The organism is Paenibacillus nitricinens (assembly GCF_052056485.1).
GTDB classification, from domain to species: Bacteria; Bacillota; Bacilli; order Paenibacillales; family Paenibacillaceae; genus Paenibacillus_AQ; species Paenibacillus_AQ nitricinens.
Genome location: NZ_CP183948.1, coordinates 1,672,474 through 2,133,846 on the forward strand (window position 1 = coordinate 1,672,474; position 461,373 = coordinate 2,133,846).

Below are 461,373 nucleotides of genomic sequence, written 5' to 3' on the forward strand. Positions count from 1 at the left end.
TTGGCATTTGCTACGCGGAATGTTCGAGCGCTGCGAGAAGTGGGCTTCCTACGTTCAGCCAGGCCATTGGCCGGATTGTGATATGCTGCCGCTAGGTCATCTTGGAATTCGTTCTGTTGATGGCGGGGGAGACAGATTTACAAGGTTTACTCCTGACGAACAGGTTACCATGATGACACTCTGGGCTATTTTCCGTTCGCCTTTAATGTTCGGAGGGGAGCTTAGAGACAATGATGAGTGGACTTTATCTTTGTTAACCAATAAGGAAGTGCTTCATCTGCATCATTTTGGTAAGGGTGGTAGACAGGTAGAGCGGAATGAAGAGTATGCGATCTGGACTTCTGAGGATGAGCAAGGTAACCATTATGTAGCGTTGTTCAATCTCAGTGATGAAGAGTCGACGCTTCAAATATCGTTTCAGCAGCTTCATGTTTCCATTCCAAGCACGATCCGTGATCTATGGCTAGGCCGTGACCTGGAGGTTGTTAATGAAGGGGTTAAGCAGCTTCTTCCACCGCATGGTTCTGCATTGTTAAAGCTTTTATAGAGGAGAGAGATTATGGATACGAGTAGAGCGTACAACAACCCATTGGTGGAGCAATGTGCTGATCCATGGGTATATAAACATACGGATGGATATTACTATTTCACAGCTTCTGTTCCAGAATACGACCGGATCGAAGTAAGAAGATCGACAACCATCGAAGGATTAACTACTGCAGAACCAGTTGTAGCTTGGCGCAAGTATGAGACGGGGCCACTTAGTGCTAACATTTGGGCGCCGGAAATTCATTACATAGACGGGAAATGGTACATTTACTTTGCCGCAGCACGGACTACGGAGACGACGGATGGTTTGTTCGATCACCGGATGTTTGCGCTCGAGAATGCATCTGCTAATCCCTTAGAAGGAACATGGGTAGAAAAAGGTCAAGTGAAGACCGCTTGGGAATCGTTCGCTTTGGATGCGACCACGTTTCAGCATAAAGGAAAACTGTACTATGTATGGGCTCAGAAGGATCTGAATATTGAGGGGAATTCTAATCTGTATATCTCTGAAATGAGCAATCCGTGGACACTCACAGGTCCTCAGACTATGATTGCTACGCCTGAACATGACTGGGAAGTTATTGGGTACAAAGTCAATGAAGGTGCAGCAGTATTGAAACGTAATGGTCGTATCTTTATCAGCTACTCGGCTAGTGCTACAGACTACAATTATTGTATGGGACTATTAGTTGCGGATGAAGACAGTGAACTTCTGGAGGCCGCTTCATGGACTAAACTACCCAATCCTGTATTTCAAACGAATGAAGAAAATGGACAATTCGGTCCTGGCCACAATAGCTTTACGGTCAATGAAAATGGGGAAGATGTGCTCATCTACCACTGCCGCAATTATAAAGAAATTACTGGCGATCCTCTTTATGATCCAAACCGTCATACTCGTGCTCAGGTCTTCCATTGGAATGAAGATGGCACACCGAATTTTGGAGTTCCTGTTAAGGATGCACACTAAAAATACTCCGTTTTGCAAAAAAAAGAGAGTTACCATAAGCCACGTTAATGGCCGCTGGGTAACCCTCTTTTTCATTTGTTACATGTTGCTGCTTAAGGTATATATTGTTGCACGATGGAAGTGATTACGCCGTCCTGAATCGTAAGGTGATAAGGGAATTGGCTTAGATCGAAAATATCCGTCTTATTAAATTGATCGATAAATTGCTGTAAGGTAATGGCTTCGTTCCACTGAATGTCTAAGTCCTCAATGTTACCAGTGTGATCAAAGATCTGCATGGTGACTGTTGCGTTATCAGCGATCGGATAGGTTGTCAGTGTATCAACATCATTAACAACATAATATCCGTCTGGAGCTCCGCCAATTTCTGCTGCACCTTCCGGGTCTCTTTCAGCAAAGACTCGGTCAGCATCAGCACCCTGATACCAGTTTATTTCATCGGCTGTAATGGAAAGCTTGCCATTCTCGGATTGAATAGTATGAATATATACCGTCTGTTGCTGAGTCTTGCCACTATCTTGCGCATCTACTCGTGTTCCAACGGTACTAGCAGTAGTAATTAGGGAAAGAAACAATAGAACAACAACCGGTAACACATACGCTGACTTTTTCTTAAACATTAGAAATCTCCCCCTTGAGATATGTAAAAAGGTTGTATATAGCTTATTACCCGCTATGTTTTTTCCTAAACGGGCTATATACTTCTATTACGTTAAACGGGCGGGTTTTGTTGCAATTTTTTTAAAAAATTTCTGAAAAAAGATGCCAGTCGTGAATCCACTGAAAATGATAGTAAAAGTTTGTCTCCTCGGGCATATTAAAATGTCAAAACATACAGATTAGGGGGAGCAACGAATGGGTGGAATACTACGGATTTATAGGAACGACTGGCGCAACGTATTTAAGGTTCCTGTGGCCGTGTTCCTGATCGCTGCCTTGGTAGTATTACCTTCTGTATATGATTGGTTTAATGTTGCAGCAGTATGGGATCCCTACAGTAACACCTCTGGCATTAAGATTGCTGTAACCAGTCTGGATGAAGGAACCGCTGTGAAGGATAAGAGCTTCAATATCGGCAATGATGTCATGGAAAGTCTTCGGAATAATAAAAGCTTAGGCTGGACCTTCGTAGATGCAGAAGCTGCGCACAATGGTGTGAAGCGTGGAGATTATTATGCGAGTATTGTTATCCCTGCTGATTTCTCCAAAAGAATGACAGGAATCCTCGAAGGCAGGATCGTGAAACCAGAGATTGAATATACCGTCAATGAGAAGATAAATGCGATTGCCCCTAAAATCACAGATAAAGGTGCCTCTTCAATTACAACACAGATCAGTGAGAATTTTACGGAAACCATTAGCGAAACCGTATTTACGGCTTTAAAGCAAATTGATTCAAAATTCCAATCTGAATTGCCTATTATACGCAAGGTTGAAAAAGGGTTGTTTAAGTTAGAGGCAAGTCTCCCCGAGATTGAAACGGCAGGCCAACATGTATTGAAAATTGAGGAGCAATGGCCGCAAATTCATGCATCGGCAACGCGCATCTCTAAGCTGGAGAATAAGCTGCCAGAGGTTGAAAAGGCGGGATTGGCTTTAGAAAAAATAGCTGAACATTGGCCTCAAATTGCCAATATTGCAGATCATTTAGGGGAGCTGCAGGATAAGCTGCCCAAAATTGAACAAGCAGCACAGCTAATCGTTCAACTTGATCATCATTTTGGTGAAGTTGAACAAATTATGGACAAGGCGTCGGAAGGTCTTACGGAAGCAAATAAAGTTGTTAGCACTGCCCTAACTGCGCTACCTAAGGCGGACAAGATTGCAACTGCTGGAAATGATTTTGTTCTAGAGCTTCAACAGTTCTTAGAGAAGAGTAATGCTGCATTTGAAGCGGTACCTGCCGCCCTCAAACAAAATATATACCTGCTGCAAAAAACGGAGAATGCAGTAGTTCAGCTTGCTGAACTGCTGCAGGGAGAAGATATTGACCCGCAAGCGGTCCGCGAACAACTTGAGTCTGTTTCCGCTCAGCTGGGGTCGGGAAGTAACGTGATGGATCATACGCTTTCTTTGTTATCGGCACTGAATACATTCTCACCAGGAACAGTGCCTAATGCTGAGATTGGCGCCTTGAAGGCTGTAAACAATGCCTTGAGCAGACAGACTTCTTTGGTAAACACACTGGCGACGGATCTACAAAATGAGGGTCAGCCTGATCCGAGTAATGTTAAGCAATTGGGTCTTAAATCTGGCGAAGGGAACGTAGCCATAGCGAAGCTTATTTCCGAATATGAAGCGGCAACTATCCCTGCTATAAAAAATACGTTAGAGCAAATATCCACTGCTGCAGAGACTACAGCCACTGCCCTGGAACAAGTTCCGGATCGTCTATCGGCGCTGGGTACCCTTCTTGAGGAGACTATGGCAGCAATTGAGTTCGGACAATCAAGTTTGGCTAGTCTACAGCAGGACTTACCAGCTATTCGTGAAGCGGTACATACAGCAGCTAGCGGTGTCGCAGATAAGACACAGAGCTTTGGTGCTTTTGTTCGCGATACACTTCCACTAATTCAGAGCAGCTTACCTGTTGCAGGAGAAAAAATACAACAAGCTGCAAATTTCGTCCGTCAGGATCTGCCGGCTGTAGAGGAACGGGTGCATCAGATTTCTGATCTGATACGTACAGGTCTCCCCCGTGCGGATAAGGGAGTGGCGGTCGCAGCGGATATGGTGCGAAATGATCTTCCGATCCTGGAAGATTCGATTCGTAAAGCGGCAGCTACCATCCGTCAGATCAAAGATGAGGTGGATCTGGGAGAGATTGCAGAGCTGCTCGGAGGGGATATTAAGAGCAAAAGTGATTTTTTGGCCAACCCGGTAGTATTAAAAGAGAATAAGTTATATCCTATTCCGAATTATGGTTCGGCTATGACTCCTTTTTATGTTGTACTTTCCTTATGGGTAGGTGGCACACTCCTAATCTCACTTCTTCGTACGGGAGTGGATACGGAGGGAATTGTGTACAAGCGGTATCAATTGTATTTTGGACGTTTGCTGACGTTTCTTACGGTTGGAATTCTTCAAGCGCTGGTGGCTGTACTCGGTAATCTCTTTATTCTGAAATGTTATGTGGTGGACAAGGTGTGGTTTGTCCTTTTTGCAGTATTAATTAGTATCGTATTCGTGACGATTGTTTTTACGCTTGTCTCCGTATTCGGCAACGTTGGGAAGGGGATAGCGATCGTATTCATGGTGCTTCAATTCTCAAGCTCTGGCGGTACGTTTCCAATCAGTACAACAGGCCATTTTTTTCAAATGTTGAATCCGTTTATGCCATTTACTTATGCGATTAGTTTGATGCGGGAGGCGGTAGGGGGGATTCTGCCGGAAGTGGCGATTCGCGATTGTCTTTATTTGATCCTATTCGGTGTAATAGCACTCTTACTGGCGCTAACGCTCAAGAAGCCGCTGGAGCGTTATATCGAAAAGGCGGCTGAACAAGCCGAAGAATCCAAATTGATTTCTTAAGAAAAAAGAGGTTGTACCTAAGCCAATTGCTGTGGCTTTTGGTACAACCTCTTTCAGATTATCTCGCGGGAGCGAAATCGGCTACTGGCTTTAGAAGCTCTTCAATTCTCTCCAAAGTTTCAGGAGACAATACGGCATCAACAGCTTGGGCATTCTCTTCCACCTGCGCTGGCTTACTGGCTCCGATAATAGCAGAACTTACGCCGGGTTGACGTAGGGTCCAAGCTAACGCTAGTTGCGACAGCTTCAAATCAAGACGGTTAGCTAGTTCATCGAGCTGTCCGACAACAGTCAATACATCATCGCGGAAGTAGCTGCGAATGACGCCATTTACCGAATCATCAGCTGCGCGGGTTCCTGCCGGAGGCTGTTGTCCAGGTTTGTATTTACCTGTCAGAATACCTTGGGCGAGTGGAGAAAAGACCACTTGTCCGAGGCCCTCACGCTGACATACCTCAAGTACCTCATCTTCAATGTACCGCTCGAACATGTTATAGATAGGCTGATTGGAAATAAGCGGACGCAGATTTAGTCTGCGTGAAATGCGGGTGGCGTCAGAAATTTGAGCTGCGCTCCATTCGCTCACTGCCGAATATAGAATTTTACCTTGTGCAGTTAGGTCGTCCAGCGCGCGCAAAGTTTCCTCCACAGGCGTCTCTCTGTCAAATCGATGACAAAAATAAACATCAATATAATCGGTTCCTAAACGCCGTAGGCTAGCTTCGCATTGCTCCATGATGTGCTTACGTGATAAACCACGATTATTCACATCATCGCCCATCGGAAAGAATACCTTTGTACTCAGCACATAAGACGATCTTTCATAGGCGCGAAGAGCAGCACCCATTGCTTTTTCGCCTTCACCACGGTTATAAGCATTAGCTGTATCAAAGAAATTGATACCGCATTCAAAAGCTTTGCTGATGCAGGCGTCTGCTACCTTTTGCTCTGCTGCTGTTCCATATGTAAGCCAGCTGCCTAAGCCGATTTCACTGATTTTTAGACCTGAATTGCCTAGCCTTCTGTATTTCATTATTTTCTTCCCTCCTTGAGTTGTATATGTTAACTTTACTTGTATCTTATGGAATATTCAACTTGAGTGTTTCATGTGAAAGAAGAGATCAAGGAGATGAATCATAGGAATGACTATTCCAACTTCTAAAGCTAAAAAAGTGATTTTATTTCAGGGCGACTCTATTACGGATGGGAACCGTGGTCGTGATGAAGACCCCAATCATATTCTGGGACATAGCTATGCGTATATTATTGGAGGCAAGCTAGGCAATGAACGGGCTGAGCAGAATCTAGTGTTCTTTAACCGTGGGATCAGTGGGGATCGAATTTCCGATCTGTATGCACGCTGGAATGAGGATGCGATTTACCTTCAGCCAGATGTCATCAGTATTTTGATTGGTGTTAATGATCTTTGGAGAACAATGAAAGGGGAACCAAGTGGAGTAACGGATCGTTTTGAACGTGCGTACCGTCATGTGCTTGAGGAAACCGGGGAAGTACTTCCGCAAACGAAGCTGGTCTTGTGTGAGCCCTTTATTCTAAATACCGGAGCTCCGTCAGAACAATGGGACGAATGGAAAGAGCGGATTACTCATTATCAGGGGGTTGTTAAGCAGCTTGCAGAGGAATTTAATGCTGTGTTTGTTCCTTTACAGGAAGCATTTGATGCAGCTATTCGTAGAACAGATGCAGCCTACTGGCTGTGGGACGGCGTTCACCCGACAGCAGCCGGGCATAATCTGATTGCCGGGGAGTGGCTGAAGATCGTAGAGAAAAGCGGTATTTTAAAAGACTAGTGAAATAAAGGATTCTCCCAATCTTTATCTATGCACCTACTGATTACTCAGCGGGTGCATAGATAAGAGATATATGATAGTGATTCAGAAACTCGATCCATTCCTCAGAAGGCTTCTCGTCTGTAACGATATAATCCACTCTATCGAAACTGAATAATTTGATGAACGCAGTCCTGTCGAACTTAGAGTGATCTGCGAGCAGAACGACTTTATTCGCCTGTTGTTGCATAAGAATCTTCAGTTCACTTTCTTCTTCATTCGAATCGCTGAGTCCGCCAGTCATGGATAACGCTTTACAGCTGAATATAGCTACATCCACATTATATTTTTGAATGGTCTGTGAGGCGGTATGCCCAACGAAGGAGCTTGTCTCAGGCCCTAGTATCCCACCAGTGGAAATAAGCTTTTGCCCAGAATGTTGAAATTCGGATAATACAACCAAAGAATTCGTAATAATCGTCAGATTGTTTTTCTCCTCTATAATTCTCCGTAAAGCCTCAAAAACGGTTGAGCTCGTATCCGTCACCAAGCTATCCCCATCATTAATTAATTGGAGAACATGATCAGCTATCGTACGTTTGGCCTCTATATTTACCTGATGCCTACTCACATAGGGAGGGTCCTCATTCGTGTGGGCATTAAGAATTGCACCGCCATAATTTTTCTTGGCAAGGCCTTCCTTGTCCAGTTTATCCAGATCCCGCCGAATGGTCTCTTCCGAGACATTGAATTTTTGCGCCAGCTGAGCGACATGGACTTTCTTTTGTCTATACAGCTCATTAATGATTAGATCCCGCCGTTCAAATGCTTTCATCCGTTCACTCACCTCTATCATCATCTACTTCCTAGTTTACTACATTGTCATAAAAATCAAAATCAAAAAATAACCTCATACTCACATAATACCACAGTGTTATGTTATAAATACCACATAAAACCACATTATTTATCTATAAATATGTTGATTTGTGTTGACTAAAGCGTTTCCATATTTTAAGATGGAGGAGAAATCATTCCATTATCGATGAGATTAAAGATGATCTTGAGGAGGAACAGCAGTGATAGAAAACTATCCGAAAATTGGTATCCGTCCGACCATTGATGGCAGAAGAAGAGGTGTTCGCGAATCGCTAGAAGCTCAAACCATGGGTATGGCACAGCGGGTAGCTAAGTTTATTGAAGAGAACTTATTTTATCCAGATGGCCGCCCCGTGGAGTGTATCATTGCCGATACTACGATTGGTGGTGTTAAAGAAGCTGCGGCTGCGGCTCAGAAATTTGCTGGGGCTAATGTTGGCGTATCGATTACTGTGACCCCTTGCTGGTGTTATGGTTCTGAGACGATGGATATGGACGCCTCGATCCCGCATGCGGTTTGGGGATTTAACGGAACGGAACGCCCAGGCGCCGTCTATCTAGCTGCTGTTCTCTCTGCTTATGCACAAAAAGGAATTCCGGCGTTTGGTATCTATGGTGAGGATGTTCAGGAGTCTAGCAGTGAGGAGATTCCAGCGGATGTGCAGACGAAATTGCTACAGTTCGCTAAAGCAGGGATGGCAGTTGCTCAAATGAGAGGGAAGTCCTATTTATCTATGGGTTCTGTTTCGATGGGGATTGCTGGATCGATTGTGAATGAACAGTTCTTCCAAGAGTATCTGGGGATGCGCAATGAATATATAGATATGTCAGAATATGTACGCCGCTTTGAAGAGGAGATTTATGATAAAGAGGAATATAAACGAGCCCTCGCGTGGACTAAAGAAAACTGCCAAGTTGGTGCCGATAATAATCCGAAGCATCTGCAAATAAGTGATGATGAGAAAGAGAAGCAGTGGGAGACTTGTGTGAAAATGACATTGATCGCCCGGGATCTGATGATCGGTAATCCTGTTCTCGCTAAGCTGGGTTTTGAAGAAGAGGCCAATGGTCATCATGCGATTGTTGGTGGCTTCCAAGGGCAACGCCAATGGACCGATCATTTTCCTAACGGAGATTTTATGGAGACAATTCTGAACTCCTCTTTTGACTGGAACGGTAAACGTAACCCTTATATCGTAGCAACAGAGAATGATAGCCTGAACGGAGTAACGATGCTGTTCAATTATCTGCTGACGAATACTGCACAAATCTTTGCGGATGTCCGCACCTTTTGGAGTCCAGATGCAGTTAAGCGAGTAACGGGTCATCAATTGCAAGGTGAGGCAGCACACGGAATACTACACTTGATCAACTCGGGTTCGGCTGCTCTTGATGGTACGGGTGAACAGACGATAGACGGCAAACCTGCGATTAAACCTTTTTGGGAAATTACAGAGGATGAGGTAGAAGCTTGTTTAAGCCATACACAATTCCGCCCAGCTTCTCAAGAATATTTCCGTGGGGGTGGCTTTTCTACGAATTATTTAACCAAAGGCGGGATGCCAGTTACCATGGCACGTTTGAACTTGGTAAAAGGACTTGGGCCTGTTCTTCAGCTTGTAGAAGGTTATACCGTAGAGCTGCCTGAGGATGTTCACCATACACTGGATCAAAGAACAGACCCAACTTGGCCAACGACCTGGTTTGCACCTAAGCTAACTAATAGTGGTTCATTCCAATCGGTTTATGATGTCATGGATAATTGGGGCGCAAATCATGGGGCGATTAGTTATGGGCATATTGGAGCGGATTTGATTACACTGGCGTCCATTTTACGCATTCCAGTCAGCATGCATAACGTTGAGGAATCACGTATTTTTAGACCACGGGTATGGTCATTATTTGGCACTGAAGATCTAGAGGGAGCCGATTACAGAGCCTGTCAGAACTTTGGACCTCTCTATTAAAATCTTCCTGTGAAGCAGGTGTGGTGAACAATGGGTGATACGATTAAGCTTCTAGCCATAGATCTCGGCGCCAGCTCCGGAAGAGTGATGCTGGGGATATATGATGGCGATAGGCTACAAATGGAAGAAATTCATCGGTTTGATAATACGCCGGTACAGATCAACGGGCACTTATATTGGGATGTTCTTAGACTGTTCCATGAAATGAAGCAAGGGGTTCAAAAAGCCTTTAGGCAACATGGAGAATTGACGTCTTTAAGTGTGGATACCTGGGGCGTCGACTACGGTTTTATCGATAAAAATGGAATGCTGCTCTATTCCCCACATCATTATAGGGATCGGAGGATGGAGGTTCACCGTCTCAAATTGGAAGCGTTACTGTCACCGGCAGAGCAGTTCCGTATGACCGGTATTCAACCAAGTGTGATTAATACAGTCTATCAGTTGTTCTCTGACTTTCAGGATAATGATTCTGTTAGGGAGACTGCGGACACTATTTTAATGATGCCAGATCTATTTCATTATCTATTTTCTGGTATAAAAGCAGCAGAACGCACGATCTGGAGTACAAGCGGCTTAATGGATGCTGTTACGGGAGAACTCTCCTCTGAATTATTTAGCAGGCTGGGGATTCCGAGTCATCTAGTTCCACATAAGGTTCATGCGGGGACAGTTATTGGATCAATCCTTCCGGTTATTCAAGAGGAGCTTAGTATCGGACCGATGAAAGTGATTGCCGGCGCTTCACATGATACGGCTTCAGCAGTGGCTTCGATTCCGTATACTCGTAAGGATGAAGCTGCATTTTTAAGCTGTGGTACGTGGTCGTTGGTGGGGATGGAGACGCCTGAGCCGGTCATTTCAGAGAAAAGCTATGAATATGGTTTCACAAATGAACGTTGCTACGGTAATTCTAATCGTTTGCTAAAAAACACAACGGGACTATGGATTCTACAGGAGCTCCAGAGGAATTGGGCGAAAGCAGGAGAGAATTTTAGTCAAAGTGAAATGGTTGAATTAGCCCAAACGATTAATGGGTCGCCAGCGATCATTGACCCGAATGACCAGCTTTTCAGCACACCTGGTGTGATGATGCAGCGGATTCAGGAATATTGTGAGCGAACGGGGCAACAGTCGCCTAATACGAAAGCTGAATTTATACGCGTTATCCTTGAGAGCCTTGCGCAATCATACTGTAGAACGATTGAAGAAATGGAAGAGATCACCGGCAAGACAATCACTATCATTCATATGGTTGGCGGTGGGATTCAAAATGAGCTATTATGCCAGCTCACCGCTGATGCTACGGGTAGAGAAGTCGTTGCAGGGCCTGTGGAGGCCAGTGGAATAGGCAATATTATTGTCCAGCTGGCTGCCCTGGGGAAATTGGAGGTTTCTAAGGCGAAAGAGTTCGTGGCACGATCTTTTACCTTTAAGACATACCAGCCTTCTTTGGTGAAGAACTCTAAAAAATAGGATATGAGGAGAGAACTTATGGATAACTTGGAACAAAAACTACGTTCGCAGATTTGTGATATTGGCAGAAATTTGTTTACTAAAGATTTCATTGCCGCCAATGATGGGAATATTTCAGCACGGTTATCAGAGAATGAAATTCTCACTACCCCCAGAGCCGTAAGCAAGGGATATTTAGAGCCACATATGATTGTAAAAGTAAACCTGCAAGGTGAAGTTCTTGAAGCGGCGGAAGGATACAGACCTTCAACGGAAACCAAAATGCATTTGAGAATTTATAATGAGCTACCTGAGATGAATGGTGTGGTTCATGCACATCCCCCGTATGCTACCGCTTTTGCCATTAAAGGTGAGGCGCTCGATAAAATGATGATGCCAGAGTCGGTTATCATGATCGGGGATATTCCTTTGGCGGAATACGGAACACCTTCAACAGAAGAAATCCCGGACTCACTGATGCCTTTCCTTGGCAAAAAAACAGCAGTCCTGCTCGAAAATCACGGAGCACTTACTTGGGGAACGGATGTTATGGAGGCTTATCTGAATATGGAGAGACTCGAATATACAGCCAAGATTACCTTTATTACACGTATGATTGACGGGGAGAGAGAACTGCCACAGCATCGGATTGATGAGCTGGTTGCTTTGAGATCTTTTTATGGGAAGTAATGAGGTGCTTGGATGTTGAAAAAAATTCCTAAGCTACTCTCTCCGGAACTGGTACGAGTGATGATGGAGATGGGTCATGGTGATGAGCTTGTACTGGCAGATGCTAATTATCCAGGACACTCCTTAAACTCAAAAGTACTAAGATATGATGGCATTGGAATACCTGATCTTTTGGATGCAATATTGGAACTGCTGCCACTTGATCATTATGTGGAGCATCAGGTGGCGTTTATGGCTGTGGTTGAGGGAGATCCTACGGTGCCGGTGATCTGGTCCACGTACGAGTCGATAATCGCCAAACATGACGCTGAAGCGACGATTAAATATGAGAAGCGGTTTGATTTCTACAATCGTTCCAAGCAAAGCTACGCTATTGTAGTAACGGGTGAAGAAGCACTCTATGGAAATATTATTATCAAAAAAGGTGTAATCAAGGCCTGATGGTCAGCGATTCTGCTTACGGTATTGCAGAGGTGAGCATTTTGCGATTTGCTTAAACACCCGCCCAAAGTGAGCAATGCTGTCAAAGCCTGTATTTTCGGCAATGGTCATGACTTTAGCGTTGGTACTCTGCAAGAGTCGCTGAGCTTCCTTGATTCGAATGTAGTTTAGATATTCAACAATGGTGAAGCCAGTGGTCTGTTTGAATAAACGGCAAAGATAGGTACTGCTGATGAAAAAAGTGTCGGATAGCTGCTCTAATGTAAGCTTTTCAACATAATGTGCCTGTAAATAATCGATAATTTCGTAGACTTTAAGCTGCTTCTCACTGCTCTCAGGAGCGATGGGCTCGCGGCTTATTTCTTGTACTCTGTTCATTTCAATAAATAACTGGATGAGCAGTGTCTGAAGATAGGGGACTTGCTGTGATCGATGTTCTTCTTGTTCTTTAAGCATGGAGAAGAGGATAGATTCGATGGCTCCTTGTTCATGTACTCCGGGACGCAGAAGTAAGCTTTGTGTAGTTAAAAAAGGAATACTTAGGTCGTAGTTCGCCAACGTTTTTTGCAGAAAGACCTCCTCAAAGTTAATCAATATTCGTTCATGGCGCGCTGAGCCCTTAGAAGTGGTGCGATGGAGTTCATTTTTGTTAATAAATATTAAATCACCTTTGCGTAAGGTATAAATCAGATTATTGATATAATAGCTGCGCTCACCTGCGAGTAAATAATAAATCTCATATGTTTCGTGATAATGGTCGGAATCCATGCTGAATGGACCGGCTCTTTTGATTTGCTCAATGAAAAATGGAGGTTCAAGCACCTGTTCCATTCTATATCCCCCCCTTTCAGATAATGAAGCTAATATATGCAAAGTTTTCGTTATTTCTACTAATAATCGCTTAGATTTGGATGTATTTTATACTATAAACTATAAGAAGAAACGGCATCTAAATCAATAGCGATGGAGTGATCCTTGTGTCGAAGAAGAAATATGTATTCGTAGGTACTGGTGGCCGAGCGGAGTTCTTCTATGGTGAGATAACTACGAATTATCGTGAAACTTCAGAAATTGTAGGCTTTTGCGATGTGAATGGGACAAGAATGGATTATGCGAATCGATTACTGAAAGGGAAATATCATTATCATGCGGTTCCTACTTATAAAGCTCATGAGTTTGATCGTATGGTTGAAGAGACCAAGCCGGATGTGGTTATCGTTACGAGTATTGACCGCACACATCACCATTATATTATCCGGGCGATGGAGCTTGGCTGTGATGTGATTTCGGAGAAACCAATGACGGTGGATGAAGAGAAATGTCAGGAAATTCTTGAAGCGGTTGAGCGGACGGGGAAAAAACTGCGTGTTACGTTCAATTACCGCTACGCCCCGCATAATACCAAAATCCGTGAATTGATCATGGATGGGGAGATTGGAGAAGTGTTATCCGTCAATTTTGAGTGGCTGCTAAATACGCAGCATGGGGCGGATTACTTCCGCAGATGGCATCGGGATAAACGGAACAGCGGAGGGTTGTTAGTTCATAAATCAACACATCATTTCGATTTGATGAATTTCTGGTTGGGCTCTCGTCCGGATACGATCTATGCCATGGGAGATTTAAGGTTCTATGGCAGAGAGAACGCGGAGAAGCGCGGGGTGACGGAGTTTTATCAGCGTGCCCATGGGAGTAGTGCAGCGGAAAATGATCCCTTTGCGCTTCATCTAAAAGACAACGAGCAGCTTAAGCAGATGTATCTGGATGCCGAGCATGAAGATGGGTACCTGCGAGATCAAAGTGTATTCGGTGATAATATCAGCATTGAGGATACGATGGCAGTCATGGTCAAATACAAAAACAAGACGATTATGAACTATTCACTTAATGCTTATTTGCCTTGGGAGGGCTTCATTGTAGTATTTAACGGGACGAAGGGGCGGATGGAAGTTAAGGTTGTTGAACAGTCCTATGTAAACGCCGGGGGGAAGAAAGAAGATGAAGGGGCACTAAAGGACAAGCAGATCACTGTATTCCCTCATTTTGCGCCGCCTTATGAAGTGGAAATTGAAGAAGGCGTTGGGGGACATGGGGGTGGAGATCCGGTCATGCTTCGTGATATTTTTGAACGACCTGTGGAGGATCGGTTTAATCGTGCAGCTTCCCATGTGGATGGGGCGTTGTCTATTATGACCGGGATTGCGGCTAATCGTTCGATCGCTACTGGACTGCCGGTGAAGGTGGATCAGTTAATCAAATGGTAGAAGGAAAAAGCTCAAAACCAAAATTAGTAGTAGCCTGTTTGTGAACAAACCGCTGTGGAGTGGAGGGTTCTTACGATCGCTGTTAAAGCCCAATTTCTGGATAGTAGAAAGATTAGTAGTTGAAATTGGTCTTTAAAGGCGAACACTGGCGTTTCTCCAGAATCCCTCCACCCCTCCGCTCTGTCTTCACGTCAATTTACTACTATTTTTAGATTGAGCTAAAAAAGTAAAAATAAAAGGCTGCCTCTAAAGTCATCGTAGATGACTAAGAGACAGCCTTATTTATTTTAGCTATAGAAATTATTGTTTGACGACGTTGAAGCCGTCTTTTTGCAATTGAGTCACAATGCCATCATCACCCAGCATGTGTAGTGCACCAACAATGACAAGATAAGTCGCTTTTTTATCACTATTCAAATATTCTTTTACATGCTTCACCATGTTGGCATTCCGATCCGAAACGAGACCTTTATAGTATTCTGGCTCCTTAGCGACCGCTTGTGTCATAGCTACGAGTGATTGTTCATCCCCCTGCATCCACATTTGGGATAATGCATCCAACGAAGCCGATGCTGCAGCATTGTCCGTTTGCTTGAGGCTATCGAGTGTATCGAGGAGAAGCTTTTCTTGCAATCCATCTGAGAATTGATTAAACATATTCAGCTGCAATTGCATATTTTCCAATTCAATGATAGGTTTATTCAGTTTGCCTGCCTTCTGTGTGAAATATAGGTCGATCCCCGTATCCGGTGTATAATCTGTTGTTTGCATTTGTAGGCTTGAGATACCTTGAGTAACGACCCATGGCTTATAGGAATCGAATGCATTTCCTGCAAGACCATTCGCTTTCAGAACCGCAACAACTTTGTTATAGGTATCAGCAGATACGTGATCCTTGAGTTTGGTCCCATCTGTATAAGAACCTTTCTCCGCAAGGAACTTTTGCATCTCCGTTTGATCAACCTTTGTTAAGTCAACTTCAACCCCGAGATATTGAGATGCTTCAAAAGCAGCTTCAATTTCCGGGCGTAGCGGGTACATTTTGTCGTTAGCTACATGGATAGAGCCAAGTAGATAGACGGTATTACCGTTGTTCTCCACTTTCCATAAGAATCCGTTGCTACCAGCAGCCTCGTTATTAGCTACAAAGGTGATGGTGCGCTGCGCCGCACTCCATTCTACCTTATAGCCGATCGTTTCACCGATAAAGCGGACAGGAACATAGGTGACATTGTTGATGGTTTTAGGAGCCACCTCTAGTTTTTTCTTCTCCCCGTTTACCGTTGCTGTGGTGCTGCCGATAGTCAGTGAAAGGGCCAGTCCATTTTTGGTCCCCGTTACGGTTTGGGTCTTTTTATTCCAATTCATATTTACATTTAGCTTCTCTAGGAGTGGACGCATAGGAACCAAGGTCGTTCCTTTTTCAACAATTGGGTTAGAATTGCCTAACTTTACTTCTGTTCCATCAATCCACACACCGACAGGCTTTTCAGCCGCATGGGCAGTGGTAAAGACAGACATAACCATGAAAATGGATAAAAATAATGCACCTAGCTTTTTCATTAATAGGACACTCCGTTTCTAAAAAGAATGAAAGTTGTAAGTCACTTTTTGATTTTAACGTATTTTTCCATAAATAGTTATACGTTTTGTTACTATATTGATTTGATGCCTAGGATTGGAAAGCGAACCTGTATCACTTTACTTCGTACAAAAGTCAAAATAATGCACATCAAAGCAAAAATCGCCCCTATTAGATCCTGTTCACTCTCCTTATCATGAAACATAAGAAACGAAGAGCCCGAAGGGAGCAAGGAGCTTATGTGGAGCAGTGCGATTGAAGATGCAATAGAGAAGGTACGTAAGAACATTGACCGATTTGGGGGCAGATTCCCTCATGTCAGCATCAATGGAACTTACCAGCTTAATAACAACGATGATTGGACCAATGGATTCTGGAGCGGCATGTTGTGGTTGTGCTATGAATATACGCAGGATGACAGCTTTCGTATTGCGGCATCTCATACCGTAGAGGATTTCCGGCGCCGTTTCTCGGAAAAGACGGTGCTTGATCATCACGACATCGGTTTTTTGTATTCATTATCCTCCAAGGCCCAGTGGATGATTGATAAAGACGAATCCGCACGTCAGTTGACACTGCAAGCGGCAGATTTACTACTGAAGCGCTGGCGGACAGGCGGCGGTTATATTCAGGCTTGGGGACCTGTGGGAGATGCCAAGGAAGGTGGACGCATCATTATTGATTGTCTGTTGAATCTACCTCTTTTGTACTGGGCGGAACAACAAACTGGTGATTCACTATACCGTCAGGTGGCGGTCATGCAGGCGGATAAAACGAAACGTTATCTGGTGCGGGGAGATGACAGCTCCTACCATACGTTTTTCTTCGACCAGAAGACTGGAGAGCCGATTGGCGGCGCTACACACCAGGGTTATACTAACGGATCAACTTGGACGCGAGGGCAGGCCTGGGGCGTCTACGGTTTTGCATTATCTTATCGCTATACTAAGGATCCGTTGTATTTGGAAACGTCCAAGCGGATGGCCCGTTATTTTTTAGAACATTTACCAGAGGATCATGTCGCTTACTGGGACTTTAATGCTCCAGTGTCTGCGGATACGTACCGGGATAGCTCGGCCTCTGCAATTGTTGCGGCTGGACTGCAGGAACTGCTGGAGCTAATGGAGGAGGAAGATCCCGAACGGGCTTATTTTCATCAAGGATTAATACAGTCGATGACTTCACTTGTGCAGAACTATTCCACGATCGGTGAAGACGCGGAGGGGCTGCTGAAGCACGGCTCTTACCATGTGCGCGGCGGTCTGTCTCCGGATGATTTCATGATCTGGGGAGATTATTTCTACCTCGAAGCGTTGCTGCGGCTGCAAAAAGGCACCAGGGGGTACTGGTATGAACGCTGATGGCCGATCAACCTATCCCTATGCTGTCTTTACGCTACTCGACCTTGAGTTACCTGCTTTAGCGCCCGTGAAGGATGCGCTCAGCCAAGCACGGCAGGAAGATGCGCTAACTGAATTGCATCGTTATTTGACTAGTCGGAGCATGCCGGGCTGGCGGGCAGAGGACAGTCGGAAACAGCAGCATATCGATTATATACAGCGATATTGCGCAGAAGAGCTGGAAGTCGTAATGAAGACGGCGGATGAAGTTATGGAGCAGACGTTTCTTTTTCGGTTTCCCTGGGATATGGAACGCAGCCGCATTCCGGTCACTTTTGAGGAAGAAATTGACTGGCGTTATATTCCCGATAAGGATGTAGAATGGGCTTATATGCTGAATCGCCACCGCTACTGGGTGGCATTAGGACAAGCCTATACGATAACAGGTAATGAGGAGTATGCGAGAACATTTTGTTGTCAGCTTGAAGATTGGATGGACCGTAATCCTGTTCCAGACATGCCTACGAATGATACGTTGACTTGGCGCACCATTGAAGCGGGTCTTCGATGTGCGAACTGGATCAAAGCGCTGTCCTGTATACAGGATAGCCCGCTGCTTACACCGACGCTTCTGGCGAAAGTGATGATATCCCTTCATGAACACAGCGAATATTTGTCTTTATCGTTTACGGGCTGGAAGAATATCAGCAATTGGGGAGTTCTGGAGACTTGTGGCTTATTCCAAACCGCGCTCTACTTCCCTGAGTTCACAAGGGCTAAGATTTGGCGACGGCTCGGTGAGGAGAGATTGGGGGAAACGGCTAGAATCCAGGTCATGGCAGACGGTATCCATTGGGAGCAATCGCCCACCTATCATCATGAGGTTCTGGTATGTTTTCTCGACTGCATCCGCTTGGCTCGCATGAATGGACTGGAGCTACAGGCTGAACTTCAGCAAAAAGTTCAAAAAATGGCCGCCGCTTCCTTGTATTGGGCCAAACCGAATCATCGGCAGCCGATGCTCGGGGATAGCGATGATAGCGATGTCCGTTCGATATTGACTTATGCAGGTTGGTTGTTTCAAGATTCTGTGCTCCGCTTTGGCGGATACGATCATATGGATTATGACAATGCCTGGTTGTTCGGAACGAGTGGAGTTGAAGGCTACGAGCAGCTGATTGCGGAGGAACCGCCTTACTTGTCGCGCTCTTTCGCACATTCCGGTCATTATGTGATGCGAACGGGTTGGGACGAGCAGGACTTGTATCTATATTTCCACTGCGGGCCGCTTGGGGGTGGACATGGTCACGCGGATTTGCTACATTTCGATCTGCATGCCTTTGGGCGGGATATGCTTACCGATCTGGGCAGATACAACTATAGTGATCACACACCACTCAGAAAAGCGTTAAAAGAAAGCGCTGCCCATAATACGACTACTGTTGACGGAATTGGATTCACTGAAATCACGGATACATGGTCCTTCTCCCAAATTGCGAAGCCGACAGGCAGCAAATGGATCAGCAATCCGGATTTTGATTATGTTGAAGGCAGCCATGATGGCTACCTTCATTTGGATGATCCGGTACACCTGCTAAGGAGGATCATATTCATCAAGCCTTATTACTGGCTTCTGGTCGACAGCTTTAGCTGCCGTCAGGAGCATACGTTTTCCCAGCATTTTCATTTTGCACCCGGAGCGGTTCAGATGGAAGACGAGACATTCATTTGCCGTACAACAAAAGATAGGGAAGCCAATCTTAGCATCATTCCCGTTAATGTTAAAGGACTTCAGGGCAAGATTGATGACGGGGTAATCTCCCGCGAATACAATCTGCTGGAACCCAATCAGCATGCCGTTTATTCCCGAACGGGAAAAGGAACGGTATCGATGATGCAGATGCTGTACCCGCAGCCTTCCGGTGAGCCATTCTGTCCACAGGTTGAACAGGTGCCGATTTACCGCCATACGGGTGAACCTGTGGATGCTGTACAGGCGGAGGCATGCCGCATCAGCTTCCCTGAAAGGAATGAGGAGCATATTATCGTGATCAGCCATAAGCTTCCATCCAGTCACTTGGATTCCTATGTAGTAGAAGATATACAAATATTTGGTGAAGTAGTGCTTATTGTTTTCGCAAACGGTCGAAAGAAAGTCACGGTAATCAGATAATGCATGTATACTGGATAACGGGCTGATAGAATAAAAGAAAAGAGCATGAGAGAGGCGCGGAGAAAACATGTTCAAATTCACTTACTATAGACGTATCCAGGCATCATTTCTTTTGCTGATTTTTATCCCGCTGATTGCAGTATCGATCATCTCCTTTGTGCTTATTCGGGATACGATGGTAGAAAAGCTACAGCTCAGCAACGATAACTTCCTGAACGTTATGATTGACGAACTAAACAAGACCATTGATGATGTGACATTTGCATCGCATTTTATTGTAAACGATACCAATTTTCGCGCCAATCTGAAGGTCTTTGCAGATACCGGGCGACTGAACACCTATCAGGATTACGTACATTTTACGCAAATTCAGGATGTGTTTTCGCTCATCAACTCTAAGCCGCTAAATAATAACATTCGTATGTATTTGGTTAACCGGAAACACTTTGTGATCTCCTCTGGGACTGAGAATTTATCCGTGATTAATGCCAACATGGACAAGCTGATGGGACGTGTCAATATTCACGAACCGGAGACCTTGCAGTGGCTTGGGATGGCCGACAGCGGTTCCGGTAAAAGCAGCAGCTACTATATTGCCAGAGTAATCTATGATAGCCGGGAGAAACAGCAGGTGTCCGTGCTTCTCATCTCGATTCCTGATGCCTATTTCAATAAATTGCTCGGACCGGTTGAGTTTGGCAAGCTGGCGTTGTTTGATTCCAGAGGAGGTCTGATCGCCGGGAACTCTGAGCTAGCCCCAGAAGGCAAGGCAGATAGAGGGAGCGTGCGTACGGCCAGAGCCATCGACAAATCCAATTGGGAGCTGGTCTATGAAGCTTCAGAGAAAGAATGGTCGGGCCAGATTTCGCGAACTTTTTATAGTGGTATTGGTTTAGTGCTTCTCTTGTTTATTGTTTTTTCCGCCACTTCCATGCTGATTGCCAAAAGATTGCATAGTCCGATCATGAAGCTGCAGCGCGTTGTGCGCCAGTTCGGAATGGGGAATCTTGATGTCAGGCTGGAGGTCAAGGGCAAGGATGAAATCGCTGAGCTGGGGCAGACATTGAATACTATGCTGGATCAACTGCAAGGATTGATTCACGACATCGAGCTGGAGCAAGAACAGAAGCGAGTGATGGAACTTGAGGCCCTGTTTATGCAGATTCGTCCCCACTTTTTGATCAACACGTTGAATTCGATCAAATGTAGTCTTATTTTGGCTAAAGATAAGCTGCACAGCGGGATCATTGATTCGCTAATGAGTCTTCTCCGTGCCTATTTGAAGGTCAATGAACCGGCTACCTTACGGGAAGAATGCAGACTGCTTGGCCATTATATCGACATCATGAAGATCCGCAACGAAATCCCTCTTGAACTGGAGGTCGATCTGGAAGCGGATACAGAGAAGCTCATCGTTCCTAAACTTATTCTGCAGCCTCTCGTAGAGAATGCGATCGTTCACGGTCTAGTTGACCACCCGGCACCGCGTATTGTCGTACGTGCCCGAACGATTACTGATGGGATTATGATTGAAGTCGAAGACAATGGCTGCGGAGCAGGGGCAGAAATTCTGGCAGGACTGAACCGCAGATTGCTCTACAAGGACGATGAACAGGATGGAGCTTATCAAAGGGTCGGTTTAATTAACGTGGTCCAAAGACTGAGGCTGACCTATGGTCAGGATACCCGCTTGTCGCTTCATAATTTGCCGCAAGGTGGGGTGTCCGTTTCTCTGTATTTGCCGCAAGGCAATCATCAGGTTAATCTGCCCGAGAGAGAGGGATATTGATGTATAAAGTGATGCTCATAGATGATGATGTTCCTATGCTCAAAGTGCTTCAGCAGATGATTGACTGGGAAGCACATAGCTTGCAGATTGTCGGCAGCACCTATTCCAGTGCCAAGGCGTTATTAATGTTTGAGGAAGTGCAGCCCGACATCGTGATCACGGATATAGGCTTGCCGCAAAAGAACGGGATTGAACTGGCCGATTACTTTACCCGGATGAAGCCGGAGGTCAGAATTATTTTCCTGACCTGTCATGAGGATTTCCATTATGCTCAGCAAGCGGTAAAGCTGAAGGTGGATGACTATTTAATCAAGGACCAGCTTACAGACGAGCAACTGGAGAAAAGCCTTGCCAAGTCTGTACGCTTGCTTAAATCGAAGATCGGGTTAATCAAGCATGGGGAGACGGGTTACAACAGCCAGCTATTCCGGCAGAATCTGCTGCAAAGGGTGATTGGCGGCGCTCCGCCCGAAACCACGTTAGCCTATGCGACGCAAATCGGCATATCCTGGACGTACCCGTGGTTCATGCTGGGCACGGTCAGTATTCACTTTTCCAGTTTCGAGAAGAGGTACAAGCAGAGCGAGTATCCACTTATTTTATATGCCATTTACAATATAGCCTTAGAGCTGTCCGAAGCGTGTGAGGGGATTACGCCTTTTTTGGAGCAGAAGAATATTGTGATTCTGTATAATTACCGTGTGAATCTGGCGCAGAATGCCAGTCTTTATTTTCATGATTATTTACAGCGATTGTGTTCTGAGTGCTCCCATCTCCTTAAGATTCAACCGGGCATCATTGCAGTCACTGAGAAAATAGAGCTACAGGCGATCGGACAGATTCATCGGCAAATTGTCCAGGACAAGTGCGAGTTTTATGCGAGTGCGGATTACACAGTTCTGGATACTCTGCAAATCGCTACTCCTCGCTTCCAGCCTGCTCCTCAAGGATTTCTGGATAGTTATATCCCGCAGATGGAACGGGCCGTGATTAAAAATGATCTTGAAGCCATCCGTGGCACTCTTCAGGAAATCGCTAGGACTGCAAAAGTTATGGCTATCCATCCGGGAGATTTCGTCCGGGATTTATCCTTTATGCTCCGCGGGATCGAGCTGATGTTCACTAGCCTAACATTCGATGAGGATCTGTTCGTCTATCTCGCGCAAACCCGCACACTGGAGGATACGATGGAACTGGTGGAAAGAAAGCTTGTGCAGATTACAGGCAACAAACAGCAGGTGGCGGGAACTCCCCCGCAGGAGCCCAAGCTGCAGCTTATCCAGCAATTTATCGATCAGCATCTTGGCGATAACATCACTTCAATCGATATGGCACGTTATCTCTTTCTGGACCCGAGCTATTTCTCGCGTTATTTCAAACGCATGACAGGTCTGACCTTTACGGACTATGTACATCAGCACAAGATGAAGGTTGCGACCAAAATGCTGAAAATCTCCAGCCAGAACCTGGAATCGCTAGCCGTTGGTCTGGGATATTCGGACAGAACCTATTTTTCAAAAGTGTTTAAAAAATATGTGGGAACAACACCGAGCGAATATAAATCCAAACACTCGGTACGCTGAGAAGATTAATGCCTATCGTTCTGAACAGAGCCGCCGCCCCTCCCGGGCGGTCTTTTTATTGTCGGCGGACAAAGGTCAAAATCTTGCACATCTCGGGTCATAATCACTCCTTCATGCGGAAGGCAGATATATTACTATAATGACAAATCAAATTGTCGAGGTGATACAACGTGGAGGCTGCAAAACAACCTGTGCCAAAAATTCTGCAGGAGAAGCGGAAGTTCTGGACTCCGCAGCGGAAAGAGGCTTTGACCGGGTGGCTGTTTCTAGCTCCGGAAATTGTCGGAATGCTTTTTCTTAATGTATTTGCACTTGGATTCTCACTTTATTTAAGCTTCTCGAAATGGGATCTATTGTCGGGGGTTCAAGGGATCGAGTTTATCGGATTGGATAACTATATCAAAATGTTCCATGATCCGAGCATCATTCAAGCTTTGAAGAACAATGCTATTTATATGATTATGACCGTGCCGATACCGATTGCGATTGCTTTGGTGCTGGCGGCATTGATTCAAAATAGTGTATTTCTTAAAAATTATTTCAAAGTTGCCTTCTTTATCCCTTATATTTCTTCGATTATTGCAATTGCCGCTGTATGGAGCGCATTGTTCCATCCATCCCTTGGACCGATTAATCAGTTCTTGATGGAGCTTGGAATTTCCAGCCCTCCAAAATGGCTGGTGGATCCAAAGACCTCGCTGTTATCGATTGCCATTATCAGTTCTTGGGCGAGTCTGGGTTACACCATTATTATCTATATGGCCGGCTTGACGAATATTTCCGATGAAATCTACGAGGCTGCAGAAATAGACGGAGCCAGCGCACTGAAAAAATTCTTTGCTATCACGGTTCCGATGCTGCGTCCAACCACGTTCTTCTTACTTATAACCATGCTGATCGGCTCGTTTAAGGTGTTCGACATCATCGCCTTTTTGACCGAAGGCGGCCCGAACAATTCTTCTACCGTGCTTGTGTTCAGGATCTATGAGGAAGGGTTCAAATACTACAACATGGGCTATGCTTCTGCAATTTCCTGGCTGCTATTCGCCGTCATAGGCTTGATCACTGCAGCTACTTGGAAAATGAGAAATGAAGAATAAAGGGGGGGAGATTAACATGCAACTGATTAGAAAAAATATGTCCAGAGTGATCACTACCTGCATCATGGGGGCTTTGTCCATTGTATTTCTTATTCCTCTGATCTGGATGATTTCCGCAGCCTTTAAATATGAGAAAGATGTTATGCGCTTCCCGATCCAATGGATTCCCGAGAAGATCAATGTAGCGTATAATTTCAAGATGGTTTGGATGGGACGAGTACCTTTTTCTCATTTCTATTTAAATTCCTTTAAAGTTGCGATTATTACAACCTTAATTACACTTATCATTTCATCTATGTCGGCGTACGCCTTGACCAAAATCAAGTTCAAAGGACGAAATATGGTGTTTCTGGCGCTGCTGTCGTTCATGATTATACCTGACCAGGCCACACTGATTCCGCGCTTTCTGCTGATTCGCTGGTTCGGTCTTTATGATACTCATGCTGCAATCATATTAATGAGTATGTTCTCCATCTACTTCACGTTCCTGCTGCGGCAATTTATGATTGGTGTCAGCGACGAATATATTGAAGCGGCGCGAATTGACGGTGCAGGCCATTTACGGATATTCTGGTCTATCATTATTCCGCTCTGCAAGCCGGTGCTCGCTACGGTGGCGATCATCAAATTTATCTGGACCTGGAATGATTACCAGAATCCGCTGATCTTCTTACTAAATAAGAATTTGTACACTATCCCACTCGGTATGACACTGTTCCGGGACGATTATTCGAACAACTATGCGATTATGATGACGGCAGCGGTGTCTGCGATCATCCCTCTGGTCATTGTGTTCATTGCCTTACAGAAGCAAGTCATTAACGGGATTTCCTTAGGTGGTGTAAAGGGCTGATCAAGCAGCTGCACCAAAAGATGGGGAAAAGTCAAAAATGTAATCCTACAACAGCAAAATTGTGCACTTGGCCTGTATAGCAGGTGCCTATAATAAGAAATGAACAAGGCACTATACTTAAAATTCAGTGCGGGGGGAAATAAAATGAAAACAAAGAGCAAAAAAGGATTATCCGTTGTATTAGGCTCCATGCTAGCAGTTTCCTTAACGCTAAGCGCTTGTGGTAATTCCGGCAATACAGCCGAGAATGGCAGTGCTGACGCAAGTGCAAATGCAGGGAATGCTAAGGCGGGCAAGCAGGTCGCCATCAAGTATTACAACTGGGACAATGAAGCGCAGTCGGCAGGAACCGATGCTATGCTGAAGGAATTTATGGATCAGAACCCGGACATCAAGGTAGAGCATGTGACACTCGTTCCTGGGGATTCCGTAGAAATGCTGAAGAAACTTGACTTCCTGATTTCTTCCGGCGAAGCGATTGACGTTGTGCAGGTACCAAGTCTTGGCGGTGTGCTTGAACGGGCGACTCGGGGAGCGCTTGCCCCGCTGAATGAATTCTATGAGAAGGATAACCTCGTTCCTGAGGATGAATATTATGTAAACGCTAAGGTCGATAGCAAATATTATGGGATGCAATACACTAAGAGCAGCAACTATGTGATGCTGAACAAGGACGCGCTGGATGAAGCGGGGTTGCCTGTCCCTACTTTTGGCTGGACATGGGATGACTACCGCGACTATGCTAAAAAATTGACTAAAGGCGAAGGTGTGGACAAACGTTACGGCACATACTTTCACACTTGGGAGCTATACATGAATGCTCCAGCCCAAACGATGATGAAAGATCCGTTCGTATATGATGATGGAACAACCATTTTCGCGGATCCAACCTATAAATATTTCTTCCAGCTACGTAAAGACATGGAGTCGGTTGATAAGTCTGCAAAATCTTATGCGGATGCTCTTGCTGCAAAGCTCAACTACCGGACTGAATTCTTCAATGAAGAAGCTGCTATGATTCTGGCAGGGAACTGGACGATTGCTGACCCAGGTAATACAGAGCAGTACCCACATGGATTTAAGACAGCCTTTGCTCCGGTTCCGGTACCTCCGGCAGGATCGGAACCGAAAGAATATGAAGGCAAATACTTCACCAGCGGCAACATGCTGGCGATGGGTGCAACTTCGAAGAACAAAGAAGCTTCCTTTAAACTGATGAGATTCATGTCAACGGCTGTTAGTGATAACAGACTGGAATTCTCCGGCTATAAAAAAGCTGACAATGAGGCTCTACTGACTAAATTAGTTGCTGGAAAAGAAGATATGTATGATATGGATTCACTCAAATATACACTCTTCGATAGCGGAATTCAGTTCCTCGACGGTGCGCAGGTGATGACGACGGCGACTTCCGAGTTGACCAAAGTTATCGATGACGGGTTCAGCAGATTTATGCTCGGCAATGAATCAGTGGATAAAGTGCAGCAATGGATGGTTGATGAAGCAACGAAAATCATCAATGAAAAAGGTGTCATCAAATAAATAGGCAATAAGCGAGGTATCCCAAGTTTGGGACGGGGCTTTGGAAGGTCATCAACCGGCTTTCCAAAGCCTTATTTATACATTGGGCTTACACAAATATATGGGAGAGTATAAAAATGATGGAAAGTATTTCTTCAAAGAACAAGTCCGAAGAGCAAGCAGCGTTGCCTTCCAGAGAGCAGATGGCTTGGCAAGACCTGGAGCTGGGGATGTTCTGCCATTTTGGTATCAATACATTTTGCGATCAGGAGTGGGGAGAAGGCGGCGATTCACCTGCCGTTTTTAATCCGCTTGAGCTGGATGCCCGCCAATGGGTTAGTACAGCCAAAGAAGCTGGATTCCGTTATTTTATACTGACGGCTAAGCATCATGACGGCTTCTGCCTGTGGCCGACTGCGACAAGCACCTATTCTGTGGCTTCCAGTCCATGGAAAAAAGGACGCGGCGATATCGTTAAGGAGTGCGCAGAAGCTTGCCGGGAACTTGGGGTCGGCTTTGGCATTTATTTGTCTCCATGGGACAGACATGAGCCATGTTATGCGGATCCGCAAGCGTACGATGATTTCTATGCCCTGCAATTGCAGGAATTACTTACGGGATATGGTCCGCTTACGGAGATTTGGTTCGACGGTGCAGGATCTGAGGGACGCAATTATGATTGGCGGCGGATTATGGAGCTGATTAAGCTCCATCAGCCAAGCGCTATGGTGTTTAATATGGGAGCACCAACGATTCGCTGGGTTGGCAATGAGGAGGGGGTTGCTCCTTATCCATGCTGGAACACTGCGAATACCGCAAGGGGGAGCATGTTCAGTGAAGCTTCGCTAAACTGGCTGCCCGGAACACCGAAGTGGGTGCCTGCGGAATGCGATGTGCCTATCCGTAAAGACCGTTGGTTCTGGCATCCTGAGGAAGAGCATTTGCTGCTGTCCCTAGAACAGCTAATGGACATTTATTATCGTTCGGTTGGGCATGGGGCGACTTTGCTGCTCAATGTGGCGCCTGACAACCGCGGGCTGTTTCCGGAGGCCGATGTGCAGCGTCTGCTGGAATTCGGTAAGGAGATTAAGCATAGATTCGGCGAGGCTCTGGCGGTAACGACAGGCACTGGAGAGCTTATTGAGCTGGAACTGCCTGCGGCTGCTGTGATTGACCATGCCGAGATGATGGAGGACATTGCTTACGGAGAGCGGGTGGAAAGCTATGTACTGGAAGCGTACAGCAATGGGGAGTGGCTGGAGTTAAAGCGCGGTAGCGCGATTGGCCATAAGAAAATTGACGCTTTCCTTCCAGTATATGCAGAAAAAATACGGCTGCGGGTGATGGAAGCTTCCGCAAGTGCCGAGATCAGACGGCTTGCCGTTTATCACTGTGGAGAAACGATAGAATAGATGTTGAAAAAGGAGGTTGTAGAGTATGAGCCTACTCATTTGGAACGATGGACACTATTTGCTGGACGGACAGCCTTACCGGATCGTATCGGGAGCCATTCATTATTTTCGGGTTGTGCCTGAATACTGGAAAGACCGGCTGCTGAAATTGAAAGCCTGCGGATTCAATACCGTGGAGACCTACATCGCCTGGAATATGCATGAACCTAAAGAAGGGGAGTTCGTATTTGATGGCATGGCCGATGTGGTCTCTTTTATTGAACTGGCCGGAGAGCTTGGGCTCCATGTAATTGTCAGACCAAGTCCATTCATCTGTGCGGAATGGGAGTTCGGAGGTCTGCCGGCCTGGCTGCTGGCTTACAGTGAACTTCAGCTTCGCTGTTGTGATCCTCTTTATTTAAGCAAAGTGGACAGGTATTACGATGAGCTGATTCCTCGGCTGGTTCCTCTGCTCTCCACACATGGCGGGCCGATTCTGGCCGTCCAGGTAGAGAATGAATATGGCAGCTATGGCAATGACAGTAGTTACCTGAGATATATGCGTAATGGACTCCTCAGCAGAGGGGTCGATGTGTTGCTCTTTACCTCCGACGGACCAACCGATGAAATGTTGCTCGGCGGAACACTGGAAGATGTGCATGCTACAGTCAATTTTGGCTCCTGTGCAGAGGAATCCTTCCGCAAATACCGGGAATACCGATCTGAAGAGCCGCTGATGGTGATGGAATATTGGAATGGCTGGTTCGATCATTGGATGGAGGATCATCATGTGCGCGATGCTGAAGATGTAGCTGGCGTTCTGGATGATATCCTGACGCACGGCTCCTCACTCAATATGTACATGTTCCACGGAGGGACCAATTTTGGCTTCTTTAATGGGGCGAATCATATCGTCGCCTACGAGCCGACGACTACAAGCTATGATTATGATGCCCCGCTCACGGAATGGGGAGATATGACAGCGAAATTTGAAGCTGTTCGGTCGGTACTGGGCAAACATGGATTTGCACCGACTTGTCCGCTCCCTGAGCCGATTCCGAAGATTTCCTACGGGAAAGTTGCCTTGATGGAAAGAGCGGAACTGACTTCCAATTTGGCAAAGTTATCCGAGCCGGTGAATAGTGTGTGTGTGCAGCCGATGGAAAAGCTAGGACAATCTTATGGTTTTATATTGTACAGCACTTATGTGCAGGGACCACGGTCCAGGCAGAAGCTTTACATCGAGGGCGTGCGTGATCGGGCGCAGGTCTTCCTGGATGGACAGGTACTTGGGGTAATTGAACGCTGGAATCCGCAGCCACTTGAACTTTCCATTCCTGCCGGGGGAGCGCAGCTGGATATTCTCGTCGAGAATATGGGGCGGATCAATTATGGGCCGCTCATTCGTGATCCTAAAGGGATCTTAGATGGGGTTAGAATCGATAACCAGCTTCAATATAACTGGACGATCCGTACACTGCCACTGGAATCTGGATCGCTAGATTTACTTGTGTATAAGGAACATCCGGTGGAGCAGCAGGAAGCTATGACACCTTCGGATCTACCTGGATTTTACCGGGGCAGCTTCGAGGCGGAGGAAATAGGGGATACCTTTCTAAGATTCGATGGATGGAACAAAGGGGTTGCCTGGATTAACGGGTTTAATCTGGGCCGCTACTGGAACGCAGGACCGCAAAGGGCGCTATATATCCCCGGTCCATTGCTGCGCAAAGGTCGTAATGAACTGGTTCTTTTTGAACTGCACGGCTGTGCGGAGACATGCGAAGTTGAGCTTGTGAATTGCCCTGATCTGGGAAAAACTTCGGCCGTCGACGATGCCGTGCTGAATTTTGTACAGGAAGATAATGTGTAGATATTTTTAGCTTTAAACAATTCAAAGATTGGGGTGAACAAATGCGGAAATCAAGTCTGGTTTTAGTGTTAGTTCTCATGGTTGATCTTTTTTCTTCATGCGTAGGAATTCATTACAACGCTGATGGTAAAGCCTCAGCGGCTGCATCAAATCTCATGCTTAACGGAAGCTTTGAGAATACAACGACAACCCTGGATTCAACCTGGACAGGGGTTACAGACGCTGCTCCGGTGGGCTGGAGCTTATGGGTCCCTACAGGTAGCGGGAAAGGCACGAATAAAACAGCGAATATCAAGATAGACGCTGGCACTGCGCATGAAGGAACCCGGTCCATGCTGTTTGATGCCTTTGCCACAAGCAGGATTTCCATCAATCAGGGGGTAACTTCGGTTATCCCCGGTAAATCCTACAGACTTAAAGTCTGGCTAAAGACGGACAACGTCACTGGGCAGGGAGCCTACTTTAGAACACAGTATTACAATACTGCCAAAGTGGGAGATGGACCTTCTTCTCCCAAAATAACAGGCACACAGGACTGGAGTATGCAGCAAGTACTTTTAACTATGCCGGCTAATGCGACGAAGCTTGTCATCGAGCCTTTTTTGGAGACTGGAAAAGGAAAGCTTTGGATAGATGATATCCTATTGGAGGAATATGCGGGTCTTACGGGTATTGCGCTGGACCGGACGGCCTTCTCTATGGTCAAAGGGGACACCGTTGCACTTCTGCCGACATTATCTCCATTAACGGCGGTGGATAAAACGGTAGTGTGGACTTCAAGCAATCCAGAAGCTGCGACTGTGGATGCATTTGGTAATGTAACGGGTACGGGGATCGGATCTTCGACCATCAAGATTGCCACGCCGGATGGTAGCCTCGCAGCCGAATGTCTGGTTACTGTTGAAGCTCCTGACACGATACAGGCCTATAAAAAACTGAGGCTGAAATGGTATGACCGATTAAGTGGTGGCCAATACGATGGGAATGATCCTGATATCGCTGCCAGTATAAATGCTCAGGCTGTGACGGCTGCTGCATTTTGGGAGAGTATGAACAAATCCTCCGGCCGCACCTCCTTGTGGAGTGATACCGCGAGCACTACAGATTCACAGTTTATTACAAGCGCTTACAATCGCTTGAAGACTATGGCATTGGCCTATTCTGTGGAGGGCTCGGAGCTTTATGGCAGCAGCGTTTTGGCCAATGATATTGTAAGCGCAATCAATTGGATGTACACCAACCGTTATAATCCGGGAAAAAGTGCTTATGGGAACTGGTGGGACTGGGAGATCGGCACGCCGCAGGTTGTAAATGATCTTATGGTGCTCATGTATGACCATCTGACGCCGCAGCAAATCAATCAGTATCTTGCGGCTATTGATGCCTTCTGCCCGGATCCCAGAGTAGGGTCGGTGCTTGGCGTCAAAGGCACAAAGATGACGGGAGCAAACCTGCTGGATAAAGCGCTTGTGGTCACGGTAAGAGGCGTGATTGGCAACAACAGCGCGAAGATCATTCAGGGCCGTGATTCCATTGGCTCCGAGTATGTGTACACAACCCATGGAGATGGTGTATATAAGGATGGTTCGCTCGTTCAGCATAATAATATTGCCTATACGGGAGGTTATGGTTCGGTCTGGCTCAAAGGGACGGCTGATATGTCTTATCTGCTGACCGATTCTCCATGGCCAATAACGGACCCGAATGTTCTGAACATTTACGAATGGGTGGCTCAGACTTACGAGCCGGTGATCTACAACGGTCAATTTATGGATTCGGTAAATGGTAGAGGTATTTCTAGAAAAGGGAGCGGCAGCGCAAGGGGGTTAATTGTCACCCTGCTGCGGATGGCTGAAACTGCTCCGGACAATATTGCAGTATCCATTAAGCAAGCCTCAAAAGAATGGATCTCAGCGAATATGGCATCCGGCAATTATTATGAAGGGTTGTCGCTTGCCGATATAACGATTGTAAAAAAGCTGATGAATGACGGGAAGATCCATCCAAGAGGAGCTCTTATTAAGAATCAGGTATTCGCCGGCATGGATCGGGTAGTTCATCTGCGAGAAGGTTACGGCTTCGGCTTGAGTCTGTTCTCGAATCGCATCTCGGCGTTTGAGAAAGGGAACAACGAGAACCTGAAAGGTTGGTATACGGGGATTGGGATGACCTATTTATATGATCAGGATCTGGCTCAATACCGCAATGACTTCTGGCCTACCGTCAATTCCTACCGCTTGCCTGGCACGACAACGGATGGATCTGGGCAAGGGATGGTACCTGTGGAATGGAAAAGCTACATGAATCCCAAAACCTGGGTGGGTGGATCGTCGCTGGAAGGCCTTTACGGTGCAGCCGGTATGGATTTCTCACTCTCGCAAGTGACCGGCAGCGATTTGCAGGGCAAGAAATCCTGGTTCATGTTCGATGACGAGATTGTGGCGCTTGGTTCGGGAATTTCCAAAACAACTGCCGGCCCGCAGTCTGTTGAGACGATTATCGATAACCGGATGCTGAACGAAGTGGGAAACAACAAACTTGTAATCAACGGAGCTGTAGAACCGTCACAGACGGGATGGTCAGAGACATTGAAGAATGTTCAATGGGCCCATCTGAAGGGGAATGTGCCAGGTTCCGACATTGGCTACTATTTCCCTGAAGCTCCAAGTATTCGGGCGCAACGCGAGTCTAGAACTGGCAGTTGGAAAGAGATTAATGCTTCTCAATCCGATGCTCCCATTACGCGCAACTATTTAAGCCTGGCAGTTGAGCATGGGGATACGCCTACGAATGACTCATACAGTTATGTTCTGTTGCCTAATCGTGACATTTCAGGTACTGAGGGTTACAGTGGAAACCCGGATATCGAAGTGCTGCGCAATACAGAGGATGCGCATGCGGTCAGAGAGAAGAAGCTGGGCATAACCGCCGCTAATTTCTGGAATCCAGGAACGGTAGATTTCATCAAGGCGCGCAATCCGGCTTCCGTGATGATTCGGCAGATCGATCAGGAGCTTGTAGTTTCGGTGTCTGATCCTACACAGTCACAAAATCAATTGTCCCTGGAACTGGATATACCGGGATTGACACTGCTCAGCAAAGACAGCAAGACAGATGTGATGCAGGCTTCGGGAAATACTGTTATTACGGTGGATGTGAAGGATTCTATAGGGGCTACACATGCATTGAAATTTAAGATTACTGAAGGAGAGGCTCCAAAAGACGAATATGATGAGCTTCGTGGAAGATGGGTGGAGTATTTGACCGGAGGGCAATCCTTCAACCCGAATCATCCGGACATTGCCAAGTCCATAAAGATTTTATCAGATAAGATTAGCAATCAGGAGCAAACTGGATTCTGGGATACGATGAACAAGCAAATGAACCGTACTTATTTATGGAGTGATAAGCCGGGCAGCACAGCGGATGCTTTTGATACGGCCGCCTCTTATAATCGGTTGAAGGATATGGCTATTGCCTTTTCGACAACTGGCTCACCATTATACGAGAACAAGCAGCTGAAATCAGATATTCTGGACGGTTTAGATTTCCTATATGTGAATTGGTATAACGAAACCAAACTGGAGAAAGGCAATTGGTTCGAATGGGAGATCGGTATTCCGCTTGCAATGGGAGATACAATGGCCTTGATGTTCGAGTATTTGTCAGCCGATCAGATTAATAAATATACCAAAGCCATTGATAAGTTCTGTCCGGACCCAACCAAACGGACCAATCAGCCCTCGTTGATGGAAACCGGTGCGAATCGGCTGGATAAAGCACTGGCGGTGGTCCTGAGGGGCATTCATAATCGTGACAGCGCAAAGATCAAACAAGGACGGAATGCGGTTAGCCAGGTATTGCCCTATGTGACCCGCGGAGACGGCTTTTATGAGGACGGCTCCTTTATCCAGCATAATAATATTGCTTATACCGGCAGTTATGGGGCTGTATTGCTTGGCGATATGATGAAAATGATGACTCTGCTGACAGGGTCCTCCTGGCCGCTGACGGATGCCAATATGAAGAATGTATACAACTGGGTAACGGATTCTTATGAACCTCTTGTCTACAGAAAATTAATGATGGATATGGTGTTCGGCAGATCGATAGCTCGGGGCAACAGGCAGCTCGTGCCTTGGTCACATATTCTGCGGCTGGCCTCTTCCGCGCCACCGGAGCAAGCGGCCCGATTTAAATCGATGGTAAAGTATTGGTTTGAAGCCGATACGGTAGTAGAAAGTTATTACGAGGGTCTACGAGTAGCTGATGTTGTTCTGCTTCAGAGTCTTATGAATGATCCTGAGGTGCAGCCATCAGGAGACCTTACCGTGCATAAGCATTTCGCGGCTATGGACCGGATTGTCCACCATCGGCCTGGATATGCCTTTGGGATCAGCATGTCATCCGCCCGAATCGCCAACTATGAAGCTGGCACAGAGAACCTGAAGGGCTGGTATACAGGTGAAGGCATGACCTATCTGTATAACCAGGATCTGGATCAATATGCAGATGCATTCTGGCCAACCGTGAACGCTTACCGTCTGCCTGGGGTTACATCGGATGGGGCAACGCGCGGTGCAGGCAAGACCACATCTAAAACATGGGTGGGAGGATCATCCATAGACGGTCTTTACGGAGCGGCCGGCATGGATCTGGATCCGGATAACAGCACATTGTCCGGTAAAAAGTCCTGGTTCATGTTCGATGATGAAATCGTAGCGCTTGGTGCAGGCATTACAAGCACGGATAACCGCAAGGTGGAGACCATCGTAGATAACCGTAAGCTCAAGGCGAGCGGAGATAATGTACTTACGGTCAACGGAGAGGTTAAACCATCCGCGCTGGGCTGGTCTGAGTCAATGAATCAGGTGCATTGGGCACATCTTGAAGGCAATGTTCCTGGTTCAGGGATCGGTTATTATTTCCCTGATGCCCCAATGATAGACGGTCTGCGAGAGTCTCGGACTGGCGCATGGAAGGATATTAATCAAGGGGGATCCACGGAGCCGATTACGAGAAATTATGCCAGCCTGTCGATTGCTCAGGGAACGAATCCGGTGAATCAATCGTATTCGTATGTGCTGCTGCCGAATCAGGATGAAACGGCGACAGCGCGCTACAGCAGTAGTCCTGACATCGAAATTATAGCCAACACGGATAGTGTTCAAGCCGTCAAGGAACAGAAGCTGGGACTTACGGCTATGAACTTCTGGGTTCCGGGAATGATCGAATCCGTGCGTGCCAATCAGCCAGCTTCCATTATCGTCAAGGAGTCTGGAGATGAACTGACGATAGCCATTTCGGACCCGACACAGTCTCAAACCGTGGTGAATGTGGATGTCGGCAGAACCGCGCTGGAAGAGCTGATGAAAGATCCAACCGTGACGGTACTGCAGAGCTCGCCGAGGATCGAACTCGCTATCCATACGAGCGGATCTAAAGGGAAAAGCCATGTAGTCAAGTTCAGAATTGATCCGAATGCCGAGCCTTCCGAGCCCTCTGCTTCGGAACCAGATGAAGCGGCAATAACGAAGCTGTATGTTTCTGAAGATGCGTATGTCAATGGAGGATCGAAAGCTGCAGTCAATTATGGTTCGGTCAATTACTTGCAAATCAGAAATGGCAGCGGGGACACAGACAGAAGGGCTTATCTGAAATTCGATCTGAGTACATTTGTCGGCGAAGTTGGTTCTGTGAAGCTGAATGTGTTCGGAAAGACAAATGACGGGGCAGGCACTTTGTCCGATATTGGTATATTTGGAGTCCAAGATGATTCTTGGACAGAGGCAACGATAAATTACAATAATGCTCCAACAATCGGTACTCAAGCCGCGCTGCAGACTTTTTCCGGACCGGAGCAGTGGCGGCAGTTCGATATCACCTCATGGGTTGGTAAAGAGTTCCCTTCCGATCCGGTGATAAGCTTGGCGTTCAGGCAGGTAGGCTATAATCTCGCCACAGATATAAGAAGCCGCAAGAACGAGAATGGCAAATATGCTGCGAATCTGGAGATTCTGCCGAAAGATACAACACCTCCAGTCACGAAGGCGACTGTACTTGGAGAAGCAGGAGAAGGGGGCGCATTTAAGGGCAAAGTCAATATCACTTTTGATGTTACCGACCAATCCAATGGGGGGGCTGTTGGCTGGGGAGTCAAGCGGACGGAATACCGGCTCAACGGAGGTGCATGGAATGCGGTTACTCAGAGCGTATATATTGAGAACCCCGGAACCTTCAGCATTGATTATCGTTCGGTGGATAAGGCTGGCAATGTAGAGCCGTTCCGGCAGCTTCAGGTGACGGTCATGGAGCCTACAGAAAGAGTCTCAACGGCAATCAGCGGTCCGGCAATCCTGACTGTCGGGGAGACCGGAACGGCGGTTACTTCGGTTGTATACAGCGATGGCAGCCGTTATATAGTAACCGAAGGCATAATCTATGAGAGCAGCGATACTAACGTCGCAAGTATAGGCAAAGATGGCCATATTGAAGCAAAAGGCCCGGGTGTTTCGGTTATTTCATCCGTTTATGACAGCATGACCGCTTCCTATTCATTAAAGGTGTATGAACAGCCGCCGGAGCTTCTCTCCATTTCGTTAAGCGGTCCGACATCCTTGGAAACAGGGCAGAGTGGTACGGTGGTCACAACAGCAGTATATAGTGATGATAGCCGCCATACGGTAACCGAGGGTGTGATCTACGAGAGCAGTAACAGGAAGGTAGCCACAGTAACGGCAACAGGGCAGCTGCAAGCACTCGATCCGGGCATGACTGTGATTACTGCAAGTTACGGAGGACAGCAGAGCAGTCTGACGCTTCAGATTCTACAAACGGAAGACAATACTTCAACTGTTTCGAGTCCGCAACCACAAGTACCTTCCGTACCGGAGGAAACGGCGGGACGACTGCAACTAAATGCAGCCTCGTTGAACGATCTTTCGGCAGCAATTGTCTACAAGGGTAAATTGAGAATGCTAGTATTGCCGGGGATGGCAGCAGACATGCTGAACCAGAAGCCGCTTCGGGTAGAGGCTTCTAACTTCAATGTGACCCTTCCGGCAGTGGTGCTTCAACAATTGCAGGCTTTGGTTCCTGCGGAGCAATTGGCCGATAGCCAAATCCTTCTGGAGGCTTCCGAGGTAAATGGGGGAGCGAAGCAGAGAATACTAGCTAACGCGGAGCGGCAATCTGGTGCAGCATTGAACCAGGCAGGGGAGTTCCTTCTCTTTAACCTGTATATTGTCGCTGGTGACGGTACACGAAGCATACTTCACCCATTTGTTGAGCCCGTTACATTGGAGCTTAACATTTACCCTGAGGCAAAAAGGAATTTGCTCGGCGGCTATTATTTTCCGGAGTCCGGAAATATGGAGTATGCGGGTGGTTCCTGGCTGAAGGGCAAGGTGGCTCTGCACACCGAACACTTAGGCACATATGCCGTGCTGGAATATAACAAATCGTATGACGATATTCCTTCTGGACATTGGGTGGCGGCGGTTGTGAAAGAGCTGTCGGCCAAACATCTGATTCAAGGCGTCGGACCTCGGAATTTCGAGCCGAACCGATCAGTGACCCGTGCCGAATTTACAGCTATGCTGGTCCGCTTGCTAGGACTTGAAGCGAAAGGATCTACAGCATTTGCGGATGTATCTGCGGATCAGTGGTATGCGGGGGAAGTGGCGCGGGCTGTAGAGGCGGGGATAGTCCATGGGGTGAGTGAGACTCGCTTCGCCCCAGAAGCTCTTATTTCCCGCCAAGAAATGGCGGTCATGGTGATGCGAGCGTACGAATATGTCAGCGGGAGAAAGGTGGAGCCGAAGCCTGTAATCCAATTCGGTGACTTGCGTGCGGCTGCCTCATGGGCCCGTGAATCGATCAGCGCTGCCCAAGCCCTTGGACTTATCCAGGGACGAAGTGACCAGCAATTTGCTCCGGGAGGCTCAGCAACTCGAGCTGAGAGTGCAATGGTTCTACACAATCTTTTAGCAATTAAGACTGAAAATTAAGAATTGAAGCCAAGGCTTTGGGAAGGTTCAGTAGAACCATTCCAAAGCCCTTTTGGCGTTTAGAGAAATCTGCCGGTTTGGATGGACAAAGCTTTCGTTGAGGTTTCATTTCTACTCGGTTTGTGAATAATGGAGGATTGAATAGGAAGGGAGCATTAGAGATGCAAGAATATATGGATATAGTGCTGCGGGCTGTTGTTGCTATGATCATGCTCTTATTGACCGCTAAAATATTGGGCAAACAGACTATTTCTAATCTGACGTTCCACGATTTCGTGACAGGAATTATTTTAGGATCGATTGCATCGAATTTAGCATTTAATAAAGATCTGAAATCTTCGTATATGATCGTGGCCCTTCTAGTCGTTGTAGCCGTGTCTTTTTTATTTTCTGTTCTCGCTTTAAAGAATCGTAGAATGAGAAGCTGGATCTCAGGATCACCTACGGTACTTATCGAAAACGGGAAAATTCTTGAAGGGAATATGAAAAAAGTAAGGTATTCTTTAGACTCCTTGGATCAGGCGCTGAGGGAAAAAGAAATTTTTAATCTAGAGGTAGTAGAGTATGCCGTATTAGAAGATAACGGAATGGTATCCGTCTTAAAGAAACAAGAGTATCAATATGTTACTCGAAAAGATTTGAAGCTTCTTTCGGTTCCTCAGAGCTTTCCCGTTGAGTTAATTATGGATGGCGTTCTTATGGAAGAGAATCTTGAGAATAATGGACTGACCAAAGAATGGCTGGAGAACGAATTAAGACGGAAGGGGAAAAGGATCTCCGACGTATTTTACGGGGTAAGAGGAACGCAGCAGCAGCTTGTTTTTGACTACTATGAAGACGGGATAAAAGAACCTATTGATAAAGAATAATGTTTATTCAAATTGGAGATTGACGGATCGCTGAGGACCGCTCTATAATGTTTGTATAATTATTAATTAGTTAATAAAAATATAAATGTTGAAGGGCGGAGTTTATTTATGGCAGATCGCGCAATCCTTAACACAGACATTCGCAAAGGTACGATAAACAAAAATATTTATGGACACTTCTCTGAGCATCTAGGACGTTGTATTTATGAAGGCATTTGGGTCGGAGAAGATTCACCGATTCCTAACACTAAAGGTATACGTAATGATGTTGTGAAAGCGCTTAAAGAAATTCAGATTCCAGTGCTTCGCTGGCCGGGTGGATGTTTTGCAGATGAATATCATTGGAAAGATGGTATTGGCGATCGTGAAGTTCGTAAACGTATGATCAATACGCATTGGGGCGGCACGGTTGAGAACAACCATTTTGGTACACATGAATTTATGGAATTATGTGAGATGCTGGAATGTGAACCTTATATCAATGGTAATGTGGGCAGTGGTACGGTTCAAGAGATGTCCGAATGGGTAGAGTATTTAACCTTTGGCGGTGTCTCCCCGATGTCTGAGCTTCGCCAGCAGAACGGCCATCAAGAGCCTTGGGCCGTGACTTATTTTGGCGTCGGTAATGAGAACTGGGGCTGTGGCGGGAATATGCGTCCGGAATATTATGCAGATCTTTATCGCCAATATCAGACGTATGTACGTAATTATGGGGACAATCGTATTCACCGGATCGCTTGTGGTCCTAACGTGGATGATTATCACTGGATGGAAGTTCTGATGCGTGAAGCTACGCGCTTTATGGACTCGATTACTCTTCATTATTATACGATTCCTGGTCCAGCTTGGGAGGATAAAGGGGCAGCAACAGGCTTTGAAACTAGTGAGTGGTTTAGCACTTTAGAGAAGGCCCTTCGTATGGATGAGCTGATTACTAAACATGGCGTTATTATGGATAAATATGACCCAGATAAAAGAGTAGGCCTTATCGTTGACGAGTGGGGAACTTGGTACGATGTTGAGCCAGGCACGAACCCGGGATTCCTATATCAACAAAATTCGATTCGGGATGCCCTTGTAGCTGGCGTGACCCTGAATATTTTCCATAAACACAGTGACCGGGTACGGATGGCAAATATTGCGCAGACCATTAATGTGCTTCAAGCGGTGATTTTAACCGAAGGCGAAAAAATGCTGCTAACGCCTACCTATCATGTATTTAATATGTTCAAAGTCCATCAGGATGCTGAGTTGTTGGATTTAACAATCGATAGTGGGACTTACAGCTTTGAGGGCCGCGAGATTCCTGAAGTATCTGCTTCAGCTTCCGTCACTGACGCTGGGATCATTCATGTCAGTCTTTGCAACTTGAATCACGCTGCTTCAGCTGCGGTACCCCTTGAGCTACGTGGCCTTTCCGGGCAGAAGGTTGAAGTGACAGGCACTACGCTCACAGGTAACAAGATAGATGCTCATAATACATTTAACCAGCCGGATGCTGTTGTACCGCAAGCTTTTACAGCCTTTACACTTGAAGGTGATCTTCTTAATGTAGAGCTGGCTCCAATGTCAGTAACAGTGCTGGAGATTACGCCGAAGGCATAAGGTGGTGTTATCATGTCAACAACATCTGCATGCAAGGGGTGTCGCGACGATTATAAGGTTACCGAAGCACAGATAGAGCGTATCCTGTCATCATCCATGTTTAAGACAGAGCTTTGTGTTCCAGATAAGGTTTATGCTGAACGGATTTCTCTTTGCGGGACTTGTCCTAAGCTGCATGAGAATGTGACTTGCGTCGCTTGTGGTTGCATTATTCCCGTTGTAGCTAAGCTTAAGGAACGTAGCTGTCCGCTGCCTGGTGGCGGATTATGGGGACCCTTCATTGAACATGAAATAAGGTAAAATAAGAGCCGCATTCGACTCTCCAACGGGAGATGAATGCGGCTTTATTCATGAAATATAAGAAAGTATAAGTTTCACGCTATAGTTTAGATCTTATATTTTTCAAGAAACGGGTATCGTCTTTAAAAGACGACAACGTCGTTTCTTCTTAAGTATCTGTGTAGAACAGCTCAACGATTAGATCATCATTATAGTTGCCGAAGCCTTTGCCAAAAAGAGTAATGCCGCCAATATGCTCGGCCTCTTCATCGACGGAAAGCTTGAAAGTCCATTGCTTGTTGCGGATGTTCACTTGATCCAGCGTAACGTCGGACAATTTCAAGCCGTCCATAAACGTGCCTTTAGATGTAATGCGCAACTGCTTAAGAAGGCCGTATTGATTCGTGAGTGCTGGCCACCAAGCTGGCGTGTATTTACCGCGTCGATCTCCGTAGTCACCCGGACTTGTCCAGAATCCAAGCTGCACTCCGTTTAGTGTGAAGGTGATGTCGGAGGGCCAATTATTATTAATGGAAGGTGCTTCGGAGGCAATCTCCATCGTAATGATTAGCTCCTCGGGCTGTTGACTGAAGAGAAGGAAGTTAGGAATTTTATATTCGATATATCCTTTGCCGAACCAGAGAATACCAGCATTCATACGCTCGAGATCCCAGAAATAACGGGGATCATCAAAGCTGCCAATCACTTGCTCTGTAGTGGCGAGACCGCAGGTAGGCTCGATCATGAAGTCGGAATAATGTCCAACAGGAATCTCCTTGCGGTAGCTTTTGCGCTCATTAATTTGTCTGCCTGGAAAGGTAATCTCGGCACTTTCAGCAGCCAGCGTACAGATCTTTTGCAGACCACTTCGTCCAGGTGCCATATGTGTCTGGATAAGTCCTGCAGCTTCCAGCTTACGCACATGCATTGTCATAATGGCGCTGCTCAAATTTACTGCTGCGGCCAATTCCTTGACATTCATTGGGTTCTCGGCAAGCAAGCGCAGCAGGTGCAGACGAACTGAACTGGCTAAAGCTTCGTAGACGGGAAGGGATTCTTCCGACAGGTCAAGTTTCATAGATGGCCTCCAATTTAGTTCAAGACGTATAGTTAATGATTATATTATTTAAATGCTTGTTTTACAATACGAAGGTGAGAAACTTTCTGGATGCTCATTCACTTTAATCGCGTGATTTAAGATAAAAAGAACGGAGCCTGAGGCTCCGCTCTCTTTCCAAATGATGATTCTCTTAATTTACATTTGAGTTATATTCGGTCAGTATTTCGTCTGATTTGAGTGCTCTGCTGTAAATCTTCAGTTCATCAATCATTCCCTTATAAGGTACGTCCCAATAGTTTACGCCAAGTGCGAATACACCATTCTTGTTCTTAAACACATTCGGGAAGCCCTCACCGGAGAATTGCTCAACTCCGTCGAGGTATACCTTCACGGTACCGTTGTTGACCGTAAATGCTACATGCGTCCATTTATTCTCTGGAATCTTCATAGCGGAAACAGCATCATACCAGGCCTCGCCAGACCATAGGAGTGTTTTACCTCCGCCGTTCTGAGGAACGAAGCTAATCCAGCTGTTTATCGAAGCAGCACCGAAGAAGGTTGTTGTTGCATCAGTAAGCTGCTCAGGGTTTAACCACATAGATACGGTATAGGTATTGCTGTCAATTAATCCATCAGGTAACCGGATTCCGGAAACACCGTCAAATACTGCTGCTTGATTAATGATACCGCTACCGTAAGTAATGTTACCTACAGTTGGAGCTTCGATTTTTATTCCCGTAACCTGGCCAGTACCGACCAATTGGAGGGAGTCATCAAGGTTTCCGTCAAAAGCATAATAGGCTACTTTTCCATCCGTAACGTTTACCTTATAGTCTGCTGAGACACCACTACCATCAGCCGCAGTAGCAGTAATTACTGCTTCACCACCGACCGTTAGTGCTGTTATGGTTCCGGTTATACCATCTATTGAAACGGCGCTAGGATCACTAGAACTCCAAGTGAGTTTCTTATTTCCGGCATTGGCAGGCAGTACTTGTACTTGCGGCGTAAAGTTATTTCCTAATTCCAATGCTATTTCAGGCTCTGTGATGGTTATCGTACTTACTTTAACATTGCTGTCAGGCTGACCGTTTACCAGCAAGTCAACCGCTTCTGCGGAGAGTGCACTTTCATAGATTCGCAGGTCATCTATCAATCCTTTGTAGGGGATATCCCAATAGTTTACGCCCAAGGAGAATACTGCATCTGCGCTGTCAAATACATCCGTAAATCCTTTTCCAGTGTACTTCAATACTCCGTTTACATAGAGCTTCACAGTCCCAGCATCGTAAGTGAAAGCTATATGTGACCATCGGTTAACTGGAATCTGCATGCCTGCTTCTGCATCATGGAAGGTTTGACTGCCAAACCACATCCGGGTTGTAGCTCCGCCGTTTCCATAAGGCAAGAGACTAATCCAATTCGTATCAGTTGTAGCACCAAAGAAGGCTGTAGTGAATTGAGTCAATTCTTTTGGGTTAAGCCACATGCCTACTGTGTAGGTGTTGCCTTTAATCAAACCATTTGGTAGGCGAATACCGGAGCTACCGTCGAATTTAGCTGCAAGACCAACTTCACCAGTCTCATAGGTAATGTTCCCACCAGTATTGTTAATCCGATTGCCGGTAATTGTACCCTTATCAGTACGATCTCCGTTCTCTGAAAGATCTCCTTCAAAATCATACGCTGCCACCAAACCGTCTTCCAGTATATTTCCAGTCAGTTCCATTACAACGATAGTAAAGGTCTTAGTTGCAGTAGACTCACCCAGCACAATCGTAGCAGTAAGTTCAATCGTTGCGTTGCCGAGTCCTTTTTCAGGACGAACAACTGAACCATCGTTTCCTACTACGGCTTCATTGGAAGATGACCACGTAATGACTGTTCCGCTTACGGCCTCAGTTGGGAGCGTAAGATCTTTGTACACTTTACTTGTGTTGCCTAGGCTTAAACTATCTTTAACATTGGATACAATTTGATCTGTGCTCAGCAGTTCAATTTGGCTGCCCCAGACGGTAACACCCTTATTGGACATGGCTGTGAAAGTCATAACATTGCTCTGACGAGTGGAATCCCATTGTTTTACGAATACACCTTTGTAGAGATTTTGTACAGTAGCTCCGTTTTCTGTTTCATTGATGAGCAGGTCGGCGTAATACTCTCCTTTTAGCGCCCAAGAACCGGTTACGGACCCTGTAATAGTTCCATCACCTCGCAGTTCGATAGCTGTTGTGGATTTAATTTTAGCAGAAGTATCTTTCCCGTGATTCACGAACTGATAAGCTCCAATAACATCATCCTGCATAACAGCAGCGATAGTTTCACCAGTGTAACGATGAGGAGAAGTGAGCGGCCATCCATCCTCGTTGGTGAACATTTGATGCACACGAAGCTCATGTGTTTCACCACGCTGCGGGAAACGAGTGTGGAAGAAGTTGAATATTTTACCTGTCTCTTCATCATAATTCACTGAATTATGGCCTGAAGCAACATAGCCGTAGGTTTGAAAGTCTGGGTCACTATTCACGTTCGTGAACAAGAAGTTACCAAGAACTTTGTTGCCAACGCCCGAATGGTCATTGCTTGTTGCCAGCACTGCACTTTGTCCGGCAGCATCCACATAAGGACCATCCGGATTCGTTGAACGGAACTGACGCATATTGTAACCACCGTCGGACGCAAGTCCTCCATAAGTTACATATAAGAAGTAGTAACCAGTATTCTTGTCGTAAACGATATACGGACCTTCGCCCGATTTGGTCATACCGCCAGAAATATGGGTACCGAAATACCGGTCGATTAGACGTCCATCAGCGGTCGTTCCATCTTTACCCGGATATTTAGGCTCGCCGGAAGCTGGATCGATTTCTAGAATAAATATGCCGCCTGACCATGATCCATAAGTCATCCACAGCTTGCCGTCTTTATCGTAGAATAACGTCGGGTCAATTGCGTTTGTATACGTTTTGTTCTTATAAGAACCGCCTGCGTCAAACCAATCTGGGTTGGCATCTTCTAATGTTCCGTTATTAATAAGCTTTTGAATATTTGTGTTTGTCCATTTTTTATTAATTTTGCTGTTAGTATCGTAATCTTCTTCCTTGGTGAAGCCGGAATAAATTACGGTATTTCCATAGGTATAAGGACCTTCAATATTTTGCGAAGTGGCAAAGCCGATCGCTGAGCGGATGTAAGTGGAAGAAGCGCTATAATACATCATATAAGCACCAGTGGTCCCGTCCGCATTCTTATAATCCTCATTCCAGAAAACGTCTGGAGCCCATATGGAGAATCCGCCTTTACTGTCAGAATCGTTCTCTCCAGCCCATTTAAAGGATTCTGCCAGATTCGCGGAAAGATCACCAAAGAGTACGTTGCCCGGTGTTGTATAACCATTTGTGAAACGAGTCCAGTTCAGCAGATCATCGCTTTTGGCAGCATCGATATGAGACCCGAATACATAATACGTTCCTTTGTCTACAGCCACTGACGGATCATGTACAGAAACATTGGAGAGTGCTGGTGCCGTTGCTGACGGACCCGGTGTAGCAGTAGGAGTCACTGTAGGTGTAGGAACCGGAGAAGGTGTAGCCACAGCGCCGCCGTCCGATCCACCAGAACCTGAGCCACCAGAACCAGACGTTGCCGTAGCTGTCGGAGTAGGTATTTCAAATTTGATTAGATTACTGTATTTACTGTCAAAGCTAATCTTACCGGTGCCTTGGATAGTAATCATCTCGTTTATGCCAAGGATAAGATTCTTGATTGCTGCACCAGCATCTACACGCAGCTTGGCTAATTGGTTCAATGTAACTTCAGTAATACTGCCTGCAGCTAGATGTAGTGTAGGCACTCCTAACGCCCGTACCTCAGCAGAATCAAAGTTTCCTCTCAGCCTGATGATTGAATCGTTCGGGAGCGTATTCTCTATAACGACCCGACCGAAGCCTGCTCCCGTCAAAGTAGTATCTTCCTCAAGCGCTACACCGGAATGTACACGTACGCTTGGTACGGCACTCGTTCCTTTAGTAACGACGCGAAGTCTCCCATTACGCTTATCTACAACCATGTCACCTGCATTAGAGTTACTAAGCACGATACTATTTTCGCCGCCGCCGGATACGAATATTGTTCCTTTAACAGTGACGTTATTCAGCGTGATATCGCCTTCTGCAATCCCTTCGGTAAGGTACAGGTTTCCGGAGATGGTGGAGTTGTTCAACTCAACACCCGGGCTATTAATTACCATATTCTGAGTGGTAATCCCCGTATAACTCCCGCTCTTAGAAGTGATTTGCCCGGCCAACTTCTCAATCATGCGCAGTGCTTCCGCTCTTGTTACGGCTTTTGCGCCTTTAAAGCTGCCGTCACTATAACCATTCAAATAACCTTCACCAAATAAAGATATTACAGCTTCTTGGCTCCATGAGGGTAAATCTTCAACATCTTTTGGTGCAGCAGTATTTGCAGAAGAATTGAGCTGGAATAGTCTGTGCAGCATAACCGCGGCTTCTTGACGGCTTACTACCTGTGTTGGACGGAAGGTGCCATCGCTATATCCTGATACATATCCTGCAGCCGAAGCTTTCTGGATATCGCTGTAATAAGCGCCTGACTCCAGTACATCCGTGAAGGCAATTTCTGATTTTTCCTGCAAATTAAAGGCCCGATTGATCAATGTGACCCATTCCGCGCGGGTGATCTCTTGATTCGGTTTGTAAATTCCATTTCCATAGCCTGAAATCAAGCCCTTATCCACCCAGGATTGAAAATCTTTCTGTGCCCAGTGGCCTGAATAATCGACAGCCTGTTGATGCGTGGATAGTGCGATTGTTTTGGAATCGCTTGCAGAAGCTGCTGAAATGAATGGTGCAGGTACTAGCAGCGTGAGTGCAAGAAGTGAAGCGGTTAGCTTACGAGTTGTTTTCCTCAAATTCATGATCCTCCGATTCTATTGATTAGAGATTGCGGCGGTACGAAAAATGTAAAACGCTTACAATAAAACTACTAAAAAAACGTTTTTCACAAATCAAAATGGATTTGTTTTATGTTCATACAAACCATATCGTGGAAAACGTTGTATATTGATCTCATTTTAAGCATGATATTAGCATATAGTCAAATAGAAATTTATGAAATAATGAATCTATTTATATTTTTATTAATAAAAGGGAGTTGGGTTTGGATAGCGTATGAAAAGTACTGTAGATTACTACTGAAGTTGTGGAAAGTAAAAGAAGGTGGGAGATGTGGGCGATAAAGAGCTGGATAGGGGAAAGTGATAACTGGTTCATATCACAGTACAGATAGGGGGGCTAAGGAAGAATAAATACTAATTAGTTGTTCGCCCCCATGAAAGAACCAGCCTTGATTCTTAAGTGTACTAGAAGATTTTAAAGGTAATACATTTTGAACATAATATCTTGATCATGATTTCCGAATTTTTTTCCGAAAATTGTCGCGCCTCCGACGTGTTTTGCATCTTCCTTCACTTCGATCCGGAAAGTCCATCGGTCACAGGTCGTATCTAAATCCTCTATCGAAACGGAAGACATGGGGTCACCGTCAATGTATGTTCCATTGTGATTAGTGATTCTAATCGTTTTTAGTAATCCATACTGGTTAATATTGTGCGGCCACCACTCAGGTGTGAATTTACCTCTTGCATCAGCAAAATCGCCAGGGCTTGTCCAAGTACCTAGTTCCAAGCCGTTCAATGAAAAGGTAATGTCTGAAGGCCATACGTCATTGGCAAATGGGAATTCAGAAGAAAGCTCTAAGCTAATCTCAAATTGCTGTAAGGTTTCATCTTTTTTTAGGAAATTGGCAATGTTGTATTGAACATAACCTTGGGTAAACCATAGAATCTCTGCATCGACTCTTTTAGAGTCCATGAAATACTTGGGTTCGTCTACTCTGCCGATAAACTCTTTCTCTGTGGCAAGTCCGCATGTAGGCTTCAGATCATAGTCCGTATAATGACCAATCGGCACGGATGTCTCATAGGAGGCAAAGGAATGAAAGATTTTCTTAGGGAAGTTAATCTCAATATGATCGACTCTAAGAATTGAAATTTTTTGCATTCCGGATTTACCAGGAACCTTTTCTGTTTTTATGATGCCTGCATCTTCTAACTTTTTAATATGTTTTGTTACGATGGGACTGCTTATTTTAAGTTCTTCTGCCAAATCTTTGATGTTCATCTTATTTTTGGAGAGTAACTGAATGATTTTTATTCGTACTTCACTTGCCAAGGCTTCATAAACAACGAGAGAGGACTTGTCTATTTCCAATTGCATTTTATCCACTTCTTTCAAAGTAATTTCATATACTGTAAAGTTTATTAATCTCTATATAAAGTAACACGAAAGGTAACTGAAGTAAATAATATATCGCTTTCATCTCGTCTTAATGAACTAAAAGGTTAACTAAGATTTAAAAAAATCAATTAAGTTTATTTAAAAGTTATTGACTACGCTTTCAAATCGACTGTATACTAAGTTTAAGTTAATCGTTTCCAACAAAGTTAATGTGAATGATTATCTTAACATTACAGCTGCAGGGGGAGAGAGTAATGAAAAAGAAATTTGGAGTAGTATTAGCAACGGTTCTAATGTTAACGACAGTGTTAGCAGGATGTGGTGGTAAAGATGATAGTAAGACGATTACGTTCTGGACACCGCTGACCGGTGATGATGGTGCTTATATGGATCAAATCGTTAAAGAATACAATGCAACGAATCCAGAGATTAAAGTGAAGCACGTTATTACAGCTGATATGTACACGAAAATTTCTACCGTTTTGGCTTCCAGCAAAGGTGTTCCTGATTTAGCAATTATCCACGCTGACCGTGTTCCTGGGTTTGTTAAGCAAGGTGTCTTAGAACCCATGCAAGATACTGTATTGCCGGCACAACCTGAACTAAAAGCTGAAAATTACTTACCACAAGCTTGGAACACTGGTAACATCGACGGAACGCAATACACAGTACCTCTTGATATCCACAGTAACGTAATGTATTACAATAAAGATTTGCTCAAGAAATATAATGCTGAATCTTTCTTGGATGATAACGTTGTTACGATTGATGAAATGCTTTCCTTGGAAGGTAAATTGGATGAAGGCGACTATGTAGTGAATGATGCCTTGCTCGGATGGGTTATCCTGGCTCAAATTCAAAACTTGGGCGGAGATATTCAGGTGGATGGCAAACCGGCTGTTAACTCCCCAGTATTTAAACAAGCTTTTGAAGATGTTAAGAAAATTGCCGATGCGGGTTTGATGACTCCATTTGGTGAAGACGGTTACTTGATGTTCCAATCCCAAAATGTACTCTTCTCCACAGATGGAACTTGGAGTTCTACCGCACATGCCGGAGTTGAAGGCTTGAACTTTGGTGTGACTAACATTTATTCTCCAACCGCTGATAAATTCACGAACAGATCTTCTTCTCACTTGTTCGCTATGCTTAAGAACGACAAGAGAACAGATGAAAAAGAAGTAGGGATTGCTAACTTCTTAGAATATGTGCGTACAAACTCAATGGAATGGGCAAAAGCTGGTCAAAACGTAGCCAGTAACGTAGTTAACCAAAGTCCGGAATACCAAAACTACATGCAATCCTTCTTTACTTCTAATGAAAAAGAAATTGAATCCCTTTACATTTACACATATGAGTACTACCCATACATTGCAGAAGCAGTAGATACTTATTGCGCAGATATCGTTCGCGGTAACGTTGATCTAGATGAGACCTTGGCAACCATGCAGAAGTTTGTAGAAGATAAGATCGCAGAAAGCAGCAGTGCAGCGAAATAAAGCGAAATAGAATAGATTGTACGAAGTAATGTGCCGTACTGTGGTGCATTACTTTGTGCAAAAGGAGAAATGAAATCCTATGAAAAAGAAAATAAACTGGGCACCTGCCTTCTTTGTAGGTCCGCACGTCATTTTGTTTGCTATCTTCATTTTATTGCCAACGATTTATGGGATTTATGCTTCATTTACAAAGTGGAATTTAATGAGTGACCCGGTATGGGTAGGCTTTGATAACTATAAGGCCATTCTTTTTGATGGCAAATCAACGTTTCATACTCAATTTTTCAGAGGTCTGAAAAATACGCTGGTCTTTGTGGTTCTCTCTGTTCCATTATTAATAGTTATCCCATTAATGGTTGCTGTTGCACTTGAACATAAAAAAGTTAAAATGAAGAGCTTAATTCAATCTATTCTCTATATTCCAGGCTTAATTTCAATTTCTGCGGCAGCACTAATCTGGCTTTTGATCTTTAATAAGCAATTAGGGATTACTGGTAATCTATTCGGATCACAAATTGCTTGGCCAGCAAATCAGCCGTATGCGTGGATTATCATCATTGTAATTACACTATGGGGTGGTATTGGGGGCAACATGATTATTTATCGTGCTTCCTTAAGTGGTGTTGCGCAGGAATTATATGAATCGGCAGAGCTCGATGGTGCGGGTTCAATTAAAAGATTCACAAGTATCACCTTGCCGTCTATTCGTTTTCCATTAATCTATACCTTTGTTATGACAACTGCTGGAGCCTTCAATGTATTCGGCCAACCGTTAATGATGACCGATGGCGGGCCTCGACAAAGTACACATGTACTCATGATGTATATTCGTCAATTAGCTTTCGGTAATGGTGAATCCATTGCAGGGATGGCATCGGCGATGGCAGTGTTATTGGGATTAGTAATCTTGGTGATCTCCGCACTGCAATATTATGTAATGAACCGAAATGCTACATAAGGTTCTCGGGAACTAATGGATTAACAAGGAAATGGAAAAGGTAGGTGTACTAAAATGTCAAATCAGGCGTTAAATGGCCTAGATAATCGTCCAGTTGTAAATAGAACAGGCAAAGTAAAAGGCTCATCCAATATTAGCATTTCAAAATATGTATCATATGCTTTTTTGCTTATCCTTTGTGTGATTTGGATTATTCCGGTTATATTCGGGATTTCCACATCTTTTAGATCACAAACGGAAGTGGTTTCCACCGGCTTTAGACTATTTCCTGAAACATGGGTTTTTGAGAACTATGTAACGATTCTGAACAATACTTCAACAGCCCCGATTCTACGTTGGTTAGGCAATTCATTATTTATCGCGACATCCCACACCATCCTGGTGGTTATTGTGATTTCGATTACTGGCTTTGGTTATACCCGGATTAACTTTAAAGGAAGAGACACGTTGTTCTTCACTTTGCTAGGCATCTCTTTCTTCCCCGGTGTGGTTAACTTGATTCCTTCTTACAAAATTATCGATTCCTTGGGTTGGGTGAATACTTCCTGGGCAATGATTATTCCGGGTCTTGCGGGTATGGGGAACATCTTCTTGGTCAGACAGTTTATGAACGGTATCCCCAAAGAATTAGATGAGTCTGCAAAAGTTGACGGTGCTAGTGATTTTAGAATTTTCGCACAAATTATATTGCCGCTAGTTAAGCCAATTTTGATTGTTTGCGGATTGTTCTCCTTTACGGGATCTTGGAATGACTTCCTCTGGCCGGTTATCGTGTACACAGATGTAGACAAAATGCCGGTTACAGCGGGTTTGCTCTTGCTTCAAGATATCTATGGAAACTATCGTATGATCGGGCAATTAATGGGGTCGGCGATTTTGGCGATCATTCCAACCTTGCTGCTATTTATATTTGCTCAAAAATACTTCGTTCAATCTATTAACTTGAATTCAGGTATTAAAGGGTAGATCCAATGAACATAAACTTAAATACACCTTACCTTCTTTATAAGGAAGGGTGTGTTTTGGTGACCCATAAAATTAAAAATAAAGAGAGATATAGGAGTTGTCATCATGAGAGAATTCAATGCGAAAAATCCGCTTATTGAGCAAAGGGCAGATCCATGGATCTATAAACATACTGATGGTTATTATTATTTCATAGCTTCGGTTCCGGAGTTTGATAGAATCGAGCTTCGTCGTTCTGAATCCATTCAGGGATTAGCTGAGGCTGAGGGTAAGACCATTTGGGTGAAGCATGAAACTGGCTTAATGAGTGCCAACATTTGGGCGCCTGAGATTCACTATATTGATGGAAAATGGTATGTGTATTTTGCAGCAGCACATACTTCCGATACGAAAGATGGCTTATTTGATCATCGCATGTTTGCCATAGAAAATTCATCCGCAAATCCTTTGGAAGGGGAATGGGTGGAGAAGGGTCAAATCAAAACGAAATGGGAATCCTTTGCCCTGGATGCAACCACTTTTGAACACAGAGGGGTTAGATACTACGTTTGGGCACAAAAGGATCCTGATGTTCCTGGTAATTCTAATATGTATATCTCCGAAATGGAGAATCCTTGGACATTAAAAGGAGAGCAGGTGTGCATCACCACGCCTGAATATGAATGGGAAAAAATCGGCTTCCTGGTGAATGAGGGTGCGGCAGTCCTTAAGCGTAATGGACGTATTTTCATGACTTTCTCGGCAAGTGCGACAGATCATAACTACTGTATGGGGTTGTTAACCGCTGATGAGAATAGTGAATTAATGGATCCGAAATCATGGGTCAAAACACCAGAACCTGTGTTTACGACTTCTGAAGAAAACGGTCAGTATGGTCCGGGGCATAATAGCTTTACAGTTTCTGAAGATGGCACACAGGATATCCTGGTGTTCCATGCTAGAAGCTATAAGGAGATTGTAGGAGACCCGTTATATGATCCTAATCGGCATGCGCGTGTGCAAGTGATCGAGTGGAATGAAGATGGAACGCCAAACTTTGGTGCCCCTAGACCGGATACGAAATCTTAAAATAATGCTTCTCTAGTGTGAAGAAGCTTTTATATTCTTCTATTAATAAAGGGGGACGCTTCGTTAGCAATATGCTATCGGAGTGTCCCCCTTTTCTTATAATGAAAGATCCCGTCGTTTAAATAGCTCGATCCCTAAGGCGAAAGCGAGAACACCGATCAACAGTAACCAACTAGAAATCTGAATAATCTCCACGTTACCTTGAACGATTTTACCCGGCTGATAGAAGGAGAATAGGGTCAGGTAACGTAACCCCTCCATTTTATCACTTATTTTAGCAAGCAAGTCCAAAGTGAAGAATCCGAAGGTGATGGCACCGGAAATCCCAAGCGCTTTTTTCTCATCATTACATATCGAGGAAATCAGAAAAGTCAGTCCCGCAACGGCAAAAAACAATAAAAAGGCAACGGTATTCAACTGTACAAAACGTCCGCTGTTAAATTCGTATTCGCTGCCGAGGAACCATGCTTTACCTAATAGTCCGGCGAGTGTAGTCACACCCATAATCAGGAGCAAAGCTGTCGTGAGTACAAGCGCCTGCGTGGTAGCTACTTTTCTCCGCGTAGTTGGTGTTATAAGCAGATAAGCCATAGAGCCGCGATCCACGAGCCGAGCCATGAGCTGTGTTGACATTTGTACACAGACAATGGATAGAATCAGCACCAGAATAAGTCCGTAATATTCTCCTGAGATAAACGCCTCAGCACTGGTGAATCCGCTATTTAATCCAAAAGCTTTTCCCACACCTTCTGGCATAGCTTTAATGAGATCATCGATAGCTTGTGTGCTTCCAGCGATCCCTGGATAGAGCCAGATCATAAACAGAATATAGAAGGCAGAACCGAAGGCGTAATTCATAATTCCTTTCAGGTTCACTCTCATCATTTCTTTATAGAGTGGAAGATTCATTGCACGGCCCCCTCACGGTCATAATAGTCCATGAAGATATCCTCTAAATTCTGCGTGAACACATCCATACTGCGGATATTGTATTTACCAGTTTCCTGAATGAATCGATCGTAATTGCCCTGCACAGCAATGCGGACCATATTCCCTTCACGAGCTTCCACTTGAAGACCGGAGGCGGCAAATTGTTCTGCATCTTCACGATTTGTGAAAACAACCTCAAACAGCTTCCGCTGCATCGATTGTAGTTCGTGAATATCTTTTACAGTGATGATACGTCCGTCTTTAATGATTGCAGCGCGGTCACAGGTTCGCTCAATTTCTTGAAAGCTGTGAGAGGACATTAGAAAAGTGGTTCCGGCTGCTTTTTCCTCCAATACGAGATCAATAAACACCTTTTGCATAAGCGGGTCGAGACCCGAGGTAGGTTCATCCAGAATGATAACTTCAGGATTGTGCATGAAAGCTGCGACAATACCGACTTTTTGCTTCATTCCCTTTGACATTTTGCGGATCGGAGTTGCGGCATCAAATTGCAGTCGTTCAATCAGGCGGTCACGTTTAGTAGTATTCTTCATCCCTTGCATGCCAGACATGAATTTAAGAAAGGAAATGCCCGTCATCCCGTCAAAAAAATTGATCTCACCAGGGAGATAGCCGATATGCTTCTGGACCGTACCCTGTGCTTTCCATACATCAAGTCCATGGATGCTCGCGTAACCTCGATCCGGCACCATAAATCCCATGATATGTCTTATAGTCGTTGATTTACCTGCGCCGTTAGGCCCCAGAAATCCAAACACCTCGCCTTTATTTACGGTAAACGTAACATCTTCGATGCCCTTGCCATTCGAAAATCGTTTGGTTAAGCCTTCAACTACAAGCATGCCGCCACCCCCACTGCAAAATAATGAACTATTATTAATTGGATATTTCATATGTTATATTATTCCTAGTGAACAACGAAGTCAATGAAATTATGAAATAATTGATTATGAATATTTCATTAAATAAGGGTGGATAGCATGAATGGATTTGAGAAAAGAGCGGCACAGATAAAGCTCAAAATTATGAAAACTACAATGGATATGCTCAAGCTTTGGGAGCCCAAACGTCTTCGAATCGCAGACATTGCCAAAGAAGCAGGGGTCTCACAGGTGACGATTTATAATTATTTTGGCAGTAAGGAAGCTCTGCTTAGTGAGTCCTTTAAGGATTTTATAGAGAAGGCCATTCGTGACTTTGAAGATTACATTCATGGGGCGCATTCTCTGAAAGAGATTATTCAATATATTATGACGATGGAAAGAGAAACCTACAGTTCATTGCCTCCCGCGACGGTAAAGGAGCTTATGGTTGAAGACCAGGAAATGTTTCATTATATTGAGGAACGGTACACGAATGACGTTTTACCATTGATGGTCAAGATGGTGGAGGATGGAAAAGCACGAGGAGAAATCTCAAGTAAAGTGTCGACGAAAGGGATTCTTTCATTTATGGGAATGTACATGCGAAGTTCGGGGGAAATGCTAGATGAAGCCAGCAAACAAGAAGACATAGATGCCTTCCTGGAGGAAGCCATCCATCTCTTCTTTTATGGGATTTGCGGGCGGGAGCAGGAGTAGCGGGAGTAGCAGGAGCTTTGGTACATTTGGAATATTAACTCCACCATTAGATGCGTAAAATAGATGCGTAAAACTTTTTTTGCTCCTCAGGCATTCTTTCTATCAAATTATTGCTATAATTCATTGCTCTTAGAACACTATTGAGCTGATTATCATCTAAATCATCTGCATTCACGATAGGTACAACACGACCATCACTTCTTTTTTCAATAGTTAGCTCGGAATCAATTACAGTTCTTTGAGTAATTGAATCATCTTTAGTGATGATGTCATCTTGTGCGTTAGCTATCGGTGTAATTAGAAGAAATAGCGCCAGCACTACTTAGCTTATAGAGTCTGTTCATTTAAGGAATAAAATAATCACTAGAAGACTGCTAACCTGTTAATAGTAGAAATTAAAAATAACAGAAAATAATTCCGGTAAAAACTTTTATCGCGAGAGTTATGTTCTACAGAAATCATCCTCGGATAGTATATCGCATCTTGTCGTCTTATCAAATACAAAGGAGACCCTTGTATTCGAAGAGGTCTCCTTGGGTCAAAAAAATGTCGTGGTTCACCATTTAAAGAAGAATTAAAATCGTTGTATTATTTTTTGAGGAAATTCTTAACTCCATCATAAATTACAAGCAATCCAATAATTAAGGCTAATGATCTGATAGTAAATTCAAAATATAAAAGGGGACCCAAAATACTGTCAGTCGAATAGGTATACCCTGTAAGGATTATTGGTGAGAACATAATCAATAATCCGATGACGATACTTGATAAGAGCAATTTATTGTTGTTTTTATCCATCCAATTCTACACCACCTAATTAATGGGTATTTCTTATGAAGATAATACCATTTTTTTATAAAAGGGAATAATAACAAATCGCACTCAGCTTTTCTTTTTAATATATGTACTCTAATAAAAAACCATGAAGGATCGCTTAAGTCTGATCCTTCATGGTTTTGATTTTTTTATTTAGTACCAAGTAAAAGGATCGGACTGGAAAACGATCATATACAAATTACTATTACCCGTAGCAGAAATTCCAAGAGTTGTTGCACCACCGATTCCAATCTGTATATCACCAGTAATTGATTAAATAATGCCGTTATTATAAAACTTCCCATCTACAAGGTAGTAAATAGTAAATAGTATTTGCATCTTGAAGCAGAAAGAAGCCCGCACTAATAAAGAGTACGGGCTTCTTTCTAGCAATTTTACCCCTATTCATATAATAATATAAGCATTCATCTATACTAGGATCCTCAATTGACTTAGCCACCACTTCATGAATTTCATTCTGGGAACAGCGGATTCCCTGTCATCCCTATCCACAGTTCGGATTGTTCAAGCTGGGCTGCAAGCTGAAGCAGTATATCTTCCCGGCCTTTCGCAGCCATTACCTGTACCCCCAACGGCAGACCCTCTCGCGACATATGGACAGGAACACTCATAGCCGGTTGACCCGTCAAATTGGCGAGTTGGGTGAACGGTGTATAAGTTAAGCTTGGTTCAAACATCGCGTAAATCATGCGCTGCTGCTCTTCTTTCGGCAATTCATGTACATGCAGCAGCTTTTCGATCTCAGCAGCGCTATGCGTCAGCTCGCCAATCTTAGGTGCTGAATCCGCATTTGTTGGTGTGATATACAGATCGTAGCGATTAAGCAGACCTGCCATTTGAGCGGCTGCAATATCCCATTCATCCAGACTATGCACAAATTCAGCTGCAGAGACTTTTCTCCCAGCTTCTCCGAGGACCCAAGTGACGATATCTACTTCACTGGGAGTAATGGAACGTCCCTTCATCTTCTCCAGCGATACGAACATCGCTGCCACTTCCCCGGTATTCATCGTATAGTAATTCTCCATTAGCCTTACACCATTTACTGGACTCAGCTTTTCTTCCACTTCATACCCTTCAGCTTCGAGCCATTTTACAGTTTTGAGCACAGCAATTACGGCTTCATTCGTTACTGGTGTGCCTACTGGGGAAGCGGTTGTGAACGCTATGCGTAGTTTTCGCTGTGTTGGCTTGAATAGATCATCCAGATAGACACCAGGATATAACGGTGTTTGAAAAGCAGCCTCTGGCTGCACAACCTGCAGTAAATCCAGCATAGCAGCGGTATCGCGAACTGACCTTGTCAATGCAAAATCGATAGAAGCACCTTGCCATTGACGGCCTACACCTGGTCCTACTGGAGTGCGTCCACGGGTTGGCTTTAGCCCGAACAAGCCGGTGAACGAGGCGGGGATACGGATCGATCCACCACCATCACTAGCTCCCGCTGCCGGAACAATACCAGAAGCTACCGCAGCAGCAGCGCCGCCACTCGAACCACCGGGGGAATATTCGGGATTCCATGGATTACGTGCCGGGCCATGAAGGATGTTCTCGGTAATATTTTTGAGGCCGAATTCTGGTGTATTCGTATGTCCAAGCGGAATAAATCCGCCGTTTCTGATTCGTGCTACGTAGTTCGAGTCACGTCTAGCAATATTGTCTTTCATAAGCAAGGCACCCGAAGTAAGAGGTTCTCCAGCAATAGCTTGGGAGATATCCTTCAGCAGGAAAGGAACGCCAGCAAAAGGGCGAGCACTATCATGGACAGGCATATCGTCAGCTTCCTTAAGAGCAGCTTCTCTACGAGTGCGTACGACCGCATTAAGGACTGGATTGACTTCATCGAGCCGGGCGAAGGCGGCTTCGACCAACTCGCGAGGGGAGACTTCACGTGCTTTGACAAGCGCAGCAAGCCCTAGAGCGTCATGTGTAGAATAAGAAAAGGACATGATAGATAACCTCTTTCGAATAGGCGTGAATGGCCTGTATTTTATATATAACAATGTATCATTTATCGTCAGTAAAGGACGACCAAGCCCTTTCATCTGATCTTATTATACATCGCGCTAGTAATGATTTGAAAATGGATCCCTGACATCTATCAATTCTTTTTTATGTCCGATTAGGCTATACTTAGTGTTAAATGGATCTTATGGGGTGTACTGATGAACGAAGATAAATATCAGAATGTTGATGGACTAATGGAAGCTTTCCAGCAATTTGCCAGGATGAATTGGCGTAAAACTACAGTCTGGGGATTGAAGCCAAGTGAGGTTCGGATGTTGGTTTCTTTAAAGCTCGGCAAGGAACGGGAAGGGAAGAAGGGGCAGACGGTTTCAGATATCAGCAAGTTTCTTAAAGTCACTTCTCCTACGGTTACACAGATGGTCAATAGTCTGATTGCACAGGGATATGTAGTGCGTTCTGCCGATGCCCAGGATCGCCGAATCAGTGAAATCACGCTTACGGAAAAAGGAGAGCATTTGGCCGAAATGGCCGTAACGAAATCCCGAAATACCTTTAAAGGCATGATTGATTATATGGGCAGAGAAAAGACAGATTCGTTAATGGAGCTGTTAAACGAAGTCTACGATTATTTCGAAGAATTGAACGATCAACCAACCGAATCCTAATCTCCTTCACATAAAAAAGAGATGCCGCACAGCCTAAGCTGTTTACGGACATCTCTAATGTATATTTATTTGTGATTAGTGTGCAGCAGGTACTGACTTTTCAAGGTTTTTGCCTTCGCTTTTTCCCTCTGCAGTGACCTCTGTTTTTTTCTCACCACTTCGTAACGGAATTTCTTTAAGGAACAAGACAAGCAATGCTGCAATGACTAACAGTGCGGTGCCGCTTAAGAATACAACCGTCAGGGAATCGCTTAGTGCATTTCGCAGCATCTCAATCAATTGATTGAAGAGCGGTTGGATTTGCTCTGGCAGCGTTGCGTGCAGTTCCTTCAGCTTAGGCTGATCCAGCAGCATTTGCGGATTCATAAATGCGGAAAGCTGTTTAGCGGATTCAGGGTCAAGTTTGGTTAAATCTGGACCCTTGCCAGAGGACACCGCTGCTTCTAGTTTATTCGTTAATGTAGTATTCATGATGGTACCCATAATAGCAATACCAATGGTTCCGCCTAAATTACGGAACAAAGTATTTGTAGCAGTAGCAACCCCTAGCATGGAAGGCGCTACGGCATTTTGTACGGTTAAGGTAAATACAGGCATCGATAGTCCTAAGCCAATACCGAAGACAATCATGCTGACTACGGCCATCGCAATGTTGCTCATAAAGGCCATTAAGATCATGGCTGCAACCATAAATGGCATACCAATCAGGGCATAACGCTTGTATTTACCTGATTTGGAGATCCATCTGCCCACGAGCGTACTAAGTACAATCATTGCCAGTGACATCGGCATATTAATGAATCCCGAGTTGGTTGGGGAGACGCCTTCTACACCTTGGACAAAAAATGGCAGATAGATCATTGCGCCCATCATACCGGCATTCATCAGGAAGCCGACAACCATGGAGATGGTTACGATGGAATTCTTAAATAAGGATAATGGCAATACTGGACTTTTAGCTTTTCGTTCAATCAGAATTAAAATAATAACTCCGAGAATAGATGCCCCGAACAAGCTGAGTATCTCTGGGGAACCCCATTCATATTTTGTACCCGCCCATGAAAAGCCAAGCAAGAGTGCAACAATGGTAAGGGAAAGGAAAATGGAGCCTAAGTAGTCAATGGATTCTGAAGTGGAGCGTGTAGTTTTAGGAAACATTTTCCAAATCATAAAGAAAGCCACGATACCGAAAGGCAAGAAGATCCAGAAGATCCATTTCCAAGCCATGTGATCCACCATGAAGCCGCCAAGGGTAGGACCAATTACACTAGAGAATCCAAATATGGCCATCATAATTCCAGTCCATTTGGCTCTCTCTCTTGGAGCGAACAAATCACCTACAGCGGTTACGGTAGCGGACATTAGAATCCCGCCGCCAAGACCTTGAATCCCGCGATAAGTGATCATTTGAAAAATATTGGTCGACAATCCGGACAGGAAAGCGCCTATAATAAAAATAACGATCCCTGCTAGCAGGAATGGCTTTCTCCCGTAAATATCAGATAGTTTTCCGACAAGTACGGTAGCGATTGTGGAGGTGAGCATATAGATGGTAATTACCCAAGTATAATGTTCAATGCCTCCTAACATCGCAATAATTCGGGGCATTGCAGTACCTACAATGGTCTGGTTGATTGCTGCGAAAAACATAGCCGCCATTAAAGCAATCATAATTGTAACTTTTTTCTTTTGCGTAAGATGCTCCAGAGCTGTTCCTCTCCTTTAACTTCTATATATTGTAGTTTGGGAATTCATGTCTTATTAATTAGGTAGCCAAACTATCATTTATGTATAATACACAAATTCATCATTTAGCACAACTGTTTAATTATTTAATTTTTATGGAAACAGAATGTGAATTGGACTTGATTTTTTGGAAATAGGTAAGTAATCTAATTAGATTGAGTTAAATTGGAGGTGCCCTATGGATACTCAAAATAGTCAAGAGCAAAAGCTAATTATAGCCTTTGAAAATATTAAGCGTTTGACCTCTCGTCCGTCCTCGAAGGAAGCGATTTCGTATAGAGAATTTATGATGATGTATGTCATAAACAATTTAATGAAGCGAAAGAAGCTTTCAGACGAAGTCGAAGAGCAGCAGGGAGTCATGATTTCTAGATTAAGCGACTTGCTCCAAATTAGCAGACCTACTGCGACACAAATGGTTAACAGTTTGGAGGAGAAGGGTTATGTGGTGCGAACAACGTCCGATACCGATCGGCGGGTTGTATATATTGGTCTGACGAATGAAGGGGAGCAGATTTATGATTCCCAGATGGCTACTTTTTCAGGTATTTTAAGTGAAGTTACGGAAAAGGTGGGTAAGAAAGAGATCGACCAGTTGATTTTTCTGTGCGATCGTTTTCAAGAAGCAGTGCATGAAGTCAGAAGCCGCCAGTTTTTTAATCCATCCGATGAAGATCCACTCGTTTTGGATTCCGTATAGCGACCATTTCAAAAAAAGATATTTCGGTGCCTTTGCCCGGAACGTCTTTTTTTAATTATAAGAAAGTATAAGTTTCACGATATATTTTATCCTTATAATTCTCGCATAAACGCTCACCGTCCTTTAAAGGACGCCGAAGGCGTTTTAGCTTGCAGCATCCAGAGCCAGGAGGAATTACTATCAGAATATTAGCGATTAGCGACATTCACGGAAGCTATTCCGAATTCAACGCATTATTAAAAAAAATAAACTATCGGCCATCCGAGGACAAGCTCATCCTGATGGGGGATTATGTGGACAGAGGTCTCAATAGTAAAGGAATTGTGGATCAAGTTATGGCCCTAAAGCGGGAATGGGGCGTCACAGTTCTAAAAGGTAATCATGATAAAATGGCCTATGACGCGCTCACCAGCGAGGATGATAAACTGGATACACATTGGCTTAACAACGGCGGTTTGTATACATTGATGAGCTATTGTGAGGCGGATTCTGACTTTTTTAAAGCAGATTTTGGCTGGCGTGATTATATGTTGCTGAAAGAAGAAATTAGACAGAAATACAAACATCATTTGGACTTTCTAAGTTCATTACCCCTCTATTATGAGACAGACGAGCATATCTTTGTTCATGCAGGCATTAATCCATTACTTGAGGATTGGAAGCAGCAGGAGCCGTATGATTTTATTTGGATCAGAGAACCATTTTATACGAAACCTGTAGTTAACACTAACAAAACGGTAGTTTTTGGACATACGTCAACGACGGAACTGCATGATTCGGAAGACATCTGGTTTAGTCCGCTGGGCGATAAGATTGGTGTGGATGGTGGATGTGCCTATGGCCAACGTCTGAACTGCTTGGAGATTTCTGGAGGGGAATACATTACACATTTTGTTCAAAATGGGGAGAAGCCTTGAGCGGTCTCTCTTTTTTAATGGATTTCTTGTTATATAAGTCATGAAAAGAACTTAAGAAATTGTAGAATAGCACTGTATTAAACGCCGACTATGTATAAAATAAAGAGAATAGGGGGTGTAATAGATGAATGCAAACAACAAATATCATATCCTCATGCAAGGGACTATCAGCAACAATGTGAGCGAAACGTGTAAGGAGTTTGGTATATCCCGGACGATCTATTATCAGTGGTGTAAAGCTTACCAAGAGCAGGGGATGGATGGACTGGCAGAGAAGGAACGAAGGCCGGTAATGCCTAATAAAGTGGATAAGCGAACGGAAAGATTGATCTTACAATACGTTGCCAAATTTCCTGAAGATGGACCCAAGCGAATCTTTTACGAACTGCAGGATGAGGGTGTGAACATAGGGGAGTCAGGTATTTATAATGTGCTGCGTCGAAATAGGCTTAGTAAGAGAATAGAACGTGAGGCTTACGCCAAAGAAATCAAAGCAAAGAAGAGGGACGGCGCGCAAGCGGCTAACAGCAGAGGATGTAAAGAGAAACCAAAACCTCTGGACTATAAGATGAAAAATCGGGAAAATGCTCATCCCGGGTATATGTGCCAACAGAGCATTAGCTATATGGGAGTGTTCCCAAGGGTAGGAAAGGTGTATCAATACGTGGTCTACGATGCCTATTCCAGATTAGGCTTAGTTAAGCTTTATAATCGGAAGTCTTCCATTCAATTTATCGATTTTATGCATCTGAAGGTCATCCCATTAATGAAGACATTAGAATTCCAAATCGACAATTTGGTTACGAACAAAAGTCGTGAGTTTACTACAAACTGGGATAGAGGCAAACATAAATACAGCGATTTTTTACATAAGAACAACATAAATCAAGTAGCCATAACTGCAGATCAGACCGAAGTATTTCAGCCATTACAGCATTTTGTAGCGGTGTTGTCGAAAGAATTTTACCAGCAGGCTTGGTTGGATGTTTCGATAGGTTCCTTTGAGACTTTGGAAAAGCGCTTACACGAATACTTGAGAATCTATAATTTTAGCAGGGTAATCACAGACGGACCTAATCGGGGGAAAATACCATCAGATGTCGCACTTGAGTATTCGGGTCAGCGTGAGACCTTGCCATTATGGTTATTTACAAGGAGATAACGGATGATGACTAATGTGAAGTATGAAGACAGAATAGGGATCATCGGTGCAGGGATTTCTGGGGTTACAGCTGCCTACCAGCTAGCGAAAAAAGGATATACCCATATTACTCTCCTTGAGAAGTCAGACCGGGTAGGTGGCAAGTGTCATTCGATTGAATACAAGGGGAAAACCTATGAAATGGGAACCCTAATCGGCTTGCCAACTTATAAACATACGATAGAACTTATGAGAGAGTTCGACCTTATGGATAAGGGGCCACTTTTGGAACGGGGATTTTTTGATACAAACGGGCGCAAGACTTCACAGATTCCCATGGATCAGATTCAGGTGTTTACACAAGAATTTAAACGGTTGCCTGATATTTTGAAGCGTTATGAGTCCCTGCTAGAACCGGGGTTTCTCCACTTACCAGCAGATTTATGCCAGCCTTTTTCAGAATGGTGTACGGAGAATGATCTTTCTGTTATTGGGCAGGTGTATATGCATTACTTCAATACTTTTGGTTTTGGGAGTATTCAGGATGTGCCGGCCGCTTATGTATTGAAATTTCTTACTTATGATAATTTATTATCCTTTATTGAGATTACTCACATGATAACCTGGCCTAAGGGAGTCACAGAACTCATTAGAAGAATGGCTGACCAAGTAGAGGATCTGCGTCTGACTTGTGAAGTGCTACAGATGGAGCAAGAGGCAAACGGCCAAGTTCGGGTGGAAACAAATCAGGACATCTTTTATTTTGACAAGGTTATTTATACAGCTTCTTTAGAGCATCTAGGCGATATGGTGCACTTGTCTTCTGAAGATAGAACATTATTAGAGAGCATCACCTATGAACAGTTTAGAGTATACGCCTACAGAGTAAAGGGGTTACCGGAGCTTTCTGGATATATCCCTTGTAATATGAATCCTGAACGCAAGGGACATATGATGGCATGGTATTACAGGTGGGCAGATATGGGCACAACGGATTTAGTTACGGTTTACGTAGCGGAGAATGATGAAATGACAGATCTGGAGATGCGGGAAAAGGTAGAAAATAAACTTCACGAGCTGGGCGGCGAGAACATCCGTCTGTATATGATGAAGCGCTGGAGGCAATTCCCCCATGTAGATTCTAATGCGATCCGTGACGGCTTTTATGAACGGCTTGATCAGATGCAGGGCAGAGATGAAATCTATTATGCTGGAGAAATTATGAATTTTCCTACACTGGAGAACTGTATCGTATATTCGAAATATTTGGTTGACAGATTTTTTTGAAATATAGCGTTAACAGTAGCCTTGTCCACAAAGAAATTTGTCGGCAAGGTTTTTTATTGCAGAAAGTATATATTTTGGGCCTCTCACAAAGTACCTGAGTAAGCATTAAAGCAAAACTCCACTTTGTGGGGGATATTTTACGTTCAAGTTAGGTTTACAGTCTGTAGTTCTGTAGACATAGTTTCTAATAGATTCCCTTACTTGGGGTAGGTCCTTGGATGAATTCCAGTCCTATTGATGTGTAAACTCAACTTGAAATGAGACTATGAAAACCTTGATAAATCAACGTTTTGAGCGGTTTGATCGTTCGAAGGAGGATGGGATATATTGGTCTCAAGACATCACTTACATACAAAAAACACGAATGCTTACGAAGCTAGTTTTGCACGAAGACAATCAGTGATGCTTATGCTCATAAAACTTTTAGGAGGAATACATTATGTTTTTATTCGAATCGATTCCCTGGTACTCTGCTCTAATGTGGTTGGTAGTACTTGCAGGATTAATGTTTTTCAACGAAATAGCTCGAAGAAGCAAGTGGTTCTCAATCATTTTGTTTGTCGTTGTCCCTATTGTGCTTACCATAGCGGTCTGGCCAAATACGGCAGGCGAAGGCTCCAGTACTGGAACATGGTTTCACTGGGTAAAAGTATATTCTGCCTTGGCAGGATGTATAGGGTTTATGGCTATCCGTTATGTTAAAGGATGGGACAAAAATAAATATATATTAATGTTCCCGGCGATTATCCTTGCAGTTAACATTCTTGAAGCCGTTATCCGTGATTTCCAAGTGTACAGCTTGCAAGGTATGGTGGATGGCGTAATGATGGTAGGCGGTCCTTGGAACATTATGAACGGGATCGCAGGTATTCTGAACATTATTACGATTTCTGGTTGGATGGGTATTGTTATTAGTAAAGATAAGAGTAAGGATATGTTGTGGCCGGACCAGCTGTGGTTCTGGATCATTGCTTATGATATTTGGAACTTTGCCTATGTATATAACGCAGTTTCTGATCATTCCTTCTATGCAGGTGCAGCGCTTCTGATCTCTTGTACCATTCCAGCATTCTTCTTCAAAAAGGGAGCATGGCTACAGCACCGTGCACAGACTTTGGCGATTTGGATGATGTTTACAATGTCGTTCCCGGCGTTTGTTGGCGATTCAAAGTTCTCCGTACAATCTTCTCACAGCGAAACGGCGCTTTGGGTTGTGAGTGCATTGTCTTTAGCTGCTAATATTGCAGTGTTTGGCTATCACTTCTATAAGATTATCAAACATAAACGCAATCCGCTTAAAGTGGAAGTGTATACAGATTTAGCGGCTTATAAGACGATTGCGGAGAGTGCGAAATAATAGAAGAATTAATAGCTTCTTTAAGAATCCGCGCCTAGCGCGGGTTTTTTTATGGAATAGAATTTATAAAATTTCGAGATTTCGGAGAAATGTGAAACGAATTTATGGGATGGGCCTATATTCAACTGGTGGCGATGGGGAGCCCTGTTTTTAATTAAGCACACGCCTCTTTGGGATGTATAACGGGCCGAGCGCACCTTATATCCTTCGAAATGCATGTTTTAGTCGAGCTTACGGACAAATGTATGCGAAAAACCAAATACAATGTGCCGACGGTAACGTAAGCGAGCTAAATGTATGCGAAAAACTAAATACAATGTGCCGACGGTAACGTAAACGAGGGAAATGTATGCGGAAAACCGAATACAATGTGCCGACGGTAACGTAAACGAGGGAAATGTATGCGGAAAACCGAATACAATGTGCCGACGGTAAAGTAAACGAGCCGAATGTATGCGAAAAACCGAATACAATGTGCCGACGGTAACGAAACGAGCCGAATGTATGCGAAAAACCAAATACAATGTGCCGACGGTAACGTAACGAGCCAAATGTATGCGAAAAACCGAATACAATGTGCCGACGGTAACGAAACGAGCCGAATGTATGCGAAAAACCAAATACAATGTGCCGACGGTAACGTAACGAGCCAAATGTATGCGAAAAACCGAATACAATGTGCCGCAAGTAACGTAAACGAGCCGAATGTATGTGAAAAACTAAATACCAAATACAATGTGCCGCTAGTAACGTAAGCGAGCCAAATGTATGCGGAAAACCGAATACAATGTGCCGCAAGTAACGTAAACGAGCCGAATGTATGTGAAAAACCGAATACAATGTGCCGACAGTAACGTAAACGAGCCAAATGTATGCGAAAAACCAAATACAATGTGCCGACGGTAACGTAAACGAGCCGAATGTATGTGAAAAACCGAATACAATGTGCCGACGGTAACGTAACGAGCCAAATGTATGCGAAAAACCAAATACAATGTGCCGACGGTAACGTAAACGAGCCAATTGTATGCGAAAAACCGAATCAATGTGCCGCAAGTAACGTAAACGAGCCGAATGTATGCGAAAAACTAAATACCAAATACAATGTGCCGACGGTAACGTAAGCGAGCCAAATGTATGCGAAAAACCGAATACAATGTGCCGACGGTAACGTAAGCGAGCCAGCGCCGTTATTCGCCCCAAGTCACCCGGGAATGGGCTTGTTATTAGGGAATAAGTGCAATACGGTCCGTCTCTCCGAGTCTTACTACGAAGTTCTTGCTTATAAGAAGCTTTCGAGTCACAAGTAAGAATATTCCTACACATTCGCATTTGCAGTTTTTAGATGTAGTGAAGAGGATATCTGAACAAAATGCTGTATTATTGCAGCGGCTTTAAGTGATATTAAGATATAATTTAGATGAAATATCAGACAATAGGTGCGACATCGTTCGAAGCCTTTTCAATCGAAGTTCCAACCTTGAAGGAGAGAGTCTGAACGAATGATTCTATGGTCTGAAGCTACATAATTATGATGAAGTTTATGTTCTCCAAATATGTGAAGGACAGTTGCTGTTTTTTGACTCCTGATTAAAGACTTAAAAGTGTATCTATAGTAAACTGAATGTAAAGTGCCCACGGTATAATGGGTATAATTTGTTAAAAAGCTCTTCGGATGAAGAGTTTTTTCCATTTTACAGAAAAGAATGTGATATGTTATGCAGCTTCGCGCGAGTCTTCAGAAGAAAAGATTGCTGGAGAAATATCTTTCTGGGGAGGGGATGGATTATCGGCAAATTATAGCTTTATTTATTCCAATTCTGATTGACCAGGCCTTCATTATTGGACTTAATCTGGTAAATACCGCAATGATCAGCTCGTCCGGGATGGCGGCGGTCAGTGCAGTGAATATGGTGGATTCGCTGAATATTTTTCTGATCAATGTGTTCGTGGCGGTTGCAACCGGGGGGACAGTGGTAGTCGCGCAGTATAAAGGGAGCGGAAATGACCGGATGGTGTCCCAGGCTACGGCGGCTTCGGTCGCCTCGGTGTCGCTGATCGCTTTGGGAATTGGTCTGCTGCTGATGGGCTTACATACTCCTATATTGAACCTTTTATTCGGAACCGCCTCACCCGAAGTGCTGGACAATGCCCGCATCTACCTGATCGGCAGCAGCATCTCATATCTGGGCATCGCGGTGGTTCAGGCGGTATGCGGGGCTCTGCGAGGAGTGGGCAAGACTCGGGCTTCTTTGATGCTGTCGCTCATCATGAACCTGCTGTATGTTATCCTGAACGTGGTCTTCATTAACCTGTTGCACATGGGTGTGCTGGGGATGACGCTTGCGATTAATATCGCGCGGTATGCAGGTATGGTTTGTGCCCTGGTGTATCTGTTCAAGGTGGATACGGCCCTGCGGGTGCGTTTTCGTGACCTATTCCGAATCCCTCTGACCATGCTGCGGAGAATCATGTTTATCGGCGTGCCGTTCGCGGCGGAGCAGATGTTCTTCAACGGGGGTAAACTGCTCACCCAGGTGTTTATTGTCAGCCTAGGCACTTATGCCATTGCGACCAATGCGATTGCCGGCTCGCTGGCTCTGGTGTTTCAAATTCCAGCCAGCGCGCTGTCTCTAACTATTGTAACGGTGGTCGGCCAATGTATCGGGCGAGGGAATGTCTCAGAAGCCAGAAAGTTCATCAAGTCCTTTCTCTGGATCGGGTCCGGCTCTTTGGCGTTGATCGCCTTGATTCTGATGCCGCTATTCCACCCGCTGGTATCGATCTTTTCCCCACCTTCCGAGATCATTGATGATCTGTTTGTGGTGCTGCTGGTGAATTCCATTGCCCAAGTTCCGCTGTGGGCCGTCAGCTTTATTTTGCCGTCCGCACTGCGGGCAGCTGGAGATTCCCGCTTCACCTCAATTACCTCGATGCTGACAATGTGGCTGTTTCGGGTGATTTTTGGATACATCCTTGGGATCCAGCTGGGCTACGGCGTCATGGGTGTCTGGCTGGCAATGAACTGCGAGTGGGCCGTTCGGGGGGGCATTTTTCTGTGGCGCTTCAAGGGCGAAAAGTGGTTTGCGCATAAGCTGATTTAGAATTGTTGATAAGGATACGTACTGCCAACGCCTGTTGCCGGAAACGTAGCTATTAAAAACGTAAAAATAGAGCACAGGGCAGCGATTCTCATATTTACTTGAGAATCGCTGCCCTACGTTTTGGTTATCGACTGCTTGCATTAGCTGATTATGATTAGGACTGGGTCAGTCACCACTCTAGAAAATTCTCCGACTCCATCTATTCAGCTTGGCACTGCCCCCTCTGATTTCTGCGCTCGGAATTCCTTCCTTTTGAAACAAATTAAAAGACAAGTCAGTAACAACACACAGATTAACGTTGCTGTATGAGTCCAAAACATAATCTGAACATTCATTAAGGCATGGACGCCTATCACGAAAAATAGATTCTTGGTTAGGACATAGAGTAATGAGAATATGACCCCTAGAATTAATAGTGCGATAAAATCATAAACAAAATCCTTTCTGACTAATCCTGAATAGATCCGATTTGGGATATGTATAGCGACATAGATAGATTGTGAGATAAGCATTGCTTATCCAATTCGTGAAGTATTGTTATCGCCTTTTTTTAATAAGAGATAGCATTTCCGAAAATCTGACCCAGGAATTCACCAAAGACGACGTTCGAATTCGTAAAGATATCATTATTGAATGTTAAACTTGAGTGAGTCAGTAATGTCATACCTAAATCAACAATGTTTATAGCGAGCCAAAATAATAAACTACCGAAAAGTGCTGCTAATAAAAATGAGACTGACCATAAAGCGTATTGATGTAGGCTTAACTTTATCCATCGATAGGTCCTCAGTTACTTTATTGCGCAGCATGATTTGTAATCCTCCTTAGGTTTTACCCGAGAATTGAGTATTATAGAGCACTATTTATAATACATAATTTCCCAAGTAATATCTGAGATTTACTATGTTCTTTAAGTGCTTGAGTTCACCATTACAAAAATCATATATTCTCACGTATCCTTAACTCCTCCCCAGATTGACAGATGAAGGGGCACTGGCTATACTTGAAATGTTAAAATGCAAATCGGATAAAACGTTGATGAAAATGAAGTACACCGGAGGATGGCTTGATCAGAGAACAGGTTCCTTTACGAAAGCGTTTCGTAATGGCTGGGAGAACCTTGAAGACAGGCCGGTGGAAAGCTAATTTCGGAGTGTGAGATCACAAGCTCACCGGGGGCACCCGTTATCAGCCGCGACAAGGCGATCGCCCTTTAACTTTCCCGTAAATTGGGTCAAGGCGATAACCAGGGTGGTACCGCGATATTAATCGTCCCTGAATTATTCAGGGGCGTTTTTTTGTTTTTATTTTTTTAGGAAATTTGTATAATCTGGCGCATGCGCCGAATTAAAAAGATGAGACGGGAGCTGTAAACAATGAAAGCAAGTGAAATTCGTTCCAAATGGCTTAAGTTTTTTGAAAGTAAAGGTCACAAAATTGAACCTAGTGCATCTCTCGTACCGCATAACGATCCTTCGCTGTTGTGGATCAACGCAGGTATGGCGCCGCTGAAAGCATACTTCGATGGCCGTGAGATTCCTGAGAATCCGCGCCTGACGAACTCGCAGAAATGTATTCGTACCAATGATATCGAGAATGTAGGGAAGACACGCCGTCACCATACGTTCTTCGAAATGTTAGGTAACTTCTCTATCGGCGATTATTTTAAAGAAGAGGCGATCACATGGGCTTGGGAATTCTTGACCGGCAAGGAGTGGATCGGCTTCGATCCAGAACGTATCTCCGTAACTGTGTATGCTGAGGATGAGGAAGCTTTCAAGCTGTGGAATGAAAAAGTAGGCTTGCCAGCAGAACGCATCATTAAGCTGGGAGATGAGAACTTCTGGGATATCGGCGAAGGTCCTTGTGGTCCTTGCTCGGAAATCTTTTATGACCGCGGCGAAGCTTACGGCAGCGACATGAGTGATCCAGAAATGTATCCAGGTGGAGAAAACGAACGTTGGCTCGAAGTATGGAACCTTGTGTTCTCACAATTCAACCATAATAAGGATGGCAGCTATACGCCGCTTCCGAACAAGAACATTGATACCGGTGCTGGACTGGAGCGTTTTGCATCAATTCTTCAAGATGTAGATTCCAACTTCGATACCGATTTGTTCCAACCGATTATTCAAAAAACAGCTGAGCTTGCTGGTGTAACTTACAAGGATAATGTTGAACAGGATATCGCGCTTAAAGTTATCGCAGATCATGTGCGTACCGTTACTTTTGCCGTAGGGGATGGAGTACTTCCTTCTAATGAAGGTCGTGGTTATATTATCCGCCGTTTGCTGCGCCGTGCTGTTCGCTACGGAAAGACCCTGGGCCTGGATCGTCCGTTCCTGCATGAACTGACAGAAACAGTTGGTGAGATTATGGGTGTGTATTATCCATCCGTTGTCGAGAATCGGGAATATATCGCCAAGATTATCCGTACAGAAGAAGAACGTTTCCATGAGACATTATCTGATGGATTGGCTATCTTGGGTGAGATCAGTGCTAAAGCAAAAGCAGATGGACTCAGCACGATTCCTGGATCCGATGCATTTAAGCTATATGACACTTACGGATTCCCATTTGACCTGACGGAAGATTTCGCAGCAGAGCAAGGATTAACTGTAGACCGTGAAGGCTTCGATATCGCTATGCAAGAACAGCGTGATCGTGCAAGAGCTGCACGTCATGACGGTGGCAGCATGAAGATCCAAGGTGGCGCATTAGCGGACCTGACGGTTAAAAGTGAATTTGTTGGATATAATGACTCGGTAACAGAGTCGAAAATCATGGCTATTGTTGTGGGTGATGAATTGGTCGATACCGCTGGTGAAGGCGTAGAGTGCCAAGTAATTCTTGAGGCAACACCGTTCTATGCTGAAAGTGGTGGACAAGTGAGTGACACAGGACTGCTTACTGGCGGTTCAGTTACAGCTAAGGTAAAAGGATTGTTCAAGGCTCCACATGGTCAACATGTACATTTGGTAACTGTGGAAGCTGGAGAATTGAAAGTAGGCGAATCGGTTCGCGCTGAAGTGGATCGTGCACAGCGTGAAGATATCGTGAAGAACCATACAGCTACTCACCTACTGCATAAAGCGCTCAAAGAGGTTCTGGGCGGTCATGTCAACCAAGCAGGATCTTTAGTGGAAGGTGCACGTTTACGGTTTGACTTCTCCCATTTCGGAGCGATTACACCGGAGGAACTAAGCGACATCGAGCATCGCGTGAATGCACAAATCTGGCGTGGTCTTGATGTAGTCATTGAGAACAAGCCAATTGATGAAGCTAAGGCTATGGGAGCCATGGCACTATTTGGTGAAAAATATGGCAATATCGTCCGTGTCGTTCAAGTCGGCGATTACAGCCTTGAGCTTTGTGGTGGATGCCATGTATCCAACACATCTCAAATTGGAATTTTCAAGCTGCTTAGCGAAAGCGGCATTGGTTCCGGAGTGCGCCGTATCGAGGCAGTAACTGGACGTTTCGCTTACCAGTTTACTGAGAGCCAACTGGATCTGCTCAAGCAATCTGCGGGTCTGCTGAAGTCTTCTCTGAACGACGTTCCAAAACGGATTGAAGCATTGCATAACCAAGTGCGTGAGCTTTCGCGTGAGAATGAATCCTTGCAATCTAAGCTTAGCGCAACCTTTGCCGCTGAACTAACAAGCAGTGTGAAGACGGTTGGTGCAGGTACACAGCTTCTTGCTGTTGCTGTTCAAGCAGGAAATATGGACGCTCTGCGTTCTACTGCAGATGAATTGAAATCCAAGCTCCCGGATGCTGTGCTTGTTCTGGGTGCAGCCATGGACGACAAGGTGAACTTTGTTGTTGCTGTACCACAGGATCTGGTGAAGAAGGGCTTCCACGCTGGTAAGATTGTTAAAGAAGTCGCAGCAGTATGCGGTGGCGGCGGTGGAGGACGTCCAGATATGGCACAAGCTGGTGGTAAAGATGCCTCCAAGCTTGGCGAGGCACTGGCTAAAGCAGAAGAATTAGTGGCTTCCCTAGCATAAATAAAAATTACGAAACTATTTCTTAATTTAAACGTATTACGAAAAAACATAGCGGTACTGAGAGTTTGACATCAGTACCGCTACTCTTTATTAACAGGTGGTTAGATTTTCATGAATAGTTGTGCTTGACAATAGCTTAAAAGCCAAAAATATCATTATTTTTGTAGAGGAAATGCCAAAAAAAGCGTGATTCCACGCGCAGGATTTCCTCGTTGGGCTATGAATATGTTATGATAAAGGAAGCAAGTGAGCTGCACAGTAGCAACTTTGCGAAGCCGCCCTTTTAGGGTGATTTTGCAGAAGGAAGGTGTCACAAATGGACTCCATGGACAAAACGGTCAAATTCAATGTGAAGGGCGACGAAAAGGAAGCTTCTCCCCAGGAAATATTGCTCGCTGTATACGATGCACTGGTGGAGAAAGAGTATCATCCGATCAATCAGATCGTAGGGTATCTACTTTCCGGAGACCCAGCTTACATTCCGCGTCATAACAATGCGAGAAGTTTGGTCCGGAGAAAAGAACGTGATGAGCTGATTGAAGAGCTGGTTAGATTCTACCTCGTCAATCACAAGGTGGATAATCCCAGATGATGAAGAAGTTAGGATTGGATTACGGCGACCGTAGAATCGGTGTAGCCACAAGCGATGTTTTTGGATGGACGGCACAAGCTCTTGAAACGATTGAGCGCCGCGGTACTGGTAATGAGTTCGAACGTATTCGTGAACTTATTACGGAGCACGAAATTGGAGAGATTGTCGTTGGTCTACCGAAGAATATGAACGGCTCAGTAGGACCCCGGGGCGAAATCTGCATAGAGTTCGCTGACAAGCTACGGGAGCAATTTGCAATGCCCGTACACCTTTGGGATGAGCGTCTGACGACGGTATCCGCAGAGCGGGTGCTGATTGAAGGGGACGTCAGCCGGAAGAAACGCAAAGGGATTGTGGACAAAATGGCTGCAGCCCTGATTTTGCAAAATTTTTTGGATGCTAACAGTAAAAGGTGAGGGGTGCGAGGATATGACAAACGAACAGATTGGCCAAGAGGAAGAACCGGAAATTATCTATATTCCTGATGAGGAAGGTAATGAAGAGGAATTCGAGGTCATTATGAAGTTTGAGGTTGATGGCTCGGACGCTAAGTACATGATGGTGGTTCCGCTTGATTCCGAGGACGAGGAAACCGATGAGGTTTATGCGTTCCGTTATGTGGAAGAAGGCGATGATCTTCAATTGTTCATGATCGATAATGACGAGGAGTGGGCGATTGTCGAAGAGACTTTCAACACACTGGTTGACGAGTTGGACGGAGGATCAGAGAATGACTGATGTATCCGCTGATCAAGCGGTATGGTCCTCGCGGCTTAAGGAAGCCTATGGAGAAACAGTAGAACTGGAAGATGAGCAGGGCAAGTCTTCCATTTACGATATTATCGCCGAATTTGAAGTCGGTGGTATTGGCTATGCGGTGCTGAAAGGCGCTGGTAAAGACGTGGAATATGAAATTCTGCGTATCGTTGTCTCTCCTAACGGACTTCCGGAACTAGAGAACATCGTGGACGATGAAGAGTGGGAAGACATCTCTGAGCTATATGATGAGATGACGTTTCCAGTGGACGATGCAGAATAAACTTTAAACATGTACGTTACATTTATGATGAGTACGGAAGAGGGCGGAGAATTCCGCGCTCTTTTTGCTTGGAATACGATCAATATAATTAAAACAACAATCATGATCATGAAATATGTATTGAATTTTAAGTAGTACACTTTTATACTTTATAGTCGGAAAGTGAGGAACCTGACTTGAAATCCGCAATCCGTACGGTGCTTATCGTTATTCTTTTGCTGGTAGCAGCAGGAGGCGGAGGCGCTTGGTACATTTGGAACGGGATGCAGCCGGTAGAACCTGCAGGTCCTGCCGTAACATTTACGATAGAAAAGGGCATGGGCAGCGCGGAAATTGCTGATCTGCTCGAACAAAATGGCATTATTCGGAACAGTCTTTTTTTTAAGGGATATTTGAAATGGACTAAAGAAGGCTCCAGCTTTAAAGCTGGTACTTATGTTGCTAGTCCAGGAGACACCTATGACGAGCTCATCGAGAGGTTAAATGCTGGTGATGTTGTTAAAGAAGAGACCGTGACTTTCACGATTCCGGAAGGATATACTGCTGAGCAGATTGCCAAGAAGCTTGCTGAGGCTTGGAATCAGGATGCTGCTATTTTTCTTGAAATCATGAATACCGGTGCAGGCTTGAAGGGAATTGATGCTCTAGGTATCCCACAGGATAAGAACCTTCGTCATCGTCTTGAAGGATATTTGTTCCCTGAAACATATGAACTGGCCAAGGATAGTACGCCGCAGGAAGTTGTAGAAGCATTATTGGATCAGTTCCAGCAGAAACTGGATACGATCCCGAACTGGAAGCAAAAGCTTGAAGCACGTGGAATGACACTTCATGGGCTGTTGACAGTGGCCTCGTTAGTCGAACGTGAGGTTGTTGTAGATAGTGAACGACCACTAGTTGCTGGCGTGATTTATAACCGCTTAAAGAAAGAGCAGAAGCTTGAGATCGATGCTACGGTTCAATATTTGCTCGACAAACAGAAGGAAAGACTGTTATATAAAGATTTGGAAGTTGACAGTCCTTATAATACGTATAGAAATATTGGGCTTCCTCCGGGACCTATTAGTAATCCGGGGCTGGCCTCCATTCAGGCAGCACTTGAACCTCAGGCATCTGAATATTACTTCTATGTGACTAAGAAAGATGGTACACAGGGCCATTTGTTTGCTAAGACCTACAAGGAACATTTAGCCAATATCGAAAAAAGTAAGCAAGAATCGAAATAAAATATTAAAATGAAGAGTGGTGCGGTTGAAATAACTGTACAAGTAGGAGGTACAACATGATTAACAAACCGGAATTGCTGGCGACAGCAGCATCTTTAGAGGAAGCTGCTGCTTTGCTGGATGCCGGAGCAGATGCATTGCTCATCGGGGATGACCGTTTCGGCATGCGTCTTGCCGGACATTTTTCTTTGGAGGATACAGCTGCTGTTGTAGAAATGACACATGCGCGTGGCTGCAAAGTATATGCTGGACTAGGTGGACTCATGTCCAACCTTCTTCTGGAAGAGCTCCCTGCCTATGTGAAAGCTATAGGTGAACTTGGTGTTGACGGTGTTGAGTTCGGTGATCCTGCGGTATTAACCACAGTGAAGAAGGAAGCACCGGGTATCAATCTGCATTGGAATGCGGAAATGACCTCTACCAATTACGCAACCGCGAATTATTGGGGGCGTAAAGGTGCTACTCGCGTAGTTCTTGCGCGTGAGCTGAATATGGATGAAATGACGGAAATGGTTCCGCTTTTAGAGGTAGAGGCACAGGTTCAGGTTCACGGCATGACCAATATATACCATTCCAAGCGTAAGCTTGTAGAAAGCTATATGTCACATCAAGGACGTCCAAGCGAGGGCGGCAGTCTTGGTAAGGAACGTGGTCTATTTTTGATCGAGGCAGAACGAGATGACCAAAAGTTCCCGATCTATGAAGACGAGAACGGTACACATATTATGAGTTCGGAAGATATTTGTATTTTGGAGGATCTTCATATTCTTATGGCTGCAGGCGTGCAGAGTTTTAAGATTGAAGGATTGTTGAAATCAACAGCGTATAATGTGGCGGTTGTTAAGACTTATCGCAAAGCTATTGATCTTTATGCAGCTGATCCAGAAGCTTATTCTTTCCAAGAGGATTGGATGGAAGCTATCAGAACGCTGCAGGATCCAGAACGGGAGCTAAGCTTCGGATTTTTCTATAAAGAGCAAGTATATTAAGTTTAATTTAATGAGAGTTTTTTAGATCCCCGCAAAGACTAGGTGCAGTAATCATGCATAGACATCACTTTGTGGGGCGATGGAGGGGAGAACAGGAATGGGAACCATGACAAAGCCGCAATACAAGGGCAAACGATACCGTCTGGATAAACCGGAGCTCCTAGCTCCGGCCGGTAATTTGGAAAAATTAAAATTCGCAGTACACTATGGTGCGGATGCTGTTTATATCGGAGGGCAGAAATACGGCTTGCGTTCAGGAGCAGACAATTTCAGCTTTGAGGAAATGCGTGAAGGTGTTGAATTCGCCAAGAAATACGGCGCTAAGGTATTTGTTGCAACGAACATCTATGCTCACAATGAAGATGTCGCAGGGATTGAAGAATATCTGCGTAACTTATATGAAGTTGGTATTGCTGCTATTATCGTTGCTGATCCGGTCATTGTAGATACAGCACGCCGTTTAGTACCTGGATTAGAGGTACATTTGAGTACTCAGCAGTCTACACTAAACTGGCAAGCGGTATCCTTCTGGAAAGAAGAGGGTCTGCCACGTGTCGTACTCGGACGTGAGACAAGCCTGGAAGAAATCGCTGAGATTAAGAAGCATGTTGATATTGAAATCGAAAGCTTCATCCATGGAGCGATGTGCTCTTCATACTCAGGAAGATGCGTATTATCCAATCACTTTACAGACCGTGACTCCAATCGGGGAGGCTGCTGCCAGTCTTGCCGCTGGAAATATGATCTGTTCGAGGATGCGCGGCCTGAGGACACTTGGGTGTCTGAAGAAGATCAAGCTGAAGCACAATCTCCGGCACCTATGCTTCCAGGTGTAACTCAGATTCCACTGCATCAGCAAGGAGATAATCCTTTCTCTATGGGATCTAAGGATTTGTGCATGCTGGAAAGTATCCCTGAACTTATTGAAGTAGGTATCGATAGCTTCAAGATCGAGGGACGGATGAAATCGATTCACTATGTAGCCACTGTCGTTAACGCTTATCGTAAAGCTATTGATGCCTACATGGCTGATCCTGAAGGATACGAGTTGAAGCAAGAGTGGTTGGATGAGCTGAACAAAGCGGCGAACCGTCCGCTTAACACAGGATTCTTCTACGATACTCCGGATCATGAAGATCATATCTATGAGCCTGAAGAAAAAGCGGCTCCTTATGATTTTGCCGGACTTGTACTGGAATACGATGCTGAGAGTGGAATGGCGCTAATTCAACAACGTAATCACTTCAAGCCTGGTCAGGAAGTTGAATTCTTCGGACCCAATGATACATTCTTTAAGCAGACTGTAGCGGAATTGTGGGATGAAGCAGGCAACCCGCTTGACGCAGCCCGTCATCCTCTGCAGCGTGTTCGCATGAAGGTAGATCAGCCCGTAGCATACTTTGATATGATGCGTAAGAAAAAATCTTGATAAGATAAAGGGATGTTCTTTGCAAAAAGGGCATCCCTGTTTTTCTTTTGACAAAGCTAACAATAAGTTATATATATTAGTAACTAACAAATAAATCCAAGCAGGAGGGTAGAACGAAGGGAGTTTTTTTGTCGAAACATACATAGGTTAAAAGTTATAAAAAAAGTATAGTAAAGCTAAGAAAAAAGGCCTAATAAACCGATATATAATATAGTTAGCGCTTTCATATGTCCTCTAATATTAGCGGGTAGATGATCATGATGGGGATCCTGATCAAGATAGTATTAGTGAATAGCATAAAGAGAGAAGGTTAGAGAGATGAAGAAGAACAATAAAAAATCTGTAAATGCACAGGGCAATGAAGTAGGGACAGGAAAGACATCAAAGTTAGAGGCTAAGAAAATGATGTTGGGTTGGGGAAGCCAAATCAAGAGAGTTAATCCTATCCAATCCGTAGGAGTGAAGTTATTTCTAATATTCCTATGTTCCACTGTAATTGTAGTTATGTCACTTGGACTTATATCTTATTCGAAGGCGAAAACAACGATAAAGAATAATGTATCCGAAGCCTATCGTCAGACTATTATCCAGACTGCTGAGAAGCTGGATATTACCTTGAAACAGTATGAGAACTTGGCATTACAGCTTTATTTTGATGCGCAAATGCAAACAGATCTGAAGGCTTTGTCTACTGCACAAACAGCTTACGAGAAATTTGAAGCAACAAGTGCAATAAGTAAGAAATTGTCCAGTCAGACGACAACTGATTCTAATATTATCAGTGTCTCTTTGATTCCAGAGACACCTGAGCAGGATATCGTTACTAGTGGTAGTGCTGGCATTAGTCTTGACGGATTACGTGAACAAGAATGGTACAAGAAGATTGTAGCCGACACCAAAGAGTATAATTCATATTATTCGGACGGTGACAAAGGCGGTGCGAAGAACATTTGGTTCTCCACTTCTATTCAAGGAAATGAAGATAAGGAGATCGCTATGGTAAGATCCCTTAAAAATTTGGGATCAGAAAAAGGATACATAATCATGCTTGTGTTGAAAAACACACTGCTGGAGGAATCTTTTGCAAGTGTGAAGCTGGGAGATGGCTCCCGTATTCAACTAGTATCTCCTGAAGGTACAGTTGTAGCTTCTTCTAATTCGGTAGATGATGGTAAACCATCGGAGTTTTCTTTTATTAAAGAGAGTAAGAAAAATAACAGTAGCCTAGAAGCTAAAGATCCAAATGGAAAAGAAATTCTGGCAGTCTTTAATCCGATGATACGGGCGGATTGGAAGCTATCAGGCGTAGTGCCTACAGACGAGTTAGTGAAGGAAGCCCGTCCGATTCTGTTGACGACGTTCATTACGGCTGCTGGTGCGGCACTGCTTGCAATATTGATCGGGATTTGGATGGTTCGTATGATCGCTCAGCCTCTGGCACGATTGAAGAATCTTATGGTTCAAGGTGCAAGCGGGGATTTGAGTGTACGTACAGAATATGTGTCTAAGGATGAGATTGGACAACTTTCAGCCTCCTTTAACTTGATGATGGAGCGTATTACTGAGCTTGTATCGCAAACTAGAGAAACTGCTCGAGATGTGCTAGAGACCGCTGGCGAGCTTGGAGAAGCTTCGCGTAAGACGGCTATATCCGCGAAGGAGATAGCAGCCGCTACGGAAGAAATCGCTGGAGGAGCAGGCAGTCTGGCACTTGAAGCTGAACGTGGTAATGAGCTTACAGACGTGATAGCTACGCAAATGCAGACCGTGATTAATGCCAACAGTGAGATGGATGAGGCCGCACGCGGGGTTGGAGAAGCCAGCGCTCAAGGTGCCAAGCAATTAACGGATTTACTGGAACAGACTAGCCGTACTGGGGAAAAGACAGGTGCGCTTGTAGAACGAGTTAACAATTTGAAAGAAACAGTATTCTCTGTGATTAAGGTGCTGGATGTGATGAAGAGTATCACACAGCAGACGAATATTTTGTCATTAAATGCGACGATAGAAGCTGCACGTGCAGGCGAAGCTGGCAAGGGCTTTATGGTGGTAGCCGGTGAGGTAAGACAGCTTGCCGACCAATCGAAGCAGTCTATTGCTCTAGTAGCCGGAATCACCGACAAGATCATAACGGAAATGAACGAAACGGAAGCTGTATTATCTGAAGTGGCTCCTCTCTTTAAAGAGCAAATAAGCTCAGTGAAGAACACGAGCGATATCTTTGTATCGGTAAAAGGACAGATGGATGAGTTCATTACTAGTCTGGAATCGGTGACAACAGCGATCAGTAGCTTGAATCATTCACAGGTTGTATTGTCGGAAGCAATGGGTAACGTAAGTGCTGTAGCTGAGCAATCATCAGCGACTTCCGAAGAAGTGGCTTCACTCAGTAATGAACAGCAAAGTGTAAGTGATCAACTTGTTTCATTGTCAGGTAAGCTGGAAAGTGCTTCAGGACAGTTAAAGGATAAATTGTCATTATTCACGATAAAATAACTGGATCTAACTAATTTTTTTATGATTTACATAACAAAACCGCTTCTTCGTTATGAGGAAGCGGTTTTGTTATTGTGTAAAGAAGGACTTCCCCGTATAATAATTTTGTTAGGTAAATAATAATAACAAGTTAGGTAAAAAAGGGTTAAGGAGAAGGACCGTATGAAAGGTAAACGCATCTTTGGCTGGTGGTCCGTTATCGGGGACATGAGTATGGAACGCAAGCTGCTCCTCGTCTTTTTAATAATTATTACCCTTCCGCTTACCTTCATTAGTGTGTTTACTTATAAGAGTTATTCAGAATCTATACAGGGCAACACCATTGCTTATTCTGAGAAGTTAATCGATCAAATGATGGATGGAGTAGATGATTATATCGAAGATATGAAGCGTATTTCATCTATGCCAGCCTATGTGAACGATATTAAACAAAATTTAATTCGTTCAAACCAATACCATGAGCAGAAAGAGATCATGGGTGGCGAATCAGGCAGTGCTACATTGTTACCCGGAGATTTTGATTTACTGTTGTCCATTCAACGGGGCATAGAAGGCAACATTTCATTTATTAACAATATTAAACGAGGCGCGAACACGGTTTATATTTTTGACGCGTATGGAAATGGGTATTATTCTGCCAAAGATGGTGGAGTACGGCTCGACCTCGATCAAAGCTATAAGTATTGGAGTCAGCAGACGAAGGATTCCAGCGGAGAGGCACTTTTGTTTGGTACCCAATCATTTACGAGTAATTTGCAGAGCACTCGATATGCTTTTACCGTTGTTCGCAAAATCGTGGATGGTTTGTTAAATCCGATTGGGCTTATCGCGGTTGAAGCGAATATTAGCAATTTGGAGAATCGGGTTACGGAGCTGGATAAAGTAACGCATGGCAAATCTCTGATTGTTGATGAGATGGGGATGGTCGTGTACAACAGTGACAAAAAGCTTCTTGCCACGGATGTATCTGATTCAGAGCTATTCAAAAGGGCCGATGGGAAATCCGGAAGTTTCTATGATACAGTCAACGGAAAAGAATTTCTGAATATTTACTCAAGCTCTAGCAAGACCAATTGGAAGGCCATTATCTCTATTCCTGTGGATGTTCTGATGCGGGATGTGAAGGTAACCCGTAATGCAACGCTCGTTGCTACACTAAGTATCATTGTACTGGCGTTAATTATCTCCATTATCCTTTCCTTTGCACTCACTAAATCACTATCGCAGATGATTCAACTGATGAAAAAGGTTCAGGGCGGCGATCTAGAGGTGATGTTTAGGGTTAGACGGCGTGACGAGATTGGTCTGCTCGGGCATCAGTTTAATCGAATGCTGGCTCGGATCAGGCAGTTAATTCAGGATATCTACCGAATTGAAGAGCAGAAGAAGGAAGCGGAGCTTCATGCTCTGCAGAGTCAGATTAATCCTCATTTTATCTATAATACACTGGAGTCGATCCGAATGACCGCTGAGCTCAATGATGATATTGAAGCTGCGGATATGATCTCAATTTTAGGTAAACTGCTACGGTATAGTACAAGTGATTTGAGCGGCAAAACGACAATGAAGCAAGAGCTTGGATATGTACGGAATTATGTTGAGCTGCTGAACTGTCGTTACCCTAATCGTTTCGTACTCGAAATCGACGTGCCGAAGGAGCTAGATAATTACTCTATTATCAAGCTGGTCTTCCAGCCGATCATAGAGAATGCTGCTTATCATGGCTTGGATGATAATAAACCACAAATGCATTTAAGTATCCGTTGTGAGATGACTGAGCAAATGCTGTTCTTTCATATTAAAGACGATGGCTGTGGAATGGATAAGATCACTTTGGAGAGATTGAACGATGGGCTGCAGAAAGAAAGTCCTCCTAAGAAAAGTATCAATGGGGGGATTGGTATGAAAAATATACAGCAGCGAGTGCGTCTTCATTATGGAGCGGCTTTTGGAATTGAGGTATTTAGTGAGCTTGGACAAGGGACGGATGTTATTTTGTCGCTGCCGTTGCTGGAACCGGAAATGATTAGATTATCTGACTGAAATAAGAGGAGGCTGTCCGTTGATGGGGATGAGATTACACTGGACTACGCGTACCATACTGCTGCTTCTCTTTTTGTTATCGATAAGTGGCTGTGAGAACAACACCAAGCAGACGGAATCAACAGTGCCTCCAGTTGGAGATGAGGGGAAGTCTGACTTATCCGGCACCATAGTCATGATGACCAATCGAATAGATCTGATTGAGAACGGAACCTTTCAAGGGTACGCGGATCAATTCAAGCAAAAGTACCCCGAAGCGAATGTTGAATTTGAAGGTTTATCCAATTACGCAACGGACATTCTGGTAAGACTATCCACCAAGGACGCCGGAGATGTACTTTTGCTTCCTGTGAATCTTCCATCAAAGGAACTGGATTATTTTTTTGAACCGTTGGATGAAGAAACTTCGGCTAGTGAGCGCTTCACTTCTTATGCTACTTATGATGGTAAGCGATATGGGCTATCTACGGGAACTACCACGGTAGGGATTGTCTATAATAAAAGATCCTTCGAAAAAGCAGGAATTACCGCGGTTCCACAGACACTGGATCAATTCTACGAAGCTTGCGCTAAATTAAAAGAGGCTGGAATTATCCCGCTGTATATGAATTATGGAGCCGTCTGGCCACTACGTGAATGGGGAAATAGTCTGGTCAATTATATGACAGGCAACCCTGAGTATCTAAATAATATGGTAAATGAGGATAGTCCATGGCAGCTTGATAATGAGTGGGGGAAATCCATTTCCATTGCTCGAACCTTAATTGCTAAAGGTTATGTAGAGCATGAACTTTTCTCGAACAATTGGGAGATCTCTAAGACTAGACTCGCTAAAGGTCAAGCTGGCATGTATTTACTTGGAAATTGGGCGGTTGGTCAAGTGCTTGATATGGGGGCTTCACCAGATGATATCGGATTCTTCCCTTTTCCTTATGATAATAGTAGTACTCACTATGCGCCGATCAATCCAGACTGGTTCGTGGGTGTTAGCAAATACAGTAAGAATAAAGAGCTTGCTATGGCTTGGTTGAATTTTTTTGTAAAAGAGACTTCATATTCAGATGATTGGGGATTCCTTCCTGCTGATGGTAGTCTGAACCCTTTTATGCCGCAGTACCGTGAATTTTTATCTTATGAACCAAAGCTGGTTTATGGCACAGTACAAAGTGATGCGTTCATCGATCTGGCGAATGGAGCTAAGTTATCTTTTTGGTCCGGGGATTATATTCAGGAGTTACTTGCTGCGCCTGATTTACAAAAGTCTTTTGACGAATTAAATGCAAAATGGACGGAAGCGCGGGCAGGTACACAGGTAACTTCTCAGCCTTAACTTTAGTTCAACATTAATTTTAATACAATCTCTGGAGGGTTTAATATGGCTAAAAAAGTCACCATGCAAAAAATAGCTGATCATCTCGGTGTATCCAAATTTGTTGTCTCTAAGTCACTTTCTGGTAAAGCTGGCGTTAATGAGATGACCAGAGAACGAGTGATTCAAGCGGCTTCGCAGTTAGGCTATTTTACGCAAAAGAATGCTTTTGTCCAAGGTGTCAAGCGTACTCCTCCGGTAGGGGCCAGTGATCGGAATAAGCAATCTGTGCTTGTATTAATGCCGAATATCCGCTCGCAAACTCAGGATTCCTTGTATTGGGGGAAAATTGTGGACGGTATTGCCCTTGCGCTGGATCAAGAAGGACTTGGAATGGTGATCATCTCTGAGAATCGTGCGGATAATTTCGTGAATATCTTGAACCCAAGCGGGATTCTTGGTTTGGTAGGTGTGGGCGAAATCTCCACTTCTTTACTACTTGAGGTGCATCGCATCGGTCTGCCGATGGTGTTGATTGACCATGAAGATCCATTAATTCCAAGTGATACTGTATTCGCGAACAATGTGGATTCCATGGCTCGACTTACTAATCATTTGATGGGGACAGGCCATACACAAATGCATTTTATCGGGAATATTGGATTTTCACGCAGTTTCCGGGATCGGTGGATCGGCTTTCGGAGTGCCCTGGAGGAGAGTGGGATAAGACTGCCTTTGGAAGATGATGCGAATCTCTTTTTGGAAGGGGTGGAGGAAGAGGTATTCCAAGAGGATTTTAAAAATTGGGTGATGAAACGGAAAAAAGCTAATACACTCCCCACCGCCTTGGTCTGCGCCAATGACAAAACAGCACTTACGGTCAGTGATATCCTGAAGGCAGATGGTATTAATATTCCTGGGGATATCTCGGTTACGGGCTTTGATAATATTGAGGATGCCTCAAGAGGCGTTCCGCCGCTTACTACTGTGCATGTCCCTAAAGAAGCGATGGGCCGGGCGGCAGTGGAGAAACTGCTAAGTCGGATTGGGCACCCCTCTGCACCGCTGGAGAAAATCCTGATCGCAGCAGACATAGTGCATCGTGATTCTGTGGATATACCACGAGATTAGAAATTAGCCGATTAAAAATAATTGAACGCCATGAAATTATGGTTATGGTTAGGGGGAATTCAGTTATGTCAGAAGCAGTTGCAATACCAAAGATTGAGGGCGAGAATATTCATCTGCGTGGTGTAGAAGAGTCCGATCTGGAGGCCTATTACAAATTTTTACTTGATGAAGAGATGGGATGTCTAACAGGCTCGCAAGGAGAAATCTCACGCGAGCAAACTGCAGCCTGGATTCGTAAGATTAGTGTTCCAGCTGAAGATCGTGTGGATCTTATGATTATCGTCAAGGAAACGGATGAGCTTATTGGAGAAGTGGTGCTGAACGAAATGGATCCAGACAACCGTAGCGCAAACATTCGAATTGGGATTCGTAGTCATAAACATAGAGGGAAGGGGTACGGTACTGAAGCTATGACTCTAATGCTGCGATATGGCTTTGAAACTTTGAAGCTGCATCGTATTCATCTTGGGGTATATCCTTTTAATCCAAGAGCTGTTCATGTCTATGAGAAGCTAGGTTTCAAGCGCGATGGTGTGGAGCGGGATGCTCTTTATGTAGACGGAGAATTTCATAACATGATTCTGATGTCTATACTGGAAGATGAATATCGGGCTTTGTACAATTAAAAATTTGCTCGTCGACATTTCTCCGAACTTTCCGCCTAGCAGTTCTTGTACAGCGGCAGCAGCATTGGGATCTGGCTTCTTTACTTCAGGAATTTCGATCATGATCTCATCCATACGTTTGAACATTTATATCTCAGCCTCCTTCGAGTTAGGGGATTACTGAGCAATTTTGAGCTTCTTACCAAGCAATAGCGTCATCTGAGTCCGTAAGCTCCGGGGATGATGGATATACGATATAAGCAAGCCGCCAATGATCCCAAAAAACAGAACAGCGATCCTCCGATAACAGGAGAATCGTTGCTCTGTTGATTTTTATGGACTCTGAACTCTTACTTACAGCGCTAAATTACGATCAATGAGGGCGATGCGTTGCTGTACACAAGCATAAGAGCGAAGCGGGTCTTCTGGTGTGTTCAGTACATAATCTAACATTTGGTCAACGGTAGTTGTCGCTACATGGATGCGAGTGTCGGAGGAAGCGTAGTAGATATAAATCTCACCGTTATCGCGTGCAATCACACCATTACAGAATACGACGTTGGATACATCACCGACACGTTCCTCACCGTCTGGTGCGATGAAATGACCGCCTGGGGAATGGGTAACTTTGTTTGGCTCCTCCAAATCAGTTAAAAAGGCATAAAGCACGTATCTAAGCCCAGCAGCAGTGTTTCGCACACCATGAGCAATATGCAACCAGCCTTTTTCAGTTTTGATTGGAGCTGGACCTTGACCATTCTTAACTTCCTTGATGGTATGGTAATGGCGCTCATCCATGATGGTTTCACTCGTAATCACGGCAGCCTCAATCGAATCCGAGAGCCCCCAGCCAATTCCGCCACCGGAACCTGCATCAATAAAGCCATCCTGTGGGCGAGTGTAGAAGGCGTATTTTCCATCAACATATTCAGGATGGAGCACAACATTACGCTGCTGAGCTGACCCTGTTTGGAGATCGGCCAGACGTTCCCAGGTCTTCAGATCTTTTGTGCGAACAATACCACATTGGGCTACTGCGCTAGAAAGGTCACCGTGTGGGGCATCTGGATCTTTACGTTCTGTACAAAAAAGGCCATAAATCCAGCCATCTTCATGGCTTACAAGGCGCATGTCGTAAACGTTAATATCCGGAACATCTGTCTCGGGCAGCACGACTGGACGATCCCAGAAGCGGAAGCCATCCACACCATTATCACTTTCAGCTACAGCAAAAAAAGATTTACGGTCATTACCTTCCACGCGGGCAACAAGATAAAACTTACCGTTAAGTTCTATGGCACCAGGGTTGAAAACGCCGTTGACACCGATTCTTTCAGCGCAGTATGGATTGGTGTCAGGGTTGAAGTCGTAACGCCAGATTAGAGGAGCGTGCTCAGCGGTAAGCAGTGGATGAGTATAACGGTCATAAATACCGTTTCCATAAGGGAGCTTTTCATTGTTACGGGTGATCAGTGCCTCATAACGTTCTGTAAGTTGTTGTTTGCGTTCTTGAAATAATGATGACATTATACAGTCTCCTTTATAGTTGGTTTGATTCGTCCGATCATTTCAAAGCAGGCTCTGCTGTTATGATAAGGGCATTTCCAGGCACTAACCTTGGTTGCGTGAGGGAGAGGCAGATGCTTCTCGTCCACACCCCAGTACCATTCGCCTAATTTGTGATCCACCATATATTTATCAATAAAAGTCCAGGAGGCTTGGGCAGCCTCGTTAAATTTGCTGTTACCGGTCAGCTGATAAGCATTATAGAATCCGACAACCGCCTCCGCTTGCGGCCACCAATCTTTATCTTTGCTTAGCAATCCGCTCGGATCAGCTTCATTCCATATCCCGCCATCGGTATCTATACCTTCTGCAAGAACAGCTTCTGCCATGGAGATAGCGACAATTCGAACACGCTGTAGCAGCTTTTCTTCTCCAAGTATTTCTGCGGCTTCCACAAGCAGCCAGCTGCCTTCGATATCATGTCCATAGGAGATAATATCTGACTTAACATTCCAGGCCTCATCAAAGAAAAGATGAAAATGCTTGCCTTCGTTATCAATGATATGGTCCAGCATCGTTTCAATTAGCTCAGCCAGCGTGTTTTCCAGCTCCTCTGACTTCCATACTCGATAAAGTCCGGTATACGCTTCTAACACGTGTAGATGTGTGTTCATTGATTTTTTCTCATTCAAGTCCTTGCTGCTAAGGCTGAGGTTATCCGTGATTTGCCATTCCCGTGATAAAGCTTCAACATAACCTTTATAAATAGAATCATAGCCGTATTTCTCAACGAGCTGGAATATTTGAATGGCCTCATCTAATACCTCAGGCCGCCCAGTCGCGCGGTAGAATTCAGCCAATGCGTAGATAGCAAAAGCTTGGCCATAGATCTGTTTTTTCTCCTGTGAAGGTCTGCCCTCAGCATCCACCATCCAGTATAAACCGCCATATTCTTTATCGATGAAATGATCCATTAGATAGATATAAGCACGTTCTGCCATAACCAGATATTCTGTCTTGCCGTAGATTCGGTAAGCGCTCGCAAAGGACCAAAGAATACGTGCATTAAGCACAAGACTTTTCTCCGCGTCAGGTGTTATGTTTAGCTGATTGTCGATTTCACCAACAAAACCGCCATTGATTTCGTCCTTCGTCTGTTTCATCCAAAAACTAAGAATATTACCCTGTAGCTCATCCTCAAGCTGGGTCAACCATAATTCTGGTGAATTAATCATTGGTAAGTAGTCACTCCTCACATTACTTATTGATTTTCGAGGTGAAGTATTCTTTAATGATCCCAGCGGCTTGTTTGCCATACATACAATAATCATCATTCTGTTCTGCTTCATGAATTGGATAAAGATGAGTAGGCCAATCCCAAAGCATAAAGCCCTGAACCCAATCTCTGCGCTCACAGCCTTGAAACATTGCCTGATAGAATTTGCTTTGTTCTGCTTGACTTGGTTCACCCTTTAAGGTCCAATCATTAGGAATTGCCGCGCTCCCACTTCGGCTTGGGCAACCCGCCTCCATAAAAAAGAATGGCTTATTCTGCGATCTAACCACACTTTCGATCCGGTCGAGCTGAGCTTCCCAATCATTAGCTGGATAATATCCACTTGAAGAAATCACATCGAGCGCATCCCACCAGGTCACGTTATCCTCCTGATATTTATCGCAATTATAAGTGAGAATTCCTGAGTAAACCTTCCGAACCTCGGCAATAAGCGTGCGCCATTCGGCATCGCGTCTATCCGCTTGGACAAGCTCGCAGCCGATACAGAACATCTCACAACCCGATTCTTCAGCGATAGCAGCATAATGCAGAATAAATTTAGTATAAGAGCGGAACCATTCCGACCATTTAGGCTCACAAGGGACATCCTTATCGAAAAAGTTAATGTGAGCACGCCAAGTTCCGTCCGCACAATTAACAATCGGCTTAAGGCATACCTTAAGCTGCAGTGACTTTGCTTTACTGATGGCCTGTTTCACTTCTTCGTCAGTAACGGTTGGAGCCTCCCAATAGGGGATTTCCGTAGAATGAGCGGTTGATTGAAGTGCACTAAGTGCAATGGCTGTCCAGTTCGCCCCGGTGACTGAAGACATGAGTTCCATCGAACGTTCCGCTTCTTCTGTTGTCCAAGAACCACTTGTACCCGAGAAGCCCCAGGTTATGCCTGCAATGTATTCGTTGTTAAATACCATCGAGAATCCCACCTTACATGAAAATAGAAAAGATAATTATTATGTTAATTTGTTATATAGTTATTATTAATTTGTTAGTTTATAATAACAACTTAATTCAGTTATATACTTTTTCGGAGATGATTTCAAGGACAATTTATAGTGGCGGCTGGGAAATTAGAATAACTTTCGTTATAGTAAATGCAAGACTATAAAAGAGCGAAATCGTACATTGACTTAAGACATAGGAAGAATTCTATTCGTGATGATGGTGCAATCATAATAACTGGCAGATACAGCTGGAGGGAAGTGCTCAAATGATAAATGTTATGATTGCGGACGACGAGGAGGTCATTCGCAGGGGGCTCGAAAAAATCACATCCAGGATGGAGCTGAACGTACATGTAATTGGATCCTACGGTAACGGGTTGGAGGCCTGGGAGCATATTGAAAAGTTATCCCGAGCGGAAATAGATCTGCTTATTACAGATATAAAAATGCCTAGAATGGACGGCTTTATGCTTATTGAACAGGTTAGAGGTTATATGGAGGATTTACCTATTGCCGTTCTTAGCGGTTTTAGTGAATTTGAATATGCCCGCCGAGCCATCCGTCATGGGGTGATAGATTATTTACTAAAACCTATTGATAAGACTCAGCTATATGAATTGCTCAAAAGAGTAGAGGATACAAAGAAAAAGAGCGTTAAAGACCAGGAGGAGATCATCTCCCAAGCGGCGGATGGTGGAGAGCATTACGTAGTTGAACAGACTAAAAGCATACTGGAGAGGGAGTATGATCAGAACTTCGAACTTGAGCGTTTGGCGGAGACCGTCGGTATGAATGCGAGCTACCTTAGCCGGTTATTCAAAATAAAGACGGGGCAAACCATCACCGAATATCTAATTCAAATTCGAATTACTAAGGCGAAAGAATTGCTGATCGAGCATCCCGACCTAAAAAATTATGAAATTGCCGATAAGGTTGGCTATAGTGATCCGGTTTATTTTAATAAATTGTTCAAGAAAATGTGTGGGATGACACCTAAGGATTACAAAAGTGGCTGTAAATTACCGAAAATGGAACGTGAGGTTTAGTCCTATATAGGAAGCTATTATTTAGGAGAGCGATAAGCTCTCTTTTTTTGTGGTTATTTTCAATAAATTAGATAATAAAAACATCATAACAAAAACAAAAATAACAAATACAAGACCAGAAAAAGCAATTCAAACCATCGTTTTGCGTGAAAAATAGATCTATAATGGGTTTGTAAGCGATATCATCACTTTTTTTCAAGAGTATTTCTGTTAGTTTGATAATGGTAATTACTCTGTTAAATTAATGGTGATGATATAAGTTATTATTTTTGTTATTAAACCAAATTAGAGTTGAATGGAAGAGAGGGGTCGTAAAAGCATGAAAAAAGGAAAAACAATGATGGGCTTGATGGCACTGACACTTATGGCAGGATTGTTTAGCGGTTGTTCCTCAAACAACAACACCAACAATGAAGGCACTAAAAACACAGGAAGCAATGGATCCTCAACAGAGGCGACGGCAGCTCCGGCTGATGATGCAGCAGCCAAGGATATTAAAGGGGATATCACGGTTATTACGCAAAGAACGGATATTGTTGATACCGTATTCAAAGAGTATGCGGCTAAGTTCAATGAGAAATATCCTGATGTAAAGGTGAATTTTGAAGCGCTTGCTACTTATGAAGATCAAATTAAAATTCGCATGAGCACTAGTGACTATGGCGACGTTCTTTTGTTACCTACAAGCATAGCTATTAAAGATATTCCCGATTTCTTCGAACCACTGGGTACACTCGAAGATATGCAAAAGCAATATACAGGGGTAGAAGAACGAGCAGTAGACGGAGTGGCTTACGGAATTCCAATGACCATCAACTTTAACGGTATTATTTACAACAAACAAGTCTTCAAAGATGCAGGGATTACAGAGGTTCCAAGAACGCCTGAACAATTCTTAACTGCTCTGCAATCTGTTAAAGACAAAACGAAAGCTGTGCCTCTGTATACAAACTACGCAGCTGGCTGGACATTGACCCAATGGGAAGCGGATCTGGCTACAGTAGCTGGTAACCGTGATTATGTGAACATTGGTCAAGTGGCTAGCGACGACAACTATGTTCCAGGTCAACCTCACTATGAGCTGTACAAAATCCTGTACGATGCAGCACAAAAAGGTTTGATTGAAGAAGATCCAACGACTACAGATTGGGAATCTTCTAAAGCGGATCTGGCTAACGGAAAAATCGGCACGATGGTTCTTGGATCTTGGGCAATCGGTCAAATCAAAGGTTTAGCAACGAATCCAGATGATGTTGGCTTCATGCCATTCCCTACGAATGCAGAAAAAATCCTTGTACCGCTTGCTGGTGACTACAATCTGGGTGTCAGCGTTCATAGTAAAAACAAAGAAGCTGCTAGAGCTTGGGTGAATTGGTTCATTAACGAATCTGGCTACCCAACGACAGAAGGTGGCGGTATGAGCCCGGCTATCGGTGCTGAGCTTCCAGAAATTCTGAAACAATATGAAGGCACTGAAGTAACCTTTGATACACTTGCAGCTGCTAAAGCCGGTGAAGAAGGCTGGTCTGATGAAATCGACAAACAAGCCGAAATCGGTGCTTGGCAACCAGACTTCAAGAAACGTATTATTGAAGCCGCAATTGGCAACAGAAAAGAATCCTATGATGACATCATGAAGGACCTCAACGACAAGTGGAAAGCCGCTCGCACGAAAGTCACAGCACAGTAACAACTATAAGCTTTCTTAAATGCTTTAGGCGGTAGTGGAAGTGGAAGGGGATATGCGATCGGGCATTTCCCCCTTCACATTTAAACGAGTCATAAATAAATGAGGATGCTTTTCTGGAGGTGTATCGGGTGTTCAAGTTTTCGAATTTGAGTTACAAAAATCAACGTATTGGCATCATATGCTTGTTCTCATTAGTACCGATCGTATTGCTACTCACGTTTGCTTATTATCCAGTCATCAGTATGTTTCGGTACAGCTTCACCAGCTGGAATGGCCTAAGTAAAAATATGGAGTACGTTGGGTTAGAGAACTACAAAACCATTTTTACGAAACCGGAGTATTTTTCCGTATTTAAGGTCAGCTTGTATTATTTCTTTACCACCTTTATTCAGATGGCGCTTGCTTTGTATTTTGCAACCATTCTGAGCTTTAGTGTTCGCATGAAAAATTTATTCAAAGGGATCTTGTTCTTCCCAACCTTGCTAAACGGTGTAGCGATCGGCTTTATCTTTTTGTTCTTTTTCAAACCAGATGGAACGCTAGATACGATTCTTAACCTGCTCGGACTCAGCGGTTTACAGCAGAAGTGGCTGCTCAATCCGAATTTGATTAACTTCTCACTTGCAGGTGCGTCACTGTGGAGATACATGGGGATGAATTTCCTGATCTTCCTTGGGGCTATTTCCTCGATCGGTTCGGACATTTATGAAGCTGCTGAGATTGATGGTGCAAACCGATGGCATCAGTTTATGCATATTATTTTGCCAAGTATTAAGCGAATTCTGCAGTTGAACTTGATCTTAGCGGTTAGTGGCGCCATTGGAGTATTTGAAATTCCATACGTCATGACAGGCGGATCTAACGGAAGTAGTACATTTGTTATTCAGACGGTCGATGTAGCTTTCAAATATAGCAAAGTTGGATTAGCGTCAGCGATGGCCGTAGTTTTGCTGGGTATCGTTATAGTAGTTACTATTTTGCAGCGCGTTCTGATCAAGGAGGAGAAATAAACTATGCATTCTGTAAAATATTCCACTGCTAGTATATTCAAATATCTCACCTTGATTTTGGGAGCACTTGCAGCGTTGGTACCTATAGTAGTTGTATTTTTTGCTTCATTAAAAACAGGGCCAGAATACGCTTCAACCGGACCGTTAACGCTGCCAGAGAATTGGCTGAATTTCTCCAACTACACTAAGGCTTTTGTTGATGGGAAAATGCTTCTGGGATTTAAAAACACGGTCATTATCGTTGTGATCTCTATCCTGGGTGCAACGCTGACGGGTTCAATGATGGCTTATATTTTATCCCGCTTCAAATTTAAAGGCAGTAAAGTTCTCATCAGTATGTTTCTGATTGCTACTCTGATTCCGGGTGTTACTACGCAAGTAGCAACTTTCCAAATCATCAATCACTTGGGCTTGTTTAATACCAGATGGGCACCCATCGTGATGTACCTCGGTACGGATATTATCGCTGTATATATTTTCATGCAGTTCTTGGATTCGATTTCCGAGTCACTGGATGAATCCGCGATGCTGGACGGGGCTTCGTATTGGACGATTTATTGGAGAATTATTTTGCCGCTGCTGAAACCGGCGATTGTAACAGTAATTATTGTGAAGGGCGTAAATATTTATAACGATTTTTACACTCCTTTCCTTTATATGCCGAAAACAGATCTCCAAACGATCTCCACAGCGCTCTTTAAGTTTAAAGGTCCGTACGGATCACAGTGGGAAGTTATATGTGCGGCGATTATGATCGCAATTATCCCGACCTTGGTTGTGTTTACCGCGTTGCAAAAGTATATCTACAATGGATTTTCGCAAGGTTCCGTGAAGTAAGCTTAGTAGTAGATTTCATAACAGTACTAGATAAAATAGCAATCTAAAAAGTTGCATACATTTGGAGGGAATACTAATGAGTGAAGTGAAATTGGTAGGAGCAAGTGCAGTGAACATCCCGAACATGCCTTGGCAGGATAAGCCTGCTGGCTACGAGAACCCGATTTGGAGACATAATGATAACCCGGTTATCAAAAGAAATCCCGCAAAAGGTGTAGCCCGTATTTTTAATAGTGCGGTTGCTGCGTATGAAGGGAGTTTTATTGGAGTATTTCGTGTAGAAGATAACACGACTCGTCCGCATTTGCGTATGGGACATAGTGTTGATGGTCTAGATTGGAAAATCGATGATGAGCCGATCCGATTTATAGATGAAGAAGGTAACCCTTATCAGCCGCGGTATGCTTACGATCCACGTCTGGTTAAGGTCGAAGATACATTTTATATTATCTGGTGTACAGATTTTTACGGCGCAGCCATTGGTGTTGCCAAAACACAAGATTTCAAAACATTTATCAGCTTGGAAAATCCATTCCTGCCCTTCAACCGGAACGGCGTATTGTTCCCTAGAAAAATCAACAATAACTTCGTGATGTTGTCCCGTCCAAGTGACAGCGGACATACACCATTCGGCGATGTATTCCTTAGCGAAAGCCCTGACTTTGTATATTGGGGTAAACACCGTCACGTGATGAGCAAAGGGGGGCAGGGCTGGTGGCAAAGTGTGAAGATTGGCGGCGGACCTGCACCGATTGAAACCTCTGAAGGCTGGTTGATGTTCTACCATGGCGTTACTGGAACTTGTAACGGACTTGTATATAGTATGGGTGCAGTTATTTTGGATATTAACGAGCCCTCGAAAGTAAAATATCGCTCGAAAAATTTTGTGCTAACTCCTGAAGAATGGTACGAGGAAAGAGGTTTTGTAAATAACGTTCTTTTCCCATGTGCTACTTTGCATGATGCAGAAACTGGACGTATCGCCATCTATTATGGCGCTGCTGATACTTATGTAGGCGTTGCATATACAACCGTTGATGAAATCGTCAACTATGTCATCGATACCCATGAAGAGGTTGGCGATGATGCGGGTTTAGGCAAAATTTAATAGGGTGAACAAGCTTTGGGGAACAACCTTAGATAGAGTGAAGTGGAGTAGATGCTTGGTGGTCGTGTAGCGTTCGAAAGAACTTTACAGCGTGCAGTGTAATGTGTTTTGTGTGCTGGGTTCTGCACGTTGCGCGCTTTGTGTTATGTGTTATGTAGCTTCGGCTTTTCATTGCATTCTCTGCAATAGAAACTCTCGATTTCGTCTGAAAAAAAGAATCTATTGCACTCTCTGCAATGGATTTCCGCAAAAATCAATTTTATGCTCATTTTCGTTCGAACTGATTGCGCAAAGTGCAATAGAACAAAGACGGACACTCATATGGAGAGATTCTATTGCACAAAGTGCAGCGCAAGAGCCACGAGTGAGTACTATGAGCTCATTCATGAGACGCCAGTATGTCTAGGCTAAAGCCGCAGTTGCACAAAGTGCACTTAAACTAACCTGTTTGGTGGTGTTTAGTGTAAATAGTTGCACATTGTACACTTATTTCAGGCGATTTTGCCCCGGAAACCCCGCTGTGAGCAATTTTAGTTGTATAGAGTGCAATTAAATGAACAACACAACTTACTTAGCTGTAATAGTTGCACAAAGTGCAGCTAGCGAGCTCTTGTTATTAGTAGAAGCTAACGGAAAATCCACATATGCGGGTTTTCCGTTTCCATTGTTTTTAAGTGAAAAAACCTTAAGGAGGACCTTAATATGGGAAACGACATGACATTGTCACAATTAAAAGAATATAACGGAAGCAGCCCAAAGCCGATAGACTTTGACGCGTTTTGGGAGCGGGCTTTGCGTGATCTGGACGCCCAGTCACTAGATTATGAACTAGAGCCTGCGGAGTTCGTCAGTGAGCTGGCGGAATGTTTTCATCTTTATTTTACCGGCGTTGGCGGAGCAAGAATTCATTGTAAATATGTAAGACCGAAGAAAAGGAGTTCAGAAAAAAGTTCTGGTGTCGTGATGTTTCATGGATATTCCTGTGACAGCGGGGATTGGATGGAGAAGGTGACTTATGCGGCCCATGGGATTAGTGTCCTTGCGATGGATTGCCGGGGACAAGGCGGACTTTCCGAGGATAATCTTACAGTAAAAGGCACAACCATTCGTGGACATATTATTCGCGGCATTGACGATCCTAATCCGCACAACCTTTACTATCGTAATGTGTTTCTGGATACAGCACAGACTGCTCGAATATTGATGTCTATGGAGGAAGTTGATCCTGCACGAGTAGGTGCTTTTGGTTTATCTCAAGGCGGAGCGCTTACTGTAGCTTGTGCAGCATTAGAGCCGCGTGTGAGCATGGCCGTTCCTGTGTATCCGTTTCTTTCAGATTATAGACGGGCTTGGGAGCTTGATATCACTACGTCAGCTTATGAGGAAATCAACTATTATTTCCGCTTTTTTGATCCCCATCATTTACGTGAGGACGAGATTTTTAATAGACTGGGTTACATCGATATTCAGAATCTCGCGGAGCGAATTCAAGCTAAAATGTTGTGGGTTACAGGGTTATCCGATGTGATTTGTCCACCTTCAACGCAGTTTGCCGCATACAACAAAGTACTAGCGCCCAAAGAGCTTATGGTTTATTATGAGTACGGTCATGAGTATTTGCCATATCTTTCCGATCGGGTGTTACAAATGTTCATGACCTTGTAAACGATAAGCCAGTAGGCATAACAGACGACAACGGTGGTGAATGATTAGATGAAAGTACAAGTGAAAAAAGAAAAAAGACGATTCCAGCTGCATCCATCCAAATCCATTGGGGTGCGGCTTTTTCTCATCTTCTTTGTTTCGACGATGGTGCTCGTGCTCTCTCTCGGCTACACTTCCTATTCCGTAGCTGAGCATACGATCGAGACGAATGCGCTGTCAGCCAATCAACAGACAGTCGTTCAAACCGCTGAGAAGTTTGATGTGGAATTGTTACGTTATGAGGATGGTCTAGGAAGAATCTTGTATGACAATGAAATTCAAAATGCACTCAATCAAGGGAATAATCCCACTACAAGTAATGAGGAACGTAAGGTACTATCTAACCAGATTAGTGCGCAGCTAAATGATTGGCTCACGGCATCAAACGGTGTGGAGGCCGTATACCTTATTCCGATGAATGAAGGTTTTCCAATTTCTTCGGCAGGGACAAAAGATAGCGCTTTTATTGAGAGTTTCAGAGAATCCTCATGGTTTAAGCAGCTACAGGAGAAGCCACAGAGTGTATGGATTCCACGTGAATTACAGGGCCAGGAGGGAAATACGTCAGGTGTTTTCCATTTGGCCAAATCGATTGCCGGTGATTCTAAAAGCAAGGGATACATAGTTATTAACGATATTAGAATTAGCGAATTAGAAAATCAGCTTCGTAAAGTGGATCTTGGAACAAGCTCCTACATGCAATTGCTGACGAATAAGGATGAATTGATTGCCTCCTCCCAGCAAGTGGGGACAGATACATATCTGAATTTGGGAGGGACGCTTCTGGGTGGTCTGCAGAATACAGCAGGCTCATTGCCAACAAAGGATGAAAAGGGAAAATCTATATTAGCTGTATACGGAACACTAGAAACCTCGGGATGGAGATTACTTGGTGTTGTACCGGCTGAGAACTTGACGAAAGACGCGCTGCGTATTCTCAAGACTACTTATATTATTGTTGCTGTAGCTGCTGTTATCGCCATTCTGATTGGATATTGGATGTTCAGAATGGTATCTCGGCCCCTGACCAGACTTAAGAATTTGATGTCAGAGGGAGCCGAAGGGAATCTAGGGGTGCGTACGAATATCACCTCACGTGATGAGATCGGTCAGTTATCCAGCTCTTTTAACATGATGATGGAACGGATAACAGAGCTGGTTATTCATACGAATGAAACCGCCCGGAAGGTACTGGAAACCGCCGATGAGCTTAGCGGTGTTTCGCGTAAGACTGCTGATGCAGCTATGGATATTGCTGCGGCCACGGAAGAAATTGCGGGTGGTGCAGGTAGTCTGGCCTTGGAAGCTGATCGTGGCAATGAGTTGACAGGACAAATTTCGGTACAGATGGATTTAGTTAATTCAGCTACTCACGAGATGGATCACACCGCACACAGCATCGGCGAACTCAGTGAGGAAGGCTTCAATAGATTAAAAGAACTGCTTAATGAGACAAATAGGACGGGCCTGAAGACGAATCAGCTTGTGATGAAGGTTAACGAGCTGACAGAAACGGCATCTTCTGTTATGAAGGTTCTCAATGTGATGCAAAATATTACTCAGCAGACGAATATCCTGTCACTGAATGCCACCATTGAAGCAGCAAGAGCAGGCGAGGCTGGACGCGGATTCATGGTGGTAGCCGATGAAATACGCCAGCTTGCAGATCAATCGAAAGAGTCTATTGCTGTTGTGGCTGAAATAACAGATACCGTTATGAGAGATATGAACGAGACGGTTGTGGTCCTTTCAGAAGTTGCACCGCTCTTTAATCAGCAAATGACTTCCGTGCAGAGCACTAGCGATATTTTCGTATCTGTGCAGGATCAAATGCAGCATTTTATCGCTCGTCTGAATGCTGTAACAGTGTCGATGGACAGCCTGAGTCAATCGCAAAAGGTTCTATCCGATTCGATGAGTAACGTAAGCTCTATAGCTGAGGAATCATCAGCTGCCTCTCAAGAAGTTGCCTCGCTTAGTGGAGAGCAACAAAGTGTAAGTGATCATTTGGTAGAGCTTTCTTTGAAGCTGGAGGATGCATCTTTACAGTTAAAGGAGAAGTTATCGAAATTCAGCGTGTAGGATAGCCGTAACAGAATACTAAATTAAAGAACCGCTTATTCCTTTAGGAGAAGCGGTTCTTTGATTTTTACTTTTAATTTAAATATTTTTTTGATTGTGATGTTGTAATGAACATTTTATGGCGATTCTAATGGATGTAGATAGGACATAATAGGTGTGGATTCTGCTCAGGAGGGAAGACATTGCGTAATAATAAACATCGGCGTGTATTCAGCGGTCTTCTTATTTTATCTGCGGCTGTAGCCGTGTTGATCCTTAGGCTGGCGTGGGTTCAACTAATTATGAAGGAACAGAAGGTTCCAGGAACAAAATATACCCTTGCGAAGATGGCGGAAATTCAAAGTGAACGGGAAACTGTACTGGACAGCGGTCGGGGACGTCTGTATGACCGCAAGAATGAGCCTCTTGCGGGGGAAACCATTTGGACGGCGGCTTTTTTTCCACAAGAGGAGAGGGCTAAGAAATCAGTGACGAAGGTTGTTTACGAAGAAGCTAAACCCATGCACCGACTGGCGGAGATTCTGGGTGTCAGCTATGAACAACTGTTGAATAAGCGGTCGTCACTTAAAGAACCTTTGCTATGGCCATCTTCAGTGGGAAAAGGGCCACTCGCGTTGTCTCAGGCACAGGCAGAAGAAGTGAGTGCACTGGGGATCGACGGAGTAGGCGTGCTCCCTTTCGCACGCAGATATGATGGAATTTCTTCAGGTCGGCAATGGCTAGGCTATTTATCGGAAGCCATCATGCATAAAGCTTCTCCTACGGGTCTTAGAGTTCCTATGACGGGAACGGACGGTTTAGAAAAGACATTAGAGCCTTTGCTTCAAGGGGTAGGTCACACGGAAGCATATGTTCAAGTGGATGCGCGTGGGAATCGCCTTCCAGGCAGTCCCATTCAAGTTAAAGCTCCGGGCAATCCATATTTCCCTCTTTCTTTATATACAACGGTTGATAAGAAGCTTCAGGAGGGAATTGAGGAGCTTGCGCTCAAATCCGGAATGAAGGAAGGAGCTATAGTGGTGTTAGATACCGGGACGGGCGATATTGAAGCCATGGTATCTTTACCCTTCTATAATCCAGAGAAGGTATCTCCGCAAGGAGGGGAGTGGAACAATCGGGCACTCCAGGCTGCCGTTCCTGGATCGATCTTCAAAATCATTACAGCCGCCGCGGCGTTAGAAGCGGGTATAACCTCCGCTGATGAGCTTTTTTATTGTTCAGGGCAATACGAGAAATATGGTTTGTCTTGTATGACAGGAAAAGGACACGGACCCCTTACGCTGGCGCAAGGATTCGCCGTGTCCTGTAATACTGTATTTGCTGCTCTGGCAGAGCGCTTAAGCGGTATCCAGCTTCAATCGACTGCACTGGCGCTAGGACTCGGTAGAGATATCAGCTGGCAAGCCGAGAAGACGCTTGGGTTTCCAATTCTAAAACCACTATCCGGAGAGCAAAAGGGAACCATCTTTACTACCTTACTGCCGGATGACAAGGGAGCCAGGGTGCAGACTGCAATTGGACAGCGAGATGTACAAGTAACCCCTCTACAAGCAGCTAATCTTATTGTAACGCTACTGCATGGAGGTGAAGTAAGGGCGCCAAGGATTCTGCAGCGAGTCACATTTGCCAACGGGCAGAAGCTGGAGGATCTGCCGGGACATCTGTCCCCTTCTTCTGCAGGGAGGATTTCTGAGTCTACAGCCCGCCAGTTACTGTCTATGATGCGCAAAGTTGTGACTGATGGAACGGGAGCCCGTCTACAAAGCACACACTGGCCTCTTGCAGGTAAATCAGGGACAGCACAGACGCTGGTTAAGGGCGTAGCACGCAATAATCAATGGTTTATCGGCTACGGTCCGGTGGATCACCCAAGATATGCTGTATCAGTTGCTGTAGAGAATGTCGCTCCCGATAGTCCGCATCTTGCCATTAAGCTGTTCGGTCAGATATTTGATTTATTATCATCTTCTACAGAAGCTTGAGGCTCCGGAGGAGTAGCAGTGGCCTTGCCCTTAGATGAAGGGCCATTTGCAGCAAAGGGCGAAACGATAAACTCCTCTTGAGGCAAATAGATCCAGCTCTGAAGATATCCTTGTTGAATTAGTTCTTTGATCAGAATAAGCAGAATCGGCGACAGGATCAGACCGGCCATACCGAAAGCGGATGTGGACAGAATGACAAAGGACAGCATCAGAAAAGCAGATGATACGCCGATCGAATTCCCGGTAATCTTCGGTTCAAGCAGTTGTCTTACAATCAATACAATCGCCAGGAGTACGATTAAACCGATGGCTAAAGAGGTATTACCAACAATAAACAGGTAGATGATCCAAGGGACTAAAATCGTCGTTACACCAAGGAGCGGTAAGACATCAAATACAGCACAGATAAGCGCCATAGTGATTTCGTTACCGGTCCTTAGTATGAATAAGCCAACCAGTACGATAACAAAGGTAATGCTAATCAGAATAAGCTGGGCTTTTAAATAAGAGCCGATGGCTTTGAAGACGTTGCCCTGCAAAAAGGCATAAGCGGTTTTAAATGTTTTTGGCATTTTGTCATGGGCAACCTTGCGCCAATCTTTAATCTCCATACTAAGGAAAAATGCTAAAATAATGGCGATCCCAAAATTAGCCATGAAGGAGGAGAAGGATCCGAGCACACCGACCATATACTTTAGAAAAGTAACAAGCCAATGTGTAAGGACATTCGTGGCATCTTTAAAGTATCCATTTACTTTGTCGGTAATATCCGGCGGCAAATTATTGATTTTTTGCTGAAGATAGGTTGTGGATTCTACGAAATGTTGTTGTACCACATATGTATATTTAGGAAGGTTTTCTTGAAAGTGAAGAGCTTGGATGGTGACCAATAGTCCAGCGCCAAATAACGTACCTAGAAGAATGATTAGGAATAGCAGCACTGAGATCGCCGAAGCGAAGGGTTTGGCAAGTCCGCGCCGGTTCAAGAAACGGGCAAGTGGTTCAATAAGCAAAAATACAAAAAAAGATAGGAATACAGGTGCAGCTAACTGATACAATTTACTGAAGGCGAACATAACCAGATAGACCGTGAGGACAATTAATCCAATGTCGAAGAACGTGCGCCAATATTTTTTGTACAACGGCAGCATAGATATAAACAACTCCCTTTTTAATTAAGTTGATAGGTCAGCTTGAATACATTGTACATGATTTTACGTAAAAACCGTCTATTTCTTTGATACATGTGTTAAAATAGGGGGTAACGTATTTTTTAACTAACTTCACTTGGCCGTATCACAGGTTCTGCTTGCAGACGTAAGGCGAGCCAAAGTCAACTCTGGAAAAGCGAGGAATTCATATGCAGACTTTGCTGCTCTGGTTATTTTATATCTCCACTTTTTATGCTTTTATCCCTGGTATGATTAGTCGCATTTTTGGTTTTCGTGTCTTTCGTAAAGGAACTGGGCAAAATGAGTTTGCGTTGACCTTTGATGATGGGCCTGACCCTCGGTTTACGCCGTTACTTCTGGATTTATTGAAGAAGTACGATGCAAAAGCTACCTTTTTTGTAGTAGGATCTAACGCTGAACGTTATCCGGATCTTATTAGGCGGATACATGGAGAGGGACATCTTATTGGAATTCATAATTATGTTCACAAGACGAACTGGCTCATGCGGCCCGCAACCGTTCGTCGGCAGATTCAGCGCACGAATGATATTATCTACAACATAATAGGCGAGCGTAGTACTTATTACCGTCCACCTTGGGGGATTGTTAATTTATTCGATATTTCCAAACGTCGCCAAGTTGAAATTGTTCTATGGTCGGTAATGTTTGGAGATTGGCGTGAGAAGCTTGGTTCGCAGCGTCTCACTGAGAAGATGCTGGCGCGATTGAACCCCGGTGAAGTGATGCTGCTGCATGATAGTGGCACAACATTAGGTGCCGATCCGGGCGCACCCGAGAATATGCTTATAGCCCTTGAACTGACGCTGCAGGAGGCCCAAAAAAGAGGATTGCGCAGTATTCGAGTGGACGACATGATCAAAATGGCGGAGAAATCACCGATTCGGCGGTTATCCTTTAGTAAACGAGTACTGGTCGGACTCTGGTTGGCTTGGGAGCAGGTATTTCAAGTATTGTTCCAGCTCAAGACGATTAACCCAGCCGATCCGTTCATGCATTATCGAATGCGTAAATATCAGGGAGAGCCTGTTGAACTTGGTGATGGAACCTTGCTGAGTAAAGGTGATAAAGTCATTGAGCTGCATATTGATAACAGGCAATTATTCGAGTTAGGTATTCATTCTCGTTCTTCTGCTCAACTTGCGATTCGAATGATCCGCAGAATGGAGAAAGGGTTGCCAATGCTAGCAGAAGTTATTGCCGATGATGTAAACCTCGCGCAAGCCAAAGCACTTTATGGGGTTAGTATGATTAACCGTGGGCCAGAGAAATTCGGTTTTAGTGTACATGATTTGCCCGATGGCATATTCGCACGCTCCACCAAGTTTTACTTAAAGATCCTGTTAAGTGTAATTCATCCAGATGGTGGTGCTAGGCTCAAGGAGCGTAGTGAGGTACTTGTACCGAAGCTAATCCTGATGCCTGTCTCAGAATTATTCAAGAAGATGAATAAGCAACTGCCTTATGATGATAGTTCGGTAAGGAAACGTAAACCACAGCAAGAGGAAGCATTGTCGCTTAACGATTCACTCACAGAAGTGGAATTGCCAGGAGCAACAGTAACGAATTGATTCATGATATTATTTAGAATTATAATGAACCGTAATATAGATGCCTCACAAACCAGAAATGGATTGTGGGGCATTTTTTCTTGTGTCCAATAAAAAAGAGCAGTCCGACCATAGATTATCTAAGGTAGACTGCTCTTGTATGCAAGGAACAACTAGAATTCGGGTTTGCTAATTAAATCTTCAGGACTGCACCGTTACTTGCATTGGTAACCATTTTGGAATAGCGAGCCAGGTAACCAGTCTTAACTTTAGGCTCAAACTCTTTCCAGCCGGTACGGCGAACCGCCAAAACTTCTTCTTCAACCAGCAGTTCAATCTTACGGTTGTTCAGATCCAGTTCAATGATGTCTCCATCCTCAACAAAAGCGATTGGACCGCCTTCTGCAGCTTCTGGAGAGATATGACCGATGCTAATTCCGCGGGAAGCCCCCGAGAAACGTCCGTCTGTAATCAGACCGACCTTAGCACCAAGACCCATCCCCACGATTTGCGAAGTTGGAGCTAGCATTTCCGGCATTCCCGGTCCACCCTTTGGACCCTCATAACGGATAACGACTACATGGCCTTCTTTAACCTTACCGTTAGCGATACCTTCAAGTGCGGATTCTTGGGAGTCAAAGCAGATCGCAGGGCCTTTGTGATATCCACCAACAGAAGCATCTACTGCACCTACTTTAATGATGGAACCTTCAGGAGCCAGGTTGCCGTATAGGACGGCGAGACCGCCTCTTTCGGAGTAAGGATTATCGATCTTATGAATAACGGAAGTATCTTGGATTTCATGTCCGATTACGTTCTCGGCTAATGTTTTGCCAGTAACCGTCATGCAGTCTCCGTACAGAGCACCTGGTTTCTTCAGCAATTCATTCAAGACGGCACTAACGCCGCCTGCGCGGTCCACATCTTCGATAAAAATATCGGATGCTGGAGCCAGCTTCGCCAAATAAGGAACACGGTTAGCCACTTCGTTAATGCGTTCAAGCGGATAATCGATACCAGCTTCTTGAGCCAGGGCAAGGGTGTGCAGTACTGTGTTAGTAGAACCGCCCATTGCCATATCCAGTGCAAACGCGTTATCGAGTGATTCTTTAGTTACGATATCTCTTGGTTTAAGGTCTAACTTAATCAATTCCATCAGTTGAGTAGCGGATTTGCGAACAAAATCTCTGCGCTCATCAGCTACAGCTAGGATGGTACCATTACCTGGCAATGCTATTCCAAGTGCCTCTGCCAAACAGTTCATGGAGTTGGCAGTGAACATTCCTGAACAAGATCCGCAGGTAGGACAACCGAATTGTTCTAATTCAAGCAACTCAGCATCATTGATTTTTCCGACTTGGTGAGCACCTACGCCCTCGAAAACGGAGGTAAGGGAGAGCTTATTTCCTTTACTGTCTACGCCGGCTTTCATTGGACCACCACTTACGAACATAGTTGGGATGTTGACACGCAATGCGCCCATCATCATTCCCGGTGTAATTTTATCGCAGTTAGGGATGCAGACCATGCCATCGAACCAATGCGCGGAAACGACAGTTTCTAAGGAGTCAGCGATGATCTCGCGGCTTGGCAGGGAATAACGCATACCGATATGTCCCATTGCGATACCGTCATCAACACCGATCGTATTGAATTCGAAAGGAACGCCGCCAGCTTCACGAATCGCTTCCTTAACAATCTTACCGAACTCTTGAAGATGCACATGACCTGGAACAATATCAATATAGGAATTGCAGACCGCAATAAACGGCTTTCCGAAATCTTCTTCTTTTACTCCGGCTGCACGCAGGAGACTACGGTGTGGAGCACGGTCAAAGCCTTTTTTAATCATGTCTGAACGCATTTTCTTAGCTGCCATATTGACATTTCCCCCCTAAATAAATTGCAATGAAATATAGTGTCGCATTAACGCAATGAACTCCAAAGACCTGCGTATATACGGTTTATAGAATGAACGGGGACGAGCTTCCTAGAGAAGAAGGGCGAAGCCGATTCTATAAAAAATGCCGCTGTTTTGGTATAAACGGTTCCCGCCTATAATGAACGGAGAAGTCATTGTTATTAGTGAGTCTATCACAAAGAGCACGTTTTTTCTACCGGACAATGTGAAGTTTCTCATGTGGAGACCGACTTTAAATAGTATAAAAAAACCTATCCACTAGGGGATAGGCCACTTATAATGAGCGCCTTAAGGCAACACGATGCAGGGTGATCATCCATCCGACGGGGGGTTCAACAATAGGATGCATCAGCCGTTTTACACTTGGTTGGGCTAAGAGAATGGTCAGTAAGATTGCAGAAAGCACCAATAACATGGCACCTATAGAATGGTTGATATAAGAGTATACGCCAGAAACAGCGGCAAAACGAACGATAAATCCGTGAAGTAGAAAAACATATAACGTACGGGAGCCCCAGTCAGTCAGCCGGCTAAGCGAGTAAGGAATCCACCCCATAAACGCTAGTGCAGCAGTGATTTGTAGCCCGTAAACGCCCAGACGATAAATTCCTGCGTACCATTCTTGAAGACCAAGCTGCATGTAGGTCATACTTCCGTAAAGCCAGCCTATCGGCAAGTCTGATCCCCAAGATGCAAACAGAAGGAATAGAAGGATGGAGACTGCGGCAGCGGTAATTTTAATCCACTTTTGAAAAAAGCGAGAAAAGGACTGGAACGAAAAATGATAACCTAATACGAAGAATGGCAGGTAAACAAAAGTACGGCTAATGCTGAACCATACGCCATCAAGCTGTAGGTATCCAACGGCAATTCCAGCGGCGACAGCAACAATGAATTGAGTGGCAGGCGCCCATTTACGCATCCCGATCATCAGTATACGCCAGAAGGCATGACTTGCCAGGAACCATAAGAGCAAATAGGGGGCGAAAAAGGAATGATGGATACCCTGCACCTGATATATGGTGGCGTCCAGCACAGAGTAGAGGCTTTGAAAAATAATGTACTGCAATCCGATTTGCATGATAATGCGACGGCCTTGTGTACCTTTAAGGGGTTTATTGGCAAAAAAACCTGTAACGAGCACGAAGAGCGGCATGTGAAAGCTGAAAATCCACATATATAAGTTATGCAAGCTGCTCATTGAGCCTATCAATGGTTCTATGGCGTTTCCAACGATTACAGTAACAATGAGAACAAAACGTAAATTTAGAAAAAAAGTCTTTCCAGGCGTGTCTAGCGAGTTTCCCCCTACCATGACTTCCCCCCAAAGATGCTTGATGCTTTAATTTTAAAATACAAGATTTTCTTCAATTGAATTGTGAATTAACTCACTATTGAAAGCGTTGTCATAAGTATCAAATGTGGCGATGTGTTGAAGGTTGTTAGAATAGTGGGTTTCTACTATAATTTTCTTATATGCAGTAACATCCGGGAGTGGAGCATGTTGAAGAAAAGAATAACTAAGCGTCGTATTGGTTTAATTGTAATAATCATTCTTGTTGTAGCCGGATTGCTGTTGTGGAGATATTTAACGCCGTATGCACCGGCTCAAGAAGCCGAAACTGCACTGATTTCAAGTGGTGGAGTTACCGTCGAACAGAATGATAATTGGATCTCGTTCGAACCTTCCATCACTAAAGGCGCCTCGATTATATTTTATCCTGGGGCTTTGGTTAAACCGGAAGCTTATTCCCCTCTTGCGAAGAGCGTCGCTGCTGAAGGGCATCCCTTCTACATCGCCAAAATGCCGTTTAATTTAGCCGTAACCAAGGGTGATGCCGCAGAAGAGATCATTCGTGTGCATCCGAAGCAGTCATTTGTGCTGGGTGGACATTCACTTGGGGGTGTTATGGCCTCACGTTACGCAATTCAGCATGCGGACCAGCTGGAAGGTGTGTTTTTCTTAGCCTCTTATCCAGATGACAAAGGAAGTCTGCGAGAGACTACTTTGTCAGTGTTGTCGGTTGTGGGTACTGAGGATCAAGTGATTGACAGAGACAGTTACAACAAAGGCCGTTCCTATCTGCCAGATAACACAGTTTATAGTTCAATTATAGGTGGGAATCACGCTCAATTTGGCAGCTACGGGCCTCAGAAGGGGGACGGTGAAGCCACAATATCTGAGGAAGAGCAGCAGAGTCGCACAGTAAGTGCCCTGTTGGATTGGCTGGGAAATCTGAGGTAGCTATGGCTCATTCAACAGAGGGAGGAAACAATTCATGCCAGTATTACACATTAAAGATGAATGCGTTCCCTGCACCGGAATATTGTTCGATAAAGACGGGACGTTATTGGATCTATTAGCCACTTGGGGGAATTGGGCCGAGCTTGTACTGTGTGGAATGGAAAATCAGCTTGCGATTATGGAAACCGATTTTATCGTGGATCGGAGTAAAGTGCTGGGTACCCAGCATGATGCTGCAGGAAAGCTGATTGGTTATGATCCGGCAGGGCCGCTCACCATGGCTACAGAAGAAGAAAGTTATGGTGTGCTTGCATGGCAGCTGTATGCTGCGGGTGTTCCTTGGAATGAAGCGTTGACCCGTGTAAAGAGTATAGCTAAGGACGCTATGTATGAATTACGCAAACGCCGCACGGCACAACCCCTGGAAGGGCTTCTTCCTTTTCTGGAACAGTGCGCGGCTGCATCACTCAAGCTAGGGGTGGTTACCTCAGATGGCGCAAAGACCACTCAGGAGCATCTGGATTGGCTTGGTATTGCTCATTACTTCCATTCGGTAGTTACAAGAGACAGAGTATTAAACGGAAAACCCGCACCTGAAATGGCTGAATTAGCCTGCCGGGAGCTTGGGCTGTCTCCTGAAGTGACGATTATAATTGGTGACAGTAATGCAGATATGCAATTGGGTAAAGGTGCAGGCTTACGCCTCGCCGTTGGAATCTCCAACATGGGTGATGGGAATCACTTGATTGACGCAGATGTGATTATTTCTAGCTTTAATGAGCTAAGGATCACCTACTGATCAGCATACTAATGGAAAGGATGTGCTACAACAAATGGATCAATTGCAGACACTTGCTTCTTGGATTAAAGACAGTGACAACATCGTTTTTTTCGGAGGGGCAGGTACATCAACCGAGAGTGGGATTCCGGATTTCCGCTCGGCAGCAGGATTATACCAGACTCAGCACAATTCACCTTATTCGCCTGAAGTGATGCTGAGCCGTACTTTTTTTATGTCCTCACCGGACATTTTTTTTGATTTTTACCGTAGTAAAATGCTTCATCCTGATGCTCGTCCAAATGGCGCGCATCAGCTGCTTGCAGAATTGGAACGGCAGGGCAAGCTTAAGGCAGTGATTACGCAAAATATTGATGGCTTACACCAGCTGGCGGGTAGCCAAAAGGTACTTGAGCTGCATGGTTCCATTCATCGTAACTATTGCATGGACTGCTCACGTTATTACGGGCTGGATCAGCTTCTGGGTACCACTGAGATCGTCCCTCACTGCCCCGACTGTGGTGGCATTATCAAACCAGATGTTGTGCTTTATGAAGAAGAACTGGACCACTCGTTGCTGATTAGTTCTGTCGAAGCGATAGCCGCTGCAGATATGCTAATTATTGGTGGAACTTCTCTTACAGTTCAGCCTGCGGCTAGTCTGGTCACTTATTTTCGGGGCAAACGCACGGTGCTGCTGAATGGGGACCCCACCCCTTTTGATGATCAAGCTGATCTTTTGATTACAGACCGGATTGGGAAAGTACTTGGCAGTGTAAAGGATATGCTTGGCTAGAGGTTCTCATGGCTTGTCTTTTGTCAGATTATTATTGCGCTCAGAAGTTTAAAGATAAGGAAGAACGAAGTAGCGCGCAATGAGAGGCAGGGATAAGCAATGGTATATGTAGCAAGTGATGAACGGTATGTTGAGATGTGTTATAACCGTTGCGGGAACTCAGGTCTTAAGCTTCCGGCAATCTCATTAGGACTATGGCAGAATTTTGGTGGAATTGATCCTTACGAGAATGGCCGAGAAATGATCACCCGTGCCTTTGATCTTGGAATTACTCATTTTGATCTGGCCAACAACTATGGACCACCAGCAGGTTCAGCAGAAGATCTGTTTGGAAAAGTGCTTGCTAGTGATATGGCTCCATATCGAGATGAAATGGTAATTTCAACGAAAGCAGGGTATAACATGTGGCCCGGCCCTTATGGAGAATGGGGTTCGCGTAAATATATGCTGGCCAGTCTGGATCAGAGTCTGAAGCGGCTGGGCCTAGATTATGTTGATATCTATTATTCGCACCGGCCGGACCCGGAAACACCTCTTGAAGAAACCATGCAGGCGCTTGACCATGCTGTCCGTTCCGGCAAAGCTCTGTATATAGGATTATCTAACTATACCGCGGAGCAGACGCTCGAATCGATTAGAATTCTGAATAGTTTAGGAACACCGCTCTTAATTCATCAGCCTAGTTATTCTATGCTCGATCGCTGGATTGAGGGTAGTTTACAGGATGTGCTGGAACAGAGCGGAGTTGGCAGTATCGCTTTTACACCTTTGGCTCAAGGATTGTTAACCAATAAGTATTTAAATGGAATCCCAGAAGGATCAAGAGCGGCCAAACCCTCTGCTGCGTTAAATGAAAGCCGGATAACACCGGATGTGAAGCGCAAGATCCACGCGTTAAATCAGCTTGCTGTTTCAAGAGGCCAGAGTTTAGCGCAGCTTGCACTAGCTTGGACACTACGTGATGGGAGGATTACTTCTGCATTGATAGGGGCTAGCAGAATTAGTCAGATTGAAGAGAATATAGCTGCACTTCAGCATTTGGAGTTCTCGCAGGCAGAATTGGATCGCATTGAGACTATTCTTCAAACGGAGAATGGAACTTGATGAAGACGCGGGTGAAGGGATGAGCGACATCAATGGAGTTGCTTCAAGATGAGAACAAGGTGAAAGAGTGGGCCGAAGCCAACTCGGGATCTATAGGCTTAAACAGGTCGAAGATTGAGGCTAAGTATATTTGGAATCCTGGAGGGTTTGTAAACCAATCTTATCGCATAACGGATGGTCAATCCTCTCGTCATTTAAAACTCTCGCAAGTACAAAAAGCAGCAGGACTTAAACAGTGGGTTAAGATCAGTGAACATTTGACTTATAATTACAATTCACCACGGTTGATTAGGGAGATTACACAAGAAATAACCTCTGGTTATTCTTATGGTTTAGTGTTTGATTTTATCGAAGGTAAACCATTAAGCTCCATTTCCGATCCACTGCCAGTGATTGAAAAGGTTCTGAGGTCACTTCATCAATTACATGGGGATAAAGAGATTAGGCTGGCAGTTGCAAGTGAAGATAAGAACTACAACTATGCCGCCGCATTTACTGACGAATACATCAATCGATTTGAAGAAGATCTGCAAATTATTAGAGCGGAGAAGCATTTGCTAGACTTCGTAACGGCGGACACTTTAGAATGGTTCGATACAGAAGTGGAAGCTTTGAGAATAATGGTTAGTCAGCACCCTTCTTTTCAGAGAAAGGCGTCCGACATCGTACACAATGATGTGAATTGGCAGAATATCTTAGTCAATGATCCTAATGAATTTTGGATCATTGATTGGGATGACCTAACGGTATTTGGAGACGCTGCCATGGATTATTCCGTACTACTTTGGCCGCTCTATAAATCAAAAGATTGGACTTACTGTAGAGATCTGGTTATTGATTTAGCAGGCATTGCAATAATGGAACGGATTGAGTTTTATTTTAGAGCGAAGCTTCTTGATGATGTGATTGATGTTCTCGCTGACTATGTGGATGCGGAGCATGTGCCAGAACTGAAAGAAATGGCTCAGAAAAGGGCGAAAGAGATACATCTACGAGCTTACCCTGAATATCTGAATCAATATGCAAAATAACCGCAGCAAACTGAAAGATCAGCTTAAAAAAAGGGATTCACATATTGGACTTGCCTAATATGTGAATCCCTTTTTTAAGGCTATCCCTTACTCATTTGTCTTTTTTACATGTCTAGTCGTTGTGAGACGGTAAGCGGTGGGTGACTGAGCACAAAACCGTTTGAATTGGCGTGAGAAGTATAAAGCATCGGTGAGCCCTACGGATGCTGCTACCTGTTCCACGGACAGCTCGGGCCGTTCACGCAGCAGCTGTCTGGATTTTTCAATGCGCAGCTTCAGCAGGTAGGTCACCGGAGATAATCCGGTCTCTTGCTTAAATACACGGGATAGATAAGCCCGGTTATAGCCAAGAGTATCACACATTTGTTCAATGGATACTGGATGAGCATATTGGGAGGCCATGTAGTGGATCATTTGCTTCACAGTACGCTTAACCTGTGATTCAGCTCCAGGAAGACGGGAGAAGGAAGAGAGTAAATCTGCAGCTTCACCTACAATGAGATAAAGATACCCTAGAGAAGTCAGGTGGGCACTTTCTTTGTTTGCTTTGAAGGCTTGCATGATACTGGAAAGGGCACCTGGGATGACGCTATCACCTGTTGTAGTCACCACAGGTTTTTGAGGTGTAAAGCCTGTCTGCAGCACAAGGCTATCAGCCTCACTCCCTGTAAAAGCTGCCCAGCGATAGCACCAGGGCTGATCTTTATCCGAAATATAACTGACCAGCTGTCCTGGATGAATAAGGAAGAAGTCACCTTTTTCCAGTGCATATTGATGATGTTCAGTACGGAAAACCCCTGAGCCAGACTCAATAAAGTGAAGTAAATAATAATCGTAAATCTTAGGGCCAGCTTGATGCATAGGAATCGTCTGACTCTGACCAGCAAACAGTACATGGAGATTTTGTTTATCGTAATACACGGGATTAGATCCTACGGAATAAGTATGCTCCATTTGAGACAGCCTTTCTTGTGTTGTTGTAATTTTATGGCTTATAGTTTAAGGTGTGTTAATTATTTGTGTAATTATTATATTATGGGAAGTCACATTTATCCATACATTACACACATGATTGCATTATCAGAGGATGACTGATTCTATTATAATGAATACATAAAGAACGCTTTACTAATTCCCACTGGCTGAAGCAGCGAAAGGATGGAGTGGCATTAATGAGCACGCAGGAACTTAACAAGAAATTCATCGAAAAGTACGGGGTAAGCGAGCAAGAAGCTCAAGTATTTTATGCACCAGGCCGTGTTAATCTCATTGGAGAGCACTTGGATTATAACGGTGGATACGTGCTGCCGGCAGCTTTGGAATTCGGAACAACGTTGATTGTGCGTCCACGCAGTGACAGCAAAGTGAATTTTGCATCTACTAATTTTCCTTATGAAGCATCTATTGATTATAGTGAAATTGGCAAGGCCAAAACAGGAGAATGGATCGACTATCCGGTTGGCGTAATGGTTGAATTGGAAAAGAAAAACACGCCAGTAAGCAAAGGTTACGATCTACTGTTCCATGGTGATATTCCGAATGGCGCAGGCTTGTCCTCATCGGCTTCTCTTGAAGTTGTAACTGCCTATGCTTTCCTAACTCTTGAAGGCGGCGACACAGACACCGTTGAGATTGCTCTCTTGTCTCAGCGTGCTGAGAATCAGTATGTAGGTGTAAACTCCGGAATTATGGATCAGTTCGCAGTTGCCAATGGCAAACGGGATCATGCAATCCTGCTAATGTGCGACACACTTGAGTACAATTTGGTACCTTTCATTACAGGTGCTTACAAATTGGTTATCGGCAACACGAACAAACGCAGAGGACTTGTGGATTCTAAATACAATGAGCGTCGTCAACAGTGTGATGAGGCCTTGTCTATTTTGCAAAAAGAAGTTCCTTCACTAGCTTATCTGGCACAGCTCAATCGTGAACAGTTCGAAGCACATCAAGATAAAATCACAGATGAAATCGTTAGACGCCGCGCTCGCCATGTAGTGGAAGAGAATCAACGCGTACTAGAATCCGTTGAGGTATTAAAGAACAATGATCTGAAGCAGTTTGGACAGTTCATGAATGACTCGCATACTTCCTTGCGTGATTTGTATGAAGTTAGCTGTGAAGAGCTTGATATTATGGTTGAAGAAGCACAGCGTATTCCGGGTACACTTGGTTCTCGTATGACTGGCGCAGGTTTCGGTGGCTGTACTGTGTCCTTGGTACATGAAGATGATATAGAACGTTTTATTCGTGAAGTAGGCGAGGCATATACGACAAGATCTGGTTTGGTTGGTGAGTTCTACGTTTGCGGCATCGGTAATGGTGTCCAAGAATTGAAGGGAGTGTAATCAGATGGCAATTTTAGTAACAGGTGGAGCAGGGTATATTGGTTCTCATACGGTAGCAGAACTGCTGGATCGCGGCGAAGAAGTGGTGGTCATCGACAACCTGCTAACAGGGCATCGTGAGGCGTTACTGGGTGGCAAGCTGTACGAAGGAGATCTGCGTGATAAGGAGCTGCTTGGCAAGCTGTTCGCCGAGAATGAGATTGATGCGGTTATACATTTTGCGGCAAGCTCTTTGGTTGGTGAAAGCATGAAGGACCCTGTGAAATATTATGACAACAACGTATACGGCACACAATGCCTTTTGGAAGCTATGCAAAAAGCTGGCGTGAACAAAATCGTGTTCTCTTCCACAGCTGCAACCTACGGTGAACCGGAAAAGGTGCCAATTGAAGAAACAGACCGTACCGAGCCAGCAAACGTATACGGCGAAACTAAGCTGACCATGGAACGCATGATGGCTTGGTTTGATAAAGTACTAGGAATCAAGTATGTAGCGCTTCGTTACTTTAATGCTGCAGGTGCACATGCTAGTGGCAAAATCGGTGAAGACCATCGTCCGGAAAGTCATTTGGTTCCGCTGGTATTGCAAACCGCTTTGAAGCAACGAGAGAGCATCGCCGTGTTCGGAGACGACTATCCTACAGAAGACGGTACTTGTGTGCGCGACTACATTCATGTTAGCGATCTGGCTGACGCCCATGTTCGTGCAGTAACTTATCTGCGTAGCGGAAGCAGCAGTAATATTTTTAACTTGGGAAATGGACTTGGTTTCTCGGTGAAACAGGTTATTGAAACTGCAAAGAAAGTCACGGGACTAGAAATCCCTGTAGTTATTCAAGAACGCCGTGCTGGAGATCCTGCTGTACTGGTAGCTTCCTCCGACAAAGCGCGTTCTATCCTTGGATGGAACCCGCAGCATGCGGACTTAGAGAATATCATTCAAAGCGCCTGGAACTGGCATTCTGCCAATCCGCAGGGGTACGGAGAATAAGGGGCTTTAGCATAGCTTAACTTAACTAGAGCATGAGACCCTACTTAAGGAGAATTGAAAATGCACAACGAGAATAAGGTTGCGTCTACTGACCAGAAAGCCTTACATGCGATTGAGCAGCTAGTTCTGTTCGCACAACGTGAGCAGCTCATTGCTCCAACTGATGAAGACTATAGCCGTAATGTGCTGCTAGATCAGTTCGGATTTAGTGAGCCGTTCGTTGGCGAGGTCGATCAAAGTCCACTTACAGGTCCGCAGGTTCCACTGGATACACTGATTGATTATGGTTTTGAAATCGGATTGATTCCAGAGAATAGCGACACTTACCGTGACTTACTGGATGCTAAGATTATGGGACTCTTAATGGCCCGTCCATCAGACGTAAATGCGGAGTTCAACCGTTTAGCTGCTGAAAAAGGTATCTCCGCGGCTACAGATCGCTTTTATAAATTAAGCATAGATTCCAACTATATCCGGATGGACCGGATTTCCAAAAATGTCTACTGGCTGCAGGATTCGCCTTACGGTGATATCGAGATGACAATTAATTTGTCCAAGCCTGAGAAGAGCCCGAAGGAAATTGCTATGGCCCGTTTGCTCCCGCCGCCGGTCTATCCAAAATGTCTGCTGTGCCGCGAGAATGTGGGGTATGCTGGTCGGGTTAATCATCCGCCGCGTCAGAACCTGCGTGTCATTCCACTTCAGCTGAATAATGAGAAATGGCTCTTTCAGTATTCGCCATATGTTTACTACAACGAGCACTGTATTGTATTCCATCATGATCATGTGCCAATGAAGCTTACCAAGGATACCTTGAAGCGGCTGCTTAGCTTCGTGGAATCTTTTCCGCACTATTTTATTGGCTCGAATGCAGATTTGCCGATTGTGGGCGGATCGATTCTAACGCATGACCATTTTCAAGGTGGACGTCATACCTTCCCTATTCAGAAAGCGCCTAAGGAAGATACGTTCACGCATGCATCTTATCCGGGTGTCAGCATTAATATCGTAAAATGGCCTATGTCCGTATTACGTTTGAATGGTGTAAATCCGGCGGTATTGCTGGAGTGTGGTAATGCACTTTATGAAGCTTGGAAAGCGTATAGTGATCCTGAAGCAGAAGTATTGGCGTTCAGCGAAGCTGATGGTGAAGTGCAGCCTCATAATACCGTTACTCCGATCGTTCGTCGGGCAGAAGATGGCAGCTTCGAGATGGATCTTGTGCTGCGTAATAATCGAACTAACGAGCAATATCCGGAAGGGATTTTCCATCCCCATCGGGAGATGCACCATATCAAGAAAGAAAATATCGGCTTGATTGAGGTCATGGGACTCGCAATTCTGCCAGGCCGTCTGAAGGAAGAGCTTGATTCTATTGCGAGCATCCTTGCAGGAGATCAAGCGCTATTAGAATCGGTAAAGAATGATCCTAGTCATCCACTTGCGCAGCATGCTGCTTGGGTTCAGGAGCTTGTAGAGCGTTTCGGAACGGCGTTGCAGCATGATGAAGCCGTCAAGATTGTGCAGAACGAAGTCGGCATCAAGTTTACTCATATTCTTGAACACGCGGGCGTCTATAAACGGACTCCGGAAGGGCAAGCTGCTTTCCGTCGTTTCGTGAAGAGCTTCGGCGCGTTGTAAGTTTGGATAGGGGATGTTCTTAAGGCCTTAGGTCTTAAGGATATCCCCCTTTTTTATGACGCTTGAAGCTACTCCATTTGAATGCAGCTATTCAGAGGTTTATAATACGAGTGGGCACAACATTCTGAAATAACTAATGGAGGTTTACACATATGCGTAATTTTGATTTTTATAATCCTACCAAGTTGATCTTTGGACAGGGTACGCTGGAAGCGTTGAAGACTGAGGTTCCTAAGTACGGTAAGAATGTATTGTTGATGTACGGTGGCGGTAGTATCAAGCGTAGCGGACTGTACGATAAAGTAATGGCTGAGTTGAGCGCAATAGATGCTGTGGTCACTGAAATCTCGGGCGTAGAGCCTAATCCACGCCTTTCCACCGTACATAAAGGTGTAGAGCTGTGTCACGAGCATAATATCGACCTCATCCTCGCAGTAGGCGGCGGTAGCGTATTGGACTGCGCTAAAGCAGTTGCTGTTGGGGCGAAATATGAAGGTGACATGTGGGACTTTGTTGAACGTAAGGCAGCTGCTCAAGATGCTCTCCCACTCGGTACAGTGCTGACGATGGCAGCTACAGGATCAGAAATGAACAGCGGCTCTGTAATCACTAACGAGGTGACCAAGGAAAAAATGGGCTGGGGCAGTATTCATGCATTCCCGGCATTTTCGATTCTTGACCCAGAGAATACCTTCACTCTGCCGCGTGATCAGACGGTCTACGGCATGGTGGATATCATGTCTCATGTTCTGGAACACTATTTCCATAACGACACCAACACACCGGTACAAGACGGTTTCTGTGAGACTTTGCTACGTACGGTGATCGAAACCGCACCGAAGCTTATTGAAGATTTGAATAATTACGAACTGCGTGAGACGATCATGTACTGCGGAACAATGGCGCTTAACGGTATGGTTAGCATGGGTTTTGCAGGAGATTGGGCGACTCACAATATCGAGCACGCAGTATCAGCAGTATACGACATTCCACACGGTGGAGGACTGGCCATTCTGTTCCCGCAATGGATGAAATATAATATCGATACGGATCCTGCCCGTTTCCGCAAGCTTGCTGTAAACGTGTTTGGAATTGATCCTACTGGCAAGAACGATAAGGAAATAGGGCTGGAAGGAATTGCAGCGCTACGTAGCTTCTGGGATTCCATTGGTGCACCGAAGACACTCGCTGATTATGATATTGATGACAGCGAGATCGGCAGTATGGCTGATAAGGCTGTTCGTTTCGGACCGTTTGGTAATTTCCGCAAGCTTGACCGTGAGGATGTAGTAGAAATTTATAAAATGGCTCTGTAAGTAGATTCATCTACGAAAAAGACTATCAGTCTTTATTCTAGAAGACGTACTTGAAAGTCAAGGAAGCGATTCTCCTGTTATGGATGAATCGCTTCTTTTCGTTTATGCTCTACTGTGGATTTCTCCTCGACATCGTCCCCGATCTCCGCTGCTGCTGACCGCATTTTTCGTACGTTTATCCTCAGAATGGAACTTTTATGGGTGAATATCCAAAGTTTGTGAAACCAATGACCTACTTTATTCGTTTAAACTAATATGACAGTCCTGAATGAAGACAGGAGGAAGTAAATATGCAAACGCTGTATTTAGGCTGCTTGGCGCTAGGCGTCATATTTGCCATAGTCAGCGTCCTGGTGGGTGATGTGATCGGAGATGCTTTGCATGGAGTCTTTGATTTCGTATCCGTAGATTTTCTGAATCCCACCGTACTGGCAGGAGGAATAACCGTGTTCGGCGGAGCGGGCATTCTTCTAACCCGGTACAGCGCTCTGGAAGCTGGGGCGATCATTGCTTTGTCTTTGTTAGCCGCCGCTTTTTTGGGAGTACTTATGTATCTAGGGGTGGTTAAGCCCATGGAAAAAAGCGAAATGTCCAATGGTTTCTCAATGAGTGATCTGCCTGGCAAGATCGGGGAAATCACAATTCCTGTTCCCGCCACGGGTTATGGTGAGATTATGGTAAAGTTTGGCGCCGGCAATAGCCTGCATACGGCAGCAAGCTTTGATCATGAGCTGCTTCCGGCAGGGATCAAAGTTGTTGTAGTGGAGGTTAGAGATGGTGTTGCATTGGTGTCAGAATTCGAAAAGAGAAGAGGAGTGGATCTTTAATGTTCGGTATTCCTGAGTATTTGTTAGTCCCTGCTGTTGTCGTTGCTGTTTTGTTTGTGCTAGGTATCGCATTCTGGGCACGTTACAAAACTGTTGGACCAGATGAAGGGATGATCGTAACAGGTTCGTTTTTAGGTAAAAATCATATTTCTGACGATGGATCTGGACGTAAGATTAAAATTGTTCGTGGGGGCGGGGCCTTTATCCTCCCTATCTTTCAGAAGGCTGAATTTATGTCGCTTCTTTCTCATAAACTCGATGTGATGACCCCGGAAGTATATACCGAACAAGGGGTTCCGGTTATTGCTGACGGTGTAGCGATTATTAAAGTGGGCAGCTCGACTGAAGATGTGGCGACAGCTGCTGAGCAATTTATGGGCAAACCGATTGAAGCGCTGAAGAGCGAAGCACAAGAAGTTCTTGAGGGTCATCTGCGGGCCATTCTCGGTTCGATGACCGTTGAGGAAGTATATCGTAACCGTGACCGTTTTGCGCAAGAGGTTCAAGGCGTGGCGGCACGTGATCTTAAGAAAATGGGTCTGCAAATTGTTTCCTTTACTATCAAGGATGTGCGAGATAAACATGGATATCTTGATGCATTGGGTAAACCGCGAATCGCTGCGGTGAAGCGTGATGCAGAGATCGCTGAAGCAGAAGCAGTGCGGGATGCGAGAATTCAAAAGGCAAACGCTGAAGAGCAAGGGCAAAAAGCAGAACTGCTGCGGGATACGAATATCGCCGAAGCCTCTAAGGAAAACCAGCTTAAGGTGGCTGCGTTTAAACGGGATCAGGACACGGCGAAAGCGGAAGCCGATCAGGCTTACCATATTCAAGAGGCACGTGCGAAGCAGACCGTTGTTGAAGAGCAAATGAAGGTTGAGCTGGTACGTAAGGAACGTGAAATCGATCTACAGGCTAAAGAAATTCAAGTTCGTGAGAAGCAGTACGATGCAGAAGTGAAGAAAAAAGCGGAAGCGGATCGTTACGCAGTAGAGCAAGCAGCGGAAGCCGATAAGGCGAAGAGAATGCGCGAAGCGGATGCCTTGCAATACAGTATCGAGACGCAAGCTAAGGCTACAGCGGAGCAGAAGCGCCTTGAAGGTCAAGCGATGGCGGATGCAGAGCTGGCTAAAGGTACCGCGGATGCCGAAGTTATCCGGTTGCGTGGTCTAGCGGAAGCAGAAGCGAAAGAGAAGCTGGCGGAAGCCTTCCAGAAATTCGGCGAAGCCGCGGTGCTCGATATCATTGTTAAAATGCTGCCTGATTTGGCTGGCCAAATCGCGAAGCCGCTGGCATCTATTGATAAGCTTACTGTTGTAGATACCGGTAATGGTGAAGGTGCAGCACGTGTCAGCAATTATGTAACACAGTTGATGTCTACGGCTCCTGAGATGCTGAAGAGTGTCTCTGGAATTGACGTAGAGGCCATGATCAAAGGGCTGACGACTAGATCCTCAGGGTCAACTGGAAGCAAGGCTGTTCCAGTCGCAACGGCAGCTTCCCTGCCAACTCCAGCAGCATCTGTTGTATCGAGCAAAGCTTCAACTTCTGTGGCTGAGCAACCTGAAGAATAGTTAAAGCAATAACTACTAGAATGATTTAACTTAAGGTAAGCTCGGTGATTGCTACCGGGCTTACTCTAGGTTTCTAGGTCTTAGCTATAGAATGGGAGAGGTGCGCGAGCGTGCAACTAATTTTAGACCATATCCATAAAAGCTTCGATGGTAAACAGGTGATTAAAGATGCAGATTTCACCTTTGAAAGAGGGAAGATCTATGGGCTACTCGGACGGAATGGAGCAGGTAAAACCACACTTTTCAATTGCCTAAGTGGTGAGATTCCAATGGATAGCGGAGCTGCCTTTATTGGTGAGAAGGATAGTACCCGTCCGCTTCGTGACGAGGACATCGGATATGTATTTTCCCTACCCATTTTGCCTGAGTTTCTGACAGGTTATGAGTTCGTTAAGTTTTATATGGACATTAACCGTGAGAAGATCGATCCGGATAAAAGCATTGAAGATTATTTTTCCATTATTAAGTTTGAGGAAGAAGATCGACACCGGCTGATTAAGGGTTATTCCCACGGGATGAAGAATAAAATCCAAATGCTCTGCTTTATCATTACTCGCCCGCCTTTGATTTTGCTAGATGAGCCCTTAACTTCTTTTGATGTGGTTGTGGCTCTTGAGATCAAGAAATTGCTGCGTGAGATGAAGCAGGATCACATCATTATTTTTTCTACGCATATTTTACAATTAGCCGCCGATTTATGTGACGAGTTGGTTATTCTAAATCATGGAACCCTTCAAGAAATTCCGCGTGAGACTCTGCAAAGTCCAGAATTTGAGGAGCAAATTATAGCTTTACTTCAGGATGGCAACAATGATTAGTACACTTCGCAGCATTCAGAGGATTAGAGGTTCGTCCGGAGCCAATCGGCTGATTTACTATTTCAAGATGCTACCTGTTCTTGGCAAACTTTTAAATGGGGATATTTATTCTAACATTGCACTAAAACAACTCTTCGCTGGGATAGTACTTGCATTGAAGGTGGTGTGGGGGTTTTTAGGCAAGTTTGCCTATTTGGGAATTGTGATCTATTTGCCAATTGTCCTCACACACAAAGAATTGCCGCTCGCCGAACAGTATGCTTTGTTCTTACATATTTTTATAATTCTTAGCTTTATTGTGGCTGCGGTTTCGAATGTGTTTATATTAGAGCCCAAACGGGATAAATATATATGTGTGAAGCTGATGAGAATTCAGGCTAAACAGTATATGCATGCTACACTTTTGCTTAAAGGGCTAACGTTCTTTTTATATTTTATTCCGGCATTAACCGTGTTTGCGGGCTTTTTTGGGGCCCCGTTGTGGCATGGCGTATGGCTTGCACTACTGTTAACGGCTTGGAGAATAGTCACCGAGGCGCTGAATCTTTGGTTTTTTGACAAAAAAGGAATTGTGTTAGTTAAAAAGATGAGCTGGGTATGGTCGGTGATTGGACTAGGTGCTCTATTTGCCTATATGCCCCTTTATCTAGGATATGCTTTCGTAAATGATGCGACAGGATTTAGTATCCCAGTGAGTCTTGTGATCGTTGTACTTGGAGGAATTGCAGCTGTGTATATTGGAAAATATCCTAACTACCGCAGCGCTGTAGACGTCGTTACCAAGATAGATGATCCACTGCTGGATATGAACCGGATGATGAAAGAAGCAAGGGTAGCAGATGTTCAGACCAAGGAGAAGGACTTTTCGTTGGAAGAACTTAAGGGGAAAGCTTTTCAAGGAAAAAAAGGTTACGCCTACCTGAATGCTATTTTTTTCTCCAGACATAAACGCTTGTTAATTCAACCCATCCAGAGACGCTTAATTATCATTGGTGTGCTCTTTATAGCGGCTGTTCTAATCATACTCATTTCGCCGGAGACTTCGTCTAAGTATACGACTTATCTGCTTGATGGACTTCCCTTTTTTGTATTTATTATGAACTATACCTCTATAGGTGAGCGCGTATGCAAAGCGATGTTTTACAATTGTGATTTAAGCTTGTTGCGCTATGGATTCTATCGTGAGCAAGCTGCGATTCTGGACAATTTTAAGATTCGTCTTATTAAATTGAGTGGCCTTAATCTTCTTCCTGCTGTCGCCATATGTTTAGCATGTACTCTACTGTTTCTATTCTCGGGTGAGGATTGGGGGTTGAGGGATGCGTTGATTTTTTGGGTGACGATTCTGTGTCTTTCCTTGTTCTTCTCCGTGCATCACTTGTTCATGTATTATATTTTTCAACCATACAGCACGGAGCTCAATATGAAGAATCCATTCTTTTTTATCGTCAATAGCGTTGTATTAGGACTAAGCGTGGCTTCTATCGGATTCCCAAAAGGATCGTCAATTTTTACACTAGTTGTTCTTGTGGGAACGATTGCTTATATGGTTATTGCCCTCACATTGGTATATAAGTTCTCCAGCAGAACTTTCCGGGTAAAATAGAACGCGGGTATCCTTCTAATATCGGAATGTTGATGATATGATGGTAACGAGAGTTTTTTAATCGTACCGTTTCATGTTGCGTTTGCTGCTTGGAAGTCAGGTGTTTAGAGATAAAAGAGGTGGCAATAATGAGTAGCATAACTGTAGCAAAGGTGTTAAATAACAACGTTATCATTGCGGACCATCCCCAATATTCCGAGGTTGTAGTGATTGGCAAAGGGATAGGGTTTAATCGAAAATTGCATGATCGGATTAACCTATCCGCTGTGGAGAAGATGTTTATTCTGCGCAGCCAGGAAGAACAGGAACAATATAAACAGCTTCTTCCCCAAGTGGATGAGAAGTTGATTGAGATTGTACATGAAATTTTGTTATATATTATGCAAAGCAGTAGTCAACCACTTAATGAGCATGTTCATATTGCACTCACTGATCATATCTCATTTGCTATTCGGCGTTATGAACAACATATCCCAATTCACAATCCATTTCTGTATGAGACTAAAGAGATTTATCCTGAAGAGTACAAGATGGCAGAGTATGCGATTGAGCGGATTAATGAAGGTATGGATGTGGAATTGCCTGTAGATGAGGTAGGCTTTGTGGCACTTCATATCGTTAGTGCGTTGAGCAACAGACAAATTTCTGAGGTTAGACAACATTCTCTTTTAATTGGGGATTTGATCGGAATCGTAGAGAATAACCTTGAATATCGAATTCCACGTGATTCACTTGATTATTCACGATTGGTGACTCATTTACGTTTTGTTCTAGAAAGACTGCGCCGTGGAGAATCGGTAAGGGAGACTTCAACGCTGGATAGTCTTATGAAACGAGAATATCCTGAAATGTATTCCTTGGCTTGGCAATTAACTAAGATTATCGAGAATCGAGTGCATATTCCTGTGTATCCAGCTGAGGTCAGCTATTTGACCGTTCACCTGCAACGTCTTGCCCAGAAGAAAGAAGACGAATTGGGTATGGAGACGAATGGTAAGCCGTAAAAAAAGCTTGTCACTTCAAAAAAACGGTGCTACAATATCGGTGTCCTAATTAAAACAGAATACCAAGCGTGTAACTGATTCGATCAGGCATGAGTGATTTACAGTATTTTGGTTGCTAGTCCCCATCTTGGGGTAATCTAACCGTAGCGTTAGATAACAACCTTTATACTGTGTTGCTCATGCCTTTTTTGGCATCTGTTTTACTGAAAAGTGAATAATGAAAGGAAGTGACTTGATGTTTAAAAAGATGTTTGGCGTTTTACAAAGAGTTGGTAAAGCGCTAATGCTTCCAGTTGCCATACTGCCAGCAGCTGGTTTGCTGCTTGGAATAGGAAACATGCTGGTAAACCCCGATTTTCTACAGTACGTTCCGGCACTGGAGAATGATGTCGTTCAGGCGATAGCTAACGTATTGATGAACTCAGGGCAAATTGTATTTGATAATCTATCCTTACTATTTGCCGTGGGTGTTGCGATTGGTTTAGCCGGAGGTGAAGGTGTTGCTGGTCTAGCCGCAATTATCGGTTTCCTCGTAATGAATGTTACGATGGGTACTGTAATTGGCGTCAATGATTATGTCCTGAGCCAAGGCGATTTTTCTTATGCTAGCGTCTTAGGTATTCCAACACTGCAGACAGGGGTGTTTGGTGGTATACTCGTCGGTATATTGGCATCGTCCATGTACAAACGATTCTTCAAAATTGAGCTTCCATCCTATTTGGGCTTCTTCGCAGGTAAACGTTTCGTTCCAATCATGACTGCGGTTACGTCTTTGCTTCTCGGTCTGGCATTGACCTTAGTTTGGCCGCCAATTCAGCACGGTCTGAACTTTGTATCACAAAGTATGATTGATACGAATAAAACGCTCGCAGCGTTTATCTTCGGAACCATCGAACGCTCGCTGATTCCTTTTGGTCTGCATCACATCTTCTATTCTCCATTCTGGTATGAATTTGGTACCTACGTAGATAAAGCTGGAGAATTGGTACGTGGTGACCAACGGATCTTCATGCAGCAGCTTCGTGATGGCGTTGAATTCACAGCAGGAACATTTACAACAGGTAAGTATCCTTTCATGATGTTCGGTCTTCCAGCAGCTGCTTTGGCCATCTATCATGAAGCTAAACCTCATAATAAAAAAATCGTCGGAAGTTTGATGATTTCCGCAGCATTGACTTCGTTCTTGACAGGGATTACTGAACCACTCGAATTCTCATTCCTGTTCGTAGCTCCATTGCTGTTCGCAGTACATGCTGTGTTTGCAGGTCTGTCCTTTATGACCATGCATATCCTTAATGTTAAGATTGGTATGACCTTCTCTGGAGGTTTTATCGATTACGTACTCTTTGGTATCATTCCGAACCGTACGGCTTGGTGGCTCGTAATTCCAGTAGGTCTTGCTCTTGCATTGATTTACTATTTCGGGTTCCGCTTTGTTATTCGCAAGTTCAATCTGATGACACCGGGGCGTGAAGAAGATACGGATGAAGCTGATGATACAGATGCAGAATCAGTTTCTAAAACTGGTGATGATCTGCCTCGAAACATTTTATCTGCGTTGGGTGGTAAAGAGAACATCGCTCATCTGGATGCTTGTATTACCCGCCTTCGTGTGGAAGTTAAAGATAAATCAGGTGTGGATAAGAATCGTCTGAAGAAGCTTGGTGCATCAGGTGTGCTTGAGGTGGGTAATAATGTCCAAGCGATCTTCGGTACACGTTCCGATACAATAAAATCGCAGATTCAAGATGTAATTAATGGGAAGACACCTGCAGCAACGCCGGTAACGGCTGCACCTAAGCCTGAAGAAGAACAGCAGGCGGGTGAAACTGGTGAAGCGATTATCAAAGAAGATATCGTCTCTCCGGTAAATGGTGAATTAGTGGATATCACTGAGGTTCCAGACGCAGTGTTCTCCCAAAAAATGACGGGTGACGGTTTTGCTTTCCTATCTGATGATGGAAAGATTGCTTCACCGGTTTACGGTAAAGTGTTTAATGTGTTCCCGAGCAAGCATGCGATCGGCATTATGTCCGATGGGGGTAAGGAAGTGCTCGTTCATATAGGGGTTAATACAGTTAAGCTTAAAGGTCAAGGCTTTACTGTTCTAGTTGAAGAGGGCGACCTTGTAGCTGCTGGACAGCAGATCATGGAAGTGGATTTAGAATATGTAAAAGCACATGCACCTTCAGTAATGTCTCCTGTTATTTTCTCCAATTTGCCAGAAGGCTCTTCCGTAACCTTGAAGAAGCCAGGTAAGGTATCTATTGGCGATAAGGATATTATTACCATTCAGTAAAAGTGCAAGGGTGGAAGCTTCCTTTAAACATTAAAGGGAGCGAAGCCTTCACTATAAATTAAAAAATACTCTATTAAAAGAAAGCGAGTTGGATAATATTATGCAAACAACATTCAGAATTATCGATGAAGATGGAATTCACGCACGTCCGGCAACTGCCTTGGTAAATACAGCTACGAAATTCAAAGGTACAGAAGCTTATGCAGAAGCAAAAGGCAAAAAAGTTACATTGAAATCTATCCTTGGCGTATTGTCATTGGGTCTGGAAGCTGGAGACACGTTGTCTCTGATTACTGAAGGCAGCGAAGAAGCTGAAGCTCTGAGCGCACTTTCTGATGTAATGATTAAAGAAGGGCTAGGGGAAATCCATGAATAAAATTTCAGGAATCGCGGCTTCAGCAGGGATTGCAGTAGCCCGTGCTTTTATCCTGAAACATCCGGATTATACAATTACAAAGACTAGTATCAGTGATCCTGAAGCAGAAGTCGCCAAGTTGAATGACGCACTTGCTAAATCAAGTGCTGAACTGCAAACCATTAAAGAGCGTACTTTAGCAGAACTAGGAGAGAAGAAAGCAGAGATTTTTGCATCCCATCTGCTGATTCTTGAGGACCCTGAGCTGATTAATCCCGTAATTGATAAAATTCGTCAGGAATCGGTTAACGCGGACTATGCACTAAACGAAGTAGCTACACAATTCATTGAAATGTTCGAAAACATGAAGAGTGCTTACTTACAAGAACGTGCAGCTGACATGCGTGATGTGACCAAACGCCTGCTGAACCACTTGCTGGGTATTCATTATGTTAGTCCTGCAGAAATCAATGAAGAGGTTATTGTTATCGCTGAGGATTTAACACCTTCTGACACAGCACAGCTAAATCGCAAGTATGTTAAAGGCTTCACAACAAACATTGGTGGACGTACGTCCCACTCAGCGATTATGGCACGCTCCTTGGAAATTCCAGCAGTTGTTGGAACTAAGAATGTCATGACAGAAGTGAATTCTGGGGATCTAGTGATTGTCGATGGTCTGAACGGAGACGTTCTTATTAATCCTAGTGAAGCAGAAGTGGCAGCGTACGTTCGCAAGCAGGAAGCTTACGACTTGCAAATTGCAGAGTGGAAGAAACTTCGTGATAAACCAACGATTTCTGCAGACGGTAAGCACGTGGAGTTGGCAGCTAATATCGGTACACCAAACGATGTCAATGGTGTAATTGAGAATGGTGGCGAAGGTGTAGGCTTGTATCGTACTGAGTTTCTATACATGGGCCGCGATAAGTTGCCTTCTGAGGAAATTCAATATAACGCCTATCGTACTGTGCTTGAGAATATGAAAGGCAAACCGGTAGTTGTACGTACACTTGATATCGGTGGCGACAAAGAACTTCCGTATCTGGATCTACCAAAGGAAATGAATCCTTTCTTAGGATTCCGCGCAATTCGTCTTTGTCTGGATCGTCAGGATATTTTCCGTACGCAACTGCGTGCTTTACTGAGAGCAAGTGTTCATGGGGATCTTCGCATTATGTTCCCTATGATCGCAACACTTGGTGAATTCCGTGCAGCCCGTGATCTTCTGCTTGAAGAGAAAGCGAAGCTTCGTGAAGAAGGCAAGGAAGTGTCTGACAACATTCAGCTCGGCATTATGGTTGAGATTCCTTCCACTGCTGTATTGGCTGACCAGTTTGCAAAGGAAGTTGATTTCTTCAGTATTGGTACGAATGACCTTATTCAATATACAATGGCTGCTGACCGTATGAATGAACGGGTGTCTTACCTGTATCAGCCATACAATCCGGCCATCCTGCGTCTGGTCAAAAATGTAATTGATGCAGCGCATGCAGAAGGTAAATGGACTGGAATGTGCGGTGAGATGGCTGGGGACGCAACAGCGATTCCACTCTTACTAGGTCTTGGCCTTGATGAATTCAGTATGAGTGCAACGTCAATTCTGCCAGCACGTAGTCAAATTTCTAAATTGTCGGCTGCCGACATGAAGGAACTGGCTGCAAAAGCACTGCAACTTGGCACTGCTGAAGAAGTAGCTGCACTTGTTCAAAGCATCACTAACTAACTATTTCCATATGCATTACTCCGTTAAACGTTTTATAACGTTCCAACTACTATTACCGACTTCCGATGTTTGGAAGTCGGTTTTTTTGTGTTTAAATCAATAATTTTATTTCTTGTGTTGGCTTATGTTCATGGGAGAGCGTTATACTCAATTTAGAATAACTAAATTCACTTTTTATTTGCTTTATTGTACAGATGTCTATGCCGATAGTAATAGTGATGAGTATAAAGTCGGTAAGGAACCCAAACCTGTAAATATGTCTTACATATAATAGTATGAATCCATAGAAAGTTTATACTCCTTTATCGACTTGCAGAGCTGTGCAAGTATTAATATGATCTAAATTGGAAATATTTGGACTTATAAGCATCCCTATAAGTTAGGCAGGGAGCCATAGGATGGTGTTAACTCATGAGTAAAAATGTTATAAATACAGAATTAATGTTTGAGGTCTATGAAGGTAAAGACCTGGGCTTAACGTACTCGATGGAGTACAGTGTATTTAAAGTCTGGGCACCTACTGCTTTTGCTGTATCTCTAGTTTTGTACGAAACAGATGGAAATCAACGTAACATTGGATTTGATCTGAGCTCTGCAGATAGTGGGCGTATTATATATATGCAGCGTCAGAACGGCGGAGTCTGGCAGACTAAGTTATCAGGTGATTTAAAAGGGAAATATTATATGTACCGTGCTGTATTTGCTGATGGAAGTGTGACGGAAGCAGTAGATCCCTATGCAACAGCCGTATCGGCAAATGGTTTAAGAACAGCAATCGTTGATTTACGTAGGACCCATCCTGAGCATTGGGAGAAGGATGTTGCTCCTCCATTGCAGCATCCTGCAGACGCGGTTATTTATGAGCTGCATGTGCGTGACTTCTCCTCACATGAGAGCTCTGGCATGTACAATAAGGGTAAATTTAAAGCATTTACAGAATTTGGATTAAAAGATTCGGAAGGAAATGCAATAGGTATGGATCATCTGGTCGAATTGGGTATCACCCATGTACATCTGATGCCTGTGTTTGATTTTCAGACTGTAGATGAGCTGAGTGTAATGAAGCGTGGTTCATCCATTGAACATAACGACTACAATTGGGGCTATGATCCTCAGCATTATAACGTACCGGAAGGATCGTATAGCACTGATCCTACCAATCCAGGGCTACGAATTCGGGAATTTAAAGAAATGGTTCAGGCACTGCATAGTCGTGGGATTTCAGTGATTATGGATGTGGTTTACAACCATACGTACGCTGTGGAGAAGGGCCCCTTTGAGCCGCTTGTACCAGATTACTTCTATCGCCGTGACTACTTGGGACGTTTATCTAATGGCTCGGGCGTGGGTAATGAGCTGGCTACAGAGCGTCCGATGGTACGCAAATATATTAAGGATTCTTTGTCCTACTGGGCTACGGAGTATCATATTGATGGCTTCAGATTTGATCTTATGGGTCTGATGGATAGTGTGACCATGCGTGAAATAACGGAAGAGCTTAGACTTGAGGTAAATCCTAATCTGCTGTTATATGGCGAACCTTGGACAGGAGGAGATTCTCCACTGGCAACAAAGACGCTAAAAGGTGTGCAGCGGGGAAAAGGATATGCTGTCTTCAACGATAACTTCCGTTCGGCGATCAAAGGTGATAGTGATGGATGGGGACGGGGCTTCATTACAGGGGAATACGGCAAAGAAGGGGCTGTTGCAGCCGGAATCAAAGGAGCCATCCACGAATTTACAGACTCTCCTGTGGAATCGGTGAACTATGTAACGGCCCATGATAATTTGAATTTATGGGATAAGGTGCTTACCGTACAAGGGGGATTTCAGGATGCTGCTTCACGGGCTAATCCTTACTTAAATGTAGATCTGGAGAATATTCTCAGCAATGAGACCGTGCGCCGATCCCTGCTTGCAAATGGAATCATCCTGACCTCGCAAGGGATTCCATTCCTGCATGCCGGTGATGAACTCCTGCGCAGTAAATTTGGAGATCATAATAGCTATCGTAGCGGTGATACGATTAACGCGATCCGCTGGAATATGAAGAGTGTGTTTAAGCCTGTATTTCAATATTATAAAGGCTTGATCGAACTGCGGCGTACACATCCGGCATTTCGTCTGCATGGTAGGCAGGAAATTGAGCGTTCGCTGGAATTTATGCGCTGTGATGGGGGGATCGTGTCGTACCTGCTTAGAAATCATGCAGGAGGCGATCTCTGGAACAATATAACAGTCATTTTTAATGCCAATAATGATCGAGTAAAGCTATCTCTTCCTGAAGCTAATAGGGGTTGGAATGTGGTAGTGGATCATACCCGAGCAGGGACAGAAGCATTCCGAAGGGTTACAGGTAGCGAGGTGGAAATTGAAGGCTTGTCGATGATGGTGCTCTATGATGAATGTGGTGAGCCAGCCCCGAGATCTAAAATTATCGAAGTACACTATGAACGGCCAGATGGGAAATATCAAGGCTGGAATCTTTGGGTTTGGGATACAGGAATTCAGGATGGACAATGCGACTTTCGGTATATGGAGGATGGGCGTGCAGTTGCACGCATTGAGGTGTTGCCAGATACCAATTCTATCGGGTATATATTACGTCTTAATGACTGGGAAGAGAAAGATGGCGATGGCGATCGCTTTATTGATTGTTCCACGGATGACGAGCTGATCAAGGTGATGGTTATAGATCGTGATCAGGAGAATGATGGGATCTCAGATGATCATCTGCAGTTAACCAGTTAAAAGAATAAAAAAGAGCTGCTTCAGGGTTTTGTGAAGTGCTCCCTGTCAAGTGGACAGTGTAAAAAACAAAAATAGTTAGTTTAGATACCTCAGCTCGTATTACTAGAGCTGAGGTATTTTCGTTATGCAGCTCGTCGGTATTCGTTAGGTGACAAGCCATCCAAACATTCTGTATAGCGGTAATTATTGTAGTAGTGAATATATTTGCTAACCTCCGTGAGGACTTCTTCATAGGTATCAAATTTTGTAAGATAATAGCTTTCTGCCTTGTAAGTACCCCAAAAACGCTCAATAGGTTGGTTATCCAAACATCGGCTCACACGAGACATGCTTTTCTTAAATCCGTATTTCACATGAAGTCGGTTATACTCATGTGACGTGTACTGGAAACCTCTGTCGCTTTGTAGAAGAGGAGATACGCCAGGATTCTTCGCGTAAGCCCTTTTCAACGTATCCATCACGAGTTTATTGTTGTTGGAATGGCTTAATACCCATGAAACAATGGAATTATCATATACATCAATAATGGCACTCAAATAGGCTTTGCGCCCATTCCCGTACTTCAGTTCTGTCACATCTGTACACCATTTTGAATTAGGGGAATTGGCATCAAAGTTACGGTTCATTACATTTTCAGCTACATGGATCTCCGTAGCTTTCACATAACTTGCTCGTTTTCTGCGAATGACTGCTTTAAGCCCAAGAGCACACATAATTCGGTAATAACGCTTTTTGTTGTACTGCTTTTTGAGCTTTCGGTTTAATTGCGTGCGCATTTGACGGTAGCCAAGAATCCCTTTTCGCTTGTCATATCGTAGCTTTACTTCTTTCGCTAACGCACGAGTTTCAAGTTCTATGCAAGAGGGTTTCCATTTTAACCACTTGTAATAGGCAGATCGAGCAACCCCAGCTAACGCACACAACTTCGTAATTGCGTGACCTTTTTCTTTGTTCAGTTCTTGAATCGCTTGATACAAGTTTACTTGTCGAACGAGGGTTAGCGTGTATTTCGTCGCTTGATCTCTGCCAACTTTTTTGCGAAGTCATTCTCCATCTCTAGGTATTCATTTCGCGCTTCTAGCTCTTTAATCCGTAGCTTAAGACGTTCATGCTCCTCTAGTTCTTCTACAGGCTTTTTACGACCTCGATTGTCCTGAAGAGCTTCCTCACGGCCAGCTTGATATTTCCGAACCCATGCGTAAACTTGCTGATAAGATACACCGTATTTTTCAATCGCTTTCTGATAATCCAATTCATTAGCGATGGTATATTGTGCAATTTCAATACGTTCTTCGAAAGTTGTTTTACGTCCTTTGTTCATATGAGATAGTCCTTTTCCTTTATGTGTAGGTTTTAATTCTATCTCATTAGTATACTTGGTAATCCATTTGATCAAAACACTTCTACTTGAAATATGATGCTTGTTTGTCGCCTCTTCAACGGAGAAACGACCAGACAACACTTCGTTAACAGCAGCCAGTTTGAATTCCTTAGAGTATGTTTTCCATGTTCTCGATTCCTTTAACCCGTCCAAACCATCTGCTTTATATTTCCTAATCCATTCTCTAACCGTGTGCGAACTAAGACCTCGCTGTTTTGCCTCATAGTTTGGATTCGACTTGTGCTCAAGGCACAGCCGTACGACATGTAATTTTACTTCTAAAGATGCTGGACTTCTTTTAGACATTAGAAAAACTCCCGTCATTGTAGCAGTAGAAGTTTTTGTTTTTTCTACTGTCTACTATGACGGGAGCATATCATTGACCCCCGGAACAGCTCTTTTTGTTGTTCTTATGGTTTTCCGATGGTTTGGTTGGCTAAACCTACATCCAATAGATCGTAGTAGAGATTAGCTTCATTCCCACCATGGTCTTTAGAAAGGTACATCGCTAGATCTGCGGCACGCAGAAGTTCATTAATGCTGCTTCCATTTTCAGGAAATAGGGCTACGCCAATACTTGCGGAGGTGTGGAAGCTAGATCCATTGTCAATAGACCAAGATTTGTTGAATAACTTAAGCAACCGCTGAAGCATTTCATCTAACATTTCTGGAGAGGTAAATCGGTGCAGTACCACCGCGAATTCATCACCACCAATCCGGAACGCCTGGCCTACACCTTTAACCGTTTGCAAAAGCTCTCGAGAGAGCAGTTGGAGAAATTCGTCACCTGCCAGATGTCCTAAGGTATCGTTTAACTGCTTGAATCTGTCGCAATCCAGCAATGCGAGTGCAATATTCTTTCTCCGTTCCTCGGGTTGGTTGATGAGATTCTCCATGTACATTTTGAAATGAGCACGGTTGGGAATTGCGGTTAAATGATCATAGAAGGCTAGCTTATGTAATCGTTCTTCGTATTGCTTCCGTTGTGTAATTTCACGGGACACTAACATAAATTGTGCTGGGAAATTATTGCTTCCCCGAACAGGCGACACCTTCGTTTCCAGCCATACCCATTGCCCTTCAGCTCCACGCATTCGTAGCTCTGAGATACGAGGGGTTCCTTGAACGATACTCTTTAGTTTGGCCCAAGCGATTTCCGGTTCACGAATATAGTTGGATAGTGGGTCACCCTTTTTAGGAACATAGCCGAGAATACTTGAATGTGAAGGGGAGCTATACAATATCAACCCGTTAGGATCAGTCAATATAATAAAGTCAGACATGGTTTCACCGATTAGCTGATAGAGTGTTTGTTCCTCCAGCATTTCATTTTTGAGCCAAATGATTTTGCGACCCAGATAAATAATAACTAGAAGCAGAATAAAGAAGACCAATGAGTACAGCGCAAAAAGTGCACTCTTTTTATCTTGGAACCCATCTGTTACTTGTAAGGCGTAGGTGTCTACCAGGTCTTCTGATTGATCAAGATGAGTTCTAACTTCATTTAACTGCATGTTCAGATTTACAGCATGATATGAAGCAGGGTCCCATCCGATTTGCATCCGTTCAGCTATCAATTTACTCCCTGTATTCTTCCATAGGACTAGGGATGTTTCAAAGGCATGGAGCTCATTCTCTAATTCAGTAAGTATATTGGCCTGCTTCAAATCACTGTAGGGTTTGTTGATGGATCTGATGTCTGAACTTGCTAGGCCTACCCGTTCTTGTGCTTGTTGATTATTGTCCTTAAATTCCTGAATGAACTGATCACGTTCAGCGTCAGTGAGGTTCGAGCTCATGGAGGAGTGGAGAGCGATTGCGGCTTGATACAGATCACGATCAGCGCTCAGTATGAGCTCAGAGTTCTCAAATACATCTTCATATAAAGAATCTGACATTCTGTTAATGGTGTGATTTAGATAGAGTAAAGAAGCTACACTAATCCCAACCAGTAGAATGGAGATCGCAGCGAAAATAAAGATTAGTTTGCGTGTTACTTTGATATCGAAAAATCCAGCCACGGTCATTCTCTCCCCGCATAAGATGTTTAACAAATCTTATTGCTGCTAACTATAACCTGCGGAACATCCATTTGTGGCAGGTGTATTTTATTTTCAGGCAAAGATGTTGAGAGTGACTATGTGAAAAAGAGGTGTTGTAACATAGTGGGAAATGAGGCATGGGAAAGATAAATTGTGTGTGGACCGCAGTTTGTAGTACAACAAGTATATAGGACGTCCTACTTATAGAGCAATCGCTTCCTCAAATAAATATCGATAATAAAAAAAATAATGATTACGGTATGAGCCTATTGCCTTATCTATATTCAAATCCATAAATCCTATTACCCACCGTCTTCGTAAATGATACCTAGCTCAGCCTCAAAAATATGCGTTCTGTTATGCTAAAAAACTGCCCAGTCATATTAATGACTGGGCAGCTGACTTGAAGTAACTATTCGTTACGTAGTGCATGAATGGGGCGAAGCCGTGCGGCTTTGTTCGCAGGCATCATTCCGAAAATTACGCCGATAAGCAAGGAGAAAACAAAAGAGATCAGTACCATATCCCAGGCAATGGATACGGTAAGTGAAGTATACTTTCCTAGGAGCCAACTACCTGCGACTCCAATACCAACACCGATCACCCCACCCAATCCGCTAAGCACAATGGATTCGATCATGAATTGAGCGAGAATATCGAACTTTTTGGCGCCGATTGCTTTGCGGATACCAATTTCTCTTGTTCTTTCATTGACGGATACGATCATAATATTCATGATGCCGATCCCCCCAACAAATAGTGAAATGCCGGCAATTCCCGCAAGTGCCATTGAAAGCGTAGCTGTCGTAGAATTTACAGTATCCAGCATCTCTTGAGAGTCAAATACACTAAAAGCATTATCCGCATAATTAAATTTAGCATCCAGTGTACTCTCTAGTTTATCTTTTACCGTGGCTACAGTGTCTGCTGAAGTCGTCGCAATTGTGATAGAACGTACGCCTTTGCTTTTTAACTGACGTTCTGCAGTAGCTATAGGGATTAATAAGATATCATCGTTGGAACCACTTAGACTAGAGCCTTTGGCTTCCAACAGGCCGACGATTTTATAGCTGATCCCGTTTAGCTGTACCTTTTGGCCTACAGGATCATCTGTGCCGAATAAATCCTCAGCCGTACCTGTGCCTATCAGCGCAACCTTCTGCCGGTACTCTGTATCTATATCAAGCAGGAAACGTCCTGACTGTACATGGAAATCCTTAACGTCCTCATAAGAAGGTGTAATGCCTTCAACAGTAACGCTAACATTCTCAGTATTATGCTTGGCTGTAACGTTGCCACTGATTACAGGAGCTACATTTTCTATCCCCTCTATATCTCCTAGTGCTAAGGCTTCTTCATAGGTGAGGGAGGTGGTAGCCCCACGGCCAGTGATGTTTACCGTCAGCTGATTTGTTCCGAGTCCATTAAGCTGCTCCGTAATCTGAGAAGTAGTTCCCTGCCCCACAGAAACGAGAATGATAACGGATGATACACCAATAATAATACCCAGCATCGTTAAAAAAGCTCTTACTTTACTGCTGTAAATACTTTTTAGAGCCATCCGCATACTTTGAAATAATTTCACCTCGCATTCCTCCGATCTTCTACGAGGTTGCCATCCTGAATACGAATGATCCGCTTCGCTTGCTTTGCAATTTCGAGGTCATGTGTGATTAGGATGATTGTATGACCTTGCTCATTTAATTCTCGAATCATCTGCATGACCTCTTGTCCAGTTCGCGTATCAAGCGCCCCGGTAGGTTCATCTGCAAGTAGAATCGGGGGAGATCCAGCCATGGCTCGCGCAATCGCAACACGCTGTTGCTGTCCTCCAGAAAGCTCAGAAGGTCGGTGATGCATTCTTTCCTCCAAGCCTACTTTAAGGAGTGCCTGTTGCGCCGTTTCTCTACGTTCTCGATGTGAGAGGCCGCGGTATATTAGAGGAAGCTCTACATTCTCGACAGCAGACAATTTGGGGAGAAGATTGAAATTTTGAAAGATAAAGCCGATCTTCTCATTTCGGATAATAGCCAGCTTGTTGTCGGATAATTTGCGAACCTCTTGCCCGTCCAGAAGGTAACTTCCCTCATCTGATATATCGAGGCATCCAAGCATGTTCATGAGTGTTGATTTACCAGAACCGGAAGGACCTATAATCGCTACGAACTCTCCGAAGTCGATTGTAAAAGAAAGATTTTTTAGGACTGTCATAGTTTCTCCGGCCATATTATAGCCATGGGTCATGTTCTGGACTTGGATCAGTGGTGCTGAAGCACTCATCTGCTGCCACCTCCACCACCACCAGCTGGTGCTCCGCCCATGCCACCAGCACCACCTCCACTGAAGCCGCCACCACCGCTAAAGCCTCCGCCGCCGAAACCGGCGCCACCCATACCGCCTTGCATTTGCATCTCAGTACTAGTTGTACCCGTTTTGGTAGAGATTACTGTAGGAATGATCACTTTGTCTCCTTCATTAAGTCCGCTGACAATTTCAATGCTGCTCTCATCATGAATGCCCACTTCGACGGAAACCATTCGCTGATTACTATTTCCGCGGTTTCTTGTGCCAGCTGCTCCACTAGCCATAGTACCGCTGCCGCGAGCATCAGGCGCTCCGCTAGGCATTGCGCCACCGCGAGCATCAGGCGCTCCGCTAGGCATAACTCCACCGCCAGCTTCAGGTGCTCCGCTGGGCATTACTCCGCCGCGGGCAGCATCAGGAGCCCCACTAGGCATTGGTGTCTGGCCCTCGGTAGATGAGTTTTCGGTTGAACCCGCTGTTAAGGGGAGAGCTACTGTGTACTTGCCATTTCTTTCTTGAACAGCTTCAACCGGTACGGTTAACACATCTTTTTTCTCAGCCGTTGTAACTGAAACTTCTGCCGACATCCCGACAAGGGCACCTTCGGAGCTAGTTAAGCCAACGGTAACATCGAAGAGGGATACTCCGTTTGAGACTGTACCTTCCTTGGCAATCTTTGTGACACTCCCCTTGAATTCAGTGTCGGGAAGGGCATCCAATGAAATGGTGGCAGGCATCCCCAACTTCACTGTAGGAATATCAAGCTCATCCACCTGCACTATAACGCTTAAATTAGCATAATTGGTGATATCGATGAGTTCAGAGCCATCCATCGCTTTTTCACCGTTGGCTATATTAACAGCTGTAACAGTTCCGTCAATAGGGGCGGTTAGGGGATCTGGAGGGATCATATCTTCTTGTACAGATGCTATTTTTTCGATTTGAGAAGTGATATCTGTTTTCGCTTTTTCAATCGAACGTTTGGCACTGGCCAATTCATCCTCGGAGGCACCTGCCACGGCAAGCTTCTTATACTGCTCCTGCTTGTCCTGAAGATCCACTTCAAGTGAGGTAAGAGAGGTTTGTTCCTGTTTGAGATTGTCACTCAGGTCATCGCCTTCGAAGGTAATTAATGTCTGGCCTTTTTTCACAAGGTCTCCTTCTTGGACAAGCACTTCAGCTGCGGTTCCAGCGTCCTTCGTTTTCACTTTTCCTGTTTCGGTGGCCGTGACGGAGCCTGCTCCAGATACATTTACTATGATATCGCCCTTCGTAACCGTGGCTGTATTTACGGGCACTTCAGCAGCCTGACTGCTCTTATCAGGTAAAAATGTATACACCAACAATCCGGCTGTTGCTACAGCTACTACTCCGATGGTCCAGAGCAACACTTTTTTCTTCTTCATTTCTATCCTCCATAGATCATCAAATTTCTTTTGAATTCAGCCACCCTTGCGCTTTTACTAAATGTCGGATGGATTGTTAGCATTAGAATCGGTGTTTGAAGCGGAATTGCTGTTTGAAGTCGTTGACGCTGCCTGATAAGTGACAACATAGGTCCCAGTTCCCAGCAAATTTCGATGACCTTGGAATTCGTCGTATATATTCAATCGGATCGCGCCGCCACTTAGAGTTTTGTAAAGATTGCTTGTGAATGTTGTGGTGTACGACTTGAAGCTACCTAATGGCAGATCTGTGCCAAGTGTTAATGTCTTTTCCATCGTTTGTCCGAAGGGGTCGATCAGCTCTAGTACAAGCTTGTGCTCATACGTACCCGATTCGTAAAGCGTGCTGCTCGACAGGTTGTAGGTTAGGACAGTGCTTAGCGTATCTTTTCCACCAGTGACGGTGGTGACTGCATTTGTCACGGATAGGGTATAAGGGAACAATTCTACATCCAAAAGATTGCTCTTTGCCTCCACCGCAACATTATTTAGTCCCAGTGACACCGTATTGATATATCCCGTTGATTTCCCGCCAGGAGCCGTAAGTTTTCCTTCGGATACCCCTTCACCGATATAAAGAACAAGCTGAGAAGGATCTACTCCAAGTGGAAGCTTAGTCCAGACGGTAATCAGATTTTTTCCGTTAGGGCTCGTGGAAGTTGTAGACTGGTTGACCTCGCCTTCGAAATATTGATTGTCTGGTGTTTTGTAATAAGCTACGAGTTGAGCCTGCTCTGATTTACGTGTTTCCTCACTGTTCATTTCCAGTTCTGTGTACATGATATTGGAGCTCGTACCCTGATAAACCGTTGTCCGGCGCTCTAATACTTCTGCTTTTTTGCTTTCAAGGTCAATTTGGAAGGAACTTAGTGCTGCAACTTCCTGAACACGGCTATCCAACTGATTTGTACTTAACGAAAGAAAATTAATTTTGCTTTCGCCGGAGGTTTCTTGCAGCGTTATTTTTAATGGATTGAACTGGTAGGTGTAAGGAACATTGGCCACGACATAAACGTCTGCGGATTCATTTGGCCCGAGTAGGGTTTGTGTGCTTTCTGTGACGACTTGGGAAGTGCTGCTAATATCACTCTCACCAGCTTTAATGACACTTGTAAACGCTGGAAGCTGTACAGAGGTCGATTTCGTGTTGCGAATATTGATTTTAGCTACAAGCTGATCTTTGTCTGCCCAAGGTAGCCGCTGTATGTTCGTAAGCTTGACAGCAAATGTACCGTGGCTGTTCTCCACTGCGTATTCTGTGTCCTGCCAATTATTAGTTTGCAGAATGTAAGGGATCTGATAATAGGCTGTAGGAAAAATGATCTTACCCTCGACAGCGGGTTCATTCATTTGCAGCTGTAGCGTTCCTTGAGCTATCGTTAGCGGAACTTCTGCACTGAGCTCGATTATTTTTTCTTCAAGGGGTTTGAGTGTAAGGTTGGCGAAAGCCTTCGTGTCCACCGGAAAGCTATATCCTTCAGCGGCTTTAACGGTAAACTCATAAGCAGGCAAAGTAATCGCTTTGTTGCCGCTATTTTTTACTCGAAATTGCAGCGTCCAATTCGCGGTGCCGTTGTCGGCATAGACATTGGCGCTTTTTAACTGCGTCTCGACAGTATTATTGTTGATCGTAAGCTTCTTGATGACATTGCTGGCTACGACAAGATCCGGTGTGGTAGCAGCGGGAAGGTTATAGGTGACGATGGGCAAAGCTATTTTTAATGAAGTATCTTCTCCAGCAAACTGCAGAGTCATATTGTCTGTCTTCATATAAGAGGGGATTTCCGTCATGTAGTAGATCGTCTTTTTTTCTTGTGGCTGTACTTTGTAGTTGCTGCTCGCGTCATCAAGCGTTAATTCAAATACAGATCCGCCTGCGGATGCGAGGTATCCCTTAAGTCCAGAATCACTTAGCACTTTGGTTCCTTGATTGGTTAAGCTCACACCTACTTTGGCGTATACCTTACCGTTATATTTGTAAATTTGCAGACTTTCAGTTTGGGTTGTTACGGGTTGATTATTCAAGGTTATTTTTTTGCTTTGGCCTCTAGCGACCGCTTGTGAAAAAGTTGCAGGTAGGGTGAAAGTACCCAGCTTCTTTTGATAATCGGTACTGCTGAAATCCCAACCAAAGACTGAAATCTTAACGCCTTTTAAAGAGGTGGATTTACCGATGTTTACATAATAGGTTACGGATTGACTGCTTTTGGAGGCTATGGACTTGATAGTTGCACTGCTGGTTACTGGGCTCCCTTGGATAACCGTTCCTCCGGCAGTAGTTACCTTAGAGAAATAGTCCACCAGATTGATGCTGCTTCCGCTCCCATTGTAATAGCTGAGGGTGTATGTAAGAATATTGCCGCCATCCTGAGTTAAAAAGCCTACATCGCTCAGCTTCACGCTTACGTTACTCTTTAAAGCTATCGAGCCGAGTTTATCCAGAGTGGATACGGTGGTGGTGGTTGCCGTTTTGGTGGATGTACTAGTCGTTGATGCAGCGTATGCTCCATACGCTGAAGCTTGACTCAGAACGGCTGCGCTAAGTATGATCCCAGCGACTTTTGTTCTTCGTGCATGCATGTAATTCCCTCCCGGTATGAAAGTCCTTGTACTATGAAGGTGGTTTATGATGGAGTACAACCATGCCTTCTTAATAATGGAAATTATCAAGCTCCGCTGAACGTTAGCTGAAAAAAAGTCCCCGGAACGGCTCTGAACCTTAAAGCCAGCTTAAAGCCAGATAAAAATTGCCCTAATTATGCTTGAACTTGTCAAAACGACAGATTTTGCATATAATAAACAGACATATCTCTTGCATAAAAGAGATACCTGACAATTAGATTGAATTGTAAAATGCAGTGATGGAGAAGAGTACACAGTGCCTGACTTACAGGGAGGAGACGCCGGTGATTGAGAGCGTTTCTAGGAAACAGAGCTGTCGAAGTTCACTCCGGAGCAGTTCCTTGAATTCCTTAAGATTGCCTTGTAAGGAAGCGTAGGGGAAACCGGTCACAGACCGTTATTTCTGTATAAAGTGAGATAGGTATCTGTCCAGCCAAAAGAGGGAATGAAGCTCTTATGGGGAACAGATCAGCTTGTCTAACAAGGGTGGTACCACGGTCTTTTCGTCCCTTACCGGGAGGAAAGGCCTTTTTTTGTTGAACTAGACAATGATTGAAGGGGGCTGTACACGGCCATGAAAGAGAAGTTGGAAGCATTGAAGGTTGAGGCGCTGGCTAAGTTGCAGGAGGTTATGGATCCACAGGTTTTGAATGACCTAAGAGTGAAATACCTCGGTAAAAAAGGCGAGCTTACAGAAGTTCTGCGTGGTATGGGAGGACTTAGTGCTGAGGAGCGTCCGGTTATCGGGCAAGTAGCGAATCAGGTGCGTAGTGCGATTGAGGAGATTATTGGAGCGAAGCAAGAAGCTTTTCAACAGCAAGAGACTCAGCAACGTCTGCAGGCTGAAAAAGTAGACGTAACATTGCCGGGTCGCCGCATGCAGCAAGGGGGCATTCACCCGCTTAGCAGAGTGGTTCAGGAAATTGAGGATATTTTCATTGGTATGGGCTACCGTGTGGCTGAAGGTCCGGAAGTGGAGACCGATTATTATAACTTTGAAGCCCTAAATCTGCCTAAAAATCACCCGGCACGCGATATGCAGGACTCCTTTTATTTAACGGATGACCTGCTTATGCGTACTCAAACGTCTCCGGTACAGATTCGTACTATGCAGGCTATGAACGGTGAAGTTCCAGTTAAAATCATTTGCCCGGGTAAAGTATTCCGCCGCGATGATGACGATGCAACGCATTCCTTCCAGTTCCATCAAATTGAAGGTTTGGTTATCGGAAGTAACATTCGGATGAGTGATCTGAAAGGCACCTTGCAGCAATTCGTACAAGAGATGTTCGGCCCGAATACAGACATTCGTCTTCGTCCGAGCTTCTTCCCATTCACCGAGCCAAGCGTTGAAGTGGACGTAAGCTGCTTCAAATGTGGCGGCGATGGCTGCAGACTGTGCAAGCAAAGCGGATGGTTAGAAATCCTTGGTGCCGGCATGGTGCATCCAAACGTTCTGAAAATGGGTGGCTATGATCCTGCTAAGTATAGCGGCTTCGCATTTGGTATGGGTGTTGAGCGGATTGCTATGCTTAAATACGGCATCGATGACATCCGTCATTTCTATAACAACGATATGAGTTTTGTAAAGCAATTCAAGAGCGTTTAGATTTTTGGTGGGCGAGCTGGCTTGCGGGTTAGGAGGATGGATTTTGGAGCATTTGATTTCATGTTGTAAAAACCCTATTAAGCTAGGATCGGAAAGGAATTTTGGAACTGTAGGAGCGATAGCGACCGCCTTTGTCCCCGGATTTCCACCGCGAAGAGCGGTTTAGATCAAGAAATCTGGGGACAACAGCGGCCGGAAGTCCAAAGATTCCTTGCAGGGACCGCTCTTAATAGTGTTTTGTAGTTGAAATTGAGAGCTCTTAATCCAGCATCCCACAGGAAGCAGATCGAACGGCAAGTAGATAAATACATCTGAAACATAAAGGAAGTGAGCGGACATGAAAGTATCAACCGGATGGTTGGCTGATTATACATCGATTGAAGGAGTAACCGCCGAAAAGCTAGCGGAGAAGATTACCGCTGCCGGTATTGAAATTGACGGAGTAGAGCGCCGCAATAAAGGGATTTCCGGTATCGTAACCGGCTATGTGAAATCGAAAGAAAAACATCCTGATGCGGATAAACTGAACGTATGTATCGTGGATGCAGGTCAAGGTGAAGATCTGCAAATCGTCTGTGGCGCAAAAAATGTGGCTGCGGGACAAACCGTTCCTGTAGCTCTTGTTGGCGCTAAGCTGCCAGGTCTGGATATCAAAAAAGCGAAGCTGCGCGGGGTATTATCACAAGGGATGATCTGCTCGGCTAAAGAATTGGGACTCAATGATAAATTGCTTCCTAAAGAGCAACAAGAAGGAATTCTTGTACTTCCTGAAGGTACAGAGATCGGTCAAGATATTTCAAAGTTGCTGGGTCTAGATGATGAAATTCTGGAATTCGATCTGACTCCGAACCGTTCAGACTGCCTAAGCATGATTGGTGCTGCTTATGAAGTGAGCGCGATTCTTGGACGCGACATTAAATTGCCTGATCCTGCGAGTGAAATGATTGAGGTCAGCGGAGCAGCCGCGCAATCTATTTCCGTTAAGATTGAGAATGAAGAACAGTGCAGTCATTACGGAGTTCGTTATATCTCAGGCGTTAAACCTGCAGCATCACCGCTGTGGATTCAGAATCGTCTGATGGCGGCAGGAATTCGTCCAATTAACAACATCGTAGACATCACTAACTATGTGATGCTCGAATACGGACAGCCGCTTCATGCTTTTGATGCAGATAAAATAGAAGGCGGAGAACTCGGCGTTCGTCTTGCTCATGAGGGTGAAGTCCTGACTACACTTGATGGCCAAGAACGGAAGCTTGAGCCACATATGCTCGTTATCGCTGATGGAGCTAAAGCAGTAGCTCTGGCTGGAGTAATGGGAGGTCAGGATACGGAAGTTACTGCTGAGACGGTAAATCTCGTTCTGGAATCCGCTAAGTTTGATGGAGGAACCGTTCGTAAAACCTCGCGTCAACTGGGACTTCGCTCGGAAGCATCGCTTCGATTCGAGAAAGAAGTGGATCCAAATGCAGTGATCCCTGCATTGAATCGCGCTGCAGTACTTATTGCACGTTATGCTGGCGGATCTGTGCATGAAGGTATTGTGCAAGCAGGAACAGTCGCTGGAGAAGAGAAGGTACTTACTTTGTCCTTGGAGAAGCTGAACTGTTATCTGGGAACAGATCTTTCCTTGCTAGAAGTGAAGACATTGTTTGGCCGTCTTCATTTCAAGTGCGGGGATACCGCACAAGGGCTGATCGAAGTTCAAGTGCCAACTAGACGCGGCGATATCAGCTATGATGTTGACCTTATCGAAGAAATTGCCCGTCTGTACGGGTATGATAACATTCCAACGACTTTGATTGAAGGAGTTACAACGCCAGGCGCATTGACGCATAAGCAATCACTCCGCCGTGAACTGCGCCGCCTGTTGTCGCATGGCGGTTATCAGGAAGTGATGGGCTACTCTTTCATCCAGCCGGAACAAAGCAAAATGTTCCCTGAGTTATCGGAAGGCTCACAAGCGGTCAAATTGGCTATGCCAATGAGTGAAGAACGCAGTGTACTGCGTACCAGCCTTCTGCCACAACTATTGGATATTGCTAGCTACAATACCAACCGTCGTCAAAGCGATCTAGCGTTGTTTGAAATCGGCAATGTTTTCTTCACAGATGAAGAACAGTTGACTCGTCAGCCGCGTGAACTGCCGGTGCTTGGGTTGTTGCTTAGCGGTAGCCTAACCGTGAAGCAATGGAACGTTTCTGCACAGCCTGTAGATTTCTTTGATTTGAAGGGTGCGCTGGAATCAGTATTTGCTTATTTGGGTCTTACAGACAGAATTATCTACGAGGGAGATAGTCCAGAAGGGTATCATCCTGGGCGTTCAGCGTCGGTATATTTAGTCGGAGACGAGGGTCGTGTGAAGATTGGAACTATGGGCCAGCTTCATCCGGAACTGCAAAGAGAGCTTGATCTAGTGGATACTTACGTAGCTGAGATTCTACTGCAGCCGCTGTATGATAACACGCAAAGCCGTATGCAATATAATGAGCTTCCACGTTTCCCAGGTATGGAACGGGATATTGCTGTGGTTGTAGATTCAACTGTACCAGCGGGCGATCTGCTAGCTTCCATCCGTGCAAACGGAGGAACTTTGCTGCAATCCGTACAGGTATTCGACGTGTACACTGGTGGCAAGTTAGAGAGTGGAAAGAAGAGTATTGCGATCTCACTGCTGTATCGTCACGGTGAACATACATTGACAGATGAAGAGGTTGGAGAAGTGCATGATAAGCTATTATCAGTCCTTCAACAAACTTTTGGCGCAGAATTAAGAAAATAGCAGGAATTGTGTAAAGCCGCAGCGAATCCATTTAGAAACTGAGATTCGCTGCGGCTTTTTCTGGGTAGAGTGAAATGCGGAGGATATCAGCGAGAATCTATTGATTACAAGGGATTTTGCCAAATGCTTAAGAAAAAAGCTACAATAGAAACAGTAAGACTAGCTTAGAATCCGCACACATACAAAGGAGGGCACAACTGTGGCTATGGACCGGACACGTGTCGCCGTGGAGATATACGGAACTTCCTATAAACTCGTCGGAAGCAGCACTGAATATATGAAACAAGTGGCCCGTTATGTTGACGAACATATGCGCACGATTTCTAAATCACACAACAGACTGGATACGCCGCGTATAGCGGTGCTTGCAGCAGTACATATGGCGGAGCAGGCTATTCAGGTTCAGGATTTTAAAAATGAACTCAACATGATGACAGGTGAACGCAGTGAACTGCGATTGGAAGTATCTCGCCTGCTGGAGGTTCAGCGGGAGCGACAAGAAGAATATGAACGCCTTGAAGCGGCGGCTAAGGAAGAAGCAGCACGACTGATTGCTGCGGTTGAAGAAGAGCGCAAGCGTCATCTGGAGATCCAGGAGAACGAGCGCAAGGTACATGCGGATCAGCTTCAGGAAGCAACCCATGCGGCTGACGCCGCGCGAGAGAAGCTGGAAGAGGAGCTGCTTGCGCGTGAGCTGGAGCTGCAAGAACTGCGGGCAAGCTATGAGGCTGAACAGGCAATGATTCGTGAGAATCATCGAGAGGCGCTGGCCAATGCAGAAGCCATCCGTCTACAGCAGCTGGAAGAGCAGAAGGCAGCGCATTTGCAAGAGCTGGAGAATACTCGTGAGACGCTGACTAAGGAGAAGACAGATACAATGTCTGCTCTGGAACTTGAGCTAACCCAAACTAGATCAACCTTAGAGAAACAGCTTGAGGAAACTAAATCAACATTAGGGAAGGAACTCGAGGAGACGAAGTTGACACTAGGTAAGGAGCTTGAGAACACGACAACGAAGTTAGGCAAGGAACTGGCTGAAGAGCGGGAAGCTCTACAACGGGAGCTTGCTAAGAATAAGGAACTTCGACAGTCGCAAGGTACTCAGGAACATAGACATAAGCAAAGCATTCAAGAGCTCGAGAAACAGCTGGCTGAGCTTCGTGGTGGAACAGGACAACTTCAGTCTAGACTCCGTGCGGCAGAGGCGAGCCTTAAGAGTGAACGAGATGCTCGTCAGACGCTGCTCGGACAATATGAAGCGGTTGTTAAACGCGAAGAACAGCTCAGTGAGGAGCTGCGTACGGCCACTGAGCTAGGCACGCTGTTGAATGATGAGCTGGAAGAATTGCGCCAGCGTTACCAGCAGTCCCAGAATGAAACATCAGAGCTGCGGAAGTCACTACAGGAAACGAGTGAGAATCTGCACCGTGTTCAGGAAGAACTGGCTGGATCTGTGGCGGAGGCAGCAAATTGGCAGGAGCTCTCGGATAAACGGATGGAAGACATTAGTGAGCTTGAAATGAACCTAATGGAGACCGAAGAGAAATCATTGGCGCTTCAAAAGGAGATTGAGACCCTTCGTGGTCAAGCGGATGGATTAGTACAACAGTTAGACCGGGAAGTTCAGCTTCGTACGGATGCAGAACAGGAAACTGCAGCACTCCGTGAACAAGGTGGACAGGTTCAGAAGGAACTGTCAGCACTTCGTGAACGTTATGAGGAACTGATCTCTCAATATGATGAAGTGCTGCAAGATGGGGAACGTCTGCAGGAAAGATATCAACTGCTGCAGGAAGAAGGCGAAGAGACAGCTCGACGCTTAGAAGAATTGTCTGAAGCTAGCCTTGAGGCCGCTGCTACTGTTGCAGAGCAGCAGGATGTTCTGAGGGAAGCAGAGGCGTACGGCGCTTCATGGAAGCAAAAGTACGAGGAATTATTCGAGCGACAGCAGCAGTGGAGTGATTTGGAGGCGAAGCTGCGTGAAGAGATAGATATTTGGCAGCAGGAGGCCGGTGAGGCTGAGGCTAAGCAGAAATCTATTGAACGTGAACGCAGTGAGGTGCTTCAGCAGCTTGGTGAAGTCGGCGAGAACTATGAGTTGGCCCAAGGACAACTTCGTCTGCTACAGGTCCAGTTTGAGATGCATCAGAATGAACTACAGAAGATGACGGATGAGCATCGTAATCTTCAAGAGGAATATGCCAAGCTTCAAAATGAATATAATGAATGGATTCAACTGATCGAACAGGATAGTTGAATGTCGGATGCAAGAAAGAGGGCTGTACCTGATGTGTAGAGAAATCTATTTCAGGTCAGCCCTGTTTGTCAATGATTTAGGGTAAATAAATAGCCGATCGTCAGGGCAATTCCCTAACGATCGGCTATTTAATGATTTATCTAGTCCACAATGATTTTTGCGTTCATGCCGCTATGTCCGGAACCGCACATAATCGAACAGGTCATTTCGAATGTGCCGGCTTCCTCTGGAACAATTACTTTCGAGGACTTTTTGCTATTAAGCTGGAGTTCGAATTCAGGGATAAGGATGCCGTGATTGCCGCTATCGTTTTTAAAAATAATTTTGACGGGCACACCTTTTTTTAGATGGTATTCTTCCTGATCAAAGCTGTAATTTGTAGCTGTAATTATAAGTTCTGTTTCTGCCTCGATCTCTGGCTCCGATGTGTTAGCTTTGCCAGCAGCACTATCATTGTTGTTTCCACAGGCTGTAAGTGCTATAACAAACACAATTGAAAGTAGAATTGCAAATTTTTTAATGATCCAAACCTCCTCCCAAGAAGTCCAAGCATAGTGAAAATGTGACAATTATGTAGACATCATAACTTAAAATTTAAGTAAGCGCTTTGATTAAATGTGAAAAATCCGTGAACAAGGGAGACTGTTCAAACTTTGTCGTAAATTGCAAATAAATGATGAAAATATAACTAAAATTTATTATAATGAAAGCTATTACATTAACGTACAAAAGTAGGGGATACATATTTCAAGTACTAACGATGCGCTAAATACGGAGGTTTGGCACCGTAGAATTTTAAAAGGTTATTGGATGGTAGTTATTCTTTTATTAATCTCACAGTTGCTGTTTTTGTCGAATATTAACCGGCTTCAAATAAAAACAACCATGGACACGAATCTATGGCACTTATTTATAGCCTGTAATTTACTAATTGTAGCCCTTATGATTACTGCGGAGCTGTGGCTTCGTTATAATAAACAATCCCCTAAATATGGGGTGGTTAGTTGTGGTTTTTTAGTGTCCTACCTTATGTATTTTGTATTAGAGCCTTTTATCGATGGTGCTCAGATGACGCTCATGATGCCGATTATGGTCGCTCTTATTTATTTTGATCGTAAGCTCCTGTATCTAATGGGACTATTTAGTATTGTGTTTTATGCGGGGGTATATTTCGGGTTGGAACGGCCATTCCTACATAAACCACTGCTTGAATTCTTAATGGTAGAGTGTGTATTTATAATATTTGTAGGGATGGCTCTGGCTGTAATTATTCGTGCGCGGGAAGCGCGTGTAAATCTGGAGAGATTAACGAAGGAAGGCCAAGATCTAATGGTGGAGAGGGCGATTTCGGATAAGCTGCTGAAGATAGATGCACTCACTGGACTATATAATCATAAAACCTTTCATGAATATTTGGATTCATTATTGGAGCAATGTGAAAGCAACAACCTTCAACTGCAGCTGGCTCTTTTCGATATAGATAACTTCAAGCAAGTTAATGATACCTACGGACACAGGGTTGGGGATCTTGTTCTTAAGGTAATTGCGGACAAGGTTGGCGGTATGATTGAGTTAAATGATTTTGCGGCCAGATATGGCGGTGAAGAGTTTGCAGTAATTTTTACAGACAAAAGTTTTTCAGAGTCTTACGAGGCGGTAGAGAAATTACGGATCAATATTGCTCAAATCGAGCATTTGCAGGCTGGGAATAAGCCGATTACCGTCAGCATTGGAATTTGTAATTATCAGCTTGGGGATGGGAAAGAGCTTCTTTTTCGTAAAACGGATAAAGCGCTCTATACCGCTAAAAAGAAAGGCAAGAACAGAGTGGTCAATTGTGCTGAGCGTCATGAAGCGGAGATTGTGTCATATGGATAAAAACAACACAGAACCCTTATTACCGGAAAAGAACCGGAAATAGGGGTTCTGTGTTGTGAATAGCTTTGGTTACTTTGCTGCCTCAAACGGCGTGGATACCGGCAAAAACAAATCGACAATACCGATGACCAATGCCGCAAGGATAGCTCCTAGAATGGAAACGCTGACTCCACTCACTACGAATTGAGCGACCCAGATAACTAATGCACTAACGATGAAACCGACGATACCGCGCCCGAAGGGTGTTGCTTTTTTGCCGAAGATTCCTTCGACAACCCAGCCGAGTAACGCAATCACCAGTGCAAGGATTAGAGCGCTCCAGAAGCCACCAATCGTGAACTGTGGAACAATCCAACCAACAACCATCAGAACAAGCGCTGCTACAATAAAACGACCCACATGACTCAAGAAATTCACTGTACTAACCTCCTTTGGCCCAAGCTAAGGATATGTGCAGTTCTTATTGTGACCTTAATGCTTGTTTTTATGCTTTAACCGATACCAAATAGCGAAATTGGCTTGAATTCTGTATAATGGAAACATCTATGAAGGGAGCTGTGACTGTAATTGGACGACAAAATTTTGCATACGCTTGAATATCGCAAGATTTTAAATAAATTAATGCAATATACGCAAACCTCAATGGGACGATTGACTGCGGAGCAACTAAGACCATCCGGTGATTTTGAAGGTGTGAAGAAGCTGCTTCAAGCCACGGATGAAGCGGCTAATGTAGATCGTCTGAAGGGTATTCCTTCATTCGGCGGGATAAGCGATATTCGAGCAGCACTAAAACGTGCCTCTATAGGTGGAATGTTGGGAACAACTGAACTGCTGGCAGTGGGAACTACCATTGGCGGCGCAAGAAGAGTCAAACGATTCCTGGCAGCTATGCATGAGGAGGAAAAGATAGAATTCCTATTTTCACTCAGCGATGTTTTATCGGAGCAAAAACATGTAGAAGATGCCATCCGTTTATGTATAGACGAGAACGCAGATGTGCTTGACACAGCTAGTTCTGAACTGGCTACGATTCGCCGTGAATTACGCGGAGGAGAGACCCGGATTCGCGAGAAGCTGGATTCTATGATTCGTTCTTCTTCCGTTGCTAAGATGCTGCAGGATCAGCTGGTAACCATTCGTGGAGATCGGTTTGTTATTCCAGTAAAAGCGGAGTATCGTGCGCATTTCGGTGGTATAGTACATGATCAGTCCGGATCAGGGGCTACTTTATTTATCGAGCCTGAGTCTATTGTCGCGATGAATAATAAGCTGCGTGAAACACGGCTGCGTGAAGAACGGGAGATCGAGATCATATTGCATAGGTTGACAGCACTTGTAGCTGATATAGCCGAAGAAATGACCTATGATATCGATATTCTTGGCGAGCTTGACTTTACCTTCTCCAAGGCGCGTCTTGCCCGAGATATGAAGGCTACGCAGCCTCGTATGAACGATCGCGGGTATTTGAAGCTGCGCAAAGGACGCCATCCGCTTATTCCTGCGGAGCATGTGGTTCCACTGGATGTGGAGCTGGGCAACCAATACAGCTCGATTATTGTAACCGGACCGAATACGGGTGGTAAAACCGTTACACTCAAGACGATTGGATTGTTGAGTCTCATGTCGATGTCTGGTTTGTTCATCCCTGCAGAAGAAGGCAGTCAAATGTGTGTGTTTGATGCCATTTATGCAGATATTGGGGATGAACAGAGTATTGAGCAGAGTCTGAGTACATTCTCCAGCCATATGACGAATATCATTTCCATTCTGCGGAGAATGACTCCTAAGAGTCTAATTCTGCTTGATGAAGTGGGCGCAGGTACGGATCCGGCAGAAGGTTCCGCGCTGGCAATTGCCATTCTGGAGCATATTCACCGGATAGAATGCCGTATGGTCGCTACCACGCATTATAGCGAACTGAAAGCTTATGCTTATGAGCGTAAAGGGGTCATCAATGCCAGCATGGAGTTCGATGTTCAAAGTCTCAGCCCTACCTACCGCCTGCTGATTGGTGTTCCTGGACGAAGCAACGCCTTTGCAATTGCAGAGCGATTAGGTCTGCCAGGTGCGATTCTGGAGCATGCGCGTGGCGAAGTGAAGGAAGAGGATCTGCGTGTAGAGCATATGATTGCCTCTCTCGAAGAGAATCGACTTGGAGCGGAACAAGAACATGAACGGGCAGAGAGCATCCGCCGTGAAGTAGAAGAACTACGCAGCAGACAACAACAAGAGCTGGAGAAGCTGGAAAGCCAGCGGGACAAACGGCTGGAGAAAGCGGAGAAAGATGCCAGTGCAATCTTGGAGAAAGCGCGTAAAGAAGCGGAAGAAATCATCAGTGATTTACGCCGCTTAGCTATGGAAGAAGGCGCTTCAGTCAAAGAGCATAAGCTGATTGAAGCACGGAGACGTCTAGACGAAGCAGAACCTTCACCGCGTAAGAAGACCGCTAATCGTAAACCAGCTAAGGCTCCGCGGACGATTGGTCCTGGTGATGAAGTGAAGGTAGATAGCTTAAACCAAAAAGGTTTTGTAGTGGAATTAAGCGGCTCTAAAGAGGCTGTAGTGCAGTTTGGGATCATGAAGATGAAGGTAAGCCTGGATGATTTGGAACTGCTCTCTTCGAAAGCAGCCTCTGTACCAACGCCTCTTCGGCAGGCGACAACCGTTAAACGCTCCCGGGATGAGAACATTCGCAGAGAACTGGATTTGCGAGGTACGAATTTGGAAGAAGCGATTATGGAGACGGATCGTTTTATTGATGAAGCCTTCTTAGGAAATCTGGGCCAAATTTCTATTATTCATGGTAAAGGGACAGGTGTGCTCCGCACAGGAATTCAAGAATATTTGCGTAAACACAGACATGTTAAGAGCTATAGGCTTGGAAATTATAATGAAGGCGGCGCAGGCGTAACCGTGGCTGAGCTGCAATAGCGGGATTGCCCGGCAGAAAGAAGGGGAAAGTGTGCAAGGAGATATTGATCTTTTGCTGGGTCATCCGCTAGGTGCCTTGCTTGGCTACTTTGCAGTAGCAATTCTTGGGCTTGTTGTATTTCTGTCTATTTTTGAAATGGTAACGAAATATAATTGCTGGGAAGAAATTCGCAAGGGGAACTTGGCAGTAGCCATGGCTACTGGTGGCAAAATCTTCGGAATTTGCAACGTACTGCGTTTCAGCATTGAATCAGGTGTTTCGATTTATGAGACGATGAAGTGGTCGGTCGTCGGTTTTTTGCTGCTGCTGCTTGCCTATTTTTTATTTGAATTCCTGACTCCAGTGTTCTCTATTGATGAGGAGATCGCTGCAGATAACCGTGCTGTTGGGCTAATAGCGATGCTGATCTCGGTTTCGTTGTCTTATGTGATTGGTGCAGCTATATTTTAAGAAAATAGAAAGTTTTGCACCTCCCTACAAAGGATTCCAGATGAAGCTGGAAAAGCTTTGAAATGAGCAGCTCCACTTTGTGGGGTATTAGGAGGATTTCATGAAGATTCTTACCCGAGTTTTGTTTGTGTCAGCTATTGCTTTTATAGCAGCCGGTATTATTTATTTAATGATGAACTAAATTTAAACGTGAAGTATGAAGGAGATTATTAAGATGGAAACAACTGTGTGCCCTTGGTGTCATACTGAAATCGTATGGGACGAGGAATTCGGACCCGAGGAAAATTGTCCTCACTGCAACAATGAACTTAGTGGATACCGTACGGTTAATGTAGGGATAGACGGTATCGAAGAAGAGGAAGAAGAAGTCGTAGAACAACCTAAACAAGAGGTCATTAATGATGATGATCTCTGGGGAGACGTCGACAAAGACAGTGTAGTTCCAATCTACAACACGCTCAACCAATTCGGTGACGATTATGATTTGAATAAGTATGAAGAACGTGTATCGGCTATCCTAGCGATTCAGGAAGAAGCTCCGGAATGTACACAATGCCATGAGTTAACTATCCTTGCGGGTAAGCAGCTTGTTGGCAGCTTCGAGCCTTCTTCACCGGCTACATTGGGTGGCTCTGTATTAACAGCTCCATTCTCCCTTAATGTTTATGTGTGCCCTTCGTGCTTCCATGTACAGCACAGCCTAGCGCAAGAAGATCGTATTCAGCTCGTACGTAATCTGAGTACCGATAAAGCATAAGCATCCTCATAAAAAGCTTAGTCCTCTTATTGTCAATAAGAGGACTAAGCTTTTTTTAAAACCTCAATACTGCTTATTCACGTCCGTTTTTTAAGAAGGAGAAGGTTTGGCAGTTCGTGTCAATGAGAATAGATCAAGCTCCGGCCGATGTTTACCCGCAATCGTATCTGTTAATAACTCCGCAGCAATCATGCTGTACACCGTCCCATTGCCCCCATAACCCTCGATGAAGTAGCAATGAGGGAACTTGGGATGAGGGCCGATATAAGGAAGCCCATCACGCGTAGAGCCGAATACAGCACCCCAGGAGTATTCTATCTCAATGCCTTTGATTTCAGGAAACAAAGCTTCCAGCTCTTCCAATAACCTTTGACTTTGTGAAATCACTCTGACATCACGGCGCTCTGGATCCGTCAACGGTTCATCTTTACCTCCTGCAATAATACGTCCCTCCGGCGTTGTCCGAAAATACAAATACGGTCGGGCGGTTTCCCAGAGAAGGCTCCGCTCATGCCACTTGGGGAATTCCTTCAAAGGTTTGGTCATCACTGCATACGTATTGATCAGCTCAGCGCCTCGGTCTTTTTTAAACTCCTGCGTTTCATAACCCATTGCAAAAATAACCTTCTTCGCAATAATACGTCCGTTCTCTGTGTGGCAAATCACTCCATTTTTAGTAAACTCATAATGTTTAGCCTCGGTCTGCTCATAAACGTGTACACCATTGATTGCTGCCTTAGCGATCAGGCTGTGAACTGTCCGGAAAGGGTTCGCTTCTGCATCACTGCGTGAATAAAGTGCAGCAGGTTTAGAAAAAGAATACAGCGAAGCAATTTTATCCTCCTCCCAGAAATCAGAATCGAATCCGTGAGCAACGAGATTCTCATATTCTTCTCGCAGAGCAGGTACATCCTCTGGTGTACTGGCATATAAAAGGCTGCTGCGAGGAATAATCTGGGGATCGATATCGAGCTGGGCCGGCAGATCCAGAATATTTCTTACCCCTGCTTGGCATAGCTGATAAAAGAGCAAGCCGCTCTTTTCTCCAAACGTGTTCATGCATGAGGTTAACGATTTGTCGTTAGATATCTGCAGTAAACCAGTATTGGCATGTGAGCTTCCGCTTCCGACTCGTCTTTTTTCGATCAGAACAGTCTCAGCTCCGCTTAACGACAGGCGATAAGAAGCCATTGCTCCACCCATTCCAGCGCCTACAATTAGGCAATCACAGTGAACGATATCCTCTAGCACAGGATAAGTTGGAGGGTCTTGTAAAGTGTTTCTCCATGGGGAGGTGCCGCTGTTTAGTCTCATGAAATTGATCGCTCCTTCATTCGTTCCATAATTAAGTATGGGCGGCATTTTACCGTCTCATTCGCAGGATGTTCTTATTTTTGTCATATCTCTCTTATGCTGTTGGGCAAATAAATGATGTGCTTTGGCGGTATACTAAAGCCTGTTTGAATCAACTACAAGGAGGGACTACAACTCATGCAATCAATGCAAATGCAGGCACTAAGTGGAAAAGAATTGGAATATATCGCAGACTCCATCTCTAATGAGGACTTGCTTCTTAAGCAATGTGCGGCTACCGCCGCGACAACGCAGAACGAGCAGGTCCGACAAGTTTGTTTGCAGCATATCCAAAATCACACGCAGCACATGGATACACTCACTCAGCTAATCCAGCAGCATCAACAGTACGCCCCAACAAGCCCACAATAATTGCATTATTAATCTTAAGGAGGTTATAAAATGAATGCACAGAATCCAGCAGCATTTATGCCAGATGAGGACTTAATGAACACCATTTTGTGTGATTTGAAGCGGACGGTTCGTGAGTATGCGACAGCTGCTACGGAATCGGCATGTCCAGCGGTTCGCCGGGTCTTTAATGAGATGACCATGAACACGCTCCGACTTCAGGGCGATCTGTACACGCATATGTCCCAAATGAATATGTATCCTGCACCTGCAAAAGCATTACGCCAAGATGTGGACAAGCAGCTCCAAACTGCACAGCAATTGCAACAAAAATCAGGTCAGTTCGTTCAGCAAAAAACAGGACAATCTGGATCTATTGCTCACAATGCGAACAGCTACCAATCGAATGGACAACATCAACCGTCTCATTTAATGTAACCAAGATGGTTAGCAGATGAAGCATCCTGTCCCATAACCTTAAGGCAGACGCCCGTTTATACCGAGAGCTCCGGTATAAACGGGCGTTTTTTGTATAAAAATCCATTTAGCTGAGTAAACCTAGTCTTCTATGCGGATATCATATGGGGTTATTTTGTTTGCAGAGATGCTCAATTCATGTCATATTAGTATTAAACTCTTTTCGCGGGACGACGCATGAATAGCGCAACGTCATTTGCGAACTATCCGGAGGGGAAGGCATGAAGGAAATGAACGAACTAAAGAGGAAAGTGCTGGAACTGCTTAAAGAGGACGCGAGAAGATCTACTTCACTCTTAGCTACGCTACTTGGTGCGGAAGAAGAAGACGTAAAGACGGCGATTGGGCAATTAGAGAAAGATCATGTAATTGTTAAGTATGCTGCCGTTGTAAACTGGGATAAAGTGGATGATGAAAAAGTGACCGCACTGATTGAGGTGCAGATTACACCTGAACGGGGTCGCGGCTTTGAAGGCATTGCGGAAAGAATTTACCTGTATCCACAAGTGAAATCCGTGTACCTGATGTCAGGTGCCTACGATCTCCTGGTAGAAGTGGAAGGCCGGAATTTACGTGAGGTGGCCAATTTTGTTTCCGAGAAACTGTCTCCAATTGATTCAGTACTCTCAACTAAAACGAACTTTACCCTTAAAAAATACAAACAGGATGGGATCATCTTCGAGGAGCATGAGGAAGACAACCGTCTGATGATCTCTCCATAAAGGAAGTAATCATATGATCACGAATAAAACGCAGCTAACTGGAGAAGACAGCAAATCTATGAATTCTTATTTGGCCCCGCTAGTACAGCAAATTCAGCCTTCGGGTATTCGTAAGTTTTTTGATCTGGCTGCAGGCAGCAAGGATATCATATCACTTGGAGTCGGGGAGCCTGATTTTAAGACCCCGTGGCATGTCAGAGAAGCTTGTGTCTATTCGCTGGAAAGAGGGTTTACAGGATATACATCCAATGCAGGTATGCCCGAGCTACGGGAGGGAATTGCGAATTATTTGCATACCCGTTTTGCAGTGGATTATGATCCTGCTAATCAGATTATAGCAACGGTCGGCGGAAGCGAGGCTATTGATCTGGCCTTGCGTGCATTGATTACACCGGGCGATGAGATTCTCATACCCGAACCTTGCTATATTTCCTATTCACCGATAACGGCTATTGGCGGGGGAATTCCGGTAGGTATTGAAACGACTGGAGAGAATAACTTTAAGCTAACGGCAGAGAGTTTGGAAGCCAAGATTACTCCGCGCTCCAAAGTTTTGATTTTGTGCTACCCGAGTAACCCAACCGGAAGTGTGATGACCCGAGAGGATTGGGAGCCGATCGCCAAGGTTGTAGAGAAGCATGATCTTATTGTAATTTCTGATGAGATTTATGCGGAATTGACTTATGGAATTAATCATGTAAGCTTTGCCGCACTGCCAGGTATGATGGATCGTACGATTCTGGTCAGCGGCTTCTCCAAGGCTTTTGCTATGACCGGATGGAGAATGGGTTATGCTTGTGGTCACCCTGACTTAATCTCCGCTATGCTTAAGATTCACCAGTACACTGTGATGTGTGCTCCCTCTATGGGCCAGGTGGCTGCACTTGAGGCACTGACCAATGGGATGGAAGAGAAGGATCGAATGGTCGATTCTTATAACCAGCGGCGGAGGCTGATTGTTAAAGGTTTGCGTGATGCCGGACTGGAGTGCCATGAACCACAAGGTGCATTTTATGCTTTTCCTAGCGTGCGCAAAACGGGACTGACTTCTGATCAGTTTGCACAACGATTATTGCTTGAATATAAGGTGGCGGCTGTACCTGGAAGTGTCTTCGGTTTAGGTGGTGAAGGTTACTTACGCTGCTCCTATGCTACATCAGTAGCTCAACTGAATGAAGCTATAGAACGCATTGGTTCTTTTGTCACACAACTGGAACGAGAGAGAATGGAATAGAGAAAATTGGACTATAGCCTATCCTATAATCCTATGGTATTATTTTACTTTGAGAGTAATTAACCCCTATATTAGAAACTAACAAGGATGCATTTTACTCTGGAATTAAGCGTTGCTTTGAAGTTGCTTTTATTACTTTAATGACATTTTGTGGCACGCGCTCAATAATACTTTTAGGAGGGATGATTGTGCTTAGTGCCGATTATTACTTACCTTCCTATGGAGGGCAGTGTTTTTCTGGAAGTGGGAAACTGTCCCCCAAGGGTGATGCTTCTGCTCGCATACTCTCTCTGGAAGATGAAATTAGAATACTCCGTAGCAAAATGGAGCAGCTTTTTTTGCAGGAAAAATCATTCACTTCAGATAATGTGATTGAAATTAGCAGTTTACTGGATCTCAAGATAAATGAATACATGAAGGGGCGTCCAGTTGGGAAATAACGTCGCTACATGCTGTTAAAGAGGACCCTAGGGTCCTCTTTTTGTTGTTCCTTTTTAAGCTCATACCTCGCAATATTGCAGTCACTATTGGAGAGGATATGTTATACTCTTCATTTGCCATTTTTATATAAGAAAGCTTAAACTAGCATTATGTGATTTGAAGAATGGATAGGAGGAGTAAGCCATGGTGATCTATACACGCACGGGTGATGCGGGTCAAACTTCAGTAATTGGCGGCCGGGTTGGCAAGGACGATGTCCGAGTTGAAGCTTACGGAACCATTGATGAACTAAATTGCTTTGTAGGGCAGGCACGGAGCCTGATGGAGGACGATAAGTTTGATGATGTACGCGAGCAGCTGCTGGAAATTCAGCATGAGCTATTCGATTGCGGCACCGATCTGGCTTTTATTAAGCTAGGTGATGGTGGTCAATATATGGTAACAAGTGAGATGGCTAAACGGCTGGAGGGCTGGATTGATGATCTTCAAGCAGAGAATCCGCCACTAGAAAAATTCATCCTCCCCGGGGGCAGTCCGTTAGCTTCGGTTCTACATGTGTGCCGTACGGTTTGCCGCCGGGCGGAACGTCGGGCAGTTACACTTGGACGAAATGCAGACATTAACCCGGAAGCAGTTATTTATTTGAACCGGTTATCCGATTATTTCTTTGCACTGGCTAGGACGGCTAATACACGGGCAGGGATTACTGATGTAGAATATATTCGCAGTAAAAAGGTGTTCCGGGACTAATATGACTAGCTATTACTCACCTATTACTTACATTATACCGCCTGAAGAGGATGACTGGCTCTTGAAGACGATCCTGCATAAACGGATGGATGTCTCACGTAAATTGTTGTCACGGCTTAAGCAAACAGAACAAGGCATTACCTTAAATGGTGAACGTGTCTATATCAGCGTACATGTTAAGGCAGGCGATATTGTACAGATTCGCATGGAAACAGAGACTTCAGATGATATTTTACCGCAACCGATTCCCTTTGAAATTCTATTTGAAGATGAGCATCTGCTCGTAGTAAACAAGGCAGCAGGGATCATCGTGCATCCCACACATGGACATTACACGGATACACTGGCTAACGGAGTAGTTCATTATTGGGCCCAAAAAAATGAACGCTTCCGCTTTCGACCCGTCCATCGTCTGGACCAGGAAACCTCAGGTGTGTTAGTCATCGCCAAGAATCCATATAGTCATCAACATATTTCTGAGCAGATGATTGCGGGTACAGTGGACAAACGTTATGCTGCATTTATTCATGGGGCTCCTTTGGAGCCTTTCGGCGATATTGACGGACCTATTGACCGTGATCCTGAGGAGCCGCATCGGCGTATCGTGACACCGGATGGTTATCCTTCTCTGACTCGATATGAGGTTAAAACCGTATATGCACAAGGTTCAAAAGTTGAACTGAAGCTGGAGAGTGGTCGTACTCATCAGATTCGGGTCCATATGACCTCTATCGGCTGTCCTTTGATTGGTGACAGCATGTATCGTCATGAACTGTATAATTTACAGGAATTGAGTTCAACTCAAAGTGAACAGTTGGATTCCGTTGCAGCACTAGATGCTTCCATCCCACGTCAAGCTCTGCATGCGGTACGTCTGACGTTCAAACACCCAGTGCTTCTGCAGGAAATGATCTTTGAAGCACCTTTGCCGCCTGATATGGCGGCTTTGGAGGAGATACTGGAGCAAGGCCCGAAAGCGAATTTGAGGTAAAAATAATATTCAGGCTATGAAGTAATGAAGGGGAACACTTCGTAAGCATAGACTTCTCCGGATTTCAACCGTGATTAGCGGTATAATGGAGAAATTCTTGCGACAACAGCGGCCGGAAGTCCAAACATTCCCCGAAATTACGAATTATTAGCCGACCATTAAAGGAGCACAACATGAGCAAACTAAAAGTATATCAATATCCAAAATGCAGCACCTGCCGCAGCGCAGTAAAATGGCTACAAGCTCAAGGTCATGAGCTAGAGCTTCAAAACATCGCAGAACAGCCGCCTACCGTTGAGGAGCTGCGTGAATTGCTGGCCAATAGCGGACTTGAACTGAAAAAGTTTTTTAATACAAGTGGTGAAGTCTATAAAGCATTGGGTCTTAAGGACAAAATGGCACAGCTTAGTGAGCAGGAGAAGCTTGAGCTGCTCGCGAGCCATGGTATGCTAAATAAACGTCCGATTGTCACTGATGGCGTTAAAGTTACGGTAGGCTTTAAAGAAGATCAATATGCTGAAGCTTGGACCAATACTTCCAAGGCATAAATCCTAAAGGGGATGTCCCAACAGTCATATCATGGCTGTTGAGGCATCCCTTTGCTGATAGGTTTATGCTTATTATTTTCAAAGGATAAGAATAAGCTCCCATATGTGTAACTTTATGATCCCTTATCAGATTAAGTATTTTCTGATAGAATACTCTTTGTGCAATAGTATGGACAAGTGCTTAATAACAATACAATGAACGATTAAGGGAGAGGTTTATACATGAGAGCAGAAACAACGGGCCGTGTAATGCTTGTAGATGGAATGGCTCTGCTGTTCCGGGCCTTTTATGCGACCTCTTATGGAGGATATATCCGCAAGACAAAAGCTGGATTGCCTACGAATGCAGTGTATGGTTTTTTACAGTATTTTTTCGATGCAGTAAGTACATTTGAGCCTTCTCACGTCGTATGCTGCTGGGATATGGGCAAAGGAACGTTCCGCACCGAGAAATACGATGGTTACAAATCGAATCGGATTGAAGCGCCGTTAGAGCTGATTCCACAGTTTGATCTAGTAAAAGATGTAGTAGCTGAGCTTGGGGTGCCGAATATTGGACTTGCTGGCTACGAAGCGGATGATTGCATTGGTACGCTGGCTTCTTGTTACAGTGAAAACTCTGAGGTATATATTTTGACGGGTGACCATGATATGCTTCAGCTCATTGATGAGAACGTTAAGGTCGTCATTATGAAAAAGGGACGCTCTAACTATAAAGTGTATGACCTTGCTGAATTGCTGGAGGAAAAGGGTCTAACCCCTAGACAGGTGATTGACCTGAAAGGCTTTATGGGCGATACCAGTGATAATTATCCCGGCGTAAAAGGGATTGGTGAGAAGACTGCGCTGAAGCTGCTGACCGAATACGGTACAGTTGAAGGTGTTATTGAGAATCTGCATCTACTTCCAAAAGGTGTGCGTACCAAAATCGAAGCAGATCTGGATATGCTGCATTTATCGCGAGAGCTAGCGGAAATTCGTTGCGACGTACCTGTGGTCTGCGGGCTGACGGAAGCCTTGTGGCAACTACAGCGGGAAACAGCTGCGCGCAAATTTCAAGAGCTGGAGTTCGGCAGCTTGATGCATTTGATCGCTGAGGTGCAGGACGAACGGGGAATTGTGCAGATTGAGTTAGGCGATTTAGGTTAAGGAGAGAGTTCTCTTCTTATAAGAAGACGAATAAACATAAAGGCAGGTCGAGGATATTTTCCTTGGCCTGCCTTTTTTATTGTCGAATCTCTGTATTATTTTATCTTTTAATGTCTTATTTTGACTAAATTTCAATTTAAGGTTTCTAATCCTAAAATTCTGTTTATTTAAAATCGGAAGGAAATATTTAGGTGATTATTTTCCGTAGTAGGTGATGAGATGGAGATACTCTTGGTTACGCACAAGCTGCAGAAAATAGTAGAAAAGTATTGCACGCGGGCCATAGACGTAGTAAATGATTCAGAATTAGTACTAAGCAGTACCTTAGAGTTTTTACAGAACATTAAACCATCTGTAGATAGCATATTCATAACTGATGATGCATTATCTACGAGTATGGAACAGAACAGGAGTGATTTAAATAATCTTATCCGTGGGCTCATAGCTAACCAACAGTCAAATGTAAAGATTTTAATCCTCACCAGGGACATAAGGAAAGACATAGAAATGGAGAATCTCATCTCTAGATATCCGAATCTCCAAATAAAGACTTTCGAATACATACGTATTACACCAGGACTATTTCGTGAAGCTTTAGAGCAATTATCTGATACCAAACAGAAATTCAAACATGAGACAAAGCCTCACGAAAATAAGAATCATTCAAAGAATATCGACAAGAAAGGGTCATTTCTAGATCGTTTTAAACCAAAACCCAAAGCTCCACCTGTATTACAGGCCACGGATAGCCTTACTAGGGAACTTGATAAGGTTAGTCGCGGAATTAGTCGCATTGTGGCGATAACCGGTCATAGCGGGTGTGGAATCACTAGTACAACTATCAATGTGGCGAGTGAAGCAAGTAAACGAGGTCTGAGTGTATTGATCGTGGACCTGGATATCGAATATCGAAGTACAAATATGTATTTCAGCAGCTTTCATGAGCGTACCAAGCGGGATGAGGATATTAATGCTTCTCTCATTCGGACGCTAGCCAGACCTCAGGACTATTTGACCACGGCGTATCATTTAAAAGAAAATATGTGGCTGACGGGGCTTGGCTACAGTTTTTCCGATCGGAAATTAATGGAGCAATTTTATACCAGCTCTAAACTTGTCGGTCTGTTGTCCCTACTCCGGAACAAATTTAATTTAATCTTATTGGATCTGCCTATGAACTCCTTAGATCAATTTCGCGAAGCGTTAATTCATATTGACAGCTTTGGTTTGTGTATTCCTAATAATCTTTACGCTGTATTAAGCACTTTGAAGAATGTAGAAGAGTCGCTGGATAAGGAGAATGCAGCCTATTTGAATGCTAAATCTAAAGTCATTGTCACTAAATATAATGATCGTTCCAGATTTCAAGGCGATATTTTCACACCAGATAGGGTTAGTACAGTTACGGCATCTGGCTTATTAGAAGGCTTTACATACGAAATGAAAGTAGCTGGACATGTCTCTTATGACACAGACTTCGATTCTCAGATCGAAACCGATGTGCCGCTTGTACATTCAAACAAAGACCATGAGCGGGCTTACGGAAATATACTTCTTAGATTACTGGAGGGGAGCAGTTAATGGATTTAAGCGGGCTTAAGAATGCGACACCCAATAAGCAAATGTTCAAACGGGTTGCAGCCTTGCTCTTTAGTATATTGATCATTGTGGTTTCTTACATGTTCATTACGAAAGCCAGCAAAGATGCCAGCGACGTGGTAGAAGTGCTACGAGTGAAGTCGAATGAGGGGATTCCGGCATTTGTAGTCATAACGGATTCTATGATTGAGAACTACAATATTATCAAAAAAGAATACACAGAGGATATGCTTTTGTCCGAGGATTTAGATTCAGTAAATGGCAAGCTTTCCGCCTATTATCTTCGAGGGAACAGCGTGCTTTACAAAGATCAGTTGCTGGATGAAAAACCGCAAAAGAATGAATGGCTCTATCAAGTGAATGAAAAGAACGAGGTGTTGACGCTTCCTTATAATTTTCTTGAGGTAGGTGGAGATATCTTGATGCCAGGAGACCGTGTTCGTATCCGTGTGTCTTATGAGGTTGAGGCGAAGGATGCCGCGGGTGGCAATCCCAACGCGATTTATTCGGAGTCAACGAATACGATCAAAAAAACAGAAGTGTTGTTTGAAAGCATTGTGGTGAAGGATATGCTCAACGCAAGCAGTCACTCCATCTACGAAGTCTATAAAGAAGTTCAGAAGCTAAACGAGGATAAAAAACAGAATGTCATGAAGAGCAAAGATTTCTTGAAGAACATTCAACCTAAAGCACTGCTTCTGGAGGGCACGAGTGCACAAATTAATAATTATGCCAAATACAAAGGTCTAAATGGAAATTCATTTCTGATCACCATACTTAGCAGAAAGAGTAGTGATGTCATCATTGACCAACTGCCTACTTTGGAGAAAGAGGTGGAATCGTGGATCGGAAACGAGGACTAGGAATCGACAGTATTTTTCAGAAAATATCCTCGAAGGATCTCGTCGGTGCTGAACTTCAGGAGAATAACCTGATTTACAGTGTGGTAGGCTTCATCCCTGCTTGTGATGGTGTAGATAATGCCATGCTAATAAGTAACTTAAGCTATCTGTTATCTCAAAAGGGCCTGAATACTTGTGTAGTTGACCTTAAAGTATTTTATCCAAACTTATATCAATTTCTAGATGTCCCTACTCAGAAGAAGGGTCAAGGATTAATTAAAGTGTTAAAAAGCGACAAGGTAGATTTCAGAGATGAATTACAACAGACCAAATATGAGAAGCTGTTCCTGTTATCACCTAGTCCACAGGATTTAATGGAGGAGTATTTTGACTTCGAGTTTGAGAATTTGGAGCGTGTTATTACTACACTTAAGCAAATGTTTGATATTGTGCTGATCGACATTCCCAACAACCCTCCATTGGAATTTTGTCTAGGTGCCATGAAATATTGTCACATCGGATTCTTTACGGCAACAGAGAGGATGGAAGCTACGATAAATATGGTGAAGCTGCTGGACTATGCCAAATCGGTTGGGATAAGTACGGCTAAGTTCACCAGCGTAGTGATGATGAATATCCAGCATATTGAATTCGACTATAAGGTTATGAAGGACATGGGTTTTAACATAGTCTCTGTCCTGCCACTTGTAAAGGATGCCGTAGTTCGTGCACATGAAGGCAGGCTATACATAAAAGATAACCCCCTAATCAATAAATATTTCAAAAAAGAGATCCAAAAACTAGCAGATCGGTTAGCGGATCAATAAAGGGGAGAGCGCACTTGCTGACACGTGGGAAAATTAGCGATATGCAGCAAAAGGTACTGCATCAGGTAGGTCCGAAGGAGAACATGGAGGATCTGACCACTAAATATACGACTATAAGCTTTGATGAGGCTTTGGAGTTATGTCAAAAGTATATTACTAAAGTAACAACACACGCTTATAGGCGGGAGAATGACCCAGCTCGAAAACGGGAAATGACGAAGGCATACATAAACGAATTTGTCGACGCACAGAAACCTTCGGTCGAGGGATATTATGATCTAGCAGAATTAAAAAATGCCCTAACGAATGAAATTACGCATTATGGACCTATCACCAAAGCCATGGAGGATCCCAGCATTGATGAAATTAGAGCCAATGGCCCTGATCAAATCTTTGTGGAGAGCGGCGGAAGAAGTCTGCAGTGGGATCAACAGTTCACAGACCGTGATCATATGGAACGAATTATATCTAAGCTCATAGGTGTCTCCAAGGTACGATTGATTCCTAAGATCCCAATGGTAAATGCCAGAACAATTGAAGGGTATCGAGTGAATGCCACGCATGCGGAGATTTCACCGTATGATCAACCGGCTTTTGTAATTCGGAAGTTTAGTAAGAAAAGTATTGTTCCAAAAATGCTGATCGAGAATAAATCCTTCTCATCCAATATGTATAAGCTGTTGTCGTTGATTCCGAAATCAGATTTGTCTTGGATTACTGTGGGACCGACAGGAAGCGGAAAGACTACGTTAAATGAAATTCTTGTGAAGGAGATCAATCCTTTATCTAGGATAATTACCATCGAGAATCCTTCGGAGATGAGATTGGTCCAAAGAGAAGATAATAGCGAACACGGCAGAGTGATGAATGATGTTCTGCAATATGAATCGGTCCCTGATGATGATGACTCCAGCCCAGCAACGATGGAAAATTTGCTGATTAATGCAATGAGACAGTCGCCTCACTGGATTGGACCAGGGGAGCTTCGAACACCCGGTGAATTTGCCACAGCGCTCCGAGCCGCACAGACGGGACATTATTTCTTTTCCACACTTCATGCGGAGGGAGATAAGGAAGCAATCTTCAGATTTCTTACGGCTTATCTAATGGCCTCTAATGAGCCAGCGGAGCTTGCACTTCGGAATATTTGCAGTGCTGTGAAGTTCGTGATTTTTCAAGAGAAACTGGCAGATGGCACTCGTAAAGTGACTTCTATTTCAGAAATTTTGGGCTCGGATGGCTTGAATCCACTGATTAATCAAATTTACCGATTTGATTGTGATGACGTTATTGAAGAGATGATCGACGGTAAGAAGACGCTTCGAATTGTCGGCAGACATTTACGTGTAGGTAAGATCTCTGAGAAGGTACAGCAGCTTATGCTCAAGGCTGGAATTAAGAGGAGCAGATTTGAGTTCTTTACCAAGGATCCTTTGGAGAGCGAAACAGAGGTGTACGAATTCGATGAATACAACTTTAATCATTAGTCTACTTCTAGGTACGGCTGCATTTGTACTATTTAACGCCATTTTTGAGGTCAAGTATTTTCAAGGGTCTATAAGATATGTTCTCGACGTTATGGATACCCTCGCAGAGTACCTAGGCAAGTATAATACGAAGCGTTATGTCGACCGTATCAAGAAGGAACGAATCGTCAGGCAGAAGGAAAATATTTATGCGAAATACAATCGAATGGTAGAGGGCCTGATTTTGGATTTTAATATGCCATTTACCCTAGAGAGCTTTACCTCGATGTTGTGCATTTGTTTCGCAATTATAGCTTTGTTAGTAGTGCTGCTCATGAATAGTGTTACGCTTTCTGTTGTAATCACCATTTCAATCTTTGTATGCTTGTTCACCTTTTTTGTAATGCAGTCTAGAGCCATTCAGACGGAACGGCTGGAGAACATTATGGATGCCGAAGATGTAATTTGCCCACTGGCCCGTGAAGGTGTACTTGTTGCGATTAAAAAAGTGATGGAGAGCGAGGAATATATCAGTCCTAACCTTAGGCCATATTTCCAGCAGTTTATAGATAATTGCGATAATAACGGCTATTCCTTTAAGCAAGCCATTACGCTATTAAATAGACAGCTTGGCCCTAAATTCGATAATTTCACGAAAAAAGCGGTTGTCTTCGAATATAACGAGAGAAAAGGAATGGCAGACATTTTTCTCGATATTGTAGATGAAAATGCCGTGCTGCGCGAGATTAACTCCAAGAAGGAACGGATTTTCAGAAAGATGAATCGTGATTTTATGTTTAAGACAGGAATCATTGTGCTATTTTTCTTATTTGCATTGACAGTAAAGGATTTCAGACAATTTATGTTAGTAAGTAATGTGGGGAAATTGATTAACACTGTTTTGATTAGTGTCATTTGTTTAAGCTTTGCACGGAGCCAGGTGCTCCAAGGAAACGTCGGTACGGGTGGTGAGCGCAGATGATATTCCTGGTAAAGCTTATTGCTATGCTCTCTATCCTGTATTTGATCAAGATCATGTTGTATCCCTTTTTCAAACCGGTGAGCCGAAAACAGAAAAAGCGTGCACGTCATTATATGAAGCAGCGTAAAAATGCGGCGTTCCAAGAGAGGTTCAGCCAATATAAACGTAGGATTGCCAAGAAATATATTAAAGGGCTTTTAGGCAGTGCGGAAAGACTCAGATTCAAGAAAATCATTGATCGACTGGATCTTCAGAAGACCCCGGAGGAAATACGCACTGAACAATTGATGTACACGTTAGTTGCTATTGTGATCATGCTGCTGTTATGGAAGGTCAACATCCTGCTTGGCTGTGTCTCCGCCATTTTCATCATGCTGGGCTGGCTCTACCCTGTAGTGGAGCTGGAGAAGATTATTGATAAGAAGAACAAAAATATATCACTGGATTTCCCAGCCTTTTATAGTATGGTCTACTACCAATATACAAAGTCGGTCAATATTCATTTCTCGGATGTCCTAAAGGATTACATTCCAAGTGCCAATCCGGATATTGCGGAGGAGCTTGGTGTGATGCTCGACAATATTGATTACGGAGAGGAATTTGCTTTTAAGCAGCTGAAGAAACGAATTCCAATGCATTATGTGATCAAGTTCTGCGACATTATGGAGACTAGGCTTAAAGGGTACGATAATGTGTCTCAGATGGCGTATCTCAAGAATGAACTGGATGGCTTCAGAATCAGGGCATTGGAAGAAGAGCTGGAGACTAGGCAGCGAAGCAGTGCAAGAATCCAATTTCTACTTATTATAGTATTAGCTATTTATATCGTTATGTACTATCTATTTACCATTCTGAGTTCAATGAAGATGTTTCAATAAGTCAAATTTATTTATAGGGGGATACACGAATGAAAACAGATCTAAAGGGATTGCTAGTGGAGGAAAAAGGAGAAGTAGGCATCAAGCAAATCGCGATTACGGTCGGCGTTATCATTGTAATTGGCGTGGTAGTTACTTATTTGAAAGACGGCGCGCTAGTCGGATGGATAGATGATATCTGGACATTTTTATTTGAAGATTTGATTAAAAAGATGGTTAGCTAATTTGGGGTGAAAGCATAATGCAAGGGATAGCAAAGGCAGTACTACTTACCATCCTGACATCGGTTACGATTTTGCTGTTTGTGAATTTGGCTTTCTTTTTTCCATGGTATTTAACGCTAGTGACGGAGACCTATAGTGTCTCACAGATTGTAGCAGGAGATAACTACCTGAAGGAATCGTATTATGAGGATGCTATGGAGAGATTACAGGAGCGCCCTATTTACCGGGATAAGGCTGATGATATTTCCATTACAGTCACTAATGTGGATCAAGATGATGCAATTGGAAATGATGATGAAACCTCCTATTACGAATGGAATGAAATGAACAAACCGTATCGGCAAAGAGGTGAACCGCTTACAGTCGAGATTAAGGCTGTTTATCCCTTTTCTATTACTTTATGGGGAAAGAAGCTCGAGCGTGAAATCCCGGTCCAATTCTCTATGTCAACAACGGGGCTGAAGCACTATAAGGATCTGGACTACTATATGGATTGATAGGAATGACTTTGAATGAGAAATCTTGCAATAGGGATATTAGCGATCATTCTGGTTTCGATTGCTGTAGAGCCTTTGGTAGAGATGGGGATTGTATTTCGAGAAAAGGTAGTGCTGAGCACTGCGATCTCTAATGCTTGCCGTGCAGCCAAGGATCGGAGCTTGGAGTATGAACTGCTTCGTGGACTAGATGCAAAAATTAACGAGGAGAGGTTCAAGGAATACTTCTCTGATGCTTTCGAGAGTGCGCTCAATGTATCGGAGCAAAGCCGTGATGATAATACACTCACATTTACATCTAATGATGGAAGATACAATGATTTTACCGTAAGTTTAGATTTTTCTGATGAAGAAAATATGGAGACCGGACAACAGGTATCCGAAGTAGATGTAAAGGCGCAAGCGACCTATAAGTTTAAGACTAGATACTTAAAGCTCGCTGAAGAAGCAGAAAGAGATGTGGGTTATCAATTAATTAGTGAAAGAAATTATATTCTCTCCGTTAAGAATTGATGAAAGGAACTATCGGCATGGACTATATCATGGTGACTCTTCAAACGGATACTGCTCAACGAATTGATCTGAAAGTTCCAGGGTTTGTAGTGATAGAAGATTTGCTAGATATGCTAACAGATTCCCTGAATTTAAAGAAGAGCAATGACCTCAAGCTTCAAGCTGAGCCGCTAGGCAGAATATTAAATAATAATAAAACCTTGGATCAAGAAGGTGTAGCCCATGGCGCACTCCTCACACTTATCTGAGAAGGGGTGATGAAATGAATGGTAACCTGCAAAATGGCGGATTAATTGTGAAAGCTGGAGAAGCGATCTTTATTACGGATATTAAGAATTATTCAGGAACTTATTCCTTGGACAGAGAGAATGCTCAAGCGGAGCCGATTCATTACGAGGGTTTGTTCTGGTTCATGAATGAGGCTGGCCACTCTCTATATTACAGTGATCAGTTAAAGGGTGATGTGCTCTGCAAGCTAGATATTGTAAAGCAGCAGGTAGAGGTCTTGTTAGATAAGCCCTGTTATCAGCTTCGGCGATGTGAAGATTGGATCTACTATATTCACGAAGAGGACCATCGATTGTATCGCTGTGCTACTAATGGGAAACACGATATGAAGTTGATCGATGAGTATGTAGAGAGCTTTCTCTTGTATGAAGGGCAAATCTACTATGCTACGTCAAGTGGGATTAAGCGGAGCACAAAATCCGGTGAGGATAGAGAAAGGATTAGTGAATTGACTACAAGTTCACTGGTCCGAATAGGAAATAAGCTATGTTTTCCAGATCCTAAGAATAGACATTGCTTGACGCTGCTTGATGTGGAGAGTCAAAAGGTAACTATTGTAGACAACATGGATGTCCTTAGTATGAGCACGGATGGCAGATATCTTTATTGTGCTAATCGGTTAAACGGTAACAGTATTTATCGAGTAGACCCAGTGCATGGGGGCAGTATTCGGATATGTGGAGAGAACGCTGATTTCTTGCATGTTCTGGACAATGACCTTTATTTTTGCAGTGGTCGTGAATGGCATCGAATCTCGCTATTTGGTGGAGAGGCGGAGACAATAACCTTTACAGGAAGGTAGATCTAATGAGCTATGAATTCAGTCGTCAGCCCCGTTTCCTACCAGATATGCCCCGGGGAGAAATGGATGTTCCTAATCCACCCATGATCAATGAGAAACCAGAAATCTCTTGGTTCGGAATATTACTTCCACCAATCGTGATGTTGATTATTACCGTATTAATTGCGATGACTTCACAGTCCATTTACTTATTGATCTCGGTTGCAACTACAGTGATGACCTTAATCGGTTCTCTTACAGGAGCGACAACGCAGATTAGAAAATATAAACGGAAAAAGAAGGAGCGAGAAGAGAAGTATCTCCAATTTATAACCGATGTGCGCAGTGAATTATCCATTGCTCGCGAACAACAGATTAAGGCTATGAATGAAATGAGTCCGGAGCCAGCGGAATGTGTGCAGAGGATTATGCGGAGAGATAACAAGCTATGGGAAAAAACGCCTTCCCATAATGATTTTTTGGCTCTGCGGATCGGAGTGGGTAGTGCACCGCTGGAACTGCATATCAATTACACTAAGCAGGCTATCATCCTTGAAACGGACCCGCTTTTGATGGAGCCGCAGAGATTGGCTATGGAATTCGAAAAGGTCTCGAATGTTCCCATAACGGTTAATCTGGTAACCTCCGAAATATGCGGAATTGCCGGTGAAAGCGATAAGACAGCCGAACTTATAAAGCTGATGCTGCTTCAGCTTGTGACTCATCATGGTTATGACGATGTTAGAGTTATTGTTCTTGCCGCGGAGGATGAGCTGGAGAAATGGGATTGGCTTAAATTTGTACCCCATCTATGGGATGACGGCTTCAATATCAGATTTCTCTTATGTGGTAAGGCCATTGCCCATCAGACCTTGTCCGAGATTTATGGCGCTTTGAAGGAGAGAGAGATGAAGTCTTTGGTTGGCGGGGTATTGCCGCATTATCTCTTTATTGTAGAAGATACTTCTTTGCTTGAGAATGAGCTGATCAGTAAATATTTGTACAACGGCAGTGCACAAATTGGGGTATCTACCCTTTTTATCGCCAAGAATTCTGCCTATTTGCCCATGAACTGTAAAACGGTTATTCATTTGAACGGAAAAAGCGGTGAAATGGCCAATCGATTAACCGGAGAGAAGATCGTGTTTACTCCGGACCAGACAGAAATAAAGGACTTGGACCTGGTGGCGAGAAAGCTTGCGCCGCTTCGTATCAAAAATTCAAGTGCTAATTTCTCGCTTCCATCCTCCATCACGCTGATGGAAATGCTGCAGAACGAAAAGGTGTCTGAAGTAAATGTAATGCTGAACTGGACCCGTAACAAAACCTATATGGGTATGAGCGTTCCTATAGGGGTGAGGGCTGGTGGAGAAGCTTTACATCTGGATATGCATGAGACGGGGTTTGGACCCCATGGTCTTGTAGCCGGGACGACGGGTTCCGGGAAAAGTGAACTGCTGCAGAGCATTATCGTCTCTCAAGCCATTCATTATCACCCCCATGATATTGCCTTTGTGCTCATCGATTATAAAGGGGGAGGCATGGCAGATGTATTCAAGGGAATGCCTCATCTGGTCGGTACCATTACGAACTTGGATGGGAATCAAACGACGAGAGCCCTCCTATCTATTAAAAGTGAGCTCATGCGGCGTCAACGTGTTTTCTCAGAATATGGCGTGAATAATATTGATAAATACCAGAAATTATTTTATAGCAACAATATCAAAGGTGATATGCCGGCGATTCCCCATCTGATTATGATTGCGGATGAGTTCGCGGAGCTGAAGCAGGATCAACCTGATTTCATGAAAGAGTTGGTCAGCACAGCGCGTGTTGGCCGAAGTCTTGGTGTTCATTTAATTCTTGCCACCCAGAAGCCTGCTGGTGTAGTGGATGACCAGATATGGAGCAACTCGAAATTCAAAATATGTCTGAAGGTACAGGATGAAGCGGATAGTAAGGATGTTATTAAACGTCCAGATGCCGCCATGATTAAGGAGCCGGGACGAGCGTATATACAGGTCGGAAATGATGAGATCTTTGAGTTATTCCAGTCTGCTTATTCCGGTGCTGATTATGATCCCAAGGGTGAACTGCAGAGACAGGAGAACAAGCCCAAACGAATCTACAAAGTGGCCCTGAATGGTAGAAGCGAGCAGATCTTTCCGCTGGAGGAAGAGAAAATCGCCAAAAACGATTCTACTTCCCAACTGCATGCCATGGTTGAATACATTACGGAGACCGCCAAGCAATATGGGATTTCTCCAATAAAAGGACCTTGGTTGCCGCCGTTGCCTGAACTAGTCTACCTGAATTCATTACTGACGAATAGCTTTGCAAATAATAGCTGGCCTCAGCAGCAGAAGCTGCTCAGTGTGCCGGTAGGAATTATGGATGATCCAAGAAAACAGAAACAGGAAACGGTGGAGATTGATTTTGCATCTGAAGGGAATCTGTTTGTCTATGGAACGCCGGGTACAGGTAAAACCGTGTTCCTCAAAACATTATGTATATCGCTGGCTCTGATGTATCCACCGGATGACGTCAACATCTACATTATGGATTTTGGCGGTAGCTCTCTCAAAGCTATGGAGAAGCTTCCTCATATCGGTGGGGTTATGACACTGGAGCAAGAAGAAAAGATTGACCAGTTTATGCGTTTTGTGTTCAGGGTCATGGAGGAACGAAGAACGTTATTTGAAGCTACCGGTAGTGAGGGATTCAGTGATTATCGTAAAAGTGGACGAAAACTGCCAGCATTGGTAATTATGGTCGACAACTACTTCGCATTATCAGAGACTTACGAAGACTTTGACGCACAAATGGTGCTGCTGGCTCGTGAAGGCTTTAAGTACGGTATCTATATGGTAGCTACAGCTACCAATAGTGCTCTGGTCAGATATAAATTTTCGGTCAACTTTAAGATGGCGGTTAGCTTCCAAATGACGGAGAAAAGTGAATATGAAGGAATTGTAGGAAGAACAGAAGGCTTGGAACCGGTAAAGGTTGCAGGCAGAGGATTAGTACGGGGCAAGCCGCCTTTAGAATTCCAGACTTCGCTTCCTGAATATGAACATACCGCCACGGAGCTCTTATTGGAGAGAATGGAAGCTTTGAATCTTAGCGGAGCAGCTCCAATTCCGATGATGCCTTCTACCATTGACCTGAGAGCACTCAATAAGGATACAGAGATACTAGCAATAGGCTTGGCCAACAATGATTTACAGCCCGTGTTTGTAGACCTTCTCGCAACACCAGTGCTGATGGTAGCGGGAGAGGCTATGTCAGGCAAGAGCACTTTACTTGTATCGTGGATGAAGCTGCTGAGTGATAAACAGGATCTTGAGGTATATGCGCTGGATTCATCCGCTATGGGCATTTATGAACTGATGAAGCAGCCTTTCGTAACGGATATAGCGAACGTGGATGATCTGGATGATTTCATTGATGGGATCAAGGATAAATTGGAATCTAGACGCAACGAGCTTTTCTCTTGCAGGATGTCCGGCGGTGATGTTGGTGCGCTGATGAAACAGTGGAAGCAAATGATCTTTGTCATTGATCGCCTAAGTGAATTTACGAGTGGAGACATGTACATGCTGCATGAGCTGATTGAGCGGATTGTGAAGCAAGAACGCGGCATGAAGGTAGCTGTTCTAGCGGCAGACAATACAAGTGATCTTACCTCTAATTGGGATTCTTTGGGCAAGACCATAAGAGAAGAGCAGACCGGGATCTTGCTGGGTAGAATGAAAGAACAAAATCTGTACAATGTGTCTTTACCTTATGGAACCCAGGAGAAGAGTGGGGAGCAAGGCGATGGCTATCTCATTGTAAAGAACAAATACACGGGACTAAGATGCGCTGTGTTGAGCAAGGACAACTGAGTTGCTGCGGGGATGTGAGTTTAAGATGGAGGTGCAGAGATGTCAGTTAGTCCATCAGAAATTAGGGGAAAGGCTTCACAGATCCATAGACTAGCCAATGAAGTGAATAGTACTTCAAAAAAACTGCAAAGCGAGTACACACAATCGTCTAGTTACTGGACTGGCACAGCTTCTAAAGCGTTTCAAAGTGAATACTATGCGCTGGACCACGAGATAAAGGCCCTGCTTAGAACGCTAGATAGGCTTGGAAGTGGAGTTCAAAGAGTGGCTTCAGAAGTGAGCCGTGCCGAACAGGAAAGAGAAGAGAAGCGAAGACTGGCAGAGAAAGCAGCACAAGAGGTACTGAAACAAAAACAATTGGAAAAACAAAAGCAAAGCCAAAAGTAATGACGAAAACAAAGATTAATGCTTTGAAAGGAGGTGAATAAAATGGCGGGAAACAATCTTACATTTAATCCGGATCAGGCTCTAGGAGTAGCTAAGTCCATTAAGACTAAAGCAAGTAATGCGGATACACTTATCAAACAATTGCAGACTGAAATTCATGCGGTTAGCGGTTGGTGGCAAGGGGAATCACAAACAGCGTTTGTACAACAATTCGACGGACTTATGCCTAGTTTTAAAGAGCTTGTTCTCTGTGTAGAGAATATCAGTAAGAACCTAACGCAAATCGCTAACATCAAGCAACAAGCCGAGCAAGAAATGGCAAGTAAACTGCGCGGAAAATAATGCAGGTATACATAACAAGGCAGATCTTAAACTGTCTGCCTTGTTAGTAGATTTTAATTGGAATGAAATGATTTTTCTTGGGGGGATCTGTAAGTGAAGCTGACTGAACAACAATACATAAAGCTGGCATCCGTTGTAGAAGTAGCAGATGGGCTTGAGCTAACGGATAGTCTAGCCTTTGGTGGTGCAGCAGCCTATGCCTATAAAAATGAGCATGACGATAGATTAATTATCTTTACATATAAAGGCGAAGATTGGCTCGCTGATCTGCAGTCTCTGCTAAGCGGCCAAAGCAGCATGCCGGAGGAAGCCTCAAAATTTGCAATGAAGAACAAAGGAAAGGGAGACTGCCTAGTTACTGGTTATTCCATGGGTGGAGCGTTAGCTCTTTATGCAGCATCGGTTAATGAGGGGATTGGTGGTGTAGTATTCGACGCACCGGGGATCGCAAACATTCTTTCCGCTAAGCAAAATGAAAAGCTTCAGGTTAAAAATATTGTGGCCTACAACAGTCTAGTATCCGCCTTAGGCAAACATAACGAAGAGATTGTATTTGCTAAATCGGGTCTAGAAGGAACAGAATTCATGATCCCTGATTCCCTTTGGCAGCGCTATACCTTTGATTCCAAGGGGAATGTGATTACAGGTGATAAAGGGAATACCTATGCCTTGTTGTCCAAGATTAATACGCTAACAGAAGATCATACGCCTGTTTTTGATGCTGTGATGAGCGGATTTGGAGATACAGTCGGACTAACCGAACGTGCATCTGATCATTTGGGGTATGTGATATTTACCTTAATGGATCAGCTGGATGTAGGGAAAGTGCGAGGTGCAATGATAGAAATCGCCCACAAATATGATCGAATGTTGGATGCAAAGTTCAGTGAGTGGAGAACTGAAATGAATCATATTCCGGAATCCTTCTTATTTGATGATATTCGTGCGAAGTTCGAACATTTATCCGAAGCAGCCATGCTAGAGGCGGCGAAAACGGCAGAGGAGCTAAATGAAATCACACAAGCTGTCTTATCCATCCTTCTGATTTGCAGTCCGGTGGGGGATCAGCTGATGGACCACGTAGAGGAATGGTTGGATAAGCTGACAAATGCCCTCATGGAGCGTATGGAAAAACTAACCAGCCAAATGACGGCGCACCTTGATAAGGTGATTGAAACGTACATGAATCAAATGTTCAAATATCCAGAATTGAAGCTGGATTTTGAATTCTAAGGGAGTTAATAGGATGTCATCATAAAGGAGTGAAGCCGGCATGAAAATTTTTTTTACAAGGAAGGTGTGGACTCTGATGTTGATATTATCAATGTTCAGCTTTATGGGCTGTGCCTCTAAAGATGAGAAAGCGGAAACGAAAATCTTAAGTTCTTTGCAGGAAAAGTATGGTGAGGAATTTGTTCTTGATGGTATAGGCGGCAGCTGGGGAACGATGAACAACAATACTTTGAAGGCGATTGTTCGACCGAAGCATGACGCGACCCTAAAAGTTCCTGTTGAAATCACTAAGGATCTGAAAAAGGTATATGACAAATATCTAAATCAGGCAGTAGCCAAAAATGCAGAACAGCCGATTCAAGAACTAGCAAAAAGAATTTGGCCAGACAGTAAGCTGATCATAGCTAACGATACAGGGTTAACCTACCCTGAACATTCAGATACTGGAATGTCATACAAGGAGTTTTTGGATCATTATCCGATGAACACACAACTAGTTAAAGTTTATTTGAATGCAGATGATTATATGGACGCTAAGGGAAACATGAATTCGCAAGCTGAATCCGAACATTATCTCAGCTTTGCTAATCAGCTTGCGGATAATCAATACATTAATTCTCTAATTTCGATTATTTATCTCACACCAGAGGCTTACGAGAAATTTGAGGAAGCTAAAAAATCAAAAGATACCGTAGATAATTTTTATAGTGACGAAGAGAAAAAGTCAGGCGTTCTAAGTGTGGTGACCAGAGTTGGATACACCCTTGGAATGGATGGTGAAGTTGAAGAGTCCCCCGAGAAAATTCTGGGTTTTATTGAGACCTGGAAAGAAAAAAGAGTGAAGAGCTTGGAGCAGAGAGGAGGACTATAATGGCCGATACTCTTACAGAAGTAGAACTGAAGCAAATTTCGCAGCTCGTTTATTTAGATATATTGGATTCGCAGGGAGTAGATACCAAGCTTTCTGATCAATACAAAAATAATGGCGATAAAATTGCACTCAGCGATGTAATCAAATACTATTCTTCACCCGAGGGTATGCAGAAATTAAAAGAACGTTATCCCAGTGATCTTAACGGAGAAAAAGAATACGAGCAATGGAGTCATCTGCTGCAGCAGATGAATACACCCAAATATCAGAATTGGGAAATCTCCAATGTGGTCTCCAATAATAAGCAAGAGGAATCAGGCTTTGTTGCTTTCACTGTCGATACCCAAACAGGGGAAAAAGTTGCAGCTTTTCGGGGTAGTGAACCCATAGATAACCCACTTTACCGCAATGACTGGAAAAATAACGGCACTACGGCGTATTCCACCGAAGCTATTCAGCAAGCGGAAGCCAGAGAATACATGGAAAGCTTTAAGACCGACGGCAGTTATGATTTATATTTGACCGGGCACTCGCTCGGCGGCAACCTGGCCTTATATTCTTCCTTTATTTTGCCGGAGGATCTGCGTAAATATCTCGTTTCGGCTTCAACCTTCAATGCTCCGGGATTTAATGGAGATGTGCTAGATAAGTTCAAATCGAATATCGATGAAATGAATGAAAACGGAAAAATCAAAGAATTCAGAAATAAAAATGACATTGTTCCGGCCTTGTTTAGAAATCCTTCATCGGGTATTTATATTGATACTAAATCAGAAGGGGAGGCCGGTCTGGCTCATCACTCTCTATTCTCACTGAAGATCGATGAGAACAATGAAACCTTTCAACGTTCTGAATCTCAGACCCGGGCCTTGGTCCCTAACCTCGTGCATAATATTACGGTTGGTTTGGAGGTCGTCCCTGATGTTCTGAAGGTGAGTATGGTTGAAGGGGTATTCAAAGTATTAGATGGAGAAGTGGATCTTCGGCCTTTAGCGTTAGCGGGAATAGCAGTAGTAGGGTTATTAATGGTAACTGTAGGGCCTGTTGCCGTTGTTACGGCAGCCGTAACTGCAGCATTAGCCGTGTTAGTCAGCACTATAAAAGCACTAGTTGCGCTCTATGTGATCGGTTTTGTCATGGACAGTGTGATTCCCTGGATAGAGCAAAAGGTAGAGGACATTAAGGAGAGAGTGGTTTCCTTCTATAATCAAAGTGTTGAATTTGTAACGAACATGGTTATAGAAGCTGTTCGAGTGACTAATTTGATCGGTGATAAAATTGTTGAATTTGCACAAAAAGTGAGACATGCAGTATCCGACTTTATGACCAAATTAAAAGATGGTTTCAATCGGTTTGTGGATAACACCATTCAATATGTAAAAGCTCAAAAGGAATATTGGATTAGTGTAAAAGATAAAGCCATGAAGAAAATGGGCGATATATTCCAAAGTGTAAAATCTAAAATCAAGAAAACCAAGGATGAATTTATCGCTGGCGTCCGCACGATTAAAGATTCAGCGATCAGCAAAATCAAATCAACCATAACAAAAACCATTATGAAGATTGCAGTTGCATCTGCTAGTGTTATTCAAGGCGCCAGGATCTTGGCGAATATGGATAAACTGGAGAGTCTGCAGAAAAGTCTGGTGCGTAAGGAAGAAAACATTGCTGAAGCTGTCGAGAGGATATTGTCCCTAGCTTCTGGAGTAAGTTCCAACGTGGGCGGAGCATACAGTGAATCTTATGTTCAAGCCCAATTAAGAGAAGTTCAGCGTTTAAGCAATGAAGTCCGAATACAGAAAAGTCGTGTAACAACAGCGATAAACAGCAAAACCGCAGGCCTAAGATACACCGTAACAAAATATCGGGAAATCGAATCCAAGATTGTTGCAGCAGCCCGTGCAAGTACTAACACTATGTACCTGAACTAAGAGATGACGTAGTGAGAGGGTGAAGCGATGAGAGCATTGCCGCTTAAATGGTTTGAGGCAAAGGACTGTAACAATGTTGTTAACTCTCAGGCTATGGGTGGGATTTGAATTGGATTCCTAAAGTTAAAGGTAACTAAATGGAGAGGAGCAGTTAAATGAAAAAATTAATGAGTTCGCTGGTAGTCTTGCTAATGGTAACCCTGTTTTCTTCGAGTTTTATTAGTCTCGCAGCAAGTCTTCCATTGAGGGTAGTAGTAAATGGAGAAAAAGTTATTTTTCCAGATGCCCAGCCTTTTATCGATGCTCAGCAAAGAGTCCAGCTTCCGGTTCGCTTTATAAGTGAAGCACTTGGAGCTAAGGTCTTATGGGACAGTAAGGCTAAAAAAGCCACAATCTCGCTTGAAGGCAAAACAATGGGTGTCTATATCGGGAAAAAAAGTTATGAGCTAAATGGAAAAACGAAACAAATGGATACGGCTGCACTATTTAAACAATCAAGAACGTTTGTCCCGCTGAGATTTGTATATGAAGGACTCGGCGTAAACGTGAAATGGGATGATGCCGTGAAGACGGTTTACATCACTACTCCGGGGAATGAGCCTCCTCCAAGCAGCAGCAAGCCTTCAACAGAGCCTAAAGAGGCGACTGTCCATGGATTTAAGATTCCGTATACAGAAATGGGACCGAATAGTGATCCAGCTTATGTATCAGCATCGAAAATGGTAGTTTATGAGACAGTGGACCCAGAACCCGACCAAATCATTATGCAATTTAGCATTAGTTTTACAAAGGTAGGCACAGATCCAGTTCAAGCTATGAATGAAGCAGAAGCCATTCTTCGCCAAAAAATTGAGGGCAATGTCGTTGATTCCATCATGAATTATGTCCGAACCAAAAAGCAAAGAAGTGATGCATTGCCGCTTAAGTGGTTTGAGGCAAAGGAGTTTAAGATTTTTGTTAATTCTCAGGCTATGGGCGAGATTGGAATTGGATTGCAAAAAAAGTAAAGTAAACGATAATCAGATCATTTATGGAATAGGTGACTAAATGAAAAAATCATTATGGTTTAGCTTTATCATTATAATCATTCAAACGCTTGTTACTTCTGTTGTCTCAGCAGAGGCGGGTGATAATATTCCAACAACAACAGCAGAAGTTATTAAACATATCAATGAGGATATGGAAAATTTATATGGTGAGGCTAATTATTATCCTATCCAATCGGGATTCGGTGCGTTAAGAACAGACTTGTTGCAAAAAAACATGGATTCAAAAACATTTAATTTTGATATGGTTTATGGACAAAGCCATGGACCGGTGTTGACCTATAAAAACAATATGTATGCCTATTCTGGATATACAGTTACTGGGGATTCCGTATCTACAGAAGGAGCCCCTTGGTATGCCGGGTGGAGTGGTACCCAAATTCAGAATTTCAACATGATTAAGGAACCATGGTTAAAAGCTGCTTTACTAGGAATTCAAAGAAATGATTTTGATAGATATACCAATACGAACAACGAATATCTACTGAAATCCAAAGGCACTTTTGAACAATCTATTATTACGGGATTAAATGAGAATTATGCAGGGAAATTGTATGAGAAATTTATGTACAACAATCAAAACAGCAATTTCAAAGACAAACCTGTGTATACAAGGGATGCAACCCCGTCTAAAGGTGGACAATGGATAGATTATGTTCACGTCCTACAGCCCCCTACATATCTTTCGTGGGGATCAGGCAGGATTTACATTCAAGGATCGGATGGAAATATTACTTACTTAGGTATTCCTATCGCTCCGTTTATTTTGCAGGCAAATGACCTATCCCCTCATTTCGAAACCATGCCGACCGGCGCAGTAGCGGGACAAGAGGTAACCGTCGGGATCAGACTGAGATCTAGCTTCGCTATCGAGAAAACGACAGATTACGCATGGAAGATCACGAGTAACGGAAAGGAAATCCCTGTAAGATACCACGGTCATGCGTCAACATTAGCAGGTAAAATTACGCTTGCGGCTAATACGGCGGACAAGATTCTTTACGCGACATTTACAATGCCTGAGGAAGATATATACATCCAGTTTAATCTGAATAGGCAGAAGTCACCTAAGGAAGTCATGTACGGAAATAATGAGCTTTACGGATGGATTAAGAAGGTCAACGCGATGCCAACAACCAAAGGCTCCTTTGATCTGGATTACAATGTGTTATCGAGAAAAGTGAAATTCGGGTTAGCAGATGGCGCAGCAATTAAGGCCGTTTTACAGCCGCCATATGCTGATTTCACTTGGAGTGGAAATGCTACCGGTGCTTTGGAAGTAACCAATAATTCGGATGCTATCTATCGCTATTTCCAAGTGAAGAACAATCCGGTGGTTGACGAGGCTGCCAGTACAATCATTAGACAACCCGACATTATAGCTAGTTTGCAGCGCCCTGATTTTGGCGATGATCCGGTTAACGGCAAATGGTATAGTAATCCGGCTCCGTACTCTCCTAATCAAAAGTCGGGCAATATCAGTTTCCAGGGTACCGTGAGCAGAAATTATACGCGTGATTATCAGGTTTGCAGCACCAGTAAGAACGCAGAAGGCCAAGATGTTGAATCTTGTCAAACGTATACGGAGAGTGGAACCACTTCGGCTCCATTTACACCTGGGCAAGATGTCAAAACCATTCGTACTTATATTTATAACGGTCTCGAACAAATCGCACCGAAGCTATACAAGAATTCAATAGACAAGAATCAGGCAGATTCTTTAATCAGAGAGCTCCTCTGGACAAGTGAGCCTTCCCCTTATAATGTAATCCGCTGGATGGCTCATGAAGATGAGAATAAGGTCCTGAAGGAATGGACGAAGGTAAGGGGGAAATTCGAGCGGATCTTTACACAGCAGGCCAGTGCAGACATTGGCTGGAAGGTTGAGAATAGCATGGCTAAAGCTTATAAGAAAGCCAGAGATACCGCTAAAAAAATGCTGAATAACAAATCTGATTACGATAATGCCGTGTTTGCAACCGATAAACAGCTGCAAGGATATGATTATCCGATTAAATCGGGATATTATTTTAACCCTGTTGGAACCTATTCCTTTACACTGGAGACGGTTACGTTTAAGGACACAGATAAAGACACGAAGGACCATAAGGAGCTTGTTGAGGACCTTACGAATTCTTTCCGCTATGAAACGGATCTTATGTATATCAATAACGATAAGGTTGCGGTTAATCTCCGGAATGAACCCCTGAGCAAAAGCGGCAATAACTTTGCAAGAAAGCCAGCAGCTTTATCTGTCGAGGATAACACGGGCGTTAATAACGCGAAATTACTTACGGTTGAGAATAGCTTTACTAAAGAGGTGGAAGAAATTCCATATTCCCAGAATAGAGAAGAGGATGAAGGCACCCATGAATTCTGGAAGAATATACTAGAGGGTTATTCACAATCTAGTACACTGGGAAGCTTCAGCAATTTCAAATACCGTGAATATGTGGGCTTGAATCAGCATATGTACAAGATCACAGAGAAGTCTACGGTGACCATTACGATCAACAAAGACAAACTTCCTGTCTATACTACAGCTGAAATGCCAGACGGCAAGTATTATGTCAAGGCTTGGCTGGCGGATGTGGAGCTGTCTAAGAGTAGCAATGCTTACAAATCTTTAGGCAAGCTGGTCGGCATTAAGCCGCTGGATCAGATTGAGGTTACGGTAAAAGGCTCCATGTTCGACGACTTGAATAACTAAATGACAGCACCCTCCATGCAAAGATGCATGGAGGGTGCTTTGTTAAAAGATAAGAACGTATAAGTTTTACACTATACATTATCCTTAGCTTTCTCTCTTAAACACCTTTTGCGTCCTTATAAGGACGCAAAAGGTGTTTATACTTGTTGTGATAGCGCTTCATTCGACGTATAATTAGGGCTGGTGATTGCTTTTTTTAATGGTATTATTCATTTGTGTATGGGTAGCGTATCAATTTCTAACTAGAGAAAGGGAGATAATTGCTGTGAAGCTATTGGGAGCGATTGAAGCAGGCGGAACAAAGTTTGTATGTGGGATTGGTTATGAGGACGGTACCATTGTTGACCGAGTTAGCTTTCCGACAACAACACCGGAAGAAACGATGGGACTAGTAATAGACTATTTTAAAGAGAAAAATGTAGAAGCATTCGGAATCGGATCTTTTGGACCGATTGATCCCGTACTGGACAGCCCTACTTATGGTTACATAACAACGACACCAAAACCCCACTGGGGACAATATAATCTGGTAGGCACAATGGCTGAACAATTTAACGTTCCGATCGGCTTTGACACGGATGTGAATGGTGCAGCGCTTGCGGAGAGTAAATGGGGAGCGGCTAAAGGTCTGGACAGCTGTCTTTACATAACGGTTGGGACAGGGATTGGAGCAGGAGCGGTTGTTGGCGGCCAGATGGTTCATGGATTGTCACATCCTGAGATGGGACATATTCTAGTTCGTAGACATCCAGAGGATACGTTTGAGGGTTACTGCCCTTATCATGGCGATTGTCTTGAAGGATTAGCCGCAGGTCCGGGGATCGGCAAACGCTGGGGACAACCGGCTGGAGAGCTACCAGTGGACCATCCGGCATGGGAGATGGAAGCTCACTATCTTGCCCATGCACTCATGAACTATGTGCTGATTCTGTCTCCTCAAAAAATCGTAATGGGCGGTGGTGTTATGAAGCAAAGCCACCTATTCCCGTTAATTCGCACTAAGCTGCAAGAGTTATTGAGCGGATATGTTCAACATCCATCGCTTAATGTCGACATCGATAATTATGTTGTCTCACCAGGTCTTGGAGACAATGCAGGGCTTGCTGGAGCGATTGGATTGGCTACATTAGCTCTAGCTAGAAGCTAGTATAAAAAGACATTGACTGTTCGGTAATATATGGTATTGTAGGATCTAACAGTATAGCATTAATGAGGGAGCACCTCTTTCGCGTTTATCGTGAGAGAGGTGCTTTTTTGCGTTCGGGGTCTGATTGCGAAAGGATTTGTTCGCTCCGAGGGAAGCTCTTCCCGGAAGGTTATTGTGCTTGCTGTAAGTTGAGAAAGGTAGGGATGAATATGCAAATTGTATTTATGAACCGTTTATCCAGAATATCTGAAGTGGATCAAGAGGTGTACGCCCAGCTGTGGATTGGAGAGGAAGAGGGGATCTGGAGTCTGGGCTGGCGTGATTTTTCAGGAGGGGAGAATTACATTGAGAATTTATGGTATGAAGGTGGATCTTGGAATGAAATGCTCTGTGTATACAGGCATGAGCTAGCGGTGAAGATGGGAGATGGCTATCGACCCTTAATCGATGGGATATTCCACGAGGAGGATAGTCTTAGCGGACGTAATCAGGAGCAGCTGAAGCTTCAATATTACAGTGAACATTATGGGAATGAAGCCATTTATGAAGAGTTATGTGCTTGGCGCCGTGGTAAGGCTTCGAGTGAACGGAAGGCACCCTATATTCTCGCCAGCAATCGTCTATTGCGCTTGTTAAGTACATTTCTACCGCATACGCCAGAGGAACTGATGCAAATTCCGGGTGTAGGAGAAGGCAAGGTAACACAGTTTGGGGCCGATTGGCTGGCTATAACTACTGCGGTGGCAAGGGAACATTCCTTCCCTCTAAATTGGGTATATGAAGTAATTGAAGAGGAGTCTTTCGTATCTTGGCTTTATAAACAGAAAGAGGTCAAATATAAGAAGCAGCTAGAACGACTTCGCTTGCGGAGGATTATGTTACAGGGGATCGAGAATGGATTGGGCTTGGAACAGCTTAAGGTGAACAGTGGAGTGAACCGGCGTGAACTGATTGAAGCGGTAGAGGAGCTAGAAAGAGAGGGTTATTCCGTCGAGAAGCTGATCCATGTAGAGCTTGGCAATATGCCGCAGCATGAGCAGGATGCGATATGGAATGCCTATGAGGAGCTTGGAGACCTTTTCTTAAAACCGGTGTTACATAAGGTGTATGGTGACGATTTTTCCGCTGCTGAAGGATTGGATATTTATTATGAGCGTCTGCGATTGATCCGCATCCGTTTCCGCCGGGAGCAAACGCATAAGGTAGGCATGGCGACCAGTTTTTAAATTCGCGCATACCAAAAAGACGAAGGCTTCCTTATACCTTTCGGTTACAGGGCCTTCGTCTTGCTTATTCGTCCGGTTCGTTTCATAGCCATTCCTTCTTGCGGAAAACATACAGCATCCCACAGCCTAACGTCAACATAACACCTATAACGCCATAATAGCCATATTTTGTATGAAGCTCAGGCATATGATCAAAGTTCATACCGTAGATTCCGGTAATTACGGTCAGGGGCATGAATATTGTTGTGATCGCAGTAAAAACTCTCATAATTTCATTCGCACGGTTGGCGATACTGGATTGGTATGCCTCTCGTAAGTTGCCCATGAGATCGCGATATGTCTCAAAGGTTTCAGATATTTTAACCGCATTTTCATAAATGTCGCTAAAATATTTCTGCAGCTGATCATCAATCAGACGGAGGTCTTTTTTATTTAGGGTATTGATTACTTCTTTTTGTGGCCCCAGCATTTTCTTCAACCATAGAATTTCACTTCGCAGACCGATAATTTCACTGAGATGTGACTTTTTGGTATGCATGAGAATATCTTCTTCCAGCTTCTCAATCCGAGCTTCAATTCGGTCGCCGACGGAGAAATAGTTATCCACGACAAGGTCAATTAGTAAGTAAAGGAACATATCCGGTTCACTTACTTCTTGCTCCCAGAGCATAGGCTTCAGGATTCGTAGTTCATTGATCTTTTGCTTCGTGACAGTGATGATGTAATGTCTTCCGAGGAATACATTGAGCGCCCGTAGGAAAATTTCTTCATCGTCAAAGCGGATGCTATTTACAACTATAAAGTAGTGACTTTCGTATATTTCGATCTTCGGACGCTGATCCTCTTCGCTAAGGCAATCCTCAACAGCAAGATCATGTAGGTTGAATAAGGGCTGAAGCAGCTCCAAATCCTCAACATCGGCGTCAATCCAATAGAACCCTTCCGTTGGGGGTGTTAGTGTTTCATCAATTTCATCAATAGGTGTAAAAACCCCTGCATTCACCAGCCGGATTTTCATCTGATTTCACTCCTCCTATCCCCAGGTCTTCACTAGGGACTGCTAAATTAAGCACAGAGAAAAAAATCAGCTTGGCCGGGCGTTACAATCAATACATAGGGCCAAATGACGTTTCGAGGGCATGAAGAAGAACTGCTCCCGCCGCCGGCAAGCTGATGATTATCCTGTGTGGTTGCTCATTCTGTACACATATTTGCGAGCTCGGGTCGCCTTCCATTCTTCTTCTCACCTCTTCTTTTCGTTCAGGTATGAAATACTTGTCTAGTATAACAACGGAGTATGCCTCTTTCAAGCAAATTTATTGTGATTTTGAGGCTTCTTCAGCATTGTATGGACTTGACGAAAAGGAGGTTCATGATTTAAAGTGAATTTTAAAGTAATTTAATTGAATACAGCTAAATCTTATCAAGAGCAGGTGGAGGGACTAGCCCTATGAAACCCGGCAACCGGCGTGTAAACGCACGGTGCTAATTCTTGCGGAATTTCTGCAGACGTCTAATCGTCTTCAGGAACATTCTGGCAGATGAGAGAGGCGCATATGACTGTAGATATGACCTTTCTCGATTTCCGAGGAAGGTCTTTTTATTGTTCAGCAAGCCGCAGTGCGGCAAAACAACTAAATTCAGCTAAGGAGTGGAAAGACAATGCCAATTAAAATTCCCGACAGTTTACCGGCGAAAGAAGTACTATCCGGAGAAAATATTTTTGTGATGGACGAAAGTCAGGCTTTCCATCAGGATATCCGTCCACTACGGATTGCTATTCTGAACCTCATGCCGACTAAAGAGACGACAGAGACTCAATTGCTGCGTTTAATTGGAAATTCGCCACTACAAGTTGATGTTACTTTATTGCATCCGCGTTCCCATATTTCCAAGAATACTTCTGCGGAACATTTGAAGAGCTTTTACAAAACCTTTGACGAGATCAGCCACCGCCGTTTGGATGGTTTAATCGTTACAGGTGCTCCTGTAGAACAAATGGAGTTCGAGGAAGTATCGTATTGGGAAGAGCTGAAAGAAATTTTTGAATGGAGCAAGGACAATGTGACTTCAACTATGCATATTTGTTGGGCGGCACAGGCAGGCTTATATCATCATTTTGGTGTTCGTAAAGTGGCATTGCCTGAGAAATGTTTTGGCGTCTTCCCTCATACGATTAATCAAAATAACATTAAACTGTTGCGCGGCTTTGACGAGGTGTTCCATGTACCACACTCTCGTCATACCGATGTCTCCCGTGAAGATATTGAGAATAATCCAGATCTGCAGATTCTGGCGGAATCCGAAGAAGCTGGTATGTATCTAGTGGCTACAAACGACGGAAAACAAATATTTGTGACCGGACATTCCGAATATGATCCTCTATCCTTGAAATGGGAATATGACCGTGATGTGTCTAGAGGGATGGAGATGGCTTTGCCGAAACATTACTTCCCTAAAGATGATCCAGAACGTACACCTCCAGCAGTATGGCGTGCGCATGCCAATTTATTATTCTCTAACTGGCTCAATTACTATGTATATCAAGAAACGCCTTATGATATCGACCCGATTGTTTATTAATAATAACGCTACAATATAAATTAGGAGGCATTAATCATGGATGACAAACTTAGGATTGAAAGTAGACTGGCTCAAATAGGTTCTCAAGAAGATCCAGCCACTGGAGCAATTAATTTTCCGATTTATAATGCAACGGCATTTCGTCATCCAAAACTCGGTCAGAGCACAGGGTTTGATTATAGCCGCACCAAGAGTCCGACCCGTTCAGTACTTGAGAATGCAGCTGCGGAACTGGAATCTGGAGATGCAGGATTTGCTTGTAGCTCAGGGATGGCAGCGATACAAACGGTGCTTACCTTGTTCGCTCAAGGCGACCATTTGATCGTTTCGCTGGATCTTTACGGCGGTACCTATCGTTTGTTGGAACGGATTATGTCCAAGTTTGGAATCACTGCTTCTTATGTAGACACGAATGATTTGGATGCACTGGAAGCTTCACGTCGTCCAAATACGAAAGCTGTATTTATTGAAACGCCAACGAATCCACTTATGATGATCACGGATATTGAAGCTGTATGCACTTGGGCACGTCACCATGGGTTACTTAGCATTGTAGATAATACCCTGCTGACTCCATTCTTCCAACGGCCTATAGAATTAGGTGCGGATATTGTAGTTCATAGCGCTACTAAGTATTTGGGTGGTCATAATGATGTACTGGCAGGCCTAATTGTATCCAAGGGTGTAGAATTATCAGCTGAAATAGCTATTCTACATAACTCTATTGGAGCTGTACTTGGACCAACAGACAGTTATCAGTTGATGAGAGGCTTGAAGACATTGGCGCTGCGTATGGAGCGTCATGAGAGCAATGCACTAGCGATTGCTCGATACTTATTAGAGCATCCAGCGGTTGCGGAAGTGTTCCATCCAGGATTGCCGGATCATCCAGGACATGAAATCCAGAATCGCCAATCTTCAGGCAATACCGGTATTTTTTCTTTCAAATTAAAAGATGCCAGATACGTGGAGCCGCTTCTTCGTCATATTCGTCTGATTGCATTCGCAGAGAGCCTTGGCGGCGTAGAGTCACTTATGACTTATCCGGCTGTACAAACGCATGCTGATATTCCAGTGGAGATTCGAAATGCTGTGGGGGTAGATGACCGATTGCTACGTTTCTCCGTCGGTATTGAACATGCAGAGGATTTGATTGCTGATCTTGGCCACGCCCTGGAAGCTGCTAAGACAGAAATTGACCCCGAGTAACAGCAAGAGATGTTCACTCAAGCGTTAGTGGAAAAATAGAGGATAACTAGCAGTATCGCTAAGTGCGATGCTGCTTTTCTTCTGGATGGGAATTTGCGAAGAATGTAAAAGCATTTTTCAAGCTGTTCAGATTGTGATACGATGAGGAAATGAACTGTTCAATTGTATGAGAAAGGGTTGTCATCTTGAAAAAGAGACAACGTTTTTTCTTCCTGTAATTTTGTGATTCTATCATACCCCTAAGGGTTTAGAAGGAGGATGCGAACGATGAGTGCGATAGATCTTATTTTGGACAAAGCCCTACGGGGTGAACGTCTCCAATTGGAAGATACCATCCGACTGTTCGAGAGCAACGAAATTGAGAAAATGGGTGCAGCTGCAAACACCATAATGGAACGCTGGCATCCAGACCCGATGGCCACGTTTGTAATTGGTCGTAATATTAACTATACGAATGTATGTGATGTCTACTGTCGTTTCTGCGCATTTTATCGCAGACCGGGCTCTGATGAGGGATATGTACTGCCGGATGAGACGATTTACCAAAAAATTGCTGAGACTATCGCTGTAAATGGTACAGAAATACTGATGCAAGGCGGTACGAACCCAAATCTTCCTTTCAGCTATTATACCGATATACTTCGCGGAATTAAGCAACGTTTTCCTGAGATTACAATGCATTCCTTCTCTCCTGCTGAGATTATGAAGATGAAAGAAGTATCTGGATTATCGCTCGAAGAAGTTGTGCGTGAAATCCATGCTGCTGGCCTGGATTCATTACCAGGTGGGGGAGCGGAAATTCTCGATGATCGTACACGCCGTAAGATCAGCCGACTTAAAGGCTCATGGCGCGAGTGGATGGACGTAATGCAGACAGCGCATAAGATCGGTATGAATACGACAGCTACGATGGTCATTGGACTTGGTGAGAGTATGGAAGAACGGGCACTGCACTTACTTCGTGTGCGTGAGGCTCAGGACGAGTGTATTGCCAACAAATACGATTCAGAGGGTTTCTTGGCCTTTATCTCTTGGACATTCCAACCGGACAATACCAACCTGAAGCTGGATAGACAAACGCCTGAGGAATACCTGAAGACGGTAGCCATTAGTCGCCTTGTTCTAGACAACATTAAGAACTTCCAATCCTCTTGGGTAACAATGGGACCAGAGGTGGGCAAGCTTTCCCTTCAATATGGCTGCAACGATTTCGGCAGTACAATGATTGAAGAAAACGTAGTATCTTCTGCGGGTGCGACCTACAAGGTCAACATCGAGTCGATTACTCAATTGATCCGCGAAGCAGGCAAAATCCCGGCACAGCGGAATACACGCTACGATATTCTGCGCGTGTTCGATGACCCGAATGCGAAAATTGCTAATGATTTCATCATGCAGAACTAATATATAAATCAATTTAACGCTTGTTGCTCGTTAATCCGTTTAGTGGATGATTGAGCAGCAAGCGTTTTTTTTTGTAAGGTTAAGATTTAGATCGTTAGCCAGCCTCATTGCAGAAGATGGCTGAATCTTCCCTAGTTATGTCTTCTACGCAATCGAAGCTTGGTGTTGGGTACGCCTTGAAAATGAAGGTTAGGGATCTGTGAACATAAATTCATTATATTATTACATTTCTGTATACACATTATTATCCAAAAGTGATATCATAATCATATCAAAAGAATATCTTATGGGGGTGCTTTTTATGAAGGAGAAAACGCTTCGTCCTATCAGCGGATTTTGGGTTATTGCATTGATTGCAGTTTGTTTGGGGGGTGGAATTTACGGTGCTGTTCAGGAGTATGTCGCAGTATCGGTCATTCTATTCGTTGTAGCGGTAGTGTTAAGTACAAGTATTACGGTTGTACAACCTAATAAGTCAGTTGTAGTTACCTTTTTTGGTAAATATATTGGGACTATCGCAACGAGTGGATTGTTTGCAGTCATTCCGTTCAGCGTTCGTAAGACGGTTTCCCTACGCGTTCGTAACTTTAACAGTGTGAAGCTTAAGGTCAATGATGTCGAAGGTAATCCGATTGAAATTGCTGCAGTAATCGTCTTCAAGGTGATTAACTCCGCTAAAGCCCTCTTTGATGTAGATAAATACATGGCTTTCGTAGAGATTCAGAGTGAAACGGCGCTGCGTCATGTAGCCAGCAAATACCCTTATGATAACTTCAATGAATCTGGGATGTCCCTGCGTGCCAATGCAGATGAAATTGCTAAAGAGTTAGCGACTGAGCTTCAAGAGCGCTTGTCCTTATCTGGCGTAGAAGTCATTGAAGCCCGGCTTACACATTTGGCTTATTCAACAGAAATCGCCAGCACCATGTTGCAGCGGCAGCAAGCTTCTGCCATTCTATCTGCTCGTCAAATTATTGTTGAAGGTGCAGTTGGCATGGTCGATATGGCAATTAAACAGCTTAAAGAGAGTGGTGTAGTGGAGCTTGACGAAGAACGTAAAGCGGCCATGATCAATAATCTGATGGTGGCGATCGTGTCGGAGCGCGGAGCGAGTCCGGTCATTAACGCCGGCTCGTTGTATTAAGGCGGTGCATCATGGCGGCCAAGAAAAGCTTTCCATTGCGGATCGATCCGGATCTGCATGAGGCGTTGGAACGTTGGGCGGGAGAGGAATTTCGCAGTGTAAACGGACATATCGAATACTTGCTGCGTGAGTCTTTGAAACGTGCAGGCCGCTTACCTGAAAGGAAACGCCGAGAAGAGTAGCCTGTTAAGGACAGTTCTAGCGCAGTTGCCTGGATGTAGAACTGTCTGTGTAGGTGACTGTTTCTGCGGTTTACAAAATTTTGCCCCCTCTACAGACTTGACTGTCAGAGAGGACAGATTTATAATTACTCCATAATTCACGTTAACAGCTTTGACAAAGATATGAATGGATTGTTCTGGACCGTATCAGAGAGAGGGAACATGGGCTGTAATTTCCTCCGGTATCCTACTATCGATTTACCCCTTTGTAGCTGCGGTTATGAATTCCCTGAAATGGGATAGTAAGAACCGCCGGTTCATGGTCGTTATTCCATGCTTACGAAGGATTCTGACTCGATTCTGCTTTAAGAGCGGATTGAGAGAATCGAATTTGGGTGGAACCACGGGTGCAATCGCTCGTCCCTTTGCGGGACGGGCGTTTTTTGTATGCGTGGATATTTCCGTTTCGAAAAATTTAAAATTGTTGTTTGGCTTAAGGAAATGAAGGAGGAAATTAAAATGGTAAGTATTAAACTTCCGGACGGCTCTGTTCGGGAATACGCAGAAGGTAGTAATATTGATGATGTAGCGGCTTCTATTAGTAGTGGACTTCGCAAGAATGCGGTGGCAGGGAAATTGAATGGTATTGTCGTGGATCTGTCCACTCTGCTTGAGGAAGGCGCTTTGATAGAAATCGTAACTTTGGATTCACCTGAAGGCTTGGAAGTTATGCGTCACAGTACTGCCCACTTGATGGCACAAGCTGTAAGACGTTTGTATGGAACAAAGGAAGTTAAGCTTGGTGTAGGTCCAGTTATCGAAGATGGCTTCTACTACGATATGGATTTGGAACATCCGCTTAATCCTGAGGATCTGTTAAAGATTGAAAAAGAAATGGATCGTATTATCTCTGAGAACCTTCCAATTGTACGTAAGGAAGTTAGCCGTAAGGAAGCGCTCCAAATATTCGGTGAGCTAGGTGATCCTTACAAACTTGAACTAATCGAAGCATTGCCTGAAGATAGTGTAATTTCGATCTATGAACAAGGCGAATTCTTCGACTTGTGCCGTGGACCACACTTACCGTCGACTTCTAAGATCAAAGTCTTTAAATTGATGAATGTAGCTGGTGCTTACTGGCGCGGCGATAGCAAGAATAAAATGCTTCAGCGCGTATACGGGACAGCTTGGATCAAAAAAGCACAGCTCGATGAGCATCTTCGTCTGCTTGAAGAAGCGAAGAAACGCGACCACCGTAAGCTGGGTAAAGAGCTTGAAATCTTTACATTTAATCAATTGGTAGGTCAAGGCTTGCCGATCTGGCTGCCTAAGGGTGCTAAATTGCGCAGTATTCTGGAACGTTACATTGTGGATTTGGAAGCAAGTCTAGGATACCAGCATGTATATACTCCAGTTCTCGGTAATGTTGAACTATATAAAACTTCTGGACACTGGGAGCACTATCAAGAGGACATGTTCCCTAAAATGACAATTGATAATGAAGAGTTTGTTCTTCGTCCAATGAACTGCCCGCATCACATGATGATTTATAAGAGCTCGATGCACAGCTACCGCGATCTGCCGATCCGTATTGCTGAGCTTGGTATCCAGCACCGTTATGAAATGTCAGGCGCATTGACTGGCTTACACCGTGTACGTTCGATGACTCTTAATGACTCCCATATTTTCTGCCGTCTGGACCAAATTAAAGGTGAGTTTATTCGTGTAATCGAGTTGATTAAACAGGTTTACAGTGACTTTGGTATTAATGACTACCGTTTCCGGTTGTCGTATCGTGATCCTAAGGATACTGAGAAATATTACGCGAATGACGAAATGTGGGAGACTGCACAGCGAATGCTGCGTGAAGTTGTAGAAGAAGCTGGTCTTCCATTCTACGAAGCAGAAGGCGAAGCCGCCTTCTACGGTCCAAAGCTGGATGTTCAGATTAAGACTGTATTAGGCAAAGAAGAAACGCTCTCCACTGTACAGATCGACTTCTTGCTGCCTGAACGCTTTGAACTTGAATATATCGGCGACGATGGTCAGAAACACCGTCCAGTCGTTCTGCACCGTGGTATTTTAGGGACTATGGAGCGCTTTGTTGCTTTCTTGTTAGAGAACTTTGCGGGATCACTGCCGCTTTGGTTGTCTCCACAGCAAGTTAAAGTTATTCCAGTATCCACTGCCTTCGACGATTATGCTAAGGAAGTTACGGACAAGCTGCGCCGTCGTGGGATCTCTGCTGAGCCAGATCTGCGCAATGAGAAGCTGGGTTATAAGATCCGTGAAGCACAGCTCGAGAAGCTGCCATACATGTTCGTAGTCGGCGAGAATGAAATGAATGCTCAGACAGTTTCCATCCGCAAACGTGGGGAAGGCGATATTGGAGCTAAGCCGCTTCAAGAAGTCATTGAGCTGCTGTCTCAGGAAATTGCAGACCGTGTAATCTCCTAATGACATGAAATCATTCACACTAAAAGCACGTTAATAATGACCTCTGTCATATGCCCATGAGGATCTGGAAATGGATCCTCATGTATAAAATTTTGTGAATCGGGAAACCTTCGCTAATAAGGGGGAGGTTTATCACATGAACAAAATGGGTATATTTCAGAGGTTTTGGTGTCTTTTCGTCACAATAGTCCTACTGCTGACTGCTGCAGGTATCATTCCTGAATCCAAGCATCAAGCGGTTGTGGCCAATGGGACAGAAGACACGTTACAGCACACAGATATTAGCAAATTACCAACGAGCGAGTTGCAACATACTCAGGCAAATTCTGTTTCTATGAGAACCAAAGAACAGCAAGCTATTCTCACCACTGGCCGTGCTACCTTGTTCTCAAATGAGCCGTATTCCAGCATTCCAATCGTTCCTGCGACAACAAAAAATAAACCAGTAGCTACAAAGTCACCACAGAGCACTAAAGCTCCGATTACCAAAGGGAGTGGGGGCAAAGGCTCTTCAAAATCGCCGAATTCTGTCCCTGTAGCTGCACCAGCTCCTGATCAGATCATTACTTCAATGAAGGTGATGGCGACGGGTTATACTGCGGGTTATGAATCTACGGGTAAAACGTCTAAACATCCCGAATACGGAATCACCTATTCAGGTGTGAAAGTACGTAGAGATAAGAATACAGTCTCGACCATTGCTGCTGACCCTAAGGTAATCCCGTTAGGGAGTATACTTTATATACCAGGTTATGGATACGGCATCGTTGCTGATACAGGATCTGCCATTAAAGGGCGGAAGATTGATTTGTATTTTGCTACTACGAAGCAGGTATATAAGGAATGGGGCAAAAAATCAGTTGTAGTTCAGCTCATTAAGCGAGGAAACGGTACATGTACAGAAGTGATGCTGAAGAAGCTTACTCAGGCGATTGAGACCTATAATGCTGTACCGCAATCCCTGCTGGAAGAATCCATTTAAGATATAGCGGTTAAACTTCAATGAATTTGGTGGATTGAACTTAATTTCACTTGGTCATGCATAATAGTGACATCACCTTGCCATAATACGGACTGGGGCAGAGCATTAGCCTCATCCGAGATGTTCTCTTAGTAAGCATTATCTATGCTGCATAAGGGATAAGGGAGGTGAATTCCGTGGCTAATAATAAAAAATCTAAAGTTCAAGAAAATTACAAAACACCGAATGAAAAATACAATGCTGAGTTTGCTGTTGAAAATGACGGCGCTACTAAGCAAAGTGGAAATACTTCTAAACCAGCTCAGAAACCGCAACAATAATGCGCTTCTGAAGCAGAAGACTGTTGAATAAAGAGACTGTCCCAGATCAGTTTATAACTGAGGGACGGTCTTTTTTCATATTTATAGTACTATATAGAATAATATCCCAATCGTCTCCGTCTAGAGACTGAGTGGAAGTTCCTTCTCTCGCCGCTGTTTATGAGTGCTTCCTTCCTGTAGACTAAGGCTATAAGATTGAAGAAGAGAGCGTTCCACTAATTTAAAGGGGAAATGGAATATGAAAAGAAGGTTCACAAGTCAGATTTTTGGCGGCTTGATCCTGATAGGGATTGGAGCCATGTTTCTACTTAGACAATTGGGTTACACCGATTTTAGCTTAGGTTATTTGATCTCAAATTATTGGCCTGTTATTTTGATCCTCATGGGGATGAAGCAACTTCTGGGTACGGGCGACGAACATCAAAAAGGTGGATCTTCACCTATCGGCGGTTTATTCTTTCTGGCGATCGGAGTGTTCTTCCTCGGACGAAATTTGGACTGGTTCGATATCTCAGCCGGGGATTTTTTCAAAATGTTTATTCCAATCATGTTGATTGGCGGCGGTCTTTATGTAATTTTCAAACCACGAGGTTCAGGTTCTGTACCACCGGTGCCGCCGGCTCCACCATCACCACCTGATTACTTTCCTCCAGGAAAAAGCTCACTGGATGTAGAACCGCCAAAGCCGCTGGATTCCACATTAGATGAACAATTCGAGCAGAAATTCGGCAAACCTTCTGGTCAGCGAGACTGGAATATCAATCTTCAAAAAGATGAAGAAGACGACGAGGACGAAACGGGAGCTTATAAATCCACCGCAGAATCACGTTGGCAGGAGAAACAGGAGCGCCATGAGCGCAGACGTCAGGAACGTCATGAGCGTCACGCTAGAAGACATGGGGAATGGCATGAGGAGTTCCATGAGGTAAAGGGTAGCAAGGAGTCGACCAATCGCTCTGCTTTTATCGGGGATGTCCACATGGGGCGCGAGCATTTCCAACTGAAGAACACGAATGTCTCGCAGTTTATAGGTGATACTGTCTTGGATCTGACGAACGCACAAATTGCTTATGGCGAGACGAAGATTAATATTTCCGCTTTTATCGGCGATATCAAGGTGTACATTCCGAATGATATGGATCTTGGGATCTCAGTGAACAGCAGTTCTTTTATCGGTGATATGGAAGTACTGGATCAATCACGTAGTGGATTTATGAGCAGTGTGCAATGCAAAACACCTTATTATAAAGAAGCGGGCAAAAAAGTCCGCATTAACGTAAGTGCTTTTATAGGTGACATTAAAGTTAAAACGGTGGGTTAGATGGGAACAATCTTCAGTAATACCAAATGGTTGTTGTTGTTTTACTTTTTGCTCACTGGAGCCGTTAGCGCCGGGTTGATGTATGCAGGCACTTGCCTTGGGTATATCGAAGTAATGGATTATCGCATGTGGCTATATTTATGTCTTGGAATCGTGTTGTTCACTGTTGTAATCGGCTATATGGCAGGTCAGCGCATTCAGCGGCGGATTGATCATCTGGATCTAAATATGCTGCAGGTGGCAAAAGGGAATCTGTCCGTACGTATGCCAGAGAGTGATGACCAGTCTTTTGCGAGAGTATACCATGAATTTAATGTCATGATGGATACGGTTGAGAACAAGATGCAGCTTCTTCAGCGTTTGGGTGAACAAGAGGTTATTGAGAAGGAACAGGCAGCGGAGAGTGCGGTGTTGGAGGAAAGAAGGCGTATGGCCCGGGATTTGCACGATACGGTGAGCCAACAGCTTTTTGCCATCCATATGTCGGCTTCTTCGCTGCCTAAAGTGCTGAAGGTCAATGAAGCTCAAGGTCAATTAGTAATGGATCAGTTAATTGCCATGTCACAGATGGCACAAAAGCAGATGAGAGCGCTCATTGCACAGTTGCGACCGGTGGAGCTGGAAGGCAGGAATCTTTTCGAAGCACTGGAAAAATGGTTCCCTGATTATTGCCGCCAGAACGGCTTAAAAGGAATGAAGGAGCTTGAACTGCAAGGAGAATTGTCTGAGGCCATTGAACATCAGCTGTTCCTGATTATTCAGGAGGCAATGGCGAATATTGTGAAGCATGCTGAGGCTAGACTGGTGAGTCTATCGCTGCGTGAAGGGGCTAGACAGGTTGTTCTGAGTATTAGTGACGACGGTCAAGGCTTTGAACATATACAGCAAAAACAGGGTTCCTACGGTCTTACCACCATGCGCGAACGTGCGGAGAAACTGGGTGGACAAGTGGAGATCATTAGCCGTAAGGGTGCGGGAACGACCATACGCGTACATATCCCTAAGTTTGTACAAGGGAATGCTGAGTCAGAGAGAACAAGAGCATTAGGAACAGATACAGAGGACGAGGAGGAATAGAGCATGAGTGTCATAAGAGTGTTGCTCGTAGATGATCACGATATGGTACGGATGGGTCTTAAAACATATCTGATGCTGGAGCCGACGTTTGAGGTTATAGGTGAAGCAGCGAATGGACAAGAAGCGCTGGAGATGCTGCGTGCTGGTGGACATGAAGGCTTGCCTGATCTCGTACTAATGGATCTGATGATGCCTGTGATGAATGGTGTGGAGACTACTCGTGCAGTGCTGTCAGAATTTCCTGGTCTCAAAATCGTTATCTTGACCAGCTTCCTAGAGGATGATCTTGTCGTGGATGCTATCGAAGCTGGAGCAGTCAGCTATGTGCTCAAAACCGTGTCAGCAGAGGAGCTGATCTATGCACTGCAAGGCGCATTCCGTGGTATGCCAGTCATGACTGGTGATGTATCGCAAGCATTGACGCGTGGCATACGCCAGCGTACCGTACAAGGCGATTCCTCCGGTTTGACGGAGCGTGAGAAAGAAGTCCTGCTGCTCATTGCTGAGGGGAAGACCAATAAGGACATCGGCGAGGAACTACATATCAGCATCAAGACAGTGAAGACGCATGTCAGCAACCTGCTGATGAAATGCGAGCTGGATGATCGAACCCAGTTGGCAATTTATGCTCATCGGAAGGGTTGGGCTCAGGGGTAAGGATTGGTGTTTAAGATGATTTGGAGTAGTTTATGGGACTTAAAAGTAAGTTATAGGGAAAACTTCCCTTTAGACTTGAGTTTTACGCTTGTATACAGGATTATAGGGAAATCCTCCGTATAAATTTCTTGTTTTTCTCATAAATAACTATAATGCTGAGAATTATAGGGAGGTATTCCCTTTAAATCTTGATTTCTTGTGATTTTTGGTTAATTATAGGGAGTTTTTCCCTATAACTATTGATCGTTATTTGTTCTTTGTTCATGGACTTCGTTCATGGACGTCGTTCTAGGGTTTTGTTCTAGGTTGTATGTTGGAAGTTCGGGCCGCGTTGTTTTCCGCGCCCGAGCTTCTTTTTTACTTCCCTGCTTAGGGAATGGGTATCAGAGCGGAAAGTTTACGTCCGCCTTTGAAATCATGTTCCACCCGCAGGGTCAATTCATAGGAACATGATTTCAAGAGCGGTGTAGCCTGAAACCCAGTCCCGCCCAACAGCGGTGTGTCTTCTGATACCTAATCCCGTCTATTCGCCTATATCTTTTATCTCCGCTTAAATTGTTTTTAATGTGACCTTAAGGTTTAAAGTACAAAATAAGAAACAAGAAAACAAATTAATCCTTGTCGGGCGACAGGATGCAGGAGGTAAATAAACATGGACGATAACAAAAACAACTTTAATCGTGACAATGGACCAGCACCAGATCGGGATTGGGACAATAATAACCATAATAGCAATAATAATCAGTCATCCGAATCCGGATCATCATACTACTATTCTTATGGACCATTTAAATCATTGAACAAAGATGAAAGTAACGTTGACGGAAGTGCTCAGCATTACAACCGGATGGAGCCGGAGCGGGTCGAGATTACACCTCCACAGCCTGTAAAACAACTTCCATATAACAGTTCATATCGCAGTACAGGCTTCGATGGTAATGGTGGTGGAAGAGGTGGAAACGGCGGAGGCGGTTCTGAAGGTGGCGGTGGCTGGCAGTTTAATAAAAAACCAAAAAGCTCAATGAAAACAATATTTGTTTCCTTCTTAGCGGGTATGGTCGTTCTCTCAGGTTCTATGTTCATGGCAGATCGAGGCAACTGGTTCACAGGAGATGCAGCTTCAACCATTGCGAGCTCAGAATCGAATGGAACGGCGAAGACGACGAATGAGAGTGCTAGTACTACACCTAATACTACAACTACATCATTGGTGAAAGGATCTCGTGATGTGACTGGCGTAGTGGATGCGGTTGGACCAGCAGTCGTCAAAATTGAGACGCTAGTGAAGTCCGGTTCACGTAATGGAAGTTCATCCAGTCCGAATTTGAGTGATCCGTTTTCTCAATTCTTTTTCGGAGATCAATATGGCAGCAATGGTTCTTCACAAAATGAGCAGGACTCGAAGTCAGGTTCAAACTCCTCATCGCAGCTTATCCCTTATGGAATTGGAACAGGCTTCATTTATGAGAAATCTGGATATATTTTGACGAATCAGCATGTCATTGAAAATGCCGATGTCATCCAAGTTACAGTGGATGGGGTGACGAAACCATACGAAGCGAAATTGCTAGGTTCCAGCAAAGATCTGGATTTGGCCGTTCTGAAGATTGAAGGAGACAGTGATTTCCCTACAGTTGCCCTGGGAGATTCGGATAGTCTGAAAGTAGGTTCAGAAGTGGTTGCTATCGGTAACCCACAAGGCTTCGACCATACAGTAACCTCTGGTGTTCTTAGTGCAAAAGGACGCAGCATCGATATTAATGAAGAAGATGGTAGTGGAACACGCAACTACAAGAACTTGCTGCAAACTGACGCTTCTATTAACCCAGGTAACTCTGGTGGTCCGCTGCTTAATATGAATGGACAGGTAATTGGTATGAATGTAGCCGTTAGTACGGATTCCCAAGGGATTGGTTTTGCTATCGCTGTGAACACGATAAAAGAAGTCGTAGATAAACTGGAAGCGAACCAAGCGATTCCAAAAGAACCCGTTCCATTTATTGGTGCAACACTTATGACGATTACGGATGAAGTTGCTAAGCAAATGGGCACAGATATTAAAGAAGGATCTGTCGTTGCAGATATTATCTTTAAATCACCAGCGTATGCCGCTGATTTGCGCCCTTACGATATCATTACAGGTGCAAATGGAACGCAATATGCAACAAACCAAGATCTGATCGCTTTCATTCAAACGTTAAAAGTCGGTGACAAAGTAACGCTGAATGTGGTGCGTGATGGTAAAAAGCTGGATCTCTCCGTTACAATCGGCAACAAAAATGATTTTGATACAACGACTACTGGGCAAAGTCAGCAACGATAACACCGGACGGTGAATCACGCGGAAGGGGCAACCCTTCCGTTTTTGTCTAATCATGGTATGACTGCTACAATATAAATAAACAGAAACAATGGGGGCTGCTTGATGCGACCGAATATTCTAATCATTGATGATGATGAAAAAATTATTTCCATGCTTCGCCGAGGACTAGCTTTTGAAGGTTACGATGTAAAGACTGCGGTGAATGGAGCGGATGGGTTACGAGCAATCCTGAGCAGTGATCCGGATGTGGTGATTCTGGATGTTATGATGCCTCAGGTGGATGGATTTGAAGTCTGTCGTCGTTTGCGTGAAGGAGGCAGTAATGTGCCTGTTCTAATGCTTACAGCCAAGGATGAAATTGAGCATCGTGTGAAAGGGCTTGATCTGGGTGCGGACGATTATCTAGTTAAACCATTTGCGCTGGAAGAATTACTTGCACGTGTACGAGCATTACTACGACGTAAGAGTGAACAAAATGGCGGCAGTGAGCAAGCGGTTACTTATGAGGATATTACCTTAGATGTAGATTCACGGGAGGTTACACGCGCCGGTAAAAGACTGGAACTGACAGCGAAGGAATTTGAGCTGCTGCATCTCTTTATGCAGAATCCGAAACGGGTGCTTTCGCGGGATCTGATTATGGATAAAATATGGGGTTATGATTATAGCGGTGAATCAAATGTACTTGAGGTATACATAGCTATGCTACGTCAAAAGACGGAGGAGCATGGCGGTAAACGCCTCATTCAAACGATCCGGGGTGCCGGTTACATTCTAAGAGGTGACAACTAACATGTCTATAAGATTGCGGCTGACTGCTTGGTATTCAGGGATTTTGGCCGTTATGCTGCTGGCCTTATCAGCCGCAATTTACGGTTTTGTCTATTTTAATACGTATGGGGACTTGAAGGATCGACTAAGAGTGCAAGCTGAACAGACGAAACCCTTGTTTAGTATTGATCGCTACAATGGTGAGTTGAAGCTTGGAGGAGTCAGACGTCCTGAAAATTCCAATATGTATACACAGATTTATACTTATGGTAGCAAAAGCTTATCACAGTCGACAAACATGATTAATTTTGGCCTACAGTTTGATTATCCTGCTCAAGATAAGGTTGTACAGGGATATCGTAATGTTGTTGTAGACGGCAATCAGTTTTTGATCTACGAAATGCCTATTTCTTTAGAAATAGAGAATTTTAATAATAATCCAGTTGCTGTATTACAAGTCGCTGCTTATGTGGGTGAGCAGAGTAAGCTCTTGGAGCGTTTGAAAAATATATTGCTCGTCGGTTCTTTTGCTACCTTGATCGCGGCATTTACCTTTGGTTTATTCCTGGCCCGTAAAGCGATGAGTCCCATTGGAAAAGTAATTGAAGCTGCGAATGGGATTCAGACGGGAAATGACCTAAGCTCACGTATTGAATATGATGGACCTCCAGACGAAATAGGAAGACTTATTGAGACCGTTAACAGTATGCTTGGGCGTATGGAAGGATTCTACACAGAGCTTGAGGATTCGTATGCGGCTCAGCGTCGTTTCGTATCGGATGCTTCACATGAGCTGCGGACTCCGCTCACAACCATTCGCGGGAATATCGATCTGCTGCAAAAAGTATGGGAGATGGAGCCGGGTGAAGGGAAGATGAGCGAGGCTGAAATTCGCCAGCTCTCCATGGAATCGGTGAAGGATATCGCGGACGAGTCTAAGCGGATGAGCCGACTGGTAGCGGATATGCTCTCTCTTGCGCGTGCTGATACAGGGCGAACCTTCGAGATAGAACCCGTGGCATTGGAACCAATGATGACTGAGATTGCTCGTCGGGCGTCTTTCCTGCCTCGGCAAGCGGAGTGGGTTACTGGAGATATGTCTGCTTTAAATGGGAAATATGTTGTTGGGAATAAAGATTATTTACAACAAATGTTGTTTATTTTCATCGACAATGCTTTTAAATACACACCTTCTGGCGAGGTGAGTTTAGATACGATTTTCTATCAGAACCAGGTTGGTATTCGGATCACCGATACGGGTATAGGTATGGATAAAGATGAGGTTCCATATATTTTCGACCGTTTCTATCGTGCAGATGAATCACGTGGAATTACAGAAGGGATTGGGCTTGGTTTATCCATTGCGAAGTGGATTATTGACGAACATGGTGGGTCTGTGGAAGTTGTTACTCGTCAGGGTGAGGGAACTACTTTTGTGATCTGGCTTCCGCTTCTCTTTGCTCCACCGCTGGAATAGGGTATAATTTAAAGTGTGTCCTATTACAGAAGTCAACGAAAGCAGAAAGTTGGTGAAGTCATGGAAGTCATTAAAATTTCTCCCCGGGGATACTGTTACGGAGTCGTCGATGCAATGGTAATGGCAAGGCAGGCTGCGCAAAATCTCGATCTTCCCCGGCCGATTTATATACTGGGCATGATTGTTCATAATAGTCATGTCACAAATTCGTTCGAAGACGATGGCATTATTACCTTGGACGGTCATAATCGTCTGGATATTCTAGATCAAGTAGACAGTGGGACTGTTATATTCACTGCTCACGGGGTTTCACCTGAGGTGCGTAAGATGGCAAGGGATAAAGGATTGACTACGGTTGATGCGACCTGTCCTGATGTCACCAAGACCCATGATCTTATTCAGGAAAAAGTAGATGATGGCTATGAGGTCATTTATATCGGCAAGAAAGGCCATCCGGAACCGGAAGGTGCTGTTGGTATTGCTCCTGAGCATGTGCATCTGATTGAAAAAGAAGATGAGATCGCCACATTATCCATCCCTTCTTCACGGATTGTTATTACGAATCAGACTACTATGAGCCAGTGGGATATTAAACATATCATGAAAAAGCTCCTAGAGACCTTCCCGGGTGCCGAAGTGCATAATGAGATATGTATGGCTACTCAGGTGCGTCAAGAGGCTGTAGCGGAGCAGGCGGGCCAGTGTGATCTATTGATTGTCGTTGGTGATCCGCGAAGCAACAATTCTAATCGTCTGGCACAGGTGTCGGAAGAAATTGCTGGAGTTCCTGCTCATCGGATTTCTGATGTGTCTGAACTGAACACAGACTGGCTGAAGGGTGTAAATATTGTGGGTGTTACTTCTGGTGCATCTACACCTACCCCAATTACCAAAGAAGTTATTCATTATTTGGAACAGTATGATTCCGAGAATCTTGAGACATGGGAGATCAAACGTACTGTAAATATGGCGAAGCTACTTCCTCCGGTTAAGAAAAAGAGTGCAAGTACATCATAATCGCTGTAAGCGAACTTATATATTTGAATTGTGACAAGAGCGCGTAACCTCGTCTATCGAGGTTACGCGCTTTTTTTATATGAAGCAAGCGGTTTCATCTTATTAATCAGGAAACAGGATTGACGGTAAAGGATTTTTAGAGTAAAATCGCTTTATCGGTTAAAAGCATAAAAGCTTAAAAGCTTAAAAGCGAACACGCGTCGTAGTGTGAGTGTACTTAGCGGAATTATTATAAATTTTAAGTGTAGAGAGGAAGTTATTAAAATGATCGTCATTACATCCAATCAAACGCCAGAAGAGCAGGTTAAAGATATTATTGCAGTTATCGAAAGAGAGGGCTTGCAGGTACATCTCTCTAAAGGTGCAGATCACACCGTTATCGGTTTAGTAGGAAGTGTCACACCTAAGCTTGCAGAGCATTTGCGGCAAATGAAGGGTGTGGAGAACGTCGTGAAAATCTCCAAGTCCTATAAGCTAGCTAGCCGTGATTTCCACCCAGAGGATACCATTATCGATATCAAGGGTGTAAAGATCGGTGGCGAGAATCTGGTAATCATGGGCGGGCCTTGTGCTGTGGAGTCACCAGAGCAGATTGATGAGATCGCTCGTCTAGTTAAAGCATCAGGTGCTCAGGTACTGCGTGGAGGCGCGTTTAAGCCCCGTACAGGTCCTTACAGCTTCCAAGGTGTAGGTGTAGAAGGTTTGACGATGATGGCTGAAGCAGGAAAGCGTCATGGCTTGTTAACCATTACAGAGGTTATGACACCAGAGTATGTGGATATTTGTGCAGAACATGCGGATATCCTCCAGGTAGGTACACGGAACATGCAGAACTTTGATTTACTGCGCAAGCTGGGTACTTGCGGAAGACCGGTCCTTTTGAAACGTGGCTTCAGTGCAACTTATGATGAGTTGCTCAATGCAGCGGAGTACATTTTGGCCGGCGGAAATAAGGATGTAATGCTCTGTGAGCGTGGTATTCGTACATTTGAGACTTATACACGTAATACACTGGATCTATCGGCTATTCCGGTTCTACAAAGCTTAAGCCACCTTCCGGTAATCTCTGACCCCAGTCATGGTACTGGACGTCGTGAATTAGTTGAACCTATGGCCAAAGCATCGGTTGCTGCTGGTGCGAATGGTCTAATCATCGAAATGCACACAGATCCGGACAATTCCATGACAGGTGACGGTGTTCAATCGTTATTCCCTGAACAGTTCGATAATCTGCTTAAGGATCTAGAAAGGCTTGCTCCAATTGTTGGACGTAAGTTTTCAACTTCGCTAGAAACAGTTTCGGCGCTATAATATGTAAGCATATCGCTACCTTGGAAGCCCTCTAAACCCGCGCTATAACGGGATAGTTGGGCTTTTTTTCTATTGGATAAGTTAGAAATGTTATGAATATTAACGAAAATAATGGATTTCACGAAAGCGTTAGAATATCTTACATTGCTGAAAGAAATACCTGACATAAGCATTGACGATGTTAGGTATGAGATTTATAATGACGACAGCAAATAAAAATGAAACAAGAACATTTGCATACTGTGAGGGGCTTAATGTTCGGAACTTGGGGGAGGAAAAATTCATGTCGGTTGAAAAAGTGTTGCAAACAATTAAAGAAAACAATATCGAGTGGGTAGATTTTCGATTCGTAGATTTAGGTGGCCGTGCTCACCACATTTCTCTGCCTGCTTCTGAAGTGGAAGACGAAACTTTTGTAAATGGGGTAGCATTCGACGGTTCTTCCATCAAAGGATTCCGTGGTATTGAAGAATCAGACATGGTTATGATGCCTGATCCGAACAGTGTGTTCATTGATCCGTTTACAGCTCATCCAACGCTGAACGTAATGTGCGACATTTTCACTCCTGATGGTGAACGCTATGAGCGCGATCCTCGCGGTATTGCTGTGAAAGCTGAAGAATTCCTGCAGAAGAGCGGAGTTGGAACATCGGCATTCTTCGCACCTGAGTCTGAATTTTTTATCTTTGATGATGTTCGTTACGAGAGCGGTATGAACAGCTCCTCATTCTTCGTAGATTCTGAAGAAGCGGCTTGGAATACGGGTCGTAAAGAAGAGGGCGGCAACCTGGCATTTAAAGTTGGCGTTAAAGGTGGATATGTACCTGTAGCACCTGTGGATTCCCAACAGGATATCCGCAGTGAAATGTGCCGTCTGCTTGCTGAAGTTGGACTACGCATTGAGCGTCATCACCACGAAGTAGCCACTGCAGGTCAAGCGGAAATTAACTTCCGTTTTGATACCTTGAAGAAAACTGCTGATAATCTCATGACTTATAAATATATTGTACAAAACACTGCACGTCAGTACGGAAAAGTAGCGACTTTCATGCCAAAACCACTGTTCGGTGATAATGGTAGCGGAATGCACGTACACCAATCCATCTTTGATGGAGACACTCCTTTGTTCTACGAAAAAGGCGCCTATGCTAACTTGAGTGAAATGGCTCTTCATTATATTGGTGGTATTTTGTACCATGCACCAGCTCTGATCGCTTTGACTAACCCAAGCACCAACTCCTTTAAACGTTTGGTTCCTGGTTACGAAGCACCGGTTAACTTGGTATACTCCAAAGGAAATCGTTCTGCAGCAGTTCGTATCCCGGTAGCAGCTGTGACACCAAAAGGCTGTCGTATCGAGTTCCGTACACCGGATTCCACGGCTAACCCTTACTTGGCATTCTCCGCCATGCTGATGGCAGGTCTGGATGGAATCAAGAACAAGATCAACCCACAAGAACTGGGTTACGGTCCTCTGGATAAGAACATCTATGAATTGTCCGATGCAGACAAAGAAAAGATTCGCAGCGTTCCAGGCAGCCTGGGCGAAGCGCTTGATTCTTTGGAAGCTGATTACGAGTTCCTTACTGAAGGCGACGTATTTACTAAGGACTTCATTGATAATTATATTGCTCTGAAACGTTCCGAGGCTCAAGAGGTTGCGATTCGTGTTCATCCACATGAATATTCTCTGTACTTCGACCTGTAAGATTGCTTAGATAAATAAAGCTAAAACGAATAAAGGTGTTCCGAAGCCATGGGAAGGGCTTAGGGACACCTTTTGTGTTGTTTAGGATATCTTTGGCCATTGATATGGCTACGGATATCCTCTTTTTTTGCTTCAGAGCTATACTAAACCCCGCTCAGGAGCGCCACAGGATTCTCTTATGATGAGCTCAGGCTCGACGCTGAAAGAGCTCGTGCCTGATTGATTGTTTATTAGATCATACAGCATTAACGCGGCTAGACGGCCGATTTTATCTTTATTTTGTTTAATCGTAGTTAAGAGTGGTGTTGTGTAATTGCAGGCTTCGATATCGTCACAGCCAATAATCGCGACGGTTCCAGGAACAGTAATAGCAGATTCCTTTAGGGCACGCATAGCTCCAATAGCTAACTGATCAGAAGCCGCGAATATCGCTCTGGGCAAGTTTCCATTTGAAATCATTCTACGCATGGTCTCATAACCGCTGGCTTCAAAGAAGTTGCTGCCGTTTAAGAACCAGTTTTCGTTGATCGGTAGTCCTAAATCTTCAAGTGCTTTGCGGAAACCACTTTCACGTATATTGGAGATTTCTGACTCAGAGGAGCTGCCGATATAACCAAGTTCTCGATAGCCTAATAAGTAAAAGTGTTCGACTACCTTGGTAGACAACTTAAAATTATCAGACATGATATAACCCGAATTGTCGCCTGACAGCTTTAAATCTACGCCGATGCATGGGATAGAACTATTATCCAATTCGCTGATGGAGGTTTCTAGCTCTTGTCCGGTAATAAGTAGGCAGCCATCTACATTAAAATGCAGACAACGGGCAAGATAATCATTAGTATCGCCACTTTGAAATTTTTCGTTAGAGAAAAAGATCAGGTCGTAACCTAATAGTCCCATTTGTTTTTTGAAGGAATTTAGGACTTCGATGAAAAAAGGGTGGGTAAAGTCAACGTTCAGCATTCCTGCAAAAATAACACCAATTAGATTCGATGATTTTGTAGCTAATGTTTTTGCTGAATTGGAGGGAGTATATCCGGTTTCCTTTATGATTTGTTGTACCCTAGTCTTGGTGTCTTCCGAAATATCGCTGTAGTTATTTATGATTTTAGATACTGTCGAAACAGAAACTCCAGCTATTTTCGCTATGTCTTTAATGTTATAGGCCAACTTTGGTCCTCCTTATAATGCGAAATACTCTATAATCTATGATAAAAGTATAGTTGAGTTAAGCTTTTTATGGATTTTCAAATATGAATTGCGAAACGTTTTCGTAAATGATTTTATAATTATATAGGTAGATAGTCAATGGGATCTTTGGTGTTCAAATAGAAATATCCTTGATTTAAAGGTCTTTTTGAGAATTTTAGTTCAAGAATTGTTCAAAGATAAAGAATAAAAAAAGTCTTTACAAAGATAAATAACGATGTAATAATAAAAACAACGAAACCGCTTTCTGTATTATAATCACTAAAGTTTCGTAATTTCAGGAATTAAGATGGTGTTTCGTTAAAAGGTCATACAAATCATCTGGGGGGTAACAAAAATGGTAAAGAAGCTTTCTGCGGTATTGTTGAGCTCAGCGCTAGTGCTCTCATTAGCAGCATGTGGAAGCGGCAACAACACAAATGATGAGGCTACTTCGGGCAACGGAACAAGCAAGCCCGCAAATGGTGAGAAAAAGGTTATTAAAATCTTGCACTGGAAACAAGAAAACATTAACAAGGTCATTACAGACATTAATAAGAAGTTTGAAGAAAAATATCCGGAATACAAGATTGAGTACACGACGACAGGTCCGGATGATGAATTTAAACAAGCACAAAGAGCAAGAATTACAGCTGGTGACGTAGACGTCCTTGCCGATTTGTCCGGTATGAGATTGTCTCCGAAAGATTGGACACCAGGTGCAAAAGTACCAGACTGGCAACAATGGATTGATTCCGGTTTGATTGCTGATCTGAGCAACGAAGCTTTCGTTAAAAACTATAATGCGAATGATATTGCCAAAGCGGGTACTTACAACGATAAAGTGTATGCGATCCCAACCGGTAAAGTAGCGATGTCAGGTTTCTTCTATAATAAAGAAATTTTTGAACAAAACGGTTTGACTGTTCCAACAACATGGACAGAGTTCATCAGTGTTTTAGATACTTTGAAATCCAAGAGCATTGTACCAATCGTAGTGGCTGGTAAAGATGTATGGCCTTTGAAACTGCCAGTGTTCGGTTTGCAAGCTAAGATTCTAGGTGGCGGCGACCAACAAAAATGGATTGAAGGCGTTTGGAAAGGCACTTCGGCGTTCAACGATGCTGAGGCTGTAGAAGTATTGGATAAAATGAAGACCCTTCAAGATAACTACATCATCGATGGTTTCTTGGGTATTGACTATGCAACAGCACCTTCGTACTTCGCAACAGGTAAAGCAGCTATGATTGCTGACGGTACTTGGGATGCACCTACAATCGCTGCGGCAAATCCTGATGTGAAATTTGGATACTTCCCAATCCCAGCGACTGAAGATGCTGCTAAGAACTCATCTCTTGTCGGTAAGTACGATGTAACTTGGTATGCAGCAGAAAAAGGTCCGAACAAAGAAGGCGCTTTGAAATGGCTGGAATTCTTCTCTGAACCAGAAAATTACACGGAATATGTTAAGGCTGCCGGATTTGTACCCACACAAGATAACATCGCAACTGGCAGTGACTTCATTGATAACGAACTTGCCCAATACATGGCAGAAGACTTTGAACTTGCTTATGAAATCATTATGATTAACCGCGACAATGTAGGCGAGCACATTGCTGCTGAAGGTGTTCATACTGAATACCTGGCACCAGGCGGCGAATTCAAAACTGCTAAAGAACTTGCAGATGTACAACAAAAAGAATGGGAAGCAGCAGCTCCTAAATAAGCTGTTATTCCAATAAACAGACATCAACAACATACTGTGCACCATCATGTACTACAACATCGGGGTCTGTTCGTACAGACCCCGATCATTTTATTGAATTAGGATTGGGTAGGTGAGAGAAATGTATCCGTTCGGAAAAGGTATAAAAAGATATTTACCGCTTCTGCTGCTTATGATTCCATTATCGTTGTACGTTATTTTTTATTTTGGACCCTCTATGATGACGGTCATTTATTCATTTACAGATATTACTAACGTTCCAGGAAGCAAATTGAATTTCGTAGGCCTTGACAATTATTACAGTGTTTTTAACTCCGGAAATTCAGGCGAACGATGGGATTCCATTATACGAACAGTTTATTTCATGGTCATTGTTACAATCGTACAAAACGGTGTCGGTCTCCTTATGGCCGTAGTTATTAATCAGAAGCTGAAAGGCGATTATTTTTATCGCGCAGTTTTCTTTTTGCCGGTTGTGCTCGGTGTATCGGTAGTTGCACTGGTATGGGGCTTGATGTTCGATCCGCTAAGTGGTCCCGTAAATCAACTGTATGATTCATTGTTCGGATATAAAGATATGTTCTTTGGAAGCTTCACCCATGCGTTTGGTTATATTATATTTACGCAAATTTGGATGTACATGGGTTACTCCATGCTGATTTTCCTTGCAGGACTTCAATCCGTACCGAAAGATCTGTATGAAGCTGGATATATTGATGGAACCACGAAGTGGCAATCTTTTAAAAACATTACGTTCCCGCTTATTGCACCATCGTTCACCATTAATATTATTTTGTCTATTATCGGTGCGATGTCGACCTTTGATATTATTCTCGCAACTACGGACGGTCGCTTTAACACAAGAACGATGGCTTATGACGTGTATAAAGAGACGTTCCGTGGTTCTCTCCAGATGGGACTTCCATCCGCGCTTTCTGTGGTGCAGTTCCTTATGATTCTGGTCTTCGTTGTATTTGCAGTTAAACAAATGCGTAAGAGAGAGGTGGAGTATTAATGAAAGATTCCAAAACCGCCAAAACTCTCTCCTATATTCTGATTGCAGTATTGCTTGTTTTGTATATCATGCCACTATTGTTTGTAATAAACATTTCATTCAAGTCTTTTTCGGACTATTTGCTAGACCCGATCGGACTTGTGAAAAGTATTCAATGGGATAATTACAAGGAAGCTTGGTTAAAAGGTAATTTCTCTAATTATTTCATTAACAGTTTGCTGTACACTGTTGTAGCAACAGTGCTAACACTTATCGTGTCGTTATTCGGAGCTTTCCCGGTGGCGAGAAATTATGTGAAGTGGAGCGGTTTTATTTATTTGTTCTTCTTGATGTCACAGTTCTTGCCTAACCCTATGGTTGCACAGTTCAAATTGATGCTTACCATGAAACAAGAGCTTGGATTTGTGGGCTATGATACGAAGCTGGGTTATATTCTCCTAAAAACAGGAGGGACAGGGATCGTCTTCATGATGTTCGTAGGTTATATTAAAGGGATCAGCCGTGAGATGGATGAAGCTGCCGGTATGGATGGTGCTGGGTATATGCGGTATTTATTCCAGATCATTATGCCACTGATGAAACCTGTTATCGCAACAGGTGTTATCCTGACGGCGATTACGATTTGGAATGACTTTGTAGGTCCAATCATGTATTTGCCAAGTCCGGAACATTATCCAATTACCTTCGGGCTTAAAGAATTCCGCGGTCAATACGGAAACAACTGGCCTATGTTGGCGTGCGGTATCATGATCGTATCTGCACCCCTTATCGTCCTGTACACCTTCATTCAAAAGTATATCGTTGACGGTGCATTGGCAGGTGCGGTTAAAGCTTAAGTAGATGTGTAAATGAGAGGATGGGGACAATGGACCGCAAAAAAATTCAAGGCTTTGAATTCACCGGAAAGGATGGGGAGTTCAAGCTTCAGCAACCGGATCATAGTAGTTTCTTATACTTCCCTCTAGTAAATGAGGGGGGAATGATGTCGACTGTAACCCCGAAGCTTCATGGTCAGGCGACGACTGGTCATAATACATTTTTAACACCGCCCTTATCTGTTGAAGATTTGCATAATTCACGCGCCTCACGTAATTTCTGGGTTTACGTCGAAGGCAAAGGTGCTTGGTCTACAGCTGGAAACTCTGCTAAGCAAAATGCAGCGTTCTACACCTCATCTGCTGATGATGCAGTACTTGAGGCTGGATTCCTATGGCATCGTGTGACTCGCAGCAACTCTGAGATGGGTGTCAAAGCTGAGATTACCAGCTTCGTACCTAGCGGTAATGATAAGGTAGAACTTATGAAAGTTACGTTGACGAATACGGGAACAGAGGAGCTTACTCTTACACCAACGGCTGTAGTTCCCTTGTATGCCCGTTCCGCAGATGATCTGCGCGATCACAGACATGTAACCTCCCTGCTGAACCGGATTTACACCTCAGCTTATGGTGTTGAGGTTCAACCTGCACTATCTTTCGATGAGCGTGGTCATCGCATTAATCACACTTCTTACGGTGTATTTGGTGCAGAAGGTGATGGCAGTCAGCCTGATGGTTTCTTCCCGATTCAAGAAGAATTTATCGGTGAAGGTGGAAGTCTTGACTGGCCAGAAGCTGTTATTCTGAATGCTACGCCAGAGATTGGTAAAGGTGGCGGCGTGGATAGAGAGGGTTATGAAGCCGTTGGTGGACTTCGTTTTGCTTCAATTACCTTGTCTTCTGGTGCAAGCCATTCTTATGTCGTAGTTATGGCAATTGATAATGATAGAATTAACGTTGAAGCTTTGATGAGTAAATATGGTACATCTGAAGCTTTTGATCATCTGCTAGAGGAAACTAAAGCGTTCTGGGCAGACAAAGTGAATATGGTTGAATTTCATACCGGCGACTCGGATGCAGATCAATGGATGAAATGGGTAACCATCCAACCGGTCCTTAGGAGACTGTATGGTAACTCCTTCTTACCGTATCATGATTATGGAAGAGGCGGACGTGGCTGGCGAGATCTTTGGCAAGACTGTCTGGCACTGCTCATTATGGAGCCTGCCGAAGTTCGTAGCCTACTCTTCAACAATTACGCTGGTGTGAGAATTGATGGCAGTAACGCAACCATTATCGGTCAACAGCCAGGTGAATTTATCGCTGACCGTAACAATATCCCTCGTGTATGGATGGATCATGGGGCATGGCCGTTTTTAACAACGATGCTCTATCTGGATCAGAGTGGTGATCTTGATTTCTTGTTGCAAGAACAGACTTATTTCCGGGATACTTTTATGAGTCGTTGTAAGGAACGTGATACTTCATGGAATACCTCTGTAGGCAGTGATCTTAGAACAGCCTCTGGGGAAATCTACAAAGGTACAATTCTGGAACATATTTTGCTGCAAAATCTAGTTCCATTCTTTAATGTAGGGGAACATAATAATATCCTGCTCGAGGGAGCGGACTGGAATGATGGCCTCGATATGGGTGCGGATCGCGGAGAGAGTGTAGCATTTACATCTTTCTATGCTAGCAATCTATTGGATATTTCTCGGGTGCTGCGTAATCTTAAGACTTCCAAAGGTCAGGAAACTGTTGAATTAGCGGAAGAAATGCAGCTACTGCTGGATACTCTTAATGAGTCTGTAGATTATGGTTCTGTATCAGGTAAGCAAGAGAGATTGGATCGATATTATGCTGCCGCACCAAATAAAGTGAGTGGAGTTCGTGTATCTCTCGATATTGATAAAGTAGCTGATGATCTGGAGCAAAAAGCGGAATGGTTATTTAACCATTTGCGTAGCAACGAGTGGGTACAGAGTGAGAATGGTGATGGCTGGTTTAATGGTTATTATAATAACGATGGTGAACAGGTAGAGGGTGAATTTTCTGAAGGCGTTCGTATGACGCTAACGGGTCAAGTGTTCCCGCTTATGGGTCATGCAGCGGCTCCGGAGCAAATTCCACACATTATAGCAGCTGTAGATCGTAATCTATTTGATGATAAGATTGGATACAGGCTTAATTCCCGTTTCGGTGGGATTCAGCAAAATCTGGGTCGTGCTTTTGGTTTTGCTTTTGGCCATAAAGAAAATGGGGCCATGTTCAGTCACATGACCATCATGTATGGAAATGCGCTTTACAAACGTGGTTATGTAAAAGAAGGTCATAAGGTCCTTGAATCTCTTTACAGCTTGAGTACAGATTTCGAAAAAGCGCGTATCTACCCAGGTATTCCTGAATATATTAACGAGCAAGGCAGAGGGATGTACACGTATCTAACAGGCTCTGCAAGCTGGCTCTTGCTAACCATGGTCACTGAAGTATTCGGTGTGAAGGGCAAGCTGGGCGATCTATTGCTAGAACCTAAATTAGTAAAAGAACAATTTGATTCTGAGGGCAAAGCATCCATTAAGACAATCTTTGCAGATCGTGAATTTGAAGTGCTCTATAAAGCCACAGGAAGCTTTAACTTCGGAGAGTACCAAATACACTCCGTTACGTTGAATGGCAGTGGGGTGACGCTGCAGCGCGGCTCAGGAAGTGCGATTATTCCACGTGAAGAGCTCCTTGCTCTGCAGACAGAGAAGCTTCACGTGATTGAAGTGACTCTGGCGTAATCATAACAAGATTTTATTAAAGACGTCTGCACCGTTATGAATAGCGGCTGCAGACGTTTTTTTGAAAGTTATAAAAACTAAGGTTCTTCATAAATGATATAATGGGACTAATTTACTTATTTGTTGAATGATTGAAAGGGGTTTGTGAGGGATGGGGTACAGGCTTTCAAATGGCGTATTATCTGTGGATATCGCTGATATTGGTGAAGATTATAAAGGGACTCGTTTTGACTGGACGGGGTTCATCACACAAGTTACGTTAGAAAAGGGTAACCATACGTTTTGTGTGCCAGAGAGCTTGAAGGAAGGCGAAGGTACTGGTGGAAGTGGACTATGCAACGAGTTTGGCATTTCCCGGGCAATTGGGTATGATGAAACGCCGATCGGAGGCTGGTTTCCAAAGCCCGGAGTCGGATTGTTACAAAAGCTGGATTCGCAGGGCTATAGCTTTCATAGCAAGTATCCACTAACTCCCTTTGCTATTGATATGGAGGTTAGGGTTGATTCGATTATATATACTGTCCAGCCGATGGAAAGTAACGGATACGCAATGCTTTTGACCAAAACGATCTCAATAAAGAACGATCAATTGAAAATTGCATATGAATTGCATAACAAAGGGGATAAGCCAATCCAAACAGAGGAGTACATCCACAATTTCGTAGGGATTGATGGCTTGAACATAGGTTCGGATTTTGAATTGCGTCTCTCGAATGGGCTCAAAATAGAAGAACCGGAATCTCAATATACGAATAATTTACTAGAGGTATCTGGTAATACACTTACTTGGTCAGAAGAGCCAGACCGATCCTTTTACTGCAATTTGAGTGGCTGGGGAGGCCCGGAGGCTGAGTTCAATTGGGAGTTGGTCCATAAGCCTAGTGGAACAGGAGTGCGCGAGAGCGGAGATTTCCCGGTAGCACGAATGGCGCTATGGGGAGAACGCCATGTGGTCTCACCTGAAGTTTTTGTGAACATTAGTCTTTTACCGCATGAAAGCAAGTCCTGGAGCCGAACTTATCATTTTTTCACATCCTAATAAGCAGCAATCAAAGCTTTTATGTGAATAATTATACTTGCTGGTGTGTGAGATTATTGCTATCATAAGCGATATCCATATTGATAGGAGAGAAAGGGTGGGGAGTAGTTTTGAATAAGAGAGCATACAATTTTAATGCCGGACCGGCAGCGTTGCCGCTTACGGTACTGGAACGCGCACAAGCGGAGTTTGTTGATTTCCGAGAAAGTGGAATGTCTATCATGGAGATGTCGCACCGTGGAGCAATCTACGAATCCGTGCATAATGAAGCGCAGGAACGTCTGCTTTCGCTCCTCGGCAATCCGAAGGGCTATAAGGTATTGTTCGTACAAGGTGGAGCAAGCACACAGTTTGCAATGATCCCTATGAACCTGATTTCCGCAGGCCAAGTAGGTAGCTATGTTATGACGGGTAGCTGGGCAGATAAGGCTTATAAAGAAGCTAAATTGGTAGGGGGCGCTCATGTTGCTGCTTCTTCCGAAGACAAGAAATTCTTAGCTATACCTGAATTGAGTTCGATTAAAGCTGCGGAAAATGCTGCCTACCTTCACGTTACTTCCAATGAGACCATTGAAGGAACGCAATATGCAGAATATCCGGATGCTGGCTCGATTCCGCTCATCGCAGATATGTCCAGTGATATCCTTTGCCGGCCAATCGATGTCAACCAATTCGGAATGATCTATGCTGGAGCACAAAAGAACCTTGGTCCTTCCGGTGTGACTGTAGTTATTGCTAAAGAGGAATTGCTCGCAGAATCACCTTCTAACATTCCAACTATCATGCGTTACAGCACTCATTACAAAAATAACTCTCTTTACAATACACCTCCATCTTTCTCTGTATATATGGTTAACGAAGTATTAAAATGGATTGAGGAGCAAGGTGGTCTTGCTGGTATCCATTCCAAGAACCTTGAAAAAGCGGGTCTATTATATGATCACATCGATGGAAGTGACGGCTTCTACAGTGGGGTTGCTGAGAAGAGCAGTCGCTCCATTATGAACGTTACCTTCCGGATGCAATCGGAAGAACTCGAAAAACGGTTTGTTAAAGCTGCTGAACTGGAAGGTTTTGTCGGCTTAAAGGGACATCGTAGTGTGGGTGGCTTGCGCGCTTCCATTTACAATGCAGTTCCTTACGAAAGTGTTAAAGCACTTTCTGATTTCATGAACCATTTCCGGCAAACTCAAGGTTAATGAACTCTATCGTAAACCTTCCGCCTATGGGTGGAAGGTTTTCAGTTTGTTTGGAGAAGCTATGGTTATGCACTAGAGTAAAACATCTGGCTATTAAAGCCTTTAGAGAGGAAGGAACCCTATAATGGCACTCCATATCGTATTAGTTGAGCCGGAAATACCGGCCAATACTGGAAACATTGCGCGTACCTGCGCAGCAACAGGCACTCATCTTCACCTGGTTCGCCCGCTCGGATTCCGTACAGACGATGCTACATTGAAAAGAGCAGGATTGGATTACTGGCACGCTGTTAACATTGAATACCACGACTCTTTTGCTGAGGTACTTGAGAAGTACAGTGAGGGACGTTTCTTTTATGCCACGACGAAAGCAGAAAAGAGATATAGCGACTTTGATTTTCAAGATGGAGATTTCTTTGTTTTTGGTAAAGAAACGAAGGGGCTTTCTGCTGAAATTCTGGAAGCGGGTAAAGAAACAAAAATGCGCATGCCGATGAGTGATGCAGTGAGATCGCTGAATTTATCGAATTCTGCGGCTATTATTGTATATGAAGCCCTTCGACAGCTGGATTTTCCTAATCTTGTTTAGAAAAAAGACATTTTTTTTGTTTTTTTTCAGCAGGATTCGACATTTTAATAACGAAATATAATGAATGAGCCGAAATATATAGTAGCTACAAATTATTAGTTGAACAGGAGAGGTGTACGTTAGATATGAAACCTGCTGGTGTAGTTCGCAAAGTGGATCAGCTGGGTAGAATTGTTCTGCCTAAGTCCCTGCGTAAAAGGTATCAGATGAATGAAGGCGACCCGGTTGAAATTTTGGTACAGGGTGACCATATCATCTTGGAGCGTTACCGTCCAAAATGTGTTTTCTGCGGTTCAATGGAAGGTGTGAGTGAATATAAAGATCGTTATATTTGCGCTGCATGCCTCTCAGAAATGACGCAATTGCCAAGACACGCCTAGGAAGTACATATTTACACATTTAGAATTCTGACAGCCTATAGTTTTCTAAACAAAGAAACTGTCCCATTCGTAGACTTCTTCTACTTATGTGGCAGTTTTTTTGTTTCAGGCTTATAAAAAAATGCCTCAGAGCCAAGTGGCTACTGAGACATTTCTTGCTTATAGACCTTTTGTTTTGTCGTCGTTGTAAGATGAGGTAAGGATGCCGACCATAAATAACACAAATACGATAGTTACGATCCAAAAGGTTAATGAGAACGACATGCTGGCACCTCCATTAGCAAATGTATTCGTTATCAAGATTATACCCTGCAAATCAATAAAAATAAACGCAAATGTGATATGTTGCATAGACATTTTACTATAATCATTCAAAAAACAGGAAATTTGTCGGCACAGCTCTAAGATTTCCGTCTGAGGGCTTGTTGACTACTCTTCCGTTGAAGATGAGCGATGACGATCCTCCGCCATCCAGATTATAAGCATCCATGACGCCCATGTTATATAGCTTGTTCTGAATTTCCTCTAGCCGGGCACCAGAGCTGCCAAGCTCATTATAACCATCCGCTACAAGGATGAGAAGCTGATCATCCTTATAATTACCGATTACTGTACGTGGCGCGCGATTGGGGGACGTTTTCCACTTTTCCGGGATCGGTATTTTGACGTTGTTCTTAAGTAGAACAGGCACAAAGGTTGCACCAAATACGGGTTCGAGTTGATCTAACTGTGCACGACTGTAAAATTTCCCTCCGATTAACTGTCCGGACTTGTTCAGACCTACGAAGCTGAGATCCTTGAATGTCGGCTCGAAACCATTGAGGTACTTTCCATCAACCACAGTAGTACTTAAGGGATAGCGTTTTCCGGCTTTATCCGCAAAGCCTCCAGCATTAATACCTGCAATAGCGCCATGACTTTGTACAGCGTGCATTGTGGTTTCTGCGCCACCAGTAGCTTCTTTAGCAAGACTCATCTGCATCGCGGTTGGATCCTTCAATTTGATCTTCAAAGCATAGGCCTTATAGTTACCTGGATTCAGCTTATACAGCTCGATTCTAATCCGGTCGCTGCTAAGGACCTCAGAAGGTATTCCAAGCTTGGCAGATATCCGGCGGTTATAGATAAGCTCAGGACGGCTCGCTTGATTCTTCGCTGTCTCGACCAACTTATTCATAGCAGTAGTGGTTCCTTTATATAGCTTAGCGCTAGCGCTGACTGCATCTATGGTGTAGGATGCAGTGCCTTCGGCTAGGGTTAAATCCTTTTTTAGGACAGCTGTTTCATTCAGAGGCCCTGAGATAGGTGCAAATTGTCCTACATCAAGATCCAGCTCGAGCGGTGGTCGATACCACCACATACATATCAGTAAACCTAAAAAAGGTGCGGTTAGAAGCATAAAGAAACGGTTCACTCTTTTGACTGGTGTCATCATTTAATCAGATCCATTTCTTTCTTCAAAGCTTCTAACTGTTTGCTAACCTCGCTCAATTGCGTATATAGCTTGTTACTATTGTCTGTTTTGGCACTTGCATTATCTTTAGTGAAGGTTAATAGTTCGTTAAAACTTTGCACTGTATTCTGCAATTCCTTCACTTCTTCAGTGAGAACGGCAATTTTCGACTCATAGTCGGTCTTAAGAACGGTAAGCTGCTGCTGGCTCTGATTGCTAAGTTCGCTCAGCACTTGCTGCTTTAAATGGTTTGTGTAGCTGTATACAGCATATGCACCCATTCCAATCATCACGATCCAGAACAGTAAAAACCATTTTACGGAAGAGCCGCTTCTCACAGCAGCACGGCGCGAGTGTACCGGGGACGTTTCCGCTAGCGGTTGCATTTGATCACCTCGGGTTGGTCTTTTTTTCAAGTCCCCATTCTATCAGACTTTGACTAGTTTCGCAAAAATGTAAGAGAGTGTGAAAACTAGAAAAAGTAATTGCATCCTATTAAACTACTGCGATACAATTTCTATAGATTGGAATTTCTGATAGACGTACTCAAGGTAACCAGCGAGAGAATAAACGAACAAGTCATCATACTTCCTTGCTTGCGTTTAAACCGGAAACGCTGCGGCGCTTTCCTTTCTGGATGATTATATAAAGCAGGAGGTCTGGGCATTAATGATGAAGGTTTGGCAGGTGGTTATTGTGGGGTGTCATCCTACAAGTATGCTGGGGACAAAATTGATTTTGGAAGAGGGAGGAGAGCTTAAAGTTCTAGGAATGTATTCAACTTGGGACGAAGGCGCTTCCATCGTAAGGGAAAAGAATCCCGAGCTAGTGCTGGCAGATTATCATATGCCTGAAGGTAATATTGAGAGTGTGCTGTTAAATATGAAAAAAAGCTCACCAAACTCACATTTTGTCGTGATGACGGATGAAGACGGCAGGGATCTGCTACAGCCCCTCATAGAGCTGGGAGCCAGCGGGATATTCTCGAAAGGAGCTTCTCCTCATCAGCTTTTACAGCTGATCCTGGGTTTGCGAGTGGGTTTTCTTTCAATGCCGCTAGAATGGATAGAAAAAGGATCCTGGCCGATTTCGACGTCTAAAGGGCTGGATGATGTTCTTCAATTGACGCAGACAGAGATGTTTATTATGGAGCGAATCGTTCAGGGGATTACTTATGATAAAATAGCGCTTGAAATTGCAGTAAGTCGCCGTTCGATTGACAATTACCTGCGCAAAATTTATGTGAAGCTTGATGTTTCGACGCGAGCGCAAGCCATTGAGAAATTTGCTCTATTTTCAAGACAAAACAGGCAAATCTATGCATAACCCAAGCTATACGACATAATGAAGGTAAAGGCGGAATATTCTTGAAATAGAAGAAAGCATATCACGTTAAATGGATAATGGTTCTCGAAGGAGGATAACTTAGCCATTTCTACTTGGTACTAGGGAAGGGGGATTTCGCATGCTTTACCAATTTTCTGCTCGCGCGCACACACTGCTATCGTCACCGCTTCTAAGTATTCGTACCCAAACACGGAGAAGCTCCATGATATCGCTTGCTGAAGAATTACCAGCGGAAGAACTGTTCCCATTATCGCTGCTTGCCGAAGCAGCCTCTACGGTGATATCTGCAGATGCAGGAGCACTTCAATATGGTGATCCTGCAGGGTATGGTCCACTTCGGGAGTGGCTTGCCGGGGATTGGCTCAGAGAAAAAGGGGTAACTGTTACCGAGGGTGGAGTTCTGCTAACAACGGGGAGCCAGCAAGCGATTGATTTGTTATCGCGGGTGTATATTGACCCGGGAGATCGTGTATTAGTAGAAAATCCGACATCTCCAGGATTCTTGCAAACTCTTCGGATGCAGGGTGCCATTATTATTCCCGTAGAGGGTGACTTGGATGGGCTTCATCCAGATCATTTGCGGAGGCAAATTGAACTGCATAAGCCTAAGATGCTGTTCGCAACACCAAGCTTTACGAATCCAAGTGGTATCCTATGGAGCTTAGAGAGACGGCGTGAGGTGCTGGGTCTTTGTATCGCTTATAACATCCTGATTGTAGAAGATGATTCTTATGGTGATTTACATTTCCAGAAGTATGGTGAACATTGGGCCACAAGATATCCATCCTTGTATGCGCTGGAAAATATAAGTGATGGCGGACACGTATTATATATCGGTTCGTTCAGTAAGACCGTTGCGCCCGCGCTGCGGACGGGCTGGGCTGCAGGCAGCCGGGAAGTGATCGGGATGATGGCTGCTGCCAAGCAGATGGCAGACTGGCAATCGAGCGCATTAAATCAGCGGCTCTTGCATCATTTGTTGGATGTGACCGCTTTTGATCTTCGTGAGCATATTGCGCAGCTGAACCGAGAATATAACACCCGACTGAAGTTAATGGTTGAACTGCTAAAACGTCCAGCTTGGAAAGGAAGCTCCTACGACCTGCCGTCAGGAGGTATGTTTCTATGGGTATCTCCACCGGAGGGAATGGATGTTATGGCACTGCTAAAATGTGCGCTAGGTAAGGGAGTGGCATTTTTGCCAGGACCGTTATGTAGCGTAGATGGAAGCGGAAATCACATTCGTCTTAACTTCAGCCATCCCGGCCGCGATGAGCTGTTACTCGGCATGAATCTGATGAGCGAGGCGGTTAAGGAGTTCACGGCTCGGAGTTAGGTGAGTGCTGATTAAGGAATCTGATGGATCGGACGTATAAAAGTAACGAACAGGTTGATGAACGGTCATATGCGCAGGTAGAGGTGTGGGCAGCTGAACTGGCAGATCAATGTATGACACACCCTGGAAGTCATAAAGGACAGAGTGGTGCATTAGGCAAGGTGTAGAGTGCGGGGGAGGTCATTATAGGTGATTTCTCCCTATAACTGGCTGATTTATATTCTGGAATGGAGATTATAGGGAATCTCTCCCTATAAATTTCGGAAAAAGCCCTTTTTATGGAGCAATCTATGCATTTATAGGGAGGAAATCCCTATATCTCGGTTTTTAGCGCGTATATTGAGGAATTATAGGGATGATTTCCCCTTAATCCAACTTCTCACCTTGAGATTAATGCTTCGAAGGTAAGTTCTGTTTCTATGGCTTAACGGATTGGAACACAAAAAGCATCCCGTCGATGGGATGCTTTTTGATGTTACCTAGACATTGTTACGTGTGCATTAGAATAATAAGTTTAAAGTCCGAGTAAATGATTAGAACCTGATTAAAAGACGAAAATCGAAGTGAAAGATCAAAATCGGATAATGATAAAAGTCAGAGTGAAAGATCAAAAGCAGAGAAAAAGATAAAGGCTCCAGCAAAAATTTGAAATTGAAAGAATTTTTTGTTTAGTATAGGCAAGCTAATTACTGTGATGATTGCTGTCATGGGGTACGCCGCCAGTGATAGCGGCGTATTCCACTAGCGCGGCCTGACCGGCTGGAGTCAGGGTATAGCGCCCACGGCTGACACGGTGGAACCAGCCGTAGTAGTTGTGCTGCAGCATAGCGGCGGCGTTCGGTACGCCGCTACGCTTCCGCAGCTCGGCCGGAGAGATCCCGGCCGAGCGGGCGCTTGAGGCAGCGCTAGGGGCACCGCTTCGCGTGCCAGCCGCCGCTGCCTCCCGTGCTGCCGTGTCCCCGGCAGCACGCCCCTCCGGCGCTGAGCTCAGCGCCGGAGCCTGTGCAGCGGTACTCGCCGCTGCACGTTTGCCCGCTGCGAGCGAAGCCTTCGCAGCGGCCTTCTCGGCAGCGACGGCGGCTTCCGCCTCCGCTGCCTGTAGAGAAAGCGCGACACGCAGCGCTTTCTCGCGGTAGGCTGTCACGAGCTTGACGCGCGTGCTGCCGCCGATGTTGTAGTCTCCGCTGCGCTCGCGGAACTCATAGAGCAGGCGCTCGCGCCGCCGCTTGTTGCTGCGCTGTGCAGGTGGTGTCTCGTTTGGCTCCACGAGCACCTCGACCAGCGGGGCTTTGGTCTTATAAAAAACAACGGTGATCAGCCCGAGACCAAGACGGCGACACAGTCCGCTAAGCTCGCCCCAGCGCTGGTTCACCGCCCCTTTTTTATCACGGACACGTTCCACTGCGAGATAGACCGTAGGACTGAGCTTTAGCCGTTCCACCCCTTGCAGGAGCAAGGCGAGGTTGAACGATTTTTTCATCTCTACGATTAGAGGGTGCTCTAAATCTTCACGAATACCCACCAAATCACAAGTCCGAACCTCCCCCTTGATGCTGTATCCTTGCTTTTCAAAAAAAAACTTCAAAGGAGCATACAGCTCCGTTTCATGTCGTACCGCCATAGTGTCACTCCCGTAGCCCTTTATTTTCGGGTTTCCATTAAGGTTTTACTGCGATTTTATGATTCTCTATTATAGCACAGCAAAAAAGAGGTCAACTATTCCGCGCTTGCCGCATAGGTATGTAATACACTTTTTAACGCTATAGGAGAGCAAGTAGGAGCGCAAGAGGAGGCAGCGAGCAATGGATATTTTTGAGCGAATAGCTTCGTATCGGGCTGAGAACGACCGTTTGGCGTGGAGCGGGACCTTCAAGCAGTATATAGAACTTTTGAAAAAAGACCCCTCTCCCGCTAAAACCGCTCACTCCCGCGTTTATGACATGATCAAGTCGCATGGCGTAGAGGACATAAACGGACGCAAACGTTATAAGTTTTTTGAACAGGAGATTTTTGGACTTGATCGTGCAGTCGAAAAGTTAGTGGAGGAATATTTTCATTCTGCAGCACGCCGGCTAGATGTTCGTAAACGGATTCTGTTATTGATGGGACCTGTCAGTGGGGGGAAATCGACCCTAGTCACGCTGCTAAAACGTGGTTTGGAACAGTACTCGCGGACCGATGCGGGTGCGGTATATGCAATAGAGGGCTGCCCGATGCATGAGGACCCACTACATTTGATCCCCTTGGAGCTTCGTCCAGAGATTGAAAAGGAGCTCGGTGTGCGTATTGAGGGCAACCTATGCCCGTCTTGCCAGATGCGGCTGAGAAATGAATATGCGGGAGATATTGAGCAGGTCAAAGTGACTCGTGTCATTTTGTCAGAAGAAGAGCGGGTAGGGATTGGTACCTTTAGTCCATCCGATCCGAAGTCGCAAGATATCGCCGATTTGACAGGAAGTATCGACTTTTCGACCATTACTGAATTTGGTTCGGAATCTGATCCACGTGCATACCGTTTTGACGGAGAGCTCAATAAAGCTAACCGTGGACTGATGGAATTTCAAGAAATGCTCAAATGCGACGAAAAATTTCTATGGAACCTGCTATCACTGACACAAGAAGGCAATTTCAAGGCTGGCCGATTCGCGCTGATCAGTGCGGACGAAATGATCATCGCTCACACCAATGAAACCGAGTATAAGTCATTTATTTCTAATAAAAAGAATGAAGCGCTCCAGTCCCGTATGATTGTCATGCCTGTTCCGTATAACCTAAGAGTGTCGGAAGAGGAAAAAATCTATGCGAAGCTGATCGCCCAGAGTGATATGAACCATGTGCATATTGCGCCGCATGCGCTGCGTGCCGCTGCTATTTTCTCGATCCTGACCCGTCTGAAAGAAAGTAAAAAACAAGGCATGGATCTGATCAAAAAGCTCCGGATGTATGATGGGGAAGAGGTTGAGGGCTACAAAGAAGCAGATCTCAAAGAGATGCAAACGGAGTATTTGGATGAAGGCATGTCCGGAATAGATCCACGGTATGTTATCAACCGGATTTCCAGCGCTTTGATCAAAGGTGATCTGCAGTGCATGAACGCACTGGATGTCCTGCGGGCCATTAAAGACGGACTGGATCAGCATCCATCGATTACAAAAGAGGAGCGGGAGCGTTATTTGAACTTCATCTCCATTGCCCGCAAAGAATATGACATTTTAGCTAAAAGCGAAGTGCAAAAGGCCTTCGTCTACTCCTTTGAGGAGTCCGCCAAGACATTATTTGAGAATTATCTTGATAATATCGAAGCCTTCTGCAATTGGTCTAAAATCCGCGATCCGTTGACGGATGAGGAGATGGAGCCGGATGAGCGGTTAATGCGTTCGATTGAAGAGCAAATTGGTATCTCTGAGAATGCGAAAAAAGCGTTCCGTGAAGAGATCCTGATCCGGATTTCCGCGTATTCACGCAAAGGGAAGAAATTCGAGTACAACAACCACGACCGCCTGCGGGAAGCAATTGAGAAGAAGTTATTCACAGATCTCAAAGATATCGTCAAAATCACCACCTCGTCCAAAACGCCGGATGAAAGTCAGCTCAAACGGATCAATGAGGTGTGCGCTAGACTGATTGATGGGCATCACTACTGCCCCATCTGCGCTAATGAGCTGCTGAAGTATGTGGGCAGTCTGCTTAATCGGTAAAAAGAGTTCCTTTAAAGTACGTGGGTGTTCCAAAAGCCATGAAAATGGCTATGGGGCACCCTTTTTTGCCCTTTCATTTTTTTATCTACCTCCTTTTACCCTCTTTATGTTGATCTTAAGGCCGCCGCCCCCCATCTGACTAATTTGGTTGTTTTATGTAGAAAGTTCGGAGCTGCTAAAGGACATAGGTGACCCTAAAGGTTGATTTTAAACACATTTCGAAGGTTATCGGACTCCATAGACGCTATTAGTAGGAAAAGCACTAAATATGAGCTGCTTTTTGAGTAATAGCTGCACTGGAGTCCGAAACTCCGCTCAAAAGGCCATATGTTTGCCAATAACGTCATCTGGGTCCGTAAGCTAATGGGGGCGATGCATTTCATTAGTGGGACAAGCTCTTGTTGTTGTACAGTTAATTATACAGCTCAGCAAAACAGGAACAATCCTCCTCGCTTGCAGTTGATATAATGAAATCACCGTACGGGGGAAGGCTGGTGCTGCACTTGAATTACAGTAAAGATATAGAGAAATGTGTTGAATATATTGAAGCTCATATCAAAGAAAATATAACTGTGGAAGAAATAGCCGCTGAGGTTGGATATTCGGTGTATCATTTTTGCCGAGTGTTCAGCTTATGCAAGGAAATGTCCGTGATGGAATATGTGCGGAGCCGGAAATTATCTTTAGCGTCAATTGAATTGTTTGCCGGTAGAAGAATCATTGATATTGCGCTGGACTATGGTTTTGAGACACAAAGTGGATTCACTAAGGCCTTTCGCAAGGCTTTTGGCTATAGCCCGACACAGTATGCCGCACGGATGGACGGATTTACTAAAGGAAAAACACGATTTGAAATCGGAGGTTTTATAATGAACCCTGTTATTGTTCGCCAGCCTGCATTTAAGGTCGCTGGGTATGGGATCCAAACTAATGTTGCAGGAAGTATGTACACTAAGGATATTGCTTCTTTTTGGAGTCATTATGAGGGTGAGAATCTGGAGTCTAAAATGTATAAAATATTAAATCCGCCTAAACACGGAGAAGTCGGTTTGTGTATTCCTTCCTCGGATAATGGCAATGGCACCTATCTTCTAGGTGTTATTGTAGAGGACTACTCCAAGGTGGAAAAGGATATGCTGACGATGGATGTGCCGGAAGCCGAATATGCTGTGTTCACAACGCCGCCAGTGGATACTTCAACGGATACAGAGCAAATACAGTTTGCACAGGTTATAAAAAGCACTTGAAAGTATATCTTCGAAGAATGGTTTAAGGACAGCGGCTACGATTATGATGACAGTAAGCTGGATTTCGAATTCTATGACGAACGCTGCCATTCGCGGCCGGATACGGTGATGGAGATTTATGTTCCTGTGAAAAAATCGACCGAATGATGTGTAAGGGCAAATGCTGCTCGGTGATGATCGTAACTTCGGGGAATGTTTGGACTTTCGGTCGCTGTTGTCTCTGAATTTATTGATTATTCCTTAGCGGATTAAATCCAGAAACAAAGGCGAACGCTACGCTCCTACAGTTCTAAACTTCCCCTACGTTACTTTTACCTCAGCAGCATTTGTAAAGTTCAATTATTCAGTCGATACGGGGTGTCGACGTAAGAAGGTCCGCAGCGGGTTATACGCTGCGGGCTTTTTAACGTGCTAATAATAGAAGCATCTGGAGCGGATCTAATAGACAAGAAAACAACATATCATGATCGACAAAATAAGACACCTATGTAAAAAACAGTATGATTTGATCGCTATGAATTCTCTAGCACTATTGAACTAATAGTTAAAGGATTAGAAGTATCTGTAGTTCATTTTATACATAAATAGGAGGAGTAAAGTGATTACTAAACAGGTTTTATTAAAGAAAACTATCGTATTCATGCTTATTGTTTGTCTTACCTCATTACCTTTCGGTACGATTTTTGCAAGTAAGGCTTCTGATATTCAAGGGACTTGGGCTGAAGCGCAAATTACGAAATGGATGGAGAAAGGACTAGTATCAGGTTATCCAGACGGGGATTTTAAACCGGATCATTCGATTACAAGAGCTGAATTGGTTGTGCTAATCAATAAGTCTTTTGGATTTGTTAAGACAGAGGAGCATTCTTTTAAAGATGTAAAAGCTTCAGATTGGTATTATTCAGGTCTTTTAGTGGCGAATGCGGCAGGATACATACAAGGTTATTCAGATGGTTCATTCGGGCCTAATAAGAAGGTCACACGACAAGAATTTGCGGTGATTATTAGTAAATTACTTGCACTGTCTTCTTCAGATTCAACTAATAAGTTTATCGACACATCAGCTAGTCCTGTATGGAGTAAAGGGGCTATAGGGTCTGTATACGATAAAGGAATAATGTCGGGATATGCGGATAACACCTTTCATCCAGAATCATTTGCTACTCGTGCAGAGGCTATCGTAATCTTGGACAGATCCTTAACGATCAAGAATGAAGCTTCTATAGGAAGCCTCTCGTACGATATAGCGGGTACTTATGGTCCTTTAACAGGGAATGAGAAAGTAAGCGGAGACGTAGTTATTAACTCTCCTAATGTAACACTAAGAAACATGACGATCACGGGTAACTTATTACTCGCAGAAGGAATTGCCGAGGGAGATATATTGTTAAAAGATGTCACGGTTAACGGTATTACTACGGTTAAAGGTGGGGGAACTCACAGTGTTCAGTTCGAAAATGTTAGACTAACCTCAGTGATTGTTGATAAGAAGATAGGGACGATTAGAATTGTTGCTATAGGTTCAACAGTTATTGATAAGCTTCAGGTTCAATCTGCGGCAACTATTGAAGCTGCTAATGGAGTGAGTATTCAAACTTTGATTCTGAACGCTAGTACGAATGTTGTAGGGAATGGGACGATTGTTCATGCAATTATAAATGCACTCGGAATTATTATGGAACAAGCCCCACGTAATTTAGAAGTTGGAAAAGATGTATCTTCAAATGTGAGCATAACTATTAACGGTGTAACTAGATCAGTATCAACGCCTACACAGGCTCCTGCAGGAATAACATCTGGTTCTTCTGGTTCGCCAGGCGGATCATCACCGGGGGGAACGGGAACGGTACCAACGGTAACACCGGCACCGACACCGGTAACTACACCAACACCAACACCAACACCAACACCAACACCAACACCAACACCAACACCAACACCAGCGCCAACGCCTATTGTATCTCCATTACCAACTCCAATGCCGACATTTACGCCTGAAGTGACACCACCAGCACCAACAAGTACGCCGGGACCAGTGAATAATGTATTTGGAACAGTTACACGTGCAGATGGTCAGAAATTATTTAAAGAGGGCATTCTTTCTTTGAAAAAGGTTGAAAATGATATGAGTATTGGTTACGGAACAATGGTGATTGACGGGAAATTTAATATTAATTTACATGATGGAGATTATCTAATTACAGAGGTTTCTGATTTAAACTCATCGGAGCAGATTTCGTTATATTATATTTTCAAAGTATCTAATGGACAGCCTGACCCTAGTTCGCTTGATATTGTAATCCCAGAAGGACATCAAGGTAGTGTTAAGTTTCATGATGGTACTTCAGTAAGAAACGGTTCGTTAACTATTTCAAGGATAGAGCCCAATGTATCTGCTATTTTCAATGCACAAATAGTAGAAGGTGGATTTACTTTGTACTTACCGGATGGAACATATCTAGTTAATCAGATTAATAATGAAACCAAAGAGCAAATCTCACTAAATTATAAACTCAAGATTGTTAATGGTCAGATTGACCCAAGTCAACTTGCTATAATAATTCCTCCTAAGACTACTGGGACTATCGCTAGGGTAGATGGATCAGTAGTACCTTCAGGAACACTTATGGTGCATAGAACAGATAGTCCAGAGGTTCCAGGTTATTTCGCACAGGTTCTAGAGGGCGAGTATAGCCTGTATTTGTCTGACGGTAACTACCAGGCAGATAATTTTTTCGTCAATAATATCGCTAATAGAATTTCAATAGATTATAGGTTCACGGTGATTAACGGTAAGACGATCCCAAGTCCGTTGGCAATTACGATACCTAAAGCATATGTTGGTAGTGTTCAAAATGCGGATGGAAGTGTTATAACAAATGGATCTATAACCGTATATAAGACTAATGTAGATGGTTCCCAGTCCTTTTTCACTGCAGCTATTTACCAAGGAATATTTACCTTGTTTTTGCCTGAAGGTGCCTATCAATTAATTAATTTATCTAGCGGCATAGAGCAAATACGACTAAATTATTCTTTTATAATAGCAAATGACCAACCTGAACCGAATCTACTAAATATTATAGTGCCAAAGAAGTATACGGGGACAATTAGTTCTGAGGAGGGATCACAGGTAAATGGATGGCTCGGCCTTGTTAGCACTGGTTCCGAGAAGCCTGCTACTAAAAACTTCTTCCAAGTAAAAAATGGAGAATTTAACCTTTACTTACCGGAGGGGTCATATGAAGTTAATACATTTACTGATTTGAATCAAAATCAAACACCGCTAAGCTCTCCTATTACAATAGGGAAGGAGCAGACTAGTCCGGTTTCAATCCATATAGCATTACCTCAAAAAAATATTACAGGTACTTTAACCTATTCAGATGGATCGAACTTAGCAGACGGATTATTTTTTGTGATTAGTACGGAGTCGGGATCTACTTTTCAGTTAACTGTTTCAATGATTGATGGCAAATTTGATTTTTATTTACCTGATGGTAACTATAGAGTAATGTCCCATTTAAATCTAACGAACAAAATATCCACCTTTATCGGAACTAATTTCACGGTTATTGATGGGAAGTCTAACCCGGGTCCAGTCGTTATAATAGTGCCCTTACCAGAGTGGTAATAACATAACAACTAAAATGAAGAAGGCCCACAGAGCGCTGATGCTCTGTGGGCCTTCGTAAAGCTAACCCCTAAATAAACTTCCGCTGCACCTTCTTGCCATCATACGAAAACCTAGCCTTTTTGTCCTCCACAACGGTCTGTAGATGAACGGTCCGACCCCATAACGAATAGATATGCGGGAGCGTGCGCTCCAGATACTTCAGATCCAGCTCGATGCTTTCGTAGCGGTGGGTTATAATTAGCTCGCCATTCTTCTCGAAGTCGGCATCCTCTATAACTAAGTAAGGCGAGCCGCCGTTGACTCGAGCGAGCACCAGTTGATCCCGTACATTTTCCCATGCTTTGTCGGTGATTTTCCATTCCGGGCCTTTTTTCTCAAAAACATAAAGATCGAGGTCGTTCACCAGTTCCTTGGACAGATAGCTGCGGATAAAAGAAGTATCGGACTCCAACTCGCGAACCTCAAATATTTTCTCACGGTCCCAGCGGCGTTCGATGTCTTCGAAGATTTTTAGACCAAGATAGTATGGATTCAGGCTTTGCCGTGAAGGCTGCACGACGGAGGAATTTAGTTTAGCGTATTCTACGGTTTCCTCAACCGTTAGATCCAGTTCACGGACGATACGCTGATGCCAGTACGAAGCCCAGCCTTCGTTCATGATCTTCGTCTCCATTTGTGGCCAGAAGTAGAGCATTTCATCGTGGAGCATGGTCATAATGTCTCGCTGCCAATCCTCCAAGACGGTGGAATATTGCTGGATAAACCAGACGATATCTTTTTCCGGCTCAGGTGGGAACGCACGATTTCCGGATGATGCTTCCTGTGGTCCAGAATTGCTCTTGTCTAGATTCCATAACTCGTCGTACGGATTGGCTGGTTTGGAGCCACCCAGAGGGGCATCCTTGAGTTCCTTCATTTTGGCTTCCAGCAGATGGGTCTTACCCAGCTTGCGCGGCTGAATGAGGCTGGGATCTATATGCTCTTGAATGGCCAGCACCGAATCAATGAACTTCTCCACAGCATCGGTGCCGTAGGTCACTGAATAACCGGCGATTCGGTCCGCTGTAGCTGACATGCTCTCGACCATATCCCGGTTGGACATAGAGAAACGCATGTTATTTTTGAAAAAATCGCAGTGTGCCAGCACGTGAGCTACGATCAGTTTGTTCTGAATCAGCGAGTTCCCATCAAGCAGGAAGGCATAACAAGGGTTGGAGTTAATAACGAGCTCGTATATTTTACTCAGCCCGAAATCGTATTGGGATTTCATTTTGTGAAACGTCTTTCCGAAGCTCCAGTGACCAAATCGTGTTGGCATTCCATAAGCGCCGAATGTATAAATAATATCTGCTGGGCATATTTCATAACGCATGGGATAAAAATCCAAGCCGAAGCCAGTAGCTATTTCAGTAATTTCAGCAATCGCCCGCTCCAACGCATTAATTTCTTCGCTTGGCATGATTCTGTGCTCCCTCCTATAATTCTGTAGATCCAACCTGAATAAACCCTCACGAAATGGGGTTTGGCTTCATATAGATGGGTCGATCAATGTAGTTCATATTATATATATGGGTAGGGGAAGGGCAATATGACGACTCTTCCTCGTTGTCCCTATGGCACAAAGACTTTTGAATGTCGGGAGAATATCACTCCATAAAGATAAGTAGCTTCTTGTTAAGCAATCCATTCTCCAGTGTGAATTTCTCAACATGAAAGCTACAGCATTGCAGATTTAATTTAATTAAATATAAATAAGTTTATATGAATACCGTTTCGGTATTTACAATCGCCAATGCATGTGCTAATTTAGCGATGTAACCGTATTCATATGTAGATTTGTTAAATGATTAACAAAAACATAAATCTTGTTTGGAACATTCCTTATTCAGCCTAAATCTAACAAGTGGGAGTGATAAGATTGGAAATCCTCGGTTGACGTTGTTGAGATACAGGAAGGAGCAGATGAACTTAGTATAGCTGCACATCCCAGTGGTACTCCTCAGTGATTATGATTATGGAGGTAAAAATGCGTAAATTTAAAATAAATATTTTATGGAAATTTCTACTTTCATATATTATTGTCTTGTTGCTGCCGCTTTCTGTTATTATCTTTTATTACTATCCATATTCCAATTCAATTGTGAAGAATAAAATATTGGACTGGAATACACATATTACCGAGCAAGTAGCCAGCAGTATGGATCTGTTTATGCGGCCAATCTATTCTCTCCCCACTTCGATTGTAGCTAATCCTGAAATCAAATTATCCTTATTAAAAAATGATGCATACCAGCGATACGTCGTGGCTAATGAGATGAAGAAATACAAAACAACAGATACCCTCTTGAATGATACTTTCTTATATATCAAACAAAGTGGGTATCTGTTCTCAAGTACAGGGTATATCTATGAGTTGGAGCGCTTTATGAATCCTAAGAATGGTTATGTATATAAGTCTTGGAGTCAAGAGCAGTTCAACCAAGAGATCAATGTAATCAACTCTATTCAAGTTCGCCCTTCAGAGGATGTTGCCATTCTTGGCGAAGGACGCGTTAAGATGATTACGGTGATGATTCCTCTTCCTCTAGGTGTCGACCAATCCGAAGGCTGCGTCATCTATATGATCAGGCATGATACGATCGAGCGAATGATGAAGTCAGTGTCTAATAGCTATACAGGAGATTTCATCATTCTTGATCAACATAACACCCCTATCTTTTCACTCAACCATCGTGATGATTTGCATGAGGCGAATTTCAAGCAATTTATTCAGCAGCTACAAGCATCACCATCAGGCGGTGAAATGGATTATGACGGAGATGCTTATATTGCCTCCCAGACCGTTTCCAAGCAGAATGGCTGGAAATACATAAGCATGAATCCGCTGGAATCGGTACTAATGGAGACGAAGGAAACGCAGCGCAACACAATTATTCTCGTTATATCCATCCTGCTTACAGAGATTATTATCATTTATTTATCCATCCGTAATAATTATGCCCCGATTAAGTCCCTTGTCCAATTCTCCAGGCATGCATTTAAAGGCAACACGGAAAGTGGCGGCAATGAGTTTGATATTATACGCTCCACGATCCAGAACCTGTTTCAGTCAAAAGAGCAATTAGACCGGAATGTCCAAAGTATCGTTCCGAAGTTACGTGATAATATTCTGTATGAAATCATAAGTGGACAGTACTCTTCACTTCAAGACATGCTGCTTGAGGCAAAGTCCTATGGCATCACCTTTACGTATGCGAAATGCACGACTGTGGTCATCAATGTGATTGGAGATATCGAGCAAGTATTTGAAATTGTGAAGAGCGTTAAATTACAGCCCGAGGACGCAATGGAAGGGTATTTTATTCGGAGTATTCATAATGATGATATTCTATTTATTTCCACACACACAGCGGAGCAAGCATTACGGGAGATGTTCATGAAGCTGCAGGCTGAGATTGAATTGGTTACCGGCGCTAAGCTTGTGATCGGAATAGGAAATACCGTTGATAACCCAGGCGAATTTCATGCTTCTTATATTAATGCGCTTAGAACAGTCGAACATTTACGCATCAAGAATGAAGATTCCATCCTGTCCTTTCATGATCTGATGCAGCAGCGGAATGAGCCTGTACCTTATCCTGCTGAAACGATTCAATCGCTGGAATTGTTCATCATGACGGGTGATGTCACCGAAGTGCAGAAAACAGTTCAACGACTCATTGAGTTTCTACAACATGATCGAACGCCTCCCTATATGATTCGGGCTGTATTTGTAAATATCTCGACCATTATATTAAACAATCTGATTCGTTTAAAGCATCAGGAGAATATGGAGCAGCTTGGGATTACATCGTTTCACAATCGTATTACGGTAGCCCAGATCACTGAAATTTTAGAGAAAAGTGCGGATATATTATGTGAATTGATGGCTAGTACGCATACTTCCTCTAAGGCAGCTACATTGGATGAAGTGCTTAAATATATTCAAGAGAATCAGTTCGATATCAACTTCTCACTACAAGCTATTGCCGATCACTTTGGGATGTCGGTGTCGAATTTTAGCCACTATTTCAAGAAGAACGCCGGACAGAACTTTAAAGACTTTATGGATGGGCGCCGAATCAATCATTCGAAGCAGCTGCTTATTCATTCCGATGAAACTATTGATTGGATTGCAGGCAGGGTAGGCTACACTAACCCTTCCAGCTTTATTCGCGCCTTCAAAAAACATGTAGGAGTCACACCTGGGCAATTCAGATTGTTTAACAAGTGAATATCTTCTTGTCTATTGCAGATATAAGCTACGGGGGGATTCAATATGCGAGGAATGAGACGATGGGTTATATGTGTATGTATGCTACCGGTGATTATACTGCTCCAGGGATGCAGTGCGAATAATGAGTCTGAACATACTACAGAGCGCAATGTAGAGCCGCTAGACAGGGTACAGATTAGCGTGATGACACCTACACATCAGCTATCCAAGAATCTTCAGGATATTCCTTATTTGAATCGCATCGCTTCTGATGCAAAAATTCATGTGAACTGGATGCAGAAACGTAACGGATGGGAAGAAGCGAAAAGCACTGCTCTGACAAGCGGAGAATTGCCTGATGCTTTTTTGGCTGGATTGACCGATCAGGATATCATCGCGAATAAAGATAAATTCGTAGATCTTAGTGAATATATCGATAAATATGCCCCGAATATCAAGAGAATGTTTGAGGAAGTTCCCGAAACCAAGCGGGTAAGTACATTTCCGGATGGGAAGATGTATTCTCTTCCCGGTGTAAGACCCATTAATACAGATAGCTATAATGTCTTGATGATTAATAAGAAATGGCTGGATAAGCTTGGACTGACAGAACCAACTACGCTGGAAGAATTGCGCGAGGTATTAACCGCCTTTCGCAATGGAGATCCCAATGGCAACGGGAAGCAGGATGAGCTTGGAATGGACTGGTGGGCAGGTGCTGGAGGAAGTCTGGGGAGCAGAGGTCTATTTAGTGTGACCAGTTTACTAGGGGCTTATGGAGTGACAGATAATTTCACCGAGGAGATGATCGGAGTGACGAAAGGGCAGATCCGATTTTTGTTCGAGAGTGATGAATATAAGAGCTTAGTCTCTTACCTGGCAGAGCTCTGGAAGGAAAAGCTGATCAACCCTGACGTGTTCACGCAAGATTATTCAGGAATGAAAGCAAGTGCGCAACAAGATGATGTGGCAACGGTTGGTGTGACCTTCGGCTGGTCATTAACAGATCGCGTTGGTAAATGGGCCGATGAATATGTGGCTTTGCCACCGCTGCGCAGCAGTAGTAATGTGGCGCCATTATGGCCAATGAGTCCTTCTCGCGTAAGAATAACAACCAATCTGTTTAGCATGACAACAGCTAATCCGCATCCTGTTGAGACCATTCAATGGATTGATCAATTCTACTCTGAGGAAAATTCGATCCAAGGCTATTACGGCTCCATGCCTGATTATGTGGCTAAGGAATCTGACGGCATATATACCATAGTACCCGCTCCAGAAGGTGATCAGGATACACAGCAATGGACGAATGCTCTCGTGGATAATGGTCCGCTTTACTTTTCGCAATCATTGGAGAACAAAACGATTGTTCCTCCTGCGGTAACGATACGAAGAGAATTGGACAGCATCTATAAAGCTTATGAACCTAAACCAGTGGACATCTATCCGATGATTAAATTTTCGTCAGAGGCGCTTAATGAAATGGCCTTGGCGAAATCAGATATATTTAAACTGGTCGATGAGAAATTTGCGGAATGGATTATGAATTCAACTGTAGATAAAGAATGGGATCAGTATATTAATCAGCTGAAACAAATGGGACTGCCAGTACTGTACCGAATATATCAACAGGGGTATGAGGATTATTATGCTCAACCAAATTTGAACGTCAACAATAATTGAAAACGAATTCAAAAAACACCCGAAATCATAAAGTTGTTAACGCTTTCAAATATTGCGAATACTTAAATTCTTGTTCGTATACAACCGCCTCAACCCCGGGTTAAAGTTGCGATGTGGCTGTCATGTAAAGCGCGAGCAGCAAGAAGCAATAAATTATATTCCAATTGCTCGCCTCACAGCTTGAACGTGCGCGTTAAACCAAAAAGGGAGGTTCGTTGTATGAGGGGATATTTGTCAAAGGTAATGAAGCCCGTATTAGCACTTAGCCTATTTGGAACAATTCTTGCGGGGTGTGGAGGCGGGAGTAATGAGGGTGCCTCTTCTTCTAATTCAAGTTCGTCAACGAATTCTACAACCGGTACAGTCAAACTAAAAGGGATCATGCTGAAGCATCCTCTTACGCAAGAGTTCGCCAAAATGGAATGGTTGGCCAAGGTTGAGGAGCAAGTGGGGGTAGATATTGAGTGGCAAGAAATTTCAGCGGACTGGGATCAGAAAAAAGGCGCTTTGTTAGCCGGAGGAGATATTCCGGATATCCTTATAGGACCGAATGTGATCACGGATGCTGATTTTGCCCAGTTCACCGGACTCTTTCAGGATTTAACCGAGCTCATTTCAACAGGCGGCCCTAACATTCAACAGATGTTTACAGAGAAGCCGGAGACCAAATTAATTGCTACACAGCTGGATGGCAAAATATACGGTTTACCGAAATATCAACGATTCTGGCCGGATACGGTAAGCCGGCAATATATCAATAAACAATGGCTAGACAATTTAGGTCTCAAGGAACCGACTAATTGGGATGAATTATATAATGTGCTCCTGGCGTTCAAAGAGAAGGATGCCAATGGAGATGGTGATGTAAATGATGAAATTCCTATGGATTTCGCTCCGGTGGGGACGACTGGATTTGGTTATTTTCAGCCACAAATATTGCTTGGCAGTTTAGGTATTACATTAACGGATAGTAGTGGTCAGGGATATTTCACTGAGGGTGGCCAGATTAAAAATTACTTTGTGGATGATCGATACAAGCAGTTCGTGGAATTCATGAATAAGTGCTGGCAGGCTGGCTTAATTAACCCGGAAGCCTTCACGCAGGATTATTCCAAATTCCAATCGGTTGCGCGCGGCAGCGGGGACAAAGCGAAGGTTGGCTTTTCATGGGGCTGGGAAGTAACGGACCGCTTCGGCAACACCTTGGCTCCACAATATGAGTCGATCGCTCCGCTTAAAGTCTCGGCAGATTCAACGATTAAGCAGTCCTATGACTATGACGGCTACTCACTGAATTTCGGCGGTAATATGGTCGTCATGTCTGCTAAGTCCAAGAATAAAGAAGCGGCAATGAAATTTATTAATGAGCTGTATAATCCTACAGTTAGTATGCAGGTACTATTCGGTTCACTTGGTACGAACATTAAAGATAATGGAGATGGAAGCTACGCGGTCCTGCCACCTGCTGACAGCCAAATGGACCCAGGCACATGGAAGTGGACATCAACCTGGGCGGATAATGGACCTACCTTTATCTCTGATTCATTGAAGCTGACACTTGGAACTGATATGCAATCTGTTGGCAAACAGACAGAACCCCTGCAGGCGGTCCTCAGTGGGATTGACAAGGATAACGATATTTTACCAAGCATGTTCATTAAATATAACCCGGAAGACAACAATGCCATGGTGTTAGTGAATACGAATATGATTAATCTGGCGATGTCTAAGTTCTCGCAGTGGGTTACCAAAGGGGGAGTTACCAAGGAATGGGACTCCTATGTGAGTAACATTAAGCAGATGGGGCTGGATAACAACTTGTCCACTATGCAGAAATACTATGATGATTACAAAAGTAAGAAATAAGCTGTAAAGATTTATAGAACATCTGGAGACGGCTTTTCTTTACAGGATGAAGAGAAGCTGTCTCCTTATTAAGGAGGCTTATGATGTCCTCAATAACTCCCAATAAACATAGAAGAAATCTAATGGAGCTTAAACGCGACTATCAATTATGGATTATGATTATTCCGGCGATCGTTGTAGTTATCATCTTTAACTATATTCCAATGTATGGAATTCAGCTTGCCTTCAGGGATTATGATTTCTCGCGTGGATTGGCAGGCGGGGCCTGGCGCGGTCTGCATTATTTCTCACAATTCATCAATAACTATCAGTTTTGGGATTTGATGAGAAATACTGTGATTATCAGCATCACAACAATCGTTCTTGGATTTCCGGCACCGATCATACTAGCGCTTATACTGAATCAGGTGAAATGGTTCCGCACTAAGAAGCTGCTGCAGACCATCGTATATATGCCTCATTTTATCTCAATTGTAGTTATGGTTGGATTGCTGAATGTTCTCCTGTCACCGAATACAGGAATCCTTGGTCAACTGATCTCCAAGCTTGGCGATGCAGACATTAATTTGCTCGCCTCCACGAATTCATTCGTCCCGGTGTTTGTGATTTCGGATATTTGGCAGCATGCTGGATGGAATAGTATTATTTATCTGGCCGCATTATCAACAGTGAGTCCAAGTCTCTATGATGCTGCCAAGATTGACGGAGCAAACAAATGGAAGATGATTCTGCATATCGATATCCCTGCCTTGGTTCCGACAATCATCATATTATTTATTCTGAGTATGGGGAATGTACTGGGAACCGGATTCGAGAAGGTATTCTTGATGCAGAATTCATTGAACCTTCCCGTATCAGAGGTCATTTCCACCTATGTTTATAAAATTGGTATTCTTTCCAATCAATTCAGTTATTCGTCAGCTATCGGATTATTTAATACCGTCATCAATTTTTTCTTTTTGGTTACCATGAACTGGATTTCCAAACGCAACTCAGATATTAGCCTCTGGTAAATGGAAAGAACATCGAAAGGTGATGCTTATGCAGGCGACAACTATTCACAAGCGCAGCACGGGTGAGATTCTATTTGATATTTTGATCATTATCTTATGTGTTCTAATTTTCTTGATCGTCGCTTATCCCTTGTACTTTGTGATTATTGCTTCTGTCAGTGACCAGACACTGGTTTCCACAGGCAAGGTTACTCTATTTCCCAGAGGAGTCAGTTTCTTTGGCTACGAGCAAATTTTTCAGGATATGCGTATTTGGATAGGGTACAAGAATACCGTTATTTATACAGTTTTGGGAACACTGTTTAATCTGCTTCTTACAATTCCTGCAGCGTATGCACTATCCAGACAAGAGTTCCGTGCACGCCGATTACTGATGTTTTTCTTCGTCTTCACATTGTTCTTTAATGGTGGACTAATTCCAACATATATCCTGATGAAGGATTTATCCTTGACCAATTCGATGTGGGTTTTTATTATTCCCTTTGCAGTGAATGTGTTTAATCTCATCATCGCACGCACGTTCTTTGAAGCTTCACTGCCTAAAGAAATTTATGAATCTGCAGCATTGGATGGATGTACTCATTTTAAATTTTTCTTCTATATTGCGATTCCTTTATCTAAGTCCGTCATATCGGTCATTGCGCTGTATTATCTGGTAGCACATTGGAATGATTTCTTTACTGGGCTTATCTATATTCATTCTAATGACCTGCAGCCGTTACAAATCATTCTGCGTGATATTCTATTATCCAACCAGGTTTTCTCCCAAGGCGGAGGCTCGGGCGGCAGTGCAGGCGGATATGCTCAGCAATTTGCTGACCAGGTTAAGTATGGAGTTATTATTGTATCTACTTTACCGATTCTCATTGTGTATCCGTTTATTCAGAAATATTTTGAAAAAGGTGTTATGATCGGTTCGATAAAGGGCTAGGAGAACAAACAAACACAATTAGCCGGCGAGATATATTCTCGGCCGGTTATTTTTGTTCTTCAAATTTAAGCCCTGCATCGCATGATTCCGTCTTTGTTGAAAACAGTGGGGGTATTTTCTGAAATTTCCATTGACGCGTATTAAGTTTTCAAGGTATATTAATCATTGTTTTAAACGCTGTTTAAATGTATGTAGAGTTGAGGAGAGTTATATGACGAAGGAGAAGATTTTGGACGCCACATTGCAATTGATTAAGTCTGAAGGGATTGATAGTGTCACCATTCGGAAAATTGCTAGTGAAGCGGGCACTAATGTAGCGCTGATTAATTATTATTTCGGGTCGAAAGAAAAGCTTATTCATGAAGCAATGAAGATGATTCTGGAAACATTCCGCTCAGCGTTTGACATATTTGATGTTGTGGAGCATCCGCCAATCGAACGGTTGAAACAATTCATTTTGACGTACGCTTCATTTCTTCAAGACTATCCTGATTTGCTTAAGCGAATTCTTGGCCATGATCCATTGTTTGAATCGGTGGCCGAATATGTACATTTTATGAAGCAACAAGGGTTCGAAAAATTAAGAGCAGTCATGACAGAAGTGACAGGTATAACAGATCCAAAGACTTTATTGTTGATGACACAGCATATGTTTGCTGCCATTATGTCACCGTTCACCAAAGTTAATCCTGCTGCTAAATGTCAGCCGAACGATCGCATTCAATCGTCTCTACTCGATATCCCTTTATCGATTGAGGAGAGCATCGACTTGTTTTTCGAGCATTATTTTCACAAATATTCAGTCAAAATTTAGAAAGCAGAGGTATCACAATGACATCAAATGCTGCAACAAAACCCCTTACGCAGGAAGGCGACACATTCTCCCTAAAAGCTATTCTGCCACCTCTGCTTGCGATTATCGTTGGTATGATTATGGTTATTCTGGATAGTACAGTTGTTAATAATGCAATTCCCAAATTAGTGGAATATTTCAATACAGATCTAAAGACGATTCAATGGGCAATAACGGGGTACACATTAGCACTATCCGCAGTCATTCCACTTGCCGGGTGGATGACAGATAAATTTGGCGCAAAGCGAATTTTCCTTATAACGATTGTGATGTTCACTTTAGGGTCACTTCTATGCGGCTTAGCACAATCACCCGAGCAACTGATTTTATTCCGTATTATTCAAGGTCTAGGCGGCGGTATGGTTGCACCGATCGGAATGGCGATGGTATTCAAATTAGCTCCACCTGAACGTCGCGGTTCTATTATGGGTGTTCTTGGGATTCCAATGTTGATGGCACCAGCTTTTGGTCCTGTAATTTCCGGTTATCTTGTTGATTATGTGAGCTGGCACTGGATCTTCATTATCAATTTGCCAATTGGCATCTTGGCCTTTATTCTGGGTAAGAAATATTTACCGAAGACTGAGCCTCAGAAGTCAACACATCTTGATATTCTCGGGATGTGTCTTGCGCCAATCGCGTTCGCTATGCTTGCTTATGGTGTGAGCGAAGGGGGAACAGATTGGTCTTCAACCGGTGCGATTACAGGCTTAACCATCGGTGGTATCGCATTAATCTTGTTCATTATAGTGGAGCTTAGACAGAAGTATCCATTGCTCGAACTGAAGGTGTTTAAATCATCTGATTTCACACGTGGTATTATTCTTACTTGGATCGTACAGATGGCATTGTTCGGTGCTACACTGATGATTCCTTTGTATTTACAGAATATTAAAGGTTATACCGCACTTCATACCGGTTGGATCGTGATGCCGCAAGCGTTGTGCGCGGGTCTGATGATGCCGATTAGTGGTCGGTTGTTTGATAAAATTGGAGCTCGTCCATTAGCATTCTGTGGGTTGAGTGTTATCGCCGCTGCGATGTTTATACTCTCGACGGTAAATGTGGATACACCGATTTGGATGGTTATTGTCGCGGTGTGTGTGATGGGGTTAGGTATGGGGTCAACCATGATGCCACTCAATACACATGTATTAAACTCAGCTCCACGTGATTTGGTTAGCCGTGTGACGCCGTTGACCTCAGCAGCTCAACAGGTTGTCGTGTCGTTTGCAGTAACAGGTCTTACAGCTTATCTGACATCTCATATTAATACTCACATGGCGACAATCGGAAAAACAGGCGATCCACAAACGGCCTTAGTAGCTGGATTTGGAGATACATTTTTCCTGACCGCTTGTATCGTAAGTGTTGGTATCGTTATGTCGCTAATTCTTCGCAAGCCGAAGATGCAGCAAATTGAAAAAATCAGTGAAGAGGTAGATCCAGCGATGATGATGGGTCACTAATCTTATAAAGACCCTCAAGAAGGTCACTTTGTCTAAAGTGTCTTTCTTGGGGGTCTTTCTTTACAGTGACTTTCTATTTCCTCCAAATATCTAATTGCTTTTGGATTTCCTTACGTACTTTATCAATACCTGCTTCATACAGCTCATGGTTGAATTTCGGGAGAATGGTATCGACATCGACACTGCCTGTCATAAGACTTGGATAATATTTGCGCCAGACAATCTCAATGTTGTCAATTTGTTCATCGACCTCTGACAGATCGGGAGTAAAGCCCAGTACTTCGGACTCCACAACCTGGGAGTTGTAGATGCGGAATTGTTCCCACTTGTTTAATGGGTCAGGGTAGCTTCCACCTAATGTATTTAAGATAAACCAGTTTCCCTGAGTGTATTGTATGCCAGTGTAGCCGCCGTTCGCCTTAGGAAGCGGATTTCCTTGACTGTCTTTTGTCGAAATTAGGATAACCTGATCATTCTGATCCAGCGTATAATGAACGCCTTCAATGCCGTATTGAAATAAGTTACGCAGTTCAGGATCGGTATTCAATAGGTTTAGAAATTTGATGCTCTCCACAGGATGCTTCGTATTTGCATTCACAACCATCATCCCTCCGCGCACGGCTTCCGTAGTTGCCACCTCGGGTGTTACTGGATTGGTTACAATTTTATACCCCAGATCGTCACTCCAGACGCTCTCAGAGAGTGGACCGCCACTACCAGATTCCCAAAATACCTTAAGACCACGTTTCAAACTTCCTGGTTCTCTTAAGGCGGCATCTTGATTAATGAACCCTAATTGGTAATAACGTCTTAGCGTATCTAATATATGTTTGGCTTCACGGGTTTCGAAGATATTGACAACGGGAGATGTAGGATCCAGAGATTGGATCATTAATGGGAGTCTGTTGTCCCCTATATATTCGTAGCCGTACATAGCAAAAAAATTGTGTGAGTCTCGATCAAGCTCCATGGGTAAATAATCGGGTTCATTTTTTTGTATCATGCGAAGCAAAGGTTCCAGCGATTCCAGTGTGTTATATTGGTTAACTTCGACGTGATATTTTTTGACCAATGAATCAGGATACATCCAATGCTCACGCACAGCCAATTCTTTGTTAGTGGGGACACCATAGATAAACCCGTCATCCATCTTGGCCCCTTTCCAAAAGATGGGGTCAATCGCAAGGTACATTTCTTTGGCTAGATTCGTGAAATAGTCATCTAATTTAAGCCATACTCCACGATTTGCGTATTTGGCATAATCAGGAGCAAACGCAATATCAAAAGGGCTGTCAGAGGAGATCATTGTATTCATGCGATCATCATATTCCTGCCAACCAATTTTATTGTAAGTTATGGTAATTCCAATTTTCTTCATTAATATCTCGTTAATTTTGTTGTTGACAAGGGCAAGATCCTTATCAGGATCACCGATTGTATAATAAATCAGATTTACAGTGGGTTCTGCATTAAAGTTCGCAGCGTTCAAATTCTGCTTGGTGCAGCCAGTTAACAATGTAATGAACAGCAGAATAATGCCACAGATGAAGCAGCTATATCTATTCATGACACGGCCCCCTAAATCACTTTGCAATATAGATCCAGCCTTAACTTTTCATCCGTAAACTTGAGGGAGAGGTACCAAAATGATTTTGAAATTGTGTATAAAAATAGTTCAGGTTGTTATAACCAACAGAAAGGGCAATCCAGTGTATTTTCTCATTAGTCGTTTGGATGAGCTCCTGTGCACGATGCATGCGATAGCTCATTAAATACTCTGAGAACTTCATACTTGTTTCTTTAATGAAGATTTGTCCCAGATAGGTGCTGTTCATTTGAAACCGGTCTGCGACGGATTTTAATGAAATATTATGAGCAAATTCTGTTTTAATCATAATTAATATACGATTGACCAGCTTTGAGAAGGCATCGTAATGCATTCCCAGTACTGGATCAATACTCATAGAGTCAGCATTCACATCTTTAATCGTGCCATGTAAATCTTCGATAATTATTTTTTCAATGACCTCCTGCAGCTTGATTCGATCCACAGGCTTTAATAGGTAATCCTTTACTCCGCAACGAATGGCTTGTTGGGCATATTGAAAGTCACTATAGCCGCTTATAATAATATATTTGGTTGGAAGGTTCACTGCATTTAGCTTGTGGATAGCATCATACCCTAGATTTTTGCCAATACACACATCGATAATTGCGATATCAGGAACTAGATCTACAGCTTTAAATACGGCATCTTCAGTGGAATCACTGGTTTCTATTTGTTTAAATCCGTAATGCTCCCAATCCAGAATACGTTTCATACCTTCCAAAATCTGAGGTTCATCATCCACAATCAAAAGTTTGTACAAATCTAATCACCTCTCTTAGAAATCTGTACAGAGATTTTGACACCAGCTTCATCGTTGTTCTCAATACTAATCGAGAAATCGTCTTGATAGAAAAAATTAAGCCGGGCATAGACATTATATAATCCAATGCTTTTGGTGGCATGGTCATGATTACTCGAGAGGATTCGTCTTATGGCAGTTAACCGTTCTTCATCAATTCGTACGCCATTGTCAATGAAATCCAGTCTATAGAAGTCTTCATCTTCCCAACCAGACACGATAAATAAATTAAATTCCTTATTTATATCAAACCCATGGACAAAGAAGTTTTCTGCCAAGGGCTGCATCCAGAACTTCACAGTAGAAAGAGCAAGAATAGTATCTTCAACATCAATTTGGTAAAAAAAGTGCTCAGGATATTTAAACTCCATAATTTGCAGGTATTTTCGTAACAGCTCTAGTTCACTGCCTATTGAAATAATATTTTCTTTCTTAACAATTTCTCGATACAACGCTCCCAAGGTTGCAATCGCATCTGCGGTAGGCTCATTCTGATGAACCAATGCAGTAGATCGAATAACCTCCAAGGTATTATAAAGAAAATGTGGGTTGATTTGATGTTGAAGCGCTTTCATTTCTGCTTCCTGCTGTTTTAACTTAAGTAAGTATTCATTTCGAATATATTTGTCTAATTGGTGTATCATATCGTCGACTTCTCGGGCAATCATACCATATTCATTCATACGATAACGTGCAGGCTTATTTGGGGTGAAGTCAGCAGTTTTCGCACGTTTGATTGACTGTATAATACGGTGCAGAAATCGCGAATCATCACGAAGGTTGTAGACTACGAGCAGGAGTACACAGATCATAGCGGTAAAGACGATCATAAATATATTGAGCAACACCGTGCTATGCTGACTTATTAGTGCAGCCAAGTCTACTGTACTAATAAATCGATAATTGTATTTGGTAGATGTAAAGGTAACATAGAAAATGGGAATATATCCTTTATATACGATAAAGCCATGATTATTATTATTCGCAACCGCTTGTTGGGTGATTTCTTCCGTCATGGATTTATTATTACCAATATTGAATATCTCCCCGGTAGAGGGGTTAATTATAGCCGCATTACCGAGTTGATAATTATTTACGATACTGAATATTCGCTTGCTACTGATCTGGAAGTGGATTTCCCCTGGTTCTGTAGCACTTTGATTTAGTTTTTTGCGAGAGACGAAGCCCTTTTGTATACTTTCATCAAAGATTTCGTCAGAATTTGGAACGCCAAACTGGAAGCTAGGAATACCAAAACTATTAAAATAGATAACATTTCCGTAGTCCTTGGTATGAACGCTGATTTGAGTAATATCTCCCTGGGCCCAGCTGTAAAGATATGTTTTAGTATCCTCAGGAAAAGAGAGCAGTGATTGTGATGAATAAGGACTATTCTTCAATCTTTTAGTCAGATACCCTTCTACGGAAGGGCTCATAAAATAACGGACGTCTTTCATCAGATCCTGATTGGAATACAATCTTTGCATGTAAGCTTCAATCCGGTCGGCATCATTCTGAAAGTTGTTCTCAATACGGGAAAAGGCATTCGCAGCTTCAATCCGTGCGTTTCCGATCCATTGATTAATAAGAATAGCGCTGGTCATAGTGCCCAGTGTTAACCCGATGGTTACAATGAAGATCAGGTATGCCCAAAATTTATTACGATATATTTTAATGTGAAAAAAAGAACTCCTCCAAAACCTCATTTGTAATGCCCCCTAAGGTCAGACACATAATATAGAGGAATAAGTCTCTCGTTGCTGTGGTTGAGAGAGCATATAATTCACTGTAAATATATATGAAGCGTAACTTTAGTTCAAATAAATTTTAAAGTATGAAAGGAAAATACATGGTATATCAGCGCTGATATACCATGTGAGTTCGATAAGCTTTACTTAAAGTAATTGTTGATTTGTTCTTGAGCAACTTGCATGATTTTGTCCATTCCTGCATTTTTCAGCTCAGACAGCAATTTAGGGATTACCTTCTCAGGATCAGAAGCGCCTGTAAGCAGTTCATATCTATATTTATCATATACAGCTTGGCAGTTAGCAACCTCAGTCTGCAACTCACCAATATCAAGTGCGAAGCCCAATACGCTAGAGGATGCCGCTTGTTCGTTCAGTTTTTTTACTTGTTCCCACTGATCTAGAGGAGCTCCCTTCGTAACCGCAAGATTGAAGAAGGTACCTTGGGAGTAAGCTGCCAAAGGCCATGTATCACTGATCCGCTCAATGGATTTCTCTCCGTCAATGTTCTTATAGTCGACGCCTAATTCACCAAATGCAAGCATGTTTCTTAATTTAGGATCTGTATTCACTAATTGCAAATATTTCATAGCTTCCACTTTGTATTTGGAATTTGCCGAGATTACATTCATGGAGCCTTGAATTGTACTAGTTGTATACAAAGGCCCAAAAATTTGAGTCATGACGTATTTGTCTATCCCTGCGGTGATTTGCCAGCCAGCTTCTGCGCCAGGGAAGGCTTGTGCGGAGAAGAATGCTCTGTATTTGTCGCCTTCAGTTTTAGTTGGTGCATCCGGGTTAACAATACCATCTTTATACCACTGATGTAGCAGCTTTAAGTTAGTCATAACTTCCGGTTGTTCAAACACGGACACGACTTTCCTGGAAGCATCCTCAACGTTTACTCCAATAGGATTGAAACCTAAAGTCATATCATCATAATTGTTTAAAATGCCCGGGAAGCCTTCGCCTTGGATCAACTGCAACGGGTAGAAGCTTTTGCCTTCACCAGCTTTCATATCATGAAAAGGTTTGTCTAAATCTTGCATCGTTTTAATGTTTTGGTAATCAATATTATATTTTTGTACAAGCTTGTCATCGAATACCCAATATTGAGTTAATGAAGAATCTTTATACGTCGGTACAGCAAAATATTTTCCGCCAATTTTCACACCATCCCATACTTTGGTAGGGATAGACTTGTAAAGTTCAGGGGCCTCACTTTGTACCAGATCCGTAATGTCCGCGAACGCTCCCATAGCGACCTGCTTACTGTACTTTGTGTTGTTGGTAAACATCATATCAAAGGGTTCACCTGTATTCACAATGGTGTTGATTTTTGTATCCCATTCTCCCCAGCTGGCCACCTTGATGTCCACTTTGACACCGATTTTCTCAGCGGTGTATTCGTTCATTTGCTCAACGGCTTTACTAAAATTCTCAGGAACCTGTCCGCCGATCAGCCACCATACCAATGTAGGAATTTCCTTGGTGGTTGGTGCATCAGTAGCAGTTGTGCCACTCTCGTTTTCATTGGTTGCTGTGGACGCCGCTGGCTTTGAGCTGCCACATGCAGCAAGCAGGGACAGCATTAATGCGAGAATACACAATGTTGAGGCGAACTTTAGGGTGTTCTTCACTTTAACTCCTCCTAGTGTTGAATGATGAATAGTACCGTAGTAAAAGTACGGTTATATATCATAAACCAAGCTTGGCTTGGCTTATTTCGGGACTAGCCTTTGACTGCGCCAATGGTAAGGCCGGTAATGAAGTATCTCTGGAAGAAGGGATACGCGCAGGCAACAGGCAACACGATGAGAATAGCAACAGCCATACGGGCAGATTCTTTAGGCATTGTTGCGACCAGCTCAGCAAAGCTGATACCCATGCTTATTGAGTTTCGGGCGAGCGCATCGGCATTGGACATTAAGCTGTTAAGTAGCGCTTGTAGCGAATAGAGATTCTGATTATCGATATACAGCATCGATTGAAACCAGTCGTTCCAGTAACCGAAGCAGAGGAACAGTCCAATCGTAGCTAGTACAGGCAAGGAGATTGGGAGAATGATTGAGAAGAAGGTGCGAAACTGACTAGCCCCGTCAATTTCAGCAGATTCGATTAAGCCATCAGGGATCGTGCTCCTGAAAAAGGTTTTACAAATAATAACGTTAAAGGAGGATACTGCGAGCGGCAGGATGAGTGCCCAAACGCTGTTTTTGAGTCCCAAGAAATTTGTGTTGATAAAGTAACTGGAGACTAGCCCCCCGTTAAATACCATCGGGATGAATACAACCCAGGTGAGGAAGTTCTTGAGCTTGTAAGCCGGGCGTGAAATGACATATCCCATTGTTGTGGTGAGCAGCACGCCAAGTACAGTACCTACGACAGTTACAAGTAGGGATACACCTAGCGCCCGCAGAATCATCGTTCCTTGCTTGGCGATATAAGAGTAAGCATCTCCGGATAGAGCGGTTGGGAAAATGCTGTATCCTGTTTCACGAATATAGGATTCGTCGGTAAGCGATATGGATAACACGACGATCACAGGCACGACACAGGCAATGGCCAGCAGAATAAAAATTAGGGTGAACAAAGCATTGATGCCGTTACTTGTGCGGTTGAATTTCTCCAAGCCAGATTGATAGGTGGGTGTCTTTTCCATAGTCTCTCCTCCTAGATCATTGCACTGTCGGAATCGATTTTTTTAACGATCCAGTTAGCACTTAGAATGGTAATACAGCCCAGCATCGATTGGACGAAAGCGGCAGCGGATGCCATTCCTACGGTGGCGGTCTTTAGCTGTTTATAAACTAGGACATCAACTGTTGTGGCCACATTGAAGAGGGAGTTGGAGTCTCGTGTGACCTGATAGAATAGTCCGAAATCCGTGTAAAAAATACGACCTACTGACAGGATGAACATCATGACAATGACCAGCTTTAGCATGGGTAAGGTAATGAAGCGTGTCTGCTGCCAGATTGAAGCTCCATCAATAACTGCAGCCTCATAATAGGTGCTGTCGATTCCCGTGATGGTGGCCAGATAAATAATCATGCCATAACCAATGCTCTTCCAGATGTTTAAAAAGATAAGAATGTAGGGCCAATATTGCGGTTCCATATACCAATTCACTGCATCATGCCCAATACCCACAAGAAATTGATTGAGGATGCCTTTATCAAAGCTGAAGAAGGCCCAGCCTACAGCAGAGACAACTACCCATGACAGAAAGTAGGGCAGAAACATCATGGTCTGATAAACCTTGCTTGCTTTGCGGCTATGCAGCAGGCTGATCATAATGGCGAACATTACCGGTAACACGATGCCAAGAATAATGAAAATGATGTTATACCCTATCGTGTTACGAAGAATGATCCAGGCATCATTTGATTTGAATAAGAATTCAAAGTTTTTGAAGCCGACCCATGAACTATTTATTACGTTGCTAATAAAGTTGCCGCTGATTTTGAAATTTTTAAAAGCAATAATCATACCGAACATCGGTAAGAAAGAAAATAAGATATACCAGATGAATGTCGGCAAGGCGAGCAGGGTTAACTCGGAATCTTGCTTTCGCCAGTGTATGCGCTTTCTAATTTTGCTGCGTTCAAGTTTAGTGCTCATATCATCCGCTCCTTCATGTGTTTCATACATGCTGCCATTTGTAACCGCTTTCCCTGAATTAATTTTATAAAGTACAGTGAGATGCTTCCAGTTAAGAAACATGATACTTCAGTCAACAAACGTTAGATTTAGGATGAATTCCCTTTAAATGCGCAAAAAAAACATGTTCTATGGAGATTTATACACATTGCCTCTGTGAGCAGCTTTGGCATTGTAATACAACGGAATGATGAGCGAAAAGCGCAAGAATGACACATTTTTAGAACATCAACATAGCGGTGAAACGTATATCATCCCGCAGTACAACACGAAATTCTTGATAAGCGAGAATGACATATTTACGATTCGCTCGATTCTATATAGTGTAAATGTAAGCGCTAGCATTAATGCGATTGATAACAATTCGATAGATAATGATGCTCACTCGATGATCAGAATGTTCTCATCATTACCTATAAGGAGGGGATGTCGCGATGCATGAAACAGGAAGCGTACATATGCGAACTGTGAATTCAGCACCGAAAGAAAAGCGTAAGGGCAGAAACGAGACATGGAAGAAGATTTGTCAGAATTGGGAGCTTTACATTTTTATCGCACCTGCATTCTTTTACTTCCTCATTTTCAGCTATGGACCGATGTATGGGATTCAGATTGCTTTTAAGAACTACATTCCGTCAAAAGGCTATTTTGGCAGTGAATGGGTAGGCTTTGATCATTTCATTCGATTTTTTAACTCGTACTATTTCTGGGATTTGCTGTGGAACACGCTCAGTATTAGCTTGTATGAATTAGCCATTGGATTCCCAATCCCAATTATTCTGGCGCTTGCGTTTAACGAAGTGAAGGATGGCTTCTTCAAGCGACTTGTTCAGACCGTTACGTATGCACCTCATTTCATTTCTGTGGTTGTTATGGCGGGGATGATTATTACCTTCTTGTCTCCATCGAACGGTATAATTATTCATGCCATTGAAGGTTTAGGCTTTAGTGCACCGCAGTTTCTGACAAGCCCTGGTTGGTTTAAGACGATGTATGTATTCTCAGGCGTGTGGCAGAGTGCGGGTTGGGGGACGATTATTTATTTGGCGGCACTCTCGGGTGTAGACCCAGGCTTACATGAAGCGGCAATCATTGACGGGGCCTCTCGCTTCCAACGTGTTCGCTACATCAATATACCAGCGCTTATACCGACCATGACCATTCTATTAATTCTGAATATGGGTGGCTTGTTAAGTGTAGGTTTTGAGAAAATATTACTTCTTCAAAATTCGTTAAATATGTCAAGCTCTGATGTGATTTCAACCTTTGTCTATCGATCTGGTCTTGTCGATGCGCAATATAGCTTCTCAACAGCTGTTGGTTTATTTAACTCCATTGTCAATTGCATCCTGCTCATTACGGTGAATCAGATTGTCCGCCGTACGAGCGAGAACAGTCTATGGTAGAAGGAGGTTGGAATTTATGGTATCAGGTATAAAGCTATCTAAGCGAGACCGAATATTCCTAATTTGCATCTATACGTATGTGGCAATAGCATTGCTGTTAGTCGCATATCCCATCTTATATATTATTAGCGCATCCATCAGTGATCCGAAGATGGTTGCTTCCGGTGAAATGTGGCTCTTTCCAAAAGGAATTACCTTTAAGGGGTATGAGATTGTATTTCAGAACTCGAAGATTTGGACGGGGTATGGAAATACGATTTTGTATACATTGCTAGGCACAACGATTAACTTGGTCGTTACGATGCCAGCGGCATATGCACTCAGTCGTAAGGACTTTGTAGGCCGTGGGTTTTTCATGGGGATGTTCATGGTAACGATGTTCATTGGAGGCGGTCTCGTCCCTACATACATGTTGGTAAAAGGGCTAGGCATGGTCAACACGATGTGGGCACTGGTAATTCCTGGCGCAGCGTCAATCTGGAATATTATCGTCTCTCGTACCTTCTTCGCGAACTCCATTCCAGCTGAGCTTCAAGATGCGGCTCAAATCGATGGCGCGACGAATATTCGATTATTCCTGCGGATTGTTCTCCCGTTATCGATGCCAATTATCGCAGTTATGGCCTTATTCTACGGGGTAGGGCATTGGAACAGCTATTTCGGCGCCATGATCTACCTGAATGATGATGCGAAATATCCATTGCAGCTTGTGCTTCGTCAGATTCTCGTTCTTCAGGAAATGCAATCGCAAGTAGGTGGCATTATCGATGCGACAGCTGCAGCAGCCCAGAACAACAAGGCAGAAATTGCTTCACTTGTGAAGTATGGGGTCATTATCGTATCTACGCTTCCGATTATTGCTGTCTATCCATTCTTGCAACGTTATTTCGTGCAAGGTGTCATGATTGGCTCTGTTAAGGGTTGATCTTAAGATACAAGTAAAAAAGGGGAGGTTTTTGTATGATGAATTATCGTAAAACTGGACTCATGTTGTTATGTCTTTCCATGTCAATTTCTATTTTTACTGCATGTGGATCGAGTGGCGATAAGGGGACGGCAAGCACAGAAAGCTCAGACACAGCCGCAGAGGTTCATAAGACGGGCTTTCCTATCGTGGATGATCCGATTGAGCTTTCTATTATGGCACCGGATGTAGGGCGTCAGGATTGGAACAAGATGCCTGTTATTCAGGAATACGAGAAGATGACGAATATTAAGTTAAAGATTCAAAACGCCCCACAAGACAGCTTTGAGACGAAAAAGAATTTGGTATTTGCAAGCGGTACGCTTCCCGATATTTTTTATGCGGCGGATCTAAAAGGATCGGATCAAGTTACCTACGGAAGTCAAGGATTGTTGCTGCCTTTAGAAAAATACATTGATGAGGGCTACGCACCTAATTTAAAAAAAATTCTCGATGCAAATCCGGATATTCGCAAATCAATGACAACACCAGATGGACATATCTATGCACTACGCAATATTCAGCCATCTGCGGTATGGTATCGTGGACCGATGTGGTATAACGGGAAGTTCTTGAAGAAGTTCGGCATGGAGAACAAATTACCGCAGACAACAGAAGAGCTATACAACTATTTGAAGAAGGTTAAAGAGGAAGATGCGAACGGAAACGGTAAAGACGATGAGGTTCCTCTATCCTCTGTGAAATTAGATGATTTACGGATGTTCTTCCTCGGATTCTGGGGGATGTATAACGAGGATATCTACGTAGATAAGGAGAACAAAGTACACTTTCCACAAGCTGAACCAGCCTACAAAGAATATTTAACCTTCTTGAATCGCTTATGGAACGAGAATTTGCTGGATCATGAAACATTCTCTCAAACCGATGAGCAGAAGAAAGCAAAAGGGAAAAACAATCAAGTGGCCTTATTCTCCGATTATTTTCCATACTTCACGCTTGGTGGTGAACCGAGTGAAGATAACCCGATGATGCAGCCTGTATCTAGTGATATTGCTGGAACACCTGTATACGGCAAGCATCCTGGTATTAACACCATTGGCGGTTTCGCGATTTCAAACACGAACCCGAACCCGGAAGCAAGTATGCGCTGGATTGATTACCAATTTAGCGAAGAAGGGTATTCCTTCTGGGCGTATGGACCTGAAGGTACGTTATTTAAATACAAAGATAAAGCAACAGGCGAGAAAGAATGGCTGCCAGTTCCAGATGGTACGGATCGTGAAGAATACCGCGGTACAATCACGCCAAACTACGGGATTAATACACCAGGTTCCTATGAGAACAGCTATGTTTTAGGTCTTCGTACTAGCTTTGATGACTGGATTGACAAAGAAACAGCTACAAAGCTTACACCTATTGCAAAGGCTCCCTTCCCATCGGTATTCCTGACGGTAGACCAACAGACGGAAATCAAAACACTCCGTTCCGATTTGGATAAATACGTGAAGGAAATGGAAGCGAAATTCGTTACAGGCGCAGAGCCATTAACCAATTGGGATAAATATATCGCTCAAATGAAAAAAATGGGGTATGAGAAGCTCGAATCAACGTATCAACAAGCATACGATACATGGGCTGCTAGCAAATAATTTGTGAAGCTTATACATTCTCATATTTTGAAAAACTTTCCGGTCATGCTAGGCATGACCGGAAAGTTATGATGAACCCTAACCGAGAAAGGATTATACGGTATCGTTAGGCTCAGTATTGGGATGATTACTATTCATCTGTCGATACTGGCCCGGGGTATAACCGGTTTCCTTTTTGAATTTTCGAATAAAGTTTGGTGTGTCGAGGTAGCCGACGCGCTGGATAATATCTTTTAACGGATCACTTGTTATTACGAGCTGTTCCTTGACCTTATCTAATCGTTTTTGCCAAATATATTGGACGAAGTTGATGCCGACCTTATCCTTGAATGAACGACTGAGATGGGAAGGTGAAATCGTAAACGCAGCAGAAACAGATTCAAGGCTAAGTGAATGATCAACATAGTGCTGGTCGATAAAAGCAACGATATGATCCATAAGTGAATGTTCTTCTTTTTTATGCGTCTGCTCTACCTGTGTACAAATCTGAGTGGCTAAACGGTAGAAATTCTGCTCTATAAGATGAACGGGACCATTCATGAAATGGGGAGAAGCAGACTGCATCATGTTATCCATCTTTAACTCAACTGCAGTTTTGAGCATGGTATTCAGCAGGTCGAACAATACGCATCGCATCAGCAGGGTGGATCGTTGTTTATTATCAAGCCCATGGATGGCGGTGTGAATAATTTGTTTGGCGACCTCGTAGTTGCCCTGCTTCAAGCTTTGTGCAAGCTTTAATAGCTCGTTACTAGGGAGTAACACCGTTTGATCATGGGTACTGGATAGCTTTTCAAAATACACGGTGGTTCCATGCTCGGTCGATTTACGTAATTCGAAGGCGGAGCAAGCCTCAACAAAGGATTGATTAAGCTGCTGAGGGCTCTCATAACATTTGCCTACACCGATCATCGGGTGGATATCCATTATGCCTAATGTATATTCACGGATCGCATCCACGATATGAACGATTTGTGCAGCGAGTGCCTCATCATCTTCGAGCTGTAAGCTCACAATGAGTGCGAGCTGATCCAATTGCGGGAGCTCTACACCGTATACTTGTGCAGCAAGCGCTGGAAATTCAATATACGCAAGCTTGCGATGTACTTCTTGTCGCGCCTGAAGATGCTGCTGTTCTAAGTCATCCCAGCCCATCATCATGACAAAATGATGACTTTGCTCGAAGTGCAGATGAAAGGTATCGAATATTCCATGCGTCATCATTTGTGCATGTCCATGCTTTAATAGCATGGAGAGAACATGGTTGCGTGCATAGGGCTCTTGGAGATCAACCTTGGAGCTATACTGCTGTAATGTTGATCGTATATACTCGAGCTCATTTCCGGAGGCCGGTGTATCTGTTTTTTTGTTCGTGAAGCGAACGAGCTCAGCAATCGGAAGATATTGCATCCGAGCGAATAATAGAGCGATGGCCGTTCCTACAATGGCGATCACAATGAATAAAATAATGATGAAGCTCCGAACATTAAGCACGCTACTGAAAAATTGATTACTCGCCATTAAAGTCACATATGACCAGCCATTGACATCTGATGTGACGGAAATAACCGAATGATCTTCGTTGTTTATCGATAGATTATGTATGCCGGGTGGAAGCTCTGATAACCGCTTTATATCCTGTTGGCTAACTGTATCTCCATGGCCACTATAGGATAAAACACGTCCATGATTATCAAAAATATACGTTAATCCTCGATAGTTACCGAGAACGGAATCGATCAGATATGCCAACTCTTTCTCTTTAATGAGGTACATGACAGAAGCATATGGATCTGAGGTGTTGGGAATGATCGGCAGGATATAGGTTAATACAGATTGCTCGAGTGGTGAATTTTGATTCAGCATGTTCGTAAGTCGAATGGATGGAAATTTGGACGAGTTTAAAGCAGTCACAAGTTCATCATTCTTCCAGCTTCCAAACTGATAGGAGCTACGAAATACATCCAGGCTATACATGCCATGATTGGAATAAATATTAGGGTCATGATGATAGTACAGAAATATATCCTCCACAATGGAATTGGAAGATTTGTAGCTATCTAGTGCCGCTATCGCGTCACGACTTTCATAAGGATCCAGTATGCGATAATGAGCGAGACGAGCGTCGTATGACATCCGTGACGCCATATCTCTTAAATCATTCATGCGTCCATCCACTACCGTTTTAATTTGGGTGAGCTGATTAAAGTGAGCATTTTCAATCTCCTTTTGTAAATTATCGGTAGCATTTCGGTAAATGAAAACGATTACAAATATAAGCGGAATAAGAAGGATAAGTAGATACGAACCAGTGAATTTCAGAAACAATTTCGATTTGAAATAGTTATAGTTCAAAGTGGTTTCCCCCTTTTTATGGAGTATACATGGAGATGTTTCTATCAAGCTTTGAATACAGCAAGATATAGATCGGCGCTTGAATACTTATTTATATTCCATAATAGGATGTTTATAGCGGATATTTATTTTTATGTCAAATGTTTTTTTGAAAATATATCATACTAAATCAATAGAATCGCAGCCTCAGAAGAGCTGCATGGAGGTCGTGCAAATGAGTGACGCTAATGTTGTCGAGGAGCAAATTGTTGTTGAAGGAGTTCACAATTACAGCACAGAGGAGGAGTACGTTAAGCCGGAGGATTCGCAGCTATTAGATCAGCTGGAATGGTTCAAGGATCAGAAGCTGGGCTTGATGATGCACTGGGGACCTTATTCGCAGCTTGGACTTGTTGAATCGTGGGCGCTTTGTGATAAAGATGGAGATTGGTCACGGGACGATATTGATTGGGGGGTTGATTCGACGGAGCTGAAGCGGCAATACTTCGGGCTGAATAAAACCTTTAATCCGCTCCGTTTTGAGCCTGAGAAGTGGGCAGAGGTTGCTGCAGAAGGTGGCTTCAAATATTTAAATTTCACAACGAAGCATCACGATGGCTTCTGTATGTGGGATACGCAGACAACAGATTATCGCATCACGGGTAAGGATTGTCCCTTCCATGCACATAAGTACGCGGATATTTGTAAGAACGTATTTGATGCTTTTCGGGCCAAGGGACTTGGGATCTCTGCCTACTTCTCCAAAGCGGATTGGCACACACCAACATACTGGGCCCCAGGTATGGAGACGGGGACGTTCATGAATCGAGGTCCTTCGTATCCAACACAAGATTATCCATGGCTATGGGAGCAATTCGTACAGTACACACATGATCAGATCATGGAATTGATGACGAAATATGGTCGGATTGAAATGCTCTGGTTGGATGCGGGATGGGTGTGTCCACAGAATAAGAATAATCCACAGGATATTCGGTTGGGTGAAGTGGTGGAGAAGGCACGTCAGCATCAGCCATGGCTACTAAGTGCAGACCGTACCGTTGGCGGACCTTATGAGAATGTCGTTACACCAGAGCAAACGTTGCCCGCGCGTCCCCTGCATATCCCATGGGAAAGCTGTATTACGATGGGGACTGCGTTCTCTTATCGGTATGAGGATCATTACAAGACGACACGTCAATTAATTCATTTGCTCGTTGAAGTTGTAGCCAAAGGTGGTAACCTGGCACTTAATGTCGCACCACAACCAGATGGCCGCTTGTCAAGAGCAGCGATGGATCGGATGAAAGGAATGGGCAGTTGGCTCAAAGTCCATGGTGAGGCGATTTATGGAACACGCATATGTGCGCCATACTCCGTTGGAAATACACATTTCACGAAAAAAGGCGATGTCATCTATGCTATCCATCTGTACTCAAAAGAGCAGGAGCTCGTGATCAGTGAGATTTGTATTTCACTCGAGCAGGCTGTGACGCAAATAGATCTTGTTGGCGGACAAGAGAATCTAACATTCGAACGAACAACAACTGGATTGATCGTTCATTTACCAGAGAGCGAGCTTACGGGAATTTCCCCAATTGCACATGTATTTCGCATAAAATAACGAGTTAACTATGGGAGGAAGAGCAGATGCAGAAGTGGTTCACCGATGCAAAGCTAGGAATTTTCATTCACTATGGGATTTATGCGGTACAAGGAGTTGCAGAATCATGGTCTTTCTATAACGGGAGAATGTCTTATGAGGACTATATGAAGCAATTGAATGGCTTTACGGCCTCTAAATTTGATGCGAAGTATTGGGCAGAGCTGATTGCGAAGTCAGGAGCCAAGTATTCTGTTCTAACGACGAAGCATCATGACGGAGTAGCCTTATTTGATACGAAGTTCAGTGATTTGAGCGTTATGAAGGCGACACCTGCCAAGAGAGATATTATTAAGGAGTGGTCTGAGGCGATTCGAGATCAGGGTCTTCGCGTAGGGATGTATTACTCCCTCATTGACTGGTCTCATCCTGATTATCCATCAGTGTATGAGAAAGGCGTCGTACCAGATGACTTGAGTCAGGTAAATCGTTATTCAAGTCCGATGGATGGTGTCCAAGATCCAGAGCGATGGGAGAGATTTCTGGCATTTAACCGTAACCAACTGGGAGAAGTGTTAACGGATTATGGTCAGGTTGATCTGTTATGGTTCGATGGGGATTGGGAACGAAGCGCAGAGCAGTGGGGATTGCCAGCATTCAAAGATTATCTGAAATCATTTAATCCTGATCTTATTATAAACTCACGCTTGCAAGGGTATGGGGATTATAAGACGCCCGAGCAAGGTCTTCCCATTACGCGTCCGGAAGGTCCGTGGGAATTCTGCACGACGATAAATACGTCATGGGGTTATGTGCATACAGACCACAATTATAAATCATTGAATCAAATGATCCGAATGTTCTGTGACTGTATCAGCATGGGCGGGAATATGCTGTTAGATATTGGGCCCATGGAGGATGGAACGATTGATCCTAGGCAGGAAGCGATCTTGCTCGGACTAGGTGATTGGATACGTACACATGAAGAAGCCATCTATGGAACACAAGAGGGTATTATGACACGCTATTATTTAGGTGGCAGTACATTGTCTCCGGATAAGAAGAACTTGTACCTCTTCGTTTACGATACACCTAGGGAGAACATTTGCCTCAAAGGGCTGTGTAATCCCATTACAAAGATTACGGTGCTTCACTCAGGCAAGGAGCTCACCCATGAAATTCACGGTGGTGTGCCGTGGTTTCACATACCAGGTACAACTTGGATTCATATAACACCTGAAGAAATGCATGATCAAGTGACAGTGCTTAAATTGGAATTCGATGAAGAAATTGAGATGTACGGCGGCTCAGGCGCAGTTGTAACGCACAACTAAAGTACATTAACGGATAGAGGAGCATTCACATGGTAAATCGAAGTGGAGTACCAGCGCCTCACATGGTTTCATACGCCCCCAAGCATTATCTGTGCAGACGAGCGACGGAGTCGCTTGTCTTGGATGGGAAGCTAGATAAGCCCTTTTGGCAGCATGCAGCATGGACAGAAAAGTTTGTGGATATTGAAGGAGATCTGCGTCCGATGCCAGGAAAGGATACGAGAGTAAAGATGCTGTGGGATGATGAGTATTTTTACTTTGGTGCAGAGCTGATGGAAGATCAGATCTGGGGAACGCTGACAGAACGTGATTCCGTTATTTTTTACGACAATGATTTTGAGATTTTTATAGATCCGACAGGAGATTCCCATCAGTATTACGAGTTTGAGATTAACGCCTTGAACACGGTATGGGACTTACTCCTTGTGAAACCTTATCGTGACGGAGGTCCTCCAATCAACGGTTGGGATATCCAAGGCTTGAAGACGGCTGTTCATATCGAAGGTGAGTTAAATAACCCGCACGCTGACAATCGGAAATGGACGGTTGAAGTTGCAATACCATGGAATAGTTTAAAAGAATGTGCCACGGATCGACGATCACCATACGCTGGGGAGTTTTGGCGTGTTAATTTTTCACGTGTTGAATGGCAGACCGAGGTTGTCGATGATAAGTATCTTAAGCTTCACAACCCCGACACAGGAAAGCCTTATCCTGAGGATAATTGGGTGTGGTCACCACAAGGAATCATTAATATGCATTATCCAGAACTGTGGGGCTATGTTGTATTCGTGAATGAAGCGGGTCCATATCACTTCGACATCCCTCGGGATGAACATATCAAATGGGAATTACGGAAGCTCTATTATCGTGAGCGGAACTATTACGAAACACACGGCATGTTCACAACCGATTTTATTACATTATGTGAAGAGGATACATGGACCATTGAACCAAGCATTGAAACGACGACTAAAACTTTTATAATATCTGCATCAACATCAGATAAGACGTCCCGTCTTTACATTCGCGAGGACGGGTTTCTCTGGAAGGAGTGATTGGATATGGAACTGATTGAACGTAAGTTTCAGGAGAAGAAGATTTTGGCCAAGAGACGTGCAACGCAGTTATTTCAAATCTTTGAACAGGACTTGACGGAAGAAGAAATAATTGCACTTAAGTATCTCTATGCGTATATGCCAGTGAATGATTTGGCGGATTACAGTGGAGAGCTTTTCTTGAATCATGTGAGAACGACACTTAAGATTCGCCGAGATATGCCATGGCAAGTACCGGATCATATATTTTTACATTTCGTGCTGCCCTATCGTGTTAATACCGAAAACATTGAAGATCACCGCCATATTCTTCATAAGCAATTAGAGAAGCGAACTAGTAAGTTGACTATGACGGAAGCTATTCTTGAGACGAATTACTGGTGTCATGAAATGGCAACGTACATTGGGAGTGATTTGCGGACGATTTCGCCATTAACGATGATTCGAAATGCACGTGGGCGTTGCGGTGAAGAATCCACACTAGCTGTGGCAGCCCTTCGCAGTATAGGTATACCTGCACGTCAAGTGTATACGCCACGTTGGGCTCATTGTGATGATAACCACGCATGGGTGGAGGCATGGGCAGACGGTGAATGGTATTTTATTGGGGCTTGCGAACCGGAAGCCCGTCCTAATCAAGGGTGGTTTGGACCTCCAGCGCGTAGAGCGATGTTAATTAACACACGTATTCTCGCTAACTATCAAGGTCCAGAAGAGATTACGCTTGCAGATGAGTGGTTCACTGAAATTAATGTATTGGAAAATTACGCATCCACACGGATAATTACGGTTCATGTGAAGGATGAATTCGGGCAGCCTGTGCAGGATGCAGAAGTACAGTTCCAAGTGTATAACATGGCCGAATTTTACCCGATAGCCGTCCTATCTACCAATGCCCAAGGGGAAGCCACCTTCAAAACAGGTCTCGGTGACCTCATGATTCGTGCGGCAAAGAGTGGGAAGTGGGGGGAAGTGAAAATTTCAGTCGCGGCCTGTGATTGTGTTGAGCTTGTGTTGGATCAAGAAAATCAGCCCGATGCAGGCACGGTGGTCGATTATGATATGGTACCGCCTCCAGCGTGTGAAGGTGAGGTCATAGAGGAACTGTCTGAAACTCGTATCCAGCGACATCATGAACGTTTGGAGGAAGGGATCTCGATTCGAGCGAAATATGAAGTGACTTTTGTGACAGAAGAAGCAGCGAGGAGGCTCGGGATAACACTGGGTCTCCCGGAAGATCGTGTATGGACAGTGCTTCAGAAGGCACGTGGTAACAGTGTAGAGATAGCCGCCTTTTTGGAAGCAGCCACATCCGTGTATGGAGAATGGGTATTACGGTTATTAGAGTGTTGTAATGACAAGGATTTAATCGACACATTCATTCCAACCCTTACAGATCATGTGGCTGGTGCACTTGCTGTACGTGGTGAGCTCACAGAGAAAGTGTTCGTGCCCTACATTTTGCGTCCTCGTGTTCACTACGAGATGATTACACCGTATCGTACATTTTTCCAACAAGCATTCACTTCGGATGAAGTGGCATTGTTTCGTCAGGACCCAACGAAGCTAGTCCAATTCATAGATGAAACGTGGGATATATGGACAGACCTTCCGAATCTGAAAGGGAAGGGAACGGCAGTGGGTACCTTTGAATTGCGCGTAGGTGATCGCAGTTCCCTGGATATCATGTTCGTATCCATTTGTCGTAGTTTAGGAATCCCAGCGCGATTGCATCCCATTGAATCCAAGCCGCAATTTATGGTGGATAATATTTTCGTGGATGCTCAATTTACAAAAGGCATTGTTGGAGGCGGGATAGAATTAGCGAACGGCACTCTCATCCTTCATCGTGATCAAGGTGCAGGGACAGTCCAACCAACGGCTTCCTACTATGAGAATTTCACCTTAGCTCGGCTGGAGAACGGTTTTTATAAAACCTTATGTTACCCGCATGGCGCAAATAACCTATATGATACACCCCTTGAGGTTGAGCAGGGAGCATACCGTCTGACGACAGGCGTACGAATAAAGGATGGCACCGTGCTTATAAAGCTCACTTATTTTCATATTGCAGAAGGGGAAGAGAAGAAGCTGGTCATGAAGTATCGACAATCTACATTGGAAATTCCAGTGTACGGCAAGGTCAAACGACTTGAGCAGCTGAGCTCATGGACAGGTGTGGAGCAGACTTTTGCAGATCTTCTGGGTGGAAAGAGCGCCTATGTCGCTTGGCTGGAGCCGGAACGAGAGCCTTCAAAGCATTTGCTTCGTGAACTCTCTGAGTTGAAGCATGAGTTCAATGCGCTAGGTGCCCCCATCATTCTCGTGGTGGGTGAAGAGCAATGGACAGTCTCGTTTCGTCCCGAGGACTATCCCGATCTTCCGACAAATACAGTGTTTGTTCGTGATTCAACATATAATCTATTACCTGAATTCTTTGCATCTTCCCAAGCGAGTGAAGCGGGCTTTCCCCATCTTATCATTGTGGACCGTGAAGATCAGATTCGGTACATGTCATCAGGATATAAGATTGCAGCGAGCAAGGAAGCGATTCAAATCTTAACGAGGGTGTGAAGGGATGGATCAACAAATGATTGTAGCAGGCTACGTGAGTGACTCCAAACTATCTGAGTTAACGCATGACCATTTGATGAAGTTAACGCATCTCAACGTTGCATTTGGTTATGTGAAGGATGAGCAGATTACAACAGCGCATTTGCAATGCACGAACCAGCTACAAGAGATGAAAGCGATATATCCGAATCTGACGCTGCTGCTCTCCATTGGCGGATGGGGGAATGGGGGCTTCTCTGAGGCTGCCTATACCGAAGAAGGACGTCAGAAATTCGCAGCGTCGGCTGTGCAAGTGATAACAGATTTCCCGTTCGATGGAATCGATTTGGATTGGGAGTATCCTTGTTACAGTGAAGCGGACATTGAAGCATCGCCGGAGGATAGATACAATTTCACACTGCTACTAAAGGCGATTCGAGATGCACTAGATGTGAAAGGTACAGCGGATGGCAGGCATTACTTGCTTACAATTGCGGCAGGTGCTGATCAGTATTACATTGATGGCACCGAGATGGATCAAGTACAGCGATATTTGGATTTTATACAGCTGATGACCTACGATATGCGTGGCGGATTCCAGATTCTAACGGGACATCATACGAATTTATTTCATACGACAGGAGATTTGTATCGTATCAGTACAGAGGCATCGGTGAATATGTTCATTCAGGCAGGCGTCCCCCGAGAGAAAATCGTCATTGGCGTGGCGTTCTATTCCCGAATGTGGAAGCAGGTGCCGAATAAGAATCATGGATTTCTACAAATGGCCGGCACAACAGGTGGCTATGGCCCAGAATATACAGAACTGTTTGCTAATTACATCAATCAGAATGGCTACACACGGCATTGGGACGATGAGGCCAAAGCACCGTTTTTATTTAATGGAGACACGTTTATTTCCTATGATGACGTGGATTCGATCACACATAAATGTGAGTATGTCAAACGTGAAAGACTTGCGGGCGCCATGTTCTGGGAATATAGCTGTGATAAGACACACACGCTGCTTGATGCACTGTATAGAGGCTTAAATGAGAGCGTGAAGTGATGCTACCTGTTCAATTAGTTAAGAAACATGATACTTCAGTCAACAAACGTTAGATTCAGGATGAATTCCCTTTTAATGCGCTTTATTATGATTTAAAGTAGGGGTGCAAGCAGGGTTAGACATCCTGATAACGTTGTTGCAGATCACAATTGTACACATGAAAGGAGTTTATGAAATGAGCAAAATTATTGGTGAAGCACTATCAAATATTCCTTGGCAGGATAAGCCGAGTGGCTATAACGCTCCAGTGTGGCGATATACCCATAATCCGATTATTCAGCGAGATGCACAATTAAACTCGAACAGTATTTTTAATTCCGCAGTTATTCCTTTTGAAGAGGGATATGCAGGGGTATTCCGTTGTGACTCCAGATCTGTAAGTATGGACATATTCGCTGGCTTCAGTCAGGACGGGCTTCAATGGGAGATTAATGAGAATCCGATTCAATTCGAAGGCGACGAATATGTAACAAAGCGGGAGTATCGTTACGATCCACGCGTCTGCAAAATCGAGGATAAATATTATGTTTCTTGGTGTAATGGATACCATGGTCCTACCATTGGTCTCGCATATACGTATGATTTCAAAACCTTTCACCAATTAGAAAACGCTTTCCTTCCATACAACCGGAATGGTGTATTATTTCCGCGCAAAATAAATGGAAAATATGCGATGTTAAGCCGTCCAAGTGATACAGGGCATACACCATTTGGAGATATCTTTTTTAGTGAGAGCCCTGACCTGACGTACTGGGGAAAGCATCGTTACGTGATGGGTACGATCAACTCGGACGCTTCTGCATGGCAATCGAAGAAAATTGGTCCAGGACCGGCTCCAATCGAAACAGATCGCGGATGGTTGTTAATCTATCATGGTGTAATAAATACATGTAACGGGTTCGTTTATCGGATGGGTGTTGCTTTATTAGATTTGCATGAGCCATGGAAGGTGTTAGGACGCTCACGGAACTATATTCTTGGACCAGAGACATTGTATGAATGTGTAGGAGATGTGCCGAATGTCACCTTCCCTTGCGCAGCACTTTCCGATGGTGATACAGGCCGAATTGCAATTTACTATGGCTGTGCTGATACGGTAACAGGGGTTGCGTTCACAACTGTAGATGAGTTGTTCGACTATATGGATAAGTACCCGCTAGAGAATTAGTAGAGAAAGCGCAGCATCATGGCTAGTTAGAATAACTATAGGGAGAGATCGAGATGTCCGTTAAACGACCTTGGAAAATATACGCAATCCATCATTCTCATACAGATATCGGGTATACAGAGCGTCAGGAGAAAATTCAGCAGTATCATGTTAATTTCATTCGCCAGGTCCTGCATATTTTACGTGAAAGCAAATCGGGACGCCGTCCGGAATGGCAAGGATTTAAGTGGGTTTGTGAGACATTTTGGCCGATTGAAACCTTTCTGATGCAGGCGACAGAGCAAGAGAAGATAGAGTTCGCTGAAGGTGTGAGACAGGGAGCTATCGGGTTGTCGGGGACTTATCTAAATATGACAGAATTAATTGGTAAAGAGTTGTTCCAATCGATGATTGCGCGGGTGTGTGATTACGGACAGTCCATAAAAATTCCTGTAACATCGGCAATGACAGCAGATATCAACGGTTTCAGCTGGGGGTATGGTCAGGTCCTGCTGGATAATGGGATCCAGAATCTGTCCACCTGTATTCATACGCATCACGGAATGTTCCCTTGCTGGAAGAAGCAGCAGCCGTTCTGGTGGGAGATGCCTTCAGGGGATCGTCTGTTGACGTGGAGCGGAGAGCATTATGTGTTCGGAAATGATCTGGGGCTTGTACCTGGCATGGGCGGTAAATATACGATTAAAGATGAGTTTGATATGAGCAAGGGCGCGGATTTTGAAATAGCTGAACAACGGATCGGGCGTTATATCGATCGTCTGACAGAGGATGGCTATGCATTTGATTTCTTTCCGGCAATGTTCTCAGGCTTGCCTACGGATAATAACCCGCCAAATGCGGCGGCCATAGAGTTTATCCAGCAATGGAACGAGAAGCATGGGGAGCGTATTGTAATTCAAATGGCTACGTTAGATGACTTCTTTGCAGAGGTCCGTGCCCATGCAGTACAGCACCCGGAAGATATTCCTGTCTATCGCGGAGATTGGCCCGATTGGTGGACGGATGGGGTTGGCTCGACACCAAAGCATGTACAAGTATTCCGTGAGGCACAGCGGGTGTATCAAAAGGTAAGAAGACTGGATCCTAATTATGACATCATATCCCCGGAAGCTATTAAAGAAATGGAATATCAATTAACGATGTTCGCTGAGCACACATGGGGCTATCATTCTTCGATTTCAGAGCCTTGGAACCCGTTTGTTCAAGAGTTAGGGCTGCGCAAGGAAGCGTTCGCTGCAAATGCGAGCACCGCTGCACATCGTGCGTTGTATGAAATCCTTGAAGCCAAGGGAGATGCACTGCTTGCACCGGGTCGGCCGATGAAGTTCAAAATTTGCAATCCCTACAGCTATGTTCAGGAGGATCATGCTCATCTTATTCTTGAGGGTTGGTATTACGAGCAGATTAAAGAAGGGTTTGAGGTGCGTGATTTCAATACAGGTGAGGTGCTCCCATCTCAACTGCGTCTTGCGCATCGCGGGGTGATTGTAACCATTCCGGTCATGCTGGAGCCCCGGGAAGAAAAAGTGCTTCATATCGTAGCGGTTAAGCCAACAATCAAAACCGCATATATGAACGATTATGTGGCGTCGGATCGTGTATTGGATTTGCATGTTACCCATGAAGTAAAGGACTTCCATGTGACATCCACCTATGCTGAAACACCATTTGTACGCATTGAATGGAAGAAGGGTGAAGGAATCACCTCTTGGAAGGATAAGCAGACTGGGCAGGAGCTGCTGCGTGCGGACCGGAATCATCATGCATTCACGCCGGTATATGATGTTACGCCAGCCACAAAGGTGGTCGAGATGACGGAGGTTCGCCGTCTTATGGGCCGTAATCGGAAAGGTCCGGATGCGATTGTATCTACAGGTATGTTGACAAGTGCAGTGATTGTTGGACAGGGAGAGCTTTATAGCATGATTCAATTAACCTATGAAGTTTCTGGTTGCGAGCATTATTCCTTGTTCTTAACCGTGTATGCGGATCGTCCGCGTGTGGACGTGGCGGTACGTATGCATAAGGAGAGTGTGTGGAAGCCTGAGAATTTGTATATTTCACTTCCGTTTGGCGGCGCATTGACAACTCCAGCGCAGGATCTGTGGGTGGATAAGATGGATGCATTAACTCGACTGCGTAAGGATCAATTGCCAGGTAGCTTGGCTGATTATACGGCTGTTGGTGAAGGTGCTGCGTATATTTCGAAGGAGCAAGGTATTGTGATTGCGATGCCAGACACTCCATTGATTCAACTAGGCTCCTTGGAGCATAAATATCGTCTCCTGAATGGCGATGCCAGACTGGAACAGGACCCTGCACACTTGTACGCCTGGGTGATGAATAACTATTGGGAAACCAACTTTGCAGCTACGCTTGGCGGCTTCTATGAATTCCGCTATTACATTACATGGGGTGAGAAGTTTAACAACCCTGAAGTATCGTTCGACATGTGTCGGGGGATGAATGCAGGAATCCTGGCGTGGAGACAATTCTAGTTCATGTGAACGGGAGGAATTGTAAGCTATGAGATATAAAGATTCATCCTTGCCGATTCATGAGCGTGCTATAGATTTATTGGCTCAAATGACGCTGGAGGAGAAGATCGGGCAGCTCCTCCAGCCCTTTGGCTGGAAGGCGTATGAGAAATCAGAAGGCAAGATTCAATTGACAGAAGTATTTAAGGAAGCAATTGCAAACGGTGGCGTGGGTTCTTTGTATGGTGTGCTGCGTGCAGATCCTTGGACAGAGGTAACATTGGAAACGGGGTTGTCACCTTTGGAAGGCGCAGAATTAACGAATCTGATCCAGCAATATGCGATTGAGCATACACGTCTGGGTATTCCGATTCTGCTGGGCGAGGAATGCTCTCATGGTCATATGGCGATTGGCAACACCGTCTTTCCCGTACCGCTTGCCATGGGAAGTACATGGAATAGGGAATTATTCCGGCAGATCTGCCAAGCAGTGGCTGCAGAGACTCGGGCTGGGGGAGGGGCAGCCACCTACTCCCCAGTACTAGATATTGTACGTGATCCGCGCTGGGGGCGAACAGAAGAATGCTTTGGGGAAGATCCATATTTGAATAGTGAAATGGCAGTTGCTGCAGTGAGGGGCTTACAAGGCGATTCATTAAATACAGACCATACGATCCTGGCAACACTAAAGCATTTCGTCGCGTATGGCAGCTCGGATGGTGGTCGTAATGCTGACACCGTGCGGATGGGAAAACGCGAGTTAATGGAGAAGGATTTGCTGCCTTTCCAGAGGGCAATTGAAGCTGGGGCCAAATCTGTTATGACAGCTTACAATGAGATCGATGGTGTTCCTTGTACCTCGAACAAGGCATTGTTAACAGATGTACTTCGTGAGCAATGGGGCTTTGACGGCTTCGTCATTACGGATTGTGGTGCGATCAGCCAGCTTAAACACGGTCACCAGATTTGTGAGACCGAAGAAGAGGCAGCATCACTTGCACTTAAAGCTGGTGTGGATATGGAGATGTCTGGTGAAACATTTGGCAGATGTCTAATGAATGCATTGCGGCTAAAGCTGATTGACATTTCCGATGTTGATCTTGCAGTCGAACGAATTCTGCATGCGAAGTTTGAATTGGGATTGTTTGAACGTCCCTTTGTTGATCCGGCTACAGCACAGCGTGTCGTTGGACAACAGTTGCATTTAGAGATGGCGCGACAAGCTGCACGTGAAAGCATTATTCTTTTGAAGAATCATGATAAGGCTCTGCCGCTTTCTCCGTCCCTTGGTAAGATTGCTGTTATTGGGCCGAATGCCAACAATATTTATAATCAATTGGGTGACTATACTTCACCACAGGAGCGTCATCACATTATTACCGTTTTGGACGGGGTTCGTGCTAAATGTGCAGGACTCAGCGAAGTGCTGTATGCTCCGGGCTGCCGCGTGAAAGATCCATCGAAAGCAGGCTTTGAGCTGGCAATGGAGGCGGCGTCAGCAGCGGATACCATTATTGCGGTTGTCGGGGGATCAAGTGCCCGTGATTTCGGTGAAGGTACGATTAATTTGAAGACAGGGGCTGCCGTCATTACGGATCAATTTAGTCTTAGTGATATGGATTGTGGGGAAGGTTTCGATCGTGCAGAGCTGAACTTATGCGGTGTGCAACTTGATCTGCTGCAGGAGCTGCACAGCTTGAACAAAAAACTGATTGTTGTCTATATCAATGGTCGTCCCATTGTCGAGCCATGGGTAGATGAGCATGCGGATGCCATTCTGGAGGCTTGGTACCCGGGACAGCAGGGCGGGCATGCGATTGCTGATATTTTGTACGGGGACTATAATCCATCCGGCCGGCTGACACTATCCATTCCAAAGCATCCAGGGCAATTACCGATTTACTACAATAAGAAACGCTCCAGAGGTCATCGCTATCTCGAGGTGGACTTTCATCCGCAATATGTGTTTGGTTATGGACTAAGCTATACAAGCTATCAATACGAGCATATTCGCTTGGATCAGACACAAATAGAGTTGGATGATTCTTGTACTGTATCCGTGGAGGTTACGAATATTGGCGAAGTAGCTGGACATGAGGTTGTTCAACTATATATCAAAGATTGCACTAGCACAATCACACGCCCGGAACGAGAATTAAAAGGATTTCAGAAGATTTATATTGAGCCTGGTGAGATGCGTACCGTTCAATTTCATATTACTCCGCGGGAGCTGCAGTTTGTCGGTTCTGATTTGCAGTGGACGGTTGAGCCCGGCAAATTTGAGATCATGATTGGATCGAACGTAGGAAATACCATTTCAACAAGCTTAGAGGTTGTTCCTCGTAACTTGAGATAGTAATCACAGGAGGGTTACCAAATTATGAAAGAACATCGTTTACCTACTATTGAAATTAATAAGTTCCCTCTGCCTCAGGCGGTTCAGCAAGTCATGAAGGACGCTAGTGAACGTCTGGCTCATCGTCCGAAGCTGCGTCAATTATTTCAGAATTGTTTTCCAAATACACTAGAAACAACTACTAAGCTGTTGGATGACGGAACAACATTTGTGTTAACTGGCGATATTCCGGCGATGTGGCTGCGTGACTCTGTTGAGCAGGTTATTCATTATGTTCCTTTTGCCAAGGAAGATGCTGAGCTTGGGCGGATTCTAGAAGGCTTAATACGCCGTCATATGTTTTATATTCAAATTGATCCTTATGCGAATGCCTTTAACGAGTCAGCAAATGATTGGCACTGGAATGCAACGGATGAGACAGACAGCTCACCTTGGGTATGGGAGCGTAAATTTGAGCTGGATTCCATGTGCTTCTCATTCCGCTTGGCATATCTATATTGGAAAGAAACTGGACGCACCGGGATCTTTGATGAAGTTTTCCGAACCTCACTACTGAAGATGTTGAACGTATGGCAGATTGAGCAGGAGCACAAGGAGCAGTCAACCTACCGCTTTCAACGTCACAACGGCATCATGATAGATACATTACGTAAGAACGGTTTGGGGATGCCGGTAAATAATGTTGGACTGATCTGGTCAGGCTTCCGCCCCAGTGACGATGCGTGTGACTTTCACTTCAATATTCCATCGAATATGTTCGCCGCTGTAACGCTTCGACAATTGCAGGAAATTGCTCAATATGTATATAGAGATTCAAAGCTTGTAGCCCGAATGTCGGCAATGGAAGAAGAAATCCGGCATGCCATTGAGCTTTATGGAATCATTGACCATTCCAAATACGGCAAGATGTATGCGTTCGAAACGGATGGTTTCGGTAACCATTTATTGATGGACGATGCAGGTACTCCGAGCTTAATGTCAGCGCCCTATCTAGGTTACTGTGCGCCAGACGATCCGATATATTTGAATACCCGCAAATTTGCTCTGAGTGAGGATAATCCCTATTTCTTCAAAGGCGAGAAGCTCAGCGGCATTGGCAGTCCGCATACTAGCACGGGATTCGTATGGCATCTTGCTTATACGATGCAGGGCTTAACCGCAGTTGATCCGCAAGAGATGCTCGAGATGATTGAAATCTGTGAGTCGACAGATGCTGGTACTGGATTTATGCATGAGGGATTTGATGTCAATGATTCAACCCAATTTACACGTGAGTGGTTCGCTTGGTCGAACAGCCAGTTCGCACAGCTTGTGTGGAAGGCATTGGAATCAGGCATATTGCCCTAAAATAAATCACTATGAGCGGGATAGAGCTCACTAACTGTATAGGAGTGACAACTATGTTCGAGAAAAGACCTATTAACCCTATTCGGTATACTCAACAAATCAAGCCAGATACAGTTACGCCATATGCAAAAGCCGGAGTCCAGCGAGGTTTTGAGGCAATACTATCCCCGCTCCTACAACAAGCTGCGATGAATTCCACTAGTATTATTAATGTAGCTATTGACGGAACGCATGGTGCCCGATATCAGCACGTCCTGGCAAGGATCATAGATGTATTGGAACAAGAGGGGTATAAGACAGTTCTCATCGGAACCAATAGCTTTATGAAGACTAGTGAAGAGCTGCGCAAGTTCTTTGAAGCGAATATTACAGATAATCGTGCATTTGGTTATTTTTCGGATGCTAACATTACAGATTATTTCATTCCAGAAGCACAAGATAAGATAGACAACTTCAAAAAACAGATTCAATTACCTGTCGACCAAACAACCTTCATCATCACGTTCGGACCAGGGGCTTATTGGCTCGGGAACGGCAACTACGATATTACCTACTTCTTGGATGTATCTCGTGAGTATCAGCAATTGGAACATAAAGCACATTTATTGAATTTCGGCTTTAGTTGGAACCGAGATGTGGTGGAGAAGTATAAAATCTGTCTATTTGTGGAATGGCCAGTGCTGGAAACTTACCGAAAAGAAGTATTGGATTCGATCCACTATTATGTGGATATGAATGAGCCAGAGTGTCCCAAGCTAACGACGGTCTTCACCCTACGCCAGATGATTGCAGATATCGCCAAGTCCCCTATGCGTGTGAAACCATTCTTCGCGCCAGGGATATGGGGCGGTCAATATTTGAAGAAATTCGCGGAGCTTCCGAAGGAGTGGGCCAACTGCGCATGGAGCTTTGAGCCGATTGCACCGGAGAACTCTATTTTGCTGAAATACAACGACGAAATAATCGAGGTACCCTTCCTCATAGTCATGCATTATGAGCATCCGGCCATTCTCGGGAATCGTATTGTCGGGCTGTTTGGTGATTATTTTCCGATTCGCTTCGACTACCTTGATACCATCGACGGAGATAGCTTGTCATGCCAGGTACATCCGAAGCAGGAGTATATTCGTGAGACATTTAATGAATTTATGGCACAACAAGAATCGTATTATATCATGGAGAATTTAGAGAATACATCAGTGTTCTTGGGACTGACCGAACAATGTACGAAGGAGGAATTCTTTAACGCGGTACAAGACGCACAAGAAACTGGTGAACCGATTCAGATCACTGACTTCGTTAATCAATATGAAGCGAATAAGGGGGATTTATTCTTAATTCCTACAGGGACCGTTCATGCCTCTGGAAAGAATAACTTAGTGCTCGAAATATCCTCTACGACATGGTGGTTTACGTTCAAAATCTACGATTTTCTTCGTAAAGGAATGGATGGCAAGCCACGTCCTATTAATATTGAACATGCTTTTGACAATATTGATTTCGATAAAAAAACGGCATGGGTTGAGGACAATTTGATTCCTAAGCCAAGCTTGCTGAAAAATCAGGGCATGAACGAAGAGTATGTTCTTGGACAGCGTGAAGATCTACTGTTTTATGTTCATCGTGTGCACTTACATGATACATGGGAGGACCATACAAATAACGAAATGGTAATGTATAACTTGGTTGAGGGAGAAAAGGTCCGTATAGTATCCTGTGCAGATGAATCTATATATATCGAGTTACAATATGCTGAATCATATATCCTCCCAGCCGTGTTTGGTGCCTACAAAATAATAAATATCGGAAACAAACCATGTAAGCTTGTGAAGGCTGGCGTATCCAAGGCATGGGATGTGAGTCTCCTTTGAAGCCTAAAGTCGTGATCGCTTTAGACGTGGGAGGAACCTTCATTAAGTCTGGTTTGGTCGTGGATGGAGAATTGCTACAGGCTAGCTGTAAGCAACATCCTTCCTTCGCTGACCAAGATGCCGATGTGATTATAGACCAATTTATTTCTATATTCGAAGATCAATATCAGTTCTATAGCGTTACACTAGGAAAATCCGCAGACTGTACTTGGAATATCGGTCTTGCTTTTCCCGGGCCCTTTGATTATCAGCATGGTATCTGTTATATTCAGGGGCTTAGTAAATATGAGGCGTTGTATGGTAAGAATGTACGAGAAGTATTATATACCCGGTTCAATACCTTACAACATAAGGAATGGGCGAAGCACCTGCTGCAGGCAGATATTCGATTTGAGAATGATGCGAAGCTGTTTGCTTTAGGCGTAAGCAGGTTATTTCCAAATGAACGATATATTTCGTTAACTTTAGGGACAGGGTTAGGCTCTGCATTTATTGATCATGCATCGCTCCTGAACGAAGGACCAGGTGTTCCCAAGGACGGTTGGCTCTATGATAAACCTTTCCTAGAGAGCTCCATAGACGATGCCTTCTCACGTCGCGGAATTCTTCGCTTGGCTGAGCAGATGGGAGCTCTAGAAAAAGGAATGGACGTGAAGGAACTCGCAGAGCAAGCAAAAGATGGTAATAGCTTGTGCTGTAAGGTGTTTGAAGAATTCGGTACACGATTGGCTGAGGTGCTAAAGTCCTATGTTATAGACTATCAGCCAACTCGCATCGTTATCGGCGGACAGATTGCCAAGAGCATCGATTTATTTGGTCCCGCCCTCCAGAAGGGATTGGCTGATTCATCTATGGGTATATTTACTTCAGAAAATGTGTTCGAACACACGCTTATCGGAATATCAAGATTATTTGACTGATCTCTTGGATTCAATTGAAACTGAACAATAATTAGGGCTGATTGGATATCCAATCGGCTTTTTTTGCTATCTGGTTTAAATTTCTATCAATCTCTCTATCATCAGATATCCCTCTGGAGGGATACCCAGCCCCCGTTATTATTGGTATACTTTAACAAATGATTCTACTTATGGAGTGTTTAAGGAGGTTATGATCGATGAGATCGAGCGGTATTCTTCTGATTTTTATAGCGCTTATAGTAACCGGTTGCTTTAACCAGCCATCCAATGGAGAAGACAAATTCACAACTACCATTAATGAACAAGAAGATGTGATAAACAGCCATGGAATGATTGTTAAGAATCTTAAGAAGCTGGATGCTTTTATCCAAAATAAAGTGGGTACGCAGCGTGTGGTTCATTACACAATTGAAGGTGATCCGATCTTTAATGACTTGAAATATACTGACCAAGGGATTGAAATGCGGCATGATAATTCCGAAGATACGTTTGGTAGTCCCCAAGTAACCACATACACTTGTCAGAACCTTGTTAGAAACGAAACGGATAAACTTCTGTCGTATACCTTAACGGGCTGCGAGGGCGAACAAGCAAAGATCGAGCTGCTACAGATTCTTTTTGACGTAACGAAACAAGATAAGTTTGAGTTTGTTTTAAAGTATGGTGTGAACCAAAAGAACGAAATTAATACGATAGAGAAGAAGTTGGTCAAAGATCTCCAGAATGGGGAAGTAGTCGAGGTTAGCGATTTTGAGCTTTCTGAACAGGAACGAGGACAAATCTATAAAGAAATGGTACTAGCGAATTACCTAGATGAAAAAGAATTATCTACCGAGTGTAATCGAAAACCTGCTGAAAGTTATGATTTATCGGTTCAGATTAATAGTGGAGAGCGTCATTATCAGTGGACGGAATGCCAGAATACTGAGGATGACGGTCAGATGACTGAACTAGCCCAAACGATCATTAAAATCGTGCAGGCTGGGAGCATTTATAAGCAACTTCCTGAGGTTAAGGGGCATTACGAATAATTTAAATAAATTGAACTAAAACATTCTAAAAAGGAAGAGTGGCGGAGGGGAAGTTTGGAACTGTAGGAGCGATAGCGTCCGCCTGAAAGCTTTCCGTAGGAAAGCTCGCTTCGGAAGCATAGGCTCACCGGACTTCAACCGTGAAACACGGTATATAATCAAAGAAATCTGGTGACAACAGCGGCCGAAAGTCCAAACATTCCCCGCAGTCACGTGTACCTTAAAGAAATACCTTAAGTTTTTAACTAATTTTTATTCTCAAATCATTGGAGGCAGTATTCATGCACCGTATATTATTAATTGAAGATGACGAAGCAATTAGTGAAATGGTTAGGTCCTATTTAGTAAAAGAGGGCTATGAAGTGGAAACGGCGTTTGATGGTGAAGTAGCGGAAAGAACATTCCGTACTAGTAATCCTTTTGATCTTGTATTATTAGACCTCATGCTGCCCAAGCGCAGTGGGACGGATATTCTCCAGACGATCCGTGCGAAAAGTCTAGTTCCTGTGTTGATCATGTCGGCCAAGGACAGTGATGTGGATAAAGCACTTGGACTTGGCTTTGGGGCAGACGATTATATTACCAAGCCATTTTCAATGATCGAATTAGCTGCAAGAGTGAAGGCTGCGATTCGAAGAGCGGGTTATGTTACTCCCACCATCCAACCGGAAGCTCCAATTCCTGCGAAGCAAAAGATTTCCATTGGTGGCCTGACTGTGGATTTGGATAATTTCTCTGCGCTAAAAAACGGGGAAGAAGTGAAGTTAACGTCTAAGGAATTTCATATTCTTAAGCTGTTCGTTACGCATCCGGGCAGAGTCTTCACCAAAGCGCAGATTTATGCTAGCGTATGGGCAGATGATTATTTCGGAGATGAGAACGTTATTAATGTACATATGAGAAGATTACGTGAAAAAATAGAAGATGATCCCTCCCATCCAGAGTTCATCAAGACATTATGGGGGATCGGGTATAAGCTGGGAGAACAGCTATAATGAGTATGGCGCTTAGTGTGATCATTGTACTCCTGCTCGTCGTCATTGGATGGCAATATCAGCATTCGCGTAAAGCTTCCAGAGACCTGAAATATATTCATGACAAACTAAGTAGCATCATGGCCGAAGGTTCACACGAAAGACTGCTGTTATTTAGTAGTAATTTAGAGCTGCAAAGTGTGCTAATTGATCTAAACCGGCTGCTCGACGTTAACCATAAAGGAAGCATTGAGCGCGTGAAGCTGGAGAAATCCATGCGTAATATGCTGTCGAATATTTCCCACGATCTAAAGACTCCGCTAACGGTAGTACTCGGTTATATTGAAACAATTCTGCAGGATGAGCATATGCCAGCCGAGGAACGGGAACGTATGATGAACACAATTCACCAAAAAGCGAATGAAGTGATCCATCTGATGAACAAGTTTTTTGATTTGGCCAAGCTGGAATCGGGGGATCGGGAAATCAATCTTTCACGTGTGGAGGCAGGCGAGGTGTGCAGACGTAATATTCTCTCTTTCTATGATATCCTTAGCGCCAAGGGCAGTGAGGTAGAAATAGAGATCCCTGATGACTCGCTTTATTTCATGGGAAACGAAGAGGCGCTTGACCGGATACTGACCAATTTGTTATCGAATGCGATTACTTACGGGGATGCCGGAGGCGTATTAGGTTTGAAACTCTATAGTGATAAGAACAAAGTATACATAGATGTTTGGGACAGGGGAAAAGGCATTAGTGAAGTTCACCAGGATAAAGTATTCGAACGGCTCTATACACTGGAGGACTCGAGAAATCGATCATATCAAGGGAGTGGTCTGGGTCTGACGATTACCAAAAGATTAACAGAGCAGATGAATGGAACCATTACACTGGTTAGTCAACCGTTTGTGAGAACGGTATTTACCCTTTCTTTTCGCAGACTAAGCTTCTAAGGAGTGAAATTGTGTACAGCTTAAGATTTTCGTAAGAATCGAGTAATAAAAAAGAAAATTCTGCTGTGTACAATAAGAACTAAGGAAGACGAGACGAAAACAAAGGGGAGCACGGAAATGACTACGATACTTCGAACAAGAAATTTAACAAAAACCTACCAAGGCAAAGAAGCTGTCAGCAATGTGAATATGAATATTAAACAAGGTGAAATTTATGGTTTTCTTGGACCGAACGGTGCCGGCAAAACAACGGTCATGAAAATGATCACGAACCTCGTTAAACCGACGAGTGGCGAGATTGAGTTTTTTAATGAAAAAATGACAAATCATTCGTATGAAATGCTCAAACGGATGGGCTGCATCATTGAATATCCAGTGTTCTATGATAAGCTGACAGCCAAAGAAAACTTGATCCTGCATGGAGAATACATGGGCTATTATGATCCGCAAGCGATTGGCGAAGCACTGGAGCTGGTAAAGCTTACAGGTATCGATAAAAAGCCGGTGAAGCAATTTTCGCTTGGGATGAAGCAGCGCCTTGGTATTGCCAGAGCCTTTATGACGAAACCGGAGCTACTCATTCTGGATGAGCCGATTAATGGACTAGACCCTGTGGGAATCAAAGAGATGCGTGAAGTGTTCAGGATGCTCAGCCGTGAATATGGAATGACGTTACTTGTATCTAGTCATATTCTGGGGGAAATCGAGCAGATTGCTGATACGATCGGTGTGATCCGGCAGGGTGCTCTGGTAGAAGAGGTGGCGATGGATTCCATTCGCGGTCAAAATACAGAGTATATCGAAGTGGTTACGAATGAGATTAATAAAGCAGTGTACGTGCTCAAGCAAAAGCTTGGCCTCAATAATTTCAAAGTGCTGGACCATATTACAATAAGAATATATGACGGCGGAATCTCACAACGTGATCTGAATAAGGCGTTAGTGCTAGCAGACGTGGAGATTGAAAGCATTAGCAAGAAACAACATACGCTGGAAGATTATTTTTTACAATTGATTGGGGGTGAGGGCGTTGCTTAAATTAATATCTTTGGAGATTCGGAAGAATAAGCTAAAGACGCTTCTTACAGGAGCAGCAATTGTCAATCTCGCTATCCTTGCATTTATGATTATGGTTTTATTCGTGGATCGAAATGAGAATGAACCGTCATTCGCTTCTTATGCAGATATGTTTGAGGGTGTGTTCGTTTTTGTTAAGGCTGCTTACATTATTTTCGCTTCCGTTATTATTAGCAGGCTGGTGATTGATGAGTATAAGAACAACACGATTACTCTTCTCTTCATGTATCCTATCTCACGTAAAAAGCTAATGACGGCGAAAATATTGATAGTGTTCGCCTTCACATTTGTTGCTATCATTGTGTCAGACATTGTAGTTGGCGCTATGCTAATAGGATTTAATTCGTTTGTAGGACTTATTCCTGGTGAGTTAAACCTTCCTATGATTACTTCAGAACTGTTTAAGTTGGGTGCAAACGCATTTTATGCAGCGGGTATCGCTCTGATCCCATTGTACTTTGGAATGAAGAAAAAATCAGTTCCAGCCACCATCGTCTCGGCTGTGTTAGTTACGTCCCTAATTTCTGGTGGATTTGATCAAGCACGCTTAGGTAATTTAGCGGCGGTGTCGATCTCGCTTGGATTGCTAGGAGCAGGTATTGCCTATATGGCCATTCGCAATATTGACCATAAAGATATAGCCTAAAATATTTACAGAAATCCCTCTTAAGAATCTCAGTACGATGTGTAAGTCATCGTGGTTGGGTTCTAAAGGGGGATTTAGTGTTTATTTGCGACCGATTAAAGTATATTTGCTATAATGATCAAAATAGAAGAATTTAAAATTTAAGATGATTTCCGTTCATTTTAGGGTAATGATAATGGATGAGAGAGCCTGAGGTGAAATGAATTGTGGATAAAGACTGGACGTCCATTCTAACACGATTGCTTTCGGAAGAGAGCGCTTATAAATCGTTATATGACCATCATCCTAATTTGATATTTGTGTTGGATCGGCAAGGTCGCTGCGTAGGAACGAATCGTACGTTCTATCTAGAATCCAGTGCAGAAGCATCGTTCCGAGATATAGGTCTGACAGCACATAAAAGATTATACCTTGTTGATGTAGCTAGCTTTGAGGCTGCCCTGCAAGGAAATCCCTCTAGCTTTGAATTGCAAGATTTGAACAATCCCAAAGCAGACGCCGTGAGGGGGGATTTTATTCCTATAACGATAGATGAGGGAATTTTCGGGGTATTCGCGATCATACAAGTGGATAATAGCAACTATCATCATTATTCGGAAGGGCTGCATGACTGGCTAAATGCATTGGCAGATTCTTTTCATGCTAAATTATCGGATAAGGTAGAACTTGAGTCTAACTTCAAACCTACTTTTGCTGCTGAAGTCGAGAATAAGAGAGCGAATCTTATTCTGAACTCCGTCTCAGCTGGAATATTTGTACTAGATCATTTGGGACGAACGCTCTTTATTAACCGTGAGGGAGCGGATATGTTAGGTTACCAGCCTACAGAATTGGTTGGCCTGAAGCTGATGGAATATATTCATCAAATCCAAGGCGATGGCTCACGTTATTCAACCCCTGATTGTCAGATCAGTCTTACGATTGCAGATGGAATTATCCGCAGGAAAGACGATGAGATCTTCTGGCGTAAGGATGGAACGAGCCTCTTCGTTAATTATCGGGTGGCGCCGCTTATGGATGGAGGGATGATCTCAGGAGCAGTTATTGCTTTTAGTGATATCACGAATGCAAAAGAAATCATTCGCGCTAAAGAATCTGCAGAGCAGGCGGCGCAAGCCAAATCGGATTTCTTAGCAATGATGAGTCATGAAATTCGGACACCGATGAATGGAATGATAGGGATGTCAGACCTTTTACTTGAAACCGAGCTTGGAGAAGAACAGCGGGGGTATGTCGAGATTTTACGAAGCAGTAGTTACACGCTTTTACAGATCTTGAATGACATTCTTGATTTCAGCAAGATGGAAGCGGGTAAAATGCCGCTGCAATCCGAATCATTTGAACTTCGAGAGATGATATCGGACATCATTGATTTATTTACGCCTAAAGCCGAAGAAAAGAAGCTGTCCTTGCGGTGGTGGGCGGATACGAGTGTTCCAACAACGTTACTGGCTGATCCGATCCGTTTGCGGCAGATTATTGTCAATCTGGTAGGGAATGCTCTGAAATTCACAGAGCATGGAAGCGTCACGCTATCGGTTAAGAACATTCCACTTTCGGATTCAAAAGAATATTTATTGGAATTCTCTGTCCGCGATACAGGTGTTGGGATTGCCGATAATAAACTCAATTTATTATTTCAATCCTTCTCACAGCTGCACCCGACCATCAACCGTAAATATGGCGGTACAGGGCTGGGACTCGCGATTTGTAAGCAGCTGGTTGAGCTGATGGGTGGGACAATCTTTGTAGAAAGCGAAGAGAATAAAGGTTCAACGTTCCGGTTTATGTTACCCTTCATAAAAAATGAGGTTGAGTAAAATTCAACTTCAGATCAGGAGTGGTAAACGCACAAATCCCCGGTCCATTGATTTGCGAAGCAATGGCCGGAGATTTGCATGAGATGATTAATCTTGAAGCATATACATGAGACCTACAGTATGTGGACCACAATGGCTACCAATAACACAACCTGCGTTGAGGATAGCTATCTCATTGACTTGAGTCTTCTCTCGTATCGCTGTCTCTAGATAGCGAGCATCTTCTTCCGCCAAGGTATGTACAACGATGAGCAGCTCTCTATCCATCCGATCGATGTTAACCAAGGCGTTCTGGAGCATTTGTTCCACGGCTTTTTCTTTTTTGCCACGAATTTTACTAGTAGGTACGATGCTGCCGTCTACAAGTCTAAGAACAGGACGAATTTTTAGCAGACTACCGATGAAATTCTGCATACCTGAACAGCGTCCACCCATATATAAGTAATCTAGCGTATCTACCACGAATTCTGTTTCTACAAGATTGCGACTCTGCTTCAGCATAGCTGCAATCTCAATGACACTGTGACCTTTTTCAGCGGCTCTGACAGCTTTCATAACGAGAAGAGCAATGCCTCCACATAAGGTCTGTGAATCAATAACCTGTACACGACCCTCAGGGAATTCCCCGGCAGCCAAAAGTGCATTCTGATATGTAGAGGATAGTGACGAGGAGAGACTGATATATACAATATCATCTCCACGGTTAATTACCGGATGAAAAGCGGCGATAAAGTCAGCTGGCGAAGGCGCGGCAGTCTTTGGCAATACTCCGCTTGCGGCTACACGGCGATACACTTCCTCTGGTGTGATATCTTCACCATCTTTGTAGGTTCCTTCTTCAAACACTACGTAAAGGGGAACGATGCCGATATTAAAAGTATCCTTCCAGCCTTGAGGCAAATCGGAAGTGCTGTCTGAAAATATTTTTACAGTAGACATGAATTTCTCCTTCACCGATAATCGGACGACAATAGTCATTATTGAATCACATAATCTATTTATTATACCAAGATTAAGCCGATTCTCAAAATGAAATCGTAGAAATTCTGAAAGAAAGAAAGACTATCCGGAATTCCGAATAGTCTTAGTAAGCTTTAATTTTTTTTCATAACCGGTATCCAGATCTCGCAGCGATAATCCTCTGCATCAGGTCTTCCCGGAAGGTATAACTCAAACTCGGGTCCTCCTGTATGCTCATAGCCTGTTGCAGGGAACCATTCCTGAAAGATCCGTGACCATGCTTGCTGAATAGCATTCGGCATTGGCCCAACTGAGGTGAACACAGCCCAGCTCGCAGCTGGTATCGTCGTAGAAGCAAAGCCCTGAGCATCCGTCTCTGGAGAGGCTTCGACAGCAATCCAATAGGAGAAGGTTTCTTTTTCGTGATTGAAATCTTTACAAATCCCAAGAATGTCCTTATCAACACCGATCTCAATCAGCTTATCCGACGTACCATTTTCGTTAGCTTCAATCCACAGCTGGGGGATACGGCGTAAATTCTCCCCATCTTTCGTTGTCATTTCCTCAACTAGTCCGATAACATTAAAAGCTTCTCTTGTCTCAATTCTGTAGTCCATTTCTTTATCTCCCTTCAGTGATAGATGGAAGGAGAGTCTAGGGAAGGCTTTGAGCTGTACCCCTGACTCCCGCGCAGCAGAAGGAGTAATTCCATGTGCTTTGCGGAATGCTTTGGCAAACGACTCGGGAGAGTCATATCCGTATTTTAATGAGACATCTAGCACCTTAACTTTAGAAATAGCGAGTTCCTGTGCCGCCAGAGTTAGTTTCCGTTTACGGATATAGTCTTTGACAGATACTCCGGTAAGCATGTAGAACATACGCTGGAAGTGAAAAGGGGAAGAATAAGCCACCTTTGCTATATCTTCTATATTAAAGGTTTCCTCCATTTTACTCTCCATATAATCTAAAGCTTCTTTCATGCGGATAAGCCATTCCAAGCCTGCCATCTCCCTTTGAGTTCATACTATCATGCCACCATTTGCAAATCCTGTTATTCCTTGCTCTCTAATGACAGGTTGCTGATGGAAGAATGATCTTAACAAAATCATCCTATATAGTATAACTCAGGAAGACGGAGAGAGTCAGCTTTGTAATCTGTACACTCTTGCTTCGTAAGGACGCAGAATTTCTCGTGTGGGTGATTCATCCGGATAATTTCCAATGATTAAATCAGTCACGGTGCTCAGCTCTGCGGAGAGATCAACGGTTTGAGGAGCCTCGCTGAAGTTCAGCAGGATCAGCCATTGTTCATCATCTAAAGTTCTGGTATAGGCATAGATGTTCTCATGTTCAGGCAGTAGCAGCTTATATTCTCCATATACCATAATCGGATTTTTTTTGCGCAAAGCAATTAATTCCTGGTAGTAGTAGAAGATTGAATCAGAATCCGCCAATGCTTGCTCTACATTAATTTCCTTATAAATCGGATTTACTTTAAGCCATGGTTCTCCCTCTGAAAATCCAGCATTAGCTGATGCATCCCATTGCATTGGGGTACGGGCGTTGTCTCGGCCTTTGACATGGATAGCGTTCAGAATCATCTCATGATCTGCGCCACCCTCAGTTACTTTTTCACCGTACATATTCAAAATTTCGATGTCTTTATAATCTTCCAGCGTTGTGAATTTTACATTCGTCATCCCAATTTCTTCACCTTGGTAAATATAGGGGGTACCTTTAAGTGTATGTAGTAAGGTAGCGAGCATTTTGGCAGATATTATGCGATACTTCCCATCATCACCAAATCGTGAAACCATACGCGGCTGGTCATGATTGTTCAAGTACAGACTATTCCAACCCTTGTCAGCCAGACCGACCTGCCATTTATGAAGGATGTCGCGCAGTTTAGTTAATGTCCATGGGGCTACATCCCATTTGCCTCCTGGACCGGAATCTACGTCCATATGCTCGAATTGGAATACCATCTGAAGCTCTTCACGATCTTCGTCTGTGTAAAGAACGGCATCCTCTACCGAAGCCCCTGGCGTTTCCCCGACGGTCATAATGTCATAGCCCGAAAGAACCTTTTGGTTCATTTCATGTAAAAACTCATGGACCCGGGGGCCATTCATAAAGTAATCGCCACCCCAAGCAAGCTCCTCTGGCGCCTCGCCCTCGATTTGAAAGGAAGGCAGTCCTTCCGCTTTAGAAATCAAATTAATGACGTCCATCCGTAATCCATCCACACCCTTGTCAAGCCAGAAGGTAATCATCTTGTACAATTCCTCGCGCAGCTTTGGATTGTCCCAGTTGAGATCCGGTTGCTTGCGTGAGAACAGGTGTAGATAGTATTCGCCAGTAGTCTCATCTAGCTCCCAAGCCGGACCGCTGAATATGGAGCTCCAATTGTTAGGGCGTTCGCCATTCGGTCCACCTGGACGCCATATGTAGTAATCACGGTAGGGATTATCTTTTGACGAACGGGACTCTACGAACCAATGATGTTCATCAGAAGAGTGGTTGATTACAAGATCCATCATTAGTTTTATACCACGATCATGCAGTCCGGTCAGTAGTTCCTCCCAGTCTTTTAGCGTGCCGAACTCATCCATAATATCTTCGTAATCGCTGATGTCATAACCATTATCATCATTTGGCGATTTATATACTGGTGACAACCAAACTACATCGACACCGAGCTTCTGCAAATAATCCAGACGTGAAATGATACCTTGCAGATCTCCAATACCGTCACCATTACTATCTTGAAAGCTGCGTGGATAGATTTGATAAACGACAGCTTCCTTCCAAAAGGTTCTTTTCATTAATAATCACTCCTTATATAAGTTATCCATTTAGGAAAAAATTAAAGAGACCCTAAAAAGCTATTGGCTTCAAGGGTCTCTTGTGGTGTCGGTTTATACAGTGACGGATTTGCTGTCAGCAGTGATGCTGCTTAGGCCGTTCACGGTATATTCTTTGTCATAGATAGTAATAGAAGCTGGAATATCCGTTTCATTCGTAACCGTAACCTGTGCATCCGACACGCTTACTTTTAGACGGGAGCCACGGAACATGATTTTGAATGAGTATGCACTCCAGTGACCTGGGTTCGATGGGCTCAGAGTCAGTCGGCCATCATGCACACGTAGTCCACCGAAACCGTGTACGATTGACATCCAAGTACCGGCCATACTAGTGCTGTGCAAGCCGTCTTCGGTATCATTGTTATAGTTATCGAGATCCAGTCTTGAAGTACGCAAGTACATTTCATAAGCCTTATCTTTATATCCTAGTTCGCTGGCTAGAATAGAGTGGATACAAGGGGATAGGGAGGACTCATGAACAGTGATCGGCTCGTAAAAGTCGAAATTCCGCTTTTTGGTATCCAGATCGTAACGGTCTCCTAGGAAATATAATCCCTGCAGAACGTCCGCTTGTTTAATGAAGCAAGAACGCAGGATACGATCCCACGACCATTTTTGGTTTAGTGGCAGGTTCTCAGCTGCCAGATCCTTAACTTGAATAATCTCTTTGTCTAGGAAGCCATCTTGCTGCAAGAAGATACCCAGTTCTTCATCCGCAGGATAATACATCTTAGCGATGATATCATTCCATTTAGCGGTTTCGCTCTCTTGGAGCCCTAATTTATCAACTAGTTCTGCATAGCGCGTGGATTCATTCTTTTTCAGATAATCCAGTGCTTCTAAGGTATATTCCATAGTCCAGGAAGCCATCCGGTTGGTGTACCAGTTATTATTTACGTTATTTTCATATTCATTAGGGCCTGTTACGCCAAGCATCACGTATTTGTCTTTACGATTTGCATAGTGAACTCGTTCTTCCCAGAAGCGGGAGATTTCCACAAGGACTTCAAGACCATATTGACCCAGATAAGCTTTGTCTCCAGTGTAGTTCACATAGTTGTAAATCGCATAAGCAATGGCTCCATTACGGTGAATTTCTTCAAAAGTAATTTCCCACTCGTTGTGGCACTCTTCACCGTTCATTGTAACCATTGGGTACAACGCACCTTTTGCAAAACCAAGCTTACGAGCATTTTCTTTAGCCTTCTCCAAGTGCTTGTAACGGTAGATTAACAGGTTGCGGGCAATAGAGGAGTCCGCTGTACTGAGATAGAAGGGAACGCAATACGCCTCTGTATCCCAGTAAGTGCTGCCGCCGTATTTTTCACCTGTAAAGCCTTTAGGTCCAATGTTCAGACGGTCATCTTCACCATTGTAGGTTTGGTTTAGCTGGAAAATATTGAAACGAATCGCTTGCTGAGCCGAAACGTCACCTTCAATAATGATGTCGCTTTCTTTCCATTTCTCTCTCCAAGCTTCTATTTGTTCGTTCAGAAGGGTTATAAAACCAGCTTCCTTAGCAGCTTGTAAAGCCGTTTGAGCGGCATCGACCAGTTGTCCAAGACCATGATTACGCGAGGTTACGTTAGCAACATATTTATAAATGACGATGTGATCGCCAGTTTGTACGGAGACATTGATTTTGCTAGCTACATATTTCTCTTGTTCAATCGCTTCAGCCTCAGTGTTGACCTTCTCACCATTGACTTGGATATCAAAAGCCATTGCAGAGGTTACATGAAAATCGAGCTTTTTAGTCTTAAGAGTAAGATGCCCGCCTTCAGTGCCTGCTTGTTTCTCAACTTCATTCCAGAATTTCTCGTCATAGTTGGAATCCTTGTTCTTCACATCGCCGTCAAGATAAGGAGTGATTGTAATCTTGCCTGAGAAATTAACAGGAGTGATGGAGTAACGAATAGCCCCAATTTCTTGACGAGTCATGCTGACAAAACGGATACTCTCAACTTTTACTTCCTTACCATCTTCAAGCGTGGCAGTAAAGCAGCGGGAAAGCGTACCTTCCTTCATGTTAAGAACACGACGGAAATCGGAAACCGTACATTTTGCCAAGTCTAAAGGAGTGCCCTCAATGTCGATGTTAATACCGATCCAGTTCGTGCTGTTCAGTACTTTAGCGAAATATTCGGGATAGCCGTTCTTCCACCAGCCGACCCGTGTTTTGTCAGGATAGTATACGCCAGCCATGTAGCTGCCTTGCAGGCTGCTTCCACTATATTGCTCTTCAAAATTAGCTCGGCCACCCATAAATCCGTTGCCAAGGCTAAATACACTTTCAGAGATTTCTTGTGTCTGTGGATCAAAGGATTCTTCAATAATGGACCATTCATCAATTGTTAAATATTGTTTCACGATAACCGGCTCCTTTAAATATGTTGTGGGGATATATAATGAACTATATCTCTACTTTGGTGCTTGTGAGTCGCTCCGCTGGCGAAAGGTTGTTCCGATCGCTGTTGTCCCCAGATGCTTAAATTTGAAGAATTAAAGGTGAGCATCTGGGGACAAAGGCGAACGCTAGCGCTTCTACACAATCCTTTCGCCATCTCCACTTCAAGCGTACCTCTAGATATACATATTTCATTTATAAGTGGAATGTAGCAGGGCGAATCACATTAACACTTTCAGTTGATTAATGTTCGTTAGACTTTAAGCAAAAGATTTTTTGAGTTGTGGCACGCTCATATGAGCGAGCGATGGAACGACGATGTTCGCCGCATTGAGCGTTTCCGGTGACCCAATACCAACGCTGAACATTCCAGCACGAGTTGCAGCTTCAATTCCTGCTTCTGCATCTTCGAAGACAACACAGTGTTTAGGATCAGCGCCAAGTGCTTTAGCACCTAAAAGAAAAACTTCCGGATCAGGTTTAGCAGCACTAGTGTGTGTGCCATCAATGATCGCATCAAAGTAAGGGGTCAATCCGGTATTATTTAAAATCGTCATTGCGTTCTTACTAGCAGAACCGAGGGCAACTTTGATGCCATTCTCACGGCACTCTTTCAGAAAATCAAGCGCACCTGGCAAAATCTCTGAGCTGTCCATTTTCGCAATATATTCGACATATCGATTATTCTTCTGTTCCGCAAGCTTAGCTTTCTCTTCTTCATCGATAGTTAGTCCGCCGATTTCCAGCAAAATGTTTAGCGAGGCCGTTCTGCTGACTCCTTTAAGGCGTTCGTTATCTTGTTCTGTGAAGAGAAACCCTAATCCATCTGCAAGCTCTTTCCATGCGATATAATGGTATTTGGCAGTGTCAACGATAACACCATCCAAATCGAACAAGCAGGCTTTAATTTCCGTCATTGTGGTACCTCCTAAAATTTGTGACAGTATCGTGATCCATTGGGTTTGCTTTCAATTCGTATAAGCTTTGCTAAAGATGTTAAGTTTATCTTAACCTCAGATTCGAATATTCACCCTGAAAAGAACTGGATCAAGAAGTTTTAGTAATTTAGCGCAAACGTTTGTACAGATTTTCAAAAAATAAATGAAGCGTTGATCGCTTCACTTATTCATTCGGTTTTGTTCTTAGCATGAGCGTACATGGATGACTCTCTCACAATCAGGCGATGTGGAATAACAAATCGGTTTGTATAACCAGCATCGTGGTTCGGACTCTTGATATTCTGGATAAGTACCTGAGATGCAGTGTAGCCAAGATGATAAATTCCAATATCAATACTACTGATCGGAGGGCTGGATAATTCAGATAATGGAATATTGTTAAAGCTTACAATAGCGAGATCGTCAGGCACTTTGTATTTCAGTTCATTCAATCCGCGTAAAATTCCGAACGATACCATATCATCCACTGCAACTAAAGCAGTAGGCCGATTAGGCAAATTCATGAAAAAAGACATCGCTCTATATCCGCTATCCTGTAGAAATTCACCTTCTACAATCCATTCATCACGCATTTCAAGACCGCTATTCAGCAATGCTTTACGGTATCCTGCGAGACGATCGCGAGAAACAATTAGATTCGGTGGTCCGCTTACGAAGCCAATACGTTCATGACCCATTGCAATGAGGTGGTTTGTAGCATCATATGCTGCCATCACATTATCGTTATCGACAGATAAAATATTCTCATACCGATCACTTCGGCCTACCAGTACGAATGGATAATCGTTACTCTCTAGAAAATCAATAACAGCATCATCTGTACGAGAGTAAAGCAGTATAACACCATCTACTCGACGACCCTTTAGAAGTCTTGAAACGGCTTCCAATTCTTCCTTCTCGTTTGCTCCGGAACTAATTAACACGTCGTAGCCGGAACGGCTAGCTTGTGTAACGATCCCCCGGATTAATTCCATAAAAAATAGATTTGAGAACAGCTCTTCAGCTGGTTTAGGAAGACTGAAGCATATGCTGTTTGTAGTTTTCGACACTAGACTCTTAGCCATCATGTTAGGTGTATAGCCCATATCTTCCATAATAGCTTTGACCTTGCGGGAAGTTTCCAGGCTGATTCTGGGGTGATTGGACAATACCCGGGATACCGTGGAGGGAGATACTCCCGCTTTCTTGGCCACATCCTTAATGGTAACTGTCATAGAAACCTCCTTATGGAACCGTTTGCTTTACACAGTAATATTAATCTAAGAGATCTAAATTGTAAATAGATAAAGTCATTTGGAAGGGGTAATATTGCTACTTTTGGAAAGAGTATTAGAAATTTATATGTAAAATTGTTTGTTTTCACCAAAAAAGCATGAATAAATTAGCAAGATTGATCTTAATATGTATAAAAAATATCCAATTTCTTCGAAAGGAGCATTTCATAAATGCAAACGTGTGGCTCAAATTTTTTTAGAACAATTGATGAGTATATACTAAATTCGATTCGAGGAATGGAATTAGAGAAAATCTCAAAAAATCGGATAAATCCTAATGGGATTATCAGGATTACTTTTCTTTATTTTACTTTTATGATAATTTGAGTTCGTTCAATACATAAAAATACTGGTTGACAATACCATAAATACAGCATTAGTATGTAAATCAAAATATAGCAAGCGTTTACATTGGCTGAATTTGGGTCGGAATTCGTTGTACTAAAGAATGAGGTTTATGTACTTAGGTTTGTGCAAGACTTGTTGCAAACGTTTGCACTGATTTCATTGTTTTTCTGATAATCTTTTACTTTGAAAAGGATGGTGATGCTGTTAATCCGGTTTGACGAGCCGCACACATAGACTTTCTCCAACTACAGAAGGAAGACACATGATTTCATAACCTCAGAATAATTGGCGGGGTTCGAGAAATTATGTATCCGCTTGCACAAAAGCAATTCATAATTATGGGAGGTTTTACAAAAATGAAAATAAATTTATGGGGCAAGAGGACGTTCGCGATCTTCATGATCGTTGCTCTTGTGTTCTCCAGTCTTGGCTTACACCCTGTTAAGGTTTCTGCAGAAACGACAAAGGTAGTTTTGGTCGGTGATTTGCAATCACAGTTTATTTCTACTGGGGCGGAAAATCCCGGTAAGGATTGGGATGAGACATCAGTAGTCACCCAAATGACTTACTCAGACAATGGTCTGTATTCTTTTACTGGGACTCTACCAGCGGGGGAATATAATTACAAGGTTGCTCTGAATGATAGTTGGGATGAGAACTATGGCTTTGCAAAGTATACAAACCCTCAAGGGAAAAATGATGGAGAGAATATCCACATAAAGTTTGAAGAAGAAACGACTGTAACCTTTTATTACAATGACATCACTCATAAAATAGCTGATTCTACGTACTACACGCCAATTGCTGCGGATAAGCTGCCAAGATTAACAGGAAACCTGCCAGCAGAAGTATTGTCTACTTTATCAGATCCTGATTTTGATGGTGTCTACAGTACAGTTGTTACTGTGCCGCAGGGAGATTACACATACAAGGTTTTTGTTCCAGGAGCTACAGAATCAGAAGATATATCTTATCCGGAGACCGATCTGACATTGAGTTTACCGTTAGATCTTAAGGTAACCTTTAAGTACAACACGGGAGAACATAGTGTAACTGCAGAATATAAAATTCCTTCGGAACCTGTAGAGGTTACACCTGTTCCAGCAGGGCATATTCGTGTCCACTATCAATCTAGTGATTACACCGATAAGGGATTATGGTTATGGGGTGATGTTGTAAGCCCTTCTGATGGTTGGGCGATGGGTGCAACTCCCTTTCCTGAAGGACAATTGGATTCCTATGGAGCATATGTAGATGTGCCGGTGAAGGACGGGGCCAAGACAATTTCATTCATCACACTAAAGCGTGCTAGTGGTGACAAGGATGGAGGAGATAAGAACTTCGCGATTAATACTCCACAAACCAATGAAGTGTGGATCAAAGAAGGTTCCGATGTAGTTACGCCTTATGAACCAGTTAAGCTTCCGGCAAATACCGTTCGGATCCACTATATGAGATCAGATTCCAATCAAAGTCAATATGGATTATGGTTGTGGGATGATGTGGCAGTTTCACTTAAGGATTGGCCTAAAGATGCAGTTCCATTCCAAGCAGATCAAGTAGGACGCTTTGGAGCCTATATTGATATTCCATTGAAAGAAGCTGCAAAAAAAATAGGTTTTCTCGTAGTGAACCCGTTGAATGGTGATAATAAGGACGGCGGTGACAAAGGCTTTACTCTGCTGGATCGTTACAATCAGCTGTGGATAAAAGAAGGAGACAACAATGTATATGTTTCTCCATTTGGTGAAACACCTATCGGTTTAGTTTCCGCAGAGGTGTTATCAACTAGCAAAATCCTCCTTGGATTTACGTTAACTGACGGCTTGGATGCAGCAGCATTGAAGAATGAGATTACCGTTAAAGATAAAGACGGTGTTTCTATTCCTGTATCGGCTGTAACCATTACCAGCAAAACTTCAATTGAAGTGGATACAGCAGCCTTTGATCTGGATAAAGTTCCGCTTAGCGTTACTTATTCAGGTAAAACGGTCTCAGCGGCTAGTGGTTGGAGAATGCTTGATGAAATGTACAATTATACGGGAGACGATCTAGGGGCTACGTACAACGCTGACAAAACAGCCACGTTAAAATTGTGGGCACCTAAAGCTAGTTCGGTTGTCGTCAATGTATACGATAAGAACGACTCCAATGTACTAGTGGGTAGTGTGGACTTAACGAGTGGAGAGCAAGGGGTTTGGTCGGTCAAGTTAAAACCAAATGACCTGACAGGCACTACCACAAATGATGTAAGAGGATTCTTTTATCAATACGAAGTAACAAATGACGGTGTAACTAATAAGGTTCTAGATCCTTATGCTAAATCAATGGCGGTATTTACTGTGGATACTACAGGTGCTGCTGGTGTCGGCGGTGATACTGTCGGTAAAGCGGCTATCGTTGATTTAAGCCAAACGAACCCGGATTCCTTTGGTTATGCTGACATTACAGGTTATGAAAAACGAGAGGACGCTATCATTTATGAAGTCCACGTCAGAGACTTTACATCCGATGTATCCATTCAAGATAGCCTGAGCGGCGAAAGATGGGGCTCTTATAGCGCTTTTGAAAAGAAGCTCGATTATATTAAATCTCTTGGTGTGACTCATATTCAATTACTTCCTGTAATGGCTTGGTATTACGGGGATGAAACAAAGATGGGGACTAGAGAGACAGATTATTCCGCCAAAAACAATGAATATAACTGGGGTTATGATCCTCACAGCTACTTCTCTCCAGACGGTGCTTATTCTCAGAAACCTGCCGATCCTGAAGAGCGAATTAAAGAGTTAAAGGGTTTAATTGACGCCGTGCATGAAGCTGGAATGGGTGTCGTTCTGGATGTAGTATACACACATATGGCTAAAAAAGAATTCTTAAACGACATCGTACCTAATTACTATGCGTTCCAAGATGCAACGGGCAACTTTATCGGAGGTTTCGGAAACAATCTGGCCACCAACCACAAAATGGCTGAGAAACTAATGGTAGATTCCGTGAAATACTGGTTTGAAGAGTACAAGATTGATGGGATGCGCTGGGATATGATGGGCGATGCGACAGCAGAGTCTGTGCAGCATGCTTATGATGCCGCGGCAGCAATTAATCCGAAGGCTCTTTTTATTGGTGAAGGTTGGAGAACATTCGGCGGTGCTGCAGCTGATCCTTCCCTTGCTGGGAAAGGTGCAGATCAGGACTGGATGGATAAAACGGATAGCGTCGGTGTTTTCTCTGATGAGTTCCGTAATGAATTGAAATCTGGTTATGGCTCTGAAGGTCAGCCTAGATTTATTACGGGCGGTGCGCGTCCAATCACGACAATCTTTAACAATATTAAAGCACAACCATCAAATACGCCCGCTGATGATCCAGGGGATATCGTTCCGTACATCGAAGCACATGATAACTTGACGCTGCATGATGTGATTGCACAAACGATCAAGAAGGATCCTACAATTGCAGAGAATGAGCTTGAAATCCAGAAGCGGATTAGACTTGGCAACATGCTTGTTCTAACCTCTCAAGGAACGGCTTTCATTCATGCGGGCCAGGAATATGGACGTACTAAGCAGTGGAAGGATACTACGGTTCCTCAGGATAAATACACTGAAATGTTTGATAGCGAAGGAAAATCCTTCGGTTATTTCATTCATGATTCGTATGATTCTTCGGATGCGGTCAACATGTTTGACTGGACGAAAGCAACGGATGAATCACAATTCCCTGTCCAGAACACGACAAGAAAATATACTTCGGGTCTAATGGAACTGAGAAAGTCCACGGACGCATTCCGATTGGGAGACAAGGATCTGGTTAATTCCAATGTTAACCTAATTCCTGCTCCAGAAATGAAGACAGATGATCTTGTTATTGGTTATTCAAACAAAGCTACTGATGGCACAGGTATCTATTATGTCTTCATGAATGGCGATAGCACAGCTAGAACACTGACCCTTTCGGAAGATTTGACGAGTGGTCAGGTGCTTGTCGACAATGATGAAGCTGGTGTCACTGCAATTCCGGTGGGTCAATGGAGCGGTTTCTCCTTAACCGCAAATTCAATTATGTTAGAGCCTTTAACTGCTGTAATTATCAAAATGGAAGCTGAAGCCGCTACGCTTACTTCTTTGGAGACCGAGAATGCGAGCTATACGCTGGCAGCAGGCAATACGCATCAAACTTCTGTTTTTGCGAGATATGATGACAACAGCAGAAGAAACGTTACACAATCAGCTACTTACACTTCCAATAAACCTGAAGTGGCTACAGTAAGCAATAAAGGTCAAGTGAAGGCGATTGGCAATGGAACAGCTGTAATTACCATCACTTATGGCGGTATTTCTACATCTGTTACCGTTAAGGTTACGGATAAGAGATATGTCCTGTTCACTTATACGCGTAGTGATAAGGATTATAAGGATTGGAACATCTGGGTTTGGAATACGGGAGTTAAAAATGACCAGATTGATTTTAATACCTTTAAGGATGGTAAAGCGAGTGTCCTAATTGAGGTTGCTGAGAATGCGACAAAAGTAGGGTTCGTCATTCGTAAAGGTACCGATTGGTCGATTAAGGATCCTTACGGGGATGATCGTGAAATTCCATTGACGCCGGGTGAAGGGTTCACGAAAGTGAACGTAACTAGCGGGGTTAAAGAGTTTGATATCAAGCCAAGTATTAACGGTCCAATTCTAAAAGATGGAACGCTTACGTTTAGATACCGCGATGATGCCTTGTTCCGTAATGATAATATGGCTGCGATTACAGCTGCTAAAGTAAAAGTAAATGGTATTTCGTATCCGATGACTTACGATTCCGCTAATGAGTGGTTCACTTATACGTTGACTGATTTAGTAGAAGGTACGTATAAGTATACGTTTTTGATCACGAAAAACGGTGTCACTACTGAATTAACGGATCCTAAGAATACGGTGAATGATGAATCTGTTGTGGTGTATCATATTCCTGACGTTACGATTACGACATCCGTAAGTCCAGAAGCAGTTACATCAAATCAGAATGCGGTTGTAACGATCAATGCATCTTCTTCAGACGATGTAAAGTATTCGGAAGGTTATATGGATTTAACTAACCTTGGAGGACCAAGCAGGGTCAAGTTAGATACAGAATTGATGAAACAGACGGTTGCTGTAAAGGACACGGTGTCTGCGGGAATCAAGAATATTTCGATCACGCTCGTGGACCAGTACGGCAATGCGCATAAGCAAAATGCAACAATCGAGGTTAAAGCTAGAACCTATACAGGTGATAAGCTTGATTTTGATTGGGATGAGGCTCGTATTTACTTCGCGCTTACAGACCGATTTAAGGATGGAGATCCTACGAATAACGAGAATGTAGATAAAGATCATCTGGAAGCTTATCATGGTGGGGATTTCCGAGGCATGATCGAGAATTTAGATTACTTACAAGAACTCGGTATTAACACACTTTGGATTACGCCAATTGTAGATAATATTGATTTTAATAAAGGTGATGGCTTCAAACAATACGGATATCATGGCTATTGGGCCAAAGACTTTACAAAACTCGACGAGCATCTTGGTGATATGGAAACCTTCAAGGAATTGATCGAGAAGGCACATGACAAGGGCATCAAGATCATGGTAGACGTTGTACTTAATCATACGGGTTATGGTCTTAAGGCTACCGATACCGATCCAACAATTACAGCAGAGGATAAAGCGCGTTTTGAAGGAATGCTTCGTTCGGATGGTGTATCCGCGGATACAGATCCAATCAAAGGCGAGCTTGCAGGGTTGCCGGATTTCAAAACAGAAGATCCAGCCGTTCGCAAACAAATTATCGATTGGCAAACAGGCTGGTTAGACAACGCTCGCACGGAACGTGGAGATACGATTGACTACTTCCGCGTGGATACTGTCAAGCATGTCGAAGATACGACTTGGAAAGCATTTAAAAATGCATTGACTGCCATCGATCCAAATTTCAAAATGACCGGTGAATACTTCGGCGGAACCATTGATAGCAATGGTGGAATGCTCGAAACAGGCCAGATGGACGGACTGCTTGATTTTGGATTTAAGACAGCAGCGAAGGATTTTACCGATGGCAAAATAAACAGTGTGGATTCCTATCTACAGGTACGTGAGACGAAGCTAGACAATACAAAGGTGATGGCTCAATTCCTAAGTAGTCATGATGAGGATGGCTTCTTGTCCAATTATGTAGATGGAGACAAAGGCAAGCTGAAAATCGCAGCCGCTCTGCAAATCACCGCCAAGGGACAGCCAGTCATTTATTACGGAGAAGAACTAGGAAAATCGGGCAAAAATGCAGGAGACATGTCTAAAGGTGAGTTCAGTGAGAACCGTAAAGATATGCCGTGGGATCAGTTGACTGCAGAAAAGCCACTCCATGATCATTATCAGAAGCTGTTGAATATCCGTGCAAAATACTCCAAAGTATATTCCAAAGGTACGCGCACGAAGCTGGCAGGCTCAGATGATTTAGGTTATCTAGCTTTCAATAAATCTTATGAAGATGAGAACGTTGTAACGGTTATCAACACTAAGACTACCGAGGAATCCGCAAAGATTCCAGTACCGTTTACTGCCAATTCGACTGCAAAAGATGAATATAGTGGTAAAACCTTCACGGTATCCACTGATCAAAAAGTAACCATTGATCTACCAGGCAGAGATGATGGGGGTACGGTTATTCTATCTGGGGTATCTAAAGTGACAGCAACACCATCACCTGGTGGTAACGTTGTTAGCCCAACAACCCCTGCTGACACTCAAGTTGTCAGTGAGGACAGCTTGAAAAATGGTAAAGATGGAAAGGTGCAAATCGATATTGCTGCAGGTAAGACAGCAGTGTTGTTACCGTTGCAAGCTGCAAAAACGTTAGGATCGAATAATCTAGTATTTAGAATGGGGGATTTATTAGTTACTATCCCTAACAAACTGTTAAGTACAATACCAAGTTTAGCTTCAGTTGTGGATGCAGAAGGTGCTCAAATCCTGTTGGAGCTGAATCCAATGGTCCAGTCTGCTGCAAAAGCAGTAGTAGATGGTTTAAACAAAGAGGCAGGAACCGTAACTTCGCTATCCGATGTGTTTGAATTGAGACTTAGCATTCTGAAGAAAGACGGTACCCGGATTGTAGTTAAGAAGTTCGATGAACCGATTACGATTTCGTTTAAAATTAAAGGCCAATTCAATAAAGATTTATTGGGTATCTACTATTTGGGCGATAATGGTGAGCTTGAGTACGTAGGAGGACAGCTGAATGATGGCGTGATATCTGCACAAGTCACGCACTTTAGCAAATATGGTGTACTTGAGATTGTGAAGTCGTTTAAGGATGTTCCAAATACCTATTGGGCATTTAACGTAATTCAGTCTCTTGCAGCAAAACAAATTGTTTCAGGGGTTACAACAACCGAGTTTAATCCGAAGAGCAACGTTAGCCGTGCAGAATTCACCGCATTACTAGTTCGTGCGCTCGGTTTAAATGCTGAGGGACAGGTTCAATTTACTGATATTAAGTCAGATGCATGGTATTCATCATACGTAGCAACAGCGTCTAAGCTCGGCATTGTTAGTGGTCGAAGCAAGGATACCTTTGCACCGAATGCTTCCATTACCCGTGAGGAAATGGCTATCATGGTAATCCGTGCGCTTGAAGTGAAGTCTGGTAAGAAGATCGACCCAGCAGTGGGTGTCACGACATTTGCAGATGCATCTAGTATCAGCAAATGGGCAGATAGCTACGTGAAGACTGCGGCAGGTCTAGGGCTTCTGCAAGGCAGAGAGAACAATCAATTTGCTCCAAAAGGGTGGATGACCCGCGCCGAAAGCGCACAGATTATTTATACGCTACTGAGCAAGTAAACTGGACTTCGGTGTGCTGATTGTAGTGCACCGAAGTATTAGTAGTTGGCTAGTAATGTGTAAGTCATGCTTAGTAATCTCTAATTGAAAACAGGGTATCCCACAGCTATCCTAGCTAGTGAGATACCCTGTTTTATTATGTTATGTTTTTTACGGTCAAAGGCTTAAATCTAGTTGATTGCTTTAAGTATAGCGAAACCATAAGCAGGCATCTTCACGTTCAGCTTGCCACGCTCAGCACGCACTGTATCGGCCGTGAATAAGTTTTCCCAATTTCGCTCGTCTACGTCAACACGGAACGTTTGAGCGGTCTCTTCGCTATTGATCAGTACAACTATAGTCTCAAGATCCAATCGGCGCTCATAGGCTATCTTACTGCCTTGTCGACCTGCCTCCAAGAAAGTAAATGTCCCCGTACGAAGTGCAGGTTGCTCATTGCGTATTTGAATGAGCTGACGGTAGAATTCGAACAGATCATGATCCTGCTTCTCAGGGTTCCACTCCATGCATTTACGACAACCTGGGTCACCCTCACCGTCCATTCCGAACTCGTCGCCATAATAGATACAAGGAGTACCCATAAAGGTGAACTGGAATAGTGCAGCTAATCGCATTTTATTTTTGTCGCCCGCAGCCAGCGTAAGTAAGCGTGGCGTGTCATGACTATCTAACAGATTGAAGGCAACTTCACTTGCCTGCAGTGGGTAACGCGATAACTGTCTGCCGATAGAGTTGGCAAATCCCTCTGCATCAAGGTTACCGTGAACAAAAAAGTCTAAGACGGCATCAGTGAAGGGATAGTTCATGACAGCATCGAATTTATCACCCTCCAGCCACGGAGCAGATTCATGCCAGATTTCTCCAAGGATGTAGGCCTCAGGATTAGCGCGCTTTACCACCTTGCGGAATTCACGCCAGAAATCATGGTCTACTTCATTGGCTACATCAAGGCGCCAACCATCGATTCCAACTTCTGTAATCCAGAATTCAGCGACCTTCAGTAAGTACTCTTTAACTTCAGGATGTTCAGTATTAAGCTTTGGCATATGTGGTTCAAAGGCAAAAGTATCATAAGTAGGAATGCCGTTTACAACCTTAAGCGGAAACTCACGAATATGGAACCAGTCTTTGTAAATGGAGTCTTCTCCCTTTTCCTGAACATCTAAAAATGGAGCGAAGGTTCCACCGGAGTGGTTAAATACAGCGTCTAACAGCACACGAATTCCACGTTTATGGCAGAGGTCGACGAGTTTTTTTAACGTTGCAATATCCCCGAAATGCGGATCAACTTTCATGTAATCTTCTGTATCGTATTTATGATTAGTAGTTGCAGTGAAGAGTGGTGTGAAATAAATAGCATTGATGCCAAGCTCGTTAAGATGATCCAGATGATCAATAACCCCTTGCAGGTCGCCGCCAAAAAAATTGGTTGGTGTTGGCTCTGCTCCCCATGGCTGAACATCTTTTGGATCAAGGCTAGGGTCACCATTTGCAAATCGTTCAGGGAAGATCTGATAGAAAACAGCGTCCTTTACCCAGGCAGGTGGAGTGAACACATCAACGGGGTTAATAAATGGGAACTCGAAAAGCTTGTTTGGATTTTCTGGGCGATTCGTTTGAAAATCATTTTCGGTCATCCAAACTTTCTCGTTATCCTTTTGCAGTAAGAATCCGTATTTCAATCGGCGATAGATGGGAACTGAAGCACATTCCCAATAATCGAACATAGCATCAGAAGTGAAGAGGGTCATGGGAATTAGCTCTTTCGTGGTATCCCAAGTGTACTTATCCCCTGCAAAAGCAAATACTTCTGTTAAATCCCCTTTTTTAGCGCGGAGACGCAAGTGAATCGTACTCTCATTATAGGCATAAGACCAATTTAACCGCGGGCGATGGTACACAGCTTCCAGTAACATGAATAAGTCCTCCTAAAGTTTTGTAAGCGATACTTCCCTGACCAGCTTCGGCAAAACTACTTCGAAAGCTTACGCTTAGTTTTGTAAGCGATACTTCCCTGACCAGCTTCGGCAAAACTACTTCGAAAGCATACGCTTAGTTTTGTAAGCGATACTTCCTTGACCAGCTTCGGCAAAACTACTTCGAAAGCATACGCTTAGTTTTGTAAGCGATACTTCCCTGACCAGCTTCGGCAAAACTACTTCGAAAGCATACGCTTAGTTTTGTAAGCGATACTTCCCTGACCAGCTTCGGCAAAACTACCTCGAAAGCATACGCTTAAGTTTTGTGAGCGATACTTTTCCGAACCATTGACCACAGCGCGTGGAGGTTAGAATGTCGCTATTGTTATTGGTTGCACAGTTTTTTATGCAACATGCGCAAATGATGAGGCAATCTTGCACAAAACAAAGAGGCACAACCGCCGCGAAGTAGCTTGTCCGAGGTTGTACCTTTCATAAGTAACATTGCCTTTTAGTTATATAAAACAGGAGGCAGACAATAGATGCGTTGATTCATGTTGGAGTGCCTCTTAACGATTTGGATTATAACATGGAATAAAAGGGCTTTCAATACTCTTGTTCAAACCATTGCACAAATTTTCACTTAAGTATATGCGCGTTTCTACGCTCAGATAATTGTAAATCTATAGGAAAAGTGAATTTGTGGGATATGAGGGGAAAATAAAATAACAATTCCATTTTTAAACACATGAATTATCGATTAATTAAAAGATATCATGTGAAAAATGGAGATAAATGCCTATAGTCTTTATCAATTAATGGAAAATGGTCAAATATGGTATGTGCAAACGTTTTTAAAAACAAACGATACTGTTGTATGATGTATTCATGAATGAAGCGCTTTCTTGCACTGCGAATTGCACCTCAAGAAGGAGCGAGCTAAAAGAATAACTTTTTTTTTAGCTTTTCTGAAATCGTTTGCGCAAGTTTCTGGTTCTACTATTTTACCATCTTATTCTTTTTTAAAATTGGGAGGGGTTAAAGTAATGAAGTTGAAAAAAGTGATGGTTATCACCGCTGCTGTCTCTATGGCACTGTCCGTTACAGCGTGTGGTTCGAACAACAATGGGAATGCCGGGGGAAACAATGCAGCAAAAGCTACTAATGCTGCTAACAACACTACAGAGACTGCAGCGCCAGAGAGCACAGATGCAGCTGCAACAGGAGAGATTGTCCCTGAAGATGGAGCGACTCTAGTCGTATGGGAAAGTAAGGAAGAAAGACCATTCGCAGATGAAATTGCTAAGCAGTTCACAGCGAAATATAACGTTCCAGTCAAGATCGAAGAGTTGGCACCACCAGATCAAGTAACTAAACTTACGCAAGATGGTCCTTCAGGATTAGCTGCAGACGTTATCCTTATTCCTCACGACAACTTAGGTAAAGCGGCAAGTGCGAGCTTGGTTCTTCCTAACGATGTCTTCGGTGAAGAAACAAAAGCTAGCAATACTGAAGCTTCGATTATCGGATCTTCGTACGAAGGCGAATTGTATGGTTACCCAAGAGCAGCAGAAACTTATGCATTGTTCTACAATAAATCACTCGTTAAAGAAGCACCTAAGTCTTTCGACGATGTTCTTGCTTTCAGCAAAACATTCACCGATAAATCCAAGAACAGATACGGAATTATGTGGGAAGTAGGAAACTTGTACTTCAACTACATGTTTATCGCTTCCGATGGCGGATATCTGTTCGGTAAGGACGGTACAGATAAAGAAGATATCGGACTTGCTAATGATGGAGCTGTTGCAGGACTTAAAGAATTTGTGAAAATGAAAGAAGCATTGCCAATTAAGAGTGGAGATATCAATAGTGATATCAAACGCAGCTTGTTCAACTCTGGTGATGTAGCGATGGATATCACTGGTCCTTGGGAGCTTGGAGGCTACAAAGCCGCTCTCGGAGATAACCTTGGTATCGCACCGATCCCTACAGTAAATGGCAAAACAGCCATCACATTCTCTGGTATCAAAATTTTCGCAGTTAACTCGTTTACTCAATATCCGAATGCTGCAAAATTGTACGCTCATTTTGCTTCAAGCAAAGACGCTCAATTGTTACTGAACAAAACGATCGGTTCTGTTCCTACTAACAACGAAGCGCTTCTTGATCCACAAATCGTTAATGATCCATTCGTATCCGCTTTTGCAGCACAAGCTAAGAGTTCCCAACCAATGCCTTCTATCCCTGAAATGGGTAACGTTTGGAGCCCTGTAAATGCAGCACTCCCAGAAATTTGGGATAAGGGTGTAGATCCAAAAGCAGCAATGGACAAAGCCGTTCAACAAATCAAAGATTTGAACAACAGTTCATCGCAATAAGGATCATAAATCACAGTCTTAACAGCATACAGTGAATCAAGCTGCCCGTCGCATGTTTAGCGGAGGGCAGCTTCTTATTTTCACTCGGAGAGGAGAACGGAAGCGAAATGCAGCGACATCGCACGAGGGCCGCAATACTGTCGACGATTTTCATGGGATTGGGACAAATATATAACCGCCAATTCATCAAAGGAATCATGTTTTTAGTTGTAGAAGCCGCCGCTGTTTATTATTTTATTCAGAATCTTGCTACTGCTTTATGGGGTTTTGTCACACTAGGAGAGAACCCTAGCCGTTTGGTAAAAGTAAAAGGTATTGCTAAGATGGTAGCTGGTGATCACTCGATTTATATTTTGATTCAAAGCTTGATCACCATTCTAATGCTTATCATCATAATCCTCGCTTGGTATTTGAACATTAAAGATGCTTATAAGACTGGAGAGAAACGCGATAACGGTCTTCAGGCAAACACCTTTAAACAAAGTGTTCGCTATATACTGGATTATAAGTTCGCTCAGACGTTCTTGGTCTTGCCGGGTATTGGTGTTCTATTCTTTACAATCATGCCAATCATCTTCATGATCCTGCTGGCGTTTACGAACTATTCCGCACCTGATCATCTTCCACCCGCTAAATTGGTGGACTGGGTTGGATTTCAGACCTTCCGAAATTTATTAGTTCTCAAAACATGGAGCCACACCTTTTATGGTGTATTAACATGGACGATTATCTGGGCAGTTCTTTCAACGATTACTACATATTTCGGAGGACTATTGGTAGCCTTATTGGTGAGCCAAAAAGGTATTCGTTTCAAAGGAATGTGGAGAGTTATTCTGATTGTGCCTTACGCAGTACCACAGTTAATCTCTTTGCTGCTGATGCGCAATTTATTTAACGGTCAATTCGGTCCGATCAACCAATACCTTGGGTATTTTGGAATGGGCGGATTACCATGGCTGACAGATCCATTCTGGGCTAAGGTTACCGTAATTATTGTTAACATGTGGGTTGGTATTCCAGTCTCAATGTTACTTATTATGGGCGTACTGACTACAATCCCTCGGGATATGTATGAAGCCGCTGAGGTGGATGGAGCATCAGGTTATCAGAAGTTCCGTATTGTTACGTTACCGATGGTATTGTTCTCCACAGCGCCTACTTTAATTACGCAATTCGCAGGTAACATTAACAACTTTAATGCGATCTTCCTATTAACAGGTGGTAGTCCTGTAAATGGTGATTATCAATATGCCGGTTCCACGGACTTGCTGGTAACCTGGCTATACAAATTAACACTTGATCAGAATAAAAACAACATGGCTTCGGCAATAGGGATTATTATCTTTATCATTGTTGCTTCATTCTCCCTGTACAATTACCGCCGGACGAAATCATTCAAAGAGGAGGATATGATCCAATGAGCAGAAAGATCGCGAACTTTATTCGCTTAAGTGGTAGTTACATCATCTTGATTGCTTTGTCGATAGCGGCACTCTATCCGGCCCTCTGGATTCTATTTGCTTCCTTCCGGCCTGGTAAATCATTGTACAGCAAAACGTTTATCCCTGAACAATTCACCTTCGATCACTACAGAGAATTGTTCACGTCACCAAGCTATATGTTTGGAACTTGGTATGCGAATACATTGAAAATAGCCATATTCTCCATGCTTATCGGTGTAGTACTTACCTTGTTAACCAGTTATGCTGTATCCAGATTCCGGTTTAAAGCGCGTAAAACAGCATTATCTACGGTTCTGATCCTTGGGATGTTCCCTGGTTTTATGAGTATGATTGCCATTTATATGCTCCTTAAGGAGTTTAATTTGCTGGATACGCATATTGCCTTGATTATCGTTTATGCAGCCGGGGCGCCGCTCGGGGGGACCTTTATCGCCAAAGGCTTCCTCGACACCATTCCTCGTTCTTTGGATGAGGCGGCTCGAATAGACGGGGCGAGCAATTTCGGTATCTTTATGCGAATTATTCTTCCCTTGTCACGCCCTATGATCACTTACATGGCACTGACTCAGTTTGTCGGTCCTTGGGTCGATTTCATTTTTGCCAGACTTATTTTACGGACGAAGGAAAACTGGACCGTCGCAGTTGGAATGTGGGATATGGTTAACACGAACCAAAACACTAACTTTACCTTGTTCTCTGCCGGTGCTGTTCTGATCTCTATTCCGATTATGATTTTGTTTGTATTCTTGCAGCGTCTGCTTGTAGATGGATTGACCGCAGGAGCCAGTAAAGGGTAAACGGAAATACTTCAAACTAATGAATGAACAGGGTACAGCCTTTGTACAGAAATGGAGGGCTGTACCCTTATTCCATTATAGGGAGTGAACATAATGAAAAAGCTATGGACTCTACAAATTAGATCCGTTGGAATAAAGCTGTTCGTTATTCTATTCAGCTCCATAGTGCTCTTATCTTCTGTACTAGGATTGACTTCATATTTTGCTGCTAAAGATATCATTACAGATGAGGTTGCCGCAGCCTCTTCGCAGTCTGTAGTTCAAGCAGCGGACAAGCTGGATTTTGTCCTAACAGAATACGAAGCGCTCTCAAGGCAGTTTGCCCTCGACTCCGCATTAAAAGGTGATTTGGAAAACATAAAAAGTGGAGAACTTACAACGGTAGCCAAAGTTTCCGCGGAAGATCGGATTCGTAGAAAGCTAGACTTAGTTAAAGGATCAGATGAGCGGATGTATGGCGTCAGACTGGTATCTAAGAGCTTGGAAGAAACGGAATCGTATAAATCTACTGGCATTAGTGGCCTTCGTAGTGATGAAGGTATTGCTGAAAGACTGAAACAAATTGCAGATGCTAAAGGGGAGCCAGTGTGGTTTCCGGTTCGTGAGAAGGGCTTCTTTGATGCTTATACTGAACCTACTTTAACTATGGGGAGATTGCTTCGCAATCTTGTACATCCTGAAGCGGAGTATTATATGCTGATCGAAGTTAAAGGCAAGGCCATGACCGAAATGTTGTCTAATCTTCAGATTGGAATTACGGGTGAGATTCGAATTTTGAGCACAGAAGGTAACATAGTTTATGGTGCGGATCATGCTAAACTGGGTCAACCCTCTTACATAAAAGTAACAGATGAGCAAGATGTAGAGAAGAAACATTCCTTTACAGCAGCCGATGAGAACGGAAGTCCGCAGCTTGTCGTGTATCAGCCTTTAAAAACTGCGAAGTGGACACTCATGGGCTATGCACCGGTCAGTGATTTTACGAAGTCGGCGGACAAGCTTCTGTATATCACGTTCTCTGTGGTGCTGGCAGCTGCCGTGATAGCCCTGTTAATTGGTTATATTCTGGTTCGTTTGGTTGGACGTCCTCTGGGTAAGCTGGCGACTTTAATGGAAGATGGCGAACGAGGAAATCTTCGGGTACGAACGAATTTTAAAGGTAAGGATGAGATTGGCCGGCTTGGGCATAGCTTCAACAAAATGATGGAGCAAATTTCTCTTCTGGCAAGCCAGAGTGAGATGTCAGCGGATGAAGTGCTGGGTACCTCGGAACAATTAGTTAAAGCATCAGGTACAACCTCACTTCATGCCAGAGAGGTCGCGTCTGCTACGGGTGAGATTGCACTTGGAGCCGCCAGCCTTGCTGCTGAAGCAGAAAGAAGCCATCATAATGTCGAAATCATTGGCAGTAAAATGAGCCAAGTAACTGAATTAAATACAGTAATGGATGCTTCTGCGGAGCGGGTTATCGAGGTTAGTGATCAGGGGACAGAGCTGATGAAGCTGCTAGTAGAGCAGAGTGAATCTACGGTGGAGATGTTCAATCGGATACAAGAAAACTCCAATAAGCTTAGAGAGAGTACACATTTAATTCGCAGTATTCTTAGTCCTATGATAGCCGTGAATAAGCAGACCAATATCTTGGCACTAAATGCCACCATAGAAGCGGTAAGAGCGGGTGCGGCAGGCAGAGGTTTTATAGTGATTGCGGATGAAATCAGACAGCTCGCTAACCAATCGAATGAGTCGATTCAATCGGTTTCCAAGATTACAGAAGAGATTGGTCTACACATTGAGAACACCGTTAAGGATATCAATGAGACCGCTCCAAAGTTTCGTGAACAGATTTCTTCCGTACGGGAGTCATCGACGATATTTGCCAGTGTGAAAGAGGAAATGGAACACTTCATGGGACATATTAATGAATCCTCATCTTCTATTCATGAACTGATAGCGTTTCAGCGTCAATTAGGCGAATCCATGGCGAGTGTCAGTGCCATAGTGCAGCAGACAACGGCTTCGACAGAGGAGGTAGCTTCGATGTCCTCACAGCAGTTTACTGTAAGTGAGGAGCTTGTTGCTTTATCTCAAAAGCTAGAGAGCTTAGCAGCAGATCTTAAGCAATCTATGGTTTCTTTTCAAGTATGAGAATTAAATCTTATTAGTAAAAACAATAAAACGAGCAACTCTCCTATGTATTGGAGTTTTGCTCGTTTTTTTAACTTAATGACTTTAAGGCGTTCTTCTTGTCTTAGAAGGAGTTTGGGAGATACACTTGGATTAACATTTTAATAGTAGAAAAGAGTGATCGATTGACAAATTTGCATCTAAGTCTTAGTGGGAGTCTTTTTCAGCAGGCATTAATTGAAGGGGATTATAGTCCTCATTTTTTTGCTTACTATTATAAACAATGGAACAATTACTATATGTCCTACCATCAGCATAATTCAACCGAAATTATGTATTTGATCTCAGGGAGCTGTGTCGTGGATGTTCACCCGAGAGCGGGGCAAGAAGAGAGATTTAGATTAAAACGGGGAGAATTGATCATCCTTGATGCGAATGTTCCGCACAGACTGATTGTCGAGGATGGGGCGCCCTGTAGAATGCTGAATGTGGAGTTTGGATTTACGGAATATACAGGGGTTGCTCCATCTATCGGCAAGCTCGCTCGGAAAGAAGCGGCACTTGCTGAATGGTTAAAGGTTCCCTTTTCCAGTCTAGTCATGCCTGATCCGGAGGAAATTTATCATGTTCTAAAAGGACTTGTACTGGAGCTTGATCAAAGTGGCGGGAAAGGTGGAAGTATGGTCGACTTATTGTTTTGTGAGCTTCTGCTTCGATTATCTAGCTTGCGACAGGATCAGCTTCATGCCAGTCAACAGCCGTCACAGCTCTATGTGCGGCGTAGTATCGAATTCCTGCATCAGAATTACGACCAGAGTATTCAGGTTAAGGATATCGCTGCCGCGGTCAATCTGCATCCCGGATATCTGCATCGTATTTTTAAGTCACATACAGGTAGGACACTCAGTGATTATTTGAATATGCTGCGAATGGAGAAAGCGAAGATGCTGCTGGGGCAAAGTGATATTCCGATTGCTGAAATTGCCGATTATGTAGGAATTAGTAGCAGACAATATTTTCATCTCCTCTTCAAGAAATATACTGACTGCACACCCGTAGAATATCGTAATTCCATTGAGCGTCATGCTTGGAGTTATGAAGAGATGGATGTTCAATAGACAAGTCAGGATTTTTGACACCTTCCTTCAAAAGAGGTCATGATATTGGTTACGCTTTCCCTAGCGCCCCTGCTACAATGGACAGGAACAATCAATTCATTACCGGAGGATGATAAGGATGTCATTTAAAGTGTCTTTTATTGGGGCAGGCAGCATTGGATTTACCCGTGGATTGTTGCGGGACTTACTAACCGTGCCGGAATTTAATCATATTGAAGTCTCGTTTATGGATATTAATAGCCACAACCTGGAGATGGTTACCGAACTGTGCCAACGTGATATTAGAGAGAATGGATTAAATATTCAAATCCAGGCAACGACGGATCGAAGAGAAGCCCTGAAGGATTCCAAGTACGTATTTTGTACTATTCGTATGGGTGGGCTGGAAGCATTTGCTACAGATGTGGATATTCCTTTGAAATACGGCGTTGATCAGTGCGTAGGGGATACCCTTTGTGCAGGAGGCATTATGTATGGTCAGCGCGGGATTGCGGAAATGCTGAATATTTGCCGTGATATTAGGGAGATGGCTGCGCCGGATGTACTCCTGCTTAACTATTCGAATCCTATGGCTATGCTGACTTGGGCTTGCAACAAATACGGCGGTGTACGGACGATTGGTCTGTGTCATGGAGTGCAGCATGGGCATGGGCAAATTGCAGATGTGTATGGGCTGAAGAAGTCAGAAGTCGATATTATCTGTGCGGGTATCAATCACCAGACTTGGTATATTTCAGCGAGTCATCAGGGAAAGGATTTGACCGAAGGTCTTTTAGAAGCTTTTGAGAATCATCCAGAATTCAGTCGCACAGAAAAAGTTCGGATCGACATGCTGCGCCGGTTTGGATATTACAGTACTGAATCCAATGGTCACCTAAGTGAATATGTGCCATGGTACCGTAAACGGAGCGATGAAATTATGGATTGGATCGACCTAGGAAGCTGGATTAACGGAGAGACTGGCGGATATCTACGTGTCTGCACTGAAGGGCGGAATTGGTTCGAAACGGATTTTCCGAATTGGATGAAGGACCCGGCACTGGAGTATACGGTGGAGAATCGTGGAGAAGAGCATGGCTCTTTTATTATTGAAGGATTGGAAACGGGCAGAGTGTACAGAGGTCACTTTAACACTGTGAACAATGGTGTGATCTCTAATTTGCCGGATGATGCGATCATCGAAGCACCGGGGTATGTGGACCGGAACGGGATATCGATGCCGCTTGTGGGAGAATTACCGCTTGGTCTCGCAGCGGTGTGCAACGTTAGTATCTCAGTGCAACGTCTAGCCGTCGAAGCCGCGGTGCATGGCGATGACAAGCTGCTGCGTCAAGCCTTTATGATGGATCCGCTCGTGGGTGCCGTATGTAACCCGAAAGAAATCTGGCAGATGGTCGATGAGATGCTCGTAGCTGGGGAGCAGTGGCTGCCACAATACAGCGAGGCCATTGCAAAAGCGAAGGAGCGCTTAGCTACAGGAAATCTGATTCCAACGAAGACTAATAACGAAGGCGCTGCTCGCCTGAAGGTGAAAACGGTGGAAGAGATGATGCAGGATCGGGATACAGCGAATAGAAATGCCGGTGAGTCTGACAAAGGCAAGGATAGGGAAAAGGCTCATTAGATTGTAGTGGGTGCAGCACACTTGGAAGAAGCGATAACAAAGGCACTGTGAGACGGCTTCAGACAGTTGATTAGAGCTCCTTTATATAAACAACCTCCCCTCCCAAGCACTGGGATGTGGAGGCTGTTTATATGGGTTTCTATCCGATAGCTCCGAACCTTGGAGCCCCCAAGCTGGGTAGAGGAATCCCCAAAATATGAGTATCCCAAAAGTCATGAAATGACTGATGGGATACTCATGTATAGGTGATTATGAAGTTACAGTACCCTTTTGACTGAAGAAGGTCTTTAGCGCCTGGTACACTTCTTTTTTGTCTTTAATGACATAATGCATGAATTGCTCGTGCTTCAGATGACGATAAGCGGACATTAGTGTGCTGCTGCGGTTGTACTGATTCACTTCCCCGTAACCAAACATATTGCTTCGTTTTAGCAATTCTCCAATTAGCTTCACACAACGTTCGTTGTCGGAGGTGAGGTTATCGCCATCAGAGAAGTGAAACGGATAAATGTTGTACTGCGCTGGCGGGTATCGGCTATCGATAATCTCAATCGCTTTTTGATAGGCTGAGGAACAGATGGTTCCCCCACTCTCGCCACGAGTGAAGAAATCATGCTCGCTGACCTCTTTGGCCTCCGTATGGTGGGCGAGAAAGACAATCTCTACCTTCTCATACTGGCGGCGCAGAAAACGGGTCATCCAGAAGAAGAAGCTGCGGGCGCAGTATTTTTCAAAAGATCCCATCGAACCTGACGTATCCATCATCGCAATAATGACCGCATTGGAGTGAGGCGTTCGAATGTCATCCCATGTTTTGTAGCGCAGATCATCAGGACTTATGCTGTGAATGCCGGGATTTCCTCTGCTTGCATTACGCCGAAGATTCTCCAGCAGGGTACGTTTCTTATCGATGTTGGACATCATGCCTTTTTTACGGATATCGTTGAAGATGATGGATTTAACCTCAATCTCTTCCTTATTCTTGGGCTTCAGATGTGGCAACTCCATATCCTGAAACAAGATGTCCTCTAGATCCTCCAGATTGACCTCTGCTTCCACGGTATCTTGACCAGGTTGATCGCCTGCTTTTTCCCCCTTGCCGGGCTGTGCTGACTGTGAATCCCGCCCAAGTACATCGCCGACCTGACTTTCCCCGTCGCCCTGTCCTACATGCTTTTGCTTACGAAAGTTATAAATAATTCGGTACTCATCCAGACTGCGAATCGGAACCTTAACAATCTGCTTACCGCCTGACAAAATAATATTTTCTTCGGTCACGAGATCCGGCAAATTATCCTTAATAGCTTCTCTGACCTTTTGTTGATGACGCTCCTGATCCTGATGGCCTTTGCGATGAAGGGACCAGTCTTCTTTTGAGACTACAAAGGAAAAGGGACCAGATGAATGCGACAGGATGACCACCTCCCATGGAATATAAATGTTAATCGAGGGAACCTTTTGCAAAGCCTCACTTTGTGAGGATGTTTTGAAAATATAAGAAAGTATAGGTTTTACCCTATACATTATCCTTATATTTCTCGAGAAACGGTTATCGTCTTTAGAAGACGACAACGTCGTTTCTTCTTGGGTTGTAACTAAAGTATATTCATGGGGATGGGGGATATGTGATTTCTTATTCGCTGATCTCATCCACGGTCAATGTATAACTGTTCGACTGGCTCTCGCCAGCATATTCACGTCCATCCAAATTGAAAGAATATTGAGCGGTTACTAAGCCTTTAAGGAAACGGATCATTACATGTTCACTTACCCTGACAAAATAATGGATGTTTACAGTAGCAGCACCTTTGACTGTCCCTAGCGACAAGATACCGTTAAATGAAGATTGTGGATTTGGAATTCCGTCAATCACAATACTGCTAGGATCAATAAGACATTCCTCCGGTGATAGCCGATCAAGGGATATTTTTGCTGGCCAATTCCCACTATTCGTTAGGGAGACCCAGCACTGGACATGTTCTCCTTCTTCCACAAGGGTAGGCTTTGCATGAGTTTCGAGAGAAATCACAGGTGTGACGATTAAGGTAGTAACGGTATTGGAACGAGAGGTTTGTCTCACTGTTCGTCCGTCCGGGAGTACAAAAGTATACTGAACACTTCCATGGTTTTGTACAGCTCCGATGGCCTGAATGTTTATAGCTGCGGGGACGCTCACTTGAAAGACTACGACTGCTGAAGTTCCGCCTCTTAAAGTACCAAGCTGAATGCCGTCTGCGGGACGGGCTCCTTTTTGCATGACTCCATTTAACAGAACACTATCCCATACGAAAAGAGTGCCGGGAGGAATAGCATCCGTCAGGATTGCATTTACGGCCAAGTTCCCGCTGTTGCTTACAGTTAGTTCATATCTTAGGTGGTCACCTGGAGCTGCTGTAACATGATCTACTCTCTTGCTGATGGTGACACCTGCCAGAACAAGTGAGACAACGACGGTGTTACTCTCGGTTATAGTGGGATCGTCATCGACGGTATAAATGACAGTTGCCCGATTAGTCAGGTCCAAGGATGGAGGGATCTCAGTCACTCGAACACGAAAAGAAATATCAATACTTAGGTCTTTATCAAGCTGACCGATTCCTATTCCTTGCATAGGATCTGATTCTGGATAATAGACTCCACCTGCAATGACGCTCCCTGGAATGAACACAGCTCCGTTCGGAATAGATATCGTTGCGCTGATTTGATTTAATAGGCTGTTACCTTCGTTCGTGAGCCGTAATGTATAGGTAACTACATCGCCTATAAAAGAGGTCGGAGTGCTTGCGGTCAACGAGGTAGAGAGCTGATACGAAAGCAAAGAAACGAATACGGAATTAGAATATAAATCCCCGTTAATGATCCTTCCCTCCGGTGTAGCAAAAGAAAAACGGCCTAGTGCTTTATTTTGTAGCACAAGCGTAGAAGGCAGTGAGATGATAACGACTTGAAAGGCGATGTTCACCTGACTCTGTGGAGCGATGGAACCTAGCGTTATGCCTGAAGACGGTGTAGCCCCTGGGAGAGGCACACCGTCTCTAAGCACGCTGTTAGAAATAAAGGATACACCCTCTGGAAGAGTGTCGTACACAGTTACCACAGCTTCTGTGTTCCCATTGTTGGAAGCTGTAATGGTATACACTAGAGTGTCACCTAATGAGGCATGGGATTTGTCTGTACTCTTCAGCAATGAAAGCACGGGGCCCACGACCGGGGTGTTAACGGTATTGGAATAGACAATGCCGTCAACACCCGCTGCCGAGTTGAAGAGTACCATAGATTGATTGGTTACGACAGGCTGGGTACGTGAGCCGGGAATCATAACGCTACTACCTGAACCTGGAAGGTGATGGTTGAGGAAGCACCAGCAGCAATCGTTCCGATGGCAATACCGGAAGCCGGGCTGCCATTAGGTCGTGGGGTTCCGTCTACAGTGATGCTGCCTGTTACAAACTGGCTGCCTGCTGGGATAGGGTCAACCATGATGACGTTATTCACAGGTGAAATTCCCAAATTGGTAACAACAATTGTATAAGTGATGATGTCGCCGACCACAGCATCTACAGAGGAAGTGCTCTTAACGACACTCACATCCGGAGAAGAAACAGGGATAATTAAGACGTTCGAAACTGAAGTTCCGGTGAGTAGACGACCATCTGGTGGTGTGAACGAGAACGTTGATGAAGCTTGATTGACTAACTGCTGCGGTGACGGAAGAGAAGCTACTGTAACCTGAAGGGTTATGGTCACTGTTATTGTGCTTCCCGGAGCAACTGCTCCAATATTTAATCCAGTAGACGGGTCGGATCCTGGTTGCGGCACTCCGTTAACAAGTACGCTATTTGGAACAAAGATAGCTCCGCTAGGAATCGTATCAGTTATGACTACATTTGCTGTGAGATTACCAGTATTCGTTACATTCAGGGAGTACGTAATCGTATCTCCGACAGTTGCAGCAGTTCTATCCGCACCTTTGATAACAACGATGATAGGCTGATAAACCGGAATAACAAGCGTATTAGAGAATGAAGATCCTGAGAATGCCCCAGATGTGAAGCTTACGGAAGCTTGGTCGGTTAACGTAGCAGGATTAGGCAGCACATTGACGATAGTGTTGAACGAGATATTGACTGAAACGCCCGGTGCAATGGTGCCGAGTGAGATGCCATTCGCAGGATTGGCATTAAGATGTGGAATACCATCAACGAGCACACTCCCCGTGACAAATGTAGATCCAGCCGGTATTGGATCACTAATATTTACGTTGTTGATGTTGGCTATTCCACTATTGGTAACCGTCATGTTGTAAGTAATAGTATCGCCAACAACGGCATCTGTAGCTGGTGAAGACTTAGTTACGATGACATTTGGTGAAGATACGGAAATCGATGTCGAATTGGAATTGATCGAACTGTTAAATGTCCGACCATCAGGCAAGGTGTAAGCAAAGGCTACGGAAGCTTGGTTTATCAGCTGCTGGCTTGCTGGCAGTGTTGTAATGAGTACTGAGAACATGACAGACAGTGTTGCACCTGCGGATATTACACCAAGTGGAATGCCAGCTGCAGGATCTGCTCCTGGAGCTGGAGCGCCTTGAATAAGTACGCTATTAGGCACAAAAGTCGTTCCGGAAGGGATGGTATCACTTAGAGTAGCTAAAGCCCCGTAATTCCCTGTATTGGTTACGTTAATTGTATAGGTTATGGTATCTCCGACGGTCGCTTGAACTGTATTGGAGCTTTTTGCTGCGGCTAGAATCGGTAAATAAATAGGCGTTGATACAATGTTAGAAAAGGCTACATTAGAGAGTACTCCTGAGGTGAAGCTAACGGTTGACTGGTTATTTAGTAGACCTGAAGGCGGCAATGAGACTGTGTTCACCGTGAAGGCTACAGTTACGGTTACACCTGGTGCGATACTGCCTAAGGTTACCCCCGTGGCAGGGCTGCCCCCCGCACGAGGCACACCATTAACAAGAACACTGCCGGATACAAATGTAGTACCCGCAGGAAGGGCATCCGTGAAGACGGCGTTATTCACCGTTTCAATTCCGTTATTGGTAATCGTAACCGTATAGGTAATCGTATCACCCACCGTTGTTGATGTGGTAGGTGTAGATTTTACTACGGCCAGATTTGGTGAAGAGATAGGGATAGTAATTGTATTGGATAGGACGGAACTACCAAGTGTGCGGCCGTCAGGCAAAGTGAAGCTATAGGCTACGGTACCCTGATTGACCAACTGCTGAGGATTGGGCAGTGAGGTGATATCAACAGTGAATATTACTGCAGTAGTGGCACCGGGTGCAATAACTCCAGCTGGAATCCCCGTAGATGGATCCGCTTGCGCTAAGGGGAGTCCATTAATGAGTACACTATTCGGAACGAAGGTAGTACCCGCAGGAATATTGTCCGTAATGATTAAGCTTGCCGGATAGTTCCCTGTGTTGCTCACGGTCAGGGTGTAGCTAACAGCGTCACCTGTTGTAGCGTTATTCGTACTTGCTGTTTTGACGACCGAGATGTTCGGCTGGTACACAGGAATGGTAACTGTATTGGAGAAAGTCGAACCGGAAAAAACACCTGATGTAAAGGTTACAGATGCCTTATTGATAAGTGAAGCAGTAGGAGGAACAGAGGTCACGATAACACTGTATGCAACTAGAGTCGAAGCTCCAGGCGCTAGGGTACCAATTGATATCCCCGAAGAAGGGTTCAGGTTTGGAAAAGGCACTCCATTCACGGATACGCTCCCTGTTACAAAAGCAGCACCGGTTGGTGTTGGATCATTAAGTATTACGCTATTGACAGCTTCTATACCGCTATTTGTAATATTTACGTTGTAAGTGACCGTATCTCCGATCGCTACGGAAGTTGAGGTGGAGCTTTTGACAACGACGATATTAGGAGCTGAGACTTGTAGTGTGACTGTATTAGATACAGCAGTTCCGCTTAAAGGTCTACCGTCAGGAGGGGTAAAGGTAAAGCTTGCAGAAGCTTGATTGCTGATTTGTTGTGGTGATGGCAGCGTCACGATATTAACTGAGAAGCTAACAGGGATACTGGTCCCCGGTGCCACACTGCCTACAGCTATACCGGTATCGGGCGCTGCACCTGGCTGCGGCATGCCTCCTACAATAACACTGTTAGGATTAAAGACAGTTCCAACAGGAATGTTATCGGTTAAAGTTACATTTGCAGCAAGATTACCTGTATTACTTACAACCACCGTGTAGATGACTGTATCACCTACAACCAGTGCATCCCCATCTCCATCGACTGCACTTTTTAATAAGGAAATCTGTGGTTGAGTGACTGGTGTGCTAGTAATGTTAGATGAAGAAGAACCGGAGAATACACCGGATGTAAAACTGACGGATGACTGATTATTAATCTGTGATGGTATCGGCATCGTTATCCTCACCTCGAATGTTACGGTAGCTGTGCCGCCTGGACCCAGACTACCGATTGGAATGCCGGCGGACGGAACTGCTAGCGGCTGGGTAATGCCGCCTACAATTACGGTTCCGGGAATAAAAGCTGCATTCTCAGGCAGGGGATCGCTGAGAATGATGTTGCTAACTGTAGCAATACTGTTGTTCGTCAATACAGAGGTGAATGTAAGGATGTCACCTGTAACGGCGTCAGTAGCATTCACGCTTTTAATGACACTGACGTTAGGGGCAGAAACAGGGACAGAGAGCGTATTCGACACTACAGTTCCTCCAAGTTGACGCCCATCTGGGAGGGTGTAGCTAAATGTTGCTGAAGCGGAGTTTAGCAACACCTGTGTAGGTGGTAATGCAGTTATCGTGACCAGAAAGCTTACGGACACACTGTCACCTGGTGCCAATGGGCCTACAGGAATGCCGGTTACAGGATTGTAGCCGGGTAAAGGTGTTCCACCTATGATTACACTATTAGCGTTAAATACAGCTTGGGGTGGAAGCGTATCAGTCAATAGTAGTGTGGTTGCAATATTTCCTGTATTGCTAATGAGGATCGAGTAAGACAAAGATCCCCCAACGGATGCCTGAGCTGTATTCGCGCTTTTGACCATACTAATGATCGGTTGATAAACAGGAGTTACTACTGTATTCGAGAGTGAGGAACCGGTAAAGGCACCGGAGGTGAAAGAAGCGCTGGCTCTGTTTGCAAACTGTGCTGGATTTGGTAAAGAAGAAACGTTCACTTTAAAAGAAAGTGTTGTAGAGTTGCCTGCAGCGATACTACTAATAGATATTCCTGTATTTGGATTTGCGGCTGGCACCGATGAGCCGCCAACAATAACGCTACCTGCTACAAAGGTGCCTCCAGTAGGAATGGGGTCAGAGACGACGATGTTACTCACAGCTACGCTACTTGTGTTGGACACTGTGATTGTGTAAGTCAGATTCTCTCCGACTGCGACATCTGCAACGCTTGCGGTTTTACTTAGCGTAACATTAGGGGCAGAGACAGGGATGCTGACGGTGTTTGATTGGCTAGTTCCGGATAAGGATCTGCCGCTTGGTAATTGGTAGGTGTAACTGCTACTGGCTAGATTGTTCAGAACAGGTGGTGAAGGAAGAGATTGGACAGTGACTAGAAATGTTACGGGCACAACAGTTCCTAAGGCCACTGTACCTAGATTAATGCCTGTAAGTGGAGAATCTGTTGGTCGTGCGACTCCGTTTACAGTTACACTACCCGATACAAAGGTAGCCCCTGAGGGAATATTGTCGGTTAAGGTTACAGCAGCTCCAATATTTCCAGAATTCTGAACATTTAATGTATAAAGAACATTGCCACCTACGGTTGCACTAGCGGTGTTGGAGCTTTTAACAATTTGAATGCTGGGTTGATATACTGGAGTCGTAGTCGTGTTGGAAAGCGAAATACCAATAAAAGCACCTGAACTGTAGGATGCTGTAGATTTGTTTAATAGCTGTGCTGGACTAGGCAATGAGATAACATTGACCTGAAAGGTGACGGTAACCGAACTCCCTGCAGCGATTGAACCAACAGTAATGCCTGTTCCTGGATTTGCAGAGGGTTGAGACGTCCCTGCAACTGTAACACTTCCCGAAACCAGCGAAGTCCCTGTGGGTATGGTGTCTGTAAGGATGACATTAGTAACTGCTTCGATCCCGTTGTTAGTGATAACGGAGGTATAAAGAAGTGTATCGCCAACAGCGACATCAGCAAATCCTGCGCTTTTGACCACGGCAACATTGGGGAGTCCAACTGGAATAGACAAAGTATTGGATGAGGCTGATCCAGCTATAATTCGCCCATCTGGAACCTGAAAGGTATAAGCGGCGCTTGCTTGGTCGACCAGTTGCGGTGGAGATGGAAGGCTGTTGACTAAGACACGAAATTGAACAGTAGAGCTGCCTCCAGCAGCGATCGTCCCAATAGCAATTCCTGTAGCTGGATTTCCAGCGACAGGAGATCCATTGACGGTAAAGCTACCCGCAACATAAGAGCTCCCCGTAGGAATATTATCCGTAACTGTTGTTAGCGCACCGATATTACCAGTGTTGGTGATTTGAAGTGTATAGGTAATTTGATCTCCGACGGTCGCATTTGCAGTATTTGCTGATTTTACAATGTTAAGGATGGGCGAATATACGGGTAAAGTTACCGTATTGGATGGAATGACCCCCGTCATGATAGAACCGCCAGCTACACTTTGAAATGTAAAAGCAGCATTTGCGGTGTTAGCGATATTCTGCGGACTTGGTGGTAATGAAGTGACTTTAGCTTGATATGTAACCGTTATTGAAGTGCTCAGAGCCAAGGACCCCAAAGAGATTCCTGCTGTAATGTCAAAGGTGGGCCTTGCGACGCCGGCCACTACAACGCTTCCGGTGACAAAGGTCGATCCTGCTGGCAGCGCATCTGATAAAACGACGCTAGCCGCACTTGCTGTTCCAGTATTACTGACGATTACAGTGTAAGTTACCGTATCTCCGACAATCGGACCGGACACATTGGCACTTTTAGTAACGTTTATTTTAGGTGCATTAATATCTACTTGTATGGCATTTCCATTAAGTACATAAGCATCACCGGAGGTAGTTAATTGTAAAATCGCTGAAGACTGATTATTTGCAAGTCTGGCTGATACGTCGACATTAGTAATGTCCCAGCCTTGTCGGCCACCGATGATGTTGGTGCCGGGATTTCCGTTTGTTTGATTGCGATTTCCGAATGTTCCAGTGGTATCCAGTACACCTAGATCGTTGTTAATCTGTGAAGCGAAGAAGTTGTTGGCAAAGTTATTGGGTCCTGATAAAGCTACGAGCGTTGTTGATGTAGGCCCGAATAATGCCTGGTCTCCCGAACGGTTCGCATCACCCTCCTGTGCGCTAAATAGTGCCCTACCTCCAAGTGCACCTGTAATTGGAGTTGCAAAGCCTGTTATTGTAGTAGAGACTGGTGCTGAAGTTGCCTGTACAAGTATTGCACCTGCCCGTAAGGACATATTACGGAAGGGCAAGGATGTATTTTGATAGATTACACCAAGTGTCCAGCCCGCATGGTTAGCTGTGGAATCACTAGGAATAACGATCGTGCCAACTACACCACCAGTGGTGTAGGTTCCGGCACCGCCTTGTGAAATAATACTGGTGACATTAGCAGAACGAACATATGCAGATGCGCCATTTCCTAAATCAACAGTATTACTAGTTGCTGCATCGGGAGTTATGCTGAACGTACTCCCGGCAGGATTTATCAAAGAGACAGGGTTGTTTATTGCTGCACTGAGGTTTACGGTTCCATTGATATAGGTTCCGCCCCATATCAGCTCTGCATATAGCACAGTGCTGCCTGATGGCAGGACCAGTATAGCGGATGAACTGTTGCTCGTATAAAGACTTGTAGTTCCATTGGGATAGGTGCCAAAAATAGATGTAGTGTTAACAGAGGTGAAACCGCCGATGCTGTCTAGTGTCCCTGGCACTCCGACCGTATCGGAGCGACTAAGTCCAAGTGTGTTGCCCGTAAATGTGATAGCACCGGTCGCATTGATCGTTGCCCGTACGACTAGTGGAATGATTCTCACCTCCTTCGAGGTTAATTTGCTTTTAAAAAAGTGAACCGTCCCATAATCAGGACGGCAAAGTTAATACCTGTATGTTAGCCTATGATGTAATTCGGGTATAATTGTATGTCCCATCAATAAATTATAGGAAATTTTGTCTATCGTGTGATTTTAGCCTGCGTTTCATAAGAACACGGGGTTCAGCGTAATGCCCTCTACTCATCATTTCCAGCTCATGAATAGAAATTTCTGCCTTGATTACGGTGAAATGGTACATGATCTCATGCACAACATTGGCTTGAAGCGTCTTTAGTATTTCTAGTTCTTCTGTTTCATAAAGTGGATCTTCATAAGGGTATTGATAGAAAAGCTCCATCCGCATTAACCGAAAATCGAACGGCGGCACAGGGATTGGATAGTCAGGAATCGATGGGCATACTGGACCGGACGGGGGCTGAAAAAAGGATCCTGTGAAATACCTCGGAGTATATTCATCAAACTTCTGCTTAAAGGAAGGATTGGACATATGAACAAAACTGTGGGCATACGGGGCCAGAATACAAACAATGGCTTTGTGGATGCAAATTCTGTGAATTTCTGACATAGCCGCGGATAAATCGTCGATATAGGGTAGTACACGACTAGCCATTACAAACTCAGCGGTATTGTCCGGTAAAGGGATGCCTTGGCTCATGTCACAGACAATATCCACCTCGGGATACGCGATACGATCGATCCCGAGATAACCTGCTTCTTTACTGGATCCGCAGCCGATATCGATTCTCAAGGGGACCACTCCTTAGGGATAAATCAGGCTCAACACTATTGTATTAATCTCGCTTCAGCCTGCATCCGGCGGATGCCTATTAAAAAATGGAAGTTATTAAAAAGTAATGTATTATGAAACCTTAGCAGAGTTGAAAACGTTTATAGAGTAGGCTTGTCAAAATGACTTTGAAAATAACCGCTAAACATAGAGGAGGCAATCACCATGAAAAAACAACGTTCCTTACCCGCCATAGCTGCAATAGCAGCATTAACACTAGCCCTAACCGCTTGCGGCGCTACTAATAATTCGGCACAGCCGTCTGCAGAACCAACTGCAACAGCTTCTCCAGTACCAACAGAGGAGAGCACAAGCACACCCGTACCTACAGAAAGTACGAGTACAACTGCACCCACAGAGAATCCTAGTACTCCAGCGCCCAAACCTACTACAAATCCAGAAGCCGAAATTCTTAAAGGAACAGGCGTTTACGTCGGACAAATAGATAGTCATTCTGTTGAGATTGAGACCAAAGAAGGTCCTACGGCTTTTGAGATCACAGCTGGTATGGAGAGCGTTCTTGAGAAGTTAAATACGGATGATGCTGTAGTTTTTGAATATGTAGAAAAAGCAGTGGATGGCGATGCTACAGTTAAACAGCGGATCCTTTCGAAACTATCCCTTGCAAAATAAAGAACTTTATCATTTAGGAATAATAAAAGGGCTGCCCTGATTAATTCAGGAACAGCCCTTTTATTATGGAATCTGATAGAAACGTTATAACGTCCCGGCATTGACTAAGAAAATAGTAATAAGCAACATAAAGAGTAAGAGAATCACACCATTAATGATTGTGCCTATGATACCGAACACTTTACGTCTCTTCCGGATGGAAAGTCCAATAATGCCGATGACAACACCAATTACATTAAGAGCTGAAAGAATAATAACAGTCATTCCAAGAAGCATGATGGACTGCGAGGATTCGGCTAGTAGATTCGAGTTCTCGTTAACCATGGAAGATGCCTTCATAATAATGAAGATGAAGAGAGCTGCATAACCCATTATGGTCACGAGGCTGATGATGAAAGAAGCAATACCAGGTCCAGAGTGTTGTAGATCATGATCTGCTTTCTGGTACGAAGACGACGAACCAGCACTTGGTTGGCTCAGATCAGGTTGGGTATTTCCTACCTCTGCTGTAGGCGCGTCAGATTTTGAGAGAGAATTAAGGTTCATAGGTTGCACTCCTTGAGAGATAAGAATGAAATGTTGTTTATATCCACTTTTTCATATTGATGCTAAAAAAGCAACCCCTGATTGTGGCTAATTCGTAAATGGCTGCTGGAAAAAGCAACCGTTAATCGTTTATGATAGAAGAAGTCTAATATTAAGGAGTTGTAATCGCATGCAACGGAAACTTATGGCCTGGGGGGCTGTGCTAGCAATGCTGGCAGTAGGAATAGGCGCTTTTGGCGCTCATTTATTAAAACCTGTTATTAGCGAAGAATATATGAAGGTATATGAGACGGGTGTACAGTATCATTTGGTACATGCGCTGGGTGTAATTCTGATAGCGCTGGCTGTGGGTCAATGGGGAGAAAGCACCCGGTTACGCTGGGCAGGAAGGCTATTAATAGCAGGCACGATTTTGTTCTCGGGCAGCTTGTATGTACTGAGTATTTCCGGGATTAAGGTGCTTGGAGCGATTACACCTATTGGTGGTGTATGCTTCATAGCAGGCTGGTTATGTTTGGCTGTGGAAGCATTCTCACGCAGCAAAGAGGCATCCTAAGCGATCAAATTACAGAAGTTGATAAATAAGCATCCGTTCCTTATAGGGGCGGATGCTTATTTATGTAACGTATACGTTTACAGAAATTCGTCGATCTCATTTAAATTAAAGCTGTATACCTGTTTCTCATCCACGTGATAGACACTAATTGAGTTGGCTGCTTCATCAAAATTTAAAATACGACAGGGCATGGACACTTGTTTTCCGTACCGATTCGCTCGTAAACGTACTAATTGGTTGTTCTGAATATACTGTCGAATTTTCCCGTATGCATCAGCTGGTGTCTCAATAGCTGACTGCTGTGCAGGCAATTCTGCCTGTTTATCTATCGGTTTATCGAGCTGCTTTTTAGCGGTCTTTGGAGGCAGCTTAAATGAAGTGGGAGGAGCAGAGCTTTGATTCAAGGCTAGTTTGGCAGAACGAAGCAAGCTGTCAATGGTTCTCCCTAATTCAAGACCGGAGTTAATGTTGAAATCTGTGATTTTGTCATTATTGTTCAACATTTCAAGCAGATATTGCAATGCAAGCGGGTTGGTACGGGCATTAATCAGGATGTCGACATTAAATAAATAGTTGCCGTCTGTGTGTTGTAGTTTCTCGTCCATAGATCCCCCAGCTTTTCGTTTGAACATTTCTTTACAATTATAAGAATGTAAATAAACTATAACATTAAACAAGTAATAATCATATACCTGACACTAGAGAAAATGGGACCAAGGTACTGTGTTTTTACGAAAAGCCTAGGACTACCAACTGCACATCAGCAGGGGGTGAAGCATACATATACATCGTGGTTGGTGAATAAAGGAGGTGCTGCTATTGGTTACTATGGAGCCCATTATCGTAGGTGAACATACGCTGATCGGGGTAGAGGTTAAGCTTCCGAAAACAACGCTGCTCTCAATCAGCACAAGCCGAGGGTATATTATGTGTGGTGCGCTGGATGTTGGTTTGCTCAATGAAAAGCTCAGTGATCGGAATATTATCGCAGCCAGGGCGGTTGGTGTACGTACGCTGTCTCAGCTGTTAGCTGCCCCATTGGAGTCGGTTACCATTGAAGCGGAGCGTCTAGGTATCGTACCCGGCATGACGGGTGCGGATGCATTACTTCTTATGGTCTGACTGAACCATCTTACAAAATCCAAAACACAAGAGGCCAATGGCCTCTTGTGTTTTTTTGGCAAGAATCACAAATTGAACATTATAGAGAGCGTCTCTAGTGTGAATAATTGAAACAGAGATTTTATGGAAGGGTACTTCTTGTTTCGTCTTACATGCTAAGGGGTAAATTAAGAATAGACAAGTTGCTGCCGGACGAAGGATTAAGCAGCCCGGTAAATATAAAGGATAAGGATGGGATCATCTCATGGCTAAAGCATCTAATAAAGTAAATACAACTTCATTGGAACAAATTATGAATCGTCAGGTTGCTAACTTGAATGTACTGTACGTTAAAATCCATAATTTTCATTGGTACGTAAAAGGAGAACAATTCTTCTCTCTTCACGTGAAATTTGAGGATCTATATAATGAAGTGACGCTGCAAATGGATGAAGTTGCAGAGCGTCTGCTAAGCATCAAGGGAAGTCCCGCTGCGACGATGAAAGAATATCTGGAATTGGCAACGATTCAAGAAGCTACGGGTAAAGAGGATACACGCGGAATGGTCCAGTCTCTGATTGAAGACTTCGCTACTATTTCTGAAGAGTTGACAGAAGGCATTGAGCTTGCTGAGGAAATTAAGGATCAGCCAACCTCCGACATGTTTATTAAAATTCGTGGTGATCTTGAGAAACATCAATGGATGCTGCGTTCCTTTCTTAGCTAAACGATAAAGCGCATGAAATAAGGCTTCCTGCGGGAGGTCTTATTTTTTGCGTTAACCTGATCATCATTGTGTGGTACTTGGAGTCAACGCTAATAATAGCGAAATTATGCGGTACATCATAGGCAAAATAAAAAGAGATATTTGTAAAAAAACAAGCTTTGTTATAAAATTGTTGAGAATCATTGATAATCATTGTGATTCAATTTATAATAATTATAATGTGATATAGAATCTAATTGTGCTGGGAATCAGGATCATCCTGTTTCAATACAACTTTTGATTTCGCAAATCGATCAATGGAGGGAATAATATTATGGCAGCAGATTTTGTCATTGAGGGACTTAAAGCGACGATTGAGGGAAAAGAGATTTTGAAGGGGATTAACCTTCAAATGAAAGGTGGCGAAATTCACGCCATCATGGGACCAAACGGTACAGGTAAAAGTACCTTGGCGTCAGCTCTTATGGGTCACCCTAAATATGAAGTGACTGAAGGAACAGCAACACTTGAAGGTGAAGATCTTCTGGAGATGGCAGTTGATGAACGCGCACGTGCAGGTCTTTTCCTTGCTATGCAATACCCAAGTGAAATTTCTGGAGTAACAAACTCCGATTTCTTGCGCTCTGCCATTAATGCCCGTCGTGAAGAGGGAAGCGAAATTTCTTTGATTCGTTTTATCCGTCTTATGGAAGCGAAGATGAAGGAACTGGACATGAATCCTGAGTTCCTACACCGTTACCTGAACGAAGGCTTCTCCGGTGGTGAGAAGAAACGTAACGAAATTCTACAAATGATGATGCTAGATCCAAAAATCGTGATTCTGGACGAAATTGACTCTGGTCTTGATATTGATGCTTTGAAAATTGTTGCCGAAGGCGTAAACTCCATGCGGAGTGAAGATCGCGGTTTCCTGGTTATTACCCACTATCAACGTCTCTTGAACTACATCAAGCCTGATTTTGTACATGTTATGATGCAGGGCAGAATTGTGAAATCCGGTGGTCCTGAGCTTGCACAACGTCTGGAAGCAGAAGGCTACGAATGGATTAAAGAAGAACTTGGAATTGAAGACGAAACAGTAGGGCAAGACGCGTAAGAAACGCCAGGAAGGAGGAGAACACTTATGACGACACAGACCATTCTTCCGGTGGATGCCGAGCGCTTGAGCGAATTATCGCATAGTAGCGGCGAACCGGGTTGGCTGAAAGAAAGCCGCTTGAAAGCACTAGAACTGGCAGCTACTCTGACACTGCCTAAATTAGAGAAGACACGGATTGATCGTTGGAATGTGAACAATTATGGTAGCTACAAAGCAAGCGAAACTATTGCTTCACTGAAGGATGCACCTGCTTCCATTTCCTCCTTGATCAAGGATCAGGAAGAAGGCAGTCTGATTATTCAACGTAACTCTGGTGCAGTATATACACGACTAGCTCCTGAACTTGCAGCACAAGGTGTTATTTTTACTGACCTGCAAACGGCTGTTAAAGAGCACGGAGATTTGGTGCAACGTTACCTGCATAAGGCGATTCAGCCTGACGAGCATTCTATCGCTGCGCTTCATGCAGCACTATGGAACGGGGGAGTCTTCCTCTATGTTCCTAAGAATGTAGTGGTTGAAACTCCACTTCAGGCGGTGCTGTTAACAGATGATGCGGAAGCTTCATTTGTTCCTCACATTCTGATTGTAGCGGATACTAACAGCTCCCTGACATATGTAGACAACTACGTGTCGGATAAAGAGGAAGCTGGCTTGCACAATGGTGCTGTAGAAGTATTCGTGGGTGCAGGTGCTAAAGTACGTTATGCTACAGTGCATCAGCTGGGCGTGGATACAACAGATGTGACTTACCGCCGCGCTGTTGTTGAGAATGACGGAACGATCGAATGGATTGTTGGAGAGATGAACTATGGTGATACAGCAAGTGATACCAAGTCTGTGCTTAAAGGTAATGGCTCTAGCTCGGATGCTAAAGTAATTGCTGTGGGTACGGGATCACAGAAACTGAATTACACTACTCAAGCTCAGCATTTCGGCAAAAATACCCCAAGTGACATGATCACGCGTGCGGTTATGCGTGATAATGCGACTTCTATCATCAACGGAATTACCAAGATCGAGAAAGGTGCTACAAGAGCCGACGGTCAGCAAACGGAGAAAGTATTGATGCTGAGTCCAAAAGCCCGTGGTGACGCCAATCCGATCCTGCTGATTGATGAAGATGATGTTACAGCAGGCCATGCCGCTTCCGTAGGACAGGTCAATCACGAGCAAGTCTTTTACCTGATGTCCCGCGGAATTACACGGCATGATGCAGAAACTCTGATCATCTATGGCTTCTTGGCTCCTGTTGTGTCGCAAATTCCACTAGAGGGACTGCGCAATCAGCTCCAATCTCTTGTGGAAAGGAAGTTAGGTCAATGATTAGCAATGCCATCCGGGAGCAATTTCCCATACTGAACCAGAATGTGAACGGACATCCACTGGTCTATCTGGACAGTGCTGCTACTTCACAGAAGCCTCGTCAAGTGATTGAGGCGGTCAAGTCGTATTATGAGTGGGATAACGCCAACGTACACCGTGGCGTCCATACTCTAGGCAGCCGTGCAACAGATGCCTACGAGGGAGCCCGGGAGAAGCTAGCTAAGTTTATTAACGCCCGCAGCACTAAAGAAATCATCTTTACGCGCGGCACAACCACTGCCCTAAATCTTGTTGCCTCTTCTTACGGGCCATCTGCAGTGGGTGAAGGCGATGAAATTGTCATCACCCTGATGGAGCATCATAGTAATTTGATCCCTTGGCAGCAGCTAGCTAAGAAGACAGGTGCTACTTTAAAATATATACCGTTGCAACCTGACGGAACGATTACGCTTCAAGATGCTGAGAAGACGATTACGGATAAAACTAAGATCGTTGCTATCGCTTATGTATCTAATGTTATGGGAGTAACTCATCCGATTAAAGAGCTTGCGGCAATTGCTCATCGTAACGGTGCGGTAATTGTCGTAGACGGCGCACAGAGCACACCTCATATGAAGGTTGATATGCAGGATCTGGATTGTGATTTCTATGCACTTTCCGGACATAAAATGCTAGCACCGACTGGAATTGGAGCTTTGTACGGCAAAAGAGCACTTTTGGAAGCTATGGAGCCTGTTGAGTTCGGTGGCGAAATGATTGATGATGTCGGTCTCTACGAATCGACATGGAAGGAACTCCCTTGGAAGTTCGAGGGAGGCACACCGATCATTGCGGGTGCTGTTGGATTAGGTGCGGCAGTAGATTTCTTGCAAGAAATCGGCATGGATGCGATTCACAGCCATGAGAAGCAGCTTGCAGCATACGCAGAGCAACGTCTATCTGAAATAGATGGTTTAACTATTTATGGTCCTCGCAATCGTGAGGTTGGCGTTGTCACCTTTAATCTGGGTGACGTTCACCCGCATGATGTCGCTACAGTACTAGATGCGGAGGGTATTGCCATCCGTGCTGGTCATCACTGCTGTCAGCCGCTGATGCGCTGGCTGGAAGCCAGTTCAACAGCACGTGCGAGCTTTTACCTGTATAACACCGAGCAGGATGTAGATCGACTGGTGGACGCTTTAATCAAGACAAAGGAGTACTTCGGCTATGAACTTGGATGACTTGTACAGACGCGTAATTATGGATCATTATAAAAGTCCTCGGAATCGTGGTTCATTTGAAGATGATGCTCTGAAAATTGAACTGAATAACCCAACTTGTGGTGACCGTATTACACTTCAGCTTAAGGTAGAGGATGGAATCGTAAAAGATGCCCGTTATAACGGTGAAGGTTGTTCGATCAGTATGTCATCGGCTTCGATGATGACTGAGGCGATCAAAGGACAAACGGTTGAACGTGCGCTTGAACTAGCTGATAACTTCTCCTTACTGATGAAGGGTGAAGTTGTGGATTTTGGAGAGTATGAAGATATCGAAGCCCTATCGGGTGTGAATAAATTTCCTGCGCGGATCAAATGCGCAACACTGGCTTGGAACGCACTTCGTAAAGGAATTGACGAAGAAGAGCAACATAAATAATAGTAGAACAAGGAGGCTGACACCATGGCTAAGAAAGCGCCTGATATGGAAGAATACCAGTACGGGTTCCGTGATGAGCATAAGTCGATATTCCAGTCTGGTAAAGGTTTGACGGCCGAAATTGTTAAAGAAATTTCAGCAATCAAAAATGAACCACAGTGGATGCTTGATTTCCGCTTAAAATCCCTTGAACAGTTCCGTAAAATGCCAATGCCTACATGGGGCGGCAATATGGACGATTTAGATTTTGAGGATATTCAATATTATGTAAGACCTTCCGAGAAACAAGGGAAGACTTGGGAAGAAGTTCCTTCCGAAATCAAGGAAACCTTTGATAAGCTGGGTATTCCTGAAGCGGAACAGAAGTTCCTCGCCGGCGTCTCGGCACAATATGAATCTGAGGTTGTATACCACAGCATGCAGAAGAGCCTTGAAGATCAAGGGGTTATTTTTACAGATACCGATACTGCACTGCGTGAACATCCAGAACTTCTTAAGAAGTTCTTCGGGACGATCATCCCTCCAACCGATAATAAATTTGCAGCACTTAACAGTGCAGTTTGGTCAGGCGGAAGCTTCATCTACGTTCCTAAAGGTGTGAAATGTGAAGTTCCTTTGCAGGCTTACTTCCGTATTAACTCCGAGAACATGGGACAATTTGAGCGTACCTTGATCCTCGCTGACGAAGACAGCTTCGTGCATTATGTAGAAGGTTGTACAGCGCCAATCTATAGCACGAATTCTCTGCATAGTGCGGTTGTTGAAATCTTGTGTATGAAGAACTCACGCGTGCGTTATACTACGATTCAGAACTGGGCTCCAAACATCTACAACCTCGTTACTAAACGTGCGGTTGCAGAAGAGAATGCTACGATGGAATGGGTCGATGGCAACATCGGTTCCAAGTTGACTATGAAATACCCTGCGGTTGTTCTTAAAGGCCGTGGAGCTAAAGGTTCAGTGCTGTCCATCGCGGTAGCGGGTAAAGGCCAGCATCAGGATGCAGGCGCCAAGATGATCCATTTGGCTCCAGACACAACTTCCACCATTGTATCGAAATCAATTAGTAAGCACGGCGGTAAAGTGACTTATCGTGGTCTTGCTTCCTTCGGCCGTCAGGCAGAAGGTGCGAAATCGAACATCAAATGTGATACACTCATTTTGGATAACGAATCCACTTCGGATACGATTCCTTACAATGAAATCATGAACGATAACATCGTTCTTGAGCACGAAGCAACGGTATCCAAAGTTTCTGAGGAGCAGCTGTTCTATCTAATGAGCCGCGGCCTAACAGAAGCTGAGGCAACTCAAATGATCGTTATGGGCTTCATCGAACCGTTCACCAAAGAACTGCCGATGGAATATGCAGTCGAAATGAACCGTTTGATCAAATTCGAAATGGAAGGAAGTATCGGTTAACCTTGATTTATCAAGGTTCCGGCTTCACTCTAATAAGTAATACAAAATACGTATTCGCAGTGATCTTGATGCTTTTATGCTCAAGTCACTCGAATACGTATTTTTTTATTGGAAATTGAAGTGAGGTTTTCATTTGAGAGGCCTAAAATCCAAATTTTATGCAAAAAAGCATGATAAAAGTTTTTTTTGGAGGAGGCGGTCACATTAAGGATTATGATGTTTCTTAATTCAACAGCATTAAGGAGGAAACTCGAGTATTTTAAGACAATGATGGTCGTTTATCACCTATATATGGGTCTTTTTTCCGAAATAACAGGATAAACGCTCAATTCTACCCTTTGCCGCTTTAAATTAGGGATGATACACTGCTTAAAGTCACTAAATTGAAAGCGCTAAAAAATAGCTTTACGAAGTAAAGCTAAGTCTATGCTTACGAAGGTCAGCTTTACTTCGTAAAGCTTTAAGGAGGAGAGATATGGATGTTCTCAGGCAACTGCGAGGCTATTACCGAGAGAAGCTGCATTATTTAATTCTTTCGATTGTATGCTTGGCCGCCGCAACTGCAGTGGGGCTAATTACCCCCAATTTGTTAAGGAAGCTGATCGATGAAGTAATTGTTCCACTCAAGTTTAAAGAGGTGCCTGTGTTGGCTCTCAGTGTGTTAGCTGTAGTAATCGTAAAAGCATGCCTGCAATTTGCACATGGTTTTTACGGAGGGCGGTTAGGTAATTTTCTAGCATATCGGCTACGTAACGCTTGTTATGAGAAATTGCAATTTCTATCTTTCCGTTATTATGATACCGCGAAAACAGGAGATCTGATGTCCCGGCTGACCGGGGATTTGGAAGCGATTCGGAACTTTATCGGTTTTGGTTTTGCTCAGTTGCTAAATGTGTTTTTTATGGTGTTCTTTGGTTCTATTATGATGTTCACCATTAATTGGCAGCTAACATTGGTTACTTTGATTACTATGCCATTTCTGGCAGCAGTAGCTTTAAGATTTGAGTCCAAGATTCATCCGGCCTTCCAAGAGATGCGCCTTGCGCTGAGTTCTCTGACAACGGCTGTACAGGAGAATATCACGGGTGTGCGAACTGTCAAATCGTTTGCTAGAGAGGCTCACGAAGTTGAGAAATTCTCACACCGTAATGAACGTTATAAGAATAATCAGATTTTTGCCGCAGAGCTCTGGAGTAAGTTCTTTCCTGTCATGGAGCTTTTAGCATCGGTGAGTATAGCTATCCTGTTAGGCGTGGGTGGTACACTTGTCATTAACGGGAAAATGTCACTAGGGGAATTGGTCGCCTTCTTCAGTTTGATTTGGTACATCATTGGACCGGTATGGGGGCTAGGCTTTCATATTAATAACTATACACAGTCCAAAGCTTCGGGAGAACGTGTACTTGAAGTACTTAATCAAAAAATTGATGTGAAGGATATAGAGGATGCCCGTGAACTGGTGCCTTCCGAGGTTAAAGGGGACGTTGCCTTTAATCATGTCACCTTTGCGTACGGGAACAAAATGCCTGCTGTTACTGACATCCATTTTGAAGCCAAATCAGGTGAAATTATCGGATTTCTTGGAGGCACAGGTTCAGGTAAATCCACTATTACTCAACTGATGATGCGTGCTTATGATGTAAATGAAGGGAGTATTACGCTGGATGGCATTGATATTAGAGAATATAGTGTGCGCAGTCTGCGGTCACAGATTGCCACCGTATTCCAGGAAACATTCCTGTTCTCCTCATCCATCCGCAACAATATCTCATATGGCTTGAAAAATGTAAGCATGGAGGAGATTATCCGTGCTGCACAGCTGGCAAAGGCGCATGATTTCATCATGGAGATGGCAGACGGCTATGACACTGTAGTGGGTGAACGCGGGATGGGGCTCTCTGGCGGACAAAAGCAGCGGATTGCGATCGCAAGAGCCCTGCTTAAGAATCCGCGTATTCTCATCCTCGACGATGCGACTAGTGCGGTCGATATGGAAACGGAACATGAGATTCAAGCAGGATTCCAGGAGGTCATGAATGGGCGTACAACACTTATAATTGCCCATCGGATATCCTCCTTGCGACATGCGGATCAGATCATTGTCATGAACGAAGGTCATGTTCAGCAGCGTGGTACTCATCAGGAGCTAATTGAGGTTCCGGGCCCATACCAAGATGTATACCGGATACAATATGCTGACTATCTGGCCAGAGCTACCGGAAGAGGGGAGGAGTGAGGCATATGAAACTTGAAGCCAAACAGAACACCGCTACGGTAGCAAAGCGTAAAGCAGCCGAGCAGAAGACACTTGATGAACGTTTCGTGTACAAAGACGATGATGTTATCGACAAAGCGTTTGACTGGAAGCAGTTCACCAGATTATTCAGCTATATGAAGCCTTACGCCAAACAGATGCTTCCACTGGTATCTATCATGATGATTCTGGGAACCATTACGAAGCTGACCGTTCCTTTCTTGACAAGTTTAGCTATCGACCGTGCTATAGCGCCTAAGGTTGGGAATCCAAGCTTAACACTTCTTTATTCGCTTACGGCAGGTGTCATTGTCTTATATCTCATTCAATGGATTGCAGGTGTGTACCGGATTAAGTACACGAACATCATTGGACAAAGAGTCATTTATGACTTGCGTTCTGACTTGTTCAAGCATATTCAGAAGCTCTCTTTTAACTTCTTCGATAAACGCCCGGCAGGCTCGGTATTAGTACGTGTAACGAATGATATCAACTCACTGCAGGATTTGTTCACGAACGGGGTAGTCAATCTGATGATTGACTGTGTACAGCTTTTGGGGATTACCATTATTCTGTTATTGATCAACTGGAAACTTGGTCTTGCAGTAATGGTTACGGTTCCGATCATGTTCTTTATTTCTACTAAGCTGCGTCAGAAGATTCGGATCGCTTGGCAGGATGTGCGGATGAAGAACTCTAGAATTAATTCTCACTTAAACGAATCGATTCAGGGGATCAGAGTCACACAGGCCTATACACAAGAACGTGAAAACATGAATTATTTCGATTTTATGAATACAGACAGCAAAAAGTCCTGGAATAAAGCATCTGCGATGAACCAAGCTTTCGGGCCGATGATCGAGATCACTGGTGGTTTTGGAACGATGATCCTCTTTTGGCTAGGAGCGTATCTCATCCAATCTGGCGAGCTTACTGTCGGTTTGCTGGTAGCGTTCAGTTCTTATGTCAGCAACTTCTGGGACCCGATCAACCGTCTGGGGCAGATGTATAACCAGCTCCTGGTAGCGATGGCTTCCTCAGAACGGATCTTTGAATATTTGGATGAGCAGCCTTCGGTTCAAGATAATCCAGGGGCTAAACCACTAGGGATGATTCGTGGAGATATTACCTTTAATAAAGTTGTTTTTGAATATGAAAAAGGTCGGGCGGCTTTAAAAGGCATCGATCTGGATGTAAAAGCTGGGCAATCGATCGCGCTGGTGGGTCATACTGGCTCAGGGAAAAGTACAATTATTAATCTGATTGGCCGGTTCTATGATATTAAGAGCGGAAGAATTACGATTGACGGTGAAGATATCCGTGAAGTTACACTAGATAGTCTGAGAAGGCAGATCGGAATCGTGCTGCAGGACACCTTCATCTTCTCAGGAACGATTCGCGATAATATCCGATTTGGCCGACTGGATGCTACCGATGAAGAAGTGGAAAATGCTGCGAAAGCCGTAGACGCCCATGACTTTATTATGAAGCTTCCTGGCGGGTATGAGACAGAGGTAGAAGAGCGTGGTAGTGCCTTGTCCATGGGACAGCGTCAGCTGCTCTCCTTTGCCCGTGCACTATTGGCGAATCCACGGATTCTGATCCTTGATGAAGCTACGGCAAGTATTGATACAGAAACGGAGCTGAAGATTCAAGAGGCACTCAAAATCTTACTTCAGGGCCGGACCTCCTTTATCGTCGCTCATAGACTATCTACCATTCGCCATGCGGATAAAATAGTCGTTCTGGACCATGGTGAGATTAAAGAAGAAGGAACCCACCGGGAACTGACATCACGTGATGGTGTGTATAACGGTTTAATAGAAGCGCAGTTCCGCTTTCTATAGCAAAGAACAACAGCCCATTCCCTTTGCGAAAGCAACTGAGGAGTGGGCTGTTTTATATCGTACATCCAATTATTTCGGGCGTTTAGGCAATCTACCCGTTACACGTAACTCAAACATTTGGGCACAAATATCCTGATGCCACTGTGTATCCGTTGTTTGTTCCGCTAACAGTATTTCATTTTGTAGCCGAGCCATCTCGAAGCAGTAAGTAGCATTCACCTGAAGGCATTGCTGTTGTTCCGTTTCTTCGGAGGCTGTAAGCTGACGTAGACGACTTAGAGTGAATAGCTCGGCAAGACGTTCATGGACTGGAAGCATACATTTTACCTCCTGGAAATAGTTAAGCCACATATTAGTCTCGCCAAAAAATTTGTACTCCAATCATCAAATGTGATGACAGAAAAAATCCCCCTAAAGAAAACGGGGGATCAAAGCGCCCTAGTCCATATAAATTTCTACAATGGCAACGTTCCGTTCGCGGGAAAGATCCACGAACATTCCGTCAATCTTTACCAGTGGACGGAAAATATCGACCATATTGTTCATAATAATCACGCCAATATCACCTGTGTCCAGCAACACACGCTTGCCGATGAAATTGGGCATTAAATGCTGGATAAACGCTTGAACCGTTCTAGCATTCAGTTTACCGAAGCTTAGATTGTTTATTTCACGCAGGACGGAAATAAGCTCTTGCTTCGACTGATAGACTCGTTTAGAAGTCATCGCACTATAGATGTCAGCTACAGCTGCGATTTGTGCATAAGGATGAATATCGGCTTTGGTTAGACCGCTCGGATAGCCAGAGCCGTCCTCACGTTCATGATGTTGGAGAGCAGCCAAAGCTGTGTAAGAATCGTCCATGGAATTCCGTATAATTTCGTAGCCGTACTTTGTATGTAGTTTGATTTCCTCGAACTCATCTGGCGTTAGCTTGCCTGGTTTATTCAAGAGAGAGGGTGAAATCCGACATTTTCCAATATCAATCAAATATCCTGCACGACCAATTTCATAGCATTCTTGTTTGGAATAACCAAGCCATATCGCAATATAATAAGAGAGCATGCCTACCTGAAGGGAGTGATTGTAGGTATAGTTATCTTCCCGATCTAGCAAAAGCAGGAGGGACACTACATCTTTATGCTTGTCCAAAGTTTGAAGCGAAGGCTGAAGAATGTCGTTTACCACGGATTGGTTGAAGCTTCCTTTTAATAACGCTTCCATATAAAGAGACTCGAAGCCGTCAATCATGGTATCAAAACTAGTGGTCACCGTTTGAATAATTGAAGGTCTGCTGAGGGGTGATACCTCTTCCTCTAACGTCTCGATATCAACATAATCAACTCCGAGCTGCATCAGCTTGGCAATATCATTTATTTGGAGCAGCGATCCTTTTGGTAATACATGTAAACCCCTAGAACTATACGCGTCCGCGTTAAGGTGATTACCAGGTTTTAGATCCGAGACGTGTACTCTCAATGCCTATGCCACCTTTTATCCGATTTTATCCAGAATATCAACAAAGTTCAGATTTTTCAATCAAAAAGGAGAAAAGATTATTTGGAGGTTATATCGATAGCTTTTTGATCAGAGTTCACCCAATGTTGGCCCGATTCATTAATGTCTTTTTTCCAAACGGGAACCGTCTGTTTCAATCGTTCAATGGCAAAGCGGCTGGCTTCGTAACAGGTATCGCGATGGGGTGTGGAGATGGCAATGATAACACTTGCTTCCTTTAAACCTACATGCCCAATGCGGTGAGATATGGCGCAGTTTGCGCTCCAGCGGTTCTTGACCTCTTTACCAATCTCCTCTAGTTTACTTAAGGCCATAGGAATATAGGCTTCATAATGAAGTGCGGTTGTACGTTGTTCACCGGTCATTTCACGTGTAGTGCCGATAAATACTAAGGATGCTCCGTGATCGACGTCAAGAACAGCATTTAGAAGCTTCTCTGCATTTAAAGGCTGGTCCGATATACTGTAGAGACCATTAGTAGAAGTTTCATATATAGTGCCATTCTCCCCCCCGGAAACTGGAGGAATAAGTGCGACTTCGGAAGACGCTGTGATGATAGAATCATCAGGAGCATATTCTTGGTCAATGGCAATTAAAGAAGCCCCAATTTGGGATGCTGCGTTCGGATAAGAGGCAGATAGAAGCTCCTTCAGCTTGCCAGCTGTTAAGGGAATCTCAGTCGCTTGGAAGGACAGAGAAGAAGAGCCGATTGTCTCAGCCAGACCCGCGAATAGTCGGATAGTAATATGCATTTTTATTCTCCTCTGATGTATGATCTGATGTCTTCAATATACCATAATGTGTCTGAAAATGTTATGCTAGGCTCTATAAGATCACGCACCGACTGCTTCATTAAAGAGCAGCTCAAGGGTAGGAGGAATGTTGCTTATGGGGCATGTGCCGCAAAGACTGACCATACTTCATACCAATGATATACATAGCCATTTTGAAATGGTAAGTCCGATGGCAGCGGAAATATTCGCACAAAGGGCTGCAGCGGGAGAAGAGCCTGTACTGCTGCTGGATATTGGTGATCATATGGATCGTGCAGCTGTTGAAACAGAAGGCACTATGGGTCAGGCTAACATCGACGTATTAAACTTAACAGGATATGATGCTGTAACCATTGGCAATAATGAGGGACTTACGTTCTCACAGGAAATGTTGTCATCTATTTTTGCCGGGTTACAGTGTCCGGTAGTTTGTTGTAATTTTGTAGAGTCTTCGACAGGAAAGCCACCAAGCTGGATGAAGTGTCATGCGATCTTGGAGAAGGATGGAGTTAGAATTGGAGTGACCGGAGCAACAGCGGCATTTACTTCGTTCTATTCCCTTTTGGGCTGGGATGCTTTAGATCCTGAGACTGCGCTCCGGGAACAATGCCAACTTTTAGCGCCACAGGTGGATATTTTAATCGTTCTATCTCATCTCGGACTTCCTACGGATAAAATTCTGGCAGAACGGTTAGAGGGCGTACATGCCATTCTTGGTGGACATACGCATCATTTGCTGGAAGAGCCGCTCATGATTAACGGAACAGCGGTATGCGGAGCGGGGAAATTCGGGCGTTATCTCGGGAAGTTGCAATTTGAGCGGAGAGATGAACAAGCTGAATTCTACCTGGTTACAGGTGGATGTATTTCAATTGACCCCTTACTTAAGGAAGGGATTGTAGGTCCTGCCGTCGCAATTCATTTGGAGCATGGTCGTGAATCTCTTCAGACAGTAGTAGCGATTACAGATCGTGAGCTTCCTTTGGATTTGCAGGGAGAGTCTCCTTTTGGCAATCTTCTGGCACAAGCAGTACGTAGATTTACAGGAACTAGTTTGTCATTAGTTAACACGGGTCAACTGCTAGGACCATTGCCGGAAGGCGAGGTTACGACAGGGATGCTACACGCACTTTGTCCTTCTCCCATCAATACTTGCATAATTAAGCTAAAGGGTAAAGATATTCGCACAGCTTTGGAACAGAGCCTTACAGAGGAATTTTATAATAAGGTCATCTACGGGTACGGTTTCCGCGGGATTCATCTGGGCAGTTTGGCAGTAGATGGATTAAAAATCTTGTACGACCCACTAAAGATACCGTATGATAAGAGTGTTGCAGTTTTTGTCGAAGGAAACCCACTGGAGGATGAAAGAGAGTATAATGTTGGTACGCTGGACATGTTTACTTTCAGGGCTGGCTATGAGACGATCGCGAATGGGAAGGATGCTTTGTTTCTATTACCACATTTTTTGCGCGATCTCTTGCGGATGGAGTTACAGCGTCCAAACAGCCTCGATGAATGCTTGCTTACTCGCTGGGAGGCTAAGTCTGAATAAGGCCAACAGCTCATAATCTACACTTATAGGCTCGATCTAACAGTGCTAGATTTCCAAAAATAGGAGGACAGTTATGGACACGATTACCGCTATTATTCTAGCAATTGTCGAAGGGATCACTGAATTTATTCCTGTATCTTCGACCGGGCACATGATCTTGACTACGAAGCTATTGGGTTTCGCTGAGCAAGATTCGATTATGAAGACTTATGAAATTGTAATTCAACTAGGGGCGATTTTGGCGATTGCACTTGTTTACCGCAAGCGTGTGCTTAATTTGCTAGGGATAGGACGTAGTAGTTCGGGCAGAGGAGGCGTTATGCCGGCAGCCCGTCTGAATTTAATTCATGTGATTCTTGGGATTGCCCCAGCGCTTGCTGTGGCATTTTTTGCCCGTGATTTTATCAAAAGTCTCTTTGGTGCTTCCACTGTGCTCTGGGCGCTTGTGGCCGGAGGGATTCTAATGATTGTAGCAGAATGGGTGAACAGACGCAAAATACGGATTACTGCTCACGAACTGGATGATTTGTCTTACGGACAGGCGTTGGCGATTGGATTGTATCAGATTATTTCGGTCCTCTGGCCTGGCTTCTCCCGCTCCGGGTCTACGATTTCTGGAGGGATGTTAAGCGGGGTCAGCTATAAGGCCTCTGCGGATTTTTCCTTCCTCATAGCGATTCCTATCATGTGTGCGGCTTCCGGATATGAACTGCTGGATTCGTATAAAGATTTCACAAGTGAGTCGATTGGTTATTTTGTAATTGGATTTTTGATTTCTTTTGTAGTGGCGTATATAGTAGTCATTTTGTTTATGAAATTGATTCAGAAAATTAGATTAACGCATTTCGCGATCTATCGATTCATACTTGCTGCTGTATTCTGGTTGTTTATTATGCGTTAATGTCCATTGGCATATACCTAGACACATCTGATTTTCTTAAAGGTACACCTGTCTGAATGTCCATCAAAACGGTATAGACAAAGCGTGTTGCCCAAGGATTTCAATACAGAATAGTATTTTACCGTTAAAGGCAGGAGTGAGTTTAGTGCGTTTAGTATCCGTGAATCAGCTTCAAGCAGGCATGAAATTAGGTAAAAAAATATATAATGATGAAGGTCTAACTCTACTCGCGGATGGGGTGGAGCTTACGGATGCATTGATCAAGCGTCTTGCAAGGATTGACATCGGCTATATCTACATAGAGGATTCTGTCACAGACGATATTGTGATTACTAGTATTCTACAGGATGAGACGCGCAATCAGGCCCTAAAGGTGATTCGTAATCAATTTCAGCATATGTCTGGGGCTTCAGGAATTACCAAGGGTCTGTATCATCTGGACAAAAAATTTTCTAAGATCATGGATAATATTTTAGATGATATGTCTTTGCAAGAAGATCCGATGATCATGCTGATGGATATGCACACTGCTGATAACTATTTATATGTCCATTCCCTGAATGTCTGCTTGTACACTTTAGTGCTTGGTATAGCTCACGGGTATAGCAAAGAGGAACTTCGAGTGATTGGGCTTGGCGCGCTGCTGCATGATATTGGGAAGACACAAATTCCGATAAAAATCGTACAGAAACCCGGCAGGCTCAGTGATGAAGAATTCCGCCACATGCAGGCTCATACCGAAATCGGGTTTCAGATTCTAAAGGAGGAACCGAATATCCCGCTGCTCGCAGCACATTGTGCCTTGCAGCATCATGAACGTATCGACGGTTCCGGATATCCTCGGGGATTAACAGGACCCCAAATCCATGAATATGCCAAGTGGCTGGGTATAGCGGACTCCTACGATGCCATGACCTCCAATAGAGTCTACAAAAAGGCTATGCTGCCACATCAAGCCGTTGAGGCCCTCTATGTTGGTTCCGGTACTTTGTATGAGCAGAAGCATTTAGAGTTGTTTAGAGATCGCGTAGCTATCTATCCGCTGGGACTTACGGTGAAGCTTAGTACGGGTGAGAGCGGGGTTGTGGTCAAAATAGATCCAAGTACGCCTCACAGGCCCACCATACGTGTGCTTACGGGTGCTGAAGGAGAGAAAGTCGTACCATTTGAACGAGATCTTAGTAAAGCCCTCTCCGTTGTTATTATTGACGTCGCAGAACAAGGCGGTTCTTTGGAAACGCAAAATTGATTATTTATAGCAGCGTGGAGAGAAGATTAGGCTTGTCCGAAGAGATGTCGGAAGCCTATTTTTCGTCTCGCTGCTTTTATTTTTTTGAAATGTAAGGTAAGTAAAGACGGCCAGAAAGACATCCAAAGTGCAGTTTTTTTGACTAACGTGGTATGATATAGGGTAAGTCATCGTTCTTTCTTCATGATTTTGGGTTAATAATAGGAATAAGATTTAAAGGAGCTAGTACAAATGAATGTTTTAAGACCATTAATATCTTCACCGAGGGAGCTGTCGCCAAGTTACGATCCATGGGATCCAATCACTTCTCTACGTAAGCATGGCCGCCATGTGCTAACGAGTGTGGAATTCACTGTAACCAATTTATGCAATATGCGATGCGAGCACTGTGCTGTAGGTGATAGTCTAACCTCTAGAGAAGGGGATATGCTACCCCTTAAGAATATGCTAGACCGTTTAGAGGAAGTTGAACATCTGGAGACCATTAGTATTACAGGCGGAGAGCCTATGTTCCGCGCCGGAACAGTAGATAATATCATTGTGCCATTGTTGAAGTACGCCAAGGAGCGGGGAATCAGATCACAAATTAATTCTAATCTGACAATGCCATATTCCCGATATGAGAAGCTGCTTCCTTATCTGGACGTTATGCATATTTCATTTAATTATGTGAACGGTGATGATTTTCATGAAGTCGGTTTTGCGAACAGTGGTCATGCGGTTGCCAAGGAAGCCGCTTACCGGTTATATAATACAATGATTGAGAACTCTCGTCAGTTAAGTGAGGATGGTATGTTAATTTCTGCGGAAACTATGATTAATTACCGTACCCACACTAAGCTGCCTGAAATTCATAAGCTGATTCTTGACATGGGAGCAAAACGACATGAGGTTCATCCGATGTACAATTCAAGCTTTGCTTCCGCACTGCCAGTGTTGTCCTTAAATGAAATGCGGACTGCGATCCATTCGTTACTGGACCAGCGTGATCCAGAGGTATGGATGCTGTTCGGCACGCTTCCGTTTTTTGCATGTAGCTTCCTGGAAGAAGATCAGAAGTTGCTAAGTAGAATGCGTGCAGAGAAGAATGTTACGCTTCGTAATGATCCGGATGGTCGGAATCGTGTGAACGTAAATATGTTTACTGGAGATGTTTTTGTTACAGATTTCGCGGATATCGCAGCCTTTGGTAACATAGATAACCAAAAATTGGATGATATATTTATCGATTGGCAGACGAAGCATCCGCTGAACCAGAAGGTAAACTGTCACTGCGATGCAGCTGGTTGTTGCGGACCTAACCTGTTAGTAGCGGATATGTATTATCCGGAAGTGGACTTCAAAACTAGAAAAGCGATCAATCTGTAGAAATGAGGCGTTGTTAACGTGGTGCATACGGAATTTGAAGTTGGGAGATTAATGCTTAATCTTTTGCTTGTTCTGGTGCTCGTATTATTGAACGGTATTTTTGTAGCAGCGGAGTTCTCATTAGTTAAGGTCAGACAGTCTCGTCTGACCCAACTTGTCAGTGAAGGTAATAAAATGGCTGGATATGCACTCAAGGTCAATAAGAAACTGGATTCTTACTTATCTGCCACCCAATTCGGGATAACACTTGCCTCATTGGGGTTAGGTTGGGTCGGTGAGCCGGCCATTTCTGAGCTGCTCGTTGAACCGTTAATGTATAAGATGGGAATTACCGATGGTACTCTGATTTCTACCGTTTCTGTTGTTATTGGGTTTTCAATTATTACATTTTTACATATTGTACTTGGTGAGCTTGCACCGAAATCCCTTGCAATTCAAAGAACAGAAGGGTCAGCGCTATTGCTCTCGGCACCTCTGATGTTCTTCTATAATCTGTTCATGCCTTTTATCTGGGTACTGAATGCATCGGCGAACGCATTGCTTCGCTTAGTGGGTGTTGAGCCTGCGAATGAGGGAGAAGCCGCCCACTCAGAAGAGGAAATTCGTATCCTGATGAATCAGAGTGCTAAGAGTGGTGTCATTGATAAAGATGAGATGAAGCTGATGGATAATATCTTTGAATTCTCTGATCTGCTCGCACGTGAAGTTATGATGCCGCGTACGGACATGGATGTGCTGTACAGTAATCTTTCGCTCGAAGAAAACATGAAGATCATTACCGAAACGAGACATTCACGTTATCCGGTTGCCTTTGAAGATAAGGACCGTATTATCGGTTTTATTCATATTACCGACCTGTTGTTTGCTCCACCTGAGCAGCAGAATGATCTTACGACTTTGGTTCGACCGATCCTTAACGTACCGGAATCGATGGAGATTAGCCACACACTGCGATTTATGCAGAAGAATAAAGCTCAGCTAACGCTAGTTGTTGATGAATACGGCGGTACAGCCGGGCTACTGACAGCAGAAGAAATTCTGGAAGAAATCGTAGGCGATCTTCATGACGAGTTCGAAGATGAGCGTCCAAGTGTGGAACGTAATGGAGAGTATATTTCCGTTGAGGGCCGGATGTTGATTGAAGATGTCAACGATCTTACAGGTGTAGTGATCGAAGATGATGAAGTGGATTCCATAGGTGGCTGGTTGTTTAAGGAGCTGGAAGGTAATCCAAGTAAGGGTAAACGAGTTAAAGTTGAAGATGTTGTTTTTGAAGTAGAGGAATCGACAAGACTACGGATTACTAGAATTAATATTCATCACGAACCGCGTGTGGAGGATGAAGAAACCTCTTCAGAACAAGACGAGGATAAAGATTAACCTATTGAAAATAGTACGTATTGTTCCGGGTGATCAGGGATAAAATGAACTCCTCCTGCTAGAGCTGCATGGCTCATGACAGGGGGAGTTTTTTGTGGACACATAAAGGACATAGCGTTCGACTATGCTAATGTTTATAAATGATTTGAAAGCGGGGTCTAGATTGAAAAAGAAGCTTCTTCTCGTTGAGGATGAAATTCGTATTCGTGAACTGGTGTCTGATTATTTCATACAGAATGATTGGGAAGTGCTCGAAGCGGATAATGGAAAAGATGCATTGATTTGGTTTGACTCACTGCTGCCGGATCTGCTGATTTTGGATATCATGATGCCTGCCATGAATGGTTTTGAAGTGTGCCGAGAAGTTCGTGAGAAATCAGCGATACCAATCATATTGTTAACTGCCAAGTCCACAGATGAAGACAAGATCTATGGATTTGAATTAGGTGCGGATGATTATGTTACAAAGCCATTTAGTCCAAAGGTACTGGTAGCCCGGGCAAATGCACTTATGAAGCGTGTTGAAGGCACCCATCAGCCTGAATCCAGCATAATAAAATTTGGTTCCGCGATGTTTAACACCTTAGCTCATCGGTTAGAGGTAGAAGATGCAGAAGTGGAGCTTACCCCTAAGGAATACGATCTTTTATGGCTTTTAATACGAAATAAAGGGATTGTCATTTCAAGGGATACAATCCTTAGTCGGATCTGGGGAATTGAATTTGAAGGAGATTCCAGAGTTGTGGATAGTCATATCAAAAAGCTGCGAAGTAAATTAGGTTATGAATCTCGGTTTATTCGTACGGTGATTGGCACAGGGTACATGTTTGAGGAAGAGGCATGAGAAGACGCGGAATTACCTTTAAACTGTTTGTGATGACTGTTATCTTTTTCCTCTGCTTTTATGGGATGGTCATTCTAAGCCAAACGCTATTGTTTGATAATTTCTACCAAAAACAAAAAGAGAACCGCGTGGAGAAACATCTTAAGAGCTTTGCTGCAAGATATATAAGCGAGCCGTGGGGAAGCACTCGAACCTCCCAGGAGCTCGTTCGGTTTATGCTGCGGAATAAAACACAAATGGTTATTTTGAAGCTGGATGGAAAAATGAATTCGGAAGATCCATTTCATATAAAGTTAATTGATGATGATGGAAAGAGTATGGTTGTTTCTTTATCCCTATTCATGAATCAGTACGGGGATGCGCTTAGAGCAGCAAACATAAAAGTAGATGATCAGTTGAGCGTTGAAGGTGAACTTCTGGATGAAGACAGTTCTTCACCCGTTATACTCTACCCTATAAGTATTACAAAAAAAGGGAGCGGGACAATAGGGGAGACGGAAGAAACCGGGATGATTCATGCATCTGGTACAGTTGCAGAAATTGTACTGCCTGATATGAAAATATGGAATCCACGCCAAGGCATACTGTTTGAGGCTCTAGAGGAATGGTTTCCTTTGACGCCGGCGCAGATAGACGACTTCAAAAATTTGAAATTGCAGAAGCAAGACTGGATTGCTCCCTGGAGTGGGAGTCGTAATTCTGTGATTATCATGCCCCTTAAGCAAAGCAACGGAGAAATTGAACTACTATTCACAGTTACCTCATTACAGGAAGTCAAGGATTCGAACGAGGCGTTGCGTTGGTTCTTTTTATATCTGGGAATAGGCGGTATTGTTCTGATTTTGGTTCTTTCTCTCTTTTTTTCGAAAATGGTCACGCGTCCGCTAATTAAGTTAAACAACATAGCCAAACGGATGGTTTCTCTGGACTTTACAGGGGATACATCGATTCGGCAGAAGGATGAGCTAGGCAGTCTTTCTAATAGCATGTTTACTTTATCACTAAGTCTGGATTCTGCTTTACGAGAGTTAAGAGAGGCCAACCAGCAGCTGGTTGAGGATATGGAGCAGAAACAAAGAATGGAGATCATGCAGCAGGACTTTTTTGCCAATGCCTCCCATGAATTGAAGACACCGCTCAGTATTATCAAAGGTTTTGCGGAGGGATTAGAAGACGGTGTTAGCGCCGGAAAGCAGGATCACTACATTAAGGTGATTATTGAGGAAGCAGATAAAATGGAGTTTCTTGTTAAAAACATGCTAGATCTAGCTCGGTTGGAGTCGGGCACGATTAAACTTCGGAAAACTTCCTTCATGTTAAGTGAACTGACGGAAAAGGTGACGGACAAGCTGGTTCACTTGCTGAGTGAAAAACATTTGGAGGTCATCATTATTCCTGCGAACGAATTACCAATATATGCTGATATGAACTGGATCGAACAAGTTGTGCTGAATTTTATGACCAATGCTATCAGACATGCGGAAGAAAGAAGTTCTATCACTGTCAATATTGAGAGTCATGCCCAGACTATTGTATTCACTGTTCAAAATATAGGAGAATCTATCCCCGAAGATCAGCTGGAGCAAATTTGGGAACGGTTCTATCGGTCTGAGCCGTCTCGCAGTCGAATGACGGGTGGTACAGGTCTGGGGCTTTCCATTGCGAAGCGAATACTAGATATGCACGCTTGTCTTTATACAGTGAAAAATACGGAGAACGGCGTCAGCTTTACTGTGACCTTTGAAGGTTAAACGGATCTACAAAAAATACTACAATGAAAGGGGTGAAACCGTATGAAATTGAATTGGTTGCCTTCAATGTGCACACTTGGAAACTTGGGGCTTGGATCACTATCTTTGTATTTCACGGTTCAAGAACGATACAGCCTGGCTTTATTAATGATATTGTTTGCGGCAATATGCGATGTACTCGATGGATTACTGGCAAGAATACTGCAATGTACCAGTGAATTCGGTAAACAATTGGACTCATTGGCGGATATTATATCATTTGGTTTAGCGCCAACCTTCCTTATCTTATTGTATAGGTTAGAAGATGCTCACTGGATTGGACCTGCAGCTTCAGTTTTCTTTTTGATCTGTGGGGCACTTCGTTTGGCCAGATTTAATCTGTCAGCGCCTTCCAAAGGGTTCGTGGGGATGCCCATTACTGCTGCTGGAGTCATTCTGTCGATGATTTCTTTACTAGATGAACGAATGAAACCAGGACTAGTCATCGTATTAATGGCAATACTGTCCGTAATGATGGTCAGTCGTATCCCATTTCCGTCACTTAAAAAATCCTTCAACAGGAAGTGATACACCCATGCCTTGGATTATTGAGATCATTTCGCAGTACGGATATTTAGCCATATTTGCCCTTATGGCACTTGGGATTATCGGACTTCCTGTACCGGATGAGGTGTTAATGCTGTTTGTAGGCTATTTATCATCCGTTATGGTTTTGGACTTTTCACTTTCTGTATTGGTTTGTTTCATGGGATCTATCACAGGAATGCTTATCAGCTATACCATTGGTTTAAGACTAGGGCAACCTGTGGTAGAAAAATTCGGCAAGTGGGTTGGACTTACACCCAAGCGTTTTGCCAGTATGAAAAGATGGTTTTTGCGGTTCGGCAACTGGGCGATTTTCATTGCCTATTTCATTCCCGGTCTGAGGCATGTATCAAGCTATATCTCAGGAATCAGTGCGATGTCTTTCAAAAAATATATACTCATAACGACTGCAGGAGCCCTAACCTGGTCACTCCTTTTTGTTTCCATCGGCTTTTTTGTGGGGGCAAGGTTTTCCTTTTTATAGCCAATGGATGATCAGCAATATTAATCGCAATTGAATGGAGCAAGATCTATGAATGTATTGAAGCGATTCTACGCGAATATAACCACCAGGCGTTTTTTTATTCTCGCACTTATCGGGTTGCTGCTGTTCAGTATTCGAGGAATGCTTAATCTGGTGTTGCTGACGTTTTTGATTGCTTTTGTCATGAACAGCTTTCAGACATTGCTTAGTAAACAAATCGGTAAATTTATGAAGGTTAACAGTAAGGTGATTATTGTCATTTTATACCTCGCTTTAATCGCAGTGATTGTACTGGCCCTTGCTAAATATCTCCCTAAAGTATTGGAACAGATTAAGCAATTAACCATCTTCCTTACCAATCTCAAATCAGAAGATCTTCCGCAGAACAAGATTACATTGTATTTGTATGATATGTTCAGGGACCTTAACTATCAGTCCTACATCAAAAGAGGTATCGATTATGTGCTGAAGGTTAGCAACTGGGGTGCGACATTTGTTATATCGACCATTCTAAGTTTTGTGTTTATTCTGGAGAAGAACCGGGTCGTCAGTTTCACTTCTAGGATGAGAGAGAGCCGGATTGCCTGGTTTTATATAGATTTGGAGTATTTCAGCCGAAAATTCATCGTTTCCTTTGGGAAAGTAATTGAAGCACAAATTCTCATTGCCATGTTCAACACCTGTCTTACTGTGATTGGCTTGTGGCTGCTTAACTTCCCATATTTATTTGCCCTTTCGATCTTGATTTTTCTGCTCAGTCTCATTCCGGTGGTTGGTTTTTTGATTTCGCTCATTCCGCTCTTAATCATCGGCTACAACATCGGTGGTCTGACAACAGTCACTTATGTGCTGGGGATTATTGCGGTATTGCATTTTATCGAAGGCTATTTCTTGAATCCTAAGTTGATGTCTACAAAAATGAATTTGCCGATGTTCTACACCTTTATCGTGTTGTTGTTTTCTGAGCATTATATAGGTGTGTGGGGACTTCTTCTTGGCATTCCCATCTTTGTATTTATGTTGGATATCCTTGAGATTACCCACGAAGATTCGTCCGAAAAAGTGAAGCCTTGATCTTAATACTCAATATGATCCAAGTTACAAGCTGTTTTCGGTACTTTTCCGAAGGCAGCTTATTTGTCGTGTAATTACACGAAAAGTACAAGCCTGGGAGCTTTTTTTGTAAATAACGTTTTATATTGTGTTCTGCTGTCATAAGTTAGCTAAGGAAGCTATGTTCAGAGTCTTCAAAAAAGGAACAGGAACAAAGGAGGTACTAAAAGATGGAATCACAGGTACGGAGGTACACCCCCTTTAGGGGCCCATTTGATCCTTGCCCGCCGGTGCCGTTTAAGACTTATGTAGTTCCACCCAATCAATTTGTTAATTTTCAGCCGCCAGATTTACCTCAGTTTAGTTTGCAGGAGGCTCTAAGGTATGGCACGTTATGGCCAGCATTTTACAGTCCGTATGAATCCAAGTGCAAAGGAGGAGGAAAATAGATTATGGAGGCAAATCCTTGCGATCAACGTTATTATGAATTGCTTGAGCAGCTGCAGACACTTGACTTTGCCTTAGTGGAGTTGAACTTATATCTAAATACTCATCCTGATGATTTGAGAAGTATTGAACAATTTAATCAGCTGACTCAGGAACGTACCAAGCTAGCGAATCAATTTCAGGAATTATATGGTCCGCTGCAGAATTTTGGCCGCGCTTATTCGAAATGTCCGTGGGAATGGAATCAGACGCCTTGGCCTTGGCAGGTATAAGAAGCGTGTACTGTAAAGAACTAAGTTTCTAGAGGAGGGGAAGTTCCCGAATGTGGATATATGAGAAGAAGCTGCAATATCCGGTACGGGTCGGCAAATGTGATATCCGGATGGCGCGTTATTTAAGTGAGCAATACGGAGGAGCAGACGGCGAGCTGGCCGCAGCCCTGCGCTATATGAATCAAAGATACACGATACCGGATAAAGTTATTGGCGTTTTGAACGATATTTCTACAGAAGAATTCGCCCACCTCGAAATGATTGCTACCATGATCTACAAGCTGACAAAGGACGCGTCGGTATGCGAATTAGAGGAAGCTGGATTAGGTCCTCATTTTGCCGCGCATGATCATGCCCTGTTCTATAATAATGCCTCAGGCGTACCGTTTACGACGGCTTATATTCAAGCTAAGGGTGACCCACTGGCAGATTTGTATGAGGACATTGCTGCGGAAGAAAAGGCCCGGGCTACATATCAGTGGCTGATTGACATGACAGATGATGTGGATCTGCAGGATAGCCTCAAGTTCCTGCGGGAGCGGGAGATCATCCATGCGATTCGGTTTAAAGAAGCCGTGCAGATTATTATTGATGACCGGAATCAGAAGCGGGTATTCTGAGGGAAGTTGTAACGTTACTATTATTCATATATCAATGAACTTTATGACCGCTCTCGATGGAGACGGTCTTTTCTCTGTTAAAATGATCTTCTTCTCTTTGTGAGGGTGAACAAAATGATATAATTAAGAAACGTGGTTAAAGGCAGAGATGATCATATTGTTGATCAGCGAAGGAGAGAGAGATTTGAAGAATAATATCATCGAATACTGTTTGAAAAAGAAAGGAGCGACTCAAGAGCATCCGTTTGGCCCCACTCCATTGGTCATCAAAGTAGCTGATAAAATGTTCGCGCTTATTTTTGAGGAAACAGGGAAGGTCGTTCGCTTAAATCTAAAATGTGACCCGATCATTGCGGAAAACCTTAGAGAGCAACATGAGAGCGTTCAACCGGGATTTCATATGAACAAAAAACACTGGAATTCAATCATGATCGATGGTTCCTTGTCAGAGTCGGATGTCTTTGACATGATAGACCATTCCTACGATATGGTTGTCAAAAAGCTTCCTAAAAGCCTGCGAGAAGCTATAGTGGAATTGAATTAAATGAATAATCAAATGAAGGATCGTTTTGCCAAGCAAAGTATACCCAAGCTTATTTTCTTATTGGCTATTCCTGCCGTTATAGCTCAGCTAATCAATGCCATGTACAGTGTAGTTGATCGGATGTTCCTCGGAAGAATGGAGGAGGGGGGGACGCTAGCCTTATCCGCTATAGGTATATCTTTTCCGATTATTATGTTGATTTCAGCATTTGCTGCTCTAATAGGAGCTGGTGGGGCACCCCTAGCTTCCATAAAGATGGGCGAAGGAGAACATAAAAAAGCAGAAGAATTACTGGGAAGTTGTTTTACTATGCTGCTGATGGCATCCATAATCCTAACTGCTTTGTTTCTTATCTTTAAGTCGCCATTCTTAACGTTATTCGGGGCGAGTCACGATACATTGCCGCTAGCCGACGATTTTTTAAGCATTTACCTTCTAGGAACTGTGGCGGTGCTCATTTCTTTAGGATTGAATCCATTCATTGCAGCACAAGGATACGCCAAAACAGCCATGCTCACGGTATGCATTGGAGCGGTTGTGAATATCGTCCTTGACGCCATTTTTATTTTTGAGATGAATATGGGCATTAAGGGTGCAGCGTTGGCAACTGTAATTGCCCAATTTATTTCGGCGATTTGGGTATTGGGGTTCTTAATCTCTAAACGTGCGCATCTGCGCTTGCGTCTATCGAATATGCGCATTAAACCTAAAGAAGCTGCAAGTGTACTTGCATTGGGGCTTTCTCCGTTTATTATGATGTCGACCGAAAGTTTAATTCAAATTGTATTTAACACTTCCTTAGCTAAATTTGGAGGCGATCTGTACGTTGCTGCCATGGGGATTATGGGCACGCTGATGCAAATCTTTGGAACATTGTTATCTGGTTTTGCGCAGGGGGCACAGCCTATTATTAGCTATAATTATGGAGCTCGCGATTTCGAACGTGTAAAATCCACCATTTTATATTGCAGTGTTTTTTGCGCAGCTTTCGGATTGTCGATGTGGGGCGTAGCCATTTTTGTTCCGAAGCTGCCCATTATCATTTTTACCAATAATCCTGAGCTTGTGGCTCTGACGGCTAGATTAATGAAGATATTTTTCCTTGGCACTTGTATTTTTGGTATTCAATTAGCGTTTCAACAAGTATTTATTGCTTTAGGACAAGCCCGGGTTTCTATTTTTATCGCAATCTTGCGTAAGATTATCTTGCTTATTCCATTAGTACTTTTGCTCCCGACATTTATTAGCCCGAAAACAGATGCGGTGATTATAGCTGAGCCTATTGCTGATTTTTGTGCGGCACTGACTTGCTGTGTTTTATTTGGACTCACGATAAAGAAGCTTTTTAAAGATAGATCTGATAAAGCTGGAATACTGTGAAGGTATCTTCGAATTTCAAGGTACGGGTGATTTTCACTAACGGACCTTTATAAGGACATTACGGCTGATCTGTACGCATTATTATTGTTGTTGGGAATTTAGAAGCGGCTGTTCTGAGAGTGGAACTAAAAGAATGAGTTATATTAAAAAGGTTCTTGTTAGCTTGGCTAACAAGAACCTTTTTATTGATATGTTTTTTTGGATTCTGGTATTAACACGTACAAGGTGAAGTGAAGACTATTTATCGAGTGATATTTGCTTCGATAAAAATTCAAGATAGCAAGGAACTCTATTTTCATTTCTAATGAGAATCAAGGATTAACCAATATTCCTAAAATAATCATGTTTATACTAATTTATTCATATAGTTTCCAAATAATTGTATTGTTAGAATATAAACAACAAATGTTTTTATTACCAATAATGTATCTTACTGAAAGGAAAGGATTTAGGGGGTGGCTAATATTAGAGAGAAGATAATATGTTGCTTAAGCAATATAGGGTGCATTATTAATGAAGATGAAGAAAATTTCACTATCGAAATTGAAGATTCAATAATGCTGATATCTTTCATAGTTGAACTAGAGGTTAATTTTGATATTGAAATACCAGATGAGCTTTTAACCTCTGGGAGATTTGAAAAGTGTAATGATGTGATAGAAATGCTAAGCCAACTTATTGAACGAGTAGATTCTAATTATTGATCGTATAATACACCGAAATAATCATAGGGATTTTGTACATAAACTCATGAATCTATTAAAATCATTTTTTTATGAAAGGAGGGAGTAGTTTGAAGAAAAAGCTGAAAAAACCTGGAATGAAAAATGTTTGTTCTATAAATCAAGTATTTGCGTTTGACGAAGGTATTAGCGATAAAGGCATTAGTGGCTTTAACTTCTAATTATTTATTATGGAGTAATAAAACAAAATAGTTCATGGAATATTTCGGTGTATTATAGGATCTCAAATTCTAAAGGAGTATTAGAATGAAGAATAAAGTAGTTATTATCGATAGTGGAGTTGATATTACCCATCCTAATTTTCGAGCTCTGAATATTGAATCCGGATTGAATTTCTGTAATGGATCAGAGAGGGAAATAATTGATGATATATTAGGCCATGGTACAGCAATAACTAGTATCATACATTCAATTAACCGAGAAGCTGATCTACACATATTAAAAATTTTCGACTACGAACTAGTAGCATATGAAGGAGTTTTGTTAGAAGCACTGAGGTATATTTTAAATAAAGATTATAAGGATTCAATTATACATATGAGCTTGGGTGTTAGTTATCTTAATGAAGAATTGTTTGATATCTGCTATAAATTACATCAAAAAGGAAATCTTATCATATCGGCTTTTGATAACTCTGGGGGTATATCTTATCCCGCCGCTTTTGATTTTGTAATAGGAGTAGAAGCGGCCCAATATTGTGTAAGAGCGAGTGATTTTTTTCTGCCTGAGGATGAAGTGGTTGATGTCTACTCTAAGGGAGGAGTACACAGAGTAGCTTGGATAGATAATAAGTCATCGATTAGACAAGGTAACAGTATATCGGCAGCGTATGTCACAGGTTATCTCTCTTTATGCCTGAGGGAGCATTCTGAAATAAGCAAGAGCAAAGCTCTTACATATCTGCAACAAGAGACGACACTTACTTCATTTGAAGGATATGATGAAGAACCACAACCACAAAGCAGAGTAATTGAGTCGAATGAATATCAAACTATTAAAAAAGCTGCAGTGTTTCCCTATAACAAAGAAATTTCAAATTTAATTCACTTTTCTGATCTTTTGCCATTTCGAATAGAGCAAGTTTGTAGTAGTAAATATATAGGGAATTTAGGTAAGGAAATAAAAAGTTTTGATGGGGATTATAAATATATCATAGAAAATATTGATAATATTTGTTTTGAAAATATAGATACGCTAATCATTGGGCATTTAACTGAATTGGAGAATATATCTGGTAAAAAAATAAAAGAAAAATTGCTGAACGACTGTTTGCTACATAGAGTAAATGTATTTTCATTAGATTCAATGGGTCTTAATAATTTTTATGAAAATTTTGAGAGAAAAGGAATTTCTCTAGTTACCCCAACGACTGTGATGAGTATGAAAAATAAAAATATTTTGAAAAAGAAACACGGTAAATTACATAAAATTAATGCACCGGTTATAGGTGTTTTTGGAACCTCAAGTAAGCAGGGGAAATTCACATTACAATTATTTCTTAGAAGTTTATTTTTGAAGAATGGTTATAAAGTTTCCCAGCTGTCAACTGAACCGACAGGGATATTATATGGTATGAATGAGACTATTCCCTTTGGTTTTAATAGTGATAATCAGCTCAATCAATATGAATTTATAAATTTAGTCAATGAATCATTGAGTAAGATGGATCAGAAAAATCCAGATCTGATTATTGCAGGTTCTCAATCTGCTACAGTAGCTCAATCTTTTAATCATTTGGGTAATCTCGCGGTAAAACAATTAGATTTTTTAATGGGTCTACTTCCAGATGGAGTTATTTTATGTATCAATCCAAACGATGAACTAGACTATATCAAGCGAACGATTCAGACGATAGAAAACGTGGTTCCGACAAAAGTAATTTGTATAGTGGTGTACCCATTTTATTATAAAAACGGATGGAATCACTTCAAAGGAACGCCAAATGAGTTGGAATTAGAAGATTTACTGAAAGTTAAGAAATACTATTGTGAAAATTTAGAAATTCCTGTCTTTTCATCGAAGGAGATTAATGAAGTTACGAGTATTTATGAATTAATTATCGATTATTTTTCTTAGATGGGTGGGAGGTTCTTGAGTGGTTTCTAGTACTTTGAATTTACGAGACGATGTTTTCTTTGAAACTCTTATCTTTCCAGCGATTTATTGGGTGCCGATTAGTGCGCTTGGAAAGACTCGATATACTAAACAGGATATAAAAATTAAATTTAGTAATATAGATCCTGAAGAAATTAGTAATATGATTTGTAATCCTTATGAACTTATTCAGTATATCCAGATAAATTGCTTTACAGAAAACCTTCAAGAACATGAATACAAAATAGTTGATAACAATGAATGGGAAATTCATAAAAATGGATACAAGGCGCTTAAAGATAACAATGGGTCTTGTGCATCTTTAGCTTCGATCTTTTATAACATTCTTTCAAAGTATTATTCTAACATAGGTAATCTGTGTGTTATGTCTAATTCTGGTGGAGGTCACGTCATTAATTATATATACACAAATGGATATTATTATTTTATAGATTTGTATGCGCAATTAGGCTGCTATGCTCCATTTATTCCCGTCGAGACAGGTGAGAAAAGAGATTTTGTTAAAACTTCATATATTACGGGTGGGTGCTTAAAAACAAGCTCAATCGACTCTTTTATTAAATACTTTGATAAATATACTAAGTTAAAAAAGAAGGAGTTTTTGTACTACACTTATAACATGCCAGTATGTCCTCCTGCTTCAATAACAGTGGAAAATGATTATTTAAGTTTATTATTACCTTACAATCACAATATAAAAATTATGAATAAAAATACGTTATCTAAGATTAAAGTTAGATTTGTAGAATTTAAAGATGAATCTGATTAATCATAAATATTCTTCAATTATCGAAAAATGCGTTCAGATAAGGGGAAGTTTCCGAAATGAGAACAAAATCTGTAACCTCCACTTGGCCCAGTATTCGCTATGTTCTCTCCACATCTTGGAATTACAGTAAACGTTCCATTATTTATTATTCTACAGTTACGCTTCTTACTGCTATGCAGCCCTTCCTTTTGATTCTATTTCCGAAATTTATTATAGATGAGCTGACGGGACAGCAAAGACCTCAGCAGTTTATCCTCTTAATTTCACTGATGTTTATAATACTGACTTTCGCTGGATATTTTACTGGATATTTGCAAAACCTGGGTTTAACCCAATTAATGAAAGTCGTTTTCAAACAGATCCATGCTCACACAGCACAAAATATGAACGTTGATTTCAAAAACACGGAAGATCCCGTTTATCTTAATCAGATGGAGCAGGCTAAGCGTTCCTTGCAAAGTGTGCAGAACGGTTTTCAGGGATTATTTCATACTTTTTTTGCATGTCTGGCTGGATTTCTCGCTTTCATCGGCTATCTAACAGTAATTGGAAGATTGAATTTAGGTGTGATTGTTTTTTTAATTGTAAGTATCGGGTGTTCTTATGGGTTATCTCTTCGTGCTAAACGCTATGAGTATAAACATGAACAACAGCTTTCGGAGTTGGAGAGGAAGAAAAAGTATTATTCAGATATTATGCAAGACTTTACTTTTGGTAAGGAAATTCGGATTAATTCTTTTAATAGTACCTTGGTGTTCCTATACAATTTAAGTGTTCAAAATAGACAGAAAATTCAGTCTGCTATCAGCAACTTTTATTTTAAGAGTGACTCATTGGATATTGTGATCCGTTTGTTCCGTGAGGGGATTGTATATGGTTATTTAGCTTATCTTTACCTTCACCAGAGGATCACTATAGGTGACTTTGTTATGTACACAACTGCTGTCGCTGGATTCTCTGGCGTTCTTCAGGGAATCATGAAAGATTTGGCTCATCTGCGTACACAGAATTTATACATAGAGGGACTCCGTAACTTTTTAGAAATAGAGCAGGGTGAGCAGGATGAAGGAACCTCGCTACCGCTTCCAAAAGGCCCCTATACCATAGAATTTAGAAAAGTCTCCTTTACCTACCCAGGAAGTAATCATCCAGTGTTTAATAAAATATCCTTCATCATACCGCCCCATCAGCGGCTTGCTATCGTGGGTCATAATGGTGCTGGCAAGACAACGCTTATCAAATTATTAAGCAGGTTGTATGAACCCGATAGTGGAGAAATTATGCTAAATGGAATCAATATCAAACGTTTTGCCAAAACGGATTTCTGGAAGTTATTTTCCACGGTATTTCAAGAAATTCACGTACTCGCGTTCTCGTTAGCAGAGAATGTCTCTCTAAAAGAACAAAGTGAGTCTGATTCTTTGAGAATTTATGACAGTCTTGAAAAAGCGGGACTTAGCGAAAAAGTCGCCTCATTGAAATTAGGCATACTCACCCCAATGCAAAAGTTATTGGATGATGAAGGTGTTGAGTTCTCTGGTGGGGAAAATCAAAGAATGATGTTGGCAAGAGCACTCTATAAGAATGGAGAATTGATTATTTTGGATGAGCCTACTGCAGCAGTTGATCCAATAGCAGAATTCAATCTGTATACAAAATTTAATGGAATGATTGGAGAGAGAACAGCATTATATATTTCCCACCGGTTGTCCAGCACAAGGTTCTGTGACCAAATACTGTATATGGAGCAAGGCGAAATTTCCGAAGCGGGTACTCACAATGAATTACTGGAACGAAGCGGAAAGTACAATCAAATGTATCAGATTCAAGCACAATATTATAAGGGGAGTGAAGCATAGTCTATGAATCCATTCCCTGCTCTGAAAAAGGACTGGAATGTGACCCTTTACTTTTGGAAGCTGGTACATTCCATGTCAAAATCGTACATCCCTCTGATGGTGTTTGCTTCTTTATGCAGCGCAATCTTCCCGTTTATAAACATAATCCTTCCCAAATATTTGATTGATGAATTGATGGGAGCTGGCCGAGAAATGAATATTATCCTCTGGATAGGAGTTTTGGTGGCAGGCAACGCTGTCTTTGGGTTACTTCAGAATTATCTTAACCAACACATTGAATTAGCTAATTTGTTGGTTATGGATAGGTTAGAGCTACATATTGGGCAGCATATTATGAATCTGGATTACGAGAGATTAGAGAATACTAAAGTACTGGATCTTAAAGAACAGGCGCTTGCTCCCATTCGACAGCAGGATGTTATACGTAAAATGTTGGATAGTATGAAGAATTTGCTGCAAACAATACTGTCCCTTTTGGGACTAGCGGCCTTAATCTCAACGTTAAACATTGGAATTATCGTGGTGATTATGGGAATGATTCTACTCAATACGTTTATTTTTAAAAAGTCGCAACAAGCTCAATTCAATTTCCATAAATTATTGGCTCCTCTAAACCGTAAGTTTGGTTATTATTCCAAGTTGGCCGTTGACTTTTCCATGGCTAAAGATGTCCGTTTGTTTGGGATGGCTCCTTATTTACTGAATAAAGTGAATACATACCATAATGAAAGTGTTCGTGGTTTTGGCGCACTATATGAAAAGGTAGGGAGATATAAGGGACTGACTAGCGTTAATCTTCAATTACAAATGGTCATTATATACGCCTACATGGTTGTGAAAGTAGTTACAGGTAAAATACAAATTGGTGGTTTTGTTATGTATATTTCCGCCGCCAATAGCTTTTCTGCTCAAGTGTCGCTGGCAATGAATGCTTATGTTGAGTTTCGACAAATGTGTAAGTACATTGAGGTGTTTAGAGAATTTGAGAGCTTAAGACCAGCAATGAGAACCGGACAAGGTAGAATTGAGAAATTCATGGATGTTGAGATTGAATTTTGCAATGTATCTTTTAAATATGCAGGGAATGAGAAATATTCATTAAAAAATGTGTCACTGACCATAAAGAACGGTGAAAGATTGGCCGTAGTAGGTCAAAATGGTGCGGGTAAATCGACCTTTATTAAGCTACTCTGTCGATTGTATGAACCCGATCAAGGTGAGATTCTTCTGAATGGAAGATCCATTCAAGAATATCGATATGATGAATATATGAAAATTTTAGGCGTTGTTTTCCAAGATTATAAGTTATTTTCATTTTCGATTAAAGAAAACTTATGCTTGAAGGATAGCGGAATATCAGAAAAAGAAATAGAAGAAGTTCTTAATCAAGTAGGACTGGAAGACAAAATGAAGCGCTTGGACAAAGGTATAGATACCCAGGTACATAAAATCTTTGATGAAAAAGGGACAGACTTTTCGGGCGGTGAGAGTCAGAAAGTAGTAATTGCTAGGGCTTTACTCAAAAAGTCACCTATTCTTATTCTGGACGAGCCTACAGCTGCATTGGACCCTTATGCGGAATCTGAGATGTACAACAACTTTAATCTTCTTACGGAAAATCGCACCGTTATTTATATTTCACATCGTTTATCTGCTTGTAAATTTTGTGATAAGATCGCTGTGTTTAACAATGGAGAATTAGTGGAGTATGGTTCTCATCATCAGTTGCTGTTGGATCAGCAGGAGTACAGCTCGATGTGGAAAGCTCAAGCGCAATACTATCAATAGGTTTATGTATGACAATCCAAGATAAAGTAGGGAGGTACAAAAATGACTAGATATATCTTGCCTGTAAATCTCGATGTAGACATGAATATCAATTGTTTTGATTATTATAAATTGAGTATGATTTTATCTAACAAAGAATTAATACCTTGGTATATTGAACGTTTTATTGGATTACAAGTAGATCAACATTTTGAATGTAGTTACTATGAATTAGGTTCATCCAGCCCGACTGAGTACGAATTTGTATTTGATGAAGTTTTATCAACAACAAGAATTATCCTTGGGAAAGATACAATTTTGGACGCTACACTAAAAGCACTTAAAGAAAAAAAATATGTACTATTAACACTTAATCAAAAGTACTTCAGAGAATACCACAAAGTAAGAAATTTAGATTCTGTGCATGGAACTATGTTCGTCGGTTATGACGAGGAAACTGAATTATTGTATTTTTTGGAGAACGTTGATAATAAGTGGAGTTTGGAAAGTTTAAATTTTTCTGATCTTGAACAATCGTTTCACTCTTCTTTAGAAATTATATTAAAAGATGATTATGTGGACTCATGGTTACTTTTTCTATCGAGGGTAGGCGAACCTGCATCTACTTTTGAAGTTAAAAATAATTTTAATAGACAGGTAAGGTTAAATATTATTTATGATACTTTGATTCATTATTTGAACGGTGTTGAAAATATATCTCGTGATTCAAGATTCTATCGCTGGAATGGAATAGCTATTTATAAAGCTTTTTATCAAAATCTTACTGAAATTCTATTGAACAATGATCTTCACGAATACTTTAAGCCGTTTAGAATACATAATATTGAAAAGGGTATGAGAAGATTATTAGAAAACAAGCGAGGTCTTATATACCGAGCCAATTACTTAGTAGAATCATTGCGTATAGAATGCGATGAGACGCTTGTAAAGGATTTAAGAGATCTCTATAGTTTATTAGAAACTGGAGTTGCATTATACTCAAAGTTTTTTCGAAAACAAGATAAGAAGATAATTGAGAGAGCTAATGTTAATTTGAAGAGAGCTGAAGAATTAGAATGTATTATCCTTTCGCAATTATCAAATAGTATTTTAAATCATATAAAATTAAACATAGGCCATTAAACAAAAGATATGAGCAATATAGTTGCGGTCTGAGGGTTCCAGCTAGGGAGTAATGTTTTGTGATGCTCTACCAGGAAGTTGGTCTCTAAGGATTGCCTCCAGTTCGTCAGTGGAACGCGGGTTACGTGACGGGTGCCGACTTAAGCACTCTAGACGTGGTAAGGATGCTGGAGGAAGTCAGCAAAGTTTCGACGATGCTGAAAAGATAGCCACTCGTGGAGGATGAGATTTTGTTACAATTCCTGTACAGCCCCATCGGCGTTCACATTGCTGAAATGGGGTTTGAGGATTCGGACGTGCAGCGGATTATGAAGGCGATTTCCTGGCTCCACGACAACTTCTCCAGCAAAGGAAAGTTGCAGACTTGGACGAGCTGGTACTATGAATGGGACCTCGTTTCACAAGCATTGGCATTTACTTCGATGAGCCTGTTGCAATACCAAAAAGCGCTGTGTCTCCGTGAAGCGAGAAGTCTGATGCTATCCAGCTTGATGGATGCGACCACTGTATGTCAGCTAGTAGGGTATGTGAGCAACTCTCAATTTAGCCGAGATTACAGTCGTTTTTTTGAAAGCCTGCCGATCAGAGATATTGCGAGAATGCGTCTACGGGCTACATACCAGTGGCTGATTGTAATGACGGATGATGTGGATCTACAGGATAGTCTTAAGTTCCTGAGGGAACGGGAGTGTGTGCCTACACTGAGGTTTAAGGAAGTGGTGCAGATTATTATTGATGATCGAAATCAGAAGCGGATTTTCTGAAAAGTATATTTCAAACCAAAGCCGGCAAGCTTCCCTTAGGAGCTTGCCGGCTTAGTTCGTAACTTACATATATTTAGACTGGGATACCCAATTATTTAGTTACTCTATTCTTATTAGCGAATTGCTGGTTTAGCTCGGAGTAGTTAAGTTCAGCAGTGTTGTTCAAGTTCATATCAGCGATGGACAAGCTCTCCTGTAAGGAGATATATACAGCGAACATACCTGCCGCTTTGATCGCTTCCACCCCGGCGACTGCGTCTTCAACCCCGACGCAAAATTGCGGATCTACACCAAGCGCATCGGCGGCGGTCAGGAACACTTCCGGGTCTGGTTTGTTGCGGGCAAGCTTGGCGGCATCTACAATAACTCCGAAGTCTTTCTCCATACCTAGAAGGCAGATAACTGTAAAGGCGTTTTTGCTTGCGGAGGCAATGCCAGTCTTCACTCCGTGGGATTTCAACTCGGCGAGAAATTCAGAAATACCAGGCAGCACATCGGCCGGAGTTACCTGCTGAATAAGCTGCTGGTAGAACTCATTTTTACGAGTAGCCATTTCCTCCATCTCTTCGGGAGAGTAGGTGTGCGTGTGCGGAGTTGCTGCTTGTCCAAGCAGCAACTCCAGTGAGGCTATGCGTGATACACCTTTGAGGTTCTCGTTGAACTCTCGGGTGAACGGGAGGCTCAGCTCTTTCGCGATCATACCCCAAGCCTGATAATGATATTCTGCGGTATCGGTAATAATGCCGTCCAGATCAAAGATTACGGCTTGAATTTGAGAGGGTGCATTCATTGTATTGTGCTCCTTATGAATTAGGCTTGTAGTGCTTGAGTTACTGGCTTGTCGTTGCCCAGAGTCACCGATTGGCCGTAGAGAATTAGATCCAGTGCTTCACCCTCTAGCAATTCAAGCTCCACGCCTTCCTCGCGAATGGTTACAGCAATGAGACGCCCGCGGAAGGTGAGGCGGAAATTGTATTTCTGCCAGCCAGTAGGTAGGGACGGAGCGAGCGATAAGCCATTTTCCTTGAGTCGTGTTCCGGCAAAACCGTACACAATAGCCATCCACGTTCCACCCATATTGGCGAGATGTAATCCATCTTTGGTGTTTCCGTGTGTATTGTCGAGATCCAGCCGAGCAGTCTCGATAAAGTAGTTATACGCCTTGTCCTTATACCCGATTTTCGAGGCCATAATGCTGAATATGCAAGAAGATAGGGAAGAGTCATGAGTAGTGATTTGCTCATAATAATCATACGACTTGCGAATGGTTTCTAGCGACTGCTCGTCTTCCAGCAAGTAATGAGCCAGTACGGTATCCGCTTGCTTACAGACCTGATAACGGTACAGGGTAAGCGGGTGGTAATGCAGCAGCAGCGGATGTTTCTCCGGTGGTGTGTTCTCGAAATCCCAGACCGCTTTGCGTAAGAAAGTATCATCCTGTGGGTTAATGCCCAGCTTCTCGTCGTAAGGGAGGAACATGGCATTCGCCGCTGTCAGCCAGCTATCCGCTTCCTGTTCAGTAACATGCAGACGGATACACAGTGCTTGAAATGCAACCTTGTCATACTCCTGAAGTCGAGCGAAGCTGCGTGCCGCCCATTTCAAATTATGTTTGGCCATTACATTGGTGTAATAGTTATTGTTCACCAGACAAGTGTACTCATCTGGACCGGTTACTTCGTCAATGTGGAATTTACCTTCGTAAAAATGACCGATTTCCATCCACAGCCGCGCCGTCTCAAATAGCACCTCTGCGCCGTATTGGAGCAAGAAGGCGTCATCTTCTTCCGCGAGATGATATTGGATATAGCTGTAGGCTACATCGGCACTGATATGATATTGGGCTGTGCCGGATGGGAAGAAAGAGGAACATTCCGTACCTGAGATCGTCCGCCATGGGAACAGTGCCCCTTGGGCATGGCCCATCTCTTTAGCCCGTTCTCTTGCTTCCTCCAGCTTGGAATACCGGTACAATAGGAGCTGCCGGGCCAAGTCAGGAGAAGTCATTAGGAACACAGGGAACATGTAAATTTCCGTATCCCAGAAATAATGACCCTCGTATCCTTCTCCGGATAAACCTTTGGCAGAGATATTGCTGTGCGCGTCGCGTCCGGCAGATTGCAACAACTGATAAAGGTTGAAACGTATGCCCTCCTGAAGTGATGAGTCGTTCTCAATCCCTACATCGGAACGCTTCCAGAAGTCAGCTAAATATTGCTCCTGCTGTTCCAGCATGTCTTCAAAGGAATGGTTCTGGAGTGATTCCTGTACCTGAATTCCTCTATCTACAAGACCTTGTTCATGGCGTAGTGTATCCGTATAAACATTCCATTTGGTCAAAGACATCGGACTGGATATAGATGCGGTTGCTGTTACTGTAGCATTGGTTTCTCCAGCTTGAGTTTCAACCTGCCAATCACCGTCCCATTCATGACGGGTGACACAGGAGGTCCGCAAACCGGAAGCCATCGTCTCATTCTCCAGGCATACATATTCATCGCGAACATCAGACGCTACTACACTTAGGCGTTTGGCATGGCCAGCAGCAACACGTGGATCATTCGGATTCGTATAATTGCTAACATCGCCGTTTACCCGGGATACAACTTGAATTGGACCACTGAAATTAACAGGCTCAAGCGTAAGATGAATAGCAAATAGTTCACGAGTAGTAAAAGAAACGAGTCTCCGGAAATGCAGCTTGAGTTCTTTACCGGAGGGGGATTTCCAGTGGATTTTACGCTCCGAATAGCCCTTGTCCATGTGGAGGTTACGCTCATAAGCAAGCACATTCTCTTCAGTAAGTGCAAATGGCTCCTTATCTTCGCCTATATAAATATTTATCTCTTGGGAATCAATAATATTAACTAGTTTTTGCTGGGTACCTGGAAAGGCAAACAGCTTCTCCCCATAGGGAATGTCAATCACATCGTGAAAAGCGTTCAAATACGTACCGCGGATACTACGGATTTCATTATCGGAATAGCCTTCTTCAAAATTTCCACGCACGCCCAAATATCCGTTCCCCAGCGCAAAAATACTTTCCAAATTTAGCAAGGTATCTGCTGATAACCCTTGATTAGCAATGCTCCAGCTCATGCTTGTGTTTCCTCCCTTGATGGTTATGAATTGAATTTTAAGTCCGAAAGAGCTAAAATTATACTAAATTATTTAGCATATTATCAAAATTTTTAGGTGAGGTTAATAAGTATGGATCAACTTAAAGGACTTAAAGGACAACATAAACTACCGGAATATTGGTCCACACGTTCTGTGGATCTGACAGAGGGATTTGTCCATCCTCCGCTTGATTATGAACATGAGCTTTTGGAAGCTATCCGACTGGGAGACGAGAACCGGGCACTCGAAGCACTGCATAGAATTAACGCAATGGAAGCCGCTACGCTAGCCCGATATCCGCTGCGCTCCAAGAAAAACGCTATGATTGCATCCTGCACCTTGTTTACACGTGCGATTATCCGCGGTGGTGTTGACCCTGAGACAGCATTTCAGCTGAGTGATACGTTCATCCGTGCAGTGGAAGCTTCGACGGAGCTTGATGCACTTCATCGATATGAATATGAAATGGTCCTGCAATTCATCACAGTGATGCGGCAGCAGAAGGAGAACCTTCACTATTCACATATTGTCAATCTATCCATATATTTTATACGCGAGCATCTGTTTCAAGATTTGAACCTTAGCTTGATTTCCGGACATGTCGGTGTGCATCCCAGTTATTTGTCCGACCGCTTCAAGCGTGAAACGGGTATGCCGCTCACGGAATTTATCAACCGGCGTAGAATTGAGGAATCGCAGTCGATCCTCATTCATACGAATCAGTCTATTTCCGAAATCGCTTTAATGTTTAAATTTTGCAGCCAAAGTTACTATACACAGTTATTTAAAAAATACACTGGCCTGACCCCCAAGCAGTTTCGCCGGGACGGTGGGGCAAATACGAAATGAGAGAAGTTAGATCACTACCGATCCTCAAATGGCTATCCTTACTTCCCTAATTGGGTACTGGATAGCTCTTTTTTATGTTAAGTATCAGTGACATCCTCGCCTTTATCCGTGATAAATGAGATTATTAATCCACTAAATTAAGTTAGAGAGATGATAAGATGGCCATTTATTTGGAATTCCCACGACTGGATAAAGCCTTTCCGTACCGCTGTATTGAGAATGACGGCAATATATTGACTACACCGCATTGGCACAAGGAAATGGAGATTATCTGGATTGTAAAAGGAAAAGTGAACCTTGGAGTAAATGACCAGCCGATGCAGCTCAAAGAAAATGAGTTCGTCTTCATCAAAGGTGGAGACATTCATTATGTGATGGCTTCACCTAAAAGTGAGCGGCTGGTCTTCCAATTTGACCTTAGTTTTTTTCAGGACGTGATGATTCTGAACAACACACCTTTTACGCTGAAGGAGCTGTTTGCCTCAATTGAACCGTATTCCACGTACTGGCGGCCAGAGGTTCAGAAAAAGATTCTTCAGTTATTGAATGAGCTATATCAGGAAGGCAAGACGCAGCAGATCGGTTACGTATATGCCATTAAAAGCCTTTTATGTGAGCTGATCACTGTGATGTATCGCGAACTGGATCATTTTAAACCGCGTATGGTCAGCAATAAGCCTTATTCCCGTGAAATTCTTGAGCAGTTGTCCATGGTCTTCCAGTATGTGGAGAAAAACTATACCCATCCTATAAAACTTGAGGATGCTGCCAAAATTCTGGGCTTCACCCCATCGTATTTCACAAAATTCTTTAAGAAGCATACCGGCAAAACTTTTGTCACCTTTTTGAACGAATATCGGATTGATAAAGCGAAATGGATTCTCCTCAATGAAGATGATCCTGTGACGGAGATCGCCGGCAAGGTGGGCTTCGGAAGTACTAAGACCTTCTATCGTTTGTTTAAGGAAAGTATTGGAATTGCGCCTCTGCAATATAAAAGCTCAACCATCAAAGGTGCCTTTGGACAGGACCAAATATGAGAACAATTTGACAAAATCAAGGGATTCAATCTTTCGTAGCAAGCCTTATTATAGGCATAGGCAACTAAAGAAAACAGGCTGGGTGCTCATCAATGAGAGCATTTACAAATTGTTAGCAACTTGGAGGTTTTATCATGAAATTATCCCGAGATTTCTTGTGGGGCGGCGCTATTTCGGCTATACAGACCGAGGGTGCGTATTTAGAGGATGGCAAAGGTCTATCTAATTTTGACGTACTGCCTATGAATGACCGTCGTTTAAAAGACGTTATGATGGACGAAGATAATATTTTTACAGAAGAAGGCCAACATTATCCGAGCCATACCGGGATTCATTTCCGAGAACATTACAAAGAGGATATCGCATTGCTGGCGGAAATGGGCATCAATTCTTTTCGATTCTCTATCTCTTGGCCGCGCCTATTTCCGAATGGGGATGAAGCTACTGCGCTGGAGTCAGGCCTCGCGTTTTATGAGAGCATATTGGACGAGCTTGAGAAATACAACATTGAGCCAGTGATTACGATCTCTCACTTTGACTTGCCGATGCATTTGGTGGAACATTACGGGGGCTGGGCGAATCGCCAAGTGGTTGGCTTTTACTTAAATTACGCTAAGGCGCTGCTTCACCGATTTGGGCACCGAGTAAAATACTGGATCCCTTTTAATGAGATGAATATGGTTTTGCATATTCCTTTTATAGGCGGGGGCTTAACCTTTACTGCGGAAGATAACAAGCTGGAGAAAAAATATCAGGCAGCGCATCATCAGCTTCTGGCTAACGCTCTGACCGTGGAAGCGGGCAAGCAAATGGTTCCGGGCATTCAGTTCGGCTGTATGCTAGCGGCTGGCAAGACCTATCCATATACATGCAAGCCGGAGGATGTATTCGCTTCTCTGGAAAGTGACAAACATACACTGTTCTTCTCCGATGTACAGGTATACGGCAAATATCCAAATTATATCGCACCCTATTTTGCGAAGCACAAGATCAACATTCATACGGAACCGGAAGATTTTGAAATCCTCAAGAACCATACAGTAGACTTTGTCTCCTTCAGTTATTACTCAAGTGCTTGTACAGCAGCTTCCACGGAAGGACTGGAGACTCGTCGTACGAATGGTTTTGAGACGGTGAAGAATCCTTATCTACCACCAAGTGGAAGTGTGTGGCAAATAGACCCGATTGGACTTCGTATAACAATGAATCAATTATATGATCGCTACCGGATTCCGTTGTTTATTGTCGAGAATGGCCTTGGCATCGCTGATGAACCAGATCAGGACTTTCATGTTCAAGATGATTACCGAATTGAATACCTATCCGATCATTTACGCAATATGAAGGATGCTGTAGAACAGGATGGAGTCGAGCTTATTGGTTATATGTCATGGGGTTGCATCGACTTGGTCAGTGTAAGTGAAGGCAAAATGTCCAAACGTTACGGATTTATTTATGTGGACGCTGATGATTATGGCAAGGGTACTTTTAAACGGTATAAAAAGGCCAGTTACCACTGGTATAAAAAGGTGATTGAATCAAATGGTGAGTGCCTCTAGAGAGGTCTCTATATACGTAGCAGCGGTCCTCTGGAAGAGGACTTGCGGCTCCGTTATTTTCAAAGGGCTCGAATGAAAACGGTTAAGGGGGAAGACCATATGAAAAAAGACTACAAACAAATCGCGGAACAAATCATATCTCTCGTCGGCGGGAAGGAAAACATCATTGACCTGGAGCATTGCATGACTCGCTTGCGGTTCCGTTTAAAAGACAATGATAAAGCCGACAAGGAACAGTTGAACGGCATGGAAGCGGTAGCGGGAGTAAACGTAACATCCGATCAATATCAGGTCATCATCGGCAATGAAGTAAATGCGGTCTATAAAGAAATTATTGATCTTAATGTGCAAAGTGCAGATGAGAGTGGTTCCGGTAAGTCTCCAGGGAACGGTAAAACCAAAGGAGTCCTAGGCCGGATCATTGATACGATTACCGGTTGTATGACACCAATGATTCCGGCGTTAACGGCTGCAGGGATGATCAAGGTCATTCTGTCGCTGTTGACCACCTTCGATCTGATGTCACCAGAAGCAGACACCTATCGAATCTTGGATATTATCGGGGATGCTGCATTCTATTTCATGCCGATTCTGTTAGCGGTTAGTGCATCCCGGAAATTCAAAGTCAATACTTCAGTTGCAGTTATCGTCGCAGGTGTTCTACTCCATCCTAACTTCTCTTCCTGGGTGGCTTCTAAAGATCCAATCTCCTTCCTGGGGATAACGGTTTCACCTGTCATATATGCAGCCTCAGTCATTCCTGTCCTGTTGACAGTATGGATGATGTCCTATATTGAGAAATATATAGATCGAATCGTTCCTAATATGCTGAAAATCCTGTTAAATCCAACGCTGCTATTGTTGATCAGCGCACCTTTGGCGCTAATCGTTGTCGGACCGCTCGGGAACTATGCCGGACAAGGACTGGCTTATGTGATTGAATTGATGCAAGGCACGCTCGGTTTTGTCATGGTAGCTCTCCTTGCTGCTGCTTTCCCGTTCATTGTTATGACTGGGATGCACCATGCGCTTACACCAATATTCATCTCTGCCTTTGCAGCTACCGGGCAGGAAGCCTTAATTCTGGTAGCTCAGATTTGTGCGAACCTTGCTCAGGCTGGAGCTACGTTAGCCGTTGCCATTCGCTCTAAGAGCAAGTCGATGAAGCAATTAGCTTCCGCTTCTTGGGTTTCTTCCACGATGGGCATCACCGAACCAGCTTTGTATGGTGTACTCTTGAAGTTGAAGAAACCGATGTTAGCCGCCGCTATCTCAGCGGGCATCGCAGGCTGCTTCGCGGGGATTGTACATGTAACTCTATATGTTCCGCAGAACAATATTATGGCTCTGCTTGCTTTTTCCGGTGAAAGAGGAACTTCAAACATTATTTATGGTGTGATTATGATTGTCGTTTCTTTTGTCGCAGCGTTTCTGCTGTCTCTCATGTTCGGCTTCAACGATGTTGAAGATAATACGCTGGTTGCAGCTGATGCTGCTCAGGAGTCCGGAAACAATCCTGTGCAAGATTCAGGGACCATTGAAGTAAACTCCAGTGCTATAGAAACGGACAAGGTTAATTCCGCATTGTTGACTAGTCCTATGTCAGGCAAGGTATTGCCGCTCTCAGCAGTGCCGGATGAGGCGTTCGCAAGTGAGGCGATGGGAAAAGGGTTGGCACTTGAGCCATCCTCCGGGCAGGTAGCTTCACCTATTGGCGGTATAGTAGCTACCCTGGCGAAATCGAAGCACGCGATTGCGATAGTAGGCCATGATGGTACAGAAGTACTGATTCATGTGGGGATAGATACAGTTAAGCTGAAAGGTAAATACTTCAATACTCGGGTTCAGCCGGGGGATACGGTGAATGCAGGTGACATCTTGATGGAAGTTGATCTGGAAAGCATCCGCCGTGAAGGCTTCAACATTATTACACCGATCATCATTACGAATACGACCGAAACGACAAAAGTCATAAATCAGGCGGGGACTTCTGTGAAGATAAACGAAAAGTTGGCCTTGGTTACACGTTAATAATAGGAAGTGATAGGGCCGATCCGGTTTTTAAGGATCGGTTCTTTGCTTTGTTTACTGGAGGAGGTGTCGCTGCTAAAGTTAATCTTTCCGTATACATCACATCATACATCCGTAAGCACCTGTTTCAGGATTTGCCCCTTGGGGGGGAGCTCCTGACATTTCAGTGTGCATTCTAGCGGTTTGTCTGAACCCTAATTGTTTCACTGGTACTGATGGGCAATTTTAATTGTAAAAAGTACAACTATATGAGGGTGTGCCTACTATTTTCGATTAATAAGTGTAATTCGTACAACTAAAAGTCCCGATCTCACTCCATTCTGTTCATTTTCGATTAAATAATTGTACAATGTGCAACTAAATGGGTGATAGCGTTGGATAGAGAGCTTTTAGATGTATAAAGTGCAACTGGGGGCTGCCGGGGCTGCTACACAGGTACGGGCAATCTAACTTTACATACCCTGGTACGAAGAGGAGAGGAGAGAAGAGAAGAGAAGAGAAGAGAAGAGAAGAGAAGAGGATCGATTTCCGTTTAGGATGACATCGATCCTTATATCTTCGATTATGCAGTTACCACAGTTGATGATTGGAATGATTAACAGTGTTCCTACTCATACCGTATTCCGTTAGACATTTCATCCAAACGCTCCCAGTCGAGGACGACAATTTCTTGCTTAACTTTATATAAGATCTCCATGTCGGTGAGTCGCTGAATAACACGGTTTAAATGGCGGGGAGTAGTCCCAATCAAAGAGGCTATATCTGGGATATATGGCGTTTGAATTTCTTTTCCAAACTCCCGTTGAAGCTGTATCGTTAATAAATAACTTGCGAGTCGTTCCTCTACAGCACCAAGTAAGTTCGTTCGTGAGGCGGATGTGCAGGTTAGAAGCTTGTAAGATAGATGTCTTAGCAATAAGTCTTTAAAACTGTGATTATCCATTAGGTCGGACTCAACCTTTTGTTTCGGGATAAATAAGAGGGTGGTTTGATGTTCGGCTTCTACTAGTGACTGGATCATAACCCCTTGCACGAACTCAATATCTCCAAATAAAGACAAGGGTGAGCAGAAACGTAATAACAAGGATTTTCCTGTCCCCACACTGGAAGAAACCTTAGTCCGTCCCTCCACTTGAAAATAAATTCCGTCCAGCTCATCGCCCTCACGCAAAATGATCTCATTCTGCTCGTAAACACGTATTTGGATCAAAGAATACATTGATTCAGGGAAAACTGCGTCTAGATTAAATTGTGTAATGTAATGTGATATAAGATTTGGATCATGAATAGATTTCATTGCGTACTCCTTTTTGGACATCGGTCCTTTCCATTATATATGAACTCGTTAAGATAGAGAAAAGGGGAGGATACAGACTATGAAATTTATTTTTGATTTAGATGGAACGATATACTTTAGCGGCAAACCTTTGAGTGAACGAATCGTACAAGCATTGGATGAACTTATTGAAAAAGGACATGAGGTCATCTTTGCGTCAGCCAGACCTATTCGTGATTTATTACCTGTGTTACCTGCCCATATGCATCATTATCCGATGGTAGGAGGGAATGGTGCGTTTATAGCAAAGGGTGGAGAGGTGATTTCAACCATACATTTTGACGCGCAGACTTCGGATCGTATCTTAGAGTTAATCGAAGAATTTGAAGCCACTTATTTGATTGATAGTCACTGGGACTATGCGTATTCGGGTTCCGACGACCATCCCATTCGGAGAAATGTAGATCCAGAACAACTCGCCAACAATGTTAGTCCATCTGAGCTAGATGAGATTGTAAAAGTAGTTTTTTTGAGCAGCCTGAACGGGGAACAGTTATTAGATCAGCTACATAGATTGCCTGTTGTGATTTATAAACATGGTCAAGAGGACATTATTGATATAAGCCCTAAAGGCGTAAACAAATGGACAGGACTACAACGATCAGGCATAGAACCGCAGCAATTTATTGCTTTTGGCAACGATGCTAACGACATAGAAATGTTTAGACAATCCGCACACTCGGTTTGTGTTGGCGATCATGCAGCGCTTAGTGAATTGGCAACGGAAAAAGTGAGCAACGAAGAAGAGGAGATTGTTAGAAAAATAATGGAGCTGGTGGGTGGGCTGTGATCTTCGATTAGTGGTGGTCATTAGCTCAGACGCCATTGTTGCATGCACCAAGCGTATGCAAATGTATGGATGGAGCTACGAATGCACCATGATTGCGGACTGTATAGTCGCTATTTTATGATTTTGCTTCTTTTGGCGGAGTGTTCGGACTCAGGAGCCGTTATGTGGTCAAAAAGCACTCGTTTTTGCGCAAAAACAACTCAATAGCGCCTCTGGAGTCCGAAAAAGCTCATTTCGGCATCTTTTGAAGCAAACAAGGTCATCTGAGTCCGATGGGGATCTTGCCTGAAAGTTTTTACGCTTGAGTACATTTCATATGCTTGAAAATAAACGTTTAAATTTGCGTTAAAAGCCAAGTTCAAGTATTTGATGTTCGGAATAATCGAAATTATGAATATACAGGGTAGCCAGGCAGCCTCATACGAGGTTGTCTGTTTGCATTTGCTTAAACATATATGAGATTTGATACCGGGAAATAGTTCGAGTTAGCAGGGATTTCCTGGTTTTTTCACGGGTTAATTCCTTCCAGAAGTATGAATTCTCTCCAGTTTGGTAGAAATGGTCTGATGCATAGGGTCTAAAATGGAATATTGGATACAAAAAACTCGTAATTTTAGTACCGAGAAGTAAGATGAACAAAAAGAAATAAAAAAAGTAAATGTGCCATATGTCTTAAATTATATCAAAAATAAAGCACGATTAGGTGACCTTAGAACTGGATCTATATACACTAGTAATTTTACTTTTATGAAAATAATGGTAATTTATTGGGGATCTTTGAACCATTTTAGCAAAAAATGTTATGGAAAATATAAACTATTTAGTCGTCGAACCGATAATGCAGTATGTATCTCCTAAATTGGAAAATAATTTATTTTTTATTTAAAATTTACACTATTTATTCTTGTTAATCCAAAATTCCTATCCAGTGGTGATGAAAAAGATGAGTACTCAAGAAATGCTAACTAATCAGGTACAAAGAACCCCTCGAATTAAACCGAATTACCCGGAAGGCGAATTGGTTTTGGAGGATCCTGCCCGACCATCGGGAAAACCAACCTTCTCATGGTTGACGATTATAGTCCCTCCCATCGGGATGTTAGTCATCTCTATATTTATGTCAACATTGACCAGGTCGTTTACCATGCTGATATCAACCATGGGTATGACTGTTCTGACGGTCATGGTTTCAATTTTGAATTATAAATCCAGTGTGAAAAAACATCATGAACAGAACAAAAAACTTGAAAAGAAATATCTCAACTACTTATTCCAGGTTCGTAATGATTTACAAAGTGCCGCCAGTACGCAAAGAGAAGCCTATACATATATCCATCCAAGTATTCAATCTTGTGTTGAAATCGTACGGGTGAGAAGCAAGCAGCTGTGGGAAAAAACCGGAATTGAAGATGACTTTTTGAATCTCAGGGTTGGTGTTGGTATCCAGCCGATTGCTCTGGTGCCAATATATAGCTCGAAAGCGAAAGCGATTGACGATGACAACCCACTTGAAGAAATCGCCAGTAAAATATGCGAAGAGATGTATTTTGTGCGAGATATTCCGGTCTACATACCGCTAAGGAATATTAATACGCTCGGAATTTACGGCAAACAGCAGGAGGTTCGTGATTTCCTCAATGGTGTTCTAGTTCATTTAACAACACACCAAGGCTACGATGATGTAAGGGTAATATGCGTGATGCAGCCTGATGATCTGCAGCACTGGGAATGGTTGAAATGGTTGCCCCATACATGGAATAAAAATCGAAGCCAGAGAAGTTTGGCTACAACATCCTTTGATGCCTCCAATATTGCGGATGAATTACTTCCAGAGCTTAGAAAAAGAGAAGAAAACAGCACGAATGGTTATGGACTACAGCCAATGCAGACCCCGCATTATGTTTTTCTGGTTTTTGCTCCTGAACTGTGGGACAGCACGGATATGATGAAGTATTTGCTCTCGGCCAATGCTTCACTTGGGGTGACCAGCATTTTTACATCGGAAAAGATTGATGTTGCGCTGCCGCTGAATTCCCAGGCTATTCTGGAAATCAAGGATGGTAAGGGGATGGTTCGAAAAGATACTAATCAGCTGTTAAGTCATTTAGCGGATTATTTTTCTGCCGATTCTCTGGATAAAAAAAATTCAGAGTTTTTTGCCCGTTCTTTGTCTCCGCTCAGAATTAAGGAAGGTCAAAATAACAGCTATATCCCACCAATGGTAACTTTTCTGGAGAGCTTTGAGGTTGAGCAGGTAGAGGCTCTAAAGGTATTGGAGCGCTGGTCAAAAAACCAGGCTAACCGTACATTGTCCATTCCTCTGGGGCTCGGGGCAGGCGGGAAATTTCTTTTGTTCGATATGCACGAAAAAAGCTATGGTCCACATGGTCTAGTAGCCGGCACTACCGGATCGGGGAAAAGTGAGCTGCTTCAGTCTCTACTTTTGGGTCTGGCAGTGAACTTTCATCCGCATGAGATTGCTTTTGTACTGATCGACTATAAGGGTGGAGGAATGGCTAATGCTTTTCTTGGACTTCCACATCTGGTGGGGACAATCACCAATCTTGGCGGTAATCAGATCAATCGGGCCCTTGCCTCCATCAAAAGTGAGCTTTTGCGGAGACAGCGACTGTTCAGTGAAGCCGGAGTGACCAGCATTGATAATTACATCGTTCTTTACCGCAATAAAGAAGTTAACCTTCCCTTGCCGCATTTGATCATAGTGGTAGATGAGTTCGCAGAACTTAAATCAGATCAACCGGAATTTATGAAAGAGCTAGTCAGTGCGGCACGGGTCGGAAGAAGCTTGGGGATTCACTTAATATTGGCAACACAAAAACCTTCTGGCGTAGTCGATGACCAGATCTGGAGTAACTCCAGATTTAAGCTATGTCTGAAGGTGCAGACACCTTCGGATAGTCAGGAGATGCTGAAACGCACGGAGGCAGCAGAGATCAAAGAAAAAGGCCGTGGGTATTTGCAAGTTGGTAATAATGAAGTGTTCACTTTGTTCCAATCCTCCTGGAGCGGAGCGCCTTATCAAGCAGGGGAGACAGATCAGGATGGAAGTCCAAAGATGGATATCGTTTCACTAAGTGGTGAACGCAGAGCTCTGATTCCTAAGGTGAAAAACAGTGATCATGCCTCGCAACTGAGTGAGCTGCAGGCTGTGGTTAATCATATAGCTGCCATTTCTGCTGAGCAATCGATCGGAGAGGCCTTTCAGCTATGGCTGCCTCCACTTCCGGAGACTATGACTTTAGCGGATGTTATGGATCAGAATCAGATCTGGGATGGGCAATCATGGAAGCAGCCAGATCAGAATCTTATTGCCACCGTTGGACGAATTGATAATCCGTCAGATCAGGAGCAATACAATCTGGATATTAATTTTAATCAGGATGGACATTTACTGGTTTATGGAGCACCGAGCAGCGGTAAGACTACGCTGTTAAAGACAATTATCATGTCCCTCGCCTTGAAATATGAACCTGATTACGTTCATTTCTATATATTGGATTTTGGTACACGCACCTTGGGAGTATTCCACGAGCTTCCACATGTAGGGGATATTATTTTTCCAGAGGACGAACAAAAGCTTGGAAAACTGATCAGTTGGTTGTTGTCCCAATTGGATGAACGCAAACGTAAGTTTTCTCAGCTTGGAATCAGCAATTTGGTCTCGTACAGTGCGGCCACTGGAGAGAAGGTTCCTTACATTGTTATTCTACTCGATAATTACACAGGATTCTCAGAAGCCTATGATGACTTTATCTTAGAGCTTTCCAAGTTGGTGCGTGAAGGCGGTAATTACGGGATATACTTCGTGTTCGCTGCCAATGCTGTAAACTCTTATCCTTACCGAATCAGCCAGAATATTAAGCAGGCTCTAGTATACCAAATGTCTGATAGATTGGATTATTCCAGTATTCTGGGCAGAACAGAAGGGATGGAGCCAACGAATACAGTAGGCCGCGGACTGCTCAAAGATAACCGGATTCTGGAATTTCATACCGCGCTTCCTGTGGATGGCAGCTCGGATGATCAGATTGCTGCCTCTCTCCGCCGGATTAGTTCGGAGATGAAAGCAGTGGCAGGTGTGAATAACCCTGTGGGGATTTCAGTGATCCCGGACAAGCTTTCACTGGCAGAGCTTCTGGAACGTGTGCCGAAGGAACAACCGCAGGGGAATTATCAGGTACCGCTCGGGCTGGATTGGGATACTACACTTCCGGTAGAGATCAATGTAAAGCAGGTTAGCAATTTTGTAGTGTCTTATACTACTCAAAAGCATGTGGATTTTAGATTTAACGCCTTAATACAAGTTCTTGATAAATCAGCAGGTGAAGTAACTATGGAATTCCATCTGTTTGATAGTGGTGTTGTCAGTATACCGAGCTTGAAAGCTAGTTCAACGATTACCCGCTATATGTGCACAGCTGAAGAGTTTTTACAGCTCACACAATCTTTAGTGGATCAGCTGCAACTAAGGAAAAATGATGCACGGCAAGCTTTTGCAGATGCCCAAAACCGTGAAGAGTTTGACGAGGCAGAGTATATTCTGTCTAAGTATCCGCTTCTCGTCATTGTAATGCCTCATCTTAAGTCCGCTTTTGATCTGATGGAGAATGATTCACTGGATCATTTGGAGCGGGTAGCGAGGTTTGGCGGTGGACTTGGTGTAATGCTGCTGGTCGGCAGCGATTCGTTTGAACTGAATCAAATGCAATTGGTCACTGATTTTGCGGGTGAACTGATTAACAGTGGACATGCGTTGTTGTCCGATGGAAGACCCAATGATCATTTGTCTTATGCTCCACTACTCGAGAGTATGGAATACCATGAGCTGAACGAGGTATTGGATAATACTGAAGCGATACTGCTAACTGAGGGGACCATTTCACGCCTCAAAATGATTACAGAACTATAGATAAGCAGGTGAAAAAAGCGATGAAGCCGGCTCGTGAAATGTTTGAATTGCATCCTTTAGAAATTATCTATTTGACTGCATTGATAGGAGGAACTAGTTTTCCAGGTCTGGAAATCGATCTCAAAGACGAGTCGGAGCGTAATTTACGCTCCTTAATGGATGCTCAGATGAGGTCGCTGGAAGTGAAGGGATATTTAGAGGTTGATTTTGCGGGGCTCGCCAAAGTGAATGAAGTGCTTCATAGAGGTATCGCTGTTGCATCCAGCTGCAAATCTTATTTTTGCCAGCTTATGCATACGAATCGACAGACTTGCAAGGTCTTCTATTTTGTTCAGGATGAAGTTTGGTTTGAACTTGAGCATCAGCCGGAAAGTAACACCTATAAGCTTCAGGAGATTTATGCATTACATGAGCTGATGTATCAGGTCATTGAGAGAATCCCTTTAGTGTGGGAATTGAGCGATAAAGATAAATTACAAAAAGCGATAAATAAAGAAGTGGATTTTGAAACGTGGGTGGGAAAGTCTCTTCAAGCAGGTGCATTCATAACTTCCTTGGCAGAAATCCAATGCATTACCGAGGAGGCACAGGTGATTCGCGAACTGAACCTGTTGATTCATGAAGATCAAATGTGGCTGCTGCGTGGGGTGGAAGAAGACGCCAGTCAAACCACACAATCCTTGTCTACAGTAGTAAATGAATTATGTAATTGGCTGCAAGAAGCTTAACAAATCTGGGGGATCAGACTATGTCAACTGCACTGACTACTTTTGTATTTAAAGGTGAAAGAGAGAAGTATTTGGATTTGGAAGTCTCTCTTTCTATTTCTACAGGGCAATGTATCGAGCTACTTAAGCAAGCCAACTGGCTTCCGGATCACTGGGAATTTAAATGTGAAGCCAGCCGTACGGGCGAAGAATGGATGGAGTTGGGGCCGCATGCTGTTCTCGCAGAGATTATACAAGGGGACGGAGCCATAGTTCGTATTTTGCCCTATTGAGCTGGGAGATCGTAAAGGAGGATTCCTATGAAAAGCGTACACTTAGTCTGCTCACCTGAACTTATAATGCTGCTATCCAGGTCGCTGGAGCATGAGGGTTATGTAATTTCCGGTAAACATTCTACATTACATAGTTTTATAAGTGGTTTCAGTAGTAAGGAAGTCGATCCTTCATCCATTGTAATTATGGAGGGCGGCGCGGGTCTGGGCACACCGGTCAAGGCTGCGGATATTATCAGTTTCATGACACTGATCCGCAAATATCTTAAACATACTCGGCTGATCGTTCAGTTAGACCCGGCGCTGCAAACGGATATTGAATTTATACGGACCCTGGTAAATATGAACATACATGATCTTCAGTTCACTACGGAATTCCAGGGCGATGATCTTCTGAATTGGATCAAAGAGAAAAAAACTACAAGGGATTATTATCATATCCTGGGTAAAAAGAAAGGCCTTTTTTCTTCGTTTAAAGGCTCATCATCAAGAGTAGCTTTTGACGCGGCAGTGGAAGAGGCACCGTCTGCTCCTCCGAGACCGGTGGAGTCGCTTACCCGTCCACAGCCAGTGGCGGCCGGTTCCAGAACTGTAGCAGATGCCGCCAACAGGAGACCATCCGTTGCTCCTCGCTCTTCAGCAGGATCAACTCCGTCTAGACCGGGGCCTCCGGCCAGAAAGGAGACCCCGTCATTAACCGAAGCGGAAACGCTGGAGAGTCTGGAACAATCTATTCCGGTAGAAGAAAAATCTACGCCAGCAGTTAGTGCGAGAATTCTGGGCAGTAATGTACCACTTGTCATCGGAGTTTGTGGTGTCGGAGGGGAAGAAGACGTAGGTGCAGCGGCGTTTCTACTGGCCGCGGGTCTGGCAGAACTGGGCTGGAAGCCCCTGGTATGCGGAGATGACAGGCCCGAAATCAGTTCGCTTGAACAGATTGTTTTTAAGGGTGAGAAAGAAGATTCGGTTTCTACCATGTTCGAATATGAAGGAGTCACTTTCTATCGCAGAGGGTATTCGTGGGATATTTCGGAGCTTTTGGCCAGTGAGTTCACGCATATCATTCTATGGGTGGATATCCATCGGGAGCGGAAGGGCACCAGTGGACTCGAGCTGTGGTGGAACTCGCAAATTCCTATTTTGGTAGGCAACGGGGCTATGTGGAAGTATGAACTGCTGAAAGAGAAGCTGAACACCCTTAATCCTTATGAGCGCAAGCGGTGCAGGCTACTGCTGGAAAATGGACATCAGGAAGTATTACAAATGTTGAAAAAGGATTTTGCAGAAATTCAAACGACTCTGATGCCTGCACATCAAGATCCTTTGTATCCAGATAAAGCGGCTGTTGAATGGGTAATGAAGCTGCTGACCGTTCAGAAAAAGCTCTTTCGCAAGCAAACGCTGCTCTGGGGAATTGTTGGGACGGTTTTGTTTGTGACCTTGTTATTAATAGGCATAGGATTTTCATTTGTTCCGGAGAGCCGGTAATTATCAATCAGGAGGCTGGGTATGAATTCAGGTATGGTAAGGGGCATTGCTTTTGATTGCCATCGACTTCTCTCCCCTGCCCAGGAGTGCAGCGATAAGATGAGAGCAGCAATCACAGGAGTGTCTGGTTATTGGGTAGATTTGGGTGGGGAAGAGTTTAAGCAGCATTGTGAGGAATGGATAAAGAAAATGAACGAATTTAAAGCCGCCATAGCCCAAATTGAATCAAATATGATGAACTATGCAGATAAATTACAGGTGGAGGAAGAGAGAGCAGAGGCAGCCAGAATTAAGGAAGCTGAAAGACAAGCCACCGAACGGGCAGCAGCGGCAGCGGCGGCCGCAAAATCGAAAGGGAAAACTAAATAGGGATGGAAATGAGGTCTTGAAGTGGCAATACGTAAGCGGAAAAAAATACTGAGATATACGATCCTATCAGGTTGTCTTGTTGCCGTTGCCACATCCGGGGTATGGTTTGCAACTTATCGCCATTATAACGCTAAGTTGATCGACGAGCGGGCGGCTTACGAAGAACAGCTGAATGATAAAGATGAAGTCTTGCAGCGCTATATGGATCAATCCCAGACAGCCTATGTTCTGATATCTCCAAAGCTAGCTGGAGAGGTGATTACCGCTGAGGATGTAATGGAAGAGAAGCTACCCAAATTCTCCTCACCGGATAATCTGATCAGTGAGTCTAAAGCGATTGTAGGCAAGTACTTGAAGATTGATGCATTGTCAGGCACAGCGGTAACTACTGAAATGGTACGTGATGAAGCGAGATTGGAGCCATCAGAACGAAAAGAAGAGACTGAATATATTAAACTGCCGCTTCGGTTAACGAAAAAAGATGTCGTAGATATTCGGATCGTTTTCCCGAATGGCGAGGATTACATAGTCGTAGGAAAGAAGTCGCTGAAGGACGTAGATTTAGCGAATCAATATACATTTTTTAATGACAATGAAGAAGAAGCACAGCTCCTGCAAGCTGCCCTGGTGGATGCATACATAAATAACGCGGAGCTGTATATGAAACAGTACGTAGAACCGGAGCTTCAGCCTGAACCTGTAGTCAATTATGTCCCTAATCTGGATGTACTTGGAGTAATTAAGGATAATCCTTTCATTATAGATCAGGCCAAGTGGAGTCTTGCTGCCAATCTTCGTAAGGAACTGGAGAAACGGCTCGAAGTTATGGAGGATGAAGATAGAATTCGTGTGGGAGCACAGGCACCAAGCGGCAGTGGTGTGATCCAGAGAAAGGCTGTGCAGGGAGCGGCGGCAGCAGAGGAAGCTGCGAAAGTTGATGAAAGCCAATCCGTGAACGGAGTGATAGATCGGACCAATCAAGCGCCGATCGATTCAAGTGCAGACCAGAGTTCAACGGGTGTGACGAATAAAGAAGCAGCCACAGATGACAGTCTGCTGGAAGGAGAGTGACCGATTTGCACATTGTTGTCGCAGGGGATTGCGAGAAGCACGATTTCATACTGGCAGCGGCTATTCTGTTGAAAAGTTATTTCAACAACGATGTCATGATTATTTCGGATAACAGCAGGAATTATCAGTATTTTGAAGGCGAAGTGTCTGGTATAAAGATTGCTGATTCAAGCGTAGCTGACAAACCGGATATCGTTCTGTATGACTGGCATCATGGGTATCCTGAGGGTCTTGAGGAGGAGATTATTGTCTTCGCAACCACCTATGAACGTCAGGCTATGGAGAACGTAGATATGTTGCTGGATCAGAAACGGATGCCTACTGTACTGCTTATCATAGAAGAAGAATGCGGACTTGGACTGAAGTATGTGGATAAATATTATCCAGTGATTACTTCAAAAATCAGTTACATCAGTAGTCCGGAGCGAAGAATTGATTGGGTCCATGATGGAAGGGTGGATCTTAAGGTAGATAAGGATTTTGCTGAAGCTGTAAATGACTTTTTGATTGAAATTTGCGATGTTCCAAAGCAAGACATCAAGAAGCTATGGCAGTATGCAAGGAAACGGGGGTAGGTAATTGTGCTAGTGGCTTTCTGGGGACCTGCTCAAGGGCAGGGGAGAACAACTTCGAATATGGCAGCTGTTGCGGCTACCATAGCGCTAGATCATCATATCCGCGTGTTAATGACACATACGCATTTGGAGCAAGGGGTGCTTGAGCATTTATTCTCACAGACAAGAACAACGCTTCAGTCTGCACAGACAACCGGCGGAATGGATGCGATTGAGAGATTAGTGCAGTGTGGAATGCTGACACCTGAAGGAATTAGAGATCATGCGGAGTCCATTCTTAAGGATCGGTTGGAACTGCTTAGGGGATCTATGAGTACTGAGAAACATGAGACAAAGCTCTTGCTTCCGCATATCTACAAGGATTATCGCAGGTTTTATGATTTGTTATTTGTGGACCTTTCCTCTGAAGATGATCCGGATGTTGTGTCTCTGGTTATGGAGCAGGCAGATTTGATTGTGGTTAACCTAAATCAGAATCAGGTCAGTCTGGATTCCTATTTTTTGAATAAAAACAAAGCTCCTGTGCCGAGTCATAAGCCAGTCCTCTATTGTATTGGGGCTTATGAGCGCAGCTCCAGGTTCAATAAAGAGAGAATTATTAAGCTGTATGAATTGAAGAAAAAAGCAGTAGGTGTTATCCCACATCATATTGGTTATATGGATGCTCAAAATGAACGGCGTTTTGTTCAGTTTCTATTGAAGGCAAGAGAAGCTAAATCCCGTTTTCTGGAGTTTAGTGAGGACGGAAGCTTCACTGAGGCGGTACGACATATGGGACAGCTTATTCTCCGGATGCTGGAGATTTCTCCAGTATCGGAATTGGATGCTGCGAATGATTAATCTGATCCTGATCTTTGTAGTCCTGATAGCTATTGGAGTGTTCCTGTACTTATGGCTGGGCAGACGTAAGGATGCTGCTCCACCTTCCGTCCAACTGAAATATGATATGAATGAAATCGTGCTGTTTCTGAGAAGGGCTTTTGAGGAGATTATAGCTGCGTCTCTTTATGAAGGAAGCCCAAGTGAGGAAGAATACAACCGTCGGAAGGCGCGGCGAAGGGAATTGCAGAAAGCGCTCCGAAGTTGCATGCATGGCGATCTATCCGCTAAGAAATACGTGAAGCTTTATATGAAGGATCTATTAGTTCAGACCTACGGTCTGGATGAAGGAAATGTAGATAAGATTATCAGCTTCGGCCATACGAATCGCTTGACTTCACAGGATTGCTTCGATATCTTGCTTTATGTTTTCAAAAAAGATCATGGTCAGAATGCATTTAATGTAATAGTAAGCAAATATAGCCTGGATACACTGCAAAAGCTGCCTGATGGATCTAAGGGGTATAAGATCACCGAAGAGCAGATTCGCCATATCTATCAGTCCGAGCAGCCGGGATTGTCCATCCAGGACAAGATTGAAATTATTGTCCAGAGAGCTTATCAAATTTATAAGGGGCTCGGCGTTATTGATGAGCTTCGAGATCAGAACATCGACGGAGTCAATGGAGGAACAAGTGGCATGCCTCCTGATGTCGTTCAGACTACAGATTTTCTGGAATATACGAAGCAGCAGCATTTCATACCACAATCCTATGATGCGGTGTGGACGTTCTATCGGGGAAAGTCGCTTCACCTGGAATTCTTAAGTTTTGGTTCTGAGAAGGAACTTAAGCGGGTTTGCCAAAATATCTATGGGTTTGGTAACCCTGGGCAATTAAATGAATCAAAGGGTTATATTATCAACGATATGGCTGATGGCAGCCGGGTCGTGGTTGTGCGGCCCAAAATGGCTGAAAGCTGGGCTTTTTTTGTCCGCAAATTTAACGATTCGCTCGTGGAATTGGATCAGCAGATTCAAGATCAAGGGGCACAGCTTGCGATTGATATGCTTGTTTTTCTCATCCTGGGCCATCAGGTCACTGCTATCACTGGCAGACAGGGCTCGGGGAAAACAACGCTGCTTAAGGCACTGATCAAATATATTGATGCGAAGAATATCCGGATTCAGGAGACTTCCTTCGAGATCTGGGCAAGAAAAATGTATCCGGGTAAAAATATTTTATCGTTTAGAGAAACCCCCTCCGTTAGTGGGCAGGATGGGCTGGATGTGCAGAAAAAAACGGATGGCGCTGTGAATATTGTTGGTGAGGCGGCTACTCATAGTGTGGTCAGTTATGTGATTCAGGCAGCCCAGGTAGCTTCTGAATATACATTATTTACACACCACGGCAAAACGCTGCCCAATTTGGTCAGCGCTTTGCGCAATAGTCTTATCGCATCGGGAGCCTTCAGTAATGAGAAAATTGCTGAGGTTCAGGTTGTTGAGGCACTTGGCTTCAACGTCCACCTGGTACTGCGTGCTGGGAAAAGATATATCGAACGGATTACAGAGATTATCCCGGCTGATCCCCAGTTTGAATATCCTCAGAACTACAAAGATCCTGAGAATATTACGGACAAGCTGGATGCTTTTATGGATACCATGACCGAATATTTTGGCCGGATGACAGATCGGCGTTCCTATGACTATAAGGATGTCATTATGTGGGAAGCCGGAGAATACGTGACCAAGCATCCGATCAGCAGCCGTAAAATCGATGAAATGCGCAAAAATATGGATGAAGAGGATGCACTAGAATTCGCTGCATTTCTTGAGAAGTATTGGGGGCAATCCGCATGAATCTGCAAAACCTATTGTTGATTATTTTGGGAACCTCGGGAGTGCTACTGGTTGTCCTGCTTGTGCTGCTTAACATAGTGCAGCGTAAATTGAAGGGAACACAATATCAAGAGCAAAGGCGGCTAAAGGCTCTCCTGCCAACGAGAACAAAGGAAAAAAGATGGTTGGAGCAGGCCCATAAAACTTATCCGGTACTTGATGAACTGCCATTAGTGAAGAAACTTCTTCACCGGATGCGCTCGCGTCTGACCTTGGTTCATGCAGGCAATGAAATCATGATCAGAAGTCGTGCGGCTGCGCTGACGCTAATGATTGTTGCTTGTATTCTGATCATTTCGTTGAGTTCATTCCTCTGGACTTCATCCTGGGTAAGCCGTGCGACTATTATGCTAGTCTCAGTATATCTTGGAGGTGTCCTCAGCGATCTCTTCATTGGGCGTTTAGTGAAGCAGATGTTATACGACCAATCGTCCATGATTCTGGATATTCGTCATGAATATCATCAGACACATATGGTGCAAGTCAGCTTGGAGAATTCTGCGGAACGCTCGAAACCAATGGTAGCCGTGCATGCCAGGCAGATTGCCGGGATTCTGGCAGCGGTGGACCCGGAAGATGAACTGCAGAAATATTATGAGATTGCACCTAACCGTTATATGAAGCAACTAGCTGGAGTGAGTTACAAAATAGGTGAATATGGTGATGCGGATATCCATAAAGGGGAGCGTTCGATTTACCTATCGATGCTTGGCAATATCAGAGAAGAGATTCATATGGATATTAATCGCCGTGAGCGAATCGATCGTTTGTTATACGGTATTGTTTTTGTAGCCATTTCGCCGGTATTCATGCTGGATCCAATCCGCAATTGGGCGGAGGGAATGTTTCCTATTGTATCTAATTACTACAATTCGGCCTGGGGGTTATATTCTTTAATCTTACTGTATATCACGTTCATAATATCGTTTATTGCCTTGCGGATTCTCAAGGGTGTGGATGAAGACACGCAATCTATCAAAGATGAGGGTAAGTGGTTAAATCGGATCCTGAAGAAAAAATGGATTTTCAAACTGGTGGATCGGATCACACCGGCAGAACATGAGCCTCTTCATTTCAAGGTAGCCGGCAAACTGAAGGATGCTAACTCTGGGTTGTCGCAACATGCCTTCTTTTTGCAGAAAACACTAGCGGCAGTCGTTATCTTTACGTTGATCGTATCGCTTCAATTCTCGATCCATGCCAATATCAAGCATAACATCCTGTACCCCAATAAGCAGATCACCACAGGCGGCAATCAGACAGAATCTCAGAAGATGCTTAGCGAGGAACGGTACGCTTTTGAGCAGACTTTAATTGGAGAACTGGTAGCGAAGGATATTACACCGGATCAGATGTTGCCCTACATTCAGGAGAAAGCGGAGAATAAGTCTTTCCTTCAGAACAATCTGAACCAGAATGCCTATGCTGCACAGTTAATGAACAGGGTAGAGCAATATCATGAGGAGTATTACAAATGGTATGAGCTTTTGCTGGCTTTTGGGCTGGCGTTGGCAGGGTTTTATCTTCCGGATGCTTACTTAATCATTCGTACTCAGCTGCGAAAGTGGGAAATGCAGAATGAGGTGGATGGCTTCAATACACTTTCCATGATGCTGTCTCAATTTCCGAATATCAGCGTGTACGAAATGATAGAGTGGCTGCATCGTTACAGCTATATTTTTGAGCGGCAGCTGCTGCGCTGCATGCTGGATTATGAGGCTGGAGGCTGGAGTGCTATTGAGAATCTGAAGGAGGACGCACGTTTCGTTCCCCTCGAACGGCTCGCAGACCGCTTGCAGGTGGCAGCCGATCTGATCCCGGTGAAGAAGGCGTTTGATGATATGGATGCGGAGAGGGCATTCGCGATGGATCAGCGCAAGGAGCACTATGAGAAGGTCATCAGCAGGAAAAGTACACTGGGTAAAATGTTTGGGTTCTTGCCGATGCAGGCAACGTTCACCTTATATTTACTGCTTCCCTTCGTCTATATGGCCTTCCAGCAGCTGGGTGACCTGACTGTTGTAACTGGCAAAATGTGAAGGAGATACAGGCATGGAGAATATAGCAAGCTTTTTGAAAACAACGATATCGATTCTGATTACGCTGGCCATTATATCATCCGGTCTGTTCTTGTGGGGGAAGACACAGCCAGTTGTCGAATTGGCGAATAGCCAGGCGGCGGCACAGGCCAGGGAGCTTTCGGAGCAGCAATATTCCGCATTTGACAATCAGATCGTCAGCGGCTCCCAGATTCTTACGGCTTATCGGAGGTACGAATCGCAGCAGGGCTTCTGCTTATACATTGAAAAACCATATGCGAATGGTCAGAATGAGGCAGAAAGAAGATTTAGCATGAATCCAAACGGAGAAGGTTATTGCCGTGCGTTTGATTATTCCAGTGGGAGTTTCAAAGAGGGACCTGATACTAGAGGTGTAGATGTAGAAGAACTCTCGGAGGCTTCAGGAAGATATTATATTAGTCCGCAAGCCAGATTTAAGGCTAAGCTGATAAAAGATAAAAATGAGCGGATTGCAGCTATTTATTTCGTAGCGGAGTAGATCCGTAAAGAGCAAAAAAATAAAAACCAGCTTTAAATAAGGTGAGGAGGAAACATCATGGAGAATATCTCGACCGGACTTAAATGGGTTATCGGCATTATTGTTACCATTCTGATTATTGCCGCAGGCGTAAGTATTTATCTGGTTATCAACAACTACTTCATCCGCGCACAGGAACAGACTCTGGCCCAAACCCAAATGATTAATCAAGCGGAGTTCAACAGCTATGATAACAAGGATGTATCCGGCCAGGATGTGATTAATGCGGTCATGCGGTATAAGGGACGTCCGCAGTTCGCGATTTTTATTAAAACAGGGGAAAATACAGATGGATTCTATGCGGATAATACGTATGGGACTAAGTATGCAGTCCCATCTTCTTCTGGGGGAGTGCTAGATTTTACTACTCCGGGTAAAGGCGATTCTAAAACTATTTCTCAAATGATGGATATAGAAGATGATAAATATAACATTAATACACTTGGGCGCTTCAAAGCTGAAATTTTTAGAGATAAGAACGAAGAGGTTAGGCTGATTGTATTTACACAGCCCAAATAAGGGGTAAGGAGAGAAAATATGGAGAATATTTCGACAGGACTTAAATGGGTTATCGGAATTATAGTGACTATTTTAATTGTGGCTGCGGGAGTAAGTATCTATCTGGTGATCAATAATTATTTCATCCGTGCCCAAGAGCAGACGTTGGCCCAGACTCAGATGATCGATCAGGCGGAGTTCAATAGCTATGACAATAAGAATGTTTCGGGTCAGGATGTTATTAATGCGGCTATGAAATTTAAAGGTCGCCCTCAGTTTTCTATACTTATTAAGACAGGAATAAATGACAAAGGATTCTATGCGAAAAATACTTATGAGACTTACTATGATACTGAAACAGGAAAGACTGATGAGAATCCCACTGGTGGTTTTGTTAATAATAGATCAGCAAAATCACATAGTGTCTCGGAAATGCTGGATCAGAGCGAGGATTTGAAAAATGATGAAAATTGTAATATAAATACTCTTACATTATTCAGGGCTAACGTACATAGGGACAACAACGGTGAGGTCCGATTAATTGTATTTGATCAAAACGAGGCTAAATGAAAAATAGCACTCAATTCCTACTAACCCTCTTTGCTTGGATTTTATTCGCCGTAGGCGGATTTACGTTTTTGCGGCTGGAGATGGAGAGTGCTGTTCCAAACAGGCACTATGAACTGCCGACAGTTGCATCGACACCTTACAAAGGGACAGGTGATTTGAACAAAATTAGCGGTGAGCAGGTCATCGGTATGATCCCTCCAGCACTGGAGGGGGAATATATTTTATATATCGATGGCATTGCAATTAATGAAGAAACAGACCTTACAGCAGTGGATTTTCGTGGAGTGCCTGATGCTGCTTATCAGTTAAGAGTCACGCGAACCGATGAGATGATTACGGAAATCTCCGCCACCCGTTAGAAAGGAGGAGCCGCATGGCAGACGCGCTGAAAGGTGTAATTATTATTATTTTGCTGGCATTTGTGTTCGGAGTCTATCCGGCATTCCGTCAATCCGAAGTTGTAGAAAGGAATACTAAGCTCGCCGCCAATGCGGCTGTGGTGGAATTCGTGGATACCGTTCGTGCTAAAGGATACGTGGATACTTCCGATTATGAGCTGTTTCTTCATTCGTTGGATGCTTCATATGGTGTTTTCAAAGTGCAAATGGAGTATTACAAAAAGAATTTACAGCCCTTATATACGAATCCTGATGATTATTCTACATTCCAGAACAGCTTTAGTGTCCGATATGACGGATATTTCAGCAAGGATATTTTAGAAATCTTATATCCGCGTTCAGGACCTTTACTGGCTACAGATGACCCAAGTAGAAGGTTTACCATGCATGTGGGCGATCTGTTCAATGTCAGGCTGGAATCTGAAGGGACGACACTTGCCTCACGCATGCGATCGCTCTTGTTTCATAGTGAAATGATTCCGGTCAATTTGAAGTATGGGGGGATGGTACGAAGTGAAGCCCCTTAGTGTTGTGCTTGTTTTTCTAATTCTGGTCATTCCTCTTGTACTTATGGGCGACACTCGAGAAGATCTCCAGGTCTTCAATCAGGACATGTATAAACGCTATTCGGATGATTTCCAAGCCGCAGTGGATGATGCTGGTGATTATCTGTCACGACTGGAACAGCAGCCTACTACCACAGCAGTGCACTATGGGCGGGAACGCCAGCTGCAACTGGATCAGGATGTGCTAAGTGTTTTTTACAGTAATTTAGCTTTGAAATTTGGGCTGGAGAACAACCAGACTGAAATGAACAATTTAAAAATGCATATACCCGCACTAGTGATGTTTGGATATAGCGGCTATACGTTGGTTACTTTGGACGACACGGCTAGTGATAGCTGGAAGGATGAACTTAAGCCTGTGAGTTGGCCTGAGCGTCCCTATTACTACAAGCTTCAGAACGGCAATTTGCTTTATTTCACTTTGGATGACAATGCGCGGGTGTATGATACTAGCTCTAATGAATTCTATGAGGGGGAGTATACAGCCCTGGCAGCTGAGACCGATCTTAATCCTCTGACCTCTATAGAACTATTTCACGAAATCCGGCAGAGTACGATCACATCACTCGTTGAAAAAGACTTGGCAACAGCCATTAACAGACATTTGGAGCTGGTGAAACGAATGGGCCTATCGGTGCAGTTCACACTACCCAGAGGACTGAAGGAGCAATCCATACAGGATGTAGGGATCATGGCTTTTATTCAAGGTTATCCGCTTCCTGGTGGAGAACTGCTGGATGCGTATTCCTTAGGTAGTGGGGCAGTAATGCGACGAAAGGTTCTGATAGGTACCCGGAATTCAGCTGGGCGACATATTGCTTACGGAGAAAGCTGTGTACCCTCGGGGGTTACTGTTATAGAAAGTCTATTCGATCCAGAGGAGGCCGCGCGAAAAGGGTATTTTATTGAGGATTGTGCGGTTAGGTAAATCTAGATCTATTAATACATATTAGCGACGGAAGGAAGTTTTATATGAATACTCTATTAAAACTAAGCAAAAAAGCAGCCCCGGTCTTCTTACTGCTCGCTGTGAGCTTGGTTTCATCCCCAACTTCAGCAGTTAAGGCGGACCCTATTCAATTTAGTGACGTTACGGCGAATCATTGGGCGAAATCAGGGATAGATACGGCGGTGAAAAAAGGGTATGTGGTGGGATATCCGGGAGGGCTGTTTATGCCTAACGCCAACGTGACCCGTGCGGAATTCATCAAAATGATTGTGACAGCGACTGGGCAAAACATAGAGGAAACCGCAGGCAAATGGTATGAAGGTTACGTCAATGCTGCGGAACAGGCGAAGTTGTACATGGCCAGTGATTTTGCCAATTCAGAGCTGGAATGGAACAAAAAGATAACCCGTCAAGAGATGGCACGTATTGCTGCCCGGGCAACCGGCTTAGAGTCAAAGGAAGATGACAAGTGGATGTATCTGGCTGCGAAGTCGGGTTTAATCTCTGGGCTAGGCGCAGGTAAGCTTGGAGAAAAGGAAAACACAACCAGAGCGCAATCTGTAGCTACCGTAGAGCGGGTACTAACTGTAAAAGGCGGAGGGAAGCTACCGACCGATAAGTATGCGATTAGCAGCGCAGAAATAGCCTGGCATAAGACAAATATTTTTACAGTGATGCCGGAGATTGTTGGATATCGCGGTGAAGATTGGTCGCGCTATGACAGCATTGAAGATCAATGGAGAGAAGATAAGTTAACCTTAACCTCTAAGGATAACAAATACGTGGCGACCTTGCATGAACTTATTGCGATTGATTTAGAAGATCCCAATGATCCTAATTTAAAACAAATTGCTCCTTTGAGCACGCTTAAATGGGGCTATGGAGAATATGGGAATCCTGGACACCCCGTAACGAACTATAAAAAAGCATATCTCCTCTATTGGAAGTCAACAGAGAAAAATGATGCACCGGATCGTTATTTCAGTGATGGATATGCAAAGGTAGAATTACTAGGAGTAGGTTTACCAAATCCTAAGGAAACAGAGGGCGTATTAACGATGGGAGCACCTGTCTATCACAAGGAATATGGTGATGCTCCTTATAGGATTATTCCTAAAGTTACGAAAGATAAGTTGAGAGATTCAGTGTCGGTATGGATATCTACGCCGAATTCTGGATACTTTCATTCCGTTGTATATATTTTGAGTGTAGATCCTCATATTGAACATTAGGGAAGAGAATGTTGATGAAATGGATTAAAGTAATCAGTGTATTCCTATCGGTGTTAGTCTTGACCCTTATCACGTTAAAGTCACATACAGGAAGAGCCGCCGAAGTAGATGAACACATCTGGAAGACGGTGGATTTGTCTAATAAATAGAATTACCTATTAATACATATTAGCGACGGAAGGAAGTTTTATATGAATACTCTATTAAAACTAAGCAAAAAAGCAGCCCCGGTCTTCTTACTGCTCGCTGTGAGCTTGGTTTCATCCCCAACTTCAGCAGTTAAGGCGGACCCTATTCAATTTAGTGACGTTCCTGCGAAGCATTGGGCGAAATCAGGGATAGATACGGCGGTGAAAAAAGGGTATGTGGTGGGATATCCGGGAGGGCTGTTCATGCCTAACGCCAACGTGACCCGTGCGGAATTCATCAAAATGATCGTGACAGTAACTGGGCAAAGCGTGGAGGAGACCGCAGGCAAATGGTATGAAAGTTACGTTAATGCTGCGGAAGTGGCGAAGTTGTACGTGAGCAGTGATTTTGCTAATTCGGAGCTGGAATGGAACAAAACAATAACCCGTCAAGAGATGGCACGTATTGCAGCTCGAGCAACTGGATTACAGACAAAGGAAAACGACAAGTGGATGTATCTGGCTGCGAAGTCGGGCTTAATCTCAGGACTGGGCGCAGGCAAGCTAGGAGAAAAGGAAAACACAACAAGAGCGCAATCTGTAGTTACCGTAGAGCGTGTATTAACGGTAAAAGGCGGAGGGAAGCTACCGATCGATAAATATGCGATTAGCAGCGCAGAAATAGCCTGGCATAAGACAAATATTTTTACGGTGATGCCGGAGTATTTTGGATATCGTGGTAAAGATTGGTTGCTCTATGACAGCATTGAAGATCAATGGAGAGAAGATAAGTTAACCTTAACCTCCAAAGACAATAAATACGTGGCGACTCTGCATGAACTAATTGCTATTGATTTAGAAGATCCGAATGATCCTAATTTAAAACAAATTGATCCTTTAAGCACACTTAAATGGGGGTATGGAGAATATGGGATTCCTGATCGCCCAGTAATGAACTATAAAAAAGCTTATCTTCTCTATTGGAAATCAACGGTTAAAAATGATGCACCGGATCGTTATTATACTGATAGATATAAATATGCACAGGTAGAATTACTAGGAGTAGGTTTACCCAATCCTAAAGAAAAAGAGGGTGTATTAACTATGAGCGCACCTGTGTATCACAACAAATATGGTGATGCTCCTTATTTAATAATTCCTAAAGTTACGAAAGATAAGTTGGATCGGGATCGATTATTGATACAGATGTCTACGCCGAATTCTGGATACTTCTATTCCTATGTAAATATTTTAAGTGTAGATCCTCATAGTGAACAGTAGGGAATAGGATGTTGCTGAAGTGGATTAAAGTAATCAGTGTAGTGGTATCGGTGTTAGTCTTGACGCTTATCACATTGAAGTCACAAACAGGAAGAGCCGCACAAGTAGATGAACACATCTGGAAGACGGTGGATTTGTCTAATAAATAGAATTACCTATTAATACATAATAGCGACGGAAGGAAGTTTTATATGAATACTCTATTAAAACTAAGTAAAAAAGCAGTCTCGATCTTCTTACTGCTCGCTGTGTGCTTAGTTTCATCCTCAACTTCAGCTGTTAAGGCTGACGCCGTTCAATTTAGTGACGTTACGGCGAATCATTGGGCGAAATCAGGAATTGATACGGCGGTGAAAAAAGGGTATGTAGTGGGATATCCGGGAGGGCTGTTCATGCCTAATGCCAACGTAACCCGTGCGGAATTTATCAAAATGATCGTGACAGCGACTGGGCAAAGCGTGGAGGAGACCGCAGGCAAATGGTATGAAAGTTACGTTAATGCTGCGGAAGTGGCGAAGTTGTACGTGAGCAGTGATTTTGCTAATTCGGAGCTGGAATGGAACAAAACAATAACCCGTCAAGAGATGGCGCGTATCGCTGCCCGGGCAACCGGATTAGTGACAAAGGAAGATGACAAGTGGATGTATCTGGCTACGAAGTCGGGCTTAATCTCTGGACTTGGTGCAGGTAAGCTTGGAGAAAAGGAAAATACAACTAGAGCGCAATCTGTAGCTACCGTAGAGCGTGTATTAACGGTAAAAGGCGGAGGGAAGCTGCCGACAGATAAGTATGCGATTAGTAGCGCAGAAATAGCCTGGCATAAGACGAATATTTTTACGGTGATGCCGGAGATTGTTGGATATCGTGGTGAAAAGTGGTCGCGCTATGAAAGCATAGAAGATCAATGGGAAGAAGATAAGTTAACCTTAACCTCCAAGGATAACAAGTACGTGGCGACCCTGCATGAACTTATCGCGATTGACTTAGAAGATCCGAATGATCCTAATTTAAAACAAATTGCTTCTTTAAGCACACTTAAATGGGGTTATGGAGAATATGGGAATTCTGGTCACCCCGTAACGAACTATAAAAAAGCATATCTTCTCTATTGGAAGTCAACGGTTAAAAATGATGCACCAGATCGTTATTTCAGTGATAGATATGCAAAGATAGAAATTGAAGGAGTAGGGTTACCCAATCCTAAGCAAAAAGAGGACATACTAACTATGGCAGCCCCTGTCTTTCACAAAGAATATGGTGATGCTCCTTATTTAATTATTCCTAAAGTTGCGAAAGATAAGTTGAGAGAATCAGTGTGGATATGGATAACTACACCGAATTCTGGATACTTTCGTTCCAATGTACGTATTTTAAGTGTATATCCTCATAGTGAACAATAGTGAAGAGGATGTTGATGAAGTGTATTAAAGTAATCAGTGTAGTGGTATCGGTATTAGTCTTGACGCTTATCACATTGAAGTCACAAACAGGAAGAGCCGCCGAAGTAGGGGAACACATCTGGAAGACCGTAGATTTATCTAATAAATACAATACAAACGGAAGTGCTGTAAAAAAAGATTCGGGTGCGATATTTTATCGTTATACAGGACTAAAAACAAAGCCGTTAGGTCTGAATGCGGGAACGGGAAACATTATTACCAAGATTGAGTTCAAGAGAGATGGCCAAGTGGTTCGAACAATACCCGTGAATAGCCAGACCTATAATGAAGAAATACAATTTTCAGGAGATCCTGTTGAGTTTGTATCTAGTGAGAATACCGGAAATGGCGGATGGTTTGCTTGGCAAATGGGTAGCGGGGATACGAGTTGGAGAGCTTTTGGAGGTGATTATCATATAATAAGTAAATTAGGTAATCCTCCAAGTAGGCCTGGAACAAGTCCCCCAGCGGATGCGTATCCAAATGTATTTATTCGTATAAAAGAAGATGAATTTATTCGCAGTAAACCTTTTACGAATTCGTTGTATCCCAATATAACTAGTACAGCCTACATGGATAACACGAAATCTGTTCTGGATCAACTAATCCCTCAGAATACTACTAGCATGAATCAGCATGTGAAAATACTTTATTTAACAGATGTAGAGGCCAATCAAACTGATCACGGAAAGACAGATTTATCGACTAAGCTGGACAATTATCTACCCTACTCTATTAATGTTGCTGGTCAAGTGAGCTTGGATAGAGCAACGATTACTTACACACAAGAGCATGATAATGCAAAGTATTATCGAAAATTGAGCGCAGGTAATGCAGCTATGCTGTTTTACTACGCTGACTTTGAGTATATTTTTAAAACTTATAGCTACCGTTATCCTGATCAATATGTCGTATATATCAAAGGTACACCCGGACCAACCCCAACCCCTGGAAACTCCTCAGTAGAATGCACTGATCCTGTTCCAGGCCAGGAGATCCCCGGCGAATATCTGGATCCTGAGGTGGCTGCTGAGATACGAGCAGATCAGCGCGGGAATGAACAATTTGATGTTCTGCAGGGTATTCCAAGCTCTGAAAGCTTGTATGGCCATGTCTCGACGCAGAGTTATCTTTATCGAAATAGTTTTGTAGAGATGGAAGGTACTTGCACGTATAACATTAAAATTCAAAAAACATATACCCTAAAATGGGATCCTAGAAAACCGGCTCCCACAGGCACAGGGACTGTGCCCGCTCCGACAAGTGAACCGAAGGAAGTCGAATACTCTTACACTATTGAACGCCCTTATTCTTATTGGGCTATAGATACACTGGAAGTTTACTCACTTGCTCGGGCGTTATTGGTGAATGATGCTTTTTCTGGAGGACAGATTACTTTAGACCCTAACGGTTATATAGACCCTGATTTTACAGCAGAAATCACGGGCAAGTATTATCCTCCTGATGCTCCGGATTCAATTACTGTTCCAACCACTGTTAAAGATGGGGGAACGACCCGGCCTGAACCCGACGATGAAACAGAGACATTTCGGCCGAAAGCCGAGGAAGCCGCCAAGAAAATCAAAGTGCAAAATGATAGCCTTGTCTTCACTGGGCAGACGATCATGAACGGGAATGAAGCTATAGAAACGGGTCTTCCGCCTACGACCATCCCGAACCCGCAGCCCATAGGTGAAAACGTACTGTACAGTCCGGGCAATATTATTGAACCTACACATCTGAATGCTCCTAATCTTCCAAGTTCCGGCGAGGTAACCTACACACCGATGGATGGGAATATCAACGGTGGAACAGAGGAAAAGGTGCTTCCGATAAGCGGAATTAATACTGTCACCGTGCACACACCTGTCGTCAACTACTCACTCCTCCCTGATGATAACCGTCCATTCGATCAGAGGATGGTTCCGGATATGACTAGGGCGGTGCTGATCTTGGATCGGCCATTCACCGTACACTTTACAGAGAGCGGCCAGCATCTCAATATCCCTGGGTACGGCAACCGGGATTATGCCAAATACACGAAAAATAAGCGGATTCAATTTCCTTTCGGTGTGTTTCAAAATGGCAATTATTACCCGGAGGATACTTGGATCTACATTCCTGTAGGGACGCCGTCCATGACCTTTAAGATGCCAACCTGGGTTGATGAAGGAAACTATACGGTTCAGACGCAGTCTTGGGCGATTAATGCTCCATCGGATGGTTCAGATCTTTGCGAAGTGAATCGGAACGGAGACTTATGGAATTACTGCGCATCGGAGAGCTTCAATGTGGGTGTGGTCGGTCGGCTGTTCAATTTCCGGATCTGGGACATTGGAGATTTCCGGTTTGAGAAGGTGTTTCGAACGGGTGTCGGGACATTTGAGCATAGCAACGCGATGTATTATACCGGCGGAAATGATGAGAATGGCATACCGACCGCTTTAAGTGGACAGCCACAGTGGCAGCTGCCGATCCGCAAGGGTTCTCACCCCACGGAGCAAAGGACGGTACCACATAACGGCTATTCCTTCCTGTTTGACTTCCGGACCATCGGGAACCTGTGGCAGCCGGGCGAGGGTATCCGGATCGAGCCAAGCTTCTATTTTATTCCGAAAAACGGAGGTACAGCGACACCTGTCGATCTGTACTATGATATTTCCGGTTCGAAGAATAAGATGATCGGCGTCGGCTCCCCAAAGGACAAGCTGAGCTACACCCGGACCTACCGCTTGGCGGATGGCTTGCGGAATATATCGAGTGGTGAATTATCGACGGCAGCTAGCTATGAATACAACTATATAATGACTCAAGCGGAGCGAAATAAGACGCTTTGGTTTAAGTTCTACAAACAGTATCTAAAGCGAAAAACCAAAATCGCTTACGGTTACGACATGGAAGTCCTGCCCTTTGAATCGCGAACTTTAGTCGGCCCGACCGACATCCCGAATGTAGTTAATCCAATCACAGCCGTCCGCAGCGTACAGCATTGGTACGGGGAGTATAACTTGCCGATTGCACCATATATCCTGCAAAAGGGAACAAACATCGTCACTCTGGCGAATCAATATGGAGGTGCATTAGATGGGCATGAGAAGGAGTTCATCACTGGTGGTTATATTCTGGTGAATTTCCAAATCTATACGACTAAAAATGGAGATGCAGACACTCGTATTTTAGGCTACAAGGCACCGATTGCTAACATGTGGGCGATTGAAGGCCAGATGAATGGGAGCACAGATGAAATGGGACAGACGTTCTCTTTTTCCTCTGGGGATATCATTCTGTTTGAATCAGATTTCTCGGTACGTAATGACTATCAGGGGCAGGGTAGATAGGGTTTGCAAAAAAAACTGATAAGAAAACCGGAGCTATAATAATGAACTTAAAAGATCTTATTGATCTGAAAAAAAGTATTTTTTAAGTTCATTTTTATATAAAAAACAATTACTTAAAGGAGAGGTTAAGAATGGCAGACAAAGTTACATTGAGTTACGAGGGATTGGCATCGCAGGCAAATACGGTTTTGAAACAAAAACAAGAGTACGATGCATTAATGAAAAAAATTATGACGACAGCAACGAATCTGAATAGTATTTGGGAGGATGCAGCAGCTAGAGATTTTGCCGAAAAGGTAAAAAGTATGCAGAAAACTTTCGATGCATTTGGCAAAGCGCTTGAGGATATTGGAACTCATATGAATAATGTATCTAAGAGTTATTCAGAACTTTCTAAAAATATTAAGAACTCTCAAAAAGGTTTCTAAGAATCTATCAATATACTTTCAACAACATGAGCCCCACTACATAAGAATGCAATTAGCTATGCAGAGTGCTGCATAGCTAATTTTATTAGAAGCAAGCAGGGGGAATCACATGGCGTCAACGAAGCTTACATTTAACGTAGAGGAAGTCGAGCGCCTGCAGACGAAAATAAGACAGGTAAGCCAGGACACCAATCGGTTGTATCTCCAGTTGAAAGGTCAAGCTAGTAACTGGAGTGGTATCCCATTAGGATCAAACCAGGTGCAGGCGCAGATAATCATCAACGAACTGACGGTAGAAGCGGAAAAACTGGAAGACATCATTCGAGGCGCAATAAAAGGTGTTCAAGGCGCACAGGATGAGAACAAGAGGCAGGCCAATCAACTTTTTCAACAGCTTGGTGTTCTTGGCGGTATGTTCGAAAGGTTTGGGGGCGGAAGTGCAATAGGGAAGTCTTCTATCCCGACGACGGCTCAGAAAGCAGTCACGAATCTGATCACCTCGGTTGCTACTCTGAGGGGTTGGGATGAGTTGAGTAGGGATCCTATGGTGCAGAAGCTCCAGGCAACTGTTAAAAATTCAGGACTGGGAACGATCGACTCCATAGCCGCGCAAAGTAAGCTGAAGGATATCTACCTAACGCGGGATCAGATCGCGAAGGCGCAAACCGCCTATAAGGTATATCAAACATTCGGGAACCAAGCGCAAATGGATGCAATGCATAAGCTGGCGGAAGACGCACGCAAGAAGCTGGAATCCATGGGAGTCGACGCGGTTCAGTACCAGGTGGGGAAAGATCTAAGCGGCTATTTCAAGCAGGCGGCGGTCAAGTCGTGTGATTATGATCCGTCGATTACCACCAAAAGTGTACCACTTATGGAGAATGAAAAATATGCATTTCTGCTACGAATGTCGATGGAGAAAGGCACGAAGGGGGACTGGGCGAAGCAACAATTGGCAATGATGAAGCCACAGTCTACGATAGGATCATATGACCCACATGATTTTGTTTCGGATGAGGATATCTTAAATCGGAACAATCCTGAAGTAATCAAGCGATTGCAAGGTACGTACTGGTTTGACCTATCGATAGAGGAACAGGATCGGAGATTTGCAGAGACAAAGGCCTATTATGAAAAACATGAGAAGGAGGTAGCGGACAAAAACCGTCTACTGGGAAGTGGCGTTGGAAATCAGACAATTGCCAATATTTTAGAGGGCGGAAGTAGTATTCTGACCCATGCCATCGATACGGCGTCGTTTGGAATGGCAGGAACGATCACCGATTGGATTGTAGGACCGAAACCGAAGGGTTATGTAGATCCTATGGACGATCCGTACGGGAAAAAGGCTGGGCAATTTGCAGGGCAACTAATCAGCATAGGACTACCGTTTAAGTATTTAAAAGCAGTAAAGACCCCAGGCATGCTAGGGAAATTCTCACCAACTTTATTGAAATCGATGGTATCGGGTGCAATCAGTGGTACGATAGGAGAAGCATTTGATACCATTAATGATTATCGGGATGATGGAAAGCAAAGCTTAGGAGAACGGATAGCTACGGTTGGAGTCAATACCGTAATTGCAGGTGCGGGAGATGTAGCGATCAGGGCGGGAAGCAAAGTACTTGCAAGTACGATGAAATTTGTAAGTGGGAAGCTGTCGAAGATAAAGGTACCCAATTTTGAAGAGATCAGAAAGAAAGTATTGGAGAACATTGGGGAAAGTAAAGCCGCCCGAGAAACCTCAAATTACGGCGAGTATTTAAAGAAAGAGAAGGAATTACTTAAAGAGATAGAGAAGAAAGGGGTTCTTGAGGGGACGGGTAAAGTTCAGTCAGGTGGGAAATCTGATATTTTTGACCCGGATGAATATTTAAGAAATCTTGATAAAGCCGATGAAATGTACGATACTTTTAGGAGTTCAACCACGGATGTAGCATCAATAACAAGAAATACTGGTATGAAGGATAGTAGGGTTCAGAGAATAAAGGAGCATTTGTTTATCAAAGAACATATAAAAGATCATGGTGTTGGGCGCTTTGATGCTGATTATGATATTGCTCAAGCTTGGGAACGACTACAAAAAGGGACGTACAATCAAAGTGATATAGATTTACTAAATCATGAATTGTTTGAGTCGAGATTCGAAGGAATCTTCAAAACAAATTATAGGACAGCACATGATAAAACTTTAGAATCAGGTCGTCCGTGGAATCCATAATAAGGAGGAGACATATATTGGCTTCATTCGTTTTGTTACTTAAGGAAATGGAAGATGAGGAAAAGGTTATTTATAAATTTGGTCCGAATGAGATTGTTATGGGGAGAATTGAATTAAATAAAATAACAAGGAAGTTTGCCGAATTAGACCCGATTCCTGACCCGAACATTTCAACAAAATTTTATTTCGATAGAGCAGCACAAAAGTTATCAGTTTGTTTCATTAGGGAAAATGGACATTTCCCCGATAGAACTACATTTGAATCTTAATGTTAATGAAAACCTTGATTGGCTTCGTGCCTTTCAAGGTTTTTTTCATTGGTGGGGCTACCCAGTGCCGAATGAACTTATCATCCACCCAATAACACAAATAACCCATGTAATACCTGTTTGAAGATTTCTCCCTTTCGGTTGTACGCACATAAGATGCTTTAATTTTATAACTTAATAACGCTATTCCGTTGCAATGAACAGGTTGATTATGGTCAGATATCACCATGATTAACCTGTTTTTTGTTATGTTCGCTTTCTTACGGTTTATTCAAATTTACTCGCAACTGTAGATTACCCTGTGGCGATAGTGAGGGAGAGGAAGACGCTATCGTACCTTTAAAGAAGGATAGCGCGACAACTATAGTAAAGGTGAAATGCAAAGAATAGGACTTTGACCGCAACTTAACAGACACTTGCAACGACGATTACGATGCAGAAAAGAAATCTGGTGACGACCAGTCAACATATACAGGTAAGGTAACTAATTTGTTATTCGATCACGTTTTGTGCGATGGATTTTTAACGGCAAGAGGCTCAAACTACCATAGACAGTCTCGAGGGATAACGATTTCCTGCTCTCCATACTCACTGACTACCGTTTTCCGACTCTTTCCGTGGAGACTGTTGGGTGTGAGCTTCGCCCTGACTTCATGCTTGCCATAGCCCAAATGAGTATCCATTTCGGTTTTTAACATCTCCTGAATCGTTTCGGTAAATAGATCCTTAAGGCATTCTGCTCATTTTTTACAGAAACCAAATTACTGTCCTTGATAAACTCCCGCAATTGTTGTTTTGTCCAAAGTCACATGTGTTTCCCCAACCCTTCTATTATTTTCATTTAAATGGTTTAAGAGTTTACACAATATATTTTAGAGACTTATTTGACAAGTAAGTACTTCGAAGAATTTCTAACAATGTTAATTAAATAATATAAAGCATCAGATACAAGAATCAACCTGTTTTTTTACTATCTACTTATTCTTACAGCAGTCATTAGAATCAAAAAATATAAGAAAGGATTTAGAGTAAAATAATGGGAAGTCAAGCCGATATATAGGTTAGGTGTGCGACTCCAAATGCTTAAGTTTTTAAATATGAAGTAGTACATAAAGACCTGTGGGGTCGAAAAAAGTAGTGCATTGGATGGTCTAAGTGTAAGAACTGGAGGTCATAGATGGCATTGGGCAAAATGGTATTTAAAGAAGATGAAGTCGAACGCCTGCAGACAAAAATCAGACTGGTAAGCCAAGATACCAACCGGCTGTACTTGCAGCTGAGAGGTCAGACCAATAACTGGGGTGGGATTCCGCTGGGTCCAGATTTGGTACGAGCTCAGACGCTTATCAACGAACTGAGGGTAGAAGCGGAAAAACTGGAAGACATCATTAGAGGCGCGATAAAAGGTGTTCAAGGCGCACAGGATGAGAATAAGCGGCAGGCCAATCAACTTTTTCAGCAGCTCGGTGTTCTTGGCGGTATGTTCGAAAGGTTTGGGGGCGGAAGTGCAATAGGGCAGTCTTCTATCCCGACGACGGCTCAGAAGGCAGTCACGAATCTGATCACCTCGGTTGCTACTCTGATGGGTTGGGATGAGTTGAAGAGGGATCCTATGGTGCAGAAGCTCCAGGCAACTGTTAAAAATTCAGGACTGGGAACGATCGACTCCATAGCCGCGCAAAGCAAGCTGAAGGATATCTACCTGGCGCGGGATCAGATCGCGAAGGCGCAAACCGCCTATAAGGTATATCAAACATTCGGGAACCAAGCGCAAATGGATGCAATGCATAAGCTAGCGGAAGACGCACGCAAGAAGCTGAAATCCTTGGGTATAGACGAGGTCCAGTACCAGGCGGGTAAGGATCTAAGCACTTATTTTAAGAAACCAGTGGTTAAGGCATGTGATTATGATCCGTCTATCACTAGTAGAAGCGTACCACTAGTTCAGAATGAAGCGTATCAGTTGCTACTACGGACGGCAATGGAAAAAGGGGAGAAGGGAGCCTGGGCAAAAGGTCAACTGGAAGGCATTCAAACCACCATGGAACAGATGATTGCTACTGGAGTAAGTCTGGGTGTGCACGTGATGACAAACCAAGGTGGAAAGGCTTGGGGAGATGTTATAAAATTGACTTCATCAGTCGCCCAACTGGATTCCTATAATCTGTTTAGAAAGAATAAAACGGAGGATCAAGCAAAACCCGAGGATTCTAAAAATGCCTTTTATAAATCGATAGACAGTTTTAAAGAGATTGGAACGGGTTTTGTAGGTACATTAAGAACTCGTGCGGATAAGGCCACAGACTCCCCCTATGACTTTTTCAACTGGTTAACATTAGGGATAACAGGAGATATCCCGGTCGGGATATATGAAGCAGCCAAAGATCGATCAGAGCATATGTTTGATTCAAAGGAGAAGTTTGCGGATTGGTTAACACTGGGAACAGTGGAAATGGCGAAAGGAGCATTTAATCCAGACGAAGCATGGTCAGCGGATCATTGGCTCAACAGTCTGGGAATGGTAACTTTGTTGTATGGTCCGGTAGAAAAATCTTTGCTTCCTACAGGAAGTGGAGGTCTAAAGCCTCCAAAAGGGATAGATTCTGTAAAAAGTTTTGAGGTACAAAAACCGTTGCCGGCATTCAGCACAAATGAAGGTTTTCAATTTAAGATAAATAATCTAGATGTAGATACCCCGGCACTTCCACAGACTCCGATGCAAATCAATTTTAAGAATGAAATGGACCGGATATTAAGAGAGAAGATGGAGGGGAAGAGTGACAGTAATCATTCAATAAAGGATGTAGAATTGAAGGCGGTTGAGGGGACGGGTAAAGGTAAGGGTGGTAGTAGAGCACCACACCTAAACAACATTGATGAATTTTTATCGGGGAGTAAAACTTTTGATGAAGTTGTTAATGACTATGCTAAGCATTATGTTGAGGTAATAGACACTAAAGGGTGGTCTTGGGAAAAAAGTATTTCTGGAGGAGATAGTTTAACTGGTGGGCAAAAAAAGTTGATAAAAAGTAAAGCCGAGGAATTAAATCTCATATCTAAAATAGAAGTGAGAAAAGTAGATGGTATGCGTTATGGGTTTGCTGATTTTGAGGGTGCAGGCGTGGTAGTGCATAGTGATGAGCTCCCAAAAGATTTGTGGAAAAAAGGTGATACAGAACAGTTTGACCGGTTAAATGATAATCTTCCAGAAGACATAAGAAAACTGGTTGAGAACGGATCGTATACATGGCACCACACTGAAGTCCCTGGGAAAATGCAATTGGTTCCTTATGGAATTCATAACATTACAACTCACAATGGTGGAAGGTCTACTGGAATGTGGGCAGATGCCGCAAGATAAATAAGAGGGAGGAAATTAATTTATTATGAAAATAAAAAGAGAGACTATAGTTTATCCTTTACCGTCTGATCAACTGTTATCGAAAGAAGAAGGTTTTTGGAGAGTAGAATTGCCATTAGAATATAAAGAATTTATAAAAATAAATAATGGAGGCGCTCCAGAAATTCGTTCGTTTATTTGTAATGATCATAGCTATGCAATTACTAGATTTTTATGCATTCTTGAGAATCCAACAGAAAATGAATTTGGAATATTTGATATTGATGCTACTAAATCTCAGCTTGATGAGAGACTAATTGATGATGAGGATTTGGTAGGAGTTGCATTATTACCAGTTGCTGTTTTATTTGCTGGTGATTTTCTATGCTTAGATTTTCGTGAATCTAGAAATAATCCTAAAGTTTGTGTGTGGGATCATGCAAATTCTGGTGAATTTGACCCAGTGAGCTATCATGTTGCAAATAGTTTTGAAGAATTCCTAACAATGCTAACTGAATAAAAAACATTAAGGGCTAACTAGTACCGAATACACCCATCATCCAACCAATTACACACTTAACTTATGTATTGCCCGAATAAAGATTTAGTCATTTCGTTTGTATGTACAGTAATGATTGAAAAGTTAACGCTAAAGCGTTACATAAAACAGGTCGATTATGGTTTAATACCACCACGATTGACCTGTTTTTTGTGAACTGGAGGAGATTAAATTGGAGATACAAGGAAACAATGAAGTTTTAACGGAATCTAGACTTCAAGATCTTCGAAAGAATAATCAGAGTTAAACTTCCTCAACAATATCGAGAATTCTTATTGAAATACAATGGGGGTTATCCTAGACCATATTACTTTACTATTTCTAAAGTCCAAGGCAATGGTATGGTAAATATTTTCTATGGTATTAGTGAAATGTATGACAATTTAGACAAGAAAATTGATATATTTGACGATATAATGGATATAGGATTTATTCCAATTGCAGATGATCCAGGTGGGAATCAAATTTGTTTAGGTCTTACTGAAAAGCATTTTGGAAATGTTTATTTTTGGATTCATGATGAAGACCCAGAAGATATGAATAATATGTACTTCCTTACTAAGGATTTTGAGGAATTTTTAGAGAAACTATACGATGAGACGGAAAAATAGTTAGATTATTATTCTTCGATGCATTGTAATAAAAGTGATTTTTTTTTGTGGCTACCCAGTGCCAATTGAACTCATTATTTAACCAATATCTCACTTAACTCATGTAATACCGTTACAAGATTTCTTGATTTCTTTTATACGCACAGTAATGCTTGAAAGGTATAACCTAATTAAGCTAGAGCCTTACATAGAACAGGTCTATTATGGTCAGATACCCCCATGATTGACCTGTTTTTTTATATTCATTTTCCAGTGTCACAGCTTGCGGACCCATCCAATATCCCTCCCTAGTAAAGATTTCAAGAGGAGTAAAGCACCCCCAAAAGGGCTTTACTCCCTTTTAACATCTAGTCTAAGCTATGTTATTATTACCTTATATTTTCCTATAAATAACAAATTATTGAAAATGGAGGTTTATGAATGAGAAGTAAGCGTAACTTGATAATGCTGTTATTGTTTGCTTTGACGATTATACTTTCAGCCTGTAATGATAAAAAAGCTGCGATATTGTCCATGGAAGAAGTATGGGATCTAGCTCAGCAAGGCGAGGCGTTGTCGTGGGAGGATTTTAAAGGGTATCCCTTTGAAGACGTCGGTTCAGGTTTGTACATCCGCAAATATGAAATCAATGATGACTACCATGTATTAGTTGGTGGCGGAAGTGTTGATGCAGCTCCTCTGTATATAAATCTTGTCAAAAGAAACGGAGGAAAGATCGATATCCGTTATGATGACATCGATCATTTTATCCTCAATTGAATGATAGGCTTTTAGGTTATTCAAATCTTATTCCGTTAGACATTTCATCCAAACGCTCCCAGTCGAGGACGACAATTTCTTGCTTAACTTTATATAAGATCTCCATGTCGGTGAGCCGCTGAATGACACGGTTTAAGTGGCGGGGAGTAGTCCCAATTAACGAAGCTATATCTGGGATATAGGGTGTCTGAATTTCTTTTCCAAACTCCCGCTCGAGCTTAATCGTTAATAAATAACTTGCAAGTCGTTCCTCGACAGCGCCTAGTAAGTTCGTTCGTGATGCGGATGTGCAGGTTAGAAGCTTGTAAGAAAGATGTTTCAACAATAAGTCTTTAAAGCTATGGTTATCCATTAGGTCAGACTCGACCTTTTGTTTCGGGATAAATAAGAGAGAGGTTTGTTGTACCGCTTCCACTTGGGATTGGACCACAACCTCCTGCACGTATTCAATGTCCCCGAATAATGACAAGGGTGAGCAGAACCGTAATAACAAGGATTTTCCCGTTCCCACACTAGAAGAGACCTTAGTACGTCCCTCCACTTGAAAAAAAATTCCGTCCAGCTCATCGCCCTCATGCAAAATGATTTCATTCTGCTCATAGACACGTAACTGAATTAAAGCATGTTTTGATGTCGTGAATACTTGATTTAGATTAAATTGTGTAATGTAATGTGCTATAAGATTTGGATCCTGAATAGTTTTCATTGCGTACTCCTTTTTGGACATCGGTCCTTTCTATTATATACGAACTCGTTATTATAGAGAAAAAAGGGAGGATATAGACGATGAAATTTATTTTTGATTTAGATGGAACCATATGTTTTAGTGGCAAACCTTTGAGTGAACGGATCGTACAAGTCTTGGATACTCTAATTGAAAAAGGACATGAGGTTATTTTTGCGTCAGCCCGGCCTATTCGTGATTTATTGCCTGTGTTGCCTGCACATATGCACCATTTTTCAATGGTTGGCGGGAATGGTGCATTTATTGCAAAAGGTGGAGAGGTTATTTCGACGATACATTTTGACGCGCAAACTTCGGACATCCTCTTGAAATTAATAGAAGAGTTTAATGCAGCTTATTTGATTGACAGTCACTGGGATTATTCATATTCGGGTTCTGATGATCATCCCATTCGGAGAAATGTAGATCCAGAACAACGTGCCAAAAATGTAAGTCCATCTGAGCTAGATGAGCTTGTGAAAGTAGTTATTTTGAATAGCTTAAACGAAGAACAGTTATTAGATCAGCTACATAAACTACCTGTTGTGATTTATAGACATGGTCAAGAGGACATTATAGATATTAGCCCTAAAGGCATAAATAAATGGACAGGATTACAACAATTAGGCGTAGAAATGCAGCGATTTATTGCTTTTGGTAACGATGCTAACGACATAGAAATGTTTAGACATTCCGCTCATTCAGTTTGTGTTGGAGAACACACAGAGCTTGGTGAATTGGCAACGGAAAAGGTGAGCAACGAAGAGGAGCGAATTTCCAGAAAAATACTGGAGCTGATGAGTGGGCTGCAGATCGCCTAGTCCATCAACTGTTGATCTTAGCTCGCCGTTCGGTGCAGCACATACAGGGGAGCTACAGTTGAAATCCAAAAAAACCTGCCGGCTTTTTAAGTAATATAGATGAGGTTAGATAAGTTCTTGGCGGCGATGTAAATAACGATATAACACACAACCGGATATTGCACATATCGCCGCACATAATCCGATAAAACCATAGCCAGCTTGAAGTCCGCGTAGCAAGCCTGTTTGTGACTCCGTATCGTAAAGCCGCTTTACACCTTCGATCACTGCCCCTATAGCATAGTTGCCGATTACGCTACCTACTCCCATTAAAGTGACTGTAAATGTGATGGCGGTGTCGCTGCCATGTGGATATCTTTTGGCGATAAAAGCCATAACCGTGGGATAAATCATCGCAATCCCGATTCCTGCAGCGGCAAATAGAAATGCGAGCTTTTCTCCACCCAAAATTGCGGCAAACGTACACAGGGCAGAGAAGGCTGAAAAGATGATAAGCGATAGGTTAAATCCAATCTTATCAGTAACGGGTCCGAGTAGGAGTCTTGCTAACGAGAAGCAGAGAAAGAAGGTAGACAGCATCCCGGATGCAGTAACCGTATCCCACAGGTACGCTTTTTCAAGGAAGTTTACGAGCCATCCGCCTACAGCAAGCTCCGACACTACCCCGAAGGAAAGGATTAGGACCATGAGCCATAGAGCAGGATCACGAACGAGCGTTTTTAAAGGGATTCGGTCCTCATGCGGAAGATCATCACCCGGAAACGTACTCCGTAAGGCAAATACAATAGGCAGTAAAGAAAGGCTAAGCATTATTAGATACATTCCGCGCCAATCCAGAGTATGACCGAATACACTTACCGTCATCAGCCCTGTTGCCAGTAGGGGAGCTAACGTGGAACTGAATCCGTAAAAGAAATGGGATAAGTTCATCATGGTCCCGGTATTTTTAACGAAGATACGTGCTCCCAGAATGGCAAGTCCAATCTCAAGCATTCCGTTTCCGATATACATCAGGAAGTATGAAGCCGAGAAGAGGGGATAGCTATGTGAGATGTAAATTAGAACGCCAGAGAATATCATGGATGCGAAAGCAATAATACTGACAGCCTTGATCCCCCACTTCCGAACCAATACAGCTGTAAAGGAACAGGCGATCAAATAACCCAGTGCGTTTAGGGATAAAAGGGTGCCCAGCTGCTTTTCGTCGAGACTGAAGTCAAACTGAATTCTTGGAATGGCTGGCCCTTTAATATTTTCTGATATCCCAAACACAATAAAACCCAAGAAGATCGTTGCCAATTGCATGGCATAAACCTTGTTAAATCCTCCAAAACGCTTTTTCAACTTGAGAACCTCCGGAATCGGGTATCTTTATTGCTCGGTGTCTCTGTAGTACTCTTCTTTAAGCTTTTCCCAGTGTTGTTTATCGTCCTCTGTAATTTCTCTTAGCACTCTGCAAGGATTTCCCACCGCAATTACATTGTCAGGGATATCCTTAGTCACGACAGAGCCTGCGCCGATGATTACATTGTTGCCGATATTTACCCCAGGATTGATTACGGCATTTCCGCCAACCCAGACATTGTTTCCAATGGTAATCGGTGTACCGAATTCGAGCATACTAATACGAACGTCAGCATCGATGGGATGGCCAGCAGTATATACGCTTACTCTAGGTCCAAAGAGAACATTCTCACCTATCGTTACTTTTGCTACGTCCAGGATAATGCAGTCGAAATTGGCGTAGAAGTTATTTCCGACGGTAATATTGCTGCCATAATCGCAGCGGAAAGGTGGCTCAATATGCAACGAATCACCCGTAGATTCGAATAATTGCTTAAGTAATTCTACTCTATATTCGCCTTGTTCTTCCGTCGTATTGTTAAATAAACGAGTGAGCATTCTGGATCTTTTACTATCTCTAGCTAATTCTTCTCCACCAGCCATGTAAAGCTTTCCTGCAATCATATTCTCTTTGTTTGTTGCCATTCGTAATTCCTCCTGAAGTTCTTGTTGGTTTACCGGCGCTTTTCAACCAGTTGCAGTGAATAGGTTAAGCTTTCCAGCGTGATCGCAATTAATCCGTTCATGTAATAATCATCAGGGTGATCCAGCACAATTAGATGAGGCATATGCTCTTCTGGAATGAACGCCAGACAACTTTGATAGATAAGTGGCACATCCTCTTGTTTAACTTGTTCGCCTGTGAGTGCTATCGTTTCAGGGTTAATAACTGCTGTCAATGAGGCGATGGTATGCGCTGCCAAGGGGATAAACGTTTCCGTCTGCCCCAAACGGATAAATTGCTCCTCACGTGACATTCCAAACGGTAAAAAGGAGACTTCACCCGCGAATCTAGTATTGCCTTTGTGGATATGCCCGTCGATCATCATCCCTGCACCTGGAAAGGCTCCTTTGATAAAGGTCAACACGACGATGGTTTTATCCTCTTCGTAATCCTGCTGCTTATAGAATCCGTAAACGGTTAGATTCATATCATTTTCGACTGTGACTTCAACCTCATATTTCTCTCTGAGGAGTGACTCTAAGGGAGCATGAATTAAAGTCTTGATATCACAAATATTAATGACACCACGGTGAGCCAGTCCCGGGATTCCAATGCCAACGGCTTTGATGTTGTTATAGGCTTGAATTAGTGTGCCTACTAAATGATCAACGGTTGTAGCGTCAATACTCTCAGCCTTGATATATCCATCATCTACACGCTCGCCAACGGAATTCGTTACGGCATAGGTTAAGGATTGTTGGCCATCTTCAATTTTGGCATAGATGCATGCGATGTAGGAGAAATCGACATTATAGATGAATCTTCGGGCCGGCCGACCTCCATTCGAAGCCTCCAGCTCCGTCTCAATGACTTCACCTGTCTCCATAAGCTCATTCAGAATATTTCCGCAAGTGGCAACACTTAACCCGGTGGCGGTAGCAATCGTTGATTTGGTTCCTTCTTTCATCGATTTCAAGGCTTGCTTGATGAGCTCCTGATTTATCTTTTTAACACGAATAGAATTGTTTGCGATTTGGTTTATTTTATTCACCTCTAGACTTTTGAAAATAGTTATTAAAAGTATTATCAATACTATAACTTGGTGTTTCACAAATGTCTATATTAGTTGAACTTAAGATTTATCTATTAAGGTAATTGCGTGACTGCGGTGAATCCTTGGACTTCCGGCCGCTGTTGTCCCCAGATTTCTTGATTATATACCGTGCTTCACGGTTGAAATCCGGTGACAAAGGCGGGCGCTATCGCTCCTACAGTTCCAAGCTTCCCCTCCGCTACTCTTCCATTTAGAATGTTTTTAAGTTCAAAATGTCTAGCCAATGATTTTATAATAAAAAATCGTCGCTTGTAATGCACCATTTGCTGATATTGCATAGCTCGGTATACGTCCAGCTTGTATGTAATCCATTGAAGTATAAAGGAGATTGGAAGGGTCGCCTTCTCTTGTATCAAGCACTAATAACGATCGTTCTTCCTGCTTAGCTCTTTCTTCAGCTTTTTCCATAAGAGAACGAGCAATACCATTACGGCGATAATTAGGGTGTGTCATTAGCTTTGCGATTTCGGCTCGATGCGTTCCGTTTGCTTTTGTACATAAATGTAGTTGTACACTTCCCACGATAATATCATTCATTCTTGCGACAAAAAGAATCACATCGGGCGCCAAAACATTGTGCCAATATAATGTAGCAGCTGATGGATCTAGCGGTGGTAAGAAACCAACGGAGGCTCCATCCTTCACCACCAGTGTCAGAAGCTTTGAAAGCTCATCTATTGATTCTTCAATCGTTAGTAATTGTTCGATGCTCACTTTGCTAACCATATAAATTCCTCCAGCACTTATAAGTTTAAAAATATAGCGAAATCATAACTGAATACATATAATTTGTATAACGAATTTTATAGATCATAATCATTAATATTTTGAATCGTAGAGGGTGTTATCTATGGACTTATCTCAATTAGAAGCTTTTTTGGCGGTATGCAGAATTCGAAATTTCACCAAGGCCTCAGAGCATCTACATATCTCCCAGTCCGCCGTTACCGCAAGAATAAAAGCTTTAGAAAACTCCGTGGGCAAGGTGCTCCTTACACGTGATAACCGGAATGTTAGCTTAACGCAGGCAGGGATATCTTTTGTTCCCTATGCTGAGCGGATGCTTCGTTTGTTTGAAGAGAGTAAGGTGACTCTATCCGAAGAACTGGAGAACTATATCATTTTGAGTGGACCCGGGTCCGTATGGCATTATTATTACCTGCAGCATATTCTTTCATTTAGACGTGATCATCCCAAGGTAGCTATCAAATTCCTAAGTTATATTGATTCTAGCTATATGATACGTGATCTTTTGCTGGACGGAATAGTCCAGGTTGCTATTAAATATGACCCGCCGGAACATCCTAAGGTGACCAGACATCTCCTGTTTGAAGATGAGATTATTCTGGTCTCCACACAATTAAGAGAAACGCCTGTAAGCAGGGAGGATTTTTTTCAGCGGGAGTATTGTCATTTAGAGTGGGGAGGTCCGTTTCCGGAATGGTTTACTAGTATCGTTGGAACGGGCTATGTGCCTATACTTCAAACTGATCACTCGATGATTATGCTGGACATGCTGCTACTAGGAGCAGGCTTTGGATTTCTACCACGATCTATAGCCCAACCTTATCTCGATCAGCTAAAGCTATTTCAACTTCAATGTGAGTTAGACACGCCGATTATCAAAGCTTACGCTCTTTATTTAACTGAGAATGCAGAAGATATTCGTGTACGGCTTGGGCTGGAGATGCTTGGGGTGGATAGGATAAAAGAGTAGATAGACGCCTACCTATGTGCCGATTATACTGAGTAACGTCAGCAAAGTATGAAGGGTCTGGAATTAGTTTACAGGCGGGAATTTGCGAGATTTTGGTGAGATCAGCAGGGTAGAATAGTAGAATTACTCGCAAAGAGAGGAGCCTGAAGGTTGAGGACGAAGAAATACCGTGGATTAGTCGGGATGGGGTTGTTTTTTATTCTTGCCTTTTCCCTATTAGTAAGTATAAATTCCCCAACGATTCAGGTCCTTGATACCCCGGTGGCAAAGCATGGCGTACTGGATTTATCAGGATGGGATTTTGAAAAGCAGGGACTAGTTGATCTGGACGGAGAATGGGAGTTTTATGAAAATGAATTACTGAGTCCATCTGAGATTCAGCCCAAAATAGATAAGCAATCTACCTATTTAACGGTCCCAGGCACATGGAAAGGTAAGATTATAGAAGGTGGGATGGACCGCAAAGGTGCGGGCACCTACAGACTCAAAGTGCTGGTCAAAGATTCGGATGAGATTCTTGGTTTGAAAATAAGAAGTATCCGTATGTCTCAAAAGTTATTTATCAATGGGAAGCAAGAGGGAGAGAGCGGGGTTCCATCAACGGACAGTGAGTTCTTTAAGCCAGGAAATACGCCGTATACGGTTTTTTTTCATTCCAATACCCCAGAGATAGAAATTGTATTACAAGTGTCTAACTTCAACTTTATTACGGGAGGGATCGTGAATTCAATCCCGCTGGGCGTCCATGCGGATATTACCAAAGTGAACAGTATTCAGATCGGCACAGATATTGGAATTATTTTGATACTGGGCATGTTTGGAGCATACCATCTCAGCTTCTTTTTCGTAGGGCGTAGAGAAAAAGCATATTTACTCAGCGGTTTATATTTGCTAATTCTCTCATTGAATAATTCACTATATGGCGAGAAAATATTTCAGCAGCTACTACCCAGGGTACCTTTTGAACAAGTTTACAAGATGTTGGAAATTAGCCAGTTTATCGGCGCAATTATCATTATTATGTTTTACTGCTCGGTTGAGTCACGGTTAATGTCAACTAAGAGGATGAGGCTCGTATTATCTCCATTTGTCCTTTATCTGGCTTCGGTTTTGGTGCTCCCGTATGGTGTACATATTCGTGCGAAATATTTGTTTGTAGCCTATCTTGGAATCGTTATGCTAGTGATCATCGTAAGAATGATCTATTTATATCTTCGCAGTCAGAGCGAAACGACGGATCGGAAAGAATTGTTTCTGTTCATTGGCGGGGCGATCTCGCTCCTGATTTTTTTCTTTGATGTAAGTCTTTATTCTGAAAATGTTCTACAGACTGATTTGGTGGGTAAATTCGGAGTGATTGGTTTTATTGTGTTCTTCAACATTATGTTAGCTGTACGATTCTCCAACACGTATGACAAGACGGAAACGCTGTCCCGCCAGTTGCTAATCTCGAACCAGCTTAAAGATGAATTTCTAATGAACACCTCTCATGAGATCAAGACTCCGCTGCATGGCATTATGAATATGACATCGTTTTTATTAGAAGACGGGGAAGATAATCTGTATCCTATACAGAAACAGAATCTTTGGTTAATTAAGGACACTTCTACTAAGCTGTCTATGCTCATTCAGGATTTGATTGATGTGAGTCTTTTGAAGCATGGTGAGTTAAGATTGCAGCAGACAGTGGTTGATCTAAGGGTGGCTTCACAGATTGTATTTGATGTACTTCAGTTCGAACTAGCAGGAAAGTCCGTTGTATTAGATAACCAAGTGGAACCTAATATTTGGGTTCTGGCAGATGATAGTCGATTAAGACAAGTCATGTACAATCTGGTTCACAATGCAATTAAGCATACGGATAAAGGAATCATTAAGATCACGGCCAGTGTAGCAGGGAATACAGTATCTGTCACAGTGGAGGATACGGGAACTGGAATAGCTTCAGATCTGCAAACAGCCATATTCGAATATTTTGAGCAAGTCGATAAACCGCTGCCACAAGATGGTTACACTGGAATGGGAATTGGCTTGTACATTAGCAGGAAACTGATCGAGCGGATGGGTGGTGAGATTTGGGTAGATTGGTCCGAGATCGGCCATGGCACTCGAATGATCTTCACCTTGCCCAAAATAGAGCGGATTCCAGGCTATCATGAAGTAGCTGCTACGGGCGTGGAGCAACATGCGCAATTTGAGCATACCTCGCTTGATATTATGGATCAGAGTGGTGGTTATACGATCTTAATCGTGGATGATGAAGCATCTAATATCCATATTCTACTGAACATTCTAAGACGGCATCGTTACAATGTAATTACGGCGTTTTCGGCGAATGAAGCGATGGACAAAATGAAGCAATACCCCAATGTGGATCTAGTGATATTGGATGTCATGATGCCGGGAATTTCAGGCATTGAGTTGTGCCGAACCTTGCGATTGCATTACTCTATTCTGAATTTACCTATTCTGTTTGCTACAGTTAAGGACGCGCCAACGGATATTGCATTAGGTTTCCGAGCAGGGGCGAATGATTATATCACGAAGCCCTTTGATGGAGAGACGCTGATTGCGAGAATCCATACGCTGATTGCGATGAAAACATCGATTCAGGAAGCTATACGAAATGAGTATGCTTTTCATCAGGCCCAAATTAAGCCTCATTTTCTGTATAACGCACTGAGCAGCGTGATCTCTTTCTGCTATACAGATGGCGAGAAAGCCGCCTATTTGTTATCTATGCTAAGCCAATACATTCGTTATATTCTCGATATGGATCGTTCCACTTTAGTGGTTCCTTTGCACCGGGAGTTAGAGCTGATTCAAGCCTACGTGGAGATTGAAAAAGCTCGTTTTGGAGAGCGGTTCAATTTTATTTTCCGTATGGATGAGGGTCTGCGTTCTGTTGAAATCCCATCCTTATGTATTCAGCCATTTGTCGAAAATGCGATCAGACATGGACTGTTTGAAAAAGAGGGTCAGGGCAGAGTTTCGCTCACCGTTCAAGCTGGAGGGAACTACATGAAAGTTATCATCGAAGATGATGGTGTGGGAATACCAGATGATCTGTTATATCAATTAACCGGAAACGAGCAGTTGGATGGCAGTATCGGTATCCATAACATTCGAAAGCGCATAGGCGCTATACCCGGAGCCACTTTAACGATTCATTCTGACCTTGGGTATGGGACCAAAGTGACGATGTATTTACCAGTAAGCCTTGGGGGCATGGGGGGAGACACACGATGATTCGTGTAGTGATTGTTGAAGATGAGAAACCGATTTTGAATTTGATGAAGGTACTGATCAGCCGCAATTCAGATTATCTCATTAGTGGGACCTTTTCAAATCCATTGGAGGCACTGGAGTGCATACCTGAGCTTCAGCCAGACGTCGTGTTTATAGATGTCGAAATGCCAAAAATGAACGGCATTGAGCTGGCGAGCAGAATTCAGAAGCTGATGCATCCACCGGAAATTGTATTTACAACCGCCTATAAAAATTATGCACTCGAAGCGTTCGAGGTAAGTGCGCTAGATTATATTCTCAAGCCGATAACACCCGAAGCGATCAGCAGGGTTACTGAACGACTTGTTAAACGGATGAGACCTGCGGTGAGACTAGATTCCAAGAAAATGGGTCCGATGATCCGCTGTTTCGGTGGGTTTGAAGTCTGCGATTCAGAAGGCAAGCCTATTCATTTTCGCACACGCAGAGCGGAGGAATTATTCGCGTATTTCTTATGTAATGCAGGTCGTTATATCAGCAAATGGAAAGTGATAGATTTATTATGGCCTGATATGCAGGATGAGAGAGGGGCATCCAATTTGTATAATACGATATACCTCTTGAAAAAAATGCTGAAAGAAAAAGGCTTCGGCATGGAAATCCGCAAAATGAATGATGGATATATGCTGGAGACGGGAAATGAAAGTTATGATGCACTTGATTATCAAAGATTTCATTTAGAAATGGTTGATGGGAAGCAAAACACTGCGCAAATGGAGCGTCTTTGTTTCTTATATCAGGGGCCCTTGCTGGATGGAAAGCCCTATCTGTGGAAGATTTCACTGGAGGAAGTTTATGCTAAGTATTATACAAACTGGACGCGTATCCTAATTGACAATGATTGTGCCTCACAGGACTGGCCTAAAGCAGAGCAACGGTTAGAAAAGTTCTTAAGCTTATATCCTTTGCATGAAGAGATGAACCAGCAAATGATTGTTATTTATGCCAAACTTGGAAATAAAGAAAAGATCACAAGACTCTATGAGAGATTCGAGACGGCTTATCGTTCGGAGCTGGGAATGGTTCCTTCAGCGGAGTTTAAAACGCATGTAGCTGCATATCTGGCCTAATTTTATATGAAAAGAGTTCAGCAGAGGGAGAAATCTCTCTGTTTTTTATTTCTAAGAGTAGCTAACTTTTCGAGAACTTTACCGTTATACATACGAAGGGAGGTGCAGGATGAAGCCCGGGCAGCTACATCAGATACTTCAACCGAAAATGTTAGAAATCCAAAAATACTTGATTCGTCTCGGGGCACCTGCAGCAGACGCGGAAGATATCGTACAGGAAACGGTGTATAAGGCTCTTTTGTATATCGATTCCATTGATGAGAACAAATTCAGTGCGTGGCTATATAAAGTGGCGATCAATCGCTACTATGATCTGTGCCGCCGCGGCAAGCGGATAGTCATTCCGATTGATGATGTGGATGTGCCAGTTATGGAACTGCCGGAGGATTATGTGCTGTTAAAAGAGAAACGAGAAGACATCGAACGTGTATTGGATGAGCTTCTACCTCTCCATAAACAACTCATTATTATGAAATATGAGCTGGAGCTGTCCTATCAGGAGATAGCAGAGCTCCTCGGGATCACGACGGATACGGTCAAATCGGCATTGTTTCGTGCCCGCAAGCAATTCCAAAAAAAGTACAGAGGTGAAGTGGAATGACGGCTCCATGGGAACAACAGGATGATCAGAACCTTTCAAAAGTAATTAAGAAAGCAAAACGAAAAACAATGATCCGTAATACTATCATTTCTCTGGTCGTGACCGTTATAGTATTGTTCGGAGGCATGCTGGGCAACGCTCATTTAACAAGCTGGTTAGCGATGCGTGGTCTGGATGAGGAGAAGATCATGATGGAGATTAGTAGTCCTAACCTTCATGAGTTGAGAACGGAGCTGGATCTAGGATTTTTAGCGGGCAAAGTTGAGATCAGCTCTTACAAGGTTATTGAGGGGGTACCTGTCGTATGGGATACCCGAAAATTAGATTTTAGTATGAGCAGCCGCTTTTCTCTGCTTAATAGGGGATATTCTAGTATAAATGTGCCTGACCCCGTAATGACAAGCCAAAATTATGAATACTACCGAGGATATAACAGTCAAAATGGACAGCGGGAAATGTTATTCTACGTGCCGGGAGTGAATTATAACGGAAAAGTGTTGAATGACCTCCCTGCGCTTGAACAAATGGATCCAGGTAAGCTGGTAGAGATGGCAGTTTCTTTTGATAAAAGCTATACACAGGCCGAGGTTGAAACAATGCTGCCGGCTGAGCTGACACAGACATGGTATTGGGTAGATACGTATGACAATAAGAAGAAACTTGAGTTTATCACAAATGAAAGTAGTCCAACCAAGTATGTATTGCCAGAATCAGCGAGACAAGTATACGGTTACGGTGTCAAATGGGAGGGGTTATTTAACCCGAAACCAGAGGATTTTCTGCAATCACTAGCCTATGGACTTCAGAAGAAGGGCAAGTATTATGGAGAATTTGAGCGAATCACGAATTATTTGAAAAAGGATAAAGCGGCACCGGAGGCCAGCGACGTACTGTTATATGGAGTCGTCGTTACAGGAACTGCGAAGGAGCTGCTAAGCCTCAAAGGAAAGCCCTATGTTAATACGGCAGTTCTCGGCGCGATTGTGGATAAATATTAGATCCGTATAGTAACGCTAAAACAACTGGGTACCGTACAAGCGTAACTGAATCTCTGAAATAATTAGGGAATTTCCCCTGAAATTCTGAGATCAATAATTAAGGAATTCCTCCCTGTCATTTGGCTGATTTGGTGGAAAACAAAGAAATCTCCTCAATTATACTCTAGCGCACAGCGCACATACACTATCCGGTTAAAGTAAAGACTGCATTGTGCCTGTTTCTAAAAAAGAAGCTACCCATAAGTAGGTACTCTACTTCTTGGATAGCTTCTTTTTAATTTAGTTCACGGCTCACCAAAGCTACGTCCATTTGGCAGACCAAAGTTTCATTTCCTTCAAAATTTGATGCAAGTCCTCACCTTTTGGAGTTAGCGAATATTCCACGGTAACCGGTACGGTAGGAAACACGTGACGTTCTAGTACCCCGTGTTCCTCTAAATGGCGCAGCGTACTAGTTAACGCGCGAGGGCTGACATTAGTGATTTTTCGCTGAAGCGCTCCAAAGCGTTGGGTACCGTCGAATAACTCTCTTAGTACGAGAAAAGCCCATTTTCCGCCCAATACCTCAAGTGTTTTTTCTACATTACATTCAATAGTAAGTGGGGTTTTAGGGATATAATTATTGCTAGATTTAGCTGTTGTCAAGGAATCTCCTCCTGTTTTGGTGCCACTATACTCTTGTATAGTAACTACTCTAGAGATCATATAGTAAACTAAATTTCACTTCTTCCTATTATATACAAACTATTCTAGAATGAATATGTTCGCTAGGCAACCTGCTGAAATCATAACACGGAACTATGGAGAGGAGCAGTTATTATGAAATATCGTAGATTAGGTGGAACGGGCCTTAAAGTTAGCGAGATTAGTTTGGGAAGCTGGCTGACATATGGAGGTTACGTAGAAAGAGATAATGCTGTTAAAGCCATTGAAACCGCTTACGATTTAGGCGTGAATTTTTTTGATACGGCCAATGTTTACGAAAAGGGTGCTGCTGAAAAAGTGCTAGGCGAGACCTTGCGGAATTATCCGCGAGAATCCTATGTGCTCGCAACGAAAGTATTTGGCGAAATGGGGACAGGGCCTAACGATCGTGGATTATCCCGCAAGCATATTACGGAACAGTGTCATGCAAGCTTGCAGCGTCTCGGCGTAGAATACGTGGATATTATGTATTGCCACCGTTTTGATACAGAAACTCCAATTGAAGAGACTTTGCGTGCGCTGGATGATCTGGTTCGTCAAGGTAAGGTGTATTATGTCGGGGTTAGTGAGTGGACTGCGGCGCAAATGACGGATGCTTTAGCTGTAGCCGATCGTTATTTGCTGGATCATATCGTGGTTAACCAACCGATTTATAATATGTTCGAACGTTATATTGAAAAAGAAATCATTCCGCTCGGCGAGCGCCGTGGCATTGGACAGGTTGTATTTTCTCCACTGGCTCAAGGGCTGCTAACTGGAAAATATAACGCAGAAATCCCTGAAGACAGTCGTGCGGCTAAGCTGGATCGGTTGAAGAAGGCGTTTACGGAAGAGAAGATTGAAAAGGTTCGTCAATTAAGCGGGGTCGCTGCAGAGCTGAATATTTCTGTGGGAAATCTGGCTTTGGCTTGGATTTTGCGTCAGCCTAATGTAGCTAGTGCGCTGGTGGGTGCCAGTCGTCCGGAGCAGGTTGAAGAGAATGTTAAGGCTTCGGGGATAGAGCTTACCGAGGATACTTTGAAAAAAATTGAAGAGATTCTTAAATAGAGACAGCTTTATAAAAAAAGGAGATATGATCATGGCGAAAGTAGTGGTTACTGGCGGAAGCGGGATGCTGGGCAGATGGGTAGTACGGCATTTTGTAGAACAAGGGTATGAGGTTGTGAATGTAGATACGCAGAAATCACCGGATTCTTTGTGCCAAACTTTGATTGCTGATTTGAATAATCTGGGTGAAGTGTATGGCGTATTAGCAGGCGCTGATGCAGTCGTACATTTGGCTGCGATCCCAGCCGCAAATATAAAGACGAGTGAAGTCACTTTTCAAAACAATGTAGTATCCACCTACAACATTCTGGAGGCTGCTGCCGGACTAGGCATTCGCAAAGCCGTTATTGCTTCCAGTGAATCCTCTTATGGCATCTGTTTTGCGGTTAACCCTCTAGGACCACAGTATGTACCTATGGATGAGGATCACCCACAATTGCCTGAAGACAGCTACGGTCTGTCCAAGGTTGTGAATGAGCAGACCGCAGAGATGTTCCAGCGCAGAACGGGCATACAGGTCGTTTCCCTAAGAATCGGAAATGTCATTGATCCATCCGCGTATGAACGTTTCCCTTCCTTCATTCATGATCCAGCGCAGCGCGATCGGATATTGTGGAGTTATATTGATACACGGGATGTAGCGACAGCTTGTCAATTGGCGATCGAAACGGACGGACTCGGTGCGGTGGCACTTAACATATGTGCAGATGAGACCAGCATGGCTATACCTAGCAGAGAGCTAATGGCCGCACGTTATCCAGAAGTGACGGACTACCGTCAGCCGCTGGAAGGCCATGAGTCGTTACTCAGTAATGCGAAGGCTAAGAAGCTGCTGAGTTGGCAGCCAAAGCACTTATGGCGAGATTATGTTAACAATTAAATAATGAGCCAGGTTTACTTTTACTATAAATGAGAGTTCGAAAAGTATGGTTTTCAGCACCGAGAAGATTGGATGAAGGTAGAAACTGAGGAGCGGAGCGTAGTGTTAGCTACGTGAGCAGCGGAAGTTTTGCCTGAATTCAATATTCGATGTCGAGTACGCTTCTTGTGATCCTTCGTGATCAAAAGCGGACTTTTTGAACATCCTCTATAAGGAGCGTTTGAAATGAAGGTATTATTTATCGGAGGTACGGGACTGATTAGTCAGGCTGTTTCCCCGCTTGCCGTAGAGCAAGGGATCGAGCTGTATTTGTTCAACAGAGGACAAAGAGGCGAATTCGTTCCGGATGGGGCGAAGGTGATTCAAGGAGACATTCGTAACCCGGCGGAGGCTGCCGAAATATTACGAAATTACGAATTCGACGTAGTGGTGGACTGGATTGCTTTTACACCGGAACATGTGCAGACAGATATTGACCTGTTCAGAGGGAAGACGAAGCAATATATATTTATCAGCTCAGCCTCGGCGTACCAGAAACCGCAGCGTAATTATGTAATCACAGAAGAGACACCCCTGGAGAACCCTTATTGGGAATACTCGAGGAATAAAATAGCCTGCGAGCAGCTATTGATGGAAGCACACAAGAGCAGCGGGTTCCCGGCTACAATTGTTCGTCCTTCCCATACTTACGGAAACACTGCCATCCCTGCGGCACTCACGAGTGGACAGCATCCGTGGTCCTTGATAGATCGTATCCGTCGCGGCTTGCCTATAGTGATTCATGGAGATGGAACATCTTTGTGGACACTGACGCATAACTCAGATTTTGCAAAAGGGTTCGTCGGATTGCTAGGGCATCCGGATGCGATTGGGGAGGCCATTCATATTACATCTGACGAGGTATTGAACTGGAATCGGATCTATGCGGCTATCGGGCGAGCGGCAGGGGTGGAGCCGAAAGTGGTTCATATCTCTACAGACTTTATCACAGCCTTCACTCCTTCAGGGACGGCGGATGGCTTGATCGGCGATCAAGCGGTCAGCAGTGTTTTTGACAATCGTAAAATCAAACGTCTCGTGCCTGATTTCCAGGCGACCGTCCCTTTCACTGAAGGGATAAAGCAGTCGGTTGTTTGGTTTGAGTCACATCCTGAACAATGCACGGTGGATGCAGAATGGTCTGAGCTATTGGATACGCTGATCGAGAAACATGGAGTTGAAGCGAAGCCGCTTTCATACTTCTCATAAGTGTAGGTCCTTAAAAAGGCGGTTTGTTTCCTTCGGGAGCAGCCGTCTTTTTCTTGTCTATGTAAGGTTATGGAATGAATCAGAAAATCATGAATATACTCTCACTACCTTAAATTCCGTTAAAAAGGAGTCCTGGCCATGCCAACACATCCCTTTGTCTCGCGTTTTTTTGTAAACTCAGATGCAAGTCGTGAGAAGTTAATTTATGATTTGCCAGAATCCTGGTGGAGCCGTCCCTTTGAATATGAGTGGTGTATTAACTTCATTTCTCCACATGGTGTGGTGCTGGACGCTGCTTGTGGAATTCCTCATCCCTTGAAATTTTATTTAGCTGGGGTATGTGCAGAGGTTTATGCTTGCGATATGGACAGCAGGGTTATTTACCGGGAGGACATCCTAGAAGCAATTACAGATGAGATCGGGGAAAAAGCGGCGAAACAGGTTATAGCTAGAAGAACTAACAACTTGCATCTTGCTCAGGCCAATCTTGCGGCTCTTCCATATGAGGACGAGAGCTTTGACACTATTTTTTGCATATCAGTGCTGGAGCATTTGACCTTAGAGGATACGGTGGGCACTTTACGGGAGTTTCACCGAACGTTGAATGAAGAAGGGTTGCTCGTGCTAACGTTTGATTACCCAACGGTAAACTTAAATCTTATGAATGATTTGCTGCTGCAGGCTGGTTTTCAATATTGGGGGGAGACGGATTTTGAGTTGCCTGCAGATGCTGTGTCCACAGATTTGTGGGGGGGGTTACAGTGCTTCCGGGCTGTTTTGAAAAAATCAAAGGGATAACAGGTCTTCTTACCCTTAAATTAGTAATCTATTTCCAGTAAGCTAGAATAAGCTAATATAGATAATGCTGATGATAGGAGGCTGTATTTTTGAGATTAGGGTCGAATATGCTGCGAAGAATGATACTCACAACCCTTATGTTATCACTGATCCTCCCTTCGACGATTGCATCTAGTGCAGCCTCGCCATCTTCAGAACCTATCAGACTTGCTTTTGCTGGTGATATTCTCTTGGATGGTTTTGTGGGTGATCAGATCGCGAAATACGGAGTGAACTTTCCGTTTGTGAAAGTCGCACCTACCTTGCAAAAGGCAGATATTTCCTTCGCGAATCTAGAAACGCCAGTGTCTATTCGAGGGAAGGCTGCAGAGAAGACCTTTGCCTTTAGGTCCAAACCAACAGTGCTTAGTGGCTTAACCTATGCTGGGATTGACGGCGTATCTTTGGCTAATAATCACATATTAGATTTCGGAACAGACGCTATGCTCGACACACTGGTGCATCTGGATCGAAACAAAATTGGCCATACAGGAGCAGGCAAAGATGTAGAGGAAGCGTTCAAACCGTATACACGGACGGTAAAGGGGAAGAAGATCGCTATCTTAGGGGTAAGTCGAGTGCTTTCAGGCCCTTCTTGGTATGCCGGCAACAATAAACCGGGAGCTGCCTCAGCGTACACCTCGCAGCCTATGCTTACGGCTATTCAGAAGATGTCTAAGGAGAATGATTACACGGTTGTGTACATTCACTGGAATGAAGAGTTTAAGGATTACCCTGAAAAATATGCCCGTACGCTAGCCAAACAGATGATTGATAGTGGTGCTGATATCATACTCGGCGCACACAGCCATTGCCTGATGGGCATTGAATACTACAAAAATAAACCGATCTATTATTCACTTGGAAACTTTGTGTTTAATCGTTCAACACGTGGTGGAGAAAAGACGCTTCACTCGATGCTAGTGAATTTTGAGATTAATGATGCCCAGGTGACGAGTAAGATTACACCAGTCAAGATTATTGGGGGACAGCCCAACTTTATGGATGATTCTTACAATAGGAAGACGATCAAGCTAATGAATAACCTTTCTTATAATGCAATTGTTGATGCGAATGGCAGGGTTACGGAGAAGCCACTATAACGATAGAATAGATCGACCAGAGATCACTGGTCGGTTTTTTTGTAATTAAATTCAATTAATTATACTAAATTTATCCAATATTTGATCTTTCTATTAATAATATGTAATACTTATATTAAACCAGTACATAGTTGAAAGCTAGATTGTCGAAAAAAGTTGATGCATAAAGCATAAATAGTCTGTATTAAACCTACTAAACATATCTATGCTCTTATTTACGTCGGAGTGTTTCCAGACTTGATGTATTGGGTAAATGAGGGTATCAATAGGGATACTCTGCAAGCTAATTTGTAATCGCAATGTTGGATATTTATTAATTTCAAGACGAATAATTTGGTTCGCTTTACAGCATTTTGTCGAAAACGTACATCATTTTGTCGAATAATTGTCGATAAATATCATATTTTGTAGAAATAAAATTGACAGGGAATGAATAGCACTTTAATATTAGAGTATAGCGTAATCATTACTATCACATAGAAGCCTACATAGCTTTTAGCAAAAATGATTATTAATGTGAATTCAAGGGAGGATGTACGATGATGAAAGCGACAGGCATAGTAAGAAAAGTAGATGAATTGGGACGTATCGTAATTCCTATTGAACTACGTAGAACGATGGGAATTGACATAAAAGACCCGCTCGAGATTTTTGTAGATGGAGAGAAAATTATTCTTAGAAAATATGAGCCAACTTGTATCTTCTCCGGAAGCGCAGAGAACCTCATCAATTTCAAAGGTAAAATGGTAAGCAAAGATGTTCTCGATGAGCTAATTTCTAGCTTTGACAGAGTGTAGTCGATAGATTACACATTTTTGTTAAAAAAAGAACCGGTACAGCAAGCACAGAATTGTGCATGCTGCCGGTTCTTTTTTTAATATCACATTAAAAAAGCAGCAGATCCCCTTAAAAAATAGGAAACCCACTGCCCAAACGATATTTATTCAGGCTCCAGCACACTTTGAACTTTTTTGATAAAGGCTTCATATTGCACAAGGCCCAATTCCATACACAGCTTTTGGTAAGGGGACAGTTTGCAATCTAGTTGCTTTAATTTCTGATCAAGATCATCGTACATTGCCTGCTTTTCTATCAATGCTTGCCGAAGTAGATTATCTATGTTCTCTTTATCGGTCTTATCTCCGAAATACAGATGCATAAAAAAATCTGAACGCAGCACTTCCTTTTCGGCCGGTCTCTGCAAGTAAGCATGGAACTGATTCAAGCCGGCAGGGGTAATAGTAAATATATTTTTGTCAGGTTTGCCTTCCTGGCGTACGGATTCTTTGGTGATTAGCTCTAGCTTTTCCATCTTACTTAGGGTTGGGTAGATAGTGCCGTAGCTAGCATCAAAGAAAAAAGAGAAGTATTCCTCGAAATGCCGTTTTATCTCATAACCCGATTGAGGTTTTTCACATAATAATCCTAGAATCACATCTTGTATGTTCATGAATCGTTACCGCTCCTTTCGTTCACCTCCTACCATATCACAACTGCATATCGCTCTCAATTTGAATTGGCATAATCGAAGTGACAAACTACATCATTACGCATTTGTTGGTACAGGCTCTTGCTCTCTCGATAACTGAGTTTCCTTACGAATGAAGGTTAGGATAATGCTTAATCCAGCTATTGCTGCGCCAATGCAGAGTAGGTAGAACATATCTTTCCATATACCATTACCTCCGATAACCAGGTCGAGCATACCATTTACCGCGTAGTAAGCAGGTGAGAAGGGACCGATCCAGCTATAAAACGGAGACAATACGTCACGAGGAATCGTTGCGCCGGAAGCCAACATTTGGATGGAGAGCAGCGCAATATTTAACCAGGCGCCAGCGTCCCCAAGAAGCAGCAGACTGAACTGGGCAAGGATCATACAGGAGAGAATAACGGTGAATTCAAACAGCCACATGAGTAGAAAACCGCGGCTAGAGTGAATCCCTAGTGAGTTAACCATCATAGTTCCCACTAGTGATGTGATTATGGCTGTTCCACCCATGATTACGAATCGTGCTGCCAAACGATCCCATTTACCGAATTGGCCAGACAGGTTGGAGGACGATTTTTGGAGATTCATAGCGAGCAACATAGCTCCGGTAAAGGAGGCAGTAACAATCATTAACGGAACCATAGTTTGTGCAAAGTTAGTTGTGGGATTGATGATTTGAACGTTTGCGGAGATTCGGCTGCTTGCCGCACTTTTGATGACCTCTGCTTGTGCCTTCGGCAGTTTCATAGCTTCAAGGGTTTGGTTTAGTGTTGCATCACTGCTTTGAGTGTTCATGGCAGCCGTGACTTTAAGGGCTACAGTCTGCATAACATTGCTAACCATTTGCGGATTGGATTCATTTACGAGGTAACGGAGTTCAGCCTTTGTGGAAGGATTGCTGATCTGTCCGGTAAACCCTTGCGGAATATTAATAATCATACGAATTTTCCGATTTTCCAGCTCTTTCCGGGCTTCCTTCAGCGTGAAGTCCTGTTTAGTTACGAACTGCAGCGAGCCTGCAATCCCTTCGGCAATGGGCTGGGCATTGGCACCATCCTCATTCACTATAGCAATGGGCAACCGATCTACTCGATCGGTTACATGGTCATAGCCTGTAATCCAGATCAAACTGAAAAAGACTTGGAACAACAGTGCAGTTATGATCCCGATGATAGTAGCAGGCTGCTTGAGAAAGCGCATGATTAATTGAAGTGACATGGATATCTCTCCTTTATATTTCAATGTGTTATATTACAGATTGAAATATATCATAATGAAATATAAACTGCAACAAGAAATGTGGAGAGCATGGACATTCTGAAGTGATATCATATATCATAGGGCTTGTACTGGAGAATTCGTGCAGATGAATGTGCTTACCTGAAGCAAAAGAGAATGGGGAGGAACAACAGATGAGTAATGAGGTACAAGGAACAGAACTGAACGCGGTTCACTCGGAGTTGAACAAGCCGGAAGCGATTGTTTTTGATATGGATGGAACATTGTTCCAGACTGAAAGTCTTTTATTACCTGCATATCATAAAATGTTCGATATTTTGCGGGAAGAGGGACTATATGCAGGACCTACACCACCGGAGGAGCGTATTCTAAGCAGCTTAGGGATGCTATTGGCAGATATTTGGAAGAAGGTTATGCCTGATGCCGATGAGGCGGTACACCGCCGTGCAGATGAGCTGCTGTTGCAGCTAGAGGTCGAAGGACTTGAAGCAGGTGGGACGTTATTGTATCCTGAAGTGGTCGAAACACTGACTGCCCTAAAAGAGCGTGGAGTACGATTGTTTGTGGCTAGTAATGGGCTGGAGGAATACATTCACAGTATAGTTGTGGTGCATGAGCTTAAAGAGTTATTTGAAGGATTGTATAGTGCGGGTGGTCAAGGCACTGCGACGAAGACAGAATTGCTGCGCATTTTGCTGGACAATCATGGAATCAAGAGTGCCTGGATGGTAGGCGATCGCTCGTCCGATGTGGAGGCAGGTAAGGGAAATGCTCAAACCGTCATCGGCTGTGCATATGCAGGGTTTGGACGTCAGGATGAGCTGAAGGGCTCCGATGTAATTATCACCTCCTTCAATGAGTTGATAGACTTGTACGACAACGCATCGGTTAGCGAATAGGAGTATCGCGATTTAGATTTGGAAAACAAAAAAAGGCAAACCTCGTAAGTGGAGGTTTGCCTTTTTTTGATGTTTCTAAATTTTGCTATCAATTATTTGTATAATAAAGATGACACTCCAAAGGAGGCGACAGGGTTGAAGAATAGAAACATAAAGCTGCGGATTATTTGGGTAATTCCTAATGTTTTTATGTATGTTCTTTTTATAGTCTGTGGTGTATTTGTATTCTCTAATGTATTTGGGCTACGGGATATAAATCGGCTGGGCATTTGGCTGATCATGTTGGCACTTTTATTGTTTGCGTCTTTGTTTGGCTCTTACCGAATATGGTCTTGGATTAAACAAGGTAAAATGTAGATTAGGCCGCCCATGAATGGGCGGTTTTTTTGCATTCGCATCGTTTAATACCTTCCGGTTGAGTTCAGAATCCATCTGTGGATGGACTTCAACATGCCGGAGTTCAATTAAGCTTAAAGTATTATTTTCAACAAATATAGAAAAACGAAAGAGGGTGACCAACATGCTCAACTATGTAATTGTTGTAATTGTTGTGATGTTATTGGCATTACGAGAGAAAGAGGTGAAAGCCTCCCGCTTATGGATATTGCCTGCTGTACTTGCATACTCCCTTCTGTCTGGTATTGGCAAGTCTGTAATTACTCCAGTTGGAATCCTGCTGTGTATCGTGTGCTTGATCGTTGGATTAGCTGCGGGTGCTTGGAGAGGAAAGCTAATGAAGGTGCGTATTCATCCTGTTACAGGTAGAATAACTTCTAAAGGCTCTTTGGCCAGCATCGTTATTTTTATTGTGATTATGCTCATTCGTCAACTGGCAGGCGCGTGGGGGGCACATTATTCTGTGCTCTCCTTAAGTACGGCGATGCTTTTTATTCCGCTGGGTAACATCTGTGCAAGCCGCTATTTTCTCTATTTAAAGGTGCAACGTTTGCAGTAATAAACCCAAAAATATTTAATTGAAATGGGATGGATATCATTAAACAGACCTTTGCAGCGGTTTGGCTGTCTATTTCGGTTCAGGTTAGAAACGTTATTTTAAGCTTGCTATTGTGCTTTAGTCTTGTTGGTCTTCTGAAGGAGGCGGCTTGGACAGAGTTAGTCATAGGAATATTAATCCGGCTTCCTTACCTTATTTTGATTTGGGTTCCAGAGTGGCTTCGGGGTAATCGTGTGCGTATAGCTGCTGTGGTGATAATCTGGATAGTCACGGTTTCCTATGCTATTTTTTTTAATGTAGCCAATGGAGCTGCTGAATTCATCTTCTATCTTATAGGATACCTTGTGTTAAGCTTACCGATTTACACATCTCTTTTGCTAACTACAGTCATAATTAGTATGGATGCATTCATTTTTGGAATTTGTCAAATGGCACCTAATCAGATCCTGATCTTTTCCATTGCCCATGCAGGAACCTATATTTTATTTTGGGGGAGCAGAGTAAAACGTGAAACTAATGAAGCTGCTAAACGCCATTATGAGGAATTGCGGGAGGTTCATGCGCAGCTAAAACAAACGCATGAAGAACTGCAAGATACACATCGGGAGTTGGAGGAGGCGACTGTACGTTTACTACATTATGCAGTGCTTGAAGAGCGAAGTCGGATTTCTATGGATCTTCATGACAGCATCGGCAATGGGTTAACATCCGCGATTGTACAGCTTCAAGCTTTACCCTTTATGATGAAAAAAGACGCCGCAGAAGCGGATAAAGCAATGATTACTATTCTGAACGTAGTTAAACATAGCTTGCAAGAAGTACGTACGGTTGCACACCGGATGGGCAGCGATGAAGTTGGGCTTGGTTTAGTTGCTTTATCCAGTTTGGTTAATCAGGTACGGGAAATGGCAGGGTTTACAATTAAGTTCTTCACTCCTGAACCTACGAGTCTTTGGACTCCAGAGACTTCTGAATTACTATATCGTACGCTTCAAGAAGCGCTGACGAATGTTATTCGCCATGCCCAGGCTTCAGAGGTTGAAATATGTATCTCGGAGATTGAAGGCAAACTAGCGATGTCTGTGGAGGATAATGGCATATACAGCGAAGAGCATGCCGTTGTTCCTGGCTTTGGTCTATCCAGTATGAAGGCTCGTTGCGAAAGAGCTGGAGGTTCTTTAAGTGTTGAAGCTGTGAAGCCACAGGGGATGAAATTGACACTTAACATTCCACTGCATGATACGAAAGATAGAACAAGAGGTGAGAAGTTATGACCACCCCAAGTATCCGGGTGCTTTTGGCTGATGATCAGCATCTGGTAAGACATGGCTTGCGGTTTATTATTAATGCTCAAGAGGATATGGAGGTAGTAGGTGAAGCATCTGGTGGCCATGAGGCCGTCCTATTGGCAGTTCAAGTTGAACCCCATGTATTGCTGATGGATGTACAAATGCATGAGGGAGATGGGATTGATGCGACCCGTAGAATTGTTGAAACTCTGCCGTATTGCAAAGTGGTTTTCCTAACTACTTTTGACCAAGAAGACTACGTATACCGAGGAATCCGCGCAGGGGCAGTAGGATACTTACTTAAGGATGCTGCACCTGACGAATTGGTTGATGCTGTGCGTGCCGCATACCGTGGGGAGGCTATTTATCGTACAACTGTAGCTGCCAAAGTGATTGGTCAAGCTGTGCGGTCAGCCCCTGAGGATGAAGCGTTGGATTCAGCTTCATATGAACCATTGCTTGATCCATTTACAGAAAGGGAATTGCAAGTTCTACAGCAGATGGCTTATGGATTGCGCAACGAGCAGATTGCCCGTAAACTCTATATTGGTGAGAGTACGGTTAAGACTCATGTGCATCGAATTCTCCAGAAAATTCAAGTCGATGACCGCACACAAGCGGTCGTATTTGCAATCAGGAATCGGTATGTAAAATAAGATAATATGCAGATAACTAAGCGGCGACTTGCTTTCAGCTTTCAAATAAAAACCAGGTCGCCGATTTTGTAGTTCTTCGTATACATAAACAAAGGAGATAATCCGATAATTAGTTAAATGGGAATATTTACAATTCATATGATGAGAAACTGGGAAGTAAGTCTAAGGAGCATAAAAATGATAATGAGTTTTCTTTTTATTGCTTTAAGTGCTGGAATTGGAATAGGAATGTGGTTTTTAGTTATAGGCATAGTCTTATCTATTGGTGGTGGAGACATATTTACAGCACCTCAATATGATTCCTTATTTTTTTATAGTGCTGTTCTTTTATTGTGCATTGTGAGTTATCTATGGTTCATAAAACATCTATTAGATAAAAATTTGCAACTTCTGCTCTTTATCTGTATGGGCACCACGATGCTCTTTTTTTTCCTTCCCTATTTTTTGAACTAATCAAAATATTAAGAAATAAACAAACGACCGCCTTTCTGCATTCTGCAAAGAAGCGGTTATTTTGTTGTTGATTATTATACCTCTCGGCAGTTTTCATAACCCATGCAGGCAGAGCGCCAATGAGCCATCGTTTGCTCTGTTTTTTTGTACTGCGGGTAAATATCTCGACACCAATCGAGTTTTTGTGAGTTTTTTGTGAGATTGATTTGGTTTTATGAAACTACATCATTCTCTTAAAGGAGGAGTGCAGGTGCTCAAACTGAAAGATTGGCACGAATTGGACATCCTGCCTGTTAGCAAGTTTCCCTGTTGGGATTGGCAGGTAGTAAACATTCGCTGCTTCCAGCCATCATCTTTCTTACACCGGAAAAGTGAATGCAGTAAAAAATGACTATAAGGAATGGAGAGTGAACAATGAAGAGGTATAAGCTGTTAGCGATAATGTTGGTGTTATCTATGGTATTGTCCATCGTTCCTGTTGCTCCTGCAACAGTAAACGCGGCTGCAGATGGAGCGGGGGCAAGGGCCGAATATGGCGGATTAGGCGGAACTGAGCTTTTCCTGGGAGGGAAATATATAGAGCTTGGAATCAGCAACTGGGGCGATTTCGGCACCGAGGGTAATAAACCCGCAAACTTCCGCGGAACAAACAGTAGAAATAATCTTGGTATGAGTGCGGACCATGACGGCTATGACACTGGTCTGGATCTGCCGGTGGATTATTATTTGCCGGGGTCTCCCGAGGAACGGTTCGCTGTAGGGTATAAGGTGGACGGAAATACATATGCGAGATCTAATTCGGCTGTGATGAACACCAAGCAAATGCCGACTACGGTATTGAATACCTCGCAGAAGGAGAAAGGGCTCCTGAGTGCAACTATCGTCTCAACATGGGCCGGAACAATGGAAATTAAGCAGGTTATAAGCTTTAAAGAAGATTACAAGTTCTACCGTAATGACGTCACAATTAAGAATCTCTCCGACCAGACTTGGGATGGAGCGAGGTATATGCGTTCAATGGATCCGGATAATACGGTAGACCAGGGCGGATCATATGTAACGGCTAATAGGGTAACTCATACTGTAGAGGAGGATGGCGTTGCTGTCGTAGAAGCGAAGACCAATTCGGACGCAGATCCACTCTATAAAGCATTTGGTTCGAGAGCACCTATCTTCTTCTACTCAAGCAATCCGCAGGCTAAGGCATCCGTATTCGGATTTACCAATGTAAATCCTTATGCCTCTGAGGCGTATGACAGTCCGAAGCCTAAAAATCAGGAAGTGGTGGCAGATGCGGGCATCACGATGACCTGGGATTCGGGAGCTCTGGCTCCAAGTGAGAGTAAGGGTTTCACCTACTACACGAGCCTGGACGAGCGGGACTTCAAAAAGGTTCTCGCTGAAATCGAGCTGGATGAGGGCAGCGGCGCCCTGACTGAGACGGAGGTCAATGATGGTACGGTGAAGGGCAGCCAAAAGGTCAACATCCTTGGAGCAACCCTGCCCAAATCGATTGACGTGAACAAAATACGGGTCAACAACCTGCCCGCTGGACTAGGCTTTGAGGTATCCCGGATGAGTGATACCGAGCTTAACTTCAAGCTAACTGGTGCAGCGATAAAACACAGCAAGGAATTTGATGTAGATAACTTGTCTGTGACAGTCGGTAAGGAGAATCTGATCGGGATTTCCTCAGATTTGACAACCAAGACCTTCGGTCTTACCTTCATGGACCCAGCTATGCTGAGCTTGGATAAAGGCATTGTCTCGGAAGCTGTATACGGCAGCGGACAGATTTCAGAGACGTTGCAGTTGTCTATTACCAGCGGCAAATTTGCTTCGGATATTAGTTTATCTGATATCGAGATTCCACATCTTTCAGACGGGCTAAGCGCGACATTGAAGAGAATCTCTGATAAGGAGCTTCAGATCGGCTTTGACGGCATTGCAACGGAGACGGAGGATGTATACAATGCCTACGTAAAGGTAGCGGCTGATAAGCTTGTCGGAAGTCCGACATCTCTAAGCACGAATACGTTTAAGATTGATTTTAAGGACAAGGAGCCTTTTCTGGTCGTTCACTCCCCAGTTTATGAATCCGATCTTAATGATGGCAGCATTGCCGATGCACTGCTCCTAGAGCTCAAGAACGGCACCTTTGATGCATCCGTTACTGATTCAGTATACGCGGTGAATTGGCCGGCTGGACTGGATGTAGGCGGTATTATGATTGATAATCCTACCCAAATGACCTTATCTATTGCCGGACATGCAGACAGTCATGAATTCACGGATAGTATAAATAATGCGCAGGTGACTATCGGGGAAATCCCGTCAACAACCTTCTCAGTCTTATTCCGTTCTCCGCCGCCGATCATTATGGCTTCTCCAGACATTCTCCATGACGCGGGCGACGGATCGGTTGCGGAGACCTTGACGGTAACCCTGAAAAACGGCAGATTTACCGAAGAGGTTAACACTGGTGTAACGATCAATAACCTACCGGAGGGACTGGACTTTACTGTGTTGCGCATCAGTGACACTATACTCGAAGTCCATTTTACGGGACAGGCAACGAAGAAATTCGATGCTTCCGCGTTTGCTTCGGTCACAGTTGATCCTGCCATTGTCATTGACGCTGCAGCATCACTCACCTCGAATAACTTCGATTTGCAGGTGCCGGATGCAGCTTCTCTAATTGTTCGGGATATGACTGATCTTATCTGGGACGCGATCCGGGAAAAGAATATCCAGCAAGCTTCTGTCACCTCGGATGTTTATCTTCTTGAAGAGGGTGCTTGCGGAAGTAAGATTATCTGGACATCTACGAATGAAGCGGTCATCTCGCTTGACGGTACCGTTACTAGACCTTCATTCGCGAAAGGGGATCAAGAGGTTACCTTAACAGCGGAGTTCAGGAACGGTTCCTCTGTCCAGACCAAGACCTTTATTCTTATTGTCAAAAAAGCAGCGGGTACCGATGAGCAGTCGGTTACTGAAGATTTAGATCGGTTGACCTGGGAGATGATTCGGGCCGATAACGAGGGCCAAGAGGGCGTGAAGACGCTGCTAGAGCTGTTGAAGGAAGGTAACAACGGCAGCAGCATCACCTGGAGTACGTCGGACAAGAAAATCATTGATACAGACGGCAAGGTAACGCGTCCTGGTTATCTGGAAGGGAACCAGACGGTAACCTTGATTGCGACAGTAAGCAAGGGTGAAGCTGTCCAGACCAAGGAATTCGTTGTGACAGTCATCAAGCAGCCGAAGACAGACAGTGAAGCCGTAAGCGAAGACCTGGCAGGGCTGACCTGGAAGATGATCCGGGCTGATAATGAGCGCCAGGAGGACGTGAAGACACTGTTGAAACTGCTGAAGGAAGGCAGCAACGGCAGCAGCATTGCATGGAGTACGTCAAATGCTGAAGTCATCTGCACAGACGGCAAGGTAACACGTCCTGGTTATCTGGAAGGGGACCAGACGGTAACACTGACTGCAGTGGTAAGCAAGGGTGAAGTAACCTTAACGAAAGAGTTTGTCCTTAACGTTAAGGCAAAGCTTGCGGATGTTAATGATCAATTGGATGAAGAAATCTCTTTGTTGAGAATCGGCTATACCGATCAGGATACGGCAGACAGTGTAACGCATAATATTAAGCTGATCTCGGAGGGCTTTTATAATTCCGAAGTAGTATGGACTAGTCATAGGAGCGATATTGTCAGTAACACAGGTGAAATCAAACGACCGTTGAAGGATACGATTGTCAGATTGACCGCTCGTGTAACGAAGGATGGATTCTTTCATGAAAAGGACTTCTACATCACGGTTAAGGGAACCAGTCTGGTTGATCTTCCCCAGGATGAACTTAATGTGAATATTGGATATGCACCGGGAGATTCCGAGACTTCTGTAAAGAAAAATGTATTTTTGACGACCAAAGGAGATACCGGTTCCTTATTGACTTGGACATCGGGTAATCCCGTTATTCTCTCCAACAATGGGCGGATTAGCAGACCCGGTCCGGATGAAGAGGACGTAAAGGTAGTGCTTACCGTGCAGCTTGCCGATCCGGACAAGCCGGACGAACCTAGAGTGAAGACGTTTACGGTCATCGTTAAAAAGCTGAGTGATCAAGAAGCAGTGGACGAGGCAGCAAGAAATCTGAAGATAGATGATGCTGCAATCTTTGCGGAAGGTGACATTTGGGAAAGTGTAACTGAAGGCTTCGTGCTGCTGCAGACCGGAAAGTACAGCACTGATATTACATGGGCCTCTAACCACCCGGCAGTCATCGGAATTGAGCAGAACGCTAAAGAAGCTAAAGGCAGAGTGAACCGGAAAAATGAGGAGACCAACGTCATTCTGACCGCAACCTTTAGCAGAAAAGGCAAAACTGCAACCAAAAAATATTTGCTGATTGTCAAGGCATTAGGTGTGACAAAGGACGGAGCTATCCGTCATGCCACCTCCAGACAGGCCGAGTTGTCCATCAATAACGATGGCAATATGCTGCAGCAAGGCATCAACATACTAAGAACCAACATGTCGGATGGGACTAAGATTGATACAATCATTGTGGACGACGATACAATGTTTAATTTGGTGGAAGTGGTGAATCCGAATGATCCGGATCTGGCGAATCGAAGTCTGACTATAAATCACGTGGACGATTCTTCTGCACTTGCGGACGAGATAGCTATAGAAATTCCAGCATCGGCCGTATTGACCCTTGCAGGACGTAATATTACATTGGATATCGTCACTCGTCTGGGATCCATTCATTTGGATGAAGCGAGTATCAAGCAGCTGGAAACTGCAGGTACAGACTTGTATTTCAGGATTGTACCGGTAAAGGATTTGAAGGAACAGAAGACCTTCCAGACGAAGGCCATTAATATCGGTACTACGAAGTTGTCACTAGCCAGTGACCAGACCCTTAAAGTGCAGGGAATACCGCGAGGAATTGAGACCAACTACAGTGGGATCACTACGATTATCCGGATTCCACTGTCTGAGTTGGCTAATGAGATTCCTGTTCAAAGCTCCAGTGCCAGAGATGCCTTCCTAGATCGCCTAAGAATCTATGTTGAACATAGTGACGGTGATATTGTGGTGTATTCTCCTCTGCGGATTGGGTACACCGCTGAAGGTAAACCGGATTTTGTAGAGTTCCAGATCGACAAATTCAGTATTTTCCAGATGGTTCAAATTGCAGCTAAGGAACCGGGCGACTCTCAGAACCCTGGCAACTCGAATGTTGTCAGCACTGATCCAGTACCAGTAAAAGTACCAGCAGACAGTAGAAGTACTGAACTGACTGGCGAGAAGCTGAAGGAACTCCAGGATCAGGATGGAGTGATTAAGGTTGAAACCGACTTAGGTACTATCAAGCTGAATGCTGGTAATGTAAGTCTGGATACAATCCAGAAGCTGTTTGGACAAGAACATATGAATCCGAAAGACCTTGTGATTCGTGTAGGATTAACCGCAGCCGATCAGAGCTACATTGAAGGATTCAAACTTGCAGCCAAGAGGGAGCAGGTACAGCCCGTAGGTCAACCTGTTAAGTTCTATATCGAAGCTTCGTATAAAAATCAGACCCGATCCGTATCCAGTCAAGGTTGGGGAGAATATTCGTTGCCGGTACCGGAAGGAATGAGGATTACAACAGGTGTTCTCTACAAGGATGGCGAGATTTATCATCAGCCAACTTATGTAAATATAGAGAATGGACGTTATTATGCGCGTATTAACAGCCTCGAGACCGGAGTCTTCGGATTAATCTGGAATCCGGAAGAGTTTCAGGATGTCGAGCAGCATTGGAGCAAACAGGATGTTAATGTTATGGGCTCCAGGCTCGTTGCGAACGGCACGAGCGATACGCTCTATGAGCCACAGCGTGAAATCACCAGAGCGGAATTCACGGCTATGATGGTCAGAGCTTTGGGAATTGTCAATTATGATAAGCGTTCTGTATCCTTCAGTGATGTCCCGGCAGATGTGTGGTATGAACGGGAAATGGAAGTTGCGATAGAGAGGGGGCTGATTGCCGGTTATCCTGACGAAACGTTCAGACCGAATAACAGCATCACCCGGCAAGAAGCAATGACCATCGTCAGCAGAGCGATGAAAATTACGGAGCTAGTTTCTTCCCGCAGTGAAGAGCAGTTTTTACAGCTGCTACAGTCCTTTACGGACTCGGGTTCGATCGCCAAATGGGCAGAAAAAGACGTGAAAATGAATCTTTCTGCCGGCATCATTGTAGGTAGAAATGAGCGGCTGGCGCCTAACGAGAATATAACTCGTGCCGAGGCAGCCGCTGCAGTAAGAAGACTTCTGATTCAGTCCGGAATCATAAATCCATAATGGCAGCAATGAATTCATAAATGCTGCTTTAGCCAAAAGTGAAAAAAGCGACGCAACAAACAACCGCACCTTCTGCATCCTGCAGAGTGGCGGTTGTTTTGTTTTTGTGTATCATATCATTCCTCAGTAGTCTTAGCCGCCGCTGGGGCACCTTTATTATTATATAACCATAGCGCATACTCCAAAGGACGTACTAGTGCTTTACGATATGTGTTGCCGTCCCCAGAGCGTGCAAACACTTCACGGGCAGGTTTTGGATTAACCTCCAGCACATAGATTCTTCCTTCGCGATCTATAGCGAGGTCCAGAGCGAGCTCACATAAGGCTCCGAAACTTTCTTCCAGGAAAGCAGCGGCATCAAGTCCTAACCTCTCGGCAGTTTTCATAACCTTATCGGTTTTATCCTGACTACCCAGCCATTCCTTTAGCAGCGTTTCCGCCCGAACGGCGTGCCCACCGCCATGAAGATTGGAGGTTACGCTTCGGGCCGCCCCGACTCTTGCTGCCATACCTGTCAGTTCCCAGACGCCTTGCCCATTTTTTTGAACGAGCATGCGGTAATCATGGAAACGTCCGCCGGGCAGACGTAGTGGGATCCCCTGTTGGACGAGGAAACGTCCACCAATACACCATTGTCGAACGATAGAATCCAATCGGGAGGCAGAGACCTTTCGGGGTGGAATAATCCGGCGATCTTGACGACGGCCTTGAATATCAAATACCCCTTTACTGTCTTTAACCCGCTCAATTCTAAGGATACCGCGTCCACCAGTGCCGTTTGCTGGCTTGATATAGAGTACCGGGCTTTGTTTTAACATTCGGTGCAGATCAGCAGAGGAGTGATACAGTAATGTTTCTGGCATATGCTGCCGGAAGCGACTCTTTTGTGAGAACGTTTGGTGAATGGTCCATTTGTTGCGCAGTGGACGATTCAGAAATAGTAGATGTTTATAGCGTTCACGGAAACGAAGCAACTGTTGAAAGCGTGCGCTGCGCTGGATACGGCAACGGTCATAAATCATGTTCGGGAAGGAACGCCATTTACGTGACCATTTCCCGCTCTTTGGATCAAAGACAAGAGCATGGATCTGCTCTTTACTGGGATGGACATCCATGGGGGTAAATACAAAAATATCCAAGCCCATTCGATTACCCTCAATGATCATTCTCCGGTACACGGCCTTTTCTTCTAGCTGCTTGGCTTCATTTATATACAAAGTAAGAATGCCTAAGACGGGCTCTGGCACAGGAGTTCACCTTCTTGTGGAGAGTTTGTAGTACTGACGGTATTCTGTGGTGACCGGATCAATAAAGTTGGCTTGCCAGTAGGGCCACTAGTAAGCGCCACTGCGGCAAGACCAACATTGAAACACATTTTCAGACTGGCTGTATTATCGCTGGCAACACTGCATTCGAGACGCCCTAAACGATTTAACTGGGCGGCCATAAGGGCGGTGCCTGTATGCCTATTTCGGTATAAGGGATGCACGGCAACGAGGCAGGCCTCTTCACCGAACCCGGATACGAAGCTTACGCCTGCTAGCTGGCGCCCATTCTGACCGCGTACGGTGGCGACAAGCAGCGAGACACCTGGCTCTGACAACTGTTCTGGAGTTAATCGGGCCATTACCTTGCAAGCTTGGTTTGTAATCCGACGCTCCCCATGCTCTCTTATAAACTCAAGCAGTCCGGTTAACCGCGATTTCCACTTTTTAGCATCAGTGTCGTAGATGGAGGATATCTGCATGCAGTGTCACATCCTTTAATGAATTCTACTTGGAATGGCGTGCTAAGTGCTGGCCATATTGAAAGATTCGCTCCAAAGAAAGCTTGCGAATCGCAGGCTCATCAAATTTCATCGGCCGGGAGTTTGCTTCAAAGAACCAGAGTCCACCGTTCTCATCGACACCGAGATCCATCGACATCTCCCCGAGCATAGAATCAGAGGCTCTTTCAATTTGTCTGGCAATTAACAGAGCAGTTGTAGGTACACTTTTTAAGATAGAGGCTGCTCTTTCGGTTCCAAATGTGCTTTCCAGCATGGTGGAGGGCTCCTCGATACTTCCGCCACGAGGTACATGCGTAGTGATGCTGCGGGCACCGGCTAGACGCGCACCTATGCCGGTCAATGCCCAGCCGCCTCTGCCGTTTTTCTGCAGAAGTACACGTAGATCAAAGGGTCGTCCTCGATGAGTCGCTAGTTCAATAGCTTGCTGTACGATATAGCGCGAGCTTCCCTTTTCTTTTCCTATCCGTGCCCAGAGGCGTTCTACTGAGGCAGCTTTGTAGGTCACATTTTTTTTGCCGCTTTGAATTTGCAGCCGATAGGGTAAGGTGGTATCTGCACGGTATTTTAAACGCATAATTCCTTTACCTGCTTTGCCATTCTCAGGTTTTAGGTAGAGGCTGGTATGATTATTTAACATGGCGATAAGCGTGTTCGCACTGCGTAAACGTCTGGTTTTTGGAACATGCTTCGAGGTGGCATGTGAGCCCTTTAGCCATTCAAATAGACTCCATTTATTGAAAAAATATGGATTATATAGCTTAATGCCTGGATGTTCCAGGCACTGAGCTATTTTGCGTACGACAGCAGGTTTTTCCTCATCCTCACGGGTAGGAATTCGGTTATAGATGATTTGTGGAAGAGGTACAGGAATGCTGTACCATATCTTCCCGTTGGATGATGGGACATAACCGTTCACCATCCGTTCCTCAAGCTTCAAGTCACGGACGGTGACGACGTAGACAAGAAATCCCAGCTCCTTGCCTGTGCGGATGATGTCCCGGAAGTTATTGCGGTTGCCATTAAATTGCCTTACTTTATCGCTGGTTGTCAGTATGGCAATAACGGGTTTTGATTCATCCGGAATATGGGTGTTCACATCTCATCCCTCCTGCGGAATTTGCTGAGGTATAGACAATGCTCCAAAATGTGCTCGATGGAAGCTTTGCCCTCAGCGCGCAGGGAAGGATGACGGAAGATGGAACGTCCTGGTTTGGCGTTGGCCTCGAACATCCAGATGTCTTCATCCTGATCAATGCCGAGATCAAAGCCAATTTCACCGAGCAAATGACGATGCTGGATTTCTAAGGATTCTGCCAGCTTAATGGCTGTACTCTTCGCACGCTGCAATACTTCATCTGCTCTGCCGCCGAATACACGCCCGAGCGCCTGCCCAGGTGTAAGCAAAGCCCCCCCATTTTTGAGGTGAGTAGTGACACTGCCCCGGCCGGCTTTTTTAGCGCCAATGCCGACTACAATCCATTGATTACTGCCGTTTTTATGCATATGGAATCGGAAATCAATCGGGCAGCCATCAATTTCAATCAAACGTATTCCTTGTTGGACGATATAATTTTGCAGGCCTTGACCGTGTCGTGACCGAAGCATACGCATAAGGCTTTCAAAGGTAGTGAAGCGCAGAAGTACGTTTTTCCCACCCTTGCGGTAGCGGGCAAAATACCCTTTTTTCGGCAGATAGGTGAGTCGGTAAATCCCGTGACCCAGGCTGCCTGCGGAAGGTTTATAGTACACAAAGTGGTGGCGATCCAACATTTCTCTCATTTTTTCGGAAGAGGGATTGCTGTGGGTCTCAGGTACGTAACGGTTTGCAGCTCCGTCATTTTCTAGCAACCGATAAATATCGGATTTATTGAAAAAGCTCCAGTTGAAGTAAGGGATTTTCTTACGCATAAATCGTTCGCGAAGCTGGTTGATATAAGGTGAAGTCTCCGCTCTCCGACTGGGTAGCCGATTGTAGACAACATCAGGTAGAGGAACCATTTTACGCTCGAATTTGCCGCCTGCGGTTAAGAAATAACCATAGACTTGCTCCTGCTGCCAGTTGATATCACGCGGCATAAAGGCAAATATATAACATTTATTACTGCCTTCCCGCAGCAATTGCTTTATGAAGCCAGTGCGAGAACCGAAGGGTTGATTTGAAGATGCTGGTCCATCGGACAATACACCGACTAAAGGTCCAAGCTGTACTTCGTCATTCTGTAGATTGCGTAAATAGATCCCACCAGATTTCGGAACCTTGATAGCACTCTTTACACCAGTGGCAAGGAATAGATGATTTCCGGCACGCTTGATGGGCTTAATCATGGTCGGGATGGCATCTTTACCGAGTCTAAGGCGTATGTTCTTTTTCCCGGTTAATTTCAAGCTTTTCATCAGTGCACCTGATACATATACAACTCTTTGGGGCTGCTTAGTGAAATGCACATTGCAAAAAGTGAGACTCATTTATGAATCCTCCTTAGGAACCATTGTTATCATTCTCCCGTTTATAACGGAGCTGTCCGTAGATAGGGATGGTATCCGTCGCTGTGTGAGTAGCAGATGGCGCGCATAAGACAGTGGATTCTCGGCGGCGAGCTTAGCAGCCCGGCGGTCGCCCGTCAGCCGGAATACCGTGCGCCCTGGCTTGGAATTTGCTTCTAGTAAATGAATCCGACCGCTCGAATCAATACCGAAATCTAGGCCGAGTTCTCCAAGCCTACCGCATGCGGCCTCCAGAAGAGGAGGCAAGTATGCAGCTTCTGTAGCAAGCTCCTGCATGATGTCTTTTCCATCCTGACCATATTCTGCAAGCAAAAAGGGCAAAGGAGGAACCGCAGTTCCACCGCCATGCAGGTTCGAAGTCAGTGAACCATGATTACCCAGCCGAACGGCCATGCCTGTAAGATCCCAGCGGCCGAGGCCATTCTTTTGCATCAATACACGCACATCGAACGGTTGCCCCTCACGATTAGTTAGGTGCAGATAAGGCTGTATAATATAGCGGCGTGTGCCGATAAATTCATGAATCCAGTTCAGTCCTTCATCCTGCGAGCTGAATACATATTGAAAGGGTGTATTTGTTCCATCACGCCCTCGTACTCTTATGCCTCCTCCAGAGCGTCTGTTCTGCATTATGGCATGCAATGTACGTTTGCCATGAGAGCCTGCTTTGGGTTTTAGGAAAACTCCGTATTCTCTTTCAGCAAGCATATTGCTTAACTTGCGTGTACCGGTATAAAGTACAGTTTCCGGAAGTAAAATAGCGGCTCTTCGGTTGCGCTTCAAGATCTCGTATACGCCCCATTTATCAGGTAAACCTCTTGACCAAGGTAGTGAACGGTGAAGGAAAGAGAGGGCAGACGAAGCTTCTTTTCTTTCTTTCGGACTATTGTAAAAACAACGATTATAAATGATATCTGGTGGTGTAGAGGTCGTATTGTGCCAGCTTCCGTCTTTCCATGTATAACCGGTTATAGATGACCCGTCTGCCGCTACTCCGTCCGGATGAAACACGAGGACTTTAAGGTTATATCGCGGAGCTGCACGGCATAAATGACTGCAAAATTCTGGCTCGGCAATCGGAGGATTCCCGTGGCGACGGCCCGTCATAATGCCGAGGAACCCCATAGCTGTTTCAGTCATTGTGTCCTCCTTATAAACCGGCCAAATAGCGGCAATACAGAATCATTTGCTTGACGGACGGTCTGATTTTTTGATCGTTTAGCGGTGTGTTATCGTTCTTGGAAGGTTTGGAATTAACCTCCAAGAGCCATATTCGTCCGGATTGATCCAGTGCCAGATCGATTCCGAGCTCTCCGAAATGTGCAGGGATAAAGGTTTCTACGCCTCTTGCAATGGCAAGTGCTGCTCTTGGAAGCTGAAGCTGTACGCTATCCTTGGTACCTGGAGGAAGGCTGCTCTTGCTAACGGCTTCACGGACAGTACTAAGACTGCCACCTCTTGCTAGATTGGAGACGAAATGATTGCTTCCAGCGGTGCGAGCGACAATGGAGGTAACACCCCATTTACCGGTACCATTCTTCTGTACAAGAGCTCGAAAATCTACAGGACGCTTACCGAGCTCCATTAAGGGCAATCCTTGTTGAATCTGGTAGCGCGTTGTTTTCATCTTGGGTGCAATAGACTGGTACAGTTTAGCTAAAGTCGGGTAACTTTGCTTGCGTGTACCTATAGAGGTAGTTGATAACAAACGGTATCCTCCGCCTTCATCTTTGGAGATTCGGAGAATGCCTTTGCCGAGACTGCCTCGTACAGGTTTTAGAAATACGCTTGGATATTGGCTACACATCTTCTTTACCACAGCAAAACCGTTTAAAGCATGCGATTCCGGTAAATACCGCTTCAATGAAGGGTCTTGCGCTAAAGCTTCAAATACTTCTGTCTTGTCAAGAAATTTTTCGTTGAAGAAATGCGTTCCATACCGTGATTTTACATCCGCCAAAAAATGCTGTACGCTAGGTTTATTCTCCACCTTTCGCGTCGTTAGCCGATTGTTGATTACATCGGCGATGGGCAGACTCATTTTCCTCCAACCCTCGTTGTATACCCAGCCCTGGATGGAAGAGCTGCTTGTTTCCAGCGCTTCCGGGGTAAAGAAATATACATAGGCGCCTTGTGCGTGGCAGGCATTTGTTAATTCTCGACAGAACATGGTAATGGGTCCAAACAGCCTGTCGAGATTATCTGGATGGTCACGGCTGACGAGTACACCGATCAACGGTCCAAGTCGCAAGGTACGACTTACGGAGCTGTAAGAGGCGTTGAGGGTTTGCCGATGTTTCCATCCGGTCCGCCGCGCCAGTCCTTCGCTTACACGCAGGCTTTCGGATTTGGGAGCCGGGATAATGGTAACCTCCTGCCGGAAAGAGCCGAAAGCCAGCTGGAGCGTTCCGTGAGCCGGGATTTTGAGTCTTTTCATGGATCGTTCGCCAAGCATTATAGCGTTTTCCTGCAGGATGCCCGAGTGGACCGTATGGACCGGGATCTTGAATTGGGACATCGTGGATCTCCTTCCGGTAGGCAGCGTGATGCCGGCAATTTGGTAGCTAAGGGTTACATATCATTCATCATATGGAGACATATGACCCTTGGTGATTGACCTACTCTTTAAAAACCTTGCCGCATCATTTCATAAGTCTGACCCAAGAAGCGAAACAAGCATGGATGAATCAATATTTTGAAACTTAAGCTCATGCTTCCGAAGTGAATTTTGTACGAAGTGAAATCAGGAAGCATATGCTCACAAAACTTAAGCTCATGCTTCCGAAGTGAGTTTTGTATGAAGTGAAATCAGGAAGCATATGCTCACAAAACTTTTAGGAGGAATCATAATGAGTATTCACGACAAAGCACATGAACTGGCGAAAGCCATTAAAGAAAGCACTGAGGTAGCGGATATAACCAACGCAATGAAACTGGTAGAAACAGATTCTGAAGCCAAAGCGATGCTCGACAACTTCCGCAATGGTCAAATGGAGCTTCAACAACGGATGATGAGCGGAGATATGCCTCCACAGGAAGAAATGGAAAAGATGGAGAAATTATTCGAAGTGCTTAACATGAATCTTGGGATTCGCCGTCTGTTCGATGCAGAACGTCGCCTGAGTGTTGTAATCGAGGATGTAAACAAGATCATTACCGAGAGCTTGTCGCAATTGTATGGCGAATAAACGCTTTTAGTAAGCGGGTATTCACCTAAAAGGTATTAAAGGTGCAATCTAAATAGGGTGCTCCCGAAGCCGGTTGGCTTTGGGAACACCCTATTTATTCTTGTGACTAGTATGAGCAAACCCGCTAATCTTGTTTTCCTTCGATTGCGCAGAGAAGAATACCAGCAGCCAAACCTAGGCGGCGATCAAGCATTCCTTTGGGATCTTCAGAGAAGTCAGCGATGATTTTTGTAACAAATGGATTAAAATTTTGTTTGAAAGTAGGGATCGTTGTATCATTCATCTCGATATTATATTTTTGAGGGATAATAGAGATGAAGCGGCGGAGTAAAGCCATCGCGGTGCTATCTTCCTTGATTTTTCCGATTTCCTGATCATGGCGATCGAGAATCAGCCATTCATCTTTCAAAATCGATTTGAGTCCCTTGCGGCGCAGTGCACCAATGTGCTCGCCAGTCTCCGTATCATGCACATCATAAGTAGCGCTAAAATCGACCACATTACGGGCTTTTATTCGCAGAAGCTCCTTTTGCATAGATTCATCTGTGTACAGTGCAATATCCTCTTTTAACTTAAATGCTTTCATTTGTGAATAGAGTACAAGCTGCTCAGCATTATCATAAATATGAAGCTTCGCACCCATGATCGAAAATACCTTTTTTCGAATTATGTATTCGGTATGAGTATAAGTTGCATTCAATTCCAAATCGCCCCCTAAATGAAATTATCATCTCATATATAAGCTTTGCTAGCCATATAAATGCGTACTATTTTATATAATTTTTTGAATAGAAGTATATTTTTTATGGACTTGTCTCATATTACGGGCTTCATGTTCATAGAGTAGAGATATAGATTCAATCGAATATCTTGTCTACGAGGAGCTGTTAGTTATGAGAAAAAGAAACAAGTTTAAACATGGTGTCTATCTGTTGCTGGCGTTGGCCATGCTTTTGTATGCTCTGCCGAAGTTATCGCTTGCGAATGGGCCTAGCTGGGTATTTGGTTTTGGGGTGGTCTGGTCACTTTTCGCCTTTATGGTCATTGCGGCACATCTGCATTTTATTATCGGTGTTGATGAGGAGAAGACCAAGCGTTTGGAAGCTGTGCGAAAAGCAAAATTGGAGCAATGGCAGTCCAAATGGAAAGAAGAAACTAGAGTTACACAAAGATCATAGAATTGGGGTAGTGTCCTGAAGTAACTAGATTTGATTTTGCCGTGAAAAGCGCCGAATTAGCTAAAAGAGGGGTATAAATCCCCTGGATTCACAGAAAAGCCCACTAGATTAAGCCGGTGGGCTTTAAAATTGCCCCGCAAAGCAGGGGGATTAAAGTTATCTTGCACCTGTAAAAGGATTGATCTCATCCGAGAGATCTTTTCCAGCTTTCTTTTCTTCTGCAGATATCCGTTTACCTAGAGCCGCGTAGTACCACACCGCAGGAACGAGAATCGCGAGTATAAAAAGAAATTGCATAAAGTCATCCCCTTTCACCTCTCCATCATAACATATTTTTCCTTTTTTCTTAAGGGACTATTCTCTATTTGCCTACCCACTACCCAGTTTGTCTAACAAACGGGTTACTCTTTACTGACAGAGCATTCCACTTCAAATACATAACTGGCGCTCCCCTGAGGCCATCTTGCTTGGATTATATACAGATGTTTTCCGCTACCTGCTGTGAGCTGAAAACTGTTATTTTCTACGGAAAGAGCTTCGTCCGGACGTTCCTCACCCGGAAATGAAGCTACAACCTCTATCTCCTTGGGTGCAGATGAGAATTTGAGTTCTACCTGATCACGGCTGATGGCTTTGGGATGTACCTTCTGCTTGGAAACTAATTGATCGTAAGAAGCCATATCTACACAGACGCCTTTACCATTGTCATTCCAGCAATAAGAGCCTTGAATGGCATCGAATTGCTCACCGCCAACAGTAACTTGAACGTTAGGGGGCTGTGGGTTAGTAGTGTCTGCTGGAGAATTTTTAACTTCTTTAACAGTCGATTGGAATAAGTCCAACAAATCCTTTTTGCTGATATCTGAAAGACGGTAGTGGCCCATTTGTCCCGATTTAATGAGTAACCCACTGTTGCTTCCGACGATCCAAAAAGAGAACTCATAGCTTATGCCGACCTTCATGTTTACGGTTGTTCTGTAATCACTTGGAGCGATATCTAATTGTCCTTTATCATATTCTGCAGTAGATATGGCTTGAACGAAACGTTCCAAGGATGATGTTTCAGAAATAGTCGTCACCGGCTGGTCTTTTTCTATTAAATTAATAGAAACTATTTTTTGTGCATCCAGCTCTATTTGGCTTGATTGTTTTACTTCAGTTCTCGTATTTCCACAGCCGATCAGTCCTATGAAAAGTAAAATAATGGTAAATATTATTAACATGTTCTTATTCATATCCATAATACTCCTTTCCTCTTTCTTTAACTCTCAGACTATAAAAAAGAGGAAAAGGTTGCTAAATAACGGGCAATTAAATTCGAATTCGATGCTTATGAATCGGTTGTACTGTGCTATTCTCTCCGTGTATAATGAGTACAGTATAGTACAGATCGGAGTACGGGGGTGTAACAGTTGGAAGGTCAAGGCGATGCAATTACTAAACACGAGCAACTGCTGCAGCATATTGAAAGTCTTAAGGTAGGCTCCAAAATATCTGTTCGTAAGCTTGCAAAAGAAATGCTGGTCAGTGAGGGAACGGCTTATCGTGCCGTTAAAGAAGCTGAGAATCTTGGGATTGTCATTACGAAGGAACGGATTGGTACAGTACGTGTGGAAAAGAAGCCTCGTAATATTTCTGAACAGCTGACATTTGGTGATGTGGTTGATATTGTGGAAGGTCATGTTCTCGGCGGGGCTAGCGGATTGAGTAAACATCTACATAAATATGTAATCGGTGCGATGAAGGTCGACGCGATGATTCGTTATATCGACGCAGACAGTCTGCTCATTGTAGGTAACCGCGATGATGTTCACTCCTTGGCGCTAGAGCAGGGTGCCGGAGTTCTGGTTACAGGTGGCTTCGGGACGAGCCGTGAAGTGAAGGCATTAGCCGACGAACTGGATCTCCCCATCATTTCATCAAGACATGACACGTTTACCGTGGCATCAATGATTAACCGTGCGATTTTTGATAGATTGATTAAGAAAAAAATTATGCTGGTAGAAGATATTGTCGACAGCAAACCGCGTATGATTACGTTAAAAATTTCAAGCACCGTAGGTGAGCTACGACAGATTTCAGAGGAAACTGGAGAGCAACGTTTTCCCGTTACAGATGAATGGAACCGAGTGATTGGTATTATCGGCCGACGTGAAGTAGAGGACCTTACAGAAGGGCAAAGTATTGAAAAGGCTATGGTTCGGAGTCCGGTTACCGCCGCACTGCATACCTCACTAGCTTCAGCTGCGCAGATCATGATGTGGGAAGGCGTCGATTTCCTACCCATTGTAGACCGTAACCGCAAATTGGTGGGCTCCCTAACCCGTAAAGAGGTGCTGCAAAGTCTGCGGGATGTCCGTAACACTCCACAGCTTGGGGAGACCTTCGATCATCTCATCTGGAACGGCTTTGCGGATGAGCGGGATGAAGAGGGCCGATTGTTTTTCCATGGCTTTATTACGCCTCAGATGGCCACAGACCTTGGTACCATTTCTGAAGGTATATTGTCTACGCTAATGACGCTCTCTGCGTTTAAGGCCGCTAAGGATATTACAGGAAATGACTATGTATTAGATAATATGTCCACCTATTTTATCCGGCCGGTGCAGATTGAACACGCCATTATTGTAATGCCGAGACTGCTCGAGATTAGTCGCCGTACATGTAAGCTTGAAATAGAGATCAGCTATTCAGATACTCTGGTAGCGAAAGCTGTCCTGATGCTGCAATCCATTGATCACGGCTAATATGACTGAGATATACCTTGTCATAAAATGTTAAATAGACTGCCCTCATCGATGATCGTGAGGGCAGTCTATTTTATTCTTGTAATCCTATCAGAGGGTTAGTCTAGGCTTTCGACTGGTGTTGTTCCTGGCTACGGCTACGGCTGTAGTAACTATAGCTGCGTATTCCTGAGAAGATGTTAAATACACCGATTAGAAGAAAGGCAGCTTCAACAATGATATTAATGGTGGAGCCGCGAAATAGAAACATGGAAATCAGGGAGAGCGTTATGAGCATAGCACCCAGCATCACATTCATGACGGAGCGTTTTAGCCCCTTATCTTGGGGATTTAAGGCACGGCGAGAGGATAAGCTGTACACAGCAGCTCCGATTACAAAGATCACCAGCAGGATGAACAATAAGTACTTGATAAATAAAACCATGGACAGCCAGCTCCTTTATCATGTCGTGCAAAAGCCTTGAAGTAATTTCCACTTTTGTCTGTCCATTATTGTATCACACGATTGTTGTTAGTTGCGCTTAAAAGGATTGATTTCCACCCAGATTTGCAGAACGCCTTCCATGACGAGCATCGTCCGGATTTTGACAGAGTATTCCTTATCACGCACAATGTAAAGTTTGCCATCCAGCAGCAGCCTAACCAGTTTACTGTCTGTGTCAATATCGAACATGCTGCGGCCACGCATGGGCTCCAGATCAGATCGTATTTCACTAAGTATTAATTTTAAAGTTACGGGATCAACTGAGGGTGAGCCTTCTGCTTGGGCTTTGCTTTCCTCTGATCGAATTTTGATTTCTCTGATTACGGTAGAGGTATTATTGTATTTTTTGAGTGTTTTAATATCTTCCTGATATTGCTCAATGTCTACGCGCAAGTCTTGATTTTGCAGCCACAACACATTATACCCAACGTGGAAAATAGCATTGTATATGACGGCTCCTACGACGATCCCCAGCATGAATATAGCGGAAATTTGGGTGAATTTACGAAAACGACTGAATGGTGGAACTCTCACTGGCGTTACCCCCTGCCGCACACCCATTTTACTAGCTCGCTGCCCATATGAGCGCCGAGAAAAGCGAAGGCAATATACATGATTTGCTTAATGGCGGGGGAGAGGTTGCCTCCAATCATATTGCTTTCAATGACCCGTAAAGGGTCCATAGTACCCCCTACAGCGGCGGCAAGTGCCCATATTTTAATCCGGTCTGCTACATCTAGCATCGTTTGCGTCGGTGGTTGCAGGGATACTACAGCGCCGATTCCGCCGACCATAGCTCCGCCAAGGACGATGCCGAAGGCGATAAAGAAATCGAGGATCGCTTTGCTCATAAAAATGCTCATAAAGGCCCCTTCCCGGACGAGGCATCTATCAATGTTGCCTGTCCATGTGCTCTTAATCCATTCTATGGGCGGGTCCCCCTTTAATATGATAAAATAGTTTCATCTTATAGTGCGAGTTCAAAAAGTACGGTTTTCAGCACCGAGAAGATTGAAAGAAGGTAGAAAATGAGGAGCGGAGCGTAGTGGAAGCTACGTGAGCACCGGAAGTTTCGCCTGAATTCAATATTCGATGTCGAGTAAGCTTCTTGGGTTACTTCGTGATCAAAAGCGGACTTTTTGAACAACTATTTATGTTTGATTTTTGTAGTAGAAAGGAAGTGGGATAATGAGCCCTTTCGTGCATTTGCATGTGCACAGCGAATACAGTTTACTGGACGGGGCGGCGCGCATTACCGATCTCGTGCGCCGGGCCGGCGAATACGGCATGAAGTCGCTGGCGCTTACGGATCATGGAGTGATGTATGGGGCGATCCCCTTTTATAAAGCGTGTAAAGAGAATGGAATCAAGCCGATTATCGGCTGTGAAGCTTATTTAACCGCGGGCTCTCGCCGTGAGCGAGGCAGTCGTAAAGATCAACCGATTTATCACCTGATTCTGCTCGTCAAGAATGAAACCGGCTACAAGAACCTGATGAAGCTGATTTCTATCGGCCATCTGGAAGGTCATCATTATAAACCTCGTATTGATATGGAGGTTCTGGCCGCTCATTCGGAGGGGATCATATGCCTCAGTGCATGTCTAGGCGGCGAAGTACCGCAGCATCTGTTGCATGGAAGAGATGACGAGGCGCGAAAGGCTGCGCTGCGATATAAGGAGATTTTTGGCGAAGACTTCTACCTGGAGCTTCAAGATCACGGAATTTCCGAGCAAAAGCGAGTGAATCCGAAGCTGATCGCACTTGCCAAGGCCTGTGAGATCCCACTTGTAGCTACGAATGACGTTCATTATTTAGCCAAGGAAGATGCTGAGGTACAGGATGTTCTGATCTGTATTGGAACAGGTAAAACGGTGGATGATGAGGAACGGCTCAAGATCGGAACAGATCAGCTGTTTCTAAAAAGTAGTGATCAAATGGCGGCATTGTTTCCGCATGTGCCTGAAGCTATCAGCAATACGCTGGTAATCGCAGAAAAATGTAATTTGGAGCTTACCTTTGGCCAGCATATTCTGCCTGCCTATTCACCTATTCCAGAAGGTAAGGACTCCGCTGCTTATTTGCGGGAGTTGTGCTTTAAAGGGCTTGAAGAACGGTATATAGACACACCGCTTTGGGCATCGCCTGAACAAAGGGAGACCGCTGAAAAGCGTCTTGCCTATGAGCTTGGCGTTATCGAGAGTATGGGTTTTAGCGATTATTTTCTAATTGTGTGGGATTTTATCGCTTATTGTCATCGCCAGGGGATTGCTACTGGGCCGGGCCGGGGTTCTTCGGCGGGGAGTCTTACCGCTTACTCCCTACGAATCACGGATGTAGATCCGCTTAAGTATAACTTGCTCTTTGAACGTTTCTTAAATCCAGAGCGGATCACGATGCCGGATATTGATATCGATTTTAGTGATGAGCGTCGTGATGAGGTTATCGCTTATGTGGTGGAGAAATACGGCAAAGAACATGTGGCGCAGATCATTACGTTCGGAACCATGGCTGCACGGGCTGCGGTTCGTGATGTGGGCAGGGTGCTGAATTTACCTTATAACGAGGTAGACAAAGCTGCGAAGCTCATCCCAGGACAACTAGGAATCAGCCTTGCAAGAGCACTGGAGACTACTCCAGACCTTAAAGCGCTGTATGACAGTAATCCTAAGATCAAAGGCTTGCTGGATATGGCAATGAAAGTGGAAGGTATGCCTCGTCATGCTTCGACACATGCTGCCGGGGTTGTTATTTCCAAAGGACCTCTAACTGATGCTGTGCCCCTTCAAGAGGGCAATGAAAGTACAGCGTTAACTCAATACTCTATGGAGCATTTGGAGAGTGTTGGGCTGCTGAAAATGGATTTTCTGGGACTGCGCACCTTGTCTATTATTGAGCGCTGTATGAATTCGATTAAAGAAATGAGTGGCAGTGTTCCAGATTTTAAAATCATACCAGATCATGATCCGCTCACGTATGAAATGCTAGGTGCTGGTGAGACGACTGGGGTCTTTCAGTTGGAGTCGGCGGGTGTAAGACGTGTGCTTAAGGATTTGAAGCCAAATGGCTTTGAAGATATCGTATCCGTTCTAGCGCTATATCGTCCGGGTCCGATGGAGTTTATCCCGAAATTTATAGCAGGTAAGCACGGTCAGATCGAAGTAGAGTATCCGCATCCTGATTTGAAATCTATATTAGCGGATACCTATGGAATTATTGTGTATCAGGAACAGATCATGCAGATTGCTTCGCTTATGGCTGGATTCTCCCTTGGGGAAGCGGATTTGCTCCGCCGAGCAGTCTCTAAGAAGAAGCGCGAGACGCTGGATAAGGAACGCAGCCATTTTGTACAGGGGAGCTTGCAGCAAGGCTATAACGAAACGGATGCCAATGCCGTCTATGATATGATCGTAAGGTTTGCCGATTACGGCTTCCCCCGAGCGCATGCGGCGGCATATGGCGTGCTGGCTTTTCAGACGGCTTATCTTAAGGCGCATTATCCGGTGCAGTTTATGGCATCTATGCTGACCGCTGTGATGGGTACTCACCGTAAGGTGGCAGAATATGTATTGGATTGCCGCCGCACGGGCATCGGCGTGTTGCCGCCGGATGTGAACGAGAGCGGCGTACTGTTTACCCCTGTTCCAGGAGAGGAAACGGGAACAGGACATATCCGCTTTGGGCTCGCAGCGATTAAGAACGTCGGCACGCTAGCAGTGGAGAATATTATGTCGGTCCGCAAGGAGCGGCCGTTCGACAGCCTGCTCGATTTCTGTCGACGTGTGGATCTGCGGGTCTGCAACAAGCGGGTAGTGGAGTCTTTGCTGCAGGCAGGAGCTTTTGACTGTCTGCCGGGTCATAGAGCCCAGCTGCTGGCTATGTTGGACGAGACCGTTGACGCTGCACTGAAATGGCGCAAAGAGCGAGATGAGCTGCAAATTCAGCTGTTCGACGATTTGGTGGAGACGCCGAACTGGGAAATTCGGTATCCGGATATCCCTAAGTTCACTGTAGGACAGCAGCTGGAGATGGAACGTGAGCTGCTGGGGCTGTATCTATCAGGTCATCCTCTCGATGATAGCGCTGAGCTGCTGGAGGAGCCGGGTATACAGCGGCTAATGGATCTTGGTGAAGCCGCAGATGAGAGTCAGACGGTTACGGCCGGCATGGTTGTTTCCGTTAAGGAAATTACGACGAAGCAAGGAAAATCGATGGCTTTCATCGAATGGGAAGATCAGATCGAGCGCTGCGAAGTCGTGCTCTTCCCCGAGGTGTGGAAGCGAAGCCGCAGCTTGATTGCCAAGGGCGCGCTGCTGGCCTTGCGCGCCAAGGTGCAGCAGGAGGACGAAGGCTTCAAGCTGCTGGCCGAGGAAGTGGCGCTGCTATCCGCGGAGACTCTCCGCGCCCTGCTGCAGCGCCGTAGTACCGCCGCATCCCGCTCGTATAGCGCGGGACGCTCGGCCTCAGCAGGAGCACCGCCACGCGGCGCAGCTCCTGCTTCGCGGGCCGGCGGGGCTGCTACTGGCCCCGCTGGCAGACCTGCAGGCGGCGCAGCTGCGCCTGCAACACCTGCACCGGCCGCTGCGCCAGCGCCGGGCTCAGGCCAGCGTGTCTTTATCAAGATCACGCCGGCCGCCGAGAATGCTGCGCAGCTGTCGCATCTGAAGGAGCTGCTGCAGAATCATCCAGGCCCAGTCGCGACGATTCTGTTCTACGAACGGGATCAGAAGCTCCTGGCCCTTAGCGATAACTATCGGATTAAGCCTTCAGAAGAGCTAATCGCAGCTATCGAGTCTATGCTCGGGACAGGTACTGTAAGAATAAAATAAGAACAATTCCACCCTTTTCCGCATACATTAGGAAACCACAGGGCGAATCCCTGGGCGGAAAGGGGAATCACATCATGTCCTATCAAATGGCAGTTGATCTGTTGGAACGTAGAGGCGTATCACTTTCTTCCATTGCTGAAATCGTATATATTTTACAATCGGTCTATTACCCCGGTTTATCCAAGGAAGAATGCCTTTCCAGTGTAAAATCTGTATTGGGAAAAAGAGAAGTGCAGTACACGTTAATGACGGGGATCGCACTTGATGAACTGGCCGAGAAGAGACTGCTTCCGCAGCCGCTTCAGGCAGTAATGGAAGCGGATGAATCACTTTATGGAGCGGACGAGACTCTAGCCCTTGGCATCACAGGGGTATATGGGATGATCGGACTTACAGGATTTGGGTACTTGGACAAAATAAAGCTTGGAATCATTGGTGAATTGAACGATGATAAGGGGAGGATTCACGTGTTCCTGGATGACTTAGTAGCGGGAATCGCTGCAGCTGCTTCTGCTAGAATCGCTCATCGGCAGGAAGGGGCAAAAGTATATCCTCTAGTCACGGACACGGAATAAATGACCCGATTCATTTCGATTGAACGAGTTCCTCAGTCTTGCTTCCTTTGCCCTACGCCTGTTGCGGGAAAAAAGAAAACTGTGTTATCATAATTCCATTATACGGGATACGGCTGGGAATTAAGATTGGGGAGGCCTTGCAAGGCATGTGGACGGTAATATATATCGCGCCGACCGCCAAAGTGGCGGATATGATTAAGAGTAAGCTGACTGAAGAAGGTTTTTTAGTAAAATGCCGTCCAATCAATATGTCCAAGCAGCAGTTTGAGATATTGGTTCCTTCGGGTGAACTGGAGGAAGTACAGGAAGTCCTTAATCTTATTCTGCATCCCTGAATTTCTATCAAGAGAAAAGTCATGACAGCGGCAAGCTGCATAACGCAAATAAACGGCTGAAGAGGTGCGGGTGTGTTCAAAGATTTATTTCAGAAGAAACGGAAGTACGCGACTATTCCTTCAGAACGTCTGGAGCGAAGCGGCGTGCCTGCAGAAGGCGAACGCCCCAAACGGGAAATTCCAGAAGGATTAATGAGTAAATGTAATAAATGCGGAACGATCCAGTATAGCAAGGAATTGGAAAAGAATCTTAAAGTATGTCCTACTTGTGGTCATCATTTGCGCTTGAACGCCGTTGAGCGTATTGCTATGACGTTAGACCCAGAGGGCTTTATCGAGTTTGATAGTGAAATGTATTCTATAGATCCGCTGAAATTCCCGGGTTATGCCTCTAAACTGGAGCAACAGCAACTGAAATCGGGACAAACTGATGCCGTGATTACGGGGCAGGGATCTATTGGCGGACATCCAGTGATTGTAGCTGTGATGAATTTCGAATTTTTCTCCGGCAGTATGGGATCTGTAGTCGGTGAGAAGATTACCCGGGCGATTGAAGAAGCCACGGAGAAGCAGCTTCCACTCCTTATTTTCTCTACTTCTGGTGGAGCAAGAATGCAGGAGAGTATTCTAAGTCTTATGCAAATGGCGAAGACAAGTGCAGCGCTTGCTCGTTTCAACGAAGTGGGCGGCCTTTATATTTCTATAATTACGGATCCGACAACTGGCGGAGTCTCTGCGAGTTTTGCCAGTCTTGGCGATATTATTATTGCTGAGCCTGGGGCGGTATTCGGTTTCGCAGGACGTATAGTCATTGAACAGACGATTCGCCAGAAGCTTCCGGATGATTTCCAGACGGCTGAATTTAATCTGCAGCATGGCTTGATTGATATGGTTGTGCATCGTAAAGAAATGCGCGCCACACTGACCAAAATTTTGGAATTGCATGATGTGAAAGGGGGATTTTAGGTTGGCAGGAGAGTTGCCTTTTGAAATGCCTCTGGTTGAAATGCGCAAGAAAATTGCCGAGCTAAAGCAGTTCGGCGAAGAGAAGAGTATTGATTTTACGGATGAGGTAGCAAGACTGGAAGAACGGTACCGTGTTCTTGAGGAGGAAGTTTATTCTAATATCTCCCCTTCCCAAAAAATGCATCTAGCCAGACATCAGGGACGTCCGACTTCTCTTGATCTTATGGGGCAGATCTTCACAGATTTTATTGAGCTTCACGGGGATCGAATGTTTGGGGATGATCTTGCTATTGTAGGCGGTATCGCCAAGCTTAACGGCGTCCCGGTTACGGTCATTGGCCAGCAGCGCGGTAAGGATACGAAAGAGAATATTTTACGCTTTTTCGGCAGTGCACACCCTGAGGGCTTCCGTAAATCACTGCGTTTGATGCAGCAAGCGGACAAGTTCAATCGTCCCATTATAACCTTCGTGGATACGAAAGGTGCATATCCAGGCAATACAGCTGAGGAAAGAGGACAATCTGAAGCAATTGCCCGTAATTTACGCGAGATGTCTCAGTTTGGTGTCCCTGTAATCTGTGTGGTTATTGGTGAAGGCGGAAGTGGTGGCGCACTAGCACTGGCAGTTGGTAATAGAGTGCTTATGCTGGAGCATGCCATTTATTCGGTGATATCCCCTAACGGTGCGGCATCGATTCTATGGAAGGATGCTTCGAAGGCTGATCAAGCTGCGGAGGCCATGAAGATAACGGCATCTGATCTGCTTGAAATGGAAGTCATTGAAGAGATTGTTCCTGAGCCAAAAGGCGGCGCTCATCGTGATTACGAAGCTACGGCAGCTGCGATTAAGGATGCGTTATGGCGTCACTTGCAGGAGCTAATTCCTCTGGATAGAGCGGAATTGAAAGAAGATCGTTATCGTAAATTCCGTAAAATAGGTGAGTTTGCTGAAGTCCAGCAGGAGCAGATTTTCCTTGAAGAAGAAGTGGAAACTGAAGTGTAAAAAGAGTGTTTCCATTTGCACTTTAAGACATATAACCATACTTAGCGGACCATATTCAATTTCGTGTAAATTATAGATTTTATTGGAATTAAAATAATCTCGACGTAATTTCGGGATTATTTTAATTTTTTTTGTGCATACAGATAATTCGAGCTCAAATTACTCTAAAAGAGCCTACAACATTGATTTTGTGTCTAAGTTGCAGTAATATTCATAAGGGCGTAGTTAAAGGCACATGTGACAAAGTTCCTATTTAATTAGTTAGCCTTGTAGTAGATTTTGTAGTTGGAAAAAGTGAGACAGAGAGAACGAAAAAACGGAGGAAAACCTAATGCGGAAAAGTAAAATTGTATGTACGATCGGACCTGCGAGTGAATCGTTGGAGAATATCAAAAAATTGATTTTGGCTGGAATGAATGTGGCCCGTTTGAATTTCTCCCACGGCGATTTTGAAGAGCATGGAGCTCGGATTAAAACGATCCGTCAAGCATCTAAGGAACTGAACAAAACTGTAGCTATCCTGCTCGATACAAAAGGACCGGAGATTCGCACAGGCAAGTTGGAAGTAGAACCGATTGAACTAGTTCAGGACGAGTACCTGACACTAACTACGGAAGAAATCCTTGGCACCCAAGAACGTATTTCCATCACGTACAGCGAGCTTCCTAATGATGTTCAAGTAGGCTCCACCATCCTTATTGATGACGGTCTGATTGGTTTGACAGTTGTCGACATTCAAGGAACTGAAATCAAGACCCGTATTGTAAACGGTGGTACGATCAAGAGCAAGAAGGGCGTTAACGTACCAGGAGTAAACATCTCCTTGCCGGGTATTACGGAAAAAGACACCAACGATATTCTTTTTGGTATCGAACAGGACATCGATTTTATCGCCGCTTCCTTCGTTCGCAAAGCTAGCGACGTTCAGGAAATTCGTGAGCTGCTTTCGAAAAACAACGCTTCTCACATTCAAATCATTTCCAAAATCGAAAACCAACAAGGTGTTGACAACCTTGATGAAATTTTAGAAGCTTCCGATGGCCTGATGGTTGCTCGTGGTGACCTTGGTGTTGAAATTCCAGCTGAAGATGTACCTTTGGCTCAAAAATTGATGATTCAAAAATGTAATGTTGCTGGCAAACCAGTAATCACAGCTACACAAATGCTGGATTCGATGCAACGTAACCCACGTCCTACTCGTGCTGAAGCAAGTGACGTAGCAAACGCTATTTTCGACGGAACAGATGCAATCATGCTTTCCGGAGAAACTGCTGCTGGTAAATATCCAGTAGAATCCGTTCTTACAATGTCCCGTATTGCTGAGAAAGCGGAGTCCGCTTTGGATCATCATGAAATTTTCTCGAAACAACAAACTGCACAAGAAACTACAGTTACAGAAGCTATTAGCCAATCCGTTGCTATTTCCGCTTTGGATTTGAACGCTAAGGCTATTCTTTCTTCGACTGTTACAGGTCATACTGCACGCGTTGTTTCCAAATACCGTCCTAAAGCACCAATCATTGCTGTTACAACACAAGAAAGAACTATGCGTCAATTGTCCCTCGTTTGGGGCGTAACGCCAGTATTCGGTAAAGTAGCTACTTCCACAGATGAATTGCTTGAAACAGCAATCCAAGGTGGTAAGGATTCCGGTCTGGTTCAAGCTGGCGACCTAGTTGTGATTACTGCAGGAATTCCACTTGGACGTTCCGGTTCCACTAACTTGGTAAAAGTAAGCACAATCGAGTAGTACTCGACAGTGCTTTGCCTGATTCATAGTTTTTACTTAGTCAAGCCAAAACGCGGTGGCGTCCCTAAAGGACGGTAAGCGTTTATGTGAGAAATATAAGGATAATGTATAGTGTGAAACTTATATTTCTTTAAATAAAAGAGCTGTCTCAGATGTAGTGAAAATCTACAAATGAGGCAGCTCTTTTTTTGTACTTAATCCATTTATGCTGTTAGTATATACGTTTGACGCTAAAAGAGTCCCCTCGAGGGCTTGGACTGGAAGGAACCGCAACGGTGGTGTTATTCTGGACCATGATCCCTCCATTTGAAAGAGTTAACCTAGGTCGTTTTCCATTGATTCGGCAGCAGTTGAAATAGGTAGTACCAACGCGGGCCAGCTTTGCGATGGAACCATCGACCTCGGGAGCCTCCATAATCCATTCGCCGGAGGTCTGTGGACCAGTATATCGCTGAAGCGTTCGGAAGGTCCAATTTCGGCTTAAATTCCGGAGTGAGATAGACCACTTCGTATGGTTTATTTTTGTGATAGTACCTTTCATATGATCTCCAGGGTATACTGGAAAAGGGATTACGGTCTCAGCGTCAGGTAGTATTTCCCACCAGGCGTAATAACGGGCATTCCCATTTACGAATTCATGACCTGTTCCCGTCTGGATAAGGCTGCTGTTCTTGAAGCCGTCGATGCCAATCCATGCGGAAGAATAGGTAGATTTGTGGGTTGGTTTTATATATGGGACGATCCATTCACCAGAAATGCGATTGAATGCCCCTTTTCTACCAGTAACAGTGTAACCACTCCAATTCTTAGAAGACCAGCCAAAGGCAGAGCTTTGTTTATTGCTCGCATTAGATTTGTCTGTTAGACAAGGATGATTTACCATGAGAGAATTATATTTTGTGCTCAACTTGTCCACCGCCTTTTATAGTACTGCTATATTAAATGCGATGATTACATATGAAGTACGGGTGTTCTGTTAAAATATAAAAATATAAAGCTGGAGGACTCATAGTACAAATGGAAAAATTATCGAAGCTGCGCGGCTTTTATCTGTTTTTAGGATTGGCCGGCGGTTCATTTGGCTCTTATCTTTCGCTGCTGCTGGTCCATAATGGACTTAATAGTGGACAGATAGGTATACTAATGGCAACAGGCACACTAGTTGCAATCACCATTCAGCCGATGTGGGGGATTATCTCTGATCGGTATAATCAGACGCGTTTAGTACTAATCCTAAGTGTGGCGGTTCCAGCTTTATTAGCTGTCTTTTACCGTTCCGAATATTTTATAGTGCTGCTAATGGTCTATACCGCTTCAACGATCTTCTCCTCTACACAGGCTCCTATAGCTGATTCTTACGCGATCTCGGCGGCGAATAGAGCTGGAGCCACTTACGGTAGCATCCGGCTTATGATGAGCATTGGAGCGGCTCTGGGAGCTTATGCAGGAGGGGTATACGTTTCTACCTTCTCTGTATCCACGATATGGCTGCCTTTTCTCTTTTTTAATCTGATTGCAGTCCTTATTGCGTTTACATTGCCGAAGCAGGCGGAAGAGAATCATATGATGAGGCAATCGTTTACTCAGGGGGTAAGACAACTGCTGGGGAATCGGGTTTTCCTTGCGTTTTTGGGTGGGAGCTTTCTTGTGAACCAGACGATGGCTGCTTTTGGTACATACTTTGTAATCGCTTTTCAATCGGTTGGTGGGTCTACGCGTTATGCAGGGATTGCGCTCTTTCTCGCATCGGTGACGAATGTGCCTTCCATGCTGTTTGCTTCTAAGGTAATTAAGAGGTTGGGTCGGGAGCGGACCTTGCTCCTTGGGGCTCTTATTTATGTTTTGCGGTGGGGTATTCAGGTTGCTTTTCCTTATCCATCTGTAATGATCGGAGTGCAAGTGCTGCATGGTCTTTCATTTGGGTTCTTTTATATTGCTGCAGTCGAATATGTATCTCAGATCACGTCTAACGAGATGCAGGCCACTGGCCAAAGTGTATTTAATATGGTGTTTGCAGGTTTTTCTGGCATTGTCGGTAATTTACTGAATGGATTCTTGCTCAATCAAGGCGGTGTAGAAGTAATGAATCTGTCTTGTATGTTGAGCTCTATCGCAGGAGCAATGCTGCTGTTCTATGTTGCCAGAAGCTCTCGGCGCAAATTATCGACGACGCTATCTTCAGGCGGGGTCCAGGCTTAAACGCTCCCCTGCTGCTATGCTGAAAGGAGTATTAATAGATGGAATTAGAAAGAGCTGGATTGCCCAGCCGATGGTATAAGTCGACCCTGCGTGTTCGCTATCAGGAAAGTGATCAGATGGGTGTCGTATATCATGCGAATTATTTGAACTGGTTTGAGTCTGGTCGTACGGAGATGTTTCGTCAGGTTGGTTTTACTTATCGCGAACTTGAGAAACAAGGCGTCTTACTTCCTGTCACCTCAGCAGATTTGCAATTTAAAAGTCCGGCACGATATGATGATCTTATCTCCGTGTATGCGCGAATGACTACCTTCTCAGCGTTGCGAGTCGTATTTGAGTATCAAGTGCGGAGGCTCTCGGAAGAAGAAGGTAGAAATTCAGAAGGTTTATTGGCTACTCTAGGGGAGTTGCGGTCGATGGATCCACCTGGGGAACTGCTGGTTACCGGCACGACAAGTCATGTTTGGGTGAACCAGGAATGGAGGCCTGCTAGGCTGGATAGAGCCCTTCCAGAGCTCTTTCACGCAATAAAAGAGGCGCTGCGGGAAGAAGGGGGTTCAGTATGATTAGAAGCAAATGGTTATGGGCTGGACTATTTATTATTCCTGCTGTGGAATTATTCGGTTTTATCTACGTAGCAGATCAACTTGGAGCATTTAAAACGTTGCTGCTTATGCTGACCACTTCAGTAATCGGTCTACTAATGATGCGATTTGAAGGTAAAAAAGTGCTGCAGGACAGCAGAACACATATGCAGGAGGGCCGCGTTCCTGGACGGACGATGCTGGATGGTTTATGTATTTTTTTCGGAGGATTACTACTGATATTGCCAGGTTTCGTAACCGATATTGTCGGTTTTACGCTAGTATTTCCATTGACCCGGCCTTTGTACCGTATATTTTTGCTGAAGTGGATTGAGAAGAAGATGAAGAATGGCACCTTCACCTTTTACCGTCGTTAGTAATCTTTTTTACAACAATAAACAGAGCGGACCCCTTTCATTGCTGAAGGGCCCGCTCTGTTTGCTATTTTACGAATCGATGCTTTTCGGTTCCTATCTTAATCTGCCGCTAACAATGTAGCTGTGTAAAGCTCGGAATACGCCAGCTCGGTTAAAGGCAACAAGGACTACAAGGACAACGGGTCCGATGATCAGCCCTAGCATACCGAACAACTGCAGACCGGCGAACATGCCAATCAACATGGCAAGGGGATCAAGTCCAATGCTGCTAGCGAGCACTTTCGGCTCAAGTACCTGCCGGGTAATAAGAATAACAGCGTAGAGTATGGATAGTCCTATCCCTAGCGCTAGATTGTCCGTCATATAAGAATATAGCGCCCAAGGCAGCATCACAATTCCCACACCGAGATAAGGCAGTAGATCCACAAAGCCAATCATTAAGCCGATAGCGAATGCAGACTTCACACCCAGCAGCAGCAGCCCGATGACTACAATGATCGCTGTGATGGAGATCAGGATTACCTGGGCGCGAAGATAACCAAAGAGCGCTCTGCGTAAATCTTTCCAGATACCTGACACAGGCTTTAGGAATGCTGTCGGCAGCCAGCCTGTAAGTTTATCATTATGACGCTCCCAACTCGTACTAATGAAAAAGGCAGCGAGGACAACCACAATAAGAATCGTACCCATACTTGGAAGTGCGGAGATCAGTTTCAATATTATATTAAAAAATCCCGTGACCACTTGCGTGACTGCGTAACCTACAGTTTCCGTTGTTCTGCTGATATTGCTGTCAATCGTAGCATGATAGTCAGGATTGTCTTGGTAAAATTGATTAATCTGGTTGATGATATTCTGAATGCTTGCATTCTGGCTTAAGGACATCAGAAGATCCTTCCATTGGTCGGTGTGGAGATTAAAGGTTTGCAGCAAGACGATTAATTCTTTTACGAGTCTTGTAATCATTGCAGTTAAGACTAGTGTGATTCCGCCTATGTAAAATAGGAGCGCGAGTGATACCGCAAGCCAGCTTGGTAATTTAAAGCCTTTAAGAATAAGCACTAATGGATGCATGATATATGCGAGCAGCCAAGCAAGCAACAAGGGGTATAACAGCGGAAGCAATAAATAGATTGCGAGCAGGAGGATGGAAGTTGCCAGAACGACCCACAGGCCGCGCAGCAGTCTTTTTAATACCAAACGATCCATACCGAGACCACACCTTCTTCATTCCTGCATAGACAGGGGAATAAGAGCTCGTCTTCATATATATTCATAGGATCGATTTAAAGACTAGAATGCGGGATAAATATTAGAATGGGCCGGCAACTATAAACTGAAATGGAATCATTGAATCAGGGGGTTAGAAGTTTTTTTCTATCTCTCTGATAAAATCATTTGATGCGCTGCAAAGCTTCCACATTGTTCACATAACCGACAAAATCCAGTATGATAAATAAAGATAAAAAGTAAGTTGGTCATACAGCATTCCTGACGGAGATGTTCTTACACGCACTTATTAGATTTTTTAATGCTTTTAATTGGAAATGTTTTCATGGAACTAAGATTGTTTTTATACCTTGTTGGCAAAGGAGAGATATGCTATGACAGCTACCAAAGGCTTGGAAGGTATCGTTGCAACAACTTCATCCATTAGCTCCATTGTGGATGGTGTACTCACTTACCGCGGTTATGATATTGATGAACTTGCAGAACATGCTACCTTCGAAGAAACAGCTTATTTGTTATGGTTCGGCAGTCTGCCGACGGTGCCAGAGCTGGAAGCGCTCAAGCGGGATCTTAGTGCCTTCGCACAGATTCCTGAACAGGTAATCGAGCAAATGAAGCTCTATCCAAAAGACGCCAACACCATGGCAGCATTGCGGTCGGCTGTATCAAGCCTTGCTCTCTATGATGAAGCGGCGGACGATATGAGCAGAGAAGCGAACGAGATTAAGGCGGTAAAACTGCAGGCACAACTCCCGACAATTGTGGCGGCACTGTCGCGTATTCGCAAAGGGCTCGAACCAGTGGCTCCGAAAGAAGGCGTTTCTATTGCTGAGAACTTCCTGTATATGCTGTGGGGAAAAGATCCGGACAGCGTATCTGTCAAAGCACTTGATACCGCACTTGTTCTTCATGCGGACCATGAGCTGAATGCTTCAACTTTTGCTGGCCGGGTTACAGTTGCGACATTATCCGATATTTATTCTGGGGTTACCTCCGCTATTGGTGCGCTCAAAGGCCCGCTTCACGGTGGGGCAAATGAAGCTGTTATGAAGATGCTAGAAGAGATCGGAAGTTTGGAAGCGGTTGAACCGTTTATCCGTAAGAAACTGGATAACCGTGAGAAGATCATGGGCTTCGGTCATCGTGTGTATAAGAATGGTGATCCACGTGCAAAGCATTTGATGAAAATGTCGCTGGAGCTTGGCACGATGAAAAATGACACCACCCTGTACGACATGTCCGTAAATATTGAACAATTGATTACCGGGCAAAAGGGATTAAGACCTAATGTTGATTTCTATTCGGCTTCTGTCTATACACAGCTTGGCATAGATCGTGAACTGTTCACTCCTATTTTTGCAATTAGCCGGACTTCAGGTTGGACTGCACATATTCTGGAGCAATATACTGATAACCGCATTATTCGTCCACGTGCAGAATACACGGGTATGGTCGAACAGAAATACGTTCCAGTAGATG

At 43.8% G+C, this 461,373-nt stretch carries 360 protein-coding genes, 1 pseudogene, 1 riboswitch and 1 other annotated feature (2 of these 363 cut by a window edge); of the genes and pseudogenes, 274 read left to right on the forward strand and 87 right to left on the reverse strand.

Annotation, left to right across the window (positions count from 1 at the left end):
• Together ACN6KS_RS07490 and ACN6KS_RS07495 are read left to right on the forward strand one after the other, a co-directional pair.
• Nucleotides 1-547 carry the end of a glycoside hydrolase family 27 protein gene (locus ACN6KS_RS07490; RefSeq protein ID WP_440961705.1) on the forward strand. The gene continues 719 nt to the left of window position 1, outside the view, so the window shows 547 of its 1,266 coding nt (coding positions 720-1,266); the start codon falls outside the window, past its left edge; the stop codon is at nt 545-547.
• Between the two features lie 12 nt (nt 548-559).
• Nucleotides 560-1,519, forward strand: a complete 960-nt coding sequence (locus ACN6KS_RS07495) for a glycoside hydrolase family 43 protein (RefSeq protein ID WP_440961706.1) — start codon at nt 560-562, stop codon at nt 1,517-1,519.
• Nucleotides 1,520-1,611: 92 nt separating this feature from the next.
• Here the strand turns inward: ACN6KS_RS07495 and ACN6KS_RS07500 are convergent, their stop codons facing one another.
• Complete coding sequence (locus ACN6KS_RS07500; RefSeq protein WP_094871576.1) at nt 1,612-2,139, reverse strand: hypothetical protein; 528 nt, start codon at nt 2,137-2,139, stop codon at nt 1,612-1,614.
• Between the two features lie 235 nt (nt 2,140-2,374).
• Here ACN6KS_RS07500 and ACN6KS_RS07505 point away from each other — a divergent pair, with 235 nt between their 5' ends.
• The gene (locus tag ACN6KS_RS07505) at nt 2,375-5,050 is read left to right on the forward strand and encodes a YhgE/Pip family protein (RefSeq protein WP_440961707.1); all 2,676 of its coding nucleotides are present in this window, start codon (nt 2,375-2,377) and stop codon (nt 5,048-5,050) included.
• Nucleotides 5,051-5,108: 58 nt separating this feature from the next.
• Here the strand turns inward: ACN6KS_RS07505 and ACN6KS_RS07510 are convergent, their stop codons facing one another.
• Nucleotides 5,109-6,083 carry an aldo/keto reductase family protein gene (locus tag ACN6KS_RS07510; protein ID WP_440961708.1) on the reverse strand — a complete coding sequence of 325 codons (975 nt, stop codon included), beginning with the start codon at nt 6,081-6,083 and terminating at the stop codon, nt 5,109-5,111.
• Nucleotides 6,084-6,192: 109 nt separating this feature from the next.
• Between ACN6KS_RS07510 and ACN6KS_RS07515 the strand changes: the two genes are divergently transcribed.
• Nucleotides 6,193-6,861, forward strand: a complete 669-nt coding sequence (locus ACN6KS_RS07515) for an SGNH/GDSL hydrolase family protein (RefSeq protein ID WP_440961709.1) — start codon at nt 6,193-6,195, stop codon at nt 6,859-6,861.
• Nucleotides 6,862-6,904: 43 nt separating this feature from the next.
• On the opposite strand, the gene ACN6KS_RS07520 is transcribed toward ACN6KS_RS07515, so the two are convergent.
• Nucleotides 6,905-7,675 (reverse strand): DeoR/GlpR family DNA-binding transcription regulator, encoded by a 771-nt coding sequence (locus tag ACN6KS_RS07520; RefSeq protein WP_094871640.1) that lies wholly within the window; start codon nt 7,673-7,675, stop codon nt 6,905-6,907.
• 244 nt (nt 7,676-7,919) lie between these two features.
• Between ACN6KS_RS07520 and ACN6KS_RS07525 the strand changes: the two genes are divergently transcribed.
• Genes ACN6KS_RS07525 through fucU form a run of 4 tightly spaced genes read left to right on the forward strand, consistent with a single transcriptional unit; the run spans nt 7,920 to nt 12,272 of the window.
• A complete protein-coding gene (locus tag ACN6KS_RS07525) occupies nt 7,920-9,686 on the forward strand; it encodes an L-fucose isomerase (RefSeq protein WP_440961710.1) in 1,767 nt (588 codons plus the stop codon).
• 30 nt (nt 9,687-9,716) lie between these two features.
• Nucleotides 9,717-11,162: a rhamnulokinase gene (locus tag ACN6KS_RS07530; RefSeq protein WP_440961711.1), complete on the forward strand. Its 1,446-nt coding sequence runs from the start codon at nt 9,717-9,719 to the stop codon at nt 11,160-11,162.
• A gap of 18 nt (nt 11,163-11,180) precedes the next feature.
• Nucleotides 11,181-11,831 (forward strand): class II aldolase/adducin family protein, encoded by a 651-nt coding sequence (locus tag ACN6KS_RS07535; RefSeq protein WP_094871588.1) that lies wholly within the window; start codon nt 11,181-11,183, stop codon nt 11,829-11,831.
• A 12-nt stretch (nt 11,832-11,843) separates the two neighbouring features.
• A complete protein-coding gene (gene fucU, locus ACN6KS_RS07540) occupies nt 11,844-12,272 on the forward strand; it encodes an L-fucose mutarotase (RefSeq protein ID WP_341134086.1) in 429 nt (142 codons plus the stop codon).
• A 3-nt stretch (nt 12,273-12,275) separates the two neighbouring features.
• Here fucU and ACN6KS_RS07545 read toward each other — a convergent pair whose 3' ends face one another.
• Entirely contained in the window at nt 12,276-13,103 is an 828-nt protein-coding gene (locus tag ACN6KS_RS07545; RefSeq protein ID WP_440961712.1) for a helix-turn-helix domain-containing protein, read from the reverse strand.
• Between the two features lie 146 nt (nt 13,104-13,249).
• On the opposite strand from ACN6KS_RS07545, the gene ACN6KS_RS07550 reads away from it, so the two are divergent.
• Entirely contained in the window at nt 13,250-14,536 is a 1,287-nt protein-coding gene (locus ACN6KS_RS07550; protein WP_440961713.1) for a Gfo/Idh/MocA family protein, read from the forward strand.
• Between the two features lie 300 nt (nt 14,537-14,836).
• On the opposite strand, the gene ACN6KS_RS07555 is transcribed toward ACN6KS_RS07550, so the two are convergent.
• The gene (locus ACN6KS_RS07555) at nt 14,837-16,099 is read right to left on the reverse strand and encodes a TraB/GumN family protein (RefSeq protein ID WP_440961714.1); all 1,263 of its coding nucleotides are present in this window, start codon (nt 16,097-16,099) and stop codon (nt 14,837-14,839) included.
• A gap of 258 nt (nt 16,100-16,357) precedes the next feature.
• On the opposite strand from ACN6KS_RS07555, the gene ACN6KS_RS07560 reads away from it, so the two are divergent.
• From ACN6KS_RS07560 to ACN6KS_RS07620, 13 genes are all read left to right on the forward strand, one after another.
• Nucleotides 16,358-17,479 (forward strand): glycoside hydrolase family 88 protein, encoded by a 1,122-nt coding sequence (locus ACN6KS_RS07560; protein WP_440961715.1) that lies wholly within the window; start codon nt 16,358-16,360, stop codon nt 17,477-17,479.
• A complete protein-coding gene (locus ACN6KS_RS07565) occupies nt 17,469-19,631 on the forward strand; it encodes an alginate lyase family protein (protein WP_341134090.1) in 2,163 nt (720 codons plus the stop codon). Before ACN6KS_RS07560 ends, ACN6KS_RS07565 begins: the two co-directional genes overlap by 11 nt.
• Nucleotides 19,632-19,698: 67 nt before the next feature.
• A complete protein-coding gene (locus tag ACN6KS_RS07570) occupies nt 19,699-21,420 on the forward strand; it encodes a sensor histidine kinase (protein ID WP_094871600.1) in 1,722 nt (573 codons plus the stop codon).
• Complete coding sequence (locus tag ACN6KS_RS07575; protein WP_440961716.1) at nt 21,420-23,003, forward strand: response regulator transcription factor; 1,584 nt, start codon at nt 21,420-21,422, stop codon at nt 23,001-23,003. The genes ACN6KS_RS07570 and ACN6KS_RS07575 overlap by 1 nt, the downstream gene beginning before the upstream one ends.
• Nucleotides 23,004-23,173: 170 nt before the next feature.
• Nucleotides 23,174-24,103: a carbohydrate ABC transporter permease gene (locus tag ACN6KS_RS07580; RefSeq protein ID WP_042125419.1), complete on the forward strand. Its 930-nt coding sequence runs from the start codon at nt 23,174-23,176 to the stop codon at nt 24,101-24,103.
• 16 nt (nt 24,104-24,119) lie between these two features.
• On the forward strand, nt 24,120-24,956 hold the full coding sequence (locus ACN6KS_RS07585) for a carbohydrate ABC transporter permease (protein WP_042186014.1): 837 nt from the start codon (nt 24,120-24,122) through the stop codon (nt 24,954-24,956).
• A gap of 144 nt (nt 24,957-25,100) precedes the next feature.
• A complete protein-coding gene (locus ACN6KS_RS07590) occupies nt 25,101-26,498 on the forward strand; it encodes an ABC transporter substrate-binding protein (protein WP_341134091.1) in 1,398 nt (465 codons plus the stop codon).
• A gap of 116 nt (nt 26,499-26,614) precedes the next feature.
• Complete coding sequence (locus ACN6KS_RS07595; protein WP_440961717.1) at nt 26,615-27,889, forward strand: alpha-L-fucosidase; 1,275 nt, start codon at nt 26,615-26,617, stop codon at nt 27,887-27,889.
• 25 nt (nt 27,890-27,914) lie between these two features.
• Nucleotides 27,915-29,741 (forward strand): glycoside hydrolase family 35 protein, encoded by a 1,827-nt coding sequence (locus ACN6KS_RS07600; RefSeq protein ID WP_440961718.1) that lies wholly within the window; start codon nt 27,915-27,917, stop codon nt 29,739-29,741.
• Nucleotides 29,742-29,782: 41 nt separating this feature from the next.
• Entirely contained in the window at nt 29,783-37,750 is a 7,968-nt protein-coding gene (locus ACN6KS_RS07605) for a polysaccharide lyase family 8 super-sandwich domain-containing protein (protein WP_440961719.1), read from the forward strand.
• Nucleotides 37,751-37,911: 161 nt separating this feature from the next.
• On the forward strand, nt 37,912-38,619 hold the full coding sequence (locus tag ACN6KS_RS07610) for a DUF421 domain-containing protein (RefSeq protein ID WP_094876856.1): 708 nt from the start codon (nt 37,912-37,914) through the stop codon (nt 38,617-38,619).
• 108 nt (nt 38,620-38,727) lie between these two features.
• The gene (locus ACN6KS_RS07615) at nt 38,728-40,224 is read left to right on the forward strand and encodes an alpha-N-arabinofuranosidase (protein ID WP_440961720.1); all 1,497 of its coding nucleotides are present in this window, start codon (nt 38,728-38,730) and stop codon (nt 40,222-40,224) included.
• A 12-nt stretch (nt 40,225-40,236) separates the two neighbouring features.
• Nucleotides 40,237-40,524 (forward strand): hypothetical protein, encoded by a 288-nt coding sequence (locus ACN6KS_RS07620; protein ID WP_440961721.1) that lies wholly within the window; start codon nt 40,237-40,239, stop codon nt 40,522-40,524.
• A 148-nt stretch (nt 40,525-40,672) separates the two neighbouring features.
• Here the strand turns inward: ACN6KS_RS07620 and ACN6KS_RS07625 are convergent, their stop codons facing one another.
• The 3 genes from ACN6KS_RS07625 to ACN6KS_RS07635 form a co-directional block, all read right to left on the reverse strand.
• A complete protein-coding gene (locus ACN6KS_RS07625; RefSeq protein ID WP_440961722.1) occupies nt 40,673-41,581 on the reverse strand; it encodes an ArsR/SmtB family transcription factor in 909 nt (302 codons plus the stop codon).
• A 172-nt stretch (nt 41,582-41,753) separates the two neighbouring features.
• On the reverse strand, nt 41,754-46,496 hold the full coding sequence (locus ACN6KS_RS07630; RefSeq protein ID WP_440961723.1) for a LamG-like jellyroll fold domain-containing protein: 4,743 nt from the start codon (nt 46,494-46,496) through the stop codon (nt 41,754-41,756).
• Nucleotides 46,497-46,956: 460 nt separating this feature from the next.
• Nucleotides 46,957-47,862, reverse strand: a complete 906-nt coding sequence (locus ACN6KS_RS07635) for an ArsR/SmtB family transcription factor (protein WP_042186035.1) — start codon at nt 47,860-47,862, stop codon at nt 46,957-46,959.
• Nucleotides 47,863-48,137: 275 nt separating this feature from the next.
• Here ACN6KS_RS07635 and ACN6KS_RS07640 point away from each other — a divergent pair, with 275 nt between their 5' ends.
• The 4 genes from ACN6KS_RS07640 to ACN6KS_RS07655 all read left to right on the forward strand — a co-directional run bounded on the left by ACN6KS_RS07640 (nt 48,138) and on the right by ACN6KS_RS07655 (nt 52,374).
• Complete coding sequence (locus tag ACN6KS_RS07640; protein WP_341134098.1) at nt 48,138-49,382, forward strand: extracellular solute-binding protein; 1,245 nt, start codon at nt 48,138-48,140, stop codon at nt 49,380-49,382.
• A gap of 79 nt (nt 49,383-49,461) precedes the next feature.
• A complete protein-coding gene (locus tag ACN6KS_RS07645) occupies nt 49,462-50,340 on the forward strand; it encodes a carbohydrate ABC transporter permease (protein WP_094871615.1) in 879 nt (292 codons plus the stop codon).
• A 54-nt stretch (nt 50,341-50,394) separates the two neighbouring features.
• Complete coding sequence (locus ACN6KS_RS07650) at nt 50,395-51,306, forward strand: carbohydrate ABC transporter permease (RefSeq protein ID WP_094871617.1); 912 nt, start codon at nt 50,395-50,397, stop codon at nt 51,304-51,306.
• A 105-nt stretch (nt 51,307-51,411) separates the two neighbouring features.
• Entirely contained in the window at nt 51,412-52,374 is a 963-nt protein-coding gene (locus ACN6KS_RS07655) for a glycoside hydrolase family 43 protein (RefSeq protein WP_440961724.1), read from the forward strand.
• A 96-nt stretch (nt 52,375-52,470) separates the two neighbouring features.
• On the opposite strand, the gene ACN6KS_RS07660 is transcribed toward ACN6KS_RS07655, so the two are convergent.
• The gene (locus ACN6KS_RS07660) at nt 52,471-53,283 is read right to left on the reverse strand and encodes an ABC transporter permease subunit (RefSeq protein ID WP_094876861.1); all 813 of its coding nucleotides are present in this window, start codon (nt 53,281-53,283) and stop codon (nt 52,471-52,473) included.
• Nucleotides 53,280-54,167 (reverse strand): ABC transporter ATP-binding protein, encoded by an 888-nt coding sequence (locus ACN6KS_RS07665; protein WP_440962376.1) that lies wholly within the window; start codon nt 54,165-54,167, stop codon nt 53,280-53,282. The genes ACN6KS_RS07660 and ACN6KS_RS07665 overlap by 4 nt, the downstream gene beginning before the upstream one ends.
• A gap of 138 nt (nt 54,168-54,305) precedes the next feature.
• On the opposite strand from ACN6KS_RS07665, the gene ACN6KS_RS07670 reads away from it, so the two are divergent.
• A complete protein-coding gene (locus ACN6KS_RS07670) occupies nt 54,306-54,905 on the forward strand; it encodes a TetR/AcrR family transcriptional regulator (RefSeq protein ID WP_440961725.1) in 600 nt (199 codons plus the stop codon).
• Between the two features lie 46 nt (nt 54,906-54,951).
• Here the strand turns inward: ACN6KS_RS07670 and ACN6KS_RS07675 are convergent, their stop codons facing one another.
• Nucleotides 54,952-55,224 carry a hypothetical protein gene (locus tag ACN6KS_RS07675; RefSeq protein WP_094876863.1) on the reverse strand — a complete coding sequence of 91 codons (273 nt, stop codon included), beginning with the start codon at nt 55,222-55,224 and terminating at the stop codon, nt 54,952-54,954.
• Nucleotides 55,225-56,194: 970 nt separating this feature from the next.
• Nucleotides 56,195-57,694, reverse strand: coding sequence for an amidase (locus ACN6KS_RS07680; protein WP_440961726.1), 1,500 nt, complete (start codon nt 57,692-57,694; stop codon nt 56,195-56,197).
• A 216-nt stretch (nt 57,695-57,910) separates the two neighbouring features.
• Between ACN6KS_RS07680 and ACN6KS_RS07685 the strand changes: the two genes are divergently transcribed.
• On the forward strand, nt 57,911-58,378 hold the full coding sequence (locus ACN6KS_RS07685) for a MarR family winged helix-turn-helix transcriptional regulator (RefSeq protein ID WP_042186061.1): 468 nt from the start codon (nt 57,911-57,913) through the stop codon (nt 58,376-58,378).
• Nucleotides 58,379-58,453: 75 nt separating this feature from the next.
• Here the strand turns inward: ACN6KS_RS07685 and ACN6KS_RS07690 are convergent, their stop codons facing one another.
• Complete coding sequence (locus ACN6KS_RS07690; RefSeq protein WP_094871632.1) at nt 58,454-60,085, reverse strand: MDR family MFS transporter; 1,632 nt, start codon at nt 60,083-60,085, stop codon at nt 58,454-58,456.
• 217 nt (nt 60,086-60,302) lie between these two features.
• Here ACN6KS_RS07690 and ACN6KS_RS07695 point away from each other — a divergent pair, with 217 nt between their 5' ends.
• The 6 genes from ACN6KS_RS07695 to ACN6KS_RS07720 all read left to right on the forward strand — a co-directional run bounded on the left by ACN6KS_RS07695 (nt 60,303) and on the right by ACN6KS_RS07720 (nt 68,630).
• Complete coding sequence (locus ACN6KS_RS07695; RefSeq protein ID WP_094871634.1) at nt 60,303-60,824, forward strand: MarR family winged helix-turn-helix transcriptional regulator; 522 nt, start codon at nt 60,303-60,305, stop codon at nt 60,822-60,824.
• 149 nt (nt 60,825-60,973) lie between these two features.
• Complete coding sequence (locus ACN6KS_RS07700) at nt 60,974-61,741, forward strand: metallophosphoesterase family protein (RefSeq protein WP_306440465.1); 768 nt, start codon at nt 60,974-60,976, stop codon at nt 61,739-61,741.
• 124 nt (nt 61,742-61,865) lie between these two features.
• Entirely contained in the window at nt 61,866-62,903 is a 1,038-nt protein-coding gene (locus tag ACN6KS_RS07705) for a helix-turn-helix domain-containing protein (protein WP_440961727.1), read from the forward strand.
• 3 nt (nt 62,904-62,906) lie between these two features.
• A complete protein-coding gene (locus tag ACN6KS_RS07710; protein WP_094871637.1) occupies nt 62,907-64,169 on the forward strand; it encodes an FAD-dependent oxidoreductase in 1,263 nt (420 codons plus the stop codon).
• Between the two features lie 439 nt (nt 64,170-64,608).
• Complete coding sequence (locus ACN6KS_RS07715; RefSeq protein WP_094876867.1) at nt 64,609-65,526, forward strand: DUF5692 family protein; 918 nt, start codon at nt 64,609-64,611, stop codon at nt 65,524-65,526.
• A gap of 1,718 nt (nt 65,527-67,244) precedes the next feature.
• The gene (locus tag ACN6KS_RS07720; protein ID WP_440961728.1) at nt 67,245-68,630 is read left to right on the forward strand and encodes an MATE family efflux transporter; all 1,386 of its coding nucleotides are present in this window, start codon (nt 67,245-67,247) and stop codon (nt 68,628-68,630) included.
• A gap of 203 nt (nt 68,631-68,833) precedes the next feature.
• On the opposite strand, the gene ACN6KS_RS07725 is transcribed toward ACN6KS_RS07720, so the two are convergent.
• Entirely contained in the window at nt 68,834-69,142 is a 309-nt protein-coding gene (locus tag ACN6KS_RS07725; RefSeq protein WP_440961729.1) for a CPBP family glutamic-type intramembrane protease, read from the reverse strand.
• Nucleotides 69,143-70,006: 864 nt separating this feature from the next.
• Between ACN6KS_RS07725 and alaS the strand changes: the two genes are divergently transcribed.
• From alaS to ACN6KS_RS07790, 13 genes are all read left to right on the forward strand, one after another.
• Nucleotides 70,007-72,640, forward strand: a complete 2,634-nt coding sequence (gene alaS, locus ACN6KS_RS07730) for an alanine--tRNA ligase (protein WP_440961730.1) — start codon at nt 70,007-70,009, stop codon at nt 72,638-72,640.
• A 316-nt stretch (nt 72,641-72,956) separates the two neighbouring features.
• Nucleotides 72,957-73,232: an IreB family regulatory phosphoprotein gene (locus ACN6KS_RS07735; protein WP_042125473.1), complete on the forward strand. Its 276-nt coding sequence runs from the start codon at nt 72,957-72,959 to the stop codon at nt 73,230-73,232.
• Nucleotides 73,232-73,648: a Holliday junction resolvase RuvX gene (ruvX, locus tag ACN6KS_RS07740; RefSeq protein WP_094870613.1), complete on the forward strand. Its 417-nt coding sequence runs from the start codon at nt 73,232-73,234 to the stop codon at nt 73,646-73,648. Before ACN6KS_RS07735 ends, ruvX begins: the two co-directional genes overlap by 1 nt.
• Before the next feature lie 13 nt (nt 73,649-73,661).
• Nucleotides 73,662-73,970: a DUF1292 domain-containing protein gene (locus ACN6KS_RS07745; protein ID WP_038569507.1), complete on the forward strand. Its 309-nt coding sequence runs from the start codon at nt 73,662-73,664 to the stop codon at nt 73,968-73,970.
• Complete coding sequence (locus tag ACN6KS_RS07750) at nt 73,963-74,271, forward strand: DUF1292 domain-containing protein (RefSeq protein WP_094870566.1); 309 nt, start codon at nt 73,963-73,965, stop codon at nt 74,269-74,271. Before ACN6KS_RS07745 ends, ACN6KS_RS07750 begins: the two co-directional genes overlap by 8 nt.
• 176 nt (nt 74,272-74,447) lie before the next feature.
• Complete coding sequence (gene mltG / locus ACN6KS_RS07755; RefSeq protein WP_341134106.1) at nt 74,448-75,497, forward strand: endolytic transglycosylase MltG; 1,050 nt, start codon at nt 74,448-74,450, stop codon at nt 75,495-75,497.
• 56 nt (nt 75,498-75,553) lie between these two features.
• Nucleotides 75,554-76,486 (forward strand): peptidase U32 family protein, encoded by a 933-nt coding sequence (locus ACN6KS_RS07760; RefSeq protein WP_440961731.1) that lies wholly within the window; start codon nt 75,554-75,556, stop codon nt 76,484-76,486.
• A gap of 97 nt (nt 76,487-76,583) precedes the next feature.
• Nucleotides 76,584-77,915 carry a peptidase U32 family protein gene (locus ACN6KS_RS07765; RefSeq protein WP_094870568.1) on the forward strand — a complete coding sequence of 444 codons (1,332 nt, stop codon included), beginning with the start codon at nt 76,584-76,586 and terminating at the stop codon, nt 77,913-77,915.
• A 318-nt stretch (nt 77,916-78,233) separates the two neighbouring features.
• Nucleotides 78,234-80,411, forward strand: coding sequence for a methyl-accepting chemotaxis protein (locus ACN6KS_RS07770; RefSeq protein WP_094870569.1), 2,178 nt, complete (start codon nt 78,234-78,236; stop codon nt 80,409-80,411).
• A gap of 162 nt (nt 80,412-80,573) precedes the next feature.
• Complete coding sequence (locus tag ACN6KS_RS07775; RefSeq protein WP_440961732.1) at nt 80,574-82,454, forward strand: cache domain-containing sensor histidine kinase; 1,881 nt, start codon at nt 80,574-80,576, stop codon at nt 82,452-82,454.
• A gap of 22 nt (nt 82,455-82,476) precedes the next feature.
• Nucleotides 82,477-83,784: an ABC transporter substrate-binding protein gene (locus ACN6KS_RS07780; RefSeq protein ID WP_094870571.1), complete on the forward strand. Its 1,308-nt coding sequence runs from the start codon at nt 82,477-82,479 to the stop codon at nt 83,782-83,784.
• Nucleotides 83,785-83,829: 45 nt separating this feature from the next.
• Nucleotides 83,830-84,894: a LacI family DNA-binding transcriptional regulator gene (locus ACN6KS_RS07785; RefSeq protein ID WP_440961733.1), complete on the forward strand. Its 1,065-nt coding sequence runs from the start codon at nt 83,830-83,832 to the stop codon at nt 84,892-84,894.
• Between the two features lie 65 nt (nt 84,895-84,959).
• Nucleotides 84,960-85,520, forward strand: coding sequence for a GNAT family N-acetyltransferase (locus ACN6KS_RS07790; protein WP_440961734.1), 561 nt, complete (start codon nt 84,960-84,962; stop codon nt 85,518-85,520).
• Here ACN6KS_RS07790 and ACN6KS_RS07795 read toward each other — a convergent pair.
• From ACN6KS_RS07795 to ACN6KS_RS07810, 4 genes are all read right to left on the reverse strand, one after another.
• A complete protein-coding gene (locus ACN6KS_RS07795) occupies nt 85,407-85,646 on the reverse strand; it encodes a manganese catalase family protein (protein ID WP_373455820.1) in 240 nt (79 codons plus the stop codon). The genes ACN6KS_RS07790 and ACN6KS_RS07795 overlap by 114 nt on opposite strands.
• 207 nt (nt 85,647-85,853) lie before the next feature.
• A complete protein-coding gene (locus tag ACN6KS_RS07800) occupies nt 85,854-87,026 on the reverse strand; it encodes a glycoside hydrolase family 130 protein (protein WP_440961735.1) in 1,173 nt (390 codons plus the stop codon).
• Nucleotides 87,026-88,240, reverse strand: a complete 1,215-nt coding sequence (locus ACN6KS_RS07805) for an AGE family epimerase/isomerase (protein ID WP_440961736.1) — start codon at nt 88,238-88,240, stop codon at nt 87,026-87,028. The genes ACN6KS_RS07800 and ACN6KS_RS07805 overlap by 1 nt, the downstream gene beginning before the upstream one ends.
• Nucleotides 88,241-88,262: 22 nt before the next feature.
• Entirely contained in the window at nt 88,263-89,213 is a 951-nt protein-coding gene (locus ACN6KS_RS07810; RefSeq protein ID WP_440961737.1) for a glycoside hydrolase family 113, read from the reverse strand.
• A 296-nt stretch (nt 89,214-89,509) separates the two neighbouring features.
• Here ACN6KS_RS07810 and ACN6KS_RS07815 point away from each other — a divergent pair, with 296 nt between their 5' ends.
• The 8 genes from ACN6KS_RS07815 to ACN6KS_RS07850 all read left to right on the forward strand — a co-directional run bounded on the left by ACN6KS_RS07815 (nt 89,510) and on the right by ACN6KS_RS07850 (nt 100,702).
• A complete protein-coding gene (locus tag ACN6KS_RS07815; RefSeq protein ID WP_440961738.1) occupies nt 89,510-90,289 on the forward strand; it encodes a response regulator transcription factor in 780 nt (259 codons plus the stop codon).
• Nucleotides 90,290-90,608: 319 nt separating this feature from the next.
• Nucleotides 90,609-91,979, forward strand: coding sequence for an ABC transporter substrate-binding protein (locus ACN6KS_RS07820; RefSeq protein ID WP_440961739.1), 1,371 nt, complete (start codon nt 90,609-90,611; stop codon nt 91,977-91,979).
• A gap of 128 nt (nt 91,980-92,107) precedes the next feature.
• Nucleotides 92,108-92,989: a carbohydrate ABC transporter permease gene (locus tag ACN6KS_RS07825; RefSeq protein WP_440961740.1), complete on the forward strand. Its 882-nt coding sequence runs from the start codon at nt 92,108-92,110 to the stop codon at nt 92,987-92,989.
• A gap of 3 nt (nt 92,990-92,992) precedes the next feature.
• A complete protein-coding gene (locus ACN6KS_RS07830; RefSeq protein ID WP_440961741.1) occupies nt 92,993-93,826 on the forward strand; it encodes a carbohydrate ABC transporter permease in 834 nt (277 codons plus the stop codon).
• Between the two features lie 76 nt (nt 93,827-93,902).
• The gene (locus tag ACN6KS_RS07835; RefSeq protein ID WP_094870579.1) at nt 93,903-94,934 is read left to right on the forward strand and encodes a glycoside hydrolase family 130 protein; all 1,032 of its coding nucleotides are present in this window, start codon (nt 93,903-93,905) and stop codon (nt 94,932-94,934) included.
• Nucleotides 94,935-95,636: 702 nt separating this feature from the next.
• A complete protein-coding gene (locus ACN6KS_RS07840; RefSeq protein ID WP_440961742.1) occupies nt 95,637-96,599 on the forward strand; it encodes an acetylxylan esterase in 963 nt (320 codons plus the stop codon).
• Between the two features lie 48 nt (nt 96,600-96,647).
• The gene (locus tag ACN6KS_RS07845) at nt 96,648-98,720 is read left to right on the forward strand and encodes a methyl-accepting chemotaxis protein (protein ID WP_094870581.1); all 2,073 of its coding nucleotides are present in this window, start codon (nt 96,648-96,650) and stop codon (nt 98,718-98,720) included.
• 182 nt (nt 98,721-98,902) lie between these two features.
• Nucleotides 98,903-100,702: a peptidoglycan D,D-transpeptidase FtsI family protein gene (locus tag ACN6KS_RS07850; RefSeq protein WP_440961743.1), complete on the forward strand. Its 1,800-nt coding sequence runs from the start codon at nt 98,903-98,905 to the stop codon at nt 100,700-100,702.
• Here the strand turns inward: ACN6KS_RS07850 and ACN6KS_RS07855 are convergent.
• Entirely contained in the window at nt 100,663-101,853 is a 1,191-nt protein-coding gene (locus ACN6KS_RS07855) for an AI-2E family transporter (RefSeq protein ID WP_094870583.1), read from the reverse strand. The two genes, ACN6KS_RS07850 and ACN6KS_RS07855, sit on opposite strands and share 40 nt — an antisense overlap.
• A 209-nt stretch (nt 101,854-102,062) precedes the next feature.
• On the opposite strand from ACN6KS_RS07855, the gene ACN6KS_RS07860 reads away from it, so the two are divergent.
• Nucleotides 102,063-103,463, forward strand: a complete 1,401-nt coding sequence (locus ACN6KS_RS07860; protein ID WP_440961744.1) for a polysaccharide deacetylase family protein — start codon at nt 102,063-102,065, stop codon at nt 103,461-103,463.
• Between the two features lie 172 nt (nt 103,464-103,635).
• On the opposite strand, the gene ilvD is transcribed toward ACN6KS_RS07860, so the two are convergent.
• Nucleotides 103,636-105,321, reverse strand: a complete 1,686-nt coding sequence (gene ilvD, locus ACN6KS_RS07865; RefSeq protein WP_440961745.1) for a dihydroxy-acid dehydratase — start codon at nt 105,319-105,321, stop codon at nt 103,636-103,638.
• Between the two features lie 316 nt (nt 105,322-105,637).
• Complete coding sequence (locus tag ACN6KS_RS07870) at nt 105,638-106,678, reverse strand: acyltransferase family protein (RefSeq protein ID WP_440961746.1); 1,041 nt, start codon at nt 106,676-106,678, stop codon at nt 105,638-105,640.
• 186 nt (nt 106,679-106,864) lie between these two features.
• Here ACN6KS_RS07870 and ACN6KS_RS07875 point away from each other — a divergent pair, with 186 nt between their 5' ends.
• The 5 genes from ACN6KS_RS07875 (at nt 106,865) to ACN6KS_RS07895 (ending at nt 111,317) form a co-directional block, all read left to right on the forward strand.
• Nucleotides 106,865-107,608, forward strand: a complete 744-nt coding sequence (locus tag ACN6KS_RS07875; RefSeq protein ID WP_094870594.1) for an alpha/beta hydrolase — start codon at nt 106,865-106,867, stop codon at nt 107,606-107,608.
• Nucleotides 107,609-107,642: 34 nt separating this feature from the next.
• On the forward strand, nt 107,643-108,407 hold the full coding sequence (locus ACN6KS_RS07880) for an HAD family hydrolase (RefSeq protein ID WP_094870595.1): 765 nt from the start codon (nt 107,643-107,645) through the stop codon (nt 108,405-108,407).
• A 34-nt stretch (nt 108,408-108,441) separates the two neighbouring features.
• A complete protein-coding gene (locus ACN6KS_RS07885) occupies nt 108,442-109,182 on the forward strand; it encodes an NAD-dependent protein deacylase (protein WP_440961747.1) in 741 nt (246 codons plus the stop codon).
• A gap of 99 nt (nt 109,183-109,281) precedes the next feature.
• Nucleotides 109,282-110,286 carry an L-glyceraldehyde 3-phosphate reductase gene (gene mgrA, locus ACN6KS_RS07890; protein ID WP_440961748.1) on the forward strand — a complete coding sequence of 335 codons (1,005 nt, stop codon included), beginning with the start codon at nt 109,282-109,284 and terminating at the stop codon, nt 110,284-110,286.
• 32 nt (nt 110,287-110,318) lie between these two features.
• Nucleotides 110,319-111,317: an aminoglycoside phosphotransferase family protein gene (locus ACN6KS_RS07895; RefSeq protein ID WP_440961749.1), complete on the forward strand. Its 999-nt coding sequence runs from the start codon at nt 110,319-110,321 to the stop codon at nt 111,315-111,317.
• Between the two features lie 87 nt (nt 111,318-111,404).
• Here the strand turns inward: ACN6KS_RS07895 and ACN6KS_RS07900 are convergent, their stop codons facing one another.
• Nucleotides 111,405-112,271 (reverse strand): AraC family transcriptional regulator, encoded by an 867-nt coding sequence (locus ACN6KS_RS07900; protein WP_094870599.1) that lies wholly within the window; start codon nt 112,269-112,271, stop codon nt 111,405-111,407.
• A 218-nt stretch (nt 112,272-112,489) separates the two neighbouring features.
• On the opposite strand from ACN6KS_RS07900, the gene ACN6KS_RS07905 reads away from it, so the two are divergent.
• From ACN6KS_RS07905 to pulA, 13 genes are all read left to right on the forward strand, one after another.
• On the forward strand, nt 112,490-113,665 hold the full coding sequence (locus tag ACN6KS_RS07905) for a galactokinase (RefSeq protein WP_440961750.1): 1,176 nt from the start codon (nt 112,490-112,492) through the stop codon (nt 113,663-113,665).
• Nucleotides 113,666-113,669: 4 nt separating this feature from the next.
• Nucleotides 113,670-114,656, forward strand: coding sequence for a UDP-glucose 4-epimerase GalE (gene galE / locus ACN6KS_RS07910; protein WP_042186143.1), 987 nt, complete (start codon nt 113,670-113,672; stop codon nt 114,654-114,656).
• Between the two features lie 60 nt (nt 114,657-114,716).
• A complete protein-coding gene (locus tag ACN6KS_RS07915) occupies nt 114,717-116,297 on the forward strand; it encodes a UDP-glucose--hexose-1-phosphate uridylyltransferase (protein ID WP_440961751.1) in 1,581 nt (526 codons plus the stop codon).
• 152 nt (nt 116,298-116,449) lie between these two features.
• Entirely contained in the window at nt 116,450-117,613 is a 1,164-nt protein-coding gene (locus ACN6KS_RS07920) for an iron-containing alcohol dehydrogenase (protein ID WP_440961752.1), read from the forward strand.
• A gap of 290 nt (nt 117,614-117,903) precedes the next feature.
• Complete coding sequence (locus ACN6KS_RS07925; RefSeq protein WP_440961753.1) at nt 117,904-118,440, forward strand: protease; 537 nt, start codon at nt 117,904-117,906, stop codon at nt 118,438-118,440.
• Entirely contained in the window at nt 118,440-120,014 is a 1,575-nt protein-coding gene (locus ACN6KS_RS07930; protein WP_280787410.1) for a flotillin family protein, read from the forward strand. Before ACN6KS_RS07925 ends, ACN6KS_RS07930 begins: the two co-directional genes overlap by 1 nt.
• A 110-nt stretch (nt 120,015-120,124) precedes the next feature.
• Complete coding sequence (locus ACN6KS_RS07935; protein ID WP_094870604.1) at nt 120,125-120,832, forward strand: ABC transporter ATP-binding protein; 708 nt, start codon at nt 120,125-120,127, stop codon at nt 120,830-120,832.
• Entirely contained in the window at nt 120,825-122,438 is a 1,614-nt protein-coding gene (locus ACN6KS_RS07940) for a hypothetical protein (RefSeq protein WP_440961754.1), read from the forward strand. Before ACN6KS_RS07935 ends, ACN6KS_RS07940 begins: the two co-directional genes overlap by 8 nt.
• Before the next feature lie 128 nt (nt 122,439-122,566).
• Nucleotides 122,567-123,442, forward strand: a complete 876-nt coding sequence (gene glcT / locus ACN6KS_RS07945; protein ID WP_094870606.1) for a glucose PTS transporter transcription antiterminator GlcT — start codon at nt 122,567-122,569, stop codon at nt 123,440-123,442.
• Between the two features lie 235 nt (nt 123,443-123,677).
• Nucleotides 123,678-125,741, forward strand: a complete 2,064-nt coding sequence (gene ptsG, locus ACN6KS_RS07950; RefSeq protein ID WP_440961755.1) for a glucose-specific PTS transporter subunit IIBC — start codon at nt 123,678-123,680, stop codon at nt 125,739-125,741.
• 100 nt (nt 125,742-125,841) lie between these two features.
• Nucleotides 125,842-126,117: an HPr family phosphocarrier protein gene (locus ACN6KS_RS07955; RefSeq protein WP_042131974.1), complete on the forward strand. Its 276-nt coding sequence runs from the start codon at nt 125,842-125,844 to the stop codon at nt 126,115-126,117.
• Nucleotides 126,110-127,822 carry a phosphoenolpyruvate--protein phosphotransferase gene (gene ptsP / locus ACN6KS_RS07960; protein WP_094870608.1) on the forward strand — a complete coding sequence of 571 codons (1,713 nt, stop codon included), beginning with the start codon at nt 126,110-126,112 and terminating at the stop codon, nt 127,820-127,822. Before ACN6KS_RS07955 ends, ptsP begins: the two co-directional genes overlap by 8 nt.
• Before the next feature lie 411 nt (nt 127,823-128,233).
• Nucleotides 128,234-130,573 (forward strand): type I pullulanase, encoded by a 2,340-nt coding sequence (pulA, locus tag ACN6KS_RS07965; RefSeq protein WP_440961756.1) that lies wholly within the window; start codon nt 128,234-128,236, stop codon nt 130,571-130,573.
• Nucleotides 130,574-130,695: 122 nt separating this feature from the next.
• Here the strand turns inward: pulA and ACN6KS_RS07970 are convergent, their stop codons facing one another.
• The 7 genes from ACN6KS_RS07970 to ACN6KS_RS08000 all read right to left on the reverse strand — a co-directional run bounded on the left by ACN6KS_RS07970 (nt 130,696) and on the right by ACN6KS_RS08000 (nt 140,325).
• Nucleotides 130,696-131,550: an IS3 family transposase gene (locus ACN6KS_RS07970; protein ID WP_440960104.1), complete on the reverse strand. Its 855-nt coding sequence runs from the start codon at nt 131,548-131,550 to the stop codon at nt 130,696-130,698.
• A gap of 20 nt (nt 131,551-131,570) precedes the next feature.
• A complete protein-coding gene (locus ACN6KS_RS07975) occupies nt 131,571-132,260 on the reverse strand; it encodes a helix-turn-helix domain-containing protein (protein ID WP_440960103.1) in 690 nt (229 codons plus the stop codon).
• A 104-nt stretch (nt 132,261-132,364) separates the two neighbouring features.
• Complete coding sequence (locus tag ACN6KS_RS07980; RefSeq protein ID WP_179283799.1) at nt 132,365-133,975, reverse strand: diguanylate cyclase domain-containing protein; 1,611 nt, start codon at nt 133,973-133,975, stop codon at nt 132,365-132,367.
• 433 nt (nt 133,976-134,408) lie between these two features.
• Nucleotides 134,409-135,581, reverse strand: a complete 1,173-nt coding sequence (locus ACN6KS_RS07985) for an ABC transporter permease (RefSeq protein WP_440961757.1) — start codon at nt 135,579-135,581, stop codon at nt 134,409-134,411.
• Nucleotides 135,578-136,276, reverse strand: a complete 699-nt coding sequence (locus ACN6KS_RS07990) for an ABC transporter ATP-binding protein (protein ID WP_094870612.1) — start codon at nt 136,274-136,276, stop codon at nt 135,578-135,580. The genes ACN6KS_RS07985 and ACN6KS_RS07990 overlap by 4 nt, the downstream gene beginning before the upstream one ends.
• Nucleotides 136,273-137,706 (reverse strand): efflux RND transporter periplasmic adaptor subunit, encoded by a 1,434-nt coding sequence (locus tag ACN6KS_RS07995; protein WP_440961758.1) that lies wholly within the window; start codon nt 137,704-137,706, stop codon nt 136,273-136,275. Before ACN6KS_RS07995 ends, ACN6KS_RS07990 begins: the two co-directional genes overlap by 4 nt.
• Before the next feature lie 57 nt (nt 137,707-137,763).
• Complete coding sequence (locus ACN6KS_RS08000) at nt 137,764-140,325, reverse strand: hypothetical protein (RefSeq protein WP_341134127.1); 2,562 nt, start codon at nt 140,323-140,325, stop codon at nt 137,764-137,766.
• 269 nt (nt 140,326-140,594) lie between these two features.
• Nucleotides 140,595-140,881: a binding site (T-box leader), on the forward strand.
• Between the two features lie 60 nt (nt 140,882-140,941).
• Here ACN6KS_RS08000 and pheS point away from each other — a divergent pair.
• The 3 genes from pheS (at nt 140,942) to ACN6KS_RS08015 (ending at nt 147,015) form a co-directional block, all read left to right on the forward strand.
• Entirely contained in the window at nt 140,942-141,976 is a 1,035-nt protein-coding gene (pheS, locus tag ACN6KS_RS08005; RefSeq protein WP_440961759.1) for a phenylalanine--tRNA ligase subunit alpha, read from the forward strand.
• A 337-nt stretch (nt 141,977-142,313) separates the two neighbouring features.
• The gene (pheT, locus tag ACN6KS_RS08010) at nt 142,314-144,758 is read left to right on the forward strand and encodes a phenylalanine--tRNA ligase subunit beta (RefSeq protein ID WP_440961760.1); all 2,445 of its coding nucleotides are present in this window, start codon (nt 142,314-142,316) and stop codon (nt 144,756-144,758) included.
• A 205-nt stretch (nt 144,759-144,963) separates the two neighbouring features.
• The gene (locus ACN6KS_RS08015) at nt 144,964-147,015 is read left to right on the forward strand and encodes a hypothetical protein (protein ID WP_440962377.1); all 2,052 of its coding nucleotides are present in this window, start codon (nt 144,964-144,966) and stop codon (nt 147,013-147,015) included.
• Between the two features lie 140 nt (nt 147,016-147,155).
• Here ACN6KS_RS08015 and ACN6KS_RS08020 read toward each other — a convergent pair whose 3' ends face one another.
• Nucleotides 147,156-147,584, reverse strand: a complete 429-nt coding sequence (locus ACN6KS_RS08020) for a cupredoxin domain-containing protein (RefSeq protein ID WP_256989831.1) — start codon at nt 147,582-147,584, stop codon at nt 147,156-147,158.
• 241 nt (nt 147,585-147,825) lie between these two features.
• Here ACN6KS_RS08020 and ACN6KS_RS08025 point away from each other — a divergent pair, with 241 nt between their 5' ends.
• Nucleotides 147,826-148,893 (forward strand): GGDEF domain-containing protein, encoded by a 1,068-nt coding sequence (locus ACN6KS_RS08025; RefSeq protein WP_094870556.1) that lies wholly within the window; start codon nt 147,826-147,828, stop codon nt 148,891-148,893.
• 69 nt (nt 148,894-148,962) lie between these two features.
• Here the strand turns inward: ACN6KS_RS08025 and ACN6KS_RS08030 are convergent, their stop codons facing one another.
• On the reverse strand, nt 148,963-149,310 hold the full coding sequence (locus tag ACN6KS_RS08030) for a phage holin family protein (RefSeq protein ID WP_060625232.1): 348 nt from the start codon (nt 149,308-149,310) through the stop codon (nt 148,963-148,965).
• 150 nt (nt 149,311-149,460) lie between these two features.
• On the opposite strand from ACN6KS_RS08030, the gene ACN6KS_RS08035 reads away from it, so the two are divergent.
• The 3 genes from ACN6KS_RS08035 (at nt 149,461) to ACN6KS_RS08045 (ending at nt 153,035) form a co-directional block, all read left to right on the forward strand.
• Entirely contained in the window at nt 149,461-151,827 is a 2,367-nt protein-coding gene (locus ACN6KS_RS08035) for an endonuclease MutS2 (protein ID WP_280787401.1), read from the forward strand.
• Nucleotides 151,828-151,858: 31 nt separating this feature from the next.
• Nucleotides 151,859-152,278, forward strand: coding sequence for a DUF350 domain-containing protein (locus tag ACN6KS_RS08040; protein ID WP_042125581.1), 420 nt, complete (start codon nt 151,859-151,861; stop codon nt 152,276-152,278).
• A 214-nt stretch (nt 152,279-152,492) separates the two neighbouring features.
• Complete coding sequence (locus tag ACN6KS_RS08045) at nt 152,493-153,035, forward strand: hypothetical protein (protein ID WP_094870554.1); 543 nt, start codon at nt 152,493-152,495, stop codon at nt 153,033-153,035.
• Nucleotides 153,036-153,125: 90 nt separating this feature from the next.
• Here the strand turns inward: ACN6KS_RS08045 and ACN6KS_RS08050 are convergent, their stop codons facing one another.
• Nucleotides 153,126-154,349 carry an NAD(P)/FAD-dependent oxidoreductase gene (locus ACN6KS_RS08050; protein ID WP_440961761.1) on the reverse strand — a complete coding sequence of 408 codons (1,224 nt, stop codon included), beginning with the start codon at nt 154,347-154,349 and terminating at the stop codon, nt 153,126-153,128.
• 177 nt (nt 154,350-154,526) lie between these two features.
• On the opposite strand from ACN6KS_RS08050, the gene ACN6KS_RS08055 reads away from it, so the two are divergent.
• From ACN6KS_RS08055 to ACN6KS_RS08200, 30 genes are all read left to right on the forward strand, one after another.
• Nucleotides 154,527-154,760, forward strand: a complete 234-nt coding sequence (locus ACN6KS_RS08055) for a spore coat protein (protein ID WP_094870553.1) — start codon at nt 154,527-154,529, stop codon at nt 154,758-154,760.
• Nucleotides 154,761-154,790: 30 nt separating this feature from the next.
• On the forward strand, nt 154,791-155,177 hold the full coding sequence (locus tag ACN6KS_RS08060; protein WP_094870552.1) for a spore coat protein: 387 nt from the start codon (nt 154,791-154,793) through the stop codon (nt 155,175-155,177).
• Nucleotides 155,178-155,437: 260 nt separating this feature from the next.
• Complete coding sequence (locus ACN6KS_RS08065) at nt 155,438-155,938, forward strand: Lrp/AsnC family transcriptional regulator (protein ID WP_094870551.1); 501 nt, start codon at nt 155,438-155,440, stop codon at nt 155,936-155,938.
• Nucleotides 155,939-155,951: 13 nt separating this feature from the next.
• Nucleotides 155,952-157,172: an aminotransferase class I/II-fold pyridoxal phosphate-dependent enzyme gene (locus ACN6KS_RS08070; protein ID WP_094870550.1), complete on the forward strand. Its 1,221-nt coding sequence runs from the start codon at nt 155,952-155,954 to the stop codon at nt 157,170-157,172.
• A 251-nt stretch (nt 157,173-157,423) separates the two neighbouring features.
• Complete coding sequence (locus ACN6KS_RS08075) at nt 157,424-157,612, forward strand: aspartyl-phosphate phosphatase Spo0E family protein (protein WP_052404481.1); 189 nt, start codon at nt 157,424-157,426, stop codon at nt 157,610-157,612.
• Nucleotides 157,613-157,796: 184 nt separating this feature from the next.
• Nucleotides 157,797-158,363 carry a cob(I)yrinic acid a,c-diamide adenosyltransferase gene (locus tag ACN6KS_RS08080; protein WP_094870549.1) on the forward strand — a complete coding sequence of 189 codons (567 nt, stop codon included), beginning with the start codon at nt 157,797-157,799 and terminating at the stop codon, nt 158,361-158,363.
• A gap of 1 nt (nt 158,364) precedes the next feature.
• Entirely contained in the window at nt 158,365-159,354 is a 990-nt protein-coding gene (locus tag ACN6KS_RS08085) for an RluA family pseudouridine synthase (protein WP_440961762.1), read from the forward strand.
• Nucleotides 159,355-159,527: 173 nt separating this feature from the next.
• Nucleotides 159,528-159,902 carry an arsenate reductase family protein gene (locus ACN6KS_RS08090; RefSeq protein ID WP_094870547.1) on the forward strand — a complete coding sequence of 125 codons (375 nt, stop codon included), beginning with the start codon at nt 159,528-159,530 and terminating at the stop codon, nt 159,900-159,902.
• A gap of 222 nt (nt 159,903-160,124) precedes the next feature.
• Entirely contained in the window at nt 160,125-161,051 is a 927-nt protein-coding gene (locus tag ACN6KS_RS08095; protein WP_094870546.1) for a 5'-3' exonuclease, read from the forward strand.
• A 507-nt stretch (nt 161,052-161,558) separates the two neighbouring features.
• Nucleotides 161,559-162,632, forward strand: a complete 1,074-nt coding sequence (locus tag ACN6KS_RS08100; protein WP_440961763.1) for a ParA family protein — start codon at nt 161,559-161,561, stop codon at nt 162,630-162,632.
• Nucleotides 162,632-163,513, forward strand: coding sequence for a hypothetical protein (locus ACN6KS_RS08105; RefSeq protein WP_440961764.1), 882 nt, complete (start codon nt 162,632-162,634; stop codon nt 163,511-163,513). The genes ACN6KS_RS08100 and ACN6KS_RS08105 overlap by 1 nt, the downstream gene beginning before the upstream one ends.
• Nucleotides 163,492-164,319, forward strand: coding sequence for a hypothetical protein (locus ACN6KS_RS08110; protein WP_094870543.1), 828 nt, complete (start codon nt 163,492-163,494; stop codon nt 164,317-164,319). The genes ACN6KS_RS08105 and ACN6KS_RS08110 overlap by 22 nt, the downstream gene beginning before the upstream one ends.
• Before the next feature lie 14 nt (nt 164,320-164,333).
• Nucleotides 164,334-165,806, forward strand: coding sequence for an ATPase, T2SS/T4P/T4SS family (locus tag ACN6KS_RS08115; protein ID WP_094870542.1), 1,473 nt, complete (start codon nt 164,334-164,336; stop codon nt 165,804-165,806).
• Entirely contained in the window at nt 165,784-166,767 is a 984-nt protein-coding gene (locus tag ACN6KS_RS08120; protein ID WP_440961765.1) for a hypothetical protein, read from the forward strand. Before ACN6KS_RS08115 ends, ACN6KS_RS08120 begins: the two co-directional genes overlap by 23 nt.
• Complete coding sequence (locus ACN6KS_RS08125) at nt 166,764-167,645, forward strand: hypothetical protein (protein WP_440961766.1); 882 nt, start codon at nt 166,764-166,766, stop codon at nt 167,643-167,645. Before ACN6KS_RS08120 ends, ACN6KS_RS08125 begins: the two co-directional genes overlap by 4 nt.
• Nucleotides 167,646-167,674: 29 nt before the next feature.
• On the forward strand, nt 167,675-167,869 hold the full coding sequence (locus tag ACN6KS_RS08130) for a hypothetical protein (protein ID WP_094870539.1): 195 nt from the start codon (nt 167,675-167,677) through the stop codon (nt 167,867-167,869).
• A 17-nt stretch (nt 167,870-167,886) separates the two neighbouring features.
• Nucleotides 167,887-168,366 (forward strand): hypothetical protein, encoded by a 480-nt coding sequence (locus tag ACN6KS_RS08135; RefSeq protein ID WP_094870538.1) that lies wholly within the window; start codon nt 167,887-167,889, stop codon nt 168,364-168,366.
• Nucleotides 168,367-168,381: 15 nt separating this feature from the next.
• Entirely contained in the window at nt 168,382-168,879 is a 498-nt protein-coding gene (locus tag ACN6KS_RS08140; RefSeq protein WP_094870537.1) for a hypothetical protein, read from the forward strand.
• A gap of 17 nt (nt 168,880-168,896) precedes the next feature.
• Nucleotides 168,897-169,127 (forward strand): EsaB/YukD family protein, encoded by a 231-nt coding sequence (locus ACN6KS_RS08145; protein WP_179283640.1) that lies wholly within the window; start codon nt 168,897-168,899, stop codon nt 169,125-169,127.
• Between the two features lie 14 nt (nt 169,128-169,141).
• Nucleotides 169,142-169,969 (forward strand): DUF5050 domain-containing protein, encoded by an 828-nt coding sequence (locus ACN6KS_RS08150; protein ID WP_094870535.1) that lies wholly within the window; start codon nt 169,142-169,144, stop codon nt 169,967-169,969.
• A gap of 5 nt (nt 169,970-169,974) precedes the next feature.
• Nucleotides 169,975-173,835 (forward strand): type VII secretion protein EssC, encoded by a 3,861-nt coding sequence (gene essC / locus ACN6KS_RS08155; protein WP_440961767.1) that lies wholly within the window; start codon nt 169,975-169,977, stop codon nt 173,833-173,835.
• A gap of 39 nt (nt 173,836-173,874) precedes the next feature.
• A complete protein-coding gene (locus tag ACN6KS_RS08160; RefSeq protein WP_094870533.1) occupies nt 173,875-174,222 on the forward strand; it encodes a WXG100 family type VII secretion target in 348 nt (115 codons plus the stop codon).
• 42 nt (nt 174,223-174,264) lie between these two features.
• The gene (locus tag ACN6KS_RS08165) at nt 174,265-174,564 is read left to right on the forward strand and encodes a WXG100 family type VII secretion target (protein ID WP_042125627.1); all 300 of its coding nucleotides are present in this window, start codon (nt 174,265-174,267) and stop codon (nt 174,562-174,564) included.
• Between the two features lie 93 nt (nt 174,565-174,657).
• Entirely contained in the window at nt 174,658-175,797 is a 1,140-nt protein-coding gene (locus ACN6KS_RS08170; protein ID WP_440961768.1) for a hypothetical protein, read from the forward strand.
• A 76-nt stretch (nt 175,798-175,873) separates the two neighbouring features.
• Nucleotides 175,874-176,668, forward strand: a complete 795-nt coding sequence (locus ACN6KS_RS08175; protein ID WP_143812142.1) for a hypothetical protein — start codon at nt 175,874-175,876, stop codon at nt 176,666-176,668.
• Entirely contained in the window at nt 176,668-178,599 is a 1,932-nt protein-coding gene (locus ACN6KS_RS08180) for an Mbeg1-like protein (RefSeq protein WP_440961769.1), read from the forward strand. Before ACN6KS_RS08175 ends, ACN6KS_RS08180 begins: the two co-directional genes overlap by 1 nt.
• A gap of 155 nt (nt 178,600-178,754) precedes the next feature.
• Nucleotides 178,755-179,606: a copper amine oxidase N-terminal domain-containing protein gene (locus ACN6KS_RS08185; protein ID WP_094870529.1), complete on the forward strand. Its 852-nt coding sequence runs from the start codon at nt 178,755-178,757 to the stop codon at nt 179,604-179,606.
• Between the two features lie 40 nt (nt 179,607-179,646).
• Complete coding sequence (locus ACN6KS_RS08190; RefSeq protein WP_440961770.1) at nt 179,647-182,355, forward strand: hypothetical protein; 2,709 nt, start codon at nt 179,647-179,649, stop codon at nt 182,353-182,355.
• 265 nt (nt 182,356-182,620) lie between these two features.
• Nucleotides 182,621-183,502, forward strand: coding sequence for an ROK family protein (locus ACN6KS_RS08195; protein WP_256989830.1), 882 nt, complete (start codon nt 182,621-182,623; stop codon nt 183,500-183,502).
• Nucleotides 183,503-183,711: 209 nt separating this feature from the next.
• The gene (locus tag ACN6KS_RS08200) at nt 183,712-184,728 is read left to right on the forward strand and encodes an HRDC domain-containing protein (RefSeq protein ID WP_440961771.1); all 1,017 of its coding nucleotides are present in this window, start codon (nt 183,712-183,714) and stop codon (nt 184,726-184,728) included.
• Nucleotides 184,729-184,810: 82 nt separating this feature from the next.
• Here ACN6KS_RS08200 and corA read toward each other — a convergent pair whose 3' ends face one another.
• Entirely contained in the window at nt 184,811-185,746 is a 936-nt protein-coding gene (gene corA, locus ACN6KS_RS08205; RefSeq protein WP_042125638.1) for a magnesium/cobalt transporter CorA, read from the reverse strand.
• Nucleotides 185,747-186,145: 399 nt separating this feature from the next.
• Nucleotides 186,146-186,276, forward strand: a riboswitch (SAM riboswitch).
• A 114-nt stretch (nt 186,277-186,390) separates the two neighbouring features.
• Between corA and metA the strand changes: the two genes are divergently transcribed.
• The 17 genes from metA to glnA all read left to right on the forward strand — a co-directional run bounded on the left by metA (nt 186,391) and on the right by glnA (nt 206,650).
• Nucleotides 186,391-187,311, forward strand: coding sequence for a homoserine O-acetyltransferase MetA (metA, locus tag ACN6KS_RS08210; protein ID WP_042186211.1), 921 nt, complete (start codon nt 186,391-186,393; stop codon nt 187,309-187,311).
• Nucleotides 187,312-187,347: 36 nt separating this feature from the next.
• A complete protein-coding gene (locus ACN6KS_RS08215) occupies nt 187,348-188,520 on the forward strand; it encodes an aminotransferase class I/II-fold pyridoxal phosphate-dependent enzyme (RefSeq protein WP_094870525.1) in 1,173 nt (390 codons plus the stop codon).
• Between the two features lie 267 nt (nt 188,521-188,787).
• Nucleotides 188,788-189,924 carry a cyclic dehypoxanthinyl futalosine synthase gene (gene mqnC / locus ACN6KS_RS08220; protein ID WP_094870524.1) on the forward strand — a complete coding sequence of 379 codons (1,137 nt, stop codon included), beginning with the start codon at nt 188,788-188,790 and terminating at the stop codon, nt 189,922-189,924.
• A gap of 301 nt (nt 189,925-190,225) precedes the next feature.
• Nucleotides 190,226-191,068 (forward strand): SPFH domain-containing protein, encoded by an 843-nt coding sequence (locus tag ACN6KS_RS08225; protein ID WP_094870523.1) that lies wholly within the window; start codon nt 190,226-190,228, stop codon nt 191,066-191,068.
• Nucleotides 191,069-191,079: 11 nt separating this feature from the next.
• Entirely contained in the window at nt 191,080-191,250 is a 171-nt protein-coding gene (locus tag ACN6KS_RS08230) for a toxin-antitoxin system HicB family antitoxin (protein WP_042125648.1), read from the forward strand.
• Between the two features lie 498 nt (nt 191,251-191,748).
• On the forward strand, nt 191,749-193,686 hold the full coding sequence (thrS, locus tag ACN6KS_RS08235; protein ID WP_094870560.1) for a threonine--tRNA ligase: 1,938 nt from the start codon (nt 191,749-191,751) through the stop codon (nt 193,684-193,686).
• A gap of 481 nt (nt 193,687-194,167) precedes the next feature.
• Entirely contained in the window at nt 194,168-194,668 is a 501-nt protein-coding gene (locus ACN6KS_RS08240) for a 3D domain-containing protein (protein ID WP_440962378.1), read from the forward strand.
• Nucleotides 194,669-194,844: 176 nt separating this feature from the next.
• Entirely contained in the window at nt 194,845-194,988 is a 144-nt protein-coding gene (locus ACN6KS_RS08245) for a hypothetical protein (protein WP_156113077.1), read from the forward strand.
• A 238-nt stretch (nt 194,989-195,226) separates the two neighbouring features.
• A complete protein-coding gene (liaF, locus tag ACN6KS_RS08250; RefSeq protein ID WP_094870522.1) occupies nt 195,227-196,309 on the forward strand; it encodes a cell wall-active antibiotics response protein LiaF in 1,083 nt (360 codons plus the stop codon).
• Nucleotides 196,310-197,386 (forward strand): HAMP domain-containing sensor histidine kinase, encoded by a 1,077-nt coding sequence (locus ACN6KS_RS08255; protein ID WP_094870521.1) that lies wholly within the window; start codon nt 196,310-196,312, stop codon nt 197,384-197,386. It begins immediately after the preceding gene.
• Nucleotides 197,387-197,389: 3 nt separating this feature from the next.
• The gene (locus ACN6KS_RS08260; RefSeq protein WP_042186223.1) at nt 197,390-198,043 is read left to right on the forward strand and encodes a response regulator; all 654 of its coding nucleotides are present in this window, start codon (nt 197,390-197,392) and stop codon (nt 198,041-198,043) included.
• Nucleotides 198,044-198,695: 652 nt separating this feature from the next.
• Nucleotides 198,696-200,366: a S1C family serine protease gene (locus ACN6KS_RS08265; RefSeq protein WP_094870520.1), complete on the forward strand. Its 1,671-nt coding sequence runs from the start codon at nt 198,696-198,698 to the stop codon at nt 200,364-200,366.
• Between the two features lie 102 nt (nt 200,367-200,468).
• Nucleotides 200,469-201,158: a response regulator transcription factor gene (locus ACN6KS_RS08270; RefSeq protein ID WP_094870519.1), complete on the forward strand. Its 690-nt coding sequence runs from the start codon at nt 200,469-200,471 to the stop codon at nt 201,156-201,158.
• 1 nt (nt 201,159) lies between these two features.
• Complete coding sequence (locus ACN6KS_RS08275) at nt 201,160-202,614, forward strand: sensor histidine kinase (RefSeq protein ID WP_094876478.1); 1,455 nt, start codon at nt 201,160-201,162, stop codon at nt 202,612-202,614.
• 60 nt (nt 202,615-202,674) lie between these two features.
• Nucleotides 202,675-203,631: a 4-hydroxy-3-methylbut-2-enyl diphosphate reductase gene (locus ACN6KS_RS08280; RefSeq protein ID WP_440961772.1), complete on the forward strand. Its 957-nt coding sequence runs from the start codon at nt 202,675-202,677 to the stop codon at nt 203,629-203,631.
• A gap of 264 nt (nt 203,632-203,895) precedes the next feature.
• Nucleotides 203,896-204,942 (forward strand): 3-deoxy-7-phosphoheptulonate synthase, encoded by a 1,047-nt coding sequence (gene aroF / locus ACN6KS_RS08285; RefSeq protein ID WP_440961773.1) that lies wholly within the window; start codon nt 203,896-203,898, stop codon nt 204,940-204,942.
• Nucleotides 204,943-205,225: 283 nt separating this feature from the next.
• Nucleotides 205,226-206,650: a type I glutamate--ammonia ligase gene (glnA, locus tag ACN6KS_RS08290; protein ID WP_060624822.1), complete on the forward strand. Its 1,425-nt coding sequence runs from the start codon at nt 205,226-205,228 to the stop codon at nt 206,648-206,650.
• Between the two features lie 138 nt (nt 206,651-206,788).
• Here the strand turns inward: glnA and ACN6KS_RS08295 are convergent, their stop codons facing one another.
• Nucleotides 206,789-207,823 (reverse strand): LacI family DNA-binding transcriptional regulator, encoded by a 1,035-nt coding sequence (locus tag ACN6KS_RS08295; RefSeq protein WP_094870515.1) that lies wholly within the window; start codon nt 207,821-207,823, stop codon nt 206,789-206,791.
• 376 nt (nt 207,824-208,199) lie between these two features.
• Between ACN6KS_RS08295 and ACN6KS_RS08300 the strand changes: the two genes are divergently transcribed.
• From ACN6KS_RS08300 to ACN6KS_RS08335, 8 genes are all read left to right on the forward strand, one after another.
• Entirely contained in the window at nt 208,200-209,567 is a 1,368-nt protein-coding gene (locus ACN6KS_RS08300; RefSeq protein WP_094876474.1) for an ABC transporter substrate-binding protein, read from the forward strand.
• 121 nt (nt 209,568-209,688) lie between these two features.
• The gene (locus tag ACN6KS_RS08305; protein WP_042186236.1) at nt 209,689-210,582 is read left to right on the forward strand and encodes a carbohydrate ABC transporter permease; all 894 of its coding nucleotides are present in this window, start codon (nt 209,689-209,691) and stop codon (nt 210,580-210,582) included.
• Nucleotides 210,582-211,418, forward strand: coding sequence for a carbohydrate ABC transporter permease (locus ACN6KS_RS08310; RefSeq protein WP_094870513.1), 837 nt, complete (start codon nt 210,582-210,584; stop codon nt 211,416-211,418). Before ACN6KS_RS08305 ends, ACN6KS_RS08310 begins: the two co-directional genes overlap by 1 nt.
• 29 nt (nt 211,419-211,447) lie before the next feature.
• Entirely contained in the window at nt 211,448-214,186 is a 2,739-nt protein-coding gene (locus ACN6KS_RS08315; protein WP_440961774.1) for a GH36-type glycosyl hydrolase domain-containing protein, read from the forward strand.
• Between the two features lie 151 nt (nt 214,187-214,337).
• Nucleotides 214,338-215,225, forward strand: a complete 888-nt coding sequence (locus ACN6KS_RS08320; protein ID WP_440961775.1) for a hypothetical protein — start codon at nt 214,338-214,340, stop codon at nt 215,223-215,225.
• Between the two features lie 110 nt (nt 215,226-215,335).
• A complete protein-coding gene (gene serC, locus ACN6KS_RS08325) occupies nt 215,336-216,424 on the forward strand; it encodes a 3-phosphoserine/phosphohydroxythreonine transaminase (protein WP_094876472.1) in 1,089 nt (362 codons plus the stop codon).
• A gap of 124 nt (nt 216,425-216,548) precedes the next feature.
• The gene (gene trmL, locus ACN6KS_RS08330; protein WP_042125678.1) at nt 216,549-217,013 is read left to right on the forward strand and encodes a tRNA (uridine(34)/cytosine(34)/5-carboxymethylaminomethyluridine(34)-2'-O)-methyltransferase TrmL; all 465 of its coding nucleotides are present in this window, start codon (nt 216,549-216,551) and stop codon (nt 217,011-217,013) included.
• A 125-nt stretch (nt 217,014-217,138) separates the two neighbouring features.
• The gene (locus tag ACN6KS_RS08335) at nt 217,139-217,393 is read left to right on the forward strand and encodes an AbrB/MazE/SpoVT family DNA-binding domain-containing protein (protein WP_039871533.1); all 255 of its coding nucleotides are present in this window, start codon (nt 217,139-217,141) and stop codon (nt 217,391-217,393) included.
• A 367-nt stretch (nt 217,394-217,760) separates the two neighbouring features.
• Here the strand turns inward: ACN6KS_RS08335 and ACN6KS_RS08340 are convergent, their stop codons facing one another.
• Nucleotides 217,761-218,828 (reverse strand): phosphodiester glycosidase family protein, encoded by a 1,068-nt coding sequence (locus ACN6KS_RS08340; RefSeq protein WP_280787386.1) that lies wholly within the window; start codon nt 218,826-218,828, stop codon nt 217,761-217,763.
• Nucleotides 218,825-219,232, reverse strand: coding sequence for a hypothetical protein (locus ACN6KS_RS08345; protein WP_440961776.1), 408 nt, complete (start codon nt 219,230-219,232; stop codon nt 218,825-218,827). Before ACN6KS_RS08345 ends, ACN6KS_RS08340 begins: the two co-directional genes overlap by 4 nt.
• Before the next feature lie 283 nt (nt 219,233-219,515).
• On the opposite strand from ACN6KS_RS08345, the gene ACN6KS_RS08350 reads away from it, so the two are divergent.
• Nucleotides 219,516-220,172, forward strand: a complete 657-nt coding sequence (locus tag ACN6KS_RS08350; RefSeq protein WP_042186245.1) for a DNA-binding response regulator — start codon at nt 219,516-219,518, stop codon at nt 220,170-220,172.
• Between the two features lie 139 nt (nt 220,173-220,311).
• Complete coding sequence (locus ACN6KS_RS08355) at nt 220,312-221,529, forward strand: aminotransferase-like domain-containing protein (protein ID WP_094876471.1); 1,218 nt, start codon at nt 220,312-220,314, stop codon at nt 221,527-221,529.
• Between the two features lie 682 nt (nt 221,530-222,211).
• On the opposite strand, the gene ACN6KS_RS08360 is transcribed toward ACN6KS_RS08355, so the two are convergent.
• Entirely contained in the window at nt 222,212-223,150 is a 939-nt protein-coding gene (locus ACN6KS_RS08360) for a DUF2161 family putative PD-(D/E)XK-type phosphodiesterase (RefSeq protein ID WP_440961777.1), read from the reverse strand.
• Nucleotides 223,151-223,331: 181 nt separating this feature from the next.
• On the opposite strand from ACN6KS_RS08360, the gene ACN6KS_RS08365 reads away from it, so the two are divergent.
• The 4 genes from ACN6KS_RS08365 (at nt 223,332) to ACN6KS_RS08380 (ending at nt 230,108) form a co-directional block, all read left to right on the forward strand.
• Entirely contained in the window at nt 223,332-225,227 is a 1,896-nt protein-coding gene (locus ACN6KS_RS08365) for a PrkA family serine protein kinase (RefSeq protein WP_094874370.1), read from the forward strand.
• A 467-nt stretch (nt 225,228-225,694) separates the two neighbouring features.
• On the forward strand, nt 225,695-226,474 hold the full coding sequence (locus ACN6KS_RS08370; RefSeq protein WP_440961778.1) for an AraC family transcriptional regulator: 780 nt from the start codon (nt 225,695-225,697) through the stop codon (nt 226,472-226,474).
• Between the two features lie 6 nt (nt 226,475-226,480).
• Nucleotides 226,481-226,621: a GyrI-like domain-containing protein gene (locus ACN6KS_RS08375; RefSeq protein WP_440962379.1), complete on the forward strand. Its 141-nt coding sequence runs from the start codon at nt 226,481-226,483 to the stop codon at nt 226,619-226,621.
• Nucleotides 226,622-227,072: 451 nt separating this feature from the next.
• Complete coding sequence (locus ACN6KS_RS08380; protein ID WP_440961779.1) at nt 227,073-230,108, forward strand: S-layer homology domain-containing protein; 3,036 nt, start codon at nt 227,073-227,075, stop codon at nt 230,106-230,108.
• A gap of 70 nt (nt 230,109-230,178) precedes the next feature.
• Here ACN6KS_RS08380 and ACN6KS_RS08385 read toward each other — a convergent pair whose 3' ends face one another.
• A complete protein-coding gene (locus ACN6KS_RS08385) occupies nt 230,179-231,570 on the reverse strand; it encodes a SpoVR family protein (RefSeq protein WP_440961780.1) in 1,392 nt (463 codons plus the stop codon).
• A 567-nt stretch (nt 231,571-232,137) separates the two neighbouring features.
• On the opposite strand from ACN6KS_RS08385, the gene ACN6KS_RS08390 reads away from it, so the two are divergent.
• The 7 genes from ACN6KS_RS08390 (at nt 232,138) to ACN6KS_RS08420 (ending at nt 242,181) form a co-directional block, all read left to right on the forward strand.
• Nucleotides 232,138-234,384 carry a helix-turn-helix domain-containing protein gene (locus ACN6KS_RS08390; protein ID WP_440961781.1) on the forward strand — a complete coding sequence of 749 codons (2,247 nt, stop codon included), beginning with the start codon at nt 232,138-232,140 and terminating at the stop codon, nt 234,382-234,384.
• A 45-nt stretch (nt 234,385-234,429) separates the two neighbouring features.
• Nucleotides 234,430-236,049: an extracellular solute-binding protein gene (locus ACN6KS_RS08395; protein WP_094870425.1), complete on the forward strand. Its 1,620-nt coding sequence runs from the start codon at nt 234,430-234,432 to the stop codon at nt 236,047-236,049.
• Between the two features lie 219 nt (nt 236,050-236,268).
• Nucleotides 236,269-237,915, forward strand: coding sequence for an extracellular solute-binding protein (locus ACN6KS_RS08400; protein WP_094878772.1), 1,647 nt, complete (start codon nt 236,269-236,271; stop codon nt 237,913-237,915).
• 122 nt (nt 237,916-238,037) lie between these two features.
• Nucleotides 238,038-238,928: an ABC transporter permease gene (locus ACN6KS_RS08405; RefSeq protein WP_256990701.1), complete on the forward strand. Its 891-nt coding sequence runs from the start codon at nt 238,038-238,040 to the stop codon at nt 238,926-238,928.
• 22 nt (nt 238,929-238,950) lie between these two features.
• Nucleotides 238,951-239,859, forward strand: a complete 909-nt coding sequence (locus ACN6KS_RS08410; RefSeq protein WP_373455854.1) for a carbohydrate ABC transporter permease — start codon at nt 238,951-238,953, stop codon at nt 239,857-239,859.
• Between the two features lie 211 nt (nt 239,860-240,070).
• Nucleotides 240,071-240,673, forward strand: coding sequence for a TetR/AcrR family transcriptional regulator (locus tag ACN6KS_RS08415; protein ID WP_094870421.1), 603 nt, complete (start codon nt 240,071-240,073; stop codon nt 240,671-240,673).
• 17 nt (nt 240,674-240,690) lie between these two features.
• A complete protein-coding gene (locus tag ACN6KS_RS08420; protein ID WP_094870420.1) occupies nt 240,691-242,181 on the forward strand; it encodes an MDR family MFS transporter in 1,491 nt (496 codons plus the stop codon).
• A 73-nt stretch (nt 242,182-242,254) separates the two neighbouring features.
• On the opposite strand, the gene ACN6KS_RS08425 is transcribed toward ACN6KS_RS08420, so the two are convergent.
• From ACN6KS_RS08425 to ACN6KS_RS08450, 6 genes are all read right to left on the reverse strand, one after another.
• A complete protein-coding gene (locus ACN6KS_RS08425; RefSeq protein WP_440961782.1) occupies nt 242,255-243,748 on the reverse strand; it encodes an ABC transporter substrate-binding protein in 1,494 nt (497 codons plus the stop codon).
• A 40-nt stretch (nt 243,749-243,788) separates the two neighbouring features.
• Nucleotides 243,789-244,550 carry a response regulator transcription factor gene (locus tag ACN6KS_RS08430; RefSeq protein WP_440961783.1) on the reverse strand — a complete coding sequence of 254 codons (762 nt, stop codon included), beginning with the start codon at nt 244,548-244,550 and terminating at the stop codon, nt 243,789-243,791.
• Between the two features lie 2 nt (nt 244,551-244,552).
• The gene (locus ACN6KS_RS08435; RefSeq protein WP_256990618.1) at nt 244,553-246,295 is read right to left on the reverse strand and encodes a sensor histidine kinase; all 1,743 of its coding nucleotides are present in this window, start codon (nt 246,293-246,295) and stop codon (nt 244,553-244,555) included.
• A gap of 185 nt (nt 246,296-246,480) precedes the next feature.
• Complete coding sequence (locus ACN6KS_RS08440; RefSeq protein ID WP_094878105.1) at nt 246,481-247,977, reverse strand: ABC transporter substrate-binding protein; 1,497 nt, start codon at nt 247,975-247,977, stop codon at nt 246,481-246,483.
• Between the two features lie 92 nt (nt 247,978-248,069).
• Nucleotides 248,070-248,999, reverse strand: coding sequence for a carbohydrate ABC transporter permease (locus ACN6KS_RS08445; protein ID WP_440961784.1), 930 nt, complete (start codon nt 248,997-248,999; stop codon nt 248,070-248,072).
• Between the two features lie 11 nt (nt 249,000-249,010).
• Nucleotides 249,011-249,961, reverse strand: a complete 951-nt coding sequence (locus tag ACN6KS_RS08450; RefSeq protein WP_094870502.1) for an ABC transporter permease — start codon at nt 249,959-249,961, stop codon at nt 249,011-249,013.
• 497 nt (nt 249,962-250,458) lie between these two features.
• Here ACN6KS_RS08450 and ACN6KS_RS08455 point away from each other — a divergent pair, with 497 nt between their 5' ends.
• The 3 genes from ACN6KS_RS08455 to ACN6KS_RS08465 are packed head-to-tail and all read left to right on the forward strand — an operon-like array spanning nt 250,459 to nt 253,980.
• A complete protein-coding gene (locus ACN6KS_RS08455; protein ID WP_440962380.1) occupies nt 250,459-251,406 on the forward strand; it encodes an ABC transporter permease in 948 nt (315 codons plus the stop codon).
• Nucleotides 251,407-251,422: 16 nt separating this feature from the next.
• Nucleotides 251,423-252,331: a carbohydrate ABC transporter permease gene (locus ACN6KS_RS08460; protein ID WP_094874569.1), complete on the forward strand. Its 909-nt coding sequence runs from the start codon at nt 251,423-251,425 to the stop codon at nt 252,329-252,331.
• Between the two features lie 35 nt (nt 252,332-252,366).
• Nucleotides 252,367-253,980, forward strand: coding sequence for an extracellular solute-binding protein (locus ACN6KS_RS08465; protein ID WP_094878103.1), 1,614 nt, complete (start codon nt 252,367-252,369; stop codon nt 253,978-253,980).
• A gap of 93 nt (nt 253,981-254,073) precedes the next feature.
• Here the strand turns inward: ACN6KS_RS08465 and ACN6KS_RS08470 are convergent, their stop codons facing one another.
• Nucleotides 254,074-256,335 (reverse strand): helix-turn-helix domain-containing protein, encoded by a 2,262-nt coding sequence (locus ACN6KS_RS08470; RefSeq protein WP_440961785.1) that lies wholly within the window; start codon nt 256,333-256,335, stop codon nt 254,074-254,076.
• Nucleotides 256,336-256,549: 214 nt separating this feature from the next.
• Here ACN6KS_RS08470 and ACN6KS_RS08475 point away from each other — a divergent pair, with 214 nt between their 5' ends.
• The 17 genes from ACN6KS_RS08475 (at nt 256,550) to ACN6KS_RS08555 (ending at nt 280,574) form a co-directional block, all read left to right on the forward strand.
• Nucleotides 256,550-257,938, forward strand: coding sequence for an alpha-L-fucosidase (locus ACN6KS_RS08475; protein ID WP_440961786.1), 1,389 nt, complete (start codon nt 256,550-256,552; stop codon nt 257,936-257,938).
• Between the two features lie 26 nt (nt 257,939-257,964).
• Nucleotides 257,965-259,251, forward strand: a complete 1,287-nt coding sequence (locus ACN6KS_RS08480; RefSeq protein ID WP_341134152.1) for an alpha-L-fucosidase — start codon at nt 257,965-257,967, stop codon at nt 259,249-259,251.
• Nucleotides 259,252-259,280: 29 nt separating this feature from the next.
• Nucleotides 259,281-260,309: a carbohydrate-binding family 9-like protein gene (locus ACN6KS_RS08485; protein WP_094874573.1), complete on the forward strand. Its 1,029-nt coding sequence runs from the start codon at nt 259,281-259,283 to the stop codon at nt 260,307-260,309.
• Between the two features lie 6 nt (nt 260,310-260,315).
• Nucleotides 260,316-262,883, forward strand: coding sequence for a transglutaminase domain-containing protein (locus ACN6KS_RS08490; RefSeq protein WP_440961787.1), 2,568 nt, complete (start codon nt 260,316-260,318; stop codon nt 262,881-262,883).
• Nucleotides 262,884-262,887: 4 nt separating this feature from the next.
• Nucleotides 262,888-263,931 (forward strand): glycoside hydrolase family 18 protein, encoded by a 1,044-nt coding sequence (locus tag ACN6KS_RS08495; RefSeq protein ID WP_440961788.1) that lies wholly within the window; start codon nt 262,888-262,890, stop codon nt 263,929-263,931.
• 175 nt (nt 263,932-264,106) lie between these two features.
• Nucleotides 264,107-265,099: a glycoside hydrolase family 130 protein gene (locus tag ACN6KS_RS08500; protein WP_440961789.1), complete on the forward strand. Its 993-nt coding sequence runs from the start codon at nt 264,107-264,109 to the stop codon at nt 265,097-265,099.
• Nucleotides 265,100-265,152: 53 nt separating this feature from the next.
• The gene (locus ACN6KS_RS08505) at nt 265,153-267,597 is read left to right on the forward strand and encodes a glycoside hydrolase (RefSeq protein WP_440961790.1); all 2,445 of its coding nucleotides are present in this window, start codon (nt 265,153-265,155) and stop codon (nt 267,595-267,597) included.
• A 28-nt stretch (nt 267,598-267,625) separates the two neighbouring features.
• Complete coding sequence (locus ACN6KS_RS08510; RefSeq protein ID WP_440961791.1) at nt 267,626-269,932, forward strand: glycoside hydrolase family 3 N-terminal domain-containing protein; 2,307 nt, start codon at nt 267,626-267,628, stop codon at nt 269,930-269,932.
• 24 nt (nt 269,933-269,956) lie between these two features.
• On the forward strand, nt 269,957-271,279 hold the full coding sequence (locus ACN6KS_RS08515; RefSeq protein ID WP_280788377.1) for a glycoside hydrolase family 125 protein: 1,323 nt from the start codon (nt 269,957-269,959) through the stop codon (nt 271,277-271,279).
• A gap of 53 nt (nt 271,280-271,332) precedes the next feature.
• A complete protein-coding gene (locus ACN6KS_RS08520; protein ID WP_440961792.1) occupies nt 271,333-273,150 on the forward strand; it encodes a class I mannose-6-phosphate isomerase in 1,818 nt (605 codons plus the stop codon).
• On the forward strand, nt 273,147-274,070 hold the full coding sequence (locus tag ACN6KS_RS08525; protein WP_440961793.1) for an ROK family protein: 924 nt from the start codon (nt 273,147-273,149) through the stop codon (nt 274,068-274,070). The genes ACN6KS_RS08520 and ACN6KS_RS08525 overlap by 4 nt, the downstream gene beginning before the upstream one ends.
• Nucleotides 274,071-274,267: 197 nt before the next feature.
• The gene (locus ACN6KS_RS08530) at nt 274,268-275,101 is read left to right on the forward strand and encodes a DUF4362 domain-containing protein (RefSeq protein WP_440961794.1); all 834 of its coding nucleotides are present in this window, start codon (nt 274,268-274,270) and stop codon (nt 275,099-275,101) included.
• A gap of 281 nt (nt 275,102-275,382) precedes the next feature.
• Nucleotides 275,383-276,096 (forward strand): response regulator transcription factor, encoded by a 714-nt coding sequence (locus ACN6KS_RS08535; protein ID WP_094873897.1) that lies wholly within the window; start codon nt 275,383-275,385, stop codon nt 276,094-276,096.
• Nucleotides 276,096-277,031 carry a sensor histidine kinase gene (locus ACN6KS_RS08540; protein ID WP_440961795.1) on the forward strand — a complete coding sequence of 312 codons (936 nt, stop codon included), beginning with the start codon at nt 276,096-276,098 and terminating at the stop codon, nt 277,029-277,031. The genes ACN6KS_RS08535 and ACN6KS_RS08540 overlap by 1 nt, the downstream gene beginning before the upstream one ends.
• 117 nt (nt 277,032-277,148) lie before the next feature.
• Entirely contained in the window at nt 277,149-278,069 is a 921-nt protein-coding gene (locus ACN6KS_RS08545) for an ABC transporter ATP-binding protein (RefSeq protein ID WP_094873900.1), read from the forward strand.
• Nucleotides 278,053-278,754, forward strand: coding sequence for an ABC transporter permease (locus ACN6KS_RS08550; RefSeq protein ID WP_256990647.1), 702 nt, complete (start codon nt 278,053-278,055; stop codon nt 278,752-278,754). Before ACN6KS_RS08545 ends, ACN6KS_RS08550 begins: the two co-directional genes overlap by 17 nt.
• 206 nt (nt 278,755-278,960) lie before the next feature.
• The gene (locus ACN6KS_RS08555; RefSeq protein ID WP_440961796.1) at nt 278,961-280,574 is read left to right on the forward strand and encodes an ATP-binding protein; all 1,614 of its coding nucleotides are present in this window, start codon (nt 278,961-278,963) and stop codon (nt 280,572-280,574) included.
• An 87-nt stretch (nt 280,575-280,661) separates the two neighbouring features.
• Here ACN6KS_RS08555 and ACN6KS_RS08560 read toward each other — a convergent pair whose 3' ends face one another.
• From ACN6KS_RS08560 to ACN6KS_RS08585, 6 genes are all read right to left on the reverse strand, one after another.
• The gene (locus ACN6KS_RS08560; protein ID WP_094873906.1) at nt 280,662-281,513 is read right to left on the reverse strand and encodes a DegV family protein; all 852 of its coding nucleotides are present in this window, start codon (nt 281,511-281,513) and stop codon (nt 280,662-280,664) included.
• A 155-nt stretch (nt 281,514-281,668) separates the two neighbouring features.
• A complete protein-coding gene (locus ACN6KS_RS08565) occupies nt 281,669-282,532 on the reverse strand; it encodes an AraC family transcriptional regulator (RefSeq protein ID WP_179281728.1) in 864 nt (287 codons plus the stop codon).
• Nucleotides 282,533-282,676: 144 nt separating this feature from the next.
• Nucleotides 282,677-284,359, reverse strand: a complete 1,683-nt coding sequence (locus ACN6KS_RS08570) for a glycoside hydrolase family 13 protein (protein WP_440961797.1) — start codon at nt 284,357-284,359, stop codon at nt 282,677-282,679.
• Between the two features lie 93 nt (nt 284,360-284,452).
• Nucleotides 284,453-286,771, reverse strand: a complete 2,319-nt coding sequence (locus ACN6KS_RS08575) for a glycoside hydrolase family 65 protein (RefSeq protein ID WP_440961798.1) — start codon at nt 286,769-286,771, stop codon at nt 284,453-284,455.
• 297 nt (nt 286,772-287,068) lie between these two features.
• Nucleotides 287,069-287,725 carry a beta-phosphoglucomutase gene (gene pgmB, locus ACN6KS_RS08580; RefSeq protein ID WP_440961799.1) on the reverse strand — a complete coding sequence of 219 codons (657 nt, stop codon included), beginning with the start codon at nt 287,723-287,725 and terminating at the stop codon, nt 287,069-287,071.
• A 209-nt stretch (nt 287,726-287,934) separates the two neighbouring features.
• Nucleotides 287,935-288,981, reverse strand: a complete 1,047-nt coding sequence (locus tag ACN6KS_RS08585) for a LacI family DNA-binding transcriptional regulator (protein WP_094873917.1) — start codon at nt 288,979-288,981, stop codon at nt 287,935-287,937.
• Nucleotides 288,982-289,745: 764 nt separating this feature from the next.
• Here ACN6KS_RS08585 and ACN6KS_RS08590 point away from each other — a divergent pair.
• On the forward strand, nt 289,746-297,269 hold the full coding sequence (locus tag ACN6KS_RS08590) for a pullulanase (protein ID WP_440961800.1): 7,524 nt from the start codon (nt 289,746-289,748) through the stop codon (nt 297,267-297,269).
• A gap of 170 nt (nt 297,270-297,439) precedes the next feature.
• On the opposite strand, the gene ACN6KS_RS08595 is transcribed toward ACN6KS_RS08590, so the two are convergent.
• Complete coding sequence (locus tag ACN6KS_RS08595; protein WP_094873921.1) at nt 297,440-299,185, reverse strand: alpha-glycosidase; 1,746 nt, start codon at nt 299,183-299,185, stop codon at nt 297,440-297,442.
• A 1,049-nt stretch (nt 299,186-300,234) separates the two neighbouring features.
• Here ACN6KS_RS08595 and ACN6KS_RS08600 point away from each other — a divergent pair.
• The 6 genes from ACN6KS_RS08600 (at nt 300,235) to ACN6KS_RS08625 (ending at nt 308,698) form a co-directional block, all read left to right on the forward strand.
• Nucleotides 300,235-301,569: a sugar ABC transporter substrate-binding protein gene (locus ACN6KS_RS08600; protein ID WP_094870355.1), complete on the forward strand. Its 1,335-nt coding sequence runs from the start codon at nt 300,235-300,237 to the stop codon at nt 301,567-301,569.
• Nucleotides 301,570-301,676: 107 nt separating this feature from the next.
• Complete coding sequence (locus ACN6KS_RS08605) at nt 301,677-302,990, forward strand: sugar ABC transporter permease (protein ID WP_094870356.1); 1,314 nt, start codon at nt 301,677-301,679, stop codon at nt 302,988-302,990.
• Entirely contained in the window at nt 302,987-303,829 is an 843-nt protein-coding gene (locus ACN6KS_RS08610; RefSeq protein WP_094870357.1) for a sugar ABC transporter permease, read from the forward strand. The genes ACN6KS_RS08605 and ACN6KS_RS08610 overlap by 4 nt, the downstream gene beginning before the upstream one ends.
• A gap of 93 nt (nt 303,830-303,922) precedes the next feature.
• Nucleotides 303,923-305,977: a methyl-accepting chemotaxis protein gene (locus tag ACN6KS_RS08615; RefSeq protein ID WP_341134166.1), complete on the forward strand. Its 2,055-nt coding sequence runs from the start codon at nt 303,923-303,925 to the stop codon at nt 305,975-305,977.
• Nucleotides 305,978-306,141: 164 nt separating this feature from the next.
• Nucleotides 306,142-307,074: an AraC family transcriptional regulator gene (locus ACN6KS_RS08620; RefSeq protein WP_373455813.1), complete on the forward strand. Its 933-nt coding sequence runs from the start codon at nt 306,142-306,144 to the stop codon at nt 307,072-307,074.
• A gap of 118 nt (nt 307,075-307,192) precedes the next feature.
• On the forward strand, nt 307,193-308,698 hold the full coding sequence (locus ACN6KS_RS08625) for an alpha-glucosidase/alpha-galactosidase (protein ID WP_094870359.1): 1,506 nt from the start codon (nt 307,193-307,195) through the stop codon (nt 308,696-308,698).
• 249 nt (nt 308,699-308,947) lie between these two features.
• Here ACN6KS_RS08625 and yhbH read toward each other — a convergent pair whose 3' ends face one another.
• From yhbH to ACN6KS_RS08645, 4 genes are all read right to left on the reverse strand, one after another.
• Entirely contained in the window at nt 308,948-310,111 is a 1,164-nt protein-coding gene (yhbH, locus tag ACN6KS_RS08630; protein ID WP_094870413.1) for a sporulation protein YhbH, read from the reverse strand.
• Nucleotides 310,112-310,331: 220 nt separating this feature from the next.
• Nucleotides 310,332-312,017 carry a DUF11 domain-containing protein gene (locus tag ACN6KS_RS08635; protein ID WP_440961801.1) on the reverse strand — a complete coding sequence of 562 codons (1,686 nt, stop codon included), beginning with the start codon at nt 312,015-312,017 and terminating at the stop codon, nt 310,332-310,334.
• Nucleotides 312,014-318,745, reverse strand: a complete 6,732-nt coding sequence (locus tag ACN6KS_RS08640; protein ID WP_440961802.1) for a DUF7507 domain-containing protein — start codon at nt 318,743-318,745, stop codon at nt 312,014-312,016. The genes ACN6KS_RS08635 and ACN6KS_RS08640 overlap by 4 nt, the downstream gene beginning before the upstream one ends.
• A gap of 121 nt (nt 318,746-318,866) precedes the next feature.
• A complete protein-coding gene (locus tag ACN6KS_RS08645; RefSeq protein ID WP_440961803.1) occupies nt 318,867-319,511 on the reverse strand; it encodes a methyltransferase domain-containing protein in 645 nt (214 codons plus the stop codon).
• A gap of 204 nt (nt 319,512-319,715) precedes the next feature.
• On the opposite strand from ACN6KS_RS08645, the gene ACN6KS_RS08650 reads away from it, so the two are divergent.
• Nucleotides 319,716-320,183 carry a hypothetical protein gene (locus tag ACN6KS_RS08650; RefSeq protein WP_440961804.1) on the forward strand — a complete coding sequence of 156 codons (468 nt, stop codon included), beginning with the start codon at nt 319,716-319,718 and terminating at the stop codon, nt 320,181-320,183.
• Between the two features lie 84 nt (nt 320,184-320,267).
• Here ACN6KS_RS08650 and ACN6KS_RS08655 read toward each other — a convergent pair whose 3' ends face one another.
• The gene (locus ACN6KS_RS08655) at nt 320,268-320,729 is read right to left on the reverse strand and encodes a hypothetical protein (RefSeq protein WP_094870364.1); all 462 of its coding nucleotides are present in this window, start codon (nt 320,727-320,729) and stop codon (nt 320,268-320,270) included.
• A 169-nt stretch (nt 320,730-320,898) separates the two neighbouring features.
• On the opposite strand from ACN6KS_RS08655, the gene ACN6KS_RS08660 reads away from it, so the two are divergent.
• Nucleotides 320,899-321,285 (forward strand): DUF423 domain-containing protein, encoded by a 387-nt coding sequence (locus ACN6KS_RS08660; protein WP_094870365.1) that lies wholly within the window; start codon nt 320,899-320,901, stop codon nt 321,283-321,285.
• Between the two features lie 77 nt (nt 321,286-321,362).
• Here the strand turns inward: ACN6KS_RS08660 and ACN6KS_RS08665 are convergent, their stop codons facing one another.
• Complete coding sequence (locus ACN6KS_RS08665) at nt 321,363-321,890, reverse strand: hypothetical protein (protein WP_094870366.1); 528 nt, start codon at nt 321,888-321,890, stop codon at nt 321,363-321,365.
• A gap of 214 nt (nt 321,891-322,104) precedes the next feature.
• Here ACN6KS_RS08665 and ACN6KS_RS08670 point away from each other — a divergent pair, with 214 nt between their 5' ends.
• The 9 genes from ACN6KS_RS08670 (at nt 322,105) to ACN6KS_RS08710 (ending at nt 332,702) form a co-directional block, all read left to right on the forward strand.
• Complete coding sequence (locus tag ACN6KS_RS08670; protein ID WP_094870367.1) at nt 322,105-322,407, forward strand: YunC family protein; 303 nt, start codon at nt 322,105-322,107, stop codon at nt 322,405-322,407.
• Between the two features lie 244 nt (nt 322,408-322,651).
• Nucleotides 322,652-323,113 (forward strand): Dps family protein, encoded by a 462-nt coding sequence (locus tag ACN6KS_RS08675; RefSeq protein ID WP_094870368.1) that lies wholly within the window; start codon nt 322,652-322,654, stop codon nt 323,111-323,113.
• A gap of 313 nt (nt 323,114-323,426) precedes the next feature.
• Entirely contained in the window at nt 323,427-324,209 is a 783-nt protein-coding gene (gene sufC / locus ACN6KS_RS08680; protein ID WP_042186351.1) for a Fe-S cluster assembly ATPase SufC, read from the forward strand.
• A 27-nt stretch (nt 324,210-324,236) separates the two neighbouring features.
• A complete protein-coding gene (gene sufD, locus ACN6KS_RS08685; RefSeq protein ID WP_042186353.1) occupies nt 324,237-325,538 on the forward strand; it encodes a Fe-S cluster assembly protein SufD in 1,302 nt (433 codons plus the stop codon).
• The gene (locus tag ACN6KS_RS08690; RefSeq protein ID WP_094870369.1) at nt 325,535-326,761 is read left to right on the forward strand and encodes a cysteine desulfurase; all 1,227 of its coding nucleotides are present in this window, start codon (nt 325,535-325,537) and stop codon (nt 326,759-326,761) included. The genes sufD and ACN6KS_RS08690 overlap by 4 nt, the downstream gene beginning before the upstream one ends.
• Nucleotides 326,748-327,179 carry a Fe-S cluster assembly sulfur transfer protein SufU gene (sufU, locus tag ACN6KS_RS08695; RefSeq protein ID WP_440961805.1) on the forward strand — a complete coding sequence of 144 codons (432 nt, stop codon included), beginning with the start codon at nt 326,748-326,750 and terminating at the stop codon, nt 327,177-327,179. The genes ACN6KS_RS08690 and sufU overlap by 14 nt, the downstream gene beginning before the upstream one ends.
• Nucleotides 327,180-327,203: 24 nt before the next feature.
• Complete coding sequence (gene sufB, locus ACN6KS_RS08700; protein WP_042186357.1) at nt 327,204-328,601, forward strand: Fe-S cluster assembly protein SufB; 1,398 nt, start codon at nt 327,204-327,206, stop codon at nt 328,599-328,601.
• A 475-nt stretch (nt 328,602-329,076) separates the two neighbouring features.
• A complete protein-coding gene (locus ACN6KS_RS08705) occupies nt 329,077-330,837 on the forward strand; it encodes an ABC transporter ATP-binding protein (protein ID WP_094870371.1) in 1,761 nt (586 codons plus the stop codon).
• Nucleotides 330,838-330,842: 5 nt separating this feature from the next.
• Nucleotides 330,843-332,702 carry an ABC transporter ATP-binding protein gene (locus ACN6KS_RS08710; RefSeq protein ID WP_094870372.1) on the forward strand — a complete coding sequence of 620 codons (1,860 nt, stop codon included), beginning with the start codon at nt 330,843-330,845 and terminating at the stop codon, nt 332,700-332,702.
• A gap of 69 nt (nt 332,703-332,771) precedes the next feature.
• Here the strand turns inward: ACN6KS_RS08710 and ACN6KS_RS08715 are convergent, their stop codons facing one another.
• From ACN6KS_RS08715 to ACN6KS_RS08725, 3 genes are all read right to left on the reverse strand, one after another.
• Entirely contained in the window at nt 332,772-333,020 is a 249-nt protein-coding gene (locus tag ACN6KS_RS08715) for a DUF7667 family protein (protein WP_094870373.1), read from the reverse strand.
• Between the two features lie 120 nt (nt 333,021-333,140).
• Entirely contained in the window at nt 333,141-334,181 is a 1,041-nt protein-coding gene (locus ACN6KS_RS08720; RefSeq protein WP_094870374.1) for an HD-GYP domain-containing protein, read from the reverse strand.
• A gap of 77 nt (nt 334,182-334,258) precedes the next feature.
• Nucleotides 334,259-334,972: a molybdenum cofactor biosynthesis protein gene (locus ACN6KS_RS08725; protein ID WP_440961806.1), complete on the reverse strand. Its 714-nt coding sequence runs from the start codon at nt 334,970-334,972 to the stop codon at nt 334,259-334,261.
• Nucleotides 334,973-335,108: 136 nt separating this feature from the next.
• Between ACN6KS_RS08725 and ACN6KS_RS08730 the strand changes: the two genes are divergently transcribed.
• The 22 genes from ACN6KS_RS08730 to ACN6KS_RS08835 all read left to right on the forward strand — a co-directional run bounded on the left by ACN6KS_RS08730 (nt 335,109) and on the right by ACN6KS_RS08835 (nt 358,586).
• Nucleotides 335,109-336,548 carry a bifunctional metallophosphatase/5'-nucleotidase gene (locus tag ACN6KS_RS08730; protein ID WP_440961807.1) on the forward strand — a complete coding sequence of 480 codons (1,440 nt, stop codon included), beginning with the start codon at nt 335,109-335,111 and terminating at the stop codon, nt 336,546-336,548.
• 73 nt (nt 336,549-336,621) lie between these two features.
• A complete protein-coding gene (locus ACN6KS_RS08735; protein ID WP_440961808.1) occupies nt 336,622-337,449 on the forward strand; it encodes an undecaprenyl-diphosphate phosphatase in 828 nt (275 codons plus the stop codon).
• A gap of 145 nt (nt 337,450-337,594) precedes the next feature.
• Complete coding sequence (locus ACN6KS_RS08740; RefSeq protein ID WP_094870378.1) at nt 337,595-338,698, forward strand: HD-GYP domain-containing protein; 1,104 nt, start codon at nt 337,595-337,597, stop codon at nt 338,696-338,698.
• Between the two features lie 231 nt (nt 338,699-338,929).
• Nucleotides 338,930-340,066 (forward strand): radical SAM/CxCxxxxC motif protein YfkAB, encoded by a 1,137-nt coding sequence (yfkAB, locus tag ACN6KS_RS08745; RefSeq protein ID WP_440961809.1) that lies wholly within the window; start codon nt 338,930-338,932, stop codon nt 340,064-340,066.
• Between the two features lie 51 nt (nt 340,067-340,117).
• Nucleotides 340,118-341,446: a hemolysin family protein gene (locus tag ACN6KS_RS08750; RefSeq protein ID WP_094870414.1), complete on the forward strand. Its 1,329-nt coding sequence runs from the start codon at nt 340,118-340,120 to the stop codon at nt 341,444-341,446.
• Between the two features lie 163 nt (nt 341,447-341,609).
• Entirely contained in the window at nt 341,610-342,290 is a 681-nt protein-coding gene (locus ACN6KS_RS08755) for a response regulator transcription factor (protein WP_042125880.1), read from the forward strand.
• On the forward strand, nt 342,287-344,041 hold the full coding sequence (locus tag ACN6KS_RS08760) for a sensor histidine kinase (protein ID WP_094876197.1): 1,755 nt from the start codon (nt 342,287-342,289) through the stop codon (nt 344,039-344,041). Before ACN6KS_RS08755 ends, ACN6KS_RS08760 begins: the two co-directional genes overlap by 4 nt.
• A 42-nt stretch (nt 344,042-344,083) precedes the next feature.
• Nucleotides 344,084-344,608, forward strand: a complete 525-nt coding sequence (gene pssA / locus ACN6KS_RS08765; RefSeq protein WP_094870381.1) for a CDP-diacylglycerol--serine O-phosphatidyltransferase — start codon at nt 344,084-344,086, stop codon at nt 344,606-344,608.
• 7 nt (nt 344,609-344,615) lie between these two features.
• On the forward strand, nt 344,616-345,110 hold the full coding sequence (locus ACN6KS_RS08770) for a DedA family protein (RefSeq protein WP_094870382.1): 495 nt from the start codon (nt 344,616-344,618) through the stop codon (nt 345,108-345,110).
• Between the two features lie 48 nt (nt 345,111-345,158).
• Nucleotides 345,159-346,184 (forward strand): AI-2E family transporter, encoded by a 1,026-nt coding sequence (locus ACN6KS_RS08775; protein ID WP_440961810.1) that lies wholly within the window; start codon nt 345,159-345,161, stop codon nt 346,182-346,184.
• Between the two features lie 209 nt (nt 346,185-346,393).
• Nucleotides 346,394-346,612 (forward strand): spore coat associated protein CotJA, encoded by a 219-nt coding sequence (locus ACN6KS_RS08780; protein WP_094870384.1) that lies wholly within the window; start codon nt 346,394-346,396, stop codon nt 346,610-346,612.
• Between the two features lie 3 nt (nt 346,613-346,615).
• On the forward strand, nt 346,616-346,882 hold the full coding sequence (locus ACN6KS_RS08785) for a spore coat protein CotJB (protein ID WP_094870385.1): 267 nt from the start codon (nt 346,616-346,618) through the stop codon (nt 346,880-346,882).
• A gap of 50 nt (nt 346,883-346,932) precedes the next feature.
• Nucleotides 346,933-347,502 (forward strand): manganese catalase family protein, encoded by a 570-nt coding sequence (locus ACN6KS_RS08790; RefSeq protein WP_042186391.1) that lies wholly within the window; start codon nt 346,933-346,935, stop codon nt 347,500-347,502.
• A gap of 184 nt (nt 347,503-347,686) precedes the next feature.
• On the forward strand, nt 347,687-348,046 hold the full coding sequence (locus ACN6KS_RS08795; RefSeq protein WP_094870387.1) for an MmcQ/YjbR family DNA-binding protein: 360 nt from the start codon (nt 347,687-347,689) through the stop codon (nt 348,044-348,046).
• Nucleotides 348,047-349,426, forward strand: a complete 1,380-nt coding sequence (locus tag ACN6KS_RS08800) for an MATE family efflux transporter (RefSeq protein WP_094876243.1) — start codon at nt 348,047-348,049, stop codon at nt 349,424-349,426.
• 455 nt (nt 349,427-349,881) lie between these two features.
• On the forward strand, nt 349,882-350,130 hold the full coding sequence (locus tag ACN6KS_RS08805; protein WP_042186399.1) for a phosphopantetheine-binding protein: 249 nt from the start codon (nt 349,882-349,884) through the stop codon (nt 350,128-350,130).
• Between the two features lie 285 nt (nt 350,131-350,415).
• Nucleotides 350,416-352,245 carry a DUF1611 domain-containing protein gene (locus ACN6KS_RS08810; protein WP_440961811.1) on the forward strand — a complete coding sequence of 610 codons (1,830 nt, stop codon included), beginning with the start codon at nt 350,416-350,418 and terminating at the stop codon, nt 352,243-352,245.
• A gap of 19 nt (nt 352,246-352,264) precedes the next feature.
• Complete coding sequence (locus ACN6KS_RS08815) at nt 352,265-353,053, forward strand: hypothetical protein (RefSeq protein ID WP_060624587.1); 789 nt, start codon at nt 352,265-352,267, stop codon at nt 353,051-353,053.
• A 56-nt stretch (nt 353,054-353,109) separates the two neighbouring features.
• Nucleotides 353,110-354,912: an ABC transporter ATP-binding protein gene (locus tag ACN6KS_RS08820; RefSeq protein ID WP_440961812.1), complete on the forward strand. Its 1,803-nt coding sequence runs from the start codon at nt 353,110-353,112 to the stop codon at nt 354,910-354,912.
• A gap of 3 nt (nt 354,913-354,915) precedes the next feature.
• A complete protein-coding gene (locus tag ACN6KS_RS08825; RefSeq protein ID WP_440961813.1) occupies nt 354,916-356,700 on the forward strand; it encodes an ABC transporter ATP-binding protein in 1,785 nt (594 codons plus the stop codon).
• A gap of 42 nt (nt 356,701-356,742) precedes the next feature.
• Nucleotides 356,743-357,822: a hypothetical protein gene (locus ACN6KS_RS08830; RefSeq protein WP_440961814.1), complete on the forward strand. Its 1,080-nt coding sequence runs from the start codon at nt 356,743-356,745 to the stop codon at nt 357,820-357,822.
• Nucleotides 357,823-358,052: 230 nt separating this feature from the next.
• Nucleotides 358,053-358,586 (forward strand): manganese catalase family protein, encoded by a 534-nt coding sequence (locus tag ACN6KS_RS08835; RefSeq protein WP_440961815.1) that lies wholly within the window; start codon nt 358,053-358,055, stop codon nt 358,584-358,586.
• Nucleotides 358,587-358,677: 91 nt separating this feature from the next.
• On the opposite strand, the gene pgmB (ACN6KS_RS08840) is transcribed toward ACN6KS_RS08835, so the two are convergent.
• Both pgmB (ACN6KS_RS08840) and ACN6KS_RS08845 read right to left on the reverse strand, forming a co-directional pair.
• Nucleotides 358,678-359,376, reverse strand: coding sequence for a beta-phosphoglucomutase (gene pgmB, locus ACN6KS_RS08840; protein ID WP_440961816.1), 699 nt, complete (start codon nt 359,374-359,376; stop codon nt 358,678-358,680).
• A gap of 20 nt (nt 359,377-359,396) precedes the next feature.
• Nucleotides 359,397-361,685 (reverse strand): glycoside hydrolase family 65 protein, encoded by a 2,289-nt coding sequence (locus ACN6KS_RS08845; protein WP_440961817.1) that lies wholly within the window; start codon nt 361,683-361,685, stop codon nt 359,397-359,399.
• 111 nt (nt 361,686-361,796) lie between these two features.
• Between ACN6KS_RS08845 and ACN6KS_RS08850 the strand changes: the two genes are divergently transcribed.
• The 4 genes from ACN6KS_RS08850 (at nt 361,797) to ACN6KS_RS08865 (ending at nt 367,185) form a co-directional block, all read left to right on the forward strand.
• Nucleotides 361,797-362,555, forward strand: a complete 759-nt coding sequence (locus ACN6KS_RS08850; protein WP_440961818.1) for an AraC family transcriptional regulator — start codon at nt 361,797-361,799, stop codon at nt 362,553-362,555.
• Between the two features lie 158 nt (nt 362,556-362,713).
• A complete protein-coding gene (locus ACN6KS_RS08855; RefSeq protein ID WP_440961819.1) occupies nt 362,714-363,595 on the forward strand; it encodes an AraC family transcriptional regulator in 882 nt (293 codons plus the stop codon).
• A 134-nt stretch (nt 363,596-363,729) separates the two neighbouring features.
• Nucleotides 363,730-365,154, forward strand: a complete 1,425-nt coding sequence (locus ACN6KS_RS08860) for a 6-phospho-beta-glucosidase (RefSeq protein ID WP_094870395.1) — start codon at nt 363,730-363,732, stop codon at nt 365,152-365,154.
• Nucleotides 365,155-365,253: 99 nt separating this feature from the next.
• Nucleotides 365,254-367,185, forward strand: a complete 1,932-nt coding sequence (locus ACN6KS_RS08865) for a beta-glucoside-specific PTS transporter subunit IIABC (RefSeq protein WP_094870396.1) — start codon at nt 365,254-365,256, stop codon at nt 367,183-367,185.
• 607 nt (nt 367,186-367,792) lie between these two features.
• Here ACN6KS_RS08865 and ACN6KS_RS08870 read toward each other — a convergent pair.
• Nucleotides 367,793-368,482 carry a Crp/Fnr family transcriptional regulator gene (locus ACN6KS_RS08870; protein ID WP_440961820.1) on the reverse strand — a complete coding sequence of 230 codons (690 nt, stop codon included), beginning with the start codon at nt 368,480-368,482 and terminating at the stop codon, nt 367,793-367,795.
• A gap of 79 nt (nt 368,483-368,561) precedes the next feature.
• On the opposite strand from ACN6KS_RS08870, the gene ACN6KS_RS08875 reads away from it, so the two are divergent.
• From ACN6KS_RS08875 to ACN6KS_RS09000, 26 genes are all read left to right on the forward strand, one after another.
• A complete protein-coding gene (locus tag ACN6KS_RS08875) occupies nt 368,562-369,311 on the forward strand; it encodes an HAD-IIB family hydrolase (RefSeq protein ID WP_440961821.1) in 750 nt (249 codons plus the stop codon).
• Between the two features lie 943 nt (nt 369,312-370,254).
• A complete protein-coding gene (essC, locus tag ACN6KS_RS08880) occupies nt 370,255-374,241 on the forward strand; it encodes a type VII secretion protein EssC (RefSeq protein ID WP_440961822.1) in 3,987 nt (1,328 codons plus the stop codon).
• 20 nt (nt 374,242-374,261) lie between these two features.
• Nucleotides 374,262-374,969, forward strand: coding sequence for a hypothetical protein (locus ACN6KS_RS08885; protein ID WP_094870398.1), 708 nt, complete (start codon nt 374,262-374,264; stop codon nt 374,967-374,969).
• Nucleotides 374,970-374,989: 20 nt separating this feature from the next.
• Nucleotides 374,990-375,241: a hypothetical protein gene (locus tag ACN6KS_RS08890; RefSeq protein WP_094870399.1), complete on the forward strand. Its 252-nt coding sequence runs from the start codon at nt 374,990-374,992 to the stop codon at nt 375,239-375,241.
• A 27-nt stretch (nt 375,242-375,268) separates the two neighbouring features.
• Nucleotides 375,269-376,729 carry a hypothetical protein gene (locus ACN6KS_RS08895; RefSeq protein ID WP_280788631.1) on the forward strand — a complete coding sequence of 487 codons (1,461 nt, stop codon included), beginning with the start codon at nt 375,269-375,271 and terminating at the stop codon, nt 376,727-376,729.
• A 21-nt stretch (nt 376,730-376,750) separates the two neighbouring features.
• Nucleotides 376,751-377,098: a hypothetical protein gene (locus tag ACN6KS_RS08900; protein WP_440961823.1), complete on the forward strand. Its 348-nt coding sequence runs from the start codon at nt 376,751-376,753 to the stop codon at nt 377,096-377,098.
• 21 nt (nt 377,099-377,119) lie between these two features.
• Complete coding sequence (locus tag ACN6KS_RS08905) at nt 377,120-378,169, forward strand: SAF domain-containing protein (RefSeq protein WP_341134184.1); 1,050 nt, start codon at nt 377,120-377,122, stop codon at nt 378,167-378,169.
• A gap of 5 nt (nt 378,170-378,174) precedes the next feature.
• Nucleotides 378,175-378,744 carry a hypothetical protein gene (locus tag ACN6KS_RS08910; protein WP_094878481.1) on the forward strand — a complete coding sequence of 190 codons (570 nt, stop codon included), beginning with the start codon at nt 378,175-378,177 and terminating at the stop codon, nt 378,742-378,744.
• Nucleotides 378,745-378,750: 6 nt separating this feature from the next.
• Nucleotides 378,751-379,584 carry a hypothetical protein gene (locus tag ACN6KS_RS08915; RefSeq protein ID WP_280788630.1) on the forward strand — a complete coding sequence of 278 codons (834 nt, stop codon included), beginning with the start codon at nt 378,751-378,753 and terminating at the stop codon, nt 379,582-379,584.
• Nucleotides 379,577-381,424, forward strand: coding sequence for an ATPase, T2SS/T4P/T4SS family (locus tag ACN6KS_RS08920; protein WP_094878482.1), 1,848 nt, complete (start codon nt 379,577-379,579; stop codon nt 381,422-381,424). Before ACN6KS_RS08915 ends, ACN6KS_RS08920 begins: the two co-directional genes overlap by 8 nt.
• A complete protein-coding gene (locus ACN6KS_RS08925) occupies nt 381,421-383,502 on the forward strand; it encodes a hypothetical protein (RefSeq protein WP_094878483.1) in 2,082 nt (693 codons plus the stop codon). Before ACN6KS_RS08920 ends, ACN6KS_RS08925 begins: the two co-directional genes overlap by 4 nt.
• A 13-nt stretch (nt 383,503-383,515) precedes the next feature.
• A complete protein-coding gene (locus ACN6KS_RS08930; RefSeq protein WP_440961824.1) occupies nt 383,516-384,022 on the forward strand; it encodes a hypothetical protein in 507 nt (168 codons plus the stop codon).
• A 57-nt stretch (nt 384,023-384,079) separates the two neighbouring features.
• A complete protein-coding gene (locus ACN6KS_RS08935) occupies nt 384,080-384,580 on the forward strand; it encodes a hypothetical protein (RefSeq protein WP_440961825.1) in 501 nt (166 codons plus the stop codon).
• A gap of 18 nt (nt 384,581-384,598) precedes the next feature.
• Nucleotides 384,599-385,129: a hypothetical protein gene (locus ACN6KS_RS08940; protein WP_440961826.1), complete on the forward strand. Its 531-nt coding sequence runs from the start codon at nt 384,599-384,601 to the stop codon at nt 385,127-385,129.
• Nucleotides 385,126-385,488: a hypothetical protein gene (locus ACN6KS_RS08945; protein ID WP_440961827.1), complete on the forward strand. Its 363-nt coding sequence runs from the start codon at nt 385,126-385,128 to the stop codon at nt 385,486-385,488. Before ACN6KS_RS08940 ends, ACN6KS_RS08945 begins: the two co-directional genes overlap by 4 nt.
• A 14-nt stretch (nt 385,489-385,502) precedes the next feature.
• Nucleotides 385,503-386,054, forward strand: a complete 552-nt coding sequence (locus ACN6KS_RS08950) for a hypothetical protein (protein ID WP_440961828.1) — start codon at nt 385,503-385,505, stop codon at nt 386,052-386,054.
• A complete protein-coding gene (locus ACN6KS_RS08955) occupies nt 386,041-387,021 on the forward strand; it encodes a hypothetical protein (RefSeq protein WP_440961829.1) in 981 nt (326 codons plus the stop codon). Before ACN6KS_RS08950 ends, ACN6KS_RS08955 begins: the two co-directional genes overlap by 14 nt.
• Nucleotides 387,022-387,065: 44 nt before the next feature.
• Nucleotides 387,066-388,274 carry an S-layer homology domain-containing protein gene (locus tag ACN6KS_RS08960; RefSeq protein ID WP_440961830.1) on the forward strand — a complete coding sequence of 403 codons (1,209 nt, stop codon included), beginning with the start codon at nt 387,066-387,068 and terminating at the stop codon, nt 388,272-388,274.
• 14 nt (nt 388,275-388,288) lie between these two features.
• On the forward strand, nt 388,289-388,423 hold the full coding sequence (locus ACN6KS_RS08965) for a hypothetical protein (RefSeq protein ID WP_440961831.1): 135 nt from the start codon (nt 388,289-388,291) through the stop codon (nt 388,421-388,423).
• Nucleotides 388,424-388,465: 42 nt separating this feature from the next.
• Nucleotides 388,466-389,683 carry an S-layer homology domain-containing protein gene (locus tag ACN6KS_RS08970; RefSeq protein WP_440961832.1) on the forward strand — a complete coding sequence of 406 codons (1,218 nt, stop codon included), beginning with the start codon at nt 388,466-388,468 and terminating at the stop codon, nt 389,681-389,683.
• Between the two features lie 8 nt (nt 389,684-389,691).
• Nucleotides 389,692-389,832 (forward strand): hypothetical protein, encoded by a 141-nt coding sequence (locus ACN6KS_RS08975; protein ID WP_341134192.1) that lies wholly within the window; start codon nt 389,692-389,694, stop codon nt 389,830-389,832.
• A 42-nt stretch (nt 389,833-389,874) separates the two neighbouring features.
• Nucleotides 389,875-391,083: an S-layer homology domain-containing protein gene (locus ACN6KS_RS08980; RefSeq protein ID WP_341134193.1), complete on the forward strand. Its 1,209-nt coding sequence runs from the start codon at nt 389,875-389,877 to the stop codon at nt 391,081-391,083.
• 14 nt (nt 391,084-391,097) lie between these two features.
• Nucleotides 391,098-394,460: a DUF5704 domain-containing protein gene (locus ACN6KS_RS08985; protein WP_440961833.1), complete on the forward strand. Its 3,363-nt coding sequence runs from the start codon at nt 391,098-391,100 to the stop codon at nt 394,458-394,460.
• Between the two features lie 131 nt (nt 394,461-394,591).
• On the forward strand, nt 394,592-394,888 hold the full coding sequence (locus ACN6KS_RS08990; protein WP_094874805.1) for a WXG100 family type VII secretion target: 297 nt from the start codon (nt 394,592-394,594) through the stop codon (nt 394,886-394,888).
• 109 nt (nt 394,889-394,997) lie between these two features.
• Nucleotides 394,998-397,109, forward strand: a complete 2,112-nt coding sequence (locus tag ACN6KS_RS08995) for a hypothetical protein (protein WP_341134195.1) — start codon at nt 394,998-395,000, stop codon at nt 397,107-397,109.
• A gap of 17 nt (nt 397,110-397,126) precedes the next feature.
• Entirely contained in the window at nt 397,127-397,378 is a 252-nt protein-coding gene (locus ACN6KS_RS09000; RefSeq protein ID WP_076284165.1) for a hypothetical protein, read from the forward strand.
• Between the two features lie 554 nt (nt 397,379-397,932).
• Here ACN6KS_RS09000 and ACN6KS_RS09005 read toward each other — a convergent pair.
• Nucleotides 397,933-398,165, reverse strand: a pseudogene (locus ACN6KS_RS09005) (transposase); the annotation flags it as partial.
• Nucleotides 398,166-398,555: 390 nt separating this feature from the next.
• Between ACN6KS_RS09005 and ACN6KS_RS09010 the strand changes: the two are divergent.
• The 4 genes from ACN6KS_RS09010 to ACN6KS_RS09025 all read left to right on the forward strand — a co-directional run bounded on the left by ACN6KS_RS09010 (nt 398,556) and on the right by ACN6KS_RS09025 (nt 402,647).
• A complete protein-coding gene (locus ACN6KS_RS09010) occupies nt 398,556-400,739 on the forward strand; it encodes an HNH endonuclease signature motif containing protein (RefSeq protein ID WP_440961834.1) in 2,184 nt (727 codons plus the stop codon).
• 25 nt (nt 400,740-400,764) lie between these two features.
• Nucleotides 400,765-401,238: an SMI1/KNR4 family protein gene (locus ACN6KS_RS09015; RefSeq protein ID WP_341049220.1), complete on the forward strand. Its 474-nt coding sequence runs from the start codon at nt 400,765-400,767 to the stop codon at nt 401,236-401,238.
• Nucleotides 401,239-401,513: 275 nt separating this feature from the next.
• A complete protein-coding gene (locus tag ACN6KS_RS09020; RefSeq protein WP_440962381.1) occupies nt 401,514-401,888 on the forward strand; it encodes an SMI1/KNR4 family protein in 375 nt (124 codons plus the stop codon).
• A 420-nt stretch (nt 401,889-402,308) separates the two neighbouring features.
• Nucleotides 402,309-402,647, forward strand: a complete 339-nt coding sequence (locus ACN6KS_RS09025) for a hypothetical protein (protein WP_440961835.1) — start codon at nt 402,309-402,311, stop codon at nt 402,645-402,647.
• Nucleotides 402,648-402,663: 16 nt separating this feature from the next.
• Here the strand turns inward: ACN6KS_RS09025 and ACN6KS_RS09030 are convergent, their stop codons facing one another.
• Nucleotides 402,664-403,353 (reverse strand): Crp/Fnr family transcriptional regulator, encoded by a 690-nt coding sequence (locus ACN6KS_RS09030; RefSeq protein ID WP_440961836.1) that lies wholly within the window; start codon nt 403,351-403,353, stop codon nt 402,664-402,666.
• A gap of 80 nt (nt 403,354-403,433) precedes the next feature.
• On the opposite strand from ACN6KS_RS09030, the gene ACN6KS_RS09035 reads away from it, so the two are divergent.
• Nucleotides 403,434-404,192, forward strand: a complete 759-nt coding sequence (locus ACN6KS_RS09035) for an HAD-IIB family hydrolase (RefSeq protein WP_440961837.1) — start codon at nt 403,434-403,436, stop codon at nt 404,190-404,192.
• Between the two features lie 105 nt (nt 404,193-404,297).
• Here ACN6KS_RS09035 and ACN6KS_RS09040 read toward each other — a convergent pair whose 3' ends face one another.
• The 4 genes from ACN6KS_RS09040 to ACN6KS_RS09055 form a co-directional block, all read right to left on the reverse strand.
• Nucleotides 404,298-405,497 carry an MFS transporter gene (locus ACN6KS_RS09040; protein ID WP_341136060.1) on the reverse strand — a complete coding sequence of 400 codons (1,200 nt, stop codon included), beginning with the start codon at nt 405,495-405,497 and terminating at the stop codon, nt 404,298-404,300.
• Nucleotides 405,498-405,563: 66 nt separating this feature from the next.
• A complete protein-coding gene (locus ACN6KS_RS09045) occupies nt 405,564-406,181 on the reverse strand; it encodes a sugar O-acetyltransferase (RefSeq protein WP_440961838.1) in 618 nt (205 codons plus the stop codon).
• Between the two features lie 29 nt (nt 406,182-406,210).
• Nucleotides 406,211-407,167 carry an ROK family protein gene (locus tag ACN6KS_RS09050; protein WP_280788655.1) on the reverse strand — a complete coding sequence of 319 codons (957 nt, stop codon included), beginning with the start codon at nt 407,165-407,167 and terminating at the stop codon, nt 406,211-406,213.
• 363 nt (nt 407,168-407,530) lie between these two features.
• On the reverse strand, nt 407,531-408,040 hold the full coding sequence (locus ACN6KS_RS09055) for a GNAT family N-acetyltransferase (RefSeq protein WP_341134205.1): 510 nt from the start codon (nt 408,038-408,040) through the stop codon (nt 407,531-407,533).
• Between the two features lie 124 nt (nt 408,041-408,164).
• Between ACN6KS_RS09055 and ACN6KS_RS09060 the strand changes: the two genes are divergently transcribed.
• The 5 genes from ACN6KS_RS09060 to ACN6KS_RS09080 all read left to right on the forward strand — a co-directional run bounded on the left by ACN6KS_RS09060 (nt 408,165) and on the right by ACN6KS_RS09080 (nt 414,988).
• Nucleotides 408,165-409,031: a LysR family transcriptional regulator gene (locus ACN6KS_RS09060; RefSeq protein ID WP_341134206.1), complete on the forward strand. Its 867-nt coding sequence runs from the start codon at nt 408,165-408,167 to the stop codon at nt 409,029-409,031.
• A gap of 183 nt (nt 409,032-409,214) precedes the next feature.
• The gene (locus ACN6KS_RS09065; protein ID WP_440962382.1) at nt 409,215-412,280 is read left to right on the forward strand and encodes an ATP-binding protein; all 3,066 of its coding nucleotides are present in this window, start codon (nt 409,215-409,217) and stop codon (nt 412,278-412,280) included.
• Nucleotides 412,277-413,389: a response regulator gene (locus ACN6KS_RS09070; protein ID WP_094874452.1), complete on the forward strand. Its 1,113-nt coding sequence runs from the start codon at nt 412,277-412,279 to the stop codon at nt 413,387-413,389. Before ACN6KS_RS09065 ends, ACN6KS_RS09070 begins: the two co-directional genes overlap by 4 nt.
• A gap of 109 nt (nt 413,390-413,498) precedes the next feature.
• Nucleotides 413,499-413,990, forward strand: coding sequence for an RNA polymerase sigma factor (locus ACN6KS_RS09075; RefSeq protein ID WP_094874451.1), 492 nt, complete (start codon nt 413,499-413,501; stop codon nt 413,988-413,990).
• The gene (locus ACN6KS_RS09080; RefSeq protein WP_440961839.1) at nt 413,987-414,988 is read left to right on the forward strand and encodes an anti-sigma factor; all 1,002 of its coding nucleotides are present in this window, start codon (nt 413,987-413,989) and stop codon (nt 414,986-414,988) included. Before ACN6KS_RS09075 ends, ACN6KS_RS09080 begins: the two co-directional genes overlap by 4 nt.
• A gap of 300 nt (nt 414,989-415,288) precedes the next feature.
• Here ACN6KS_RS09080 and ACN6KS_RS09085 read toward each other — a convergent pair whose 3' ends face one another.
• Nucleotides 415,289-415,633 (reverse strand): winged helix-turn-helix transcriptional regulator, encoded by a 345-nt coding sequence (locus tag ACN6KS_RS09085; protein ID WP_042186450.1) that lies wholly within the window; start codon nt 415,631-415,633, stop codon nt 415,289-415,291.
• Between the two features lie 174 nt (nt 415,634-415,807).
• On the opposite strand from ACN6KS_RS09085, the gene ACN6KS_RS09090 reads away from it, so the two are divergent.
• The 6 genes from ACN6KS_RS09090 to ACN6KS_RS09115 all read left to right on the forward strand — a co-directional run bounded on the left by ACN6KS_RS09090 (nt 415,808) and on the right by ACN6KS_RS09115 (nt 421,605).
• Nucleotides 415,808-416,740, forward strand: coding sequence for an aldo/keto reductase family protein (locus tag ACN6KS_RS09090; protein ID WP_094878735.1), 933 nt, complete (start codon nt 415,808-415,810; stop codon nt 416,738-416,740).
• A 31-nt stretch (nt 416,741-416,771) separates the two neighbouring features.
• Nucleotides 416,772-417,620, forward strand: coding sequence for an NAD-dependent epimerase/dehydratase family protein (locus ACN6KS_RS09095; protein WP_440961840.1), 849 nt, complete (start codon nt 416,772-416,774; stop codon nt 417,618-417,620).
• A 225-nt stretch (nt 417,621-417,845) separates the two neighbouring features.
• Nucleotides 417,846-418,868: an SDR family oxidoreductase gene (locus ACN6KS_RS09100; RefSeq protein WP_440961841.1), complete on the forward strand. Its 1,023-nt coding sequence runs from the start codon at nt 417,846-417,848 to the stop codon at nt 418,866-418,868.
• A 138-nt stretch (nt 418,869-419,006) separates the two neighbouring features.
• Nucleotides 419,007-419,666, forward strand: coding sequence for a class I SAM-dependent methyltransferase (locus ACN6KS_RS09105; RefSeq protein WP_094874130.1), 660 nt, complete (start codon nt 419,007-419,009; stop codon nt 419,664-419,666).
• 137 nt (nt 419,667-419,803) lie between these two features.
• The gene (locus ACN6KS_RS09110; RefSeq protein WP_440962383.1) at nt 419,804-420,808 is read left to right on the forward strand and encodes a CapA family protein; all 1,005 of its coding nucleotides are present in this window, start codon (nt 419,804-419,806) and stop codon (nt 420,806-420,808) included.
• Nucleotides 420,809-421,347: 539 nt separating this feature from the next.
• Nucleotides 421,348-421,605 carry an AbrB/MazE/SpoVT family DNA-binding domain-containing protein gene (locus tag ACN6KS_RS09115; RefSeq protein WP_042125931.1) on the forward strand — a complete coding sequence of 86 codons (258 nt, stop codon included), beginning with the start codon at nt 421,348-421,350 and terminating at the stop codon, nt 421,603-421,605.
• A gap of 143 nt (nt 421,606-421,748) precedes the next feature.
• On the opposite strand, the gene ACN6KS_RS09120 is transcribed toward ACN6KS_RS09115, so the two are convergent.
• Complete coding sequence (locus ACN6KS_RS09120; RefSeq protein WP_094874131.1) at nt 421,749-422,258, reverse strand: PadR family transcriptional regulator; 510 nt, start codon at nt 422,256-422,258, stop codon at nt 421,749-421,751.
• Nucleotides 422,259-422,354: 96 nt separating this feature from the next.
• Nucleotides 422,355-423,518, reverse strand: a complete 1,164-nt coding sequence (locus ACN6KS_RS09125) for a YhgE/Pip domain-containing protein (protein ID WP_341134209.1) — start codon at nt 423,516-423,518, stop codon at nt 422,355-422,357.
• 194 nt (nt 423,519-423,712) lie between these two features.
• On the opposite strand from ACN6KS_RS09125, the gene ACN6KS_RS09130 reads away from it, so the two are divergent.
• The 6 genes from ACN6KS_RS09130 to ACN6KS_RS09155 all read left to right on the forward strand — a co-directional run bounded on the left by ACN6KS_RS09130 (nt 423,713) and on the right by ACN6KS_RS09155 (nt 434,157).
• Nucleotides 423,713-424,438 (forward strand): HAD family hydrolase, encoded by a 726-nt coding sequence (locus ACN6KS_RS09130; protein WP_094874133.1) that lies wholly within the window; start codon nt 423,713-423,715, stop codon nt 424,436-424,438.
• A 135-nt stretch (nt 424,439-424,573) separates the two neighbouring features.
• On the forward strand, nt 424,574-424,795 hold the full coding sequence (locus tag ACN6KS_RS09135; protein WP_094874153.1) for a hypothetical protein: 222 nt from the start codon (nt 424,574-424,576) through the stop codon (nt 424,793-424,795).
• A 163-nt stretch (nt 424,796-424,958) separates the two neighbouring features.
• Nucleotides 424,959-425,393, forward strand: coding sequence for a hypothetical protein (locus tag ACN6KS_RS09140; RefSeq protein ID WP_094874134.1), 435 nt, complete (start codon nt 424,959-424,961; stop codon nt 425,391-425,393).
• A 29-nt stretch (nt 425,394-425,422) separates the two neighbouring features.
• Nucleotides 425,423-426,667 (forward strand): sensor histidine kinase, encoded by a 1,245-nt coding sequence (locus ACN6KS_RS09145; RefSeq protein WP_440961842.1) that lies wholly within the window; start codon nt 425,423-425,425, stop codon nt 426,665-426,667.
• Nucleotides 426,664-427,338: a response regulator transcription factor gene (locus ACN6KS_RS09150; protein ID WP_280787043.1), complete on the forward strand. Its 675-nt coding sequence runs from the start codon at nt 426,664-426,666 to the stop codon at nt 427,336-427,338. Before ACN6KS_RS09145 ends, ACN6KS_RS09150 begins: the two co-directional genes overlap by 4 nt.
• Nucleotides 427,339-428,205: 867 nt before the next feature.
• Nucleotides 428,206-434,157, forward strand: a complete 5,952-nt coding sequence (locus tag ACN6KS_RS09155; protein WP_440961843.1) for an immunoglobulin-like domain-containing protein — start codon at nt 428,206-428,208, stop codon at nt 434,155-434,157.
• A 116-nt stretch (nt 434,158-434,273) separates the two neighbouring features.
• On the opposite strand, the gene ACN6KS_RS09160 is transcribed toward ACN6KS_RS09155, so the two are convergent.
• Genes ACN6KS_RS09160 through ACN6KS_RS09185 form a run of 6 tightly spaced genes read right to left on the reverse strand, consistent with a single transcriptional unit; the run spans nt 434,274 to nt 440,969 of the window.
• On the reverse strand, nt 434,274-435,404 hold the full coding sequence (locus tag ACN6KS_RS09160; protein ID WP_440961844.1) for a YheC/YheD family endospore coat-associated protein: 1,131 nt from the start codon (nt 435,402-435,404) through the stop codon (nt 434,274-434,276).
• Nucleotides 435,386-435,904: an N-acetyltransferase gene (locus ACN6KS_RS09165; RefSeq protein ID WP_094874140.1), complete on the reverse strand. Its 519-nt coding sequence runs from the start codon at nt 435,902-435,904 to the stop codon at nt 435,386-435,388. Before ACN6KS_RS09165 ends, ACN6KS_RS09160 begins: the two co-directional genes overlap by 19 nt.
• 25 nt (nt 435,905-435,929) lie before the next feature.
• Complete coding sequence (locus ACN6KS_RS09170) at nt 435,930-437,042, reverse strand: YheC/YheD family endospore coat-associated protein (protein WP_440961845.1); 1,113 nt, start codon at nt 437,040-437,042, stop codon at nt 435,930-435,932.
• On the reverse strand, nt 437,039-438,412 hold the full coding sequence (locus ACN6KS_RS09175) for a YheC/YheD family endospore coat-associated protein (RefSeq protein ID WP_094874142.1): 1,374 nt from the start codon (nt 438,410-438,412) through the stop codon (nt 437,039-437,041). Before ACN6KS_RS09175 ends, ACN6KS_RS09170 begins: the two co-directional genes overlap by 4 nt.
• Nucleotides 438,413-439,591 (reverse strand): YheC/YheD family endospore coat-associated protein, encoded by a 1,179-nt coding sequence (locus ACN6KS_RS09180; protein WP_094874143.1) that lies wholly within the window; start codon nt 439,589-439,591, stop codon nt 438,413-438,415.
• A 10-nt stretch (nt 439,592-439,601) separates the two neighbouring features.
• A complete protein-coding gene (locus tag ACN6KS_RS09185; RefSeq protein WP_094874144.1) occupies nt 439,602-440,969 on the reverse strand; it encodes a YheC/YheD family endospore coat-associated protein in 1,368 nt (455 codons plus the stop codon).
• Nucleotides 440,970-441,300: 331 nt separating this feature from the next.
• Here ACN6KS_RS09185 and ACN6KS_RS09190 point away from each other — a divergent pair, with 331 nt between their 5' ends.
• On the forward strand, nt 441,301-441,639 hold the full coding sequence (locus tag ACN6KS_RS09190; RefSeq protein ID WP_440961846.1) for a YlbF family regulator: 339 nt from the start codon (nt 441,301-441,303) through the stop codon (nt 441,637-441,639).
• Nucleotides 441,640-441,763: 124 nt separating this feature from the next.
• Here ACN6KS_RS09190 and ACN6KS_RS09195 read toward each other — a convergent pair whose 3' ends face one another.
• Nucleotides 441,764-442,339, reverse strand: a complete 576-nt coding sequence (locus ACN6KS_RS09195; RefSeq protein ID WP_094874145.1) for a hypothetical protein — start codon at nt 442,337-442,339, stop codon at nt 441,764-441,766.
• A gap of 193 nt (nt 442,340-442,532) precedes the next feature.
• On the opposite strand from ACN6KS_RS09195, the gene ACN6KS_RS09200 reads away from it, so the two are divergent.
• Nucleotides 442,533-442,817 (forward strand): hypothetical protein, encoded by a 285-nt coding sequence (locus tag ACN6KS_RS09200; RefSeq protein ID WP_042186490.1) that lies wholly within the window; start codon nt 442,533-442,535, stop codon nt 442,815-442,817.
• A gap of 156 nt (nt 442,818-442,973) precedes the next feature.
• Here ACN6KS_RS09200 and ACN6KS_RS09205 read toward each other — a convergent pair whose 3' ends face one another.
• Nucleotides 442,974-443,114 carry a hypothetical protein gene (locus ACN6KS_RS09205; protein ID WP_179085720.1) on the reverse strand — a complete coding sequence of 47 codons (141 nt, stop codon included), beginning with the start codon at nt 443,112-443,114 and terminating at the stop codon, nt 442,974-442,976.
• A 104-nt stretch (nt 443,115-443,218) separates the two neighbouring features.
• Nucleotides 443,219-444,052, reverse strand: coding sequence for a hypothetical protein (locus ACN6KS_RS09210; RefSeq protein ID WP_440961847.1), 834 nt, complete (start codon nt 444,050-444,052; stop codon nt 443,219-443,221).
• 177 nt (nt 444,053-444,229) lie between these two features.
• On the opposite strand from ACN6KS_RS09210, the gene ACN6KS_RS09215 reads away from it, so the two are divergent.
• Nucleotides 444,230-445,564, forward strand: a complete 1,335-nt coding sequence (locus ACN6KS_RS09215; protein ID WP_094874148.1) for a DRTGG domain-containing protein — start codon at nt 444,230-444,232, stop codon at nt 445,562-445,564.
• Nucleotides 445,565-445,667: 103 nt separating this feature from the next.
• On the opposite strand, the gene ACN6KS_RS09220 is transcribed toward ACN6KS_RS09215, so the two are convergent.
• From ACN6KS_RS09220 to ACN6KS_RS09230, 3 genes are all read right to left on the reverse strand, one after another.
• A complete protein-coding gene (locus ACN6KS_RS09220; RefSeq protein WP_440961848.1) occupies nt 445,668-445,988 on the reverse strand; it encodes a YtpI family protein in 321 nt (106 codons plus the stop codon).
• Between the two features lie 87 nt (nt 445,989-446,075).
• Nucleotides 446,076-446,582, reverse strand: a complete 507-nt coding sequence (locus tag ACN6KS_RS09225; protein WP_440961849.1) for a hypothetical protein — start codon at nt 446,580-446,582, stop codon at nt 446,076-446,078.
• Between the two features lie 5 nt (nt 446,583-446,587).
• Nucleotides 446,588-446,911: a YtrH family sporulation protein gene (locus tag ACN6KS_RS09230; RefSeq protein WP_042125960.1), complete on the reverse strand. Its 324-nt coding sequence runs from the start codon at nt 446,909-446,911 to the stop codon at nt 446,588-446,590.
• Between the two features lie 325 nt (nt 446,912-447,236).
• Between ACN6KS_RS09230 and ACN6KS_RS09235 the strand changes: the two genes are divergently transcribed.
• From ACN6KS_RS09235 to pyk, 6 genes are all read left to right on the forward strand, one after another.
• Nucleotides 447,237-450,875 (forward strand): DNA polymerase III subunit alpha, encoded by a 3,639-nt coding sequence (locus ACN6KS_RS09235; RefSeq protein ID WP_440961850.1) that lies wholly within the window; start codon nt 447,237-447,239, stop codon nt 450,873-450,875.
• A gap of 74 nt (nt 450,876-450,949) precedes the next feature.
• Nucleotides 450,950-451,450: a phosphatidylglycerophosphatase A family protein gene (locus tag ACN6KS_RS09240; RefSeq protein ID WP_042186505.1), complete on the forward strand. Its 501-nt coding sequence runs from the start codon at nt 450,950-450,952 to the stop codon at nt 451,448-451,450.
• A gap of 146 nt (nt 451,451-451,596) precedes the next feature.
• Entirely contained in the window at nt 451,597-451,785 is a 189-nt protein-coding gene (locus ACN6KS_RS09245) for a hypothetical protein (protein ID WP_042125966.1), read from the forward strand.
• Between the two features lie 72 nt (nt 451,786-451,857).
• Nucleotides 451,858-452,751, forward strand: coding sequence for an acetyl-CoA carboxylase, carboxyltransferase subunit beta (accD, locus tag ACN6KS_RS09250; protein WP_042186509.1), 894 nt, complete (start codon nt 451,858-451,860; stop codon nt 452,749-452,751).
• 1 nt (nt 452,752) lies between these two features.
• Nucleotides 452,753-453,754, forward strand: coding sequence for an acetyl-CoA carboxylase carboxyltransferase subunit alpha (locus ACN6KS_RS09255; RefSeq protein ID WP_094874012.1), 1,002 nt, complete (start codon nt 452,753-452,755; stop codon nt 453,752-453,754).
• A gap of 331 nt (nt 453,755-454,085) precedes the next feature.
• Entirely contained in the window at nt 454,086-455,504 is a 1,419-nt protein-coding gene (gene pyk / locus ACN6KS_RS09260) for a pyruvate kinase (RefSeq protein WP_094874013.1), read from the forward strand.
• Between the two features lie 211 nt (nt 455,505-455,715).
• On the opposite strand, the gene ACN6KS_RS09265 is transcribed toward pyk, so the two are convergent.
• Nucleotides 455,716-456,411 carry a G1 family glutamic endopeptidase gene (locus tag ACN6KS_RS09265; RefSeq protein WP_440961851.1) on the reverse strand — a complete coding sequence of 232 codons (696 nt, stop codon included), beginning with the start codon at nt 456,409-456,411 and terminating at the stop codon, nt 455,716-455,718.
• A gap of 110 nt (nt 456,412-456,521) precedes the next feature.
• Here ACN6KS_RS09265 and ACN6KS_RS09270 point away from each other — a divergent pair, with 110 nt between their 5' ends.
• Genes ACN6KS_RS09270 through ACN6KS_RS09280 form a run of 3 tightly spaced genes read left to right on the forward strand, consistent with a single transcriptional unit; the run spans nt 456,522 to nt 458,664 of the window.
• Entirely contained in the window at nt 456,522-457,703 is a 1,182-nt protein-coding gene (locus ACN6KS_RS09270; RefSeq protein WP_094878345.1) for an MFS transporter, read from the forward strand.
• Nucleotides 457,704-457,741: 38 nt separating this feature from the next.
• The gene (locus tag ACN6KS_RS09275) at nt 457,742-458,269 is read left to right on the forward strand and encodes an acyl-CoA thioesterase (protein WP_094878344.1); all 528 of its coding nucleotides are present in this window, start codon (nt 457,742-457,744) and stop codon (nt 458,267-458,269) included.
• Nucleotides 458,266-458,664 carry an FxsA family protein gene (locus ACN6KS_RS09280; protein ID WP_042186523.1) on the forward strand — a complete coding sequence of 133 codons (399 nt, stop codon included), beginning with the start codon at nt 458,266-458,268 and terminating at the stop codon, nt 458,662-458,664. Before ACN6KS_RS09275 ends, ACN6KS_RS09280 begins: the two co-directional genes overlap by 4 nt.
• Nucleotides 458,665-458,757: 93 nt before the next feature.
• On the opposite strand, the gene ytvI is transcribed toward ACN6KS_RS09280, so the two are convergent.
• Nucleotides 458,758-459,873 (reverse strand): sporulation integral membrane protein YtvI, encoded by a 1,116-nt coding sequence (gene ytvI / locus ACN6KS_RS09285; protein ID WP_440961852.1) that lies wholly within the window; start codon nt 459,871-459,873, stop codon nt 458,758-458,760.
• Nucleotides 459,874-460,268: 395 nt separating this feature from the next.
• Between ytvI and ACN6KS_RS09290 the strand changes: the two genes are divergently transcribed.
• Nucleotides 460,269-461,373, forward strand: the 5' portion of a protein-coding gene (locus tag ACN6KS_RS09290) for a citrate/2-methylcitrate synthase (protein WP_094878343.1). The gene runs 8 nt beyond the window's last position; 1,105 of the gene's 1,113 nt are visible here — the first part of the coding sequence; its start codon is at nt 460,269-460,271; the stop codon falls past the right edge of the window.

Coding starts and splice junctions, on each gene's coding strand:
- ACN6KS_RS07800 (WP_440961735.1), bottom strand. CDS start 87,026: ATGTCATCATTATTTCAAGAACGCAAACAACAACTTACAGAACGTTAT.
- ACN6KS_RS08690 (WP_094870369.1), top strand. CDS start 325,535: ATGATTAGCAATGCCATCCGGGAGCAATTTCCCATACTGAACCAGAAT.
- ytvI (WP_440961852.1), bottom strand. CDS start 459,873: ATGGATCGTTTGGTATTAAAAAGACTGCTGCGCGGCCTGTGGGTCGTT.
- ACN6KS_RS08870 (WP_440961820.1), bottom strand. CDS start 368,482: ATGAAATCTATTCATGATCCAAATCTTATATCACATTACATTACACAA.
- ACN6KS_RS07820 (WP_440961739.1), top strand. CDS start 90,609: ATGAAAAAAGGAAAAACAATGATGGGCTTGATGGCACTGACACTTATG.
- ACN6KS_RS09060 (WP_341134206.1), top strand. CDS start 408,165: ATGGACTTATCTCAATTAGAAGCTTTTTTGGCGGTATGCAGAATTCGA.
- ACN6KS_RS08605 (WP_094870356.1), top strand. CDS start 301,677: ATGCAGCGACATCGCACGAGGGCCGCAATACTGTCGACGATTTTCATG.
- ACN6KS_RS08510 (WP_440961791.1), top strand. CDS start 267,626: ATGAGATATAAAGATTCATCCTTGCCGATTCATGAGCGTGCTATAGAT.
- ACN6KS_RS08635 (WP_440961801.1), bottom strand. CDS start 312,017: ATGATTCCCGGCTCACGTACCCAGCCTGTCGTAACCAATCAATCTATG.
- ACN6KS_RS08045 (WP_094870554.1), top strand. CDS start 152,493: ATGGAAACAACTGTGTGCCCTTGGTGTCATACTGAAATCGTATGGGAC.
- ACN6KS_RS08180 (WP_440961769.1), top strand. CDS start 176,668: ATGGCCGATACTCTTACAGAAGTAGAACTGAAGCAAATTTCGCAGCTC.
- ACN6KS_RS07955 (WP_042131974.1), top strand. CDS start 125,842: ATGCAAACAACATTCAGAATTATCGATGAAGATGGAATTCACGCACGT.
- ACN6KS_RS08190 (WP_440961770.1), top strand. CDS start 179,647: ATGAAAAAATCATTATGGTTTAGCTTTATCATTATAATCATTCAAACG.
- liaF (WP_094870522.1), top strand. CDS start 195,227: ATGAAAAGAAGGTTCACAAGTCAGATTTTTGGCGGCTTGATCCTGATA.
- ACN6KS_RS09045 (WP_440961838.1), bottom strand. CDS start 406,181: ATGGCAACAAACAAAGAGAATATGATTGCAGGAAAGCTTTACATGGCT.
- ACN6KS_RS08100 (WP_440961763.1), top strand. CDS start 161,559: ATGGAGAATCTCATCTCTAGATATCCGAATCTCCAAATAAAGACTTTC.
- alaS (WP_440961730.1), top strand. CDS start 70,007: ATGAAAGCAAGTGAAATTCGTTCCAAATGGCTTAAGTTTTTTGAAAGT.
- thrS (WP_094870560.1), top strand. CDS start 191,749: ATGGTAAGTATTAAACTTCCGGACGGCTCTGTTCGGGAATACGCAGAA.
- sufC (WP_042186351.1), top strand. CDS start 323,427: ATGGCAGCAGATTTTGTCATTGAGGGACTTAAAGCGACGATTGAGGGA.
- ACN6KS_RS08090 (WP_094870547.1), top strand. CDS start 159,528: ATGAGCAAACTAAAAGTATATCAATATCCAAAATGCAGCACCTGCCGC.
- pyk (WP_094874013.1), top strand. CDS start 454,086: ATGCGGAAAAGTAAAATTGTATGTACGATCGGACCTGCGAGTGAATCG.
- ACN6KS_RS07705 (WP_440961727.1), top strand. CDS start 61,866: ATGAATGCAAACAACAAATATCATATCCTCATGCAAGGGACTATCAGC.
- ACN6KS_RS07870 (WP_440961746.1), bottom strand. CDS start 106,678: ATGGTAGGGGGAAACTCGCTAGACACGCCTGGAAAGACTTTTTTTCTA.
- ACN6KS_RS07680 (WP_440961726.1), bottom strand. CDS start 57,694: ATGTCCTTTTCTTATTCTACACATGACGCTCTAGGGCTTGCTGCGCTT.
- ACN6KS_RS07655 (WP_440961724.1), top strand. CDS start 51,412: ATGAGAGAATTCAATGCGAAAAATCCGCTTATTGAGCAAAGGGCAGAT.
- ACN6KS_RS09150 (WP_280787043.1), top strand. CDS start 426,664: ATGACCACCCCAAGTATCCGGGTGCTTTTGGCTGATGATCAGCATCTG.
- ACN6KS_RS08065 (WP_094870551.1), top strand. CDS start 155,438: ATGAAGGAAATGAACGAACTAAAGAGGAAAGTGCTGGAACTGCTTAAA.
- ACN6KS_RS08370 (WP_440961778.1), top strand. CDS start 225,695: ATGAAATCACCGTACGGGGGAAGGCTGGTGCTGCACTTGAATTACAGT.
- ACN6KS_RS08360 (WP_440961777.1), bottom strand. CDS start 223,150: ATGGCGGTACGACATGAAACGGAGCTGTATGCTCCTTTGAAGTTTTTT.
- ACN6KS_RS09040 (WP_341136060.1), bottom strand. CDS start 405,497: ATGCAATTGGCAACGATCTTCTTGGGTTTTATTGTGTTTGGGATATCA.
- ACN6KS_RS08095 (WP_094870546.1), top strand. CDS start 160,125: ATGAGAGCAGAAACAACGGGCCGTGTAATGCTTGTAGATGGAATGGCT.
- ACN6KS_RS08335 (WP_039871533.1), top strand. CDS start 217,139: ATGAAACCTGCTGGTGTAGTTCGCAAAGTGGATCAGCTGGGTAGAATT.
- ACN6KS_RS08435 (WP_256990618.1), bottom strand. CDS start 246,295: ATGAGGTTTTGGAGGAGTTCTTTTTTTCACATTAAAATATATCGTAAT.
- ACN6KS_RS08875 (WP_440961821.1), top strand. CDS start 368,562: ATGAAATTTATTTTTGATTTAGATGGAACGATATACTTTAGCGGCAAA.
- aroF (WP_440961773.1), top strand. CDS start 203,896: ATGATCGTCATTACATCCAATCAAACGCCAGAAGAGCAGGTTAAAGAT.
- pgmB (WP_440961816.1), bottom strand. CDS start 359,376: ATGAATGCACCCTCTCAAATTCAAGCCGTAATCTTTGATCTGGACGGC.
- ACN6KS_RS07515 (WP_440961709.1), top strand. CDS start 6,193: ATGACTATTCCAACTTCTAAAGCTAAAAAAGTGATTTTATTTCAGGGC.
- ACN6KS_RS07810 (WP_440961737.1), bottom strand. CDS start 89,213: ATGGTATTTAACAACGAATACATTGCAGGCATAACCTGGGGCTTCTCG.
- ACN6KS_RS07765 (WP_094870568.1), top strand. CDS start 76,584: ATGGGAACCATGACAAAGCCGCAATACAAGGGCAAACGATACCGTCTG.
- ACN6KS_RS08425 (WP_440961782.1), bottom strand. CDS start 243,748: ATGAATAGATATAGCTGCTTCATCTGTGGCATTATTCTGCTGTTCATT.
- ACN6KS_RS07635 (WP_042186035.1), bottom strand. CDS start 47,862: ATGCAATTGGAAATAGACAAGTCCTCTCTCGTTGTTTATGAAGCCTTG.
- ACN6KS_RS08340 (WP_280787386.1), bottom strand. CDS start 218,828: ATGATGACACCAGTCAAAAGAGTGAACCGTTTCTTTATGCTTCTAACC.
- ACN6KS_RS09210 (WP_440961847.1), bottom strand. CDS start 444,052: ATGAATAAGAACATGTTAATAATATTTACCATTATTTTACTTTTCATA.
- ACN6KS_RS07990 (WP_094870612.1), bottom strand. CDS start 136,276: ATGAGTGCTTCAGCACCACTGATCCAAGTCCAGAACATGACCCATGGC.
- ACN6KS_RS07505 (WP_440961707.1), top strand. CDS start 2,375: ATGGGTGGAATACTACGGATTTATAGGAACGACTGGCGCAACGTATTT.
- ACN6KS_RS08280 (WP_440961772.1), top strand. CDS start 202,675: ATGGAAGTCATTAAAATTTCTCCCCGGGGATACTGTTACGGAGTCGTC.
- ACN6KS_RS08610 (WP_094870357.1), top strand. CDS start 302,987: ATGAGCAGAAAGATCGCGAACTTTATTCGCTTAAGTGGTAGTTACATC.
- ACN6KS_RS07530 (WP_440961711.1), top strand. CDS start 9,717: ATGGGTGATACGATTAAGCTTCTAGCCATAGATCTCGGCGCCAGCTCC.
- ACN6KS_RS08945 (WP_440961827.1), top strand. CDS start 385,126: ATGAAAAATAGCACTCAATTCCTACTAACCCTCTTTGCTTGGATTTTA.
- glnA (WP_060624822.1), top strand. CDS start 205,226: ATGTCGGTTGAAAAAGTGTTGCAAACAATTAAAGAAAACAATATCGAG.
- ACN6KS_RS09065 (WP_440962382.1), top strand. CDS start 409,215: ATGGGGTTGTTTTTTATTCTTGCCTTTTCCCTATTAGTAAGTATAAAT.
- ACN6KS_RS08560 (WP_094873906.1), bottom strand. CDS start 281,513: ATGTCTACTGTAAAAATATTTTCAGACAGCACTTCCGATTTGCCTCAA.
- ACN6KS_RS09180 (WP_094874143.1), bottom strand. CDS start 439,591: ATGACTGAAACAGCTATGGGGTTCCTCGGCATTATGACGGGCCGTCGC.
- ACN6KS_RS08940 (WP_440961826.1), top strand. CDS start 384,599: ATGGAGAATATTTCGACAGGACTTAAATGGGTTATCGGAATTATAGTG.
- ACN6KS_RS08735 (WP_440961808.1), top strand. CDS start 336,622: ATGGACACGATTACCGCTATTATTCTAGCAATTGTCGAAGGGATCACT.
- pheS (WP_440961759.1), top strand. CDS start 140,942: ATGAAAGAGAAGTTGGAAGCATTGAAGGTTGAGGCGCTGGCTAAGTTG.
- ACN6KS_RS07715 (WP_094876867.1), top strand. CDS start 64,609: ATGTTTTTATTCGAATCGATTCCCTGGTACTCTGCTCTAATGTGGTTG.
- ACN6KS_RS09230 (WP_042125960.1), bottom strand. CDS start 446,911: ATGAGCATTTTTATGAGCAAAGCGATCCTCGATTTCTTTATCGCCTTC.
- ACN6KS_RS08660 (WP_094870365.1), top strand. CDS start 320,899: ATGCAACGGAAACTTATGGCCTGGGGGGCTGTGCTAGCAATGCTGGCA.
- ACN6KS_RS07770 (WP_094870569.1), top strand. CDS start 78,234: ATGAAGAAGAACAATAAAAAATCTGTAAATGCACAGGGCAATGAAGTA.
- ACN6KS_RS08965 (WP_440961831.1), top strand. CDS start 388,289: ATGAAATGGATTAAAGTAATCAGTGTATTCCTATCGGTGTTAGTCTTG.
- ACN6KS_RS09185 (WP_094874144.1), bottom strand. CDS start 440,969: ATGTCCCAATTCAAGATCCCGGTCCATACGGTCCACTCGGGCATCCTG.
- ACN6KS_RS07695 (WP_094871634.1), top strand. CDS start 60,303: ATGGATACTCAAAATAGTCAAGAGCAAAAGCTAATTATAGCCTTTGAA.
- ACN6KS_RS09270 (WP_094878345.1), top strand. CDS start 456,522: ATGGAAAAATTATCGAAGCTGCGCGGCTTTTATCTGTTTTTAGGATTG.
- ACN6KS_RS09090 (WP_094878735.1), top strand. CDS start 415,808: ATGAAATATCGTAGATTAGGTGGAACGGGCCTTAAAGTTAGCGAGATT.
- ACN6KS_RS07555 (WP_440961714.1), bottom strand. CDS start 16,099: ATGAAAAAGCTAGGTGCATTATTTTTATCCATTTTCATGGTTATGTCT.
- corA (WP_042125638.1), bottom strand. CDS start 185,746: ATGAAAATCCGGCTGGTGAATGCAGGGGTTTTTACACCTATTGATGAA.
- ACN6KS_RS07600 (WP_440961718.1), top strand. CDS start 27,915: ATGAGCCTACTCATTTGGAACGATGGACACTATTTGCTGGACGGACAG.
- ACN6KS_RS08355 (WP_094876471.1), top strand. CDS start 220,312: ATGCTTTACCAATTTTCTGCTCGCGCGCACACACTGCTATCGTCACCG.
- ACN6KS_RS07930 (WP_280787410.1), top strand. CDS start 118,440: ATGTTCGGTATTCCTGAGTATTTGTTAGTCCCTGCTGTTGTCGTTGCT.
- ACN6KS_RS08015 (WP_440962377.1), top strand. CDS start 144,964: ATGGACCGGACACGTGTCGCCGTGGAGATATACGGAACTTCCTATAAA.
- ACN6KS_RS07670 (WP_440961725.1), top strand. CDS start 54,306: ATGAATGGATTTGAGAAAAGAGCGGCACAGATAAAGCTCAAAATTATG.
- ACN6KS_RS08185 (WP_094870529.1), top strand. CDS start 178,755: ATGAAAAAATTAATGAGTTCGCTGGTAGTCTTGCTAATGGTAACCCTG.
- ACN6KS_RS07880 (WP_094870595.1), top strand. CDS start 107,643: ATGCCAGTATTACACATTAAAGATGAATGCGTTCCCTGCACCGGAATA.
- ACN6KS_RS07925 (WP_440961753.1), top strand. CDS start 117,904: ATGCAAACGCTGTATTTAGGCTGCTTGGCGCTAGGCGTCATATTTGCC.
- ACN6KS_RS08080 (WP_094870549.1), top strand. CDS start 157,797: ATGGTGATCTATACACGCACGGGTGATGCGGGTCAAACTTCAGTAATT.
- ACN6KS_RS08530 (WP_440961794.1), top strand. CDS start 274,268: ATGAGATCGAGCGGTATTCTTCTGATTTTTATAGCGCTTATAGTAACC.
- ACN6KS_RS08570 (WP_440961797.1), bottom strand. CDS start 284,359: ATGAAAAGAACCTTTTGGAAGGAAGCTGTCGTTTATCAAATCTATCCA.
- ACN6KS_RS08160 (WP_094870533.1), top strand. CDS start 173,875: ATGTCAGTTAGTCCATCAGAAATTAGGGGAAAGGCTTCACAGATCCAT.
- ACN6KS_RS08865 (WP_094870396.1), top strand. CDS start 365,254: ATGAAAAAAGACTACAAACAAATCGCGGAACAAATCATATCTCTCGTC.
- mqnC (WP_094870524.1), top strand. CDS start 188,788: ATGAGTGCGATAGATCTTATTTTGGACAAAGCCCTACGGGGTGAACGT.
- ACN6KS_RS09075 (WP_094874451.1), top strand. CDS start 413,499: ATGAAGCCCGGGCAGCTACATCAGATACTTCAACCGAAAATGTTAGAA.
- ACN6KS_RS08990 (WP_094874805.1), top strand. CDS start 394,592: ATGGCAGACAAAGTTACATTGAGTTACGAGGGATTGGCATCGCAGGCA.
- ACN6KS_RS09100 (WP_440961841.1), top strand. CDS start 417,846: ATGAAGGTATTATTTATCGGAGGTACGGGACTGATTAGTCAGGCTGTT.
- ACN6KS_RS09240 (WP_042186505.1), top strand. CDS start 450,950: ATGTCCTATCAAATGGCAGTTGATCTGTTGGAACGTAGAGGCGTATCA.
- ACN6KS_RS08445 (WP_440961784.1), bottom strand. CDS start 248,999: ATGGAAAAGACACCCACCTATCAATCTGGCTTGGAGAAATTCAACCGC.
- ACN6KS_RS08595 (WP_094873921.1), bottom strand. CDS start 299,185: ATGTTACTGGAAGCTGTGTACCATCGCCCGCGGTTAAATTGGTCTTAT.
- ACN6KS_RS07875 (WP_094870594.1), top strand. CDS start 106,865: ATGTTGAAGAAAAGAATAACTAAGCGTCGTATTGGTTTAATTGTAATA.
- ACN6KS_RS09275 (WP_094878344.1), top strand. CDS start 457,742: ATGGAATTAGAAAGAGCTGGATTGCCCAGCCGATGGTATAAGTCGACC.
- ACN6KS_RS08540 (WP_440961795.1), top strand. CDS start 276,096: ATGAGTATGGCGCTTAGTGTGATCATTGTACTCCTGCTCGTCGTCATT.
- ACN6KS_RS09220 (WP_440961848.1), bottom strand. CDS start 445,988: ATGGTTTTATTTATCAAGTACTTATTGTTCATCCTGCTGGTGATCTTT.
- ACN6KS_RS08890 (WP_094870399.1), top strand. CDS start 374,990: ATGTCAACTGCACTGACTACTTTTGTATTTAAAGGTGAAAGAGAGAAG.
- ACN6KS_RS07920 (WP_440961752.1), top strand. CDS start 116,450: ATGCGTAATTTTGATTTTTATAATCCTACCAAGTTGATCTTTGGACAG.
- fucU (WP_341134086.1), top strand. CDS start 11,844: ATGTTGAAAAAAATTCCTAAGCTACTCTCTCCGGAACTGGTACGAGTG.
- ACN6KS_RS08405 (WP_256990701.1), top strand. CDS start 238,038: ATGGAGCTTAAACGCGACTATCAATTATGGATTATGATTATTCCGGCG.
- yfkAB (WP_440961809.1), top strand. CDS start 338,930: ATGAATGTTTTAAGACCATTAATATCTTCACCGAGGGAGCTGTCGCCA.
- ACN6KS_RS08475 (WP_440961786.1), top strand. CDS start 256,550: ATGAGTGACGCTAATGTTGTCGAGGAGCAAATTGTTGTTGAAGGAGTT.
- galE (WP_042186143.1), top strand. CDS start 113,670: ATGGCAATTTTAGTAACAGGTGGAGCAGGGTATATTGGTTCTCATACG.
- pssA (WP_094870381.1), top strand. CDS start 344,084: ATGAAATTGAATTGGTTGCCTTCAATGTGCACACTTGGAAACTTGGGG.
- ACN6KS_RS08320 (WP_440961775.1), top strand. CDS start 214,338: ATGGGGTACAGGCTTTCAAATGGCGTATTATCTGTGGATATCGCTGAT.
- ACN6KS_RS08995 (WP_341134195.1), top strand. CDS start 394,998: ATGGCGTCAACGAAGCTTACATTTAACGTAGAGGAAGTCGAGCGCCTG.
- ACN6KS_RS08135 (WP_094870538.1), top strand. CDS start 167,887: ATGCAAGGGATAGCAAAGGCAGTACTACTTACCATCCTGACATCGGTT.
- ACN6KS_RS07830 (WP_440961741.1), top strand. CDS start 92,993: ATGCATTCTGTAAAATATTCCACTGCTAGTATATTCAAATATCTCACC.
- ACN6KS_RS08855 (WP_440961819.1), top strand. CDS start 362,714: ATGGCCATTTATTTGGAATTCCCACGACTGGATAAAGCCTTTCCGTAC.
- ACN6KS_RS08825 (WP_440961813.1), top strand. CDS start 354,916: ATGAATCCATTCCCTGCTCTGAAAAAGGACTGGAATGTGACCCTTTAC.
- ACN6KS_RS08275 (WP_094876478.1), top strand. CDS start 201,160: ATGTCTATAAGATTGCGGCTGACTGCTTGGTATTCAGGGATTTTGGCC.
- ACN6KS_RS08460 (WP_094874569.1), top strand. CDS start 251,423: ATGGTATCAGGTATAAAGCTATCTAAGCGAGACCGAATATTCCTAATT.
- ACN6KS_RS07560 (WP_440961715.1), top strand. CDS start 16,358: ATGTGGAGCAGTGCGATTGAAGATGCAATAGAGAAGGTACGTAAGAAC.
- ACN6KS_RS08715 (WP_094870373.1), bottom strand. CDS start 333,020: ATGCTTCCAGTCCATGAACGTCTTGCCGAGCTATTCACTCTAAGTCGT.
- ACN6KS_RS08665 (WP_094870366.1), bottom strand. CDS start 321,890: ATGGACGAGAAACTACAACACACAGACGGCAACTATTTATTTAATGTC.
- ACN6KS_RS08130 (WP_094870539.1), top strand. CDS start 167,675: ATGAAAACAGATCTAAAGGGATTGCTAGTGGAGGAAAAAGGAGAAGTA.
- ACN6KS_RS08785 (WP_094870385.1), top strand. CDS start 346,616: ATGGAGGCAAATCCTTGCGATCAACGTTATTATGAATTGCTTGAGCAG.
- ACN6KS_RS08385 (WP_440961780.1), bottom strand. CDS start 231,570: ATGCCAAGCGAAGAAATTAATGCGTTGGAGCGGGCGATTGCTGAAATT.
- ACN6KS_RS09095 (WP_440961840.1), top strand. CDS start 416,772: ATGGCGAAAGTAGTGGTTACTGGCGGAAGCGGGATGCTGGGCAGATGG.
- ACN6KS_RS08420 (WP_094870420.1), top strand. CDS start 240,691: ATGACATCAAATGCTGCAACAAAACCCCTTACGCAGGAAGGCGACACA.
- ACN6KS_RS07565 (WP_341134090.1), top strand. CDS start 17,469: ATGAACGCTGATGGCCGATCAACCTATCCCTATGCTGTCTTTACGCTA.
- ACN6KS_RS07735 (WP_042125473.1), top strand. CDS start 72,957: ATGGACTCCATGGACAAAACGGTCAAATTCAATGTGAAGGGCGACGAA.
- ilvD (WP_440961745.1), bottom strand. CDS start 105,321: ATGGCAGCTAAGAAAATGCGTTCAGACATGATTAAAAAAGGCTTTGAC.
- pheT (WP_440961760.1), top strand. CDS start 142,314: ATGAAAGTATCAACCGGATGGTTGGCTGATTATACATCGATTGAAGGA.
- ACN6KS_RS09155 (WP_440961843.1), top strand. CDS start 428,206: ATGAAGAGGTATAAGCTGTTAGCGATAATGTTGGTGTTATCTATGGTA.
- ACN6KS_RS08775 (WP_440961810.1), top strand. CDS start 345,159: ATGAATGTATTGAAGCGATTCTACGCGAATATAACCACCAGGCGTTTT.
- ACN6KS_RS09120 (WP_094874131.1), bottom strand. CDS start 422,258: ATGAACATACAAGATGTGATTCTAGGATTATTATGTGAAAAACCTCAA.
- ACN6KS_RS09010 (WP_440961834.1), top strand. CDS start 398,556: ATGGCATTGGGCAAAATGGTATTTAAAGAAGATGAAGTCGAACGCCTG.
- ACN6KS_RS08860 (WP_094870395.1), top strand. CDS start 363,730: ATGAAATTATCCCGAGATTTCTTGTGGGGCGGCGCTATTTCGGCTATA.
- ACN6KS_RS08315 (WP_440961774.1), top strand. CDS start 211,448: ATGGACCGCAAAAAAATTCAAGGCTTTGAATTCACCGGAAAGGATGGG.
- sufB (WP_042186357.1), top strand. CDS start 327,204: ATGGCTAAGAAAGCGCCTGATATGGAAGAATACCAGTACGGGTTCCGT.
- ACN6KS_RS07780 (WP_094870571.1), top strand. CDS start 82,477: ATGGGGATGAGATTACACTGGACTACGCGTACCATACTGCTGCTTCTC.
- ACN6KS_RS08145 (WP_179283640.1), top strand. CDS start 168,897: ATGGACTATATCATGGTGACTCTTCAAACGGATACTGCTCAACGAATT.
- ACN6KS_RS09190 (WP_440961846.1), top strand. CDS start 441,301: ATGAGTATTCACGACAAAGCACATGAACTGGCGAAAGCCATTAAAGAA.
- ACN6KS_RS08615 (WP_341134166.1), top strand. CDS start 303,923: ATGAAAAAGCTATGGACTCTACAAATTAGATCCGTTGGAATAAAGCTG.
- ACN6KS_RS08125 (WP_440961766.1), top strand. CDS start 166,764: ATGATATTCCTGGTAAAGCTTATTGCTATGCTCTCTATCCTGTATTTG.
- pgmB (WP_440961799.1), bottom strand. CDS start 287,725: ATGACGGAAATTAAAGCCTGCTTGTTCGATTTGGATGGTGTTATCGTT.
- ACN6KS_RS07590 (WP_341134091.1), top strand. CDS start 25,101: ATGAAAACAAAGAGCAAAAAAGGATTATCCGTTGTATTAGGCTCCATG.
- ACN6KS_RS07610 (WP_094876856.1), top strand. CDS start 37,912: ATGCAAGAATATATGGATATAGTGCTGCGGGCTGTTGTTGCTATGATC.
- ACN6KS_RS08750 (WP_094870414.1), top strand. CDS start 340,118: ATGCTTAATCTTTTGCTTGTTCTGGTGCTCGTATTATTGAACGGTATT.
- ruvX (WP_094870613.1), top strand. CDS start 73,232: ATGAAGAAGTTAGGATTGGATTACGGCGACCGTAGAATCGGTGTAGCC.
- ACN6KS_RS08200 (WP_440961771.1), top strand. CDS start 183,712: ATGCAAATTGTATTTATGAACCGTTTATCCAGAATATCTGAAGTGGAT.
- ACN6KS_RS09080 (WP_440961839.1), top strand. CDS start 413,987: ATGACGGCTCCATGGGAACAACAGGATGATCAGAACCTTTCAAAAGTA.
- ACN6KS_RS08960 (WP_440961830.1), top strand. CDS start 387,066: ATGAATACTCTATTAAAACTAAGCAAAAAAGCAGCCCCGGTCTTCTTA.
- ACN6KS_RS08415 (WP_094870421.1), top strand. CDS start 240,071: ATGACGAAGGAGAAGATTTTGGACGCCACATTGCAATTGATTAAGTCT.
- ACN6KS_RS08465 (WP_094878103.1), top strand. CDS start 252,367: ATGATGAATTATCGTAAAACTGGACTCATGTTGTTATGTCTTTCCATG.
- ACN6KS_RS08770 (WP_094870382.1), top strand. CDS start 344,616: ATGCCTTGGATTATTGAGATCATTTCGCAGTACGGATATTTAGCCATA.
- ACN6KS_RS07650 (WP_094871617.1), top strand. CDS start 50,395: ATGTCAAATCAGGCGTTAAATGGCCTAGATAATCGTCCAGTTGTAAAT.
- ptsP (WP_094870608.1), top strand. CDS start 126,110: ATGAATAAAATTTCAGGAATCGCGGCTTCAGCAGGGATTGCAGTAGCC.
- ACN6KS_RS07710 (WP_094871637.1), top strand. CDS start 62,907: ATGATGACTAATGTGAAGTATGAAGACAGAATAGGGATCATCGGTGCA.
- ACN6KS_RS07665 (WP_440962376.1), bottom strand. CDS start 54,167: ATGCTTGTAGTTGAAGGCTTAACCAAACGATTTTCGAATGGCAAGGGC.
- ACN6KS_RS07510 (WP_440961708.1), bottom strand. CDS start 6,083: ATGAAATACAGAAGGCTAGGCAATTCAGGTCTAAAAATCAGTGAAATC.
- ACN6KS_RS07775 (WP_440961732.1), top strand. CDS start 80,574: ATGAAAGGTAAACGCATCTTTGGCTGGTGGTCCGTTATCGGGGACATG.
- ACN6KS_RS08305 (WP_042186236.1), top strand. CDS start 209,689: ATGTATCCGTTCGGAAAAGGTATAAAAAGATATTTACCGCTTCTGCTG.
- ACN6KS_RS08175 (WP_143812142.1), top strand. CDS start 175,874: ATGTTGATATTATCAATGTTCAGCTTTATGGGCTGTGCCTCTAAAGAT.
- ACN6KS_RS08300 (WP_094876474.1), top strand. CDS start 208,200: ATGGTAAAGAAGCTTTCTGCGGTATTGTTGAGCTCAGCGCTAGTGCTC.
- ACN6KS_RS07940 (WP_440961754.1), top strand. CDS start 120,825: ATGATTAGTACACTTCGCAGCATTCAGAGGATTAGAGGTTCGTCCGGA.
- ACN6KS_RS08350 (WP_042186245.1), top strand. CDS start 219,516: ATGATGAAGGTTTGGCAGGTGGTTATTGTGGGGTGTCATCCTACAAGT.
- ACN6KS_RS08920 (WP_094878482.1), top strand. CDS start 379,577: ATGATTAATCTGATCCTGATCTTTGTAGTCCTGATAGCTATTGGAGTG.
- ACN6KS_RS08590 (WP_440961800.1), top strand. CDS start 289,746: ATGAAAATAAATTTATGGGGCAAGAGGACGTTCGCGATCTTCATGATC.
- ACN6KS_RS09055 (WP_341134205.1), bottom strand. CDS start 408,040: ATGGTTAGCAAAGTGAGCATCGAACAATTACTAACGATTGAAGAATCA.
- ACN6KS_RS09200 (WP_042186490.1), top strand. CDS start 442,533: ATGAGAAAAAGAAACAAGTTTAAACATGGTGTCTATCTGTTGCTGGCG.
- ACN6KS_RS07605 (WP_440961719.1), top strand. CDS start 29,783: ATGCGGAAATCAAGTCTGGTTTTAGTGTTAGTTCTCATGGTTGATCTT.
- ACN6KS_RS09030 (WP_440961836.1), bottom strand. CDS start 403,353: ATGAAAACTATTCAGGATCCAAATCTTATAGCACATTACATTACACAA.
- ACN6KS_RS08055 (WP_094870553.1), top strand. CDS start 154,527: ATGCAATCAATGCAAATGCAGGCACTAAGTGGAAAAGAATTGGAATAT.
- ACN6KS_RS09205 (WP_179085720.1), bottom strand. CDS start 443,114: ATGCAATTTCTTTTTATACTCGCGATTCTCGTTCCTGCGGTGTGGTAC.
- ACN6KS_RS08850 (WP_440961818.1), top strand. CDS start 361,797: ATGGATCAACTTAAAGGACTTAAAGGACAACATAAACTACCGGAATAT.
- ACN6KS_RS08780 (WP_094870384.1), top strand. CDS start 346,394: ATGGAATCACAGGTACGGAGGTACACCCCCTTTAGGGGCCCATTTGAT.
- ACN6KS_RS09140 (WP_094874134.1), top strand. CDS start 424,959: ATGCTCAACTATGTAATTGTTGTAATTGTTGTGATGTTATTGGCATTA.
- ACN6KS_RS09175 (WP_094874142.1), bottom strand. CDS start 438,412: ATGAGTCTCACTTTTTGCAATGTGCATTTCACTAAGCAGCCCCAAAGA.
- ACN6KS_RS08790 (WP_042186391.1), top strand. CDS start 346,933: ATGTGGATATATGAGAAGAAGCTGCAATATCCGGTACGGGTCGGCAAA.
- ACN6KS_RS07795 (WP_373455820.1), bottom strand. CDS start 85,646: ATGTTCAAACGTATGGATGAGATCATGATCGAAATTCCTGAAGTAAAG.
- ACN6KS_RS07645 (WP_094871615.1), top strand. CDS start 49,462: ATGAAAAAGAAAATAAACTGGGCACCTGCCTTCTTTGTAGGTCCGCAC.
- ACN6KS_RS08490 (WP_440961787.1), top strand. CDS start 260,316: ATGGAACTGATTGAACGTAAGTTTCAGGAGAAGAAGATTTTGGCCAAG.
- ACN6KS_RS08495 (WP_440961788.1), top strand. CDS start 262,888: ATGGATCAACAAATGATTGTAGCAGGCTACGTGAGTGACTCCAAACTA.
- ACN6KS_RS08515 (WP_280788377.1), top strand. CDS start 269,957: ATGAAAGAACATCGTTTACCTACTATTGAAATTAATAAGTTCCCTCTG.
- ACN6KS_RS08410 (WP_373455854.1), top strand. CDS start 238,951: ATGCTTATGCAGGCGACAACTATTCACAAGCGCAGCACGGGTGAGATT.
- ACN6KS_RS08230 (WP_042125648.1), top strand. CDS start 191,080: ATGGCGGCCAAGAAAAGCTTTCCATTGCGGATCGATCCGGATCTGCAT.
- ACN6KS_RS07495 (WP_440961706.1), top strand. CDS start 560: ATGGATACGAGTAGAGCGTACAACAACCCATTGGTGGAGCAATGTGCT.
- ACN6KS_RS07845 (WP_094870581.1), top strand. CDS start 96,648: ATGAAAGTACAAGTGAAAAAAGAAAAAAGACGATTCCAGCTGCATCCA.
- ACN6KS_RS08975 (WP_341134192.1), top strand. CDS start 389,692: ATGTTGCTGAAGTGGATTAAAGTAATCAGTGTAGTGGTATCGGTGTTA.
- ACN6KS_RS08150 (WP_094870535.1), top strand. CDS start 169,142: ATGAATGGTAACCTGCAAAATGGCGGATTAATTGTGAAAGCTGGAGAA.
- ACN6KS_RS09280 (WP_042186523.1), top strand. CDS start 458,266: ATGATTAGAAGCAAATGGTTATGGGCTGGACTATTTATTATTCCTGCT.
- sufU (WP_440961805.1), top strand. CDS start 326,748: ATGAACTTGGATGACTTGTACAGACGCGTAATTATGGATCATTATAAA.
- ACN6KS_RS08800 (WP_094876243.1), top strand. CDS start 348,047: ATGAATAATCAAATGAAGGATCGTTTTGCCAAGCAAAGTATACCCAAG.
- ACN6KS_RS07570 (WP_094871600.1), top strand. CDS start 19,699: ATGTTCAAATTCACTTACTATAGACGTATCCAGGCATCATTTCTTTTG.
- ACN6KS_RS09110 (WP_440962383.1), top strand. CDS start 419,804: ATGTTATCACTGATCCTCCCTTCGACGATTGCATCTAGTGCAGCCTCG.
- ACN6KS_RS08985 (WP_440961833.1), top strand. CDS start 391,098: ATGAAGTGTATTAAAGTAATCAGTGTAGTGGTATCGGTATTAGTCTTG.
- ACN6KS_RS09070 (WP_094874452.1), top strand. CDS start 412,277: ATGATTCGTGTAGTGATTGTTGAAGATGAGAAACCGATTTTGAATTTG.
- ACN6KS_RS08710 (WP_094870372.1), top strand. CDS start 330,843: ATGAAACTTGAAGCCAAACAGAACACCGCTACGGTAGCAAAGCGTAAA.
- ACN6KS_RS08480 (WP_341134152.1), top strand. CDS start 257,965: ATGCAGAAGTGGTTCACCGATGCAAAGCTAGGAATTTTCATTCACTAT.
- ACN6KS_RS08050 (WP_440961761.1), bottom strand. CDS start 154,349: ATGAGACTAAACAGCGGCACCTCCCCATGGAGAAACACTTTACAAGAC.
- ACN6KS_RS07805 (WP_440961736.1), bottom strand. CDS start 88,240: ATGATTAATTCACCAGAATTATGGTTGACCCAGCTTGAGGATGAGCTA.
- ACN6KS_RS08885 (WP_094870398.1), top strand. CDS start 374,262: ATGAAGCCGGCTCGTGAAATGTTTGAATTGCATCCTTTAGAAATTATC.
- ACN6KS_RS07750 (WP_094870566.1), top strand. CDS start 73,963: ATGACTGATGTATCCGCTGATCAAGCGGTATGGTCCTCGCGGCTTAAG.
- pulA (WP_440961756.1), top strand. CDS start 128,234: ATGAGTAAAAATGTTATAAATACAGAATTAATGTTTGAGGTCTATGAA.
- ACN6KS_RS09245 (WP_042125966.1), top strand. CDS start 451,597: ATGTGGACGGTAATATATATCGCGCCGACCGCCAAAGTGGCGGATATG.
- ACN6KS_RS08310 (WP_094870513.1), top strand. CDS start 210,582: ATGAAAGATTCCAAAACCGCCAAAACTCTCTCCTATATTCTGATTGCA.
- ACN6KS_RS07790 (WP_440961734.1), top strand. CDS start 84,960: ATGTCAGAAGCAGTTGCAATACCAAAGATTGAGGGCGAGAATATTCAT.
- ACN6KS_RS08725 (WP_440961806.1), bottom strand. CDS start 334,972: ATGCATATTACTATCCGACTATTCGCGGGTCTGGCTGAGACAATCGGC.
- ACN6KS_RS08345 (WP_440961776.1), bottom strand. CDS start 219,232: ATGCAACCGCTAGCGGAAACGTCCCCGGTACACTCGCGCCGTGCTGCT.
- ACN6KS_RS09035 (WP_440961837.1), top strand. CDS start 403,434: ATGAAATTTATTTTTGATTTAGATGGAACCATATGTTTTAGTGGCAAA.
- ACN6KS_RS08650 (WP_440961804.1), top strand. CDS start 319,716: ATGAAAAAACAACGTTCCTTACCCGCCATAGCTGCAATAGCAGCATTA.
- ACN6KS_RS08270 (WP_094870519.1), top strand. CDS start 200,469: ATGCGACCGAATATTCTAATCATTGATGATGATGAAAAAATTATTTCC.
- mgrA (WP_440961748.1), top strand. CDS start 109,282: ATGGTATATGTAGCAAGTGATGAACGGTATGTTGAGATGTGTTATAAC.
- ACN6KS_RS07660 (WP_094876861.1), bottom strand. CDS start 53,283: ATGAATCTTCCACTCTATAAAGAAATGATGAGAGTGAACCTGAAAGGA.
- ACN6KS_RS08980 (WP_341134193.1), top strand. CDS start 389,875: ATGAATACTCTATTAAAACTAAGTAAAAAAGCAGTCTCGATCTTCTTA.
- ACN6KS_RS08585 (WP_094873917.1), bottom strand. CDS start 288,981: ATGACAGTTACCATTAAGGATGTGGCCAAGAAAGCGGGAGTATCTCCC.
- ACN6KS_RS08930 (WP_440961824.1), top strand. CDS start 383,516: ATGGAGAATATAGCAAGCTTTTTGAAAACAACGATATCGATTCTGATT.
- ACN6KS_RS09130 (WP_094874133.1), top strand. CDS start 423,713: ATGAGTAATGAGGTACAAGGAACAGAACTGAACGCGGTTCACTCGGAG.
- ACN6KS_RS08535 (WP_094873897.1), top strand. CDS start 275,383: ATGCACCGTATATTATTAATTGAAGATGACGAAGCAATTAGTGAAATG.
- ACN6KS_RS08390 (WP_440961781.1), top strand. CDS start 232,138: ATGCGTAAATTTAAAATAAATATTTTATGGAAATTTCTACTTTCATAT.
- ACN6KS_RS08365 (WP_094874370.1), top strand. CDS start 223,332: ATGGATATTTTTGAGCGAATAGCTTCGTATCGGGCTGAGAACGACCGT.
- ACN6KS_RS07615 (WP_440961720.1), top strand. CDS start 38,728: ATGGCAGATCGCGCAATCCTTAACACAGACATTCGCAAAGGTACGATA.
- ACN6KS_RS08140 (WP_094870537.1), top strand. CDS start 168,382: ATGAGAAATCTTGCAATAGGGATATTAGCGATCATTCTGGTTTCGATT.
- ACN6KS_RS08255 (WP_094870521.1), top strand. CDS start 196,310: ATGGGAACAATCTTCAGTAATACCAAATGGTTGTTGTTGTTTTACTTT.
- ACN6KS_RS07545 (WP_440961712.1), bottom strand. CDS start 13,103: ATGGAACAGGTGCTTGAACCTCCATTTTTCATTGAGCAAATCAAAAGA.
- ACN6KS_RS08165 (WP_042125627.1), top strand. CDS start 174,265: ATGGCGGGAAACAATCTTACATTTAATCCGGATCAGGCTCTAGGAGTA.
- ACN6KS_RS08400 (WP_094878772.1), top strand. CDS start 236,269: ATGAGGGGATATTTGTCAAAGGTAATGAAGCCCGTATTAGCACTTAGC.
- ACN6KS_RS08810 (WP_440961811.1), top strand. CDS start 350,416: ATGAAGAATAAAGTAGTTATTATCGATAGTGGAGTTGATATTACCCAT.
- ACN6KS_RS08265 (WP_094870520.1), top strand. CDS start 198,696: ATGGACGATAACAAAAACAACTTTAATCGTGACAATGGACCAGCACCA.
- ACN6KS_RS09125 (WP_341134209.1), bottom strand. CDS start 423,518: ATGTCACTTCAATTAATCATGCGCTTTCTCAAGCAGCCTGCTACTATC.
- ACN6KS_RS07640 (WP_341134098.1), top strand. CDS start 48,138: ATGAAAAAGAAATTTGGAGTAGTATTAGCAACGGTTCTAATGTTAACG.
- ACN6KS_RS08625 (WP_094870359.1), top strand. CDS start 307,193: ATGTCATTTAAAGTGTCTTTTATTGGGGCAGGCAGCATTGGATTTACC.
- ACN6KS_RS08705 (WP_094870371.1), top strand. CDS start 329,077: ATGGATGTTCTCAGGCAACTGCGAGGCTATTACCGAGAGAAGCTGCAT.
- ACN6KS_RS07915 (WP_440961751.1), top strand. CDS start 114,717: ATGCACAACGAGAATAAGGTTGCGTCTACTGACCAGAAAGCCTTACAT.
- ACN6KS_RS08500 (WP_440961789.1), top strand. CDS start 264,107: ATGAGCAAAATTATTGGTGAAGCACTATCAAATATTCCTTGGCAGGAT.
- ACN6KS_RS08830 (WP_440961814.1), top strand. CDS start 356,743: ATGACTAGATATATCTTGCCTGTAAATCTCGATGTAGACATGAATATC.
- ACN6KS_RS08900 (WP_440961823.1), top strand. CDS start 376,751: ATGAATTCAGGTATGGTAAGGGGCATTGCTTTTGATTGCCATCGACTT.
- glcT (WP_094870606.1), top strand. CDS start 122,567: ATGAGTAGCATAACTGTAGCAAAGGTGTTAAATAACAACGTTATCATT.
- ACN6KS_RS08545 (WP_094873900.1), top strand. CDS start 277,149: ATGACTACGATACTTCGAACAAGAAATTTAACAAAAACCTACCAAGGC.
- ACN6KS_RS08655 (WP_094870364.1), bottom strand. CDS start 320,729: ATGAACCTTAATTCTCTCTCAAAATCTGACGCGCCTACAGCAGAGGTA.
- ACN6KS_RS08935 (WP_440961825.1), top strand. CDS start 384,080: ATGGAGAATATCTCGACCGGACTTAAATGGGTTATCGGCATTATTGTT.
- ACN6KS_RS08485 (WP_094874573.1), top strand. CDS start 259,281: ATGGTAAATCGAAGTGGAGTACCAGCGCCTCACATGGTTTCATACGCC.
- ACN6KS_RS08895 (WP_280788631.1), top strand. CDS start 375,269: ATGAAAAGCGTACACTTAGTCTGCTCACCTGAACTTATAATGCTGCTA.
- ACN6KS_RS07725 (WP_440961729.1), bottom strand. CDS start 69,142: ATGCTTATCTCACAATCTATCTATGTCGCTATACATATCCCAAATCGG.
- ACN6KS_RS07885 (WP_440961747.1), top strand. CDS start 108,442: ATGGATCAATTGCAGACACTTGCTTCTTGGATTAAAGACAGTGACAAC.
- ACN6KS_RS08730 (WP_440961807.1), top strand. CDS start 335,109: ATGGGGCATGTGCCGCAAAGACTGACCATACTTCATACCAATGATATA.
- ACN6KS_RS07760 (WP_440961731.1), top strand. CDS start 75,554: ATGATTAACAAACCGGAATTGCTGGCGACAGCAGCATCTTTAGAGGAA.
- ACN6KS_RS09050 (WP_280788655.1), bottom strand. CDS start 407,167: ATGAAAGAAGGAACCAAATCAACGATTGCTACCGCCACCGGGTTAAGT.
- ACN6KS_RS07745 (WP_038569507.1), top strand. CDS start 73,662: ATGACAAACGAACAGATTGGCCAAGAGGAAGAACCGGAAATTATCTAT.
- ACN6KS_RS07895 (WP_440961749.1), top strand. CDS start 110,319: ATGGAGTTGCTTCAAGATGAGAACAAGGTGAAAGAGTGGGCCGAAGCC.
- ACN6KS_RS07575 (WP_440961716.1), top strand. CDS start 21,420: ATGTATAAAGTGATGCTCATAGATGATGATGTTCCTATGCTCAAAGTG.
- ACN6KS_RS08925 (WP_094878483.1), top strand. CDS start 381,421: ATGAATCTGCAAAACCTATTGTTGATTATTTTGGGAACCTCGGGAGTG.
- ACN6KS_RS08950 (WP_440961828.1), top strand. CDS start 385,503: ATGGCAGACGCGCTGAAAGGTGTAATTATTATTATTTTGCTGGCATTT.
- ACN6KS_RS07840 (WP_440961742.1), top strand. CDS start 95,637: ATGGGAAACGACATGACATTGTCACAATTAAAAGAATATAACGGAAGC.
- essC (WP_440961767.1), top strand. CDS start 169,975: ATGAGCTATGAATTCAGTCGTCAGCCCCGTTTCCTACCAGATATGCCC.
- ACN6KS_RS08120 (WP_440961765.1), top strand. CDS start 165,784: ATGAATACAACTTTAATCATTAGTCTACTTCTAGGTACGGCTGCATTT.
- ACN6KS_RS07835 (WP_094870579.1), top strand. CDS start 93,903: ATGAGTGAAGTGAAATTGGTAGGAGCAAGTGCAGTGAACATCCCGAAC.
- ACN6KS_RS09025 (WP_440961835.1), top strand. CDS start 402,309: ATGAGAAGTAAGCGTAACTTGATAATGCTGTTATTGTTTGCTTTGACG.
- essC (WP_440961822.1), top strand. CDS start 370,255: ATGAGTACTCAAGAAATGCTAACTAATCAGGTACAAAGAACCCCTCGA.
- trmL (WP_042125678.1), top strand. CDS start 216,549: ATGGCACTCCATATCGTATTAGTTGAGCCGGAAATACCGGCCAATACT.
- ACN6KS_RS07685 (WP_042186061.1), top strand. CDS start 57,911: ATGAACGAAGATAAATATCAGAATGTTGATGGACTAATGGAAGCTTTC.
- ACN6KS_RS09015 (WP_341049220.1), top strand. CDS start 400,765: ATGAAAATAAAAAGAGAGACTATAGTTTATCCTTTACCGTCTGATCAA.
- ACN6KS_RS08845 (WP_440961817.1), bottom strand. CDS start 361,685: ATGAGCTGGAGCATTGCTAATCAAGGGTTATCAGCAGATACCTTGCTA.
- ACN6KS_RS07900 (WP_094870599.1), bottom strand. CDS start 112,271: ATGGAGCATACTTATTCCGTAGGATCTAATCCCGTGTATTACGATAAA.
- ACN6KS_RS08450 (WP_094870502.1), bottom strand. CDS start 249,961: ATGAGCACTAAACTTGAACGCAGCAAAATTAGAAAGCGCATACACTGG.
- ACN6KS_RS07585 (WP_042186014.1), top strand. CDS start 24,120: ATGCAACTGATTAGAAAAAATATGTCCAGAGTGATCACTACCTGCATC.
- ACN6KS_RS08260 (WP_042186223.1), top strand. CDS start 197,390: ATGAGTGTCATAAGAGTGTTGCTCGTAGATGATCACGATATGGTACGG.
- ACN6KS_RS08600 (WP_094870355.1), top strand. CDS start 300,235: ATGAAGTTGAAAAAAGTGATGGTTATCACCGCTGCTGTCTCTATGGCA.
- ACN6KS_RS08820 (WP_440961812.1), top strand. CDS start 353,110: ATGAGAACAAAATCTGTAACCTCCACTTGGCCCAGTATTCGCTATGTT.
- metA (WP_042186211.1), top strand. CDS start 186,391: ATGCCAATTAAAATTCCCGACAGTTTACCGGCGAAAGAAGTACTATCC.
- ACN6KS_RS07625 (WP_440961722.1), bottom strand. CDS start 41,581: ATGAAACTTGACCTGTCGGAAGAATCCCTTCCCGTCTACGAAGCTTTA.
- ACN6KS_RS09165 (WP_094874140.1), bottom strand. CDS start 435,904: ATGCAGATATCCTCCATCTACGACACTGATGCTAAAAAGTGGAAATCG.
- ACN6KS_RS09105 (WP_094874130.1), top strand. CDS start 419,007: ATGCCAACACATCCCTTTGTCTCGCGTTTTTTTGTAAACTCAGATGCA.
- ACN6KS_RS07855 (WP_094870583.1), bottom strand. CDS start 101,853: ATGCTGCCGTTGTACAAAAAATATTGGCGCACGTTCTTCGACATTGGA.
- ACN6KS_RS08455 (WP_440962380.1), top strand. CDS start 250,459: ATGCGAACTGTGAATTCAGCACCGAAAGAAAAGCGTAAGGGCAGAAAC.
- ACN6KS_RS07785 (WP_440961733.1), top strand. CDS start 83,830: ATGGCTAAAAAAGTCACCATGCAAAAAATAGCTGATCATCTCGGTGTA.
- ACN6KS_RS08225 (WP_094870523.1), top strand. CDS start 190,226: ATGAAGGAGAAAACGCTTCGTCCTATCAGCGGATTTTGGGTTATTGCA.
- ACN6KS_RS07860 (WP_440961744.1), top strand. CDS start 102,063: ATGCAGACTTTGCTGCTCTGGTTATTTTATATCTCCACTTTTTATGCT.
- ACN6KS_RS09115 (WP_042125931.1), top strand. CDS start 421,348: ATGATGAAAGCGACAGGCATAGTAAGAAAAGTAGATGAATTGGGACGT.
- ACN6KS_RS08520 (WP_440961792.1), top strand. CDS start 271,333: ATGTTCGAGAAAAGACCTATTAACCCTATTCGGTATACTCAACAAATC.
- ACN6KS_RS07975 (WP_440960103.1), bottom strand. CDS start 132,260: ATGTCTAAAAGAAGTCCAGCATCTTTAGAAGTAAAATTACATGTCGTA.
- ACN6KS_RS08060 (WP_094870552.1), top strand. CDS start 154,791: ATGAATGCACAGAATCCAGCAGCATTTATGCCAGATGAGGACTTAATG.
- ACN6KS_RS08760 (WP_094876197.1), top strand. CDS start 342,287: ATGAGAAGACGCGGAATTACCTTTAAACTGTTTGTGATGACTGTTATC.
- ACN6KS_RS08085 (WP_440961762.1), top strand. CDS start 158,365: ATGACTAGCTATTACTCACCTATTACTTACATTATACCGCCTGAAGAG.
- ACN6KS_RS08000 (WP_341134127.1), bottom strand. CDS start 140,325: ATGCATGCACGAAGAACAAAAGTCGCTGGGATCATACTTAGCGCAGCC.
- ACN6KS_RS07535 (WP_094871588.1), top strand. CDS start 11,181: ATGGATAACTTGGAACAAAAACTACGTTCGCAGATTTGTGATATTGGC.
- ACN6KS_RS08215 (WP_094870525.1), top strand. CDS start 187,348: ATGGATGACAAACTTAGGATTGAAAGTAGACTGGCTCAAATAGGTTCT.
- sufD (WP_042186353.1), top strand. CDS start 324,237: ATGACGACACAGACCATTCTTCCGGTGGATGCCGAGCGCTTGAGCGAA.
- ACN6KS_RS07815 (WP_440961738.1), top strand. CDS start 89,510: ATGATAAATGTTATGATTGCGGACGACGAGGAGGTCATTCGCAGGGGG.
- ACN6KS_RS07905 (WP_440961750.1), top strand. CDS start 112,490: ATGAGCACGCAGGAACTTAACAAGAAATTCATCGAAAAGTACGGGGTA.
- ACN6KS_RS08025 (WP_094870556.1), top strand. CDS start 147,826: ATGGTAGTTATTCTTTTATTAATCTCACAGTTGCTGTTTTTGTCGAAT.
- ACN6KS_RS07595 (WP_440961717.1), top strand. CDS start 26,615: ATGATGGAAAGTATTTCTTCAAAGAACAAGTCCGAAGAGCAAGCAGCG.
- ACN6KS_RS08395 (WP_094870425.1), top strand. CDS start 234,430: ATGCGAGGAATGAGACGATGGGTTATATGTGTATGTATGCTACCGGTG.
- ACN6KS_RS08105 (WP_440961764.1), top strand. CDS start 162,632: ATGGATTTAAGCGGGCTTAAGAATGCGACACCCAATAAGCAAATGTTC.
- ACN6KS_RS07620 (WP_440961721.1), top strand. CDS start 40,237: ATGTCAACAACATCTGCATGCAAGGGGTGTCGCGACGATTATAAGGTT.
- ACN6KS_RS08505 (WP_440961790.1), top strand. CDS start 265,153: ATGTCCGTTAAACGACCTTGGAAAATATACGCAATCCATCATTCTCAT.
- ACN6KS_RS07995 (WP_440961758.1), bottom strand. CDS start 137,706: ATGAAGAAGAAAAAAGTGTTGCTCTGGACCATCGGAGTAGTAGCTGTA.
- ACN6KS_RS07500 (WP_094871576.1), bottom strand. CDS start 2,139: ATGTTTAAGAAAAAGTCAGCGTATGTGTTACCGGTTGTTGTTCTATTG.
- ACN6KS_RS07720 (WP_440961728.1), top strand. CDS start 67,245: ATGCAGCTTCGCGCGAGTCTTCAGAAGAAAAGATTGCTGGAGAAATAT.
- ACN6KS_RS08070 (WP_094870550.1), top strand. CDS start 155,952: ATGATCACGAATAAAACGCAGCTAACTGGAGAAGACAGCAAATCTATG.
- ACN6KS_RS08675 (WP_094870368.1), top strand. CDS start 322,652: ATGGCTAAAGCATCTAATAAAGTAAATACAACTTCATTGGAACAAATT.
- ACN6KS_RS08970 (WP_440961832.1), top strand. CDS start 388,466: ATGAATACTCTATTAAAACTAAGCAAAAAAGCAGCCCCGGTCTTCTTA.
- ptsG (WP_440961755.1), top strand. CDS start 123,678: ATGTTTAAAAAGATGTTTGGCGTTTTACAAAGAGTTGGTAAAGCGCTA.
- ACN6KS_RS09145 (WP_440961842.1), top strand. CDS start 425,423: ATGGATATCATTAAACAGACCTTTGCAGCGGTTTGGCTGTCTATTTCG.
- ACN6KS_RS07520 (WP_094871640.1), bottom strand. CDS start 7,675: ATGAAAGCATTTGAACGGCGGGATCTAATCATTAATGAGCTGTATAGA.
- ACN6KS_RS09235 (WP_440961850.1), top strand. CDS start 447,237: ATGAGCCCTTTCGTGCATTTGCATGTGCACAGCGAATACAGTTTACTG.